Here is a 449,835-nt window from a genome sequence, read left to right as displayed (position 1 = left end):
GCGCGCGGCGGCCGAGATCGTCAACCTGATGAGCACCGCGGTCGAAGAAGAAGCCATCGCCCACGTACGCGAAAAGGACGAGGCACTGGCACAGCGCATCGTCGACGAGATGTTCGTGTTCGAGAACCTCCTGGGCCTGGAAGACCGCAGCATCCAGCGCCTGCTCAAGGACATCGAGTCCGACTCGCTCATCATCGCGCTCAAGGGCGCGCCGATGGAGCTGCGCGACAAGTTCCTCAACAACATGTCGCAACGCGCAGCCGAGACGCTGCGCGAGGACATGGAATTGCGCGGCCCCGTGCGCGTCTCGCAGGTCGAGACCGAACAGAAGGCCATCCTGCAGGTCGCCCGCCGTCTGGCGGAGGCCGGCGAAATCGTGATTGCGGCGCCTGGCACCGATGACTTCGTCTGACACCACCCGCGCGTTCGGCGAATCGCGCGAACGCCTCGCCGCCATCCAGGCCGCCGCGCGCCACGCGGCCGCCGCCGGCGTGCCCGCGCTCTCGGCCTGGGAACGATGGGAAATGGGCACGCTCGACGGCGGCAAGACGCCCGACAGGCGCAAGGCCACCGAGCGCAACGGACACGGCAATGCCAACGGCAGCGCCCTGCCGCCACCCGCGCCGCCGCCCGCCCCCAAGATCGACCTGGCCGAGCTGGCCCGCATCCGCAAGGACGCACGCGCCGCCGGCGAGGCCGAGGGCCGCGCCGCGGGGCTGGCCGAAGGCCGCAAGGTCGGCCACACCGAAGGCCTGGCGACCGGCCTCGCCGCCGCCAGCGTGCATGCGGAACGCCTGCGCGCGCTGGCGCAGTCGCTGCCCGATGCCCTGCACCGCGCCGAAAGCGAACTGGCCGAGACCGTGCTGGCGCTTGCGCTCGACGTGGCGCGCCAGGTGGTGCACCGCACGCTGAAGACCGAGCCCGAATGGGTGCTGCCGGTGGTGCGCGACCTGCTCAACACCGAGCCTGCGCTGCGTGGCGAACCGCGCCTGCTGCTGCACCCCGACGACGTCGCGCTGGTGAGAAACAGCCTGGGCGAGGAGATCGAGGCTGCCGGCTGGCAGATGCGCGCCGACGACCACATCGAACGCGGCGGCTGCCGCGTGCAGTCCGCCAACGGCGAACTCGACGGCACGCTGCAGACCCGCTGGAAGCGCGTGGCCGCAGCCGTGCGGGGCACGGGCGACGACGGCGAGGCAGAGGCCTTCTGAGCGCCATGCAGACTGCCACCCCCGCCAACCCTCATCTGCAGACAGTGCGCGCTGCGCTGGAAAAGGCGCGCGGCAATGTCGCGCGCTGCGAAACCACCACCGCCTCCGGCCGCCTCACGCGCGCCGTCGGGCTGGTGCTCGAAGCGGTCGGCCTGCAGCTGCCCGTGGGCAGCGATTGCCTGATCGAGCTGCCGCCCGGCAATGCGCAGCGCTATGCCGAGGCCGAAGTCGTGGGCTTCGCGGGCGACCGCCTGTTCCTGATGTCACAGACCGAAGTGGCGGGCCTGCTGCCCGGCGCGCGCGTGTTCGCGCGGCCCGGCGCAACGGAGCCCGGCACCAGCGGCGACGCCCACACCAAGCGCCTGCCGGTGGGCGAAGGCATGCTCGGGCGCGTGGTCGACGCGGCCGGCCGCCCGCTCGACGGGCTCGGCCCGCTCGACGTGGCGCGCAAGGTGCCGCTGAGTTCGCCACCCATCAACCCGCTGTCGCGCGCACCGATCGATTCGGTGCTCGACGTCGGCGTGCGCGCCATCAACGCCATGCTCACCGTCGGCCGCGGCCAGCGCATGGGCCTGTTCGCCGGCTCCGGCGTGGGCAAGAGTGTGCTGCTGGGCATGATGGCGCGCTACACCAGCGCCGAAGTCATCGTGGTCGGCCTGATCGGCGAGCGCGGGCGCGAGGTGAAGGACTTCATCGAGAACACGCTGGGCGAGGAAGGCCTGGCGCGCGCCGTGGTGGTTGCGGCGCCGGCCGACAACTCGCCGCTGCTGCGCCTGCAGGGCGCGGCCTACGCCACCTGCCTGGCCGAGTACTTCCGCGACCGCGGCAAGGACGTGCTGCTCATCATGGACTCGCTCACCCGCTATGCGATGGCGCAGCGCGAGATCGCGCTGGCCGTGGGCGAGCCGCCTGCCACCAAGGGCTATCCGCCTTCGGTGTTCGCACGGCTGCCCGCGCTGGTGGAGCGCGCCGGCAACGGCTCGCGCGACGCACAGGGCCGCGGGGGCTCCATCACCGCCTTCTATACGGTGCTGTCCGAAGGCGACGACCAGCAGGACCCGATTGCCGACTCGGCGCGCGCCATACTGGACGGGCACGTGGTGCTCTCGCGCACGCTGGCCGAGGCCGGGCACTACCCGGCCATCGACATCGAGGCCTCCATCAGCCGCGCCATGACTGCGCTGATCCCGTCCTCGCAGTTCGACACGGTGCGCCGCTTCAAGCAGATGCTGTCGCGCTACCAGCGCAACCGCGACCTGATCAGCGTGGGCGCCTACGCGCCCGGCCACGACCTGCAGCTGGACAAGGCGATCGCGATGTACCCACGCATCGAGGCCTTCCTGCAGCAGTCGATGGACGAACGCACGGGCTATGAAGACGCGATCGCGCAGCTCGAGCACCTCTTCGCGCCCGAGCCCGCGTCCACGCAAGGCTTCGATCCCAGGACATCCAACACCAAGAAGTTCCAGACATGACACGCAAGCTCCCCCTCGGCATGCTGATCGACCTGGCGCACACGCAGACTGACGATGCTGCGCGGCGCCTGGGCGCCCTGCAGAGCGCACACCTCAACGCCAGCCAGAAGCTGGAACTGCTGCTGCAGTACCGGCAGGACTACCACGACCAGCTCGACGCGCTGATGCGCGGCGGCCTGCCCTCTTCGCAGTGGCGCAACTACCGCAACTTCCTCGGCACGCTGGACGGCGCCATCGAGCAGCAGCGCGCCATCGCCGCGCAGACCGAGACCCGGCTCGACAACGGCCGCACCGACTGGCAGCACCAGAAGCGCCGCCTGAGTTCGTTCGACACCCTGGCCGAGCGCGTGCGCATGCAGGAGCTGATGGCCGAGGCCAAGCGCGAGCAGCGCGACAGCGACGAACGCGCGGCGCGCAAGTTCTTCGACCGCGCATCGCACCCGACCCTTTGAATTTCCAGGAACCGACATGCCACCCATGATCACGCCCTCCGTCGTCGCCAACGGGTCTTCGGCGCCTTCTTCGGCCGCCCAGGCAGGCCAGCGAGGCCGTGGCGCGGACGACACGCAAGGCGCCAGCTTCGGCGCCGCGCTCGACCGCTCGCGGGCCGGCAACCGCAATGCCGCCGCCACGCCGCAGAACGGCGCCGCGCCGGCCACCGACATCGCCTCCGCCGACCGCAAGGCCGCGCGCAGGCCCGGCATCGACGACGACACCAGGGACGCCCCGCTGCCGGCCGACCCGAATCTCGCGTTCCTGGCGCCGGCGCACACGCCGCTGCACGCGCTGACGCTGGCGGGACGTGCCAGCGCGCAGGCCGCGCGCGGCGCCGATGCCTCCGCCACGGCCACCGTCGCGGGCGCTACCGATGCTGCGCTGGAAACCGCCGTGCAGGACCCGCTGGCCAAGCCGCTGCCCGACGGCGCCGCACTGGGCGCCGACGCCAAGGCCGCGCCCGACGCCGCGAAGACCGCCGATCTCCAGGCCGCGGCCAGGGACGCCGCCGCCAAGCCCGGCACGCCAGCCAGCCAACCGGCTGCCGACGCCGCACCGGCCACGCCGCTGCACGACATCGCCAGCGCGGCCGTCGCGGCGCAGACGATCGCCGTGGGCGCCACCAAGCCCGCCACGGCTGCAGGCGCCCCGACCGGCACAGCGGCTTCGGGCCGCGCCTCCGCGCGCACCACCGCGAGCGCCACCACGGCCGAGCAGCTGGCCGGCGCTGCGCAATCGAAGGCTTCCACCGAAGACACCAAGGCCGCCGCGCTGCCCGTGGCTGCGACGGCCGCTGCCACCGGCGGCGACGACGCTGCGTCCACCACAACGCCCATCGCCGTGCAGCAACCCGCCACGGTGACGGCCTCGGCCGAACGCAGCGCCGATGCCAGCCAGGCCACGCGCCCAGGCGCGCACACCATCGCCCCCGAAGTCGGCAGCGAGAAGTGGGCACCGGCCCTCGGCCAGCAACTGGCGCGCATGAGCACCACCGGCCATCACACGGCCGAACTCAACCTCAACCCCGCCGGGCTCGGTCCGCTGAAGGTCACGCTGTCGATCGGCGACAACCAGGCGCAGGCCATGTTCGTGTCGGCCCATGAAAGCGTGCGCAAGGCCGTCGAGGCCGCGCTGCCGCAGCTGCGCAATTCGCTCTCCGAACAGGGCATCACGCTGGGCCAGACCTCCGTCGGCGCGGAAACCCGCCAACCCTTCGGCCAGGACGCGGCCTTCGCGCAGCAGAACCAGCAACAGCAGCAGCAATCCGCCCGCCAGCAAGGCGCGCCGGCCTACCCCGGCGCCGGCCGTGCAGGCAACAGCGTGGTGGCCGAGCCCGTGGCGCCCGCACGCGCCAGCCTTGCCAGCAACACCGCGCGCTCGGGAGTCGACACCTTCGCCTGAGGCGACAACCCATACCTGCCCCCGCCCGCGGCGGCGCCCTCAACGGTGCTGCGCAATGAACGGATGTGAAGCGTCTTTTCGCGCTTGTTCGGCCGTTCATCCAGGAGGGACTTCGCAAAGAATAGATCGGACAAGTTAAACGCTTCACCATGGCTACCTCCTCTTCCGCCGCCAACGCCATTCCCGCCGAACCGGGCCCACGCCGCTCCTCGAAGCTGATGATCGGGCTGCTGCTCGCCGTCGGCCTCATCGCCGTGGGCGCCGCCGCCTACGTGTTCGTTCCCCGCTTCATGGGCACGCCCGCCACCGCCGAAACCGCCAAGGCGCCGGTGCCCGAGAAGCCGATCTTCCTGACGCTCGATCCGCTGACCGTCAACCTGCAGTCCGAGGGCCGCGGCCGCTTCCTGCAGATCGGCATGGCGCTGCGTGTGCGCGACGAGCAGACCAAGGCCCAGCTCGTCGAGTTCATGCCCGAGGTGCGAAGCCGGCTGCTGATGCTGCTGTCGAACCGCGCGCCCGACTCCGTCGTCTCGCCGGAAGACAAGGCCAGGCTGGCCGAGGAGATCCGCAAGGCGCTGAGCACACCGCTGAGCGCCGGCGCGCCCGAACTGGGCATTGCCAGCGTCTCGTTCAACACGTTCGTCGTGCAGTGACGACCACCCTTTCCTCCAGACAAGCGACCCATGGCGTATGAACAGGTGCTTTCCCAGGACGAGGTCGATGCCCTCCTGCAAGGCGTCACCGGCGGAGACATCGACCAGTCGTCGGCCCCGCCGCCCCCGCCCAAGGACGGCCTGCCGGCCTACGACCTCGGCGCGCCCGACCGCGTGGTGCGCAACCGCATGCACACGCTGGAGGTCATCAACGACCGCTTCGCGCGCGGCCTGCGCGGTGCGCTGCTGAACTTCATGCGCCGCAGCCCCGACATCTCGGTGGGGCAGGTCCAGATCCAGCAGTTCGGCGAGTTCGTGCGGCACCTTCCGGTGCCCGCGAACATCAACATGATCCACATGAAGCCGCTGCGCGGCACGGCCCTCTTCGTGTTCGACCCGAAGCTGGTGTTCCTTGTGGTGGACAACCTCTTCGGCAGCGACGGCCGCTACCACGTGCGCGTGGAAGGCCGCGACTTCACGCGCACCGAGCAGCGCATCATCAAGCGCCTGCTCGACATTTCGCTGCAGTGCTACGGCGAGGCGTGGCAACCCGTGTTCCCGCTGGACTTCGACTACGTGCGCGCCGAGATGCACGGCAAGCTCGCCAACATCGTGGCGCCCAACGAGGTGGTGATCAACACCACGCTGCAGATCGAGTTCGGCCCCATCGGTGGCTTCCTGCACGTGTGCCTGCCCTACTCGATGATCGAGCCGATCCGCGACCTGCTGTCCAACCCGATCCAGGACGAGGTCGAGATCGACAAGCGCTGGGTCAAGCAGATGTCGCGCCAGATGCAGGCCGCAGACGTCGAGCTGGTGGCCGACTTCGTGACCATGCCCTCGACGCTGGGCGAAGTCATGAAGCTGCGGGTCGGCGACGTGATTCCCATCGAGCTGCCCGAGACCGTCGTCGCCAAGGTCGGCGGCGTGCCGGTGATGGAGTGCGGCTACGGCACCTCCAACGAGCGCTACGCACTGCGCGTGCAACAAATGATCTCCCACCAAGACAGCGATTTGAAGAACGACCATGACTGACAACAACTCTTCCGCCAGCAGCGACGCGGACGACTGGGCCGCCGCCCTGGCCGAGCAAACGGCCGCCACCGCGCCCGCACCGGTGCCCGAGGCAGCAGCCGCGGCCGTGGCCCCCGCCACCGCGCAGGTCTTCCAGCAGATCCAGGACACGCCCGCCGCCGCGAACCCGGGCGCCGGCCCCGTGGACATCGCGCGCGTGCTCGACGTGCCGGTGCAGCTGACCGCAGAGATCGGCCGCACCCGCATCACCATCAAGAACCTGCTGCAGCTGTCGCAGGGCTCGGTGGTCGAGCTCGACGGCCTGGCCGGCCAGCCGCTGGACGTGCTGATCAACGGCTACCTCATCGCGCAAGGCGAAGTGGTGGTGGTGAACGAGAAGTACGGCATCCGCCTGACCGACATCGTCACCCCCTCCGAGCGCATGCAGAAGCTCGCCCGCTCATGAACCTGCGCCGGCACCTGCCTGCATGGGGTTCGGCGGCGCCGGCCCTGCTGCTGCCATTCCTGCTCTGCGCACAGGCCGCGCGGGCCGCGCTGCCCACCGTGCCTTCGCCCACGCACGAAGCCGCTTCGGCCGCGCCGTCGGCCGTCGGTGCCGGCAGCCTGCTGCAGGCCGGCTTCGGCATGGCGGTGGTGGTCGGGCTGATCTTCCTGTGCGCCTGGCTCGCGCGCCGCTTCGGGCTGCAGCGCCTGGGCGGCGGCCAGCATGTGAAGGTGGTGTCCAGCGCCATGGTCGGCCAGCGCGAACGCGTGGTCGTGATCGAGGTTGCAGACACCTGGGTGGTGCTCGGCGTCACCGCGAACCAGGTGAACACGCTGCACACCCTGCCGGCCCAGACCGCCCCATCGGACAGCCATGCCGCCGCGTCGCCCGCCGGCGCCCACGGCCCCGTCGAACTCTTTGCCCGCAAGCTGCGCGAATCCCTCTCGGGCAAGGCGCACTCCGCTCCATGACGCCTCCCGCTTTGCGCCGCGGCCTGCGTGCCGCGTTGTTGCTGCTCGCCGCCACGCTGCCCCTGGCCGCCTGGACCCAGGGCCTGCCCGGCCTCACCAGCACCCCCGGCCCCGCCGGCAGCCAGACCTGGTCGCTGAGCGTGCAGACGCTGGTGCTGCTGACCTCGCTCACCTTCCTGCCCGCGCTGCTGCTGTCGATGACCAGCTTCACGCGCATCCTGATCGTGCTCGGCCTGCTGCGCACCGCCATCGGCACGCAGACATCGCCGCCCAACCAGATCCTGGTGGGGTTGTCGCTGTTCCTTACCTTCTTCGTGATGTCGCCGGTATTCGACAAGGCCTACACCGAGGCCTACCAGCCCTTCGCCGAGAACAAGATCAGCGCCGAAAAAGCGCTGGAGCGCGGCATCGCCCCCTTCAAGACCTTCATGCTCAAGCAGACCCGCGAGACCGACCTGGCCCTGTTCGCCCGGCTCGCCAAGGTGCCCGAGATGCAGGGACCGGAAGACGTGCCGCTGCGCATACTGCTGCCGTCCTTCGTCATCAGCGAGCTGAAGACCGCCTTTCAGATCGGCTTCACCATCTTCATACCGTTCCTCATCATCGACCTGGTGGTGGCCAGCGTGCTCATGTCGATGGGCATGATGATGGTGCCGCCCGCGTCCATCGCGCTGCCCTTCAAGCTGATGCTCTTCGTGCTGGCCGACGGCTGGCAGCTGATGATCGGCGCGCTCGCGCAAAGCTTCTATCTCTAGGCAGGACCGCCACATGACCCCCGAATCAGTCATGACCATGGGCCATCGGGCCATGGAAATCTCGCTGCTGCTGGGCGCGCCGCTGCTGCTGGTGGCGCTCGTCATCGGCCTCATCGTCAGCATCTTTCAGGCGGCCACGCAGATCAACGAGGCCACCCTTTCCTTCATTCCCAAGCTGCTCGCCGTGTTCGCGACGCTGGTCATCGCCGGGCCTTGGATGCTCGACCGCATGCTCGACTACATGCGCGCGCTGTTCGCCGGCATCCCGCAGATGCTGGCGTGACGCCTTCGATCTTTTCCGTCACTTCGGGCCAGCTCGAGGGCTGGGTGGTGGCCTTCCTGTGGCCCTTCGTGCGCATGCTCGCGCTGGTGAGCACCGCGCCGATCTTCGCGGAATCGTGGGTGCCGAGGCAGGTCAAGGTGGGCATCGCCGCCATGCTCACACTGGTGATCTCGCCGCTCATCGGCCCGTTTCCGGCGGTGCCCGTGGTGTCCGCCGGCGGCCTGTGGATCATCGTGCAGCAGGTGCTCATCGGCGTGGCCATGGGCTTCACCATGCGGATGGTGTTCACCGCCGTACTGGCGGCGGGCGAATACATCGGCCTGCAGATGGGCCTGTCGTTCGCGTCCTTCTACGACCCCATGAGCCGCGGCAGCACCATGGTGATCTCGCGACTGCTGAACATGCTGGCGACGCTGATCTTCCTCGCGCTCGACGGGCACCTGCTGATCGTGAACGCGCTGGCCGAGAGCTTCAACACGCTGCCCATCTCGGACGGGCCGATGGTGGCGGGAGGATGGATGTTCCTGGTGCTGGCAGGAGGAGAGATCTTCACCAGCGGGCTGCTGCTGTCGCTGCCGCTCATCACCGCGCTGCTCACGCTGAACCTGGCAATGGGCATCCTGAACCGCGCGTCGCCTCAGTTCAGCATCTTCGCTGTGGGCTTCCCGCTCACCCTGCTGGCGGGCATCTTCATGCTGCAGCTGCTGATGCCGAACCTGGCGGCGTTCCTGGAGCCGCGGTTCGCGCAGGGGATTGCGAACATGCTGCGGTTCACGCAGGGGCTGCGGCCTTGAGCTTCGGCTGCTGCGCTACGCGCCTTCCATCGCTTGCCAGCGGCCGCTTCTTCTGATCAGCAGGAGCGGGCTCAGCAGGTGATCGCCGGCGCTCGTCACCCGCGCCGCAATCTGCCGGAGTTGTGCAACGCCGGTGGCCGAACCCGCATCGCAGAATGCGCAAATGTCGCGCGCCGGCACGGTAACGACCACATCCTGGTGGTACTGGGATTTCAGCGTTTGGTCCCACAGTTCGTCCAGCAGCAACAGGCTGGCCTCGAACTGCCCGCCCATCACCAGGCCCGAATAATCACCCTGATTGCGCAGCGATAGACCCGGCGCGCTGTTCACGAGCGCCGCAAGGTTCTGCAGGCCGACCTGGTGCAGGGCATCAACCGAAAGATTCGCTTCCTGCAGATCTCGGGAATTCACGTAAGCGTAGTGCCGACCCTCGTCGACGAGATAGAAAACGGCGAACAAACCCTGCGTTGCGCGAACCACGGGCTGGTCGTCTTCAGACTCTGCAACGCCCGGATGGCTCACCCGAACACGAAGGCGGTTGCCGTCCGACGAGGCGGGCATTGCGACGACTTGCTTGATACAGGCGATGGCGCGCAGGGTTCGCGCCGAGCCCTTTGCCCTGTTGTCACCGACAGCGGACGCCTTGGCTGGCTCTGCCCTGGTAGGCGCCGTCGAAGCGGAAGTTTCACGCGCGGCAGCGCGCTCGCGGGCACGCTTATGCGCCTCCCTCGCCGCGCGGCCATTGCTTGCGGAGCCAGTCTGCGCAACGGCAGTCCGCGCGAGCTTCAAGAAATAGATAAGCGGCGCAAGCTGAATCAGCGGCATGAACGCCATGAAGAAACTCAGCAGGGTGACCACTCCATTGATGTTCCGCGCTCGAGCGACGTCCCGGATAGCCATTGATCCACCAATCCAGGCGATGAGGAAACCAACGAGGAATACGCGCTCCCTGCTGGCCGCCGCACCAATGACCGCCAGAACTGCGGATGCCGCGGCAACCCAGAGCACCACGTGCGCCAGGCGCAGATCCGAGCCGGTTGAAAAGACTTCGCCGTCCGCGTCTTGCATGAATCTCCCTCCCTCGGGATAACTGTTGTTTCTTTGGCTTGCGGCAGCCGGGCCTGCGTCACGCCGCCGTTTGAGTTTTGAGGATGGCAACGCTTGGGTGCACGCGTTATGACATGCCGCGCTCTAGGGCACCAAACTGTTGCTCATAGCCTTTGGGCCACTACGGTCGACCAGAAGTCGACTCGCTCCAATGCAGGTTTCTTGTCAGACCTTCGCCAACCGCCGCCGCGCCTTGACCGCCGTCGCCAGCCCCTCGAGCACCGGCACCGTCTGCGCAAAGCCGATGCAGGCATCGGTGATCGAGACACCGTGCTTGAGCGGCACGCCCGGCTTCAGGTCCTGCCGGCCTTCCTCGAGATGGCTCTCGATCATGATGCCGGTGATGCGCCGCTCGCCGGCCGCGATCTGCGCGGCCACGTCTTCGGCGACCACGATCTGCCGCTGGTGCTGCTTGCTGCTGTTGCCGTGCGAGACGTCGATCATGACCTGGGGCCGCAGGCCGTTCGCCAGCAGCGCTTCGCAGCTGGCCGCGACGTCCGCCGCCGAGTAGTTGGGCGCCTTGCCGCCGCGCAGGATGACGTGGCAGTCGTCGTTGCCGCGCGTCTCGAAGATGGCGGCCATGCCCATCTTGGTCATGCCCATGAAGGCATGCGGCGCGCGGGCCGCGAGGATGGCGTCGGCCGCGACCTTGACGCTGCCGTCGGTGCCGTTCTTGAAGCCGACCGGGCAGCTCAGGCCCGACGCGAGCTGCCGGTGGCTCTGGCTCTCGGTGGTGCGGGCGCCGATGGCACCCCAGGCAATCAGGTCGGCAATGAACTGCGGGCTCAGCAGGTCGAGGAATTCGGTGCCGGTCGGCAGGCCCAGGGTGGTCAGCTCGAGCAGCAGGCGCCGCGCGCGCTCCAGCCCTTCGTTGATCGCGAAGCTGCCGTCCAGGTGCGGGTCGTTGATGTAGCCCTTCCAGCCGACGGTGGTGCGCGGCTTCTCGAAGTAGGCGCGCATCACGATCAGCAGGTCGTCCTGCAGCGAATCGGCGACTTTCTTCAGGCGCTGTGCGTATTCGATGGCCTGGTCGTGGTCCTGGATGGAGCAGGGGCCGACCACCACCACCAGCCGGTCGTCGCGGCCGTGCAGCACGTCGGCGATCGCCGCGCGGCTGCCTTCGACCAGCGCCAGGGTGTTGTCGCGCACCGGCACGCGCTCCTGCAGCAGCGCGGGCGTCATGAGCGGACGAACGGCGCCGATGCGCACGTCGTCGATGCGGGTGGTGTCCAGCGTGCTGTCGCGGGAGCCGATTTCGGCGTCGTGGAGGGGGTCGTCGAGGCGGGGCATGGTCGTGGGATGTCGGATGGAACTCACCCGATTGTCCTACCGAAGGCGGGCACGGCCCCAGGGCCGCCCGCCTCCCCGCCGGTCACAGGTAGTTGAATAGCGAAATGCTGTTCAGCTTGGCAAACGTCATCTGCGTTGCCTGCAGCGAAGACTGGCGCTGGTAGAACTCGGCGATTGCGCTGTACGGGTCCAGGTCTTCGATGGAAGAAAGATAAGACTCTTCCTGCAGCTTGCGCGCCGCGCCGCCGGTGTCCAGCGCATCGAGTTCCGTCTGCCGCGAGCCGACCGAGGACAGCACCGTCAGCACGTTGTCGTGCGCGTTCGTCACCTTCCGGTTGGCCGTGGCCAGGGCGTTCTGCAGTTGCGCCTTGGCCGCCTCGCCGCCGCCGGCCAGCGGTGTGCGAAGCGCGGTCACCAGCTGGCCGATGGCCGCGAACACGTCGGTGCCGGCGTTCTGCGCGGTCGACACGTCGAAGGTGTCGCCGTCCGCCGGCTTGCCGGTGAACTTGATCTGCACGCCGCCGAAGGTGATGGGCGAGTCGGGCGTGTAGGCGCCGGCACCGGCCACCACGGGTGGCACGTCCTTGGTCATCACGGTGTAGTTGCCACCGTTGAAGCTGATGGTGAAGTCCTTGCCGTAGTTGGTCGCCGTGGCGTCCGCGATGCTGATGGAGCCGAACACGCCGCTGCCGGTGTTGCCGGCCGAGCTCGAAGCCACGTAGCCCGCGCCGCCCTGCACCGACTGGAAGATGCTGCGGCCGTCGTCACCCGTGGACATCTGGCGCGACACGTCGACCTGCATCAGCCGCTGGCCCTGGTCGCCCACGTACTGCACGCCGCCGCCGGCGGCCGCCACGAACGGCGGGCTGCCGCTCTTGAAGCCGGCAAACAGGTACTGGCCGTTGCCGTCGTCGGTGTTGGCCACGCCCACCAGCTGGTCGTATGCGCTCTGGATGGTGGTGGCGAGCGAGGCGCGGTCGGCATCGGTCAGCGTGCCGTTGCCGGCGTTCACCGTCAGCGTCTTGATGTTCTGCAGGATCGACGTCACCGAGTTCAGCGCGTTTTCTTCGGTCGACAGCGCCAGGCTCGCGCGCTGGCGGCTGGTGGCGTACTGCGCGTTTTCCGACAGCGTCTGGCTGACGCCCAGGGAGCGCGCCGCGCCGACCGGATCGTCGCCGGCGGACAGGAACTTGGAATTGGTCGCCAGCTGCTGCTGGACCCTGAACAGCTTCTGCTGCTGCAGGCCCATGGCGCTGACGTTCTGCTCGTAGAAGGATGAGGTGCTGATGCGCATCGCGGCTCCTGGATTCTGTGCTTCGGTGAAAAGACTCAGCTGCGGATGCCGAGGATCGCGTCGAACATGGTCGAGGCGGTCTGGATCACCTTCGCGTTGGCCTGGTACATCTGCTGGAACATCAGCAGGTTGGCGGTTTCCTCGTCCTGGTTGACGCCGGAGACGGCTTGCTGGCTGGCCTTGATCTGGCCGGTCACGCTGTCTTGCGTGGCCGCCGCCACCTTGACAGCCATGGCCCGGTTGCCGACTTCGCTGACCAGCTGCGAGTAGGCGCCGTTGAAGGTCGCCGTGCCGTTGGCCATCGTGGTCTTGCGCTGCAGTGCGCCCAGCAGCAGCGCATTGCTGCCGTCGGACACGCCCGAGGTGTTTTTCTTGATGGTGAAGGTGTCGCCCTGCGACGGCGCGCCGCTCATGCTGACGGTGACGCCGTCGAAGCTCATCTTCGCGCCGGCGGTGTAGGGCACGGGCGTGCCGGCCGGGTAGTTGGTGGTGGTGCCGTTGGGCAGCGTCACCGAAACGGCCGAGGTCGCGGGGAAACCCGTCAGGCTGCCCGTGGCGGCGTCGAAGCTCAGCGTGACCGTGCCCGCCAGCGGCGTGCCGGGGTAGGAGGCGTCGACAGTCGCCGTGCCCAGCGCGCCGCTGCCCTTGTTGCCCGCGGAGTTGCCGGTGACGAGCGGCGACGCGGCCGCCACCTTGGCGGGATCGAGCACCAGCACGTCGAGGTCGCGCGCGCCGGTGCGGGTCGGCTGCACCAGGAACGAGTCGCCGGCCTGCGCGGTGCCGCTGGCGGCGGTGAGGCTCACGCCGTCGAAGGTGATGGGAAAGGTGGTGAAGCTGCCCATCGACGTCTTGTCCGACAGCCGCGTGACCGTGTAGGTGAGCGTGCCCGCCACATTGGTGACGCTGACGTCGTAGTCGCTGGTCGTGAGCTTCGAGGCATCGGTCAGCGATGCTCCGAATTCGAGGTTGCCTGTGTTCTTTGCGTTGGACATCACGCCCGGCACCGCCTGGTTGAAGAAGTTCTGGCCCAGCGCGCCGTTCAGGTCGACGCCCAGCTTGTGCTGTGCATTGACTGCATCGGAAACCGACATGGCGAGCCGGCCGATGGAATTTTGCGTGGGGATGAGGGTTTCGCTGCGGAAGGTCATGAGGCCGCCAAGCACGCCGCCCTTGAAGGTGCTGTCGTCGAGCTCGGCGGTGTTGCCGCCGAAGCCCTTGAGCGCCACCGCCTTGCGGCTGGGGTCGGCGGCCGAGTTGACCGAGACCATCTGGGAGGCGTAGTCCCCCACCACCAGCGACTGGCCGGTGGCGATGAACACGTTGTACTTGCCGTTGTCCTGCTGCAGCACCTTGACGTCGACCACCTGGCTCAGCTGGCTCACGAGCAGGTCGCGCTGGTCGAGCAGGTCGTTCGGCGGCTGGCCGCTGGCCATGGCCGTGGCCTGGCTGATCTGCTGGTTCAGGCTCGCGATCTTGCTGGCGTAGACGTTGATCTGGTCGACGCTGCCGTCGATCTGCTCGTTCACCGACGAGTTCAGGTCGGACAGGTACTGGTCGGTCGTGCGGAACTTGCTGGCCAGCGCCTGGGCGGAGCTGATCATCTGCTGGCGCGCGGCCGGGTCGGCCGGCGTGTTGGCCACGCCCTGGATGCTGGTGAAGAAGCTCTGCATCAGCGCCGAGATGCCCGAGGTCTTGTCGGCCAGCAGGGTGTCGATGCGGTTGATCTGCGTGCCGTTGGTGGCAAGCGCGACCGAGGCCGACTGCGCGTTGGCAAGCTGCGCGGTCAGGTAGCGGTCGTAGCTGCGCGAGACGGTCGAGACGTTGGCGCCCGTGCCGATGTAGCCCGAGCCGCTGGAAATGGCACTGCCCGTGGCGATCTCCGCCACCTGGCGGCTGTAGCCCGCCGTGTAGACGTTGGCGGTGTTGTGGGCCGTGGTCATCAGCGCGGTGCGGGCGACGCCGAGGCCGCTCAGACCTGTGTAGAACATGCTTCCGGACATAAGGCTTTACCTGTCAATTGGAGAGTGTGTCTGGCACCGCGAAGGCGCCTTCTTTGTGTTTATCGGCAGCGCCGGCCAAAAGTTGAGGACCGAAGTCAGAACTCTGTCCAGTCGCCCTTGGCGTCGCCGGCCATGGCCAGCTGCGGCGCGGGGCGGCCGCCCGGCTCGCGGCGCGCGGGCAGCGCCTTGGCGGGACGCTTCGCCGCGGCCGGCGCCGGTTTGGCGGGCTTGGGAATGGGGGTGATGCGGGTGAAGCCGGGGCGCACATTGGCGAGCGCATTGGCGTCGAGCTTGAAGATGCTGACGGCCTGCACCAGGCTGCTTGCCTGCTCCTGCAGCGATTGGGCTGCCGCCGAGGCTTCTTCGACCAGCGCGGCGTTCTGTTGTGTGACCTGGTCCATCTGCGTGATGGCCTGGTTGATCTGCTCGATGCCGGAGGTCTGCTCCTGGCTCGCTGCGGTGATCTCGCCCATGATGTCGGTCACGCGCTTCACGCTGCCGACGATCTCGTCCATGGTGCGGCCGGCCTCTTCCACCTGCTTGCTGCCCTCTTCGACCTTCTCCACCGAGTCGCCGATCAGCGTCTTGATTTCCTTGGCTGCGGCTGCAGAGCGTTGTGCGAGGCTGCGCACTTCTGATGCCACCACCGCGAAGCCGCGGCCCTGCTCACCGGCACGGGCTGCTTCGACAGCCGCGTTCAGTGCCAGGATGTTCGTCTGGAACGCGATGCCATCGATCACGCCGATGATGTCGACGATCTTCTTGGAAGACGCATTGATCGAGCCCATCGTGTCGACCACTTGGGAGACGACGCTGCCGCCCTTCACCGCCACTTCGGAAGCCGACACAGCCAGTTGATTGGCCTGACGCGCGTTGTCCGCGTTCTGCTTCACGGTCGAAGTCAGCTCTTCCATCGAGGCCGCCGTCTGCTCCAGCGAGCTGGCCTGCTGCTCCGTGCGCGACGACAGATCCTGGTTACCCGAAGCAATCTCCCCCGAAGCCGTCGCGATCGTCTCCGTGCCCGTGCGCACCTCGCCGACCACCTTGGCCAGGCTCTCGTTCATGTTCTTCAGCGCCTGCATCAGCTGCCCGGCCTCATCGCGGCTTTCCACCTTGATGTCCGTGCTCAGGTCGCCGGCGGCCACCGTTTCGGCCACCTGCACGGCATGCCCCAGCGGGCGCACGATGCTCAGCGTCAGCCGCCAGGCCAACAGCGCCCCCAGCAGCAAGCCGATGACCGACAGCGCCAACAGCGTGGTCTCGCCGGTCGAATGGTCGGCCTCGATGCTCTTGGCCAGCTCGTCGATGCGATCACGCTGATACGCCGCGAGCTTGGCTACGGCTTCCTCATAGACGACAAGCGCGGGCGCGAACTTGTTGTCGGCCAGGTCCATGGCCTCCTCGTTCTTGCCTTCCAACTTGAGCTTGTTGATCTGCCCGATGGCCTGCAGCACGATGGCGCGAGCGTCGGCCACGTTGGCATACAGCTTCTTCTCTTCCGGAGAAGTCAGCAGCTCCTCGAGTTTTTTCTGCACCGGGTTGATCAGCGCCGACTTGTCGGCCCGGCCCTTCTCGAAGTAGGCCGCCACCTTGGGATCCGTTGCCTTGACCATCGCGAACGAGTTCACGATCGCCGGCCCGAGCAGGTTGGACCACTGGTTGGCCAGGCGCTCCTTGACCAGCGCGTTCTGCATCAGATCTTCCGTGGCCTTGCCCACCTTGGCCAGGCGCAGCATGCCCGTGGCCGCGATGGTCGCCATCAGGAGCAGCACCACCGCGAAGCCGAAGCCCAGGCGGGTGCCGATTCTCAGATTCTTCAAGCTCATTTGACTTCTTCTTTCTCGGAACTGGAGCAAACCCGCCGCGGGATGCGGCGCCATGGGTTCGTTATCGGCACGGATGCGGCAGGGTTGAACACTCGAAGATCAAAATTCCGTCCAGTCGCCCTTCGCGTCGCCGGCCATGGCCAGCTGCGGTGCGGGGCGACCACCCGGCTCGCGGCGCGCGGTGAGCGCCTTGGCCGGACGTTTCGGCGCCGGCTTGGCGGCAACGGCGGGCCTGGGGATCGGCGTCAGGCGCGTGAAACTGGTGCGCGTGGCCAAGGCATTGGCATCGAGCTTGAAGATGCTGACGGACTGCACGAGGCTGCCGGCCTGCTCCTGCAGCGATTGGGCTGCCGCAGAGGCTTCTTCGACCAGCGCGGCGTTCTGCTGCGTGACCTGGTCCATCTGCGTGATGGCCTGGTTGATCTGCTCGATGCCGGAGGTCTGTTCCTGGCTGGCTGCGGTGATCTCGCCCATGATGTCCGTCACACGGCGCACGCTGCCGACGATTTCGTCCATGGTGCGGCCGGCCTCTTCCACCTGCTTGCTGCCTTCCTCGACCTTCTCCACGGAATCGCCGATGAGGGTCTTGATTTCCTTGGCTGCGGCTGCCGAGCGTTGTGCGAGGCTGCGCACTTCTGATGCCACTACCGCGAAGCCGCGGCCCTGCTCACCGGCACGAGCGGCTTCGACGGCCGCGTTCAGTGCCAGGATGTTGGTCTGGAACGCAATACCGTCGATGACGCCGATGATGTCCACGATCTTCTTGGAAGACGCATTGATCGATCCCATCGTGTCGACCACTTGAGACACGACGCTGCCGCCCTTCACTGCCACTTCGGAAGCCGACACAGCCAGTTGATTGGCCTGACGCGCGTTGTCCGCGTTCTGCTTCACCGTCGAAGTCAGCTCCTCCATCGAGGCTGCCGTCTGCTCCAGCGAGCTGGCCTGCTCCTCGGTACGCGACGACAGGTCCTGGTTGCCCGAAGCAATCTGGCTGGACGCCGTTGCGATCGTGTCCGTCCCCATGCGGACTTCGCCGACGATCTTCGCGAGGCTGTCGTTCATGCCCTTCAGTGCTTCGAGCAACTGGCCGGTCTCGTCGGTCGTGCGCGCCTCGATGCGGCTGGTCAGGTCACCGGCAGCCACCGACTGCGCCACCTTCACCGCCTCAGACAGGGGCCGCGAGACGATGCGTGCTATCGACAGCGCAAGCACCAGGCCCAGCGCCACGCTGCCCAGCAGCAGGCCCAGCACCCAGAGGCGCGCCTCCCCATACACCGTGTCGGCGGTTTCACCGGCGCGGATCGCGCCGGCCACATTGACCTCGGTGAGCTTGTCGAGCGTCGTGTTGATCTCGCGGCTCAGCTGCAGCGACTTGCCGCGGATCAGCGCATTCGCCTGTTCGTTCTCCTGCGTGTGCGAGATGGCGACGATCTTGTTGTGCTCTACCGAATACTGGGTCAGCAGCTTCTGGAGTTCCGGGTAGATCTCTCGCTCTTCCGGCTCGGAGATGAGCCTCTCGTATTCAGCGCGGTGCTTCTGCAGGTTGGTCCAGGTCTCGTCCATCGCCTTCTCGTAAACCGCCATCTCGTCGTACGAACCCGACAGGATGTGCTGCATCTCCTGCGTGCGGTAGCGCGACACCAGGTTCTTCATTTCGAGCAGCGAGCGCGTGGCCGGCATCCAGTTGGTCGCCAGATCGGTCGACATGTCATGGACCTTGCCCAGTTGCATCACCGAGATGACGCCGACACAAGCCGTCAAAACAAGGACGGCAATGAACGACACAAGCAGCTTGGTCGCGATCTTGAAGTTGTAGAAAGTTTTAATGATTTTTTCCTTGTGGCTTCGAAGCCGATACGTGGGTTGTCGCGTCGGGCGCGTTCCTCTCAGAACTCGCGCCAGTCGCCAGCACCGGCCACGGCAAGCTGCGGCACGGCGGGCAACGATGATTTCTTGTCTTGTGCGGCCGGCAATGCCTGGGCGCGCGCGCCGGACTCGGCTTGGTGGCTCGCATCCAGCTTGAAGATGCTCACGGCCTGAACCAGGCTGCCCGCCTCTTCTTGCAGTGACTGGGCGGCGGCGGAGGCTTCCTCCACCAGTGCCGCGTTCTGCTGCGTCACCTGGTCCATCTGCGTGATGGCCTGGTTGATCTGTTCGATGCCGGAGGTCTGTTCCTGGCTCGCAGCGGTGATCTCGCCCATGATGTCGGTCACGCGCTTCACGCTGCCGACGATCTCTTCCATGGTGCGGCCTGCCTCGGCAACCTGCTTGCTGCCTTCTTCGACCTTCTCGACGGAATCGCCGATCAGCGTCTTGATTTCCTTGGCTGCGGCTGCAGAGCGCTGCGCGAGGCTGCGGACTTCTGATGCCACCACCGCGAAGCCCCGGCCCTGCTCACCGGCACGGGCTGCTTCGACAGCTGCGTTCAGTGCCAGGATGTTGGTCTGGAACGCAATGCCGTCGATGACGCCGATGATGTCGACGATCTTCTTGGACGACGCATTGATCGAGCCCATCGTGCCGACCACCTGCGACACGACATTGCCGCCCTTCACTGCCACTTCGGAAGCCGACACAGCCAGTTGGTTGGCCTGGCGCGCGTTGTCCGCGTTCTGCTTCACCGTGCTGGTGAGCTCCTCCATCGAAGCAGCCGTCTGCTCCAGCGAGCTGGCCTGCTCTTCCGTGCGCGACGAAAGATCCTGATTGCCCGAAGCAATCTGCCCAGAAGCCCTGGCAATGGTTTCGCTCGAATCCTTGATCTTCCCGACGATCGAGGTCAGCTGCACCTGCATCTGCTTGATGGAATGCAGCAGGCTGCCGTCACGCGCGGGATCGGCCTCTACCGCCAGCGACAGGTCGCCGTCGGCGATGCGACCGACCACGTCGGCGGCGTACTGCGGCTCGCCACCGAGTTGCCGGCCGATCAGGCGCGCCACCACGACGCCCAGCCCCACGCTGACCACGATGCCGGCCAGCGCCATCACCAGCATCATCAGCCGGGAGGTCTTGTAGGTCTCATCGGCCTTCTCGGCACGCACTCGCGCCAGGTCCTTGCTGTGCGCGACCATGCCCTTGAGCACTTCTTCCAGACCGCGCGATTCCTTCAGGAGGCGCGTGCTGTCTTCGGTCACCTGGTTGTCGAACTGCGAGCTGTCCAGCGGCTGCTTGTTCACCAGCGCGACGAAGTCGTTCATGTGAGTGTTCAGCGGAGCGACCAGCCCTTCGAACTGGCTGAAGAGCTTCGTGCCTTCCTCGGTCTCGCCGAAGAACGACTTGACTTCGGCGGCACGCGACGAGAGGCTTTCCATGGACGCCTTGAGCTCGTTCGCACCCGCGTTGCGCTCTCCGCGCGTGCCGGCCGACAGCAGCGTCATCTGGGCGCGGCTGGCGTACAGCAGGTGGATGTTGGCTTCCTGCACGGCCTGCAGGGCGCGAAGCTCGTTGGAGTAGAGCTCTTCGGTCGAGGCGCTGATGCGCCCCATGTGAAAGATGCCGAGTGCGCTCACTGCCGCACCGATGGCCGCGACCACGAGAAAGCTGAGGATCAGCCGGACGGTGACGCGAAGATTCTGGAACCACTGCATTGTCTTTTCTCCGATTTGTGCTGCTTATGCAGTGAATGCCAACCGATGCGCCGGGCTGGCAGCAAGGCTGCCTTCCAGGCGAAACACGCCGACCACCTGCGACAGGCTGCTTGCCTGCTCCTGCAGCGATTGGGCTGCCGCAGAGGCTTCTTCGACCAGCGCGGCGTTCTGTTGTGTGACCTGGTCCATCTGCGTGATGGCCTGGTTGATCTGCTCGATACCGGAGGTCTGCTCCTGGCTGGCTGCGGTGATCTCGCCCATGATGTCGGTCACTCGCTTCACGCTGCCGACGATCTCGTCCATGGTTCGGCCAGCCTCGGCAACCTGCTTGCTACCTTCCTCGACCTTCTCGACGGAATCGCCGATCAGCGTCTTGATTTCCTTGGCTGCTGCTGCAGAACGTTGTGCAAGACTTCGCACTTCCGAAGCGACGACCGCGAAGCCGCGGCCTTGCTCGCCTGCACGAGCCGCTTCGACAGCTGCGTTCAGTGCAAGGATGTTGGTCTGGAACGCGATGCCATCGATCACGCCGATGATGTCGACGATCTTCTTGGAAGACGCATTGATCGAGCCCATCGTGTCGACCACTTGAGACACGACGCTGCCGCCCTTCACGGCAACTTCCGAAGCAGACACAGCCAGCTGGTTCGCCTGACGCGCGTTATCAGCGTTCTGCTTCACGGTCGAAGTCAGCTCCTCCATCGAAGCAGCCGTCTGCTCCAGCGAGCTGGCCTGCTCTTCGGTACGCGACGACAAGTCCTGGTTGCCCGAAGCAATCTGCCCCGAAGCCGTCGCGATCGTTTCCGTGCCCGTGCGCACCTCGCCGACCACCTTGGCCAGGCTCTCGTTCATGTTCTTCAGCGCCTGCATCAGCTGGCCCGCCTCGTCGCGGCTTTCCACGCGGATGTCGACGCTCAGGTCGCCGGCCGCCACCGTTTCCGCCACCTCGACGGCGCGCGCCAGCGGCCGCACGATGCTGCGCGAGATAAGGAACGCGAGGATCGCGCCGATCACCACGGTCGCCAGCGTCAGGAACAGCCGCAAGTTGAAGCTGCGCGAGTTCGCCGCGTCGATCTCGGCGCTCATGTCGTCGATCGCCTTGCGCTCGATCGCCAACAGCTCGAGCACGCGGTTTTCATAGGCCTTGGCTGCCGGCTGGAAGGTCTCCTTGAAGACGCGCGCCGTTTCCACCGTGTTGCCGCCGGCCTTGGCCTTGCCCACTTCTTCCTTGGCCGCCTGGTACTTGGCGCGCAGCTCGATGATCGATTTGAAGGTGGCCTTCTCCTCGTCGGTCACCAGCAGTTTCTCGACCTTGGCAATGGTCTCCGAGCCCTTCTTCACGCTGTCGGAAATGACGTCGGCGAAGACGACGGGCAAGCTCTCGTCGGTGGTGCGCGCGATCATCGACGTGCGTGCGATGGCCGAGTAGGTCAGCACATACCAGTCGGCGATCAGCCGTTCCTTCGCCAACGGGCTTTCCATCATCACCCGCGTGGCTTCCGCGTTGCTGCGCGCGGACAGCAACGCGAAGGCGGTGGAAATCACCACCATGCCGAGGACGACGGAAAAGGCTACGGCAAGCCGTGTTCCGATGCGCAGGTTCGAGAAGAAGTTCATGGTGCGGGCGTTGAATGGAGAAGGCGAGGGGCGGCAAGGATCAGGCGGTGGCCGCGGCCTCGATGAGGCCCATTTCCTGGCTCGACATGAGCCGGTCGATGTCCACCAGGATGAGCATCCGCTCGTCCAGCGTGCCCAGCCCGATCAGGTAGTCCGCGTCCAGCACCGAACCCATCTCCGGCGCAGGCTTGATCTGCTCCGCCGTCAGCGTGATCACGTCCGACACGCTGTCCACCACCATCCCCACCACACGCCCGCCGATGTTCAGCACGATCACCACCGTGAACTGGTCGTACGTCGGGTCGCCCAGCTTGAACTTGATGCGCATGTCGATGATCGGAACGATGATCCCGCGCAGGTTCACCACACCCTTGATGTACTCCGGCGCGTTCGCAATGCGCGTCACCGCGTCGTAGCCGCGCAGCTCCTGCACCTTCTGGATGTCGATACCGTATTCCTCTTCGCCCAGCTTGAACGTCACCACCTCCAGGCGGCTGCCGCCCGTGGAAGGGGACGGCGCCGAGGCGGCTTGTTGCAAGGGGTCTTTTGCCTTGGTCAGCATCTGTTCTCTCCGGTTTGAAATTAATGGGTCTCGGCCACTTCGGCCCTGAACACGCGCACGGCCCTGACCAGGCCGTCGGCCTGCTCCTGCAACGACTGCGCCGTGGCCGAAGCCTCTTCGACCAGTGCGGCGTTCTGTTGTGTGACCTGGTCCATCTGCGCGATGGCCTGGTTGATCTGCTCGATGCCGGAGGTCTGCTCCTGGCTCGCGGTAGTGATCTCGCCCATGATGTCGGTCACGCGGCGCACGCTGCCCACGATCTCTTCCATCGTGCGGCCCGCTTCCGCGACCTGCTTGCTGCCGGCCTCGACCTTCTCGACGGAATCGCCGATCAGCGTCTTGATTTCCTTGGCCGCGGCGGCCGAGCGCTGCGCGAGGCTGCGAACCTCGGATGCCACCACGGCAAAGCCCTTGCCCTGCTCGCCGGCACGGGCGGCTTCCACCGCCGCATTCAGCGCCAGGATGTTGGTCTGGAAGGCAATGCCGTCGATCACGCCGATGATGTCCACGATCTTGCGGGACGACGCATTGATCGAGCCCATGGTGTCGACCACCTGCGACACCACGCTGCCGCCCTTCACCGCCACTTCGGAAGCCGACACAGCCAGCTGGTTGGCCTGGCGCGCGTTGTCCGCGTTCTGCTTCACCGTGGAGGTCAGCTCTTCCATCGAAGCGGCCGTCTGCTCCAGCGAACTCGCCTGCTGCTCCGTGCGCGAAGACAGGTCCTGGTTGCCGGAGGCGATCTGGCTCGACGCCGACATCACGCCCGCCACGTTGGTGCCGACGTCCGCGACGATCGCGAACAGGTTCGCGCTCATCTGGTTCAGCGCGCGCAGCAGCCCGGTGATCTCGTCCCCGGGCCGGATCTCGAACTTGGCGAGGTCGCCGCCGGCTATGGCCCGAGCCACATGCAGGGCCTCGTCCAGCGGACGGAAGACGGTGCGGCCCAGGAACTGCCCGAGCCCCAGCCACGCAAGCGCAAAGCCCACGCCACCGGCAGCCACGGCACCGGGAAGCCAGCTGTGCGTACCGGCGGACGCGACCAGCCGGCCAGCCTCCATCCAGCCCGCGATTCCCAGACCAAGCGACAGCAGCGCGGCCGCCGTGGTCACGCCGAACACGCGCTGGCGCACCGGAATGCGCCGCAGCTGCGCCAGCGGGTTCATCCAGCCGCGCTGCACCACCTGCCCCTGCTGCAGCGTGATGCCCTTGGCCCCGCCTTCGCGCAGCCGGCGGTAGAGCGCGTCGGCCTCGGCCACGTCGGCGCGGTCGGGCCGGCTGCGCACGGACATGTAGCCCTGTACGCGGCCGTCGCGGCGGATCGGCGTGACATTGGCGAGCACCCAGTAGAAGTCACCGTTGCTGCGCCGGTTCTTGATGAGGCCGGTCCACGGCAGGCCTTGCCCCAGCGTCTGCCACAGGTCGGCAAAGGCTTCTGGCGGCACGTCGGGATGGCGCACGATGTTGTGCGCCTTGCCCATGAGTTCGTCAACGGTAAAGCCGCTGGCCTCGACGAAGGCCGGGTTGACATAGGTGATGCGACCCTTGAGGTCGGTGCGGGACACCAGGGCGGCGTCCTGCGGGAGTTCGTATTCGATACCGGTGACTGGCAGATTGACACGCATGGTCGGGTCGTCGCTTTCAGGCCAGGGCCAGTTGATTGCGGCCGAGCTGGAACACGCCGACGACTTGCGACAGGCTGCCTGCCTGCTCCTGCAGCGATTGCGCTGCCGCAGAGGCTTCCTCGACCAGCGCGGCGTTCTGCTGCGTCACCTGGTCCATCTGCGTGATGGCCTGGTTGATCTGCTCGATGCCCGATGTCTGTTCCTGGCTGGCTGCGGTGATCTCGCCCATGATGTCCGTCACGCGCTTCACGCTGCCGACGATCTCTTCCATGGTGCGGCCAGCCTCGGCAACCTGCTTGCTGCCTTCTTCGACCTTCTCGACGGAATCGCCGATCAGCGTCTTGATTTCCTTGGCTGCTGCTGCAGAACGTTGTGCAAGGCTTCGCACTTCCGAAGCGACGACCGCGAAGCCGCGACCCTGCTCGCCTGCACGAGCCGCTTCGACCGCCGCGTTCAGTGCCAGGATGTTGGTCTGGAACGCAATGCCGTCGATCACGCCGATGATGTCGACGATCTTCTTGGAAGACGCATTGATCGAGCCCATCGTGTCGACCACCTGCGACACGACGCTGCCGCCCTTCACGGCAACTTCCGAAGCAGACACAGCCAGCTGGTTCGCCTGACGCGCGTTGTCCGCGTTCTGCTTCACGGTCGAAGTCAGCTCTTCCATGGAGGCCGCCGTCTGCTCCAGAGAGCTGGCCTGCTGCTCGGTACGCGACGACAGATCCTGGTTACCCGAAGCAATCTGGCTGGAAGCCGTGGCAATCGTGTCGGTGCCCGTGCGCACCTCGCCGACCACTTTGGCCAAACTCTCATTCATGTTCTTCAGCGCCTGCATCAGCTGGCCCGCCTCATCGCGGCTTTCCACGCGGATGTCGGCGCTCAGGTCGCCGGCCGCCACGGTCTCGGCCACTTCCAGCGCATGGCCGAGCGGGCGCACGATGCCCACGCTCAGGCGCCAGGCGAACAGCGCACCCAGCACGACGGCAATGGATGCCAGCACGATCAGCGTGGTGCGGCCCGCCACGTAGTCGGCACCGATGCGCTTGGCGGCGGCATCGATCTTTTCGCGCTGGTGCTGGGCCAGCGCTTCGACGGCGCCGCCATACACGCCAAGTGCGTCGGTGAATTTCGTGTCGACCAGCGTGTTCGCTTCGGCGAGCTGGCCGCTGTCCTTGAGCTTGTTGAGAATGCCCACCGTCTCGAGCACCACGGCGCGCGAGGCTGACACCTTGGCGTACAGCGCCTTCTCCTCCGACGTGTCCAGCATCGATTCGAGCTTCTTCTGCGCCGGACTGATGCGTGCCGATCCGGCCGCCTGGAGTTTGGAGAAATAGGCCGCAATGGCGGGATCGGTGGTCTTGACCATCGCGAAGTTGGCCACCGTGTTCGACTTGAGGTTGCTCAGCCATTCGTTGGCCAGGCGTTCTTTCACCAGCGCCTGCTCCACCATCTCGTCGGTGGCATGCCCCACATTGGTCAGCCGCAGCACGCCGGTTCCGGCAATGAAAGCCATCAGCAGCAGCATTACCGCGAAGCCGAGCCCCAGGCGCGTGCCGATTTTCAGATCCTTCAAACTCATTGCTCTCTTCTTCCTTCAATAACGGGAGACGGCGGCTGTCGCACGCAACGCGGCAACGCCGTCATCCTGTTATCGGCATCGGATCGCCAGACTTGAGTCCTTTCGTCTCAAAACTCGGTCCAATCGCCTTTGGGGTCGCCGGCCATCGCCAACTGGGGCGCCGCAGCGGCAGCCGGCGCACGGCGTGCGGGCAGCGCCTTGGGCGGCTGCGTCGCCACCGGCCGCACAGGTTTCGCGGGCCGGGGGATGGGGGTGATGCGAGTAAAGCCGGGGCGAACCGTGGCGACGGCGTTGGCATCGATCTTGAAGATGCTCACGGTCTGCACGAGGCTGCCGGCCTGCTCCTGCAGCGATTGGGCTGCCGCAGAGGCTTCTTCGACCAGCGCGGCGTTCTGCTGCGTGACCTGGTCCATCTGCGTGATGGCCTGGTTGATCTGCTCGATGCCCGAGGTCTGTTCCTGGCTGGCGGCCGTGATCTCGCCCATGATGTCCGTCACACGGCGCACGCTGCCGACGATTTCGTCCATGGTGCGGCCGGCTTCTTCCACCTGCTTGCTGCCTTCCTCGACCTTCTCCACGGAATCGCCGATGAGGGTCTTGATTTCCTTGGCTGCTGCTGCCGAGCGTTGTGCGAGGCTGCGCACTTCTGATGCCACTACCGCGAAGCCGCGGCCCTGCTCACCGGCACGAGCGGCTTCGACGGCCGCGTTCAGTGCCAGGATGTTGGTCTGGAACGCAATACCGTCGATGACGCCGATGATGTCCACGATCTTCTTGGAAGACGCATTGATCGATCCCATCGTGTCGACCACTTGAGACACGACGCTGCCGCCCTTCACTGCCACTTCGGAAGCCGACACAGCCAGCTGGTTCGCCTGGCGCGCGTTGTCCGCATTCTGCTTCACCGTCGAAGTCAACTCTTCCATCGAAGCAGCCGTCTGCTCCAGCGAGCTGGCCTGCTCTTCGGTACGCGACGACAAGTCCTGGTTGCCCGAAGCAATCTGCCCCGAAGCCGTCGCGATCGTGTCCGTCCCCATGCGCACTTCGCGCACGATGCGAACCAGGCTTTCGTTCATCGCCATCAGCGCCGCCATCAGCCGGCCGGTCTCGTCCTTCGAGTGCACCTCTATGCGCGAAGTGATGTCGCCCGCGGCCACCTTCTCTGCCACCTGCACGGCTTCGCCGATCGGACGCGTGATCGATCGCGTGGTGAACCATGCGATGGCCGCGCCGAAGAGGATCGCGAAGCCGCCCAGCGCGAACATCAGGTTGCGAGACCATGCATAGCCTTCGGCCGCCTCCCGGCTGGCCGCCTGGGACCGCCTGCTTTCTCTGGCATCCATGGCGTCGAGTTCGGTCAGCACGTTGCGCACGGCCGGCTGGAACTTCGTGATGAAGATCTGCGTCGCTTCCTCGTTCTTGTTCTGCAGCGCCAGTTCGGACAATTGGGAATTCAGCGGCACAAGCAGGGCCGCCTTCTCGTCGGCCCTGGCCAGCAGAGCCTTGCCTTCCGGGCTGACCAGCATCTTCTGCAAGGTCTCGTGGGCTTGCGCATAGCGTTCGCGGGCGCTGGCGATCTTCTTCGACTCCTCGCGCATGGCGGCGTCTTCGGTCAGCAGGATCAGGTTGCCGTCGAGGATGGCGATCTCGCGGACGGCATCCGACATCGTGTTGACCGCCGCGACCCTGACGTTGTTGCCCTCGACGATGCCTTCCAGCCGCGACTGCACATCGCCCATCGCCTGCAGGCCAAGGCCGATGGCCCCGGCCAGCATCAGCAGAACGGCGGCAAAACCCGCACCCAGACGGGTGCCGATCCGTAGATTGAGAAAGGAGCGCATGGGTGTTTCAAGAATCTCTTGCGTTGACGTTTTGAAGAACCCGGTCCAGCCTCTGCGCGGTCTTCAGTGCGTTGTGGCTGGAACGGTGGAAGGAGCGCGCGATGAACCACGCGATGACAATTCCGACAAGCAGCGATGCGGCGCCCAGCGCCAGCATCGCGTTGCGCGCCCACGCAAGGCCGGCACCGGCCTGGAAACCGACGCCGAGCGCCACCGCCAGCAGCAGGAAAACCACGGCAATGCCTGCGCCCAGGCGCAGGGCGAACTTCGGAGAAAGGCGGGCACGAGACAACACCTTGTCAAGCCGCCACGGCCACGGCCTCGTCGGCGTCGAGCTTGAAGGTGCTCACCGCCCTGACGAGGTTGTCGGCCTGCTCCTGCAGCGACTGGGCCGCGGCCGAAGCCTGCTCGACCAGCGCGGCGTTCTGCTGTGTCACCTGGTCCATCTGCGTGATGGCCTGGTTGATCTGTTCGATGCCGGAGGTCTGCTCCTGGCTGGCTGCCGTGATCTCGCCCATGATGTCCGTTACACGGCGCACACTGCCGACGATCTCTTCCATCGTGCGGCCGGCTTCGCTGACTTGCTTGCTGCCTTCCTCGACCTTCTCCACGGAATCGCCGATGAGGGTCTTGATTTCCTTGGCGGCCGATGCCGAGCGCTGTGCGAGGTTGCGCACCTCGGAAGCCACCACGGCAAAGCCCTTGCCCTGCTCGCCGGCGCGGGCTGCTTCCACCGCTGCGTTCAAGGCGAGGATGTTGGTCTGGAACGCAATGCCGTCGATCACGCCGATGATGTCCACGATCTTCCGGGACGACGCATTGATCGAGCCCATGGTGTCGACCACCTGCGACACGACATTGCCGCCCTTCACCGCCACGGCCGAAGCCGACACCGCCAGCTGGTTCGCCTGGCGTGCGTTGTCCGCGTTCTGCTTCACCGTGCTCGTGAGTTCTTCCATCGAGGCCGCCGTCTGCTCCAGCGAACTCGCCTGCTGCTCGGTGCGCGATGACAGGTCTTCGTTGCCCGCCGCGATCTGCCGGGACGCCACGGCAATCGAATCAGTGGACGCCTTGATGCGTGTCACCAGGTCGGTCAGCGTGTCTTCCATCTCGCCCATGCCGCGAAGCAACCGGCCGAAGTCGCCGCCGCGATCGGTCTCGAATTCCTGGCTCAGGTCGCCGGACGCCACGGTCTCTGCGATCAGCAGCGCTTCGCCGATCGGCTGCACGATGCCGCGCGTCAGCAGCCATGCTATGACCGAACCCAGCGCCAGCGCGAACACCGCCAGCACGACGAGGTAGACACGGCCCGATTGGTACTGGGTTTCGATGTCGTTGGCCAGGTTGTCGATCTGCTGCTGCTGGAGTGCCAGCATCGCGCGGATGCTGGTGTCGTAGATGTCGAGTGCACCCAGCAATTGGGTGTCGGTGAGCTTCGCGACCTCGTCCGCACGGCCCTCGGCCTTCAGCTTGAGCAGCTTGTTGCGCAGCTCGACATAGTCGCCGCGCTTTTTCCTGATGTCGGCGCTCAGCGCCAGTTCGGCGGGGGACGCCAACATGGCCTCGAGCTTCTTCTGTGTCTCGGAAATGCCGGCGCTGGTGCTGGCGATGCCCTTTTGCAGGTAGTCCTGCATCGCGGCGTCGTTGCTCTTGAGCAGCGAGACGGTGCGAACGCTGTTGGAGGTGGTGCCCAGCTGCCAGGCCGAGGCCAGGCGCTCCTTTACCAGCGACTGCCGGGCCATTTCCTTCGTGGCCTCGCCCACCGCCTGCAGGCGCAGCACGCCGACACCGGCGATCAGCAACACCAGCGCGAGCACTACCGCGAAGCCGGCGCCCAGGCGCTGGCTCGTATTCCAATTCTTCATGTGGCTTGTCTCCTCTCGGACCCTTTGGTGTGTTTTTATGCGGTGCCCGGAGACCGTTCAGGCCGCCATCTTCTCGATGAGGCCCATTTCCTGGCTCGACATGAGCCGGTCGATGTCCACCAGGATGAGCATCCGCTCGTCCAGCGTGCCCAGCCCGATCAGGTAGTCCGCGTCCAGCACCGAACCCATCTCCGGCGCAGGCTTGATCTGCTCCGCCGTCAGCGTGATCACGTCCGACACGCTGTCCACCACCATCCCCACCACACGCCCGCCGATGTTCAGCACGATCACCACCGTGAACTGGTCGTACGTCGGGTCGCCCAGCTTGAACTTGATGCGCATGTCGATGATCGGAACGATGATCCCGCGCAGGTTCACCACACCCTTGATGTACTCCGGCGCGTTCGCAATGCGCGTCACCGCGTCGTAGCCGCGCAGCTCCTGCACCTTCTGGATGTCGATACCGTATTCCTCTTCGCCCAGCTTGAACGTCACCACCTCCAGGCGGCCCGCTCCTGTGGAAGCGCCGGACTGCTGCTGTTGCCGTTGCTGGATGCTTGCGATCTCTGCCATGGGAATTCCTGTGTATTCCAGTGTTGGGGAAAGGCTCGCCGCGCATGCGGCCGCCGTTACCGGGCAAGGCTGCGCCGCGCGGGGCTCAGCCGAATTTCTGCATGATGCGAACCAGCTTCTCGCCGTACTTCGGATCGGTGGCGTAGCCCGCGCGCTGCAGGCCGTGCGCTGCTTCGTGCGGGTCGTCGGTGGCCAGCACGTTCGCGTAGCGCGGGTTGCGCGTGATGAAGCGCGCGTAGTCGGTGAAGGCTTCGTCGTACGAGGCGTAGGCGCGGAACTTGGCGCGCACCTTCTGCGGCTCGCCGTCGACGTATTCGGTGGTGGTGGTCTCGACCGTCGGGCCCTTCCAGCTGCGGTCGGCCTTGATGCCGAACAGGTTGAAGCTCTGCGTGCCGTCGTCGGCGCGGATCTCGCGCTTGCCCCAGCCCGACTCCAGCGCGGCCTGCGCCAGGATCAGCGGCGCGGGCACGCCGCTGGCGGTGCTGGCCACCTGCGCGGAAGCGCCCATGCGGCCCACGAATTCGTCGACCTGGCCCTGCAGCGAGGCATTCGCGACCGGTGCACGGCGCTCGCCGCTGTACTGGTACACCCCCAGGTCGGCCGCCGTGGAGACGCGTCCGGTGGGCGCGGAGCCGATGGGAATGCCCGCGCGCGGAGAAAACGGCAGGCCGCTTGCGCGCGGCTCGAGCAGCATCGGCCGGGTGCCGATCTCGGCGTCCGCCTCGGCATCGGGCGGGCCCGACGGCAAGGTGCGGCGCAGTTGCTCGAGCATGGCCTCTGCCAGCCCCACGCCGCGCCCCGACAGGTTCTGCGCGAGCTGCTGGTCGAACATCGACTGATAGACCTTCTGGCTCTGGCTGTCGAGCATGCCGCTGGAAGGCGTGGCTTCGCGCATGCTCTTGAGCACCATGTTCATGAACATGGCCTCGAACTGGCGCGAGACCTGCTGCAGCCCTTCTTCCGGCGATGCGCGCACGGTGCGGCGCAGCGCATCGACGCCCTGCACGTCCAGCGCAAAGCGTTGGTCGAGCGCGCCGGCGCGGCTGGCCGCGTCGGAGGTGTTCCATGCGCCCGCGCCGGCGCTCATGTTCGAGACGGTCATGCGTGCAGCCTCAGATGATTTCCAGCTCGGCGCTCAGCGCGCCGGCCGATTTCATGGCCTGCAGGATCGACACCAGGTCCTGCGGATTCGCACCCAGGGCATTCAGCCCCTTGACCACGTCCGACAGGGAGGCACCGCCGCGCACCATCTGCATCGCGCCGCCGCCCTGGTTCACCGAAATCTGCGAGGTCTGCGCCGCCACCGTGGTGCCGCCCGAAAGCGCACCCGGCTGGCTGATGACGGGTTCGGTGTTGATGACCACCGACAGGTTGCCGTGCGCAATGGCGCAGTCCTTCACCCGCACCGCCTGGTTCATGACCACCGAGCCGGTGCGTGCATTGACCACCACGCGCGCGCCGGCCTGCGTCGGCGTCACTTCCAGGTCTTCGAGCTTCGCGAGGAAACCGACGCGCTGCTGCGGTTCGGGCGCACGCACGCGGATCACGCGCGCGTCGATCGCCTCGGCCGAGCCCGGACCGAACTGCCGGTTGATGGCATCGACCGCGCGCTGCGTGGTGCCGAAGTCCGAGCGGTTGAGTTCGAGCGTGAACGTGCCCTCGCCCCCCACCGGCGCCTCGACCGTGCGTTCGACCAGCGCGCCGCCCGGAATGCGGCCAGAGCTCAGCTGGTTGACCTGCACCTTGCTGCCGTTGGCCGACGCGCCCGCGCCGCCGACCACCATGTTGCCCTGCGCCACAGCGTAGGTCGCGCCGTCCACGCCCTTCAGCGGCGTCATCAGCAGCGTGCCGCCGCGCAGGCTCTTCGCATTGCCCATGGACGACACCGTCACGTCGATGTTCTGGCCCGGCCGCGCGAACGAAGGCAGCGTGGCCGTCACCATGACCGCCGCCACGTTCTTCAGCTGCATGTTCACGCCTTGCGGAATCGTGATGCCCAGTTGCTGCAGCATGTTGTTCAGGCTCTGCGTGGTGAACGGCGTCTGCATCGTCTGGTCGCCCGTACCGTCCAGGCCGACCATCAGACCGTACCCGATCAACGGGTTGTCGCGCACGCCCTGGATGCTTGCCAGCTCCTTGAGCCGCTCCGCGTGCGCAGGCGCAAACCCGAAGACACCCAGCGCCACCACCACCGCCGAGGCGATGCGCAAGCGAGCCAGGAAATTCGTGGAGCACCGTGGAACCGGCTTTGCCGGGCCACTGGTGTTGCCCCCTGCAAGGGGGAAGGAGAAGCGACACGAAGTGCGCGAAGCCTGGGGGTGTTTCATAGTCAAAATGGCATCACGTTGAGGAAGATGCGCTGCATCCAACCCATGGTCTGGGCCTCGTCGATGTAGCCCTTGGCCGAGTATTCGATGCGTGCGTCGGCCACCAGCGTCGAAGGCACGGTGTTGTTGCCCGACACGGTGCGCGGGTTCACCACGCCCGAGAAGCGGATGAACTCCGTGCCCTGGTTGATGCCCATCTGCTTCTCGCCGCTCACCAGCAGGTTGCCGTTGCCCATCACGTCCACCACCGTGACCGTGATCACGCCGCTGAAGGTGTTGTTGGCGTTGGCGCCGCCCTTGGCGGTGAGCGAGTTGGTGCCGCTGAGCTTGTTGTCCTGCCCGTCGAGCAGGCCGCCGATGAGTTTCGGAATCGCCGCGAACACGCTGGTGGTGCTGCCCGCGCGGCTGGCGTTCGCGCCCGAGTTCTTGGTGGCATTGACCTTCTCGTTGATCACGATGGTCAGGATGTCGCCGATGTTGCGCGGGCGCCGGTCCTCGAACAGCGCGTTCGCGCCAGGACCGTCCTGGAAGATCGCACCGGGCGAGCGCCGCGGCTGCAACTGCGCATAGCTCTCGGCGCGCGCCGTCATCGGCTGGTGCACCAGCGGCTCGCGCGGCACCTGCGCGCAGCCCGCGGCCAGCGCGGCGACGAGCATCGCCAGCAGCACCCTGGCGGCGCCGCCCCGACGAAGAAGACGCGCACCCTGCATCACAGCTGTGCCAGGCGCTGCAGCATCTGGTCCGAAGTCTGGACCGCCTTGCTGTTGATTTCGTACGAACGCTGGGTGGCGATCATGTTGACCAGCTCTTCCACCACGTTCACGTTCGAAGCCTCGACGTAACCCTGGCTCAGCGTGCCCGCGCCGTCGACGCCGGGGTTCACCTGGTTGGGCGCGCCCGAGGCGTCGGTTTCGGCATACAGGTTCTCGCCGCGGCTTTCCAGGCCCGTCGGATTGACGAAGGTCGCGAGCTGCAGCTGGCCGATCTGCACGGTGTTCGTGCTGCCGGCCTGCACCACCGACACGATGCCGTCGCGGCCCACCGTGATGCTGGTGGCGTTGGCCGGGATGGTGATGGCGGGCTGCACCGGGAAGCCGCTGGCGGTCACGAGCTGGCCGTCGCGGTCTTTCTGGAACGAGCCGTCGCGCGTGTACGAGGTAGTGCCGTCGGGCATCAGCACCTGGAAGAAACCGCTGCCGCTGATGGCCACGTCGGTCGGCTTGTCGGTCTTGGTGAGGTTGCCTTGCGAGTGGATGCGCTCGGTGGCGACCACGTGCACGCCGGTGCCGACCTGCAGGCCCGAAGGCAGGCGGGTCTGGTCGGACGACTGGGCGCCGCTCTGGCGCAGGTTCTGGTAGACCAGGTCTTCGAACACGGCGCGGCTGCGCTTGAAGCCGGTGGTGCCGACGTTGGCCAGGTTGTTCGACACGACGTCGAGCTGCGTCTGCTGCGCATCGAGGCCGGTCTTGGCGATGTAGAGGGAGCGAATCATTTCTTGAAAATCCTGCGTGTGTTGCGTGCGTGGCGCGTGATGGCCGGAAAGCGTTGCCTGCTGCCGATCAGCCGTAGGCCAGCAGCTTGTTGGCCGCCTGCGCGTTGATGTCTGCGGTCTGCAGCGACTTCATCTGCATCTCGAAGCTGCGCGCGTTGGCGAGCATGGCGACCATGGCTTCGACCGGGTTCACGTTGCTGCCCTCGACCACGCCGGTGACGACCGTGACGGCCTCGTCGGCCTGGGCCGGCGGCAGGCCTTCGCGCATGCGGAAGAGCCCGTCGTCGCCGCGCACGAGGTCGGTGGTGGGCGGGTTGACCAGCTTCAGGCGGCCCACTTCGGCAATGCCGGTGAGCGTGCCCGAGGCCGGGTCGCGCGCGCCGACCAGGCCGTTGGGGGCGATGGCCACGGCCGAGCCGGGCGGCACGGTCATGGCGCCGTTGTCGCCCATCACGGCGCGTCCGCCCATGGTGGTGATCTGGCCGTCGGCGCCGATCTGCAGGTTGCCGACGCGGGTGTACGCCTCGCCGCCGTCAGGCGTCTGCACCACCAGCCAGCCCTGGCCGCTGACGGCCACGTCGAGCGGGCGGCCGGTTTCGGTGAGCGGGCCGTGCGTGAAGTCCGCACCGGGCGTGGTCGCGGCCACGAAGGCTCGCGTGGGCGCCTCCTGGCCGACCACGGGCACCGCGCGGAAGTTGGCGATCTGCGCGCGGAAGCCGGGCGTAGAGACGTTCGCCATGTTGTTGGCCACGGTGGCCTGCTGATCCATGGCCTGCTTGGCGCCGCTCATCGCGACATACAACATTCGATCCACTGGGTGCTCCTGGTGTCGGTCGTTCGGTGGTGATGCCGCCTCAGCGGATGTTCATCAGCGTCTGCATGACCTGGTCCTGCGTCTTCACGGTCTGCGCGTTGGCCTGGTAGTTGCGCTGCGCGACGATGAGGTTGACGAGTTCGGAGGTCAGGTCGACGTTGGACGACTCCAGCGCGCCCGATTGCAGCGAGCCGAGCTTGGTGCCTTCGCCCGGGGTGCCGGTGAGCGCGTTGCCCGAAGCCAGCGTCTCGGCCCACACGTTGTTGCCCTTGGGCTCCAGGCCGTTCGGGTTGGCGAAGGACGACAGCACGACCTGGCCCAGCAGCTTGGTCTGCTCGTTGGAGAACTTGCCGGTGATGGTGCCGTCGGGGTTAATCGAGAACGAGGTCAGCTCGCCCGAGCGGTAGCCGTCCTGGCTCAGCTTGCTCATGCCGTTGGCGGCGCCGAACTGGCTGGTGCCCGAGAGGTCGATCGACGCGGTCAGCGGGGCCGCGCCGTTGGTGAAGGTGATGGCGCCGGTGCTCAGCTTGCCGCCGGCGGGCGCGGTCATCACGCCGTTGGTGTCGAAGGTGAGCGTGGTCAGCGCGGCGCCGGCGTTCAGCGGCGCGCCGTCGGCGGTGCCGTACACGTTCCAGGTGTTGGCCGGCGTGGCGCTCTTCACGAAGTACACGGACAGGTCATGCGGGTTGCCGAGCGAGTCGTACACCGGACCGACGGCGTTCGAGTAGTTGAAGGTGGCGGAGTCCGCGGGGTTGAACGGCGTCTTGGTCGGCGTCACGAGACGCGCGTCGAGGTTGAACTCGGCGTTGACGTTGCCGGTCGCCTTGGGCGTCATGGACGCGGTCGGGATCTGGATGGCCGACGGCGTGCCGCCGTTGATGCCGCCGCTGGCGTTCACGCCGTAGCCGGTCAGGCGCAGGCCGGAGGCGTTGACGATGTAGCCGTCCTTGTCGCGCGTGAACTGGCCGTTGCGCGAATACATGACTTCGCCGGTGGCGCTGCTCAGGCGGAAGAAACCGTCGCCGTTCAGGATGGCCACGTCCAGCGGGCGGCTGCTCGACTGCGTCACGCCCTGCGTGAAGTTCTGCACCACGCCAGACACCGAGGCGCCGAGGCCGACGCGCGAGCCGGCATACACGTCCTGGAAGGTGGCGGCGGCGGACTTGTAGCCCACGGTGCCCGAGTTGGCGATGTTGTTGCCGATGACGTCGAGATTGGCCGCGGCCACGCCGAGTCCGCTGATGCCCTGGGAAAAGCTCATGATGGTTCCTTACTTCAATGCGTTCAGTGCTGCGATGGAAAAGAGAGGAGGCGCACGCCTCAGAGGAACAGGCGCACGTCGGACAGGCCGATGCTGGCGCCCGAGCCCAGTTCGAGCGTGACGCCGCTGGCCCCCTGCTTGACGGCCGCCACCTGCGAGAAGGTCAGCGCGGTGGCGGTCACGGCCGCGGTGCCGTTCTTGGCATCGACAGTGAAGCGGTAGGCGCCCGCGGCCACCGCGTTGCCGGCCTCGTCCTTGCCGTCCCAGGTAACGGCGTTGACGCCTTCCTTCATGGGGCCGGCGTCGATGGTGCGAACCACATTGCCCTTGTCGTCGAGGATCTTGATCGTGACGTCCGCAGCGGTGCCCGGCAGTTGCACGCCGAAGGCCTGCGCGGCGGGGTCCTTGCCGTCTTCGGGCTTCTTGGTGGTGAGCACGTCGCCCGGCGACAGCACGTTGTAGCCAATGAGCGAGGTCGCCTGCAGCAGCTGGTTGGCGCCGGTCTGGTTCACCAGGCCCGAGAGCGTGGTGTTGAGCTTCTCGATGCCGGTCACGGTGCTCATCTGCGCGAGCTGCGAGGTGAGCTCGGCGTTCTGCATAGGGTTGAGCGGGTCCTGGTTGTTGAGCTGCGTGACCAGCAGCTTGAGGAAGCGCTGCTCGTTGTCCTGGCTGGAGACGGTGTTGCCGGTCGCGCTCGATGCGTTCTGACCGGAGATGGAAGAGGTGTCGGAGATGGCCATGGAGTGGTGGGTATGAGGGGGTTTACTGGCCGATGGTCAGCGTCTTGACCATCAGCGTCTTGGCCGTGTTGAGCACTTCGACATTGGCCTGGTAGCTGCGCGAGGCCGAGATCATGTTGGTCATCTCTTCGACCACGTTGACGTTGGGCATCGCGACGTAGCCTTCGCCGTTGGCATGCGGGCTCTTGGGGTCGAACACCATCTTCGGCGGCGAAGGGTCTTCGATGACGCCCGAGACCTTCACGCCGCCGATGTCCTGGTGGCCCGAAGGCGCAACCTCGAACACCACCTGCTTGGCGCGGTAGGGCATGCCGTCGGGGCCGGCCACGCTCTCGGCGTTGGCCAGGTTGCTCGCGGTCACGTTCATGCGCTGCGATTGCGCGGTCATGGCCGAGCCCGCCACGTTGAAGATGTTCATGGAAGTGCTGGGAAAGGGCATGGCTTACTGCTGTGCCGCCGAGAGCAGCGACTTGATCTTGGCGTTGATGACGGTGAGGTTGGACTCGTAGCGCAGCGCGTTGTCGGCAAAGGCGATGCGCTCCACGTCCATCTCGACGGTGTTGCCGTCCAGGCTCGACTGGTTGGGCGTGCGGTAGAGCAGGTCCTTGTCGGGCATGGCCTGTGCCTGGCCCGCGAGATGGCGCGCCGAGGTGGTGGCCAGCGACATCGACTGCGATGCGCGGCCGCGCTCGACGGCTTCGCTCAGGCGGCTGCTGAAGTCGAAGTCGCGCGCCTTGTAGTTGGGCGTGTCGGCGTGCGCGATATTGGCCGCGAGCACCTCCTGGCGCTCGGCCCGGAGGTTGAGGGCCTCGCGGTTGAAGCGAAGCGCCGCATCCAGCTTGTCGATCATCTTTTTTCCATCCGTTGTGGCGTCGCCAATGCACGAGGCGCAGCGACAGATGGAAAGCGAGTCTATGCATGCATTGCGTTTGCAATCGTCCGAACAAAGGGGGTTTTCGCCTGCTGCTCGCACCTTCGATCCGGCACCGGATTTCTAGAATTGCCCGGCGCCGGCGTGTCTGCGTCGACTCCCGTGCCACCTGTTTTTTGCCCTTTCCTCACGCTGCCGATGAACCTCCTACAGCTCCGGACCCGCCTGCTGCGCACCGTGTTGCCGACACTGCTGGCGATGGCCGCGTGCATGGCTCCCGCGTGGGCCTCGGCACCCGCGGCCGATGCCGCCGGCACGGCCATCCAGAAATACCTGCAGGTGCAGACCGCCGGCCTGCCGGGCAAGGTCACGATCAGCCTGGAAGGCCGCGGCACCGAGGCGCTGCCGCCCTGCGAGGCGCCCGAGGCCTTCCTGCCGCCGGGCGCCACGCCCTGGGGCCGGGTATCGGTCGGCGTGCGCTGCCAGACGGAGCGGCCGTGGACGCGCTTCGTGCAGGCGCACGTGTCGGTGGAAGGCAGCTATTTCGTGGCCGCGCGCGCCATCGAGACCGGCCGGCCGCTGGGCGCGGGCGACGTCACCGAGCGCACCGGCGACCTCACGCGGCTGCCGCGCTCCGTCATCACCAGCGCGGCCGAACTGGTCGGGGTGGTGGCGGCCAACCGCATCGGCCCGGGCGCGCCGCTGCGCAAGGAATCGGTGCGCGGGGTGACGGTCATCCAGCAGGGCCAGGCGGTGAAGCTGGTGGCCCAGGGCGAAGGATTCGTGGTCAGCACAGAGGGCAAGGCCCTGAGCGGGGCGAGGGTCGGCGCGGTGGTGCAGGCCAAGACCCGGGAGGGCCGGCTGGTCAGCGGCGTGGCGGACGAGGAGGGGCAGATCCAGCTCGCGCAGTAGCCCCTGGAGCCCGTTTCAACCTTCGTGCACGCAATTCCTAAAGTTCTTGCCCGGGCTGCCGATATACCGGTCAGCCCCTGAGGAATCACCTTGAAAATCGATCAACCCGCCCCTTCGGCCACGCCCCTCCATCGATCGCCCGCCACGGGCGCGGCCCCGATGACCGGCGCCGACGCGCCCGAGCGCACCAAGGAAGCCAAGGAAGCTGCGCGGCAGGCCTCCGCGCACGTCCATGCGCTGCCCGCAGCCACGGATGGCAGCGATTTCGACGCGGCCCGCGTGGCGGCGATCCGCGAGGACATCCGCGCAGGCCGCTACCAGGTGCGCCCGGAACGCATTGCCGACGGCCTGCTGGCCAGCGTGCGCGACCTGCTCGACGGCAAGAAGGACGGCCAATGAACGACGCCCAGGCTCTGCTGGCCCGGCTGCGCACGGAAGCAGCCTGCATCGGGGAATTCCTGGCCGTGCTGGACCGGGAGGCCAAGGCCATGTCGGCCGGCGTTTTTACCGACCTCGCGGCCATTGCCAGCGAGAAGACACGCCTGCTCGACCGCATGGCCGAACTCGACCGCGAGCGCGAAGCCATGCAGGCGGCCATGGGCTACGAGCCGGGCCGCGCGGGCGCGGATGCCGCAGCGGCGGGCGGCGGCCCCGAGCTGCAGCAGGCCTGGGCCGAACTGCTGGTGCTGGCGGTGCAGGCGCGCAGCCACAACCTGCGCAACGGCTCGATGGTGTACGCGCACCTCGATTTCACTCAGCAAGCGCTGCATTTCCTGCAGGCCAGCGCACAACTCTTCTACGGCCCGGACGGCATCCGCAAGACGCAATCCGGCGGCGGAAGCCGACTGGCAGTGGGCTGAGCGGCACCGCTGCCTGCTCTCCACGAACCGCATTCGAACTATGGACATGAACAACGCTCAAGGCTCGCGCCATGTGGCCATGGTGGGCTGCGACAAAGCCCAGGCGAAGGCCTGGGGCCAGCGCCTGCAGCAGATAGGCTGCACGCCTGCGCCATTCGACTCCAGCGCGGATTTCCTGAGCGCCGTGACCCACGGCGCGCCATTCGACCTGCTGCTGGTCGTGCTCAAGGACGAAGGCGCCTGGCCGGTGCTCACCGCCATGTGCAAGGCGCTGCGCATCCCCATCTTCCTGGTGGTCAATGCGCTGCAACGCGACCTGCTGAACGAGGTGCTGGCGGTGACCGGCAGCGATTCCCCCGGCGCTGGCATCGACTTCGCGGTGCTGCCGGTCGACGATTTCGAGGTGGAACTGCGCGTGCGCGAGGCCCTGCGCCGCAACGAGACCCTGCTTCACCCGCATTCGGTGAGCGCGCTGTTCGGCAACTATCACTTCCTCGGCAGCCGCAAGGTCGTGGTGCACCGGGGCAGCGAGATCCGGCTGAAGCCGCGCGAGTTCGAACTGGCGCTGCTGCTGTTCCGCAACGCGGGGCGCCTGCTGGAGCGTGAATGGCTGCTGGCCTCTTTGTGGGTCGATTCACGGATCGAACGCAAGAGCCGCGTGCTCGACTGCTGCGTGGCGAACATCCGCCGCAAGCTGTCGCTGCACAAGGAAAGCGAGTTCGTTCTGCACTCGGTCTATGGACGGGGGTATGAGCTGCGGCACGTGCCGGGATCGGCAGGGTCGCCGGCCATGGCCGACAGCGGCTTTCCGGACACCTCCAACGAGCCCACCTGGCTCGAGGAAGCAGAGCGGGCCCGGGCGTAAGCGCGGGGCCTGAACCAACCCGCCGGCACCCTGGAAAGGCGTCCTGGGGTTTTCCCCGCCGATTGGGGACAACTTTGGGGAAAACCGGGGGGATTGCGCGCGGAATCGTTGCCTGGCGTGGCCTGCAACACGGTGCCTGCGAAATGAGCAGCGTGGAAAACTCTGCCGTTCAGGCCCGGAAACGGCGCTTTTCCTACACCTGATCACCGCCGTCTTGCGAGCGGATCATCCACTCGTCGACAAAATATTTCGCCCGGAAGCGGACACGTTCGAGCGCAGCTTCGCGCGACGGCTGCTGAGCCAGCACGAACACACAGCGCTGCTCCCTGCCCTGGCGCAGTTCGGCCTTGCCGGTGTAGGTACCTTCCGGCGCCTGCGTGAGGTCTACCCAGCAAGTCCAGCCTTCGGGCAGATCGAAGTCGGGGAGTTCTTGGGTCATGGCAATTCGAAGAATAGTTCTCCGGGGGCAGGCGCTCAATGCCGGGCCATGTGCCGCGAGGGCTTTTTGACAGCCGGCCCAAGGAGCGCGCATGCGCCCCCGGCCGGACAAAAGAACTGACGACCTCCAGCCTCGAGGAACCACCGTGAGGGCGGGTGCCGAAGCGACCTCTACCAACGCCAAAAGACCGTCTTCTGCAGTATCGCGGGGGAAACTTAAGCCCACCTGAATCTGGGGACGGCTTTTCCTTGGAAGGAAACAGGCAAAAAAATAGCCCCTTGCGGGGCCATTCTTGGAGGAGAGGGAGGGATTCGAACCCTCGGTACTATCGCTAGTACGCCTGATTTCGAGTCAGGTACATTCGACCACTCTGCCACCTCTCCGGTGCTGTCGAGCCTCTGATTATAGCGGAGAAATTTCCGCTATTTGAAGCCCCAGCGCTTCAGGCACGCAAAACTTCGACGCCGCCGATGTACGGCCGCAACGCGGCCGGCACGTTGATCGAGCCGTCTTCGTTCTGGTGGTTCTCCAGCACGGCCACCAGCGCGCGGCCCACGGCCAGGCCGGAACCGTTGAGCGTGTGCACGAGTTCGTTCTTGCCCTGCGCATTCTTGAAACGAGCCTGCAGGCGACGCGCCTGGAAAGCTTCGCAGTTGGAGACCGAGCTGATCTCGCGGTAGGTGTCCTGCGCCGGCAGCCACACTTCCAGGTCGTAGGTCTTGGCGGCGGTGAAACCCATGTCGCCGGAGCACAGCAGCACCACGCGGTACGGCAGCTCCAGCGCCTGCAGCACGGCCTCGGCGTGGCCGGTCATCTGCTCGAGCGCTTCGTAGCTCTTTTCGGGGTGCACGATCTGCACCATCTCGACCTTGTCGAACTGGTGCTGGCGGATCATGCCGCGCGTGTCGCGGCCAGCGCTGCCGGCTTCGGAGCGGAAGCACGGCGTGTGGGCCGTGACCTTGATCGGCAGTTGCGACTCGGCCACCACTTCGTCGCGCACGAAGTTGGTCAACGGCACTTCACTCGTCGGAATGAGGTACAGCGCCGAATGGTCGGGCGCCGGCTCGCCGTCCTGGCCGCCCTTCTTCGCGGCGAACAGGTCGACCTCGAACTTGGGCAGTTGGCCGGTGCCGCTGAGCGTGGCGGCATTGACGATGTAGGGCACGTAGCACTCGGTGTAGCCGTGCTTCTCGGTCTGCAGGTCGAGCATGAACTGCGCGAGCGCGCGGTGCAGGCGGGCGATCGGGCCCTTCATCACGGTGAAACGCGAGCCCGCGAGCTTGGCGCCCATCTCGAAATCGAGACCCAGCGGCGCGCCCAGGTCGACGTGGTCCTTGGCGGCAAAGCCCAGCGGCTTGGCGTTGGAGCCAGCGCCGCCCTGCGGGGCCCAGCGACGCATTTCGACGTTGCCGGTCTCGTCTTCGCCCAGCGGCACGCTGGCGTGCGGCAGGTTGGGCACGGCGAGCAGCAGGGCCTGCAGCTCGGGCTGGATTTCTTCGAGGCGTTTGGACTGCGATTCCTGCTCGGCCTTGAGCGCGTTGACTTCGGCCATCAGCGCATCGACTGACTCGCCCTTGGCCTTGAGCGGGCCGATCTGCTTGTTCAGCGTATTGCGGCGCGCCTGGATTTCCTCGGTGCGGGTTTGCAGCGTCTTGCGCTCGGCCTCGAGCGCGGTGAACGCCGACACGTCGAGGTAAGGCTGGTTTTTCTTGCGTTTTTCAAGGCCGGCCACGGCGGAGGCCAGGTCTTTGCGGAGCAGGGTGATGTCGAGCATCGGTCGATTTTAGAGGGCGGCTTGTCAGGCGACGGTAGCGGGGTCGACGTTGGCGCCGCAGACGATCAGGCAAACCTTCTCGCCTTCGCGCGGCACATAGGCGCCCGTTTGCAGCGCAGCCAGCGGCAGCGCTGCGGCCGGCTCCACCGCGAGCTTGAGCTCCTTCCACAGCCACTGCTGTGCGGCACGGATGGATTCGTCGGACAGCAGCAGCGCCTGCGCGACCTGCTGCTGCGTGATTTCCCATGCGATGGCGCCGATGCGGCGCGCGCCGAGCGAGTCGGCCGCGATGCCGCCCACTTCGACGTCGACCGGCTCCCCGGCTTCGCGGGCGCGGAACAGGGTCGGCGCCTTCTCGGGCTCCAGTGCCACCACGCGGGCGCGCTTCTCGAACCAGCCGGCGAGGCCGCCGATCAGGCCGCCGCCGCCAACGCTCACGAGCACCGAGTCGGGCAGGCCGCCCTGCGCTTCGATTTCACGGCCCAGCGTGCCGGCGCCGGCCACCACTTCGGGCTGGTCGTAGGCGTGCGTGAGCAAGGCGCCGGACTCCTTCTGGCGCGTGAGGCAGGCCGCCAGCGCGTCGGGATAGAGCTGGCCGACGACGACGACTTCGGCGCCCAGCGCGCGCAGGCGCGCACGCTTGGCTTCGGGCGACACACCCGGCAGGAAAACCTGGCAGGGCACGCCCAGCGCCTGTGCGGCGGCTGCGGTGGCAATGCCGGCATTGCCGCCCGAGGCCACGACCACGCCGCTCGCGGGAATGTCGTTGGCCAGCAGCCGGTTCATCATGCCGCGCGCCTTGAAGCTGCCGCTGACCTGCATGTGCTCGAGCTTGAGCCAGACCTCGGCGCCCGGCACCGTGACGCCGAAGGCGGCTGCCGGCAGCTTCCACAGCGGCGTCTGGCGCAGGAAATGACCGGCGCGCGCGTCCAGCCTGGCGGCGGCGCTCTCGATTTCGGAGCGCCAGAGATTCGTGTTCTTGTCGTTCAAGAGATGTGTCCGGGAGGGGGAATGTCGTCGAGCTTGAGGCCCTTGGGGAGCGGAAACTTGATGGTTTCCTCGATGCCGTCCATCTTGCGGACGGACACCGCGCCGAAAGCGCGCACGCGGTCGATCACCTCGCGCACCAGCACCTCGGGGGCCGAGGCGCCGGCGGTGAGGCCGATGCGCGTCTTGCCCTCGAACCACTCGGGCTTGAGCTCTTCGGCGGAGTCGACCATGTAGCTCTCGGTGCCCAAGCGCTGAGCCAGTTCGCGCAGCCGGTTGCTGTTGGAGCTGGTGGGGCTGCCGACCACGATCACCAGGTCGACCTGCGGGCTCATGATTTTCACCGCGTCCTGGCGGTTCTGGGTGGCGTAGCAGATGTCCTGCTGCTTGGGCTCGCGCACGGCCGGAAAGCGCGCGCGCACCGCGGCGGCGATCTCGGCGGCGTCGTCCACGCTCAGCGTGGTCTGGGTGACGACCGCGAGCTTGTCGGTCTGGCCCGGCGAGACCTTCGCCACGTCTGCCACGTCTTCCACCAGGTGGATGCCGCTGGACAGCTGGCCCATCGTGCCCTCGACCTCGGGGTGCCCCTTGTGGCCGATCATGATGAATTCGTAGCCCTCTTTCGCGAGCTTGGCCACCTCGACGTGCACCTTGGTCACGAGCGGGCAGGTGGCGTCGAAGATCTCGAAGCCGCGGTCGCGCGCCTCCTGCTCCACGGCCTTGCTCACGCCGTGCGCGCTGAAGACCAGCGTGGCGCCGGGCGGTACGTCGGACAGCTCCTCGATGAAGATCGCGCCCTTGGCCTTGAGCTCGTTCACCACGTAGGTGTTGTGCACGATCTCGTGGCGCACGTAGATCGGCGCGCCGAACTTGGCGATGGCGCGCTCGACGATCTCGATGGCGCGGTCCACGCCCGCGCAGAAGCCGCGCGGCTCGGCCAGGATGACTTCGGAGATGCCGGTGTTCATAGCACCCCGATGAGCTTCACTTCGAAGGTCACGGGCTGGCCGGCCAGCGGGTGGTTGAAGTCGAAGCGCACGCCGGTCTCGTTCGATTCGATCACCGCGCCGGCATAGCTGCCGGTGCCGTCGGGCGTGGGGAACTGCACCACGTCGCCCACGGCGTACTGCTCGTCGGGGTCGCCCATCTGGGCGAGCAGCTTGCGGGCCACCCACTGCTGCATGTCGGGGTTGCGTTCGCCGAAGGCCTCGCCGGCGGGCAGCTCGAAGGTGGCGTGGGTGCCCTCTTCCAGGCCCATCAGGCGCTGCTCCATGGCGGGCGAAAGCTCGCCGGTGCCCAGCGACAGGGTCGCCGGCTTGTCGGCGAAAGTGTTGATGATGTCGCCTGCCGGACCGGCCAGCCGGTAGTGCAAGGTCAGGAAGGAGCCGAAAGTCACGACTTGGGACATGGGAGCAGCGGAGGTGGGCAAAGACAAGGTAGGTGTCCCGATAAACTGGATCTCATTTTAAGGACCGGGGCTTCCACCCGGCTCCGCCAAGGTTTCACCCAGGGTTTCATGGCATTCAAGGATCTCCCTCTCGACGCCCGTCCACGCGAAAAACTCATCTCGCGAGGCGCCGCCGCGCTGGCGGATGCCGAGTTGCTGGCCCTGCTGCTGCGCACCGGCGTGGCGGGCAAGAACGTGCTGCAACTGGCCCAGCAACTGCTCGAGCGCTTCGGCGGCCTGTCGGGCCTGCTGCACACCGGCGCCGACGACCTCAAGGCCGTCAAGGGCATGGGCGGCACCGCCAAGCGCTCCGAACTGATCGCGGTGCTCGAACTGGCGCGACGCGCCATGGGCGAGAAGCTCAAGGAGCGCACGGTGTTCGACTCGCCCGAGGCGGTCAAGCAATACCTGCAGCTGCACATCGGCTCGCGGCCGCACGAGGTGTTCGTGGTCGTGTTCCTCGACGTGCAGCACCGCCTCATCATGCTGGAAGAAATGTTCCGTGGCACGCTCACGCAGACCAGCGTCTACCCGCGCGAGGTGGTCACGCGTGCCATCCACCACCAGGCCGCGGCCGTGGTGCTGGCCCACAACCATCCCAGCGGCAGCATCGAGCCGTCGCGCGCCGACGAATCGCTCACGCAGACGCTGCGCGCCGCACTCGCGCTGGTCGACGTGCGCGTGCTCGACCATGTCATCGTGAGCCCCGGCCAGAGCTTCTCGATGGCCGAGAAAGGATTGCTCTGATGCCCCAACGTTCACCCGCGCTCAAGAATCTCGCCGACCTCAAGCAGGTTCAGCGCGTGCTGGCCGAAACCCGCGAGCGCGAAGCGGCAGAGGCGGCTGCCAAGGCCGCCGCCGAACGCAAGCGCGCCGCCGAGAAAGACCTGTTCGCCCGCGCCATCGGCGCCACCGAACCGCTGCGCCGCAAGGCGGCAGTGCCGCTCGCGCCCGAGCCGCCGGCGCCCATCCCGGTGCAGCACCAGCTCGACGAGCAGCGGGTGCTGCGCGAATCGCTGTCCGACGAGTTCGACGTGACCACGCTGCTCGACGTGGACGACGCCATGAGCTTTCGCCGCCCCGGCATCGGCACCGACGTGACGGCCCGGCTGCGCAAGGGCGACTGGTCCATCCAGGCGCAGGTCGACCTGCACGGGCTGCGCAGCGACGAGGCGCGCGAAGCGCTCGGCAGCTTCATCCGCAATGCCTACAAGCAGGGTTTGCGCTGCGTGCGCGTGGTGCACGGCAAGGGCCTGGGCTCGCCGGGCAAGCAGCCCGTGCTCAAGACCAAGACGCAGCGCTGGCTGATCCAGAAGAACGAGGTGCTCGCCTTCGTGCAGGCGAAGCCGGCGGAAGGCGGCGCCGGGGCGCTGGTAGTGCTGCTGGCGCCCGCGCGGCGCTGAGCCACGAGGCAGGCAGGAGACGCCGCCGGACGCCACCAGCCTGCCTTCATTTGCCTCTTACGGGTTCAGGTCGAGCTTGTAGCGCGATTGCCCCTTGCCGCCACCGTCGTCCGCAGCCAGCAGCGAGATGTTGGTCAACCCCGCGGCCGTGGCCGCACCCAACTGATTCGGCGCCGAAGAGAACACCACGTTGCCCGCCGTCGCGACCTTGGTGAAGGTCCAGCTGCGCGCTGCACCGTTGGTTGCGCGCGTGATGGTCTTCTTGGCCTTGATGTAGGCGATCAGCACGTCGCGGTTCGCGTCGGGCGACGGGTAGATCGTCGCGCGGCCGTCCAGCGCGGGAATGAAGCTCGCGCCGCTGGTCGCACGGTAGTTGTTCGTCGCGATGACGAACTCCTTCGCCGTGTCGATGGGTGCGCCCATGTACATCAGGTTCTTGATGCGGCTGCCCACCGCCTGGGTCACGTCGATCTCGTACTGCACATCCGGCGTGGTGAACATGTCGAAGTTGTAGCCCGGGAAGGTGCTGATCAGCTGCTGGTCCGTCGCCAGTGCCGGATCGATCCTGTTGAAGCGCTTGGCGGCGGCTTCGAGCCAGCCCTTGATCTCGGCGCCCGTCACCTTCACCGCGTACACCGTGTTGGGGTACAGGTACAGGTCGGCCGCGTTGTTGATCGCCACGTTGCCGGCCGCCACGTCCGTGTAGTCGCGGGCGCCTTCATAGCCCGACTTGAAGGGCGCGCTCACCGACAGCACCGGCAGGCTCGCGTACTGCGGCAGGTTGGCCTGGATGTAGTTCTTCACGTAGTCGGCCTGCGCCTGGTTCACGATCTGGATCGCGCCAGGGTCGCCCACGTCCGCGAAGTAGGTGCTCATCTGGAAGTCGGTGGTGCCGATCGGCGTCTTCACGTAGGCGATGGTGGCCTGGTGCTGCGTTTCGACCAGCGGCGCGACGCTCGAGTCGGCATCGACGTAGTTCGCCTTGCCCGCGCCGTCCTTGCCGGTCTGCGTGGAGCGCGCCTCGACGAAGGTCTTGGCCTTGTCCACGCCCCATGCCTTGCCGTCGTACACCAGGTCGAGCTTGATCAGGCCCAGCGCCTTGCCCCACGAGCTGGCCATCACGGCAGGCACGCCGTTGACGGTGCCTGCGGCATTGTCCACGCCGGCCTGCGTGTAGCCCGGCTTCGCGCTGCGATCGGGGAACGTGCCATGCTGGTGGCCCATCATCAGAGCGTCGATGCCCGCCACCTTCGACAGGTAGAGCCCGGGGCTTTCCATCGTCGGCGAGTACGGCGATGCATCGAGGCCGCCGTGCTGCAGCGCGACCACGATGTCGGCGCCCTTGGCGCGCAGTTCAGGGACGTATTTGGTGGCGGCTTCGACGGCGCCTTCGGTGCGCACCTTGCCTTCGAGGAAACGCTTGTCCCAGTTCAGGATGCCGGGCGTGGTGAAGCCGATCACGCCGACCTTCACCGGCACCGTCACGGTCTTGCCGTCGGGTGCCGTGGCGGTGAACTGCTTGGTCATGATGGCGTACGGCGCGAGCAGCGGCTTGCCGCTCTTCACGCTCTGCACGTTGGCCAGCACCATGGGGAAGGTCGGGCCGGCGCACTTTTTGGTGCCGTCCACGCCTTCGACGTCGAGGCCGCCGCCGATCACCTGGTTGAGGAAATCGAGGCCGTAGTTGAACTCGTGGTTGCCCAGCGTGCCGGCGTCGTAGCCGGTGGCGTTCATGGCCTTGTAGATAGACAGCGGCTGCGTGCACGGAACCCGGCTCACCAGGGCCTCGTAGTCGGCCAGCGCCGTGCCCTGGATGGTGTCGCCGTTGTCGAACAGCATCGTGTTCGGGAATTCCTTGCGCGCCGCGTTGATCAGCGTGGTGGTGCGCTCGTAGCCGTACGACTTGTCTTCGGCGAGCTTGAAGTAGTCGTAGCTGCGCACGTTGGCGTGCAGGTCGGTGGTCTCCAGCAAGGCGACCGTGGCGCGCGTGCCCTTGGCAATGGATGCCGGCGCGGGGTCGGTCGTGGGCGTGGAGGTGACCGGGGGAAATACAGTGCCACCACCACCGCTGCCGCCGCCACAGGCGGTCAGCACGGCGGCAATCACGGCGGCACAGGTGGACATGGGGGCGAGGCGCAATAGCGACGTGGCCGCTGCGTTTTTCATCGAGAGCTCCCTCTGCAGGATTGGAGAAGGAGGCAGTCTCTGAAAGCGCAATGACAGGCTGGTGAACCCAGCCTGACTTGCGGCGCAATTACGACAGGTGGTTTTTCAGGGGAATCGAAGCATCGGCTATCACCGCCGGCTCGGGGCTGCGGCCTGCTTCGAGCAGCTTGCGGCTCATCATGTGATCGACCGGTGCGTTCACCGATTCGACGCACACCAGATGTCCATCGACATAGTGGAACAGCGAGAACGCATTGGGGTTCGCGCCCGGACCGGTGCGGCGCACGCTGGTCAGGCCCGGCGTGCCCTCTGCCGGCATGAGGCCCACCATCTGCAGCCGCATGCTGCCCTGGTCGGACCAGAACCACGCCACCGCGTCGTGGTCGCGTGCCGCGCCGGTCAGCGTGGCAACCGCCGTGCGCGCCTGGTCATTCGCGTTCTGCACCGACTCGAGCCGCAACGCGCGGCCAGCGCGGCGATCGGGGAAGCGCGTGCAATCGCCCACGGCCAGCACGTCGGCTGCGCTGGTCTGCATGTGGCTGTCGACCACGATACCGTCGGCGCACTCGATGCCGGCCGCCTGCGCGAGCGCGGTCTCGGGCACGGCGCCGATGCCCAGCAGCAGAAGGTCGACCGGCTGCTTCACGCCGTTGACCTGCACCGACACCAGCCGGTCGCCCTCGACCTCGAACGCGCCCGTCTGCGCACCGAGCACGATGTCGATGCCGGCCGCGCGATGCGTGGCCAGCACATGTGCCGACAGTTCGGGCGACACCGCGCGGCCCAGCAGGCGCGGCGCGCTTTCGATCACCTGCACCGACTTGCCCAGCGCCTTGGCCGTTGCAGCCACTTCGAGCCCGATGAAACCGCCGCCCAGCACCGTGACCGTCTCGGCCGATGCGAGCCGGGTGCGCAGGCGATGCGCCTCGTCGGCGGCGCGCAGGCTGGCGACGTTCTCCAGGCCCGGTTTCAGGTCGGGCATCTGGCGCGCGCGCGTGCCGGTGGCCAGCACAAGCCGTTCCCAAGGCAGCACCGCGCCCGAACGCAGCGTGACGGTGTGCGCATCGGGGTCGATGGCCACGGCGGCGTCGCCCAGGTGCAGCGTGATGCCCGCTTCGCGGTACCAGTCGGCGGCCTTGTGCGGCTGCGTGGTTTCCTCGGCGCTCTTGAGGAAGGCCTTGGACAGCGGCGGGCGGTGGTAGGGCTCGCAGGCCTCTTCGCAGACCAGGTGCACGCGCGCGCCCTGCCCTGCTTCAGCAAGCCCGGCGCATAGCTGGGCCGCGGCGTGGCCGCCGCCGATGATGACGATGGAGTTCATGAAGTGATTTCTTTCGATTCGGTGTTGTGTCATACGGCCGTTGCTGTCTCTTCAAGGAACACCGAGGAACCGGCTTTGCCGGGCCTCCGGTGTTGCCCCCGGCAGGGGGTTGGCGAAGCGACACGAAGTGCGCGAAGCCTGGGGGCGAGCCCTATTCCCCACGGTTGCGCATCCAGTCGGCGGTCTTGAAGAAGGAATCGCGAAGGCGTGCGCGCAGGTCTTCCGGCACGCCCGTCTCGCCCATGGCCTGGTCCATGCAGGCCAGCCACTGGTCGCGTTCCTTGATGCCGATGGTGTGGCCGCCAATGCTCTGCGGCAGGTGCCGCGCGCGCAGCATCGGGTGGCCGAAGCGGTCGGTGTAGTGCTGCGGGCCGCCGAGCCATCCGCACAGGAACCAGAACAGGCGCTGGCGTGCGTTGTCGAGGCTGGAGCCGTGCACCGCGCGCAGTTGCGCGTAGGCGGGCTCGAGGTCCATCAGGTCATAGAAGCGCTCGACCAGCGCCTCCACCTTCGGTTCGCCGCCGATCCAGTCGAACGGCGTGCCGGCGGGCGGCTTTTCTTGAATCTGCATGGGCGCAAGTATCCGTGCCGCAGGTGCTCAGGCCTGCACGAGGTTCGGAATGCCCACGTCGGGGTTCACGTCGGCCTCGTAGTCCACACCTTCCACCGCAAAGCCGAAGAGCCGCAGGAACTCGGTCTTGTAGCCCGCGAAGTCGCTGATGGTGTTCAGGTTCTCGTTGGTCACCTGCGGCCAGAGTTCGAGCACGCGGGCCTGCACCTGCGGCGCCAGTTCCTTGTAGTCGGCGCGCAGGCGGCCTTCTTCGTCGATGTGCGGCGCGCTGCCATAGAGGCTGTCGGCATAGAGGCCATGCACCTGCTCGATGCAGCCCTCGTGCGTGCCCTGCGCCTTCATCACCTTGAACAGCAGCGACAGGTACAGCGGCATCATCGGAATCGCCGAACTGGCCTGCGTGACGACCGCCTTCAGTACCGACACGCGCGCGTCGCCGCCCTTCGCGGCCAGCGTCTCGCGAATGCCCAGCACCTTCTGGTCGAGGTCCTTCTTGGCCGCGCCGATGGAGCCGTTCCAGTAGATGTCGTGCGTGATCTGCTCGCCCAGGTAGGTGAAGGCGGTGGTCTTGGCGCCATCGGCCAGAACGCCGGCCTGCTGCAGCGCGTCGATCCACATCTGCCAGTCTTCACCTCCCATCACGGCCACGGTGTTGTCGATCTCTTCCTGTGTCGCGGGCTCGAGCACCGATTCCTTCACGGTGCCGCTGTCGGTGTCGAGCCCGCGCAGGGTCACCGACTTGCCGATGGGCTTGAGCACCGAGTTGAAGACCTGGCCGGTCTTCGGATGCGTACGGCGCGGCGCGGCCAGGCTGTAGACCACGAGGTCGACCTGCCCCAGATCGGCACGGATGGCGTCGATGGTCAACTGCTTCACCTCGTCGGAGAAGCCGTCGCCGTTGATGCTCTTCGCATAGCGCCCCTCGGCCTCGGCGGCGCGATGGAAGGCGGCGGTGTTGTACCAGCCGGGCGAGCCGGGGCGGTTCTCGCTGCCCGCGCGCTCGAAGAACACGCCGAGCGTGTCCGCGCCGCAGCCGAAGGCGGCGGTGATGCGCGCGGCCAGGCCATAGCCCGTGGACGCGCCGATGACCAGCACCTTCTTCGGGCCACCCGCGATGGGAGGCCGGGCCTTGACGTAGTCGATCTGTTGCCGGACGTTGGCTTCGCAACCCGCCGGATGGGTCGTCACGCAGATGAAGCCGCGCACACGCGGTTTGATGATCATGGAGAACTCGCTGGATGGAATGCTGAGATGTGGAACGCAAGCCGAAGCCGCAGGGAACTGCCGGCGCGCGTTTTTGCGCCGCGAATTTAACCCAGCCCGTGACCGGCGCCTTCAGCAGCCACAAAGGCAGAATGCCACCGGCGCAGCCGCCGAAGCGGCGAACCAAGTCATTTTCTGAGTCTGTCCGCGAGTGGAGGTGAAGGTATGGGAAGTTATTCGGAGATGTACTTTTCAGACGTCAAGACCCCGCCGGGGCGCGGGGAGCTTTCGGATGCATCGTTCAAATACGTACACCTCGACACCGCGTCGGTCGGCTCGATGATCGGCACCGGCCCCGAGTGGCGGCAATCGCTCGAAACGCTGCTGTGCATCTTCGAGACAGACCCCAGCCTCGAGCGACAGGGATGGCACCTGTTCAACAAGCATTACGTCGGAGCCTATCGAGGGGAAGCCGGCAAGAAGCCATGGACGTATTGCGGAAGCAGCGGCACGAACCAGCCAATGCTATGGGAACCACCCGAATCGGGCGCAGCCCGTACATAGCCACGCGCACATGTCGATATATGAATTGACCATTTAATGATCCGAAGTTTTATTGATATGGTCTCGCCCTGCTTTCCCCCAAGGAGAAGAACATGCGCTTGAACCTGATTGCCGCGGCAGTTGCCGCCTCCGCCCTGCTGCTCGGCACCGTCGCACATGCCGACCAGTTGGCCGACATCAAGAAGAAGGGCGAACTGGTCGTCGGCGTGCTCGGAACCGACGAGCCCGCGACCTTCATCGATCCGAAGACGCGCCAGATCGTCGGCTACGAGGTCGACCTGGTGAACGCCATCGCAAAGAAGATCGGCGTGAAGCCGGTGCTCAAGCAGATCGCGGTGGCCGCGCGCATTCCGGAGCTGCAGCAGGGGCACGTCGACCTGGTGGCCGCAGGCCTCACGCACAACAAGGAGCGCGAGGCGCAGATCGATTTCTCGCTCACCACCTTCGTCACCGGCCAGAAGGCCATCGTGAAGAAGGACAGCGGTATCACCGACGTGCCGCAACTCGCCGGCAAGAAGGTGCTGACCATCCGCGGCGGCACCCAGGAGCCGAACATCCGCAAGGCCGTTCCCAACGTCGAGGTCGTGACCTTCGACACCAGCCAGCAGGCCTTCCAGGCGCTGCAGCAAGGCAAGGGCGTGGGCTACGTGGACGACGAGGCCGCGCTGCTGCGCAGCTACGCCAAGCTGGGCCCGCAGAAGGCGCAGTACGTGGTGCTCAAGCAGAACCTGAGCACCGAGGCGCTGGCCATCGGCATCAAGAAGGGCGAGGCCGGCCTGAAGGCCGTGGTGGACGATACGCTGCGCGAGCTCGAGAAGTCGGGCGAGGCCGAGAAGATCTTCATCAAGTGGTATGGCCCGAACACGGCGTCGGGCTTCCAGACGCGCGACTTCAAGCTCGACTCCGACAAGATCGACTGAGCCCGCGTTTCTCCTTCCCCCTCTGGGGAAGGCCGGGATGGGGGCGAGCGGCCTTCGCATGAGCGCCGCATCTTTCCAGACGCCGTCGCGCCCCTACCCCAACCCTCCCCAGCGGGGAGGGAGCCAAGACCCCCTGCGGCAGTGATACTGTCGCCCCCCATGCCCCTGTTCGACTATTCCTTGCTGCTCACCGGCAAGTACCACGACATGCTGGTCGCGGGCCTGCTGCTGTCGCTGCAGCTGCTCGCGGCCGCGCTGGTGCTTGCACTGCCCATCGCGCTGGTGGTGGCGCTGCTGCGGCTGTCGCCGTTCGCGCCGCTGCGCTGGCTCGGCTTTGCATACGTCGAGTCGATCCGCAACATCCCGCTGCTCGCGCACATGCTGTTCTGGTACTTCGGCGCGCCCGAGCTGCTGCCCGAGGGCATCAAGCAATGGCTCTACGCGGGGCACATCGAGGCCTTCAGCGCGGTGATCGCGCTGGCGCTGTACACGGCGGCCTTCATGGCCGAGGACATCCGCAGCGGCATCCGCGCGATTCCCGTGGTGCAGTTCGAGGCCGGGCGCGCGATGGGCTTCAGCTATCTGGCCACCATGCGCCGCGTGGTGCTGCCACAGGCGCTGCGCGTGACCGTTCCGCCGCTCATCTCGCAGACGCTGAGCCTGTGGAAGAACACTTCCATCGCCACCGTGATCGGCGTGGCCGAGCTGATGTACCAGGCCGGGCAGGTCGAGAGCGCGACCTTCCGCAGCTTCGAGTCCTTCGCGTTCGCGAGCGCGGCGTACCTCACCGTGTCGCTGGCCATCACCGGGCTGGCGACCTGGTACCACCACCGCTATCCGGTGCGGACGATATGAAGCACTCCCCCAGGCTGCGCGCACTTCGTGTCGCTTCTCCTCCCCCCTCGCCGGGGGCAACACCGGCGGCCCGGCAAAGCCGGTTCCGCGATGTTTGCGGTCTCGGCCGTGCCGGTTCCGTGCATCGCGAGCCATGTGAAGCGGGAGCTGAGCGCTGATGCTTCAGATCATCAACGACTACTGGGTCTACTTCCTCATCGGGCAGTACCCGAACGGCCCGCTCGGCGGGCTGGTGCTCACGCTGCTGCTGGCCTCCTGCGGGCTGGTGCTCGCGCTGCCGCTGGGCATCGTGCTCGGGCTGGCGCGCGTGAGCCCGTGGCGCTGGCTGCGCTGGCCGGTCACGGGCTTCGTGTTCGTGGTGCGCGGGCTTCCGCTCCTGATGGTGATCTTCTGGGCCTATTTCTTCCTGCCCAGCGTCACCGGCGTGAAGACCGACCAGTTCACCACCATGCTGATCGCGCTGGTGGTGTTCGACGCCGCCTACCTCGCCGAGATCGTGCGCGCCGGCATCCAGGGCCTGCCGCGCGGGCAGATGGAAACCGCCCGCGCGCTGGGCCTGGGCTACGGCCGCGCGATGCGGCTGGTGGTGCTGCCGCAGGCACTGCGCAGCATGCTGCCTTCGCTGGTGAACCAGTTCGTCTCGACCATCAAGGAAACCTCGCTGGGCTACATCATCGGTCTGGCCGAGGTGTCGTTCATCGCTACACAGATCAACACGCAGGTGTTCACCAAGCCGGCGCAGATCTACCTGATATTGGGCGGGACGTATTTCATTCTCTGCTTCGGCCTGTCGCGCTTCGCCTACTGGCTCGAACGCCGGCTCGCGCGCCGCGGCATCTCCACCGCCACCGCCAAGGTGTCCGCATGATCGAACTCGAAAAAATCAACAAGTGGTACGGCAGCTACCACGCGCTGGTCGACATCACCGAGACCATCCACAAGGGCGAAGTCGTCGTGGTGTGCGGGCCATCGGGCTCGGGCAAGTCGACGCTGATACGCACCTTCAACCGGCTGGAGCCGATCCAGTCGGGACGCATCGTGGTCGACGGGCAGGACATCCACGCGCCGGGCCTGGACGTGAACGCCTTCCGCTCGCGCATCGGCTTTGTCTTTCAGCAGTTCAACCTGTTCCCGCATCTCACGGTGCTGCAGAACTGCACGATGGCGCCGATGCAGTTGCGCGGCCTCACGCGCAAGGAGGCCGACGAGCGCGCGATGGTGCTGCTTCACCGCGTGGGCCTGTCGAACAAGGCCAACGCATGGCCCAGCGAACTGTCGGGCGGCCAGCAGCAGCGCGTGGCCATCGCACGCGCGCTGGCCATGCAGCCGCCGCTGATGCTGTTCGACGAGCCCACCAGCGCGCTCGACCCCGAGATGGTCGGCGAGGTGCTGCTGGTGATGCGCGACCTCACGCGCGACGGCATGACCATGGTCTGCGTGACGCACGAGATGGGCTTCGCGCGCGAGGTGGCCGACCGCGTGCTGTTCATGGACGAAGGCAAGGTGCTGGAGCGCGCCACGCCCGACGACTTCTTCAACCGCCCGCAGCATCCGCGCGCGCAGCAGTTCCTGTCCGACATCCGCTCCCCTTTCTCGAGAGACGCATGACCGACGCATCACTCCCGCTCATCGACGTTTCGGCGCTCGTTGCCGGCACCGCCGGGCGCGACGCCGTCGCCGCGCAGATCGGCGCCGCCTGCCGCGCGCACGGCTTCTTCTACGTGACCGGCCACGGCGTCGACCCCGCGCTGGTGCAGCGGCTCGAAGCGCTGAGCCACCGGTTCTTCGACCTGCCCGAAGAAACCAAGATGCAATGGCGCATGGCGCTTGGCGGTCGCGCATGGCGCGGCTTCTTCCCGCTGGGGGGCGAACTGACCTCGGGCCGGCCCGACTGGAAGGAAGGCCTCTACCTCGGCACCGAACTCCCCGCCACCCACCCGCTGGTGCAGGCGAAGACACCGGTGCACGGCCCCAACCTGTTTCCCGACGTGCCGGGCTTTCGCGAAACCATCCTCGACTACATGGCGGCCGTCACACAGCTCGGCCACCGGCTCATGGAAGGCATCGCGCTGAGCCTGGGCCTGCCGGCCGGCTACTTCGCCGAGCGCTACACGGGCGATCCGCTGATCCTGTTCCGCCTGTTCAACTACCCGTCGCAGCCCGTGCCGGAAGGCCTGGACGTGCAATGGGGCGTGGGCGAGCACACCGACTACGGGCTGCTCACGATCCTGCACCAGGACCACATCGGCGGCCTGGCGGTGCACACGCCCGGCGGCTGGATCGACGCGCCGCCGGTTGCGGGCTCGTTCGTCTGCAACATCGGCGACATGCTCGACCGCATGACCGGCGGCCTCTACAAGTCGACGCCGCACCGCGTGAAGCGCAACACCTCGGGGCACGACCGGCTGTCGTTCCCGCTGTTCTTCGACCCGAACTTCGAGGCGCGCGTGCAGCGCATCGAAGGCCTGGCGGGCGCCGAAGCGCGCGACGACAGCGCCGAGCGCTGGGACCGCGCCAACGTGCACGCCTTCAGCGGGCGCTACGGCGACTACCTGCTTGCGAAGGTGTCGAAGGTGTTCCCGCAGCTGCGCGACGAAGTACTCTGAACGGCCGGCGAAGGCTCGTCCAGAAAAGCGTCTTCCCAGCGCTCGATGTCGGCGTCGGGGTCGGAAATGGGCACGAGCTTGTCGCTGCGGCAATAGAAGGTCCAGCCCTCGAACAGCACGTCGTAGTACGTGCCGGGCAGGTAGCGCTCGCTCGGCGCCTCGTAGGGCGGCGAAACCACTTCCACGATCCGTCCCACCGCACGCTCGGTGAAGGGCGACGCCAAACAGCTGTCGACCACATGGCAGAGCGTGCCTATCCTGATCATGCGGGTTGCTTTCCTTGCGTCCCTGCCGGCGACGGAAACCAGCGCGGCAGGTGCGGCACCGCGTCGTGCAGCGACTCGAGCACATGGAACGCCCGACCGGTGATGGCTTCGGGAGGATGCTTGAGGTCGGGCACCACCACGACCCGCAGCCCCGCCGCCAGCGCCGCCTTGGCGCCGTTCTCACTGTCCTCGAAGGCGATGCAGTCGGCCGGGGCCACGTCGAGCCGCTCGGCTGCCAGCAGGTAGAGCGCCGGATCGGGCTTGGCGCGCGTCACCTCGTCGCCGCCCGCAAATGCCGAGAAATGGTGCAGCACGCCGAGGCTGCCGAGGCAGGCCTCGATCTGCCTGCGCGTGGACGACGAGGCCACGGCACATCGGATGCCGCGCTCGCGCAGGGCGCCCAGGAATTCGGCGGCGCCGGGCTTGATGGGAAAGAGCGGCGCGCCATCGGCGCGCTCGAGCTGCAGATACCGGCGCACATGCTCGATGGCATGGCGGTAGGCCTCCGAACCGCCCAGCAGCGACGCGAGGATGTGCTCGGATTCCACGGTGGAGAGCCCGACGACCTGCAGGTACTGGCTGTGAGAAAGCTCGATGTCGAGCGTGCGGGCGGCCTCGATCCAGGCGGCCATGATGGGGCGCTCCGAATCGATCAGCAGCCCGTCCATGTCGAAAATTGCGGCGGCGAACATCCGACGCATCCTAATGAAAAAGGGGCCGAACCGGCCCCTTTGGAAGAAACAACCGCTGCGCGCGCTGCGGCTTGGCGACCTGGTCAGTCGCGTGCCAGCGCCCGGTTCAGCCCCAGCGCGGCCAGCGTGGCGACAGCACCCGACAGCAGGTACACGCTCACATAGGCCAGGCCAAAGTGTGCCGACAGGCCCAGCGCGACCAGCGGCGCGAACGCCGCGCCGACCAGCCATGCCACGTCGGCCGTCAGGGCGGCGCCAACGTAGCGGTACTTGGGCGCGAAGTTCGAGGTCACGGCGCCGGCTGCCTGGCCGTACGACAGGCCCAGGATCACGAAGCCCACCAGGATGAAGATGTCCTGGCCGATGCGCCCGCCGTCGAGCAGCGTGGGTGCGAAGCCGCTGAACGCGGCGATCACGGCAGCCAGCCCGCCCAGTGTGAAGCGGCGGCCGATGCGGTCGGCCAGCAGGCCCGAAGCCACGATGCCGGCGGCGCCGAGCACAGCGCCGATCATCTGCACGACCAGGAATTCGGTGACGGACTGGTCGGAATACAGCGTGATCCACGACAGCGGGAACACGGTGATCAGGTGGAACAGCGCATAGCTGGCCAGCGCGGCGAAGGCGCCGATCAGGACGTTCGAGCCTTGCGAGCTGACCAGCTCGGTCACGCTGGTGGGTTCCAGTTCACGCTCTTCGAGCAGGCGCGAGTATTCGTCGGTGGCCACCAGGCGCAGGCGGGCGAACAGCGCCACCACGTTGATGGCGAAGGCCACGTAGAAGCTGTAGCGCCAGCCCCAGTCGAGGAAGTCTTCCGACGGCAGGCTCGAATACAGGTAGGCGAACAGCGCGCTGGCAATGAAGAAGCCGATGGGAGCGCCCAGCTGGCCCAGCATGGCGTACCAGCCGCGGCGGTTGGCAGGCGCGTTCAGCGCGAGCAGCGACGGCAGGCCGTCCCACGAACCGCCCAGCGCCAGCCCCTGGCCGAAGCGGAAGACCGACAGCAGCACGATGGCCGTGAAGCCCAGGCTGGCGTAGCCCGGCAGGAAGGCGATGCCGGCGGTCGACGTGCCGAGCACGAAAAGCGCCAGGGTCAGCTTGGCTTCCCGCCCGAAACGTCGCTGGATGGCCATCGAGATGACAGTTCCGAACGGACGCGCGATGAAGGCGAACGAAAAAATCAGGAAAGAGTAGAGAACACCTTCAAGATGTTGCTCGAACGGGAAGAAAACCGCAGGAAACACCAGCACCGAGGCGATGCCGTAGACGAAAAAGTCGAAATATTCGGATGCGCGGCCGATGATCACGCCAACCGCGATCTCGCCGGGGGCGATGTGCGAGTGGTCGTCACCCTGCCGGGCGCCGACTTCGGGCGAGTTCGGCAGCGGATGGGCGCCTTGCGGACTGATGCTGGACGTCGTCATTGCTTCTGTAATTCGGGTGTCACCTCAGGAAGTGACACATGGGATCATGGACAACCTATAGCGTCTCACCGAAACACATTTACCGCCATAGGACAAAACGTCCAATAGGCGAAACCCGTCTTCGGGCGTAGATTGTGGGGTCTTTTTGCGTCGCCCTCGCACCTCTTTTCCCCCGGCATGCACATCCTCAAGAACTTTCGCCGATCGCTCCTGCTGCTTCCCGCCGTCCTCCTGGCGGGCTGCAACACGGTGCTGATGAACCCATCCGGCGACATCGCCCACCAGCAGGGACGCCTCATCGTCGTCTCCACCGTGCTGATGCTGATCATCATCATCCCGGTGATCGCCCTGACCATCTTCTTCGCCTGGCGATACCGCCAGTCGAACAAGGAGGCCACCTACAGCCCCGACTGGGACCACTCCACCCAGCTCGAGCTGGCGATCTGGGCGGCGCCGCTGCTCATCATCATCGCGCTGGGCGCGATCACCTGGATCAGCACCCACGTGCTCGACCCCTACCAGCCGCTGCGCCGCCTCGACGCCCAGCGCCCGATCCCCGCGGATACCAAGCCGCTGGTGGTCGAAGTGGTGGCGCTCGACTGGAAGTGGCTGTTCATCTACCCCGAGCAGGGCATCGCCACGGTGAACGAGCTGGCCGCCCCGGTGGACCGCCCGATCAGCTTCAAGATCACGGCCTCCTCGGTCATGAACTCCTTCTTCATCCCCGCGCTGGCCGGCCAGATCTATGCGATGCCGGGCATGGAGACCAAGCTGCACGCGGTGATCAACAAGCCGGGCGAATTCGACGGCTTCTCCGCCAACTACAGCGGCGCCGGCTTTTCGGGCATGCGCTTCAAGTTCCACGGCCTGAGCGACGGCGACTTCGACCAATGGGTCCAGAAGGTCAAGGCCGGCAAGGACGGCGAACTCACGCGCGAGCTCTACAAGAAGCTCGAGGCCCCCAGCGAGCGCGAACCCGTGCGCCACTACGCGGCCGTGGACCCCGCCCTGTACGACGCCATCCTCAACCTGTGCGTCGACCGCAACAAGATGTGCATGAAGGAAATGATGGCCATCGACGCCGACGGCGGCATGGGCAAGCCCGGCGCCTTCAACGTTGCCACCAAGCAAGCCTGGCTGACCGATTCCCTCGACACGCCCAAGCGCAAGTACGTCACCGCGATGTGCACCACCGAAGAATAAGATGTTGCAGAACCTAGACCTGACGAAGCTCGTCTTCGGCCGCCTCACCTGGGAGGCGATTCCCTACCACGAGCCCATCCTGCTCGCGACCTTCGCGGGCGTGGTGCTGGGCGGCATCGCCGTCCTCGGCGCACTCACCTACTTCAAGCTGTGGGGCATGCTGTGGCGCGACTGGATCACCAGCATCGACCACAAGAAGATCGGCATCATGTACATCATCCTGGGCCTGGTGATGCTGCTGCGCGGCTTCGCCGACGCCCTGATGATGCGGGCCCAGCAGGCCATGGCCTTCGGCGACAACGCCGGCTTCCTGCCGCCGCACCACTACGACCAGGTCTTCACCGCCCACGGCGTGATCATGATCTTCTTCGTGGCGATGCCGCTGGTCACGGGCCTCATGAACTTCGTGGTGCCGCTGCAGATCGGCGCGCGCGACGTGGCCTTCCCGTTCCTGAACAACTTCAGCTTCTGGATGACCACCTTCGGCGCCGGCCTCGTGATGGCGTCGCTGTTCGTCGGCGAATTCGCCAAGACCGGCTGGCTGGCCTACCCGCCGCTGTCGGGCATTCTCTACAGCCCCGACGTGGGGGTCGACTACTACATATGGTCGTTGCAGATAGCGGGGGTGGGCACGTTGCTGTCCGGCGTGAACCTGCTGGCGACCATCGTGAAGATGCGCGCACCCGGCATGACCATGATGAAGATGCCCGTCTTCACCTGGACCGCCCTGTGCACCAACGTGCTGATCGTCGCCGCCTTCCCGGTGCTGACCGCCGTGCTGGCCCTGCTGTCGCTCGACCGCTACGCAGGCACCAACTTCTTCACGAACGACATGGGCGGCAACGCCATGATGTACGTGAACCTGATCTGGATCTGGGGCCACCCCGAGGTGTACATCCTGATCCTGCCGGCCTTCGGCATCTTCTCGGAAGTGGTCTCCACCTTCTCCGGCAAGCGACTGTTCGGCTACGCCTCGATGGTTTACGCCACGGTCGTGATCACCATCCTGTCGTACCTCGTCTGGCTGCACCACTTCTTCACCATGGGCTCCGGCGCCAGCGTGAACTCGTTCTTCGGCATCACGACGATGATCATCTCGATCCCGACAGGGGCGAAGATCTTCAACTGGCTCTTCACCATGTACCGCGGCCGCATCCGTTTCGAGCTGCCCATGATGTGGACCATCGGCTTCATGATCACCTTCGTGATCGGCGGCATGACCGGCGTGCTGCTGGCCGTTCCCCCGGCCGACTTCGTGCTGCACAACAGCCTGTTCCTGATCGCCCACTTCCACAACGTGATCATCGGCGGCGTGCTGTTCGGCATGCTGGCCGGCATCACCTACTGGTTCCCGAAGGCCTTCGGCTACAAGCTCGACCCGTTCTGGGGCAAGTGCTCGTTCTGGTTCTGGATCGTCGGCTTCTGGTTCGCCTTCATGCCGCTGTACATCCTGGGCCTGATGGGCGTGACCCGCCGCATGAGCCACTTCCAGGACATGTCGCTGCAGATCTGGTTCCAGGTCGCCGCCTTCGGCGCCGTGCTGATCGCGCTGGGCATCGCCTCGTTCATCATCCAGCTGGTGGTGAGCTTCATCCGCCGCGAATCGCTGCGCGACACCACGGGCGACCCGTGGAACGGCCGCACGCTGGAATGGTCGACCTCGTCGCCCCCGCCGGCCTACAACTTCGCGTTCACGCCGCGCGTGCACGACAACGATGCCTGGTCCGACATGAAGGCACGCGGCTACGAGCGCCCGCTGGAAGGCTTCAGCCCGATCCACATGCCCAAGAACACGGCTGCCGGCTTCATCATCGCGGCGCTGGCAGCGGCGTGCGGCTTCGCGCTGATCTGGCAGATGTGGCTCGTGGCCGGCATCGGCTTCGTCGCCATGCTCGCCGCCACGATCATCCATACCTTCAACTACAAGCGCGACTACCACATCCCCACGGAAGAAGTCGTCCGCACCGAAGACGCGCGCACGCGCCTGCTGGCTGCCAATGTCTAATAACACCGCTCTTTCTTCCGCCGCCGTGAACGCGCCAGCATTCGAAGTCTTCAACGTCCGCAACGAAGACCACCATCCGGAGAACGGAACCCTGCTGGGGTTCTGGCTCTACCTGATGAGCGACTGCCTGATCTTCGCCTGCCTGTTCGCGGTGTACGGCGTGCTGGGCCGCAGCTATGCGGCCGGCCCCTCGGGCGCCGACCTGTTCGACCTGCCGCTGGTGGCGATCAACACCTCGCTGCTGCTGCTGTCGTCCATCACGTACGGCTTCGCCATGCTGCAGATGCAGCAGCGCCGCATGGGCGGCGTGCTGGTGTGGCTGGCCATCACCGGCCTGCTGGGCGCGGGCTTCATCGGCCTCGAGCTGTATGAATTCGCGCACCTGATCCACGAAGGCGCCGGCCCGCAACGCAGCGCGTTCCTGTCGTCGTTCTTCGCGCTGGTGGGCACCCACGGCCTGCACGTGACCTTCGGCATCGTCTGGCTCATCGTGCTGATGTTCCAGCTGCCCAAGCACGGCTTCACCGCCGCCAACCGCCGCCGCCTGATGTGCCTGTCGATGTTCTGGCACTTTCTGGACGTGGTCTGGATCGGCGTCTTCACCTTCGTGTACCTGATGGGATCGCTGCAATGAGCGCGCATATCGAAACCGCCGGCCATGGCGCACATGGCCACGACAGCCATGACCACCACGACGATGGTCCGGTGAGCCACAGCACCTTCAAGGGCTACATGACCGGCTTCGTGCTGGCCGTGGTCCTCACCGCCATTCCGTTCTGGCTGGTGATGGCCAAGGTGTTCGACAAGCCGAACACCACCGCCCTCGTCATCCTGGCTTTCGCCGTGGTGCAGATCGTGGTGCACATGGTCTATTTCCTGCACATGGACGCCAAGTCCGAAGGCGGCTGGAACATGCTGGCACTGATCTTCACGCTCGTCGTCGTGGTCATCACGCTGGCCGGTTCGCTGTGGGTCATGTACCACATGAACACGAACATGATGCCGCACTCGATGCACGACATGAAGAACATGCCCTGATGGCGCCGGCAGTCCGCCAGCGCTCCACCGCCGCACGGGTGGCGCTGGCGGTCCTTGCCGTCATCGCCTTCTGCGGCTTCCTCGCGCTTGGCACCTGGCAGGTCGAGCGCAGGGCCTGGAAGCTCGATCTCATCGCCCGCGTCGAACAGCGCGTGCATGCCCCGGCCACCACGGCCCCCGGGCGAAACGAATGGCCCACCGTCAACGCGGCCAACGACGAATACCGGCACATCCGCATCGCCGGCACTTTCCTCCACGACAAAGAAACCCTGGTGCAGGCCAGCACCCGGCTCGGCGCCGGCTTCTGGGTGCTGACCCCGCTGCGCGCGGCCGACGGCACCGTGGTGCTGGTCAACCGGGGCTTCGTGCCCCCCGAGGCACGCGAACGCTCGGCCCGCACCGCGGCCGAGCCCCAGGGCGAGACCACCGTCGCCGGCCTGCTGCGCCTCACAGAGCCCAAGGGCGGCTTCCTGCGCAAGAACGACCCGGCGGCCGACCGCTGGTTCTCGCGCGACGTGCAGGCCATTGCCGCCGCGCGCGGCCTGACCGACGTGGCGCCCTACTTCATCGACGCCGAGGCCGCGCCCGCCGCCCCCGCCACTGCTGGCACGCAGGCCGCCGACACCCCCGCCTGGCCCGCCGCGGGCCTGACCGTCATCGCCTTCCCCAACAGCCACCTCGTCTACGCACTGACCTGGTATGGCCTTGCGCTGATGGTGCTGATCGCAGCCTGGTTCGTACGCCGCAGCGAAAATGCGGCCGATGCCGACGCCCGCCCCGCCCCACAAGATGCCCGCCGCGACTGAGGCCGTCGCGGTCGCGGGGGAGCTTCATGCCCCGCGCGCCGGCGTCGCCAGCCTCGACAACGCCACCGGCCACCAGAACATGCAGCAGCTGATCCAGCTGCGCTGGTTTGCCGTGGTCGGGCAGGTCGTCACCATCCTCGTGGTGCACTACGGTTTTGCCATCCGGCTGCCGCTGGACCACATGCTGCAGGTGCTGACCTGCCTGGCGCTCTTCAACATGGTGAGCCTGCTGCGCGCGCGCAGCCACCGGCGCGTGACCAACGGCGAACTGTTCCTTGCGCTGCTGGTCGACGTGGCCACGCTCACGGCCCAGCTCTACCTGAGCGGCGGCGCCACCAACCCCTTCGTGTTCCTGTTCCTGCTGCAGGTGACGCTGGGCGCTGTGCTGCTGAAGCCCTGGTCGACCTGGACCATCGTGGTCATCACCAGCATCTGCTTTGCCGGGCTGGCGCTGTTCTCGCGCCCGCTCGCGCTGCCGCTGGACCACAACCGCGGCCTCTGGAGCCCCTACATCCAGGGCATGCTGGTGTGCTTTGCGCTGAACGCCGCGCTGCTCGTGATCTTCATCACCCGCATCAGCCGCAACCTGCGCGCCCGCGACGCGCGGCTGGCCGACCTGCGCCAGCGTGCCTCGGAAGAAGAACACATCGTGCGCATGGGCCTGCTGGCCTCGGGCGCTGCGCACGAACTGGGCACGCCGCTGGCCACGCTGGCGGTGATCCTGGGCGACTGGCGCCGGCTGCCGCACTTCAGCTCCGACCCCGAGCTGCTGACCGAGGTGGCCGAGATGGAGCTGCAGATCCAGCGCTGCAAGAGCATCGTGAGCGGCATCCTGCTGTCGGCCGGCGAGGCGCGCGGCGAGTCGTCCGAGGAAACCACCGTCAGCACCTTCCTGGACGACCTGATCGAAGAGTGGCGCACCACCCGCCCCATCGAGGACTTCGAGTACGACAACCACTTTGGCCGGGACCTGCCCATGGTTTCCGACTCCGCCCTCAAGCAGATGATCTGCAACGTGCTGGACAATGCGCTGGAGGCATCGCCGCACTGGCTGCGCCTGGAGGCGGCACACGACGCCGACGCGCTGACGATCACGGTCACGGACGCGGGCCCCGGCTTCCTGCCGGCCATCCTGAAGGAGTTCGGCAAACCCTACCAGTCGAGCAAGGGCCGCCCCGGCGGCGGGCTGGGCCTGTTCCTGGTCGTGAACGTGGCGCGCACTGTCGGCGGCCGGGTTGCCGCGGGCAACCGGCCCGAAGGCGGTGCGATCGTGAAGATCACGCTGCCGCTGGCGGCCATCGTGCTGGAAGAAGAGGAAGACGAGGACGACGACGGCGGACAGGAAGCCCAAGAAGCCCTCGACCACGGGACCACCGAAACACAAGGCCATGACCGAAACCGAAGCTGAGCGCCAGTTGCTGATCGTCGAGGACGACGATGCCTTCGCGCGCACGCTCGGCCGTTCGTTCGAGCGCCGCGGCTATGCCGTGACGCACGCGAGCAACCTCGAGGAGACAGGCGCCTTGCTGGAGACGCTGTCGCCCGGCTATGCGGTGGTCGACCTCAAGCTCAACGGCGAGGCCTCGGGCCTGGCCTGCGTGCAGATGCTGCACCGTCACAACGCCAAGATGCTGATCGTGGTGCTGACGGGCTTTGCGAGCATTGCCACGGCGGTGGAAGCCATCAAGCTCGGCGCCTGCCACTACCTGGCCAAGCCGTCGAACACCGACGACATCGAGGCCGCCTTCGGACGCGCCGCCGGCACCACCGAGGTCGAGCTGACCAACCGCTCCACCTCGATCAAGACGCTCGAATGGGAGCGCATCCACGAGACGCTGGCCGAGACCGGCTTCAATATTTCAGAGACCGCGCGCAGGCTCGGCATGCACCGGCGCACGCTGGCGCGCAAGCTGGGCAAGCAGCAGGTCAAGTAGGCCCCGCGATCGGGAAGAAGCCCTTGGTCGCAAGCTGGTCAAGCCGGCAGAACGCGTGGCACGGTTCTGGCAAGCTTGAGGCCGCAAATCCATTTTTCATGAGGTTCCGCTCCTGATGACTGCACCTGCACAGACCCGTTCCTCGCCTCGCGCTTCAGTGCTGGCGGCTCGCGACCAGACCGCGATGGAAGAGCTCTTCAACGCCCTTAGCCACGGCCTGGGCCTGGCGCTGGCCATTGCGGCGCTGCCCGTCCTGGTCTACAGCGCGGCGCAGAAGGGCCAGGCCGCGGGCATCGTCGGCGCCTGCCTGTTCGCGGGCACGGCCATCGTGCTGTACCTGATCTCCACGCTGTACCACGCGCTGCCGATGGGCCGGGCCAAGGCCTGGTTCAACCGGCTGGACCACGCGGCCATCTACCTGTTCATCGCGGGCAGCTACATGCCCTTCCTGTTCGGCGTGCTGCGCGGGCCGCTGGGCTGGACACTGTTCGGTGCGATCTGCGCGGCCGCCGCGCTGGGCGTGAGCGCCAAGCTGTTCAACCGGCTGCAGCATCCGCTGTGGTCGACCGGGCTCTATGTGGCGATGGGCTGGATGGCGCTGATGGCGGCGGTGCCGCTGTACGAGCGCATGTCTGCCGCGGGGCTGGGTTGGCTGGTAGCCGGTGGGCTTTTCTACACCGCCGGTGCAGTGGTGTTCCTGTTCGACAACAAGGTGCGCTACGCCCACTCGGTATGGCACCTGTTCGTGCTGGCGGGCAGCACCTGCCACTTCTTTGCCGTGCTCTGGCACGCACATGGGTAACTCCCCCAGGCTTCGCGCACTTCGTGTCGCTTCTCCTTCCCCCTCACTGGGGGCGACACCTGTGGCCCGGCAAAGCCGGCTCCACGGTGTCCCTGGAAAGCGCCCTCGATCGTCAGTAATGCGGCGGCAGTTCGTCGCGCGGGTTGCTGGCCGAGCCGTCCTGTGACGCGTTCTGGCTCTGTTCCCTGAGCTGCGTGACCTGCAGGATCAGCCGGTCGATCTGCTGCTGTTGGCGGTAGATCGTCATGTTCAGCTGGTCCAGCAGGTCTTCGGCGTAGCTCGACTTGATTTCGAGCTCGGTCACGCGCGGTTCGAGTTCGTTCGGTTGGTTTTCCATGGTGCCGCTATTGGACAGGAAGACCGCCCGAAGTTTTGTGACGCTCCGCTTAGCGAATCGACCCCGCCTTCTCCCGCAAGGGGAAGAAGCGGGACAGTGCCCATCAACAGACCGGCGACTCCAACGCAACAGCGCTCTCTTCCGGATGCGTCTCCCCGCGCAAGAACGCGAACACCACCAGCGCCGTCAACACAGTCACCCCCGCCAGCACGCACAGCAACATGCCGAACGCCGCACCGTACGCATGCAGCAGCGCCGCGCGGTCCACACCGGGCAACAACGCCAGCGCCTGCGACAGGTCGCCCGTCGTCACGCGTTGCGCTGCCTGCGACGCGGCTGAAGACGATCCCAGTTGCAGCGCCACCAATGCCGTCAGTCCGGCTCCCACCAGCGCCAGTGCGATCCCCTCGCCTGCCACCCGCACCGTGTTGAAGATGCCCGACGCCATGCCCGCCCGTTCGCGCGGCACCACGCTCACGGCAAGGCCGTCCATCAGGCCCCAGGGCAGGCCGATGCCGGCGCCGATCAGCAGCAGCGGCCACACCATCACGCCCAGCGGCGTACCCGGCGCGCAGCGGCTGAGCCAGAAAAGCCCCGTGGCGCATACCAGCAGCCCCACGGCGGAGATCGCACCCGCCGAAAACCGGTGCGCGAGCGATGCCGCCAACGTCGGCACCACGAGGATCGGCCCCGAAAGCGCGAACATGAAGGCCCCCGCCTCGATCGCGCTGCGCCCCTCGAGCCCCACGAAGCGGATCGGCAGCAGCACCAGCAGCACCACGAACCCATAGGCCGGCGCCGCGGCCAGCAGTTGCACGCCGACGAAGCGCGGAAAGCGGAACAGCGACAGGTCGAGCATCGGATGCGCCACGCGCCGCTCGATGGCGACGAAGGCCGCGCCCATCAACACCGCGCCGACCAGCGCACCGAGCACCCACGGGCTGCCCCAGCCGCTTTCGGGCGCCTGCAGCACACCCAGCGTGAGCAGGCTCAGCGCTGCAGTAAAGCTGAGCGTGCCCGGCATGTCCAGGCCCATCGCATTCGGGTTGCGCGACTCGCGCATGCTCATCGACGCGATGCACAGCGCCAGCAGGCTTACCGCGCCGGGGCTCAGCATCACCGCCTGCCAGCTGAAGCTCTGCGCGAGCCATCCCGAAAGAATCGAGCCGCACGACAAGCCCACGCCGAACGAGGTGCCGATCAGGCTGAAGGCCCGGGTGCGCGCCGCGCCATCGAACACCTGCGCCAGCGCCGCCGTGCCCGCCGCGAAGGCCGCGGCGGAGCCGAGCCCCTGCAGGGCACGCGCCAGATCGAACGCGACGATGCCGGGCGCCAGCGTGAGCAGCGAACTGCTCAACGCCACCACCGCAAGCCCCAGCAGGAACACGCGCTTGCGGCCATAGGCATCGGCCAGCGCACCGGACGCCATCAGCGTCGCGCCGAAGCTCAGCATGAAGGCGTTGGTCACCCAGTTGAGCTGCACCGGGCTGCCGCCGAGCGCGTCGCGGATCGCGGGCAGCACCACCGCCGGGCCGGTGAAGCTCAGCGGCATGCCCAGCGCCGCGAGGCATACGGCGACCAGCAGCCAGTTCTTGGACAAGGAAGACGAGGACATCGAAAAAAGAACTTTCGCACGGAAGAAGAGGAGGAAGAGAAGATAGAAAGGAATCAATGAAATAAGAATGGCACCATTGATCCTCAGACTCCCAACCACAGGTTGCCAATCAATGGACAGTTTCAGCGGGCTCGAATCTTTCGTGCGGGCGGCGGACCAACTCAGCTTTGCCAAGGCCGGCCGCCAGCTCGGCATTTCGGCCTCGGCGGTGGGCAAGAACGTGGCGCGGCTCGAACAGCAGCTCGGCGTGAGGCTCTTCAACCGCACCACGCGCCACACGCGGCTCACCCAGGAAGGCGTGTTGTTCCACGAGCGCTGCCGCCGCATCCTCGACGAACTGGACGACGCGCGGGCCATGATGCAGGACGCCGTCGCCGCGCCGCGCGGCCGGCTGCGCGTGAGCCTGCCGACCATCGGCTACCGCTTCCTGCTGCCGATCCTGCCGGAGTTCAAGGCCACCTACCCCGAGATCGAACTCGACCTCGACTTCAACGACCGGCTGGTCGACGTGATCGCCGAGGGCGTCGACGTCGCCATCCGCAGCGGCGAGCTCGTCGACTCGCAACTGGTGGCGCGGCGGCTGGGTCCGTTCCAGTTCGTGCTGGTCGCGTCACCCGCGTATCTGGAGCGACACGGCGAGCCGCGCGTGCCGGCCGAGCTCGCGCAGCATGCCTGCCTGCGCTACAAGTTCGTCACCGGCGGAAAGATCGAGGAATGGGACTTGCCCGGCCTGCCGGAGCAACTGCCCGCCACCCTGCTGTGCAACAACATGGAAGCCATGCTCGGCGCGGCCGTCGCCGGGCTGGGCGTGGCCTACATGCCCGACTTCCTCGCCCGCGATTCGCTCGGCCGCGGCGAACTGCGCTGCGTGCTGGCCGGGCACGTCGCGCGGCAGGGCCAGTTCTCGGCGCTGTGGCCGTCCAGCCGGCAGCTGTCGCCGAAGGTGCGGGCGTTCGTGGACTTCGCGAGCGCACGGATGTTCAGGGGGACCGGCGAAGTTCTGCCTGCCCCGGCTCAGGGGCAGACAGCGCGCGGATGATCAGCCCGCTTCCACCTGCTCGGCGACCGGCGCCTCGGCAGGTGCGGCCACCGGTGCAAGCGCGGGTGCGGGAGCCACCGCCACGGTGACAGCTGGCACCGCGATGAGAGCCGCAACGGGTTCGACGATTGCAGCAGCAGGTGCCACCTTGGCAGGCTTGGCGCCCTCCCCGGCCGCAGCCTTGGCAACCGCCGGTTTCGCCGGCTCCGCCTTCGCAGCCACCGGCTTCACGGCTTCCATCTTCACCGGCTCGCTCGCCAGCCGGCTCAGCGCCAGCGCGGCCTTCAGCGGGAACAGCGTGCGCTCGTCGCCCTCGGCGGCGTTGCTCACCGTGGTGCCGCTGGTCTCGCCGAGGCTGGCCGTGCGCACCGCGTCGAGCCGGTGCACGGGCACCATGAACGGCGAATGCGTGGTGTAGATGATCTGGTTGCCGAAGTCTTTCTCGAAGTGCGCCAGCAGGTCGGCCTGCGAGTGGGCGTGCAGGTGCAGGCCGGGTTCGTCCAGCAGCAGGATGGCGTCTTCCGCGCGGCCGCCCTGGGTGTCGGCGAAGAACGCGATGTAGAACGAGAAGAACCACTGGAAGCCGCGGCTGCGCTCCTCCAGGTTCACCTCGACCTCGTAGGCACCGTTCGGGTCGGACACCAGCGTGTCGAGGTACTGGCCGTCGAGGTTGAAGCGCACCTTCAGCGGGCGGTCTTTCCAGAGCCGGCGGATCTCGGCCGTCACCACCGAGCCGGCGCGGTTGGCGAGCTGGTTGCGCGTGGCCTGGTCGTTCCTGTCGAGCAGCTCCTGCAGCTTGCGCGGATCGAGCCCCGCCACCTTGCAGAGCTTGCCAAAGCTCTGCTGCTCCGGCGTGAGCTGGCCCCAGCCCTCGCGGCCCAGGTATTCGGCAATGTTCTGGCGGCCCGGCAGCGCCGGGTATTCGTCCACGTACACGAAGCGCGGCAGCTTCTCCAGCACCCAGGCACGGGCGCGGGCCAGCGCGGGCTCGTCGTTGGCAATGGCGCGCGCCATGTCCTCGAGCTCGGCCAGCATCTGGTCCTGCTTGTCGCTGAGTTCGGCGTCGGCCGCGGCCAGCGCCTTGCGCAGCGCCTGCATCGCCTTCACGGCGCCTTCCGACCACTTGACGTAGTCGGGGTTCATGATCATCGCGGCGTCGAAGGTGTCGGATTCCTGCTCGAGCAGGGCACGCTGTTCTTCGGCCACTTTCTCGGCGGCGGCCTTGACGGCCGGTACGATCTTGCGGACCTTGGCCTTGATGTCGCCGACATCGAGCGACAGCGCGTTCAGGCCTTCGAGCCCGGCCCAGCGCGCAGCGGCGTAGCCTCGGCCTGCGGTGACGTGGCGCACGCCCGCTGCGCGCGGCAGGATCTCGGCCAGGGCGGCCTGCTCGCTTTCGTCGAGCGCCCAGCGGGTGGAAACGACGGGCGTGTCGCCGTTGCACTCCTCGAGGCGGCGATGCCGCGGAAAGTCCTTGATGGGGCTGAGTTCGACCAGGCCGTCGGTCGGATTCAGGCTGTGGAGCGCACGCAGCAGATTCGATTTGCCGCTGTCATTTCGACCGAGGATCGCCGTGATCTGTGTGGAGTCGATGGAACCGCTGTCGTTGATCGAGCGAAAGTTGGTGATCTGGAATGACGCCAAGCGCATGTAAGGGGGTTCACTTCGGAATTGGATACGGGGCCGGGGAATGTATTGCATTCCCCGGCCCCGTCCGGCCCCCGGCCGAAGAAAAAGATTGCTACTCGGCCGCGCGGCGCAAGGTGTCTACCACCGGGCGGCGCAGCACGTCGCGCAGGCCCCACCATCCCGCGCCCAGCGCCAGCACCGCGCCGGCCAGCGCGCCGGCCACCGGCACCAGCGGCGAGGCGGTCCAGCTGAACTCGAACACGTAGCGCGCCAGCGCCCAGCCGATCACCGAGGCGACGATGCTCGCGAGAAAACCCGCGAGCAGCCCGACGCCCGCCAGCTCCGCGCGCTGCACCTGGCGCAGCAGGCTGGCGCGCGCGCCCACCGCGCGCATCACCGCGAACTCGCGCGCACGCTCCTCGCGCGTGGCCGTCACGGCCGCGAACAGCACCACCAGCCCGGCCGCCAGCGTGAAGCCGAACAGGAACTCCACCGCGCGGATCACCTGGTCGAGCACGCGCTGCACCTGGTTGATGGTGGCGCTCATGTCGACGTTGGTCACGTTGGGGTAGCTGCGCACCAGCGCGTTGTCGAAGCCGCGGGTCTCGGGCGCGCGGAAGGCGCCCATGAAGGTGGTGGGCACGTCGGCCAGAGAGGCCACCGTGTACATCACGAAGAAGTTGGCATGCAGCGAGCCCCAGTCGACCTTGCGCAGCGAGGTGATGCGCGCGTCGTTCTGCATCCCGCCGATGTCAAAGCGCAGCATGTCGCCCAGCTTCAGGCCGAGCGTCTCGGCCAGGCCCTCTTCCACGCTCACCTCGTTCTTCGCGCCGGGCGTCCACTTGCCGGCGGTGATGCTGTTGTGCGCGGGCGCTTCCACGCTGTTGCTGAGGTTGAACTCGCGGTCGACGAGGCGCTTGGCGCGGTCTTCCGCGTAGTCGTCGGGCGTGACCGGCTTGTCGTTGATGGCGACGAGGCGGCCGCGGATCATCGGGTACCAGTCGAACTTGCTCACGCCCGCGTCGCGCAGCGACTTCTGGAAGGCCTCGCTCTGGTCGGGCATGACGTTGATGACGAAGCGGTTCGGCGCGTCCGGCGGCGTGGCCTGGCGCCAGCTCGCCACCAGGTCGGTGCGCAGCAGCACCAGCAGCACCAGCGCCAGCAGGCCCACGGCCAGCGCGCTGACCTGCACCACCGCATAGGCCGGCCGCGCCGAAATCTGCCGCGTGGCCAGCACCAGCCAGCGCGGCGCGGTGGTTTCATTCACGCTGCGGCGCAGCACCTTCACCGCAAGCCAGCTCAGCAGCGCGAACACCGCCACCGCGCCCGCGAAGCCGCCGACGGCGATCAGGCCCAGCTTGATGTCGCTGCTGGCCGCCATGAGCAGCGCCGCGAAGCCCGCCACGCCAACGCCCAGCACCGCCAGTGAGGCCGGCTTGAGCCCGCCCACGTCGCGCCGGATCACGCGCAGCGGCGGCACGCGGGCCAGCTGCAGCACCGGCGGCAGGCCGAAGGCGAACAGCAGCGTGAGCCCCATGCCCAGGCCGAAGGCCACGGGCCACAGCGTGGCGGCCGGCAGCGCGGTCTCGACCAGGCCCGACAGCAGCAGCACGAACACGTAGTGCACCGCGAAACCGATGGCCACGCCCAGCCCGCTGGCGACCACGCCGATCACCGCAAACTCGAAGGTGTAGGCCGCGGCGATGGTGCGCTGGCTCTGGCCGAGCACCCGCAGCATGGCGCAGTCGTCGAGGTGGCTGGCGGCGAACCCGCGCGCGGCCAGCGCCACGGCCACCGCCGACAGCAGCGCCGCGAGCAGCGCGACCAGGCTCAGGAATTTCTCGGCGCGGTCGAGCGTCTGGCGCATCTCGGGCCGGCCGCTTTCGAAGGAGTCGAGCCGCACGCCGCGCAGTTCGCCCTTCTTGAGCGTGGCGTCGGCCCAGTCGGTGAAGCGCTTCACGGCCGCGTCGTCGCCCGCCACGGCATAGCGGTAGCCCACGCGGCTGGCCGGCTGCACGAGCGCGGTGCGCGCCACGTCGGCCTGGTTGAGCATCACGCGTGGAGAAAAGCTCATGAAGCCGGCGCCGCGGTCGGGCTCCAGCGTGATGACGCGGCCCACGCGAAGGCCGGTGTCGCCCAGCAGCAGGGTGTCGCCGATCTTCAGGCCCAGCGAGTCGAGCAGCGAGGCGTCGACCCAGACCTCGCCCGGCGGCGGGATGTCGCGGGTGACGGCGCCCGGGCCGTCGAGCGTGGCCGAGGTCTGCAGGCTGCCGCGCAGCGGGTAGCCCGCCGTCACCGCCTTCAGCGCCACCAGCTTGCTGGCGCCGCCCTGGGCGTCTTCGGCACGGGCCATGGTCGGGAAGCCGTAGGTGCCGGTGCCTTCCAGGCCCAGCGACCTGGCCTGCGCCACGAAGGCCTCCGGCGTCGGGTTGTCGCTGACCACCACGGCGTCGCCGCCCAGCAGCTGGCGCGCATCGCGTTGCAGTCCGCCCTGCAGGCGGTCGGCGAAGAAGCCGACGGCCGTGAGCGCGGCCACGGCCAGCAGCACGGCGACGATCAACAGGCGCAGCTCGCCGGCGCGCAGGTCGCGCCAGAGCGTGCGCCAACCCAGGCGGAGGGAGGCATTCATGGCCGCGACGATAGCCCAGAGGCCCGCGCATGGCCGGATTCAAGGGTTATTGCCGGTTTTCGCCTACTTGCCCGCGTCATGGTGCTGCAGCATGATGTGACAAACACCCCACCGCGCCGATCAGGCATTTATTGCGGGTCGCGGCGGGCGAAATAAAAACATTCCACTATCTGGCCGCCTTTTCCCCCGAAGGAGTGTCAATGTTGCGATGTCAGCGCCTGCAAACCCTGGGCCTGTGCCTGGCCCTCGGATTGCTGTTGAGTGCCTGCGACCCCAAACCCTCGGCCAGCCCCGCTGCGCCGTCTTCGGGTACTTCGGGCAGTTCGGGTGCAAGCCCGAGCGGCATCAAGCCCGCCGACTCCGGCGACAAGGTCGACGAATCCTCCGCCCACAAGGGTCCGTCCGAAGGCGGCGCGGCCATCGGCGGCATGAGCGGCCCGAACGGCGGCGGCACTTCCGGCGGTGCGGCCCCCGCGCCGAGCGGCGGCGACGGCTCCGCGCCCAAGTAGCGCGGCAGGCCTGAAACAGATTTCCCATTCAAGGCAAGAAGAAGAGACCACGATGAAACACCCCACTTCAGCGATGCAGGAGGTTCGGTCATGGACATGAACCGCCGCCAATTCTTCCGCGTCAGCAGTGCGGGGCTGGTCGGCTCCAGCATCGTGGCGCTCGGCTTCTCGCCGACCGCCGCGCTGGCCGAGGCCCGCAACTTCAAGCTCGCGCGCACCACCGAGACCCGCAACACCTGCCCGTACTGCTCGGTGGGCTGCGGGCTCATCATGTACAGCCTGGGCGACAAGGCGAAGAACGTGGTGTCCGACATCCTCCACATCGAGGGCGATGCCGACCACCCCGTGAACCGAGGCACGCTGTGCCCCAAGGGCGCGGGCCTGCTCGATTTCGTGCACAGCCCCAACCGGCTGAAGTACCCCGAGGTGCGCGAGGCCGGCAGCACCGAGTGGAAGCGCATCGGCTGGAACGAGGCGCTCGACCGCATCGCCAAGCTGCTGAAGGCAGACCGCGATGCCAATTTCCAGACCACCAACGCCGACGGCAAGACCGTGAACCGCTGGATCAGCAGCGGCATGCTCTGCGCCTCGGCCTCGTCCAACGAAACCGGATACATCACGCACAAGGCATTCCGCTCGACCGGAATGCTGGTGTTCGACAACCAGGCACGCGTCTGACACGGACCTACGGTGGCCAGTCTGGCCCCGACGTTCGGCAGAGGCGCGATGACCAACCACTGGCAGGACATCCAGAACGCGGATGTCGTGCTGATCATGGGCGGCAACGCGGCGGAGGCGCATCCGTGCGGCTTCAAGTGGGTCATCGAGGCCAAGAAGCAGAACAAGGCGCGCCTTGTCGTGGTCGACCCGCGCTTCACGCGCTCGGCCGCCATGGCCGACTACTACGCCCCGGTGCGCGCCGGCTCGGACATCGCGTTCCTGGCGGGGGTCATCAACTACCTGCTGAGCAACGAGAAGATCCAGACGGAGTACGTGCGCAACTACACCAATGCGCCGTTCATCGTAGGGCCCGACTACAAGTTCGAGGACGGCATCTTCAGCGGCTACAACGCCGACAAGCGCAACTACGACCCCAAGTCGTGGAACTACGCGCTCGACGAGCAGGGCATGGCCAAGGTCGACATGACCATGCAGGACCCGCAGTGCGTGCTGCAGGTCATGAAGCGGCACTATTCGCGCTACACGCCCGAGCTGGTGAGCCGCATCACCGGCACCCCGCAGGACAAGTTCCTGAAGGTGTGCGAGTACATCGCGAGCACCAGCACGTCCACGCGCACCATGACCATCATGTACGCGCTGGGCTGGACGCAGCACAGCCAGGGCTCGCAGATGATCCGCACCGGCGCCATCGTGCAGCTGCTGCTGGGCAACATCGGCGTGGCGGGCGGCGGCATGAATGCGCTGCGCGGACACAGCAACATCCAGGGCCTGACCGACCTGGGGCTGCTGTCGAACTCGCTGCCGGGCTACATGTCGCTCGCGCGTGACAGCGAGCAGACGCTGGAGGACTACTACAAGACCCGCGCGCTGAAGCCGCTTAGGCCCAACCAGATGAGCTACTGGCAGAACTACCCGAAGTTCTTCGTCAGCATGCAGAAGTCGTGGTGGGGCGATGCGGCTACGGCCGACAACGAGTGGGGCTTCCACTACCTGCCCAAGATCGACAAGCTCTACGACGTGCTGCAGGCCTTCGAGCTCATGAACCAGGGCAAGCTCAACGGCTACATCTGCCAGGGCTTCAACCCGGTGGGCTCGTTCCCGGACAAGAAGAAGATCGTCGACGGGCTCTCGAAGCTCAAGTTCCTCGTCACCATCGATCCGCTGGTGACGGAGACCAGCGAGTTCTGGCGCAACTTCGGCGAGTTCAACGACGTCAAGACCGCCGACATCCAGACCACGGTGTTCCGCCTGCCTTCCACCTGCTTCGCGGAGGAAGACGGCTCGCTCACCAACTCCAGCCGCTGGCTGCAGTGGCACTGGAAGGGCGCGGAGCCGCCGGGCGAAGCCAAGGGCGACATCGAGATCGTGGCGGGCATCTTCAACCGCATGCGCCAGGCCTACATCAAGGACGGCGGCGCCTTCCCCGACCCGATCGTCAAGCTGACCTGGCCCTACAAGATTCCACACTCGCCTTCCGCGCAGGAACTGGCGATGGAATACAACGGCCGCGCGCTGGTCGACCTGGTCGATCCGAAGGACCCGAGCAAGCCGCCGACAGCCAAGGCGGGCGAACAGCTCTCCGGCTTCGGCCTGCTGCGCGACGACGGCACCACCGCCAGCGGCTGCTGGATCTACAGCGGCGCATGGACGCAGGCCGGCAACCAGATGGCGCGGCGCGACAACGCCGACCCCTATGGCATCGGCATGGTGCAGAACTGGGCGTGGGCGTGGCCCGCGAACCGGCGCATTCTCTACAACGGCGCCTCCACCGATCCCACCACCGGCAAGCCGTGGATCGCCAAACGCAGCCTCATCGCGTGGAACGGCAAGCAATGGACCGGCTCGGACATTCCCGATATCCGGCCCGACGCCAACCCGATGGAAGCCGAGGCGGTACGCCCGTTCATCATGACGGCCGAGGGCGTGGCCCGGCTGTTCGCGCCCACGGGCATGGCCGAAGGGCCGCTGCCAGAGCACTACGAGCCCTTCGAGTCGCCGCTGGTCAACAACCTGATGCACCCGAACAACGAGAAGGCGCGCGCCAACCCCGCGGCGCGCATCTTCAAGGGCGACCTGGAACGGCTCGGCGTGCCGAAGGACTTCCCGTACGTGGCAACCAGCTACCGGCTCACCGAGCACTTCCACTACTGGACCAAGAACGTGCGCACCTCGGCCATCATCCAGCCGCAGCAGTTCGTCGAAATCGGCGAAGAGCTGGCAAAGGAAAAGGGCATCGGCCATGGCGACATGGTGAAGGTGTCGAGCAAGCGCGGCTTCATCAAGGCGGTGGCCGTGGTGACCAAGCGCATCGTCGGACTGCAGGTCGACGGCCGCACCGTGCACACGGTGGGGCTGCCGAACCACTGGGGTTTCGTCGGCGTTGCCAAGCCGGGCTATCTGGTGAACACGCTCACGCCCTTCGTCGGCGATGCGAACACGCAGACGCCCGAGTACAAGTCGTTCACCGTGAACATCGAAAAGGCCTGAGCGATGTCTTCCCTTCAAACCCTGGACATCGCCGCCCGCTCGGCCACCACCACGCCATCGCCAGAGATCCGCAGCCGCCCGCAGGTGCAGCAGGTGGCGAAGCTGATCGACGTATCGACCTGCATCGGCTGCAAGGCCTGCCAGGTCGCGTGCATGCAATGGAACGACCTGCGCGACGAGGTCGGCACCAACCACGGCACCTACGACAACCCGGTCGACCTCACGCCGTCTTCCTGGACAGTGATGAAGTTCTCCGAGGTCGAGCCCGAGGCCGGCAAGCTCGAATGGCTGATCCGCAAGGACGGCTGCATGCACTGCGACGACCCCGGATGCCTGAAGTCGTGCCCCTCGCCGGGCGCGATCGTCAAGTACGCCAACGGCATCGTCGACTTCATCAGCGAGCATTGCGTGGGCTGCGGCAACTGCGTCACCGGCTGCCCGTTCGACGTGCCGCGCATCAGCAAGGTCGACAACAAGGCCTACAAGTGCTCGCTGTGCTCCGACCGCGTGGGCGTTGGCCTGGAGCCGGCCTGCGTGAAGGCCTGCCCCACCGGCGCGCTGCATTTCGGCACCAAGGAAGACATGCACGAATACGCATCGGAGCGCATCGTCGACCTGAAGGAGCGCGGCTTCGCCAACGCCGGCGTGTACGACCCGGCCGGCGTGGGCGGCACGCACGTGATGTACGTGCTGCAGCACGCCGACCGCCCGGGCCTGTACGCCGACCTGCCGAAAGATCCGCACATCAGCCCGCTGGTGTCGCTGTGGAAGGGCGTGGCCAAGCCGCTCGCGATGGTGGCCATGATCGGCGCCGTGGTGGGCAGCTTCTTCCACTACATGAAGACCGGCCCCATCGAGCCCAAGGACGACCATCCCGATGCCGACCGCGACGGCCACCCGGACGACGTGGTGGTGATCGAAGAGCCGCCACGGACCCCGCCGCCAACCGCGCCCCGTGCATGAGGAGATTGCGATGACACGCTACTACCTTCGCCGCTACCGAGACGCCACGCGCATGAACCACTGGTTTGTCGCGATCATGTTCTTCGCGGCCGCGCTCTCGGGCCTGGCCTTCTTCCACCCTGCCCTGTTCTTCCTGACCAACCTGTTCGGCGGCGGCCCGTGGACGCGCATCCTGCATCCGTTCATGGGGCTGCTGATGGTGCTGGGCTTCGTGTTCCTGTTCTTCACGATGTGGCGCGAGAACATCCTCGACAAGGTCGACCGCGAGTGGATCGCCAACGCGCCGAAGATGCTCAAGGGCGACAAGTCGAGCATGCCGCCGGTGGGCAAGTACAACGCCGGCCAGAAGCTGGTGTTCTGGGCCTTCGGCGTCAGCCTGCTGCTGTTGCTGGTGACCGGCTTCATGTTCTGGAGCCCGTGGTTCGTCGGCTTTTTCCCGATATTGCTGCGGCGCATCGCGGTGGTGGTGCATGCGGTGTCGGCGGTGGTGCTGATTCTTTCGGTCATCACGCACATCTATGCGGCCATCTGGGTCAAGGGCACGCTGCGCGCAATGACGCGCGGCACCGTCACCGAGGGATGGGCCAAGCTCAACCACCCCCTGTGGCATCGCAAAATGACGCGAGGTGAGTAAACAGGCTCTCCCCCAGGCTGCGCGCACTTCGTGTCGCTTCGCCACCCCCCTTCCGGGGGCGATACCTGCGGCCCGGCAAAGCCGGTTCCGCGGTATCTCTCGAATGGCCCTGGGGCCAATCACGTATCGCAAATCGTGCGAATCGCTGTAGAGTCATTTGAATGAGCAGTTCAACCGGCACCCCACCGCCGATCCGCACCACGCGCGTTCTCGATCCCGAGCAGATTGCGATGCAGGCCGGGCGGCAGATGCCGTTCCTGCGCCTGCCGGTGCGTTCCCTCGCGTTCTCCGACCGGCAGCTTCGACTGCGCCAGCTCGCGGCCTCGCATCCGATGCGCGAGTACCTGATCTTCATTGCCGACCTCGCGCAGGCCCAGCACCAGGTGCTGCAGGACTACGCGGCGGTTGCGCTGCCCGCATCCGATGCGCTCGAAGCCGCGGCCAAGGTGCTGAAGCCGCCTATGCCCGCCTTCGGATGGACGCGCGACCCGGTCTGGCTGCGGGAACTGCGCCGCCTGCTCGGCCTCTTCCGCGCCCGGCTGCCGGAAGGCCCCGCGCGCGACACGCTCGACCGCGTGGTGGCTGCGGACGATGCATGGATCGACCAGCAGGCCGACCGCCTCTCGCGCCGCATCATGTTCGGGCTCGACCTCGCGGCCGCACCATTGATTGCCGCGGGGCTGCAGGCCTACTGGACGCAGCTCGTGCTGCAGGTGGCCGACCGCGAAGGCGAGAACATCTTCGGCCGCACCGACCCCGGCAACGAATGCCCCTGCTGCGGCAGCGCGCCCACAGTGAGCATCACGCGCATCGGCGCCGACGAAGCGGGCTTTCGGTACCTGCACTGCTCGCTGTGCAGCACCGAGTGGCACTACGTTCGCATCAAGTGCACGCATTGCGAAAGCACCAAGGGCATCCACTTCGAATCGCTGTCGCCGCAGCCCGGCGTGGAACTGCCGGCCACCGGCGCGCGCGAAGGCGCGGTCAAGGCCGAGTGCTGCGACACCTGCGGCCACTATCTCAAGCAGGTCGCGATGGAGAAAGACCCCGAGGTCGAGCCCGTCGCGGACGACCTCGCCAGTGTCACGCTCGACCTGCTCGTCTCTGAAGCCGGGCATCAGCGCAGCGGCCACAACCTGATGCTGCTGTTCGGAGAGCCCGAGATCCCCGACGACGGCGGAGGCGGCTGATGGCAGCGCCCGAAGAGTCCGTGGTCCACGGCTCGACGGCAAGGCCCCAGGATCTGCCTTCTGTCGATCAACTGCTGCGCCTCGCCGTGCCGGGCGCATTGCTGGCCGAGCATGGCCGCACGCTGGTGGTGAAAGAGGCCCGTGCATTGCTCGAAATGCTTCGTGCGCGGGCCGTGGCGGGCAAGCTGGCGGCTACCGACATCGAGCAAGAGGCGCTCGGCAACGCACTCGCCGCGCGCGTCCAGGCCCGTCTCGCGCCGCGCATGCGCGCGGTGCTGAACCTCACCGGCACCGTCATCCACACCAACCTCGGCCGCGCGCTGCTGGCCGACGCGGCGCTGCAGCGGCTGCTCGCGGTGATGACATCGCCCAACAACCTCGAGTACGACCTCGCCACCGGCAGCCGCGGCGACCGCGACTCGCTGGTCGAAGAACTGCTGTGCAGCATCACCGGCGCCGAAGCCGCCACGGTGGTCAATAACAACGCGGCCGCCGTGCTGCTGACCATCGCGGCCTTGGCGCGCGAGCGCGAAGTGGTCGTCTCGCGCGGCGAGTTGGTGGAGATCGGCGGCGCCTTCCGCATGCCCGACGTGATGGCCAGCGCGGGCGCGCGCATGGTCGAGGTCGGCACCACCAACCGCACGCATCCGCAGGACTACGAGCGCGCCATCAACGAACACACCGCGCTGGTGATGAAGGTGCACACCAGCAACTACGCCGTGCAGGGCTTCACCGCCGCGGTCGACGAAGCCACGCTCGCCGGCATTGCGCATGCGCGCGGCGTGCCGCTGGCCACCGACCTGGGCAGCGGCTCGCTGATCGACCTGGCCCACTACGGCCTGCCGCGCGAGCCAGTGCCGCAGGAGATGCTCGCGGCCGGCTGCGATGTCGTCACCTTCTCGGGCGACAAGCTGCTGGGTGGTCCGCAAGCCGGGCTCATCGTCGGCAGCAAGGCCGCCGTGGGCCGCATCCGCAAGTTTCCGATGAAGCGCGCGCTGCGCATGAGCAAGCTGCCGCTGGCGGCGCTGGAGGCCACGCTGTCGCTGTACCTGCGGCCCGAGCGCCTCGCGCAAGACCTGCCTACGCTGCGGCTGCTCACGCGGCCCGCCGATGCGATCCGCGAAATGGCCGAGAGCTTGAAGGCACCGGTGCAGGCGGCCGTGTCGCCGCGCTTCACCGTCGAAGTCGTGCCGCTGCTCGGGCAGATCGGCTCCGGCTCGCTGCCTGTCGAGCGGTTGCCCTCGGCGGGCCTTGCGCTCGCGCTGGCCGGCACCTCGAAGAAGGGCACGGGCACGGCGCTCGACGCCCTCGCCACCGCCCTGCGTGGCCTGCCGCTGCCGGTGATCGGCCGCATCGCCGAAGACCGCTTGCTGCTCGATCTGCGCTGCCTGGAAGACAGCGCGCCCTTCACTGCCCAGCTCGATGCCCTGCGCGAGCGGCTGCAATAGACCGACTCCCTCAACCCGTACTCCAGGAAAAAGCGATGAATCCCCTAGAAGTGCTCGCCGGTATCGAAACGCAAACGCTGCAGCCCTCGGCCCAGCGCACCGACAGCGAGGGACGCTTTCCACGAGAGACGATCCAGGCGATGGGCCAGGCCGGCCTGCTCGGGCTGGTTTCGGCCACGTCGGTCGGTGGCCAGGGCCTGGGCCTGAAGGAAGCCGCGCAGGTGGTCTCGCGCATCGCGCAGACCTGCCCGTCCACCGCGATGGTGGTGTGCATGCACTACTGCGCCACTGCCGTGCTCGAACAGTTCGGCCCGGAGCCCGTGCGCCGCGCGATTGCCGAGGGCAAGCACCTGAGCACGCTGGCCTTTTCCGAAGCCGATTCGCGCAGCCACTTCTGGGCACCCACCGGCACCGCCCGCGCGGATGGAGACAACGTGGTGCTCGATGCGCGCAAGAGCTGGGTCACCTCCGCCTTCGAGGCCGACAGCTACGTGTGGTCGAGCAAGCCGCTGGCGGCCGAAGGCGCGAGCACGCTGTGGCTGGTCGATGCCAAGTCCGACGGCCTGAGCCAGCCCGGCCGCTTCGACGGGCTGGGGCTGCGCGGCAACGCCTCCACGCCGATCACCGCGAAGGATGTGCGCGTCGCGGCCGGCGCCCGTCTTGGCGAGGACGGCAAGGGCTTTGACACCATGATGGGCGTGGTTCTGCCATGGTTCTCTGTGCTCAGCGCCGCGTGTTCGACCGGCCTGATGGAAGGCGCCCTGAGCCGCGCCATCGGCCATGTGAGCCAGACGCGGCACGTGCACCTCGATTCATCGCTGGCAGACCTGCCGACCATTCGCGCCTACCTGGCACGTGCGCGCATCAAGACCGACATGGTGCAGGCGCTGCTCGACGATACGGTGGCCGCCATCGGCGCGAGCCGCCCCGACACCATGCTGCGCGTGCTCGAAGTGAAGGCCGCAGCAGCCGAGACCGCGCTCGAAGTGACCGACATCGCCATGCGTGTGTGCGGCGGCGCGGCCTTCCGCAAGGAGGCGGGCATCGAGCGGCTGTTCCGCGATGCGCGCGCATCGAGCGTGATGGCACCGACCTCCGACGTGCTGTACGACTTCATCGGCAAGGCCATCACCGGCCTGCCTCTGTTCTGAGGAACCGCGCCATGTCCGAACCGACACTGATCATGGGCGCCGTAGCCTATGCGCCCAAGGTCGTCACCATCTGGGAAGGCTTCAAGGCCTTCTTCGTGAAGAACGGCCTGCCCTTCGACTACGTGCTGTATTCGAACTACGAAAGCCAGGTCGAGGCGCAGTTCGACGGCACGCTGCACCTGGCATGGAATTCGCCATTGGCCTGGGTGCGGGCTGATCGCATCGCGCGCAGCCGTGGCCAGCAGGTGCAGGCCGTGGCCATGCGCGACACCGACTGCGACCTGCGCTCGGCTGTCGTCGTGCGTGCCGACAGCCCGGTGCAGTCGCTGGCCGATCTGCGCGGCAAGACCGTCGGGCTTGGCGCGCTCGATTCACCGCAGGCCACGCTGATCCCGCTAGACCACCTGCGCACCGAAGGCCTGGTGAAGCAGCGCGACTTCCAGGTGCGCTACTTCGACGTGCTCGGCGGCAAGCACGGCGACCACATCGGCGGCGAGCGCGATGCGGCCATCGCGCTGATGGCCGGCGAGGTCGACGCCTGCTGCCTGATCGACGGCAACCACCTGGCCTTCGGCCTCGACGGCACGCTGCCTTCGGGCAGCACGCGCGTCATTGCGCGCACCGGCGCCTACGACCACTGCAACTTCACCACCAGCCCCGATGCGCCGGCCGAATCGATCGAGCGCTTCGTGTCGCTGCTGATGGCGATGCGCTGGGACGACCCGCAGGTGCGCCCGCTGCTCGAACTGGAAGGCCTGCGCGAATGGCGCACCGGCCGCACCAGCGGCTATGCGCTGCTCGAACGCGCGGTGGACGACGAACATTTCTACGACGGCGATGGCCGCATCACCAATCCCGACTATCGATATTGAGTCGCTGGGCCTCGACCAGGGCGCCCTGCTGCTCATTCGCCGCGCGCTGGCCGAACGGCCGGTGGGTAGCGAGCTGCGCGTGCGCGGGCAATCGCCGGACTGGCGAATGCACCTGGAGGCGTGGTGCCGCAGCCAGGGGCACCCGCTGCGCTTCGAGGCTGAAGAGGCCGTGGTCATGCGCAGCCCGCATGCCGAGGGCCGCTGGCTCGGCGCGCAATCGACCGGACTTGCGCAGGGCGACGCCAACGGCACACCCGCCGAAGACGCCGCGCCCGGCTGGGGCCTGGCGGCGCGCGGCGCCACGGTGGAGGCCGGCAGTCCGCCTTTCTTCTTCGCCCTGCACCGCCGCGACGAAGTGTGGGCCGCGACGGCCGGCGAGCTCTACCGGCAGGCAGCAGCAGCCCAATGGGACCCGGGCACGGCCATCGACTGGGATACGCCCTTCGACCTGCCGCCCGCCGTGGAGGCAGCCGTCGTGCAGGTGATGACCTACCTCATCGAGAACGAGAACGCCGCGCTGCTGATGCCGGCGCGCCACCTCGGACAGATCCATCCGCATTTCCGCGAGGTGCTGCAACTGCTGGCGCTGCAATGCGCCGACGAGGCGCGGCACGTGGAGGTGTTCACGCGGCGCGCCACGCTGCGAGGCAATCAGCCCGCGCTGTCGACGGCCGGCGGACAGGCTTCGCTGCGCACGCTGTTCGATGCGCCGGATTTCTCCGTCGCCACCTTCCTGCTGTCCGTGCTCGGCGAGGGCAGCTTCGTGAACCTGCTGAACTTCCTGCATGCGCATGCGCCTGACCCCGTGACTCGGCAGATCGCGCGGCTCACGGCCCGCGACGAGGCACGCCACGTCGCCTTCGGCATGGCGCATCTCGAATACCGGCTCTCGGTGCAGCCCGACTACCAGGCGCGGCTGCGCAACGCCATCGAGGTGCGCTACGACACGCTGGCCAGCACGGCGGGCCTCAACGAGGAAGTGTTCGACGCGCTGGTGCTGCTGGCGGCCGGTGAACTCTCGCCCGCCGCCATCGCGCGCGGCCATGCGGCGGTGCAGCAGCTTCAGCGCGACATGGCGGCCGGACGCCGTGCCCGCCTCACGCGGCTGGGCTTCGAGCGCGACGAGGCGCAGCGGCTTTCCGACCTGCACACCCGCAACTTCATGTGACGACGCAGCCACGATGATCATCGGCACCGCAGGCCACATCGACCACGGCAAGACCACGCTGGTGCGCGCGCTCACGGGCGTCGACACAGACCGGCTGCCCGAGGAAAAGCGGCGCGGCATCTCCATCGAACTCGGCTATGCGTACCTGCATGCGCCCGACGGCGTGTCGCTCGGCTTCGTCGACGTGCCCGGCCACGAGCGCCTGCTGCACACCATGCTCGCCGGCGCCACGGGCATCGACCACGCACTGCTGGTGGTGGCGGCCGACGACGGCGTGATGCCGCAGACACGCGAGCACCTGGCGGTGGTGGCACTGCTGGGCGTGCGCGAGGCGACGGTGGCCATCACCAAGATCGACCGCATCGACGAGGCCGTGCGCGAGGCGAGGCTGGCCGAGGTGCGCGCGGACATCGCCGCGCTGCTGGCGCCAACGCCGCTCGCGGGCGCGCCGATGCTCGCGGTGTCTGCGACCACCGGCGAAGGCATCGATGCACTGCGCGAACACCTGCTCGACGTGGCGCGCAAGGAGCATTCGCGCGAAGACGACCTGGCGTTTCGCCTCGCGGTCGATCGGGCTTTCACGCTCTCGGGCGTAGGCACGGTCGTCACCGGCACGGTCTTCAGCGGCACGGTGCGCATCGGCGACGAACTGCGCGTGGCGCCTGGCGACCACGCGGTGCGCGTGCGCGGCATCCATGCGCAGAACCAGAAGGCCGAATCGGCGCATGCGGGGCAGCGCTGCGCGCTGGCGCTGGCCGGTGTCACCAAGGACGAGATGCATCGCGGCGACTGGGTCTGCACGCCCGCCATCGCGCTTGCAACGGACCGCATCGACCTGCTGCTCACGCTGTGGCCCGACGAGGCCAAGCCGCTGCGCTCGGGCACGACGGTGCATGCGCACCTCGGGGCGAGCGACGTGATGGCTTCGCTCGCGCTGCTCGACCGCGACGTGCTCGCGCCCGGCGAAACGGCCCTGGCGCAGCTGGTGACGAAGGAGAGTGTCGGCGCATGGCACGGCGACCGGGGCGTGCTGCGCGATGCCTCGGCCACGCGCACCATGGCCGGCGTGCGCGTGCTCGACCCGTTCGCGCCGGTGCGCTACCGCCGAACGCCCGAGCGGCTGCACACGCTGGCCGCCTGGGCCATCGACGACCGGGCCGCTCGCGTGGCTGCACTGCTGCACAACGCGCCGCTGGGCATCGACACCGCACGGATGGCGCGTGCGCTGTCGCTGCCCGGCGAGGCCGCCCTGCCGCTGCCCGCCGATGCGGTGCGCATCGAGCACACGGCCATCGCGCAGCGGCACCTGGACGCGCTCGAGGCGCAGATCACCGGGCGGCTTGCGGACTTCCATCGCAACGCGCCCGACGAGGTCGGCCCCGATGCGCGCCGCCTCAAGCGCCTTGCCGGGCCACGCACAGACGACTCGCTGTGGCGCCATGCGCTCGATGCGCTGGTCGCGCGCGGCGCGCTGGTGCGCAGCGGCACCTGGCTGCATCTGCCGGACCATGCGGCGCGCCTCGGCGAAGCCGAACAGAAGCTCGCGCAGAAGTTGTTGCCCAGGCTGGCCGACGGCGGCTTCGATCCGCCGTGGGTGCGCGATCTTGCGAAGGACTGCGCCGTGAGCGAGCCGATGGTGCGGCAAACGCTCGCAAGCCTCGCTCGGCGTGGCGAGACCTTCCAGGTGGTGAAGGACTTGTACTATCCGCTGGCAACCATCGAGCGATTGGCGGCGTTGGCACGCGATTGCCTCGGTGGCCCTGAAGGTTTGCAGGCTGCGAGTTTTCGTGATGCAACGGGGCTGGGGCGCAAGCGCGCAATCCAGTTGCTGGAGTTTTTTGACCGTGTGGGCTATACGCGGCGCGTGAAAGACACGCACCTGCTGCGCCCCGATACGTCGCTGTTCGGGGCGAGGCCTTGAGCAGCATTCATGGGAGGGGATCGTCCCTGGTGGGGCGGCCGGGCTTCAAACCCGGTTGGTGGCGCCAGTCGTCGCCGGGAAAGTTCGACTCTTTCCCCCTTCCGCCGTTTTTGTCTTGCTCCTTCCCCCAGAGGGGTAGGGAGAAATGCGGGGAGCTACGGCACCACCCGCAGCGAGGGCTCTCCCGCCTCGACACGGCCGATGACAGCCGCTTGCCCGAATCCTTCATCGCGGAAGATCTTCAGCACCGCATCGACCGCTTCCGGCGCGCAGCTCACAAGCAGGCCGCCCGAGGTCTGCGGATCGCTCAGCAGGTTCTGCGCGGTGGGATGCAGGCCGGCGGCCAGCTCCACGTCGGCGCCGTAGCCGGCCCAGTTGCGCCCCGAGGCACCGGTGACCATGCCCTCGGCGGCCATCACCACCACGTTGTCGAGCAGCGGCACCTTCGACCACTCGATCACCGCCTTGAGCTTCGCGCCGCGCGCCAGTTCGAGCGTGTGGCCGGCCAGGCCGAAGCCCGTCACGTCGGTCAGCGCATGCACGCCGTCGAGCGCCGCAAGCGCGATGCCGGGGGTGTTGAGCTTTGTCGTGTTCTCGATCAGCTGGCGGTAGCCGATGCCGGACAGCTGCTCTTTCTTGAGTGCCGCCGACAGCACGCCCACGCCCAGCGGCTTGCCCAGCACCAGCACGTCGCCCGCCTTCGCATCGGCATTGCGGCGCACGCGGTCGGGGTGCACGAGGCCCATGGCGACGAGGCCGTAGATCGGCTCGACCGAATCGATGGTGTGGCCGCCGGCAATCGGAATGCCCGCGGCGCGGCACACGTCCTGCCCGCCGCGAACGATCTCGGCGATGACTTCCACCGGCAGCTGGTTGATGGGCATGGCAACGAGCGCCAGCGCCATGATCGGCCGGCCGCCCATCGCGTACACGTCGCTGATCGCGTTGGTGGCTGCGATGCGGCCGAACTCGTAGGGGTCGTCCACGATGGGCATGAAGAAGTCGGTGGTCGCGATCAGCGCCTGCTGGTCGTTGAGCCTGTAGACCGCCGCGTCGTCCGCGGTCTCGATGCCCACCATGAGCTCGGGCGGGATCATGCCGCCCGCGTGGTTCTTCAGGATTTGCGACAGCACGCCGGGCGCGATCTTGCAGCCGCAGCCGCCGCCATGCGAAAAACTCGTGAGGCGCAAAGGCGCGAGCGGGTTCATGAGCGTTGGATTCATGGGGCGATTATCGAAGCGGCCCCGCTTTCTACAATCCCGTCCTTCCCAAAACCGCACTTCCCCGAGGCGCATCCATGAAAAAGACTCTCACCCGCCTGACCCTGGCACTGACCTTCTCCGTCGCAAGCCTCGGCGCCTTCGCCCAGGGCGTGCTGCGCGTCTCGGCCATTCCCGACGAGGCGCCCACCGAGCTGCAGCGCAAATTCACGCCGCTGGGCGACTACCTCAAGAAGGAAACCGGCATGGACGTGCAGTTCACGCCCGTGACCGACTACGCCGCCGTGGTCGAAGGCCTGGCCACCAACAAGATCGACCTGGCGTGGCTGGGCGGCTTCACCTTCGTGCAGGCGCGCATCCGCACCAACGGGGGCGCGGTGCCGATCGTGCAGCGCGCGGAAGACGAGGTGTTCACCAGCAAGTTCATCGTGCCCATCGACAGCACCGCCAAGACGCTGGCCGACCTGAAGGGCAAGACATTCGCCTTCGGTGCGCCCTCGTCCACCTCGGGCAGCCTGATGCCGCGCTACTTCCTGCTGCAGGCGGGCATCAACCCGGAGAAAGACTTCAAGACGGTCGCCTTCTCTGGCGCGCACGACGCCACGGTGGCCTTCGTGGCCGCGTCGCGCGCCGAAGCGGGCGTGCTCAACGCGTCGGTGTGGGACAAGCTGGTCGAGGCCAAGAACCCCAACGCCGCCAAGGTGCGCGTGCTGGCGACCACGCCGACCTACTACGACTACAACTGGACGGTGCGCCCGGGCCTCGACCCGGCCATCACCAGGAAGCTGACCGACGCGTTCCTGAAGCTCGACCCGGCCAACCCGGCGCAGAAGGAAATCATGGCGCTGCAGCGCGCGAGCAAGTTCATCCCGACCAAGTCGTCGAACTACGACGGCATCGAGACGGCGGGCAAGTCGGCTGGCCTGATCAAGTGAGTTTGCGCGGATGAGTTTTTCGCTGGAAGGCGTGGGTGTCATGCACCCCAACGGCCAGCGAGCGTTGGCCGGGGTGACGCTGGCCGCGCGCGACGGCGAGCGCATCGCCGTCATCGGGCCCTCGGGCGCCGGCAAGACGACGCTGCTGCGTGTGCTCGGCGCGGCGCTGCGGCCTACGGAGGGCGAGGTTCGGGCCTTGGGCGCCGGGCCTTGGCAATTGCCGTCCGCGGCGCTGAAGAAGCTGCGCGCCCGCATCGGCACGGTGCACCAGTCACCGCCCATCGCGCCGCGCCTGCGCGTCGTCACCGCGGTGCTCGCGGGCCGGCTCGGCGAGTGGTCGACGCTGCGCGCGCTGGGCTCGCTCTTCCATCCCTCTGACATTGCCGGGGCTCACGAAGTGCTGTCGCGCCTGTCGCTGGAAGACCGCCTGTTCGACCGCTGCGACCGCCTCTCGGGCGGCCAGCTGCAGCGCGTGGGCATTGCGCGCGTTCTGTACCAGCGCCCGGCCCTGCTGCTGGCAGACGAGCCCGTGTCCGCGCTCGACCCCACGCTGGCCGACGCCGCCATCGGCCAGCTTGTCGCGCAGAGCGAATCGACGGGCGCCACGCTGGTGGCTTCGCTGCATGCGGTGGACCTGGCGCTGCGCTGGTTTCCACGCATCGTCGGCATGCGCAACGGGCTGGTGATGTTCGACCTGCCCGCCGCACAGGTGACGGCCGCGATGCTCGACGCGCTCTATGCGAGCGAAGGCGGCGTGGCGGTGCAGAAGTCGGCGCAGCGCGTCGCGGCCGAAGCGGCCTTCCTCCGTCCGGACTGCCCTTGAACGCCGCCGCCTCCACCGCCGTCATCCGACGCGACCCGCAAGCCATGCGCCGGCTGGCCGGCTGTGTCGCCGCGCTCGTCATCGCATGGCCGATGCTGGCGCTGTCCGAATTCAATCCGTGGGCGCTTTTCACCGGCGGCAATCTCGCGGTCATCGGCGGCTTCCTGGCGGGCTTCTTTCCGCCGGACGGCTCGCCGGCCTTTCTTGCGCTGCTCTTGAAGGCCACGCTAGAGACGCTGGCCATGGCCACGGCCGGCATCGCGCTGGCATTGCTGATCGGCGCGCCGCTGGGCTTCGTGACCACGCGCGCCCTTTCTGTCTCGCGCATCGGCCCGGGCCCCGGTCGCGTGCGGGCCGGCATCGTGCGGCAGGCCGCGCGCTGGCTGCTGATGGTGCTGCGCGCCATTCCGGAAATCGTCTGGGCGCTGCTGTTCGTGCGCGTGTTCGGGCTCGGCCCTGCAGCGGGCGTGCTGGCGCTGGCCATCACCTACGGCGGCATGCTCGGCAAGGTCTACGCCGAGATCCTCGAATCGACCGACACGCGTCCCGCGCGCGCCCTGCTCGAAAGCGGCAGCGGCCGGCTCGCGGCCCTCTGCTACGGCCTGCTGCCGAACACGGCACAGGAACTGGCCTCTTACACCGTGTACCGCTGGGAATGCGCGGTGCGCGCGTCGGTGGTGATGGGTTTTGTCGGCGCGGGCGGGCTGGGACAGTTGATGGACCAGTCGATGAAGATGCTCAACGGCGGCGAGGCCAGCAGCATCCTGCTGGTGTTCCTGGCGCTGGTGCTGCTGGCCGACCTGCTGAGCAATGCGCTGCGGAGGCTGCTGGCATGACGGCGGCCCGTACGCTGCCTGCGCGCCCGCCGCCTTGCTGGCGCTGCCGCATCGCCCTGCTGCTGATCGGCGCTGCGGTGGTGGCGAGCTTTGTCTACCTGGGTATCGACTACCGCGCTCTGGGCTCGTCGGAGTCGCTCAGGCTCATGGGCAAGTTCATCGCCGAGTTCTTCCCACCCGACCTGTCGCCCGACTTTCTCTCGAAGGTCGGCAATGGCGCATTGCAGACGCTGGCGGTGTCGGCGCTCGGCACGGTGCTGGCGGCCGTTGCCGGCGCGCTGCTGGCGTTGCCGGCTTCGGGCCGCGCAGGCGGTGCCTTGCGCCACGGCTCGCGCTTCGTGCTGAACTTCCTGCGCAGCGTGCCCGAGCTGGTATGGGCCGCGCTGATGGTGCTGGCCGCCGGCATCGGCCCCTTCGCAGGGGCGCTGGCGCTGTCGCTGCACACCACGGGTGTGCTGGGCCGGCTCTTCGCCGAGGCGCTGGAAAACGCACCGCGCGAGCCCGAGCATGCGTTGGTGCTCTCGGGCGCCAACCCCGTCACCGCCTTCAGCTACGCCAGCCTGCCCATCGTGCTGCCGCAGTGGGTGGCCTACGCGCTCTACCGCTGGGAAATGAACATCCGCATGGCCGCCGTGCTGGGCTTCGTGGGCGGCGGCGGACTGGGGCAGTTGCTGTACTTCCACCTGTCGATCTTCCAGCAGCAGCAGGCGATGACCGTGCTCATCGCGATGTTCGTGCTGGTGACCTTCGTCGACTTTGCGAGCGCTCGCTTGCGCCGTGGCCTCGGACCTGCATACGCCTGACAATCGGGGCATGAGGTTCCCGCCATGAGTCATCGCCAGCCCGTGCGCGTCGGCGACCGCCACGCCTTCGACACGCTGATCGACGCCCGCTCACCGGCCGAGTTCGCGCTCGACCACATTCCCGGTGCCATCAACTGCCCGGTGCTGGACGACGAGGAGCGCCGCATCGTCGGCACCGTCTACGTGCAGACCGGCGCTTTCGAGGCGCGGCGCATCGGCGGTGCGATGGTCGCCGCCAACATTGCGCGGCACCTGCGCGAAACCCTGGCCGACAGGCCCGAGAACTGGAAGCCGCTGGTGTACTGCTGGCGCGGCGGCATGCGCAGCGGCTCCATGGTAACGTGGCTGCGCCTCGTCGGCTGGGACGCACAGCAACTCGCGGGCGGCTACAAGAGCTTTCGCCGGCACGTCATTTCGCAGATCGACGCGCTGACCCCGAAGCTCGACCTGCGCGTGGTCTGCGGCGCCACCGGCAGTGCGAAGACGCGCGTGCTGCATGCGCTTGCCGCCCGCGGCGCACAGGTGCTCGACCTGGAAGACTTCGCCAGCCACAAAGGCTCGCTGCTCGGTTCACTGCCGGGTGTGCCGCAGCCTTCGCAAAAGCATTTCGAGACGCTGATCGCGGCGGTGCTCGAGACGGTCGATCTTTCGCGTCCGCTGTATGTCGAGGGAGAGAGCATCCGCATCGGGCGGCTGTCGCTGCCGTTGTCGTTGGTGGCGCGGATGCGCGCGGCGCCGTGCATAGAGGTCTGCGCTACGCCAGAGGCGCGGCTGGCGTATCTGCTGCGTGACTACGCCTACCTGGGCGACGACCCCGACGCGCTGGCCGACAAGCTGGGAGCGCTGAAGGAACTGCAGGGCAAGGAGACAGTGGCGCGCTGGCAGCATTGGGCGCATGAAGGCGATCTGCCGCATCTGTTTGCGGAGCTGATGGCGCTGCATTACGACCCGCACTATGAGAAGTCGCAGGAGCTGCACTTTCGGGCGTGGGGGCGGCGCCGGAGCGTGGGTGCGGTTGATCTGTCGGATCAGGGGATTGGGGCTGTGGCTGAGGCGGTGTTGAGGTTGGGGTGAGTGGGATGGTGCTGAGATCGGGGATGGATACGTCAGCAGGCACAAGAACAGGACAGGGCTCCTGCTCAGATGTTTTCATATTTTTTTAGATCGTATTTTTCAATCAATCTCAATGCTCTTTCTCTGAGCACGGCATCACCCTCGCTTTGCTTTAACAGTTCTTCGTTCAACCCTCTGGCGAATTCACCGTATGCGTAAAGTCCAGCATCTTCCTCGCCAGGATTACAGTCTCTATAGCTAATAACTACAAAATCAATGGGCAATGCCTTGCCCGTTTTGAGCGGAGGCAAAAAATCAATCTCAATACAAACTTCATGCCCCACTCCGCGCTCTGCATATAAAACATCCAGATTTAGTGCGATACCAGGCATATCAAATCTATCGAGATCATCCCGAACAATTACCGACAAGGCAAATCCAAGAAGATCTTCTAATTTTTTACTATCGCATGCAAATCTAAATTCATTCATGGCCACGAGGCACCTCCTGTTGAATAAGCTGTCTGACCTTGGGAATTAAGTCTGGACCTGCGCCAATGCCCAGTGCATCCGCAGAGCGCAGACCGTTCCCTAATCGGCAGGCTGCTGGGTCCGTCTGCAACGCCCACCACCTCCTGCTTCAGCTTCGCTGAACAACGTCAAATGGCCAGGCGCATGCCCAAGCCGCCCCACCCTACAGGTTGCCCGTAAGCTCACCGACCCAGGCATACGCCCACGCGCGTGAAGCACCGCCTTCCTTCCAGTTTTCGTAGTTCTGCTGCTCCGCCGCGAGAGTGCTGCTGCCCGCGTTCGCCAAAGCCGCATTCGCCTGCCCCTTGCTCGTCATTCGCGCCCGGGTCGTTCAAACCTGCCTAGCCACCGTCCCGTGGAGCTGCGCCTGCTCGTATTTCCGGGCTGCCATTTACGATCAAAAAGTACGTCTTAGGAGGAACGGCAAGGCTTCTTTGGAAATATCTCACCAGACAATTTAGACTCACTTACATTGAAATTACTAATGCAGAAAATGTTTCGCAGGCAGTACAAGAGGCGCACTCAAGACACGTTCATATGCGGAAATCACAAGATCAGTTGTTCAATTTACTTCTGAGTGAATAAAAAAATGCCGTCTTCCGATTCAATTTGACTTACAGCTTTCATCGATCGATCTCCATCAATAAGGAACCAGCTGTCGAACGAATCGCTGGGCACATAGCACGCTATATTTTTAATTTTGCAAGCCATTTGCAGATCAGATATAAATTCATCACGGGATACCTTGCAACGATACAGTTGCAATAATTTTGACGCATCACCTTCGATCGATTCATAAACACAAAGACAATTAAATCCCGAAAAATCAATTTCACCCATTTTTGAAAAATTTCCAATCGAAAAAATCATTATTGTTTCCATTTCGACGGAAAACACCAACGCCAAAAACTCTTGCAATCTTTCTTCACAAAGATCATTTTTTAATAGAATGTCAATCATTTTTTAATCACTCTCCAAACATTTAATGCGACTTCTCTCGTTTGATCAGAGATACCCATATTTTTCAGAATATTATCTGCCTGCGGGGTATCGCCAAATTTATTTAGCACGCCTAACGCCTTATAAGCCCCTCGATCCAATGTATACAATCCTGGGCCAGAGATTGGATATAAAGTTCCATCATGGGCCCCATATAATCGATTATTTATCAAATAGTTGTTGCCGATATTTTTAGCCTCCCCGGCTCGAATAGCATTCATATCAGCTTGAACATCAACTATCAATCTATCTACCACGGTATTAAGGTCTTTCGCAACCGAGCTTTGATTTACCTTATCAGCGTAGTGTCTAGTATTTATTGACTTTAAATATACAGAAATGCCATCAGTAAACGGACTTGTCTGCTTTTTTTCGCCTGACAGGAGAACCCCAGAAGGCAATTCTTGATTTAGGCCATCAGGTTCGCCAATTTTTTTATGTGCGGAATTTGCAGATCCATTTGAAGCATCTCCGCGTTCTGCTTCCGATCCGGTTGACAGGGTCCAGTTACTAGGCGCATACCCAAGCCTCCCCCCGGCTGCAACCGGCGCAAAGCCAGGGACGCAAGTCGGCGGGACCGCACACCAGACCGTAGGCGCCATCCCCACCAAGACCGCACCGCCACCAGCAGCAGGCGGTTTGCCTCCCGAATCAATGTCAGGCGGAGTATCCGGCGGGTTCGCCCCCGCCACCGCCAGTTGAAAGTCCCGAGCCAAAGCATTCCCAAGATAGCCAGCACCACTGGCCGCCCCTTGCATCCCGTCCTTGGCGTTGTGCAAAAGCGTGCTCGCGATGTCAATGGCGCCATCGGACCATCCGTACTCCGAGAACACCCCGGTCTTGAGCAGCAACTGTTGCTCATCCTTATAGTCAGTCCCTCTGTTCTGCGAAGAGACCTTTGCAGCGTAGCCGGCGCTGTTCGGGTCCGCGCCGGCCGCGCACTTCAGAAGCGCGCACATCGCATCGGCCAGCTTTTTCTGATCGGCCTCGCCCTTGTTTTTCTGCAAGCGGGCGAGCGCATCTCGCTGTGCTGCATTGGACTGGCGGTTGTTGACGTCGGCATTGAATGCAGTCGTCGCACCGGCCGCACCACCGGCCGTTGCACCTAACCCGACCGCCAAACCAGCGCCAACTGCCTCTTTGACGCCACTGGGCAGGTCGCGCGTCAGTTCATCGACGACCGGTGCCGCAGCCGACGCCAGCGCCGCGCCCGCCGCACCCTGCAGGTTGCCCGCAAGCCCGCCGACCAAGGCATGCGCCCACACGCGTGAAGCACCGCCTTCCTTCCAGTTTTCGTAGTTCTGCCGCTCCGCCGCGAGGGTGCTGCCGGCGTTCGCCAAAGCCGCAGTCGCCTGCGCCCTTTGCTCGTCACTCGCGCCCGGATCGTTCAATACCTGCTGCGCCACCGAAGCCTGGAGTTGCGCCTGCTCGTATTTCCGGGTCTGACGTTCCGCGTACTCTCCGACAGCTTTGGCGGCCTTCGGCATTGCAGCCTGCGTGATCTGCACTTGCGCCTGCACATCGGCGACCAGCTTGTCGGTATCCCATTTCTTCGTCAGCGCATTCGTGCTGTCTACGCCAGTGCGCACGCTCTGGTCACCCGCAATGCCGCTGATGCCGGCCTTGGTCACGCTCGATTGCGAGCCCGACGCGCTGCCCACGCCCGCACTGCCGCCTGAGCCCACCTTGAAGTCCGAGCCCGGTATGGGTTTCTTGTCTTCGCCCTTGGGCTGCTGTCCTGAAACGCTCAGGCCCAAGCTCGCACCGCTGGCCTTGTAGCTGTCGAAGTTCTGGATGTCGCTGGTGGTGAGGCTGGCGGACTTGAAAGTGTTTCTCGCGTTGTCCACCGCCGCCTGCGTGCTCTCGATCACCGCGCCCTTGAGGTCGGTGCGGCCCTTCACGTCGACGTCGAAGCCGCCGTCGCCCGCCTTGATACCCGACTGCTCCTTCACGCTCGCGAAGTTGCCGCTGGCCTTGGCGCTGCTTGCGCTCACGCCTGCGCTCCACACGCCCACCCCGACGCTCAAGGAACCGCCCAGGCTCTGCTGCGTGCTGGCCGAGGTGCCGGTGTCTTGCAGGCTCTCGATCTTCAAATCGCCGCCCACCTTGGCGGCCACACGGTCGGCTTCGATCACGCCACCCTTGATGGTCATGTCACCGCCGCTCGCGAGGTTCACCTTGTTGCCGGCGCTCACGCGGCTGTTGGTGTAGGTCGAATCGGTGCCGTCCGATTTGCCCCGGCTGGCGTTCGCGCCGACGTTGAACAGCAGGCCGCTGGTGCCGACGCTCACACCCACGCTGCCGCCGCTGCCCTTGTTGGTGCCATGCCGCTCGCTGGTGTTCTGGGCCGCGAGAACATCGATGCGGTTTTCCGCAGCGAGCGTCGCAGTGTCGCGCGCGACGATGTTGCTGCCTTGGACCAGGATGTTGCTGTCCTTGCCGCCGCCGATCGCGAGCAGGCTGACGTTCTTGCCCTCGATGCGGCTGCCGGACGCGGTGTCGCTGGTTTCGGTGCGGTTGCTCTTGTTCTGGCTGCCGCCGAGGCTGATCGACAGGTTGACACCCATGGACTGCGCCGGATTGGTGACACTGGCGTTGGCCAGGGCATCCGCCACGCCTTTGGCCTCGACGGCCATGGAGGCGGCACCCAGCGCCTGCATGCGTCCGCTGCCGGTTTGCTGGACGGCCTTGGCCGTGTTGCCGATGCTTTGCATCGCGCTGATGACGGGTGCGGTAAGCGCAATGGTCAGGCCGCCGGTCTTCTGCTTCTGCTCGGTCTCGGTCCGGCTGGTTTCACGTGCCTCGCGAACCGCGATGCTCTTGGCGGCGATGGTCACGTCTCCGTCAGGAGCGACCACGTCGCTGCCGATCTGCGTGTACCGATTGCCGGCAATGAGCGTCGTGTTGCCGCCGATGCTGCCCACCGTGCTGCGCACTGCGCTGGTGTTTTCGCTTCGGGTGTCGGTACTCTGGCTGCGGCTGCCGATGGTGAAGCCGAAGCCGCCCGAGCCCATGAGTCCGGACTGGCTGGTGCCGCGATAGGCGCTCTCGGAGCGGCTGTCCTGCGCGGCCTCGATGGTGAGGTCGCGCCTGGCGACGATGGACGCATTCTTGTCGGCAATGATCTCGCTGCCCGACACAGTGACGTCCCGACCCGACACGATGATGTTGCGCCCGCCCAGCGAGCTGCCGGTGGCGGTGTCCTCGCGCGAACTGTCGCGCTGCGTGGTGGTCTTGCTGGAGAGAAAGCCTTTCTTTTTCGCTTCACTCGCGGAGTCGACCGAGACGGTGGCACGCCCGGTCTCGATGCGCACATCGCCTTCTCTGGCCTTCACTGCCAGGTCACCCTCGGCGTCGATGACGGATCCGCGGATGCGGATGTTGTTTCCGGCGTCGAGGGTCACATTGCCGCCGCCGGCAATCTGGCTGCCCACCTCCCGGCTGCTGCTCTGGCTGTAGAAGTTGCGCGGGCCGCTGCCTCGCTCCTGACGCTCCTCTTCCTTGACCGTCGAAACACTGATGTCCCGCCCGGCCTTCAGCAGCGTCCCGCTGTCGTTGCCGCTATTCGCGAGGATGGCGCCGGCAAGGCGGACGTCCCGCCCGGCCGAAGCCACGAGGATGCCTTCGGGATTGCTCACATAGACCCCCGCCACGCGGTCGATGTTCGTCCGGCTGGTCAGCACTCCGGTCTGCGTGCGGGTGGTCGTCACGAGGTTGATGTCGTTGCCGGCCGTCAATCTCGCGGAGTCGCTGGCAGTGATGCTGCCGCCGATGTTGTCAAGGTCGGTCTTGGCGTGGATTCCAAGGTTGCCGCCCGCAATGCGGCCACCAAGGTTCCTGACGTTGTCCTTGTCTATCTTGACCAGCGTGCGCCCGGCGATGGTGCCTGTGTTGACCAGATCACCATCGCCCTTGATGACGGTGGCATCGGCGCTCAGCAGCGCGCCCGAACCATCGATGTCGCCGGGCCGCACGCGCACGTACAGCTGCGGCGCCAGTACTTGCCGGGTGACTCCCTCGGGCAGCGTCACCGTCTTCTCGACCAGCCAGACGATGTCGCTGGTGAGCTGCGCCATCTGGACTTCCGACAGGCCGATGCCCGGCCGCAAGCCATGCTGCCGCGCGAAGGTGGCCCCGTTGTTCATCAGCGCCGTGTACTGCTCCTCGTCGTTGTAGTGGCCACCCAGGTAGCGATAGCCGGTGAGCTGCGCGACCTGCTCGCGAATGAGCTTCTGCTCGTAGAAGCCGTCGCCCAGGCGCTTGAGCGTGTTGCCGGGGTCTTGGCCGAGGTTGTTCAGCAGGTAGTCGCTGCTGAGCCAGTTCCGGTAGCCGGCGAAGCGCGGGTCGGCCTCGACGAGATAGCCCCGCGGCCCGCCATTCAGATTGAAAAGACTGGCTTGGGGAATATCGATGCGAGGCGAACTGGTGCGTACGACCATGGGTACGGTCTGGCCGGCCCCCACCTTGGCGTTGCTTGCTTGAGTCATGGCGGCATCGACCGAGCGCCCTCCGGCATTCACGACGCCACCGACGTTGGCCGGCACTTCGACGATTGTCGCCACTGGGCTCGGGCCGCTCGCACCGCCGGAGCCTTTGCCCGCGTCGTATCCCTTGGTGGCGTTGAAGTTGCCTGTTTTCTCGTAGGCGCCCACATCCCTGCTCAGTCTCGACACGGGTTCGATGACATCCGGCTGCCGCCGGGTGGCGCGCCAATGGACGATGGAGCCGGTCTGCGTGGTGACCTCCCCCTGTAGCGCCTCGTTCCTGATGCCGGGCGCGTCCAGCACAGCGCCAGCGGTGATCCGGCTGTCGCGGTTGAGCCCGTTGCCTATGAGGGTCATGTCCCTGCCGGCGACGATGGCGGCCGGGTCGGCGTCGATGGCCGTGTCGGTCGTCGTGAGAACGGTTTTGTCCCAAACTCCCCAGACATGGCCATTGGCTGGCCTCCAGCTTCCATCGGGGTTGCGCAGCAAGAGGTTGGCCTTGCCCGGGGTGTAGGCAACATCCTCCGGCTTGAAGTGGCCGATGCCTTCCACGCCGATGGTTCTGGAGAACACCTGGGTCGTCGTCTTCGGACCGAGCTTGATGCGCGTGTCGAGGTTGTCGATGCGCCCCATCGAGACAGTCATGTCGCCCAGCGACTCGATGCGCGCGCTCAGGTTTTCCAGGGCACTGCCGCTGGTCGCGGGTTCGCGGTTGCCGTCGAGCCTGCCGCCGATGTTCAGTGCCTTCGCGCCCGTTCCAGCGCTGAAGATCAACGCGTGCTCGCGATTGCGGACGATGTCGGCACCGATGTTCAGCGACTCGCGCGCCGCGATGGTCGCGGCCTTGGTGATGCCATTGACGGTTTCAGCAGAGTTGTCGAGCGTGCCCACCGCAGCGGACACCGCGTTGCCGTAGATGCGGCCCGTGCCGATGTTGTGCAGCGTGCCCGCGTCGATCTGTGTCGCGCCCTGGCTGTCTATCAAGCCTCGATTGGTCAGTGTCGTCGCCGCCTTCACTGCGGTGTCCCTACCCGACATCTCGGCGTCCGCCGCGTTGTCGATGACGCTTGCCTCGACCGTGAGCTTGCGCCCTGCCGACAACTTCGTGTTGTTGGTGAACTTGCCGGCGGTGCTGAAGTTCAGGTTGCCGTCGACGTCCATCTTCGTGTTGTTCGTGACGTCCTGTACGAGCGCAACGTTCAGGTCGTTGGCGGAGGCAATCCGGCCGTCGCCGCTGAAGGACTTCGCGTCGATGAACACGCCTCCGACACCACTGCGCATCTTGCCGTCCGCACCCGGCGCAGCAGGTACCCCGGCCTTGAGCACGCCATCGGTGTTGGTGATGGCCAGGCCCCTGGCCGCGGAGTTGCCCGCGTTCCGATCCTTGACGTCAAGCGCCTCCACGGCGGCGATCCGCCCCGAGATGTTGTTCAGTTCCGCCCCGCCAAGAACCGTGACGTTCCTTGCTTCGATGCCTTGCTCGTCGCCCGAGGTGTTGGCATTGACGACGCTGCCGGCACGGAGCCGGGCCGCTCCGTTCGCGCGGACCAATCCGCCGGTGTTGTCGATCGTTCCATTGCCGGCATCGAGATCCAGGCTGCCCACGGCCAGCGTCTTGCCGCCGGCGTTGGTGAACGCCTGGGTTTCGGCAATCAACGCTCCCTTCGAGTCGATGGAACCGGCCGTGTTCTTGACTTCGCCCGTCTTCAGGCTGAGCGTGCCGCCGCTCGTGATGCCTCCGACCATGTCCTCCGGTGGAGTCCGGTAGCCGGCCGCGTTGGTGTTGACGAGGACCCGGCCGTTGGTGTCGATGCGCAGCGACTCGCCCGACTGGATCAAGCCCGAGTCGTTGTTCAAGGCGCCGGATCGCAGCACGAGCGCTCCCGATGCGGCGATGGTGCCCTTGGCGCCGTTGTCGAGGTCCCCGCCGCGTGTATCGACCGACAGCGAGCGCCCCGAGATCTTGCCGCCGCGATTGCTCAATGAACCGGCCTCGATGCTGATCTGCCTGGCTTCAGTACGGCCGTTGTCTTGCTCGAAGCCGTTCTTCAGTTCGATGGCGAGAGCGCCGTTGCCGGCGATGCGGCCGCTGGCTCCACTGAAGCTGCCACCCGCGATGCGCAAGGTGCCGGTGCGCGCTTGCTCACCCGCATGCTCGACCGCGCCGCCGGCATTTCCCAGCCTGGCAGCACTCAGCGTCAGGTCGCGGCCGTTGCTGGCAATGCGCCCGCCATCGTTGTTCAGGATGCCGGAGACGGCCAGCGTGGTGGCATCGGCACCGGTCTGCACGATCTCGCCGCTGCGGGTGTTGGCGATGTTCGATGCCCGCAGATTCAGCCGGCCGGCATTGAGCACGCCGGCGTCGTTGAGCAAGGCCTGGTCCGCCTGCGCGTTGGCAGTGATGCTCAAGGTGCCCGGCGTCACCACCTTGGCCTTGTCGCCGGTTTTCACGTTGCCCTGCGTAGCAGTCACTGAGATGTTCGCCGCGCTGGTCTGGCTTCCCGAGAGGTCTACGCTTGCGCCTCGCAGCGTTGCGTCGCCAACAGCCAGGTTCACGCCATTTGCAACCAGCGAGCCAGAGGCTGCGACGCTCAGTTCACCTGCAAGGCCCGGCTTGCCGTCGCTCTGCACCCCGGCACCGAGCACGCTGCCGCCGCTCGATGCCAGGCTGCCAGCCGTGATCACAGTGTTGCCGCCGGCGGTGATGCTGCCGTCATTGACAAGCGCACCGGCGACTGCAAGCTTGATGTCGTTGCCCGCACGGATCGCCCCGCTGTTGCGCAACGCGCCTGCGTCGAGAGACAGACCTTCATTTGCGACCAGGGTACCGGCGCTGTTGTCGACGGCCTTCGCCACATTGGCCGTCAGGCGACCAACCGCCGTGGTGGTCCCGCGCGTGTTGTCGGCCCGGCCGCCGACGGCGAGGTTCGCATCGCTGGCGCTGGTGAGCGTGCCGTCCACGTTGATCAGGTCACCGCTGGTGGCGATTTGCAGGCTGCCCGCATTCAGCTTCCCGCCTGTGTTGTCGAACCTGCCGACGTTCGCGCCGAAGCCCTGGCTGACGTTGAGCGTGCCGCCCGCGTTGCTGAAGCTGGCACCGGTCACGGCCATGGTGGCCACGTTTAGAGTGCCTCCCGTGTTGTCGATCTGCGGCGTCTTGAGCGTGATCGGGCCGCCTGCATAGATGCGACCAGCATCGTTGCGGATAGTGCCTGCCGCGGTGACGGCACCCGGAGCCGCGGCGGCATCGGACGAGGCTGACCCAGCGAGGGCGGCAGACGTACCGCTCGCGCCCGCTGCCGATGCCAGAGGCTCCGCACCGATCAAGCCTGCGCTTGTGTTGCTCAGCACCTGCGAGTCGACAGTGAGGCCGGCTGTGCTCGTCTGCCGGATGGTGCCGCCACGGTTGTCGATGTCCGCGCCGCTGGCGAGTTGCACCCGAGCGCCTTCGAGCGTTCCAGTGTTTTCCAGTCGCCCCTGCGTCGTCACGACAAGACCGCCCGCACCCGCGCCGACGTTGCCCGCGTTGCGCACGCCAAACCCCGCCTCGGTGCCGATGAGCGTGATCTTCCGGGCGTACATGCCGCCCAGCGCCGCAACGTCGAGTGCGAAGGCAGGTGCGGGCCCGTTGCCCGCAATGGGCGTGACACTGCCGTGATCGGCGCCGATCTGGTTGGCACCCGCGACCACCTGGAGTTCATTCGCCCAGATGCCCGCATTGACCTGCACGGCCCGCGAGAGGATCGCCGCATAGTCCGTCTTGCCGGCATCGAGCCCAGCGCCTTCGATGCTCACGGTGCCATCGCGCACGAGAAAGCTGTCGAGCCCGCCCAGTGCATTGAGCTGTGGCACGCCGGTGGTCAGGGTCGCGCGCGATGCGTTGATGAAGCCGCCGCCATCCACGGAGATGCCCGCCGGATTGGCGATGATCACCTCCGCGCGCTGCCCGCCCACCTCGACGTGGCCACGCAGCTGCGTCGGGTTGCCGCCATTGATCTCGTTGAGGATGACGCGCGCCGGGCCTCTCGCGAGCCACGGGTTGCCCTGGACGAAGCCGCCGAGCTGCGTCTGCACATTCACCCGGCTGTTGTTCAGGATGGCGCCATTGCGCATCACGTCGAACTGGTTGTAGACGTTGCGGCTCACGCCCGCGGCCGAGGGCGTCTGGATGTTGACCAGCGGCACGCCGTTGGGTGCCATGAGCACGGTCGGCCGAAGATGCCCGGCGACGCTGGGCGCCCCTACGATCTGTGCCCGAACGGCGCCTGCGAGCAGCACGCCGAAGAGCGCGGCCGCTGGCACGGTGCCTCTGGAGGCTCCCTTGCCGATGCTGCTGGCCGTTTCCTGAACCACCATGCGCATGCCGCGCGCGGCGTTGAAGATGATCCGGTAAAGATGCTTGTTCATTTTTTTCTCCCTTATGGCTCGGAAACTCGGCCCCTGACGGGAGCCGACGGTGAGCGCAGCGATGCGACCACCCCGGCTCCCTGCTCACGATCTCAAGCGCAGCGGAACTTCGCGACGCCCATGTACCGCGCGCCGGAAGGAAGCGTTGCCGAATAGCCCACCGCAATCGCATAGGCACCGCTGCCGTGATCACCCAGCGTGATGCCGGCGCCGGCACCCGCACTCAGGAAGCTGCCGGTCACAGACGTGCTGGATGGCGACTTGACCTTGGTGTCGAAATTCACCGTGCCGACGGCATCGCCGACCGTCACCTTCACCGAGCCCGTGACGGTCGCTCCTTCGCTGCCGAATGCCAGCGTCGAAGAGCCGCTTGCGGTGCCGCTGTTGGCCGCGCCCCCGCCGCCACTCACGTAAGTGGGGCTGGTGAAGACGCCCGCATCGCAGGTGGGGCTTCCGCTCCCAGGCAGGGTCTTCAGCTCGTTCAGTGCAAGGTAGTGATACGCACGGTTGTCGCCGCCAGTGAGGGTTTCCGCGCCCGAACTGCGCGTGACGGTGCCGGCGGTCCAACGGCCGATCGCGAAGTTCGCGTCGCCGTTGATTTCCTTCGTCGCGCTCGACCCCGTCAGCGTGTTGTCGTTCAGGCGGATCATCGCGCCGCTGGCCGCCTGCTCGCTTTGCGACAGCACACCGAACGACTGCGCACCCACACCCAGGAGCAGGTAGCGCGCGCGCTCGCCGCGAGCGAACGGTGCCGAGACCGAGCCGGAATCGGCTGCTGCGGGCGCTGCTGCAGGCGCTTCTGCGGTCGCCGACGGAGCAACGGCTGGAATGGCGCCCATCGGCATGCCGCCACCTCCACCGCCGCTGCCTCCACCGCAAGCGTGAAGCAGGCCAAGTGACAGCAATGAGAGCGAAAAGAGAATTTTGTTTTTCATGAATCTTGTGTGATCTGTTGTGATTGGTTGGGGGATGCAATGTCGGTTTTCTCTGGTGCGGCTTCCTCCTCAAAAGCTGAAGTTGAGGTTGAACCCCGTCGTGACCCTGGCCGTGCGATATCCCTCGGGCTTGCTGATCGGAGCGCCGATGAAGACGTCGTAGTTCAGCCCCCTCCATGCCCCACGCACGCCGATCACGCCACCCGCCAGGTGATTTCCGAGCAGCCATGCGACCGACCTGCCGGCCACGCGGCCGTAGTCGATGCCCGCATAGAGTTCGGCTCCGCTCTGGCCCGCGGCCCACCCGATGTCGTTGCGCAGCAGCCAGCCCCGCTCGCCGAGCAGGCTGGTCTCGCCGTCGAAGCCGCGCACGGTGTAGCGCCCGCCGATACCGAAGCGGTCTTGCGGCGTGAGCTGGGTCTGGTTCCACTGCGCACGCCACTGGCCCACGTAGCGCAACTTCTGCTCGCCGAGCTTGAAAGGCAGGTTGAGGCTCACGTCGGCCGTCATCAGCCGGAAGCGGCTGGTGCCTTCGTCGAACGCCTCCTCGGGTGCTCGCCTGGCACCGAAGGCGCCGGTGCCCTGGCGCAAGGCGAAGGTGCCGTCCAGCGTGGCTTCACCGATGAACTCCTTGTGGCTCAGGCTGGCCTCCCAACCGCCGAGCACGCGGTGCTGGTTCTCGATCTGGGTGTCGTCGACGAAGCTGCGCGACTCGCGGCGAAAGGCGCGGATCGCGACAGTGGTCTTGCGGCGCTGGTCACGGTAGACCAGGCGCGAGAGCCTGAGTTCGGCGTTGTTGGTCTTGCCCGCGTAGATGTAGTCCTGGTTCAGGCCGGCCACGGTTTGCCGGTAGTGGCTGTTCGAAGCGGTGAAGCCGAGCTGCCAATAGCCCCAGGGCAGCGAGTAATGAACGGTCTGACCCTCCGTGCCGCGGCGAGGGTTGCCCAGGACATGCCCGTCCACGCTGTGGTTGGCGCTGACGTAAAAAAGATCATTGAGGCCGAAGAGGTTGTCGGCAGATACGGTGGCGCCTGCCTGGTACCTGCCAGTGGCGCCAGTGCCGCTGTCGTCCAGGCTCAGGGTGCCGCGCAGCATGCGGGCTTGCGTGTACTTGGCGACGAGGTCGCTGTCGCCCGGCCGGGCGTCGGGCGCGGTCGAGGCCTCGATCTGGATATCGGCTTCAGCGGTGGGTGTGCGCTTGAGGTTCTCCAGGCCCTGCTCGATGTCACGCAGGTTGAGCAGGTCACCAGGACGCGCAGGAATCGCGCTTTCGAGCAGCAGACGGTTGCCGCCGAAGCGAGTGTTCGAATCCGCAGTGGCTCGGACGGCGGCGATGCGTCCGGGAACCAGTGTGAAGGTCAGCAGCCCGGTGGACAGATCCTGCGGCGCCGCCAGCACACGGGTGGTGACGAAGCCCCTGGCGATGATCGCCTGCTGGAGCCGCGCCATGACGGTGTTGACGCCCTGCGTGCCCAGGCAGCGGCCAAGCGGGCTGTCGTTCGCATCCGGGCCCGCGGCGGCATTCAGTGCCCACTGGAAATCCGCCGAGCGCTCACCCGAAAGGACAAGACGGTCGACGCGAAAACACGGCGACTCCGTCTCGGGCAGGCGACCCGAATCTTTTTGCGTCGCTTGCTGAAGGTGGCTGTCGACCAACTTCTCCTGCTGCTCCCGCAGGGCTCGCTCGCGCTCCTGCTGGCGCAGCTGCTCGACGAAGGGATTGGGTGCAGAAGGGTTGGCTTGAGCCAGAGCGCCTGACGCGGCACCCAGCCACAGGCAAGCAACAGAAACTGCGCGCAACGATTGCGGCGCGAGAGAGCGTGATCGAAGGAACATGAAAACCCGGACGTATGCAGCGAGGAATACGCTGCGGGCGCGGATTGTCATGTCGCATTTGGCTGCACATTTGTGGCCAAAAGTGACTTAGAGAATTCTTGAGTTATCCGTTAGATTTGCAACACCGTCGCATTGATCGACGGCGTCGAAATTAACAGGAAACAGCTTCTTGTTAGCAATGTCGCGAGGCAGCTCGCGACGCTTCAACTGCCGTTACTTAGCCCATCGGCATAGAGCACCCCACGCGGCGCCCGGCACAACCCCCAGAAACGCAACCCGCTGAGTTCGGCCATGCGCACGCCCATCGATGTCGGCGCGGAGATGGTCGCCATCGCGGCGATGCCCAGGCGCGCGCATTTGCGCACGAGCTCATGGCTGCCGCGGCTGGACATCAGCACGAAGCCCGGCTCCGCGAGCCGCCCCGCCAGCGCGAGCTTGCCGAGCAGCTTGTCGAGCGCGTTGTGGCGCCCGACGTCTTCCATCAGATCGGTGAGCTCGCCGTCGACCGTCGCCCAAGCTGCAGCATGGATTGCGCCGGCTTCGGCGTTGAGCGTCTGGCGCGGCGGCATGGCGGCGAAGGCGCGAAGCACTGTCGCCAGGTCGATGCGTTCGATCCAGTCGCGTTGCGGCACGCGCTGCGGCGTGAGGTCGAGCCCCGCGAAGCTCTCGACGCCGCACACGCCGCAGCCGGTGCGGCCCGCGAGGCTGCGGCGGCGGTCTTTCAGGCGCTCGAAGCTGCGTGTGGAAATCTCGAGTTGTACTTCGATGCCGGGCATGCCCTGGGGCAAGCCGGCATCGGAGGCATCGATCGTCCGCACGTCGATGCCCCGGCAATCGGCGGCGCCGTCGAGGATGCCTTCGCTCAGTGCGAAGCCGAGCGCGAAGGCTTCGAGGTCTTGCGGCGTGGCCATCATCACCGCGTGCGAGACGCCGTTGAACACCAGCGCTACCGGCACCTCGGACGCCAGCGTATCGTCGCGCACCGCGCCCTCGGGCGCGAGGCCGCGCTCGCCGAAGACATGCACGGCGTGCCGCGCAAGTGGCGGCAGGGAATCGGATTCGGTGATGGGGTCGTCTTGCATGGCCGCGGCCATTCTCCGCTCAGCCGGGGTTTTCGTCAGCCGGCGGGGCGTCGACCAGTGCGCGCCCGGCGTCGGTGATGTGCGCGACCCAGCGGTCGTCCAGCTGCACCACGCGCACCCAGCCGGGGCCGCTCACGCCGCCGATGGCGGCATCGCCCATCAGCGTGAGCTGGCGCATGACCACGCTCGCGCCCTGCCCCAGCCGCTTGCCCAGGCGCGGCAGCGACATGCCGCCCTCGCCCGGCGCATCGGCAAGGGCGCGCAGGATGGCGATGGAGAAGGAGTCGGTGTCGAAGGAGGCGGCGGTCATGCCGCCACGGTATCAGCGTCTGACGGGGCCGGGGCAGGCGCCACATGCAACGACAGCACCACGGGAATGGACTTGGAGGTCGGCGTGCCCGCGTTCTCGGCCACCGACGACAGCGGCACCAGCGGATTGGTCTCGGGATAGTAGGCCGCGAGGTTGCCGCGCGGGATGTCGTAGGCCACCAGCCTGAAGCGGTCGGCGCGGCGTTCCTGGCCGTCGCTCCACACGGTCTGGATGTCGACCCAGTCGCCGTCCTTCATGCCCAGCTGGTGGATGTCTTCCTTGTTGATGAAGACCACGCGGCGCTGGCCGAACACGCCGCGGTAGCGGTCGTCCATGCCGTAGATGGTGGTGTTGTACTGGTCGTGCGAGCGCGTGGTGAGCAGCGTGAAGACGATGGTGTCGCCCTTCTTCGCGAAGCGCGCGCGGGCGCGGTGCGAATGGGTGTCCAGCGGCACGGCGTGCGTGAAGAAAACGGCTTTCTTCGACGCGGTGTTCCACACCCGCTCGCTCGCGGTATTGCGCAGGCGGAAGCCGCCCGGATGCGCCACGCGCGTGTTGAAGTCCTTGAAGTCGTCGAACACGGCTTCGATCTTGTCGCGGATGCGTGCGTAGTCTTCCACCAGCCAGAGCCACGGCGTCCTGCTGCGCGCGCCGATGGTGGCGGCCGCGAGCCGCGCCACGATGGCCGGCTCGGACAGCAGGTGCTCCGACGCGGGCGGGTTGATGCCCATCGAGATGTGCACCATGCTCATCGAGTCTTCCACCGTCACGCCCTGCGGGCCGTTGGCCTGCATGTCGATCTCGGTGCGGCCCAGGCACGGAAGAATGATGGCCTCGCGCCCGTGGATCACGTGGCTGCGGTTGAGCTTGGTGGTCACGTGCACCGTGAGGTCGCACTGCTGCAGGCCCTTCCAGGTCTGGTAGGTGTCGGGCGTGGCGGCCGCGAAGTTGCCGCCGAGCGCGAAGAACACCTTGCCCTTGCCGTCGAGCATGAGCCGGATCGCCTCGACGGTGTCGACACCGTTCTGGCGCGGCGGCTCGAAGCCGAACACCTGCTGCAGCCGGTCGAGCAGCGCGGCCGGCGGCTTTTCCCAGATGCCCATGGTGCGGTCGCCCTGCACGTTGCTGTGGCCACGCACCGGGCAGGCGCCCGCGCCCTCGCGGCCCATGTGGCCGCAGAGCATGAGCCAGTTGCCGATCATCTGGATGGTGGCCACCGAATGCTGGTGCTGCGTGATGCCCATGCCCCAGCAGGCGATGACGCGCCTGGCGCCTAGGTACACGTCGGCAGCGGCGCGGATCTGCGCCTCGCTCAGGCCCGACTCGCGCACCAGGATGTCCCACGACTCGGCGCGCAGATCGGCCGCAAGCGATTCGAAACCTACGGTGTGGGCGGCGATGAATTCATGGTCGAGCACCGAGGGCTCGCCGCGCGCCACGGCCGCGTCCTCGCGCTCGATGACGTGCTTCATCATTCCCTTGATGGCGGAGAAGTCGCCGCCCACGCGCAGCTGGAAGTAGTGCGTGCTGATGGGCGTGGAGCCCATGGTGGCCATCTCGAGCTTGTCCTGCGGATCTGCGAAGCGCTCCAGGCCGCGCTCGCGCAGCGGGTTGAAGCTCACGATGCGCGCGCCGCGCCTGGAGGCCGCACGCAGCTCGCCCAGCATGCGCGGATGGTTGGTGCCGGGGTTCTGGCCGAAGATGAAGATCGCGTCGGCCTTCTCGAAGTCGTCGAGCGTGACCGTGCCCTTGCCCACGCCAAGCTGCGGGCGCATGCCGCTGCCGCTGGGCTCGTGGCACATGTTCGAGCAGTCGGGGAAATTGTTGGTGCCGTATTCGCGCACGAACAGCTGGTACAGGAAGGCGGCCTCGTTGCTCGCGCGGCCCGATGTGTAGAAGATGGCCTGGTTCGGGTCGGGCAGCGCGTTCAGGTGCTGCGCGATGCGCGCAAAGGCGTCGTCCCATTCGATGGGTACGTACTTGTCGCTGCCCGCGTCGTAGGCCATGGGGTGCGTCAGGCGCCCCTGGTCCTCGAGCCAGAAGTCGCTCTGCTCGGCCAGCTCGGCCACGGTGTGTTTCGCGAACAGCTCGGGGCCGGCGCGGCGCGCGGTGGCTTCGGCGGCCACGGCCTTGACGCCGTTCTCGCAGAACTCGAAGGTGGAGGCGTGGTTGCGGTCGGGCCAGGCGCAGCCGGGGCAGTCGAAGCCATCGGGCTGGTTGGCCGAGAGCAGCGTCTTCGCGCCCTTGATGGGAATGTCCTGCCGCAGCAGCGCATTCGTGACGCTGCGCAAAGCGCCCCAGCCGCCGGCGGGGCCCTTGTAAAACTCGATCTTCTGCTCGCTCATGCCGGGAGTGTTCGCGCGCGAGGGACTGCCGTCAAATTGGATCGGCACATGCGGCGATTCAAAACGGAAATGAAGCGCGGCCTCAGGAGCCTCGCGCGTCCTGCATCAGCAACCCACGCAGCTTTCTGCGCAGCGGCGTGTCCTCGACCTCCTGCGCGCCCGCGATGTCGTTCAGCGCAAAGTCGCGGCTTTCGGCGCTGTGCAGATCGATCTCGCGCACCACCTGGCCGTCCTTGTAGACGAAGGCCACGTCGGCCAGCGCGAGCACGTCCTCGATGTCGTGGGTGATCATCAGCACCGGAATGCCCCACTGCCTGCGCACCTGCGCGAGTTCGTTGCGCAATTCGGTGCGCAGCATGGGGTTGAGCGCAGCGAAGGGCTCGTCGAGCAGCAGCACCTGCGGCTCGCAGGCCAGCGCGCGCGCCAGTGCCACGCGCTGCCGCTGGCCGCCCGAGAGCTTGCCCGGACGGCTGTCGGCCAGCGCCGTGAGGCCGAAGCTCTCCAGCAGCGCCTGCACGCGCTCGGCATCCTTCGCAGGGGGCTTGCGGCGATGCCAGGCGGTCAGGCCGAAGCCGACGTTCTGGCGCACCGTGAGGTGCGGGAACAGCGCGTAGTCCTGGAACAGGTAGCCGATGCGGCGCTCCGGCGCGGGCACGTCGATGCCCCGCGCGGCGTCGTAAAGCGTGCGGCCGTCGAGCCGCACATGGCCCGCGGACGGCTGCAGCAGGCCCGCGATGGCCTGCAGCGTGAGCGACTTGCCCGCGCCCGACGGGCCGTAGAGCGCGGCAAAGGGCACGTCGGTCTGAAAGCGCACGGCCAGGTCGAAGCGGCGTGCCCCGTCCTGCACCGAGAGCTTCAGATCGACGTCGATCATGGCTTGCCGAATCCGTAGCGCGTGAGCACTTCCTGCGCGGCGGGCGTCGACAGGAACGCGATGAAGTCGCCGGCCAGCGCTTTCTGCCTGCTGTCGGCCACCACGGCGATCGGGTAGGTCACGGGCGTGTGGCCGGTGGGGTTGAAGGCGATCTTGACCTTGTCGCCGGCCACGGCCGCGTCGGTGCGGTAGACGAAGCCGGCCTCGACCTCGCCGCGGCTCACGTAGTCGAGCACCTGGCGCACGCTGTCGGCCTGCACGAACTTGGGTTCGAGCGCGCTCCAGAGGTTGGCGCCGTCGAGCACCTGCTTGGTGTAGCGGCCCACCGGCACGGTGGCGACCTTGCCCACGGCGATCTTCTTCACGCTGGCGCCGCCCAGGTCCTGCAGGGTCTTCACGCCCACGGCGTCCCTGGCGGGCTCGATCAGCACCAGGCTGTTGGTGACGAAGTCCTTGCGCGTGGCGGTGTCGATGACCTTCTGCTCCACGCCGCGGTTCATGGTGTCCTGGTCGGCGCTGGCGAACACGTCCACCGGCGCGCCCTGGCCGATCTGCTGCAGCAGCACGCCCGAGGCGGCGAAGTTGAAGCGCACGGTGGCGCCCGGCTTGGCGGCCTCGAACTTGGGTCCGATTTCCTTGAATGCGTCGGTCAGGCTCGCCGCGGCAGACACGGTGATCTGCTGCGCGGCTGCGGCCAGCGGCAGTGCGAGCGCAACGACGATGGACAAGAGACGGAACGGACGCATTGCAACTCCTTATGGGTATGAATGAAACACGAAATCAGCGAAGCGAGAAGAAGCGGTTCGACATCACCAGCACGGTGATCGACAGCACCGAAGTGACGATGACCAGCAGCAGTGCGAGGTCGTCGTGCCCCGCCTGCACCGCGTCGTAGATGGCCATCGACAGCGTCTGGGTCTGCTTGGGGATGGAGCCGGCCACCATCAGCGACGCGCCGAACTCGCCCATGGCGCGCGCGAACGCCAGCAGCGTGCCGGCCAGGATGCCGGGCCAGGCCAGCGGCAGCGTGACGCGCAGGAAGACCGAAAACGGCGACTGCCGCAGCGTGCTGGCCGCGGCTTCGAGCGAACGGTCGACGCCCGAGAACGCCGCGCTGGCCGACTTGAGCACCAGCGGCAACGCCACCACGGCCGAAGCCACCACGGCGCCGTGCCAGCTGAAGATGATGGTGTAGTCGAGGTGCTCCCGCAGCCACGCGCCCAGCGGGCTGCGGCGCCCGGCCGCCACGAGGATGGCGTAGCCGATGACGGTGGGCGGCAGCACCAGCGGCAGCATGAACACGGCCTCGACCACGGTGCTGCCGAAGAACTTCTTGCGGGCGAAGATCCAGCCCAGCGCCACGCCGACGACGAGCGCCAGAAGGGTCGCCACGGCGGCGACCTTGAGCGACAGCACCAGCGGGAACCAGTCGGTCGAGGCGATGAGCGAATTCGTCGTGTTCATTGAAATACAGCGTTGATTGTTACACGCTGAGCCCTCGATTCCTCAAGGGGGTGCACAAACCGACGAGTCTTCATATACTGGCGGATATAGCGTTGGACACACTGGAACCCATGCGCCAATCCGCCCACGATACCGTTGTACGTTCGATCTCCGGCAGGCCGGAGCTTCGTCACGTGACGCAGGTGCAGGAATGGCGCATCGAGCGTGCCATGGACGCCGCCGGCTTGGTACTGTCCATCACCGCGCCCGACGGCGAAAGCCAGTCTTTCCTGGTGGCCGAGGCCGACGCCAACGACATCGGCGAAGTATTGCGCCGCAACGCAGCGGATGCTGCGCCCTGATCAGCCGATCCTGTCGTCGGATCGCGTGCTCGGCAGCTGACCGAGCCTGGCGCCGAACCAGCCGGCGCGCCCGAGGGTTTCGGGCTTCATGGCGCGAGCAGACGTGTCAGCGCGCGAATGTCGGCCGATGCGGCAAGGCGCGCGGCGTTCTCGATGGCCCGGTAGTGCTTGACGATTTCCTCGCCCACCGGCGTCAGCGCCGTGCCGCCGCCGCGCGAGCCGCCGGCGGCGGTGTTCACGGCCGGCGAGGCCAGAGCCTTGTTCATTTCGTCGATCAGCATCCAGGCCCGGCGGTACGACATGCCCAGCAGCCGGGCCGCCGCGGAAATCGACCCCGTTTCAGCCACGGCTTCGAGCACCGCGATCTTGCCGGGGCCGATGGCAATGGCGTCGTCCCGGTAGATGCGCAGGCGGAACTGGACTTTGGATTTCATGTTGGCGCGAAGCGTAAACCAATGCGGAGCGCCATTGTCTGTCCGGTGCGAGCCGCCCAAGTGCGGCGGCGTCGCCCGGACAGCCGCGGTCAGTTGAAGAACTTGGCGGCGCTCACCAGCGTCTTGTAGACGCCCCAGGCCAGAGGAATGCCCACCGCCACCCAGGCCAGCGCCACCACCAGCGGGCTCACCGTGTCGGCGCGGCCAGAGCCGCTGCCGACTTCGGCCGCGGAGGCCTTCTCGTGCGCCAGCTTCTTCTCGACGGCCAGTTCGGCATCGGTCATGAAGTGCTTGTCGGCCACCGGGCGCACCAGCAGGTTGGCGATGAAGCCGATCACCAGCATGCCCACCAGGATGTACATGGTCTGGTTGTAGACCTGCTCTCGCGGCAGGCCCAGGCCCAGCTGGTATTCGCGCATGTAGTTCACCACCACCGGGCCCAGGATGCCCGCCGTGGCCCACGCGGTAAGCAGGCGGCCATGGATGGCGCCCACGAACTGCGTACCGAACAGGTCGGCAAGATACGCCGGCACCGTGGCGAAGCCGCCGCCGTACATCGACACGATCACGCAGCAAGCGCCCACGAACAGCAGCTTGCTGCCCGCGCCGGCCGACGAGGGAATGCTCGCGTACAGAGCGGCGCCGAGCACGAAGAACACCGTGTAGGTGAGCTTGCGGCCCAGCTTGTCCGACAGGCTCGCCCACACGAAGCGCCCGCCGATGTTGAACAGCGACAGCAGCGCCGTGAAGCCGCCCGCCACCACCGCGATGGCCGCCAGCTGGGTCTTGTCGAGCTGGCCGTACTTGGCCGGCAGGTCGATCAGCGCGCCGCCGAACACTTCCTGCAGCATCGGCGAGGCCATGCCGATCACGCCGATGCCGGCGCTCACGTTCATGCACAGCACCAGCCACACGAGCCAGAACTGCGGAATGCCCCAGACCTTCTTCACGTGCACGTGGCGCTGCGTGATCATGGTGTTGCTGGTCTGCGCCGGGGGCGGCGTCCAGCCTTCGGGCTTCCAGCCCGAGGGCGGCACGCGGTAGCCCAGCGCGCCGGCCATCATGAAGACGAAGTAGCCGATGGCCATGACCACGAAGGTCTGCATCACGCCCACGTCGGTGGCGGTGGAGAAGCGCTTCATCAGGTCGACCGCCAGCGGCGAACCGATCATCGCGCCGCCGCCGAAGCCCATGATGGCCATGCCGGTCGCCATGCCGCGGCGGTCGGGGAACCACTTGATCAGCGTGCTCACCGGAGAGATGTAGCCCAGGCCCAGCCCGATGCCGCCGATCACGCCCGAGCCGAGGATCATCAGCCAGAACTGGTGCAGGTGGATGCCCAGTGCCGACAGCAGCATGCCGCCGCACCAGCAAAGCGCCGACACCACGCCGGCCTTGCGCGGGCCGGCGCGTTCGAGCCAGCCGCCCCACAGGGCCGCGGAGCAGCCGAGGAAGACGAAGAACAGCGTGTACATCCAGCCGTGCGTGGCCACGCGCCAGTCGCAGTTGGTGGCGAACAGCTCCGCGAAGAAGCTCATGTCCTTGGCGCAGGCCTGTGCGCCGGTGCCGGCCGTGCCGAGCGCCTTCGACAACGGCAGCCAGAACACCGAGAAGCCGTAGGCCATGCCGATGCACAGGTGGATGGCCAGTGCGGCCGGGGGTACCAGCCAGCGGTTGAAACCGGGGCCCGCGATGATGCGTTCTTTTTCCAGGAAGCCGGGTTGCTGTTGCAATCCGCCTCCGCCGATGCGCTCTCCCTCAAGAACGCCTGCAGATGAGCCTGCCATATTTCTCCTTGTACGCCTGATGTGTAATTTGTTGCCGAATGTTGGCCGCGGAGTGTGAGTGAGCGCTTCATGCGCCGTCAAATTCGATCAGCGCATGGCCAGATTCAAGTTTTGAATGAGTGAAGCGCTAGGCGCCGAGCGTGCCGCTGTGCCGTTGCACCTGCGCCTGCCACTCGGGCGTCTGCAGGAACGCCAGCGCGGCATCGAGCGCGCGCGAACTTCGCACGCCGTCCTGCGTCATGAAGCCGATGGGCGTGCGCACCTCGGGCGACACCAGCGGCAGCGCCTCCAGCTCGCGGTGGCTGCGCACCGCCGCCACCATCGCGCCCGGCAGCACGCTGCTGACCGTGCCCACGCTCACGGCCAGCGCGAGCGCCAGCACCGAGTTGGTCTCTATGGCCGGCGCCGCCGGCACGCCGGCCTCGCGCAGCGCCTGGTCGATGATGGTGCGGTTGTGCATGTCGGGCGTGAGCAGGCACAGCGGCAGCTTGCCGGCCTCGGCCCACGGCATGGGCTTGCCGATGCGCAGATGGTCGGCCGACGCTTTCTTCGCACGCCGCAGCAGGAAGTAATGCTCGATGCTCTGCGGCCAGGCCGTGAGCTTGATGCCCGGCAGGTGCATGCGCTCGGTGTAGCCGAGCGCGAGGTCGACCGACAGGCTCTCGAGCCCCGTCTCCAGCTCCTGCGAACTCATCGACAGCACGGCGGGCACGATGCCCGGATGCCGCTGCTGCAGCATGGCCGCGAAGCGCGACAGCATGGGAACGGCCGTGGGCACGGCCGCCATGCGCAGCCGCCCGTGCGGGTCGCCCTCTTCGCTGCGCAGCTCCTGCAGCAGCACGTCGTTCTCGCGCAGCATGCGCTGCGCGGTGGCCAGCACGCGCTCGCCCTCGTGCGTGAGGCCCACGTACACCCGGGCCCGCTTGACGATGACGACGCCGAACTCGCTCTCCAGCGCACGCAGCGCGTTGGACAGGGCCGGCTGGGTGATGTGGCAGGCCTGCGCGGCGCGGCCGAAATGCTTGTGCTCGCTGAGCGCGACCAGATAGCGCATCGAGGCGAGCAGGTTCATGCCTAGGTGTTCTTGCTGATCGAGATGGTGGGGAACTTGGAGGAAAAGTCCTTCGCCTTCTCGGCAATGCCGACGGCCACGCGGCGCGCGACCGCCTTGTAGATGCCGGCCACGTCGCCTTCGGGGTCGGACACCACCGTGGGTGCGCCGCTGTCGGCCTGCAGGCGGATCTTGATGTCCAGCGGCAGCGCGCCGAGGTATTCCATCTGGTACTCGGCCGCCATCTTCTTGCCGCCGTCGGCGCCGAAGATGTGTTCGGCATGGCCGCAGTTCGAGCAGATGTGCACCGCCATGTTCTCGACGATGCCCAGGATCGGCACGCCCACCTTCTCGAACATCTTGATGCCCTTCTTGGCGTCGAGCAGCGCGATGTCCTGCGGCGTGGTGACGATCACCGCGCCCGTCATCGGCACGCGCTGACTCAGCGTGAGCTGGATGTCGCCGGTGCCCGGCGGCATGTCGACGATCAGGTAGTCGAGGTCTTTCCAGTTGGTCTGGCGCAGCAGCTGCTCCAGCGCCTGCGTGGCCATGGGGCCGCGCCAGATCATGGCCTGGTCCTGGTCGACCAGGAAGCCGATCGACATGACCTGCACGCCGTGGCGCTCCATGGGTTCCATGGTCTTGCCGTCGGCGCTGTCGGGGCGGCCTTCGATGCCCATCATCATGGGCTGGCTCGGGCCGTAGATGTCGGCATCGAGCAGGCCCACGGTGGCGCCTTCGGAGGCCAGCGCCAGCGCCAGGTTGGCGGCAGTGGTGCTCTTGCCCACGCCGCCCTTGCCCGAGGCCACCGCGATGATGTTCTTGACGTTGGGCATCAGCTGCACGCCGCGCTGCACCGCATGGCTGATGACCTTGGTGACGATGTTGACCGACACGTTCTCCACGCCCGGCACCGCCTTGGCGGCCGCCACCAGCGCCTTGCGGATGGCCGCATGCTGGCTTTTGGCGGGGTAGCCGAGCTCGAGGTCGAAGGACACGTCGCCCTCCGAGACCTGGAGGTTTTTGAGCGACCGGCTCGCCACGAATTCCTTGCCGGTGTTAGGGTCCGCGACGGCCTTGAGCGCGTCCGTCAGCCCTTCTGGGGTGAGTGCCATTGATCAAACTCCTGAATGGCCGGTAGTCTAGTGCGCTCTCCGGGCCTTCATCGAACAGCTCCTCAATAACCAAAAAATGCCAGAGACAAGCCCCGTCACCGGCCTCCTGCTCACCGGGGGCGGCGCCCGGGCCGCCTACCAGGTGGGCGTGCTGGAGGCCATCGCCGAGATCCGGCGTGCCGCCGGCCCCGCTGCCGGCACCGGCAATCCCTTCCAGGTCATCACGGGCACCTCCGCCGGGGCCATCAATGCGGCCGCGCTGGCCTGCGGCGCCGACAGCTTCGACTACGTGGTGGCGCACATCGCCGAAGTCTGGAGCCAGTTCCGCGCCGAGCAGGTGTACAAGGCCGACTCGCTTTCAGTCATCGGCAGCGGCGCACGATGGCGCATGCTGCTCGGGCTCGGGCGCTTCGCGGCCAACTGGATGCGCGTGAAGCCCAGGTCGCTGCTGGACAACTCGCCGCTGGCCGAGTTGCTGCAGCGCCTGGTGCAGCTCGACCGACTGCCGCAGCTCATGAAAGACGGCCACGTGCAGGCGCTGGCGGTGACGGCCTCGAGCTACAGCTCGGGCGAGCACGTCACCTTCTTCGAGGCGGCCGTGCCGATGGAGCCCTGGGTGCGCTCGCAGCGGATTTCGGTGCGCGACCGCATCACGCATGCGCACCTGCTGGCGTCGTCGGCCATTCCGTTCGTGTTCCCGGCCACCGCGCTGCCGATGCAGCAGGACCACATCGAGTACTTCGGCGACGGCTCGATGCGCCAGTCGGCACCGATTGCAGCGGCCATCCATCTGGGCGCGCAGCGCATCGTGGTGATCGGTGCCGGGCGCATGCACGAGCCGCGCGAGGCCCCTGGCCCCAACACCCACACCGGCTATCCGACGATGGCGCAGATCGCGGGCCATGCGCTGTCGAGCATCTTCCTGGATGCGCTGGCGGTCGACATCGAGCGGCTGCACCGGGTGAACCACACGCTGAGCCTCATTCCCGAGGGAGCGCGGGCGGCGAGCGGGCTGCGTCCGCTCGACCTGCTGGTGATCTCACCGTCGGAGCGCCTCGACATGATCGCGGCGCGCCATGTCGACGCCCTGCCCGGCGCGGTGCGGTACCTGCTGGGCGGCTCGAAGGTGGCCGCCGACGTGAAGGGCGGCGCGCTCGCCAGCTACCTGCTGTTCGAGTCGGCCTACACGCGCGAGCTGATGGCGCTGGGCCGCGCCGACGCCATGCGCCAGCGCGACGAGGTGCTGCGGTTCTTCGGCTGGAGCAGCCCCGGAAGCGCGGCCTAGACGTGCAGCGCGGCGAGCACGCCCACCGCGAAACCCGCGGCGGCCACGCCGAACATCGCGCGCTCCAGCCACTTCTTCCTGGTGAGCAGGGCAATGGCAGCCAGCGCGATCGACACCTGCAGCACCGTGGTCGCCTGCGCCCAGCGGTGGTGCTGGTGCATCTGCTCTTCCGACTGGGCGTCCCAGCGGCTCGCCTCTTCTTCCAGCTTCTTCGCGGCCGCCTGGATCTCGGTCTTTTCCTGCTCGTAGCGGCTCACCTTGGCCTGCCAGCCCTGGCGCTTGTCATCCGTCGCGGTGTCGCGCGCGAACTCGGCAAGCGCCTGCTTGGTGCTCTTCGACTGGAAGTAATTCCACTGGTTGGACGCCTCGGTCTTCTTGATCGCGGCGTTGTTCTTGTAGAGCCCGGCGTTGGCCTGCGTGGCGCCGCCCATGTACGAGAAGATCGCGCCGAAGGTGGCGATCACCGCGGTGCACATCGCTATCTTGCTGGTCATGCTCATGCCGCCGGCCTGCGCCGCCGCGCCGTCGCCATGCGCGGTGCCGGCCCCATGGCCGTGGCCGCCGCCCGATGCGGCGTGTTCGAGTTCGTGATCGTGCGGGCCGTGCACGTGAAAGCCGTGTCCTGACATGGGATCCTTGTTGAAGCAATGCGGGGGGTGGAGGGCGCGCGAGTATGCACGCCCGTCGATGACAGTTGCCTCAACGCGCCGGGACGCGCTTGCGCCTACCGCTGTTCCCGCAGCAGCCATTGCTCCTGCGCCGCGACCACCTCTTCGCCCGAGCGCCCGGTGATCGCGCGGTAGACGCCGGGCGCGGTCGCGCCTTCGGTACTGACCAGCAGCACGCGCGCCGCAGGGCCCAGGCCGGCGGCATGGCGCGCATCGGGGTCGGCCGCGAGCACCTGCAGCGCCGCCAGGCCGGCCGCGCCGGACTCGCCACTGAGCACTGGCACATCGCCCGCCTCGCCGGTCGCGAGGGTGCGCATTGCCTGCTCTGCCTGTGCATCGGTCACCGTCATGAACAGATCGACCGCAGGCTGCAGGAAGCGCCACGCGAGCGGCGAGGTCTTCCCGCAGGCCAGCCCCGCCATCACCGAGTCGACCGAGCCCGTGGCACGCGCGGGGCGGCCGCTTCGCGCGCTCTGCAGAAGGCAGTCGGCCTGCTCGGGCTCCACGACGATGAAGGCCAGACGCGCGGCGCCGTAGCGTTCCCAGAAATGGCTGGCCACGCCGGCCGCCAGCCCGCCCACGCCGCCCTGCACGATGACGTGGGTGAACGGGCACGGCCCGTCGGCGGCGGCGTGCTCGAGCAGTTCGTCGGCCAGGATGCCGTAGCCCTGCATGACGTCGCGCGGCACTTCCTCGTAGCCGTCGTAGGAGGTGTCGGAAACCACCTCCCAGCCATTGGCCCCGGCAAGCCGCGCGGCTTCTTCGACCGACTCGTCGTAATTGCCCGCGATGCGGACGATCTCGGCGCCCAGTTGCGCGATGGGCGTTTCGCGCTCCTGGCTCACCTGCGCATGCAGCACGATCACGCAGCGGCAGCCGATGCTCTGCGCGGCGGCGGCAAGCGCACGCCCATGGTTGCCGTCGGTCGCGCTGACGACCACGAAATCGCGCAGCGCCCCGGCATGCCGCCCCGCCAGCAGATCGCCGGGCGTCCATCCGCGATCGGGCCAGCGGCGCAGCACGAGCCGCAGCAGCGCCACCGGCGCGCCGAGCACCTTGAAGCTGCCGAGCGCCGAGCGCTTCGATTCGTCCTTGACGGTGAGCCCGCCGATACCCAGTTGCGCCGCAAGGCGGGGCAGCGCCCATGCCGGCGTCGGCTGCGGCGAAAGCCGGCTCCAGCTCGACAGCCACTGCCGGCTTTGCTTGCCGCGCGCGATGCTCATCACTTCGCGCAGGGATTCGTCGTAAGCGCGCCGGCTTGCCCGGGGGTTGGTGAAAAACATGCTGCTCAGCTCCCGGTGCCGGTCGATCGGGGAAGGCGCATGCGCACGATCTCCGCGAAATAGCGGGCGCCCGTCGCGAGCACCTCGTCGTTGAAGTCGTAGCTGCTGTTGTGCAGCGGCGTGCCGCCGGGCTCTCCGTCGGCCCCGTTGCCGAGGAACACGAAGGCACCCGGCACCGCCCGCAGGAACGCGCCGAAATCCTCCGACGCCATCAACGGCACCACATCGGCGTCGACGTTCCTGGCACCCACCACGGCCGTGGCGGCAGCCACCGCGAAGGTCACGCACTCGGCCCAGTTCACGGTGGGCGCGAACTCGTGGGTGTAGCTGAAGTCGCATTCGGCGCCGTGCATGCGGCAGATGCCTTCGCTGATGTCGCGCATGCGCGTGGCCAGCATGTGCTGCACGGCCGGGTCGTAGCTGCGCGTGTCGCCCTTGATGACGACGTTCGACGGAATCGCGTTGCGGATGCCGTCGGTGATGAACTCGGTGCACGAGACCACCGCCTGCGCGCCGGGGTCGAGCGTGCGCGACACGATGGTCTGCAGCGCCAGCACGATCTCCGCCCCGATGACGATCGGGTCGATGCCCATGTGCGGCCGCGCGGCATGCGTGCCGCGCCCCTTCACGTGGATCACGAAGTTGTCCTCGCTGGCCATGATGCCGCCCACGCGCGTGGCGATGGTGCCGGCGCGCATGCCGGGCATGTTGTGAAGGCCATAGATCTCATCGACCGGGAAGCGCTCGAACAGGCCGTCGTCCATCATGGCCTTGGCGCCGCGGCCGTGCTCCTCGGCAGGCTGGAAGATGAAGCGCACGGTGCCGTCGAAGTCGCGCCGCTCGCGCAGCAGCCGCGCGGCGCCCAGCACGATCGACATGTGGCCGTCATGGCCGCAGGCGTGCATCTTGCCGGGCACGGTGGAGGCATGGGCGCGGTCGGCGGGCAGCTCGGTGATGTCGAGCGCGTCCATCTCGGCGCGCAGGCCGATCACGCCCTTGCCGCTGCCCACTTTCAGGTTGGCGACGAGGCCTGTGCCGCCGATGCCGGTGTGCACCTCGAGGCCCAATGCCTTCAGCACGCGGATCACGAAGGCGGAGGTCTTCGCTTCCTGGAAGCCGGTTTCGGGCATGGCGTGCAACTGCCGGCGCCAGCCGGTGAGTTCGTCGCGCAGGAGGGTGTCTGCAATGTTCATGGCGAGATGCTATTGACAACGCAGCGGTATGGGCGCGCAAAATCGTGCCGATCGACGCAACGTTTTTGCGTCACCTGCCCCCTCGCATGACACCTCTGGACGCCCTGGACCTCCGCCTGCTCGAACTCGTGCAGGCCAACAGCCGCATGCCGCAGAGCGAACTCGGGGAACGGGTGCACCTGTCGACGGCGGCCGTCAACCGGCGGCTGAAGCGCATGCTCGACGAGGGCGTGATCCAGCGCTACGGCGCGGTCCTGTCGCCCGCCGCGCTGGGCCATCCGCTCACCATCGTGGCCGAGGTGGAGACCGAGAGCGAGCAGATCGAACTGCTCGACGCCATGAAGCAGAGCTTTCGCGACTGCCCGCAGGTGCAACAGTGCTACTACGTGACGGGCGAGTGGGACTTCATCCTGGTCTTCGTGGTGCGCGACATGGCGCAATACACCGCCCTGACCCGGCAGCTTTTCTTCCAGAGCAACAACGTCAAGCGCTTTCGCACGCTGGTGACGATGGACCCGGTGAAGCTGAGTCTCGACGTGCCGGTTTCATCACCCTAGACAGGCAACGATTCTTGCTGAAGGGCTTTGCGGGCACGTTGGAGCGGATGTACTTGCGCCGCGTGCCTGCGTGGGGCTGAGTCGGGCCGCGTCAACACACCTAGAACGAGTCCGAAGGACGCGATCTTCAGCGCGCGGGCTGCGCCGGCAGCATCGAGCGCAGCAGCATCAGCACCGCGCAGACGATGGGAGCCAGCGCGAGCAGCCGGCCGGGCTCGAAGGCTAATCCCGCAACGGCACCGACGAGGCAGCCGAACTTGATCCACGCCGGCACCGCCTCCCAGCCGCGCCGGTGCGCCACCGCGAAGCCGATCAGCGCGACCCAGCCGAACAGGCCGCCAAAGACCGACAGCACCCAGCTCAGCAGGTAGAACGCCGAGTCCGCATCGCGGAACGCGAGCGCGGTGCCCAGGCCGCGCCAGGTGTTCCACCAGCCGTCGAAAAGCAGGAAGCCGGTGGCCGAGGCGGCCCACCAGAAGAACGCATAGAGGCTTGCGATGCCGGCCAGCGCCGCGAGCCAGCCGAGCAGGCGCCGGCTGATGTCGTCGAAAGGCATTTGATCGCGCCAGGTGACGATCTGTCCGTTGTCCATGTCGGTGCTCCATTGAAGAGTTCGCAATGGGCACGAAGTTAGGCAGCGGATGCGCGGGCTGCGTGAAGCCCGTGTGAAGTACCAGAATCAGTCCGTTTCGGAAATTCCAAGCTCGGAGCACACACGCGCGAGCAGCGCCTTGAGCGACGCCACCTCGGTTTCGAGCCGCGCCACGTTGGCCTTGAGCGCCGCGACCTCGCCCAGCGACACGTCGTGCGGCGCATAGGCTGCGTCGGACGATCCACTCCCCGGCCCCGCGACTTCTTCCGCCGGCGTGCCGCTCAACAGGTGTGCCCAGCGGCTCTCGCGCGCGCCTGGCAACCGTGCCAGCTTGACGACCAGCGCCCCGGCAGGGCGTTCCGCCAGTTCGTTGAGGAAGCCCTCGACCGACGAGATGTCGGCGAAGTTGTGCATTCGGTCGCAGGCAATGCGCAGTTCGCCCGCCGTCTGCGGGCCGCGCAGCATCAGCACGGTCAGCAGGATGATCGACTGCGACGGAATGCGCAGCACGCGGTCGATGTTGTGCTCGTATCGGTAGGCGCGCCCACCGCTGGTTTCGACGACGAGGCTGTAGCCCTTCAGGCTGTCGATGGCAGCCTGCACCTGCGACTCGGTGAGCTCGAGCACCGGGTTGCGGCTGGTCTTCTGGTTGCAGCCCGACACCAGCGAATTGAGCGTGAGCGGGTAGCTGTCGGGCACGGTGCGCTGCTTCTCGGCCAGCACGCCGAGGACACGGGTTTCGAGGAGGGACAGGACGGGCAACGGAGTGGACATGACTCGACAGAAATTCTCGAAATGAAAACGCAAAGCACGGCACGGGGCGCGACCGCGTCGCAAGCCCCATGCAGCGAAACTCAACCGCCGTTGATGCGGGCGACGAGTGCCTTCGTGAACGCCTCGGTGCCCGCCGTGCCGCCCAGGTCGCCGGTGCGCACCTTGTCGATGTTCAGCGTCTCGTCGATGGCCGTGCGCAGGCGGGTGGCCAGCTCGGGCAGCCTGACGTGGTCGAGCATGAGCGCGGCAGCCAGCAGCAGCGCGGTCGGGTTGGCGATGCCCTTGCCGGCGATGTCGGGCGCGGAGCCGTGCACCGCCTCGAAGATCGCGGCGTCGGCGCCGATGTTGGCGCCGGGCGCCATGCCCAGGCCGCCGACCAGGCCCGCCACCAGGTCGGACAGGATGTCACCGAACAGGTTGGTCGTGACCAGCATGTCGAACTGCCACGGGTTCAGCACCAGCTTCATGGCGCAGGCGTCGATGATGACCGTGTCGAGCTCGAACTTGCCCTTGTACTTCTTCTCGTACAGGTCCAGGCCGGTCTCCAGGAAGATGCCCGTGAGCGCCTTCATGATGTTGGCCTTGTGCACGATCGTGACCTTCTTGCGGCCCGTGGCCACGGCTGTCTCGAAGGCGTACTCCAGCAGGCGGCGGCTGCCCTGACGGGTGTTGATGCCGGTGGCCATGGCCACGGCGTGCGGGTCGCCGTCGATCGGTACGTAGTGCTCGTGGCCGATGTACAGGCCCTCGAGGTTCTCGCGCACGACCACCAGGTCGATCTTGTCGAAGCGGCCGCCCGGAATGATGGTGCGCGCGGGGCGCAGGTTGGCGTACAGCTGGAACTCTTCGCGCAGCCGCACGTTCGACGAGCGGTAGCCGCCGCCCGAAGGCGTTTCCAGCGGCCCCTTCAGCGCGAGGCGGGTGCGGCGGATGCTGTCCAGCGTGGCCAGCGGCAGCGGGTCGCCAGCGGCCACCACGCCGCCCAGGCCGGCGATCTGGCGGTCCCATTCGAAGGGAGCGCCCAGCGCATCGAGCGCGGCCAGCGTGGCGTCGACGATTTCGGGGCCGATGCCGTCGCCGGGTATCAGGGTTGCGGGAATGGAGGTGGTCATGGGTTGGGCGCTCAGGTCGGTTGGCGAGGAACTTGCGGAGACCGGCTCCCTGCATCGGGTGTGGCGGGGGTCGCGCGCACTCGCCGGGCGGTCTACGCCGGGATCATCCCACGGCGTGCCCGCACCGTGGGGCCAAAGCCTTATGCCCCGGGGGATGCGCGGCTGATTTCCCAGTCGGCATCCCTTTCACGCCTCAGCGTTCTTCCAGGCCGTCGAGTTCGTAGCTGAAGAGCGAATCGCCCTTGGCGGTCTTCACCTGCATCTTGATGACACCGTACTCAGGCGCGTACCAGGAGTCGACCGAGTTGTCCTCGCCGCGCGAGCGCACATGGCAGACGTTTTCGAAAGTGCGAGCGTTGTAGTTCGGCTTCAGCTCCAGGTTCTCGAAGCCCACGAAGACATGCTCGGACTGGTACCTGTTCCCGAAGTCGAAGGCCTCGTTGCCCGCGCTCGTCGTCTTCACGCCCTTGCCGGCCAGCTTGAAAGTGCCGCCCGGCTTGACGTCGGCCGGAACCTCGGGAAACGGTGCCGAGAAGACTTCCTTGATGACGATCTTGCTCGCGTTGCCGCCCAGGGCCGCGACGCCGTATTGCTCGGAACCCAGCCGCTGGCGGCCGGTTTCATCGAAGAACTTCGCGGTCTTGACGCCGCCGTCGGTGCTCACCACGCTCATGGCCGCCTTGCCCGCGAACTGGGCCTTGACGATCTGGATCTTCGAGCGGTCGCTCAACGTGTAGCTCACGCCGGGCTTCAGCTTGAAGCAATCGGCAAAAGATGGTGCAGCGGCGATGGCGCTGGTGGTCGCCGCGGCTGCAAATACCGCGCCCAGAATCGCCTTGAAACCAAATGACTTAGCACTGTGCATCGAATCCTCCCTGTGTTTTGGAGTGGAAATGATGCCATGCGGATTTGACCGATTTTTCAGCTCATCGCGAGTCGTCGGGCACCTCCTGATCGAGCAGCGAAGCGCGGCCGACAACGCTGCCGGGCAGCAACAGCGCACCGGGCGCAATGACCGCGTTGGCGCCGATGCGCACGCCGTCTCCGATGAGAGCACCGAACTTCTCGCAGCCCGTACCCAGCAGCGCCCCGCCCTTGCCGCTTCGCACGAAGACCTGCTTGTCCGCCCGCTCGTTGCGGTGGTTGCAGACGATGCTTCCCGCTTCCATGTTGACACCCGCGCCCACGACCGAATCGCCGACGAAGTTGAAGTGCGCGAGCGCCGCGCCCGCAAACACGAAGGACGATTTCAGCTCCACGCCCGGCCCGATGCTGCAGCGCGCGTCGACCCAGTTGCCGCCGCGCAGGTACGCCCCGGCGGCCACGAAGCAGCCGGCCCCGAGGATCAGCGGCCCCTTGAGCACCGCGCCGGGCTCGACCGTCGCGCTGCGGTGCACGGCCACCTCGCCGTCGATGGCGTATTCGTTGGCGGGCAGGCCGGCCAGCAGGCGGCGAACGATTTCGGGCGCTTGCGGCGGCAGTTCCCAGGGGAGCGAAGCGGCCCAGGGAGCGAGGGGCGAGGCGGCGAATCCGGCGACGTAGTCGGCAAGTTCGAAGGCATGCGGCATGGGGGCGATGCTGCCATCAAACCCATGGGCGGACGCGGCCACCTAAAATGCCCGGTTCCCCGTCAGCCACTCCGAAAGCGCCCTTCCCGATGTCCGCCCCGCGCAAGCTCTTCGTTACCACCGCCCTGCCGTACGCCAACGGCAAGTTCCATATCGGCCACATGATGGAATACATCCAGGCCGACATCTGGGTGCGGAACCAGCGAATGAACGGCGCCGAGGTCAACTTCGTCTGCGCCGACGACGCGCACGGCGCGGCCATCACCATCGCGGCCGACAAGGCCGGCGTGACGCCGCAGGCCTTCGTGGCCGAAATCGCCGCGGGCCGCAAGCCCTACCTCGACGGCTACTACATCTCCTTCGACAACTGGCACTCGACCGACGCGCCCGAGAACCACCAGCTCGCGCAGGACATCTACCGCGACCTGCGGGCCAACGGCCTCATCAGCACCAAGAGCGTCGAGCAGTTCTACGACCCTGAAAAGGGCATGTTCCTGGCCGACCGCTTCATCAAGGGCGAGTGCCCCAACTGCCACTCGAAGGACCAGTACGGCGACAACTGCGAGGTGTGCGGCGCCGTGTACGCGCCCACCGAGCTGATCAACCCCTACTCGGCCCTGTCGGGCGCCAAGCCCGAACTGCGCAGCTCGGAGCACTTCTTCTTCAAGCTCTCCGACCCGCGCTGCGAGGCCTACCTGAAGGAATGGACCGCCGCGCCCGGCCACGTGCAGTCCGAGGTGCAGAACAAGATCCGCGAATGGCTCTACAAGGACGACGAGGGCAAGGGCGGCCTCGGCGACTGGGACATCAGCCGCGACGCGCCCTACTTCGGCATCGAGATCCCCGACGCGCCGGGCAAGTACTTCTACGTGTGGCTCGACGCTCCCGTGGGCTACCTGGCATCGCTGAAGAACCTGCTGGACAAGCGCTGCATCGAACTCGGCGGCGACGGCATCTCGTACACCGAGTACATGGCCGACCCCGACCTGGAGCAGGTGCACTTCATCGGCAAGGACATCATCACCTTCCACACGCTGTTCTGGCCCGCGATGCTGCACTTCAGCGGCCGCAAGGCGCCCGATGCCGTGTACGTGCACGGCCACCTGACAGTGAGCGGCGAGAAGATGAGCAAGAGCCGCGGCACCGGCATCGACCCGCTCAAGTATCTGTCGATCGGGCTCGACCCCGAATGGCTGCGCTACTACATCGCCGCCAAGCTCAACGGCCGCAACGAAGACATCGACTTCAACCCCGAGGACTTCGTGGCGCGTGTCAACAGCGACCTCGTGGGCAAGTACATCAACATCGCGAGCCGCGCCGCGGGCTTCATCGGCAAGCGCTTCGGCGGCAAGCTGGGCGAGGTGTCGGCCGACGGCGACGCGCTGCTGTTCACGCTGCGCGACGCGGCCACCCAGATCCACACGCTGTACGACGGCCGCGACTACGCCCGCGCCCTGCGCGAGGTGATGGCGCTGGCCGACAAGGTGAACGAATACGTCGACCAGAACAAGCCCTGGGAGTTGGCCAAGAAGGAAGGCGCCGAGGCGCGCCTGCACGACGTGTGCACCGTGTGCATCGAGGCCTTCCGCCTGCTCACGCTGTACCTGAAGCCGGTGCTGCCGGCGCTGGCCCTGAACGTCGAGGCTTTCCTCAACACCTCGCCGCTGGTCTGGGCCGATGCGGCGCAGTCGCTGCCCGCGGGCCACGCCATCGGCGACTACAAGCACCTGATGCAGCGCGCCGACCCCAAGCAGGTCGACAAGCTGTTCGACGCACCCGAGGCGCCCGCAGCAGCACCCGCCGCCGCGACGGAATCGCAGGAGCTGCCCGGCGGCGAAGCCATCGCGCCCACCATCACCATCGACGACTTCGCGAAGATCGACCTGCGCATCGCGAAGATCGTGGCCTGCGAGAAGGTCGAGGGCTCGACCAAGCTGCTGCGCCTGACGCTCGACGCGGGCGAAGGCAAGACCCGTAACGTGTTCAGCGGCATCGCCTCCGCCTACCAGCCCGAGCAGCTCGTGGGCAAGCTCACGGTGCTGGTCGCCAACCTCGCGCCGCGCAAGATGAAGTTCGGCATCAGCGAAGGCATGGTGCTGGCCGCGAGCCACGGCGACGAAAAGGCCCACCCCGGCATCCACGTGCTGGAGCCGTGGCCGGGCGCGACGCCGGGCATGCGCGTGCGCTGATTCCCAAGCGGGACGGGGTCAATTCGAGGCGCGGCGGCGCGCGGGCCACAATCGGCGGGCCCATGCATTCCCCGCTGAACCTCCACCGCTTTCGTCCACGCCTGATGGACGCGCTCACGGACTACAACCGCGCGCGTTTCTTCAAGGACCTGGGCGCGGGCGCGACGGTCGGCATCGTGGCGCTGCCGCTGGCAATGGCCTTCGCCATCGCGTCGGGGCTCAAGCCAGAGGCCGGCATCTGGACGGCGATCATCGCGGGCTTCCTGATTTCTCTGCTGGGCGGCTCGGCGGTGCAGATCGGCGGGCCGGCGGGCGCGTTCATCGTGATCGTCTACGGCATCGTCGAGCGCTATGGCGTGGCCAACCTGCTGATCTCCACCGCCTGCGCGGGCGTGCTGCTGTTCATGGCGGGGCTCTTCGGGCTGGGGCGGCTGGTGCGCTTCGTGCCGCTGTCGATCGTGGTGGGTTTCACCAACGGCATCGCGGTGCTGATCCTGCTGTCGCAACTCAAAGACCTGCTCGGCCTGACGGTGGCGAAGATGCCGGCCGACGTGTTTTCGCAGCTGCACGCAATGGCGCTGCAGATCGGCACCTTCAACCCTTACGCCTTCGCGCTGGGCGTGGCTTGCGTGGCGGGCCTGCTGCTGTGGCCGCTGCTGCTGCGCGCCGAATCGAAGATCGGAGCCGCGGTGCTGCGCGTCGGCGGCCGCGTGGCGCGCACGCGGGCCGTGCAGGTGGGCGCGCGCATGCCGGGGCCGATCGTGGCGCTGGTCACGCTCACGCTGGTGTCCTGGGGCTTCGAGCTGCCGGTGGAAACCATCGGCACGCGCTTCGGCGGCATTCCCGAAGGCGTGCCGGCCTTCGCGCTGCCAGACTTTTCATGGGAGACGGTGAAGCAGCTGGTCACGCCCACGCTGACCATCGCGCTGCTCGGCGCCATCGAATCGCTGCTGTGCGCGCGCGTGTCCGACCAGATCAGCGGGCAGCCCCGGCACGACCCGAACCAGGAACTGATGGCGCAAGGCATCGCGAACGTGGTCACGCCTTTCTTCGGCGGCATGCCGGCCACGGGCACCATCGCGCGCACCGTCACCAACATCCGCTCGGGCGGCACTTCGCCTATCGCGGGCATGGTGCATGCGCTGACCTTGCTGCTGGTGGTGCTGCTGGCCGCGCCGCTAGCGCGCCATGTGCCGCTCGCGGTGCTGGCGGGCATCCTGGTGTTCGTGGGGCTGAACATGGGCGAGTGGCGCGAGTTCACGCCAACGCAGCTGCGGCATTTCAGCCGGCACTACCGGCTGCTGATGCTCGGCACCTTCTTCCTCACGGTGGTGTTCGACCTGACGGTGGCGGTGCAGGTCGGCATCGTGCTTGCTTGCGCGCTGTTCATCCGGCGCATGAGCGGGCTGTTCAGCGTGGAGCTGGTGACGCTGCAGCCGCCGGTGCTGACCTACCGCATCTACGGCGCGCTGTTCTTCGGCGCGGCGGCCAAGCTGGACGAGGCGGTGAACGCCGCCGAGCGCGCGCCGCGCGGCATGACGGTGGTGCTCGACGCCACGCACCTGATCTATCTGGACGCCACGGGCGTCGACGCGCTGCGGCAGTTGCACCGCGCGGTGCTGGCGCGCGGCGGGCTGCTGCGCATCGAGTCGCTGCAGCCTCAGCCGCGCGAGGTGATCGAGCGCTCCGGCTTCGCGGAGGAACTGGTGACAGGCCGGCCCGCCGCGGCGCACGGCGCCTGAGGCTGCCTTGGGGATCAGGGCGCCTCGGTGCCCCGGTCGGGCGACGAGCCGCTGCGCACCACGCGCTGGTCGTCGTTAAGAGTGGCGGTGAAGACCATGGACGAGTTCGGCGGCTGCACCCAGCGCCATTCCCATTCGGTCTCGCGCCTGAGCGCATAGGGCGTGACCTTGGCGGGCTTGCCGAGCATCTTGCGCAGGTCTTCCATCATCATGCCGGGCTGCACCCTGGCGAAATTCTCGGGCGTCAGCACCTGGCGCAGCGCGCTCATCTTGCCGTCCGTGCCGATCGTGATCATGTAGTTCTTCTGGCCCTGTGGCTGGCGGTTGTATTCGAAGATGCGGCCGCGGTTCGGGCCGTCCCAGATGTTCTCGGGCTCGCCGAAACGGGCGCGCACGTCGGCTTCGGTGGAAACGCCTTCCTCGAGTTCGCTGATGTTCTTCGAGTCGCAAGCCGCGAGCCCCAATACGGCCGCCAGCAACGCCGATGCCATGCCGATCCGCCATCCTCTCCGATGCTTCATGCCGTCCCCGGTAAAATTCGCGCCATAAAGGTCCAGTCTATGTCCATCTTCCGCCGCCCCCACTACTCTTCCGAGATCACCAACTTCATCGAAGAGATGAAGGAAAAGAAGCCAACGCTGGAAGCCGAACAGCGTGCCGGCCGCGCCCTGCTGTGGGACAAGCACCTCGACCGCAGCCTGCTCGAGGAATACAGCGAAGCCCGCGTTCCGATGCAGCCGTACGTCTACCAGACCCAGCCCAAGTAACTCATCGGTGACGCCAAATTGGCATCCAACGCCCGCCCGCATTGCGCCGACAGCTATTGAAATGATAGCGATCGACCGATGAACGGAGACGAGGACAACGGCACGCTGGTGGTCGCCATGCCGGACGTGGTCGACCAGGTCGCGCTCGCGAGGCTCTATGGCGAGCCGCTGTTCGCGATGCCGAAGGACCTGTACATCCCGCCCGAGGCGCTGCAGGTGTTCCTCGAGGCCTTCGAAGGCCCGCTGGACTTGCTGCTTTACCTGATCCGCAAGCAGAACTTCAACATCCTCGACATCCCGATGGCGGGGCTCACGCGGCAGTACCTGAGCTACGTCGACGAGATCCGCCAGACGAATCTCGAACTCGCGGCCGAATATTTGCTGATGGCCGCGATGCTGATCGAGATCAAGTCGCGCATGCTGCTGCCGCCCAAGAAGGTGGCCGACGGCGAGGAAGCCGAAGACCCCCGTGCCGAACTGGTTCGCCGCCTGCTCGAATACGAGCAGACCAAGCTGCAGGCCGCCGCCATCAGCGCCATGCCGACCTACGGCCGCGACTTCTGGAAGGGGCAGGTCTACATCGAGCAGTCGCTGAAGCCGCGCTTCCCCGACGTCGACGTGGCCGAGCTGCGCGACGCCTGGGCCGACATCATGAAGCGCGCCAAGCTCGTGCAGCACCACAAGATCTCGCGCGAGGAGCTCAACGTGCGCGAGCACATGAGCATCGTGCTGCGCCACCTGCAGGGGCAGCGCTTCGTGGAGTTCGAGAAGCTGTTCGACGTGTCGCGCGGCGCGCCGGTGCTGATCGTCACCTTCATCGCGATGCTGGAGCTCGCGAAGGAAACGCTGATCGACATCACGCAGGCCGAGGCCTTTGCTCCCATCTACGTCAGGCTGGCCTACTCGCCAACTTAACGATGGCTCACCCCCAGTCTGCGCGCGACTTCGACGTCCTCATCGTCGGCAGCGGCCTGGCCGGCCTCTCGGCCGCGCTGCACCTGGCGCCCACGCACCGCGTGGCCGTGCTGACCAAGCGCGCGCTGAACGACGGCTCCAGCGCCTGGGCGCAGGGCGGCATCGCCGCGGTGCTGGCGGCGGGCGACAGCTTCGACGCGCACGTGGAAGACACGCTGGTGGCCGGCGCCGGCCTGTGCGATGTCGAGGCCACGCGCTTCGTGGTCGAGCACGCGCCCGAGGCCATCGGCTGGCTGCGCGAACTGGGCGTGCCATTCTCGGAAGAAGATGGCGGCCTGCACCTGACCCGCGAAGGCGGCCACAGCCAGCGCCGCATCGTGCACGTGACCGACGCCACTGGCGCGGCAGTACAGCAGGTGCTGATCGAGCGGGTGCGCCGCACGCCGAACATCACGCTGTTCGAGCACCACACGCTGGTCGACCTGATCACCGGCCGCAAGCTCGGGTTCGCCGACCCGGCCTGCCAGGGCCTTTACGCGCTCGACGACCAGACCGACGAGGTGCTGGCCTTCCGTGCGCCGCACACCATCCTGGCCACCGGCGGAGCAGGCAAGGTGTACCTGTACACCACCAACCCCGACACCGCCACCGGCGACGGCATTGCAGCCGCGTGGCGCGCGGGCTGCCGGGTGTCGAACATGGAGTTCATCCAGTTCCACCCGACCTGCCTGTACCACCCGCACGCCAAGTCTTTCCTGATCAGCGAGGCGGTGCGCGGCGAAGGCGGGCTGCTCAAGTTGCCCGACGGCACCCGCTTCATGCCCAAGCACGACGAACGCGCCGAGCTCGCGCCGCGCGACGTCGTGGCCCGCGCCATCGACTTCGAGATGAAGAAGCACGGCCTGGACTGCGTGTACCTCGACATCTCGCACCAGCCGGCGGCATTCCTGAAGGAGCACTTCCCCAACATCCTTGCGCGCTGCGCGGAGCTGGGCATCGACATCACGCGCGAGCCCATTCCCGTGGTGCCGGCCGCGCACTACACCTGCGGCGGCGTGCTCGGCGACCTGAGCGGGCGCACCGACGTGCCCGGCCTCTATGCCATCGGCGAGACCGCCTGCACCGGCCTGCACGGCGCCAACCGGCTGGCCAGCAACTCGCTGGTCGAATGCATGGTGTTCGCGCGCGCGGCCGCCGGTGCCATCGCCTCGGCACCGGTGCGCGAGCGCGCCGAACTGCCGGCCTGGGACGACAGCCGCGTCAGCGACGCCGACGAGGCCGTGGTCATCTCGCACAACTGGGACGAGCTGCGCCGCTTCATGTGGGACTACGTCGGCATCGTGCGCACCAACAAGCGCCTGGAGCGCGCGAGCCACCGCATCGCGCTGCTGCAGGCCGAGATCCACGAGTTCTATGCGAACTTCCACGTCACGCGCGACCTGCTCGAGCTGCGCAACCTGGTACAGGTGGCCGAGCTGATCGTGCGCTCCGCGCAGGCCCGCCACGAGAGCCGTGGCCTGCATTTCAGCCGCGACTACCCCTCGCTCGCCGAGCGCGCAGCACCCACGGTGCTGGCGCCTCCGGCCGACCGTTAGACCCACCCGCTTCGTTTTCTTCACTCAAGGATGCCCGGCCACCGACGCCCGCAGGGAGAAACCCAACCATGTCGAACACCACACCCACCAACGAAACGCCACCGGCCTCGCCCTACGGCACGCTGCCGCCGGCCTCCCCGCCCGCATTGCGCAAGCCGGTGAGCCTGCCGCGCCTGGCCGACATGCACGCGCGCGGCGAGAAGATCGCGATGCTCACGGCCTACGACGCCACCTTCGCGGCCATGGCCGACGCGGCAGGCATCGACTGCCTGCTGGTCGGCGATTCGCTAGGCATGGTCTGCCAGGGCCTGAGCAGCACGGTGGGCGTGAGCCTGGAGGCCATGCGCTATCACACCGACAGCGTCTCGCGCGGCCTGCGCCGCGTGCAGGGCACGGCCTGGCTGATTGCCGACCTGCCCTTCGGCAGCTACCAGGAGTCGCGCGAACAGGCGCTGCGCAGCGCCACCGTGCTGATGCAGGCCGGCGCGCACATGGTCAAGCTCGAAGGCGGCGGCTGGACCGCCGACACGGTGCGCTTCCTGGTCGAGCGCGGCATTCCGGTGTGCGCCCACCTCGGCCTGACACCGCAGACGGTGCACGCGCTGGGCGGCTACCGCGTGCAGGGCAAGGGCGACGCCGCCGGCGCGCTGCTGAAGCAGCAGGCCCATGCGCTGCAGGAAGCTGGTGCGGCAATGCTGGTCCTCGAGATGGTGCCGGCCGCGCTGGCCGCCGAACTCACCGCCGAGCTCAAGCACTGCGCCACCATCGGCATCGGCGCCGGCAGGGCCACCGCCGGGCAGGTGCTGGTGTTGCACGACATGCTGGGCATCAACCTCGCAAAGATGCCGAAGTTCGTGCGCAATTTCATGGCCGATGCGCCGGGCGTGCTGCCCGCGCTGAAGGCCTATGTGCAGGCCGTCAAGGACGGCAGCTTCCCCGACGACCGACTCCACGCCTGGTAAAGGAAACCGCTTCCATGTACATCGCACACACCATCGAAGAACTGCGCGGCCGCCTGTCCGCCAGCAAGCGCCCCGCCTTCGTGCCCACCATGGGCAACCTGCACGACGGCCACATCGCGCTGGTGAAGCAGGCCAGGCCGCTGGGCGACGCCACGGTCGCCAGCATCTTCGTCAACCGGCTGCAGTTCCTGCCGCACGAAGACTTCGACACCTACCCGCGCACCTGGGACAGCGACTGCGAGAAGCTGCGCGCCGCCGGCTGCGACGTGCTGTTCGCCCCCACCGAGAAGGTGCTGTACCCGGAGCCCCAGACCTGCAAGGTGCACCCCGACCCGGCGCTGGCCGACATCCTCGAAGGGCACTTTCGCCCCGGCTTCTTCATCGGCGTGTGCACGGTGGTGATGAAGCTCTTCCAGTGCGTGCAGCCGCGCGTGGCGGTGTTCGGCAAGAAGGACTACCAGCAGCTGATGGTGATCCGCCACATGGTGCGGCAGTTCGCGCTGCCCATCGAGATCGTGGGCGGCGAGACCTTCCGCGCCGACGACGGGCTGGCGCTGTCGTCGCGCAACGGCTACCTGAGCAAGGACGAGCGCGCGGAGGCCGTGCAGCTGTCGAAGGCGCTGCGGGCCATGGCCGAGGCGGTGCGCGAGGGGGAGCGCGATTTGGCCGCGATAGAAGCGCGGGCAATGCAGTCGCTGGCGCAGCGCGGCTGGCAACCGGACTATCTTGTGCTGCGGCGCCGTGCCGACCTGCAGGCGCCGTCCGCCGGGGAACCGCTCGTGGCACTGGCCGCGGCGCGCCTTGGCAGCACGCGGCTGATCGACAACCTGGAGATCGAGGCTTTCGCAACGCCATGAGCTACAGCGTCAAGGAAATCTTCTACACCCTGCAGGGCGAAGGCGGCCAGGCCGGCATGCCGGCCGTGTTCTGCCGCTTTGCCGGCTGCAACCTATGGAGCGGCCGCGAGGAAGACCGGGCGTCCGCCGTCTGCCGCTTCTGCGACACCGATTTCGTCGGCACCGACGGCACGCTGGGCGGCAAGTTCAAGACCGCCGACCTGCTGGCCGACACCATCGCCGCGCAATGGCCCGCCGGCGACGCCGATCACCGGCTGGTGGTCCTCACCGGCGGCGAACCGCTGCTGCAGGTCGATGCGGCGCTGGTCGATGCATTGCATGCTCGGCGCTTTCGCATCGCGGTGGAGAGCAACGGCACGGTCGAGGCGCCCGAGGGCATCGACTGGCTGTGCATCAGCCCCAAGGCCGGCGCGCCGTGGGTGCAGCAGCGCGGCCAGGAACTGAAGCTGGTGTGGCCGCAGGCCGAGTTCGACCTCGACACGATGGCACGCACGGGCGAATTCACGCACCGCTTCCTGCAGCCGATGGACGGGCCCGACCGGGGCGCGAACACCGAGCTTTGCATTGCCGAATGCATGAAGCAGCCCGCATGGCGGCTCAGCGTGCAGACCCACAAGATCACCGGCATCCGCTGAAGCGGCCGCCTCTTTTTTTCTCCGAGTTTCTTTTTTGACGATGCGCTTCACCATCAGCCAACGCTTTTTCTTCGACGCCGCTCACACGCTGAAGCGGGAGATCGAAGTCGAAGGCAGCCGCCGTATCCACGGCCACACGTACCACGCGGAGGTATGGCTTGCCGGGGAGCGCGATCCAGTGACGGGCATGGTGATCGACCTGGGGCTGCTGCGCCGGCGCCTGGAAGACGTGCGCGAGCAGCTCGACCATCACCTGCTGGACGACGTGCCAGGGCTGCATCCGCCGACGCTGGAGAACCTTTGCGTGTTCATTGCGGAGGCGTTGCCGGATTTGAGGGCGTCGCTGGCAAGGGTGCGGGTGTGGCGCGAGGCGCTGGGGGACTCCTGCACCGTGGAGTTCTAGGTTTTTCTTTCCCCCTCCCCCTCTGGGGGAGGGCTGGGGTGGGGGCAAGCGGCGCCACCATCAAGCGCTCTGCCAGCCCCCATCCCAACCTTCCCCCAGAGGGGGAAGGAGCAAGTCGGGTTCAGGCAGCGCCGATGCCAGCTACCAAACTACCTGGCGCCTGCCCATTCTTCAGCCCCGCCGTAAACGCCAGCATCCGATCGATCGGCACCCGCGCCCGCAGCCCCAGCGCCGGATCGACATGGATCTCGCCCGCGCCCGTTTCCAGCGCGTTCGCCAGTTCCACCAGCCCGTTCATCGCCATCCACGGGCAGTGCGCGCAGCTCTTGCAGGTGCCGCCGTTGCCCGCCGTGGGTGCTTCGATGAAGGTCTTGCCAGGATTCAGCGTGCGCAGCTTGTGCAGCATGCCGCTGTCGGTGGCGACGATGAATTCGCTCGCATCCATGCGCTGGGCGGCGTTCAGGATGGCGGAGGTCGAGCCCACCGCATCCGCCAGCGCGATCACGTCCGATGGCGACTCGGGGTGCACCAGCACCCTGGCCTTCGGATGCTCCTTCATGAGCAGTTCGAGCTCCAGCGCCTTGAACTCATCGTGCACGATGCAGGCGCCGTTCCAGCTCACCATGTCCGCGCCGGTCTGGCGCTGGATGTAGTCGCCCAGGTGGCGGTCGGGGGCCCAGAGAATCTTTTGGCCCGCCGCGTGCAGCGCGTTCACCACGTCGAGCGCGCAGCTCGAGGTGACGAGCCAGTCGGCACGCGCCTTCACGGCAGCGCTGGTGTTGGCGTAGACCACCACGGTGCGGTCGGGGTGCTGGTCGCAGAAGGCGCTGAACTGCTCCACCGGGCAGCCCAGGTCGAGCGAGCAGTTCGCGTCCAGGTCGGGCATCAGCACGCGCTTTTCGGGCGACAGGATCTTCGAGGTCTCGCCCATGAAGCGCACGCCCGACACCACCAGCGTTTGCGCGGCATGGTCACGGCCGAAGCGCGCCATTTCGAGTGAATCGCTCACGATGCCGCCGGTTTCCTCGGCCAGGTCCTGCAGGTCGGGGTGCACGTAGAAGTGCGACACCATCACCGCGTTGCGTTCGCGCAGCAGGCGGCGGATGCGCTCCTTCAATGCAATGCGCTCGTCCGGCGAAGGCTCGGGCGGCACACGGGCCCAGGCGTGGCGGGTGTCGCAGACGGAGCCCGCCTGCGATCCGGCGGGTTGTTCGTAGTCGACGTCGATGACGGAAGCGGTCGTCATGGGGGGAAGCTCAGTTGTCCTGAAAGCGCATCGAATAGTCGACGGCTTTCACGTCCTTGGTCAATGCGCCGACGGAAATACGGTCGACGCCGGTCTCGGCCAGAGCGCGCAGGCCTTCGAGCGTCACGCCGCCCGAGATTTCCAGCACGGCCTTGCGGTCGTCGCCCACGGCATCGTTGATGCGCACCGCTTCGCGCAGCGTGGGCAGGTCCATGTTGTCGAGCAGCACCATGCGCGCGCCGGCTTCCAGCGCCTCGTGCAGCTGGGCCAGCGTCTCCACCTCGACCTCGACGAAAGTGGCCTGCGACGCCACCGGCGCGACCGCACGCAGCGCCGCGGCAACGCCGCCGGCAGCGGCAATGTGGTTTTCCTTGATGAGCACCGCGTCGTACAGGCCGATGCGGTGGTTCAGGCCGCCGCCGGTGCGCACCGCGTACTTCTGCGCCAGGCGCAGGCCCGGAATGGTCTTGCGCGTGTCGACGATGCGCGCGCGGGTGCCGCGCACCGCGTCGGCATAGAGGGCGGTCTTGGTGGCGACCGCGCTCAGCAGTTGCAGGAAGTTGAGCGAGGTGCGTTCGGCCGTCAGCAGCGCGCGCGCCGCGCCTTCGATTTCGAGCACGACCTGGTCGGCCGCGCAGCGCTCGCCCTCGGCGCAGCGCCACTCGATGCGCACCTCGGGGTCGAGCTGCCGCAGCGTGGCCTCGACCCAGGGGGCGCCGCACACCACGGCGGATTCGCGCGCCAGCACGCGGGCGCGGGCTCGGCGGGCGGGATCGACCAGCGATGCGGTCAGGTCGCCGTCGGCAACGTCTTCTTGCAACGCACGAGCGGCATCGGCGCGGGCCAGCGCGGCCACGGCCGACGCTGAAAAATCAAAGCGAAGGCTCATGGCTCTTTCTGTCTTCAGTCTTTTTTCAGGAGGGATGACGGGGGGACGGCGCGGGCGGCACGGACTCCGGCACCGGGTCGCGACCAGTGAGCGCCGCGACGGCGTCCTGCGGACCCACGCGGCCGTCGAGCAGCGCAACCACGCTCTCGGAGATCGGCATCTCGATGCCGAGGCCGCGCGCGCGCTGCACCACGGTGCGGGCGCAGTACACGCCCTCGGCCACATGGCCCAGCGAATCGACCGCCTGGGCCAGCGTGCGGCCCTGGGCCAGCAGCAAGCCGACCTTGCGGTTGCGCGACAGGTCGCCGGTGGAAGTCAGCACCAGGTCGCCCAGGCCGGAAAGTCCCATGAAGGTCTCGGCGCGGGCACCGAGCGCGAGGCCCAGGCGCGTCATTTCGGCGAGGCCGCGCGTGATGAGCGCCGCGCGGGCGTTGAGCCCGAGCGCGAGGCCGTCGCACAGGCCGGTGGCGATGGCCAGCACGTTCTTGACGGCGCCGCCCACTTCCACGCCCACGATGTCCTCGTTGGCATAGACGCGCAGCGCCGGTCCGTGGAAAGCCTCGACGAGCGCGTCGCGCACGGCGGCATGGGGGCTGGCGGCCACCAGCGCGGTCGGCCGCCCTTCGGCGACCTCCTGCGCGAAGCTGGGGCCGCTGAGCACGCCCGCGGCCAGGTCGGGCGCGACCTGCGCCCATATCTCGTGGGCGAACAGGCCGAAGGATTCGGGAGAGGTGTCGAGCGCGGGCTCCACGCCCTTGCACAGCCACGCCACTGGCGCGGTCGTGCCGCGCAGTGCGACGAGCTGTTCGCGCAGGGCGGCCATGGGCGTGGCCACGATGACGAGGTCGGCGCCGGCCCGTGCCTGGCCGATGTCGCCCGCGCGCACGGCGAGCGAGGCCGGCAGTGCCAGCCCGGGCAGGTATCGGGTGTTTACTCGCGCCTTCGAAATGGCGTCGGCCTGGGCCGCGTCGCGGGCCCAGAGCGTGACCTCGTGGCGGCCCGCCGCGTTGACAGCTACCGCCGTGCCCCAGGCACCGGCGCCATGAACGCAGATCTTCATCGGCGTTGGCGGCGTCGTGCCGGCTTACTGTGCCAGGGTGGGCGCGGCCTGGCCGGCGGCCTGTGCCTGCTGCTGCTCGTACATCGCCTGGAAGTTGATTTCGGCGAGGTGCACGGGCGGGAAGCCGCCACGCTGGATCACGTCGGCAACGTTGCCGCGCAGGTACGGGTACACGATTTGCGGGCAGGCGATGCCGAGGATGGCGCCCATCTGCTCTTCGGGCAGGTTGCGGATTTCGAAGATGCCGGCTTGCTTGGCTTCGACCAGGAACACGGTCTTGTCCTGGATCTTGGTCTGCACGGTGGCCGACACGGTGATCTCGAAGATGCCGTCGGCCACGGGCTGGGCGTCCACGCCAAGCTGGATGTCGACGGTGGGCTGTTCCTGCTCCAGCAGGATGGCGGGCGAATTGGGTTGTTCGAGCGACAGGTCCTTGAGGTAGACGCGCTGGATCTGGAAGACGGGATCTTGGGCTTGCTGGTCGGCCATGGCTGAACTTTCGAGGATCAAAACAATGCCCGCCGGGGAGAGGTTCCCGCAGCGGGCTGCAGATGAATAGGCGAACGATTATCGCCCGACGCCCGGGTCGCTCCTGCGACGCCGGTTGCTTTCTGTTTCAGGCGCCCTGCAGCAGGGGCACGAGGCCGCCGCGGCTGTCGAGGGCCATCAGGTCGTCGCAGCCGCCCACGTGGGTGTCGCCGATGAAGATCTGCGGCACCGTGCGGCGCTGGGTGATTTCCATCATGGTGCTGCGGGCCTGGGGGTCGGTGTCGATGCGGATCTCTTCGATCTGCTCGACCCCCTTGGACTTGAGGATTTGCTTCGCACGCGTGCAGTAGGGGCAAACGGCGGTGGTGTACATCTTGACTGCTTGCATACGATTCATCTCGGGGAGGTTCAGGCCTTTTCAACCGGCAGATTAGCCTCTTTCCAGGCCTTGAGCCCGCCAGCCACGGCTTGGGCCTGCTCGTAGCCCAGCTTCTTGGCCATGGCCACGCCGCGCTGGGCGCGGGCGCCCGTGGCGCAGACCAGCAGCAGCGGCACGTTCTTGTTCTTGACCGCGCCAGTCAGCTTTTCCTCCAGCTGGTTCAGGGGCACGTTCTTGGCGCCGATCATGTGGCCGGCGGCAAACTCCTCGGGTTCGCGCACGTCGACCAGCACGGCACGCTCGCGGTTGATGAGCTGCACGGCGCCCTGCGCGGTGAGCGTTCCGCCGCCCGCCCCCCGCACCAGCGGCCAGGCCAGCATGGCACCCGAGCTGAGCGCGATCAGGATCAGCATCCAGTTCGCGGTGACGAATTCGATCAATTTCACGGGGGTTCCTTGAATGGCAAACCGGGGATTTTAGAATGCGAGGTTTCGCAAGCGCAGCCAAAGGCCTCCCACATGCACAAACTGGTATTGATCCGTCACGGTGAATCGACCTGGAATCTTGAAAACCGCTTCACCGGCTGGACGGACGTCGACCTCACCGAGACCGGCGTGGAGCAGGCCAAGCAGGCCGGCCGGCTGCTCAAGGCCGAGGGCTACGACTTCGACGTCGCCTATACGAGCGTGCTGAAGCGTGCCACCCGCACCCTGTGGCACACGCTCGACGAACTCGACCGCACCTGGCTGCCGGTGGTGCATTCCTGGCGCCTCAACGAGCGCCACTACGGCGGCCTGCAGGGCCTGAACAAGGCCGAAACCGCCAAGAAATACGGCGACGAGCAGGTGCTGGTCTGGCGCCGCAGCTACAGCACCCCGCCGCCGCCGCTGGAAGCCAACGACCCGCGCAGCGAACGTTCCGACGTGCGCTACGCCAAGCTGTCGCCCGAGCAGATTCCCCTGACCGAATGCCTGAAGGACACTGTCGCCCGAGTGCTGCCGTTCTGGAACGAATCGATGGCGCCGGCCATCCGCGCCGGGCGCCGCCTGGTGGTGGCGGCGCACGGCAACTCGATCCGCGCTCTCGTGAAGTACCTGGACGGCATTTCCGACGACGCGATCGTCGGGCTGAACATCCCGAACGGCATTCCGCTCGTCTACGAGCTGGACGACGATCTCAAGCCCCTGCGCCACTACTATCTCGGCGATGCCGCCGCAGCCGAAAAGGCCGCCGCCGCGGTGGCCTCGCAGGGTAAAGGCTGAAGAAACCCTCTCCTGCCGGCCCATTCGTGGAACCCCGGCAGGCAATTTGCTTCCAAGCTGTGTATATTGGTTCGACAGCCGCCGACAAGGACAACCACTCATGATGGGCCAGAAACTGAAGATCACCGGCTGGGTCGCCGCCGGCGCCGTTGCAGGCGTCCTGACCACCGTCTCGTTGCAGACAGTCGCACGCGGTTCGCTTGCGCCACTGCCGCTCGAGGAATTGCAGCAGCTCGCTGCCGTCTTCGGCATGGTCAAGAGTGACTACGTCGAGCCGGTCGACGAGAAAAAGCTCATCTCCGATGCCATTTCGGGCATGGTCGCCGGGCTCGACCCGCATTCCCAGTACTTCGACAAGAAGTCATTCAAGGAATTCAGGGAAGGCACGACCGGCCGATTCGTCGGCGTGGGCATCGAGATTTCCCAGGAAGACGGCCTGATCAAGGTCGTTTCTCCCATCGAAGGCTCCCCGGCGTTTCGCGCCGGCCTCAAGCCCAATGACCTGATCACCAAGATCGACGACACCGCCGTGCGCGGCCTGTCGCTGAACGAGGCGGTCAAGCGCATGCGCGGCGAAGCCAACACCAAGGTGCTGCTGACCATCTTCCGCAAGGACGAGAGCCGCACCTTCCCGGTCACGATCACGCGCGAGGAAATCCGCACGCAGTCGGTGCGCGGCAAGATCATCGAACCCGGCTACGGCTGGATCCGCCTGTCGCAGTTCCAGGAACGCACCGTCGACGACTTCGTCAAGAAGATCGACGAGATGTACAAGGAAGACCCGAACCTCAAGGGCCTGGTGCTCGACCTTCGCAACGACCCGGGCGGCCTGCTCGACGCGGCGGTGGCTGTGTCGTCGGCATTCCTGCCCGAGAACGTCACGGTGGTTACCACCGACGGCCAGCTGGCCGAAAGCAAGTCGATCTATAAGGCGGCGCCGGAGTTCTACCAGCGCCGTTCGGGCAGCGATCCGCTGCGCAGCCTGCCCGCGGCGCTGAAGACAGTTCCGCTGGTGGTGCTGGTGAACGAAGGCTCGGCCTCGGCCAGCGAAATCGTCGCCGGCGCGCTGCAGGACCACAAGCGCGCCACCATCATGGGCAGCCAGACCTTCGGCAAGGGCTCGGTGCAGACGGTTCGCCCGCTCGGCCCGGACACCGGCCTGAAGATCACCACGGCGCGCTACTACACGCCAAGCGGCACCTCGATCCAGGCCAAGGGCATCGTGCCCAACGTGCTGGTCGACGAAAGCGCCGAGGGCAGCCCCTTTGCCGCCCTGCGCATGCGCGAGGCCGACCTCGAGAAGCATCTGGCCAGCGGCCAGGGCCCCGAAGTCAAGGACCCGGAACGCGAAAAGGCCCGCGACGAAGCCCGCAAGCGCCTCGAGGAAGAAGCCAAGAAGCCGCCGCAGGACCGCAAGGTGCCCGAGTTCGGCACTGACAAGGACTTCCCGCTGGTGCAGGCGCTCAATCGCCTGAAGGGCCAGCCGGTGCTCGTGAGCAAGACGCAGGTCATCGTCGACAACAAGGAAGAAAAGAAAGAGAACTGAGCTGGATAAGCCAGGTTTTCTTTCAGGAATACCGCGGAACCGGCTTTGCCGGGCCGCTGGTATTGCCCCCGGCAGGGGGTGGGCGGCCACACGGAGTGGGCAAGCCTGGGGGCGAGCATGAACGACCACGAGTTGCTGCGCTACTCGCGCCATATCCTTCTCGAGGAATTCGGCATTGACGGGCAGGAGCGCGTCAGTGCCGGACGGGTTCTCGTGATCGGCGCCGGCGGGCTGGGCTCGCCGGTGGCGCTCTACCTTGCCGCGGCAGGGGTCGGCCACATCGTGCTGGTCGACGATGACGAAGTCGATCTCACCAATCTCCAGCGCCAGGTGGCTCACACGCATGCGCGTGTCGGGCGCTCCAAGGTCGAATCCGCCGCGCAGGCAATGCGCGACATCAACCCGAGTATTTCCATCGAGACGCACGCCGTGCGCGCCGACGAGGCGCTGCTGTCCAGGCTGGTCAGCCAGGCCGACGTGGTGGTCGACTGCTGCGACAACTTCGCCACCCGGCAGGCCGTCAACCGTGCCTGCGTGGCTCATGCCAAGCCGCTGGTGGCGGGTGCGGCGATCCGTTTCGACGGGCAGTTGAGCGTCTACGACACGCGCGACGCGACGTCCCCCTGCTACGCCTGCCTGTTCCCGCCCGATGCAACTTTCGAAGAGACGCGCTGCGCCGTGCTGGGGGTATTCGGCCCGGTGGTGGGGACGATCGGCACGCTGCAGGCCAGCGAGGCGCTCAAGCTGCTCGCTGGCATCGGTCCGTCATTGGCGGGCAAGCTGCTGATGTTCGACGGGCGCAGCACCAGCTTCGACAACTTGAGGGTCGCGCGCGACCCGCACTGCAGCGTCTGCGCGCAACGCCCCTCTCCCTCCGCCTAGAACCCGCTCAAGGCTGCTTCACAGGCTGCTTGGCACCCTTGGCCCTCGCGGCGCCGTTGGCCGCAGCCCCCGCCGTCGGGCGGTTCGCATCGCCCAGCACGCCCTTGCAGTCGGCGTCCTCGCCCGGCCCGGTCTCGATGGTCGCGGCCAGTGCCAGCAGAGGGTTGATGGCCCCCAGCGCCAGCGCGGCCAGCCCCCGTTCTGCGAGCGGCGCCACCTGCAGGCCGCCCTTGGGCTCCCCGAAAGTGCCACCCACCACCAGCGGCGTGCGGATCGACAGGATGTTCTTGCTCTTCGGCTCCGGACGGATCACGAAATCCAGCCCTTCTGTCGCGAGGTTGGCCTGGCCGGTGGCGGTGAATACCGCGTTGGTCGTGTCCACCACCAGCGTGCGTCCGGTCATCACTCCCTTGTTGACGTCGAATGCCAGGGCCGCGCAGCGCAGTTCGACGTTGCGATCGCCGCGCAGCAGGAACTTGATGATGTCGCCGCCCACCAGCGTCGCGAACACCGGCAGCAGGTTGCCGAACTGGCCACGACCCGAAATCACCGCCACATCGCCGGAGACGCCCCCCAGCCAGTTGGCCACGGTACTGCCCGAGCCTGAGAGGTTGATGCGCCCGTCCAGCCGCCCCACGCTGTTGCCAGTGGTTTCCAGCTTGGGGAACAGGCGGGCCAGCTGCATGGCGCGCATGTCCAGCGACGCACGGATGTCGGCCGGGTTCTTGGATGCGTCGATGCGGATCGCCCCGCCCAGCTTGCCGCCGGCCACGCCCAGGTCGAGCGGGTCGAGCGTGAGCACGCCGCTGTCCAGCTTCACCTGCACGCTGCCGCGGTCGAGCGGGATGTCGCGCACGTTCTGGATGCGGTCGGCGGTGTATTTCACGTCGGCATTCATGGCGCGCAAGCGCTCGAAGTCGAGCGGCGCGGTGGGCAGCACCTTGCCGCCCGCCCGCTTGACCTGCGTCACGGTCGGCGGCGGAGCCACGCCTTCCACCGTGTTCGCGGTGCGCGCCGTGGGCGGCAGGCCGATCAGCGGGCCGAGGTCGTCCATGTCCATCACGCGCGAACGCAGTTCGCCCGACAGGTACGGCAGCTTGCCGGACTGCTCGAAACGCATGTCGCCGGCAATGTCGGACAGGCCCAGCTTGCCCTTGAGGCCGGCAACGCCCCAGAGCGTGCCGCGCTTGCTCAGGTCGCCGCTCAGCGCATAGGGCGAGGTCTGCGGCAGCGCAATGCCCAGCAGCGGGAACAGCGCGCCCAGCGTCTGGCCCTTGAGCTCGAACTTGGCGTCGATGCCGTCGAGCCCCGACAGCTCAGCCACGGTGCCGGCCGCCTTCAGCTGGGTCTGGCCGGCCGCCGCGTTGATTTCCAACGGGAACGGCGGTGCGCCGGCGGCGTTGATCTGGAGCACATTGCCGGTGCGGCCGGTGGCGGTCAGCGGCTGGCCCTTGTAGCGGCCCTTGATGCGGTAGTTGAGCGGCATTTCGCCGCGGCTGGTGTCATAGCTCAGGTCGGCGTGCAAGTCGACGCCCAGGTGCTTGGCCAGAAAGTCGACGGCCCCGGTGTCGACCTGCAGCAGGCCGATGCTCGGCACCGTGCCGGAGTCGGAGGTGTCCTTGCCCAGCGCCCACGTGCGGCGGCCGTCCTGCTCCATCTGCAGGCCGACCGTGGGCGAGAACAGCGCAAGGCGCGGAATGTTCACTTTGCCGGCCAGGAGCGGCCAGATGCGAATGTCGAACTCTGCGCGGTCCGCCTCCACCAGATAGGGGTCGCGGGCCCAGGACGGATTGGCGAATTCGATGCCGTCGAACTTGACGGTTGCCTGCCGCAGCCCGAGGTTCACGTCGAGCCGGCGCGTGATCTCGAACTTGCGGCCGGTCTTCTCGCTCACGTAGCGGTTGACCGGCTCGCGCAGCACGTCCCACGGGAAGAACGCCAGCACGATCACCAGCACGGCCAGCAGCAGCACGAGGAAAGCCAGCGACTTCTGCCAGACGGGCCGGGAGCGAAAGATGTTCGTTGCCATGTTCAATGGGATACCTTGGGTACGGCCCGTCCAGGGTCGGCAGGAGACCGCAGAAACCGTGCGGCATGGCCTACGGCGAAGCTTTGCGGATGGATCGTCGGAACCCGCCTACAACACCCGGTCCACGAAGCTTGCATGATGCGCGACAAGAAAGCCTCAGTGTCCACCTGCAGGCATTCCCGCAGGCGGGGGCGCTTCGAATGCTCCTGCCAACGTAAGAGGAAGCGCGGTTCGGCATGGATCCCAGATTGCAGACTTACGTCGTCGAAGACAACCTCACGATCCGTGAAAACCTTATTGGAACTCTGGAAGAGCTCACCTGCGCCACCGTCGTCGGCTTCGCCGAGACGGAGAGCGGCGCGCGCGAATGGCTGCGGGACCACGTCGGCGAGTGGGACCTCGCCATCGTCGATCTGTTTCTCAAGCAGGGCAGCGGCCTGGGTGTGCTTCAGGCCTGCCAGGCGCGCAACCCGAACCAGAAGGTGGTGGTGCTCAGCAACTACGCCACGCCGGACATCCGCCGGCGCTGCGCCGAGTTCGGGGTCGACGCGGTGTTCGACAAGTCGAACGAAATCGACGCGCTGGTCGACTTCTGCCTCATGCAGGCGAACGCATTGCGTGCCGCGGGCTGAAGACGCCGCGTGGGGCGCCCTCCCCGCTCCCCTGCCGGTCTCAATCGATCAGCTTGTTCTTCAGCGCGTAGTACGTCAGGTCGCTGTTGGAGGAGAGGTTCATCTTCTCCATCAGGCGCGTGCGGTAGGTGCTGACCGTCTTCACGGACAGCGACAGCGTCTTGGCGATGTCGCCGGCGGTCTCGCCCTTGGCCAGCTTCAGGAACACCTGGAATTCGCGCTCCGACAGCTGCTCGTGCGGCGCGGCGTCGTCCTTGCGGTCGAGCTGGCGGGCCAGCAGTTCGGCCACGGCGGGCGTGATGTAGCGCCGGCCCAGCGAAATGGTGCGGATGGCGTTGACGATCTCGATGGGATCGCACTCCTTGTTGAGGTAGCCGCTCGCGCCCTGACGGATCAGGTTCATCGCGTAGTGCTCCTCGGGGTAGCCGCTCAGGATCAGGATGCCCACGTCCGGCGCCTTGGCGCGGATCATGGCGAGCGCATCGATCCCGCTTTGCCCCGGCATCGAAAGGTCCATGACCAGCACGTCCAACTCCGTGGTGCGTACCAGTTCGATGGCTTCACGCCCGCTGGCCGCTTCACCCGCCACGCGCAGGTCCACGTGTTCGGAGAAGAACTGCCGGAGGCCGGATCGCACGATGGCGTGGTCGTCCACAATTCCGATTTTGATCATCTGTTACTTTCGTCGTTGTGTTGCGCGCATGCGGGCCGCAACATGCCGGGTCCCTGATTGTTGTCAATTATTCACGAACTTGCGTAGTAAGCAGCCCTGAAAGTTTCATGCACTGGTTAGCCCCTCCAAGAATGGCCGTGAGCCTCCTGCTCGCGGCGCTGGCCGCGCTGGCCCTCGTCGGTATCAACGAGGCCGGCTACCGGCAGTCCAGCCGCGCCCTTGCCGACATCGAAGAGGCGCAGCAGGTGCGCGGCACGCTCAACCAAATTCTGCAGAACATGCTTGACGCGGAAACCGGCCAGCGAGGCTACCTGCTGACCGGCGAGGCGAACTACCGGCAACCCTACGACACCGCGGTCAAGCAGGTCGACGGCAATCTCGCGACGCTGCGCCGGCTCTACGCCGGCCGGCCGGCCGAGCTCACCCAATTGACTGAACTCTCCAAGCACGTGCTGCGCAAGGTGGCCGAGATGGACATGAGCGTGCGCTTGCGCCAGGACGGCAAGGAGGACGCCTGGAAGTTCGTCATCACGACCGACGTGGGCCGCGAGGAGATGGATTCGATCCGCGCCACTGCGGGCGAACTGGTCAGGATCAGCAACGACACGCTGCACCAGAGCCAGGCGCAGGTGCTCAAGTCGCTGCGGCTGGCACGCATAGGCACCGCCATCGTGGCGCTGGCCGCGCTGATCGCCTTCTTCCTGTACCTGCGGCAGACGCACGCGCTGCGCTCCATCGGCGAGCGCCAGCAGGAAACCCTTCAGCGCGAGCGCAATGCACTGGAAGACGAGGTGCGAGAGCGCACCGCCTCGCTGGCCGAACTGGCCACCCACTTGCAGGACGTGCGCGAAACCGAGCGCGGCTACCTCGCGCGCGAGCTGCACGACGAGCTGGGCTCGCTGCTCACGGCCGCCAAGCTGGACGTGGCGCGCCTGAAGTCGCGGCTGGCGGACGCGCCCGACGCCATCCAGCGGCTGCAGCATCTGACCGAACTGCTCAACAGCGGCATCGCGCTCAAGCGCCGCATCATCGAGGACCTGCGGCCTTCGTCGCTGTCGAACCTCGGGCTGGTCGCTTCGCTGGAGATCCTGGGGCGCGAGTTCGCCGAGCGCTCGGGCCTGCAGATCGAGATGGCGCTGGAGCCCGTGACCATGGACGAGTCGCGCCAGCTCACCATCTACCGCATGGTGCAGGAAAGCCTGACCAACATCGGCAAGTACGCGGAGGCCAGCGAGGCCACCATCGTCCTGAAGAACTACGAGAACCACGTGATCGTGGAAGTGGCGGACAACGGCAAGGGCTTCGACACCCTGCGCATGCGCCCGTCGACGCACGGCCTCGCGGGCATGCGGCATCGCGTGGAGGCCGCGCGCGGCAAGCTGACGGTCTCGTCGACACCCGGCAAGGGCACGCGCCTGAGCGCCATGCTGCCGGTGGTGCGCCCCGCCTGAGGCTGACGCCGCCCTCCGCCCGGCCGTCTACTCGGCCATCTCCTACGCACCCCGCCCCCGACCGCTGACAGGTCCGGGCCAAGGGGGCACTTAAGGTTGCTCCTGTGCCATTCGCAGCTTCCTGACTCCCTTGTTTCGAAGCCCGCGGATGTGCCGTTTTTCAAAACAACGAGGGAAGCCTCGAAGGAGTTCCACATGCTGCATTACGCCGTGGTGTTTCTGGTCATCGCGCTCATCGCCGCCCTGTTCGGGTTCGGCGGCATCGCCGCCAGCGCGGTCGGCATCGCCAAGATCCTGTTCGTGATCTTCGCCATTCTGGCCATCGCAAGCTTCCTGGGCGGCTTGCTCCGACGCAAGTAGCGTAGTTACGATCAACAGGCTCCCGCATTTCATCTTCCCGGAAAGGACTTTCACATGAACACGACCAAGACTCCCTCGCAGCTCGCCGACGACGCCCGCCAGACCGCCAATGAAGCGGTCGAAACGACCCGCGCCTATGCACAGAATGCGGTGAATGCGGCGGGCGAAAAGGTCCGCGAACTGCGCCGCGACGCCGAACCGGCCGTCGAGCAGCTCGCAGCCCGTGTGCAGCAAGCCGTCCAGCGCGGCCTCGACGCAGCCTCCACCACCAGCGCGCGCGCCCAGCGCCGCATCGAGCAGGCTGCCGACGTCACCGGCCGCTACATCTCCGACCAGCCCGTGCGTTCAGTGCTGATCGCCGCCGCCGCCGGCGCCGCCATCACCGCGCTCATCGTGCTGGCCAGCCGCCGCAGCCGGGACGACTACTGATCCGCTGAGCGTTCGTTCCACCGATTCCCGGCACCATGCTTCATCCGATTTTTTCCACGGTGCTCGGGCATCCGGAACTCGTCGCTGAACACCTCGCCAACTATGCCGCCCTCGTCCGCCAGGAAACTGCGCAGGCGGGGCGCGGCCTCGTCGCCCGCATTGTCGCGGGGGTGCTGGCCGCGGCCAGCGCCATGCTGGCCCTCGGGCTGATCGGCGTGGCCGTGCTGCTGGGCGCGCTGCACGGCAGCTTTCACTGGGTGCTCGTGGCCGTACCGGCCGTGGCCGTGGTGATCGCGGCGTTCTGCGCCTGGTACGCGACGCGCCCCAGCCCGAGCCACGGTTTCGACGACCTGCGCTCGCAACTCGAGGCCGACCTCCAGGCCTTGCATGACGCCGGAGCCCATCATGGCCAGCGCTGAACGCACACCCCTGACCCCGCAGCAACGCCTGGCACTCTCGCGCCGAGCGCTGGTGCGGCAGCTCAACGGCGGCGGTGAAGACACGCACGACGCGTTTCTGAATCACGCCCCCGCGAGCGACCCGGACGACGATCTGGAATACGAACACCACGACGCCGCGCAAGCAGGTCGCGCAGACCGCCCCCCGAGCTTCGGCGGCGTCTGGTTGCCGCTGGGGCGCAGCATCGTGCAGCGCTGGTGGCGCCGCCACCCCGCCCATGCGGCAGGACAGCTGGCCCGGCCGGTGCTCGAGCACTACGCCCGCAAGCAGCCCGCCAAGCTCATGGCCATTGCCGCGGCCACCGGCGCGGTGCTGGTGCTGGTGAGGCCGTGGCGCCTGCTTTCTGTGACGGCTGTGCTGGCTGCGGTACTGAAGACATCCGACGTGGCTGACGTCGTCAACACGTTGATGCAGAAGAACACAAGCCCCCCACGAAAGGATCCTTCATGAAAGCCGATGTTTCCTCATCCAGCAAGGCCACGGAACACAAGCACCTGGTGCTCGACCAGAGCGGCCTGGATGCCGCGCGCAACAGCCTGGACGACGGTGCCGTCACGCCCAGCTACGGCCCCTGGCGCGACGACGTGGTCAAGCTGCTGAACGACGCGCTGGCCACCGAACTGGTCTGCGTGCTGCGCTACAAGCGCCATTACTTCACCGCCAACGGTGTGGAATCTCCGGCCATCGCCGACGAATTCCTGGTGCATGCGAACGAAGAATCCGGCCATGCCGACCGCATTGCCGAGCGCATCGTGCAACTGGGCGGCGAACCCGACTTCGCACCCAATCACCTGCTGGAGCGCAGCCACGCGGCCTACGACGAATCCACCGACCTCCAGTCGATGGTGCGCGCCAACCTGATTGCCGAGCGCATCGCGGTCGAGTCGTACCGCCAGATGATCGCCCTGATCGGCGACAAGGACCCGACCACCCGCCGCATGCTCGAAGACATCCTCGCCGACGAGGAAGAGCATGCCGACGAGCTGAAGGACTGGCTCGGGCACTGAGCACACCTGATCTCTCGGGGCCCTGAAAAGGGGTCCGCAAAAGAAAGAGCCCGGAACTTCCGGGCTCTTTCTTTTGCGGCGAATCGCGGGAATCAGCTCTTCACTTCAAGCTGGTTGTCCACCGACGTCACGCCCTGCACGCCCTTGGCGATCTCTTCTGCCCGTGCCTTCGCGGCGGCAGTGGGCGCCGGGCCCTTCAGGCTCACGGCACCGCCCTTGGTGTCGACATTGATCTTGATGGCGCTCAGGTCCGGGTCCTTCGCCAGGCCGGCGGAAACCGAGGCGGTGATGGCGGCATCGTCGACCTTCGCGCTCACGGCGGCACCCGCCTCCTTGGCGGCTTCGGTGACGTTGGCCACGCCTTGCTTGACCTCGGCGGTGGTGCCGGATGCGTCGACCTTGGCCTTGGCTTCGCGCACGGCCTCGCCGGTCTTGGCTGCGGCGGTATCGGCAGCCTGCTCGGTCTTGGCGACGGCGCTGTCGAGCTTCTCGCCCGCGGTGCGGTTGTCCGACTTGTCGCAGGCGGCCAGCGTCAGCGCGGCGCCCGCCACCAGCACGGCAAGCCATGCGCGCGAATGCGGCATGGTGGCGGGTTCTGGATGCTTGTTCATTTGATTTCCTCCGTTCGCTCTCTGCAAAGAAAAAAGGGCTGCGCGCACCAGGCGCACAGCCCTATATAGCGGGGTCAGAGCTTGTCGGCGCCCGACTTGATCGCGTCCTTGGTCTTTTCCTTCACGTCGCCGTAGGTCTTCTGCACCTTGCCGGCGGTCTGGTCGGCGAGGCCTTCGCCCTGGAGCTTTTCATTGCCGACGACCTTGCCGGTCACTTCCTTGATCTTGCCCTTGGCTTCTTCGACGCGTCCTGCCACTTGGTCTTTGTTCATGTCGCTTCCTTCCTTTGAGGGTGGGTGAAATTCCGTGGGCCGATATGACCCACTGACTTCAATCTAGGCGCTGGCCCGCGACCCCGGACGTGGCGGGAAGCCCGAAGCCATGTAGGACAACAAGGCTCAGGCGGAGACGATCCATCCTTCAAGAGGATCGACGCCCTGTGGCAGGCCGTGGCCGGGGCCCGCGCTGTCGGCGCGCTGCAGGCCCCATGCGGCCTGCAGAAGACACAGCACGGCGTCGATGTCGTCGCCGCGCGCATCGGCCAGCAGTTCGGCGCGTTGCGACGCAGTGACCCCGAGCCGCAGGCCGAGCCGCGAAGTACCGGCTTCGAGCGCGGCCAGCAGATCGATGCGCGCGGCAAGGCGCTCGGGCGTCTGCTTGCGCCGGTCGTCGCTCTTGTAGCTGCGGCGGCCGATCAACTCGCGCGCCAGCAGGCCGGGGTAAGCCTCCAGCGCGACGCGGCCTTCATGGCTGCCGGGGTGCAGCGCCGGAATCCGTGCCCCCGAAGCCAGGAGGCGCGGAACGCCTGCATGCAGCATGTACGCGACCGGCGGGTTGACCCACTTCATCGACGGGCTCGACCCCGCGGGCAGGTCGGCCGCGCGGTGCGCGAACTTGCCGCCGACTGGGCGGGACGCACAGAAAGCCGCGAAGGTGTCGCGGATATGCGCGCGGCTCAGGCCGGCGTAATGCAGCATCAGCGGCTCCCATTGCAGCGGCCAGCCCAGGTGCTCGACCAGCTCGCGCGGCAGGCTGAACGGAAAGTCGAACCCGCCGACCCAGGCGGGCGTGCTGCACAGCCAATCGCCCCAAGCGTCGAGCGAGGCAAAGCGCCGCAGGCCGTCGAGCACCACGACGCCACCCTCCTGCAGTTCACCGATGGCAACGACGATGGGCTTGCGCGCGGACGGCGCGCTCGAGAAATCGCAGCCGAACAGCATCGCGCTGCCTCAGCCCAGCGCGAGGGCCACCACGCCGGCGGCGATGAACATCGCGCCCAGCAGCCGCAGCAGCCGGTCGCCTTCGCGCAGCAGGTGCCCGCCGATCAGCGCCGCGAACAGCATCGACACCTCGCGCGCCGGCGCGACGTGCGAGATCGGCGCCTGCTGCACGGCATAAAGCACCAGCACATACGACACCGGACTGACCGCCGCCACCAGCAGCGCATATTTCCACTGCGAGCGCCACATGCGCGCGGTCGTGGCCGGGTCCTTCAGCGCGACGGGCAGCAGCAGCACGATGCGCACGAGGTTGCCGAAGTAGTCGAGCAGGATCGGCGACATGGCGAGGAACTTGACCGCGTAGCTGTCGGCCACCGTGTAGGCCGCGATGAAGCCGCCCGTCAGCACGCCGTAGCGAATGCCCTTGTGGACCCGCTCACGCTGCACCGGGTCATGCGCCTTGCGCCACAGCTTCGGGCCGCCCGCCACCAGGAAGACGCCGAGCACCACGCCCGCGATGCCCGCCACGCCCAGGAGGCTGATCTTCTCGCCGAGAAAGAGCACTGCCACCAGCGACGACAGCAGCGGCCCCGAGCCGCGCGCCAGCGGATAGACCACGGTCAGGTCCGACTTGCGGTAGCCGCGCAGCAGCACGACGAAATAGAAGATGTGCAGCACGCCGCTGAGCACGACGAAGCCCCATTCGGTCACGCCCCAGCCGGGCACCACGTTCCAGCCCAGCGTGATGCCCACGGGCGCCCATATGAGCATGTTGAACACGCTGGTCTGGAAGCTGAAGCGCGAATCGCCGTTCGCCTTCTTGGCAACGATGTTCCAGCCGGCATGGATGATCCCGGCCAGCAGGATCAGCGCGAATGCGGAGAGCGGCACCCCTGGATCAGTGGCGGCCGACGATGGCGGCGGTGGCCATCAGTTCTTCGAGCAGCGCCAGCGAGACCTTGCCAGACACCGCGTAGGGGTTGAGTTCGGGTTTCTCGGAGTACTTCAACAGCGTCGAGGCATTGAGCTTCGACAGGTTGACCTGCCCCATCGTCCAGCCGCCGAAGCGGCGTTCGGAGATTTCCTCGTAGTGCAGCAGCACCACGTCCTTGTGGCGCGCGTCGCGCTGGATATGTCCGTAGAGCTCGCTGATGGCCATGCGGCCACCCTCGATGGCCTGCAGGAAAGTGCCCGCGCCATAGCAGAGGATGCCGGTAATGCCGCAGGTGGTGTTGTGCGTGCGCGATTGCGCGAGTATCGACTCGATGGCCTGGGGGCTGGTGTCGACGGCGCGGCTGGCGTAGAGAAGTCGGACCAGCATGGCTCAGCTCTTTCGGGGAAGGAGAGAAAGGAATTCGCGCCGCAGGCTCGGGTCTTTGAGGAACACGCCGCGCATCACGGAGTTGATCATCTTGCTGTCCATTTCCTTGACGCCGCGCCAGGCCATGCAGAAATGCTCGGCTTCCATGACGAGGGCCAGGCCGTCCGGCTGGGTCTTTTCCTGGATCAGGTCGGCCAGTTGCACCACGGCTTCTTCCTGGATCTGGGGACGGCCCATGACCCATTCGGCCAGGCGCGCGTACTTCGACAGGCCGATCACGTTGGTGTGCTCGTTGGGCATCACGCCGATCCAGAGCTTGCCGATGATCGGGCAGAAGTGATGCGAGCAGGCGCTGCGAACGGTGATCGGGCCGACGATCATCAGCTCGTTCAGGTGCTCGGCGTTGGGGAATTCGGTGAGCGAGGGCGGCGCCACGTAGCGGCCGCGGAACACCTCGTTGACATACATCTTGGCGACGCGGCGCGCGGTGTTGTCGGTGTTGTGGTCGTTCTCGACGTCGATGACCAGGCTCTGGAGCACGCCCTTCATCTTGACCTCGACCTCGTCGAGCAACGCTTCCAGTTCGCCGGGCTCGATGAACTCGGCGATGTTGTCGTTGGCATTGAAGCGCTTGCGCGCGGCAGTGATGCGCTCGCGGATCTTGACGGAGACGGGTGTACCCTCGTCGTCGTCTTTTCGATCGGGAAGGGGTTCGACGTCGGTTTTCCTCAGCATGGCGGGGATCGTACCAGTGAATGGCTCCAGACATTCGGGGCCGCAACGCCCGTCCCTTCTTGGAGCGATGCTATCAATTAAGGAGCGTGAAATCGGCCACCAGCGGCAGGTGGTCGGACATGCGGGCCCAGATGGGACCGCGCGGCACCGTGCAGGCCAGCGGCTCCAGCCTGCGTCCATAGACGAAATCGAGCTGCGCCACCGGCAGGCGCGACGGGTAAGTGAGCGTGCGCGGACCGCGCAGGTCGCTGGTGTCGCGCAGGCCCATGGCGTTCATGGCGTAGCGCATGCGCGCGCCCCAGTCGTTGAAGTCGCCCGCCACCACCACGGCCTCGTCGGGCGGCACCTCGCGGTCGATGAACTCGCGCAAACGGGCAACCTGCCGCACCCGGCTACCCTTGATGAGCCCCAGGTGCACCACGATGGCGTGCACACGCCGGCCCTCCACGTCGATCACCACGTGCAGCAGGCCGCGCTGCTCGAAACGGTGGTCGGAGATGTCCTGGTGGCTGGTGCGCAGCACCGGCCAGCGCGTCAGCAGCGCATTGCCGTGCTCGCCGTGGCGGGTGACGGCGTTGGTCTCGTAGACGGCGGTGTAGCCCTCGGGCGCGAGGAAATCGGCCTGCGGCAGTTCGGGCCAGTGCGCGAAGCGGGCTGCGGCCTGCCGGTTCATCTTGCGCACTTCCTGCAGGCAGACGATGTCGGCGTCGAGCTGCTCGATGGCATGGCCCAGGTTGTGGATCTCGAGCCTGCGCGCCGGTCCGATGCCCTGCACACCCTTGTGGATGTTGTAGGTCGCGACCCGGAGGCTTTGCGCTGGTGCTGCTGGTGCTGCCGGCTGGTTCATCGCGCAAATTCTGGCAGCAACAGAATGGCTTCGGCGTTCGACGGGGAAAAACAGGCGTCCGCGGCTTGCTGGTAGGGCAGCCATTGCCACGCGGTGTGCTCGCGGGGCTCCAGCACCGGCATCAGCCGCTCGGGCACGCAGAGGCCGAACAGGTGCTCGGTGTTGTGCGTGACGCCGGGCGCGTAGCGGGCGCGCCAGCGGGGATAGATCTCGTAGACGTTGCGCAGCTGCCAGTCGACCAGCTGCGAGGCCAGCGCCGTGCCTTCGCCGCACTGGATGCCGGTTTCCTCGGCCACCTCGCGCGCCGCGGTAAGCGCCAGCGGCTCGTCGGCCAGGTCCTTGCTGCCGGTGACCGACTGCCAGAAGTCGGTTTCGGCGTCCGCACGTCGGATCAGCAGCACATCGAGCGCCGGCGTGTGGATCACGACCAGCACCGACTCCGGGATCTTCCAGGGCCGGGGGCTGGTCGTCATGGCTGCGTCAAGCCGCCTGGGGCGTGTTCCGCAGCTTGATGTGCAGCTCGCGCAGCTGCTTCTCGTCGACCGGGCTCGGCGCCTGCGTCAGCAGGTCTTGCGCGCGCTGGGTCTTGGGGAAGGCGATCACGTCGCGGATCGATTCGGCGCCGGTCATCAGCATGACCAGGCGGTCCAGGCCGATGGCGATGCCGCCGTGCGGCGGGGCGCCGTACTGCAGCGCATCCAGCAGGAAGCCGAACTTGAGCTGCGCGTCTTCGGCGCTGATCTTCAGCGCGCGGAACACCTTGCTCTGCACTTCCTCGCGGTGGATACGCACCGAACCGCCGCCCATCTCGATGCCGTTGAGCACCATGTCGTAGGCCTTGGCGATGCACTTCTCGGGGGCGGTGTCCATGAGGTCTTCATGGCCGTCCTTCGGCGCGGTGAACGGGTGGTGCACGGCGCTCCAGCGCTGGCCTTCCTCGTCGAACTCGAACATCGGGAAGTCGACCACCCACAGCGGTGCCCAGCGGTCGTCGAACAGGCCGCTCTTCTTGCCGAAGGCGCTGTGGCCGATCTTGATGCGCAGCGCGCCGATGGCGTCGTTGACGACCTTTTCCTTGTCGGCGCCGAAGAACAGGATGTCGCCGTTGCGCGCACCCGTGCGGGCGATGATCTCGGCCAGCGCGTTGTCGTCGAGGTTCTTGACGATGGGGCTTTGCAGGCCCTCGCGGCCGGCTGCGGCGTCGTTGACCTTGATGTAGGCCAGGCCCTTGGCGCCGTAGATCTTGACGAATTCCTGGTACGCGTCGATTTCACCGCGCGACAGGCCGCCCTCGGCACCGCCGCCAGGCACGCGCAGCGCGACCACGCGGCCGCCGGCCATGGTGGCTGCGTTGGAGAACACCTTGAACTCCACGCGCTTCATCAGCTCGGTGAGTTCGGTGAACTCGAGCTTCACGCGCAGGTCGGGCTTGTCGGAGCCGTACTTGAACATCGCGTCCGCGTACGTCATCGTCGGGAACACCGGCAGATCGATGCCCGCCGCGTTGCGGAACACGTTGCGGATCATGCCTTCGAACATCTCGCGGATTTCTTCTTCGGCGAGGAAGGAGGTCTCGATGTCGATCTGCGTGAATTCGGGCTGGCGGTCGGCGCGCAGGTCTTCGTCGCGGAAGCACTTCACGATCTGGTAGTAGCGGTCGTAGCCGGCCACCATCAGCAACTGCTTGAACAGCTGGGGCGACTGCGGCAGCGCGAAGAAGCTGCCGTCATGCACGCGGCTGGGCACGAGGTAGTCGCGCGCGCCTTCGGGCGTGGACTTGCCGAGCATCGGCGTCTCGATGTCGATGAAGCCGTTGGCATCGAGGAACTTGCGGGTTTCCATCGTCACCTTGTAGCGCAGCATCATGTTGCGCTGCATGGCCGGTCGGCGCAGGTCGAGCACGCGGTGCGTGAGGCGGGTGGTTTCCGACAGGTTGTCGTCGTCCAGCAGGAACGGGGGCGTGACCGAGGGGTTCAGCACCTTCAGCTCGTGGCACAGCACTTCGATCTTGCCGCTCTTGAGCTGGTCGTTGGTCGTGCCTTCAGGGCGCGCGCGCACCAGGCCGGTGATCTGCACGCAGAACTCGTTGCGCAGGTTCTCGGCCACGGCGAAGGTGGAGGCGCGATCGGGGTCGCACACCACCTGCACATAACCTTCGCGGTCGCGCACGTCGACGAAGATCACGCCGCCGTGGTCGCGGCGACGGTTGACCCAGCCGCACAGGGTAACGGTTTGGCCCATCAGGGCTTCGGTCACGAGACCGCAATAGTGAGTACGCATGGCCATAGAGAGGACTTCCGGCGCCTTGGCGGCGCGTTCGTTTTTATGAGTTGGATGGCTTGGTCGCCAGCACGGCGGGGCCGCCGGGAACGACCACCCCCATCGAGACGATGTACTTGAGCGCTTCGTCCACGCTCATCTTGAGTTCGATGCAGTCGCTGCGCTTGAGCATCACGAAATAGCCGCCCGTGGGGTTGGGCGTGGTGGGCACGTAGACGCTGAGAAAGTCCTCGTTGCCCAGGTGCGCAGCCACTTCGTTGCCCGGCGCACCGGTCACGAAGGCGATGGTCCAGACGTTTTCGCGCGGCCACTGGATCAGCACTGCCGTGCGGAACGCATTGCCGTTCTCGGAGAACAGCGTGTCCGAGACTTGCTTGACGCTGGAATAGATGGAGCGCACGACCGGAATGCGGCGCACCACGGCGTCGCCCCAGCCGAGCAGGCGCTTGCCCACGAAGTTGCTGGCGATGGCGCCGACCACCAGCAGGATGGCCAGCGTGAGCAGCACGCCCAGCCCGCGGATGTTGTTGTCGTACAGCCAGCGCTGCCAGGCGCCGGGCAGAACCCAGAGCGTCTGGTCCAGCGTGTCGATGATCCACTTCAGCACCGCCAGGGTGATGAACAGCGGAACGATCACCAGCAAGCCGGAGAACAACCATTTGCGCAGGGCGAGCATGGCGGTCGATCAGTCGCTGCTTGCGGGAGCCGGCGCGGGCGCCGGGGCCGCAGGAGCGGGGCTCGGGGCGGCGGTGGTTGAGGACGCGGCCGGCGCGGAGTCGGCGGGCTTGGCACCGTCGCTCGAGGCGGGCGCCGTGGCGGGCTCGGACTTCTTGCCGCCGCCATCGCGGAAGTCGGTCACGTACCAGCCCGAACCCTTGAGCTGGAAGCCGGCGGCGGTGACCTGTTTCTCGAACGCGCTCGCGCCGCACGCCGGGCACACCGTCAGGGGCGCGTCGGACATCTTCTGCAAAGCGTCTTTGGCAAAGCCGCAGGCGCTGCACTTGTAGGCGTAGATGGGCATGGGAAATCGGGTGGGGAAAAAGCGGCGCAGCTGCCGCTCGCAAAGCCCTCGATTATAGGGGCGCCCCCGCCAAAGAGGGCCCGGCATGGGCGCCGGGCCTCAGTCTCAAGCCGGTTCCGTGGCCAAAGGCCGATGCGGCGTGTGAGTGTCCACTAGCCATTGCGGCAGCAGCGAGCCGGCCACCATGCCCACGAACGAGCACAGCACGCCCGCCAGTTGCGCCGGAAACACAGCGCCCCAAGCCGGCACGGCCAGGAACAGCAGCCACACGCCGATGCCCAGCGCGATGGAGGCGATGGCGCCCTGCGTGGTGGCGCGGCGCCAGTACAGGCCGCAGACCAGCGGCACGAAGGCACCCACCAGCGGCACCTGGTAGGCACCCGACACCAGTTCGTAGATCGGCGTGCCCTGCATGCGGATGGCATAGGCCAGCACCGCGGCGCTGAACAGCAGCACCGTGATGCGCATCGTCATGAGGTTCTGGCGGTCGGTCCCGGCCGGGCGGAACTGGCGCCAGATGTTCTCGGTGAAAGTGACGCTGGGCGCCAGCAAGGTGGCCGAGGCGGTCGACTTGATGGCCGACAGCAGCGCGCCGAAGAACAGCACCTGCATCACGAACGGCATCTTCTGCAGCACCAGCGTGGGCAGCACCTTCTGCGGATCTTCCTTGAGCAGCGTGGCGGTCTGCTCCGGCATGATCAGCAGTGCGCTGGCCACCAGGAACATCGGCACGAAGGCGAACAGGATGTACGCCAGGCCGCCGATGACCGGGCCGCGCGTGGCAGCCTTCACGCTGTTGGCCGACATCACGCGCTGGAACACGTCCTGCTGCGGAATGGAGCCGAGCATCATGGTGATGGCGGCCGCGAAGAAGAACACCATGTCGTGCCAGCTGGGCTCGGGCCAGAACTTGAAGAGGTCCTTGCTGACCGCGAAGGCCACCACCTTGTCGGCGCCGCCGGCCATGGAGCCCGCGAACATGGCGATCACGGCCAGGCCGGCCACCAGGATGATCATCTGGATGAAGTCGGTCACGGCCACCGACCACATGCCGCCGAACAGCGTGTAGGCCAGGATCGAGATCACCCCGATCACCATGCCCATCGGTATGCTGATGACGCCGGCCGACAGCAGGTTGAACACCAGCCCCAGCGCCGTGACCTGCGCCGACACCCATCCCAGGTAGCTCAGCATGATGATCAGCGAACACGCCACTTCCACCGTGCGGCCATAGCGCTCGCGGTAGTAGTCGCTGATGGTCAGCAGGGTCATGCGGTAGAGCTTGCCCGCGAAGAACAGGCCCACCAGGATCAGGCAGGTGCCCGCGCCGAACGGGTCTTCGACCACGCCGTTGAGCCCGCCCTCGATGAACTTGGCCGGGATGCCGAGCACCGTTTCGGAGCCGAACCACGTGGCGAACGTGGTCGTGACGATCATGAACAGCGGCAGGTGCCGCCCGGCAATGGCGAAGTCGGTGGTGTTCTTCACCCGCTTGGCGGCGTAGAGGCCGATCGCGATGGTGACAAGCAGATAGACGATGACCAACGTCAGCAGCACGACGGAAACTCCTCTAGAACAGACGCACGCGCACCAGCAACTGCATGGCGAGCAACCCCAATACAAAACCTATGCCACCGTAGACGATGGTTTGTAACAACCGATTCGTGCGTTTCTGCTCGGCCAGCAGTTCGAGCAGCTCGCGGCGGTTGTCGGCGGGCCGATTTTCAAGGAAATCGTGCAGCAGCCGCGGCAATTGGGGCAGCAATTTGGCGTACCTGGGCGCTTCGGCCCTGAGCTGCTGGAACAGTTTCTTGGGGCCGATCTGGTCGACCATCCACTTCTCGAGGAAAGGCTTGGCGGTGGCCCAGAGATCCAGCTCGGGGTCGATGTTGCGGCCCAGTCCCTCGATGTTGAGCAGTGTCTTCTGCAGCAGCACCAGCTGCGGCTGGATCTCGACGTGGAAGCGGCGCGAGGTCTGGAACAGGCGCATCAGCACCATGCCCAGCGAGATTTCCTTCAACGGCCGGTCGAAGTACGGCTCGCAGACGGTGCGGATGGCCGCCTCCAGCTCGTCGATGCGGGTGCCTACCGGCACCCATCCGCTTTCGAGGTGCAGCTCGGCCACGCGCTTGTAGTCGCGCCGGAAGAAGGCCACGAAGTTCTGCGCCAGGTATTCCTTGTCCGACTCGGTCAGCGTGCCGATGATCCCGAAGTCCAGCGAGATGTAGCGCCCGAAGGTCTCGGGCTCCAGGCTCACCTGGATGTTGCCGGGGTGCATGTCGGCATGGAAGAAGCCGTCGCGGAACACCTGCGTGAAGAAGATCGTGACGCCGTCGCGCGCCAGCTTGGGAATGTCGACGCCGGCCGCGCGCAGGCGGTCCATCTGCGCGATGGGCACGCCCTTCATGCGCTCCATCACGATGACCTCGGGATGGCAGAAGTCCCAGAACATCTCGGGGATCAGCACCAGGTCGAGCTCGGACATGTTGCGGCGCAGCTGGGCCGCGTTGGCGGCCTCGCGCACCAGGTCGAGCTCGTCGTGCAGGTACTTGTCGAACTCGCCGACCACCTCGCGCGGCTTCAGGCGCTTGCCGTCCGCCGAAAGGCCTTCGACCCAGCCGGCCATCATGGCCATGAGCGCCAGGTCTTTCTCGATCACGCCGCGCATGTTGGGGCGCAGCACCTTGACCGCGACTTCGCGCAGTTCGCCGTCATTGGTGCGGATGGTCGCGAAGTGCACCTGGGCGATCGATGCGCTGGCGATGGGCGTCTCGTCGAACTGAACGAACACGTCGCCCACCGGACGGCGGAACGCGCGCTCGATGGTCGCAATGGCCACCGCCGATGGGAACGGCGGCACGCGGTCCTGCAGGAAGGCCAGCTCGTCGGCGATGTCGGGCGGCAGCAGGTCGCGCCGGGTCGACAGCACCTGGCCGAACTTCACGAAGATGGGGCCAAGCCTCTCGAGCGCCTCGCGCAGCCGCTGGCCGCGCGGCGCGTCGAGGTTGCGGCCGAAGGACACGATGCGCGCGACCACGCGCAGCCAGGGCTTCTGGAAGCTCGTGAGCACGAGCTCGTCGAGGCCGTAGCGCAGCGCGACCCAGACGATGAACAAGCCGCGATAGAAGCGCCTCATTCGGCGTTGCTCGCCGAGCCGGTCGTCGAAGCGCCGGCGCGCGCCGTGCGGTCGCCGACGAACTGGCGCAGCGCGCCCGCCACGCGCCGCACGGCGTTGCCGAGCGTGTGCGCGGGCACGTCGCCGATCACGCGGGCAAGGTCGTCCTCGATGTCCCAGCGCACATGATCGACCAGCCAGTTGACCTCGGCGGCCAGCTGCACGTCGCCGATGATCTGCACCGAGGGCTTGTCGCCGCGCAGCGTGGCGCGGGCGATGTCGAAGGGGGAGTCTTCGGTGACGGTGAGCGTGAGCTCGGGCACCGAACCTGCAGGGGCCAGGTCGAGCAGCCCGGCCGGCGTGGCCACCAGCTCCATGGTCACGAAGCGCCACTGGAAGCGCACCACACGCCCCTGCTGGCGCAGAAGCCGCTGCTGGGCTTCAGGCTCCTGCTGCAGCACGTGGTTCAGGAACAGGACCGCGCGGTGCTGGATCTCGTGGACTGCCCAGTCAGGCGGCTGGAGGCGTTCGCCGATGCGATTGAAGAGGTCGCCGAGAAAAGAAAAAGGGGACGATGGTGTGGCCATAGTCCCCATTATCCTGTCACTGTAGCGCCCCGCGACTCATGGACCGCATGCCCTTTTCCAGAAACACCGCAGAACCGGCTTTGCCGGCCTGCTGGTGTTGCCCCCGGCAGAGGGAAGGAGAAGCGGCACGAAGTGCGCGAAGCCTGGGGGCGAGCTTTACTGCAGAGCCTGCACGCCGGCCACCAACCAGCCGCTGGTGCCGCTGATGGGCTTGGTCATGTTCCAGACTTCGCGGAACGGGCCGGGGCCTGCAGAGGCGTCTTCGCGGATCATGCCGGAGAACTCCACGCTGGCCATATAGGCGTCGGGCAGTTCCTCGATGCCGAGCAGCTTGGCGTCGAGCATCACAACCTCGGTCTTGTTCGATGCGCCACCGGTGTGGCTGGCACGATCGGCCAGCTGCGAACGGATCTCGTCGACCATGCTGTCGGTCATCATGGAGCGCAGCATCGACACGTCGGCGCGGTCCCATGCGTCCTGCAGCGTCACGAAGTTGCGCTTGGCGGCACCGAGGAAGCCCTCGACATCGAAGCCGGCGGGAATACCCCACGACTGCGAACCGCCGAGCGCCGAGCCGATCATGCTGCCGCCGGCCGCCGCACCTGCCGCGGAAAGGCTGCTGCCGTGACCGGCCGCTGGCGTTGCGTCGAATGCGGTCGCATTGCGCTCCCATGGGCGTGCCGATGCATCGTTGCCCACGTTGGCCGGGCTGTACTGCACCGGCGCGCTGGCATTGCTCGGGCTGGCACCCGCGCCCTGGAACGCGAAACCGCCCTGGCGGCTGGCGCCCGAGGCCTGCTGCGAGCGCGCCTTGATCATGCGCCACACCACCACGCCGGCCAGCACGAGCAGGCCGATCAGCAGGATGTTGCCGAAGCCCGCGCCGAGGCCGAGCGAATGTGCGAGCCATGCGAGGCCCAGGCCGGCCGCGAGACCGCCGAGCATTGCGCCCCAGGGGCGCTTCGGTGCAGCGGCCGCGGGAGCGGCGGCACCGGGCTTGGCCGCTGCTGCGTTGGACGCGCCTTGCTGCGCGGGTGCGCCGGGCGCTGCCGGCGGGGTAGCCTGGCGCTGCGTCACGTTGGACGACTGGCGCCCCACCGACTTGCCGCCACCCATGCGGGCAGCTTCGGCCTGGACACTGCCCAGCACCAGCGCGACCGCCAAGAACAAAGAACCCAAACTCTTCATGTCGTCTCCTCTTGAGCGAAAGATTCGCCTCATCAACATTTGATTCCAACATGGAGAGCAGCGATGCCACCAGTCATGTTGTGATAGTCCACATGTCCGAAACCGCCCTCTTTCATGAGGGTCTTGAGCTCCTCTTGCGAGGGATGCATCCGGATCGATTCGGCCAGGTAGCGATAGCTCGCGTCGTCGCCGGCCACGAGCTTGCCCAGGCGCGGCAGCACGTTGAAGGAGTACCAGTCGTAGGCCTTGGCCAGCGGCTTGGCGACCTTCGAGAACTCCAGCACGAGCAGCTTGCCGCGCGGCTTGAGCACGCGGTTCATTTCCTTGAGCGCGATGTCCTTGTGCGTCATGTTGCGCAGGCCGAAGGCCACCGTGACCACGTCGAAGTGGTTGTCGGGAAAAGGCAGCTTCTCGGCGTCGCAGACCATCGTGGGCAAAGACACGCCGGCGTCGAGCAGGCGGTCGCGGCCGGTACGCAGCATGGCTTCGTTGATGTCGGTGTGGACCACCTGGCCGGTGGCGCCGACCTTCTTGGCGAAGGCCAGGGCTAGGTCGCCGGTGCCGCCCGCGATGTCGAGGACACGCGAGCCTTCGCCCACGTTCGCGACCATCACGGTATAGGCCTTCCATGCACGGTGCAGGCCCGCGGACATCAGGTCGTTCATGATGTCGTAGCGCGAGGCGACCGAGTCGAAGACGCCGCGTACGCGTTGCGCCTTCTCGCTTTCGTCGACTGTTTCGAAGCCGAAGTGTGTGGTGCTCATGCAACCGATGTTAGGCCGGAAGCCTTCACATCAAGCCGACGACCCCGCGCGCACGGCGGACATTTGTTGCTTTTTCCGCCCGCCCTTCATGAGGGTAGGGCTATCTTTTCAATAGCGCCGCGCGGATTTTCGCGGCGATTGCGCGCCCTCAGTGGCTGCTGCAGCCGTGTCCGCCCTGCTCGATCATCGGCGCGTCGCGATCGACGCCCGCCTCGGCCAGCCTGTGCTCGTACGTGGCCCACAGTTCGGCCTGCTTCGCGCCCAGTTCGTAGAGCAGGTCCCACGAGTAGATGCCGGTGTTGTGGCCGTCGCTGAAGGTCGGCTGCACGGCATAGTTGCCAACGGCCTCGAGGTCGACCAGCTCCACGTTGCGCTTGCCGGTCTGCAGGATTTCCTGGCCCGGGCCATGGCCCTGCACCTCGGCCGACGGCGAGTAGATGCGCATCAGCTCGAAGGGGATGCGAAAGCTCGCGCCGTCCGAGAAGCCCACCTCGAGCACGCGCGACTGGCCATGAACGGTGATCGATTGCGGCGTCGGTGCGCCCGGTTTCAAGCCTGCCATCAGAAACTCCTTGTGCCCAGTCGCTCGATCATCGCAGCCTCCAGGGCCTGCAGCTGCGAGGCGATCTCCGCCTCATGCGCCGCATTGCGCTCGCGCTGCACCGGGGCCCACACGGAGCCAGGGAAATGGCTGTCGTCGGCAAAGCGCGCGATCACGTGCCAGTGCAGATGCGGCACCATGTTGCCGAGCGCGGCGATGTTCATCTTGGCCGGCTTGAGCCGCTCGCGCATGCACTGCTCGACCACGGTCACCGCCTCCATGCACAGCACGCGATCGGCTGCGTCCAGGTCGGAAAACTCCGCCGCATGGTCGCGCCAGATCACGCGATAGAAGGCCGGGAAGCCCGCCTCTTCCGCATGGATGACGCGCAGCTTCGCGCCCTCGAACACGAGGCGCCCGCCAGCGCCTTCGCAGAACACGCAGCCTTGCTGCACCGCCCGCGTCATACCAGCACCCGCTCGATGCCGCCCTGGTTGGCGGCAGCCACGTAGGCCGGCATCCAGTCGGCGCCGAGGATCTTGTTGGCCATCTCGACCACGATGTAGTCGGCTTCGAGCAGGCCGTTGTTCAGGTCGTTGCCGTAGCGCGAGAGGCCTTGCAGGCAGCTCGGGCAGCTGGTGAGGATCTTCACGTTGTCCTTCTCGCCGACCTTGCCGGAGTCGCGCAGCGCGGCCTCGCCCTTCTTCAGCTCTTCTTCCTTGCGGAAGCGGATCTGCGTGGAGATGTCGGGCCGCGAAACGCCCAGCGTGCCCGACTCGCCGCAGCAGCGGTCGTTCTTGAGCACGTTGTCGCCGACCAGCGCCTTCACGGTCTTCATCGGGTCCTGCTGCTTCATCGGCGAATGGCAGGGGTCGTGGTACAGGTAGCCGCCACCGCCGGCATCGGCCAGCGTGATGCCCTTCTCCAGCAGGTACTCGTGAATGTCGATGATGCGGCAGCCCGGGAAGATCTTGTCGAACTGGTAGCCCTGCAGCTGGTCGTAGCAGGTGCCGCAGCTCACCACTACCGTCTTGATGTCGAGGTAGTTCAGCGTGTTGGCCACGCGGTGGAAGAGCACGCGGTTGTCCGTGATCATCTTCTCGGCCTTGTCGAACTGGCCGCTGCCGCGTTGCGGATAGCCGCAGCACAGGTAGCCCGGCGGCAGCACCGTCTGCACGCCCGCATGCCACAGCATGGCCTGCGTTGCCAGGCCGACCTGCGAGAACAGCCGCTCCGAGCCGCACCCCGGGAAGTAGAAGACCGCCTCGGTTTCCGAAGTGGTCGCCTTCGGGTTGCGGATGATCGGCACGTAGTCGGCATCCTCGATGTCGAGCAGCGCGCGCGCCGTCTGCTTCGGCAGGCCGCCCGGCATCTTCTTGTTGATGAAGTGGACCACCTGCTCCTTGACAGGCGCCGCGCCCAGCGACGCCGGCGGTGCCGAGGTCTGCTTCTTGGCGAGGCCGCGCAGCAGGTCGTTGGCCAGCCGCTGCGCCTTGAAGCCCACGCCCACCATGCCCGCGCGCATCATCTTGATGGTCTGCGGATTGGTCGCGTTGAGGAAGAACATCGCGGCCGCGTTGCCGGGCCTGAAGCTCTTCTGGCCCATCTTGCGCAGCAGGTTGCGCATGTTCATCGACACGTCGCCGAAGTCGATCTTCACCGGGCACGGCGTGAGGCACTTGTGGCACACGGTGCAGTGGTCGGCCACGTCCTCGAACTCTTCCCAGTGCTTGATGCTCACGCCGCGCCGCGTCTGCTCTTCGTAGAGGAAGGCCTCCACCAGCAGCGAGGTCGCGAGGATCTTGTTGCGCGGGCTGTAGAGCAGGTTGGCGCGCGGCACGTGTGTGGCGCACACGGGCTTGCACTTGCCGCAGCGCAGGCAGTCCTTCACGCTGTCGGCAATGGCGCCGATGTCGCTCTGCTGCATGATCAGCGACTCGTGACCCATGAGGCCGAAGCTCGGCGTGTAGGCGTTGGTCAAATCGGCATGCAGGGTCTCGACCTGGCCTGCGGGCGCGCGCAGCAGCTTGCCCTTGTTGAAGCGGCCTTCGGGGTCGACCTTGGCCTTGTATTCGGTGAACGGGCGCAGCTCTTCGTCGCTCAGGAACTCGAGCTTGGTGATGCCGATGCCGTGCTCGCCCGAGATCACGCCGTCGAGGCTGCGTGCCAGCGCCATGATGCGCACCACCGCGGCATGCGCGGTCTGCAGCATCTCGTAGTTGTCGCTGTTGACCGGGATGTTGGTGTGCACGTTGCCGTCGCCCGCGTGCATGTGCAGCGCGACCCACACGCGGCCCTTGAGCACGCGCTTGTGGATGGCCGTGCATTCGGCCAGGATCGGCGCGAACTCGGCGCCCGAGAAAATCTCCTGCAGCGGCTGGCGCAGCTGCGTCTTCCAGCTCGCGCGCAGGGTGTGGTCCTGCAGCTGCGCGAACTGCGCGTCGACATTGCTCAGCCAGCCGGCCCACAGCGCGCGCACCTCGTGCACCAGCGCCACGGCCTGCGCCACGCGGTCTTCGAGCAGCTCGGCCGCGGGAATCTCGTGCGCGTCGTCGGTCTTGCCCAGCGGCAGGTTGCCGCGGGTGAGGAATGCTTCGAGCTCGTCGGTCAGCGCGAGCTTGTTCTGCAGCGACAGCTCGATGTTGATGCGCTCGATGCCGTCGCTGTACTCGGCCATGCGCGGCAGCGGGATCACCACGTCTTCGTTGATCTTGAAGGCGTTGGTGTGCTTGCTGATGGCGGCCGTGCGCTTGCGGTCGAGCCAGAACTTCTTGCGCGCCTCGGGGCTGATGGCGATGAAGCCTTCGCCGCTGCGCGAATTGGCGATGCGCACCACTTCAGAGGTGACACGGGCCACCGCATCGGCGTCGTCGCCGGCGATGTCGCCGAACAGCACCATCTTCGGCAGGCCGCCGTGCTTCTTCGACTTGGTGGCGTAGCCCACGGCCTTCAGATAGCGGTCGTCCAGGTGCTCCAGGCCGGCCAGCAGCACGCCGGAGCGCTTCTGCTCGGCGAACATGAAGTCCTTGATCTCGACGATGCTGGGCACCGCGTCCTTGGCGTTGCCGAAGAATTCGAGGCAAACGGTGCGGGTGTGCGCCGGCATGCGGTGCACCACCCAGCGGCAGCTGGTGATGAGGCCGTCGCAGCCCTCTTTCTGGATGCCTGGCAGGCCCGAGAGGAACTTGTCGGTCACGTCCTTGCCGAGGCCTTCCTTGCGGAAGGTGCGGCCCGGGATGTCGAGGCGCTCGGTGCGCAGCTTGGTCTTGCCGTCGGCCGCGTAGTACTGCAGCTCGAACACGGCGCTCTCGGCGTCGTGGATCTTGCCAAGGTTGTGGCCGATGCGCGTGACCTCCAGCCATTCGGCCTGCGGCGTGACCATGCGCCACGAGGCGAGGTTGTCGAGCGCCGTGCCCCAAAGCACGGCCTTCTTGCCGCCCGCGTTCATGGCCACGTTGCCACCGACACAAGAGGCTTCCGCCGAGGTCGGATCGACCGCGAACACGAAGCCCGCGCGCTCGGCCGCATCGGCCACGCGCTGGGTGACCACGCCGGCCTCTGTCCAGATGGTGGGCACGGGCGCTTCCAGGCCGGGCAGCGAAACATGCTCGACCTCGGTCATCGCCTCGAGCTTCTCGGTGTTGATGACCACGCTCTTCCAGGTCAGCGGAATGGCGCCGCCGGTGTAGCCGGTGCCGCCCCCGCGCGGGATGATGGTCAGGCCCAGCTCGATGCAGCCCTTGACCAGCAACGCCATCTCGGCCTCGGTGTCGGGGCACAGCACGACGAAGGGGTACTCCACGCGCCAGTCGGTTGCGTCCGTCACGTGCGACACGCGCGACAGGCCGTCGAACTTGATGTTGTCCTTGGCCGTAAGACGGCGCAGCACCCGCGTGGCCTTGCGGCGCATGGCGGCGACGTCGCGGAACCGGGTGTCGAAGGCCGCCACCGCGTCGCCCACCAGGCCGGTGAGCTCGCCCACGAGCTGGTCGCGCGGCAGGTCGCTGTCGGGGGTGCGGCGCTTTTGCACTTCGGCCAGGCGGTGCTTGAGCGCATCGACCAGCTGGCCGCGCCGGCGCGGGTTGTCGAGCAGGTCGTCGACGAGGTAGGGGTTGCGCTGCACGACCCAGATGTCGCCCAGCACCTCGTAGAGCATGCGCGCCGATCGGCCGGTGCGGCGCTCGGCGCGCAGGGTCTGGAGCAGGTCCCAGCCGCGTTCGCCGAGCAGGCGAATCACGATCTCGCGGTCGGAGAAACTGGTGTAGTTGTACGGGATCTCGCGCAGTCGCACAGGCTCTGCGGCCTGTGACAACAGCGTATTCAACGCGGTCGGAGCATTCATCGGGGTGGCGCCTCGGCCAGGCGCTGCGCGCCCATTCAGCCGGGCCGTAGATTTTAGGGCAGCGACTGGGGTCTTGCCTCGTGGTGCTTGCTGCGGCCTTGTGCTAGGCGCGGCGTCGGTGGGGGCGCCCCGCCCCCCACGCCCCCGGAAGACTCGGATTCAGAACAGCACGCGGCTGCGGATGGTGCCGTTCACCTTGGCCAGCTTCTCCAGCGCCAGGTCGGACGAAGCGGCATCGATGTCCATCACCACGTAGCCGACCTTCTCGTTGGTCTGCAGGTACTGCGAGGCGATGTTGATGTTGTTGTCCGAGAAGATCTTGTTGATCTCGGACAGCACGCCCGGCACGTTCCTGTGGATGTGCAGCAGCCGGTGCTTGCCGGGGTGCGCGGGCAGCGCCACCTCGGGGAAGTTGACCGACGAGATAGAGGTGCCGTTGTCGCTGTACTTGACCAGCTTCTCGGCCACTTCGCCGCCGATGTTGGCCTGCGCCTCCATGGTCGAGCCGCCGACGTGCGGAGTCAGGATCACGTTGTCCAGGCCGCGCAGCGGGGACACGAACTCGTCCTTGTTGCTGCCTGGCTCGACCGGGAACACGTCGATGGCGGCGCCCCAGAGCTTCTTGGCCTTGATGGCGCTGGCCAGGGCATCGATTTCGACCACGGTGCCGCGCGCGGCGTTGATCAGGATGCCGCCCGGCTTCATGGCGGCGATTTCGGCCTCGCCGATCATCCACTTGGTGGAGGGCAGCTCGGGCACGTGCAGTGTCACGATGTCGCTCTGCGCCAGCAGGTCGTGCAGCTTGGGCACCTGGCGGGCATTGCCCAGCGGCAGCTTGCTGACCACGTCGTAGAACGCCACGTGCATGCCCAGCGCTTCGGCCAGCACCGAAAGCTGGGTGCCGATGGAGCCGTAGCCCACGATGCCCAGCGTCTTGCCGCGGATTTCGTGCGAATTGACGGCCGACTTGAGCCAGCCGCCGCGGTGCGCCAGGGCATTTTTCTCCGGGATGCCGCGCAGCAGCAGGATTGCCTCGGCCAGCACCAGTTCGGCCACCGAGCGGGTGTTGGAGTAGGGAGCGTTGAAAACCGCCACGCCGCGCTCGCGGGCGGCGTCCAGGTCGACCTGGTTGGTGCCGATACAGAAGCAGCCCACCGCCACCAGCTTGGGCGCGGCCGACAGCACGTCGGCCGTGAGCTGGCTTTGCGACCGGATGCCCAGGAAGTGCACGTCGGCCAGCTTGGCCTTGAGTTCTTCGCCCTGCAGGGCCTTGGGCAGGGTCTCGATCTGACTGTAGCCAGCCTCGCGGATCACCTCGATGGCCGAAGGATGAATGCCCTCAAGAAGAAGGAACTTGATCTTGCTTTTGTCGAGAGAGGTTTTGCTCATCCTCGAAGGCTAGCATGGTGCAGCGCAGCAAGCCGATGCACCAAACAGGAGCGCGGATGGTCAAAAGGGTTTCCCCGGTTTGAGTGAAATCGCGTTCATGCGAAAACAATCGCCGCGAAACGTTCATATTCGTAACCTAATATCGCGGGTTTCTCAAACCCCTCAGGAGTTTTCTTCATGCGCTTCAAGACGCTCGCCATCGCTTCGGCGCTGGCCACCTCGCTGGTGATGCCAGTTCTCGCCCAGGCCCAGACTGAAATCCAGTGGTGGCATTCGATGGATGGCGCCCTGAACGACTGGGTCAACGACCTGGCCAAGCAGTTCAACGAGAGCCAGAAGGACTACAAGGTCGTTCCCACCTACAAGGGCGAGTACGACCAGTCCATGGCCGCCGGCATCGCCGCCTTCCGCTCGGGCAACGCGCCCGACATCCTCCAGGTGTTCGAAGTGGGCACCGCCACCATGATGTACTCCAAGGGCGCCATCAAGCCCGTGGCCGACGTCATGAAGGAAGGCGGCCAGAAGTTCGACCCCAAGGCCTACATTCCCGCCGTGGCCGGCTACTACACGGCCCCCAACGGCCAGATGCTGTCGTTCCCGTTCAACAGCTCGACGACGGTGTTCTATTACAACAAGGACGCCTTCAAGACCGCCGGCCTGGACCCCGAAAAGGCCCCCGCCACCTGGCCTGAAGTCGTTGCGGCCGCCGCCAAGCTCAAGGCCAGCGGCAACCAGTGCCCGTTCACCACCTCGTGGATGAGCTGGGCCCAGCTCGAGAGCTTCTCGGCCTGGCACAACACCTCGTACGCCACCAAGAACAACGGCTTCGGAGGCCTCGACGCCCGCCTGGAATTCAACTCGCCGCTGCACGTTCGCCACTTCGAGAACCTGGCCAACATGTCCAAGCAGGGCCTGTTCGTCTACAAGGGCCGCGCCAGCAAGCCCATCACCTCGTTCACCTCGGGTGAATGCGCGATGTTCATCGGCTCGTCCGGCAGCTACGCCAGCGTGAAGCGCGACGCCAAGTTCAAGTTCGCCGAATCGGCGCTGCCGTACTACCCGGACGTGCAGGGCGCGCCGCAGAACACCATCGTCGGTGGTGCCAGCCTGTGGGTGATGTCGGGCAAGCCGGCCGCCAACTACAAGGGCGTGGCCGCGTTCTTCACCTTCCTGTCGAGCCCCAAGGTCCAGTCCGAGAGCCACATGCGCACCGGCTACCTGCCGATCACCATGGCTTCCTATGAGCTGACCGAGAAGACCGGCTTCTACAAGGAAAACCCGGGCACCGACGTGGCCGTGAACCAGATGATCAAGAAGACCACCGACAAGTCGCGCGGCGTGCGCCTGGGCAACCTGCCCCAGATCCGCGCGATCGAAGACGAGGAAACCGAGCTGATCTGGACCGGCAAGAAGACCCCGAAGGAAGCCCTGGACAGCGCCGTCAAGCGCGGAAACGAACTTTTGGTGAAATTCCAGGCCGCAAACAAGTAAGCTCTGCACCCGGCGAATCGGCGCGAACGAATGTTCGTTTCGGTTCGTTTTAACATCGCAAGCCAGCCTGCCCCCGTGCAGTGCTGGCTGTTTGCTTATTTAGTGTGTCTGTGACCTGAACGTCCCTCCCATGGAAAAACGCGTCCTCTTCCGCTCGAGCTGGCTGCCCTGGGCTTTACTCGCCCCGCAGCTGATCATCGTCGGCGTCTTCTTTTTCTGGCCCGCCGGCCAGGCGCTGGTGCAATCGCTGCAGCAGCAGGATGCCTTCGGCAACTCGGTCACATGGGTCGGCCTCGACAACTTCGTGACGCTGTGGAACGACAGCACCTACATGGCGTCGTTCCAGACCACGCTGATCTTTTCGACGCTGGTGACGGTGCTGGGCCTGGCCATCGCGCTGGTGCTGGCCGTCTTTGCCGACCGCGTGGTGCGTGGCTCGCGCTTCTACCGCAGCGTGCTGATCCTGCCGTACGCGGTGGCGCCGGTCGTCACCGGCCTGCTGTGGTCGTTCATGTTTTCCTCGTCGATCGGCATCGTCGCCTACTGGCTCAAGAAAATGGGCTTCAGCTGGAACCACCTGCTCAACGGCGGCGACGCGATGGCGCTGGTCGTGATGGCGGCGGTCTGGAAGCAGATCTCGTACAACTTCCTGTTCTTCCTGGCAGGCCTGCAGTCGATCCCCAAGTCGCTGATCGAGGCCGCGGCCATCGACGGCGCGCGCCCGATGCGCCGCTTCTGGACCATCCAGTTCCCGCTCCTCACGCCCACCACCTTCTTCCTGCTGGTGATCAACATGGTGTACGCCTTCTTCGACACCTTCGCGATCATCGACGCCACCACGCAGGGCGGTCCCGGCAAGGACACCGCCACGCTGGTCTACCGCGTGTACTTCGACGGCTTCCGCGGCATGGACTTCGGCGGCGCGGCCGCGCAGTCGGTGGTGCTGATGGCCATCGTCATCTGTCTCACGGTGCTGCAGTTCCGCTACGTCGAAAAGAAGGTGCAGTACTGATGACCTCCTCCCTCATGCAACTCACTCTCCAAGCCACGGAGGCCCGCCATGGTTGAGCGCCGCCCCTCCCTCGGCATCCTCGCGCACGCGATCATGATCATCGGCGTGCTGCTGGTGGTCTTCCCGATCTACCTGGCCTTCGTCGCCTCCACGCACACGCCGCAGGAAATCATGCAGGCGCCGATGCCGATCCTGCCCGGCGCCAATTTCTGGGAAAGCTACAAGGCCGCGCTGACCGGCGGCGGGCGCACCAGCACCAACGTGTCGGTGGCCCGCATGATCTGGGTCAGCACGGTCATCACCTTCATCATCACCTTCGGCAAGATCAGCATCTCGCTGCTGTCGGCCTTCGCAGTGGTGTACTTCCGCTTCCCGCTGCGCAGCCTGTGCTTCTGGCTGATCTTCATCACGCTGATGCTGCCGGTCGAAGTGCGCATCGGCCCGACCTACCAGGTGGTTGCCAGCCTGGGCATGATCAACACCTTCGCCGGGCTCTCGGTGCCGCTGATCGCCTCGGCCACGGCCACCTTCCTGTTCCGCCAGTTCTTCCTGACGGTGCCCGACGAGCTGGTGGAAGCCGCCCGGGTGGACGGCGCCGGCGCCATGCGCTTCTTCAAGGACATCCTGCTGCCGCTGTCGAAGACCAGCATCGCGGCGCTGTTCGTGATCCAGTTCATCTACGGCTGGAACCAGTACCTCTGGCCGCTGATCGCCGCGACCAGCGAGAACATGTACCCGATCGTGGTCGGCATCAAGGCCATGACCGGCAACGGCGAATCGCCGGTGGACTGGAACGTGGTCATGGCCACCGCCGTCCTGGCCATGCTGCCGCCTGGCATCGTGGTGGTGCTGATGCAGAAGTGGTTCGTCAAGGGCCTGGTAGATACCGACAAATAAACGCAGAACGAACTGAAAATGGCTGCTCTCTCTCTACGCAACGTCATCAAGCGCTACGGCCACGGGCCGAAAGCCAACCAGGTCATCCACGGTGTGAGCGCCGAGATCGCCGACCACGAATTCATCGTCATCGTCGGCCCCTCGGGCTGCGGCAAGTCGACGCTGCTGCGCATGGTGGCCGGGCTCGAGGAAATCTCGGCCGGTGAAATCTCCATCGGCAATCGCGTGGTGAACAACCTCGAGCCGTCCGAGCGCGACATCGCGATGGTGTTCCAGAACTACGCGCTCTACCCGCACATGACGGTGTTCGCCAACATGGCCTACGGCCTGAAGATCCTCAAGGTGCCGGTGCCCGAGATCAAGGCGCGCGTCGACAAGGCCGCGAAGATCCTCGAGCTGGGCCACCTGCTCGAGCGCAAGCCGCGCGAACTCTCCGGCGGCCAGCGCCAGCGCGTGGCCATGGGCCGCGCCATCGTGCGCCAGCCGCAGGTGTTCCTGTTCGACGAGCCGCTGTCGAACCTCGACGCCAAGCTGCGCGCACAGACCCGCCTCGAAATCCAGAAGCTGCACCGCGAGCTCGGCATCACCTCGCTGTTCGTCACGCACGACCAGGTCGAGGCCATGACGCTGGCGCAGCGCATCATCGTGATGAACGGCGGCGTGATGGACCAGTTCGCGACGCCCGAGGAGGTGTACAACCGCCCCGCCACCACCTTCGTGGCCAGCTTCATCGGCTCGCCGCCCATGAACCTGCTCAAGCACGCGCCGGGCGTGCGCCCGGGCCAGATCCTGGGCATCCGCCCCGAGCACATGAAGCTCGACGAAAGCGGCTGGTCGGTGCAGGTCGAGCAGGTCGAGCTGCTGGGCGCCGAGCGCCTGGTGTACGGCCGCATCGGCGACGAGCAGATCATCATGCGCACCGACGAAGGCGACCGCCCGCCGGTGGCCGGCGACACGGTGAAGATCGCGGCGCGCGAAGAAAAGCTGCATTGGTTCGACGCCGGTTCCGGCAAACGCGCGGATTGACCGATGACCGCGCTGAAGCCCTGGCCCTACCCCCGCTGGGTCGCCCACCGCGGCGCCGGCAAGCTGGCGCCTGAAAACACGCTGGCCGCCTTCAAGCTGGGCGCGGCCCACGGCTATCGCATGTTCGAGTGCGACGCCAAGCTCAGCGCCGACGGCGTGCCCTTCCTGATGCACGACGCCAAGCTCGACCGCACCACCAGCGGCCGCGGCATCGGCGGCGAGCAGCCCTGGAGCGCGCTGTCTCAGCTCGACGCCGGCAGCTGGCATTCGCGCGGCTATGCAGGCGAGCCGTTGCCCACGCTGCAGAACATCGCGCGCTTCTGCCTGGCCAACGGCCACCTGCTTAACATCGAGATCAAGCCGACGCCGGGCGTCGAGCGCGAGACCGGCGAAGTGGTGGCGCGCGAAGCCGCTCGCCTGTGGCAGGGCGCGGCCGTGCCGCCGCTGCTCACCTCGTTCCAGGTCGATTCGCTGAAAGGCGCGCAGGCGGTCCAGCCCGAGCTGCCGCGCGGCCTGCTGCTCGACTCGCTCTGGAAGGGCTGGCTCGAAGCCGCCCAGCAGCTCGGCTGCGTGGCGATCGTCTGCAACCACGCGCTGTGGGACGCCGGCCTGGTCGCACAGGTGCACGGCGCCGGCATGCGCGCCCTGAGCTACACGGTGAACGACGAGTGGGCCGCGCAGCGGCTGATCGACCTCGGCACCGACGGCATCATCACCGACCGGGTCGACCTCTTTCCTCCGGCCGGCTGAGGCTGCATTTCTTACCGGCTCTTACGAAATGGCGGCTTCTATGATGCGGCCATGAGTTGGACCCTACGTTTCGCGACCTTCTGCCTTGCCGCGCTGCTGATGTGCGGCGGCGCAATGGCGCAGCCCGACAGCAGCAACAACAGCGGCACCGCCACAGCCGCCGCTCCGGCGCCCACGGTCTCCGACCTGCGCGCCCAGTTCAACAAGCTCAGTGCCGCCGCGGAGACCGACGATGACGCGCGCAAGCTGCTTGCGCAGATCAACGACATCGGCACGCAGGCCGACAAGTTCGTCGCCGCGCGCACAGGCGAGCTGGCCGACCTGAACGCCCGGCTGGGCGAACTCGGCAATCCGCCCGCGGCCGGCGCCACCGAAGACCCCGACATCACCCGCCAGCGCGCGCGCCTGACCAAGGAGCGCAACGCGCTGGACGCCGACATCCGGCTCGCGCGCCTGCTGTCGGTCGATGTGCGCCAGCGTGGCACCGACCTCGTCACGCAGCGCCGGGAACTGTTCGAGGCACAGCTCACCGAGCGCGCCGCCTCGCCGCTCACCGGCCAGTTCTGGACCGATCTGCAGGACGCCTGGCCCGACGACCTGGAACGGCTGCGGGTCATGGGCTCGGCGCTCAGCGCGGGTTTCGACCAGGCGCTGGCACCCGCGTCGCTCACACTGGTGATCGCGACGCTCATCGGCGCGTTGCTGCTGGCGTGGCTGGGCGTCTGGGGCGCCGAGCGCCTGCTCACCCGGCTCGCGACCCGGATGCTGCCCGCCGGCCGGCTGCGACGCTCGCTGCTGGTGATCGGGATCGTGGGCAGCCATGTGCTGCTGGTGGCTGTGGCCGCGCACGGCTTCGTGGAGGTGCTCAAGGCGCACGCCACATGGGACCCGCAGGCGCGCAAGGCGCTGCAGTCGTCGGCGCAGGCGCTGACCTTCATGGCCTTCGTCATCGGCCTGGGCCGTGCGCTGCTGGCCACCTCCCGGCCGTCATGGCGGCTGCCGCCGATTCCCAATGCCACGGCCAGCAGGCTCGCCGCGCTACCCTGGCTGGTGGCGCTGGTGGCGGCGCTGGCCTGGACGCCGGCCGAAATCAACGCGCTGATCGACGCCAGCTTTGCAGCCGTGGTGGCCACGCACGTGCTCACTGCGCTCATCCTCACCGCGCTTGTGGGCACGGTGATCTACCGGCTCAAGGCCCTGCGCGCGGACGCTCCCGAGGCCGGCCTGCCCGAGCGGCCGATGTGGGTCGGCCTGCTGGTGGCGCTGATCGGCGCGCTGATGATCGCCATCTGGGTGCTGGTGGGGCTGGGCTATGTGGCGCTGGGCAGCTTCCTGGCCTCGCAGCTCACCTGGACCGGCATCGTGGCGGCGGCCTTCTACGTGCTGTTCAAGTTCGCCGACGACGTTTTCATGGCCATCGTGTCGTCGCGCAGCACCTTCGGCCAGAAGCTGCAGAAGAGCTTCGGCCTCGCGCCGCAGACGCTGGACCAGGCGGCCACGGTGCTGTCGGGCATCAGCCGCGTCGCGCTGTTCGTGTACATGCTGATCGCGCTGGCCGCGCCGCTGGGCACATCGCCTGGCGAGGTGTTCCAGCGCGGCGGCAAGCTCGGCTCCGGCGTGAAGGTGGGCGAATTCCAGCTGGTGCCGGGCGCGATCCTCAGCGCGCTGACGGTGGCGGTGGTGGGCTTCATCGTGCTGCGGGTGTTCAAGCGCTGGCTCACGCGCAGCTACCTGCCGAACACGCAGTTCGAGCCGGGCATGCAAAGCTCCATCACCACGCTGCTGGGCTATGTCGGCGGCATCCTGGTGATCGCGTTCACGCTGTCGGCGCTGGGCATCGGCATCGAACGCATCGCGTGGGTGGCGAGCGCGCTGTCGGTGGGTATCGGCTTCGGCCTGCAGGCGATCGTGCAGAACTTCATCTCGGGGCTGATCCTGCTGGCGGAGCAGCCGGTGAAGGTGGGCGACTGGGTGGTGCTGGGCACGGCCGAGGGCGACGTGCGCCGCATCAACGTGCGCGCCACCGAAATCCAGCTGGGCGACCGCTCCACGCTGATCGTGCCGAATTCGGAGTTCATCACCAAGACCGTGCGCAACATGACCCTGGCCAACGCCGAGGGCCGCGTGCTGATCCGCCTGCCGATGCCGCTGACCACCGACGCGCAGCGCGTGCGCGAGCTGATCCTGGCGGCCTGCAAGGCGCATGAAGGCGTGCTGGAAACGCCGGCGCCGTCGCTCACGCTCGAAGGCATAGAGAACGGGCTGCTGATCTTCCAGGCCATCGCCTACGTGGCGAGCCCCCGTCTGGCGGGCGGGGTGCGCAGCGACCTGCTGTTCGTGATCCTCGACGAGCTGAAGAAGGCCTCGCTGCCGCTGGCGGTGCCGACGATGGTGATGGCGGCCGCTCCAGAGGCCCCGGCGCCCATCGTGCCTTCGTCGCCCGCCTCGCCGATTCCCGGCGTGCAGAGCTGATCGAAGCGCCGCGCCGCCCTCACTCCAGCGGCAGCGCCGTGGTGAACTTGATCTCGTTGAGGCACACGCTGGAACGCACCGCCGACACCCCGGGCATGTGCATCAGCGTGTGCATCAGGAACTGCGAGAGCGACTCCAGGTCCTGCGCGACGACCTTGAGCACGTAGTCGAAGTCGCCAGTCACCGAATAGCACTCCAGGATCTGCTTCATGTCGGCGATCAGGTCCTGGAACTTGGGCAGTTCGTCGACATGGCCGCGCGCCATGGTCACGTGGATGAAGGCGATCACTCCAAGACCGACCCGGCGCGCATTCAGCCGCGCCGCGTAGCCGTGGACCAGCCCCAGTTCTTCGAGCCGCCGATGGCGCCGCAGGCACTGGGCGGGCGAAAGATTGGCCACCTCCGCCAGCTCCAGATTCGACGCCCGGCCGTTCGTCTGCAGGTGCTCGAGAATCCGACGGTCGATCCTGTCGAGTTCGACGTCATGCAATTTCATTTCTCTCCATCCTTTACGGATGCAATTTTATGGTGCAAAGCGGGGTAAGTCCGGACCTTTCATGCACCTTAATTGTGCAAAGTACGATCTAGACTCCGAGCGCCGGGATTGCTGCCCGCATTCCCGGCCCGCTGGATTTCCTGCCCCGGCTCCGCCGGCGGCGCACTCAGACGCATCCATTTCCCCTCCGGAGACCCCTACGTGAAAAACGCTTTGCTTCGCACACCCTTCAGCGCAATGGCCCTGGCCCTCGGCATGCTGGCCGCCGCGCCTTCGTTCGCGGCCGACACCAAGTCGGTGGCCGTGACGGCCATCGTGGAGCATCCGGCGCTGGACGCCGTGCGCGACGGCGTGAAGGCCGAACTCAAGGCCTCCGGCTACGAAGAGGGCAAGAACCTCAAGTTCACCTACCAGAGCGCACAGGGCAACGTGGGCACCGCCGCCCAGATCGCCCGCAAGTACGTGGGCGACGCGCCCGACGTGATCGTCGCCATCGCCACCCCGTCGGCCCAGGCCGTGGTTGCTTCCACCAAGACCATTCCGGTCGTGTACTCGGCCATCACCGACCCGGTGGCGGCCAAGCTGGTGAAGAACTGGGACGCCACCGGCACCAACGTGACGGGCGTGTCCGACCTGTCGCCGCTGGAAAAGCACGTTGGCCTCATCAAGCAGGTGGTGCCGAACGCCAAGCGCATCGGCGTGATCTACAGCCCCGGCGAAGCCAACTCGGTGGCCATCGTCGAGTCGCTCAAGAAGGCCGCCTCGGCCGCGGGCATGACCGTGGTCGAAGCCGCCGCCGCCCGCACTGTGGACGTGCCGACCGCCGCACAGAGCCTGGTCGGCAAGGCCGACGTGATCTACACGCCTACCGACAACAACGTGGTCTCGGCCTTCGAAGGCATCGTGAAGGTGGCCCAGCAGGCCAAGCTGCCCGTGGTGGCGGCCGACACGGCCACCGTCGAGCGCGGAGCAGTGGCCGCACTGGGCCTGAACTACAGCGACATCGGCCGCCAGACCGGCAAGATCGTGGTGCGCATCCTCAAGGGCGAGAAGCCCGGCACCATCGCCTCGCAGACCAGCACCAACTTCGAGCTGGTGGTGAACCCCGGCGCGGCCAAGCTGCAGGGCGTGACGCTGTCCGACGAGCTGCTGAAGACGGCGAAGGTCGTGAGCACCAAGTAAGCCCTCCGACGGGCCCGCGCCCCGGTTTCATCCACCGGGGCGCGCCCGTTCTTGCCTCGCCGCCTGCTGGAAGCCTCCCCACATGTCCCTCATCGCATCGCTGGGCGCCATCGAGATCGGTCTGATATTCGGACTGGTCGCGCTGGGCGTCTTCATGTCGTTTCGCATCATCAACTTTCCCGACCTCACGGTGGACGGCAGCTTCCCGCTGGGCGCCGCCGTGGCCGCGACGCTGATCGTCGCCGGCTGGAACCCGGTGGCCGCCACCGCGGTTGCCTGCGTGGCCGGCGCCGCCGCGGGCTGGGTCACGGCCTGGCTCAACGTCAAGCTGAAGATCATGCAATTGCTCGCGAGCATCCTGGTGATGATCGCGCTGTACTCCATCAACCTGCGCGTGATGGGCAAACCCAACGTGGCGCTCATCACCGAACCGACTGTATTCAGCATGGTCGACTTCGGCGGCGTGCCCGAGCAGTGGGCCAAGCCGCTGTTGCTGCTGCTGATCGTGATCGTCGCCAAGATCCTGGTCGACATGTTCTTCGCCTCCGAAGCCGGTTTGGCGATGCGCGCCACCGGCGGCAACGCGCGCATGGCGCGGGCCCAGGGCATTTCGACCGACTTCCACACCATGGCCGGCCTGGCGCTGTCGAACGCGCTGGTGGCGCTGGCCGGTGCGTTGTTCGCGCAGAGCCAGGGCACGGCCGACATCTCGATGGGCGTGGGCACGATCGTGATCGGCCTGGCCGCGGTGATCATCGGCGAGACGCTGCTGCCCGCGCGCAGCATGGTCATCACCACGCTGGCCTGCGTGCTGGGCGCGCTGCTGTACCGCTTCTTCATTGCGATGGCGCTGAACACCGACTTCATGGGCCTGCAGGCGCAAGACCTGAACCTGGTCACCGCAGTGCTGGTGGCGTTCGCGCTGCTGGTGCCGGCTTACAAGCGCAAGCTGCGCGCGCTTTTCAAGGAGAAGAACTGATGCTGCGCGCCCAACAACTCGAGATGACCTTCAACCCGGGCACGCCGATCGAGAACCGCGTGCTGCGCGGGCTCGGCCTGGAGATTCCCACCGGCCAGTTCGTTACCGTGATCGGCTCGAACGGCGCGGGCAAGTCGACCTTTCTCAATGCGGTGAGCGGCGACCTGATCGTCGACAAGGGCAGCATCGAGATCGACGGCAAGGACGTGACCCGCATGAACGCCTGGCAGCGCTCGGGCATGGTGGCCCGCGTGTTCCAGGACCCGATGGCCGGCACCTGCGAGGCGCTGACCATCGAGGAAAACATGGCGCTGGCATGGAAGCGCGGCGAACGCCGGGCCTTCGGCTTCGCGCTGAACCGCAACCTGCGCGAGCTGTTCCGCGAGAAGCTGTCGATCCTGAAGCTGGGGCTGGAGAACCGGCTGGCCGACCGCATCGGCCTGCTGTCGGGCGGCCAGCGGCAGGCGGTGAGCCTGCTGATGGCCTCGCTCAAGCCCTCGCGCATCCTGCTGCTCGACGAGCACACCGCCGCGCTCGACCCCAAGACCGCCGCCTTCGTGCTGGAGCTGACGGCCAAGATCGTCGAGGCCGGCCAGCTGACCGCGATGATGGTGACGCACAGCATGCGCCAGGCGCTGGACTACGGTTCGCGCACGGTAATGCTGCACGAGGGCCAGGTGATCCTCGACGTGGCCGGCCCCCAGCGCGCCGGCCTCGACGTGCCCGACCTGCTGCGCATGTTCGAGCAGACCCGCGGCGAGAAGCTGGACGACGACAAGCTGCTGCTGGCCTGATCGTGTCGAACGCCCCCTTCGTGCGCGACATGCGCGCCGCCGACCTCGACGCCGTGCTGGCGATCCAGCTCGCCTGCTACGGCGCGGGCTTCGTGGAAGACGGCGAGCTGATCGCGCGCCGGCTCGCGGCCGCGCCCCATACGGGCTGGGTCGCCGAGCATGGCGGCGGCGTGCGGGCCTATCTGGCGGGCTACCCGTCGATGGTCGGCAAGCTGACGCCGCTGCACGGCGAGTTCGAAGTGGCCCCGCAGGCCGATTCGCTGTACCTGCACGACCTGGCAGTGCACCCCGACTCTGCGGGGCTGGGCCTCGGCCCACGGCTGGTGCGGCATGCCTGGGCGCATGCGGCGCAGGCCGGATGGCGGCATTCGACGCTGGTGTCGGTGCAGTCTTCGGTCGGTTTCTGGGAGCGCCAGGGCTATGCGGCAACGCAACCCGAGGGTGCCGAGCAACAGGCCCGGCTCGCCACCTACCCCGGCCGGTCGGTCTACATGATCCGCCGGCTGGACCCGGCCTGAGCGGCTTTCAGCGGCGCCAGCCGCGCATCGCCAGCCATTGCACGGTGCCGCAGACCACCACGAGCGCGGCGTAGGTCGCCATCATCCCGTCGTGGCCGAACACCGCCAGGCCGGCCACCAGCACAGCGACACCGGCCGCAAACACGAGCGCCAGTTGCGCCCACCAGCGCGGCAAGCCGGCACGCCTGCCGCCCAGGAAGCGGCCCGCGAACACCAGCACCAGCGCCATGAAGGCGGCCGGTGCAACGAAATTGAGCAGGTGATCGAGGAGGTCGAGCAGGTCCATGGGGGGCCGCATGCGTGCGGGAGGTCATGCGGCGGGGCTTATGGCTGTCATAGGGAAAGCCATTTGTCCCTGCGCAAGCCCGGTGCGGTTGCTGATTTTATAATCACGGGCATGTCTGTCTGGGCTCTTGGCTTGAACCACACGACCGCGCCGCTCGATCTGCGCGGTCGTTTTGCGTTCGCGCTCGACCAGATCGCCCCCACGCTGCAGAGCCTGCGCAGTTCTTTCGGCACCGGCCGCCATCCCCAGGTCGAGGCCGCGATCATCTCCACGTGCAACCGCACCGAGATCTATTGCGCGTCCGAACACGCCGCGCTCGACCACACTTTCGGCTGGCTGGCCCAGAGCGGCGGCGTCGCACCCGCCCTGCTGCGCTCCCATGCCTACACCCTGCATGACGACGAAGCCGCGCGACACGCCTTCCGCGTGGCCAGCGGGCTCGACTCGATGGTGCTGGGCGAGGCCCAGATCCTGGGCCAGATGAAAGACGCAGTGCGCGCGGCCGAAACCGCCGGCGCACTCGGCAGCACGCTGAACCAGCTGTTCCAGCGCTCCTTTGCCGTGGCCAAGGAAGTGCGCACGGCCACCGAGATCGGCGCGCATTCCATCAGCATGGCCGCCGCGGCCGTGCGCCTGGCCGGACAACTCTTCGAAGACCTGCGCAAGACGCGCGTGCTATTCGTCGGTGCCGGCGAAATGATCGACCTCGCGGCCACGCACTTCGCGGCCAAGGAACCCAAGTCCATCGGCATCGCCAACCGCACGCTCGAACGCGGCGAAAAGCTGGCCTCGCGCTTCGGCGGCGAAGCCATGCGGCTGGCCGACCTGCCCGCGCGCCTGGCCGAGTTCGACATCGTCGTGAGCTGCACCGCGAGCACGCTGCCGATCATCGGCCTGGGTGCCGTCGAGCGTGCGCTCAAGGCACGCAAGCACCGCCCGATGTTCATGGTCGATCTGGCCGTGCCGCGCGACATCGAGCCCGAAGTGAAGGCGCTCGAGGATGTGTACCTCTACACCGTCGACGACCTCGCGCAGGTGGTGCAGCAGGGCCATGCCAACCGGCAGGCCGCCGTGGCGCAGGCCGAAGTCATCATCGACGCCGGCGTGCAGAGCTTCATGCACTGGCTGGGCCAGCGCGGCACCGTGCCGCTGATCCAGCAGCTCAACGCACAGGCCGACGAGTGGCGTGCCGCGGAGATGGCGCGTGCCCGCAAGCTGCTGGCCAAGGGCGAATCGGTCGAGGCAGTGCTCGAGGCCATGTCGCGCGGGCTCACGCAGAAGATGATGCACGGCGCGCTGGCCGAACTGCACGCGGGCGACGCCACCTCGCGCGAGCAGACGGCACAGACCATCTCGCGGCTGTTCCTGCGCAAAGAGCGTTAGCGACGCTCGCCAGCGGCCCGGCCACGGCCTTCTCCTGGCCGGCCGCAGCCTTCATTGCGCCTGCCGCTGCATTGCGGCTTCCTCCCATTTTTTCGAGCCCCCTTCCGCCGTGAAATCCTTTCTGCGCCACCAACTCGAACGCTACGTCCAGCGCCTCGGGGAGCTCGACTTCCTGCTCTCGCGCGAAGACATCATGAGCGACATGGCGCAGTACCGCACCATCTCGCGCGAGCATGCCGAAGTCACCCAGATCGCCGGCCGCTACGAGCGCTACAAGCAACGCGAGGCCGACATCGCTGGCGCCAGGGAAATGCTCGACGACCCCGACATGGCCGAGATGGCGCGCGAGGAAATTGCCGGCGCCGAGTCCGAGCTGGTGCAGCTCGAGGAAGAGCTGCAGCGCCTTCTGCTGCCCAAGGACCCGGACGACGCGCGCAACGCCTTCCTCGAAATCCGCGCGGGCACGGGCGGCGACGAGTCGGCGCTGTTCGCGGGCGACCTGCTGCGCATGTACACGCGCTACTGCGAGCGCGCCGGCTGGCGCTGCGAGATCGTGAGCGAGAGCGAGAGCGAACTCGGCGGCTACAAGGAAGTGGTGGTGCGCATCTCCGGCGACGACGTGTTCGGCCACCTGCGCTTCGAGTCGGGCGGCCATCGCGTGCAGCGCGTACCGGCCACCGAGACGCAGGGCCGCATCCACACCAGCGCCTGCACGGTCGCCGTGCTGGCCGAGCCCGACGAAACCGTGGCCGTGCAGATCAACCCGGCCGACCTGCGCATCGACACCTACCGTGCCAGCGGCGCGGGCGGGCAGCACATCAACAAGACCGACTCGGCCGTGCGCATCACGCACATCCCGACCGGCATCGTGGCCGAGTGCCAGGACGACCGCAGCCAGCACCGCAACAAGGCCAAGGCGCTGCAGGTGCTGTCGGCGCGCATCCAGGAGAAGGAGCGCAGCGAGCGCGCCGCCAAGGACGCCGCCATGCGCAAGGGGCTGATCGGCAGCGGCGACCGCTCGGACCGCATTCGCACGTACAACTTTCCGCAGGGCCGGCTCACCGACCACCGCATCAACCTCACGCTCTACAAGCTGCTGGCCATCATGGAAGGCGACCTCGGCGACGTGCTCGACGCCCTGCGCGCAGCGCGCGAAGCCGAGCAGCTGGCCGAGCTGGAATCGAGCCTGCCGGCGTGATGAGCACCGACGACCCGAAGCCGTCGACCGTGGCGCAGGCGCTGGCCGCCGGCATCGCTCTGGGCATCGACCGGCTCGACGCGCAGTTGCTGCTGCTGCATGCGCTCGGCCGCGCGCCGCACGACCGCGCATGGCTGCTGGCGCACGACACCGACGCGATGCCGGACGCCGCATGGTCCGCGCTCTCCGCGCAGCTGTCGCGCCGCCTCGCTGGCGAACCGGTGGCGTACCTGCTCGGCGAGAAGGAATTCCACGGGCTCGACCTGCGGGTCGACGCACGGGTGCTGGTGCCGCGGCCCGACACCGAGACGCTGGTCGAATGGGCCTTGCAGTGCCTCGAAGGCCGCGCCGCGCCGCGCGTGCTCGACCTCGGCACGGGCAGTGGCGCGATCGCACTGGCCCTGCAGCACGCACGCTCCGATGCGCGGGTCGACGCGGTCGATGCCAGCGCCGACGCGCTGGCGGTCGCGCAGGCCAATGCCCGGCGCCTGGGCCTGCCGGTGCGCTTCGCCCTGGCCAACTGGCTCGACGGCGCCGAGACCGGCTACACGGTCATCGCCAGCAATCCGCCGTACATCGCCGCCAACGACCCTCACCTGCCCGCCCTGCGGCACGAGCCCGTCTCCGCGCTGGTCGCGGGTGCCGACGGGCTCGACGACATCCGCCAGATCGTCCGGCACGCCCCCGCGCACCTCGCGGAAGGCGGCTGGCTCTTGCTCGAACACGGCCACGACCAGGCCGCAGCGGTGCGCCAACTGCTCGCCGAACGCGGTTTCGCCGAAGTGCAAAGCCGCGACGACCTCGCCGGCATCCAGCGCTGCTCCGGCGGAATCTGGCGCACGGTGAAATAATCCCTTCAGCCCACTTTTCAGGAGTCCCCATGTCCGACGCCCAGCAACGTATCGACGACCTCGTCAAGACCAACGACCTCGTGCTCTTCATGAAGGGCAACGCAAGTTTCCCGATGTGCGGCTTTTCCGGCCGCGCGATCCAGATCCTCAAGGCGGTCGGCGTCGACACCAAGGCGCTCAAAACCGTCAACGTGCTCGAAGACGACGGCATCCGCCAGGGCATCAAGGAATACAGCAACTGGCCCACCATCCCGCAGCTCTACGTCAAGGGCGAGTTCGTCGGCGGCTCGGACATCATGATGGAGATGTACGAGTCGGGCGAGCTGCAGCAGGTCATCGGCGGCGGCGCTTCGGCCTGATCCGGCGGGCTCCACGATGAGCCACGATCACGGCCATTCACATGGCCATTCGCACGAAGGCGAACCGGCCTGGAAGCACGACGGCGTGCGCGTGGTCGCCGCCAACCAGCTCGACGTGAACACCGCCCAGACGCCCGGCATGAACCGGGCGGCGGCCATCAATTTCGCCCGCGTCGGCGCGCAGAAGCTGTGGGCCGGCACCGTGACCATCCACGCCGATGCCAAGACCGGAGCGCACCATCACGGGCATCTCGAATCGGTGATCTACGTCGTGCGCGGCCGGGCCCGCATGCGCTGGGGCGAGAAGCTCGAGTTCACTGCCGAGGCCGGGCCGGGCGACTTCATCTACGTGCCGCCCTACGTGCCGCACCAGGAAATAAACGCCAGCGCCACCGAGACGCTGGAATGCGTGCTGTGCCGCAGCGATGGCGAGGCGGTGGCGGTGAATCTCGACATCGAACCTGTCGAAAAGCCCGAATCCGTACTCTGGGTCGACCCGACCCATCCGCACGGCGGGATATAAGCCCTCCCCCAGGCTTCGCGCACTTCGTGTCGCTTTCGCCCCCCCCTCGCCGGGGGCGACACCTGCGGCCCGGCAAAGCCGGTTCCGCGGTGTCGCTGGAATAGTCCCTTAGTCATGGCACCATGACGGTCTTCGCCGTGCCACCATGACCCTGACCCAAAGCCTGCTCATCATCGTCCTGCTGATCGCGCTGAGCGCGTTCTTCTCCCTTGCCGAAATCACCCTGGCAGCCTCGCGCCGCCTGCGCCTGCGCCAGATGGCCGACGAAGGCGACCCTCGGGCCGAGAAGGTGCTGCGGGTGCAGGAGCAGCCGGGCCACTATTTCACCGTGGTGCAGATCGGCCTCAATGCCGTGGCCATCCTCGGCGGCGTGGTGGGCGAAGGGTCGCTCAGCCCCTACTTCGCCGTCTTCTTCGAGAAATGGCTGAGCGTGGAAGCCTCGGGCAACGTGGCGTTCCTGTGCTCCTTCGTGATCGTCATCGCGGTGTTCCTGGTGTTTGCCGACCTGTTCCCCAAGCGGCTGGGCATGAGCAACCCCGAGCAGCTGGCGGTCCGCATGGTCGGGCCGATGCTGCTGCTGATCACCACCTTCAAGCCGCTGGTGTGGTTCTTCACGCGATGCACCGACCTGCTTTTCAAGGCGCTGGGCATGCCAATGGCACGCGACGACAAGATCACCTCGGCCGACATTCTCGCGATGACCGAAGCCGGTGCGCGGGCCGGCGTGCTCGCGGTGCGCGAGCAGCAGGTGATCGCCAATGTGTTCGAGCTGGAGACACGGCTGGTGAGCAGCGTGATGACGGCACGCGAGAGCATCGCGTGGTTCCTGCACGACGACCCCGAGTCGGTGCTGCGCGCGCGCATCGTCGCCGAGCCCTTCTCGGCCTACCCGGTGTGCGACGGCGACATCGACCACGTGCTGGGCTACGTGGACGCCAAGGACATGTTCCAGCGCGTGCTAAGCGGCCAGCCGCTGGCCTTCGACCAGGGCCTGCCGCTGCACAAGGCGCTGGTCATTCCCGACCGGCTGTCGCTCACCGAGGTGCTCGAGCAGTTCCAGCAGGCGCACGAAGACTTCGCGATCATCGTCAACGAATACAGCCTGGTGGTGGGCGTGATCACGCTCAACGACGTGATGAGCACGGTGATGGGCGACCTGGTGTCGATGCCCGACGAAGAGCAGATCGTGCAGCGCGACGAGAACTCGTGGCTCATCGACGGCATCACGCCCATCCAGGACGTGCAGCGCGCGCTGCACATCGACGAGCTGCCGCATTCGGAGGAATACGAGACCCTCGCGGGCTTCCTGATGGTGATGCTGCGCCGCGTGCCCAAGCGCACCGACAACGTGAGCTGGGGCGGCTACACCTTCGAGGTGATGGACGTCGACAGCTACCGAATCGACCAGGTGATGGTCACCAAGGGCTCGGGCACCGCGAAAGCGCCGGCGGCCTGAACGTGCGGCGTCAGGCGGGCGAGCGGTCGCGCTCGCGGTCCCTGTCGTTGAACACCCAGAGCCGCTGGTTGGCGAATACCGCGTTCGGGTAAGGCGACTTGCCGCGGCTGCCGTTGTAGCGGCCGAGCGTCATGAACAGATCGCCGTTCTCGCGGTCGAGATAGTGGCGCAAGATGACACAGCCGAAGCGCAGATTGGTCTGCATGTGGAACAGCTTGCCGGGGTCGGAGTCGCCGATCACGCGCGTCCAGAACGGCATCACCTGCATGTAGCCGCGCGCGCCGGCGCTCGACACCGCAAACTTGCGGAAATTGCTCTCGACCTGCACGAGCCCCAGCACTAGGCTCACCTCGAGGCCCGAGCGCTTGGACTCGTACCAGGCGGTCTGCAGGAATTCCTTGCGCGACGGCCAGTCGGGGATCTTCTTCTTGAGCCGCTCGCTCATTTCGCCGAGCCAGCGCAGATAGACCAGCCGGGCCTCGGTGTTCGGAAACTCTGGCACCGGTGGCGCCTTGTTGTGGATGGCCGAGCTCAGCGCGGTGCGCACCGAGTCGATCAGCGGCTCCTCGATCTGCGCGCCGGCCTGGGCGGTCCGAGGCAGCGACAACATCGTGAGGGCGCCCGCCGTCATGGCGCCGCCCAGGCAATGGCGTCGCGAGAGGCCGCCCTCCAGGCTCATTTCGCGAGCTTGCCGCTGATGAATTCGGCGATGCCGGCCACAGGCACCTTGGTGGCCGCGGTGTCGCGCCGGCCCTGGTATTCGAGCTGGCCTTCCTTCAGGCCGCGGTCGGAGATGACCACGCGGTGCGGCACACCGATGAGTTCCCAGTCGGCGAACATCGCGCCGGGGCGCTCGCCGCGGTCGTCGAGCAGCACGTCGATGCCCTTGGCGAGCAGTTCTTCGTAAAGCGCTTCGGCCGCCACCTTGACCTCGGGGCTGCGGTCCATGCCGATCGGGCAGACCACCACAGTGAACGGTGCCAGTGCGTCGGGCCAGATGATGCCGCGCTCGTCGTGGTTCTGTTCGATGGCGGCGGCGGGCAGGCGCGTGATGCCGATGCCGTAGCAGCCCATCTCGAGGAATTGCGGCTTGCCGCCTTCGTCGAGGTAAGTGGCGTTCATGTCCTTGCTGTACTTGGTGCCCAGCACGAACACGTGGCCCACCTCGATACCGCGCTCGATGGCCAGCACGCCCTTGCCGTCGGGCGAGGCGTCGCCGGCGACCACGTTGCGGATGTCAGCCACCAGGTCGGGCTCGGGCAGATCGCGACCCCAGTTGACGCCGGTCATGTGGAAGTCGACTTCGTTCGCGCCGGTGATCCAGTCGGCCAGCACGGCGGCCTCGCGGTCGGCCACGAGCTTGACGGGCTTCTTGAGGTTCAGCGGGCCCAGGTAGCCGGGCTTGCAGCCGAAGTGCTCGTCGATTTCGGCGAGCGTGGCGAAGCGGAAGCCCTGGTTCAGGCCGGGCAGCTTGCCGACCTTGATCTCGTTCATGTCGTGGTCGCCGCGCAGCAGCAGCAGCCAGACCTGCGAGCCCTTGGGATTGCCGGCCTCGTCGAGGATGTCGGTGGCCAGCACCAGCGACTTGATGGTGGTGGAAAGCGGCACGCCCAGCAGTTCGGCCACGTCGGCGCAGGTGCTCTTGCCGGGGGTCGGCGTCTTTTCGAGCGCCTTGGCGGCAGCGGGGCGCGGGCCGGCCGGGGCGAGCGCCTCGGCCTTTTCCATGTTGGCGGCGTAGTCGCTGTCGGGGCAGTAGACGATGGCGTCCTCGCCGGTGGCGGCGATCACCTGGAACTCTTCGCTCAGGTCGCCGCCGATGGCGCCGCTGTCGGCCGCCACGGCGCGGTAGCGCAGGCCGAAGCGGTCGAAGATGTTGCGGTAGGCCTGCGCCATGACCTGGTAGCTGGCCTTGGCCGCGTCGAGGTCGCGGTCGAAGCTGTAGGCGTCCTTCATGATGAACTCGCGCCCGCGCATCAGGCCGAAGCGCGGACGGCGCTCGTCACGGAACTTGGTCTGGATCTGGTAGAAATTCTTCGGCAGCTGCTTGTAGCTGCGGATTTCCTGGCGGGCGATGTCGGTGACCACTTCTTCGCTGGTCGGCTGGATCACGAAGTCGCGGTCATGCCGGTCCTTGATGCGCAGCAGTTCGGGGCCCATCTTCTCGAAGCGGCCTGTCTCCTGCCAGAACTCGGCCGGCTGCACCACCGGCATCGTCATTTCGACGGCGCCGGCGCGGTTCATTTCCTCGCGCACGATCGCCTCGACCTTGCGGATCACGCGCAGCCCCATGGGCATGTAGGTGTAGATGCCCGTGCCGAGCTTCTTGATCATGCCGGCGCGCATCATGAGCCGGTGGCTCGCGACCTCTGCGTCAGCGGGCGCTTCCTTGAGGGTGGAGACAAAAAATCGGGAAGCTTTCATCGGGATCGCGGTGATGGAAACGAAATGGAAGTGGGGAACTGCTCCCCCGGAGAGACCCTGAGAGCCTGCATCGCAGCTTGCCGAGGGCACCCCGGCATGCATAATCGACTCAGTTCAAAAATTGGGGTTTGATTATGCTCGACCGGGACGGCTTCAGGCCCAACGTCGGCATCATCCTGCTCAACCAGAGAAACCAGGTTTTCTGGGGCAAACGCATACGCACGCATTCCTGGCAGTTTCCGCAAGGCGGCATAGACCGCGGCGAAAGTCCCGAGCAAGCCATGTTCCGGGAACTGCACGAGGAAGTGGGGCTCCATCCGGAGCATGTGCGCATCGTGGCCCGTACCCGCGACTGGTTGCGCTACGAGGTGCCGGATCGGTTCATCCGCCGTGACGCACGGGGCCACTACAAGGGCCAGAAACAAATCTGGTATTTACTGCAACTCGTCGGCCACGATTGGGATCTCAACCTGCGTGCAACCGACCATCCTGAATTCGACGCCTGGCGCTGGCATGACTACTGGGTGCCGCTCGACGTTGTCGTCGAGTTCAAGCGCGGCGTCTACGAGATGGCGCTCACCGAGCTTGCTCGCTACCTGCCACGGCAGGATTTCCGCAACCGCTTCCTGCGCAGCAACGTGCGCGCTCGAGAATTCGAGCGCCACTCGCTGGACACCGGGGCGCCTCCCGGACTGGACCTGCCGCCGGGCGGCAGCTTCGATCCGCATCCAGACATTCCTTCAGTGAGCGATGACCCTTCTCCCAACCACAACGCGCCCTTCCTTCCGACGCAACGCTGAACGCGCGCTCCTGCTCGCCTGCTTCGGCATCCTCGCAGGCTGCGCCTCGGGCAACCACGACACCGACAACGCCGACTGGGCCCAGGCCGGCATGCCGCCGCCGCCCAAGCGCTCCGAGACGGACAAGGAGTGGGCCGAAACCGCCGTTCCGCCGCCCCCGGCGTTCAGCGAAAGCCGCTTGCTGCAGATCTCGATGCCGCCGTACATGAGCCTGCAGTTCGGCATCGACCCGAAAACGATCGCCATCACGGACGACGGCATCGTGCGCTACGTGGTGGTGGCGCACAACCGCTCCGGCGGCGCCGTCAATGCCTTCTACGAAGGCGTGCGCTGCTCGACCTCGGAGATGAAAAGCTACGCCCGCTATAACGAAGGCCGCTGGCACGAGAACGAAAAGCCCGAGTGGAAGCGGTTCTACGACCTGAACTCCAGCTACACCAAGGCGCTGGCCGGCCAGGCACTGTGCCGCGGCAATGCCCCGCGCGCATCGGTCGGAGAAATGGTCCAGAACATCCGGAACCCCGTCCGGGAAGTGCAGTAAACCAAAAACAAACGGGGCCTCGCGCCCCGTTGTCGTTTTCAGCCTTAGCCGGGCATCAGCACCATGTTGTCGCGGTGGACCATTTCAGGCTCCGCCACGTAGCCCAGCAGGCGCTCGAATTCGGACGATGGCTTGCGGCAGAGCAGCCGCGCTTCCACGCTCGAATAGTTGGCCAGGCCACGAGCCAGCTCCACGCCCTCGGTATCGCGCACGGCGATCACGTCGCCGCGCGAGAACTCGCCCGACACCCCCGTCATGCCGATCGGCAGCAGGCTCTTGCCCTCGGCCCGCACCTTGGCAGCCGCGCCTGCGTCGACGACGACGGCACCGCGCAATTGCAGGTGGTCGGCCATCCAGCGCTTGCGGGCCTGGTGCTTGGCGGTCTGCGCCACCAGCAGCGTGCCGATGGATTCGCCCTTCGCCAGGCGCAGCAGCGCATCCGCTTCTCGCCCCCAGGCAATGACGGTGGAGGCGCCCGAGCCCGCGGCGCGCTTGGCCGCGAGGATCTTGGTGATCATGCCGCCCTTGCCGATGCTCGAACCCGCGCCGCCAGCCATTGCCTCGAGCGCCGGATCGCCCGCCGCGGCTTCGTGCACGAACTTCGCTTCCGGGTCCTTGCGCGGATCGGCCGTGTAGAGGCCTTTCTGGTCCGTGAGGATGACCAGCGCATCGGCTTCGACCAGGTTGGCCACGAGCGCGCCAAGCGTGTCGTTGTCGCCGAACTTGATCTCGTCGTTGACGACGGTGTCGTTCTCGTTGATGACCGGGACGACGCCCAGCCGCAGCAGCGTGACGAGGGTCGAACGCGCATTGAGATAGCGCTCGCGATCAGCGAGGTCGGCGTGCGTCAGCAGCACCTGGGCGCTGCCGATCTGGTTCTCGCGCAGCTTGGTCTCGTACATCTGGGCCAGGCCCATCTGGCCGACCGCCGCTGCCGCCTGCAACTCATGGATCTCGTGCGGACGGGTACGCCAGCCGAGCCGCTTCATGCCTTCGGCAATGGCACCGCTCGACACCATCACGACCTCGCGGCCGTCGCGCACGAGTTCCGCCAACTGGCGGCACCATTCGCCGATGGCCGCTTCATCGAGGCCACGCCCCTCGTTGGTCACGAGGCTGGAGCCCACCTTGACGACGATACGGCGGGCATCCCGCAAGGCGGTGGATCCAGAATTCGAAGTCATTTCGGCTGTAGCGGTCGTGGATGCTGCGTTGATTGCTATCTGATATGTAGCATCTTTCGATGCTCTGCCGCGGCTCAGGCGCCTTCGGGCGGCAGCGGAATGAAGCGCGGATCTACCTCGACCGGCGCATGCTCCGCCACCTGCTGCGCCTTGACCTGCTGATAGATGGCCTGCACCAGGTGCTCGCAGCCTTCGCGCGTGAGTGCCGAGATTTCGAACACCGGACCCTTGAAGCGCAGGCGCTTGACGAAGTCCTTGACGCGCGCGGCACGCTCGTCGGCGGGCACCATGTCGAGCTTGTTGAGCACGAGCCAGCGCGGCTTCTCGTAGAGCGCGGCGTCGTACTTCTTCAGTTCGCCGACGATGGCCTTGGCTTGCGCCACCGGGTCGATGCTGTCGTCGAACGGCGCCATGTCGATCACGTGCAGCAGCAGACGGGTGCGCTGCAGGTGACGCAGGAAAAGATGGCCGAGGCCGGCACCGTCGGAAGCACCCTCGATCAACCCGGGCAGGTCGGCCACAACGAAGCTCTGCTCCGGCCCGACGCGCACGACGCCGAGGTTCGGGTGCAGCGTGGTGAAGGGGTAGTCCGCGATGCGCGGACGGGCATTCGAGATGGCGCTGATCAGCGTCGACTTGCCGGCATTCGGCATGCCGAGCAGGCCCACGTCGGCCAGCACCTTGAGTTCGAGCTTGAGACTGCGCTTCTCGCCGGGCCAGCCGGGCGTCTTCTGGCGCGGGGCACGGTTGATGGCGCTCTTGAAGCGCATGTTGCCGAAGCCACCGTCGCCACCCTTGGCAATGGTGATGACTTCGCCTTCCGCCAGGAGCTCGAACAGCACCTCGCCGGTTTCTGCGTCGGAGATGATCGTGCCGACCGGCATCCTGAGCGTGATGTCCTCGCCCGCGGCGCCGAACATGTCGGAGCCCATGCCGTGCTCTCCGCGCTTGGCCTCGTGGCGGCGCGAGTAGCGGAAATCGACAAGAGTATTCAGATTCGAGTCGGCCACCGCGAAGACGTGGCCACCCCGGCCTCCGTCGCCGCCGTTGGGGCCGCCGAACTCTTTGTATTTCTCATGACGGAACGACACGCAGCCGTTGCCGCCATCGCCCGCGGCGATGTCGATGAAGGCTTCGTCGACGAACTTCATGGGATGTCCAGTTTACAAATGAAGAAGCCCCGGCAATGCGGGGCCTCGGGCTGATCGAAGTGACTCGAGGCTTACGCCGCGGGCGTCACGTTGACCGTGTGCTTGTTCAGTGCACCCTTTTGACCGAACGACACGTGGCCGTCGACCAGGGCGAAGAGCGTGTGGTCCTTGCCCACGCCGACGTTCACGCCGGGGTGGAACTGGGTGCCGCGCTGGCGCACGATGATCGAGCCTGCGCTGATCAGTTCGCCGCCGAAGGCCTTCACGCCGAGCATCTTGGGCTTGGAATCGCGCCCGTTTCGCGTTGAGCCGCCGCCTTTTTTCTGTGCCATGGAATCTTCTCCTTAGCCGGCGATCGCGCCGATTTGCAGTTCGGTGAACTGCTGGCGATGGCCTTGACGTTTCTGATAGTGCTTGCGACGGCGCATCTTGAAGATGCGAACCTTGTCGTGCTTGCCGTGCGACAGTACCGTGACTGTCACCGTTGCGCCGGACACCAGGGGCGTGCCAACCTTGATTTCAGCGCCGTTTCCGACAGCCAGAACCTGGTCGATCACGATTTCCTGGCCTACGTCCGCAGCAATCTGTTCTACTTTAATTTTTTCGCCGGAAGCAACACGATACTGCTTGCCGCCGGTTTTTATGACCGCGTACATGTAAACCTCTTAGAAATTGAGTCCCCGCGGCGAATTCCGCAGAGCCCAAGATTATAGCGCGGTTTGTGTTCGCTAACCACCCCGCCCCTGGCCCGCTGCCTGCGGAAGGTAACGGCTCCCTATAATTTGCGCGTCCCGGCCCCTGGGCCGCCCTTACTTTCAGCAGCGCTCCGCGCCTCCGCTTTGCCAGTTCCCGCCGCCGACACCACCCCCACCGCCACCGTGCTGGACCTGATTGCCGGCGACATGGTCGAAGTCGATCGTGTCATCGCTCGCCGCCTCGACACAGGCGTGCCGCTGGTCAGCCAAGTCTCCCAATACATCATCTCCGCAGGCGGCAAGCGCCTGCGGCCGGCGCTTCTGCTGCTGATGTCAGGCGCGCTGGGATACACCGGCGAGCAGCGCTTCAATCTGGCGGCAGTGGTGGAGTTCATCCATACCGCGACGCTGCTGCACGACGACGTGGTCGACGAATCGACCCTGCGCCGCGGACGCGCAACGGCCAACGAATCGTTCGGCAACCCGGCCAGCGTGCTGGTCGGCGACTTCCTCTACTCGCGCGCCTTCCAGATGATGTTGGACGCCAACAACATGCGCGTGATGCAGATCCTGGCCGAGGCAACCAACGTGATCGCCGAAGGCGAAGTGCTGCAGTTGATGAACATGCACGACGCTTCGCTGGATGAAGCCGCCTACCTGCGCGTGATCCGCTCGAAGACCGCCAAGCTTTTCGAAGCCAGCACCCGGCTCGCCGCCGTGCTGGCCGGCGCCACGCCCGAGGTCGAGGAAGCCTGCGCCACCTACGGGCAGGCGCTGGGCACCGCCTTCCAGGTGATCGACGACGTGCTGGACTATGCCGGCGACGCCAACGAGACAGGAAAGAACGTCGGCGACGATCTGCGCGAAGGCAAGACCACGCTGCCGCTCATCTTTGCGATGCAGCGCGGAACGCCTGCGCAAAGCCAGCTCGTGCGCGCCGCCATCGAGGCCGGAGATACTGCCCAACTGGGCAAGGTAGTCGAGATCGTTCGCGAAACCGGAGCGCTGGATGCTTCCCGCGAAGCCGCTGCTGCAGAGGCACAACGAGCAATTCATGCATTGAATGGCTTTCCGTCCAATTTGCACGCTTCAGGTTTGCTACAATTAGCGGCTCAGTTGCTTGAGCGACGTGCCTGAACACCTCACCTGAGTTGGCATCTAGGACGACTTCTCTTTTCTTGCAACCATCGGGGTGTAGCTTAGCCTGGTAGAGCGCTACGTTCGGGACGTAGAGGCCGGAGGTTCGAATCCTCTCACCCCGACCAGCCTTTGGCTGGCATAAATAAATGGCCATGCCTGTTGCTGTGTAGCGATTTACAGCACAGGAGTGTTCAGCGATGATCGTGAAGCACTTTTTCACATCTTTTGCATTCGCTGAATGGCCGCTGCCGAACTTCCAGTCAAAGAATCCGCGCAGATAGCGCTTCCAGGGCTCGCACGCGCCCTGGTTTCGGCCGGCAAGCTGGCCGCCAAGACGGCGGAAGACATCTATCAGAAGTCACTGAGTGGCCGCACCAGCTTCATCGCGGAACTGACCGGCACGGGCGCCGTGTCGGCCGCGGACCTTGCCCATACCCTTTCCAGCGCATTCGGCGCCCCGCTGCTCGACCTCGACGCCATCGACCACCAGCGCCTGCCCAAGGACCTGCTCGACCCGAAGCTCTGCCACGCCTACCGCATCGTCGTTCTCAGCAAGCGCAACAACCGGCTGATCGTTGCCACGGCCGACCCTTCGGACCAGCAGGCGGCGGAGAAGATCAAGTTCGCGTCGCAGATGGGCGTCGACTGGGTCATCGCGGAATACGACAAGCTGTCGCGCATGATCGAAGCCGCCGCCGTGAGCGCGGCGGAGACCATCAACAGCATCGTCGGCAGCGAGTTCGAATTCGACGAAGTCACGCCCGACACCTCGGGCGACGCCAACGAGCAGGCGATCGCCGAAGTCGAAGACGCGCCGGTGGTGCGGTTCCTGCACAAGATGCTGCTCGACGCCGTCAGCATGCGGGCATCGGACATCCATTTCGAGCCCTACGAGCACAACTACCGCGTGCGTTTTCGCGTGGACGGCGAACTGCGCGAGGTCGCCAGCCCGCCGACCGTTATCAAGGACAAGCTCGCCTCCCGCATCAAGGTGATTTCGCGGCTCGACATCTCCGAGAAGCGCGTGCCGCAGGACGGCCGCATGAAGCTCAAGATCGGCCCCGACCGCGTGATCGACTTTCGCGTGAGCACGCTGCCCACGCTGTTCGGCGAGAAGATCGTCGTTCGTATTCTCGACCCCAGCAGTGCGCGCCTGGGCATCGATGCGCTGGGCTACGACGCCGACGAGAAGGCGCGGCTTCTGCATGCCATCGGCCGCCCCTACGGCATGGTGCTGGTGACCGGCCCGACGGGCTCCGGCAAGACGGTGTCGCTCTATACCTGCCTGAACCTGCTGAACCAGCCGGGCGTGAACATCGCGACGGCGGAAGACCCGTCGGAAATCAACCTGCCGGGCGTCAACCAGGTCAACGTCAACGAGCGCGCGGGGCTGACTTTCGCCGCCGCGCTGCGCGCGTTCCTGCGGCAGGATCCCGACATCATCATGGTCGGTGAAATCCGCGACCTCGAAACCGCCGACATCTCGATCAAGGCGGCGCAGACGGGCCACCTGGTGCTATCGACGCTGCACACCAACGACGCGCCGACCACGCTCACGCGCATGCGCAACATGGGCATCGCGCCGTTCAACATCGCATCGAGCGTGATCCTGATCACCGCGCAGCGCCTTGCACGGCGGCTGTGCACCGTCTGCCGCGCGCCCGCGGACGTGCCGCGCGAAGCCCTCCTCGACGCGGGATTCCAGGAAGAGCAACTGGACGGCAGCTGGAAGCCCTATCGCCCCGTCGGCTGCTCGGCATGCAGCGGCGGCTACAAGGGCCGTGTCGGCATCTACCAGGTGATGCCGATCTCTGAGGCCATCCAGGAAATCATCCTGCGCGACGGCAGCGCACTCGACATCGCACAGCAGTCCGAGAGAGAAGGCGTACGCTCGCTGCGCCAGTCCGGCCTGCGCAAGGTCATGCAGGGCCTGACTTCGCTCGAAGAAGTCGTGGCCTGCACCAACGAATAACGCACACACTGAAATCCGGAGATCGAATGGCAACAGTGGCATCCCCCCGCTCCCAGCCCACACACAAGGAATTTGTCTTCGAGTGGGAAGGCAAGGACCGCAACGGCAAGCTGGTGCGTGGCGAACTTCGGGCCGCCGGCGAAAACCAGGTGCAGGCTGCGTTGCGCCGCCAGGGCGTGCTCGCTTCGAAGATCAAGAAGCGGCGTATGCGCTCGGGCAAGAAGATCAAGCCCAAGGACATTGCCATCTTCACGCGCCAGCTGGCAACGATGATGAAGGCCGGCGTGCCGCTGATGCAGTCCTTCGATATCGTCGGGCGCGGCAACGCGAACGCGAGCGTGGCCAAGCTGCTGAACGACATCCGCAGCGACGTGGAAACGGGTACGTCCCTTTCGGCGGCCTTCCGCAAGTTTCCGAAGTACTTCGACAACCTCTACTGCAACCTGGTAGAGGCCGGCGAGGCCGCCGGTATCCTGGAAGACCTGCTGGACCGGCTGGCCACGTACATGGAAAAGACCGAGGCGATCAAGTCCAAGATCAAGTCGGCCCTCATGTACCCGACTTCGGTGGTCGTGGTGGCCTTCGTGGTGGTGGCCATCATCATGATCTTCGTGATCCCGGCGTTCAAGCAGGTGTTCACCTCGTTCGGCGCCGACCTGCCGGCACCCACGCTGTTCGTGATGGCGATGAGCGAGTTGTTCGTCTCGTACTGGTGGCTGATCTTCGGCGGCATCGGCGGCGGCGTTTACTTCTTCCTGCAGGCCTGGAAACGCAACGAGCGCTTCCAGAAGGTCATGGACCGTGTGCTGCTTCGCATCCCGATCTTCGGCGCGCTGATCGAAAAATCCTGCGTGGCTCGCTGGACCCGCACGCTGGCAACGATGTTTGCCGCCGGCGTGCCGCTGGTGGAAGCTCTCGACTCCGTGGGCGGCGCCTCGGGCAACTCCGTCTATGGAGACGCCACGGCCAAGATCCAGCAGGAAGTCTCGACCGGCACCAGCCTCACGGCGGCCATGACCAACGCCAACCTCTTTCCCTCGATGGTCATCCAGATGACCGCCATCGGCGAGGAATCCGGCTCCATCGACCACATGCTCGGCAAGGCCGCCGACTTCTACGAATCCGAAGTGGACGACATGGTCGCGGGCCTTTCGAGCCTGATGGAGCCCATCATCATCGTGTTCCTGGGCACCATCATCGGCGGCATCGTGGTCTCGATGTACCTGCCCATCTTCAAGCTCGGCCAGGTCGTCTGATGCTCGTTTCGCGGGAGATCGACACCGCGTTCGCCGGTGTCCTGGGGCTATTGATCGGCAGTTTTCTCAACGTCGTCATCTACCGTGTTCCGGTGATGATGTATCGGGACTGGCTGTCCGAGGCCGTGGCCAACCTGATGTCGTCCAAGGACATGCCGTCGCTCTGGTCGCTGGTCTTCGGGCCGAAAGCCGCGCCTCCGGCGGGGCTCGAGGCGGCGGCCGACAAGGCGGCAACGGCCATCGAGGCCCTGCCCCCCTTCAACCTCATGCGCCCGGCATCGCGCTGCGGAAGCTGCGGCCACGAGATCCGCTGGTACCAGAACATTCCCGTGCTGAGCTATGTGCTGCTGCGCGGCCGCTGCGCCTCCTGCAAGACGAGGATCAGCCCGCGCTACCCGCTGGTCGAGTTGATCACCGCCGGGCTCTTTGCCTTGTGCGCCTATCGCTTCGGCATCACTCCCACCGGCGCCCTGTGGGCGGCATTCGGGGCGCTGCTGGTCTGCCAGTTCCTGATCGACTTCGACACCCAGTTCCTGCCCGATTCGCTCAACTACCCACTGCTGTGGCTCGGCCTCGTCGGCGCGGCCATGGGCTGGACCGGCGTCTCGCTCAACGCCGCAGTCTGGGGCGCGGTGTTCGGCTACCTGAGCCTGTGGCTTGTGTACCATGGCTTTCGCCTGATCACGGGCAAGGAAGGCATGGGCTATGGCGACTTCAAACTGCTCGCCGCGCTGGGTGCTTGGCTGGGCGCCGACTACCTCATCGCGATCATCCTCGTCTCGTCGCTGGTGGGCGCCGTGATCGGGCTGACACTGCGCTTCGCAGGCAAGCTGGCGCACAAGGACATCCCCATCGCCTTTGGCCCGTTCCTGGCCGGCGCGGGCCTGATCTGCCTGGTGGCGGGTCCGGAGGTCGTGAAGCAGTGGATCCCGTTCGCGTTCCCGCTGGGCGCGCTGGTGCATTGACCGGCAAGGCCATGGTGCGGCGCATCGGGCTGACAGGCGGCATCGGCAGCGGCAAGAGCACGGTCGCCGCGCTGCTGGTCGCGCAGGGCGCGGTCCTGGTCGACACCGACGCCATCGCGCGCTCGATCGCGCAGCCGGGCGGCATCGCCATGCCGGCCCTGGAGGCCGCCTTCGGCCCCGGCGTGATCGCACCCGACGGCGGCATGGACCGGGCCGCCATGCGCCAGATCGTGTTCGCGGACGCTGGCGCCAAGACCCGGCTCGAATCCATCCTGCACCCGCTGATCGGCGCGGAAACCCGGCGCCAGGCCGCGGCGGCCGGCCCGGATGCCGTTGTCGTCTTCGACGTTCCGCTGCTGGTCGAGTCCGGCCGCTGGCGCGCCATCGTGGACCGGGTGCTGGTGGTCGACGCCCGCGAAGAAACCCAGCTGAAACGGGTGATTGCCCGCTCGGGGTGGTCACCCGAGGCGACCAGGGCGGTGATCGCCCAGCAAGCCCCGCGCAAGGCACGCCGGGCAGCCGCGGACGCCGTCATCTACAACGACGACCTGACCCTTGAGGAACTCGGTGCGCAGGTGCGGGGTCTCTGGGAACGGTGGGTTCGGACGGGCACGCGATAATTAACGATTGACGCCGCGACGGCTACACGACGATCACGTCAAACGGCGCACGCCTCAGCGCCCCTCACGATGCTTTTCAATTCGTACCCTTTCATCTTTGTATTTTTCCCGCTGGTCCTGATCGGCTTCTTCCTGATCGGCGCGCGCAGTCCCCGGTCGGCGGCGGGTTTCCTGGCACTGGCCTCGCTCTTCTTCTACGGCTGGTGGAGCGTCAAGGCGCTGCCGCTGCTGCTGGGGTCGATCTGCATCAACTACTGGTTCGGACTGCGGCTCACGCCGTCTCCCGGCCGGGAAGACAAGCACCGCAAGGCCCTGCTGATCATCGCGCTGGTGATCAACCTGGGTGTGCTGGCCATCTTCAAGTACGCCAACTTCTTCCTGGAGAACATCGACGCCGGCCTGGCCGCCGCGGGCTTCTCGCAGATCGACCTGGTGCATATCGTGCTGCCGATCGGCATCTCGTTCTACACCTTCACGCAGATCGCCTTCCTGGTCGACTGCTGGCAGGGCAAGGTGCATGAGCGCAGCTTCATTCACTACGTCCTGTTCGTGACCTACTTCCCGCACCTGATCGCGGGTCCCGTGCTGCATCACGCGCAGATGATGCCGCAGTTCAACAACCCGGCCACCTACAAGATCAACGCCCGCAACCTGGCGCTGGGGCTGGGCATCTTCGTCTTCGGCCTGTCCAAGAAGATGCTGATCGCCGACCCGCTGGGGCAGTACGCCGACATGATGTTCAAGGGCGTGCACGAAGGCGTGCTGCCCTCGCTGTACACGGCCTGGTTCGGTGTGCTGGCCTATACGCTGCAGATCTACTTCGACTTCTCCGGATATTCGGACATGGCCGTCGGGCTGTCGCTGTGCGTGGGCGTGCAGCTGCCGCTCAATTTCCGGTCGCCGTACAAGTCGACCAACATGATCGAGTTCTGGCGCCGCTGGCACATCTCGCTGTCGACCTTCCTGCGCGACTACCTCTACGTGCCGCTGGGCGGCAACCGCAAGGGGCCGGCGCGCCGCTACATCAACCTGTTCCTCACGATGCTGCTGGGCGGCCTGTGGCATGGCGCGGCCTGGACCTTCGTGATCTGGGGCGCGCTGCATGGCGCCTATCTCATGGTCAACCACTTCTGGAACGCCAAGGTGCGGCGCGGCAAGACCACCAGCACGGTCCTCGGACGCGTGGTCGGATGGTTCATCACTTTTGTCTGCGTCATGATCGCCTGGGTCGTGTTCCGCGCCGACAGCATGTCGACCGCCATCGAGATCTACAAGGGCATGCTGGGCATGCACGGTGCGCCCGTTTCGGCGTTCAGCGAATTCAAGGTCCCGTTCCGCAAGCCGGAGTTCTTCCAGACCATCCTGGCCGGCCTGGTGATCTGCCTGGCGCTGCCGCCCACCATCACGCTCGACCGCTGGATCCCGAACGTCGCCGGCCTGGCCGGCCGGCCGCACCTGCAGCGCCTGGCCACCTGGGTCACGGGCCTGGGCTGTGTCTATCTTTTTGGCCTGTGCCTGTCGAAGTTCGGCAGCTACAGCCCGTTCCTCTATTTCCAGTTCTGACATGGAAGACACGAAATCGGCCAAGGTTTGGCTTCGCATCTTCGCCGCGGGCTACCTGGTGTGCTGCGCACTGCTGCTGACCAGCCTCTTCACGCCCATTCCCTATGGCGACCTGACCCGCATCGGGCGCATCTCCGAGCGCGAATTCGGCTGGCACGAGCCCCCGCCACCCATTCCGGATGCCGACGTCAAGACCTGGCCGATCAACGAGTCCGACATCCTGGTGATCGGGGACAGCTTCTCGGTGCGCTACGCCTGGCAATCGGCACTGGTGGGCGCGGGCTACAAGATGACGACTACGCACTGGGACAACCTCGACGGTGTGCTGTGCGAGGACTTTTCCAACTGGCTTGAAAAGTCTGGTTTCAAGGGCAAGGTCGTGATCGTCGAGAGCATCGAGCGACTGCTTGAGAGCCGAATCGAGAAGTCAGCAGCCTGCAAGACGATGAAGCCCCCCTTCAGACCGACGCCGCCCCCCTTCGAAAACCCGGCCAAGCCCGCACCCGGCTTCCAACTCAACTGGGACGCCGAACTGCTCAGCGGCTGGTACACGTACCACAACACCAGGGCCATCCTGGCCTCCGACAGCTGGACCAACACGCCCGAGCGCTGGGGCCCGCTGATCGACGCGCGTGTCGTGCCCGACGGCTGCAAGCAGTTCAGCCACCATGCCTGCAACAAGCTGCTGATGACCGCCGAAGACCGCGTCAACCCGGCGCTGTCGGTCAAGTCGGCCCAGTTCATGAAAAACTTCGAGACCACCGCGGCGCCCTACAAGGTCGTCTGGATGGTGGTTCCGAACAAGAGCACGGTGTATTTGCAACAAAACCATGCCGACGAGTTCCGGGCCGCGTTCAACCCGCAAAATATCGGGCCGGACCTGTTCGCGCTCGCGGAGCAGAACCGCTTCAAGGTCATGGACCTTTTCCCCGCCAACGAAACCCATGTCTCGACCCGCGGATACATTCTTTTCGGTCAGCGTATGCTGGAGGCTGTGCGACAAGTGTTTCCGCCACCGGCAGCCAAGTCGCAATGAGCTCGAACCTGACGTGAAAAAACGATACGCGTGATCCTTTACGAGTACCCCTTCAACGAGCGCATCCGCACCTACCTGCGGCTGGAGCACCTGTTTCGCCGCCTGGGCGAGTTGGTGCCCGCTGAATCGCCGCTGTCCCACCACTACGCCCTGATCACGATCTTCGAGATCATGGACGTCGCCGCGCGGGCCGACCTCAAGGCCGATGTCCTGCGCGACCTCGACAAGCACAAGAGCGTCTTCAACAGCTACCGCGGCAACCCGGCCATTGCCGAAACGGTGCTCGACCAGGTCATCGGCCAGCTTGAGCGGAACTTCACCACCCTCAACGGCGTGGCCGGCAAGGCCGGGCAGGCGTTGACGGAAAACGAGTGGCTCATGAGCATCCGCAGCCGCGCCGGCATTCCGGGCGGCACCTGCGAATTCGACCTGCCCGCCTACTACGCCTGGCAGCATCGCCCGCCGGCCAGCCGCCGCGCCGACCTCGAACGCTGGTCGAACACGCTCTCGCCGCTGGCCTCGTCGATCTACCTGCTGCTCAAGCTGCTGCGCGACGCCGACGTGCCCTACAAGGTGATCGCCACCAACGGCCAGTTCCAGCAGAACCTGCCCCAGGGCCGCAGCTTCCAGTTGCTGCGCCTGCGCATCGACCCCAAGCTGGGCCTCATTCCTGAAATCAGCGGCAATCGCCTCATGGTGTCGGTGCGCCTCATGCGCCACGACAAGGACGACCGCCTGCATCAAAGCTCGGACGACGCGCCTTTCGAGCTGACCCTCTGCGCATGACCGGCGTGAACGACAAAGGCGAGCGGATCGTCCGCTGCCCCACGTGCGGCGGCGACAGCATCTACGCGCCCAGCAATGCCTACAGGCCGTTCTGCAGCGCACGCTGCAAGGGCATCGACCTGGGTGCCTGGGCCAGCGAGGAATTCAGGATGGCGGCCGAGGCACCGCCGGACGAAGAGCCTTTCGGCGATCCCAAGATCCAGTAGCCTCGACGCAGGCTACTTTCCGGCCCCGCCCTCGTCCAGCAGCGCCGGGTCGATGTACGTCGCGAAGCTGCGCGCATACCTCGGCCGAAGGTGGCCGATGTCCTTGTAGGCCGGCGAACCATCGTCCGGCATGCTGCGGATGCACTCTTCGCCCGCGCACAGGCTGGCAAATGGCTCGATGACCCGCGCACCGTTGGCTTGCGCGACCTGCTTCAGCCGCGCATTGAACAGTGCCTGGTCTTGCGGCATCGGCGCCTTGAGTCCGCTGGAGGCCCTCAGGTCACCGAGCCGGCTGCCTTCGATCTGCCTGAGCGGATCGAAGTCCATCCCGACCGGGTTCCCGAGCACCAGATACACCGGCTTCAGCGCCGACAGCCGCTTCAAGACTTCACCCAGCGATTTCAACGCCAGCTCGACACCATCGCCGTTGAGGAACGGGTGCACGGCCTGCTTGTCGTCCACGAAATAGTTCGCCAGCGGCCCGGTCCCGGTGAAATAGCAGCTCCAGCACGCGCCGATCACCACGGAATCGACCTCGGGCTTCAGCGCCAGGCCGAGCACTGCCTCGCGCCGCTGGTCGCAAGCCTTGTCGGAACTGCTGAACATGCCCGGCACGGGCGGGCAAGCCCCCTGGGTCGCGAAGTACGCCGTTCGGGCCTTGTCGGGCTGCGTGCGGGTCAGCTCGAGCGCGCGCGGGGCGTACTGCTCGATATGGCTGTCCCCGATCAGCAGCACGTTGTGCTTGCCGCCGCCGGCGCGGTAGACGAACTGACCGCCGAGCGTGTCTTCCTGTAGGCCGCCGTAGTAGTTGTCTTCCTGCGTTGCGTCGGCCACGGCCTGCAGGGCCGGGCTGTCGTGGCGGGGAGGCGGCGTGCCCGTGAACACCACCAAGCCGGCCAGCGCCAGCGCTGCGCCGCCGCCCGCCAATCCGCGCAGCATGGCTTGCGAGAGATGCAGCTTGACGAAACGCTCGACGAAGCGATACGTGGCCCAGGCCAGGACGATCGCGGCCACCACCATCGCGATGCGCACCTGCAGCGACGGCTCCCCGCCCGCGACGATGCGCGCGTAAGAGAGCAGCGGCCAGTGCCACAGGTACAGCGGATAGCTGATCAGGCCGATCCACACCATCAACCTGTTCGACAGCACATAGCGATTCAGCACGCCGTTCGGACCCGCTGCAATGCAGCTGACCGCGCCGAGCACCGGCACAAGGGCCCACCAGCCCGGAAACGCCCTCGTGCTGTGAACCGCGAAGAGCCCCCACACGATCAGCCCTATACCGACGACGGATTGCACATGCCGCAGCATCGCGGTGCGTGAACTGTCCGAAGCAACGACCGGCCGCAGCCGCATGGCTGCCAGCAGGCCGCCAGCCATCAGCTCCCAGGCCCGCGAGAGCGGCGAGTAGAAGGCGGCAGCGCGGTGCGGCTGCACGGTGAGCACATTGACCAGGAAGGAAACCACGGCCACGGCCAGCGTCACCTTCAGGATCGGCCAGCGCTTTCGCCAGGCCAGCCCCAGCAGCAGGGGCCAGAAGATGTAGAACTGCTCCTCGATGCCCAGCGACCACAGATGCAGCAGCGGCTTGGTCTCCGCCGTCGCATCGAAGTAGCCCGCTTCACCGAGGAACACCAGGTTGGCAAAGAAGGCGGCCCCGCCGGTGGTCTGCTTGCCGAGCTGCGAGAACTCCCCTGGCAGCAGCACGTACCAGCCGAACGCCAGCGTGGCGAGCAGCACGAGCACCAGCGCGGGAAAGATGCGCCGGATGCGCCGTGCATAGAAGTCGCGGTAGCTGAAGTCTCCCGCCGCCAGGCTCTGCAGAAGAATGGTCGTGATCAGGAAACCCGAGATCACGAAGAAGATGTCGACCCCGATGAACCCGCCCGGCAGCAGGCTGGGAAAGGCGTGATAGACCAGCACCGAGCCGACCGCGATGGCACGCAGGCCGTCAATATCGGGGCGGTACTTGGGATGCATCGTGCGCGGCGCTTTGCTCAACGCGGCTGCGCTGCGGCCGCGGCCGGCGCGGTGCGCACGGTGCGGTCGAAATAGCTCGCCTCTTCACGGGTGTAGCGCGGCCGAAGGTGATCGGCGTCCTTGTAGGCGGGTGAGCCGTCGGGCATCGTGCGCAGGCACTGGTCGTTCTTGCACAGCACCGCCATCGCGTCGATGGGCTCCGCGCCGCTCGCTTCGGCAATGGCGCGCAACCGGTCGTTGAGCTGCTTCTGGTCGGCCGGCAACGGTGCCGTCGGCGTGGAGTTCATCGCCTCCATGTGCGTCAGGCGGCTGCCTTCGATCAGGCGCTTGGGCGTGAACTCCGGGCCGCCCGGGTTGTCGAGCAGCAGGTAGACCTTCTTGTGCCGTGCCAGTTCGCGCAGCGTGGCTTCCAGCGATGCGAGCGAACGCTCGATGCCGTCGCCGCCCTGGAACGGATGGACCTTGTTGTCGGCATCGCGGAAATAGTATTCCAGCGCGCCGTGGCCGACGAAGTAGCAGTTCCAGCAGCCGCCGATGACCACCGAATCGACCTCGGGGCCCATCGCATAAGCCAGCATCGCGTCACGCCGCTCGGCGCAGCCGATGTTCTTGTCGGCCTGCACGCCCGGCACCGCCGGGCACGCCCCCTGGGTCACGAACCAGGCCGACTTGTCCGGCATCGCCAGCGTGCGGGACAGCTCCATCACCCGCGGCGCGTACTGCTGCACGTGGCTGTCGCCCACGAACAGCACGCGCTTCGGCCCGCTCCCGGTCTTGTAGACCAGCTGCTCGCCGATCTGGTCGAGCTTGAAGTCCGCGTAGTAGTCGGCGTCCAGCGTGGCATTGGCGACGATCTGCAGCCTCTCGCTGTCATTGCGGGGCCCGGGCACGCCCAGGAAGATCGCGACGCCCGCCGCGGCCACCAGCACCATGCCGGCGCCCAGCACCTTGATCGTGCCGGGGCCGGGGCGATTCCTGGCGAAGCGTTCGATGAAGCGGTAGGTGCCCCAGGCAAGCAGCACGCTCGCCACCATCGCACCGGCGCGATAGACCGGCGACGGATGCAGCGGATCGGCTTCCACGATGCGCACGAACGCGAGCAGCGGCCAGTGCCACAGGTACAGCGGATAGCTGATGAGGCCGATCCACACCATCACCCGGTTCGACAGCAGGTACTTGTTCAGCACGCCGTTCGGTCCGGCTGCAATGCAACTCACCGCGCCCAGCGTGGGCAGCAGCGCCCACCAGCCCGGGAACGACTTGTTGCTGCGGATCATGACCAGCCCGAGCACGATCAGCCCCACGCCCAGCAACGACTGCGCATGGCTGCGCCATGCATTCGGCGCCGGCGGCTTCAGCCGCATGCAGGCCAGGATGCCGCCCACCATCAGCTCCCAGAAACGGGAAGCCGGCGAGTAGAACGACGCCGCTGGCAGCGGATGAACCGTGGTCACGTTGACCAGCAGCGACACCGCCGCCACCGCCAGCACCACGCGCACGATCGGCCAGCGCTTGCGCCATGCGAGCCCCAGCAGCAGCGGCCAGAAAATGTAGAACTGCTCCTCGATGCCCAGCGACCACAGGTGCAGCAGCGGCTTGGTCTCGGCGGCCGTGTCGAAGTAGCCCGACTCGCTCCAGAACACCAGGTTGGCAACGAACGCCGAGCCGCCCACCGTCTGCTTGCCCAGCTCGGCAAACTCGTCGGACAACAGCAGATACCAGCCGGCGCACAGCGTCGCCAGCAGCACCACGATCAGCGCCGGGAAGATCCGCCGGATGCGCCGCTCGTAGAAGTCGCGGTAGCTGAAATCACCCGCGGCCAGGCTCTGGAGAATGATCGTCGTGATCAGGAAGCCCGAGATCACGAAGAAGATGTCGACCCCGATGAAACCGCCCATCAGTGCCGTGGGGAAGGTGTGGTACACGACCACGGAGGCCACCGCGATCGCGCGCAGCCCGTCGATATCCGGACGGTACTTGGGATGCATCAATCAGTCGGCCGGCGCGGCGGCCGGCTGCTGCGCGAACGGCAGCCCACGCTCCTCGGACAGCCACTGCAGCACGGGCAGCGCCCCCGGCAACACCGGCGTCACGTCCAGCGGCAACTGCTGCCAGGCCATCTGCTGGCCTTCGCGCATCTCGAATTCGCCGGTCCAGGCCGTCACCTTGCACCAGTGCAGGCGCACCAGCGCATGCGGGTAGTCATGCTCGGTGATCTTCCAGACCTCGGCACCGTCGATGGTGATGCCGAGCTCTTCCTGCAGCTCGCGCCGCAGCGCCTGTTCGACCGTTTCGCCAGCCTCGATCTTGCCGCCGGGAAACTCCCAGTAGCCCGCGTAGGCCTTGCCTTCGGGCCGGGTCGAGAGCAGCAGTGCGTCGTCCGACAGGCGGATCAGCACGCCGACGGCGACTTCCGTGTGCTTGCGCGGCTCGCTCACGCGTTGCTCCGACCCGCGTAGTCCCGCGCGAACTGGTAGGCCACGCGGCCGCTGCGCGAACCGCGCTCCAGCGCCCAGACCAGCGCCTCCGCCCGTGCCGCGGCAATGGCCGCCTCGTCCACGCCGAACGACGAGAGCCACTGCCCCACGATCGTCAGGTACTCGTTCTGGCTGAACGGATAGAAGCTCACCCAGAGGCCGAAGCGCTCCGACAGCGAGATCTTTTCCTCGATCACTTCGCCCGGATGGACTTCGCCGTCTTCCGTGTGGGTGTACGAGAGGTTGTCCTTCATGTACTCGGGCAGCAGGTGGCGCCGGTTGCTGGTCGCGTAGATCAGCACATTGGGCGTCGACGCCGCGATCGAGCCGTCGAGGATCGACTTCAGCGCCTTGTAGCCCGGCTCGCCCTCGTCGAAGCTCAGGTCGTCGCTGAACACGATGAACTTCTCGGGCCGCTGCGAGACAACCTCGACGATGTCGGGCAGGTCGGTCAGCTCGGCCTTGTCGACCTCGATCAGGCGCAGCCCCTGCGGCGCATAAGTCTGCAGGCAGGCGCGGATGAGCGACGACTTGCCGGTGCCGCGCGCGCCCGTCAGCAGCACGTTGTTGGCGGGCTTGCCTTCGACGAACTGCTGCGTGTTGCGCGCGATCTTTTCCTTCTGGACGTCGATTTCCTTGAGCGAATCGAGCGACATCGCCGCCACGTGCTTCACCGGCTCGAGCACGCCGTGGCCCGAGCTGCGGCGGCGGTAGCGCCAGGCGATGGATGCGTTCCAGTCGGCCGGCGCGGCCAGCGGCTGCGGCAGGATCGATTCGATGCGATTGATGAGCTGCTCGGCGCGCTCGATCAGCCTCTGGAACTGCTCGTTCATCTGCGCCCCCCCGGGGGGCAGCTACGACACGAAGTGCGGAGCGTGGGGGCCGTCATGATCTGTAGTCGGCGTTGATGGTCACGTATTCGTGGCTGAAGTCGCAGGTCCACACGGTTTCGCTGGCGTCGCCGCGGCCCAGGCCGATGCGCACCGTGATCTCGCTCTGCTTCATCACGCGCTGGCCGTCTTCTTCCCGATACGACGGATTGCGCCCACCCTTGACCGCCACGTGCACGTCGTCGAGGAACAGGTCGATACCCGTCTGGTCGAGGTCGTCGATGCCCGCATAGCCGACTGCCGCCAGGATGCGGCCCAGGTTCGGGTCGCTGGCGTAGAAGGCAGTCTTGACCAGCGGCGAATGCGCCACGGCGTAGGCCACCTGCTTGCACTCCGCAGCGTTGCGGCCGCCATCGACCTGGATGGTGATGAACTTGGTTGCGCCTTCGCCGTCGCGCACGATGGCCTGAGCCAGTTGGCGCGCCACGTCCTGCATGGCGGCCACCAGCGCCTTGCCGTCGGCCGCGTCGAGCGAAGTGATGGGGGCGTTGGCCGCCTTCTGCGTCGCGATGACCACGAACGAGTCGTTGGTGGATGTGTCGCCGTCGATGGTCACGCGGTTGAAAGAGGCATCGGCCAGCAGCTTGGCCAGCGGCTGGATCAGCGAGGGATCGATCTTCGCGTCCGTCGCCATGAAGCCGAGCATGGTCGCCATGTTCGGGCGGATCATGCCGGCGCCCTTGCTGATGCCGGTGATGGTGACCGTCGCGCCGCCGACCTGGGCCCGCTGGCTGAAGGCCTTCGGGATGGTGTCGGTGGTCATGATGCCCTCGGCCGCGCGCGCCCAGTGGTCCGCGGAAGCATCGGCCAGCGCAGCCGGCAGGCCGGCTTCGATGCGATCGACCGGCAGCGGCTCCATGATCACGCCGGTCGAGAACGGCAGGATCTGCTCGGGCGAGATTTCCAGCTTGCGCGCGAGCGCGATGCAGGTGGAACGCGTGCGCATCAACCCGTCTTCGCCCGTGCCGGCGTTCGCGTTGCCGGTGTTGATCACCATCGCGCGGATGCCGTGGTTCGCGGCCAGGTGCTCGCGGCAGACCTGCACCGGCGCGGCGCAGAAACGGTTCTGGGTGAACACGCCGCCGACGGCGGAGCCTTCGTCGATCAGCACGACGGTCAGGTCCTTGCGATTGGCCTTGCGCACGCCCGCTTCGGCCACGCCGATTCGGACACCAGGCACCGCGAACAGGGCGGCGGGATCGGGAGCAGACAGGTTCACAGGCATGGGATGTCTTTTCTTAGGTTCCGGGTCTGGTCAGCTGAGCTTGCCGTGGCATTGCTTGTACTTCTTGCCGCTGCCGCAGGGGCACGGATCGTTGCGGCCGACGCGGGCAAAGGCCAGGGCTTCGGCGCTCAGGGCGCCCGCACCCGCGGCCGCCGCGCGGCGCTGGCTTTCCTCGTCGACGCGCACCTCGACCTCGCCGGTTTCCGTCGGCGCGGTGTAGGTGATGTTGGTGACGTTCTCGCCGCGGCTTTCGAGCGCCTCGGCGGCTTCCTCGAGCTGTTCGCCCGATTGCACGCGCACCGTCATCAGCTGGCGCGTGACTTCGTTCTTGACCGAGTCGAGCAACTGGCCGAAGAGCTCGAAGGCTTCGCGCTTGTATTCCTGCTTGGGCTGCTTCTGCGCATAGCCGCGCAGGTGGATGCCCTGGCGCAGGTAGTCGAGCGAGGCCAGGTGTTCGCGCCAGTGCGTGTCGATGCTCTGCAGCAGCACCATGCGTTCGAACTGGGTGAAGTTCTCCTGGCCGATCAGCGCCACCTTCGCGTCGAAGGTTTCGTTGGCATGCTTGAGCACCTTCTCGACGATGTCCTCGTCGGCGATGGCTTCCGAGGCCTCGACCTCCTTCTTGAGCGGCATGTCGATGCCCCACTCGGTGAAGAGCGTCTTCTCGAGGCCTTCCAGGTCCCACTGCTCCTCGACCGATTCGCTCGGCACGTACTGGCGCACGAGGTCGGTGAAGCAGCCTTCGCGCAGGCCGGCGATCTGCGCCGTGAGGTCGCCCGCGTCGAGGATGTCGTTGCGCTGCTGGTAGATCACCTTGCGCTGGTCGTTCGACACGTCGTCGTACTCGAGCAGCTGCTTGCGGATGTCGAAGTTGCGTGCCTCGACCTTGCGCTGCGCGCTTTCGATGCTGCGCGTGACGATGCCCGCCTCGATGGCTTCGCCGTCGGGCATCTTCAGGCGGTCCATGATCGCCTTCACGCGGTCGCCCGCGAAGATGCGCATCAGCGGATCGTCCAGGCTCAGGTAGAAGCGCGACGAACCCGGGTCGCCCTGGCGGCCCGAACGGCCACGCAGCTGGTTGTCGATGCGGCGCGATTCATGGCGTTCGGTCGCGATGATGCGCAGGCCGCCGAGCGACTTCACGAACTCGTGGTCCTTGGCCCATTCGGCGCGCACGTGCTCGATGTCGGCCTTCTTCGTGGCTTCGTCGCGGCCTTCGTCGTTCTCGATGGCCTCGATCATCTTCTCGATGTTGCCGCCCAGCACGATGTCGGTGCCGCGGCCGGCCATGTTGGTCGCGATGGTGATCATCTTCGTGCGGCCGGCCTGCGCCACGATGTCGGCTTCGCGTGCGTGCTGCTTGGCGTTCAGCACCTGGTGCGGCAGGCCCGCCTGCGTCAGCAGGCCGTCGATGATTTCGGAGTTCTCGATGGACGAGGTGCCCACCAGCACCGGCTGGCCGCGCTCGTAGCACTCGCGGATGTCCTGGATGGCCGCTTCGTACTTCTCGCGCGTGGTCTTGTAGACGCGGTCGAGCTGGTCGTCGCGCTTGCTGATGCGGTTCGGCGGAATGATCATGGTCTCCAGACCATAGATTTCCTGGAACTCGTAGGCTTCGGTGTCGGCCGTGCCGGTCATGCCGGCGAGCTTGCCGTACAGGCGGAAGTAGTTCTGGAAGGTGATCGAGGCCAGCGTCTGGTTCTCGGCCTGGATCTCAACGCCTTCCTTGGCTTCAACGGCCTGGTGCAGGCCGTCGCTCCAGCGGCGGCCGGTCATGAGGCGGCCGGTGAATTCGTCGACGATGACCACTTCGCCCTGCTGCACCACGTAATGCTGGTCGCGGTGGTACAGGTGCCGGGCGCGCAGCGCCGCGTTCAGGTGGTGCATCAGCGTGATGTTGGCCGGGTCGTAGAGCGACGCGCCCTCGGGCAGCAGCTTGAACTCGCCAAGGATGCGCTCGGCGTTCTCGTGGCCGTCTTCGGTCAGGAACACCTGGTGGGTCTTCTCGTCGACCGTGAAGTCGCCGGGCACCGTGACGCCTTCGCCAGTGCGCGGATCGGCCTCGCCTTCCTGCTTGGTCAGCAGGGGTACCACCTTGTTGATGGCCAGGTAGAGGTCGGTGTGGTCTTCGGCCTGGCCGCTGATGATCAGCGGCGTGCGGGCCTCGTCGATCAGGATCGAGTCCACTTCGTCGACGATGGCGTAGTTCAGGCCGCGCTGAACCCGGTCGCCGGGCTCGTAGACCATGTTGTCGCGCAGGTAGTCGAAGCCGTACTCGTTGTTGGTGCCGTACGTGATGTCGCTGCCGTAGGCCTGCTGCTTCTCCTCGCGGGGCATCTGCGGCAGGTTGATGCCGACGGTGAGGCCGAGGAAGTTGTAGAGGCGGCCCATCCAGGTCGCGTCGCGGTTGGCCAGGTAGTCGTTCACCGTGACCACGTGCACGCCCTTGCCGGACAGCGCGTTCAGGTACACCGGCAGCGTGGCGGTCAGCGTCTTGCCTTCGCCGGTGCGCATTTCGGAAATCTTGCCGTTGTGCAGCGCCATGCCGCCCAGCAGCTGCACGTCGAAGTGGCGCATCTTCATGACGCGCTTGGAGCCCTCGCGCACGGTGGCGAAAGCCTCCGGCAGCAGGGCGTCGAGGGTCTCGCCCTTGGCGATGCGGTCCTTGAACTCCTGCGTCTTGGCGCGCAGTGCGTCGTCGCTGAGCTTTTCGAACTCGGGTTCGAGCGCATTGATGCGTTCCACCGTCTTGCGATACTGCTTGAGCAGCCGATCGTTGCGACTGCCGAAAATCTGGGTCAGGAAGTTGGTTGCCATGGGTGGAGATGGGCGGGCGCCTGACGCGACAGGCACTTCGACCGGATTCCCTAAGATATGGTGAAAGCAGTTGGGCGCGCTTTCAATGAAAGCAAGCGGCCCTTTTTCCGGCGCGAACGTCGGCAAACCGGGCATTTTAGCTGTCTTGTTTCTAACCCCTGGATTACCCATGTATCGCCGCACTCCCCCCGCCATTTCGCTGCAGCAAGCTGCAGAAGGCTCGCCCACGCTGGGAAGCCTGATGGCGCGCGCCCGCGACACGGCGGAGCGGCTGAAAGCCGTGGAAGGCCTGATTCCACCCGCCATGCGCGGGGCCATACAGGCCGGGCCGGCCGAAGGCGACGTGTGGTGCCTGCTGGTGCAAGGCAGCGCCGCCGCCGCCAAGCTGCGCCAACTGGCGCCGATGCTGGTGACGCGGCTAAAGAACCGGGGCTGGGACGTGGCGAGCATCCGCATCAAGGTGCACACGGGGCGCTGAGTTCGGCGGCCGGGTCTATATTTTTTGTCTGGAAATAGATAATATTTCCAGATGACGCCATTTATCGCTCCCGCCGACGCCCGGCTCCTCCTGCTCGACAAGAACCAGGTCGACGCCCTTCTCCTGCCCGACGACGTGCTCCTGGCCGTCCGCGAGGCCTTCGTCCTGCACAGCGAGCGCGAAGGCCGGGTGTTCCCGGTCGTGCGCGAGCCGCTGAAGACTGGCGGCGTGTTCGGCATCAAGTCGGGCGACGTGCAGGCCCAGGGCCTGCTCGGCTTCAAGGCGGCCGGCTTCTGGCCCGCCAACCGGCAGCGCGGCGGCGAGCCGCACCAGGCAACGATCCTGCTGATCGACCCCGCCACCGGCCGCCCCCTTTGCGTGATAGACGGCAACGCGGTCACGACCGTGCGTACCGGCGCGGCGGGCGGGCTCGGCCTGCAGCAACTCGCGCGGCACGACAGCACGCGGCTGTGCCTGTTCGGCACAGGCGTGCAGGCGCGCATCCAGCTCGACTTCGCGCTGCGCTTGCTGCCCTCGCTGAGCGACGTTCTCTATATGAGTTCCGACGGCCAGCGCAAGCCGGCATTCGAAGCTGCATTCGCGGGGCGCTGCAACATCGCTCCTGCCGGCGACCGCAATACGGCCGTCGCTCGCAGCGACGTGGTGATCACCGCCACCCCGGGCGGCGGCGCCCTCTTCGACCTGGAGGCCGTGCAGCCCGGCACGCACCTGAACTGCGTCGGTGCCGACACCCGCGGCAAACGCGAACTGCCCGAAGGCCTGCTGGCGCGCGCGCGGCTGTTCGTCGACGACCGCACCCAGGCCCGGCAGATCGGCGAGACCCAATGGGCGGCCGATACACCCAGCGATGAACTCGGCGACCTGCTGAGCGGCAAGACGCCCTTCCAGCGCCCCCCCGGAGACATCACGGTCTTCGACATGACCGGTCTTGCGCTGCAAGACCTGACCGTCGCGCGCCTGCTGCATGCGCGGGCGGACGAAACAGGATCGGGCACGCGCATCGCGTGGCCCTGGTAGCGAGGTTCAACAGACTTCGGATGAACGCACGCCAGCATCGTGATCTTTTCTACGAAAAGAAGAAAACATATCCAACGAAGTCCGCCCGAAATCAATTGCCGCAAATTGCAATTGACAGGCAATTAATTAGGCAACGCGAGCTTACTCGCCATCAACGCATTATTTGATAGCGCGACTTTCTGCTTTATTCAAAGCAAAATTTCGCAGCTCTTCAAATAGCACGAACCGCCCACGGCGGTCATCCACGGGCAATAAATTTCATTGCCCACCCCGCTCCCGACTCGATACATTCCGCGGCCTTGGAGGTCGAGCGGGGGTGCGGCACGCCTGTTTCAATGGCATTAAATGCTTTGAAAAAGGCGCGGGATGATTTCAACCACTCGAAAAAGCACTCACACGGAGCCAGCCTCGATCGCCTGTTTTTTAGACTTTTTCTTTTGCAAGTTTTTATGAATAATACTTATCGCAATGTCTGGAATGAATCATTGGGTGCGTGGGCGACGGCAGCCGAAACCGTCAAGTCTGATGGCCATGGAGGCAGTTGCAAGAGCTTCGGCGGGAAGGCTCGTTTCAGGCTCTCCACGTTGGCGGCAGCAATCCTGGTTGCCGGCTTGCAGATGACGGCGCCGGATGCCGGCGCATCCACCTATTCCAACTTCGCTCCGAGCAACGGCTGCGTTTCCACCACCAGGGCGACCATCGGACAGGTGACGGTCACCGGCACGAATGCGCAACCGATCGACGGGACCGGCACCTGGTCCAACATCCTTGGCTGCGACACGAGCGGCAACGGCCTGGACGCCGTCTCGGTGTTCGGAACCTACTCTCAAGGCGTCGGAGATGGGGCGGCCGTCTTCGGCTTTCACGGCAATGCCGGCCAGTGGGCCAGTGCATTCGGCCTCTCCGCCAATGCGGCCGGCACCGCAAGCACAGCGCTCGGTTTCGGAGCGCGCGCTCAAAGCCTCAATTCGATCGCCATCGGCGGCGCGGGCGGCGACGGAACCACGGTGCTGTCGCCCGCGAATTCCACGACGGCTTCGGGCGCCGGTGCCGTTGCCATCGGCAGCAATGCAATCAAGGGCGCGCAAGCGACCGCCTCCGACAGCATCGCCATCGGCGGGCACTCTTCGGTGGCCGCCAGCGCGGCTTCGGGCGTGGCCATAGGACAGGCCGCGACGGTGTCCGCAAGCCGGGCGCTTGCAATTGGCGCTGAGGCCAACGCCGCCGGCGAAAGCGCCGTGGCCCTGGGCAACAAGGCTGCCGCTGCGTACGACGGCAGCGTTGCCCTCGGGGCGGGCAGCAAGACGGCGGATTCGCTCGCTGCGCTGCAAGGCGCAGTTGCCTACACAGCGTCCCCTGGCGCGGCCATCTCCGGCGCGACGCCGGCAGGGGAAGTGTCGGTGGGCTCGAGCGGCAATGAACGCAGGCTCACCAACGTTGCCGCGGGCGCCGCCCCGACGGATGCCGTCAACGTCAGCCAGCTGTCGACCGCGACGGCTTCGCTGTCCGGCAGCCTGAGCACGACGAACAGCAACCTGGCCAGCCTGTCGACCTCGACCTCTACGGCCCTGGGCACGACGAACCGCAACCTGGGCAACCTGAGTTCGAAGGTCACGTCGATCTACGACACCGGCACCAAATACTTCCACACCAACTCGACGGCCGACGACTCGGCGGCCACCGGCCAGAAGGCGGTGGCCATCGGCGCGCAATCGGCGGCAAGCGGCACCAACTCCTTCGCGGCCGGCAGCGACGCGAAAGCGACGGCCGACGGCGCGGTGGCATTGGGCGCCAGCGCCCAGGCCACCGGCGCGAACGCCATCGCCATCGGAACCGGTGCGCTGGCAACGGGCTCGCAGGCCATCGGCGTCAACGCTCGCGCGGGTGGCGGTGGCGCGGCCCTGGGCGACGGCGCGGATGCCGGCGGCACACCGCTGAGCCGCGCGCAGAACGCCTCGAAGGGCACGGCCATCGGCTTCGGCGCGGTCGTGCAGCAAAGCGGCGGAGTCGCGCTGGGTGCGAACTCGGTGGCGTCCACCGCGGCGGGCGTGGCCGGCTACATGCCCGGCAATGCGCCGGCGCAGCACCAGGCTGCCGTCAAGGCAACCACCGGCACGCAGGCCGCCGTGTCCGTGGGCGATGCGGCCAACCGCCAGTACCGCCAAATCACCGGCGTGGCCGCCGGTTCGGTCGACAGCGATGCGGCCAACGTGGCGCAACTCAAGGCATCGGCGGCAGCCGTCAAGGCCGGCAGCGTGCAGTACGAAACCAACCCCGACGGTTCGGTCAACTACAACCGGGTCACGCTGGGCGCGGGCCAGGCGCCCGGCGGCACGCGCATCGGCAACGTGGCGCCGGGCGTCCTGCCGAGCGACGCAGTCAACATGAATCAGTTGAACCAGGTGAAGAGCCAGGTCGGCGACGTGGCCCGCATCGCCTACTCGGGCACGGCCATGGCCTTCGCGATGTCGGGCACCTACCTGCCGACGCTGTCCGCCGGAGAGAAGACCGTGGGCGTGGGCCTCGGCAGCTATAAGGGCTACAGCGCCGTGGCACTGACCTTCAAGGCGCTGTCCGAGGACGGCAGGGCGTCATGGGGCGCGGGCCTTTCGACCACGGGCAAGGAATGGGGCCTCAACGCCGGCGTCGGCTGGAAGTGGAAGTAAGCCAGCCTCTGCATCGGCCGGCTGTCGATCCACGGCGGTTCGCTACGCGGCGGTATCGCTGAACAACCCCGTCATGAACTGGGTGGACTTCAGGCCCGTGCCGGTCAGCAGCGCAACCGTCGTCTCGCTGGCGCGGATGTCGCCGCGCTGCGCCAGCACCTCGATGGCCGCCGCGGCCGAGGCGGATGTCGGCTCCGCATAAAGCCCGCTTGCGGCCAACTGGCGCACCGCCGCCGCAATTTGCGCCTCGGTCAGCGCCACCGTCCTGCCGTTGGTCTCGCGCAGCGCCTGCAAGATTTCCTGCAGGCGCACGGGCCGCTTGATTGCCGTGCCTTCGGCAATGGTCGGCTGCACGACGCGCTCCACCAGCGTGTCCACGCCCGCCGAGAAGCTCGCATCGATCGGCGAGCAGTTCAGCGGCTGCGCAACGAAGATGCGCGGCAGCTTGCTGATCTGGCCCGCCGCCAGCAGCTCCTTGAAGCCGATCCAGCACCCCAGCACATTGCTGCCCGCGCCGGTAGGAATCACCACGTTGTCGGGCGCCACGAAGCCCAGGTCTTCCCACAGTTCGTAGGCCAGCGTCTTCGTGCCCTGCAGGAAGAACGGGTGCCAGTTGTGGCTCGCATAGAAGATCGATTCCGACTGGCGCACCGCCTCGTATTCCGACTCCTCGCGCGGTCCCGGCACCAGTTGCACCTCAGCCCCGAAGGCGCGGATCTGCGCCACCTTGGGCGCCGGCGTGTAGCTGGGCGCCAGCACCTTCACGCGCATGCCCGCCGCCGCGCCTGCCGCGGCAATGGCTGCGCCGCCGTTGCCCGAGCTGTCTTCCAGCACCGCATCGACGCCGATCTGGCGCAGGAACGACATCATCACGGCCGCGCCGCGGTCCTTGAAGCTGCAGGTCGGGTTGAACCATTCGAGCTTGAAGTACGGCTCGAGCCCGCCCCAGCGCTTTTGCACCAGCGGCGTACAGCCCTCGCCCATGCTCGCCGGGTTCTCGATGGCCACTGGCAGCGACGCGCGGTAGCGCCAAAGCGAACGCGCGCGCGAATCGATGTCGTCGCGCGAGATGCCGGGAAGTGGCGTGACGAGCATCGGGTTGCCGTCGTCGGAGCGCCAGCGGCGCTCCGATATTTCGTGGTGCCTGCCGGTGCGCGGATCGACGTAGCGTGCGCGTTCTTTCGAGGTCATTCGCGACTCCATGCATAAAACTGGATAATACATCCAGTTCTATACTTTTTGTATAAGTTGAATCATTAGTCCAGCGCTGGATACATTCCATGCAATGAAAAAGAAGTCGAACAAGCAGGTGCTCGAGATGCTGCGCAACATGGCCGAAGGCCTGGGCGAAACCTTCGCGCCCTTCTGCGAAGTGGTGGTGCACGACCTGAGCAACCCGAAGAACGCGATCTACGCCATCGAGAACAGCCTGAGTGGCCGCGAGGTGGGCCAGTCGGTCACCGAACTGGGCCTGGCGCGGATCCGCGACCCGGAATTCCCGGCGGTGATCGCGAACTACGCCAATACCTTTCCCGATGGGCGCAAGGTCAAGAGCACGTCGATCGGCATCAAGGACGAGAGCGGCGAGTACGTGGCGGCGCTGTGCCTGAACGTCGACCTCACGCTGTTCCAGAGCTTCCAGGGCGCGATCTCGCAGTTCACCCGCATCGACGACAAGCAAGTGCACGAGCACATCGAGGCCGGCGGCAACCACACGGACCGCATCCACGCACGCATCGACGAATTCGCGGCCGCGCGCGCGACCACCTCGCGCTCGCTGAAGCCGGCGGACCGCAAGCAGCTGGTACAGGATCTGAAGAAGGCGGGCCTGCTGGAAGTCCGCCGCGGCGCAGAGATTGCCGCGGCGCACATGGGCGTGTCGCGCGCCACCGTCTACAGCGACGCCAGATAGCCGGACCGGCTATCGGAGCTGCAGTCCGCCCGGCAGCTCGCCGTTGGAACGGATGGCTTGAAATCAGGCCGCGGGATCAGGCCGCGAGATCAGGCCGCGGAATCAGGCCAGCTCGGGTCGCTCGACGCGCTGGCGGTCAGCATCAGCACCACGCGTGCATCGGCCGCGATGGCATTGCTCTCGCGCAGCTGCTTCAGCGCGGCAAGGCTCCCTGCGGAACAAAGCTCGGCGCTCACGCCAGCCGCGGTTAGCAGCCGACGCGCTGCACGGGCTTCTTCGTCGGCCACCACCACGGCACCGCCACCGGTGGCGGTCGCGGCCTGCCATTGCAGGTAGGTCACGGTGGCGCCGGCGGTCGAGAACTGCGCGGTGTGGCCGGGGTAGCTGCCGTTGATCGCACAGCCCGCCAGCACACGCGAAAGCCGCGCGAAGGGCTCCACGAGCCACAACTTAGGCAGGCGTGCAATGCGCCCCGCCGCCAGCAGGTCGCGAAAGCCCGCGTAGATGCCCCACGCCAGGTCGCCCCGGGCGGTCGGAATCACGATGTGATCGGGCAGGCCGCCTTCGCTCACGCATTCGAGGGCGATGGGCTTGTAGCCCTCGATCGCCAGCGGTGCGCTGCCCAGCGCGGGCAACCGGTAGTTGGTCAGCGCGAAGTAGCCGGAGTGCTGCGAACGCTCGCGCACGAAGGCCCAGCGGCCCGCGTTGTCGGCGAACACATAGCGCCGCGCGCCCAGCGCATCGAGTTGCCGCGAGTAGGTCGCGGGCATGCCCTCGTAGGTTGCCACCTCGCAGCCCAGGCCCGCGGCCCAGGCATAGTGCGCCGCCGACACGGCCGCGTTGCCCGACGAGGCCAGCACCAGCGTGTGGGCCTCGAAATCGAACGCCTGCGTCACGCCCACAGCGGTCATGCGGTCCTTGTGCGAGCCGGTCGGATTGCACGACTCGTCCTTGAAGGCCAGGCCGGCGACGCCGAACTGCTTTGCCAGTTCAGGCATCTGCTGCAGCGGCGTGTTGCCCTCGCCCAGCGTGAAGCCCTGCCCATAGGGCATGGGCATGGCATCGGCCGGGCCGTCGGGCAGGTAGCTGGCGCGCAGCGCGACGTGAACGCCCTCGCGCTTGCAGGCCGGGCAGCCGTCATGCGTGAGCGTGATCGGGTAGAGCGCGTCGCATCGCAGGCACTGCAGGCCACGCAGGCGTGGGTTGCGCAGGGGCTTGGGCGTTCGGTCCCGGACCATGCCCGGCGAAGCGCCAGAAAGAGGGGCCGAAGGATCCGCTGGCGGTGCCGCGAACTTGAAGTCCAGAACTGGCGATGTCGTCACGAGCGTCTTGTGTTGTAGGTTGTGCCCAAATCTTATGCAATCAGAAATAAAATTACGCAGCCTCAGATACTCAACCGATAACAAAACTTATCGATGCGCTTTGCTGAAATCGAGACATTCCGTGCCCTGATGCGCGGCGGTTCCACGCGCAAGGCGGCCGCCTTGCTGCATCTGACGCAGCCTGCCATCAGCCAGTCCCTCAAGCGTCTCGAAGCACAGGCGGGCATGCTGCTTTTCGAGCGAACAGGCGGCCGGCTGGTGCCCACCCCCGAGGCGCGCGCCCTGTGGATCGAAGTCGAACGGGTGTTCATCGGCATGGACGCCATCGAGCACCGGGTGCGCAGCCTGCGCGACTTTGGTGTGAGCCAGCTGGAGCTGAGCTGCTTCCCGGCCTATGGCCTGGGCTTCATGCCGCGCGCGCTGGCACGGCTGAAGGCGCACCGCGGCGCGAGCCCCTGGCCGCAGGTGTCGCTGCAGGTGTTGAGTTCCAAGGACGTGCGCGACCGCGTGGCCATGGGCATCTCCGACTTCGGGCTGATGGCCGACGAGCTTTCTCTCGAGGGCACCGACCATTCGACCTTCGCGCGCTTTCCAGGCGTGGTGGTGATGCCGCCGGACCATGCGCTCGCTCGCTTCAAGACCATCAAGCCGGAACAGCTGGCCGAAGCGCCCTTCATCGCGCTGAACCCGGAAGACCCTTCGCACCAGCGGCTCGAAGCCGCATTGGCGCCGCACGGCGTGGCGCTGCGCGTGCTGGTGCAGACGCCCTACGCGGCAAGCGTGTGCGAGATGGCGCTGCGCGGCCTGGGGGTGGGCCTGGTCAACCCGATCACCGCGCTCGACTATGCGGAGCGCGGCCTGGTGGTGCGCAAGTTCTCTGTCGACGTGTACTTCACCTGCCTGCTGGCCATGCCCGCGGGCAAGGTGCTGTCGGCCACCGCGCGCGACTTCATCTCGCTGATGCGCCAGCAACTGGCCGAAGACGAAAAGCGGATCCTGCGCTACCTGCGCTGAGGGCGCTTCACTTCCAGGTGAACTCGTGGTTGAGCCCGATCACGAAGCCGCGCACGCCCTGCGAGCCGGTGCGCGAGGTGCTCACATCCACGCTGATGAGCGGCGTGAGGCTGAAGCGCCCGCCGATGCGCGAGGTCCATTCGCCCGCCGCGCGGTTGCGCTCCGCGATGAGAGACACGGTGTCGTTCAGGGCCCATTCGACGGCGGCACCGCCGCGCGGCGTGCGAACGCCGGTGCCCGGCGCCCAGTCGGCACCCAGGTTCACATGCACCTGCAGGCTGCTGGCGGGCCGCCAGGTCATCGGCACGATGAACTGCCCGCCCGTGCGGCCGCCGCGCTTGAGGTCTGAAACAGTGCTCGCCGACAAGGCTGCGCTGAACGGCGCATCGGGAGCCTCCCCGAGGAAGTTCCATTTGACCTGCGGGCCTCCGGTGAGCGAATGAACGCCCGCCACCGAACTGCGGTCGAAGTTCAGGCCCAGCTCTACGGGCCCGACCCGGCAGGCAGGCCCGAAGTGAAAGCCCGTGACCGGCTCCGCGCCCGCGCGGCCCCACCAGGTTTCGTATTGGCATTGGCCCGGGTCGAGCGTGCCTGCGTCGTCGACATCGAAATGCCCGGACGCTTGCGCGCCCAGGCTCGCGAATGCAAAGCAGGAAGCGGCAAGCATCCGGCCACGGGGCAGCGGTGGGGAGGTTGTGGTTCTTTGCCTGTTGTTCTTCATGGAGAGCATGCGTGGGGCTCTCGGACCATTCTAGGGATGCCGAAAGTCGACGCCATGACGTGGCGCCGCGGCACCCCCGGAGCGCTCAGATCTCGAACTGCGGCTGCAGCTCCCGGATGCGCTTGATGGCCACGCCGGCGGCGGCCGTGCGCGTCTCGACGCCGAGCTTCACGTACACCCGCTCCAGGTGCTTCTTGGCCGTGGCCGGGCTGCTGCCAAGAATTTCGCCGATGTCCTTGTTGGTCTTGCCCTTGACCACCCAGTAGAGCACCTCGGCCTCGCGCGCGGTGAGCTTCAGGCTCAGGCTCATGGCCTCGATCACGCCGGTGCCGGACACCTCCCGCATGATGATCATCCACTCGTCGCCGTCGTCGTCGCTGCCGGTCTGCTGGTGCAGCCGCAGCGTAAGGCTGCCGGCGCCCTGCGCGATCGACAGGGGCGGCGGCTCGATGCCGCGCTGCCGCGCATCGGGCGCATGCTTGCTCAGCCACTCGAGCACGGCGGGCGGCGTTTCGGGCGCGCGGGTCTCGCAGTAGCGTTGCAGCAGGTCGCGCGCCAGCGCGGTCTGCCAGATCAGCCGCCCCTCGGGCAGGCGCACGGTGATGCTCGCGTACCCGAAGGCGTCGAGCGCATTGCGCGCCTGGCCGGCCTGCTGCGCGTCCTGCCGGGCGCGGCGCGCACCCTGCAGATGCACGTTCATGCGCGCCAGCACTTCCTTCGGCTTGATGGGCTTGGTGACGTAGTCGACACCGCCCGCCTCCAGCGCGGCCACCAGGTGCTCGGTCTCGGTCAGGCCGGTCATGAACACGATGGGAATGTGCGCCGTGGCGGCATCGGCCTTGAGCCGGCGCGCCACCTCGAAGCCGTCGATGCCCGGCATCATCGCGTCGAGCAGCACGATGTCGGGCCGGGCCTGCGCGGCGCGCTGCAGGGCCTGCTCGCCGTTGGTGGCGATCAGCACCGTGTAGCCCGATTCGTCGAGCGCGTCGTGCAGCACCGCGAGGTTGTCTGGCACGTCGTCCACGATCAGCACGAGGTCGCTGTTGGCGCCCTGCTGCTCGCGCAGCGTCCGGGCAAGCGGCGATGTTTCCATGGTCGGGCTCGAAGGGTTGGTCAGGGTCATGGCGCGCTCACCGCCGCCTCGGCCAGCGCGCGGCTCATGGCCTCGAACTGGAATTGCCGCGCGAGCACGCGCTGGGCTTCGGTCCACGCCACGCATTCGGGCTGCGCGGCGTCGATGTCGTCGAGCTGGTTCATGATGCCGCGGAAGTAGCCGAGGCTCACCGCCTCCTCCAGCGCCCGAAGGCGGGCCAGCGACGGCGCCTGCAGCGCGCGCGGCGGCACCGCGGCAGCCGGCTTGGCGGCGGCGGTGTCGGTCCATTGCAGCCCCAGCCTGCGCTCCAGCCAGTCGAGCAGTTCGGTATGCCGCACCGGCTTGACGAAGAAATCCTCGGGCGCGATGCCCACGTCGTTGTCGAGCCCCTTGTCGAAAGCGTTGGCGGAGACGATGGCCACCGAAGCCTCGGTCAGCCCCAGCTTGCGCGCGCGGCGGATGGTTTCCCAGCCGTCGATGCCGGGCATCGCGAGGTCGACGAACATCGCGTCGGGCCTGTAGCCGGCGGCGATCAGGTCCAGCGCATCGTGCCCGCTGGCCGCGCTGCGCAGCTCGAAGCCCAGCGGCGCGAGCACATGGCCCAGCAGGTCGCGGTCGGCCTCCTCGTTGTCGACCACCAGCAGACGGCGGCGCGGGCCTTCGTAGCCGCGCCGCGCGCGCTGCACCGGCACCGGCCGCCCGGTTACGGCCGCCGTGTCGTGCACGCGCGGCAGGAACAGGCGCACGCAGAACAGCGAGCCCTCGCCCGGCGTGCTCTGCACCTTCATCTCGCCGCCCATCAGGTCGGTCAGCATCTTCGCGATGGTGAGCCCCAGCCCGGCGCCAGGTGCGGCCGACATGCCCGCGGCATTGCCGCGCGCGAAGGGCTCGAAGATGCGCTCGATGTCTTCGGGCGGCATGCCGGGGCCGGTGTCCTCGATCTCGACCGAGGCAAATTCGCGCGCATAGGCCAGCCGCAGCGTGACCTGCCCCGCCGCCGTGAACTTGATCGCGTTGCCCAGCAGGTTGATGAGGATCTGCAGCACGCGTTTTTCGTCGGCGCGCACCACCTCCGGCAAGGGGCCCGCCGCCTCGAAGCGGAACTGCAGTCCCTTCTCCGCCGCCTGCAGCTCGAACATGTCGGCCAGCTCGCGCAGCGTGTCGGCAAAGCGCATCGGCCGCGCATGCAGGGTGAGCTTGCCGGCCTCGATGTGCGCGATGGCCAGGGTGCCTTCGATCAGCGACAGCAGATGCTCGCCGCCGCGCTTGATGACCGCCACCGCCTGCTGCCGGTGCGGCGGCACCGACTGGTCTTCGCCCATCAGCTGCGCATAGCCCAGGATGCTGTTGAGCGGCGTGCGCAGCTCGTGGCTGATGGCGCTGATGTAGCGGCTCTTGGCATGGTTGGCCTGGTCGGCGGCCTGCTTGGCGAGTTCGGCCGCGAGCTTGGCGTGCTCGGCCACTTCGCGCGCCTCGTCGGCCGCCTGCTTGGCCGCCTGCAGCGCGCGGTCGGTTTCGCGGTGCAGCTCGATCTCGCGCACCAGCAGGTGCGTCTGGCGGTTCGACTCTTCCTGCGCGACCTTGCGGCTCTGGTGCGCGAGCACCAGCCACCACGCAACGATGCCCGCGATGACCAGCAGCGCCATGTAGGCCTTCAGGAAGCCCGAGCGCAGCGACAGCTTCTGCACGCCCGCCAGCGCCGCGGCCACGTCGGCCTGCGAGGCCAGCTCCAGCGCGCCTTCGCCGAAAGCACGCAGCTCCTGCTGGTAGAGCACGCCGAACACCACCGCCAGCAGCGGCACGATGATGAGCATCAGCAGCAGGAAGTGGCCGAGCCCCGTGTCCAGGTAGCGCCAGCTGCGCCGCGGCAGCAGCCAGCGCAGCACCGCCGACCACTGCGCCGACAGGCTCGCATGCGGCTTGCACAGGTCGCCGCAGCGGGCGTCGAGCGTGCAGCACAGCGAGCAGATCGCGCCCTGGTAGGCCGGGCAGTGCGCCATGTCGGGCCCTTCGTACTCGCGCTCGCAGATCACGCAGTGCTGCACCGTCAGGCGACGGTAGCTGCCGTCGCCGCTGTCGTCGTGCTCCACCTTCGCCCAGCGCACCGCGCGCGAGCCCGGCGCGGGCGCGAAGGCCACGGCGCCGTTCGCCCATGAGCCGCGCGCCAGGTAGTACTTGCCGCCCGTCGCCCACGCCAGCAGCGGCGAGGCCACCAGCGCCGTGCCGAGCGCGATCAGCGCAGAGAAAGCCTGCGCCAGCGGCCCGAACACGCCCAGGTGCGCGGTGATCGACAGCACCGAAGCCAGCGCCATCGCGCCCACGCCCACCGGGTTGATGTCCCACAGGTGCGCCCGCTTGAACTCGATGCCGGGCGGCGACAGCCCCAGCGGCTTGTTGATGACGAGGTCGGCCACCACCGCCATCATCCAGGCGATGGCGATGTTGGCGAACAGGCCGAGCACGTCGCCCAGCGCCTCGAACACGTTCATCTCCATCAGCATGAAAGCGATCAGCGCGTTGAACACCACCCACACCACGCGCCCCGGGTGGCTGTGCGCCACGCGCGAGAAGAAGTTGCTCCAGGCCAGCGAGCCCGCGTAGGCGTTGGTCACGTTGATCTTGAGCTGCGAGATCACCACGAACAGCGCCGTGGCCGCCACCGCCCAGCCGTAGTTCGGAAACACGTACTCGTAGGCCGCGAGGTACATCTGGTTCGGGTCGACCGCGCGCTCGGGCGGCACCATGTGCGTGAGCGCCAGGTAGGCCAGCAGCGCCCCGCCCAGCATCTTGAGCACGCCCAGCACCACCCAGCCCGGGCCGCCGGCCAGCACCCCGGCCCACCAGCGGCGCGCCGTGGCCGCGGTGCGCGCGGGCATGAAGCGCAGGTAGTCGGCCTGCTCGCCCATCTGCGTGATCAGCGCGATGCCGACCGTTAGTGCGGCGCCAAAAAGGTGCAGATTGAAGCCCTGCGTGCCGGACCTGACCCCGTTGTAGTGCGCGATGCCCGCAAAAGCACCAGGATCGCGCATCAGCACGTAGCCGAAAGGCACGACCAGCATCAGCAGCCACAGCGGTTGCGTCCACAGCTGCAGCCGGCTGATGGCAGACACCCCGTGCGTGACCAGCGGAATCACCACCAGCGCACACACCAGGTAGCCCCAGACCGGCGGGATGCCCAGTGCCAGCTCCAGCGCATAGGCCATCACCGCCGCCTCGAGCGCGAAGAAGATGAAGGTGAAGCTCGCGTAGATCAGCGAAGTGAGCGTGGAGCCGATGTAGCCGAAGCCGGCGCCGCGCGTGAGCAGGTCCATGTCGACGCCGTAGCGCGCCGCGTACACGCTGATCGGCAGGCCGGCCAGGAAGATGATGAGCCCCGTCGCCAGGATCGCCCAGAAGGCGTTGGCAAAGCCGTACTGCACCAGCAGCGTGGCGCCCACCGCCTCCAGGATCAGGAACGACGCCGCCCCGAAGGCCGTGTTGGCCACCCGCCATTCGGACCACTTGCGAAAGCGCTGCGGGGTGTAGCGCAGGGCGTAGTCTTCCAGCGTTTCGCTGGCGACCCAGCTGTTGTAGTCGCGCCGCACCTTGACGATGCGCTGGGGGGCGTCGTCCGGGGTGGCAGGAGCGGCTTCGGTGTTCACACCGTTTCGGTGCATCTTCCGTGCCATCCGTACGGCTTTTGGCGAACAGGGCACGACTGTTGCAAAGAAGCCAGCTTGCCCATAATGGCCGCCTCTCCCCGCCACCCGATGCCAATCCCATGGAACTGACTCCGCGCGAAAAAGACAAGCTGCTGATCTTCACCGCGGCGCTGCTCGCCGAACGCCGCAAGGCGCGCGGCCTGAAGCTGAACTACCCCGAAGCCATCGCCCTGATCTCCGCCGCCGTGATGGAAGGCGCGCGCGACGGCAAGAGCGTCGCCGAACTCATGAGCGACGGGCGCAGCGTGCTCACCCGTGCCGACGTGATGGACGGCATCGCCGAGATGATCCCGGACATCCAGATCGAAGCCACCTTCCCGGACGGCACCAAGCTGGTCACCGTGCACCAGCCCATCGTCTGAAATTCAAAGAACAAAAGGACTCTCCATGCGCCACAACGCCTCCAGAACCCTCGCCCTGCTCGCCCTCCTGCTGCCGCTTGCAGCCAGCGCCCACACGGGCGGCGACGGCGGCATGCACCACGGCTTCACCACCGGCTTTCTTCACCCGCTGACCGGCGCCGACCACCTGGCGGCGATGGTCGCGGTCGGCTTCTGGAGCGCCCTGGCCGCGCGCCGCGCCTGGCCCGACCTGCTGTGGGCGCCGCTGGCCTTCGCCGGCATGCTGCTGGTGGGCGCGCTGATGGGCCTGGCCGGCGTGCAGCTGCCGGCGGTCGAACCGATGATCGCCGCGTCGCTGCTGGTGCTGGGCCTGCTGGTGGCCACGCGCGTGCGCCTGCCGGCAGTGGTGGCCATGGGCGTGGTCGGCGTGTTTGCCGTATTCCACGGCGTGGCCCACGGCTACGAACTGGCGAGCGAAGAAGGCGCGGCCCTCACGCTGGCCGGCATGGTCAGCGCGACTGTGCTGCTGCACGTGGCGGGCATCGCGGCGGGCTGGGCGCTGCGCCATGCCAACGCATGGCTGCCGCGCGTGGCCGGCGCCGCGGTGCTCGGCCTGGGCGCCACGCTGCTGGCGCAAGCCATCTGAGGCAAGGCTGGCCATGATTCCCGGCGAACTCCTCACCGACGACGGCGAGCACACGCTCAACCCCGGCCGATGCACCCTCACGCTGGTGGTGCAGAACACCGCGGACCGGCCGATCCAGGTCGGCTCGCACTACCACTTCGCCGAGACCAACGGCGCGCTCGGCTTCGACCGCGAGGCCGCGCGCGGCATGCGGCTGAACATTGCCTCGGGCGCCGCGGTGCGCTTCGAGCCAGGCCAGCAGCGCACGGTCGAACTGGTCGATTTTTCGGGCGATCGCATCGTCTACGGCTTTCGCGGCCTGGTTCAAGGGAAACTCTGATGGCGACCATTGGAAGGCGTGCCTACGCCGAAATCTTCGGCCCCACCGTGGGCGACCGCGTTCGTCTTGCAGACACCGACCTGCTGATCGAGGTCGAGGCCGACTACACCCTGCGCGCGGGCGGCTACGGCGAAGAGGTGAAGTTCGGCGGCGGCAAGACGATCCGCGACGGCATGGCGCAATCGCAGCGAACCCGCGCGCAGGGCGCCGTCGACACGGTGCTGACCAACGCGCTCATCCTCGACCACTGGGGCATCGTCAAGGCCGACATCGGCCTGAAGGACGGCCGCATCGCCGCCATCGGCAAGGCCGGCAACCCCGACGTGCAGCCGGGCGTGGACATCGTCATCGGCCCGGGCACAGAGATCATCAGCTGCGAAGGCAACATCGTCACCGCAGGCGGCATCGACAGCCACATCCACTTCATCTGCCCGCAGCAGATCGAGGAGGCGCTGTCTTCCGGCGTGACCACCATGCTCGGCGGCGGCACCGGCCCCGCCACCGGCACCTTCGCCACCACCTCCACGCCCGGCCCCTGGCACATCGAGCGCATGCTGCAGGCAGCCGACGCCTTCCCGATGAACCTGGGCTTCCTGGGCAAGGGCAACGCCAGCCTGCCGGGCGCGCTGCACGAGCAGATCGAGGCCGGCGTCATCGGCCTGAAGCTCCATGAAGACTGGGGCACCACGCCCGCGGCCATCAGCAACTGCCTGGACGTGGCCGACGCCACCGACACGCAGGTGGCCATTCACAGCGACACGCTCAATGAATCGGGCTTCGTCGAAAACACCATCGCCGCCGTGGGCGGCCGCGCCATCTGCGCCTTCCACACCGAAGGCGCGGGCGGCGGCCATGCGCCCGACATCCTGCGCGTGGTGGGCGAAGCCAACTTCCTGCCCTCTTCCACCAACCCCACGATGCCCTACACCGTGAACACGCTCGACGAACACGTCGACATGCTCATGGTGTGCCACCACCTCGACGCCGGCATCGCCGAGGACCTGGCCTTTGCCGAGTCGCGCATCCGCAAGGAGACCATCGCCGCCGAAGACGTGCTGCACGACCTGGGCGCGATCAGCATGTTCAGCTCCGACAGCCAGGCCATGGGCCGCGTCGGCGAAGTCATCATCCGCACCTGGCAGACCGCGCACAAGATGAAGCTGCAGCGCGGCACCCTGCCGGAAGACAGCGAGCGCAACGACAACTTCCGCGCGAAGCGCTACGTCGCCAAGTACACGATCAACCCCGCCATCGCGCACGGCATCGCGCACGAGGTGGGTTCGCTCGAAGTCGGCAAGTGGGCCGACATCGTGATCTGGAAGCCTGCCTTCTTCGGCGTGAAGCCCTTCACCATCCTGAAGGGCGGCACCATAGCGATGGCGGCCATGGGCGACCCGAATGCGTCAATCCCAACGCCGCAGCCGGTGCACTTCCGACCGATGTTCGGCGCCTACGGCGGCTCGCTCGCCAGGAGCTCGCTCACTTTCGTCTCGCAGGCCGGGCTCGCATCGGGCATCAAGGAGCGCTACGGCCTGGCCAAGCACCTGAGCGCGGTCAAGAACATCCGCAACGTGCGCAAGAAGGACCTGATCCACAACGGCTACACGCCGAAGATGGAGATCGACGCGCAGACCTACGCGGTGCGGGCCGACGGGCACCTGCTGACCTGCGAGCCGGCGAAGCTGCTGCCTATGGCGCAGCGGTATTTCCTGTTTTGAAGCCGGGGGATGCGCCTGCTTGACAGGCTGCGTATCCTCGAAGGTACTCATCCAGCCAGCGGGCGCCCTCCGGGGCGCTCCATTTGCACCATGCTCACCGCCAACAAACTCATGCCCCAGGGCCGCGGCCTCGCGCCCGTGTTGCTCAAACGCGCCGCCACCATCGAGCTCGACTGGGACATCCGCCAGAAGAGCCGCTTCGACGCCACCGATTCGCAGGGCCGCCAGATCGGCGTGTTCCTGCCGCGCGGCACGGCGGTGCGGGGTGGCGATGTGCTGGTGGCCGAAGACGGCTCCCTGGTTCGCGTGATCGCGGCGCCGCAGCCGGTGCTGCGCATCACGCATTGCACCGCCCACGGCACGCCCTTCGACCTGACGCGCGCGGCCTATCACCTGGGCAACCGGCATGTGCCGATCGAACTCAAGCCCGACCACCTGAAGATCGAGCCCGACCATGTGCTGGCCGACATGCTGCGGTCGATGCACCTGATCGTCGTTGCGGTCGAGGAAGCGTTCGAGCCCGAGGGCGGTGCCTATGGGTCGCACGAGCATTCGCACGGCGGCAGCCATAGCCATGACCACCATGGGCATTCCCATGGCGACAGCAGCAGCAAAGGCCCGAAGCCGCTGGTGCTCGCGCCCGAACTGCTCGACGACCACCCGCACGATCATGACCATGGCCATCACGGCCACTCGCACTGACATGCGGCCTTGCTTTTCGATTCGTCGCGCTGGATGTTCAGGGCGCGCTCCCGCGGAGGGGAGTACCCGGCGGCCTGTGCACGCGCCCCGAACAGCAGCGCCCCGGACACGCGCGAGCCACTGACATGACCGCCGGCCCCAACAGCCTTCTGCAGCTCATCTGGCTCGCCTCCCCCGCCCTTCCCGTGGGCGGCTTCTCCTACTCCGAAGGCGTGGAAGCGGCCGTCGAATGGGCCGGCATCGACTCCGAGCCGCGCGCCGCCGAATGGCTCGCCGACCAGTTGCACCTGAGCTTCGCGCGCGGCGACCTCGCCGTCTTCGCACAGGCTGTGGAAGCCTGGCGGGCCAATGACACACAACGCGTGCGCCAGCTCAACCAATGGGTGCTGGCCACCCGAGAATCCGCCGAATTCTTCCTGCAGACCGAGCAGATGGGCCGCTCCTTCGTCGAATGGCTCAAGCTGCACCACACCGACACGGCGGAAGTCTTTGCCGACCTGCCCGCCAGCTACCCCATCGCCTTCGCCTTCGCGGCCAGCCGCACCGACGCCGCGGTGCACGACTGCTGCCTGGCCTTCGCCTTCGGCTGGGCCGAGAACATGGTCGCCGCCGCCGTCAAGGCCGTGCCGCTGGGCCAGAGCGCGGGCCAGCGCATCCTCGGACGGCTGGCAAACGAAATCCCCGATGCAGTGACCCGCGCCATGGCCCTCGGCGACGACGAACGCCAGGCCTTCGCGCCCCTGCTGGCGGTGTTGTCGGCCCGCCATGAAACACAATATTCCCGCCTCTTCCGAAGCTGAACCGGACACCTCCCCATGACCTCCGCCCTGCACCACATTCCCCACCGCACCAAGAAACTGCCGCCGCTGCGCGTGGGCATCGGCGGCCCGGTCGGCTCCGGCAAGACCACGCTGCTCGAAATGCTCTGCAAGGCGATGCGCGACAAGTACGACCTCGTCGCCATCACCAACGACATCTACACCAAGGAAGACCAGCGCCTGCTCACCGTGGCCGGCGCGCTGCCGGCCGAGCGCATCATGGGCGTGGAAACAGGCGGCTGCCCGCATACCGCCATCCGCGAAGACGCCTCGATCAACCTCGAGGCCATCGACCGCATGCTCGAAGATTTCCCGAATGCCGACGTGGTGTTCGTCGAATCCGGCGGCGACAACCTCGCGGCCACCTTCAGCCCCGAACTGTCGGACCTCACGATCTACGTGATCGACGTGGCCGCCGGCGAGAAGATCCCGCGCAAGGGCGGCCCCGGCATCACCAAGAGCGACCTGTTCGTCATCAACAAGACCGACCTCGCACCCTACGTGGGGGCCAACCTCGACGTGATGGAACAGGACACGCAGCGCATGCGCCGCCAGCGCCCTTATGTGATGACCAACCTCAAGACGCTCACTGGCGTGGCCGAGGTGGTGGCGTTCATCGAAGAGCGCGGCATGCTCGCCGCTGGCTGATAGAGCCCGGAAGGATCAGGGCAGGCCGAGGTAGACCCGCAGGTCGTCCTTGACGGTGCCCGCCGAAGCCACGGCGGTGCGCAGGCGCTCCTCGCTCACGCCGAACCACTGGGTCCAGTAGTCGACCTCCTTGAGGTCCGTGACGTCGATCCGTTCATCGTCCTGGGGAATGCGGATCTCTGTGTCTTCGAGCATCGTCTTCTCCTGAAGAGCCAAATTGAGAATGATGGGCGGCGGGGGCCGGAAAGGCAGTTTCTCCATCCGCCCCACCCGGCCAGCCGGACGATTCCGCTGCCCCGTGCAGGACATTTCCCATAGTCGCTCCGCGTGGCGCGCCATGCGGCGCCGTCCTGCACGCGACCCCACGGCTTCGATGTTTGAATTTGGCATTGACCTCATTCACTCATGGAATGGAGAAGCCACCATGGAGCCTGACCATCAGCGACTGCTGAGCCTGGGCGTACCGGGACTTAACGACGTGCTCGGCGGCGGCCTCGAGCCCAACCGGCTCTACCTGCTCGAAGGCACGCCGGGCGCCGGCAAGACGACCATCGCGATGCAGTTCCTGCTCGAAGGCGCGGCGCGCGGCGAGTCGGTGCTGTACGTGACGCTGTCCGAGACGGAACACGAACTGCGCGGCGTGGCCGCCTCCCACGGCTGGGACATATCGAACGTCCACGTGCGCGAGATGCTGCCCACGCAGGACAGCCTGCAGCCCGAAGAGCAATACACCATGTTCCACCCCTCGGAGGTGGAGCTGAGCGAAACCACGCTGCGCATCCTGAGCGACGTGGAGGCCATCAAGCCTTCGCGCATCGTTTTCGATTCGCTCTCCGAGTTGCGGCTGCTATCGGGCACATCGCTGCGCTACCGCCGGCAGATCCTGGCGCTCAAGCAGTTTTTCGCGGGGCGCCAGTGCACGGTGCTGCTGCTGGACGACATGACCGCCACCGAGCACGACCTGCAGGTGCAGAGCATTGCGCACGCAGTGGTGCGGCTGGAGCAGTCGAACTCCGACTACGGCTCCGCGCGCCGCCGCCTGCTGGTCGTGAAATACCGGGGCCAGTCGTTTCGCGGCGGCTACCACGACTACAAGATCCACCGCGGCGGCCTGCAGGTGTTTCCGCGCCTGGTGGCGGCCGAGCACGTCAACGACACCACGCTGACCAAGCTGCCCAGCGGCATCGAGGCGCTCGACGCGCTGCTGGGCGGCGGGCTCGAGCAGGGCACCAGCACCCTGTTCGTCGGCGCGCCGGGCACGGGCAAGTCTTCGGTGGCGGTGCAATTCGCCATTGCGGCGGCCGAGCGCGGCGAGGCTGCCGCACTTTTCGTATTCGACGAGAGCGTCAAGACCCTGCGCACGCGCAGCGCCGGCCTGGGCATGAAGCTGGAGCCCCATCTTCAATCGGGCCGCATCCGCATCAAGCAGGTCGACCCGGCCGAACTCTCCCCCGGCGAGCTGGTGCACGAGATCCGCCAGGCCGTGACCCGGCACGGCGCGAAGGTGGTCGTCATCGACAGCCTGAACGGCTACCTCAACGCGATGCCCGACGAGCGCTTTCTCATCGTGCAGCTGCACGAGTTGCTCACCTACCTCGGGCAGTCCGGCGTGGCCACGCTGCTGGTCGGCGCGCAGCACGGGCTCATCGGCATGCAGATGCAGACACCCGTGGACGCCAGCTACCTTGCCGACGCCGTGGTGCTGCTGCGCTACTACGAGGCCGAAGGCGAAGTGCGCCAGGCCATCTCGGTGCTCAAGAAGCGCGGCGGCGCGCACGAGCGCTCCATCCGTGCGTTCTCGATGGACCGGCGAGGCCTGAACGTGGGAGAGCCGCTGCGCCATTTCCGAGGCATCCTGACCGGCGTGCCCGTGCCGATCGACGGCATTGCCACGCCCCCGCAGTGACGGACGGCCCCACGATCCAGCTGCCGCAGCTGCGAGATCCGCAGCTGCGCGTGCTGATGAGAACCGCCACCGCCAAGGACGCCGTGATGGCCGCCGCCGTGCTCCTGCAGGCGGGCATCGAGACACAGGTGTGCGCCGACCTCCCCGAACTTCTGCGCGAGATGGAGCGCGGCGCCGGCGCGCTGCTGATATCCGAGGAAATGCTCGCGGGCAGCGGCGCCACCGAACTCGCCGCGGCCGTGGCGGTGCAGCCACCGTGGTCCGACCTGCCGGTGCTGATACTCGCGCGGCAAGGCGCCGACTCGCGCGCCATCACCACCGCCATGGAAGGCATGGCCAACGTCACCGTGCTGGAGCGCCCGATCCGCGTGGCCTCGCTGGTGAGCACATTGCGCAGCGCGCTGCGCGCACGGCGCCGGCAGTACGAGCTGCGACGCATCCTGGAAGACCTCAACGAGGCCGACCGGCGCAAGACCGAATTCCTGGCCACCCTGGCGCACGAGCTGCGCAACCCGATGGCACCGCTGAGCACCGCGCTGGCCATCCTCAAGCGCAAGCCGCTCACGTCGGAAGCCGCCCGGCCCTATTACGACCTCATGGGGCGGCAGCTCGACCACATGGTGCGGCTGGTGAGCGACCTGATGGAAGTCTCGCGCATCACGCGCGGCAAGATCGAGCTGCAGCTGGACGAGCTCGTGCTCGAACAGGTGATACGCGGCGCGGTGGAACTCAGCCGCCCGCTGATGGACGCCGGCCGCCATACGCTCGAATTGCACATCGCCGATGCCTCGCTGGCCGTGAAGGGCGACAGCGTGCGCCTCACGCAAGTGTTCGCGAACCTGCTGAACAACGCCGCCAAGTACACGCCCGCGGGTGGGCGCATCGATGTGTTCGTCGAGCACGACGGCAATGGCCATGCGGTGGTGCGCGTGAAGGACACCGGTGCGGGCATTCCGGCCAGCATGCTGGGCGCGATCTTCGACATGTTCGTGCAAGTGAGCGGCACCGCGCGCGCCGCGCAGGGCGGGCTGGGCATCGGCCTCACGCTGGTGAAGAGCATGGTGGAACTGCACGGCGGCACGGTCACCGCGAGCAGCGAAGGCGCGAACCAGGGCAGCGAGTTCACGGTGTCGCTGCCGCTGCTGGACCACGAAGTGCGGGCCGGCGCGAAGGCCGGAGCCTCGGAAGCCACGATGGCGGTGCAGCACCGCATCCTGGTGGTGGACGACAACCGCGACGCGGCCGAGTCGCTCGCTGCGCTGCTGGGCCTGCTCGGTGCGCAAGCCACCGTCGCGTTCAACGGCCTGGATGCGCTGGCGAAGGCCGAGCACTTCCATCCGTCGGTCGGCATCCTCGACATCGGCATGCCCGGCATGGACGGCTGCGAGCTGGCGCGCCGCCTGCGGGCGCATCCGCGGCTGCATGGCATCGGGCTGATCGCGCTCACGGGCTGGGGCCAGCCCGACGACCGGCTGCGCATTGCGCAGGCCGGCTTCGACCATCACCTGCTGAAGCCGGTCGATGTGGAAGAACTGGCGGTGGCGCTGCAAAAGCTCGACCAGCGCGGCGCGGCCTGACGCGGGCTGGGGCGGGCTGGGGCACCCCGTTCAGAGTTCGCTGCCGTCGCGCAGCTGCCGCGCCTTGTAGACCAGCCGCACGCTGGCGCGGCGCGGGTCGCTGACCTGCTGCACGTAGACGTCGGTGTCGTTGCTCACCCATGCGGCATACGCGCTGCCCGGGTCGCGGGAGGCCAGCTCGTTGCCGAACACGCCGCGGCCCCATTGCACCAGCGCGGCGAAGGCGGCCGCGCCGCTGTCGGAGGCACCCTGAGCCGCCGCCACGTACTCGACGCGGCGCAGCTCGGAGGCAGCAAAGAAGAAAGTGGGTTCGAACAGCAGGCCGGCCATCTGCACCGGTTCGCCGCGCCAGCTGCCGACCAGGCCGCCGCCCAGGCGCTGGGGCCGCTGCACGCGCTCGGCGGCGGGCAACGCGGCCTGGAGTTCGTCGGCCGTCATGCCGAGCCGCACGCCCGGCGGCAGGGCCTGCGCATGCAGCGCGCCGGCGGCGACGAAAAGGGCGCTCGCGGCGAGCGCCCGGAGAAAGGTCAGGGAGACTGTGGATCGCACGTTTGGCATCGGGGGGAAGGCAGCGGCACCGTGGGACCGCGAGTATGACGCGGAGTTCCGCACGGGCCGTTGCCTCCTCCGCCCGGGCCTGCAGGGCGGCCCCGGTGCCTCAGTCCTCCACGAAGGCTTCTTCGCGCTTGGCCTTCACCGAAGGCAGCAGCACCACGATCAGCAGCAGCGCGGCGGCGGCCAGCAGGCCGGCCGACAGCGGCCGCATCACGAACACGCTCCAGTCGCCGCGCGACAGCAGCAGCGCGCGGCGCAGGTTCTCTTCCATCATCGGCCCCAGGATGAAGCCCAGCAGCAGCGGCGCGGGCTCGCACTTGAGCTTGAGGAACAGGTAGCCCACGATGCCGAAGATCGCCACCATCCACACGTCGAAGGTGTTGTTGTTCTCCGAGTACACGCCCACCGCGCAGAACAGCACGATCGACGGGAAGAGCCACTTGTAGGGAATGGTCAGCAGCTTGATCCAGATGCCGATCATCGGCAGGTTCAGCACGATCAGCATCAGGTTGCCGATCCACATCGAGGCGATCAGCCCCCAGAACAGCTCGGGGTTGCTGGTCATGACCTGCGGACCTGGCTGGATGTTGTGGATGGTCATGGCGCCCACCATCAGCGCCATCACCGCGTTGGGCGGAATGCCCAGCGTCAGCAGCGGGATGAAGGAGGTCTGTGCACCGGCGTTGTTGGCCGACTCGGGGCCGGCCACGCCGCGGATGTTGCCCTTGCCGAAGGCGGTCTCGCCCTGCTTGAGCTTGATCTTCTTCTCGATGGTGTAGGCCGCGAAGGCCGACAGCAGCGCGCCGCCGCCCGGCAGGATGCCCAGGGCGGAGCCCAGCGCCGTGCCGCGCAGCACGGCGGGCGTCATGTCCTTGAAGTCCTGCTTGGTGGGCCACAGGCCCTTCACCTTGGCGGTGAACACTTCGCGCTCATGCTCGGGCACGGCCAGGTTGGCAATGATTTCGCCGTAGCCGAACACGCCCATGGCGATGGCGATGAAGCCGATGCCGTCGGTGAGCTCGGGAATGTCGAAGCTGTAGCGCGCCACGCCGGAGTTCACGTCGGTGCCGACCAAACCCAGCGCCAGGCCGAGCAGGATCATCGTGATGGCCTTGAGCAGCGAGCCCGAGGCCAACACCACGGCGCCGATCAGGCCCAGGATCATCAGCGAGAAATATTCGGCGGGGCCGAACTTGAAGGCCAGTTCGGTGAGCGGGGGCGCGAAGGCGGCCAGGATCAGCGTGCCCACGCAGCCAGCGAAGAACGAGCCCAGGCCCGCTGCAGCGAGTGCCGGACCGGCCCTGCCCTTTCGCGCCATCTGGTAGCCGTCGATCACTGTCACCACCGACGAAGACTCGCCCGGCAGGTTCACAAGAATCGCGGTAGTGGAGCCGCCGTATTGCGCGCCGTAGTAGATGCCGGCCAGCATGATCAGCGCCGACACGGGTGGCAGCGCGTAGGTGGCAGGCAGCAGCATCGCGATGGTCGCGACCGGGCCGATGCCGGGTAGCACGCCGATCAGGGTGCCCAGCAGGCAGCCCACGAAGGCATAGACGAGGTTCTGCGCCGTGAAGGCGACGCCGAAGCCGATCGAGAGATTGGTAATCAGGTCCATGTGTCTTGTCTTTGGTCTTGTTGTTCTTCTTCGCGGATCAGCCGGAAATGAAGGTCGGCCACACCTGGAACTGCAGCTTGAGCGCCACCACGAAGGCCAGGTAGCTGCCCAGCGCGAGGATGGTCGCGAGCACGGTCACGCCCTTCCAGCCGAAGTTGTCGCCCGCCAGGCTGGCGATGAAGGTCAGTGCATAGATCGCCACGATGAGTCCCATCGAAGGCAGGCCGATGCTCGGCAGGCCGCCCAGCAGCACGCCGAACATCAGGTTCGCGCCGATGATGAAGACCAGCGGCTTCCATGCGATGCGGCCGACGGGCTCGCCGTCTTCCGTTTCCACGCTGAGCGCCTTGAGCGTGATCAGCACGCCCATGAAGGCAATGAGGATGCCCACGATCAGCGGAAAGTAGCCCGGACCCATGCGGGCGCCGCTGCCGACGTTGTAGGTCGTGGCTCCCCATGCGAAGGCCACGCCGAAGGCGCTGAAAAGTACGCCTGAGCAGAAGTCTCTCTGACTCTTGATTCTCACCGTTGATGTCTCCTGGAACTGCATTGATCGGCACAAGACGTGCGCAGCCGATCCTAGGAATTCAGGAGCCCGGTGTGTATGAACAGAACATTGCCGTTCGGCAATGTGTGCAACCTGACTGAGCCTGTGCGCGCGTCAGTCGCCGGCCATCGGCAGGTCGATGCACACGCGCAGGCCCGGGGCTGCGTCGCCCAGCTGCAGCCGCCCGCCGTGCAGCGCGACCACGGCCTGCACGCTCGCCAGCCCCAGCCCGTGCCCGGGCGTGCTGCGGTCCAGGCGATGAAAGCGCACGCCGATGCGCTCGAACTCGGCGGGCGGAACGCCCGGCCCGTTGTCCTGCACGAACAGCTGCGCCCTGCCGTCCACCGTGTGCGTGCCGATGCGCACCGTGGCGCCGCCGCCCGCGTACTTCAGCGCGTTGTCCAGCAGGTTGGCCGCCGCGCCGGCGAGCAGGTCGCGGTCGCCCAGCGCAAAGGCCCTGTCGGCCGGCTCGCGCAGCAGCGTGATGCCGCGCATCTCGGCCACCGCCTCGTACAGCTCGGCCACGTCGTCGGCTATGACGTGCAGCGCCACCTGCGCGAACTGCTGCCGCCGCGCGCCCGCCTCGACCTCGGCGATCTGCAGCAGCTTCTCGAACACCACGGCCAGTTCCTCGAGTTCCCGGATGGCGGTGGCCACGGCCTCGCGCTGCGGGTCGTCGGCGCCCAGCCCCTGCTCCGCCGCGCGCAGCCGCACCAGCACGCGCGTGAGCGGCGTGCGCAGGTTGTGAGCGATGGTGTTGGACACATGGCGCACGCCGTCCATCAGCGACTGGATGCGGTCTAGCATCGCGTTGATGTCGTGCTCCAGCAGCGCGAACTCGTCTTCCTCGCCCGAAGGCTCGACCCGCTCCTGCAGCTCGCCGGCCGCGATGCGCGCCGCTGTGCGCCGCACCGCGCCCACGCTGCGCTCCAGCTCCTGGCGGAAGACGAAGGTGCCGCCGATCAGCAGCAGCACCGCCACGATGCCCGCCGCCGCGCTCGCGCTCGCGACCAGCGACTCGATCGACTCCTGGTCGCGCAGGTCGTGCCCCACCACCAGCAGGCCGCCGTCGGGCAGATGCTTCATCACGATGTAGCCGATGGCACTCTGGCCCGAACGCACCACGCGCCGGTGCACGCCGTCGCCGGCATCCGGCGCCATCGAGGGAATCTGGTCGAGGTTGCCCGCGAGCTTGCGGCCCTCGCGATCGGTGAGCAGGTAGATCTCGTTGTCGGAGTTGCGTCCGTCGGCCAGTGCGTAGCCGATCTCGCCCGCCACGCCGTCGGCGCCGCGCGCGTCGTAGCGCACCATCAGCTGCTGCAAGCTGGCCGACACCTGGCGCACCATGCGCTGCTGCAGCACGCCCACCGTCTGCATGTAGACGATGGCCAGCGCCGCGAGCATGGTGATCGCGACCAGCAGCCCGTAGTAGAAGGCCAGCCGGAAGCCCACCGAGCGCCATAGCTGGCGCAGCGTGCGGATCATTGCGGCGGTGCCAGCGTGTAGCCCACGCCGCGCACGGTGTGGATCAGCGTCGGCGCGCCACCCGCATCGAGCTTGCCGCGCAGGCGGCTCACCTGCACGTCGATCACGTTGGTCTGCGGGTCGAACTGATAGTCCCACACGGCCTCCAGCAGCATGGTGCGCGTAACCACCTGGCCCGGATGCATCATCAGGTAGGCCAGCAGCCTGAACTCGCGCGGCTGCAGCGCGACGGGCCGGCCCGCGCGCTCCACGTGGCGGCGCGCGAGGTCGAGTGTGAGGTCGGCCAGCTGCAGCATGCGGATCTCGGGCCCGGTGCGCGAGCGCCGCACCAGCGCCTCGGCCCGCGCCGCGAGTTCCGAGAAGGCGAAGGGCTTGGCAAGGTAGTCGTCGCCGCCGGCCTTGAGGCCGCGCACGCGCTCGTCGAGCGCGCTCAATGCGCTGAGCACCAGCACCGGCGTCTTCTTGCCGAGTGCGCGCATCGTCGAAAGAATCGACAACCCGTCGACCTCGTTGGGCAGCATGCGGTCGAGGATCACCAGGTCCCACGACTCACCGGTCGCGCGTGCGAGCGCATCGGTGCCGTCGCGGCTTATCACGGCCACGTGGCCGAGGGAACGGAAGCCCTCGGCAATGTAGCGGGCGTTGTCGGCGTCGTCCTCGACGATGAGGCAGCGCCACATGGCGGTGGCGCCTAGCACCTCGGCGCCGCGCCATCATGCGAGACAGCGGAGTGGGCCAGCGAAAGAAAGAGAGCGGGGAGTGACTGCGTTCTGGTGCTCATGGCGATGGAGTCGGCCGGCCCACCGTCCATCCGGGCGCCGCCGGGACGATCCTAGCCGCGATTCAACCAGAGAACGCGCCGCCGCTTCATTACCATTTGTCCATGTTGGGCCGCTATGCCTGCGGCTGCAGAAGCGGCAGGCGCAGTGTGAGCCCCAGCACGCCGCTAGCGTGCGGTGCCGAATAGATGCGCCCGCCGTGGTGGCTGGCAATGCGTTCGCAGGCATCGGCGCTGGCCCTGACGATCGCCGCATGCGTGCTATCGAAGAACCGCGCAAGGGGCGGCCTCGCATCGGCGGCATCGAGGTCGCGCCAGTGGATCACGGCATGCTTGCCGTCCGCATGCGCGGACACCTGCAGCGTCGCGTCGGCGCGCATCACGCTGGCCGCATAGGCCGTGACCTTGGCGAACAGCTCGCCAAGCTCCGATCCGATCGCGAGCACGGGCACGGCCTCCTGCGGCAGCTGGATGTCCACGCGGATGGTCTCGCGGGCCGTGTCGCCCGAGGCCGCGTCGAGCAGCGGTCGCAGGTCTTGCACGCGGCTGGCGCCCAGCCGCTGCCGCATGTCCTGCATGGACTGCGCCGCGAACTCGCGCGCCCTGGCACCCTGCCGCAGGTTGGCGAAGAACAGCGAGCCCATCATGCAGAGCACGCCGCCGAGGCCCAGGAGAATCACGCCGGCGATGATGGTGCCGAGATGGCCGGTCTGCAGTCCGCCAGTCATCAGCGGGCTCCCTCGGGCGGTGCCTCGGCACCGCGTGCGCATTCATTGCCGGGGCCGCTGCGCGGCGCTTCGCAGGCCTGCCAGCCCGGCGGCTGCATGCGCGGACCGAACGGCGGTGGCGGCGGGTGATAGGGCATGGGCGGCGGGGGCAGCACGATGCAGCCCGCGAGGCTTGCGCCCGCCAGGGCGCCCACGAGAAGTCGGAGTCGGTTCATTGAAAACTCGTTGCTGTGGATGAACGAACGGGCAACGAAGAAAGAGGGCATGCGCCCTCTTTCCCCGCACAGTGCGCGCCGCGCGTCAGAACGCGTGGCGGATGCCGAAGTCGTAGCCGGTCGACGAACGCGGCAGGCCCGAGAAGCCCACGCCGGTGCTGCCGTAGCCCGTGGTGCTGGCTGACACCAGGCTGCCCGTGTAGTTCACGTCGTTGCGGTTGTTCACGCGCGCCACCGTCGCATACAGCGCCGTGCGCTTGGACAGGTTGTGCACGTAGCCGAGCGCGAGCTTGCGTGCCAGCGGGTCCTCGCCCGTGACGCCCGCGGCGCCTTCGTTGTAGCGAACCTGCGAGTACGCCACGCGGATCAGGCCGGCGCCCACCGGAACGGTCGCACCGATCAGGTAGCCGTTGTAGGTGTCGTGCGTGTCGGCTGCTGCCGAGTAGTCGAACTTGTTCTTCACGTTCGACAGCTCGCCGAACAGCTTGACCGGACCGAAGTCGTACGAAGCGCCCAGGTTGATGGTCTGCACGCTGCGCTCCAGCGCGGTGGTGTCCACGACGGTGCTGCGGCCCACGCCCAGCGCGATGTCCAGCGGACCGTTGGCATAGCCGAAGCGCCCGCCCACGTAGCGACCGGCGCTGCTGCTGGTCGCGGCCGTGGTGCTGGTGGCGCTGGTGCTGGTGTTCTCGGCGAAGCTGTACTGCACCTGGCCGTAGAAGCCGCCCAGGTTCGGCGGCAGGAAGTAGCCCACCGAGTTGCTGGCGCGCACGTAGTTGGCGTTGTTGATGGTGGTGTTGCCGCTGACGGTGCTGATCACGTTGGTGCCCGAACCGTTGGTGCCGAACGGATCGAACACCGTGTCGTTCCAGAAGGTGGGCGTGTAGTCGCGGCCCAGGCGCACTTCACCGAAGCCACCCGACAGGCTCACGGTGGAGCGGCGGTTGAAGGTGTTGATACCGGTGGCGCCATCGTCGTTGGTGATGGGCGCTTCGAGCCAGAAGCTCGCGGCCAGGCCGCCGCCGAGGTCTTCGGTGCCGCGGAAGCCGATGCGGCTGGAGTTGTAGCCGGAGTTACCCAGGCTCCACTTGCTTTGCTTGTTCGACAGGCCCGTGACGGTGTCGCGCGCGGTGTTCGACTGGTAGGTCACGCCGGCGTCGACGACACCGAACAGCGTGACGGACGATTGGGCAGAGGCCAGGCCACAGACGGCCAGGGCAGCGAATGCCGTGAGGGATTTCTTCATTCAGGTTCTCCGGTTTCAACCGCTCTACATCGAGCGGCAGGAACGCATGGTCTCGTTCAAATTCGGAGGAATCTTGTGAATGCCTCGTCTTTGCGCGAACTGTTGTTTGCGTGCACACCGAATGCGGCGACCGCCGGAAACACCTCGTACGAAAAGTCTCCCAAAAGCCACGCAATGCTCCGGGGCCGAAGGAGCCCCATCCATGACCATTGCCTTGCAAAGCACCATCGCATCGTCGCTGGGCGTGCAACAGCTCGCCAACGCATTCAGCCCCGCCTTCTCGCACCTGCGCATTCTTCGCAACCTCGTCATTCCCATGCCGGAAGGGCACGCCGTGCGCACCGCACGCATCGATGCCGTGGTGGTGTGCGAGACAGGCATCTACCTGTTCGAGATCAAGGCCTGGCGCAATGCCTTCGTCTACCGCAAGAAGTCGGACCAGTCGCCGCCGCGCTGGTTCCTGCAGGTGAACGGCTGCAAGAACGCGCGCGAAGTGAAAGACCCCGCATGGCAGGGCGGGCGCAAGACCACGCAGCTGCGCAGCCTGCTGCCCGACGACCTGCGGCTGCAGTACTTCGTGCTGCTGCCTTGCGAAGGTATCGAGCTGGAAGGCGTGATGCCCGCCGCGGTCATCACGCAGCAGGACCTGCCCTACATCGCACGCCTGGTGCGCAACAACGGGCGTACCGCTCGCACCTACCGCCTGCTGGACGCGCAGGGCATCGACCGCACGGTGGAGCGCCTGCTGGAGATACAGGGATCGCTTTCGCTCGAGGACCACGAGCAGAACTGCCGCGAGAGACTGCAGTAACGCCGGGAAACGGCACAACCCCGGCGGACGCGGGGAGTCCCAAATTTCTACGACATTGACGCAGACCATGCGGCGATGCACTTACCGAAGTCACTCGCAACGGCCGCCGTGCTGCTTGCCTCGCTGGCGGCCCTCCCCGCATGGGCCACCGATCCGTTCACCGTCAAGGACATCCGCCTCGAAGGCCTGCAGCGCGTCGAGCCCGGCACCGTGTTCGCCACCATGGGCCTGCGAACCGGCGAAACCTACAGCGACGAGCGCGGCGCCAACGCCATCCGCGAGCTGTTCAAGCTCGGCCTGTTCAAGGACGTGCGCATCGACGTGAACGGCAACGTGCTGGTGGTGATCGTCGAAGAGCGCCCCACCGTCGCCGACGTCGACTTCGTCGGCGCCAAGGAGTTCGACAAGGCCGCGCTGCAGAAGGCGCTGCGCGAGATCGGCCTGGCCGAGGGGCAGGCCTTCGACAAGGCACTGGCCGACCGCGCCGAGCAGGAGCTCAAGCGGCAGTACATCAGCCGCAGCCTCTACAACGCACAGGTGATCACCACCGTCACGCCGCTGGAGAACAACCGCGTGAACCTGACCTTCACCGTGACCGAAGGCGAGCCCGCGCGCATCAAGGAAGTGCACGTGGTGGGCAACAAGGCCTTCAGCGAAAGCACGCTGCTCGACCTGTTCGACCAGGACACCGGCGGCTGGCTCGAGTGGTACACGAAGTCCAACCAGTACTCGCGCACCAAGTTCAACGGCGACATGGAGACGCTGCGCTCCTACTACCTCACGCGCGGCTACCTGGAGTTCCGCATCGACTCGACGCAGGTGGCCATATCGCCGGACCGGCGGACCATCGCGCTGACCATCAACATCACCGAGGGCGAGAAGTTCGCGGTGGCCGGCGTGAAGCTCTCGGGCGACTACATGGGCCGCGACGACGAGTTCAGGACCCTGGTCACCATCCGCCCCGGCCAGCCCTACAACGGCGAGGACGTGGCAGCCACCACCAAGGCCTTCACCGACTACTTCGGCACCTTCGGCTATGCCTTCGCGCGCGTGAAGGCGGAGCCGGAGATCGACCGGGCGAACAACCGCGTCACCATCGTGCTGAAGGCGGAGGCCTCGCGGCGCGCCTACGTGCGGCGCATCAACATCGGCGGCAATGCCAAGACGCGCGACGAGGTGATCCGCCGCGAGTTCCGCCAATACGAAGGCGCCTGGTACGACGGCAACAAGATCCGCGCCTCGCGCGACCGCATCGACCGCCTGGGCTTTTTCACCGACGTGAACATCGACACCGTCGATGTGCCCGGCTCGCCCGACCAGGTCGACCTTGTCGTGAACGTGACGGAGAAGCCGACCGGCTCGCTGCAACTGGGCGCTGGCTACTCGTCGACAGACAAGGTGTCGCTGAGCTTCGGCATCACGCAGGAGAACGTGTTCGGCAGCGGCAACTACCTGGGACTGAACGTGAACACCAGTTCGTACAACCGCACCATCTCGCTCACGGCCACCGACCCGTACTTCACCAAGGACGGCATCTCGCGCACGCTGAACGTGTTCCACACCACCACGCGGCCCTACTACGAGGCCGACGGCAACTACAAGCTCGCCAGCGACGGCGGCTCGGTGCGCTTCGGCTTCCCGGTGGGCGAGCAGGACACGGTGTACCTGGGCATCGGCGTGGAGCGCTATTCGTTCACGCCCGGCACCAACGGCACCTATGCGCTGGTCGACGGCTCCTACGTTTACACCGCCACGCCGCAGGCCTACCTCGACTACTTCAAGTGCACCGGCACCGCGCCGAGCGTGACCTGCGCGAAGTCGAGCGTGGTGGGCATTCCGGCCACGCTGGGCTGGTCGCGCGACGACCGCGACAGCGCGCTGGTGCCCACGCGCGGCAAGCTGCAAAGCGCCAACCTCGAAGTGGGCGTGGGCAGCGAGCTGCGCTACCTGAAGACCAACTACCAGTACCAGCAATACTTCCCGCTGTCGAAGCAGTACACGCTGGCCATCAACGGGCAGCTCGGCTATGCGCGGGCGCTCGGCGACAGCACCTACCCGATCTTCAAGAACTTCTATGCCGGCGGCCTGGGCTCGATCCGCGGCTTCGAGCAGAACTCGCTCGGCCCGAAAGACTCGGTCACCGACGGCGCGCTGGGCGGCACGCGCAAGGCGATCTTCAACATGGAGTTCAGCACGCCCTTCCCGGGGGCGGGCAACGACAAGACACTGCGCCTGTACAGCTTCTTCGACGCGGGCAACGTGTTCGCCGACCGCACCGCCAGCATGACGGACGCGCAGTGGAAGGCGCAGAACCGCATCCGCGCGTCGGCCGGCATCGGCATCAGCTGGATCTCGCCGCTGGGCCCGCTGCGGCTGGCGTATGCGGTGCCGCTGCTCTACCAGAAGGAAGACACGGCCAACAACATCGCGGCCGACCGCACGCAGCGCTTCCAGTTCCAGATCGGAACGTCTTTCTGAACCCGGGGATCGAAGCCATGGGTCGCATCCTGCTGGTGGAGGACGGGCGCGACAGCGCCTCCCAACTGCTCGCGCACCTGCACGGCGCGGGCCACGAGGTCGAGCAGATCGGGGACGGCGCGGCGGCGCTGGAGCGCATCCTGACGGCACCGCCCGCGCTCACGCTGCTGGACATCGTGCTGCCGCGCGCCGGGAACGCGGAAGCCGGCGAAGAAGGCGAAGACGGCATCGAGGTGCTGCGCAAGGTGCGCTCGCACGGCAACCACCCGGTCATCATGCTGACGGCGCGCGCGCAGGAGTCCGACCGGCTGCTGGCGCTGGACATGGGCGCGGACGACTACGTCTGCAAGCCTTACTCGCCGCGCGAGGTGGTCGCGCGCGTGAACACCGTGCTGCGCCGCTATGCGCAGCGCGAGGCGGCCGGGCGGCCGTCCACCGCGGTGCGCTTCGCCGGCGCCTGCGGCGCATCCGGCGCACAGGGCAATGCCTGGCTGGAGGGCCATGCAGTCATGCTCACGCGCCGCGAACTGCTGTTGCTACGCGCGCTGTCGAACGACCCGGGCAGGGTCTTCACCCGCTCGAAGCTGCTGGAGGCCGCCTTTCCAGAGGCGCTCGACGTCAACGAACGCGCGGTGGACGGGCACATCAAGAACCTGCGCAAGAAGCTGACGGACGCCGCGCCCGCGCACGACTGGATACGCTCGGTCTACGGCGTGGGCTTCAGCTTCGCGGAGCGGCCGGCCTGCTGAGCTCAGCCCGTGGTGCGCGGCGGCACCAGCGCCTTGATGCGCGCGGCGCCTTCCAATGCGCGGGTGTGCATGGGTCTTCCACCGACGCCCATGGCCGGCATCCCGGGCATCCCTTGCATCCCTGGCGCCGGCGGCATCGCGCCCGGCGGCACGCCGCCCGGGCGGGGCGGCCGGTCGACCACCGGGTCGGCGGCCGGGTCGACCACCAGCGCGAGCGTGGCCACATAGCGCTGCCGCTCCTCGCGCACTGCGCCGAGCACCGTGTCGCCGGCCCTCAGGGCGATGCCGTCGACGCTGTTGAGCGTGTCGCGCACGCGGGATCGCTGGTAGAGCGAGACCTGCGTGTAGAGAAACTCGCTGAGCGCATCGGGCAGGAAGAACTGCGAGGTGAGCACGGCGCGGGTTCCGTTGAGCACCTTCATGTGGATGTGGGTGGTGCGCCCCGCGTACCACCCCGGATAGACGGTGGCGAAGGCGGCGGTGCCGTCGCGGTCGGTGAACTGGCTGCCGCGCAGGAAGGTCTTGCCTTCGAAAGCGCCCGAGCGGTCGTCGCCCTGCGCCGGGAAGCCCGAGTAGCGGCCCTGCGCGTCGCAATGCCAGATGTCCACGCGCAGCCTGGGCAGCGGCTTGCCCGCCGCATCGCACACGGTGAAGCGCACGTCCAGCGGCACGCCCTCGAGCCCTTCGGTGATGTCGCGGCGGACCTGCGCCACGTCCAGGTAGTAGGGGCCTTCGGTGGTCTGGGCGGTCAGCGCGAGCCTTGGCGCGGCGGCCTCGGCGGGACGCGCGGAGGCGGCGGCCAGCGTGGCGGCGCCAAGGGTGGCCAGCAGGCCGCGGCGGCCGATGGAGGATGTGTACTGTCGGGTCATCGTTCTTTCTCGTCCTCGGTGGGGCCGGCGGGCCGTGCGCCGGACGGCCGCGTGGCGCGGCCCTCGGCCCAGAGGACCAGCAGCCACCATGCCGGGGCAACAAGGCCCAGGAACACGGTGATCGCACCCAGCAGCGCAAGGCTCAGTTCCGGATTCATGGGCCTATGCTGCGGCCCCATCTGGGAGGAAAGATGGAGAAGCATGGCCGGGAATTTCTCCCAATTTCCTCCAAATTCCGCCTACATCATCGGGTTGCCACCTCCTCTTTCGTCCACCGCCACCCGCTCCGTCCGCCGGATCCCCGACCGCCATGCATGCCGCAGAATGCGGCCATGCCCTTGCCTTGCCCATGCCGCAACTGACCCTCTCCCGCAAGATCTTCCTGGCGCTGGCCGCCCTGCTGATCGTGCTGCTCATCAGCTTCGCGGGGCTGTCGATCATTGCGCTGCAGCGGGGCCTCGGCTCCTACGTGGCCGAGATCGAGATCCGGCGCATGGACTGGCTCGTACAGCTGGTGCTCAAGAACTACGTGGCCAACGGCGACTGGAAGAACCTGCGCGACAACGACGACGCCTGGCAGCGCCTGCAGATGGGCCGCTTCGCCAGCCTGCTGGACAGCACCGCCGCCAGCGGCGACGAGCGGCGGCTGCCGCCCTGGTACGAATACCGCACCATGCGCCCCGAACCGCCGCCAGAGGGCGTCCCGAGCGGCGTCCCGCCGCCGCAGCTCGACCTGATGCCGCGCCGCATGCTCGGCGCACCGCCGCCATGGGTGTTTCCCGACCCTCGCGGCATGCACGACTCCATCTTCCAGCGCCTGGCGGTGCTCGACGCGGCCGGCAAGCGCGTGGTGGGCGCCGACATCGACATGGCGAACGCCGCGCGCATGCCGATCCGGCACAACAAGTCGGTCGTCGGCTACCTCGCGCTCGCCCCGCTGGAGGGGCTGGAAAGCGAAGCCGACCGCGCCTTCATTGCGCGCCAGTCGGGCGTGATCGTGCTCACCGGCCTGTGCGGCCTGGGCTTCGCGCTGGTGCTGTCGTGGCTGCTCGCGCGCCGCTGGTTCAGGCCGATCGACGAACTCACCCAGGCGGCGCAGCACGTGGCGCGCGGCCGTCTGTCCACCCGCGTCGCGGTGCAGGGCTCGGACGAACTCGCCCTGCTGGGCAAGACCTTCAACGACATGGCGCAGCGCCTGGACACCGTCGAGGCCTCGCGCCGCGCCTGGCTGGCCGACGCGGCGCATGAACTGCGCACGCCGCTGGCCGCCATGCGCGCCGAGATCGAGGCCCTGCAGGACGGCGTGCGCACCTTCGACGAGCGCACGGCGCTGCGGCTGCACCGCCAGGTGATACGCCTGGGCCAGCTGGTCGACGACCTGCGCAGCAGCATGCGCGAGCCGCAGGGCGACCTGCAGATGACCACGGTATTCCCGCTGTCGCTGCTGAAAGAGGCGCTGGACCACACGCGCGACCGCTTCGCCAAGCGCGGCATCGAGGTCGACCGGCATGCGGTCGACCGCGTCACGGCTCCGGCGCAGCCCGTGATCGAAGGCAACGCGCACCGGCTGCACCAGGTGTTCATGAACCTGCTGGAGAACACGCTGGCCTACACCGACGAAGGCGGCGAGCTGCGGCTTGACGCGATCGTCGAAGGCCCCCGGACCGGCAACTGCCTCACGCTGCTGTTCGACGACAGCACGCCCGGCGTGCCCGACGAGGAACTGCCGCGCCTGTTCGACCGGCTGTTCCGCGGCGAGACCTCGCGCAGCCGCGAACTCGGCGGTTCCGGGCTCGGCCTGTCGATCTGCCGCGCGACCATCGAGGCGCACGGCGGCACCATCGAAGCGTCGGCCTCGCCGCTCGGCGGGCTGCGCGTGACCATCACCCTGCCACTGGCCACCTCCTCATGACACGCATCGTCATCGTCGAAGACGAAACCGACATCGCCTCCGTGGTGCAGGACTACCTGCGCCATGCCGGCTACGAGACCACGCATTTCACCGACGGGCAGAGCGCGCTCGAGAGCATCGTGGCCACGCCGCCCGACCTCACGCTGCTCGACATCATGCTGCCGCGGCTGGACGGCATCGAGGTGCTGCGCCGCGCGCGCGAGCACACCGTGCATCCGATCATCATGCTCACCGCGCGCATCGAGGAGGTCGACCGGCTGCTGGGCCTGGAACTCGGCGCCGACGACTACGTGTGCAAGCCCTTCTCGCCGCGCGAGCTGGTGGCACGGGTGCGCGCCGTGCTGCGGCGCACCGCGCCCGGCAACGTACCCGGACAGGGTTCTTCGCAGAACGATGCGCCGGGCCTGGTGATGGACGACGTGCACTGGCGCGCGTCGCTCGAAGGCATGCCGCTGAACCTCACGCGGCGCGAATTCGGGCTGCTGCAGGTGCTGTCGCGGCACCCGGGGCGCATCTTCTCGCGCGCGCGGCTGCTGGAGCTGGCCTACGACGACACCGTGGACGTGACCGAGCGCGCCATCGACAGCCACGTGAAGAACCTGCGCCGCAAGCTCGGCGCGGTGACGCCGGAGCATGACTGGATACGGTCGGTGTACGGCGTGGGCTTTGCGTGGGAAGCGCCGGTGCCGGGCTGAGCGCGCCCCCGGCGCGGGTCATGCCTGTTTTTCAGGCAGCCCGGCCGGCAGGCTCGTCACCACGGCCGACGTAGCTGGCCGCGCGAGCCCCAGCGCGCCTTCGAGCATGCGCATGATGGTCTCGCGCGCCAGGTCGAAGTCGGCCGGCTCCAGTGCATTCTTGCCAAGCAGCATGCGCATCTGCCATGCGAAGTCGGCGTAGGTCTGCGTCATGGCCCACAGCGTGAACAGCAGGTGCGCCACGGGCAGCGGCTCGACATGGCCGTTGCTCATCCAGCGATGCAGCACGGCGGCCTCCGCGCGGAAGGCGGGCACCAGCTTGGCCTCGATGTCGTCGCCGCACTGCGGCGCCTGCGAAATGATTTCTTGCGCGAACAGCCGCGAGCCCGAGGGATGGTCGTACGAGAACTGCAGCTTCTGCGTGACGTAGCGTTCCAGCGCGGCATGCGGCTCCAGGTCGGCGGCGGCCAGGCTGTCGAGGTTGGACAGCCACGAGTCGAGCACGTCGTTGAAGACGCGCCGGTACAGCGCTTTCTTCGAGGGAAAGTAATACAGCAGGCTCTGCTTCGAGATGCCGGCTTCGGCCGCGATGTCGTCGATGGAGACACCGCCGTAGCCCTGCAGCGCGAAGCGTTCCTGCGCGACGGCGAGGATGGCGCTCTCGATGTTCTGGCGGCGGGCCTGGCGCTTGACCGCGGGTGGGCGGGCGGCGCTCATGGGTTCCTCATCCGCGCAAGGAAGCGCACCAGCCGCTCGTCGCCGCACTGCGTGACGTTGAAGCGATACCACGCGAAGGGCTGGGGCGTGCCGCCGAAGTCGGTGGCCGCCGCGAGGGGCAGGCCCTGCTTGCGCGCCTCGTGCAGCACCGCGTCGGCGGACGGCCTGGGCTCGCTGCCAAGTGGCCAGCCCGCGCAAAGGAACGGACCGCCGTCGGGCACATGGAGCGCTTGCAGCCCGGCACCGGTCAGCAGCGACAGCGTGCGCTCGCCCGCGATCTTCAGCGCCGTGTTGAGCTTCTGCAGGAAGCGCGGATAGCCCGCATCGGACAGCACCTCGCAGGCCACGCGCTCCTCGAATTCGCTCGGCCCGAGCGTGGTGTGCAGGCAGCGCAGCGCCGCGTCGTCGCCCCAGCGCTGCGGCAGCAGCACATGCGCGAGCCGCAGCCTGGCCGACAGCGTGGTCGACACGCTGCCGATCTGCGCCACGCGCTGCAGCCCGTCCATCGCCGCGAGGCTAGGCGCCTGCAGCGGCGAGAGACTTCGCCAGGTGTCGAGCTCGATCACGCGCAGGTCGTGCCGCTCGGCCGCCTGCAGCGCCTGGTGCGCGCCCTGCGGGCTCATGCAGATGCCGAGGGGGTTGGACACGGCCGTCGACACGAACAGCAAACGCCGGCGCGCTTCGCAAGGCAGTTGCTGTGCGAGGCCGTCGAGCGCCGCGATGTCGAGGCAGCCGCCGCGCCGGGGCACTTCGAGGATGCGCCGACCCAGCGTGAGGATCAGGTTGCGCAGCTGGCGCGACGCGGGCGACTCGATCAGCACCGCGTCGCCGGGCTCGGTCCACGCCTGCAGCAGGCACATGGCGGCGCCGAGGCTGCCCGCGGCCGTCATGACCTGCTGCGGCGCCAGAGCGGGCAGCTCGGTGCGATGGCGGGCCGCGATCAATTCGCGCAGGCGCGTCAGGCCGAAGCCGGGCCGCGCGCTGCCGTCCCAATCGGGCGCGGTGCGTGCGACGCGGCGCATGGCCTCGCGGACCAGGTCGTCGCCGCGGTACTCGGGCGGAGGCGGCCGGTCGTTGCCCGACGATGCGTCGGCAATGCGCGGCACCGCATCGGGCTCGTCGGCCACGCGCGCGGGCCGGTGCAGCACGTAGTAGCCGCTGCCCGGCCGCGAGGCCAGCACGGAGCGCGCACGCAACGCGCTGTACGACTCCGTCACGGTGAAGGTGCTGATGCCCAGCTTGCCCGCCAATGCGCGCACCGACGGCATCTTGGTGCCGGGAGCGAGCCGCCCGTCGCTGACACGCAGCTCGACCCCCACCACCAGGCGCTGCGCCAGCCCGAGGCCGGGAGCGGCGTCGTCCATCTCGCCCATGAGGCCCTGCATCCATCCGGCGCCGGCCTGCGCCGGCTTGAGCAGTGCCGAGGCGCTGCCGCGTGAACCTTGCATCGCTGTGTCTCCTTGGAAACCCATGTGGCAACCATGTGGCGGTGCAAGAAAGGGTTTGCCCTGGGGAACTGTGCTGGGCAGCGGACCAAACGGTGCGCCCGGCGGCGGCAAACACTTTCTCGCTTGCCGCTTCAACTGTGTATGGGCGGCACCCCTCGTTTGCTGAATCATCGCGACATTCGACCACTTGGTCAAACTTCACGAGGGCTCGATCTCTCGTGTCGAAACAGATCCCCACCACGATCCTGGAGCCCGAACGCCCATGAGCAGCACGATGAATCCCGTCGCTCCCACCGCACATCTCGCGTCAGATGTGCGGGCGGGCCGCCTCGACCCCGCGCAGTACGCCAAGAACTTCTGCGACGCCCACCCGCCGCTGAACGTGGTGCAGGCCAACATCGAGGCCGAGCGTTGCTACTACTGCTATGACGCACCGTGCCAGACGGCCTGCCCCACGGGCATCGATATTCCGACCTTCATCCGCCGCATCGCCGACGGCAACCTGCGCGGCGCGGCGCGCACCATCCTCGAAGAGAACCCGCTGGGCGGCATGTGCGCCCGCGTCTGCCCCACGGAGGTGCTGTGCGAACAGGCCTGCGTGCGCAACACCAACGAGAGCAAGCCGGTGGAGATCGGCCTGCTGCAGCGGCACGCGACCGATGCCTTCTTCGAGAAGCCCGGCGCGCCGCTGTTCGTGCGCGCGGCCGACACCGGCCGCCGCGTGGCGGTGGTCGGCGCGGGCCCGGCGGGCCTGGCCTGCGCGCACCGGCTCGCGGTGCTGGGCCACCAGGTGGTGCTGTTCGATGCGCGGCCCAAGCTCGGCGGGCTCAACGAATACGGCCTGGCCAGCTACAAGACGGTGAACGGCTTCGCACAGCGCGAGATCGAATGGCTGCTGTCGGTCGGCGGCATCGAGGTGCGCTGCAACCATGCGCTGGGCCGCGAGCTGCACCTGGATGCGCTCGCCGCCGAATACGACGCGGTGTTCCTCGGCCTCGGCCTGGCCGGGGTGAACACGCTGGGCCTGGGCGAGCAGACCGGCGTGCGCGACGCGGTCGACTTCATCGCCGAACTGCGGCAGGCCGCGTCGCCGGCCGACGTGGCGATCGGCCGGCACGTGGTGGTGATCGGCGGCGGCATGACCGCCGTGGATGCCGCGGTGCAGTCGCGCAAGCTCGGCGCGGAAGACGTGAGCATCGTCTACCGCCGCGGCGAAGAGAGCATGGGTGCCTCGGCCGACGAGCAGAGCTGGGCCAAGGAGAACGGCGTGCGCATCATTCACTGGGCCGCGCCGAAGGCCCTGCGCGCCAAGGGCGGCGTGCTGCGCGGCATCGACTTCGCGCGCACCGCACTGGTCAATGGCAAGCTGGTCGAGACCGGTGAAGGCCTCGCGCTGCAGGCCGACATGGTGCTGTGCGCCATCGGCCAGAGCTTCATTGCCACAGTGCTCGAGGACAGCGGCGTGCGGCTGCAGGGCGGGCGCATCAGCACCGACGCCGAATGCCGCAGCTCGCGGCCCAAGGTGTGGGCCGGCGGCGACGCGCGCTTCGGCGGACGCGACCTCACGGTCGAGGCGGTGGAAGACGGCAAGCAGGCCGCGCTGTCCATCGACCGGCACCTGCGCGCGGCCTGACGCACCGTCCGGCGCACCGCGCAACCGCTGCGAGTCCCTCCCTCTCCTTCACACACATTCCATCCGTGCGCGCCTTGCCGCGACAGGAGCAATTCATATGGCAGACCTGAGCATCGACTTCGTGGGCATCCGCAGCCCCAACCCCTTCTGGCTCGCTTCCGCGCCGCCGACCGACAAGGAGATCAACGTGGTCCGCGCCTTCGAGGCCGGCTGGGGCGGCGTGGTGTGGAAGACCGTGGGCGAAGACCCGAACGTGGTCAACGTGCACGGGCCGCGCTATGCCGTGTCCTACGCGGCCGACCGGCGCGTGACCGGCTTCAACAACATCGAACTGATCTCCGACCGGCCGCTGCGCACCAACCTCGAGGAGATGACACGCGTCAAGCGCAACTGGCCCGACCGCGCGCTGGTGGCCTCGGTGATGGTGCCGTGCACCGAGGAATCGTGGAAGAACATCCTGCCGATGGTGGAAGACACCGGATGCGACGGGCTGGAGCTGAACTTCGGCTGCCCGCACGGCATGAGCGAGCGCGGCATGGGCGCTGCCGTGGGCCAGGTGCCCGAATACATCCAGATGGTGGCCGAGTGGTGCAAGCACTACTCCAGGCTGCCGCTGATCGTGAAGCTCACGCCCAACGTCGCCGACATCCGCCCCGCCGCACGCGCCGCCAAGAAAGGCGGCGCCGACGCGGTGAGCCTCATCAACACCATCAACTCGATCATGGGCGTGGACCTCGACGCCATGGCCATGTTCCCCAACACCGGCGGCATGGGCTCTCACGGCGGCTACTGCGGCCCCGGCGCCAAGCCGATCGCGCTGCACATGGTGGCCGAGATCGCGCGCGACCCGCAGACCGCGGGGCTGCCCATCTCCGGCATTGGCGGGGTCTCGACCTGGCGCGACGCGGCGGAGTTCATCGCGCTGGGCAGCGGCTCGGTGCAGGTGTGCACCGCCGCCATGGTGTATGGCTTCAAGATCGTGCAGGACCTGTGCGACGGCCTTTCCAACTTCATGGACGAGAAGGGCTACCGGAGCCTGGAGCAGCTGCGCGGCCGCGCCATCGGCAGCATCACGGACTGGAAGAAGCTCAACCTCAACCACGTCGACAAGGCCGTGATCCACCAGGACGCCTGCATCCAGTGCGGCCGCTGCCACGTGGTGTGCGAAGACACCTCGCACCAGGCCATCACCGCCACCAAGGACGGCATGCGCTACTTCGAGGTGAAGGAAGAAGAGTGCGTCGGCTGCAACCTGTGCGTGTCGATCTGCCCGGTGCCCGGTGCGCTGTCGATGCGCACCCTGAAGCCCGGCGAGATCGACGCGCGCACCGGCCACCCGGTGGTCGCGCAGTACGCCAACTGGACCACGCACCCCAACAACCCGATGCGCGCCGACAGGCACGCCTGAGCGACGACACGAGCCCGGCGCAGACCGGGCGACGGCAGGAGGGGAACGACAACACGGCAAAGACCACAACACACGTTCAGGAGACAACCCACATGACGACCCCATCGCACGGCGGCGCCCCCGCCGCCAACCTCTGGAACGAAGACCTCGCGCCCACCACGCTGGCGCAGCGAACGTGGCGCTGGTACCACTTCGCGGCCTTGTGGGTGGGCATGGTGATGTGCATTCCCGCCTACACGCTGGCGGCCAGCCTGATCGAGGGCGGCATGTCGTGGTCGCAGGCGGTGCTCACGGTGTTCCTCGGCAATGCCATCGTGCTGGTGCCGATGCTGCTGATCGGCCACGCCGGCGCGAAGTACGGCATTCCCTACGCGGTGATGGCCCGCGCTTCCTTCGGCACGCGCGGCGCGCGGCTGCCTGCCCTGCTGCGCGCCATCGTGGCCTGCGGCTGGTACGGCATCCAGACCTGGTTCGGCGGCGAGATGATCTACACGCTGGTCGGCGTGCTCATGGGCCAGCCGCTGGGCGGCGACAAGCTGCCGATCCTCGGCATCAACGGCGCGCAGCTGGTGTGCTTTCTGATCTTCTGGGCGATACAGCTGTACTTCGTGGTGCACGGCATCGAGTCGATCCGCCGGCTCGAGACCTACACGGCGCCGCTGAAGATCATCGTGTGCATCGCCCTTCTCTACTGGGCCGTGCAGCGCGCGGGCGGCCTCGGCCCGATCTTCGAGCAGCCCTCGCAGTTCGAACCCGGCGGCAAGAAGGCCGGGTTGTTCTGGGCGGTGTTCTGGCCGTCGCTCACGGCCATGGTGGGCTTCTGGGCCACGCTGGCGCTGAACATTCCCGACTTCACCCGCTTCTCGCGCTCGCAGCGCGACCAGGTGGTGGGCCAGGTGATCGGCCTGCCCGCGCCCATGGGCCTGCTCGCGATGATGGCGGTGATGGTCACCTCGGCCACGGTGGTGATCTACGGCAAGGCGCTGTGGGACCCGGTGGACCTGGCCAGCCGCATGACCGGCGCGGCGGTGCTGATCGCGCTCATCATCTTGCTGATCGACACGGTGAGCGTGAACCTGGCGGCCAACCTGGTGGGGCCGGCCTATGACTTCTCGGCGCTCAACCCCGAGAAGATCTCGTACCGCAAGGGCGGCTACATCACGGCCGGCATCGCCATCCTGATGATGCCGTGGAAGGTGCTGGAGACCACGCAGGGCTACATCTTCACCTGGCTCATCGGCTACTCGGCGCTGCTGGGGCCGGTGGCGGGCATCCTCATCGCCGACTACTACCTGGTGCGCCGCAAGGAGCTGGACGTCGACGCGCTCTACCGCGGCACCGGCCAGTACGCCTACGGCAACGGCTGGAACATGGCGGCCATCGTGGCCTTCGTGGTCGGCGTGCTGCCCAACATTCCGGGCTTCCTGAACGCGGCCTTTCCGTCGGCCGTGCCGTCGATGCCCGAGTTCTTCAAGACCATCTACACCTATGCATGGTTCGTCGGCGTGGTGCTGTCGGCCATCGTGTACCTCGGCCTCATGAAGGCGCGCGCGCCGCAACTGCAGGGCGTGGCCGCGCCACTCAAGAACCCAAGCTAGAAAAGGAACTCATGCCATGACCGTACTCATTCGCGGTGGCACGGTGGTCAACGCCGATGCCGAACAACGCGCCGACGTGCTCTGCGAGGGCGACAAGGTGGTGCAAGTGGGCGCCGGCCTGCAGGCACCCGCCGGCGCCGAGGTGATCGATGCCGGCGGCGCCTACGTGATGCCCGGCGGCATCGACCCGCACACGCACATGCAGCTGCCTTTCATGGGCACGGTCGCGGCCGACGACTTCTTCAGCGGCACCGCGGCGGGCCTGGCCGGCGGCACCACCAGCATCATCGACTTCGTGATTCCCGACCCGCAGCAGTCGCTGATGGATGCCTTCCGCATGTGGCGCGGCTGGGCCGAGAAATCCGCAGGCGACTACAGCTTCCACGTGGCCGTGACCTGGTGGAGCGACAGCGTGCACAAGGACATGGGCGAGCTGGTACACGAGCACGGCGTGAACAGCTTCAAGCACTTCATGGCCTACAAGAACGCGATCATGGCCGACGACGAGATCCTGGTGAAGAGCTTCCAGCGCGCGCTGGAACTCGGCGCCATGCCTACGGTGCACGCCGAGAACGGCGAGCTGGTCGCGATGCTGCAGCAGCAGTTGCTGGCGCAGGGCATCCGCGGGCCGGAAGGCCATCCGCTGTCGCGCCCGCCGATGGTGGAGGCCGAGGCCGCCAACCGCGCCATTGCCATCGCCGACGTGCTGGGCGTGCCGATCTACGTGGTGCATGTGTCGTGCGGCGAGGCGCTGGAAGCCATCACCCGTGCCCGCGCGCGCGGCCAGCGCGTGTACGGCGAAGTGCTGGCCGGCCACCTGGTGGTCGATGAAAGCGCTTACCGCGACCCCGACTTCGCACGCGCCGCCGCCCACGTGATGAGCCCGCCCTTCCGCTCGCGCGAGAACCAGGCCATGCTCTGGCGCGGCCTGCAGGGCGGCAACCTGCAGACCACGGCCACCGACCACTGCACCTTCTGCGCCCCGCAGAAGGCGGCGGGCCGCGACGACTTCACGAAGATTCCAAACGGCTGCGGCGGCGTGGAAGAACGCATGGCGGTGCTGTGGGATGCGGGCGTCAACACTGGCCGGCTCACGCCGTCGGAGTTCGTGCGCGTCACCTCGACCAACGCTGCGCAGCTGTTCAACCTGTATCCGCGCAAGGGCGTGATCCAGGCGGGCGCCGATGCCGACATCGTGGTGTGGGACCCGAAGGCCACCAAGACGCTGTCGGTGAAGACGCAGCACTCGAAGAGCGACTTCAACATCTTCGAGGGCCGCGAAGTCATGGGCGTGCCGAAACACACCCTGAGCGCCGGCCGCTGGGTCTGGCGCGACGGCGACCTGCGCGCCGAGCCCGGCACCGGCCGCTACCTCAAGCGCCCGGCCTTCGCCCCGATGTTCACCGCGCTGGAGCGCTTCAAGCACCAGCATGCGCCCACGGCCGTGGCGCGCTGAATCCCCAAGGAGTCATACAGATGAATGCAGTAGTGGACAAGCAGGTGTTGACGATCAACGGCGAGCGCCTGTGGAACTCGCTGATGGAGCTGGCGCGCATCGGCGCCACGCCCAAGGGCGGCGTGAAGCGGCTGGCGCTGACCGACCTCGACAAGCAGGGGCGTGACCTCGTGGTGTCGTGGGGCAAGGAGGCGGGGCTGAGCGTCACGGTCGACAAGATCGGCAACGTCTTCATGCGCCGCGAGGGCACCAGCCCGTCGCTGCCGCCCATCGTGTCGGGCAGCCACATCGACACCCAGCCGACCGGCGGCAAGTTCGACGGCAACTACGGCGTGCTGTCGGCGCTGGAGGTGGTCCGCACGCTGAACGACCAGGGCATCCGCACCGAGGCGCCCATAGAAGTCGCGTTCTGGACCAACGAGGAAGGCTCGCGCTTCGTGCCCGTGATGATGGGCTCTGGCGTCTTCTGCGGCGCCTTCAGCCTGGAACACGCCTACGCCGCGAAAGACACGGAAGGCAAGACGGTGCGCGAGGAACTGGAGCGCATCGGCTACGTGGGCCCGCAAACGCCGGGCGACCACCCCATCGGCGCCTACTTCGAGGCCCACATCGAGCAAGGCCCGGTGCTGGAAGACGCAGGCAAGGTGATCGGCGTGGTGCCGGCGGTGCTCGGCCTCTCGTGGTACGACTGCGTGGTCACCGGCATGGAAGCCCATGCGGGCCCGACGCCGATGCACCTGCGCCGCGACGCGCTGCAGGTGGCGACGCGGATCATGCAGGAGGTGGTGGCCATCGCCTACAGCTACCAGCCCTACGGCCGTGGCACGGTCGGCATGGTGCAGGTGCACCCGAACAGCCGCAACGTGATTCCGGGGCAGGTGAAGTTCTCCATCGACCTGCGCAACGTGAACGACGAGCTGCTCGACCGCATGCATGCGGAGATCCTCGCGTTCGTCGAACGCACGGCGCGCGAAACCGGCCTGGGCGTGACCATGGAGCGGGTGTCGTACATACCGCCCTGCCCCTTTCACCCCGACTGCGTGGACGCCGTGCGGCGCGCGACCGAGACGCTGGGCTACTCGACGATGGACGTGGTGTCGGGCGCGGGCCACGACGCGATCTACGCGGCGCGGCTGGCACCGGCCGGCATGATCTTCGTGCCCTGCAAGGACGGCATCAGCCACAACGAGATAGAAGACGCGCAGCCCGCCCACCTGACGGCGGGCTGCAATGTGCTGCTGCACGCGATGCTCGAAAGAGCCAGGCGCGTGGACTGAAGCGTGGACTGAACCTTCTTCCTTCTTACTGGTACGCCGCCAGCTCCTGCTTGGCGATGGCGTTGCGGTGCACCTCGTCGGGGCCGTCGGCCACGCGCAGGTGGCGCTCGTAGGCGTAGAAGTGGGTGAGCAGCGTGTCCTGGCTCAGGCCCATCGCGCCGAAGGCCTGCATGGCCCAGTCGATCACCTTCACGCAGTTGTTGGGCGTGAGCACCTTGATCATCGCGATCTCCTTCGCGGCGACCTTGTTGCCCACGGTGTCCATGCGGTAGGCGGCGTTGAGCACCATCCAGCGCGACTGCTCGATGAGCATGCGCGACTCGGCAATGCGCTCGCGCCACACGCCCTGCTCCGACAGCGGCTTGTGGAACGCGGTGCGCGACACCAGCCGCTGGCACATCATCTCCAGCGCCGACTCGGCCATGCCGATGGCGCGCATGCAGTGGTGGATGCGGCCGGGGCCGAGGCGGCCCTGCGCAATCTCGAAGCCGCGGCCTTCGCCGAGCAGGATGTTCTCGACCGGCACGCGCACGTTGTCGAACACGATCTCGGGGTGGCCGAAGGGCGGGTCGTACATGCCGAGCAGCTGCATGTCGCGCACGATGGTCACGCCGGGCGTGTTCTTCGGCACGAGGATCATCGACTGCTGCTTGTGGCGGTCGGCGTTGTCGGGGTCGGTCTTGCCCATCAGCACGAAGATTTCGCAGCGCTCGTGCATGGCGCCGGTGATGTACCACTTGCGGCCGTTGATGACGTACTCGTCGCCTTCGCGGCGGATGCTGCAGCGGATGTTGGTGGCGTCGCTCGATGCCACCTCGGGCTCGGTCATCGCGAACGACGAGCGGATCTCCCCGGCCAGCAGCGGCGTGAGCCAGCGCTCCTGCTGGGCCTTGGTGCCGTAGCGCGCCAGCACTTCCATGTTGCCGGTGTCGGGCGCGGAGCAGTTGAAGATCTCGGCGCACCAGTAGCGCCGGCCCATGATCTCGCACAGCGGTGCGTATTCGACGTTGGTCAGGCCCGGGCCGTGCTCGGCTTCGGGCAGGAACAGGTTCCACAGCCCGCGCTCGCGCGCCTTGGCCTTGAGGCCGGCCATCATCGGCAGCTCGGCGTAGGGGCGGCCGGCACGGGCGTTGGCGGCCAGCTCTTCCTCGCGGCGCTTTTCGTTCGGGTAGACATGCTCGTCCATGAACTTGAGCAACTCGTCGCGCAGCGCGATCACCTTGGGCGTGAATTCGAAATGCATGGTGCGTCCTTCAACAAAGTGCGTTCGAAGTTAAGCGGCGCACCGGTTTTCGCACGGTCCTTCACGCGACAGCCGCGGGGCCCTGCTGTCACCTGTGTGCCAGCGGCCGGCCGGCGCGAGAATGGCCGACCATGAACACCCAGAACAACGAGACCCCGCAAAAACCGGCCGCCGCGCGCCCCGTGCGCAACGCAGCCACGCTCATCGTGCTGCGCGACGGCGCGCGCGGGCTCGAGGTGCTGATGCTGCGCCGGGCCGAGAAGGCCAACGACCAGAACAGCGGCGCCAGCGTGTTCCCGGGCGGCGTGATCGATGCACACGACCGCAGCCTGCATGGCCACTGCGGCGGCATGGACGACAGGGCCGCGAGCGAACGCCTCGCGGTGGCCGAAGGCGGGCTCGACTACTACGCGGCGGCGATCCGCGAATGCTTCGAGGAAGCCGGCCTGCTGTTCGCGACCGACAAGGCAAGCCAGGGCCGGCTGGTGGCGCTGGACGGCATGCCGCCGGAGCAGCTCGCCGCCATGCGCCACGCGGCGGAGCAAGGCACCGACGCGCTGCTGGCAATGTGCGAGTCGCACGGCTGGCAGCTCGCAGCGGACCGGCTTGCCTACTTCGCGTACTGGCTCACGCCGCCGGGCATGCCGCGCCGCTTCGACACGCGCTTCTTCCTGGCATCGATGCCCGACGCGCAGACGGTGCGGCCCGACGGTCGCGAGACGGTCGAGCACATGTGGCTGCAGCCTGCCGATGCCGTTTCCCCGGCGCGCGGACTCAAGCTGATGAACGTGACGCGGCGCATCCTCGAGCAGCTCGCGCAGTTCTCCAGCGTGCAGGAACTCATGGACCATGCGCGCGGGCTGAAGCACATTCCGCGCGTCATGCCCCGGCTCGCGGACGGGCCCAACGGCCGGAGGCCGGTGAACATGGAAGAGCCGGCGTATGACGAGGTCGGGCGCGTCGACCCGGACGGCGAAGGCGGCGGGCGCTATGCGCTCGAGACCGGGCTGGTGATGCGGCTGTCGCCACGGGTCTGGCGGGTCACGGGGCCGGCCGATGCGACTGGCGCGCTGCCGCACAGCTATTTCGCTGGCATCGAAGGCAGCGACTGCGTGCTGATCGACCCCTCGCCCGCGAGCCCCGGGCACATCGCGGCGCTGTGCAACGCTGCGCCGGGCCGCGTGCGGTGGATCTGGTCGACGCTGGCATTGCCGCTGGAAGATGCGGTGCGCGAAGCGTGGCCCGAAGCGTCCGCCGTGCAGCCCGAGCCCGGCGACCGGCTCGACCTCGGCGGTGCCACGCTGCAGGTGCTGAACGGCGCCGAAGGCCTGCAATTCCTGCTGCCCGAAGACAGCACGCTGTTCATCGGCACCGCCTCCAGCGCCGCCGGCACGGCCGACTGGATCGCCCCACGCCACGGATTCCTGGGCCGCCGCACCGTGCCGTAAAAATCCCGTGGCATGCATCGTGCAAGATCGCGCCATGCTTCCCCTGTCTCCCGACGCGCTGCGCCAGCGGCTGCGGTCTTTTGCTTCCCGCGCGCAGCCGCTGCGCATCCTGCTCACGCTCGGCAGCCTGATGGCCGCCTGCGGCTACACCGATCACCCCGACGCGGTGATCCCGCTGTTCCTTGGCGCCATCGCAAGCGCGCTCGCCGAAACCGACGACAGCTGGCGCGGCCGGCTTCGCGCGCAGATCGTCACGCTGGCCTGCTTCGCGGCAATGGCGTTCGCGGTAGAGGCGCTGTTCGGCCTGCCGTGGTTGTTCATTACCGGGCTCGCGCTCGCGGCCTTCAGCCTCACGATGCTTGGCGCGGTGGAGGCGCGCTACAAGGCCATCGCCTATGCCACGCTGATCCTGGGGATGTACGCCACGCTCGGCATCGAGAACATGAGCTCGCACGGAACCATGGTCCACCGGGGCCGCGAGCCGCTGCTGCTGCTGGCGGGCGCGGCCTGGTACGGCGTGTTCTCGGTGCTGTGGTGCGCGGCCTTTCCGGCGCAGCCGGTGCAGGCGCGGCTGGTGACGCTGTTCACGGTGCTGGGCAACTATGTGCGCTTCAAGGCCTCGCTGTTCGAGCCGCTGCGCGGCATCGACATCGAGCGCAAGCGGCTCGCGCTCGCGCAGCTCAATGCCGAGGTGGTGAGCGAGCTCAATGCGGCCAAGGAAAGCATCTTCCGCCGCATCGGCGCGCGGGCTCCGACCGGGCGCATCTCGCGCTACCGCGGCCTCTACCTGATCGCGCAGGATGTGCACGAGCGCGCCAGCTCTTCGCACGACGACTACAACGCGCTGGCCGACGCCTTCTTCCACAGCGACCTGCTCTACCGCTGCCAGCGCGTGCTGGGCCTGCAGGGGCTGGCGTGCCTGCGGCTGTCGGAATCGATCGCGCGGCGCGAGCCCTTCGACACCGGCACCGAGACCGTGCTGGCGCTGGCCGACCTGCGCAGCGCCATCGAGCATGAGCGCGCGCGGGCGGCAACGCCCGAGCGGCTGGCGCTGCTCGCGTCGGTCGAGGCGCTGGCGCGCAACCTCGCGCAGTTGGACGGGCAACTGGCGGGCGCAAGCCAGCCATCGGCGCGCGCCGGCCGTACCGAAATGGGCCTGTTCGACCGCTCGCCGCGTTCCTGGCGCGACGCGGTGGAACGCGTGCGGCGGCAACTCACGGTGCGTTCGCCGCTCTTCCGCCATGCGCTGCGGCTGTCGATCGCGCTGGTGGCGGGCTACGGCGTGATGCACGCCATCCACCCGGCACAGGGCTACTGGATCTTGCTGACCACGCTGTTCGTCTGCCAGCAGTCATACGGCGACACCATCGCACGCATGGGCCAGCGCATAGCGGGCACGGCGCTGGGCGTGGTGGCGGGCTGGGCGCTGCTGCAGCTGTTTCCGCAGCCGCTGGTGCAGTCGGTGATCGCGGTGGCGGCGGGCGTGGTGTTCTTTGCCACCCGAACCACGCGCTACCTGCTGGCCACCGCGTCGATGACGCTGCTGGTGCTGATGTGCTTCAACCAGGTGGGCGACAGCGGCGTGCTGCTGGTGCCGCGGCTGGTCGACACCGCCATCGGCAGCGCGATCGCCGGGCTGGCGGTGCTGCTGGTGCTGCCGCACTGGCAGGCACGCCGCATCAACGAACTGGCGGCCACGGCCATGCGCGGCCATGCGGGCTACCTGCGGCAGATCGTCGAGCAATACCGCACCGGCGCGCGCGACCACCTCGACTACCGTCTGGCCCGCCGCAACGACCACAACGCCGACGCCGCGCTGTCCACCGCGGTGTCAGACATGTTCCGCGAACCGGGCTACGTGCGGCCGCGCGCGGGCGTGGCGCTGCGCTTCCTGATCCGCTCGCATACGCTGTTGAGCTATCTCTCGGCGCTGGGCGCGCACCGCGCGGCGCTGCCCGACTCGGCGCAGATGGCGGTGCTGCGCAGCGCGGCCGAAGGCGCCATCGCGGCACTCGAGGCGCTGGCGGCGGGGCTGGACAGCGGCTCGGTGGACGGCCCGCGCGACACGGCGGCCGAGCAGGCCGCGCGCGCCGCGCTGGCCCAGGCGGCATTGGCCGCCGGCGGCGAATCGGACCCGCAGGCGCGAACTTTCCACACCGAACTGGCTCTGATATGGCTGCAGATCGATGCATTGCGCGCTCACGCAAGCGAATGGCTGCAGCCCTCGGGCAGCGAAACGCCGACCGCGCCTGCCTGAGCGAGCATCCGTGCGATCAGGTCGGTTGAAAGTGGCCGCGCCGGACAACCCTGGGCGCGGCAGGTAAAATTACCCCTTCATGTACCGCTGGTTTGCCGCTACTGTCCTTGCCATCATGTTGTCCTGCTACGGTTTTGCCGTGCTTGCCCACAACATGATCGGTGCCGGCCATTCGCATGCCCAGCAGGCGCAGTCCTCGCAAACCACCCTGACTTCCAAGACGCTCGTCGCCGCCGTATCGCTGGCCGACGGGGCCCTTTCGGACGGCAAGACCCTGGTCGCGGATGCCGATCCGGCATCTGACGATGCCAATTCTGTCGATGAAGCCGGCTCCGAACACGCCGAGCTGGTCGACGCCCGCAACGACATTCCCCTGCCGCTCCTTCTTTCGGAGCAGCCACCCAAGCTCGGGCTGACCACCACGGTTTCGCCGTTCCTCGCCCGGCCCAAGCGGCCACCCCGCGCCGCGCTCTTCGTCGCCTGAGGCCGCAAGGCCCTGCGCGACCGGGAGCCGCCACGGCTCCCGCCTCCCCTGATCCGGGCCAGCCGGCCATTCGGCGGCACCCGGCATCGCCCAGACAGCAATCCAGTTTTTTCCGGCCGTTCGCCGCCGCGCACGCCAATTCGCTCCGCACGGCGCCGGTCGCCCAACAAGCATCAAGGAATCATCACAATGAACAACAGCACTCCCGTCTACGCCAGCCTCGACCTGCCGCTGGCCTCGCCCCAGGAACGCAACCGCGTCCTGCGCAACACCTACTGGCTGCTCGCGCTGTCGATGCTGCCCACCGTTCTCGGCGCCTGGATCGGCGTTTCCACCGGCTTCTCGCGCGCCATGTCGCCGGGCATCGGCCTGATGGTGTTCCTCGGCGGCGCCTTCGGCTTCATGTACGCCATCGAGAAAACCAAGGAATCCGCCGCCGGCGTGCCGGTGCTGCTGGCCTTCACCTTCTTCATGGGCCTGATGCTGTCGCGCCTGGTCGGCACCGTGCTCGGCCTGCAGAACGGCGCCAGCCTGGTCATGACGGCCTTTGCCGGCACCGGCGCGATCTTCCTGGGCATGGCGACGCTGTCGTCGGTCATCAAGCGCGACCTGTCGGGCATGGGCAAGTGGCTCTTCATCGGCGCCATCCTGCTGCTGGTGGCGGGCATCGCCAACTTCTTCCTGAAGTCGAGCGCGCTGATGATGACGCTGTCGGTGCTGGCCATCGGCATCTTCTCGGCCTTCATCCTGCACGACCTCAAGCGCGTGAAGGACGGCCTGGAGACCAACTACATCTCCGCCACGCTGGGCGTGTACCTCAGCATCTACAACGTGTTCCAGTCGCTGCTGGCCCTGCTGGGCATCGCCGGCGGCCGGGACGAGTAACAACCCCCAGGAAGGAAAGGAACTCCCCATGCGCCTCACCACCAAAGGCCGCTTCGCGGTCACGGCGATGATCGACATCGCCCTGCACGGACGTTCGGGTCCGGTCACGCTGGCGTCGATCAGCATGCGCCAGCGCGTCTCGCTGTCCTACCTGGAGTTGCTGTTCGGCAAGCTGCGCCGCAACGACCTGGTCGAATCGACCCGGGGCCCGGGCGGCGGGTATTCTCTGAGCCGCAAGGCTGCGGATATTTCCGTGGCCGACATCGTCCTCTCGATCGAGGAACACGATGCCGAATCCACCCGCCAGCGCGGTGCCGACGCGCCTGGCGAACCCGGCCGCTGCGAAATCGACGAACTCTGGGCCACCGTGAACCTGCGGGCGGTCGAGTTCCTCAAGTCGATCTCGCTGCAAAGCCTGGTCGACGAACAGAAGGCCAAGGGCGTTCAAGCCGCCGCGCGGACCGACAGCCGGCGCACGCCGGCCGGCCAGCCGGCCACCCGCAAGCCTTTCGTCGTCGACGCGCCGAACTCGGTGTTCGCACTGGGACGGCGTCAGCAAAGCGCCAGCTAGCTCCAAGCCAGCCACCGCCATAGCGGCCCATGCGGCAGGGCCCGCCGCCACGGATCGACGTGGCGGCGGGCTCGTGCCTGCATGGGCTTTTTGTCGTTGGTTTCAGCCCTTGGAAGGCTAAGGAATTCTTCATGTTGCGACGCAACACGAGCAGCACAATGCACCAATATTGTGCAAATTACATCCGCGCGACCCGGGCGACTCCGGCTCGCGCCGAACCGCGTTTCTCGACGGCCATGACCTCCAAGCTCCTGTTTTCCCTTTCGCTGCTTTCCCTGCTCGTGCTCGCCGCATGCGGCGCAAAGCAGCCCCCCGCCACCGCCGAGACACCGCCGCCGGAAGTCGGCGTGGTCACGCTGCACACCGCCGACGTGCCGGTGCACACCGAGCTGGCGGGCCGCACCGCCGCGTTCCGCGTGTCCGAAGTGCGGCCGCAGGTCAACGGCATCGTGCGCAAGCGCCTGTTCGAGGAGGGCAGCATGGTCCGCGCGGGCCAGGTGCTGTACGAGATCGAGCCCGGCCCGTTCGAGGCCGCGCACGAGCAGGCGCAGGCCGCGCTCGCCACATCGCAGGCCAGCATCGCTAGCCTGCGGGGCAAGGCCGGCCGCTTCGGCGAACTGGTCAAGGCCAACGCAGTGAGCCGCCAGGAGCATGAAGAGGCGCAGGCCGCGCTGGTGCAGGCCGAGGCCGGCGTGAAGGCCGCGCAGGCGGCAGTGAAGGCGGCGCGCATCAACCTCGGCTTCACCCGCATCACCGCGCCCATCGCGGGACGCATCGGGCGCTCCAGCGTGACCGAAGGCGCGCTGGTGGCGCCGGGCCAGGCAACGGCGCTGGCCACCATCCAGCGGCTGGACCCGATCTATGTCGACGTGGTGCAGTCGAGCCTGGATCTGACGCGGCTCAAGCGCCGCTTCATCTCGGGCGACATGGCGCCAGCCAGCACGCAGGTCGGCCTGCGCATGGAAGACGGCCTGCCCTATTCGCACACGGGCACGATGAAGTTCTCCGAAGTCGCGGTCGATCCGGCCACGGGCTCGGTCACGCTGCGCGCGGAGTTCCCAAACCCGCAGGGGCTGCTGCTGCCCGGCATGTACGTGCGCGCGCAGGTCGAGTCCGGCGTGGAACGGCAGGCCATCCTGGCGCCGCAGCGCGGCGTGGCACGCAACGAGAAAGGCGAGCCTACGGCCCTGGTGGTAGGCGCGGGCGACAAGGTCGAGCTGCGCGCCCTGGAGCTGCGCAGCACCACGGGCGACCAGTGGATCGTGAGCAAAGGCCTGCGCGAAGGCGACCGCCTGGTGGTCGACGGGCTGCAGCGCGCCCACCCCGGAGCCAAGGTAAAGCCAGTACCGGTGACGGCGGCGACCGCCGCCACGGCTTCTTCCGCAGATTGAGCAACCCGACGTGATCGCGAATTTCTTCATCCACCGGCCCGTGTTCGCATGGGTCATCGCCATCCTCATCATGCTGGCCGGCGGCGTGGCCATCCGCACGCTGCCGGTGTCGCAGTACCCGGACATCGCGCCGCCTACTGTCGTCGTCTCCGCCAACTACCCCGGCGCCTCGGCGCAGGCGGTGGAGAACAGCGTGACGCAGGTGCTCGAGCAGCAGCTCAAGGGCATCGACGGCCTGCTGTACTTCAAGTCGACGAGCAGCTCGGCCGGCTACGCCGACATCAGCATCACCTTCCGCCAGGGCATCGACCCCGACACGGCGCAAGTGCAGGTGCAGAACAAGGTCAGCCAGGCCACCAGCCGGCTGCCGCAGGCGGTGCAGCAGCAGGGCGTGACTGTCTACAAGTCGCAGAACAACTTCCTGCTGATCGTGGCGCTCTACGACGAGACCGACCGCCGCACCGACACCGACGTGGCCGACTGGATGGCCAGCAACCTGCGCGACCCGGTGAGCCGCGTCGACGGCGTGGGCTCGGTGCAGGCCTTCGGCGCGGCGTATGCGATGCGCATCTGGCTCGACCCGCACCGGCTGGCGAGCTACCAGCTGATGCCGTCGGACATCACCGCTGCCATCACAGCGCAGAACACGCAGGTGTCGGTCGGCGAGATCGGCGCGCGGCCCTCGCCTGCCGGCCAGCAACTGAACGCGACCGTGACCGCGCTCTCGCGGCTGCAGACGCCCGATCAGTTCCGCGGCATCGTGCTCAAGACCCAGGCCGACGGCGCCGTGGTGCGGCTGGGCGACGTGGCACGCGTGGAAATCGGCAACGAGTCTTACGCGGAAACCACGCGCCTGAACGGCCACCCCGCAGCCGGCGCGGCCATCATGCTGGCGCCCGGCGCCAATGCGCTGACCACCGCCAAGGCGGTGAAGGCACGCATCGCCGAAATGGAGCCCTCGCTGCCCGCCGGCCTGCGCGTGGCCTACGCGGAGGACACCACGCGCTTCGTGAAGATCTCGATCCAGTCGGTGCTCAAGACGCTGCTGGAGGCCATCGCGCTGGTGGTGGTGGTGATGTTCCTGTTCCTGCAGAACTGGCGCGCCACCGTGATCCCGGCCATCACCGTGCCGGTGGTGCTGCTGGGCACCTTCGGCGTGCTCGCGGCCTTCGGCTATTCGATCAACGTGCTCACGCTGTTCGGCATGGTGCTGGCCATCGGCCTGCTGGTGGACGACGCCATCGTGGTGGTGGAGAACGTCGAGCGCGTCATGCACGAAGAAGGGCTGGACCCGAAAGCCGCCACCATCAAGTCGATGAAGGAGATCACCGGCGCGCTGGTGGGCATTGCGGTGGTGGTGTCGGCGGTGTTCCTGCCGATGACTTTCTTCGGCGGCTCGGTGGGCGTGATCTACCGGCAGTTCTCGGTGACGATCATCGCGTCGATGGCGCTCTCGGTGGTGGTGGCCATCGTGCTGATCCCGGCGCTGTGCGCGCGCTTCCTGAAGCCGGGCGTACCGCCGCGCACTCGCGGATTCCTCGGTGCCTTCAACCGGCGCTTCGACGCGGCGCAGGGCCGCTACGTGGGCCTGCTGGGCCGCATCCTGCGCAAGCCGCTGCGCTTCACCGCCGTGTATGCAGCCATCGTGGCGGGCATGGGGCTGCTGTATCTGGGCCTGCCCGGCGGCTTCCTGCCGGAAGAAGACCAGGGCAGCGTGATGGTGCAGGTCTCGCTGCCGGCCGGCGCCACGCAGAGCCGCACAGACGCCGTGAACAAGGCGGTCGAGAAGCACTTCCTGGAAACCGAGAAGGACACCACCGACACCATCTTCACGCTGGCGGGCTGGAGCTACGCCGGCTCGGGGCAGCACACGGGCATGGCCTTCGTATCGCTCAAGGACTGGTCGGAACGCAAAGAGCCGGAAAAGCGCGCGCACGCCATCGTCGAGCGCGCGAGCGCGGCGCTCTCGAAGCAGCAGCGCGACGCCGAGGTCTACGGCATGGTGCCGCCGCCCATCGAAGGCCTGGGCCAGTCCAACGGCTTCGAGTTCTGGCTGCAGGACACCTCCGGCATGGGCCCCGACAAGCTGGTGCACAAGCGCGAGGCGCTGGTGCGCGACGCCAACAAGGACAAGCGCCTGCAGTCGGTGCGCGCCAACAGCATCGCCAACACGCCGCAGCTGCAGGTCGACATCGACCAGGTCAAGGCGTCGGCGCTGCGGCTGTCGCTGGACGACGTGAACACCACGCTGGGCATTGCCTGGGGCGGCAACTACGTCAACGACTTCATCGACCGCGGCCGCGTGAAGCGCGTGTACGTGCAGGCCGATGCGCCCTACCGCTCGGCCCCCGAGGACATGGGCCAGTGGTTCGTGCGCGGCAGCACCGGCGCGATGACGCCGTTCTCGGCCTTCGCCACCACGCGCTGGTCGCAGGGCGCGTCGCAGCTGGAGCGCTACAACGGCCTGCCCGCGGTGCAGATCCAGGGCGCGGCCGCGCAGGGCACGAGCTCCGGCACGGCCATGTCGGCGGTCGAGGCCATCGCGAAGAAGCAGGCGGGCACGGGCCACGCATGGAGCGGGCTCTCCTACCAGGAGCGCCTTTCGGGCGGGCAGGCGCCGCTGCTGTTCGCGGTGTCGATCCTCGTGGTGTTCCTGTGCCTGGCCGCGCTGTACGAAAGCTGGTCGGTGCCGTTCTCGGTGATGCTGGTGATTCCGCTGGGCGTGCTGGGCGCGGTGATCGCGGCGTCGCTGCGCGGGCTGTCGAACGACATCTACTTCCAGGTCGGCCTGCTCGCGACCATCGGGCTGTCGGCCAAGAACGCGATCCTGATCATCGAGTTCGCGGAAGCGGCGCTGCGCCGCGGCGTGCCGCTGCTCGACGCGGTGGCCGAGGGCGCACGCCTGCGGCTGCGGCCGATCCTGATGACCTCGCTCGCCTTCCTGGCCGGCGTGGTGCCGCTGGCGCTGGCCACCGGCGCGGGCTCCGCGAGCCAGGTGGCCATCGGCACCGGCGTGTTCGGCGGCGTGCTGACGGCCACCGCGCTGGGCATCTTCTTCGTGCCGCTGTTCTACCTGCTGGTGAAGCGGCTGGCGGGGCGCTGGGGCGGAAGCAGGCTGGGGACGAAACAGGCGGCCTGAGCAACCGTCCTGTCAGCGCCGGCGTGAGGCGGTCGCCACCGAGGCCTGCGCCTCGATCAGGTCATACAGCGCCTGAGCGGCCGGCGAGAGCCGCGCTGTCTTGCGCGTCATCAGCACCAGCGTGCGCGACACCTTGGGCTCCGTGAGTTCGACGACCCGCAGCGTGGGGTAGGCGCCTTTCTGCAGCGCGAGCCGGGGCACCACGGCGGCCGCCACGCGCTCCGCGACCAGTCCCACGGCGGTCGAGCTGCGCTGCACTTCGTAGAAAGGCTTCAGGTTGGCGGCGGCCGCGCCAAGCGCCAGGTCGAGCAGCGGCCGGTTCTCGCTCGCGTGGCCCGCGAAGATCAGCGGGTGCGGCTCGAGCTGGCGCCACGCGATGCGCTTGCGCTGCGCCAGCGGATGCTCCTCATGGCAGATGAGCACGTACTCGTCCTCGATCAGCGGCACGCTCTGCAGCTCGGGCGCGTGCGCACCCGCCATGCCGATGCCGAACTCGACCTCGCGGTGCAGCACCGCATTCGCCACGGCCGACGACGAGTGGTCCAGTATCTTGATGCGGTTGTGCGGGTACTTCGCCGAATAGGCCTTCATGATGCGCGGCAGGAACTGCACGCCCGCCGTGGGCACGCAGGCGATAGACACGTCGCCGCGCTCCGCCTTGCCGGTCTCGCGGATCTCAAGCAGCGAATCGGCCAGCTCCACCAGCAGCCGCCGCGCGCGCGGCACGAAATCGCGGCCGATGGTGGTGAGCGCCACAGAGCGCGTGGTGCGCTCCACCAGCGCCACGCCCAGAAATTCTTCCAGCTTGCGCAGCCGCTGCGTGATGGCGGTCTGCGTGACGTTGAGCGCGCCGGCTGCTGCCTGGAAGCTGCCTTCGTCGGCAATGGCCACGAAAGCCTGGATACCGAGGATGTCGATCTTCATCAGCTTTATGAATCAATGGCCAGAATAAATTCATTTTACGTAGCACTCCCTGCTCGGCAAACTCGCCGCCGAAACAGCAAAGGAACCCCGCGATGACCTGGTCAGCCAAGCAATATTCGGCCTTCGAAGAAGAACGCACCCGCCCCGTGCGCGACCTCGTGGCCGCCCTGCCGCAGCGCGAAGTGCGCACCGCCGTCGACCTGGGCTGCGGCCCCGGCAACTCCACCGAAGTGCTGGCGCAGCGTTTTCCCGGCGCGCTGGTCAGCGGCATGGACAGCTCCGACGACATGATCCAGGCCGCACGCAAGCGCATGCCCGGCGTGAACTTCGAGGTGGCCGACATCGCCACCTGGCAGTCCGCGCAGCCGGTCGACGTGATCCTCGCCAACGCCTCGCTGCAATGGCTGCCCGATCACGCGACGCTTTACCCCCGGCTGGCGCAGCAGCTCGCGCCCGGCGGCAACCTCGCGATCCAGACGCCCGACAACCTGGAAGAACCCGCGCACCGCCTCGCCCGCGAAACCGCGAAAGACCCGCGCTGGGCCGACCGCATCGGCGACGTGCGCCACCCGGCGCGGCATGGCGCCATCGACTACTACGAGATGCTGCACCCGCACTGCGGCCGTGTCGACGTGTGGCGCACCACCTACTACCACCCGCTGGCGGGTGGCGCGCCGGCAGTCGTGGAATGGTTCAAGGGCTCGGCGTTGCGGCCGTACCTTGGGCTGCTCGACGCGGAGCAGCAGGCGGGCTTTCTCGCGAGCTACCTGGCAGTCATCGCGAAGGCCTACCCGGCGCTGAAGGACGGCAGCGTGCTGCTGCCGTTTCCGCGGCTCTTCATCGTCGCGACGCGCTGACGCGTCTCAGGGCTGGCGCTCACTGTGGCGCCAAGACACCGAACTTGCGCAGATGGGACTTCAGCACGGCGGCTCCACTGCGCCCGTCGTACAGGAAGGCGTGCAGCCCGGCCCGGCGGGCTCCTTCCACATTCTCGAGCCTGTCGTCGATGAACAGCGTCGTGCTTGCATCGGCGCCAACCGCCTTCAATGCTCGCTCGAAGTAGAGCATGCTGGGTTTCGCGGCACCCAGCGCGCATGAGTACAACTCTCCATCGAACATCGACGCATAGCCCAGTTCGGTCGACATGAACCTCGCACGCAGGGCCTGCTGGTTGCTGGCGATGTAGCACCGTTTTCCGCTCGACCTCACAGCGCTTATTGCCTCCTGCACATCGGTGTGCGGCAGGATGGACAGCATGGCTTGGAGAATGGACGGCTTGTGCGCCACGCGATCCCAGGACTTCAGCACATCGAGAAGCGCTTCGTCGAAGCCGTCAGGTCGAGAAAGACATGCGGTCTCGGCCGCGTAGATGTCTTTCGTGAACTGCTGCTCGAGCGCTGGATCGCCACAGGCCAGGCAGCGAGCGAACGCCAGAGACCAATCCTCCGGCGCGTACTGGATCACGCCGTCGGCGTCGATGAGAACTGTCTCGATAGGCACACGCCCTCCGCTGGACAATGTTTGCTGCGTAGGCAGCCATTGTGCGGCCAAGCGCGATGCCTGCCGTCAGTCGTGGTCCGTCGAGGCCGACAGCGGTTCCCACGCATCGATCTCGCTCGACATGACCGCCAGCTTGTCCCGTACCAACCGGAGCGCGTCCCTGCCGAGCAACAGATGCACTGGCGGGTTCTCGTCGGCCACGATGCGCAGCAAGGCTTGCGCGGCTTTGGCGGGGTCGCCCGCCTGCTTGCCGTCTTTCTCCTGGCGCGCCTTGCGGATCGGTTCGAACAGCGCGTCGTAGTCGGGCAGCGTGCGTTCCGTGCGCACCATCGAACGCCCGGCCCAATCGGTGCGAAAGGAGCCTGGCGCAACCGCGGTCACCTTCACGCCGAAGCCTGCGACTTCCTTGGCCAGCACTTCCGAAATACCTTCGAGCGCGAACTTGCTGCCGCAGTAATACGCGATGCCGGGCATCGTGATGAAGCCGCCCATCGAAGTGATGTTGACGATATGCCCGCTGCGGCGCTCGCGCATTGACGGCAGGACGGCCTTGGTCATGGCTACGGCGCCGAAGACGTTGACGTCGAACTGGCGACGCATCGCATCGAGGCCGGATTCCTCGAGCGTGCCCTCGTGGCCGTAGCCAGCGTTGTTCACGAGTACGTCGATAGGCCCGACCCGTTGCATGACGGCGGCTACAACCGGCTCGATGGCGTCGAAGTCGGTCACGTCGAGCATCACGGCATGGGCGCGGCCAGGGGCGAGTGCTTCAAAGGCGCCGCGCGCAGCCTCGCCTCGCACGGTGCCGACGACGACGTGGCCGTCCGCGAGCGCAGCCCGCGCGAAGGCGTCACCAAAGCCGGAGCTGACGCCGGTGATGAGGAATGTCCTGGAGGAAGATGCAGCCATGTGGGCTCCTTGAGAAATGGATGCCTCATGCTATGAAACGGGGCCTGCAACAGGAATGCCCGTCTCGCTGAGTTGCTTGCCTGAAACTCCAGCCCGCTGGAAAGAGGCGGCCCGATCTGGCAAATTGGCCGCATCGAACACCCCGCCCCACCCACGATGACCGCGCCTCCGCTCCCGCCATCGGCCATGCAGGCACGCATGGTCGAACTGCTCGGCTCCCTCGCGCCGACGGAAGGCTACAACCTCACCGCCCTGCCCGATGTGCGCTTCCTGCGCTCGAACCGCCCCTTGAGCCGCGCGCCGGTGCTGTATGACCCCGGCATCGTGATCGTCTGCCAGGGCCGCAAGCGCGGCTTTCTCGGCGACGAGGTGTATCTGTACGACGCACAGCACTACTTGGCAGTGTCGGTGCCGGTGCCGTTCTCGATGGAAACGGACGCCACCGCCGAAGAACCTTTGCTGGCCATCTATTTCCGGCTCGACTTCAGCGTGGCCGCCGAACTCATGCTCCAACTCGACGAACAGGGGCTGGCGGCGCAGGCCGCACCCCGGGGCCTGATGTCCACGCCGATGGACGCCATGCTCGCTCAGTCGGTGCTGCGCTTTCTCGAAGTCATGCGCGTCCCTTTGGAAGCAGTGGTGCTCGGTCCGGCGCTGGTGCGCGAGATCTACTTTCGCGTGCTCACCGGCGAGCAGGGCGCCTCGATGCGCAATGCGCTCACGCGGCAAGGACAGTTCGGCAAGATCGCGAAAGCCATCCGGAAGATCCACGCCTCTTTTGCGGAAGCGCTCGACATCGGTCAACTGGCCGGCGAGGCCGGCATGAGCCCGCAGTCGTTCCATGCGCACTTCAAGACGGTCACGGCCACTTCGCCCATGCAGTACCTCAAGTCGACGCGGCTGCATCAGGCACGGCTGATCATGACCCGCAGCGAGGTGACTGCAGCCGTGGCCGGTTCGCAAGTCGGCTACGAGAGCGCGTCGCAGTTCAGCCGCGAATTCAAGCGCATGTTCGGACGCGGCCCCGCCGAAGAAGCGGAGCGCATGCGCAAGGCGTTCGCGCTGCCCGACCCGTTGCCCTCATCTGTCTACGTCGCTTCGCACTGACAGCCCGCCCTCAGGGCGAGAAGCCCGAGCGGCGCACCACCGGCTCCCACTGCTGCCGATAGGCCTTGAGCATCTGCGCGGTCTCCGCCGTCGAACTCACCACCGGCGTGATGTAAGCCGCCTCGGCTGCCTTCTGCAGGCCCGGGTCGCGCATCGCGTCGCGGATGGCGCCGGCCACCAGTTGCACCTTGGCCGGGGCCATCGTGCTGGGAGCGAAGAAGGTGTTCCAGCCGTCGGCGTCGATCTTCATGCCGGCCTCGCGGAAGGTCGGGATCGCGGGCGCGAAGCTCGCGCGCTTCTTGCCCGACACCGCCAGGATGCGGACCTTGCCAGCCAGGTGCTGTGCATAGAGCGAATCCAGCGTGTCGATGGCGATCGGCAGCGTGCCGCCGATCAGGTCGGCCGACAGCGGCGCCGATCCGCCGTAGCCCTTGATCTGCGGCTGCACGCTCAGGGCGTCGCCCACCATCAGGCCGAAGAAGTGAGGCAGGCTGCCGGTAGCGGGCACGCCGAACACGGCCTCTTCCGGATGCGCCCAGAGCCGGCCCACCAGGAACATGGCGCGGTCGAGCTGCAGCTTCTGGCCCACGGCCAGCGCGAAGTCGTAGCTGCTGACCTGCGAGACCGGCACGAAGTCCTTGTCGGGGTCGTAGCCCACGTCCTTGATGACCAGGGGCGCGACCACCATCACGGCGGGGTTGCCGAGCATCAGCACGTTCTGTCCCGGCGGGGTGCGCCGCACTTCCTTGGCCGCCAGCCGGCCGCCCTCGCCCGGCTTGTTCTCTACCGTCACCGCCACGCCGAGTTTCGGACCCAGCCGCTCGGCGAGCAGCCGCGCGATGCGGTCGGTGGTGCCGCCCGCCGCATAGCCGACCACCAGGGTCAGCGGACCATCCAGCGCCTGCTGGGCTTGAGCATGAACGACAGGAGCGCAGGCGGCGAGCGCGAGGCCCCACGCCAAGAGCTTGCGCCTGGAAAAGAATGCGACCATCGGGTTTCCTGCGAGCGGTGGTTGTGGGCGGACATGCGCGATGCCTTCACGGCGAAAATCGCGTGCCGGTCCAGATCGCTGTCTGTGAGAATTTGTGACCGGTTTATACGCAGCCAGTAAACAGTTGATCTAATCCATCAACTGCTCTGCGAGGCTAGCGGACCACAACGCCCAGCACTCTTAATCCATCCGTATGCAAGCTTTTCCCGATGCAGGGTCGCTGCGCGCACCCAGCTCACTGGACGACCTGCTGCTCTACAGGTTGTCACGCGCCATGCGCACCAGCAGCGGCATGGCGACCCGCATGGTCGAGGGCGGCTTCGGCATCACGCGGCGCGAGTGGGGAATGATCGGCACGCTCGCGCAGCGCGGCGAGATGACCTCCTCCGCGCTGGCCGCGCACCTGCACCTGGACCGGGTGCGCACCTCGCGCGGGCTGCGCAGCCTCGTCGAGAAGAAACTGGTGGTGCGTCGGCAGGATGCCGAGGACCGGCGCGAAGTGCACGTACGCCTGAGCGCCTCGGGCGAGCAGTTGTACGGCAAGCTGTTCCCGCGCATCGCGGGGCTCAATACCGAACTGCTCGAGGGCATAACGCCCGCGCACCTGGAGATCTTTCTCCAGTGCCTGCGCCATCTCGAGCAGCGCGGCAACGAACTGAGCGCGCAGGGCGTCGTCATGGAAAAGGCCGACCGGCGCTCGGGCGGCACGCGCCACCGCTGGCCCGAGCGGGAGGCCGGCAGCGGCGAAAGGTAGCGGCAGGCTCAGGCCTGCACGTCCACCGTTCCACCGATCGGCACGCCTTCGGCATTGGTGCGGATGCCGCCGCCCGACTTGCTGGCGCTGCGCACCGCCTTGGAGACCGATTCCAGCGCTTCCTTCTGGACCTGCGACATCCGCAGCACATTCATCTGCTGCTGAAGCATGAGCACCTGCGCGGCCAGCGCCTGGAGCTGCATCTGGATTGCCTTGCGCGCCTCATCGTTGGGCGCCTTGAGCAGTTCGCCCTGCGTGTCGGTGATCTTCTGTTGCGTGTCGGTGATCTGCCGCTGGATCTTCGCGAGCTGGGCGCTCACATCACCGCCGCGCCCCGCGGAACCTGTTGCCCCGATGGCTGTCAGCATGTTTCCCTCCGTCCTTTGTGTGTTGACCAGAGGGATATCGGCAGCGCGGCGGAAAAATGAAGGCCGCCGTCGTCATTGCGGCAGATACGGCGCGATGTACCTGAAGGCATTGCTCACGTAGGCCTCTTTTTCACCGACCGGCGCCACGTAGTGCAGCGCCGCCTCGGCGGCCTCCCGCCCCTCGGTGCGGGCGATGATCCACGCGGCCAGGTAGGGCGACGCGAAGCAGCCGCCCGCCGTGGCGACGTTGCCGCTGGCAAAGAAAGGCTGGTTCAGCACTTCGACGCCGGCCGCCTGCACCCACGGCTTGGTGGTCAGGTCGGTACAGGCCGGCACGCTGCCCAGCAGGCCCAGCTTGGCAAGGATCAAGGTGCCCGAGCACTGGGCCGCGATGAGTTGGCGTGCGGGGTCCAGCGCCAGGCGCCCCATCAGCTCCGCGCTCTCGACGACCTCGCGCGTGCGCACGCCGCTGCCGACGACCACGGCCTGCGCCGAGCGCGCTTCCTCGAGCAGCGACTGTGCGCGCACGGTGACGCCGTTCATGGACGTGACCTCCGGCGCCGGGCAGCAGAGCGTCACGCGCCAGCCGGGCTTCTTGATCCGGTTGAGCACGCCCAGCGCGATGAGCGAGTCGAGTTCGTTGAAGCCGTCGAAGGTGAGGATGGCGATGTGCATGGCGTTCGTTTGTGTGGGGGGAAAGCGGGTTCGTCCATCGTAGGCAAGACGATCAATACAATCAAAAAATTGTCATGGATACATCGCACCGATGGCCGAAGCCCGATACAAGCAACTGGTCGATGAACTCGCCGCCGATATCCGCGCGGGCCGGTTGAAGCCCGGCACCCGCCTGCCCACGCACCGGCGGCTGGCCGAACGCCACGGCCTCGCGCTGGTGACCGCATCGCGCGTCTACGCCGAACTCGAGGCCATGGGCCTGGTCAGCGGCGAAGTCGGCCGCGGCACCTTCGTGCGCGAAGCGACCATTCCCCGCGACAAGGGCATCGACCAGCAGGCCGTGGCGGCGGGCCAGGTCGACCTGAACTTCAACTACCCCTCGCTGCCCGGGCAGGCCGAACTGCTGCGCGGTGCGCTGCGGCAACTGGCCGCCGGCGGCGAACTCGACGCGATGCTGCGCTACGCACCGCACGGCGGCCGCATGCACGAGCGCGCCTGCGTCGCGCGGCATCTCGCGTCACGCGGGCTCGACGCGCTCGACCCGTCGCGGGTGCTGCTGGTCGACGGCGCGCAGCACGGCCTCGCGGTCACGGCCATGGCGCTGCTGCAGCCCGGCGACGTGGTGGCGGTCGATGCCCTCACCTACCCCGGTTTCAAGGTGCTGGCCGAGGCACACCGGCTGGAGCTGGCGCCCATCCCGGCATCGGGCGCCGGCCCCGACCTCGACGCGCTGGAGCGCCTGTGCGCGCGCCGCCGGGTTCGTGCCATCTATGCGATGCCGACGCTGCACAACCCGCTGGGCTGGGTGATGAGCACGAGCCGCCGCCGCCGGCTGGCAGCCATCACCCGCAGGCACGGCCTGCTCGTCATGGAGGACGCGGCCTACGCCTTCCTGGCCGACGATCCGCAAGACATGCCGCCCCCGCCTCTGGCCATGCTGCTGCCCGAATCAACCGTGTACGTCTCGGGCCTGTCGAAGAACGTGGCGACCGGGCTGCGCGTGGGCTTCGTCGTCGCGCCGCAGGCCTGCGTGCCGAAGATCGAACGCGCCATCCGGGCCACGACCTGGTGCACGCCCGGCGTGACCACGGCCATCGCCTGCGCATGGCTGGAAGACGGCACGGTCGAGCGGCTCGAATCGGAAAAGCGGCACGACGCTGCGGTGCGCCAGTCCATCGTCGACGAAACGCTCGCAGGCATGCGCTTCGTGCGCCATCCGTCGTCGTACTTCGTCTGGCTGCCATTGCCCGAGGAAATGCGCGCTGACCACGTCTCGGCGGCGCTGATGCGCGAAGGCATCTCGGTATCGACGGCCGAGCCCTTCGCCACGTCGAAGCACGTGCCGCATGCGCTGCGGCTGGCGCTGGGCTCCGTGGGGCTGCCGAGCTTGCGCAGTGCGTTGTTGACGGTGCGGCGAGTGGTTGGCGAGTAAGCGTCACTACACTGCCCCGATGCCCCCCGCCCCGCCACCGCACCGCTCACGAGACCGCCTCACTGCCTGCTACCGCAGCGGCGACGCCATGCGCAGCCGCAGCGTAAGCGACCTTGTGCCGACGGGCACGCTCGACGTACCCATGCCTCCCGCGCGCCTGACCACGGACTGGGAACGCGAGATCTCCACGCAGCTTGCGCTGGAGCCCGGCGACGTGGAGCAATTGCCGCTGGCGCGCGCACGCACGCGCTGGCCGGACTACAGGCAATGCGTGCAAGCCGCGGCCGACTGGACAGCGGCGCTAGGGCTGCCGGGCGTGCTCGCCGAGAGCGATGTCGCGTTGATGGCTTGCCGCGGCGCGCGGTATCACCACGACGGCGCGCAATACGGCGGCGCGGCCTTCTGCAATCTCTTCATGAGCGAAGACAAGGGGCTGGACCTGCACTTCCCTTTCGCGGACGTTCGCATTCCGCTCGTTCGCGGCACGGCGGTGGTCTTCGATACCGGCCAGCCGCATGCCGTGATTCCGCGCGGCGGCAGCAACGGTTTCGATGCGGCCGACTTCGCGCCCGGACGCGATTGCACGCTGGTGTTCCTGACGTGGGAGCTGCCGATCGAAGACGCGCAAGTGAGCAAGGCGCTTCAGATCGCCTTCGACGACGATCCTTCGGCTGCCTCGCGGCTCGACGAAGAACAGGTCTTGGTGAACGGCGCGCCGGCGGCGCTTTGCCCGTCGTCAGGCCGGTGGCTCATGGGCACCGGCTGAGACCCGACTGGCGAGCCGGGCGCCGTCATCACCAAGGGAGCGTCCTCCACGCTCCGGACGGGCTTCTTCGGGCGCACCTTGTCGATCAGCTTCTGCTCCACCGACGAGGTGCCCGATACCGACAGTTGCGCGAGCACGCCGGTGTCCAGCCCCAGGGCGATGGCAGCCACGCCGCACAGCAGCGCCACGCCGATGCCGCGGCGGATCCATTCGCCCGCTCCCAGCGATTTCTTCATGGCCTTGAACAGGCGCCCGCCGACCAGCAGTGCGCCCGCCAGGGAAGTCGCCGCGCCCGCCGCGTAGGCCAGCAGGAGCAGCGAGGTCTGCGCGCTCGCACCGCCCAGCGCCGCGCCGGTCAGCACCAGGCCGAGGATCGGCCCGGCGCAAGGCGCCCACAGCAGGCCCGTGGCCACGCCCAGCAGCACCGAGGTGACGAAGGACGAGCGTCCGCCTCGCCCCTCGCTGCCGTTGCCGCCGGCCGTTGCCGAGAGCCGCTCGCCCCAGCTCACGAGCGGCCGAGTGAGCCGCTGCGCCAGTTGCGGGAACAGCAGCGTGACGCCGAACAGCGCCATCAGCGCGATCGCGCCCATGCGCCCGTACTGGTTGGCCTCCACCGCCCACCCACCGCCCACCGCAGCCAGCGAGGCCACGCCGGCGAAGGTGAGCGCCATGCCGAGCAGCAGCGGCAGGCCGCCCTTGAGAAAAGGCTGGTCGCCGCGCGCGAACACGAAGGGAAGCACCGGAAGAATGCAGGGGCTGAGGATGGTCAGCACCCCGCCGATATAGGCGACGACGAACAGAAGCATGAGGGTGCGCCGCTCAGGCGATCAGGCGGCGCCCGGGTTGAACTTCATGGCCACGCCGTTCATGCAGTAGCGCAGGCCGGTCGGCTTGGGGCCGTCGTCGAACACATGGCCCAGGTGGCCGCCGCAGCGGCTGCAATGCACCTCGGTGCGCGTCATGCCGACGGAGGTGTCGACCTTCTGGCCGACGGCATTGGGCAGCGGCTGCCAGAAGCTGGGCCAGCCGGTCTTGCTGTCGAACTTGGTCTTCGAAGAGAACGCCTCGAGCGAGCAGCCCGCGCAGGCGAAGCGGCCTTCGCGGTGCTCGTCGTTCAGCGGGCTCGAGTAGGGCCGCTCGGTGCCTTCCTGGCGCAGCACGGCGTACTGGTTGGGCGTGAGGAGCTTGCGCCACTCGGCATCGGTGCGGGTGATCTCGAACTTTCCGGGCTCGGCGGCATGCGCTAGGCCGGCGCTCCAGCCAAAGCCGTTGAAAAGCGCCAGGCCGAGCGTCGATGAGCCGGCCTTGAGAACGAAGCGGCGTCCGTGGTGGTTCATGGCAAATCCTTGGGTGATGACCTTTGAATACGCGGCATCTATACATATGGATGCCTGGCGAGAGATGCACCGGCCCCGCCGGAATGCCCATCCGCGTCCCATGCAGCGTAGTTCGGTCGTTCCTGCGCGAAAGTTACGCCGCTTCGCCAGGCAGCCCCAAAGAAAGAACGGCTGCGAGCCGATTGCCGGCTACGGCGCGGCTGGTTTGTCGCCCGCGCGCCGGAGCCAGCCCAGCGTGCCGCCCGCCACGGTCCAGCGTCCGTCGGCCGCATCGAGTGCAAGGCGGGCCCGGCTGTCGCCGAAAGGCCCGGGGTTCTGCTGCACGATCTCGATGTCTTTCTCGCCCACGCCGGAGACGATGGCCACGTGCCCATACGGGTTGAGCAGCGTCGGCTTGAACACGATCAGGTCTTCCACCCGCGGCCTGTCGGCCTGCGCGTTGCGGTACTGCAGCAGATTGCGCTTGGCGTTGAGCACGCCGTGCGCGGTGTCGCGGTCGAAGTAGTCCTTCGCGTTGCCGTAGGGGTCGGGCATGCGATGGCCGAAGCGCTCGAAGTAGTAGCGCTTGATGAACTCCACGCACTGGTACTTGATGCCCAGGTTGTAGCCATCGGCGGACAGCAGCCGTCCGTCGGAATGGTTCACGCCGCCGTTGTAATACACCTTCACGCCGTTGAACTCGTCGAGCACGGCACCCACCTCGCGGCCCGGGTTCAGGTTGAGGTGGGTCGCTCCCCAGTAGCCGCCCGCCGCCACCAGGGCGGCAGCAGGCACGGAGAGAAGAAGAAGGGCAAGAGTGCGGCGGCGAATCGTCATTTCATGGAAAGCGGGTCGGCCCGCACGCCGGAATGTTAAGGGCGCCGCCGCCGCGCCGCCCCCTGCCGAAGGTCACGGCTTCTTTTCGGCGGCGCCGGTTGCTGCCGCCGCGGTGGGCGCGGGCGCGATGAGCACCATCGCCCCGTCCTGCCCCCGCCGTATGCGCAGCCGCGTGCCGTCCAGCAGGCGTTCCAGCGCGGCGTCGGGCGCGATCCTGCCCTTGACGCCGCGCGTCGACAGGCCCTTGACGTCTTCTATCTTGTAGATCAACTGCACGCCCGACTGCGCGATGTAGACATCCAGCGCGGGCCGCAGCTCGCCGCCGCCGACGTCGAAATCCCGGGCATCGGCCCATGCGAGGCCCCCGATCAGTGCGCATCCCAGGCCGACGGCGACGCGCCGCCGGGCCATTCCGGTGCGAAGGATGGGGTTGTGCCTCCCGATTCGATTCATGTCTTTGTATTTCCAGCGAGCTGTTTTTTCTCGTACCCCCATGAGACGAGCGCGCGCGCGCTTTCCGGTAACGCCGTGCCCCATTTCAGTGCTCCTAGAATTCGCGCCGCATCGCGCGTTACCGGAAATCTTCTGGCCGTTCGTCTCAGTGTGTGTCGCCACTCCCGGCGACGCGCCGTATCCCCATCCGGCCATTTTTCCAGGAGCGCTCTTTTGGTTCTCAGTGACTTGGACAACTGGTTCGTCAGCGAAGTGCTGCCGATGGAGGCGGCGCTCACGCGTTTCCTTCGTCGCAACTGGCGCGACGAATCCGAAGTACCCGACCTGCGCCAGGATGTCTATGTGCGCATCTATGAATCCGCCGCCAAAGCCGTGCCCGAACTGGTGAAGCCCTTTGTCTTTGCCACGGCCCGCAATCTGCTGATCGACCGCGCGCGGCGTGCGCAGATCGTGTCGATCGAAATCATTGCCGACCTCGACGCGCTCGACTTCTCGGCCGACGAGCTCACGCCCGAGCGCCATGCAGCGGGCCGCGGCGAGCTGCGGCTGCTGCAGACAGCGCTCGACGCCCTGCCGCCCAAGTGCCGCCGCGTGGTGGAGCTGCGCAAGATCGACGGCCTGCCGCAGCGCGACGTAGCCATATTGCTCGGCATCACCGAGGACACGGTCGAACGGCAGGTGTCGCGGGGCGTGCGCGCCCTGGCGGACGCCATGCTCTCCAGCGGCGTGCAGCTCGACACCAAGGCCTTCGGCCGGGCACAGAATGAAAAGAGGCTTTCGCCATGACTGAAGCCGAACGCATCGAATCCGCCGCCGCCGAATGGCTGGCGCGCCGCGACGGCGGCAAATGGACCGACACCGACCAGCAGCAGCTCGACGCATGGATTGCAGAGTCCGTCGCGCACCGCATCGCGTGGCTGCGCCTGTCCAGCGTCTGGGAGCGCGCCGACCGGCTCGGCGCCTTGCGCGCGCCGGCGGCACCTGCGGCCGCGGCGGCGCCCGGGGTCATCCCCATACCGCTGCCGACACCCGCGCCGACGCGCCCGAGCGCTCCCGCGCACCGCGCGTTTCAGCTGCCGCGCTTTTCCACGCAGCGCATTGCAGCCAGCATGCTGATCGCGGCCGCCGGCTGCAGCTGGCTCGGGTGGAAGTACACGCAGGACTGGCAGAGCGAGCACTACGCCACCGCCGTGGGCGCGCGCCAGTCGGTCTCGCTGCCCGACGGCTCGGTGCTCACGCTGAACACTGCCACTCACCTGCGCACTGTCGTGAATGCCAACGGACGCAAGGTGTGGCTCGAAGACGGCGAGGCCTACTTCGACATCGCGCACGACAAGGCGCATCCGTTCGTGGTGATCGCCGGCGACCGCCGCATCACCGTGCTGGGCACGCGCTTCGTGGTGCGGCGCGAGGGCGAGCAGGTGAACGTGGTGGTCGAAGAAGGCCGCGTGCAGATCGCATCGACCGGCAACGACCGCGGCACCGACAAGAGCGCAAAGAGCAGCGAGCCCACCGTGCTCGTGCGCAACCAGGCGGCTGTTGCCAGCGCGAACAACGTGCTGGTGATGTCGAAGGCGCCGAAGCAGATCGACGACGAACTGAGCTGGCGCAAGGGCAAGCTGGTGTTCGACCAGACCTCGCTGGGCGACGCGGCCGCGCAGTTCAACCGCTACAACACGCGCAAGCTGGTGATCGCCGATCCCGCGCTTGCGCGCATCCGCATCGGCGGCAGCTTCGATGCCAACAACATGGGCGGCTTCGTGGCATTGCTGAAGCAGGGCTTCGGCCTCTCGGTGCAGGAAAGCGGCAACGAAACAAGGATTTCAAACTAGCTTATTACCGGAATGTGACCGGGCATTCGTCTCAGTGAATACCAAAACAAAGCCACACTGGAGACCGACACCCATGAACCGAATCGAGCAAGCCGCAAGCCTGCCCTCCAAGAAGAAGCCGAAGAAAAAAAGCAGGCCGGCGGGCCTTCCGGTGGCGATCCGCCACTGGGTCATCGGCGGCACGTGTGCATTGATGACCGGCCTGCCCCTGATGGCGCAGGCCCAGTCGCAAGTCCAGGCGCAACAGGTCTTCGACGTCGGCGCCGGCGACCTGAAGGCGGCGCTCGACGCCTACATCGCGCAGGGCGGCGTGCAGCTGATCTACAAGGTCGACGACGTGAAGGGCATGGTCACGCGCGGCGTGAAGGGCGCGCTGCCGCCGCAGGAAGCGCTGTCTCGCATTCTCGAAGGCACGCCGCTGCTCACGCGCCGCGGCGACGACGGCGCGATCGTGATCTACACCGCAGCGCCCGTCGTGGCAAGGCCGACCACCGACGAGCCCCAGTCGCTCGACAGCGTCACCGTCACGGCCACGCGCCGCCGCGAGCCGGTGCGCGAAGTGCCGATGCAGGTCAACGTGATGAAGGCCGAAACGCTGGAGCGCGCCGGCGCCAAGAACCTGGCCGACTACGTGGCCGAGCAGCCTGGCGTGACCATGACGAGCAGCGGCAGCGTGGGCGGCATCCTGACCATGCGCGGGCTGACCACCGGCCCCGTGCAGGGCATCGCGACCGTCGGCGTGTATGTCGACGACGTGGCCACGGGGCTGAGCTCGTCCGGCGCGCTCGCCGGCTTCACGCCGCTGGACATGGGCATGCTCGACCTGAACCACATCGAGGTGCTGCGCGGCCCGCAGGGCACGCTGTACGGCGCCGGCGCCATGAGCGGCGTGCTCAAGTACGTGACCAACCAGCCCGACACGATGGAGTTCGCGGGCTCGGTGAAATTCGGCACCTCGTGGACGCAGGGCGGCGGCCCGGGCTTCACGACCGGTGCGGTGCTCAACGTGCCGATCAAGGAAGACGTGGCGGCAGTGCGCTTCGCCGCCTTCACCGACCAGCTCGGCGGCAGCTACAACGCGTCCGGCCCGGCACGGGGGCGCAACATCGACCGCGGCCATACCGACGGCGGCCGGGTCTCCGTGCTGCTGACGCCCACGAAGGAACTGACGGTGCGCCTGACGGGCATGGTGCAGGACGTGCATCGCCAGGGCCTGGGCTTCGAGGACATCGACAAGCGGACCCTTCGCCCGTGGGGGCTCGACCGCACGCGCCAGCTGTCCGGCCGCGAGCCTTACCACAACCAGTCGCAGTTGTTCGGCCTGGACGTGGAGTACGACTTCGGCTGGGCGCGCCTGAACTCGATCACCTCCGCGCAGGACGTGAAGATCACCAACTCCGTCGACCTCACCGCCCTCTACGCGCCGGCGCTCGCAGCGCTGCGCCTGTCGGCCGCCTCGGCGCCGCTGGCCAGCACCGTGGAGCAGCACCGCGTGAGCCAGGAGTTCCGCCTGACCTCGCGCTCGGGCACCGCCATCGAGTGGCTGGCCGGCATCTACCTGAACCGCGAACGCGGCTCCAACGACGGCACCCTCAGTGCGAACCTGAGCGGCGGATTGGGCAGCAAGACTTTCCTGACGTCGACGCAGACTTCGCGCTACCGCGAGGAGGCCTTCTATGGCGACGTCACCTGGAACGTGACGCCCGCGCTTTCGTTCACCGGTGGCATGCGGCTGGCGCGCAACAACCAGCGCTACGCCAGCAAGCAGTCGGGCACGCTGGTCGGCCCGGTCGATGCCAACGCCAGCGGCACCTCGTCGGAAAGCCCCACCACATACCTCGCCGCGGCCAAGTACACGCTGTCGGAGACCAGCAACGTGTATTTCCGCGCGGCGAGCGGCTACCGCCCCGGCGGCCCGAACGTGCTGAAGGCCGACACCGACCGCAACATCGTGCAGCCGATGTTCAAGTCCGACTCGCTGTGGAGCTACGAACTCGGCTACAAGGCCGACCTGCTGGACCGCAAGCTGTCGCTGGAAGCCGCGCTCTACGACATCGAATGGCGCGACGTGCAGCAGCCCACCAGGAGCGGCGGCTTCGTGTTCGTTACCAACGCCGGTGGCGCCCGCGTCAAGGGCGGTGAGCTCACGCTCAATTGGAAGCCCAGCAAGGAGTGGCGCTTCACAGCCAACGCCGCGCTCATCGATGCGCGCCTGACCGAGGACGCCAAGGGCCTGGACGCCAAGGCGGGCACCCGCCTGCCGCAGACCCCGCGCTTCGCGACCACGCTGGGCGTGACGCGCAACTTCAGCATTGCCGAGCACCCGGCCTACTTCGGCGTCAGCGCACGCTACACCGGCAAGCGCGACGCGGGCTACGCCGGCAGCTCGACCATTCCGAGCATCAAGATGCCGGCGTACACGCTGGTCGACCTGCAGGCGGGCATCGACTTCCAGCGCTTCAGCCTCTCGGCCTATGTGCGCAACCTGACGAACAAGCGCGGCTTCCTGTCGATCGACACCGGCCTGACGGCGAACCCGAACCTGGTGCAGGCGGCGCTGACACCGTCGCGCACCGTCGGCCTGGCCGTCAACGTTCCGTTCTGAGATGTCGAGCGTCAATCCGCTGGCGGCCGCGTTGCCGCCGGATGCGGCGAGCGCCGCCGCGCCCGAAACGGCAAGAAAAGCACCAGCCAGCGCCTGGTACGCGCTGGCGGTGCTGGTCATCGCGACGGTGCTGGGCTCGATCGACAAGGTCATCCTCACGCTGCTGACGGAGCCGATGCGCATTGCGCTGTCGCTCTCCGACACGCAACTGGGGCTGCTGCAGGGCGCTGGCATCGTGCTGTTCACCGGCATCGCCACGCTGCCCCTGGGCTGGCTCAGCGACCGCTACGACAGGCGCGTGGTGCTGGCCGCCTGCGTGCTGCTGTGGAGTGCCGCCACGGCCATGCGCGGCACCGCCATGGACTACGGCGTGCTGTTCATCGCCTCCATCGGCCTGGGCGTGGGCGAAGCCGGCCTCGGGCCCATCACCAACAGCATGATCCCCGACCTGTTCCCGCGCGCGCAGCGGGTACTCGCCAACGCGGTGTTCGCGCTCTCGGCCATCTTCGGCAGTGCACTGGGCGCCCTGCTGGGCGGCACCGTGGTGCACCTGACGGACGACCTGCGGCACTGGCTGCCCGCATCGATGCAGCAGCTGGAGGCATGGCGGCTGACCTTCTTCGTGATGGCCTCCGCCGGCATCCCGGTGACGCTGCTGGTGCTGTCGATCCGCCGCACCCGGCGCGGGGGCGCGCAGCCTGTTTCTCCGGCGGCTGGCGCAATGCCCGCAGCCGCACCCGCCGCCATTCAAGCCGCTGCCGACGATGTTGACGATGCCGTCAGCACCATCAGCTTCCGCGACCACCTGCGCCAGCACTGGCGCACCTTCGCGGGCCTGGTGATCGGCGCGGGCCTGGCGAGCATCGGCATGAGCTCCATCGGCACCTGGCTGCCGATCATGGCGGCGCGCCAGTACGGCGTCACGCCGGCGCAGATGGGGCAAGGCATGGGCATTGCCTTTCTGTGCGGCACGGTGATCGGCGGCCTGCTGGGCGTGGCGGCAATGCGCTACGTGCAGCCACGCATGGGGCCGGCCGCCGCGCTGCGCATCATCATGCTGGGCAATCTCACGGCCGCGCTGTTGTCGTCGCTGCTGCTCTTCACGCGTTCGGCCACCGACGCTTTCACGCTGCTGGCCCTGCTGGTCGTGCCCCTCATCAGCGGCGCGGTGCTGCTGCCCAACGTGCTGCAGGACGCGGCGCCTCCGCACCTGCGCGCCCGCACCATCGCGCTGCTCTCCGTGGCCGGCCTGCCGTTCGGCGTGGTGGGGCCGCTGGTGGTCGGCATGTTGTCGGACGCCCTCAAGTCGGTGCCCAACGGGCTGGCGGTGGCCATCGTCGCCACGACGCTGATCGGCGGTGTCATGGGCGCCATGGTGCTGCGCGCCACCGAAGGCCCGTTCGTGCGCCTGATGCGTGCGGCGCGGCCCACCTGAGCCCGCCCGGCTTTCTTATTTCTTCCCTCCCTCTTTCGTTGTCCTTCCATGCCACAACAACCCTCGCCTTCATTACCTGACACCCCATCTTCGCCAGCCGCCGCGGAGGCAGCCGCGCTGGCCGCCATCGACGCACTGGTGGCGCCCTTCAGCCGCAGCGACGCACCCGGCATGGTCATCGGCATCGCGCGCAACGGCCGCCTGCTGTATCGCCGCGCGGTCGGCATGGCCAGCCTGGAAATGGGCGTGGCCAACACGCCGACCACGCGCATGCGCATCGCCTCCACCAGCAAGCACTTCACGGCAATGGCCATCCTGCTGCTGGCGGAAGACGGCCTGCTCGACATCGACGACGCGGTGCAAAAGCACCTGCCCGAGATGCCGCAGCTCAGCGCCAACGGCCCCACGCTGCGCCACCTGCTGACCCACACCAGCGGCTGGCGCGGCCACGACGAGCTGTGGGCCATCGCGCACGGCCTCACGTTCACGCAGCCCGGCCCAGGGCTGCCCTCTATGGTCCGCCAGAGCGAGCTGAACTTCGAGCCCGGCACGCAGATGGTCTACAGCAACGGCGGCTACTTCCTGCTGGCGAAGATCATCGAGCGCGTGAGCGGACAGAGCTACAACGACTTCCTGAAGGCGCGCCTCTTCGGGCCGCTGGGCATGCCCGACACCGCGTCGGTCGCGACCGATCTCGACGTGGTTCCCGGCCTGTCCGGCCTCTACATCCCGTCGCCGCGCGGCGGATGGCAACGCGGGCTGTACCCGTGCGAACTCGACGGCGGCGGCTCGCTGGTGTCGACGGTGGACGACATGCTGCGCTGGCTCGCGCACATGCGCAGCAGCGAGAAGATCGTGGGCAGCCCGAAGAGCTGGGCCATGCTGTCAGAACCCACCACGCTGTCGTCGGGTTCAAAGGTCACCTACGGCTTCGGGCTGGCGCGCCATCCCTACCGCGGGGTCGAGATCGTCCACCACGCCGGTGCGGTGCTCGGCGCCCAGTCGCAGATGCTCAGCGTGCCCAGCCATGGGCTGGACATCATCGTCATGGTGAACGGCGCCGCGGTGGCCCCGTCGCCGCTGGCCCTCAAGGTGGTCGAGCTGCTGCTGGGCGACGCGCTGCAGCCGCCTGAAGTGCGCCCCCAGGCCAGCGCCTTCCCCGCGCTCATCGGCCAGAACTACCACGAGCCGTCCACCGGCAGCGTGATGGGCTTTTCCGATGTCTCGGGCCGGCTGTGCATGTCGTGGCAGGCCGGCGAGGCAAAGCCTATGCATCAGGGCGAAGGCAAGCTGTGGCTGGGCCTGCAGGACCTGCCGGTCAACGACCTCGTGCTCGACGCCAGCGACATCGATCCGCAGCGCGCGCCCGACACGCTGGTGCTGCACGAAGGTGGGCAACCGCGCCGCTTCGAGCGACTGGCAGGCGCCGCGCCCGATGTCGCCTCGCTGGCTGAACAGCTGTGCGGCGACTACACCAGCGCCGACCTCGACGCCACCGCGCAGATGGCGCTGGTCGGCGGCAGGCTGCTGCTCACGGTGCATGGTCGCCACGGCCAGCACGCCTGCGTGCTGACGCCGCTGTCGGCCGACGTGATGACGCTCGTCTCGACCGACCCGGTGCTGAGCCAGATGGGCAAATCGGTCCTCAACGTGGAGCGCAAGGAGGGCCGGGTCACGGGACTGCGGCTGAGCACCCTGCGCACCCGGAACATCCAACTCGCACGCCAGGAGCAACGCGCATGAAGTTCTTCACCACCCTCTTCGCCACCGAAACCAACACCTTCGTCTCCGCACCCACCGGGCTGGGCAGCTTCGAGGAATACGGCATCTTCCACGGCGACTCCAGCACGCGCGATGCATCCGGCTACGGCATGTTCGCGGTGGAAGTGCGCAAGCAGCTGGCCGCCGAAGGCCACGAGCTGGTCGAGAGCCTGCTGGCCTTCGCGCAGCCGCTGGGGCGCACCGTGCGCCCCGTGTACGAAAGCCTGCGCGACGAGATCCTGGACGACCTGCGAAAGGCCGGCCCGGTGGACGGCGTGATCCTGGTGCTGCACGGCGCCATGGTGGCCGACGGCTACGACGACTGCGAAGGCGATCTGATCTCGCGGGTGCGCGCCATCGTCGGCCCGAAGGTGACCATCGGCGTGTCGCTCGACCTGCACTGCCACTTCACGCAGCAGATGCTGACCGAGTCGGACGTGATCATTTGCTACAAGGAATATCCGCACACCGACGCGCTGGACCGCCTGCAGGAGCTGGTCCGCATCGTGGTGGACACCGCGCAAGGCCGCGTGCAGCCGGTCACGGCCGTGCACGACTGCCGCATGGTGGGCAAGTGGCACACCACGCGCGAACCCATGGCCGGCTTCGTGCGCCGCATGGAAGCCTGCGAGAAGCTGCCCGGCGTGCTGTCGGTGTCGCTGGGCCATGGCTTCCCTTGGGCCGACGTGCAGGAGTCCGGCGCCAAGCTGTGGGTGGTGACGGACAACGACCCCGCGCTGGCCGCCAAGCTGGCCGATGAACTGGGCCGCGAGTTCTGGGAGCTGCGCCACCAGACCGGCGTGCCTTCGCTCTCCATCGACGAGACGCTGGAGCGGGCCATGGCCACGCAAGGCGGCCCGGTGGTGATCGCCGACACGGCCGACAACGCCGGCGGCGGCGCCACCAGCGACAGCACCTTCGTGCTGCGCGCGATCATCGAGCGCGGCATCGGCAACGTGGCCTTCGGCGGCGTCTGGGACCTGGGCGCGGTGCAACTGTGCCGCGACGCGGGCGTCGGCGCCAGCTTCGAGCTGCGGCTGGGCGGCAAGTGCGGCCCGGCCTCGGGCGACCCGATCGACCTGCACGTGACCGTCAAGGCCGTGCGGGAAGCGCATTCGCAGCGCGGCCTCGTGCCCGGCAACCACACGCCCATGGGCCCCTGCGTATGGGTGCAGGCAGCGAACGGCGTGGACATCGTGCTCATCAGCAAGCGCAACCAGGTCATCGGGTCCGACCTCTTCACGGGCCTGGGCATCGACCTGGCGGCCAAGAAGCTGGTCGTGGTGAAGTCGGCGCAGCACTTCCATGCGGAGTTCGGGCCTATTGCCAAGTCGGTGTTGTACGTGTCGACACCTGCCGCGCTGAGCACCGACTTCGCCAACCTGCCGTACCGCGTGCGCGACCTCGACTACTGGCCGCGCGTGGAAGAGCCGAAGCGCGCCGCCGGTGCGTTGCCACCGTCGTTGGACGGGCGCGGCATGCCCGCGCCGGGCGAGGTGTACACCGTCGACGGCCGCAAGATGCACCTGCAGCGCAGCGGCCCCGCGCCGGCCAGTGCGTCGCATCCCACGCTGGTGCTCGAAGCCGGCGGCGGCTGCGCCTCTGCGATCTACGCACGCCTGCAGAAGGCGCTGTCGGCCAAGTACCCGGTGATCAGCTACGACCGCGCCGGCATGGGCTGGAGCGAGGCAGACGACGCGCCCTTCGACGGAAAGCGCAACGCGCAGCATCTGCATGCGCTGCTGGCCGCGGCCGGCGTGACCGGCCCGATCGTGCTGATCGGCCATTCGCTCGGCGGCCTGCTGAACCGCATCTACACCGGCCTGTATCCGGAGCAGGTGGCCGGCGTCGTGATGCTCGACTCCAGCCATCCGGAGCAGTTCGAAGCGTTCCAGGGCCTGCCGGCGGAAACGTTGGCGCCGGAGCGCAAGAAGCGCGCTGAGTTCCAGGCCGGCGGCCTGCCGCCGCCGGAGTTCGCGCCGGTCCAGGCCATCTTTGCCGACATGCCCCATGTGCTGCGGCAGATGGCCGCGAACTACACGCCGGAAACCGTCGACACGATGATGAAGGAACATGAAGGCCTCCAGCACGTAGCCCGGCAGGCAGGCGCGTCGCCGGACCTGGGCACGCGGCCGCTGTCCGTGCTGTCGGCCACGGTCATGCCGAAGCTGCCGCCAGGTGCCGAGGAAGGCGCCGAAGTGCAGCGGCGCTGGCCCGAGTACCAGGAGGCGCATGCGGCGCTGTCGAAGCGAAGCCGCCTGCATCGCATCGAAGGCGCCGAGCACATGACGCTGGTGGTGCTGCCGCCTTTCGTGAACCGCATTGCCGAAGAAGTCGACTGGGTCATGGCGGAGCTCGGATGCGCCCGATGACGCAGCTCTCGCACACGGCGCTGGCCGAGCTGAACACGCCGGCGCTGCTGCTCGACAGCGCAGTCCTCGAACGCAACTGCGATGCGATGGCGCAGCGCGCGGCGCGGCACGGCGTGGCGCTGCGCCCGCACCTGAAGACTTCCAAGTCGGCAGAGGTGGCGCGCCTGGCCACCCGTGGGCACAGCGGCGCCATCACCGTGTCCACCGTGGCCGAGGCCGACTACTTCGCGCGCTACGGCTTCCTGGACCTGACCTACGCGGTGGGCATCAGCGCCGGCAAGATCGACGCGCTGCATCGCGTGCAGCGCATGCACGGCGCCCGCGTGAACCTGCTCGCGGACTGCGTTGGTGCGGTGCGGGCGGTGGCCGCGCGTGCGCGCGCCCTGGGCGCGAGCTTCGGCCTGCTGATCGAGGTCGACACCGGCGGCGGCCGCGGCGGTGTATCGCCCGACGATGAAGAGACGCTGCTCGCCATCGCGGCCGAAGTGCAACGCAGTGAATCGCTGACGCTGGCCGGCGTGCTCACCCACGCCGGCCACAGCTACCACGCCGAGGGGCTGGACTCGATCCGCGCCATTGCCGAAGCCGAGCGCGCAGGCGCGGTGCGTGCCGCCGAGTGCCTTCGAGCGGCAGGCTTCACGGTGGATGTGGTCAGCGTGGGCGCCACGCCGACCGCGGTGTGCGCCGAGCGGCTAGACGGCGTCACCGAAATGCGCCCCGGCGTCTACACCTTCTTCGACCTGGACCAGGCCGCGCGCGGCATCTGCGGCATCGAGGACATCGCGCTGTCGGTGCTGGCCACGGTGATCGGCCACAACCCACGCTCGCGCCGCGTGCTCATCGACGCTGGCGCGCTCGCGCTGTCGAAGGACGAGTCGGCGGCCGAGTTCCGCGGCGGCCTGGGCTTCGGGCTGGTGTGCCGCGCGGACGGCACCACGCCGTTGCCCGGCCTGCGCGTGGCCGAGCTGCACCAGGAGCACGGCCTGATCGCCATCGAAGGCGATGGCGACGACGACCTGCAGGCCATGTTCGAAGCACTGCCCATCGGCAGCCGCGTGCGCATTCTTCCGCATCACGCCTGCATGACCGCGGCCCCCTACGACCGCTACCACGTCGTGCGCGGCAGCAGTGCGAGCGTGTACGCCGTGTGGGGCAAGGCCCTCGGCTGGCGCGCGGCCTGACCGTGCGCCCCGATTGCCCTCCGTTTTGTTTTTTGGAGTCAAACATGATGAAGACCTTTTTCGCGAAGCTGATGGCAGTGGCCGCTCCGCTCGCCCTGGCGCTTTGCCTGACCGCCGCGCCGAACGCCGCCAACGCCCAGGCCACGCCGGAACCCGCACCCGCACCGGCACCGGCAGTTGCGCCCACCGCCACACCCACGGCGCCGGCCGCGGTGCCGGCGGCAGCGGCCACCAAGGTCGACAACCCCTACGGCATCGGCGCGCTCTGGGCGCAGAGCGACCTGGTGGCCAAGGCCGTGCTGGCCATCCTCGCGATCATGTCGATGGGCAGCTGGTACGTCATCGTCACCAAGCTGCTCGAGCAGCTGCGCATGGGCCGGCAGGCGAAGGAAGTCGACAACGAGTTCTGGAACGAAGGCAGCGTGCAGGCCGGCACCGCCAAGCTCGCCGAAGGCAGCCCCTTCCGCTTCATCGCCGATGCGGGCGTGCATGCCACGCGCAAGCATGACGGCCTGCGCGGCAAGGTCGACTTTGCCGACTTCGTCGACCTGTGCATCCACCGCGCCACTGAACGCGTGAACCGGCGCCTGAGCAACGGCATGTCGCTGCTGGCCACCGTTGGCTCCACGGCGCCTTTCGTGGGCCTGTTCGGCACCGTCTGGGGCATCTACCACGCGCTCACCGCCATCGGCATTGCGGGCCAGGCGTCGATCGACAAGGTGGCCGGGCCGGTGGGCGAGTCGCTCATCATGACCGCCATCGGCCTGGCCGTGGCCGTGCCTGCGGTGCTGGGCTACAACTGGCTCCTGCGCCGCAACATCACGGTGATGGACGACGTGCGCGAATTCAGCGGCGAGCTGCACTCCGTGATCCTGTCGGGCCGGGCCACCGCCTGAGCACCGCGCCACCACCGCACGCGAAGCGAGCCACACCATGGCGATGAACATCCCATCCGGCGGCGGCGACGAGGAACAGGCCATCGCGGCCATCAACACCACGCCGCTGGTCGACGTGATGCTGGTGCTGCTGATCATCTTCCTCATCACCATCCCGGTGGTCAATTACTCGGTGCCCGTGGAGGTGCCGAAGCAGCGCAACGAGGTGCGCGAGAGCAAGCCCGACACCATCGTGCTGTCGGTGGACACGGCCGGGCGCATCTACTGGTACGACACGCCGGTGCGCGACGTGAACAACCTGGCCGAGCGGCTGAAGAAAGTGGCCGCCCTCAACCCGCAGCCCGAGGTGCACATCCGCGGCGACTGGCACTCGGTGTACGAGCCAGTGGGAAAGATCATCTATGCGTGCCAGTCGGCCGGCATCGTCAAGGTCGGCTTCATCACCGAGCCGCCCGCGCGCAACTGAGAACACACAGCCATGCGAAAAGAAAAGCAGGGGCGCCGCAGCGGCACCCCCACCGACGAGCCCATGATGGACATCAACACCACGCCGCTGATCGACGTGATGCTGGTGCTGCTGATCATGCTCATCATCACCATCCCGATACAGCTGCACGCGGTGAACCTGAACATGCCCAACGGCAACCCGCCGCCCAGCGACATCAAGCCCGAGGTGCTGCGCGTGGACATCGACGAGCGCAGCACCGTGCTGTGGAACGGCGAGGCCGTGGCCGAGCTGTCCGAGGTGGAGCGGCGCTTCGAGCAGCTCGCGGCACAACCCGTGCAGCCTGAAGTGCACCTGCGCCCCGACAAGCAGGCCCGCTACGACGTGGTGGCCGGCGTGATGGCCTCGGCCCAGCGCTCCGGCCTGACCAAGCTGGGCATCATGGGCTCGGAGCAGTTCATCCCATGAGCCGCGCCAACGACTTCGACCCCAAGTCCCGCTTCGGCCCTGTGGGCATCGGCGTGATGGTGCTGTTCCACGTGCTGGTGGGCTACGCGCTCGTCTCGGGCCTGGCGCGCAAGACCATCGAGATGATCAAGAAGCCGATGGACGCGACCATCATCACGGAAGTGAAGGTGCCGCCACCGCCGCCCCCTCCCCCGCCGCCTCCACCGAAGAAGATCATCCGGCAGGAGACGCCGAAGGCACCGCCGCCGCCGCGCCCGGCCTACGTGCCGCCGCCGGCGGTGACACCGCCGCCGAGCACCGCGCCCGCAATCACCGCGGTGCAGAGCACCGAACCGGTGGCGCCGCCGCCCGCCGCGCCGCCGGCACCGCCCGCGCCTCCCGCCCCGCCGCAGGCCGTGTCCACCGACATCGCGGTGGCATGCCCCAGGCAGGTGAAGCCCGAGATGCCGCGCAAGGCGCTGGATGAAGGCATCAGCGGCGTCGTCAAGGCCGAGGTGCGCATCAAGGGCGGACGCGTGACGGAGGTGCGCTTTCTCTCCGGGCCCAAGGTCTACCAATCGGCGGTGCGCTCGGCGGTGATGCGCTACGAGTGCCAGACCACGGGCGATGCGGAAGTCGTGGCGACCCAGGAGTTCGTCTTCAGGATCGAGTGAACGAACCGGCCCGGCGCTAATGCCGGGCTAATCCTTCTCACGCGACGACACCTTTGCGCCACCAGCGGTTTCGTAAATTCAACCCAGCTTTACGGTCCGTTCATCAAATCGTCTTGGCTGCAGGCAGAACATGCAGGTTCCGGCAGGCAAAGGAAGACGACGCCATGGCATCCAATGCATCGCAACCCATAGGCCACACGGCCGCATCCAGATCCCCCGAACCCACGTCCGACGAAACGGCGATCCCCGCGCTGGTGGCGCAGGTGTACGAGTCGGCCCCCACCGACGACCGACGCCGCCTCGTGGAGACACTGCTGCGCCCACTGGGCGTGCTCTCGCTGGTGGCGATTGCCAACGGCATCTTCGCGAAGATCCGCTTCCGCAGCGCGGGGCAGGACCTGAACGTGCGCATCGACGACCTGCAGAACGTGCATGCCGCCGACATGGTGGCGCTGGTGCACCACGCCCAGCAGGTCAGCGTCGAGACTGTGGACAGCCTTGCGCAGTTGCTGGGTAGCTCGGGTGCATTGGCCGGCTCTGCGGCGGCGGCGCTGCTTATCGGGCTGCTGGTGCGGCGTGCGCGCTCGCGGCATGCCGCGCAGCAGGCGCAGCAGATTGACGACGGGTCGCTGGATCCGCTCTGAGCATGTGAGGCGGCACACGGCGTTTGCGTCTGGCAGCGGGGATGCGTGGATATACTCCGCCCCGTCATGCCCCAAAAGGCCTGATCGGGATTGGCGTCCCGAGTAACCCGCTGCGACGCAAGCCGCAGCTTCCGGCACCATCAGGCGAGCCTCGATGGGTCTCGGATGCGGCGGTTTCAGTAAACCGCAATCCCTTGGAGGCCGATCATGGCTGCATCCACTCACGCGCCCTCGTTTCCCGAAACTTCCGCTGAGTCACTCACGCTGCAAGCATGCGATGAGATCGACAGCCTGCACGAACTGCAGAGCGCCTACGCAGGTCTCGAAAAGCTCATCGCTTCGCAGCACTTGAACGACACGGAAGAAATCAGCCCGACCCGTACCGAACTCAGTGCGCTCGTGCGAGTGGTCAACGAGGAACTGCGACGGAGGATTGGAGCGGCCGACCTCACGCTGCAATCGCTTTGGGTGGCTCTGACTGCGCCCGGCCGGCAATAGGATCCCCGGCTTTACTCATGGTCAACGGGCGGGCAGCGCCACGAATGCACGGGATCCCTCCCATCAATCACAGCCTCCAAGTTGCCGCAACTACAGCGCCAGCCATTTATCTCGGCAGGGCAAACCAGGCATCGGGATCGCGCAGTCGCTGTCCAACATGCAGATGTGTAAAGCGTGGCCCCACTCAGCAACTTCGCTCCGCAGCACTGCCCGCACATTTTCTTCAACTGGCATGGTTGCAACGACTTCTGTGAATCGAGCTTCGTAGCTGTCTGCGGGCTATGTACCAGGTTCACCAAGGCAGTCACGGTTGACCGCTGCAGCCCGTTCGGCGCCGAGGCATGCCGTCGATAGCGACTGATTACCTTTGAAAGCTTAGATTCATCCGATGATGAGATTAAAAAGACCGGCGGCCAGCAACCCTGAATTAACTAGAAATACGCCTGCAGACCGAATACGTGGCCAACCTTCAACAGTTTTCGACATCACTGTTGAGTTCCATGGAATCCTGACCCGCGATTTCCATCGAATATTGACCCACCCTCTTTGCGAGCCAGCCGGCTCACGGTGTGGATAAGTTCTTGGCTTTCTCCTTTTTAGGTTGGACTGCTTGAACGGGTTGAGCCGAGCTGTGCTTGAAGCGGAAGCTGTCGTTTCCGGTCTCCAGAATATGGCAGTGATGCGTGAGCCGGTCCAGCAACGCCGTCGTCATCTTCGCGTCGCCGAAGACGCTGGCCCACTCGCTGAAGCTCAAGTTGGTTGTGATCACCACGCTCGTGCGTTCGTAGAGTTTGGACAGCAGATGGAACAACAGCGCGCCACCTGATGCGCTGAACGGCAGGTAGCCCAGTTCATCGAGCACCACCATGTCCGCGTACATCAGTCGGTGCGCGATGTGGCCGGGATTGCCACTGGCCTTCTCTTGCTCGAGTGCGTTGACCAGTTCTACCGTCGAGAAGAAGCGCACCCGGCGGTGTTGGTGCTCGATGGCCTGCACGCCCAGCGCCGTGGCGATGTGGGTCTTGCCGGTGCCCGGACCGCCCACGAGCACCACGTTCTGCGCATCGTCCATGAACTCGCATCGGTGTAGCTGACGCACCAGCGCCTCGTTGACCTCGCTGTTGGCGAAGTCGAAGCCAGCGAGATCGCGATAGGCTGGGAAGCGAGCGAGCTTCAACTGGTAGGCCACCGAGCGTACCTCCCGCTCGGCTGTCTCTGCCTTTAGCAACTGCGAGAGCATCGGTTGGGCCGCCTCGAAGGCCGGCGATCCCTGCTCGGCCAGCTCCGCGACGGCCTGGGCCATGCCGTGCATCTTGAGTTCGCGCAGCATGATCACGATGGCGCCGCTGGCAGGGTCATGTCGCATGGCGCACCTCCTGGCTACTCGACTTGGAGTTCAGCGGCCCGCGCAGGCCGCCAGCAGCGCTGGCACGCCCCCGGAGCGTGTCGTAGCGCAGCACATCGGCCTTCGGCTCGTTCATCAGGCGCAGTGCCTGCGGTGCCGTGACAGGCGCCGGCGCAATGGGCTTGGCATCGAGCAGTCGGTGCAGCACATTCAGCACATGAGTCTTGCTGGCCACGCCGGCTTCCAGCGCCAGTTCGACCGCGGTCAGCACTGCCTGCTCGTCGTGGTGCAGCACCAGCGCCAGGATCTCCACCATCTCGCGGTCTCCGCCTGGCTGCTTCAGCAGCGCGGCCTGCAGCCGCCGGAAGCCCTGCGGCAGCTCGCTGAAGGGCGCTCCGTTCCTGAGCGCTCCTGGCTTGCGTTGCAGCACTGCCAGGTAGTGCCTCCAGTCGTAGACGGTCTGACCTGCGGTGTCGTGGCGACGGTCAATGATGCGCGTGTGCTCGCACACGATCTGGCCCTCGGCCGCCACGACGAGGCGTTCGGCGTACACGCGCAGGCTCACTGGCCGGTTCGCGTAGGAGGCCGGAACGCTGTAACGGTTGCGCTCGAAGTGCACCAGGCAGGTGGGCGAGACGCGCTTGGTGTGTTCCACGAAACCATCGAAGGGTCTGGGGATCTGCAACAGTAGTGGCCGTTCCTGCGCCCAGACATCGGCTACGGTCCCTGGCAGCTTGCCGTGGACGATCTCGCCCCACAGCGCCTTGCAGCGGTCCTCCAGCCAGTCGTTGAGCAGCGCCAGCGTGGCGAACGCCGGCACAGGTTGCCACAACCGGTGGCGCGCATCACGCACGTTCTTCTCGACCTGGCCCTTCTCCCAGCCCGAGGCCGGGTTGCAGAACTCGGCCTCGAACAGGTAGTGACTGACCATGGCGCTGAAGCGCGCGTTGATGTCGCGCTCCTTGCCGCGGCGTACCTTGTCCACGGCGGTCTTCATGTTGTCGTAGATGCCGCGCCGAGGCACGCCCCCGAGTACCTCGAAGGCCCGGTTGTGCGCATCGAACAGCATCTCGTGGGTCTGCAACAGGTAGGCGCGCACGATGAACGCACGGCTGTGGCTGAGCTTGAAGTGCGCCACCTGCAGCTTGGTGCGTTCACCAGCGATGACGGCCCAGTCCTCGCTCCAGTCGAACTGGAATGCCTCGCCGGGACCGAAGGCCAGAGGCACGAAGGTGCCGCGCCCGGTCGTCTGCTGGACCTCGTGGAGATGCGCATGCCACGCTCGTGCAAAGGCCGCCACGCGGTTGTAGGAGCCCTGGTAGCCCAGCGCCACCAGATCGGCGTGCATCTGCTTGAGCGTGCGCCGCTGCTTGCGTGACTTAGACGCCTCGCTCTTGAGCCAGCCGCCGAGCTTCTCGGCGAACGCGTCGAGCTTGCTCGGGCTGATGCGCTTCGCGTAGCTGGGCGCCGCCTCGCCCTCGCGAAGGTACTTGCGGATGGTGTTGCGAGACAAGCCCGTGCGCCGGGCTATCTCTCGGATGGACAGTTGCTCTCGCAGTGCCCAACGCCTGATGACACTCAGTGTCGCCACGTCAATCACTCCTGTGCTCCTGCTGCTAAAAGCAGCAGGTTAGGGTTATCACGTGGGTCAGATTTAGATGGAAATCACCGGGCCAAGTGGGTCACTTCTGGATGGAAATCAACAGGCCACCGAGAACCGCAAGGCACTGGACAGCGTGACCAACGCGCTCGAAGCGGCCAAGAATTCCGCCCTGAACGTCGCCAATGCCATCGCTACGGCCTTGCAGCCTGAGATCGAGCGCTTTGGCCAGTGGTTAAGCAGCGGCGCACAGCAGCTCAGCGCCTTCGTGGACAAGGTCATCGCGGCCGGCGGCGGCGTCACGGGCTTCATGAGCGTCATGAACACCGAGTCGCCTGCACTTGCCACCTTACTGCGCGGCCTGGGCGCCGCAGCGGGCTTTCTCAAGGACGGGCTTGACGTCGTGACCTACGGCTTCCATAAGCTCGCGGCTGCAGCCGCGGTGCTGTACGCCTGGGTTGAAGACAAGGTCGGCAAACTCATACCGGCCGGGGTAAAAGGGGCTGTCGTCGACTTCGGCGAGGGCGTCGCGAAGGGTTGGCGCATGCTGGTTGGCGAGGCCCACGACCCCGCAGGCCGCAGCTTCGGCGGCGTGCTGCTCACGCCCGAAGCCAAGGCGCGCATTGCGGCCGGTGAAGCGGGCAACGGTGGCAGTAGCGGCGCGGGCACCTCGGGCGGCACTGTCGGCAGCAGTGCAGGAGCAAGCGCCGCTGCGCCCACAGGCGCCGCCGCAGGCCGGCCCGCTGCGCGCCCTACACGCGACGACGTGATTCGGCACCTGATCGGCATGGGTCTCACCGTGGACCAGGCCGCGGCCATGGCCGCCAACATTCAGGGCGAGAGCAATTTCGACCCAACGGCTATCAACAAAAGCAGCGGCGCGGCTGGCCTCATGCAGTACCTGTCCAAAGACCGCGTGGCCGACTTCCAGCGCCGCTACGGCACCACGCCGGACAAAGCCCCGTGGCAGACACAACTGAATTTCCTGCGGGAGAGCCCCGCCGAATGGTCGCGCCTGCAACGCTCAATGAGCGGCGGCAAGTCCGCGGCAGACTACGGCGCGGGGATCTCGCGGGTGTTCGAGGCGCACGGCATCGTGGCCGAAGATGCACGCCGGGCACAGTTGGCGGCGCAGTACGCGCGCGAGTTCAAGTCGGGCGGTGGTACAGCGGGTGCGGCAGGTGGCGCGAGCCCCACTATCGGCCAGCAGATCAACGTGCAAAACGTCACGGTTCAGGCGAATAACGCGCAAGAATTCGCGACCTCGGTGTCGCGCGTCGGCGGCGCTACCAACTACAACTCTGCGACTCGCTAACGAAAGGCCAGCAATGACCGCTACGACTGCGTCCATCGACGCTCTGACCTGCGCGATTGCCACCGCGCTCGCCCCCGCCAGGCAAGGCATGCGACGGGCCTTTGCCTGGCGCATGCCCCCCGAGCTGTGGGTCGCCCTCATGCTCGCGATAGCAGCGGCAACAGCGCCTGCACAGGCTCGAGCCGAGACTGCAGCGGCGGCGATCGCAGAGGGCGAACTCGACACCGTCGCGAGCGTCACGCTGGGCGGCACCCGCTACGAACTGACGAACTTCACGTGCGCACGCGCAGCCCAGCTCCAGGCGGAAGGCGAGACCTCGAAGCGTGCGCGTGCCTACGGGCAGTGGCTCGCGCAGCAACCGGCCGGCCTGAAGTCCATGACGCTCAGGCTGGACAACGGCGCCAGCGACGGCGCCGGGTGCTACGAGCGCATCCCCGGTGGCATTCGGGTCTACGTGCAAGGGCGCGCACAGCCGCGCGACGTGATCGCGCCTATCGTCCCCGGCGACCCCTCCGCCGCCGGCGGGGCGTACGACTCACCGGCCGCCGCGATGCGCCCTGCGGTGCCGGCTCCGACGGCTACGCGCGCGCCGGCAGCTACGCGCATACCAGCCGCTGCGCGCATTCGGACGGATGCGGTGGATGACTTCATTGTGCTCAGCGAGCGGTGTCTACGCAGCGGCTCGCCAGCTGACGGGACGTGCTTGCAGCGCGATGCGCTGGAGTCCCGTGTGCGCTTCGGCGGCTACGTCCCGAACAGCTACGACGGAATGATGTCGCCGGACCGCATTGCCGAGTTCGAGCGGGTCGTCCGGGCTAACCGTACGGCGCAGTTCGGCCCGCCGCCAATCAGGCCCTGGCCGCTGCCCACATACCCGCACACATCGACGCTCAGTGATCGGCTGATGCAGCATCTCGCCGGCGGGCCGCCTGGCATGCGCGCGGACTTTCAGATGGACGAGCGCCCTGCGACGATGTGGCGCTTCACGTGCAAGCAAATTGCCGACCTCGTGTCCAAGGTGCCGAACAACGAGCGCGACCGCGCGTTCGTCGATTGGCTGTCGACGAGCCCCGGGCGGCTGCTCACTGTTTTGCGCATCGACGGCTCGACCGCGCTCAATTGCTTCGCGCAAACCGGCAGCGGATTGCTCGTGTACGTGAAGGGGCAGCAACCGCTGGAGGTCAGCTTGCGGTGAGCCCGCACGGCCGGCGCTGCTTGGTGCCGCGCATTGCTGGGGATTTTTGCTGGGGAATTTCACGACACCTAAGAAAATCAACCACTTAGGCACCGTTTTGGCGGAGAGTGTGTCCGCGGAGAATTCAGTATTCGTGCGGGCTCTACCGCCTTGCCTCGCACCTACCGGCCATACAACCGGCCAATAAGCAACTTGTTCATCGCACCGCGGCCGGTGGGCCGGAACCTTCCTCACATCCTGCGTTTTCCGCCGAAGACCTAGCCACCATCTGGTCGGAGGGCAAGGTCACCGGTTCGAGAAAAAGCGCCGCTGCGGCCTGAGGGGCAAGCACACGCAGCCGCGCGTCGCAGGCTAGATCAGCGGCCAGTTCCTCCAGCTGCTCCGGGTCCACGGTGCGCCAGTGAAGTTTGAGCCGCTTGGCGCAGTAGTAGATCCACATGTCGGTCGGGATCTCGTTGTCCATGTAGCAAATGGTACTGTATATTTATACAGTGTCAACGCTGATTGTCCAAGAGGTGTTCCGAACCCGCTTCGAAGGCGGGAAGCTCCAATCGGTGGAGGCGGTCAAACACACCCGCAGGGTTGGCGAACTCACCTACATGGAGCGCATCTACGACCCACGGCCAGGGCGCAGCATCTTCCTCGCGACGCTGCTGCAACCGAACGGAGAAACGTACGTGATTCCGCCCCTCGACAGGGCGCGCGTGCGAAGGATCAAAGGCGGCATCCTGATCTCTGGCGTGGAAGTGATTGCGCGCGGCATGGGCTCGAAAAACATCAAGTCCGACTACTACCCGCAGACTTGGTTCTGCCGGCCGGTGGTCATTCCTCGCGGCGGGTTTGACGATGACGAGGACCGCTACACCAGCCCGGCCGAATCGCGGCGCCTGGCGCGCGAGCGCGAACTGGGCGAATCGCTTGAAGCGCGGAAGATCGGCGAGACGCTGACGAAGCGATCAACGCGCCGCGTGCCCTATGACCCTGCGACCGCCTCAGGCAACTCGCCGGGGTATTTTTGACTCGCCATGTGCAGCAACTACGAAGCCGTCACCCGTGCAGACCGTCTGCTGTCTTTCTTCGGCGTCGTCCGCGCAGACGACGAACGGCCGGTCATCACATGGCCAACCGGCATGGCTCCGTTCATCCGGTTGGCCGAGGACGGCTCGGGGAATCGCCGCGTCGACGACGGCGCCTTCGGCCTGCTGCCCGGCTTCGCGAAAGAGATCGTGTATGGCAAGAAGACCTACAACGCCAAGGCGGAGACCATTGCCAGGCTGCCCAGCTTCCGCAGCGCGTGGCGCCTGGGGCAGCGCTGCGTGATCCCTGCCGAAGCGATCTTCGAACCCTACTACGAGACCGAGGACAGCAAGCCAGTGCGCTACCGCATCCAGCAGCCCGGGGAGGTGCCGCTCGGCCTCGCCGGCATCTGGGAAAAATGGGCCAACACCGAGACCGGCGAAGACCTGTTCAGCTTCGCGATGATCACCATCAACGCGGACGGCCATCCCGTGATGTCACGCTTTCACCGGCCCGGCGAGGAAAAGCGGATGGTGGTCATCCTCGATCCGGAGGACTACGACGACTGGCTAACCTGCCCCGTGCACGAGGCGCCGCGGTTCCTGCGTCAGTGGATGGGCCAGCTCGACACCTACCCGGTCCCATTGGCACCACGGCTCAAGAAGGAGAAGCCAGCCGTCGAGAGGGAGCCAAAGCATGAAGCCAAGGGCACGCCGACGCCGCCACCACCACCCCAACTCGACCTTTTCTAGGTCGGCGCGATCACCACGATCAGTCGATGAGTTAAGTAGATTTTTCCCTCACCGAAACCACCACATCTGCTCACCGACCTGGTAAAGCTATGCAGCGCTCCAACAGCCGCGCTTGGCGCCGCTGAGAGCCGTTCACGCATCCTCGTCTAGCACATTGCCGCTATAGAACCTCAGCAAATCCGCGCTGCTGATGCTCAGCTCTTTTTCTTCGAGCCTATCCGCGCGTTCGGCAAAGAGAGCTCGAATGTATTTAGTCTTTTCTTTCTGCGTGCCATGGTGCAGCAGTCGATGGCAGTTCGGGCACAGGGCCACCACGTTGGCTATCACGTCCAGAGAGACGGTGAAGAAGCGCTGGTTGCTGAATGGGATTAGGTGATGAGCCTCTAGATAGGGCTTCTTACCTGCTCGCGCAGTGAAGGTCTGGTGGCTCGGGTCAATCTCACACTTGTAATCAGCGTTCACCAACGCAACACCCGCGACGCGAGCGTCACGCTGATAGCCTTCGGTAGAGGGTGCCGTCTTTTTTTTGAGTGGGGGAATCGGCTCACCGCCTGGCTCATCTTCGAGGGGCTGAGCATTGGCTGCCTCTCGCTGCACCTCCGATTGATACTGCTCTTCCGCGGTGGGGGCCGAGTCTCGATTCTGCTTCCAAGCGAGATAAGACTGCTCATAGAAAGGCCTAGCATCGATCTTCGCCACCATTTGGCAGATGGTCTGGTACTCCGTGGCCGAGCGGAATGTACTGGGAATCTTCAGTCGAAAAAGGTAGCGGATAGTCTGTCCATCGACGGGAAAGTACCGACTCGGCGCCGCTCGAAAAATTGCCTGTGTCAGCTTCGCGTGGCCCGCATATTTGACCGTCTGGGCGTCGGCCATCACTTTGTCGGTCAGCGGCTGGCTCGACATGACGGCCTCGAACAAGTCCCAAAGCTTGCCGATATCGCCGACGCTTCGCTCAAATTTGTAGGGGAAGAGCCAACTTTGTCGGGCGTTAGTGCTTGGGATACCCAAAAACTGGGTCGGGACCGGCGCCTTTATGCCGAGCTTCTTCTTAATGATGGTCAGTATCTTGACGCGCTCACTATGTGACTGTTTATTTACTAGCGCGATGAAAGTCAATGGATCGATCTCGGTGAGCGGGATCGACCTTTTCTTCGGGTTCTGGTCGGCCAGCCCTCGTACTCCACTTGCCGCCAAAATTGCAACCAGCTGGGCCTGCCTGTTGCGGTAGGCCAGCAGGCGCCGAGCCATTTCTTCGTAGAACGGTACCCAGTCAAATCCCTCTTTCATGCTTGCTCTTCCATCGTTGTTGGTAGTTTTTTCCAGACCCTCGACCGCCCGGTTGTGCCTGACTGTACGGCTGCAGCGCGCACAAGGGCAAGAGGCCAAGGTGGTGCGCAACTTACCCAACAGGAAGGCGCCGAAGTTGAAATGCTGAGTCCGCTCCGCTTATGACTGTCCCCTCGCTGCCGTCGTGGGAAATGGCAGCCTGTGGCACATTGGAGGCATCCAACAGCCATGGGCCAACAGCATGTATTACGAAGTCAGTGGCAGCCGCTTACGAATCGTTGGCACCTACCACCTCTGTCCGCCTGGTAGATCACTTCCAGCGTTCGTGGCTGATGCCGCGCAGTGGGCCGATGCAGGCTGCATGGAACACGACCCAAAAGAGTTTGGGCCATTTATGCGCTTCAACGACGGGACGCGATTGGAGGATTTTCTTCCGCCGGATCTGTGGACCGCTGTGAAGGCCGCATGGGAAAAGGAACCGAAAATCCCCGCTGAGCTGCAGCAGCATCGGCCTTGGGCCGCGCTGATCATGCTCGGCATCGCACGCCTACGGTTTGGTCCTGGGGCGGAGGCTGTACTTGGGGCAAGTTTAGAGAAAAAGGGGCAGACCTTCGGCTACATCGAGCGAGCTAGGGACGTTGCGGCGCTCTTCGATGCAGTGCCGCTGCCGGATATCTTGGAAGTGTTTCGGCAAGCGCTACCAAAGCTCAGTCGGTCGCAGGAGCAATTTGAGGGCCTGTACGACCGATGGGCCGCACGCGATGCCGCAGGCCTCCAAGCGGAAGTAGAACTGACACCGGTGTTCGGCAATCAGGCGATCAGGGACTCGCTCTTGCTCTCCAGAAACCGGGCGTGGGTTGAGTCCGTCATGAAGGCCGGGCAGCCCGCTTCAAATACGGTGCTTGCCGTCGGAGCGATGCATCTCGTCGGTCCTGGTAACTTCATCGACCTTTTGCGCGGGCGCGGAATTCCAGTGAGAGAGCTATAGGGTTGGCGCAGAAGTCGGAGGCGCAGCCGGCAAGGGAAGCAGCGCGTATGCGGCGAGACGCTGAGCGTGCTCTTTTCGTTCCTTGTCTAGCTCACTCTTGCGCGCTTGCAATCTCTCATGCAGCTCCGCCGCGCCAGGGAGACTGGAGGTGTGCCCCGTCTCCCTAAAAAGCCTGATGCCCAGCTCCACAGCATCAATCCCGAGACCAACGTAAAGCCACTGCCGATCTGAGAAATATTCAGGGTGTTCCGGGGGGTCGTAGTAGGTGTGCCAGTCGCTCAGCGCGACACGGATGGTTTTGTGCTTCTCTTCGAACGTGAGAACGTCAACCATCAGGACGGCAGGAAGAGACTGCCAATCGACGCCTTGGATCTCGTCCGGCTTGAAAGCATCGACGTGAACTGTGGCCTCACATATCCCTCCGGCCCCCGCCGGCCGTCCCTCGTCATACCCGTCGTCATAGCCCGCGGTCAGACAGATGTCGGCGAAATGCTTGAGTGCTGGCCCGACCTGCACAGCAAGATACTGAGAGCGGCGCCGGTCGTCGCGCGCGGAAGCGGCAGCTGCTCCGCGCGTCGTGAGACGCGAGGTAACCCAAGCCGAGATGACTCCCGACACCCCACCGATGAACGCTGCCCAGACCTCTGCACCCATACAACCTCCGAATGTGAACGCCTTTATATCTCCAAGACATAAAACTCGTAAAAAACCGTCGCATCCGAACATACACGCGGGCGGCTGGCGCCCCAGTGGTGGATGCCCGCAAAAACTCCGCGTCCGTCTCGTAAAAAGCGCCAGGCGAAGCGCGCGGGCTCGGTGGGGGCTAGACCGCGCGCCGGCGGGGGCGAACTCCCCGACGCCGGGGGCGCCGCCCCTCGCCACGGCAGGGGCGCGCCAAGGCCCGTGGCAGCCCCGTGGAGCGGCTGAGCGGTCCATAGCGGCGCGCGGAGACATCTGGACGAAAAGGAACGCTTGTGCGCGCCCTCAGGTCTCTAATTTGAAAAGTCGCAGGCTGCTTTGACCAGTGCGGAACGACGCTGTGCTTCGTCAACGCATCACTGAACTTTGTCGGCTGGCGCGAAAGGTCACCGTGTCAGCGCTCAAGTAGGTTGCCCAGTCAGTCGTCAGCACCCCACTGACGACACTGCGCGTCCCTGGCATCCTTCGGCTCATGCTCAAGCCTGCTGCCCTGATCCTCTGCGCCCTTCTTGCCTGCAACACCAACGCGCAGCGAACCGCAGGGATGCGCGGCGCCGGGAGCGTGGCCTGCGGAACGTACTTGGCCGACCGGGCCAGTGGGAACCCAAATCAGTCGATCCAGTACTCGACATACGCTCAAGGCTACCTAAGTGGATACAACACCCATTCAACGAATCCCGAGCTTCGCGAGGTCCCCACGACGGACACCATCGCTGCGTACCTCGATAGGTACTGCCGGGACAATCCGCTGGACATTGTGCGGAACGGCATCGACATGCTGATCCGCGATCTTGGCGGGTACTCCGCACCGTACCTGAAGTCGCGAAAGTAGCCTCTATTCGTCTGGGTCGAACGTCTCGTCGTCGTAGACCTTCGTGATTGTGTAGAGCTTCGGGGTTCCGTTGATCGTCTGCACGTCCACGTCAACAAGGTAGGCGAGCCGGTGCCACGGCTTTCGGAAGCGCGGGTCCTGTTCAAGCATGGCTTTCCGCTCTGCGTTGTTCTCGAAGATGACCTTGACTGGCCCCTTGCTGATGCTCTCGATGATCGCCTTGTTCCCCGACGGCGACTCCTCATCAAAGCGCGTCTGATACCACGTCATGATGCGTTTACGCTGCTTGTCGTCCCGAGGTTCATCGAGGACTGCTAACTCCCGCTTGATCCTGTTCTGAGCCGCGTTAGCCTGCTCCGAGGACACGATGTACTGATGGATCGTGACGCCGCCTTCGACGTGCCCGAACGTCATCTGTGACCCTGGGTCCTTAGCGACGGGCTCCAAGATGTTGTTCCACTGCTTGAGGTCCTGCTTCGTGAGGTCCTTCGGCTTGTCCTTCAACTTCCCGCCGAGCCATTCGATAACTCCCTTGGCGTAGCTCAACCATTCGCTGAGAGTCCCGCCGGACCAAAGCAGCGGCGCGAGCGGAAGGGCCTGCGCCACTAAGTCAATGATGATCGACCCAGACCGCACGTCCTTGACGTATAGCTCGGTCCCAACACCGTGCTGTTCCGTCGTCTCGTTCTCAATGAACCGCTCGAACTGCTGACCTACACCCAAGAGCGCGAGGGTCAGGTCGGTGAGCACTACTGGCCGGACGTTGTTGATCGTGACTTCCAGCTTGTTGCTGAAGTCGAGTTGAAGGATTGCGTCTGATGCTGCCATCGAGAACTGCCGTTGTTGTTGTGCCTCGATTTTGCGCGATCCGCACCGCTGGCCGGCGCCCGCAGTAACCCCTGTGGTCAGGACCCCACTGACCACCCCACCCTGCCAGTTCCGCACCGCTTGCGCCTTCCCAGAGGGCGCAGGCTGGGCGATCTTGCCCGCTAGCCTGAAAGTCAAGAATGACGAAATCGCTCATCCTCGCTGCGTTGCTGGCCGCAACCGCCCTTGCGGCCCAGTTTTCCGGAGCGCAGGGAAAGGGGTGGAGTCAGGCGGCCGCGCGGAGACCTTGCACCTCGACGAATCGCACCAACTCCTCACCGGCCCACTCGTTCAGCTCTCGGAAGCGCTGCATCAGCGGCCGGATCTCGTTGTCAACGAACACTGCCAGTGCGTCCGGTGCGTTGCCGAACCCGCCTGCGTTCGTCGGCACGATGCCAAGCAGGCCAGGCGGCACACGGTGGGCTGCAAGCACATCGTCCTTGCTCACGTTCTTGATGGCTGCGAAGTCATCCTTGGCAGCGACCTCGCTGACCGGGATCAGCTTCAGGCCATCGGCCTTGCCACCAGGCGCATGCAGGAACAGATTGCGGAAGTTGCCCGGTCCTTTCGCGCTCTTCAACGCGTCGCGCAGCGCGTCGGCGTCGTCCGTGCTGACCTGGGCATCCGACAGGTACAGGATGAAGCCAGCGTGCGAGCCATTGGCGTAGTACTTCCGCCGGAACATCGTGGCCGACTCGTTGAGCCAAGCCGACTGCAGGGCGCTGATGTACTCGGGCAGGCCATAGATCTCCTGGTTGACGTCGTCCTCGCGCAGATGGAACAGCGAGCCGGCTGGAAACTCGTGCTCCTGCAGCCACCCGCGCACGAAGAAGTAAGCGCCAGGGTCCTGCCCGCGCCGGGTGAACTTCGCGAGCGCGTGCCGCAGCTCCAACGGCCGGCCGGTGAAGGCGCGCGGCTGCTCCACGTAGGCATTGCCGAAGACAAGAAAATCCAGCGCCATCGCGCCGAATGTCGCGCTCGACAGCCGCGGGTGCGGGACGAACCTCGCTTTCAGCAGGTTGCGCTTGAGGAAAATCGCGGAGCCATGGTGCGGCGATGCGTGGAACGCGCTCGCCAGGCCTTCCCAAGGCAGCGGCGGTTCGTACCACCGGCCATTGAACATGCTTTCCACGTAGTCGAGCAGCTGGATGCGGCTGACCGGCTCCGGGTCGCCGAAGCTGAAGGCCGAGACAGATCCGCCGCCGGGGCGCTGTGCAGCTGGCTCCACTGCCGCAGCCGATAGCGCCAGGGCGGTGCCCGTCGTCGATTGGTAGGCCGCGTGGCCCTTGCGTTTGCTCATGAAAAAATCTCCATACGAGAGCTGCCGCCGACCACGTCGCCGGCCAATGTTTCGTTGTCGAGCGCATGCATCGTTGCCCACGCCAGATCCGCGTGGCCCGTCGCCTCGGAGCGGCCCGAGTCGTAGGTCACGTTCCGGCCGCTGGCCGTGAGCACGCGCTTGATCGCCATGAAGGCCGCCGCGATGTCGGTCCACCCCGCGTCGAACTCGAGTCGCCCCTTGTGGATCACCTGCTGCGCCTTCAGCACGAGGCGCTGCTTCACCTCGATGCTGTATTGGTAGCCCTTCACCTGGGGGAAAAACTTCTCGACGATCTGGAACACGCCGGCGCCCAGCCCGGTCTTGTCGATGCCGATGTGCACGACGTTGTAGTGCTGCGTGACGCGCCGGATCGCCTCGGCCTGGGCCTCGAAGTCCGAGCCCTTGAACTGCTCGCGATGCAGGATTCGGAACTTGCCGCCCGGCACGCGCGGCGGGGCGACCACCACCAGCGCGGCGGCATCGCCCTTGTCCGAAGGGTCGTAGCCGATCCAGACCGGATGGTGGGCGTAGGGCCGCAGCCAAAGCGGCTTGACGTCGCTCCACGTCTCCCAGCTGTCGACCATGCAAGCCTGCATCTGTGCCAGTGTGAACAGCGACAGGCTGTCGTCGATGAACTGGCACATGAAGAGGTTGGCGAACTCTTCGAGGCTGTATTCCTCGCGCAGCTCAGCAATGTCGAACAGGTCGAAGCCCATCGCGACGGCGTCTTCGACGGTGACGATGTCGCGCCACTTCCGATCAAGGCCCAGCGCGCCGCCGCGCAGCGCCTTGTGGCTCGTGTCGATGCGAACGTGATCTTTCTTCGCTCGCCCCTTGTTCCTGTCGTCTCCGGTCCAGAAGCCGAAGGCCTCATGCGACATCGCCGAGGGCGTCGAGAAATAGGTCTTGCGCCAATGCTTGTGCGAGGCCATCGCACTCGCCAGCTTGTTGATCGTGCGAAAGCGCGGAACCCAGAAGAACTCGTCGAAGTAGAAGTCGCCGTGATACGACTGGGCCGTCATCGCGTTGGTGCCCAGGAAGATCAACTCGGCGCCGTTCCACAGCTTGATGTTCTCGCCCTTCAGCTCGACATCGACCTCTTTGGCGAAGTCCACGATGTAGCTGCGGAACTGGTGTGCCTGCGCCTTGGAGGCCGACAGGAACAGCTTGTTGCGCCCCTCTTTCGCGGCCGAGAGCAACGCTTCGCGCGAGAAATAGAACGTCGCGCCGATCTGCCGCGCTTTGAGGATCGCGCGCAGCCGCTGGTACTGCTGGTCGAACCAGTTCTGATGGAACGGAAAGTTTGACTCGCGCAGCTTCGATTCGAGCAGCGCGATCTGGTCTTCGCTGAACTCGTTGCGCTTGGGCTTGCGCTTCGGTGCCGCGTTGCGCGCCGCGATGTTGGGATTCAGGTCGCCCTCGCGGCCCGTCTGCTGGTACTTCTCGACGCGCGCCGTGCGCTCCAGCTGCCGGCCTAGCAGGTCGATTTCCTTGTAGTCGCCGCCGGTCTTCTCGGTCTTCAGAATGAGCTGGATCAGCCGCACTTCAAGCGCGCCGTTCACGCGGTCGAGCGGCTGCGCATCGTCCCACTTGTCGACCTCCTTCCAACCGTACACCGTCGACGTGGGCACGCCCAGGTGCTCGGCGATCTGCTTGACCTTCCAGCCGGTCCACGCGAGGAACCGGGCTGCGGTGCGGGGTTGCGCCTGGGGCGTCAACGTGGCAATCTGGCTCGACTCAGTGCCCGCAGCGCTGCCCACGGCAGCAGCAGGCGCCACCTCGTTCGCGGTGTCCGAAGCCCGTCCACGCTTGTGCGACGCAGTCTTCGCAACGACAGAAACAGTCCGGCGAGTGCGGCCGGACGCAGCGGATTTCAGGGGCATGCCGCCGAGGTTGCCCGCGCGCGCGAACCATCGCCACTACGTCTAACCGTCCCCGCCGCTGCCACATGCGCTGCGGCTTGAGAGCGCACGGCCCCACGGCCACCATTGGCTCACTGCATCGCGAACCCCTCGCGATCACCGTTCAAACAGCAGCGAGCAAAGCCAATGTCCACTCCCGCCAAGAAGCCGGTTTCCAAGTTCTTCCGCGTCGCCGTCGAAGGTGCGACCAGCGACGGCCGCGTCATCGACCGCGCGACGCTGGAACAGATCGCCGCCAGCTACGACCCGAACGTCTACGGCGCCCGCATCAACATCGAACACATGCGCGGCTACAGCCCGAACAGCGATTTCCGCGCGTATGGCGATGTCGTCGCCGTCAAGACCGCCGAGGTCGAAGTCGGCGGCGCGAAGAAGCTGGCCCTCTTCGCGCAGATCGCACCCACCGACGAACTGGTCGCGCTCAACAAGAAGCGCCAGAAGATTTACTCGTCGATGGAAGTCCGCCCGCGCTTTGCGGACACCGACAAGGCCTATCTGGTCGGCCTTGCAGTCACGGACAACCCGGCGAGCCTGGGCACCGAAATGCTGGAGTTCGCGGCCAAGAATCCGAACGCCAACCCCTTCGCTGCACGCAAGGAACAGCCCGACGACCTCTTCACCGCCGCCGAGGAAGTCACCCTCGAAATGGAGGAGGCGGCGGACGAGAGCGTTCTGGCGAAATTCCGCTCTGCCATGTCCGGGGCACTGGCGAAGTTCGGCGCGAAGTCCGCCACCGACGATGCGCGCTTCACCGCAGTGACCGAAGGATTCCAGCAGATGGGCGACGCGTTCGAGGCCCACATCGCCGAAACCGCGACGAAGCTGTCGGCCAACGCCGCGACCATCGGCGAACTGAAGACCAAGGTCGCCGACCTGCAGGCCAAGTACTCGGCCCTCGACAACACGCCGGCCGGCACCACGCGCCCGGCCGCAACGGGCGGCAGCGGCGCCGCGAAGACCGACTGCTGAGCCCACGCCCACCACCCAACGCAACTTCATCCCCAACACCTCACAGGCAGCACACACCATGCGCAAAGAAACCCGCCAGGCCCTCGATGCCTACTTCGCCCAACTGGCCACGCTCAACGAAGTCGCCAGCGTCATCCAGAAATTCAACGTCGTGCCGCGCGTGCAGCAGACGCTCGAATCGAAGATGCAGGAATCGAGCGCGTTCCTGCAACGCATCAACGTTATCGGCGTGACCGAGCAGATGGGCGCCAAGGTCGGCGTCGGCGTGAGCGGGCCGGTGGCTAGCCGCACCGACACCACCGGCAACGGCACGCGCAAGCCGCGCAACGTCACGGCGCTCGACGACAACCAATACCGCTGCGTGCAGACCAACTTCGACACCGCGATTCGCTATGCGCAGCTGGATGCCTGGGCTGGCTTCCCCAACTTCCAGCCGCTGGTGCGCGATGCGATCCTGCGCCGCCAGGCGCTGGACCGCATCTGCATCGGCTTCAACGGCACCAGCATCGCCTCCACGACCGACCTGGCAGCAAACCCGCTGCTGCAGGATGTCAACAAAGGCTGGCTGCAGCAAATGCGCGAGCACGCACCGGAGAACGTGCTGGCTCAGGGTAGCAAGCAGGCCGGTAAGGTCATCGTCGGCGCCAACAAGGCTACCAGCGACTACGCCAACCTCGATGCCGTCGTGTACGACGCCATCACCCTGCTCGACCCCTGGAATCAGGAAGATCCGGACCTCGTCGCCGTGGTCGGTCGCGGCCTGATGCACGACAAGTACTTCCCGCTGGTCAACAAGGATCAGCCGCCATCGGAGACGCTGTCGGCCGACATCATCATCAGCCAGAAGCGCGTGGGCGGCCTGCAGGCCGTCACCGTGCCGTTCTTCCCGGCCGGCAAGGTGATGGTGACCACGCTGTCCAACCTGTCGCTGTACTGGCAGCGCGATGCACGTCGCCGCAACATCAAGGACGTGCCCGAGCGCGACCAGATCGAGAACTACGAATCGTCGAACGACGCCTACGTCGTCGAGGACTACGGCCGCGCCGCCGTCGTGGAGAACATCGAGATCGCCGAGTAAACCCTCGCGCCAAAAGTCTGACGAAAGACCGCCGCGCGGGCCGCCCCCCGCCCGCGCTCGCACCCCACAAGCCCAGAACACCACCATGAGCCCACTCAGCCCCGCACAGCGCCACCGCGCGCGCGTTCTGCAAGAACAGGCCCAAGCCGCCAGTCCCTACGGCGTCGAGCTGCAAGGCGACGCCTATGGGCTCATGCGCATCAAGCTCTCGCAGGACAAGAACCGCCTGTCGCAGGTCCAATCTCACGAGCGCCGCGCCGAGCTGAAGGCCCGGCTGCTGCCCGAGTACTTCGACTGGATCGACACCTCGCTCAGCACCGGCAACGGCGCACAGGATCAGGTGCTCACGACGCTGATGGTGTGGGCCTTCGACGCGGGGGCCTATGCGTTGGGCCTGCAGATCGCCGGCTACGTGATCCGGCACCGCATGCCCATGGCCGACGACTACAAGCGCAGTCCGGCCGCCATCGTCATCGACGAGTTGTCCAATGCGTACCTGAAGGGGCAATGGTCGCCGCTGGTAGTGCAGGCCGGAGACGACGGCGCGCGGCAACTGGTGGCCGCGTCGACCGGCAGCCAAGACCCTGCGCAGGCGGGAGCCCTCGCGCGTGCCCATGCCGCCGCACTGCTCATCGAAGCCGACACCCTCACAGCTGAGCAGGATGCGCCGGACCAAGCACGGGCTAAGCTGCACAAGGCCATCGCGTATGCGGCGCTCGGCAAGGTGCAGAACGCCGACGAGGTCGAACTCGCGGCCATCGAGCCCGAGGCGCTGCGCGTTGCCCTCGTGCGCCTTCAGCGCGCGCTGGAGCTGGACAGCAATGCAGGCGTGAAGAAAGACATCGAACGCATCGAGCGCGCTCTGACCAAGGCCGGCAAGGCTTCCGCTTCGGACGGCAGCGACACGCCCGAAACATCGCCACCTGGCGACACCCAACAACCCGCTACCGCCACGCCGACGCCCGCCCGCAAGACCACTGCGGCGGTGAAGAAGGCGGCGCCGGCCGCGCGCAAACGCGCGGCCGGCAAGTAGCGCAACCGAGCACCCCACGTGCAGGGCGGCCCGTGGCGCAGCGTGAAAGGCTGAGCCATCACCACAACGCGCCACGGCCACCGCCCACCTACACCCAACGTCGAGCCACCATGTCACTTATCGCTGCATCCCCGCCCCTCGTGCGCACGACGCCGCCCAGCGACCCCGCCCCACTCGGCACCGTATCGGCCGGCGCATGGTGGCCGGAGATTGACCTCGCCGCCCTGCGCGACACCATGCGCCTTGACGGCACCATCACGCCACAGCGCCTGCTGCCGGCGGTGCAGGAGGCCGTCGCCACCACTATCGGACTGCTCTCGGCCTGGGCGCAGAGTCGCCAGGACGAAGGCCGCGCCAGCCTGGCGGCCGTGCCCGCGCTGCAGGTTGACGACGAGTCGATCAACGTCCAACGCTTCCGGCGCGCCGTGTACTGCCACGCCAAGGCCAACCTGATCGAGCGGTACAGCGACTACGACACGACCGGGCGCGAGCGACGCAAGGATCAGGACGCCGCGCGCGAAGACCAGGCCGAGCAGCACCGCCGCGACGCGACCCTGGCCGTGCGCGACATCCTGGGCGTGTCTCGCCTCCACGTCGAGTTGATCTAGCCATGCCGCGAACCGTCGTCACCCAGCAGCACGACACCGTCGATCTGCTGTGCCTGCGCCACCTGGGCGCAACCGCTGGCGTCACCGAAGCAACGTACCGACTCAATCCCGGCCTCGCCGGCCTCGGCCCCATCCTGCCGCTCGGCCTCGAAGTCATCCTGCCCGACCTCCCCGCCATCGCCGCGCGCATCGAGACCGTGCAGCTATGGGACTAGGAGACCCGCCATGTCCGCCTCAACCCACCACCACGCCATGACCGAACCCGCCACCACCGCCGCAGCAGCCGGCACCGCTGCAGGCTACAAGCTGGCCCTGCTGTCACTGCCCATCATCGCCAGCCTGATCGCGTTCTGGCTCGGCATCCGCTTCGTGCCATTGCGTGCCGGCCACGCCTGGAACGACCTGATTAACCGCGTGCTGGGTTGCCTGGCCAGCTCGTTCATCTTCGGCACCATCGCGCTCGTACTGCTCATGCAGCACAAGCCCGAGATATTTACCGCCGGTGCAGCGCTCGCAAAGCTCGCCACGTTCCCGCCGGAGGCCGGCTTCTTCGTGCTCACAGGCTGCGTCTTCGTGCTCTGCAGCATCCCCGGCCCCTGGCTCGTGGCGGCGGTCTTTCTCTGGCTGGAGCGCCGCAAGGGCCGCGATATCAGCGAGATCGCTGCCGAGATCCGCGCCGAACTCAGCCTCTCGCGACAACCTGCCGCCGCTGTGGTCACGGCGGAACAAGCCGCACCCATCGACGCATCCACCACCAAGCCCTGAGACGCCATGCTCAATCTGCAACAGCTCATTGCCGCCGGCATCACGCCCAGCGTCGCGCGCACGTTCCTGCCGCACCTCGTCGTCGCCTTCGAGCGCTTCGAGATCAACACGCCGCGCCGCATGGCCGCCTTCATAGGCGAGTACAGCCACGAAACCAGCGGGCTCACCCGTCTCGAAGAGAACCTGTACTACACCGACCCCGCGCGCATCGCACAAATGTTCTCCGCGCTGCGCGAGGTGGAGAAGGCGCGCGCCTTCACGCGTCAGCCTCAGGCGCTCGCGAACAGGGTCTACGCCAACCGAAACGGCAACGGCAGCGAGTCCACCGCTGATGGATGGACCTATCGCGGCCGAGGCCTGCCGCACCTCACCGGCCGCGGCAACTACCGGGCCGCCGGAACGGCGCTCGGCCTTGCGCTTGAACAGAAGCCGGACCGCGTTGCCGAGCCGGAAACCGCTGTGCTCGTCGGTGCATGGTTCTGGAAATCCAACGAGCTCAACAGCCACGCCGACCGCTGGAACCTCGGCGCCATCACCCGCGGTATCAACGGCGCAGCCATGGCGGGGCACTCCGACCGCGTCGAGCGCTGTACTCGCGCCCTCGAAGCGTTCCTGTTCGCGCCAGCCGCGCAATGACCACTCCCATCACGCTTGCCGCAGCCGCCGTGCTCATCGCGGCGGGCGCGGCATTGCCCGCGTACTGGATCGGCGACGAGAACGGCGCAGCGAGGGTGCAGCAGCGATGGGACAGCAGCACCACCCAGCAGGCCCAGGCCAAGACCGACCAGCTCACCACCACCCGAAGCAAGGAAGCCGGCCATGCAAGCCAGATCACTCAAGCCGTCGACAACTACCAGGCCGCGCGGGCGCCTGCAGCTGCCGACAGCGCTGCTCGCATTGCTGATGCTCAGCGCCTGCAGCGTGACTCCGAAAGCCGCGCCCTTCGATTCCTCACTATGTCCAAGGCCAGCGAAGCTGAGCGCGACCGTCTTGCAAGCCATGCGGCCCGACTCGACGCCAGTCTTGCAGAGGGCCGAGTCGTGGCAGAGCAGCTCCGGGCAACTGTTGTCGAGCGAGACGCCCAGCTCCGGCTTCTCGCAGACGTCATCCGCTCCGACCGCGCGCTCTTCGGACCCGGCGACGCCAGCACCCCGGAGCCGTGAGCCATGAAGAAGCCGCAGCTGCTGCGCGACCACATCACGCGCGCCTGCCCTGACCTTGCGACCAACCCGGAGAAACTCACCGTCTTCGTCGAGCGCGGGAACATCGTCCATACCGGCACGCCGGCGCTGTCCTTCGAATACCGCTACACGCTGAACATCGTGGTGACCGACTGGGCCGGCAGCACCGACGTGCTGGTCGTGCCGGTCGTGGCCTGGCTCAAGCGCCACCAGCCCGACATATTCGACAACCCCGAGCGCAGGCCGAAGGCCTTCCGCTTCGAGGTCGAGATCATCGACCACGCCACCTCCGACATAGGCTTCGAGATCGACCTGACGGAAACGGTGGCCGTCGCCGGCGGCACCGTGGACGGCGTCAACCGGCTCACCACGAACCACATCGGAGAGCCGCTGCTGGCCGGCGTCGAGCCCGTCGAGTCCGTCGTCGACCTCGCTGCAGAGTGGCGCATCCAGCCGCTCGACGGAGTCTGATCGTGGTCGACGCACTGAGCCGCCTCGCCCACTGGGCCGCGCCGTTGCTCGCCGGCCTTTCCGCGCCACGCCGCCGTGCCGCCATGGTGCAGGTGGCGACCTACCTGCGCCGCAGCCAGGCGCAACGCATCGGTGCCCAGCTCAACCCCGACGGCACACCCTACGAGCCGCGCAAACCCCAGCGCCTGCGCACGAAGAAAGGCGACATCCGGCGCAAGATGTTCGAGAAGCTGCGGACCGCCAAGTACCTCCGAAAATCCGCCACGGCCGAGAGCGCCACCATCAGCATCGGCGGGCGAAGTGCGCGCATCGCCCGCGTGCACCAGCTCGGCCTGCGCGACAAAGTGGATTGGCGCAAGGCCAAGAGCCCGACCGTGCAATATCCACGGCGCGAACTGCTCGGCATCACGGCGGCAGATGAAGACGCCATCACCGGCATCCTGCTGCACCACATCACAGCCGGCACCTGACCGTCGCGAGCGTCTGAAGACGCGTATCAGTCCCCGCCGCGCACACACTCGCGTTCGCTCGCGCACGCGAAGGCCTTCCGGCACATTGGGCGCATGCCCGGACCAACCGAATCGCCGCAACTCTTCGCCGACCTTCTGCGCAAGGTGGCGAACATCGTGCGCACGGGCACCGTCACCCATGTGGACCACAGCGCAAGCCCGCCGCTCGTGCGCGTGCAGCTCACCGAAGGCGGCTCAACCGACTGGCGGCCCTACATCGAGCTGCGCGCAGGAAAAACCGGAACGTGGAACCCGCCGACCGCTGGGGAGTGCGTCGTCTTCCTGTCGCCGGATGGCATGACCGAAGGCGGCTACGCCCTGCCCGGCGTGCCCACCGAGAGCCATCCCACACCCAGCTCGGACCCGAACAAGACCGTCACGAAGTACCCCGACGGCGCAATCGTCGAATACGACCACAGCGCCCACAAGCTGAAGGTCACGCTGCCGGCGGACGGAACCGCCGACATCGAAGTGCCCGACGCAATCACCGTGAAGTGCAAGACGGCCGACGTGACCGCGAGCGACAGCGCAAAGGTGCACTCGCAAGAGATCACGCTCGATGCGCCGATGAACATCGTGACCGGCCAGCTGCTCGTGCAGGGCTTGCTCACCTACACGGCTGGCATGGCCGGCTCGGGCACCGGCCCAGGCGGAAAGACCGCACAGATCGACGGCGACATGGCGTTCATCAACGGCCATGGCCTCACCACAGACGGCGGCGACATCGTGGCCGGCGCCATCAGTCTGCTGAAACACCGGACCGCCGGTGTCGTGCATGGCGGCGAGATCAGCGACGGGCCGGTGCCATGAGCGGAATATCCAGCACCACGGGCCGCATGCTTGCGCGCCGAGAGCACATCGGGCAATCCATTGCCGACATCATCAGCACGCCCATCGGCTCGCGCCTGATGCGCCGCAACTACGGCAGCTTCCTGCCGCAGCTCGTCGATCACCCGGCCACGGCCGCGAACCGGCTGCGCCTCATTGCCGCGACCGCGCAAGCCATCATGAAGTGGGAGCCGCGCACACGCGTGCTGCGCGTGACCGTCGGTTTCAACGCACAGGGAAAGTGCGAACTCTCCATCGTGCGCCGCGACACCAACAGCGCCGACAGCGTCGCCCTCAAAGTCACCGTGGGGGCCGCGGCATGAGCATGGACATGTCCCTTCTGCCGGCGCCGGCCGTCATCGAGGCTCTCGACTTCGAAACGATCCTCGCGCGTCGCAAAGCGAAGTTCCAAGACGAATGCCAAAAGGTCGGCGTCGACTACGCGCTGCTGCTTGAGTCCGACCCGGTGACCAAGCTGCTGGAGGTGCAGGCTTATCAGGAACTGGAGATGCGCCAGCGCATCAACGATGCCGCCAAGGCCTGCATGCTGGCCTACGCCACCAAGACGGACCTCGACAACCTCGGCGCGAACTACCGGGTCTTTCGCTTGATCGTCACCCCGGCGGACCCCACGACAGTGCCGCCGGTCGAGGCCGTCTATGAGGACGATGAGCGCTTTCGCGAACGCATCCAGCTGGCGCCCGAAGGCATCACCACCGCCGGCCCGATTGAAAGCTACCGATTCCACGCGCTCACCGCGAGCGCCGAGGTGGCGGATGTCGGGGTAGACAGCCCGGCTCCTGGCACCGTGCGCGTGACCGTGCTTTCTACCGACCCGAGTGGCGTCCCGAGCGAGGCGCTGCTGGGCACTGTAGGTGCATCGCTCAACGACGAGAAGATTCGCCCGCTGTGCGACAGCGTGCCTGTGCAGGGACCGGAAATCTTCGACACCGACATCGTGGCGAAGGTCTATCGCTACAAGGGTCCGGCCGGCGATGTGGCACTCGAAAACGGCGGCGTCGCTCTCAAGAAATGGCTCAAACAGATTCGGAAGCTCGGGAAGGGGCTGCCGCACTCCGGCATCGACGCCGCGCTGCACCAGCCGGGCGTAGACCGTGTCGAGATCACGGTGCCGCCGGCGGACATGCTGTGCACCAAGACGCAATGGGTGCGGGTGAACACGGTCACCGTGCTGCAGGAGGTGGTTGATGCCTAACCTCACGCCCGCGCAGCGCCTGCTGCCTCCCAACCGGACGCCGCTGGAACTGGCGCTCGCCGGCACGTCGCCGCTGGAGCTGGACACCGATGGCCTGCGCCACTTGTGGACGGCCATGCGCTGCCTGGCGCCATTGCTGCCGTGGTTGTCATGGACGCTGTCCGTCGAGGCTTGGCAGGACGCCAAGTCTGATGACGCCAAGCGCGCGCTGATCCTCAACAGCATCGAGATCCATCGCCACAAGGGCACGCCGTGGGCGATCCGTCTGCTGATCCGGTCGCTGGGCTTCGGCGAGGTGGACATCATCGAGCGCGTGGGCGGGCGTACCCACAACGGCACCATTCGCCGCAACGGCATCTATCCGCACGCCCCCCTGGCGACCACCTGGGCGACCTACATGGTCGCGATGCAACGCCCCATCACCAACGCGCAGGCCGAACGCCTGCGCAAGCTCCTGCCGTCCGTCGCACCAGCGCGCTGCCACCTCGTGGCACTGCGCTACGCGACCGTCGCCAACAGCCACAACGGCGCCACGCGACGCGACGGCGCCTACAACCACGGAAGCGCCTGACATGGCAAACCTCAACGAAGCCGACCAGTGGGAAGCCGGCATCTACCAGCTCGAAGAAGATGATCCGGTGCTCGGCGGGCCGTCCGGCATCGACAACCGCCCTCCCCGTGAACTGGCAAACCGTACCGGCTATCTGCGCCGCCGCGGTGTCTCTCCTTGGGACGCGACGCTGTCGTATCCGGCGAACGTCGCCTATGTCAGCTACGGCGGCACCACGTGGAAGAGCGTCGGCGACAGCACGAACGTCGTGCCCGGAGCGGATCCTGCGAAATGGGTTCGCTGGGCCTTCACCGCGGCGGAGCTGGCCGCCTCTCTCGGGGATGCAGTCGCAGCTCACGAAGCCAAGACCGATCCGCATCCCCAATACGTGAATGACGCCGAACTGACGGCCGGAATCGCCGCACACGAGGCGAAGGTGGATCCACATCCGCAGTACGCGACCGACGCGGACCTCGCTGCCCATGTCGCGCACGCGAACCCTCACGCTCAATACGTCCGCCACGATGCCGCGCAGGGCCTGACAGGCACGCAGGCAACGCAGGCCCGAAGCAACATCGGCGCCGAGGACGCAGGCGCCGCCGCAGCCGCCGTGGCCACAGTGCAGAAGAACGCACCGATGAATGCGGTGGACACGGGCACGGCCAACACCATCGTCGTCGCCTACACACCGACCATCACCGTCCTGACGGATGGAATGGCGTTGTGGGTGAAAGCCAAAGTCACCAACACGGGGGCCACGACGCTGGCGGTCGATGCGACAAGCGCCAAGCCGGTTGTTGGGCTCGCTCACCTGGCGCTGCAGGGCGGCGAGATCATCGCGAACGGCAAATGCCTCTTCGTCTACAACGCCACGCTCGCTTCGTGGGTGCTTGTCTACTGCACGGGCGCCGCGCTGCAGGTCATTCCCTCGACGAAGTCCCAGCACGCGGTGCAGCGGGACCAGGCCACTATCGGCGCGACCCTGCGCAACGTGAATGGCTCGCGCTCGCTGGGGGTGACCTACACCAACACGACCAACCGGTTCATGTGGGTGTTCATCAGCGCCATCGCATCCACGGCCGGGTCCGCAGCGCTGAGCGCGACGGTGGGCGGCATCGGCTTCATCGGCTCGTCCACCAACGGCGCGACCGCGCTCTCGGGCTTCATTGCGTTCCCGGTTCCGCCGGGCGCGACCTACCAGGTCAACGCCGCGACCGGTTCTTTTTCTGCCTACAACAACTGGGTGGAGATGTCCTAAGCATGCAGTTCTTCATCAACACCGCCGACCAGCAGATCTTTGCCTTCGAGGACGACGTGGAAGTCATCCATGCGAATGGTGTCTACGCATTCAAGACCTCGATGGGCGTGCCTCTCGATGCGCTGCCGACCACGCTGCAGCCTTGCGAACCACCCGTGATCGAGACGCCCGATCCATCGACCGTGATCCCGCAGCAAGTCACCAAGCGGCAAGGGCGCCTTGCCTTGCTGGCGGCCGGCAAGCTCGCGGCCGTCGCGGAAGCCATAGCGCTCATGCCCAGCCCGCAGCGCGAAGCGGCAGAGATCGAGTGGAACGACGCCACGAACTACGAGCGCTCATCGCCCTTCATGGCCTTGCTCGCGGAAAAGATCGGGCTCGACGAACAGGCGCTCGACGCACTCTTCATCGAGGCCGCCCGACTCTGACCACCTCAGGCCGATTCGCTCTGCCCCCTCTCTCACCTCGCCTGTCACGTCCCCTTTCATACCGTCTTCATTCACGAATCAGGAACACAAAATGTCCACTGAATACCACCACGGCGTACGCGTTTTCGAAGTCGACGAAGGCGGTGCCACCATTCGCGTCGTCAGCACGGCCATCATCGGCCTAGTCGCCACGGCACCGCTCGCCGATCCCGAGGCATTCCCGCTCAACACACCGGTGCTGCTCACCAACCCCGGCGGCAGCGTCGGCAAGGCCGGCGCCAGCGGCACGCTGGCGAAGACGCTCAAGGCGATCTCCCGGCAGGCGCAAGCCGTGACCATCGTGGTACGCGTGGAACCCGGCGCAACCCAGGCCGAAACCACAAGCAACGTGATCGGCACCACCACCGCCAGCGGACAGAAAACCGGGCTGCAGGCGCTGCTCGCAGCACAGGGCCAGCTGGGCTATAAGCCGCGCATCATCGGTGCGCCCGACCTCGACACGGAACCCGTCGCGGTCGAACTCGGCGTGGTGGCCGAGCAGTTGAAGGGTTTCACCTACGTCGCGGCTCGCAAGGCCGACGGCATGGCCTATGCCACCACGAAGGAAGAGGCAACCGCCTACCGCGCCAAGTTCGGCAAGCGGGAAATCATGGTCATCTGGCCCAACTTCCTCGCATGGGACACCGTCGAGAACGAAATCGATACCGAACCCGCAACGGCCTACGCTCTGGGCTTGCGCGCCAAGCTCGACCAGCAGATCGGCTGGCACAAGACGCTATCGAACATCGTAGTGAACGGCCCTCAGGGCATCAGCGCAGACGTGTTCTTCGACCTGCAGAGCCCGAGCAGCGACACGACCTACCTCAACGCGCTCGAAGTCACGACCATCATCAATCGCAGCGGCTATCGCTTCTGGGGCAACCGCACCACCGAAGCGCAGGGAGGGAAGTTCTTCTTCGAGAACTACACCCGCACCGCCCAGGTGCTGGCCGACACCATGGCCGAGGCGCATTTCACGTTCGTGGACAAGCCCATGCACCCCACGCTCGTGAAGGACATGCTCGAAAACATCAACGCCAAGGGCAAAGACCTCGTGACGGGCGGCTACCTGATCGGCTTCGAGGCCTTCATCAATCCCGACCTCAACCCGAAAGAAGAACTCTTCGTCGGCCGCCTGCGCATCAGCTACCGCTACACGCCGGTGCCGCCGCTCGAAGACCTGGGCTTCCGCCAGACCATCACCGACGACTTTCTCGCCAACTTCGCCGCGGCCGTGCAGGCCGCCTGACCGGCGCCAACCCATCACGCATAGGAGCACACCACCATGGCACTGCCCAAGAAACTCAAGAACTTCGCCATGTTCGGCGACGGCGAAAGCTGGGTCGGCGAGATCCCCAGCGTCACCTTGCCCAAGATCACCAAGAAGACCGAGGAATACCGCGCAGGCGGCATGCATGGCCCGGTCGAGATCGACCTCGGCCACGAAAAGCTTGAGTTGGGCATCAAGGCCGGCGGCCTGAAGACCCAGCTCATCGCGATGCTCGGCTCTCAAACCGTCGGCGCCAACATCTTCCGTTTCGCCGGCGCCTATCAGGACGAAGCCACCGGCCAGGTCACCGCGGCCGAAGTCGTCATCCGCGGCCGCCTGCGCGAGTGGAACCCCAATGAAGCCAAAGCCGGCGAGGACAACGACCACGAGTTCACCATCGCCGCAAGCTACTACAAGCTGACCGTCAATGCCCAGGAGCTGCTGGAGATCGACGTGCCCGGCATGGTGTTCCGCGTCGGCGGCACCGACCAGTACGACGCCATCCGCGCCGCCATCGGCATGGCCTTTGCACCCGGCTTCTGACGCGCCCATCACCAACGCCCCTCGCCCCGTCCTTTCCTCACTGAGCCACGACCATGACCACCACCGCCCAACAGCCCGACACCAACACCGCCGCGCCCAGCACCATCACGCTCGACGCGCCCATCCAGCGCGGCACCACCACCATCGCCGAGATCACCCTGCGCAAGCCCAATGCGGGCGAACTGCGCGGCCTGTCGCTGCAGCGCCTGCACCAGGCCGACGCCGACGAACTGCTCAAGCTGCTGCCCCGCATCACCAGCCCGAGCCTGACGCCGCACGAGTGCGCGCAGCTCGACCCGGCCGACCTGTCCGAAGCGGGGGGCGTCGTCATCAGTTTTTTGCTGAAGAGGGCGGTTCGGGACGCGGTCTTGCAGAGCGTGTAGAGGACGCAATGGCGGATGTGGCGTTCGTCTTCCACTGGCGTCCGCAAGACATGAATGCCCTGTCGCTAGCCGAACTGATGGACTGGCGGGAGGCCGCCCGCAAGCGCTACGCGCCCAGCAAGCACGACGACTGACAGCAACACCACCCAACCGACATGGCAACCGCGCTCACCCTCAAGTTCATCCTGGCCGGTGCCACCAAGGCGGTCAATGAACTCAAGCCGCTCGATGCCCAGAGCAAGGCCACCGCCGCCAGCCTGAAACAATCGCGCGACGCCCTCAAGCTGCTCAACGGCCAGCTCGCCCAGGTCGACGGCATCCGCAAGTACCAGGCGGAGCTGGCAAAGCAGGGCAACAGCCTGAAGGTTCTGCGCACCAACCTCGACAGCGTCACCCGTACCTACGGCGCCAACAGCGACCAGGCCCGCGCGCTGCAGGCCCAGGTCGACCGCGCGACCGCCGCCTACGACAAGCAACGCCATGCGCTCGTGCAGCTGCGCACCGCGGCCACCGCAAGCGGCATCGGCAAGCTGTCGGCCGACCAGCAGCGCCTGAAGTCGGAGATTGCCTCCACGAATGGCGCCATCGCCCAGCAGAAAGCGCGGCTTGAGGCCCTGGCCAATGCCGGCGGCAGAAAGGCGCAGCTGCGCCAGGGCTTCGACCGATCGCGCGCTACGGCTGGTCATCTGGCAATGGCCGGTGCCGGCGGCGCGGGCGCCGCCTTCGGGGTGAAACGGGCAGTGACGGAGCCTCTGCACCAGGTGCGGGAGTACGAGACCACGACGGCGCGCATCGAATCGCTGGGCCTCGGAAAGGAAGAGTCCGCGAAAGCCATCGAGTACGCGAAGCGGATGAAGACCTACGGCACCAGCATGAATGACAACCTCGGGCTGATGCTGGATGCGACCACAGCCTTTGCCGATGTTCACCACGCCGAAATGGTGATGCCGGCGATGGCGAAGATGAAGTTTGCGAATAGGGCCATGTTCGGCGAGGAACAAGGCGGCGACAACGAACGCAAGTTCATGGACATGCTCAAGGTCATCGAGGCACGCAACGGCTTGAGCAGCAAAGAAGAGTTCACCAAGCAGGCTGACATGGTTCAGCGCGTCATCACCGCCACCGGCGGGCGTGTGGACTCCACGCAATGGCTGGACTTCGTCAAGCGGGGCGGCATTGCAGCCAAGGGCCTGTCGAGCGAGGCCATGTACTACCAGCTTGAGCCCATCGTCCAGATCATGGGCGGTGCCAGCGCCGGCGTGGCGACCATGTCCGCCTACCAGAATCTCTACCAAGGCAGAACCACCAAGCGCGCTGCGCAGAACCTGCAAAAGTTCGGCCTCATCGGCGACGAATCGAAGGTCAAGCACGACAAGGCCGGGCAAGTCTCCTTCCTCGACCCTGGCGCGCTGAAGGGCAGCGACCTCTTCCGCACCAACCAGTTCGAATGGATGGAGAAAGTGCTGTTGCCGGCACTGGCCGCCAAGGGCGTCACCAGCGAAGACCAGGTGAACGATGCCATTGGCTCCATCTTCAGCAATAGAACGGCATCGAGCCTGTTCTCTCAGATGTTCATGATGAGAGACCAGATCCACAAGAACGCGAAACTCAACGCCGGCGCCTTCGGCATCGACGAACTGGACGCCAGAGCAAGGAACAGCCTGAGCGGCAAGGAACTCGACGCACAGGCGCGCTTCAACGACGCCATGCAACAGGCCGGCCGAGCCCTGCTCCCAACCTACATCAGCCTGCTCAACACCGCAGGCAGCGCGCTCCAGCGCATCACGCAGTTCGCCCAGGAAAACCCCGTGCTCGCGTCTTACATCGGCAAGGCCGTGCTGTGGATCGGCTTGCTGGCCGCAGGCTTCGGCGCGCTGAGCCTGGGCGCGGCCGCAATGCTGGGCCCGTTCGCAGTCGTGCGCTACGGCCTGGGCCTGTTCGGCGTCAACGCTGCAGTGCTCTCGCCAGTGCTCACCGTGTTCACGCGCGTGATTGGCTTCGCTGCGACCGCCGTTCTGTGGCTTGGCCGTGCGCTGCTCATGAACCCTATCGGCCTGATCATCACTGGCATCGCCACAGCGGCATTCCTGATCTACAAGTACTGGGGGCCGATCAGCGGCTTTTTCTCGGGCGTGTGGGATCGCTCGAAAGCGGCCTTCGCCACCTTCTGGCAATACCTCGGCGGATCCATGCCTGCGGCGCTCGCCACCGTCGGCGCGGCGATCCTCAACTGGTCGCCCATGGGCCTCTTCTATCAGGCCTTCGCGTCCGTCATGCAGTGGTTCGGCATCGACATGCCCGCGAAGTTCACGACCTTCGGCAGCCAGATGATGCAGGGCCTGGCGAACGGCATCACCGGCGCGCTGGGCGCGGTGCAGGACGCAATCAACGGCGCAGCAGACTCCACGCTCGGCTGGTTCAAGGAAAAGCTGGGCATCCGCAGCCCCTCGCGCGTGTTCATGGCGGCCGGCGGCGACATCGTCGAAGGCGCCGCCCTCGGCATCGACCGCAGCCTGCCCATGCTGCGCGCCGCGGCGCTGGGCCTGGCGGGCGCAACCACCGTTGGCATGCCAGCCATGGCCGGCGCCTTCCCACTCGCGCCCGGCAGCTTCGACACCCGCCCACCCCTTGCCGCTGCGCCTGCCGGCCGCACCGGTGGTGGCGTGGTCGTGCAAGGCGACACCATCACCATCCACATCAATGCGGCGCCCGGCGCAGATGCCCAGGCGCTGGCCCGCGCCATCCGCATGGAGCTGGACAAGCGCGACGCCGACAAGCGCGCCCGTGCGCGCGGCGCCTTCATCGACTACGACAACTGATCGCCGCCATGCTTTGCCTGGGCCTCTTCGTCTTTTCGCTCGACACCCTGAGCTATCAGGAACTGCAGCGCCGCAGCAGCTGGAAGCATGCCTCGCAGGCGCTCGTGGGCGCGCGCAACGCCACGCAGTACCTGGGGCCGGGCGACGACATCATCACGCTCAATGGCACTGTGGTGCCCGAGTTCGCGGGCATCCCTGCCAGCCTGACGGTGCTGCGCCTCATGGCCGATCAAGGGGCCGCGTGGGTGCTCGTCGAAGGCACCGGCACCATCTACGGCGCCTTCGTCATCACCGAGCTGCAGGAGACAAAGACCCTGTTCTACGTCGACGGCGAGCCGCGCCGCATCGAGTTCACTCTCACCCTGCAGCGCGTCGACCAGGACGCGCAGGAAACGGCCGAGCAGCTCATGGCCGACAGCATGGGCGACCTGGGCGCCTTGCTGCAGGATGCGGCGGACAACATGGGCCAGTCGCTGGGCGTTGGCGCCAGCGTGAATTGAATTGACCATGTCCGACGTAGAAGCCATCGCCGACACGCTGCCGACGGTCACCGTCAGCGCCAGCGACCGCGGCATCAGGCGGGCCGCCGCGCACCTCACGCCCATCTGGCGCATCACCGTCAACGGCGCGAACGTGTCGGAGCGCATCCGCCCGCGCTTCGTGCGCCTCACCATCACCGACGACAGGCAGAACGACTCCGACGAGATCGAACTGGTCGTGAGCGACCATGACGGCGCCGTCGCGCTGCCCGACAGCGGCGACACGGTCGAGGTGTCCATCGGCTGGCTCGCCGAGCCAAACGCGGCGCCCTATCGCCAGTTCACGACCGAAGAAATGGGCTTCCCCGTCGGGCTGGTGGAGAAAGGCAAATACACAGTGCAGGCGGTCGAGCACTCCGGTACGCCGGACGAGATCACCATTCGCGCCCGTGCAGCCAATCTGCTCGACAGCCTGAGGTCATTGCGCGACCAGTCTTGGCACGACACCACCGTCGGTGCCATCGTCCAGAGCGTTGCCAAGCGCAACAGCATCGAGGCCACCGTCGCCAAGGAAGTCGCGACACGCAAGGTCAAGCACGCCGACCAGCTCGGCGAGTCGGATGCGTCGTTCCTGCGCCGGCTCGCGCAGACCTACGACTGCCTCTGCACCGTCAAGAACGGCAAACTGTTGTTTAGCCAGGCGCGCTCCGCGCGCACGGCCAGCGGCAAGGTTCTGGCGCCCGTCGTGGTCACGCGGCAAGACGGCGACCGGCACCGCTGGAGCCGCGCCGACCGCGACGCTTACAGCGGCGTGAAGGCTTGGTGGAACAACATCAAGACCGGCCACCGCAGCAGCGTGATCGCCGGCATCAGCGGCCGAGCGAAGGAACTGCGCACCACCTACGCCAGCAAGGAAGACGCGCTAGCCGCGGCGCGCGCCGAATGGCTGCGCATTCAGCGCGGGATCTTTGACTTCGAGATCACCCTCGCCTACGGCCGCGCAGACATCACACCCCAGCGCCCGGCGCGCGTCGTGGGCTTCAAACGGCAGATCGACGAGACGCCTTGGATCGTCAGCAGCGTGCGCCACACGCTCGACGGCAGCGGATATGTGAGTCACCTTACGCTGGAGACCGAGCAGGCCGAAGGCGTGGAAGGTCAAGAGGGCGCGAGCCTAGGCGAGTGACACGCACGTACGCTGCGGCCAATATAGCGCTGCCAATTCACGCCAAGGCCGACGGGCAGCGTTGGCGGAAAAAACAGGATTGCGAAACACCTGACTAGCCGCACCGTCTCCCGCGGGTCCTAATATGTTTTGGGGATGTCATGCCACGCACACCGAGGGTATGTCGGAGTGCTGCTCTAAAAGCTCAGCCGCAAATTGATCTTCGGCACCTGCCGCAAGAATCAGCAACACCTCTCATACACCGTTACGGAAGTAGATGGAAATGAACATTCAATTAAATCGACAGTCACAGCGCGCTGACGGCATATTTGGAAGTTTGTATGTTTCTGACGCTCCATTTTGCGTAACGCTAGAACACGCGTTCGCCGACTCCTACGGAGGCTACTGGCCAGCGGTTCCCAAAGGAAACTACACCTGCGTGTTAGGTAGCCATCAACTGGCTCATTACAACCAAGGGCGTGCCTTTCAGAGCTATGAAGTTCAAAGCGTTCCTGGCCATCGGGGGATAATTTTTCATCCGGGCAATCACAACGCCGATTCCAAGGGCTGCATTTTTTTGGGCCTTGGTGTGCATACTCACTCGTCAACTTGGTCTGTTACCCATTCGCAGGAAGCATTCGAGCGCTTCTTGGCGCTCTTGTCGGGTAGCTCTGCGTTTTATTTGTCTGTCACGTGACTCCTAGGAAGTCTTGTAGAAGATCGACGAGGCGCCTTGTATCGTCACCAGCGTGCGTCACACGCTCGACAACAGTGGCTATGTGAGTCAACTCACGCTAGAGACCGAACAGGCTGAAGGCGTTGAGGGACAAGAGGGTGCCAACGCAAACTCTTGACGAGTCAATTCGGCGGCCGGCACCGGGGACAGGAGGCTTCGCCGAGCCTGCGTCACAGCAGCGAAACTTCCAGAAGACGGCACCGTTGCAATGCGAGAACCCCCCCTTACAGCAGCTCAAAATATGTTTACATCGTGGTAGTGATACCTTGTTCGGGCGTAAGGGTCTGCATCCGGCTGTATGTCGGGTGGGAGCGCTTCGCTGCTGCTCCCGTTTGCAATCGCCAACCCGTGCTGCACAAGGCGCAGGCGGGATTGCAGCCTACATCTCTCGGTCACCAATTCTGTTGCAGAGTTAAACCATTGCTCTTCCAAGGTGTCGATGGCTTCGAGAAGATTGCGTTCCTCAGTTAAGCGCTGCTCGTCAGGCAGTGATGCAAAGTACATGGCGACAGGAAAATCCAAGGCAGACGCGACAGGAGCAAACATTGCCCAATCTTTTTCCAGCTTGCCGTAGTTCCATTCAGACCACACTCGGTAAGCGGAGGCCCACCTCAACGCCGCTTCCGCTTTGTCGCCCGAATTGGCGAACGGTATAAGCATGTTGGCGACAGGCGCAGCTGCTCTACGCGAGGATTTCAACGAGAGCGCCTTGAAGAACAATGTCCAGTGCTCTGCAGATACCTTTGGAAGTACCTCCGCCAAGGCGTCATTCAAGATGGAATTTCTTGTTGGATACCTGAACAGCGCTCTCATCCATGCGGCCCAAGCCGAAACCGAGGATTGGCCAACCTGAACCAGTACCGCCTCAAGGTTGCTCTGCGGGCTCTGATTTGAGGCAGTGGACAGGTTCTGCTCCAGATGGGCAACGCTGACAAATTTGAAGACCAAGTTATTGACCCTAGATGCAAGTACTAGGGCCTGGGATTCAAGTATGGTGCAAATAGCGAGCGAGAAGGGAATGTCATTTCGCTCATCGATGATGGCAGCAAGCACTGCCGGGTCCGAGTTGTAGACGATGACCACCGCCGCCCACAGATCTGGAGCAGGGAAGATAAGTAACTGCGCGACCATGTCACCCAATTTCTCGAAGTTGCCCTCGCTGGCGACGGACTCGATTTGCCGCCGCAACTCTGGCGACCGCCGAAAACCGGGACCTAGATCTGGTTTGGCACTCTCTAAGATGCGCCGCAGTCCCTCAGTTAGCTGATTCGATCCTAGCTGAGCGGACACGCTTGCGAGCCCAGCTAAGTTTGCGTCTAGGGCTGTGACGGCAGCGAGCAATGCGCCTAGTTTGACGAGAGAACCTTCCTCAGTGGAACTCCAGTTCCGAAGTGAATTCAGCATCCAGCGTATTGCGGTCTCCCACGCTGCGGAAGCAGCGGCATCAGGGGGTCTTCCCAATGCAAGCATGGCACTTAGGAACGGGAACTCGTTCGCGGTGCTATTCCCGATAAGCTCGGCGTCAAACGTACGCGCCGCAGAGTCCGTACTCAGTTGGGTAAGCAACTGACCCAAGGCTACCGGAACAACGGAGCTCCCCGGTTTCAAGGCCGCTTGGAAGCGTGCCTGAGCAAGGCTCATTGCTATTGGATTCATGGAGTGCTCCATACGAGATAGTCGCGGCCGCTCAGTTCATCCCATAGATCCAGAAACGCCTGTCGGATCAGTTCTCCATCGGCGACCTTTTGAAGAATGTGGTGCTTCTGTCCGAAGCTGTTGACCGATGTTCCGAGAGACCAAGCTTTCGCCGGTCCTGATGAGGAAGGAAAAATTAGGAAGCGGTCGTGGAACGGCCAACCGGCGCTGCCTTCACGTACTCGAAACTCCAAACGCAGGTCTTTGCAGTTGCCCTTCGACTTCTCAAAGGTTTCAAGCTGCTTATCCTTCCAAGACAGCTTTGGGAGTGGCACTGATTCTGACTTAAGCCCTATCCAGCCTGCACAGGGTCGACTACGAATCCAACTTTCCACTCTTTGGCAAATAGAGTTCTCGTGGCGAGCGCCTTCTTTGCCCTTTGCAATAGGCGGCTCCATCGCGGCGGTCAGTGCCCTCAAATCAGACCCCTTGTGCGGGCAGTAGAAGAGCGTAGTAATGACGTCCCTGGCGTCGAGGTAGGGGTCCCACAGCCACGCTCCAGTCTCGCCGTGCATTCGAAGCAGCGCGTGAATGTCTGTGAGCGCGTCGTGCGCGCCCGCACCAGAGTTACCGCCATACTGGATGAACTCTTTCCTTTCCCGCAGGCTTTTTAGGCTATCTCTGAAGATTCTGTTCTCTCGCCAGGGCTCACGAGGGTTCGAAGTGGGCGTGCCGATGATGTTGGGGGCCCGTACTTCAATGAGCGGAATAGCCACTGACTCCGACGTTCCATTTGCGGAAAGGATAGAGAAATCACGGGTCTCGGTGCTCTCCCTCAAGGCTTGAACGTTCAGGCCGATACTCGTGACGAACGCAGTTTGTGCGGAGGCTCCGAGCACTAACCTGTGCTGGTCGTCCCACAGTACGTACCGAGCTCCACCTCCCGGTAAGTGAAGTGGGAAAACCACCTGTGAGTTGATGGCGTCTTCGGAGCCATATCCTTCGACCGTTGTGTCTTCATACTTTTCGCATGAAACTCGTAGCGGCCTTGCGGTCGCACCTTTACGCCAGATCGGCTGCACAACAAAATCCCCGTTCTGGGACCCGGACACGCTTGCTGTCAGAACGGTTATCGGCAATTGAATTAGTACATTCCCAAGCCGATCAGACAAACCATCAATGGCAAATTTTGCAAATTGGGTGACCTTCTCCGCCAATTCTTTCAGTAGCTTCGGCTCGGCCAGCAGAAATTGCACTTCCGTTTTCTGGCCGTCAACAAGCTCAAGGACGTGAGAGCCATCCCAAAAGTTGTTTTTGAGCACACCGTTCCATGGATGCCGTTCCCACGTATCAGCTGGAACCAACTGCGGGGGTAGTGGTGTAAGCAGTCCGACTCTCAACGCTGAGCCGCCAAGTTTCCACTCGCCAACCGTGTCGAGATCGTTCAGCGCTTGCAAAACTCTTTGCGTAGACACCCTGTAGCGCGCGATGCCAAATTTCCACGGAGTGCCACGCAACTCAATCGGCTTTTTCCCATTGAGTAGCACCGGGCGTGATCCTGGGTCCTTTGGTGGGGCGCTTGGCTCCGCTACCAGTAGGCTCATGAAGTTCGTTACTTGGCCAGGCCTATCCGGGTGGAATCCAAATACTTCCGTCACCTCGAAGCTGTTGTAGGTGCCGATTACGCCTGGCACCAACAGTTTCTGTAGATAGCTAAGGTGTTCTGTAACAGTCCAAGACATTTATGCCGACCTCCCTCGGCGGTGCTTCAAGGGACCCATTGAGCACTCCAAATTGCAAGCGCAATTCGAGCGCGCCGCATCACTTCGGAGCGTTAACTTGCAGGCCCAGTGCCTTGAGAAAGGCCGGGTCCACACCCTTGCTGCTTCGCCCTTGACCAAGAGTCATCTGCATCGGCTTTGACCAGCCCCAACCCACCAACTCTTTCGCCACCAAGTCGTTGAGGGTCTGCACGCCGATCACATCGCGTGCGACCTTCTCGGCCTCGGCGCGAGTCATGCGAACTTGGACCGCCTTGTCCTTCAGTACCTTCTCGGTCGACCCCTTGTCGCTAAAGGTCTGCAGCACGGGCATCGCGGTGACGGTCACCTCGTTTGCCTTCGTGTGGATGAACATGCGGAAGATCCCATAGGCCAACACCTCGGCCGTCTTCTCCACCATCACCGTCGGTGAAATCCGAACCGTGGCGGCTTCGACCTCGGCCTTGATCTGAACGCTCAGCGGCGACTGCTTCAGGATCTTCACCTGGCCCAGCTCGACGCTGTAGTCGCCCAGCTCGTCGAATGCCTTCTCCGCGTTCGAGAAGACAGGAGGCGCGGCCGTTTTGCCCAGTGTCGAGACCTGGGCCACAACGGGGCCGGCACCCAAAGACAAGCCGCAGGCTAGCGCCAGCGCCAATAGAACACGTCGCATCGATCCTCCTATTCCACCGCTTCTGTCGCGGCGTCCCTCATCGTCATGAACGCCCAACGAATGAGCGTGCCGAGCACCATTCCCCACTTACCCGTTGGCTGCCTTCGGTTGCGCGAGCGCATCAAGAACGCTGCGCGCCGCGGCGCGTCCTTTTTCATCTGCAGCGTTGTAGTTGTCCAAGAGTGCAGCCTCTTCTGGCGTCAGTGTTCTAGCGGCGGCGGAACGAGCACCAAAGAGCACATAGCTCACGTCGACTCCTGCCTCCGCCAGCCGCATGAGCACCCCAGCGCCGGGTTCCACAAGCCCGCGCTCATACCGACTCAGCATCGCTCTCTGAACGCCAACAAGCTCGGCTAGACCCTGTTGGGAATGGCCGAGACGGTCGCGCTCCTGACGCAGCCTGTCGCCGCAATGAGCATCAAAAGACACATTAACCCCTTGACTCCGAGCCTTTTAATGCTCAGAATCCGCCGCACACACACACATTAAACCGTTCGGATATTAAACGCATGGCCAGTCACGCCCGACGCCCTGGACGCCCTTCGCTTCCGCCTGAAAAACGGCTCGTCAACGAGGTGCCCATCGCAATGCGCCTACCCCCTGCCGAGCACCAGCGGACGCACGCCTACGCCACCGGCGAAGGCCGCTCGGTCGCCAACTTCGCGCGCCGCGTCTACCTGATTGGCCTGGCGCAGTACGAGGCCGAGCTGAAACGCAGCGGCACTGCCACCGCCTGACCCCGCAACACCAGTCACACCACTCCTTTGCCCGAAGGACTCTCGACGATGTACCCCGATCCCAAGCGCGTGCGCGACAACCGCATAACCATCCGGCTCGACGACTATGAAGCTGAGCTCGTGCGAGCCATGGCCAATTACCAGGGCGAACAACTCACGACCATGCTGCGCCAACTCGCCATGCGCGAGGCTGGCCGCTTGCTCGGTCTGGGAGCCGCGAAGGAAGGGGAACAAGCATGACACCCGCAGTTATCCACCAGCGTGCGCCAGCCCCAACCCCTGAAATGTTCGCATTTGGCATCGGCGAGATTAGCTCTCGAATTCGGGTCTCATACCAAGGCGAATCGCGTTGGTTGAACGGCCCCGCAGGTCCTTGCATGAGCGCCTCGGAAGCCGACCTCATTAAGGCGTGGATGGGAGACATTCGCGGCAGGACCGAAGCTGCTGCATCAGGGGCAGCATTCCGCTGGGCCAGAAGATCGAGCGAAGACGCTGCTGAGCCCGCGATAAAGGCCCATTTTGCCGAACCACGCATCGCGGAAACCCAGGGAGCGAAAGACGGTGTCCGCCGTCACGACGCCGTTGAGCCCCTCAACACCAATGACCCTGTAGACCTTGCCCTCGGCGTTGCAAATGCCAAGCATGTACCCGGGACCGGAGTAGCGATTGAGCTTCTTTTTGAGGGTGACGAGCAATTCCTCGTCTTCGGGCAATGGCGGTACGCCGTCGATGAGCTTCGTATACATGGCTTCCTCCCTGTCGATGATGTTGTACGCATCCATTTCCTCATGAAAGCCGCCGCGGTGATAAAGGCGCGCTGGAATTGGACACAAACGACAGTGTCGCGGTTTGCCCGAAACATTGACAGCCGCGCATAAGCGGCTGAACGGCTGACTTTCGGCAGACGGAAAAAAATGAACTCTCTTCGCGTTGACTTCACGCCTGCCGAACGGCAGACGCTTGAACGCGTGCGTGAGCAACAGGGCCTGGCCACCATCCAACAAGCGGCAGAGTGGCTGGTAAAGACCGGCTTGCGCCGAACGATGGGCGGTGCCATCGGGCGCCGTCGAGTCCTGCGCATCGTCAAGGGAGGAGGATCGCAATGACCGCGTGCCAGCACGACCAAGCGGCCGACGCCAACAACCGCTATATGCGCATCACCATCGACTGCCCGCACTGCGGCAGCCGCTGCGTGGCATGCGACAGCCGCGCGATGAGCAAGACCATGCGCGAGATCACCTACCGCTGCCGCAACTGGCAGTGCGGGTTCACGGGTGTGGCAACGCTGGAGTTCCAGCGCGTGCTGGTGCTGTCCAGCATCCCGGCAGCTGACGTTTCGCTGCCGCTCTCGCGTCACATCCGCCGCGGCCAGTTGGCCCTGCAGCTGGCGGACGAAGGCAACGTCGCCGACGACGAAGCCGCCTACGTGGCGAACCTGCACACACCCACCAACGACTGGGGCACCGGCAGCGCCATGCCGGCAGCCCCGCCGGACTGATCTAGTCCCCGCGCCCACCGGCGCACCCACCACCGCCCAGCCACCGCCACGCGCCTTTTTCAAGGCGTGCGGCCCTTCTCACGCCTTTTTCAGCACAGGAGCCGAAGTCATGTCCCTCACCGCCCGCCGCTACACCGCCAAGTCCGCCCAACGCATCGAAGTTCCGAAGGTGTCGAAGCTCTCCCGCGACGACGCCGCACGTCTTCCGCTGCTGGACCGCGTGCTGCTGGAAGAGCACCAGCGCCACGCGGCGCGGCTGGCTTCGGTGCGCTGCGTGGCGGAGAAGCTGGCCGCGCTCGACGGCATCGTCGTCGCCGCGCAGGCCGCAGGCGCGTACATCGATATCGAGGCCGTGCGCGAGAGCTATCTGAGCTACCGCCTGCCCGGCGGCCGTCGTGTGTGTGGCGTGGTGCTGAGACCCTGCGACACCCTGTCGAGCTGGCGCGATGCCCGCTCGCAGAACGCGGTGGCCGATGCGCTGCTGGCCGAGGGCTGGCGCGTGCAGGCCGCAGAGGCGCACGGCTCGGAGCTGTCGCGCGATCGCCTCGTCTTCACCCGCGGCATGCGGACCGTGGAGACAACCTGTTTGCGGCAGTGGGTCATCGACACCATCGAGTCCGGTCACATCACTGCCGCCACGTCGGGCCGCCACCCGGCAACAGACACCGGCACCCCATTGAACGCCGGCAACGCAGGGGCCGCCCGCGCCGCGTGCGAACCCTGAACGCATGCCCCGCGCAGAACCACCTGAACACCCCGAATTTCACGGCCCGCCCAAGCCCACCACCCGCATCGTCGATGGCAAACCCAATCCGTTCTATGCAGCTCACGCGCAGCGAATCGCGCAGCTTCGCGAGGTGTGCGTCGTCGGCGTTTTCGGCCGCCGCAGGGAGTTGCTCGAAGAGGCGGAATGGAGAGCACTGCCGCTCATGCTGCGCTTCTTCGTGCTCACCGAGGCCGGGCTCTCCGACCCTGATGGCGCGCTGCAGCGCAGTTGGCGCGAGTACCCCGAAGCCGAGCGCCACGCCATCCGCGCCACGCTGCGCGGGTGGATCCGCGAGCTGTGCTCGCTCGGAAATCTGACGCTGTAGGCATCGCAATGCGTCTTGTCGAAACCCGCCACGCCAAGCCAGATCCGATCTTCTGGATGCGCCGCCGCTCCAGCCTGCCGCTGGCGCAACACGTGGCCCAGGTCGCGCGCAGCATGGATGCGCGGATGCGCTCCGAGCTGCCCGCCCAGTGGGTGCCGGCGTTCGACATCATCATGCCGCTCAAGCCATCGGTGGCGGCGATTGGCGCGGACTGGATCAGCTGGAACCTGGCGCGCGTCGATGCCATGCGCGCCTTCGAGCACGCGCACAATGACATCCTGCATTGGGCCGTTGGCGACGCTGAGGTTTGCGCGCGCGCCCGCCGCTGCGCCCGCACTGTCGACGACTTGCTCAACGGGCACCCGCTGCCCATGAGCGCGCAAGACAAGCTCGACACGGTGCTCGACTACTGCGAGCGCCTGGGCGTCGACCGGCCGGGGGCAAAGACAACCGAGGGACTGCTCGGCCGTGCCGTCAGCGAACAGTGGTGGCGCAGAGCCTTGCGCCGCAAAGTGGCGCGCATCGTCGAGCACGCGGCGATCAAGCTGGCTGTGGTGCATCACCGCAATGGCGGCTATGCAAGCGATGACGCTTGTCGTCGACGCGTCGACCAGAACAAGCGAAACGTCGATCTGCTGTCGCACGTGAAGATGCGCAACGAAGCCGGCCAGGTCTACAGCCTCGCCGAGCTGGCCGCGCTGACCACCAGCAATCGGGATATCCGCCGCGGCGAGCTGATGACGCGCATTCGCGGCTGCGAGCAATTCGCCGACGCCAACGAGCACCACGGCCTCTTCCTGACGCTCACATGCCCGAGCCGCTTTCATGCCGTGCTGTCGGGCGGAAAGTCGCGTTGGGCCAAGCCCACGCCCAACAGCAAGTACGAGGGCGCCACGCCGCGCGATGCGCAGCAGTGGCTGTGCAGCATGTGGGCCAAGGCCCGCGCCAAGATGGCGCGCCGGGGCGTCGTGGCCTACGGCTTCCGCGTGGCCGAGCCGCATCACGATGGCTGCCCGCACTGGCATGCCCTGCTGTGGTTCCAAACGCCCGAGCAGGCGCAGCAGGCCAAAGAGATCATCAGCGGGTACTGGCTCAGCGATGCGGGCGACGAGCCCGGCGCGGTGCGCAACCGTTGCAAGTTCATCGCGATGACTCGCGGCGGCGCCGCCGGCTACGTCGCGAAGTACGTGGCGAAGAACATCGGCGCAGAGGACGGCGGCGACGCCGGTGTCGGCCAGCACACCGACACCATCGAGGGCTTCGAGCACGTCATGGACACGCGCGAGTTCAAGGGCTGGCAGCGCGTCGACGCGTGGGCCAGCACCTGGGGCATCCGCCAGTTCCAACCCATCGGCCAGCCCAGCGTGACGGTGTGGCGCGAAATGCGCCGCGTCACGAAAGACCAGATCGACCGCGCGCAGCTGCGCCTCGACTTCGGCGACGCTGCTGCCGTGAAGGCATGGTGGGCGTGCCACAAGCAGGGGCTGATTCAAGCGTCGTGGGAAGGCTACGTGCGCGCCCAGGGCGGCATGTGCCGCAAGCGTCACGACTGGATGCTGCGCACCGCGGTGCGCGTCACCGAGGGCGCCACCAACTGCTACGGCGAGACCATCGACCGCAAGGCGGTGGTGGGCGTGGAAACGCGCGCGGGTTACTGGCTCGTGAGCCGCCGACAGGCGTGGACTTCCTGCGCCGGCGAAGCCGCGCAGGACAAGGCGCAGCGCGAAGCGCTGGGCCGCCCTTGGACTCGTTTCAATAACTGTACGGCCCGCCTCACGCGTGAGCCGCTGCGTCAGCTCATGCAGGGTGATCGGCCATGGGCCAAGCCCTTCGACACGGCCGAAATCCTGCCGCTGGAGCCCATCCGGGCGCCCCGAGCCGCCGCAAGGCCGCCGACAACACCACCGGAAGCGCCGATCAACGTCATCGACGGGGAACGCACGTCCTTCCGCATGCCCGATCCGGCCATCGCGGCAGCCGCTGCGTTGATCCGCCAAGCCGAAGTGCGCCCGGCCGCGCCCGCCGCACCGGTGCCTCGCGCCATCGATGACGCCACGTCGCCCGAGTTCGCCGCCTTGATCGCTCGCGTCAAGGCATCCGCCCCCCGCCTGCGCGCCCTTGCGGCGGCGGGCCACTGATCCACCACCAACCGGAGCCGCACCACCATGCCACGCACCACCACAGCCGCGGTCGTACAGATCGCGCAACACAAGCCCTATGCGCCGCCGCTGGCGCACAAGGTGCACATCACCGCGCCCTACCTGCCGGCCTGCGCCACCGACGTGCGCGCCACCATCGAGCGCGTGCGCGGGCTGGTCGAAGCCCAGTCCGCAGGCCGGCGCAAGCCGCGCCGCGCCAGTGTGCAGCCGATCCAGCAGGCCGACATGTTCCCGTCCACCGTCGTGTGCCTCGCGGCCGTGCAGCAGCGGAGGGCGGCATGAACGCGCACCGCCTGAACCACCACGACATTCGGGCCGTGAAGTCCTTCGAGGACCGCGCCAAGCGCAAGGCCAGGAATAAGCGTCTCGCTCTGCGCGTGGCGCTGTTCGGGTGGGCACTGGTCCCGTTGATTGCTGCAGGCCTGTTCGAGGGACTGCTGCGATGAGCGCAGCGCAGCACATGCCGGGGCCGGTAGCTCAGCTGAGCGCAGTGCTACCGCTCGCCTCGAACTTCCGCGCCTGCCAGCTGTGCGCGCACTCCACAGCCAGGGGCGGACGGCTGCTGTGCGACAGCCCGGCTGTGCGCTTGACCGGCCGGCCCGAAGCGCTCGATGCCGCCCGCTCGCCGAACGGGAGCTGCGGCCCGAACGCGCGGCACCTCGACATGCCTGGCTGGCACTGATGGCCAAAGCCGCGATGGTCCGCGCTACAGAGCCCACAGAGCAGCAGCTGCGCGATGCGTGCGAACGCATGGCGCGCCGCTTCCGGTGGGCCGACAGCTTCGAGACGGTGATGCAGGACGCCCGCCGCAGTCGCCTCGTGCGCCTTGCGGTCACGCATCCAAGCGCTGCCGGATTCGCGGCAGCGCGCGCACCTCGCCCCTCGGCGCGCCTCCTTCGACAGCCGCCGGCTGCCGGTGCGCCCCTCATCGACCGAAAGCGCGCCGCAGCAGGCGAACGCGCCGACGACTGACCACCCAACCTTCAAACGAGCCCTGAACCATGACCAACAAACTTGCGCCCGCCCCCACCGAGATCGGCATCGCGCAGCACTATCACCTGAGCGTTACGCACACCTTCACGGCCGCGCAACGCGTCTACATTGCCGGCCCGATGACGGGCTATGCCGAGCTGAATTTCCCCGCCTTTCACGCCGAAACCGCGGCACTGCGCGCGGCAGGCCTCGAAGTCATCAACCCCGCCGAGATCAACGTTGATCCCACCGCCGGCTGGAGCGCGTGCATGCGCGCCGACATCGCGCAGCTTGTGACCTGTGATCGCATCCACCTGCTGCCTGGCTGGTCGCGCAGCAAAGGCGCTTCGCTGGAACACCACATTGGCCGCGCGCTGGGCCTGCTGGTCACCTTGGCCGAAGGCGCCGAAAGCATGCCCGAGCACTTCAGCTTCGCGGGCAGCGCAGACGCGTTCGTCAGCCAGTTCCTCAACCGCGCAGTGCAGGCCGCCGATGAGTCCCGCAGCTGGGCTTCGGCAGCCGTGACAAGTGTCAGCCACGAAGCGGCTCTCGCCATCTGCGAGAAGGTCGCGAACTACCACCAGACGCAACTGAAGGCTGTGCTCGGTGCGCATGGCTACCACACAGCAGTCACGCAGGCCCACGGATACCAGTACCTCGGCGCACGTCGCTGCATCGAAGCGATCCGCGCAGCTGCTCGCGCGGAGGGCTGAACGATGCCCGGAAAGTCTCTGAGATCTCTCAAGCTCTGCCCGCTCGCGCAGCACGTAGTGAAGATGCTGGCCGAGTCCAGCCGCCCAGGCCATGGCCCGACGTATGCCATCGGCAAGGCGCACGATCTGCATGCCCGCCCCACGCATGACGTGCTTGTGTGGGTCAGTCACAACCTCGACAGCTGGAATCGCGGCGAACTCGCCGACATGCTGAAGGCTTCGTCCGGCCGCAACGTCGACACCGCAGACCTAGCGGCGGCTGCGAGGGTCGAAAAAGCGCTCGGCTCGCTGCCGACTCTCGACCTGCGGGATCTGCTGTCATGAGGGCTGCAGCATGACCACGAGCTGTGCGCCGCTGATCTATCGTAAAAGCACCGTACTCGCGAAGTTCGGCATTTCTGAAACCACCTTGCGCCGCTGGATGTGCAGCGAGAAATTTCCACGCCCGCGGCAACTCGGCCCGCGTGCCGTTGGCTGGGTCGCGGTCGAGGTCGACAACTGGCTCGAACAACGGCCGGTGGCGGCCTCAACTAGCTCGGACGGCGGCGACTAGGCCTTCTGGCGCTTCCGCTTGGGCGGGGGCGCCGGCAGGCAGTAGTCGGCCCAGTCTTGCATCATTGCGAGGCGCTTGGCGAGCATGTCGCCGCGGCGGTAGGCCGCTTCGACCTTGCTCTCGATTGCATGGGCCAGCGCCATTTCGGCCATCTCGGGCGGATAGTGGGTGTGCTCAGCTGCCCAGTCCCTGAAGGTTGACCGGAGCCCGTGCGGCACACAGACCCTGCCAGCAGCATCAAGAAAGTTCAGCCGCCGCATGCACGCAGTCAGCGACATGTCCGAGAGCGGTTGCATCTTCCGGCCGGGAAACACCAAGTCGCATTCCTCGTAGCGGGGCATGGACCGGAGTAGCTCAATGGCCTGCCGGGACAGCGGCACCCGGTGCGGCCTCTTTCCCTTCATGCGCTCGGCTGGCACTTCCCACTGCCCGGCATCAAGGTCGAACTCAGACCAGCGCGCCCCCCGGATCTCGCCTGACCTTCCTGCGGTAAGTACCTGAAAAAGGAGGGCCTGAGCGCTCACTCCTTCGATGCCGCGGATTGCCGCAACCGCTGCAGCCACTTTCGCGACCGGCACGGCCGGGTGATGCTTGACCTTCGCGATCTTCTCTGGCTTGGGCAGCAACTTGTCGAGGTGGCCCCGCCAGGCGGCCGGGTTCTCCCCTTGGCGATGGCCGCGCGTCTTCGCCCAATCGAGTACCTGCTCTATCCGGCCGCGCAGCCGACTGGCTGTTTCGGTCTTGGTGCGCCAGATCGGATCGAGCACACGCAACACCTCGTCCTGGCCAATAGCCGAAACGTCGAGCTGCCCAATCACCGGCTCGGCGTAAGTCTCCAGTGTGTTTTCCCACTGCTGCCGGTGCTTCGGGTTACGCCATTCAGACTCTTTGACCGCGATGAAGCGCTCGCATGCAACCTTGAAAGTAAGCGCCCGAGCTTGGGAGGCCACAGCGGCTTTTTTGAGGGCGTCGCGCGCTTCGATGGGGTCTACCCCTTCATCGAGCAGCTTGTGCGCCTCCCGCGCTCGTTCTCGGGCCTGCGCGAGCGGCACAGCCGGGAAGCTGCCAAGGCCCATGCGTCGCCGTCGTGCTCCGAACTTGAAGCGAAGGATCCACGAGCGCGAACCTTCGATGATCTGGAGATACAGGCCGGGGATGCCGCCGACGTTGTGATCGCCTTCTTCCTTCAGGCGCCCCACCTCCATCGCAGACAGTTCACGAGATCGCTTGGGCATTGCTTCCTACCGGCCATCCAACAGGCCATCCCCGAAGCACTTTCACGGCGTGTTACGGCTGCTTGGGGCGGCCAAGTATAGGCACTCTCCCAATGAAAAACGCGCCCTGAGGCGCGTTTCGGCATGTTGAAATAGTTGTTCCTTGCGGAGAGTGTGAGATTCGAACTCACGGACGCTTTCACGTCGGCAGTTTTCAAGACTGCTGGTTTAAACCACTCACCCAACTCTCCGGAACCGACGATTTTAAGCCGACGGCGGCGCCCTACTCTCCGTCCGGCAGGAACATCGCCTGCAGATCGCTCAGAAAGTCCAGCCCGCGTTCGGTGGGCCACACCCGGAACAGGTCGCGCGCCAGGAGCCCCTTGCGCTCGGCCTCTTCCAGGCCGCGCTGGATGGCGGTCATCGCGAGCCCCGTGCGTTCGCTGAACTGGGGCAGCGTGAAGCCGGCCTTCAGCCGCAGCGCATTGAGCATGAACTCGAACGGCAGGTCGGCCAGCGCCACTTCGTCGCTCTGCGACACGGCGGCGCCGGCGCGCGCGTTCTCCATGTACAGCCGCGGCTCGCGGTAGCGCACCTGGCGCACGATGCGGTGCGCAAAGCTCAGCTTGCTGTGCGCGCCTGCGCCTATGCCAAGGTAGTCGCCAAACTCCCAGTAGTTGCGGTTGTGCCCGCAGGCGTGGCCTTCGCGCGCATAGGCCGACACTTCGTAGCGCGTCATGCCGACGGCGCTGGTGCGTTCGGTGATGCGGTCGAGCATCTCGTAGGCGATGTCGTCCTCGGGCAGCGTCGGCGGAAACTTGGCGAACCAGGTGTTGGGCTCGATGGTCAGGTGGTACACCGACAGGTGCGGCGGCGCGAGCGACAGGGCTTGCGAAAGATCGGCCTCCAAGCCCTCCAGCGTCTGGCCCGGCAGGGCGTACATCAGGTCGAGGTTGAAGGTGTCGAAGGCGCTCGCGGCCTCTTCGACTGCCGCAATGGCCTGCGCGCGGTCATGCACGCGGCCCAGCGCCTTCAGGTGCTCGTCGTTGAAGCTCTGCACGCCCACCGACAGGCGCGTGACGCCCGCGGCGCGGAACGCACGGAAGCGGTTGCGTTCGAAGGTGCCGGGGTTGGCCTCGAGCGTGATCTCGCAATCGGGCGCGAGCTTCAGGCGCGCGCGCACGTCGCCCAGCAGGCGGTCGATGGCTTGCGGCGAGAACAGGCTCGGCGTGCCGCCGCCGATGAAGATGGTGTGCACGGTGCGCCCCCATATGAGGGGCAGCGCCGCGTCGAGGTCGGCCACGAGCGCGTCGATGTACGCCTGCTCGGGAATGCCTTCTATGTCGGCCTCGCTGGCGGCGCGCCATTCGTGCGAATTGAAGTCGCAGTACGGGCACTTGCGCAGGCACCATGGCAGGTGGATGTAGAGCGACAGCGGCGGCAGCGCGCTGAGCTGCAGCGGGCCGGGCCGCATCCAGTGCAGCACGTCGTTGGCCTGCGGCGCGCCCGTGGGCTGCGCCGGCTGGATCGGGAAGACGGTGGCCATTACGCGGGCAGCCAGCGTTCGCGCATCAGGGCCAGCATGGCCTGCGCCGCGCGGCCACGGTGGCTGTTGGCGTTCTTGATCTCGGGCGTCAATTGGGCAAAGGTCTTGCCGAAGCTCGGCAGGTACATCACGGGGTCGAAGCCGAAGCCGTTGTCGCCCACGGGCTCGGGCGCGATCTCGCCGACGACGCGGCCCACGGCGATGAGCGGCTCGGGGTCGTCGTGGCTGCGCAGCGCGACCAGCGTGCTGACGAGCGCGGCGCGCCGGTTGACGACACCGCTCATCTGTTCGAGCAGCGCCTTCACGTTGTTGGCGTCGCCCTTGGCGTAGCCGAACTGGGTGGCGTAGTAGGCGGTGTCGACACCCGGCAGGCCGCCGAACGCGTCGACGCACAGGCCGGCGTCGTCGGCAATGGCCGGCAGGCCGGTGGCGGCGCTGGCGTGGCGCGCCTTGGTCAGCGCGTTCTCGACGAAGGTGCGGAAAGGTTCTTCAGCCTCGCCCACGCCCAGCGCCGATTGGGGCACGAGCGTGACGGCCAGTTCCGCGAACAGTTGCTGGAGTTCGGCGAGCTTGCCTGCGTTGTTGGAAGCCAGAACCAGTTTCATAGAAAGTCAAAGTGGCTGTGGCGCCTGCCTTGAAAGCAGGCGCCAGTAGCTGGAGGTGGTCAGTTGGCGGCGAGCAGCGCCTGCTTCTGCAGGGTCACGAGTTCGCCGATGCCCTTTTCGGCAAGGCCGAGCAGGCTGTTCATTTCGTCGCGGGTAAAGGCCACGCCTTCGGCGGTGCCCTGCACTTCGACGAAGTGGCCGGCGCCGGTCATGACGACGTTCATGTCGGTGTCGCAGGAGGAGTCTTCGGTGTATTCGAGGTCGAGCAGCGGCGTGCCTTCGACGATGCCCACCGAGATGGCGGCCACGTGGCCCTTGATGGGCGAGGCCTTGAGGGCGCCGGCGGCGATGAGCTTGTTGACGGCGTCTTGCGCGGCCACGAAGGCGCCGGTGATGGCCGCGGTGCGCGTGCCGCCGTCGGCCTGCAGCACGTCGCAGTCGAGGTGGATGGTGCGCTCGCCCAGGGCAGCCAGGTCGAACACGGCGCGCATCGAGCGGCCGATGAGGCGCTGGATTTCCTGCGTGCGGCCGGTCTGCTTGCCCTTGGCGGCCTCGCGGCTGCTGCGGGTGTGGGTGGCGCGCGGCAGCATGCCGTATTCGGCCGTGACCCAGCCTTCGCCGCTGCCCTTCTTGTGCGGCGGCACTTTCTCTTCTACCGAGGCGGTGCACAGCACGCGGGTCTGGCCGAACTCGATCAGCACCGAGCCTTCGGCATGGATGGTGAAGCCACGGGTAATGCGCACCGGGCGCAGCTGGTCGGCGGCACGGCCGCCGCTTCGTGTGAAAGCAGTCATTGTTTGAGACTCGAAAGAGGAGAAAAAGGAACGAACGGCGCGCTCAGGTCTTGCGGGCGGCCGAGCGGCGAATGGCTTCGTTGATCTCGGCAATGGAGCGCTCGATGGCGTCTTCGTCGAGGTCGTCGATCTCGTTGTCCGACGGCATGCCGGCCTGGATGGTGGAGGCGAACACGCCGTCTTCTATGGTTTCGGTGGACACGCCGCTGCGGTCGTCGCCCGTGCTGTCGGGCATTTCCCATTCGAGGGCGATGAGCGTGACGTTGTCGCTGTGGGCGCCGCCCTTGCGCAGCGCCATTTCGGCGAGGTCGGGGGCGGCGTCGGACACGGGCTTGCCGGAAGAAAGCGTGTGCACGATGAGCGCGTCGTCGAGCACGCCCCACACGCCGTCGGAGCACAGCATGAGGCGGTCGCCGCGCTGCAGCTGCAGCGGGCTCGACACGTCGAACAGCGGCGTGGTCGGCGAGCCGAGGCAGGTCAGCAGCAGGTTGCGGTTGACGGGCGTGTCGGAGCCATGCGGCTTGGGGCGCTCGGCGTGGGAGTGGTCGCGCGTGCGGGTGAGCAGGCGGCCGTCGCGCACAACGTACAGGCGCGAGTCGCCGCAGTGCATCCAGGTGGCGGTGGTGCCCTGCAGCACGGCCGCGACGACGGTGGTGCGCGGCGTGTCGAGCATGGCCTTGTGGCTTGCGTACCGCATGATCTGCTGGTGCGCGGCCATGGCCGATTCGGCCAGGAAGGCTTTCACGTCTTTCACGATGGGGCGTGCTTCGCGCTGGTAGAGCGCGGCGATGGTCTGCAGGGCCAGTTGCGCCGCCACTTCGCCTTCAGGATGGCCGCCCATGCCGTCGGCCAGCACGAACAGGCCCGATTCCCGCGTGTAGCAATAGCCCATGCGGTCTTCGTTCTTGAGACGGCCGCCCTTGCGGCTGACCTGGAAGACGGAAAATTTCATGGTGGTGTCATGCGGGCCGCGTGGTGGGCGCGGCAGCCTTGGGCAGGCCCTTCTTGTCGAAGGAGCGGATGTTGTCGATGGACAGCCGCACCTTCTCGCCCACGGTGAGCTTGGTGTAGCGGCGCTCGCCCTCGCGGCTGAGTTCCTTCTGCAGCGCGAAGACCGATTGCGGGCGCGACAGCGGGTCGAGCGACATGCACCACTCGACCACCTCGATCAGGTTGTCGGAATACACGCCGCGCAGGCGCGACAGCGACAGGCTGAGGCGATCTTTCTCGATGCGCCGGGGGGCGTCGTTGGGCGGGTAGCCCTGCATGCAGGCGTAGATGCAGGCGCCGATGGCGTAGATGTCGGTCCAGGGGCCCATGGACGAGTCGCGCCGGTACATCTCGGGGGCTGCGAAGCCGGGGGTGTACATGGGGCGGATGAAGATGCCTTCCTTGCTGAGCACTTCGCGCGCGGCGCCGAAGTCGATCAGCACGGCGCGGTCGTCGTCGGTCACGAAAATGTTGGCCGGCTTGATGTCCAGGTGCAACATCTTGTACTGGTGGACGATGCGCAGCCCGCGCAGGATTTCGTCGAACAGCGACCGGATGGTGGATTCGCGGAACACCTTCTGCTTTTTCAGGTCTCGTGCCGTGACCACGAAATCCTGCAGGGTGGCGCCCTCCAGGTAGTTCATGACCATGTAGACGGTCTCGTTCTCGCGGAAGAAATTGAGCACGCTGACCACAGAGGCATGCGAGATCTGCGCGAGCGAGCGGCCCTCTTCGAAGAAGCTCTTGAGCCCCAGGCGGTAGAGGGAGAGCTTCTCGGGCGGCACCTGGGGCGCCAGCTCGTCGGGGCCCCGGGTGGCGAGCGACGAAGGCAGATACTCCTTGATGGCGACCTGCTGTCCGGCAGGGTCGATGGCGAGGTAGACGACACCGAAACCACCCGCGGAAAGCCGGCGTACAACGCGGTATCCGCCAATGACCGTATCGGGCAGCAGGGGCGAAGGCTTGACCTTTGACATAATCCGGGAGTTTCGCCCGAAGGCGATGGTGCGGCAAGCGAACGCCGTGCCGACGCCTCGGTGCTTGCAAGCAAAACCACAGTGAGGCGCAATGCCAGTTTACAGCATGACCGGCTACGCCAGCGGCCAAAATGGGTCCGCAGGCAGCCACTCCGAAGCCGAAGCACGGCCCTCCGCGGCGGGCCGGCTCGGGGTCGAAATCCGCTCGGTCAACAGCCGCTTCCTCGATCTCACCTTCAAGTTGCCGGAGGAACTGCGCCAGCATGAAACCGCGCTGCGCGAGCTGCTCACGGGCAAGCTCAAGCGCGGCAAGGTCGAGGTGCGCGCGGCCATCGAAAACACCGCCCAGGCGGGCGTCGTCGAGCCCTCCGTGAAGCTGCTCCAGCGGCTCAACGGGGTACAGGACAGCATCAAGGCCTGGCTGCCCGGCGCCCGCGACCTGAGCGTGGCCGACGTGCTGCGCCTGGCCGGCGGCGACAGCGCCGCCCGCGGCGACTGGGGCCCCGACCTGCTCGAGGTGACCGGCAAGGCACTCGACGGCCTGATGTCGGCCCGCCAGCGCGAAGGCGCCCGGCTGGCCAAGATGCTCGAGGCCCACCTGGCCCAGCTGCGCACCCTGGTGCAGCAGGCCGGCCCGCTGGTGCCGCAGCTGGTCGAACAGCAGCGCACCCGCTTCCTGGAGCGCTGGAAAGAGGCCATGGGCCTGACCGAAAGCACTGGCGGCACCCTCCCCGAGGCCGCCCAGGACCGCGCGCTGACCGAGGCCACCGCTTTCGCGATCCGCATCGACGTGGCCGAGGAGCTGACCCGCCTGAACTCGCACCTCGACGAAATCGAGCGCCTGCTCAAGAAAGGCGGCGAGATCGGCAAGCGCCTCGACTTCCTGATCCAGGAACTGCACCGCGAGGCCAACACCCTGGGCTCCAAGTCGGCAGCCCTGGAGCTCACGCGCATTGGCGTGGACATGAAGGTCCTGATCGAGCAGATGCGAGAGCAGGTCCAGAACATCGAATGACGAGCGAAAGCATGGATTACCCCGGCAATATCTTCGTGGTGGCGGCGCCCAGCGGCGCGGGCAAATCGAGCCTGGTCAAGGCGCTGATGGAGCTGGACGCAGCCGTCCAGCCCTCTGTTTCCCACACCACCCGCTCGCCTCGCGGTCAGGAAAAGCACGGCCGCGAGTACTTTTTTGCCTCGCCGACGGAGTTCGACGCCATGATCGCGGGCGACGGCTTCGTGGAATGGGCGCATGTGCACGGCCACAAGTACGGCACTTCCAAGAAGGCCATCGAGGAGCGGATCGCCCAGGGGGCCGACGTCATCCTCGAAATCGACTTCCAGGGCGCGCTGCAGATCCGCAAGACTTTTGCCAACGCGGTCATGATCTTCATCCTGCCGCCCAGCTGGGAAGAACTGCGCTCCCGCCTGGAGCGGCGCGGCGAAGACAGCGCCGCGGTGATCGAAACCCGCCTGAAGAATGCCGCCGAGGAGATGGCGCAGGCGGGGAAATTCGACTTCGTTATAATCAACGAGTTATTTGAGCGCGCGCTTTTCGATCTCAAGGCGATCGTCCACGCTCAGCGGCTCCGGTACTCCGCACAGCGCCGTGCGCGTGCCGACACATTCGCCGCACTGAACATCCCCTGATATCCGAGTTCATCCGCTCACAGACAGAAAGATTCTCATCATGGCCCGCATCACCGTCGAAGACTGTCTCGTCAATATTCCGAACCGCTTCCAGCTCGTGCTGGCCGCCACGTACCGTGCGCGCATGCTGAGCCAGGGCCACGCCCCCAAGATCGAGAGCAAGAACAAGCCCGCCGTCACGGCGCTGCGCGAAATCGCCGAAGGCAAGATCGGCCTCGAAATGCTCAAGAAGGTGCCGGGCTGATCTGACGCAGCCCTGCAACGAAAAGGCACCGCAATGCGGTGCTTTTTTTATGTCCGGACGCGTCCACGGAGCGGTCACGCTAAAGTGGTAGCCATGAGCGCGGTAGCCAAACATCAGTCCCATGCCACCAAAGGCACGCCGAAGCCGAGCCCGGCGGCGCTGAACGCGGCCGCAGCAAGCTTTGCCGCATTGACGGCGCGGCTCGATTACCTGAGCCCCGAAGACACCGAGCTGGTCCGCCGCGCCTATCGCTTCGCCGACGAGGCCCATCTCGGGCAGTTGCGCAACAGCGGCGAGCCGTACATCACCCACCCCATCGCAGTGGCGGCGCAATGCGCCGAGTGGAAGCTAGACGCGCAGGCCCTGATGGCCGCCCTGCTCCACGACGCCATCGAAGATTGCGGCGTAACCAAGCCCGAGCTGATCGAGCGCTTTGGCGCCCCGGTGGCCGAGCTGGTCGACGGACTCACCAAGCTCGACAAGCTGCAGTTCAACACGCGCGAAGAAAACCAGGCCGAGTCCTTCCGCAAGATGCTGCTGGCCATGGCGCGCGACGTGCGCGTCATCCTGGTCAAGCTGGCGGACCGCACGCACAACATGCGCACGCTGGCCGATGCGCCGCGCGAGAAATGGGCGCGCATCTCGCGCGAAACGCTCGACATCTACGCGCCCATCGCGCACCGGCTCGGGCTGAACCAGACCTATCGCGAACTGCAGGAACTGTCGTTCCGGCACCTGAAGCCGTGGCGCTACGCCACGCTTTCCAAGGCCGTGGCCAAGGCCCGCGGCCGACGCCGCGACCTGATCCAGAAAGTGCAGAAAGAGGTCGAGACCGCCTTCTCGGCCGCCGGCATGACGCTTCGGATCGCAGGGCGCGAGAAAACGCTCTATTCGATCTACCGCAAGATGGAAGAAAAGCACCTGAGCTTCGCCCAGGTGACCGACATCTACGGCTTCCGCCTGATCGTGCCGAACGTGATCGCCTGCTATACCGGCCTGGGCATCCTGCACCAGATGTACAAGCCGCTGCCGGGCAAGTTCAAGGACCACATCGCGATCGCCAAGCTCAATGGCTACCAGTCGCTGCACACCACGCTCGTGGGGCCGGCCGGCGTGAGCGTCGAATTCCAGCTGCGGACCGAGGCCATGCACGTGGTGGCTGAATCCGGCGTGGCCGCGCACTGGCTCTACAAGGCCGCCGAGCCGAACGCAGCCAGCAATGACCGCCTGGGCACCAAGTGGCTGCAGTCGCTGCTCGACATCCAGGACGAAACCCGCGACGCCGCCGAGTTCTGGGACCACGTCAAGGTCGACCTGTTCCCAGACGCGGTCTACGTGTTCACGCCCAAGAGCCAGATCATGGCGCTGCCGCGTGGCGCCACGGTGGTCGACTTCGCCTACGCCATCCACAGCAACATCGGCGACCACACCTCGGCCGCGCGCATCAACGGCGACCAGGTGCCGCTGCGCACCGAGCTCAAGAACGGCGACGTGGTCGAGGTCATCACCGCGCCGGTGTCGACGCCCAACCCGGCCTGGCTCGGCTTCGTGCGCACGGGCCGCGCCCGCTCCAAGATCCGCCACTACCTCAAGACGCTGGCACACGCCGAGTCCGAAGGGCTGGGCGAGAAGCTGCTGGCGCAGGCATTGCGCGCCGAAGGCCTGAGCAAGCTGCCCGAGAACGACGAGGAACACCAGGCGCTGTGGGAAAAGCTGCTGCGCTTCACCGGCAACCGCACCCGAGCTGAGTTGCTGACCGACATCGGCCTGGGCAAGCGCATTGCCAGCATCGTCGCCAAGCGGCTCGTGGCCATGCTCTCGGAGCTGGGCGAACGCCCCGACGCGCTGCTCCTGAGCCGCGAACGCTTCATCTCGCACGAAACCGTGTCGCAGGGCGCAGTCACGCTGGACGGCAGCGAGAACTCATCGGTGCGCTTCGCATTGTGCTGCCGCCCGATTCCCGGCGACCAGATCGTCGGCTACCTCGGACACGGCGAAGGGCTGGTGGTGCACACCGAAGAATGCGGCGTGGGCCAGCGCCTGCGCCACAAGGACAGCGAGCGCTTCTTCGCCGTCGAATGGGCCGACGAGCCCACGCGTGCCTTCGAGACCGGCGTGGTCATCACGGTGCGCAACGACAAGGGCGTACTGGCGCGGGTCGCCGCCACGCTGGCCGACGCCGAAGCCGACATCACGCACGTCGAAATGGCCGATGAAACGCCGCAGGATTCGACCGACCTGCGCTTCGTGATCGCGGTGCGCGACCGCGCGCATCTCGATGCGGTGCTGCGCGCCGCGCGCCGGACTGCGTCGGTGCTGACGGCATCGAGGACGGTGCCTGTCCCCTGAGCGGGCCTTGATTGAAGCGGCGTTGTTACGTCGCGGCCGGGCGCGGTGCCGGATAGCTCACCGACAGAATCTCGACCTCGTGCGCGCCGCCCGGCGTCACGAGCTTCACCACGTCGCCCTCGCGCGCCTTCAGCAGCGCCCGCGCGATCGGTGAAATCCAGCTGACCTGCGACTTGGCGCTTTCCGCCTCGTCGATGCCGAGGATGGTGACGCTCCGCTCGTCGCCCGTTTCATCGGCATAGCGGACCGTGGCGCCGAAGAAGACCTGGTCTCGGCCGTGGTGCACCGAGGGGTCGGTGACTTCGGCGATTTCGAGGCGCTTGGTGAGAAAACGGATGCGGCGGTCGATTTCGCGCAGCCGCTTCTTGCCGTAGAGATAGTCGCCGTTCTCGGAGCGATCGCCGTTCTTGGCCGCCCAGTGCACTGTTTCGACGATCTTCGGCCGCTCTTCGTCCATCAGGTGCAGCAGTTCGTCGCGCAGCCGCGCGTAGCCGTCGGGGGTGATGTAGTTCTTGCTGCCCGCGGGCAGCGGAGGCGATGCGCCATCGGCGCCGTCGTCGTCTCCGTCTGTCTCGGTTTCCTTGGTGAATGCCTTGCTCACGCAGATCCTCCAAATGAAAAAAGCCCGCAACTTGCGTTGCGGGCTTTCCTTGTAGTGGTGCGGCTGGCAGGAATTGAACCCACGACCCCTTGGTTCGTAGCCAAGTACTCTATCCAACTGAGCTACAGCCGCACAGCTTGCAATTATAGCCTGCCTTTTTCGCCCGTTTCCGGAATTCCCGGAGCGAACGAAGCGAAGCCAACAAAGAAAAAAGCCCGGAAGACGAATCTTCCGGGCTTTTCAACAGGTGGTGCGGCTGGCAGGAATTGAACCCACGACCCCTTGGTTCGTAGCCAAGTACTCTATCCAACTGAGCTACAGCCGCTAAGCTCTCGATTATAGCCTGCTTTTTTGAGCCATCCCGGATACGGCGGTTCTGCGCGAAATGCCCTTGCCTCCGCTGACCTGCCCCGCGCTGTCCACGAAGCCCTGGATCAGCCTCAGCCGCGGCGATGCGCGCAGCCACAGCACGCCGAAGCGCCGAGGCTCCGAAGGCAGCGGCAACGCGATCTTGGCAATGCGCTGGCCTTCCAGCAGCGGCGATGCGATGTCCGGCACGATCGAAACGCCGAGCCCGCGGTCGACCATCATTGCAATCGCCAGCAGCGAGCTGAGTTCGAAGCGCTCCTGCGGCACGATGCCCGCGGCACGCAGGTAACGGTCGGCCTGCTTGCCACCGCCGAGGTTGCGGTCGTAGCGGACCAGCGGCGATGTCCTCAGCAATTCGTGCGGATCGCGCCGCGCAAGGCGGCTGGGCGCGAGCAGCACCAGCGGCTCTTCGCGCAGCAACGACCAGTCGAAGGTCTTCGGAAGCGCGAACGTCGGGTGCAGGCACACGGCCGCGTCGAGCTCGCCTTGCAGCAGCGCCTTGTGGAGCGTGGCGGTGGTGCCCGACTGCAGGAACACCTTGGCGCCCGGGTGCGTCTTCACGAAGTGCGCCAGGATGTCCGGCAGCAGGCTGTGAATGGCGGTGTTGATGGTGCCCACCAGCAGCTCGCCGCCGGCGGCATCGCTGCCGAGCAGCGCCTTGATGTCGCTCACCTCCCTGAGCAGGTTGCGCCCGCGCTGCACCAACTCGTGCCCTGCCTCAGTGGGCTGCACCGTGCGGCCGGCGCGCGCGAGCAGCGGCGCGCCAAGCTCGCGCTCCAGCGCGCGGACCTGCTGGGCCACGGCGGCGGGCGTGAGGTCGAGCCGGCGCGCGGCCTCCGACATCGAACCGGACTCCACCACCAGGAGAAAGCTGTACAGGTAGGCGGTTTCCATGAAGATAGATTTTCTATGATCTGATCATAGAAAGCATGTGTTTTTCTAATCTCATGGACTGCGGACACTGCAGGCATGAGAAGCAAGCTCTTTGTTCCCGGCACACGCCCCGAGCTGTTCGCCAAGGCGCTGGACAGCGCAGCCGACGGCATTTGTCTCGACCTGGAAGACGCGGTCTCCGAAGCGCGCAAGGACGAGGCGCGCGACTGCGTGCGCCAGTTGCTGGCGGGCGTCGATGCCAAGGCCGCCGGCAAGACCCTGATCGTCCGCGTCAACGCGATGGACACGCCGCACTTCGAGCACGACATCGCCGCGGTGGCGATGCCCGGCGTGCAGCTCATCAACCTTCCCAAGCCCGATAGCCCGGCGCACGTGCAGGCTGCGGCAGAAGCCATCGAGCGTGCCGAGCGGACGCATGGCGTGACGTCACCCATCGGCCTGCTGCTCAACATCGAAACGCCTTCCGCCCTGCGCATGGCCTCGCAGCTCGCTCTTGCGCATCCCCGCGTGAAGGGGCTGCAGCTGGGCCTCGGCGATCTGTTCGAGCCCCTGGGCATCGCGCGGCGTGCGCCGGAAGCGATCCAGCAGGCGATGTTCGCGGTGCGCATCGCCGCCGGCGAAGCCGGTGTCTACGCCTACGACAGCGCATTCGCCGACATCCGTGATGCCGAAGGCTTTCGCGCCGAAGCGAAGCTCGCGCGCAACCTCGGCTTCCTCGGCAAGACCTGCATCCATCCGAGCCAGGTCGCCATCGCGAACGAAGTGTTCCTCCCCACCGACGATGAAATCGCGCATGCGTGCAAGGTGGTCGAAGCGGCCCGCGAGGCCGACGCCAAGGGCATTGGTGCCTACGTGGTGGACGGAAAGATGATCGACATCCCCTTCGTGCTTCGCGCACGCGCCATCGTCGAGAGCGCGCGCGGGCTCGGGCTGCTGCCCGGTTGATCGCATCGGCCTCGCACCCGGCGAGGCACGCATACACACAAGAACCAGGAGACAAGACACACCATGCGCATTCCCACCATCCTTCGCCCAGGCGCCCTCGCGGCCATTGCATTCGCCAGCGCATGCGTGCCCGTCGGCACGGCGTTCGCACAACAGGCAGCCTATCCGTCCAAGGCCATCACGATCGTCGTGCCCTACCCCGCGGGCGGCTCGAACGACACCTTCGCGCGCCAGATCGCCAAGGAACTCGGCGACGAGCTCAAGCAGCCGGTGATCATCGACAACCGGCCCGGCGCCAGCGGCAACACCGGCACCGCGCAGGTGGCGCGCGCCACGCCCGACGGCTACACGCTGGTGGCGGTGTCCTCCAGCATGACGACCAATGCGGCGGTGCAGTCGAAGCTGCCTTTCGATCCGGTGAAGGGCCTCGCGCCCGTGGCCATGTTCGCCAAGGGCCCCTTCATCGTCGCGGTCAACAACGACTTTCCCGCGAAGACGCCCGCGGAGCTGATCGCAGCCATCAAGGCAAAGCCGGGCCAGTACAACTACGCCTCCTCGGGCTCTGGCAGCGTCAACCAGTTCGGCACCGAGCTGCTCAAGGCCAAGGTGGGCGACCTTCAGATCGCGCACATCCCGTACAAGGGCATGGGCCCGGCCGTGACCGACCTGATCGGCAACCAGACCCAGCTGCTGATTTCCAGCGGGCCGTCGCTGCTGCCGATGGTGCGCGCGGGCAAGCTGCGCGCCGTCGGCATCACCAGCCTGAAGCCTAGCCCCGTCGCGCCCGACCTCACGCCGATGGCCGTCGCGGTGCCCGGCTACGAGTTCGAGCTCTGGTGGGGCCTGCTGGCACCGGCGGGCACGCCGGGCGACGTGGTGGCGAAGCTCAACCAGGCCGTCAACCAGATCCTGGCCCGCCCGACGATCGCGGCCAGCTTCCTGCGTGAAGGCGCGATCGCCACGCCGCTCACGCCGGCGCAGTTCGGCACCGTGATCGCCGATGACGTGGAGCGCTGGAAGAAGCTGGCCAGGCAACAGAACATCACCGCAGACTGAGAAAGAGAAGACCCATGAGCCTCGCCCCACCCCACGATGCCGGCAACGACGCGCGCCTGCCCCCGCGCAGCGGCCCTGCGGGCCCGCTGAGTGGCTTGCGCGTGCTCGACCTGAGCGCCTACATCGCGGGCCCGTACGGCTGTTCGCTGCTGGCCGACCAGGGCGCGGAGGTCATCAAGATCGAGCCGCCCACGGGCGACAACCTGCGCAAGTACCCATCGACCCTGGAAGCCGAGAGCCGCGCCTTCATCGGCGTGAACCGCAGCAAGCTCGGCGTGGTGCTCGACCTGAAGAACGCGGACGACCTTGCCGCGCTGATGGTGCTGGTGGGCACGGCCGACGTGCTGGTGCACAACTTCCGGCCCAGCGTGCCGCCGCGGCTGGGCATCGGCTACGAGCAGCTGAAGGCGCTCAATCCGCGCCTGATCTACTGCGCCGTCACCGGCTACGGCGAGACCGGGCCGCTGCGCGAGAAGGCAGGCTACGACCAGGTGCTGCAGACCATGACGGGCATGTGCGCGCTGCAGGGCCAGCGCGGCGGTCCGCCCGAGATCCTCTACGGCTCGGTGGTCGACTACTACGCGGCCGCGCTGGTGGCCGCCGGCGTGGCCTCGGCCCTGTACGAGCGCGAGAAGAGCGGCGTCGGCCAGTACGTCGGCGTGTCGCTGCTGCGCTCCGCGCTCACCATGCAGTCGGCCCGCATGGTGTGGGCCGAAGGCGAGCCCAAGGACGTGGGGCGCGACATGCGCTCCGGTGGCATCACCGGCCTGCATCCCACGCGCGAGGGCTACCTGTACATCTCCGCCAATACGCCGCATTTCTGGCAGGCGCTGTGCGCCAAGGTCGGGCTGCCCGAGCTGGCGGTCGACGATCGCTACGACTCGGTACGCAAGCGCGCACAGCATTCCGCCGAGATCGTCCCCCGGCTGCGCGCGGCGCTGGCCGAACGCAGCGCGCTCGAATGGGAAGAGCGCTTCGGCGAAGACGTGCCCTGCGCAGCCGCACGCACCGTCGAGGACATGTTCGACAACCCGCAGGTGCTGGCCGGAGACATGGTGACGGAATTCGCGCACCCCACGCTCGGCACCTATCGCGGCTTCACGCGGCCCGTGCAGTTCGGCCGCACGCCGGGGCCGGAGCCCTTCGCCGCACCGACGCTGGGCCAGCACACAGGCGCCGTGCTGGCCTCTCGCGGCAAGGGAACCGGCCAGGGCTGAGCCATGCGCCTCGAGAGCGTCTGCCCCAACAGCAGCGGCACGCAGCGGCCCGAACACAGCGCACCGGAAGGCGCCTGCGATGCGCACATGCATGTCTATGACCGCCGCTTCGCGCTGCACGCGCCGCCCGATGCGATGGTCGACGACGCCACCGCCGACGACTACCGCCTGCTGCAGCAGCGCATCGGCACCCAGCGCACCGTCGTCGTGCAGCCGCGCATCCACGGCACGGACAACAGCGTGACGCTCGCGGCCATTCGCGCGCTCGGCGCTTCGAGTACGCGGGGCGTGGCTGTCGTGCGCCCCGAGGTGAGCGACGACGAACTCGCGCGGCTGCACGCGGGCGGCATCCGCGGCATCCGGTTCACGCTGTACACGCCGACCCACGCGACCACCGATTTCTCCATGGTCGAGCCGCTCGCGCACCGCGTGCACGCGCTCGGCTGGCATGTGCAACTGCACTGGAGCGCCGACCAGATCGCCGAACACGCGGCCCTGCTCGAACGGCTGCCCTGCACCATCGTCCTCGACCACCTCGCGCGGCTTGCGTTGCCGGATGCGCAGGCGCACCCCGCCTTCGCGGTCGTGCGCCGGCTGCTGGACAACCGCCGCACCTGGATCAAGCTGTCCGGCGCCTACCTCGATTCCAAGCTGGGCGCCGAAGGCGGCTACGCCGACACCACCGGCATCGCCCAGGCCTGGGTGCGGCATGCGCCGGAGCGCATGGTGTGGGGCAGCGACTGGCCCCACCCCACCGAGCGCGACGCCAAGCCCGACGACGCGCAGTTGTTCGACCTGCTGGGCCTATGGGTGCCCGACGAAGCCGTGCGCCGCCGCGTGCTGGTCGACAACCCGGCGCGGCTCTACGACTTTTCCTGAACTGCAAACATCGAGACATCGGCATGAAGAAGACAACACGCGTCCTGAAGACGATCGCGGCCATCGCCGCCTGCGCGCCCCTGGTGGGCTGGGCCGCGTGGCCCGACAAGCCGATCCGCATGGTCGTGCCCTACGCGGCTGGCGGCGGCGCGGACAACACCGCGCGCATCGTCGCGCAGCAGATGAGCGCGGCACTGGGCCAGCAGATCGTCATCGACAACAGGCCCGGCGCGGGCGGCGTGATCGGCGCCGACAACGTGTCCAAGGCGGCGGGCGACGGCTACACGGTGCTCTACGACGCCTCGGCGTTCTCGGTGAACCCGTCGCTGCGCAAGCTGCCCTTCGATGCGACGAAAGACTTCATCCCGGTGTCGCTGGTGGCCACCGCGCCGCAGATCCTGGTGGTGCCGGAGAACGCGCCCTACAAGACCGTGGCCGAGTTCCTGGACTTCGCGCGCAAGAACCCCGGCAAGCTGAGCTTCGCATCGGCGGGCGGCGGCACCGGCTCGCATCTTGCGGGCGAGGCGCTGAACGAGCAGGCCAAGGTCAACCTGATGCACGTGCCCTACAAGGGCGGCGCACCCGCGCTCACCGACCTGATGGGCGGGCAGGTGTCGGCGTACTTCGGCAACGTGGCCTCCACCCTCAGCTACGTGAAGTCGGGCAAGCTGCGCGCGCTGGCCGTGAGCTCCACCCGACGCGTGCCGGCCCTGCCCGACACGCCGACGCTCGGCGAGTCGGGCCTGCCGGGCTACAACGTGGTCGAGTGGAACGGCGTGTTCCTTCCGAAGGGCGCGCCGCCCGACATCGTGCAGAAGCTCGGCAAGGCGGTACAGGCGGCGGTCAACGATCCCACGGTGCGCCAGAAGCTGCTGCAGCTCGGCCTCGAACCCGCGGGGACCACGCCGGAGGCATTCGCCAGGTTCGTGCAGGACGAGACGAGCCGGGTGAGTGCCCTGGTTCGTGCGCGCAACATCAGGGTCGACTGAGCGACGCGACGCGGGCATCAGCCGGATGCCCCTACTGTTTGGAGTTGAAGTTGCTGCATCGCAACATCGCGCTCTCCGGATTGCTCCTTCGGAATACGACTAAAGCCTTCGGATTTCGGTGACACGAATCAGGCGTGCACTTCTCGATGAAATCTTTCTTTCTCAAAGCTCATCGTGAAATGTTCTTGCCCAAAAAACTGTCGCTGAAATTGTTGCAACGGCTTGTACATTGAATCGCAGTTAACGATTGATTCGCGCTTGTTTCCAAGCGCGTGCCGATCGCTGCCGCGTCATTCAATACATGGAGGAATTCATGCGTACGGTCGATCCCCTGGGCAACGCATCCGCTCTCACTTCCGGCCAGATGGCCATGTGGCTCGGTGCCAGGTTCGCCTCGCCCGACACCAACTTCAATCTGGCCGAAGCCATCGAGATCGACGGCCCGGTCGATCCGGTCGTGTTCCTCGCGGCCATGCAGCAGATAGTCGACGAAGCGGAGGCCACGCGCCTGCGTTTCGTCGACACCGAGCACGGTCCGCGGCAGATCGTGGCGCCGCCCGCCACGCGCGAGATTCCCTATCTCGACTTCAGCCACGAAAGCGATGCCGCCGCCGCGGCGCAGGCGTGGATGCACGCGGACTTCACCCGCGGCATCGACATGGCGCAGGGGCAGCTGTGGCTGTCCGCGCTGATCCGCATCGCGCCGGACAGGCACGTCTGGTATCACCGCAGCCACCACATCGTGCTGGACGGCTTCGGCGGCGGGCTGATCGCGCGGCGCTTCGCGGACATCTACAACGCGCGGCTCGACGGCACCGCGGTTGCCGAAGACTCCAGCTTCGCGCCGCTCTCGCAGCTGGCGCTGGAAGACAACGCATACCGGGAGTCGGGCCGCTTCCCGCGCGACCGCCAGTACTGGATGGAACGCTTCGCCGATGCGCCCGATCCGCTGAGCCTGGCGTCGCGCCGCTCGGTGAACATCGGCGGGCTGCTGAGGCAGACCGCTTACCTGCCGGCGGCGCGCGTGCAGGCGCTGCAGGGCATCGCGCAGCAACTTGGCAGCACGCTGCCGCAGATACTGATCGCCGTTACCGCCGCCTACCTGTACCGCGCCACCGGCATCGAGGACATGGTGATCGGCATCCCGGTGACCGCGCGCCACAACGAGCGCATGCGCCGCGTGCCCGCGATGGTGGCCAACGCCCTGCCGCTGCGCCTTGCAATGCGCGCGCAGCTGCCGATGCCCGAGTTGATCCGCGAAGTGGGCCGGCAGATGCGCCAGTTGCTGCGGCACCAGTCGTACCGCTACGAGTACCTGCGCAACGACCTGAACATGCTGGTCAACAACCGGCAGCTGTTCACCACCGTGGTCAACGTCGAGCCCTTCGACTACGACCTGCGTTTCGGCGGCCATGCGGCCCGCCTGCGCAACCTGTCCAACGGCACCGCAGAAGACCTGGGCATCTTCCTGTACGAGCGCGGCAACGGCCAGGACCTGCAGATCGACTTCGACGCCAATCCCGCGCTGTACACGGCGCAGGCGCTGGCCGATCACCAGCGCCGGCTGCTCGCCTTCATGGCCGCCGTCATCGAGCAGCCGGAGCAGGCCGTCGGCCATGTCGACCTGCTGAGCGCCGACGAGCGCAGGCAACTGCTGGTGGGCTGGAACGACACCGGCCATCCGCAGACGGAGACCAGCCTCACGGCCCTGATCGAGAGCGGCCTCGCGCACGACGCGCAAGGCATCGCGCTGCGCTTCGAAGATGCGGCGCTGAGCCGCGGCGAACTGGACCGGCGCGCCAATCGACTGGCGCACCTGCTGCGCGCGCGCGGCGCGGGCCCTGAGCAAACCGTGGCGCTGGCCGTGCCGCGTTCGCTGGACCTGATGGTCGCGCTGCTGGCGGTGCTGAAGACCGGCGCCGCATATCTGCCGGTCGACCCGGACTTTCCACCGGACCGCATCGCCTTCATGCTCGCCGATGCGCAGCCGGTGTGCCTTGTCACCACCACGTCGCTGACGGAGGCATTGCCGGACCATGCCTCGGTTCTTCTGCTCGACGCACCGCAAACGATTGCCGATCTGGAGAATTGCGCCGACACCGCACCCGGCGTTGCGATCGATCCCTCGCACCCGGCCTATGTGATCTACACCTCCGGCTCGACCGGAACGCCGAAGGGCGCGGTGGTGTCGCATCGCGCCATCGTCAACAGGCTGCGCTGGATGCAGCACCGCTACGGCCTGCAGGCAGACGACCGCGTGCTGCAGAAGACACCGTCGAGCTTCGACGTGTCGGTGTGGGAATTCTTCTGGCCGCTGATCGACGGCGCCACGCTGGTGCTGGCAAAGCCCGGCGGGCACAAGGACGCGGCCTACCTCGCAGGGCTGATCGCGCGCGAAGGCATCACCACCGCGCACTTCGTGCCTTCGATGCTGGAAGTGTTCTTGCTCGAACCCTCGGCCCGCGCATGCACCTCGCTGCGACGGGTGATCTGCAGCGGCGAGGCCCTGTCGCCCGCGCTGCAATCGCAGTTCCAGCAACGGCTGTCCTGCGAGCTGCACAACCTGTACGGGCCGACCGAGGCGGCAGTCGACGTCACCTCGTGGCAATGCCAGCCCGACACGTCCGCTGAAAACAGGGCGGAGCGCGTGCCCATCGGCCGGCCGATCTGGAACACGCAGATGCATGTGCTCGACAGCGGCCTGCAGCCGGTGCCTGCCGGCGTCACAGGCGAGCTGTACATCGCGGGCACGGGCCTGGCGCGCGGCTACCTGAAACGGCCGGTGCTGAGCGCGGAACGCTTCGTCGCCAACCCCCACGGCGAGCCCGGCAGCCGCATGTACCGCACCGGCGACCTTGCCAGCTGGCGTGCCGACGGCAGCCTCGACTTCCTGGGCCGGGCCGACCAGCAACTGAAGATCCGCGGGCTGCGCATCGAGCCGGGCGAGATCGAAGCGGTGCTGCTGGAGCATCCGCACATCGCGCAGGCGGCGGTGATCGCGCGCGAAGACGTGCCGGGCGAAAAGCGCCTGGTGGCGTACGTGGTGGCGGTTGCCGATGCCGACCCGCAGCCGGCCGATCTTCGCGCTCATCTCGCGCAGGCAGTGCCCGACTACATGGTGCCCTCGGCCTTCGTCACAGTGCCGGCACTGCCGGTGGGGCCGAGCGGCAAGCTGGACCGCAAGGCGCTGCCCGCGCCCGAGCTGCAGGCGGCCACGCCCTATGCAGCGCCGCGCACGCCGACCGAACGAACGCTGGCCGCGCTCTGGGCCGAAACACTGCACCTGCAGCGCGTGGGCATCCACGACAACTTCTTCGAGCTGGGCGGCCACTCGCTGATGATCGTGCAGCTGATCTCGATGATCCGGCAGCAGTTCATGATCGACCTGCCACTGGACACCCTGTTCCAGGTCTCCACCATCGCGGGCCTCGCGGAACTCCTCGACCAGGCGGCGGTGGCACGCCCCAGCCTCACGCCGATGCCGAGGCCCGCGCGCATTCCGCTGTCGTTCGCGCAGCACCGCCTGTGGCTGATGAACCAGCTCGACAGCGCCAATCCGGCCTACAACATGCCGCTGGCGCTGCGGCTGTCGGGCCTGCTCGACCGCGCGGCGCTGCATGCGGCGCTGGACGACCTGGTGCAGCGCCACGAAAGCCTGCGCACCATCTACCCGACCGAGGCGGGGCGGCCGTACCAGCACATCCTCGATGGCGCGAGCGCGCGTCCGGTGGTGGCCGAGGCCGACAGCAGCGAGGACGAGATCGCCGCCCAGCTGCATGCGGCAGCGGGCCACGGCTTCGATCTGTGCAGCACCGCGCCGCTGCGCGTGCATGTGTTCAGGCTGGCCGACGACGAGCACGTGCTGCTTCTGCTGACGCACCACATCGCCGGCGATGGCGCTTCGCTGCTGCCGCTGGCGCGCGACCTCAGCGTTGCCTATGCCGCACGCCGCGACGGCCAGGCTCCCGGCTGGCAGCCGCTGCCGCTGCAATACGCCGACTACGCGCTGTGGCAGCAGGAGCTGCTGGGCAGCGAGGACGACCCCGACAGCATGGCCGGCCGCCAGCGCGCGTTCTGGCGCGAGACCCTGGACGCGCTGCCCGAACAGCTGGCATTGCCCACCGACCATCCGCGCCCGCTCGCGCCCAGCCATCGCGGCGACGTGGTGGCGCTGCAGATTCCGCCGCGCGTGCACGAACGCATGCTGCAGCTGGCGCGCGACGGACAGGCCAGCGTCTTCATGGTGCTGCAGGCCGCGCTGGCGGGCCTGCTGAGCCGGCTGGGCGCGGGCGACGACATCGTCATCGGCAGCCCGGTGGCCGGGCGCAGCGACCACGCGCTCGACGACCTGATCGGCTGCTTCGTCAACACGCTGGTGCTGCGCACCGACACCTCGGGCCAGCCCGGCCTGCGCGAGCTGGTGGCGCGGGTGCGCGGCACCAACCTGGCTGCCTATGCGAACCAGGAGTTCCCCTACGACCGCCTGGTGGAGCTGCTGCGGCCCGGCCGCTCGCGCGCCAACCTGCCGCTGTTCCAGGTCATGCTGGGCTTCCAGAACAGCAGCCGGCTGTCGTTCAGCCTGCCGGGCCTGTCGATCACGCCGCAGCCGGTGGCCATCGACACCGCGAAGTTCGACCTGTCGTTCATCCTCGGCGAGCAGCGCGGCACCGATGGCCTGCCGGGCGGCATTGCCGGCGGCATCCAGTACAGCACCGACCTGTTCGAACGCGGCACGGTGGAGGCCATCGCGGCGCGGCTGGTGCGCCTGCTCGAAGAGGCTTGCGAGGCGCCCGACGCGGCGTTGGGCAGCCTGCCGATCCTGGGCGCGGAGGAAGAACGGCGCCTGCTGGCCGAGTGGAGCGGGCCCACGCTGGTGTTGCCGCAGCGCTCGCTGGCAGCCATGGTCGAGGCGCATGCCGTCAAGCAGCCCGGCGCGCCGGCGGTGGTGCTCGACGATGCCATCGTGGGCTATGCCGAACTCAATGCGCGCGCCAACCGCCTCGCGCATCTGCTGCGCGGGCGGGGCATCAAGGCTGGCGACGTCGTCGCGACTGTGCTGCCTCGTTCGCTCGACCTTGTGGTGGCGCACCTGGGCATCGTGAAGGCCGGCGCGGCTTACCTGCCGATCGACCCTGCCCACATGGCCGGGCGCAGCGCCTTCGTGTTCAAGGAGGCCGCGCCCGCTGCCGTGCTGACGCATGGCGCGATGCTGCCGCAACTGGCCGATGTGCCGCATTGCCTTGAACTCGACAGCGACACCACCGTGGCCGCACTGGCAATCCAGCAGCAGACCGACCCGGTGCAGAGGCCCACGCCCGCCCCGCAGGACGCGGCCTACGTCATCTACACCTCGGGCTCCACCGGCGTGCCCAAGGGCGTGGTGGTAACGCATGCGGGCCTGGAAAGCCTGGGCACCGCCATGTCGCAGCAGCTCGCGATCACGCCGGATTCGCGCGTGCTGCAGTTCTCGTCCTGCGGCTTCGATGCCTCGGTGATGGACCAGCTGATGGCCTTCCATGCCGGTGCCGCGCTGGTGGTGCCGGCGGCCGGGCAGCTGCTGGGCACGGACCTCGCGGCGCTGCTCGAACGGCAGGCGGTGAGCCATGCATTGATTCCGCCCGCCGCGCTGGCGACCTTGCCGGCAGGCGAGTTCCCTCGCCTGCGCACGCTGGTGGTGGGCGGCGACGCCTGCCCGGCCGCGCTGGCCGCGCGATGGTCGCAAGGCCGGCGCATGGTCAACGCCTACGGCCCCACGGAGATCACCATCTGCGCGAGCATGAGCGCGCCGATGCAGCCCGGCGAACAGCCTTCGATAGGCCGGCCAATATGGAACACGCGCATGTACGTGCTCGACAGCGGCCTGCAGCCGGTGCCGGCCGGCGTGGCCGGCGAGCTGTACGTCGCGGGGGCGGGCCTGGCGCGGGGCTATCTGAAGCGCCCGGTACTCAGCGCCGAGCGCTTCGTCGCCGACCCCTTCGGGCAGCCCGGCAGCCGCATGTACCGCACCGGCGACCTGGCACGCTGGCGGCCCGACGGCAGCCTCGACTTCCTGGGCCGTGCCGACCAGCAACTGAAGATCCGCGGCCTGCGCATCGAGCCGGGCGAGATCGAATCGGTGCTGCTGAAGCATCCGCGGATCGCTCAGACAGCCGTGATCGCACGCGAGGACGAGCCGGGCGAAAAGCGCCTCGTGGCCTATGTGGTCGCGGCGGACGGGGCCGAGCCCCGGTACGCCGAATTGCGCACGCACCTCGCACAGGCATTGCCCGACTACATGGTGCCCTCGGCCTTCGTCAGCGTGCCGGCGCTGCCGTTGAACGCGAGCGGCAAGCTCGACCGCAAGGCGCTGCCCGCGCCCGAGACGCAGGTCGCCACGCCCTATGCGGCACCGCGAACGCCGATCGAAGAAGCACTGGCCGCGCTCTGGGCCGAGACGCTGCGCGTGGAGCGCGTGGGCATTCACGACAACTTCTTCGAACTCGGCGGCCACTCGCTGATGGCCATCCAGCTCGGCATGCGCATTCGCGAGAAGCTGCGCGCGGACTTCCCGCATGCCGAGGTCTACAACCGGCCGACCGTCGCCGAGCTCGCCGCATGGCTGGACAACGCCGGCGGCGCGGCCGAGGCCCTCGACCTGTCGCGCGAACTCGAGCTGCCGCCCCACATCCGCGGCCAGGGCACGACACCGCCGCGCGAGCCGGAGCGCGTGTTCCTCACCGGTGCCAGCGGCTTCGTAGGCAGCCATCTGCTGGCGGCGCTGCTGCGCGGCACCTCGGCCCGCGTGGTCTGCCATGTGCGGGCCGAGGACGAGGCATCGGGCAGGCGCAAGCTGCAGCGCACGCTGGCCCAGCGCCAGCTCAGCGCCGTATGGGACGACGAGCGCATCAAGGTGGTCACGGGCGACCTGGGCGCGGCGCGACTCGGACTGGACGACAGCGCCGTGCAACTGGTGCGCGACGGCTGCGACGCCATCTACCACTGCGCGGCGCAGGTCGACTTCCTGCATCCCTATGCGAGCCTGAAGGCGGCCAACGTGGACAGCGTTGTCACCTTGCTCGAATGGACCGCGCAGGGCCGGCCCAAGGTGATGCACTACGTCTCCACGCTGGCGGTGATCGACCAGAACAACCAGGGCGGCACCGTCACCGAAAGCTCGGCGCTGGACTCATGGCGCGGGCTGGTCGACGGCTACAGCCAGAGCAAGTGGGTGGCCGACGCGCTGGCCAGGCAGGCGCAGGCGCGCGGGCTGCCGGTGGCCATCTACCGGCTGGGCGCGGTCACCGGCGACCACACCCACGCGATCTGCAACGCCGCCGACCTGATCTGGCGCGTGGCACACCTCTATGCCGACCTGGAAGCGATTCCCGACATGGACCTGCCGCTGAACCTGACGCCGGTGGACGACGTGGCGCGCGCCATCCTCGGGCTCGCGGGCCAGCAGGCGTCGTGGGGCCAGGTGTTCCACCTGACGAGCAATGCTCAACTGCGGGTGCGCGACATTCCGCCGGTCTTCGAGCGGCTGGGCCTGCGCCTCGAACCCGTGGGCCTGGAGCCCTGGCTGCAGCGCGCCCACCAGCGGCTGGCCGTGGGCCAGGACCGCGACCTGGCCGCGGTGCTGGCCATCCTGGACCGCTACGACACCTCGGCCACGCCGCCGCAGGTCAGCGGCGCGGCCACGCATGCGCAGCTCGAAGCCATCGGCGCCACCATCCGTCCGGTGGACCGCGAGCTGCTGCAGCGCTACTTCGTCGACCTCGGCATCGACACCAAGGCACGCCGTGCCCTGGAAACCAGCGCTTCGTAGAAAGGAGGGCTTGCATGGCACGCTACCTCATCGCCGCAACCGCTTTGCCCGGGCACGTGCTGCCGATGCTGGCAATTGCGCAGCATCTGGTGCGCCTCGGGCATGAAGTGCGGGTGCACACGGCCAGCCAGTTCCGCGCGCAGGCAGAGGCCACCGGCGCCGGCTTCACCGCCTTCGCGCCCGCCATCGACTTCGAGCATGGCGAACTCGACCGGCGCTTTCCCGAACGCATGCGCCTGCCCGCCGGCCATGCGCGGCTGTGCTTCGGGCTGAAGCATTTCTTTGCCGACGCGATGGCGCCGCAGCACGCGGGCCTGCGCGGCATCCTGGACGAATTCGAAGCCGATGCCATCGTGGTCGACACCATGTTCTGCGGCACCTTTCCGCTGCTGCTCGGCGCGCGCGAAGACCGCCCGGCGGTCGTTTCCATCGGCATCTCGGCGCTGCCGCTGTCGAGCTGCGACACGGCCTTCTTCGGCACCGCGCTGCCACCGTCGTCCACGCCGGAGGGACGCGCGCGCAACCGCGCGATGAACGGCAACCTGCAGCACGCCATGTTCGGCGAGGTGCAGCGCTACTTCAATACGGTGCTGGCGCGCGCGGGCTCGCCCGCGCTGCCGTCCTTCTTCGTCGACGCGATGGTCACGCTGCCCGACCTCTACCTGCAGCTGACATCGGCGGCGTTCGAGTACCCGCGCAGCGACCTGCCCGCTTCGGTGCGCTTCGTCGGTCCGCTGCTCGCGCCCGCCAGCCGCGACTTCACGCCGCCCGGCTGGTGGCACGAACTGGACGACGGCCGCAAGGTCGTGCTGGTCACGCAGGGCACGCTGGCCAACCAGGATCCGGCACAGCTGATCGGCCCGACGCTGCAGGCCCTGGCCGGCGCGCGGGACGTGCAGGTCATCGCCACCACCGGCGGCCCGTTGCCGGAAACGCTGAACATGGCGGTTCCGGCCAATGCCCGCGTGCTGCCGTTTTTGCCCTACGACCGGCTATTGCCCAAGGTGCACGCGATGGTGACCAACGGCGGCTACGGCTCCGTCAACCATGCGCTGAGCCTGGGCGTGCCGCTGGTGGTGGCCGGCACCACCGAGGAAAAGCCCGAGATCGCCGCGCGCGTCGCCTGGTCGGGCGCCGGCATCAATCTCGGCAACGGCCAGCCCGGCGCGCGGCAGATCGGCGACGCGGTGCGCAAGCTGCTGGCCGATCCGTCCTACCGGCAGCGCGCAAACGCATTGCGCGAAGACTTCGCGCGGCACCACGCGCTGACCGAAATCACCGAGGCCCTGGCGGCCCTGCGGCAGGCGGCCGCGGAGCCGGCGGCCATGGCTTGAACCTTCAAGAGGAAATCGACAATGAGCAATCCGTTCGACGACAAGGACGCCAGCTTCATGGTGCTGGTCAATGCAGAAGGACAGCACTCGCTGTGGCCGGCCTTCATCGCCGTGCCCGCGGGCTGGGACGTGGCACTGGCCGCGACCGACCGGGCGGCCTGCGGCGCCTTCATCGAGGCGAACTGGACCGACATGCGGCCGCGTTCGCTGGTGGCGAGCGACGCCTCGGCCGCCGCCGTGCCGGCTTCGCGGCAAGCGGTGTGAGGCCGCGTCACCGCGCGTGCAAGGCATGATGGTTCTTGCCCTGTACCGGCGCGGCGCCGCCTTGGCGCATGCCTCGCGGCTGCGGTCGCTGGCCGCGGCAGAAAAGACTTCCGGAGCTGCCGGTGCCGGGCCCCGGCACAAGCCGGGTGCCGCTCGGAGCGACTCGTCGCTGCGCGACACGCGCACCACGCGGGCCCGCTCGCCGTCCGTCAGCAGATAGAGGCCACCGTCGGGGCCTTGCCTGATGTCGCGGTGCGCTCGCCCGGTTCGGAGAACAGCGCCTCGCGCCGGACCACCGTGGGCGCCGCGTCGCTGCCCGGCAGTTCGATGCATTTGTCCATGATCGGAAAGTGCACGCCCCCGGCCCGATATTTGCTGGGCAGTGGAAAACAACCTGTTATCCACCCCGAGGGCCACGCCATGTCGAATCCGCAGGAAATCGTCGAACTCACCCATCAGGTCAAGAAGCTTGCCAACGGGAAAATCTCCGACATCAACGACATCAACCGGGAGACCACCTTCCTCGCGCTCAATGCGCTGATCGAGGCCGCGCGTGCGGGCGACGCGGGCAAGGGCTTCGCGGTCGTCGCCAACCAGGTCAAGCAGGTGTCGACGCGCATCGCAGACATCACCACCGCGCTCAACAAGGAACTCGCCGGCTCGCTGTCGAAGCTCACCGACCTGGGCGACAGCATGATCGAGCGGATGCGTTCGCACGAGGGGCAGCGCTGCACGGACCTCGCGCTGAACATGATCGACATCGTCGATCGCAACCTGTACGAGCGCTCGTGCGACGTGCGCTGGTGGGCGACCGATTCCGCGGTGGTCGAGTGCCTTGCCGATGGCGGCGCACCGGCGCGCGAGCATGCGTCGCGCCGGCTGTCGGTGATCCTGGACAGCTACACCGTCTACCTCGACCTGTGGATCGTGGACGCCTCGGGCACCGTGGTCGCGAACGGCCGGCCGCAGGCCTACTCGGCCACCGGCCGCAACATCGCAGGCGCGCGGTGGTTCAAGGACGCGATGAAGACGCCTTCAGGCGCGGACTTCGTGGCCGGCGACATAGAAGCCTTGCCGCTGCTGGGGAACGCGCATGTCGCCACGTATGCCACCGCGATCCGCGAGCGCGGCGCCGTGGATGGCCGGCCGCTGGGTGCCCTGGTGATCTTCTTCGACTGGGCCGCGCAGGCGTCGGCGGTCATCAAGGGCGTGCGGCTCAGCGACGAGGAATGGCGGCGCACGCGCTGCATGATCGTCGACTCGACGTTCCGCATCATCGCGAGCTCGGACAAGGCGGACGTGCTCAACGAGCAGTTCCGCCTGGTGACCCAGGGGCAGCGCACCGGTTTCTATCGCGCGTCCGACGGGAGCACCACCGTGTCTTTCGCCGCAACGCCGGGCTACGAGAGCTACCGGGGGCTCGGCTGGTACGGCGTCGTGGTGCAGAAACCGCCGGCTTGACGGGTTGCGCCCGGGCCGCCTGGAGCGGGGGCGGATCGTGGCTGGTCCATTTGCGTCGGGGCTCGCGGGAGAACTCAGGAAATACACACCCGGGCGACAATCCGCCTTTTTTTCCCGCCCCTCCCGCCGCACATCCCATGATGTCCCGCCTCTTCCCATGCGGCACCGCCGACACGCGCCGCGCCTGGCGCCTGCTGGTGGCCGCCGCGCTCGCGCTGTTCCTGTCGGCCGTCGCCGCCGCCCAGCCGGCCGGTGATGCGCAGCGCGGGCCGCTGCAGATACGGCACCAGCCGAACGGGCTGCCGGCCGTGCAGCATCTGCAGGTGTTCGAGGACAAGACGCGGTCGCTGGGCATCGAGCAGGTGCGCACGCCGCCGCAGGAAGCGAGATTCGCCTTCCCCGACGATCCGCTGCGGGGCAAGGAATCCGACCGCGTGCTCTGGTTCAAGCTGCAGATGCGGCTGGCCGACCCCGCCGACGCCTCGCGCGAGTGGCTCATGCTGGTGCCGACGGTCTCGACGCATGACCTGCGCTTCTACGGTCCCTACGACGAAGACGGCCACGCACTGGCCGACCCGGTCACCACCGGCATGCGCTACCCCTGGGCGACCCGCCCGGCCGCGTCCGAACAGATGGCCTGGCGCTTCCGGTTGCCCGGGCCGGGCACCTACAACGTGTACTTCCGGGTCGAGTCGACATTCGCGCGCATCTACGACGTTTCGGTCTGGGACCCGGCCGACTACCTGCAGTCCACGCAGGACAAGCGCATGTTCGACGGCGTGACCTACGGCGTGCTGATCGGCCTGATGGTGTACGGCCTGGTCCTGTTCAAGGTGTTCGGCGAGGGGCTGTACGGCTTCTACATGCTGTCTTGCGCCTGCGGCGTGCTGGCCCTCGCCAGCATCAACGGCCACGCCTTGCGCTACCCGTTCGCGCACTGGCCCGCGGCGGCCGGCTTCGCCTACACCGCCGGGCCGGCGCTGTGGGCCATCTGCAAGCTGCAGTTCGGCAGGCGGCTGCTGCGGCTGCGCCACTTCGCGCCGCCGCTGGACTGGCTGGTGCAGGCCTTCACGGTCGCGCTCGCGCTGGCCATTCCCTATGCCAACTGGGGCGCCCATCCGCTGATGACGTTCCGGCTGGTGCAGATCTCGGTGATTGCATCGACCGTGGTGATGGTGATCGGCGCGCTGATCGCGATGCGGCGGCGCTACTGGCCGGCGGTGCTCTACTTCTTCGGCGTGGCGCTGCTGCTGGCCGGCATCGGCGCCATCGTGGTCGCGAGCTGGGGATGGATCGAGTGGGCACCGAACCAGATGAACGTGTCGCAGGGCGCGCTGGTGGCCGAGCTGATCGTTTTCGCCGTGGCCATGGGCTCGCGGCTGCAGCTGGTGCTGCGCTCCGAACAGGCGCTCACCGCGCGCACTCAGCAGCTGGTGGAGGCCCTGGGCACCGACGCGCTGACCGGCGCCGCCAGCCGTGCCGGCTTCGAGAGCCGCGGCGAGGAATTGCTGGGCAAGGGCCAGCCGTTCGCCCTGATGCTGCTCGACCTGGACGGTTTCAAGGGCGTGAACGACGCGCACGGACACGCGGCCGGCGACCAGGTGCTGATCGCCATCGCGCAGCGGCTTCGCGAGCAATTGCGCAAGGACGACGTGGTTGCCAGGCTGGGCGGCGACGAGTTCGCGGTGCTGGTGCCCGGCACGCCTTCACGCGAGGCCCTGAGCCTCATGGCCCGGCGCATGATCGAGGCGGGCTCGCAGCCGATCGAGTACGAGGGCCGCAGCGTCACGGTCGGCATGAGCCTGGGCATAGCCTGCCGTCCGGACGACGGCGACACACTGGCCCGGCTGCTGCGCGCGGCGGACAGGGCGATGTACCACGTCAAGCAGCACCGGGCGGGCCCGGCGTTCACCTTTGCGTCGGACCTTGCGGCCCAGCCGGGCACGCTGGGCACCGATCTGCTTCCCCTAGAGCGAACGGGTTGAAGCTCGGCATTCACCCGGCCGCCCTCGACGCGGCTTTTTCATGTGCATTGCTTTCGTAACCGGTTGAGTTCTGCCCGACCCTGCGGGGTGATGCGCAGGATGACGGCGGAGGGTTTCGAACGGTCGCCAGGCACCGGAAGATTCGCGTCGATGAAGTTCGCCGCGGCGAGCACGGCCGCGCAATGAATGTCAGCCTCCTCGAGAACGGCGAGGGGAAAGGGTGCCTCCTCAATGCGACGCAGGAAATCCATCGGCATTGCAAATTCCTCCACACAAGATTCCGCTTGCAGGTATCAGTGTTCAGTGCTCCCTGCCTTGGATCTTTCCACGCTTCGTCCGGCCCATTTGTAGGCTTGCGCCCACCATTGCGACAACCCCGATCAACACTGGGGATACGTAATCTCGTGCGGATGAAATGGCAGGCCAGCGTCCGTCCCCTGGAGTTTCACTTTCACGAGATCCCCGCTCATCCCGGTGATGACACCGCGCCGGCCATTGATTTCGACTGCGCCACCACGGCGTGCTGGTACCCCGAATTTCGCGCGGATGGCGGCCAGGTTATCGAGCTTCTTGATACGCACTATTGGTCTTCAGACTGCGGAGCAGGCTGCCTTTTTGAATTTTGACGACCTAAAGTACTACTCCCCCTGGGTTTCAAAGTCGGACAAGCGCCCGAGCCTTTGTGCTGGAGGCCGCCTCACAAGCAATGACGCCCTGTCATCGAATCGCCCGGTTCGAGACGCGCCGCTCGCCCGGTCGCCAGCGAAAGACAAAGGCGAGCAAGACCGGCTTCGGGCCAAAAAGCCCGGGTAGGCGCAGGGCCTGCCCGGCCACATGACCGAGGCCATGGCGGCGGACTGCATCGACAAGAGGCCGGGGGAAGGCGAAGCCGCCCCGCTGATTTGCGGAGCACGTTCATGGATTGCGGAGCAGCGCTATTGAAATAGCGAGGCACGGAATCCAGAAGATACGGGGGATGGTGGTAGGCCGTGAGTGGCTTGAACACTCGACCAACGGATTATGAGTCCGCTGCTCTAACCAACTGAGCTAACGGCCCACGCGCCACGATTCTATTCGCGCCGCGGCGCCTATTTGCGATGGCTCAACGCATTGCTCACCAGACGCGACGTGATATCGACGATCTGGATCATGCGTTCGTAGGGCATGCGGGTCGGCCCGATCACGCCCAGAGTGCCCACCACCTGCCCGTCGACCTCGTAATTGGCGCTGACGATGGACAGTTCCTCGAACGGCACCACCTGGCTTTCGCCGCCGATGAAGATGCGCACGCCCTCAGCCTTGCTCGACACGTCGAGCAGCCGCATCAGCTGCGCCTTCTGCTCGAAAAGCTCGAAGGCGCGGCGCAGCTGCCCCATGTCGCTGGAAAAGTCGGTTACCGAGAGCAGGTTGCGCTCGCCGGAAATCACCACGTCGTCTTCCTGCGCCTCCGTGAGCACCTCGGAGCTGACCTGCACGGCGGCCTGCATCAGCGCCGCGATCTCGCCGCGCAGCTTCTCGACTTCGGACTGCAGGCGATCGCGCACCTGCTCGATCGTCAGGCCAGCGTAGTTCGCGTTGATGTAGTTGGACGCCTCGACCAGCTGCGACTGCGAGTAGTCGGCCTCCGGAAAGATCACCCGGTTCTGCACGTCGCCGTCGGGCGACACGATGATCACCAGCAGGCGACGGTCGGACAGCCGCAGGAACTCGATCTGCTTGAACACCGAGGCCCGGCGCGGCGCCATCACCACCCCCACGAACTGCGACAGGTTCGACAGCAGGTGCGCCGCGTTGGCAATCACCTTCTGCGGCTGGTCGGGCGCGAGCGCCGGCGGGCTCATCTGCTCGCGCTGGGCCGTGAGCATGGTGTCGACGAACAGGCGATAGCCGCGATGCGTCGGGATGCGGCCGGCCGAGGTGTGCGGGCTGGCGATCAGCCCCAGCGCCTCGAGGTCGGACATGACGTTGCGGATGGTCGCGGGCGACAGGTCCAGCCCGGAAGAACGCGAGAGCGTGCGGGAGCCGACGGGTTGCCCGTCGGCGATGTAGCGCTCGACGAGCGTCTTGAGCAGCAACTTGGCACGGTCGTCCAGCATTGCAAGATTTTAGTGTTGTAATTTGTGAGATATGACCTCTCGCTTCCGTCACGTCGCCCTCATAGGCAAATACCAGGCTTCCGGCGCCCGCGCGCAGGCCGACGCGCGCGACGGCGTGATGGAAGGCATTGGCGCCTTTCTCGAATCCCAGGGCTGCAAGGTGTTCGTCGAGCGCTCGACCTGCGAGGACGACGCCGACGACGCTCCCGCCCATCCGCGCTACGAGGCCCTGTCGGTCGAGGAAATCGGCCAGCGCTGCGACCTCGGCCTGGTGGTCGGCGGCGACGGCACGATGCTCGGCATCGGACGGCAGCTCGCCAGCTACGGCATTCCGCTGATCGGCATCAACCGCGGCCGCCTCGGCTTCATCACCGACATCCCGCTCGACAACTACCAGGCCACGCTGATCCCGATGCTGGCCGGCGAATACGAGGAAGACCACCGCAGCCTGATGCACGCGCGGGTCATGCGCGACGGCGCCTCGGTGTTCGACGCACTGGCCATGAACGACGTGGTCGTCAACCGCGGCGCCACCTCCGGCATGGTCGAGCTGCGCGTGTCGGTCGGCCGGCATTTCGTGGCCAACCAGCGCGCCGACGGCCTGATCATCGCAACGCCCACGGGCTCGACCGCCTACGCGCTGTCGGCCGGCGGCCCGCTGCTGCACCCGGCGGTGCCGGGCTGGGTGCTGGTGCCGATCGCGCCGCACACGCTGTCGAACCGCCCGGTGCTGCTGCCCGATGCCGACGAGATCGTCATCGAGCTGGTGGGCGGGCGCGATGCCAGCGCCAATTTCGACATGCAGTCGCTCGCCTCGCTGGCGATCGGCGATCGCGTGGTGGTGCGCCGCTCCGACTTCCGCGTGCGCTTCCTGCATCCGCGCGGCTGGAGCTATTTCGACACGCTGCGCAAGAAACTTCATTGGAACGAGGGAGGCTCCTGAATGGCGCTGCGACGCATCGCACTGCGCGACTTCGTGATCGTGCGATCACTCGAACTCGACCTGTCCGGCGGCTTCACGGTATTGACCGGTGAAACCGGCGCGGGCAAATCCATCCTGATCGACGCGCTGCAGCTGGCGCTGGGCAACCGTGCCGACGCCGGCGCGGTGCGCGAAGGCGCAGAGCGGCTCGACGTGAGCGCCGAATTCGATGCCGACCCGGCCCTGGCCGCCTGGCTCGACGAAGGCGGCTTCGAAGCCGGCGACGCGCTGCTGCTGCGCCGCACTGTCGACCTGCAGGGCCGCAGCCGCGGCTGGATCAACGGCAGCCCGGCCACGGCCACGCAGCTGCGCGAACTCGGCGACCGCCTGCTCGACATCCACGGCCAGCACGCCTGGCAGAGCCTGACCCGGCCCGAGGCCGTACGCGGCCTGCTCGACGCCTATGCGGGCGTGCGCAGCGACGCACTCGACGCCGCCTGGCATGGCTGGCGGCAGGCCCTCTCCGCGCTCGAACATGCGCGCTCGGCGCAAGACTCGCTGCAGCGCGAGCGCGAGCGACTGCAGTGGCAGATTTCCGAGGTCGCCAAGCTCGCGCCCGGTGTCGACGAGTGGGAAGAGCTGTCGACCAACCATTCGCGCATTTCCAACGCGCAGGCGCTGATCGACGCGGCCCAGGGCGCCAGCCAGGCGCTGGAAGACGAAGACAACGGCGCGCTCTCCGCGCTCTCGCGCGCGGCCACGCTGCTGAAGAACTGCGAACACATCGAACCCGAATTCCGCAACCTCGGCGAAGTGCTGGCCTCCTGCGTGGCACAGGCCTCCGACGCGGCCCATTCGCTGCACGGCTACCTGCGCGACGCCGAAGCCGATCCGCAAAGCCTGGCCGAACTGGACGAGCGCATGGGCCTGTGGATGTCGCTCGCGCGCCGCTACAAGCGCACGCCGGCCGACCTGCCGGCATTGCTGGCCGGCTGGCAAGCCGAGCTGCAGGCGCTGGATGCGCAAAGCGATCTCGACGGTCTGGAGCGTGCCGAGCAGAGCGCACAGCAGGCCTACATGAAGGAAGCCAAGGCGCTCGGCAAGGCGCGCAAGCAGGCGGCACCCCGCCTCGCGCAGGCCGTCACCGAGGCAATGCAGGGCCTGGGCATGCAGGGCGGGCGCTTCGAAGTCGATCTGCAGCCGCTGGCGCAGCCCGGCCGCGCCGGCCTGGAAGAAGTGGCTTTCCTCGTGGCCGGCCACACCGGCAGCACGCCGCGCGCCATCGGCAAGGTGGCGTCGGGCGGCGAGCTGTCGCGCATCGCGCTGGCCATTGCCGTGACGACCAGCCAGCTCGGCGCGGCGCAGACGCTGATCTTCGACGAAGTGGATGCCGGCGTCGGCGGTGCCGTCGCGGAGACGGTCGGGCGCCTCATGAAGCAGCTTGGCCGCGACCGCCAGGTGCTCGCCGTCACCCATCTGCCGCAAGTGGCTGCGTGCGCCGACCACCATCTCGTGGTGGCCAAGCGCCAGACCGCGGCGGCCGGCAAGGAAGGCCCGCGCACCGAGAGCGGTGTGTCGCGTCTGGACGAAGACAACCGCGCCAAGGAAATCGCCCGCATGCTGGGCGGCGAGAAGGTCTCGCAGACTTCGCTAGCGCACGCACGGGAGATGCTGGGCCACAAGACTTCGGCGGCCACGCCATGAACCTCGACCTGGTCCTCATCACCGGCATGTCGGGCTCCGGCAAGTCGGTGGCCCTTCATGCGCTGGAAGACGCGGGCTACTACTGCGTCGACAACCTTCCGCCCGAGCTGCTGACGGCGTTCATCGCGCTACAGCACGAACAGCAGACGCCGCGCGTGGCCATTGCCATGGACGTGCGCAGCGGCGTCTCGCTGCCCATCGTTCCGCAGCAGCTCGAGGCGCTGCGACGCGACGGCGGGATCTCGCTGCGTTCGCTGTTCCTCGACGCCACCACCGACGCGCTGCTGCGCCGCTATTCGGAAACCCGCCGCCGCCATCCGCTCTCGCGGCAGGAAGGCCGCACCGACGTGCCGGAGCAGCATCGCGTGCTGATGCAGGCCATCGAGCTGGAACGCGAACTGCTGGCCGATCTGCGCGACGGCGCCGACGTGATCGACACCAGCCTGATCCGGCCGGCGCAGCTGCAGAGCTACATCAAGTCGCTGATCTCGGCGCCGCAAAGTGCACTGACGCTGGTGTTCGAGTCGTTCGCCTTCAAGCGCGGCGTGCCGCTGGATGCCGACTACGTGTTCGATGTGCGCATGCTGCCGAACCCGCACTATGTGCCCGCGCTGCGCCCGCTCACGGGCCGCGACGAACCGGTGATCGAATGGCTGCGCGAGCATGACGACGTGGCGCGCATGTACGACGACATCGAGCAGTTCCTGTCGCACTGGCTCGATGCGCTGGCGCGCGACCACCGCAGCTACGTGACGGTGGCCATCGGCTGCACCGGCGGGCAGCACCGGTCGGTGTTCCTGGTCGAGCAGCTCGCGCGTTCGTTCGGTGCCCGCTGGGGTGCGCTCAAGCGGCACCGCGAACTCGACGCGAACTGACTGACGGTTTCTATCGGGCCTCGCTGCTCTCCAGCAGCTTGCGCACCGGGGCCGGCAGGCCCAGCCGGCTCCACTCCTGCGCTTCGACCCAGCGCGCGCCCTCGCCGAGCGGCTGGGCGCCTTCGAGCAGCACCGGGTGCAGGTGAAGGTCTTTGTGGGTCAGCACATGCACGAAGGCCGGCAGGTCTTCAGTGCCGCGTTGCGCGTCGGGCGGCAGCGCTGCGAGCAGGTCGTCGCGGCTGTCGAACACGGGCAGGCAATGCAGCCCCGCCCAGATCCCCTTCGCCGGCCGCTTCTCCAGCCACACACGTCCCTGCGCATCGCGCGCCAGCAGCAGCCAGAGCGACTGGGCGCTGCGCTTGAGCTTGCGCGTCTTCACCGGATAGCGCTCGGGCGCGCCTTCGCGCAGGCCCACGCAGCGCTTGTCGACCGGGCAGATCATGCAGCTCGGCTTGCGCGGCAGGCAGACCGTGGCGCCGAGGTCCATGAGCCCCTGCGTGTAGTGCGCGATGGCTTCGCGCTGTTCGGCGGCGGGCAGCAGTTGCGTCGCCAGATCCCACAGGGCGCGCTCCTGCGACGACGAGGACATGTCGCCGCCAAAGCCGAGTACGCGCGTCAGCACGCGCTTCACGTTGCCGTCGAGGATCGCCACGCGCTCGCCGAAGCAGAAGGCGGCAATCGCCGCCGCCGTGGAGCGGCCGATGCCGGGCAGGGTCACGAGTTCTTCCGCCGTCCGCGGAAACTCGCCGCCGAAGCGCGCGACGACGTCCTGCGCGCAGCGGTGCATGTTGCGCGCGCGGCTGTAGTAGCCCAGGCCGCTCCAGAGGCCGAATACCTCGTCTTCGGTTCCGGCGGCCAGCGCCTTCACGTCCGGAAAGCGCTCGAGAAAACGCGCGAAGTAGCCGAGCACCGTCGACACCTGCGTCTGCTGGAGCATCACCTCCGACAGCCAGACGCGGTAGGGGTCGCGCGTATTCTGCCACGGCAGTTGGCTGCGGCCGTGGCTGCGCTGCCAGGCCACGATCTGCGCGGCGAAGTCGGGGGACTCAGGCAGCACGCAGTTCGCCGGCGACAGCCGCAGCCTGCGGCTTTGCCTGCTGGGTGATGAGCGTGGTGAATTCGCGCAGCCGCAGATGAAGCTCGGCCAGGTTGCTTTCCTGCGCGGCGAGCTCCATCAGCCGCTCGTCGAGATTGCCCGCCGCGCTCTGGATGCGCTCGATGGCCTCGATGCGCTTGCTGAAGTTGCGCCGGCGCTCCTTGAGCTGCGCATCGATCTGCGCGCTCGCGCCCTTGCTCCAGCGCTCGACCTCGGTCATCGCGGCTTCGTTCACCAGCCGCAGCCGGCTGGCCAGCGCACGCACGAGCTTGTCGCAGAAATCGGCTTGCGCGAGCTTCAGCAGGTTGCCCACGCCGAGGTAGTGGATGTGGCTGCGCTCGATCTGGCTGAGCTCCTGCTCGAAGCCGGTAAGGTCAGGCTCGGCCGGCGCTTGCAGCGTGAAGCCCTGCTCGGCGTTGAGCTGGCGGAAGGTGGCGTGCAGCATCGACTGGATTTCTGCCGTCGTCGCCTGCACTTCGCGCAGGTTGTTGCGCAGCGAGTCGAAGGTCTCCGCGTACACCTTGCGCACGTTGAGCTTGACGCCGGGGCGCTTGAGCGCGGCCGACAGCCGCACCATGTCGGCCTTGAGCGCGGTGCGGCCGAGGACGGCATACACCTCGCGCAGCAGCTTGCCCTGCACCGAACGCAGCGCCAGGATGCGCGTGTTGCTGCCCTCGAACTCGGCGTGCTCCTGGTCGATGCGCGCGCGCATGTGGCGGATCACCGAGACATTCTTGCCGCGCAGCCCCTGCAGCTCGAGCGCCTGCTCTGACAGGTCGCGCTGGCGCACCTTCAGTATGCGTTCGGCCTCGACGCGCAGCGCACTCATGCCGGCATCGACCGCAAGCCGCAGCATGGTCTCGCGCTTGCCGAGCACGCCTTCGCCCAGCAGCGCTTCGAGCGCGGGCAGGCGGCTGGCGTCGAGCAAGGGCACGTCGCGCTGGATCTTGGCCTGCAGGCCCTTCTGCGCGGACACCGGCAGCACCTGCGCCAGCGGCACCTCGAGCAGGCGGGCCGCGCTTTCGCGCTGGCGCTCGATCTGCTGGGCGATCTGCGCGGGGGTGCTCAGCGTGTCCCACATGGTGTCGATCTTGTTGAGCACCACGAAGCGCGTGTTGTTGCCTTCGTCTTCGGTGATCAGGTGCTCGCGCCAGATCGAGAGGTCGGAGCGCGTCACGCCGGTCTCGGCGCCCAGGATGAAGACGACCGCGTGCGCCTGCGGTATCAGGCTCACGGTGAGTTCGGGTTCGGCACCGATCGCGTTCAGACCGGGGGTGTCGAGAATCACCAGCCCCTGCTCCAGCAGCGGATGGGGCATGTTGAGCACCGCATGGCGCCAGCGTGGGATTTCGACACGGCCCTCGGCGTCGTGCACCGGGTTGTCGTCGGGCGTCTCGTCGTCCCAGAAGCCAAGCGTGCGTGCTTCGTCCTTGGCGACCCAGCGCACCTCGGCCACCTTGCTCATGGCCTGCGCCAGCTGTTCGGCATCGGCCACGTCAATCGCGATCTCAGTCCAGCGCGTGGGCTTCTCGCGCCAGTGCGCGAGCGAGTGCGGCTCCAGGCGGGTCTCGATGGGCAGCAGCCGCAGCTTCGGCGCGAGCGCGGGGTCGTAGCCCAGCTCGGTCGGGCACATCGTGGTGCGGCCGGCGCTCGCGGGCATGATGCGCCGCCCGTAGCCGGCAAAGAAGATGGCGTTGATCAGCTCCGACTTGCCGCGCGAAAACTCCGCCACGAACGCGACCATGACCTTGCTGGTGCGGATCTGCGTCTCGAGCCCGCGCAGGCGTTCAGCCACCGCCTGGTCGAGCAGCTCGTTCTCGGTCAGCCAGCGGGACAGCCACTGCAGCCGACGGGCGAAATTGCTTCGCCAGGCGCCGTGCTGATCGAGTTGTTGGTTGAAGGAGCGGCTCAAGAGACAGATGTAAAAACTAGCTTACAAATATAGCATCGAGAGGCGCGCAACAACCGTTTCCTGGCTATTTAGCTCGACGGTTCCGGCCGCTATTTCTGGCAGTTGGGACAGTAATAGGTGGAGCGCTGCCCCTGCCGCAACAGCCGGATGGGCGTTGCGCAGACCCGACAGGGTTCGCCTGCCCGGCCGTAGACGGTCGCCTCGAGCTGGAAATATCCGTTCTGGCCGTCGATGTTCGAGAAGTCGCGCAGCGTGCTGCCGCCCTTCTCCACCGCCCTTGCAAGAATCTCGCGCACCGCCGCATGCAGCTTGGCGGCACGCGGCCGGCTGATGCGCGCGGCCGAAAGCGTCGGCCGGATGCCGGCCTGGAACAGAGCCTCCGACGCATAGATATTGCCCACGCCCACCACCACGTCGCCCGCCAGCAGCACCTGCTTGACGGCAGACTTGCGCTTCTTGAGCCCGGCATGGAAGACGTCGAGGTCGAAGTCTTCGCCCAGCGGCTCCATGCCGAGCCCACCGAGCAGCTTGATGGCCCAGGGCGCGTCTTCGTTCTCGACATAGACGACGGCACCGAAGCGGCGCGGGTCGTTGAGCCGCAAGGTGCCCAGGTCGGTCACGAGATCGAAATGGTCGTGCGCGCCGGGCGGCGGCAGCACCGCGTCGAAACGCAGGCTGCCCGACATGCCCAGGTGCAACAGCAGGATGCCGCGGTCGAGATCGATCAGCAGGTACTTGCCGCGCCGGCGCACCTGGAGCACACGGCGCCCCACCAGCGCCTCGGGCAGCACCATCAGCGCCCAGCGCAGGGGTTTTCCGATGCGTACCGCGTCGATGCGCGCCCTGGCAATGCGATCGGCAATGCCGCGCCGGGTGACTTCGACTTCGGGTAATTCAGGCATGAAAAGTAAATCTCCGGCAAATGCCGACGGCGACGAAGCCCCACGCGGCGCACGTTCAAAAGGCTGGATTATTATGGTCGGATGAACCTTCCGCCCCGCCGACACCGCCTTGCGGCGGCCGCGTCTCTTGTCTTGCTGGCCTGTGCCGTCCACGCGCAAACCAACGATCCAGCAGCCCCCGACAGCCCCGCCCCCGTCATCGAACGATCCGCGCCACGGAAGCCAGCGGCCAAGCCCCAGCAGACCGTCGTCGCCAAGGCAGCTGCTGCCGCCGAGCCCGCGGCGCAGCCGTCGGCACTGACCGCGGACCTGTTCTACGAAATTTTGATGGGCGAGCTGACGACCCGCTCCGGCGACCCCGGCTCCGGCTACGCATTGGTGCTCGACGCCGCACGCCGGCTGCGCGACGGCAAGCTGTTCCAGCGCGCGGTCGAGATCGCCCTGCAGTCGCGCTCCGGCGATGCGGCGCTGGCCGCGGCCCGTGCCTGGCAGGAAACGCTGCCCACCTCGCGCGACGCCCGGCGCATCGAACTGCAGATCCTGATCGCACTCAACCGCATCAGCGAAACGACCGAGCTGCTGCGCGCCGAAGTGGCGGCCACCTCGCAGGTCGAACGGCCGCTGCTCATGGCCGTGATCACGCGCAACTATTCACGCGCGCCCGACAAGAAGCTGGCCGCCTCGGTGGTCGAACAGGCCTTGTCCGACGAACTCAAGAACCCGACCACCGGCGCGCTGGCCTGGACCACCGTGGGCCGGCTGCGCCTGAACGCGGGCGATGCTTCCGGCGCGCTGGAAGCCGCGCGCAAGGGCCAGGAACTCGATCCCTCGTCCGACGCCCCGGCCGCGCTGGCGCTCGAGATGATCGACCCCGGCCAGCCGCTGGCCGAGCCCATCGTCACCCGCTACCTGAACAACAACCCCAAGGCTGCACCCGACCTGCGCGTGGCCTACGCACGCGTGCTGGTCGAAAACCGCCGCTTCCCAGACGCCACCGCGCAGCTCCAGGCACTCACCGCGGCCCGGCCCGAACTGGCCGAACCCTGGTTGCTGCTCGGCAGCCTGCAGATGCAGGCCAAGCAGGACGCAGCCGCCGAGGCCTCGCTCAAGCGCTTCATCGAACTCTCGGGCAGCCAGAGCAAGGATGCAGGCGAAGCGGGAGACCGCCGTCGCAGCGTGTCGCAGGCGTACTTTGCGTTGGCGCAGCTGGCCGAGCGCCGCAAGGACTTCCCGGCCGCCGAACGCTGGCTGTCGCGCGTGACCGGAACAGATGACATCGTCGCCGCGCAAACCCGCCGCGCGGCCCTGCTCGCGCAACAGGGCAAGCTGCCGCAGGCGCGCGAACTCATCCGCTCGCTGCCCGAACGCACGGCCGACGACAAGAAGCAGAAATTCCTCGCCGAAGTGCAGCTGCTGCGCGACGCCAAGCAATACCAGGCGGCCTACGACATGCTGGCCCAGGCTTCCGCGGCCTCGCCGGACGACGCCGACCTCGTCTACGACCAGGCCATGGTTGCCGAGCGTCTCAACCGCCTCGACGACATGGAGCGCCTGCTGCGCCGGCTCATCGAGCTCAAGCCCGACAACCAGAATGCGTATAACGCGCTGGGCTATTCGCTTGCCGATCGCAAGATCCGGCTCGAGGAGGCACGCACGCTGATCCAGAAGGCAGTGCAGCTGGCGCCGGACGATCCGTTCATCGCCGACAGCCTCGGCTGGGTCGAATTCCGCCTCGGCAACACGACCGAGGCGATCCGCATCCTCGAGGCCGCATACAAGACACGGCCCGACCCCGAGATCGGCGCGCACTTCGGCGAAGTGCTGTGGAGCACCGGCCAGAAGGACCGCGCGGTCACGATCTGGAAGGAATCCTTGCTGAGCGACTCCGAAAATGAAACCCTGCAGGAAACACTCAAGCGCCTGCGCGTGAAGCCTTGAACATGACGCTGGCAAGGGCGCTTGCGCCGCAACGGATCGACCATGGGCGACGCGTGCTGCTGGCCGCTGGCGGCGCTGCATTGCTCGTAGTGGCAGGCTGTGCCCAGCTGTCAGGTGGCCGCGCTTCGGCGCCCAAGGCCTCGGACAGCTGGAGCGGGCGGATGTCGCTTCGCATCGAGAGCGAGCCTGTACAGACCTTTGCCGCGCTGTTCGAGCTGCGCGGTTCGCCCGACTCGGGCGATCTCACGCTCACGACCCCCATCGGCAGCACGCTTGCGCAGCTGCACTGGTCGCCGGGCGAGGCACTGCTGAAAGACGGCAGCAACACGCGGCGCTTCGACTCCGTCGATGCGCTCATCGAAGCAGCCACCGGGGCAGCCATTCCAGTGGGTGCTCTGTTCGGCTGGCTGGCGGGCCGCAACGATCCCGTGCCTGGCTGGAAGCCGGACCTGGGGCAGCTCGCCAATGGCCGCCTGGCGGCGGTCCGCGAAATGCCGAGCCCCCGGGCCGACCTGCGCATCGTGTTCGAACGGTCATGAAGGCGATCTACGACCTTTCCGCGCCGGCCAAGCTCAACCTCTTCCTTCACATCACCGGCCGGCGCGACGACGGCTACCACCTGCTGCAATCGGTCTTCATGCTGATCGACTGGTGCGACACGCTGCATGTCGAACTGCGCCGTGACGGCCAACTGAGCCGCGAAGACCTGACGACCGAGTTGCCCGCGGACGACCTGATCCTGCGCGCGGCGCGTGCCCTGCAGGCATTCGCCGCGCCCGCCCAAGGCGCCCACATCGGCGTGGCCAAGCACGTGCCGGCGCAGGCGGGCATGGGCGGCGGCTCTTCGGATGCGGCCACCTGCCTGCTGGCGCTGAACCGCCTGTGGGGATTGAACCTGCCGCTCGAGCGGCTTGCCCACATCGGGCTGAAGCTGGGCGCGGACGTGCCATTCTTTCTTGGCGGTCGCAATGCTTGGGTCGAGGGCGTCGGAGAGCAACTGACACCGGTTACACTCCCTACCGCGCGTTTCGCGGTGGCCAAACCTCCCGAGGGACTCGATACCCGATTAATTTTTTCAGCAACAGATCTTGAACGTTCAACTCCTGTTGCTATAATCACAGGCTTTGCTGCAGAGAGCGAATCGCTCGAAGCGACAAACCTGAAAAGCTCTGTTCTGAGCCCTTCGGTTTTCGACTTCGGCCACAACGACCTGCAGCCGGTTGCCCAGCGACTTTGCCCCGCAGTCACCGACGCCATCGAATGGCTCGGAGCCCAAGGGTTAAAGGCACGGATGACCGGCTCCGGAAGTTCGGTGTTCGCGAAAATGCCGCAAGCGCCGCAGGAAGCGGAACTGCTGGAAGCCCCCAAAGGCTGGCAGGTTCGTCAATGCAGCAACCTGGAAGTCCATCCACTCTGGGGATGGGCAACCTGAAGAGATGATCGAACCGTTCATTCGGTTCGATGCGACATATATCGGTTGGTGGTGAAAACCATCGACCTGTGTAGGGGAGTCGCCAAGCTGGTTAAGGCACTGGATTTTGATTCCAGCATGCAAAGGTTCGAATCCTTTCTCCCCTGCCAAATCTTCAACGACTGCGGCCAAATGGCCGCAGTCTTCATTTGCAGCCCACCCGCTGCAATAATCGGCGGCCTACCGGTCGCCACGCATCACAAACCTTTTGGCGGCTTCCTAAGCCAATTTGCACTGCCGGGACGCGCTCATGCAGGCTAATCACCCTGATTTCATGGTTTTCACCGGCAACGCCAATCCTGGCCTTGCTGCGGAAATCGCGCACAACCTCGGTACTTCGCTGGGCGCCGCCCGCGTGGGCCGCTTCTCGGACGGTGAAGTCACCGTCGAGATCAACCAGAACGTCCGCGCTCGCGACGTATTCGTGGTCCAGTCGACCTGCGCGCCGACCAACGAAAACCTGATGGAACTGCTGATCATGGTCGACGCGCTCAAGCGCGCTTCGGCCGAGCGGATCAGCGCCGTCATTCCCTACTTCGGCTATGCCCGCCAGGATCGCCGCCCGCGCTCGAGCCGAGTGCCGATCTCGGCCAAGGTCGTGGCCAACCTGCTGGAAACCGTCGGCGTCGAGCGCGTGCTCACGATGGACCTGCACGCCGACCAGATCCAGGGCTTCTTCGACATCCCCGTCGACAACATCTACGCCTCGCCAGTGCTGCTCGGCGACCTGCGCGCCAAGAACTACGAAGACCTGATCGTGGTTTCGCCCGACGTCGGCGGCGTGGTCCGTGCCCGCGCGCTGGCCAAGCAACTGAACTGCGACCTCGCCATCATCGACAAGCGCCGTCCTAAGGCCAACGTCAGCGAAGTCATGAACGTGATCGGCGAGATCGACGGCCGCAACTGCGTGATCATGGACGACATGATCGACACCGCCGGCACGCTGGTCAAAGCAGCCGAAGTGCTGAAAGAGCGCGGCGCAAAGAGCGTCTACGCCTACTGCACGCACCCGATCTTCTCGGGCCCGGCCATCGAGCGCATCACGCAGGGCTCGGCCCTCGACGAAGTGGTCGTGACCAACACCATTCCCCTTTCCGATGGCGCCAATGCCTGCGGAAAGATCCGCCAGCTCTCCGTGGCGCCGCTGATCGCCGAAACGATCCAGCGCATTGCCAAGGGAGAGTCGGTGATGAGTTTGTTCTCGGATCAGGACAACCTGTTCTGACCGGGGCATGAAGCTGGCCTCCTTCGCGGGAGGCCTTTTTGAACCGGAGTCGCACTGGTCGCGGTGGACTCTCACAGGAGCTAGTTATGAAATTCGTCGCTTTTGAGCGCGCAAAGCAGGGCACGGGTGCGAGCCGCCGTCTCCGCATCACGGGCAAGACCCCCGGCATCGTCTACGGTGGCGACACCCAGCCGCAACTGATCGAGATCGATCACAACGCGCTGTGGCACGCCCTGAAGAAGGAAGCTTTCCACTCGAGCGTGCTCGAGATGGAACTCGGCGGCACGACCAGCAAGGTCCTGCTGCGCGACGTGCAGTACCACCCGTTCCGCCAGCTGGTGCAGCACATCGACTTCCAGCGCGTCGACGCCAAGACCCGCATGACCATGAAGGTGCCTGTGCACTTCAAGGGTGAAGAAGAATCCGAAGCCGTCAAGATCGACCTGAACCTGGTCAATCACGTGACGACCGAACTCGAACTGAACTGCCTGCCGAGCGATCTGCCCGAGTTCATCGAAGTCGACCTGTCGGGCCTGAAGAAGAACGGCACCGTCACGCTGAAGGACATCAAGCTGCCCAAGGGCGTGAAGTGGGTCAGCCACGGCAAGGTCAACCCGGTGCTGGCTTCGGCCGTGTCGCCGGCGGCTGAAGAAGTCGACGCTCCCGCCGAAGGCGCTGCCGATGCAGCCGCCGCAGCCGCACCGGCCGCCAAGGGTGGCAAGGCTCCGGCCGCCAAGACCCCCGCCGCAAAGACTGCCAAGAAGTAATCTTCTTTCGCATCCGTTGCTGCAGAAGGCCCGCCTCGTGCGGGCCTTCTGCTTTTTCGCAGCGGGATAATCCAAGCCATGATCAAGTTGTTCGTCGGCCTCGGAAACCCGGGCCCTGAGTACGAAGCCACGCGGCACAACGCGGGCTTCTGGTGGATCGACGCCCTGGCGCGCGACTGGAAACTCAACCTCGTGCCCGAACGCGGCTACCACGGCCTCGCGGCGCGCGCCAACATCGGCGGCCAGAGCATCTGGCTGCTGGAGCCGCAGACCTTCATGAATCTGTCGGGCAAGTCGGTGGCCGCCCTTGCGCGCTTCTTCAAGATCGCGCCCGAGGAAATCCTGGTGGTGCACGACGAGCTCGACGTGGTGCCCGGCCAGGCCAAGCTCAAGTTCGGCGGCAGCCATGCCGGCCACAACGGCCTGCGCGACATTCACGCGCAGCTCGGCACCGGCGACTACTGGCGGCTGCGCCTGGGCATCGGACACCCCGGCGTGAAGTCGGAGGTGGTCAACTGGGTGCTCAAGAAGCCGCTCAAGGAGCAACGCGAAGCGATCGAAGACGCCATCGTCCGCACGCTGCACGCCACGCCTGCGCTGGTGGCAGGCGAGATGGAGAAGGCGACGCTGCTGATTCACACGAGCAAGCCACCGCGGCCCAAACCGCCGCGGAGGGAGCCCGGCGACGGGGGCACGCCTGCCGCCACCTAGCCGGCCATCGGAGCGCAGGAGGGAGAGAAATAAAAGATGAGAGAGAAGAGCAGAAGAAAAACGACAGCAGGCGCCGCAAGGATCGGCGTCGCTATGCTTTCTATAGCAGCCTGCATTCATTCCACAGGCGCCTTTGCGCAAGACGGAACCACGGCATGGCGCTGCGGCAACGCTTATGCCGACCAGCCCTGCGAAGGCGGCAAGGCGGTGCGGGTGAACGACAGCCGCAGCGCGCAAGACCGCCGTGCCGCCGACACAGGCACTCGCAACGCAAAAACCCAGGCCGACCAGATGGAGCGCAGCCGGCTGTCGCTGGAAAAGGCGGCCTACGACCGCGACCAGCGGGCCGCCCGGGAGGCCCGCAGCGCGGCCCTCGCCGAACGGCGGCTCGCACTGGCCGAGCAAAAAGAGCGGGACCGTGCCCGCACATTGGCGGGCGAACCGCGCAAGCCCAGCGCGAGCTTCAAGGGAGCGGTGACCGATCAGAAAACGGCCAGCGACGCGCCAAAGAAGAAAAAGAAGCGGAAATCCGCCAGCTCAGACGCCGGTTGACGCGGCCGTCGTCACCTTGATCGCCGTGAGACGCTCGTATTTCTGAAGCAGCGTCTCGCGGCTTTCCACGTGCTCGGGATTGACGGGAATGCACGCCACCGGGCAGATCTGCACGCATTGCGGCTCGTCGAAGTGGCCGACGCACTCGGTGCACTTGTGCGGGTCGATCTCGTAGAACGCCTCGCCCATGTAGATCGCGTCGTTCGGGCACTCGGGCTCGCAGACATCGCAGTTGATGCATTCGTCGGTGATCATGAGGGCCATCCCCCGATTATCGCGGGGCCGCGCGGGCAGGCTGCCCCTGAATGACAAAGGCCACATTCACGGCACATTTGTTGCAGGAGTCAGTTATGCTGCGCCCCGCCCCATGAGTCTGTTTCTATTCAAGCGCCTTGCCACGCTGATCGGCACGCTGATCGGCGCCTCGGTCATCGTTTTCCTCGTCCTCGAGATACTGCCCGGCAACGCCGCGCAGATGCTCATGGGGCCCGACGCCTCGCCTGAAGCGGTTGCCGCCCTCGCCACCAAGCTCGGCCTCGACCTGCCCGCATGGACGCGCTACTGGCACTGGATCGGCGGCCTTCTCACCGGCAACCTCGGCGACAGCTACGCCTACAGCTCGCCGGTGCTCGACCTGATCCTAGAGCGCCTCGCGCTCACCATGCCGCTGGCCCTGCTGGCGATGTTCTTCACCACGGTCATTGCGCTGCTGGTGGGTGTGACCGCCGCGGCGCGCCACAACAAGCTCGGCGACGTCGGCCTGATGGGCATGGCCCAGGTCGGCATCGCCATTCCCAATTTCTGGTTCGCGATTCTTCTGATCCTCGTGTTCTCTGTGAAGCTGCAGTGGTTCTCCGCCGGCGGCTTCGAGGGCTGGGGTGATGGCTTCTTCTCGGGCATCAAGTCGCTGCTGCTGCCTGCCCTGTCTCTGGCGGTGGTGCAGGCCGCGATCCTCGCGCGCATCACGCGCTCGGCGGTGCTCGAGGTGATGCGCGAAGACTTCGTTCGCACCGCGCGGGCCAAGGGCGTGTCGCAGCGCATGGTGCTGTGGACCCACGTGCTGCGCAACGCGATGATCCCCGTCATCACGGTGATGGGCATGCAGTTCTCCGAGCTGCTGGCCGGCACCATCGTGGTGGAGAACGTGTTCTATCTTCCCGGTCTCGGCCGGCTGATCTTCCAGGCCATAAGCAACCGCGACCTGATCGTGGTGCGCAACTGCGTGATGCTGCTCGCGGCCATGGTGGTCATCGTGAATTTCGTGGTCGACGTGCTCTATGCCGTGATCGACCCGCGCATCAAGGCCGGCGACATATGAGCAGCATCACCGCCCCCAGCGCCGCCGCGCTCAAGGTGCCGGGCTTCTGGCGCCGCGCGCTGCATCACCGCAGCTTCATGCTCGGCGGCGTCCTGACCCTGCTGCTGCTGCTGGCAGCCGCCGTCTCGCTGGTGTGGACGCCCTGGTCGCCCTACGACATGGACATGGCCAACAAGCTCAAGCCGCCGATGGCTTCGCACTGGCTGGGCACCGACACCTACGGCCGCGACGTGGCCTCGCTGCTGCTGGTAGGTGCGCGCGCATCCATCCTGGTCGGCGTGATCGCGGTGGGCATCGGCCTGGTGGTGGGAACCGCCCTGGGCCTGCTCGCGGCCGCCAGGCGCGGCTGGGTCGAAGAAGCTATCATGCGGCTCACCGATTTCTCGCTCGCCTTCCCGGCGATCCTGTCGGCCATCATGCTGACCGCCGTGTTCGGCGCGGGCATCGTCAACGCGATCATCGCGATCGGCATCTACAACATCCCGACCTTCGCGCGCATCACCCGCGCATCGGCCAACGCCATCTGGTCGCGCGAGTACGTGGCCGCCGCGCGCGCCTGCGGCAAGGGCTCCTTCGCCATCACCATGCAGCATGTGCTGCCGAACATCTCGGCCGTGCTGATCGTTCAGATCACGATCCGCTTCGCCATCGCCATCCTCGCGGAGGCCGCGCTCTCCTACCTCGGCCTGGGCACGCAGCCACCGCAGCCGTCGTGGGGCCGCATGCTCAGCGAGGCGCAGACGATGATGTTCCAGTCACCCCTGCTCGCGGTGTTCCCCGGCATGGCCATCGCGTTCGCGGTGCTCGGCCTGAACCTGCTGGGCGACGGCCTGCGCGACCTGCTCGATCCACGGCTGGCACGGGCGAGGTAAGCAAGATGCCACTGCTTCAAGTCAAGGACCTGCACATCGAACTGCAGACCCAGCGCGGCCCCGCCGAGGCCGTGCGTGGTGTCGACTTCACGCTGGAGCGCGGCGAAACGCTGGGCATCGTCGGCGAGTCGGGCTGCGGCAAGTCGATCACCGTGATGTCGCTCATGGGCCTGCTGCCATCGACCGCCAAGGTCACGGGCAGCATCCGCTTCGACGGCACCGAGCTGGTGGGCCGCGCCGAGAAAGACATGTGCCAGATCCGCGGCAACCGCATCGGCATGATCTTCCAGGAGCCGATGACGGCGCTGAACCCGGTGCACACCATCGCACGCCAGGTCGGCGAGCCGCTGCGGCTGCACCGCGGCCTCTCGAAGGCCGATGCACGCAAGGAGGTGCTCGCGCTGCTCGAACGCGTGGGCATACCGGACGCGGCTTCGCGCCTCGATGCGTACCCGCACCAGTTCTCGGGCGGCCAGAGGCAGCGCATCGGCATTGCGATGGCATTGGCCTGCGGGCCCGATCTGCTGATTGCCGACGAGCCCACCACCGCGCTCGACGTGACCATCCAGAAGCAGATCCTCGAGCTGATCCAGAGCCTCGTTGCCGAGCGCGGCATGGCGCTGATATTGATCTCGCACGACCTCGGCGTGATCGCGCAAACCGTGTCGAAGATGCTCGTGATGTACGGCGGCAGCGTGGTCGAGAGCGGCCCGACCGAGGCCGTGTTCGCGCGCCGCGCCCATCCCTACACGCAGGGCCTGTTCGCCGCGCGTCCCGCCATCGGCGCGCCGCGTGGGCTGCGCCTTGCAACCATCAAGGGCAGCGTGCCCGAGCTGGTCGACCTGCCGAAGGGCTGCCCGTTCGCGGGCCGCTGCAGCTATACCGTCGACGCCTGCCACACCACGCGGCCACCCGCGACGATGCTGCCGCACGACCATGCGGTGCGCTGCATCCGGCTCGAAGAGATCGCGACCGAAGTCGCCGCCGCACCATGAGCGAGAAGACTGCTGTTCCACCGCTGCTGCAGGTCACCGACCTCGTGCGCCACTACGCACTGCCGCGTGAAAAACTCTTCGGCCCGCCGCCGACGGTGAAGGCGCTCAACGGCGTGAGCTTCGAGGTGCAGGCCGGCAAGAGCGTGGGCATCGTCGGCGAATCGGGCTCGGGCAAGTCGACCATCGCGCGGCTGGTGATGGCGCTGGACACGCCTACCTCCGGCAGCGTGCGCCTGGAAGGCCGCGACCTGCACACGCTGCCGAGGGCCGAGCTGCGTACCGCACGGCGCGATTTCCAGATGGTGTTCCAGGACCCGTACGGCTCGCTCGATCCACGCCAGACCGTGGCGCGCATCGTCGCCGAGCCCCTCGAGGCGCTGGCGGAAACCAGCCGCGCCGAGCAGCGCGAGCGCGCCTCCGAAGCACTCGCTGCCGTCGGCCTGCGCACTACCGACATGGACAAGTACCCGCACGAGTTCTCGGGCGGGCAACGCCAGCGCATTGCCATCGCGCGGGCGCTGATCACGCGGCCCAAGCTCATCGTGGCCGACGAGCCGGTGAGCGCGCTCGACGTCTCCGTGCAGGCCCAGGTGCTCAACCTCATGCAGGATCTGCAGCAGCAGTTCGGCATCAGCTACCTGCTCATCAGCCATGACCTTGCGGTGGTCAACCACCTGTGCGACGAGGTCTGTGTGGTCTGGAAAGGCAAGATCGTCGAGCAGGGCCCGCCCGCCGAGCTTTTCCAGCACGCGCAGCACCCCTACACGCGCACGCTGCTCGAAGCCGTGCCGCGCACGCCCACCGGCGGCACGCTGCTGCAGGCCTGAACGGGGCTGACACCGGCGTGTCGCCGGCAGTTCTTAGGATGAGTGGGTCATATGCATCTGGTTGCGCAAAGGCCACCACCTCGCTGATGATGCTTGCCCCCTGTTCCGAGGACACCGCTTCATGCTCAAACGACGCACCCTGCTCGCCACCGGCGCCGCAGCCCTGACACCGCTGGCTCTGCCGACCCTGGCGCTGGCGCAAAGAAAAAAAGATGCGCTGGTGATCGGCCTCACGCTCGAGCCCACGGGCCTGGACCCCACGGCCAAGGCCGGCGCCGAGATTGCAGAGGTGGTGCTCTACACGGTGTTCGAAACGCTCACCAAGATCAACTCCGACGGCAGTGTCACGCCGCTGCTGGCCGACAGCTGGGAAATTTCGCCAGACCTGAAGACCTACACCTTCAAGCTCAAGCGCGGCGTGAAGTTCCAGAACGGCGAACCCTTCAATGCGCAGAGCGTGAAGTTCTCGTTCGACCGCGCGGCCGCGGCCAACAGCACCAACAAGGACAAGCGCACCTTCACCAACATCACGACGCAGGTGATCGACGAGCACACGGTGGTGCTGATCGCCAAGGAGATCGAGCCCGACCTGCTGTTCCTGCTGGGCCAGGCCTCCGCCATCCTGGTCGAGCCGAAGAGCGTGGAGACTAACGCCACCAAGCCTGTCGGCACAGGGCCCTACAGGCTCGACAACTGGGCCAAGGGCTCGAGCATCGTGCTGGCCAAGTGGGACGGCTGGCGCAGCGCCGATACGGTGCAGATCCGCAAAGCCAGCTTCCGCTTCATCTCCGAGCCGGCCGCGCAGACCGCCGCGCTGCTGTCGAACGACATCGACCTGTTCCCCCACGCCTCGGTGTCGCGCAGCCTGTCGCAGTTCCAGAACGACAAGCGCTTCCAGATCGTGTTCAACGCCTCGCTCGGCAAGACCATCCTGGCCATCAACAACAAGCGCAAGCCGCTGGACGACGTGCGCGTGCGCCGCGCCATTGCCGCGGCCATCGACCGCAAGGCCGTGATCGAGGCGGCCGTGGACGGGCGCGGCATTCCCATCGGCAGCCACTACGTGCCGGGCTTGCCAGGCTATGTCGACACCACCGGCGTCAACCCCTACAACATCGAGAAGGCCAAGAAGCTGCTGGCCGAGGCCGGCGTGAAGACGCCGCTCGAACTCGAACTGGTGCTGCCGCCCCCGCCCTATGCGCGCCAGGGCGGCGAGCTGATCGCCGCGCAGCTTGCCAAGATCGGCATCGTCGCGAAGATCCAGAACGTGGAGTGGGCGCAGTGGATCAGCGGCACCTACGGCAACAAGAACTACGACCTCTCTTTGATCCTGCACGTCGAGCCCTTCGACCTGGTGAACTACACCAAGCCGGAGTACTACTGGGGCTACCAGTCGGCGAAGTTCAACGAGGTGTTCGACAAGGCCCGCAATGCCGCGCGCCCCGCCGACCGCCTGCGCTACCTCGGAGACGCGCAGCGGGTGCTGGCGGAAGACGCGGCCAACGTGTTCCTGTTCCAGCCGCAGTTCATCACCATCGCCGGGCGCAACCTGCGCGGGCTGTGGAAGGACGCGCCGATCTTCGTGAACGACATCGCGGCGCTGTCCTGGGCCTGAGCCGGCGGGCCTGCCGCCTACGGGAACGTCCCGAGGAAAAACCGCTCCGCGGGCCGCTCGGCGGCGCCCCCGCTGCGAGAGAATGACCGGTTGCGCACGTGGCATCTTTCGTGCTGCGTGTCGTGTCTTTGCGGCGTCGCGCCTCCCTTCGGGGCACGGCGCGCGCCGAAGCAGTCATTCGAACCTGGCTTGTTTTTCCGGAGATCACACGTATGTTGAACCGCCGCACCCTCCTCACCACCGCTGGCGCCACCGTTGCGCTGGCCACCCCGCTCGCCGGCATGGCGCAGGGCAGGAAGGACGCCATCGTGATCGGCATGGCGCTCGAGCCGCCGGGCCTGGACCCCACCAGCGGCGCCGCCGCCGCCATCGCGGAAGTGGTGCAGTACAACATCCTCGAGACGCTCACCAAGATCAACGCCGACGGCAGCGTCACGCCGCTGCTGGCCGACAGCTGGGAAGTCTCGCCCGACCTGAAAACGTACACCTTCAAGCTCAAGCGCGGCGTGAAGTACCAGAACGGCGAGCCCTTCAACGCAGCCGCCGTCAAGTTCTCGTTCGACCGAGCCGGCGGCGAGAAGAGCACCAACAAGGACAAGCGCACCTTCGCCAACCTGAGCACGCAGGTGGTCGACGACTACACCGTGGTGGTCATCAACAAGGAAATCGACCCCGACCTGCCCTTCGTGCTGGGCCAGGCCACGGCCGTGATCGTCGAGCCCAAGAGCGCCGAAGGCAACGCCAACAAGCCGGTCGGCACCGGCCCCTACAAGCTCGACAACTGGGCCAAGGGCTCGTCGATCACGCTGAGCAAGTGGGAGGGCTTCCGCAGCCCCGCCACCGCCAAGATCAACAAGGTCACCTTCCGCTTCATCTCCGACACCGCGGCGCAGGCCGCGGCGGTGCTGTCGGGCGACATCGACGTGTTCCCGCGCATCGGCACGCGGGTGGTGCCGCAGTTCAAGATGAACCCGCAGTTCCAGGTGATCCTGGCCGGCTCGCGCGCCAAGACCATCCTGTCGATCAACAACCGCAAGAAGCCGCTGGACGACGTGCGTGTGCGGCGCGCCATCCTCGCGGCCATCGACCGCAAGGCCGTGATCGAAGGCGCGGCCGACGGCTTCGGCGTGCCCATCGGCAGCCACTACGTGCCGGGCGCAGCGGGCTATGTCGACACCACCGGCATCAACCCCTTCGACATCGAGAAGGCCAAGAAGCTGCTGGCCGAAGCCGGCGTGAAGACACCGCTCGAACTGAAGATGACGCTGCCCCCGCCGCCCTATGCGCGCCAGGGCGGCGAAGTGATCGTGGCCCAGCTGGCCAAGATCGGCATCGTGGTGAAGGTGCAGAACGTCGAGTGGGCACAGTGGCTCAGCGGCACTTACGGCAACAAGGACTACGACCTGTCGATCGTGTCGCACGTCGAGCCCTTCGACCTCGGCAACTACGCAAAGTCGGACTACTACTGGGGCTACCAGTCGAAGGCCTTCGACACGCTGTTCGACAAGATCAAGACCACCGCCAACACCGCGGAGCGCAACAAGCTGCTCGGCGACGCGCAGAAGATGCTGGCCACCGACGCGGCCAACGGCTTCCTCTACCAGCCGCAGTTCCCGACCGTGGCGAAGAAGAACGTCAAGGGCATCTGGAAGGAAAACCCGATCTTCGTCAACGACCTGTCGGCGCTGTCGTGGGGCTGAACGACCTGACCGCGCAGGAGCTTGCCGCGGCCTACCGCGACCGCAAGCTCTCGCCGGTGGAGGTCACGCAGGCCGTCATAGCGCACATCGAGCGCTGGGAGCCGCACCTCCAGGCCACATGGCTCTTCAGGCCCGAGGCCGCGCTCGAGCAGGCGCGCGCATCGGAGGCGCGCTGGCAGCGCGGCGATGCACGCAGCCCGCTCGACGGCGTGCCGACGACCATCAAGGAAAACATCGCCACGCGCGGCGACCCGATGCCGGCCGGCACAGCGGCCGTCGACCTCAGGCCCGCCACCGCAGACGCACCGCCTGCCGCGCGCTTGAAAGAAGCGGGTGCGGTGATCGTGAGCAAGACGACGATGCCGGACTACGGCATGTTGTCGTCGGGCCTCTCCAGCTTTCACACGCTGGCGCGCAACCCCTGGAACCTGCGGCTCACGCCGGGCGGCTCCAGTGCGGGCGCCGGCGCCGCGGCCGCCGCGGGCTACGGGCCGCTGCACCTGGGCACCGACATCGGAGGCTCGCTGCGTTTGCCCGCGAGCTGGTGCGGCATCTTCACGCTCAAGCCCAGCCTGGGGCGCATTCCGATCGACCCGCCCTACATGGGCCGCGCGGCGGGCCCCATGACGCGCACCGTGGGCGACGCCGCGCTGATGATGCAGGCGCTGGCCAGGCCCGATGCACGCGACAGCATGAGCCTGCCGGCGCAGGACATCGACTGGGCCGCCTTCGACGTGTCGCCAGACCATCTGCGCGGACTGCGCATCGGGCTGCTGCTCGACGCGGGCTGCGGGCTCGCAGTCGAGCCCGAGATCCAGGCCGCCGTGGAGCATGCGGCCCGCTTGTTCGAGAAGGCAGGCGCGGTCGTCGAGCCCATGCAGCCGTTCATGTCGCAGTCGATGCTCGACGGAATGGACCACCTGTGGCGCATGCGCTCGCTGGTGGACATGAAGGGGCTGCGTGCCGACCAGCGCGCCAAGGTGCTGCCCTACATCCGCGAATGGGCCGAGAGCGCGGCCGAGTTCAGCGGCGAGCATGTGTTCCGCAGCTTCAGCCAGTTCCATGCAACGCGCGTGGCCGCCGTCAGCGCATGCGCGCGCTTCGACTACGTGATCTCGCCGGTGTCGCCGAACATGCCCGCAGCGGCGGAAGCGCCCTCGCCCACGAACGATCCGTTGCATCCACTGGAACACATCGGCTTCACCGTGCCGTTCAACATGTCGGAGCAGCCGGCTTCTTCGGTGAATTGCGGCTACTCGGCTTCGGGCTTGCCGATCGGCCTGCAGATTGCGGGGCAGCGCTTCGACGATCTCGGCGTGCTTCGCGTTTCGCGCGCCTTCGAGCAGATCCGCGAAGTGCAGCGCCCCTGGCCCGAGGTGCCACGGGCAGGCGGCTGAGGCCTTCAGGAACCGGCGAACCTGCCGATAAGGAAGAGTGCCCGGCTCTCGGGCGTCTTCTTTTTCGACAGGAGCCTGTATTGATCGTCACCCCGACCGCTGTCAGCCCCCTGGCCACTTCCGGCGCGTCGACCGCATGGCGCACCACCAGCCTGCCGGTCCCCGTGGACACTGCGGCAACGGCCGCGCCGGCCGTTTCGGTGAGCCTCGGGCAGTCGGCCACGTCGGCCGACGTACAGACCTATGCAATGTCAGGCCTCACGGTCGCGGCACCCACCTGGGAGCGGCAGCCCGACGACGCGATCTCCTCGCTGATGGCGGGCAACCTCGTCTATGGCACTCCCGGAACGCGGTTCAACGGATTGGGCGCCGCGATGCTCAAGCGTTTCGGCACCGACGCCGGCGACTTCTCCCAGTCGGTGGCGCTGGCGGCGCAAGGCGCGAGCGCCCCGGCGCTGCACACCGACGCCGACAACCAGATCAAGCTGTCGATCCGCACGGCCAGCGGTGCCACCGTCGAGCTGAGCCTGGGCAGCCAGGATGACGGCATGGCGATGCAGATCAAGGTCTCCGGCGGCGAACTCACCGAAGCCGAGAGCAAGGCGCTTGTCCAGCTATCGGGCGCCTTCCAGGAGGCCATCGACGGCCTGAGCGCCTTTCCGCCGCGCCTGGCGCTCGGCGGCCTCATGAAGTTCGATCCGGCGGTGCTGTCGTCGATCGACTTCAAGGCCAGCATCAAGGCCGATGGCAAGGGCGCCATCAACACCCTCGAGTTTCATGCCGACGCGAAGTCGCGTTCGGTGAACGCCACCGGGCCGTCGGGCACGGTGAAGGTCGACGTCGACCTATCCAATCCGGCCATCCTCGGAACCGCCACCCAGCAGGCGCAGGCCATGGCGCGCTACCTGCAGCAGGCCGATGCGGCGGGCAGCCGGGGCCGGGGCGACGCGGTGCTCGTGTCGATGTTCAAGGACGCGTTCTCGCAGATGAACAGCAACTACGGCGTGACGGCACCTGTCGCGGGCCGCGAGGCGCCGGGCGTGATCGCGCTGAACGCGGGCGACCACAGCCTGCTCAGCGGCCTGGCCGACTTCAATGCGTCGATGGCGCAGCCTCCGGTTTCCTCGAATCCGATGCGGCCGGAGGAAATCGACACCTTCTCGTACAAGCTCTCGCAGAGCACCAGCGTGACCGGCAAGGATCCGCGCAATCGCAACATCCAACAGGACCAGCAGGCGCAACTGAGCGCGAGCTTCCACCGCCCGTTGACGCCGGAGTTGTCGCTCCTTCTCACGGCTTCGAAGGAATCGCAGTTCTACGAATACGTGCGGATCGACGACCAGGCCAAGGCGTCCGCCGACATCACCTACGAGGACGGCAAGCGCATCGGTGCGACGGTCGAGCAGTCGGCGAGCGAGTCGACCCGCGTCCAGCGCTACCTCATGGGCAAGCTGGAGTCCGACACCACGAACCCGCTCGAGCGCAAGCGCGTCTCGGACGTGCGCCAGTTGCTGTCGAGCGTCGAGAAGGCGGAAAGGTCGCACGACGCCGAGGATGCGCGCCGCCGCGACCAGGCGCTCGCGGTGGCCGGTTCGCTGGCCGTTCTGCCGGACAGGCCGGGCACGCTGCCGCGAGGCAATGGCGAGACGGTATATCGCCCGCAGCCGGCGGCCTGAACTGCCAGCGACGGGCAGCATGGTTCGGCGGACGGCGAAGCCAGCTAAGCTCGCCGTACGCCACCCATCCTTGGCGTTCTTGCCATGCCCTCCCGCAAAGACTCCCGCGCCCCGTCCCCCGCACCGGCTGAGGGCGCCGCCATGCAGGACCCACAGCTCCTGCGCCGCCTGCTGCGCGCGAAAGACCGCATGGACGCCGCTTCGCACGAAGCCTGGCCGGTGCAGCGGCTGGCCACGGTGAGCGGTGTCTCCGAAGCCCATTTCGCGCGTTCGTTCAAGCTGGCCTTCGGCATGCCGCCGCACCGCTACCTGCTGACGCGGCGCATCGAGCGGGCAACGGCGATGCTGCGCGACACCGAGCTGCCGATCACCGAGATCGCCTTCGCCACCGGCTGGGAAAGCCTGGGCACCTTCGGGCGCACCTTCCGCGACGTCACGGGCGAAAGCCCCAGCACGCTTCGCCCGCGCCTGCAGGCCGCGGCGCGGCAACTCGAGCACATGCCGGCGTGTGTCCTCAAGGCCGCGCAACGGCCCGATCTCACCGAAGCAGTTTCGGAGAAGCGCCGCCGCACGGCGACCGGTACAAACCGGCTTTCAACCAAGGAGATGCAATGAGCCAAGGTATCGGTGTAGTGGGTTTGTACGTGGACGACCAGGACGAGGCGCTGGCGTTCTATGTGGAGAAGCTCGGATTCCGCGTCCACGCGGACGTTCGCAACGGGGCCTATCGCTGGCTCACGGTGAAGCATCCGGAACAGCCGTCGTTCGAGCTGGGGCTGTTCACCCCCGGGCCGCCGGTACACGACGAGGCGACCGCCCAGACGCTGCGCGCCATGGTGGCCAAGGGCGCGATGCCGCCGCTGGTCCTGAACGTGGCCGACTGCCGAGCGGCCTGCCAGCGGATGCGTGAGCTGGGCGTTGAGTTCACGCAGGAGCCCATGGAACGCTACGGCAGCGTGGACGCAGGCTTTCGCGACCCCGCGGGCAACGGCTGGAAGATGATCCAGGCGCGAGTGAACTCGGCGTAGCTGCGAGAAAATCCCATGCTGAGTGCATCACATCAAGAAGGGACACTCGCATGGGCATTTCAACTGCGGCATCCAGGCCTCGGGGCCGCAAGCCTGGGCTCGTCGCCGCAGTAGCCGTCCTGATCGTGATCGCCGGCGGCTTCGCCTTCACCGCCGCGATCGAGATGAAGAACCCGGTGTTCCTCGTCCGGTTCCTGTTCACGCCAAGATCGGAAGTAGAGGCGCTCTACGACACCCGCACGATCGCCGCCTCGCCGCAGCCGCGGCCGATTCCCGAGCAGTTGCGGCCCCTTGCCGCGACAGTGCCCTGGAAAGGCAACAACGCCGACATCTTGAGCGTGCTGCGGGAGACCCGGACCAACGCGTTCCTGGTCATGTGCCGCGGAACCCTGGTGAACGAGTGGTACAGCGAGCCAGGCAAGAAGACGGCGCGCGAGTCTTCGTGGTCCATCGCCAAGTCCGTCGTGGGCATTCTCGTCGGGCAACTGATCGCCGAAGGCAAGCTGTCCGAAGACACGAAGCTGGTGGCGGTGCTGCCCGAGTTCGCCACCGGCGGCAAGTTCGACGACATCACCGTGCGCGACCTGCTCGACATGAAGAGCGGCATCGACGTGAGCGAGGACTACTCGGAACTCAAGCCCTTCACCGGCGTAGGCGGCATGCAGATCACCACCGAGCTTCGCAGCTATGTGATGAAAAACCGCACGCTCGCATTCCCACCGGGAACCCGGTCGGAGTACCGCAGCATCGACGCGCAGTATCTGTCGATGATCGTGGCGCGGGTCGAAGGCGAGCCCCTTGCGAAGGTGCTCGAGCGCCGGCTGTGGGGCCCGCTAGGCGCGCAGGACGATGCGAGCTGGAACCTCGACCATGCCGGCGGCATCGAGAGAGGCTTTGGCAACCTGAACGCGACGCCGCGAGACTTCGCCAAGCTCGGCCTGCTCGCGCTCGCAGGCGGCAAGGTCGGCGACCGCACATTGATCTCGCCCGCATGGATGGCCCGCATCACCACGCCGGTGGCCGAGGCGGAGCCGGGCTGGATGTACGCGGCGCTGTGGTGGCACCCGCCCGGCTACGAGAAGCATGGCGACTACAGCGCGATCGGCGTCTACAGCCAGTTCGTGTACGTCAACCCCAGGCACCACACCGTCGTGGTGAAGCTCAGCGACTACGGCTCGCAGCAGGACGAGGCGGAACTGATCGACGTGTTCCGCGCGGTGGCCGAAGGCTGCCCCTGAGCCTGGCCGGGGAGCTCACGCGAGGTGGGAAGCCAGCAGCTCCCGGGCCTTGGTGACGAACGCCGTCTCCCCCCGCCGCGCCGGCAGGAACTGGAACACCACCTTCGGCAGTGGCGGCAGCCCGTGCGGCGTCGCCAGCCGCGCCACGCCCTCGCTGATCGCGGATTCGTTGAGGCAGGCCACGCCCAGCCCCGCGGCCAGCGCCGACTGCAGCCCCGCCACGCCCGAAGCCACATGCGCGAGCGAATAGGCCACGCGCCGCCGCCGCAACAGGGCGACAGTGAACTGGTGCAGCGAGCAGGTGTCCGGCAGGACGAGCAGCCGCACCGGCTCACCGCGCACGAGCCGCATGCCCGTCGCGCCGAGCCACGCCAGCGACTCGCGCCGCAGCACCGGCGCGCGCGGCTGCCCAGCGGACACGCCGGTGATGTTCATCCCGAGGCCCACGTCGAAATCTCCTCGTGCATAGGCGGCACGCAGCTCGTCGCTTTTGAGGATGCTCACGTGCAGCCGCACGCGCGGGTAGCTCTCGCCGAGCCGTCCCAGCAGCCGCGTCAGGTCGGCGGGGCGGAAGTAGTCGGTGACGGCCAGGCGCAGTTCGCCCTGCAGCACCTCGCCGTGCAGGTCGCGGAACGCCTCGTCGCTCAACGCGAGGATGCGCCTTGCGTAGGCCAGCAACCGGGTGCCGGCCTCCGTAGGCGACACGCCGGCCTTGCTGCGCGTGAACAGCGATTGGCCCGCCCTTTCTTCCAGCTTGCGTATCTGCTCGCTGACCGACGACTGCGAAAGAAACACGCGCGGCGCGGCCGCCGTGAGACTGCCCGCGTCGATCACCGCGGCGAGGGTGCGGAGCTGCTCGAGGTCGAAGCCTTGCATGGTCAATCCATCCGTTTATCCGATGAATCCCATCATATCTTCCTGCTTTTCCGATGACAAAGGGGCGCCCACAATCACCCCATCGACCCACCCTTCACCAAGGAGCCCACCATGCCCCACATCGTTGTCCACCTCTCCGGCGAACCCGACGCCGCCCTCACCCGCAAGACCGTCGACACGGTTGCCGAACTCACGCAGAGCGTGCTCGGCAAGCAATTGCCGGTCATCGCCATCACGGTGCAGTACATCGCCGCCGACGCCTGGTTCATCGGCGGCCAGTCGCTCGCCTCGCTCGGCAAGTCGGCATTTCACCTGGACATCAGCGTCACCGACGAGACCAACACCAAGGCCGAGAAGGCGCGCTACCTGCGCGAGGTGCATGCGGCCATGGCGAAGATCCGGCCCGACCTGCACGAGGTGTCGTACATCCACGTGATCGATGCGCGCGCCGCGGCCTACGGCTATGGCGGGCAGACGCAGGAGTACCGGCACCAGCAGGCCGGCGTCTGAGCCGTTGAAGCATCTCCGGGGGCATGGCACCATGCCGCCATGCCCTCCGGAAAATCTCTCGCCGACAGCCTCGGCAACCCGCTCACCCTCGACGACGCCGCCAGCCTGCCGCTGGTCGACGACTTCGTCATGGGCTTCGTCTCGACCGAGGCCCGCGCCGTCAACCTGCTCGCGGCGGCCGATACCGACGCGAGCCCCATCGTGCAGGCCTACTGCGCCACGCTGCACCTGTTCGCGGAATCGCGCGAGGCCGTGGCCAATGCGCGGCCCTTCCTGGACAAGGCACTGGCCGGCGCCGCGCGCGCCACGCCGCGCGAGCGCCGCTACATCGCGGCCATCGAGGCCTGGGCAAAGGGCGACATCGCCAAAGCCATCGCGCTGCACGCCGAGCAGGCACGCGAGCATCCGCGCGACCTGGTGTCGGTCAAGCTCGGCCAGTACCACTGCTTCAACACCGGCGACTGCCCCGGCATGCTGCGGCTGGCGCTGGCCGTGCTGCCGCATGCGGCGGACGTGCCCTATGTGCACGGCATGGCCGCGTTCGGCTACGAACAGTGCCACCTGATGCGCGAGGCCGAAGCCAGTGCGCGCCACGCCATCGGCATGTGCCGCAAGGAGCCGTGGGCGCACCATGCGCTGGCGCATGTGATGCTCACCGAAGGCCGGCTCGCCGAGGGGCTGGCATTCATGAAGAGCGTGAGCGACACATGGACCGGGCTCAACTCGTTCATGGTCACCCACAACTGGTGGCACGTGGCGCTGTTCCTGATCGACCTGGGCCATGACGCCGAGGCACTCGCGGTGTACGACCAGCACGCCTGGGGCGTGGTCAAGGACTACTCGCAGGACCAGATCGGCGCGGTCTCGCTGCTGGCCCGGCTGGAGCTTGCCGGCATCGACGTCGGCACGCGATGGGACGACGTGGCGGGCTACCTGCTGCAGCGGCAGGCCGACCATGTGCTGCCTTTTCTCGACCTGCAGTACCTCTACGGCCTTGCGCGTGCCGGCAGGCTCGAGGCCGATGTGCTGCTGCGCAACATCGAGGCCTTCGCGCCGCATGCGCCGCCCTCGACGCGCGCCGCCTGGCAGCGCGTGTGCGTGCCGGCGGCGCACGGACTGGTGGCGCACGCGCGCGGCGATCTCGCGGCGGCCATCGAAGGGCTGGGCACGGCGCTGCCGCGCATGATCGAGATCGGCGGCAGCCATGCGCAACGCGACCTGTTCGAGCAGCTCTACCTTGACGCGCTGGTGCGCACCGGCACGGAGGCTTCGCTGACGGGGGCGCAAGGCATCCTTCAGCAGCAGCTCAACGGACAGCCGGAGTCCCTGCGCCTGCGCCGGCAGACGGCCGCTGTCTACGAGCGGCTGGGGCTGGGCCAGCTCTTGCGGGGCTGAGCGGGCGGGGGACGCTCAGTCCTTGTTCTTCAGGTGCCGCGTCTGGTCGTAGGTCGGCTGCGGCGGCAGGTCGGCCAGATGGCGCGTGTCGGCCCAGTCGACGATCTCGATCTCTTCGGGCCTTGCGGGGTCGGCAATGCGGATGCGGTTGAAGCCCGCGTTGGGGATCTCGCTGCGGCGCGGTCCGCTCAGGCTCAGGCCGCGCGCGGTGCGCCACACCATGTCGAGCACGCCGCCGTGGGTGACGACGATCAGGTACTGGCCCTTGTGCGCGGCGGCGATGTTGCCCAGCGCCGCGATGATGCGGGTGTGGAACTCGCGCGGCGTTTCGCCCTCGGGCATGGCGTGGTCCTCGCGGAACTCCAGCCACTCTTCCCAGGCGCGCGGATGCTGGCTCTGGATCTCGTCGGAACGCATGCCCTCGGCCACGCCGAAGAACTGCTCGCGCAAGGCCGCCGAGGTGACCACCGGCAGCGACAGCTGCTGCGCGCCGGGTGCCGCGGTCTGCTGCGCGCGCATCAGGTCGCTGCTCAGGATGTGCTGCACCGCGGTTTCGCTGGCCAGCCGCAGGCCGAGGCGGCGGGCCTGCTCATGGCCGATGTCGTTGAGCGGGACGTCGGCATGGCCCTGGAAGCGCAACTCGCGGTTCCAGGCGGTCTCGCCGTGGCGGATGAGGATCAGGTCGGTGGTGGAGTCGGGTTTGGGCGTGGGCATTGCGCCCATTTTCCACGCTGGGCGTGACGGCTCAGGCGTTTGCCGCAACCAGCTGTTGCAAGGCCGCCACCGCATCGGCGGGCGAGGCCGCGCCCAGTCGCATGGGCGACGGCGTGAGCAGCGCCAGCACCCAGCCGATGATGCCGCCGCCGACGATGGCGCACACCACCACCACGGCCGTGTACGGCACCGCCTTGTCGGGTGGGCAGCGCATGAGCACGGGCAGGCCGGTGTAGAGCAGGTAGATGCCGTAGAGCGCCGCGAGCGCGCCGATGATCGACAGCGACGGCAGCAGGCTGAACACGCCGCCCACGAAGGCCGCGGTGCTGGCATAGGCCGACAGCTTGAGCGCGCCGATCTGGCTCCTCGTGCCTTCGAAGGTCGGCGCCATCGCGTCGATGATGAGCGCGAGCACGAACACCATCACCAGCGACAGCACATAGCCCACGACCATGTGCGCGAGCCCCGAGACGATCGGCACGCGGAAGCTGATGCCGAAGGCGCCGATGCCGATGAGCGAAAGGCCGATGAAGCTCGCCACCGCCGGTATCAGCGCGAGGATCATCACGTAGTTCCTGTAGAGCGATGCGGGGTCGGCCGGCTCGGCATCGATCACCGGCCAGGTCGCCTTGGGCTTGAGCAGGATGGACTGCACGCGTTCGACCAGATTCATTTTTCGGAGTCCTTCGACATGTACCGCAAAGTATGTCGACCGAAGACTGCCGTGGCTGCTGGCCATGAAGCCTATGACGTTACGCCGGTGGCCATGATCGCGCAGAATCCACCCATGCCAAATCTAGTCCTGCTGCCCGGCCTCGCCTGCGACGAGCGCATCTGGGAAGCCCAGATCCCCGCACTTCCCCCCGCCTTCGACACCCGCGTGAGCGACGCCCAGCGGCACAACGGCACCATCGAGGGCATGGCCGCCGCGGTGCTGCGCGACAACCACGGCCCGCTGGTGCTGTGCGGCGCGTCGATGGGCGGAATGGTCGCGATGGAAGCGGCCCGCCAGGCGCCCGACCGCATCGCCGGGCTCGCCCTGCTGGGCACCAGCGCACGGCCCGAGACGCCCGAGATGTTCACGCTGCGCGAAGGCGCCATCGAGTACTTCGAGCGCGGCGAGTTGCGCGACGTGATAGAGCCGAACGTCTACTTCGCCTTTCATCCCGCACAGGCGGCCGATGATGTGCTGGTGCAGCGCTACCTCGACATCGTGCTTGGCGCGGGCGCGCAGCAGCTCATCAGCCAGAACCGCGCGGTGATGCGGCGGCCCGACGCGCGGCTGCACCTGGGCTCGGTGCGCGCGCCGGTGCTGCTGATGTGCGGCGACGACGACAAGCTCGCGCCGCCCGAGTGCACCCGCGAGATGGCCGCGCTGCTGCCGCAGGCCGAAGTGGTGTGGGTGCCCGCGTGCGGCCACATGCTGACGATGGAAAAGCCCGAAGTCGTCAACGCCGCATTGAACGGCTGGCTCGCGAAGCACTTCGCCTGATCAGCGCCTGGCGGTCTTGCCGCCGAACTTGGCCACCGCGAACTCCACGAACGCCGAAGCCGCTTTGCGGATCTGCTGGCGGCTCGGGTACAGCAGCGACAGGCTGACCGAAGGCTGGCCGTACTCGGGCAGCACGCGCTGCAGGTGTCCCGCATCGAGTTCGCTGCGGATCAGCACCTCGGGCAGCAGCGCAATGCCGAGCCCCTCCACGGCCGCATCGCGCAGCAGACCCATGGCGTTGGCGCTGAACCGGCTCTGCACCTCCAGGCGGACCTCGCCGGCAGGGCCCACCACGCGCCATTCGCGCTGGCTCTGGCTTGGTGAACTGCGCAACATGAGCCCGTCGTGCGAGGCCAGGTCCTCGGGATCGCGTGGCGTGCCGCGCAACGACAGGTAGCCCGCGCTCGCAACCAGGAAGACCGAAGTCGTCGTGAGCAGGATCGCGACCAGGCGGGAGTTCTCGAGCTTGCCCGCGCGGAACGCGATGTCGATGCCGTCGCCGATCACGTCGGCCAGCGCGTCCTGCGCGAAGATCTCCAGCCGCACCTTGGGATGCATGGCACGGAACTCCCCGATCCAGCCGAGGGGAAACCAGTCGAAGAAGTCCGATGGCGTGGCGATCCGCAAGGTGCCGCTCACCATGCCCACGCCGTCCAGCACTTCGCGGGTGACCTCGCCGATGGCGCTGAAGTGCGCTTCGCAGCGTTGCACCAGCAGCCGCCCCGCCTCCGTGAGCACGAGGCGCCGCGTGGAGCGCTGCATGAGCCGCACCCCCAGCTGCTGTTCGATGTTCTTCACCCGGCGGCTCACCGTGCTGGCGGGAACGCCAAGGGCCTTGCCCGCCAGCGCGAAGCTCCCGAGGCGGGCCACCTGCAGAAAGAGAGCCAACTCATTGAGGTCCACGAATGACCGTCTGCCAAAACTCAACAAGCTCAATTTCGAATTTCCGGAAAGAACGACAAGGGCGGACATCATCGACCGAACGGATTGCGCAACGGGCGCCTGCAAACGCCAACAAACGCGCTTCCGCAGGCATTCATGAACTTTATGGAAGTGTTAAGTGCAAAAAAACCTCTAATCCCTTCGTCCGCCGCCGTCGATAGAAAACAGGTCGTGCGTTGTACAGAAAAAGGCAAGGCCGCTTGCAGCGCACAGGTGTCCTTTCGTCGTCAACTTCCTCCACTACCGTGAAAAATCTGAAAATCAGTGCGCGCCTGGGTCTTGTGTTCGGACTGCTGCTGCTCCTGCTGGCAGCCGTCGCCTTCGTGGGCATCAATCGCCTTCACTACCTGGACGCCACGACCACGCGCATCACGTCCAACATCTCGCCCAAGATCGAAGCCGCGCGCGAGATGTCTTATCAGGCAGCCGACGTGACGCGCATGACACGCAACCTGATCCTCGTAAAAGACGAGGCCCTCAGGGCCACCAACAGGCAGACGCTGGAACAGTCGAGGGCCGAGACCGACCGGCAGATGGCCATACTCGACAAGCTGGTGGACAACGACCGCAGCCGCGAACTGCTGGCCGCCCTGAAGACCCGCCTCGCCGACTACCGCTCCTTCACCAACGCGGTGGCCGAACTGGCCATGGCCAATCGCCCGGAAGAAGCCACGCAGATGCTCTTCGGCGAGCGCAACAAGACCCAGGCCGCATACCTGGCCGCCTTGCGGGATATGGTCGAGTTCACGAGCGGGCAGATGAACCAGGCCTCGGCAGCGGCCAACGATGCCGCCGAGACCGCGGTCGACATCATGGTCGCCACTTCGGTGCTTGCCGCCATCGTGGGCATCCTGTCGGCATGGCTGATCACGCGCTCCATCACGCGTCCGCTCAACCGTGCCGTCGCGGTGGCCGACCGCGTCGCCCAGGGCGACCTCGGCGAGGCGATCGAGGTGCAGTCCACCGACGAGACCGGCCGCATGCTCACCGCGCTGCAGCGCATGCAGGAAAGCCTGGCGCGCACCGTGGGCCTGGTGCGCGGCAACGCGGAAGGCGTGGCCAGCGCCAGCGCACAGATCTCCCAGGGCAACGAAGACCTTTCCTCGCGCACCGAGGAGCAGGCCAGTTCGCTGGAGCAGACCGCGGCCTCCATGGAAGAGCTGACCTCCACCGTGAAGCAGAACGCGGACAACGCCCGCCAGGCCAACCAGCTGGCCGTGTCGGCCTCGGAAGTGGCGCTCAAGGGCGGCGACGTGGTGGGCAAGGTGGTCGAGACCATGGCCTCCATCGATGCGTCGTCGCGCAAGATCGTCGAGATCATCGGCGTGATCGACGGCATTGCCTTCCAGACCAACATCCTGGCGCTCAACGCCGCGGTGGAAGCAGCGCGCGCCGGCGAGCAGGGCCGGGGCTTCGCGGTGGTGGCCGGCGAGGTGCGCAACCTGGCGCAGCGCTCGGCCGCGGCAGCCAGGGAAATCAAGGATCTCATCGGCGACTCGGTCAGCAAGGTGGACGCCGGCACGGCGCTCGTCGGCGAGGCGGGCCGCACGATGGACGACATCGTGGGCAGCGTGCGCCGCGTGACCGACATCATGGGAGAGATCACCGCCGCGAGCCAGGAGCAGACCTCGGGCATCGAGCAGATCAACCAGGCCATTTCGCAGATGGACCAGGTCACGCAGCAGAACGCGGCGCTGGTGGAAGAAGCCTCGGCCGCGGCGGCCTCGCTGCGGGACCAGGCGGGCAACCTGCTCCAGGCCGTGAGCGTGTTCAAGCTGGACGACCGCCATCAGGGCGCCGTGCTCGTCGCACCGGTCATCAAGCCCAAGGCCGGCAAGGCGAAGACGCCAGCGCCTCTGCCCGTCCGCGCCCGCGTGGCGGCCGTTGCGGCGGCGCCCAAGCTGGCGATGGCCGAAGGCGAGTGGGAACGGTTCTGAGCGGGCCCTGAGCGTTAGGCCGCCGACCGCACCGCGATGCCTTCGGCCTGCAGCCGTTCGCGGATGCGGCGCGCGAAGGCCAGGGCATGGGCGCCATCGCCATGCAGGCACACGGTCTGCGCATTGACGGGCACCGCGCTGCCGTCGATGGCCGTCACGCGGTGGTCCCGCGCCATCGAAAGCGTCTGCGCAATCGCGCGCTCTTCGCTGTCGATGAGCGCGCCGGGCTCGCTGCGCGGCACGAGGCTGCCGTCGGGCATGTAGCCACGATCGGCGAACACCTCTTCGACGGGCTCCAGGCCGGCACGGCGGGCCGCGTCGATCATGCCGCTGCCCGCGAGGCCGAAGAACTTGAGCGTGGGGTCGAAGCGGCGAACCGCCTCGCACAGCGCGTCGGCCAACTCGGGCTCCTTCGCCGCCTGGTTGTAGAGCTGGCCATGGGCCTTCACGTGCGACAGCTTGCCGCCCTCCGCCTTCACGATGGCCGCCAGCGCGCCGATCTGGTAGAGCACGTTGGCCACGATCTCGTCGGGCGGCAGGTGCATGGTGCTGCGGCCGAAGTTCTCGCGGTCCGGAAAGCTCGGGTGCGCGCCGATGGCCACGCCGTGGCGCATGGCCCAGCGCACGCACTGCTGCATGGTCTTGGCGTCGCCGGCGTGCCAGCCGCAGGCGATGTTGGCGGAGCTCACGAGCGCGAGCAGTTCTTCGTCGCTGCCGGCGCCTTCGCCGAGGTCTGCGTTGAGGTCGATGTGCATGGGGCGTTTCCTTTGCGGAAAGTCTATGCCCTGCCCGGCCAGCCTGCAGCGGCCAACCCCTGCGCCACCTGCGCAAGATAGCGCTGCTGCTGCGCCCACGCGGCCAGCGCCTGCGGCTGGTCGACCTGCACCAGCCGCAGCCTGCCGCCCAATGGCGCCTGTGCCAGCTTCCACAAGTCGGCGCGGATCACCACGCCGATGCGCGGGTAGCCGCCGGTGGTCTGCGCATCGCCCATCAGGATGATCGGCTGGCCCGACGGCGGCACCTGCACCGTGCCGGGAATGACGCCCGACGACAGCATGTCGCCGCCGCGCTTGCGCTTGAGTTCGGCGCCCGCAAGGCGGCTGCCCATGCGGTTGCTTTGCGGCGTGATGCGCCAGGGTTCACCCCACAGCAGGTCGCGCGCGGCCAGGGTGAATTGCTCGAACTCGGGGCCGGGCAGCACGCGCAAGGCGATGGCGCCGTCGGCTTCCGCGGGGCCCCAGTCCGGGCCGCGCAGACCGAAGGGGCGGCGGGCGAGTTGCGCGGCGTCGAGCCTGGGCGTGCCCAGCGGCAGGCGGTCGCCCTTGCGCAGCGGGCGCCCCTGGTGGCCGCCGAAGCCGGCCTTCAGGTCGGTGCTGCGCGAGCCCATGATCTGCGGCACGTCGATGCCGCCCGCCACCGCGAGCCAGCTGCGCAGTCCGGCCTTCTGCGCACCCGGCGCGTTGGCGCCCGAGAGCTTCAGGGTCTGGCCGGCCGCCACCGGCACGCTCCAGCAGGGCCGCAGCGGCACGCCGTCGAGCGTGGCCGTGAAGTCGTCGCCAGTCAGCGCGATGCGCGTGGCGGCTTCGAAGCGCAGTTCGCAGCCGCCCATGGTGAGTTCGAGGCCCGCGGCGCCGTCGGCGTTGCCCACCAGCCGGTTGGCCAGCGTGAGCGAAAGCACGTCCAGCGCGCCGCCGGGGCAGATGCCGAGTTGGCGATGGCCGTGCCGCCCCAGGTCTTGCACCGAGGCGAGCACGCCGGGTTTCTGCACGACGATCATGTCTGCACGCTTTCCGCGACGAAGCGCACGCGGTCGCCGGGGCGCAGCAGCGTGGGCGATGCGGCCGTGGGGTCGAACAGCTCGAGCGGGGTGCGCCCGATCAGTTGCCAGCCACCGGGCGACGCCAGCGGATAGATGCCGGTCTGCTCGCCGCCGATGCCGACCGAGCGCGCCGGCACCGCGGTGCGCGGCTCGGCCCGGCGAGGCGTGGCGAGTTCGGGTGGCAGCCCGCCCATGAAGGCGAAGCCCGGCAGGAAGCCGAGCAGGTAGACGATGTATTCGCCCGCGCTGTGGCGCCGCACCACCTCGGCCGGCGTGAAGCCGGTGTGGGCCGCGACGTCGGCCAGGTCGGGCCCGTGCTCGCCGCCATAGGCCACGGGGATCTCGACCAGCCGGCCCAGCGCGCCACCGGCCGGCAGCTTCGGCCAGGCCTCCAGCACATGGGCCGTGAGCGTGTCGAGATCGATCGCGGTCGGGTCGAAGGTCAGCGTGAGGTTGTTCATGCCCGGCAGCGTCTCACCGACGCCGGGCCATTGGCGCGCACGCTCGGCAAGCGCCCAGATGCGCTGCTGCTGCGCCAGCGTGGCGGGCGCAGGCAGCTCGCACAAGAGCGCTGCATCGCCCAGAAGATGCAGCCGTGGCGGCGGGGTGCCGCTCATCGGGGTTTATTCACGGCCGAGGCTGCGAACCTTGGCGGCCAGCTGCTGCTCCACGTTGGGGGAAACGAACTTGTGGACCTCGCCGCCGAGCATGGCGATCTCGCGCACGAAGGTGCTGGAGATGAACTGGTACTTGTCGCTGGGAGTCAGGAACACGGTCTCGACGTCGGGCATCAGCGAACGGTTCATGCCCGCGAGCTGGAACTCGTAGTCGAAGTCGGTCACGGCGCGCAGGCCGCGCACCATGGCCTTGCCGCCGCGCGCGACGACGAAGTCGCGCAGCAGGCCGGAGAAGCTCTCGACCGTGACCTGGTCGCTGTAGGGCTTCACCGCCTCGCGGGCCATGTCCATGCGCTCGGACAGCGTGAAGAGCGCCTTCTTGTGGTGACCCGCCGCGACGGCGACGATCACCTTGGAGAAGAGCTGGGTTGCGCGCCGCACCACGTCCTCGTGACCGAGGGTGATGGGGTCGAAAGTGCCGGGGTAAACCGCGATCACGTTGCTGGCCATGGTTGCTTCTTCCTCATGCTGCCGATGCGGCTTGTTCGGCGGATTATGCAGTCCCCTCCGGGGCCGGCCGAAGCAGATGGGCATGCACGGCGCCGGCCTTCAGGTAACGGAAGCCGACGAGGCCGAAGGCGGCGAGCTCTTCGTCGCTCCAGCGGCGCGGCGCCTCGAGGTACACCGAGCCTCCCGCACGCAGCGCGCGCGCGGCGGCGCGCAGGGCCGGCTCGTAGAGCGCGGTGCTGTCGAAAGGGGGATCGAGGAACACGGCGTCGAGGCTGCCGGCGGGCGTGCGCTCCAGCGCGGTCACGCCGTTGCCGCGCTCGATGCGCACGGCCTCGGCCGACAGCTTGGCCTTTGCGGCCTGCAGTTGAGCGACCAGCGCCGCGTCCTGCTCGCACAGCAACACGTTCGCGGCGCCGCGCGAGGCGGCTTCCAGGCCCAGCGCGCCGGTGCCGGCGAAGGCGTCGACGCAGTGCCAGCCCGGCAGTTCGCCACCGCCGGCACCGGCCAGGCTTGCGAGCCAGTTGAAGAGGGTTTCGCGCACCCGGTCGGGCGTGGGGCGCAGGCCGGGCTTGTCGGCCACGGCAAGGCGGGTGCGCTTCCATTCGCCGCCGATGATGCGAACCTCGCTGGGCTTCGATGGGCGCTTGGTTGCGGCGGGACGGGCGGCTGGGGCGGCTTTCTTCTGGGGCATGCGGCGAGCTTAACGCCCGGCGCCCCTGGCCTCGGAGCCCGCTTCAGAGCCCGCTGAAGGCGCGATGGGCCAGCATGGCGGCCAGCAGGAGCATGGTGCCGCCGATGAGCCCGTCGAGCATCTGCCAGGCGCGTGGCCGGGCGAACACCGGCGCAAGCAGGCGCGCACCGAAGCCCAGCGAGGTGAACCACAGCGCGCTGGCCGTGGCCGCGCCCGCCACGAACCAGACCTTCAGCAACCCCGCGTACTGCGCCCCGGCACTGCCCACGAGCAGCACGGTGTCGAGGTAGACGTGCGGATTGAGCAGCGTGAAGCCCGCAGCCTGCGCGACCACGGCCGCGCGCGACAGCGACACGCCCTGCGCGCTGGCCTGCAGCGCGGCCGGCCGGCGCGAGCGCCAAAGCGCCTTCAGCCCGTAGCCGCAAAGAAAGACGGCGCCGAGTGCCGCGAGCACGGTGGCCAGCATCGGGCGGCCCTTCAGCGCCTGCGCCATGCCGGCCACGCCGGCGCCGATCAGCAAAGCGTCGCTGGCCGCGCAGAACAGCACCACCGCGCCCACGTGCTCGCGGCGCAAGCCCTGGCGCAGCACGTAGGCGTTCTGCGCGCCGATGGCGACGATGAGGACCAGGCTCATGAAGAGCCCGTTGGCGAAGGCGGGGGTGGCTTGTACGGCTTGCATGGTCCGAGCTTGCGGCCTGCACACGGTTAATTCAAACTAAACCTTCTAACGCCAATTCAGTTTTACTTCATCGCCATCATGCTCGACTATGCCGCCCTGAACGCCCTTGCAGCCGTCGTGCGCGAGGGCAGCTTCGAACGCGCGGCCCGCGCGCTCCACGTCACGCCGTCGGCGGTGTCGCAACGCATCAAGCAGCTCGAAGAGCGCACCGGCGGCGCATTGCTCGTGCGCGGCCAGCCCTGCGTGGCTACCGAAGCTGGGCTGCAGCTGTGCCGCCACGTCGAGCGCGTAGGCATGCTGGAGCACGAGCTGCGCGACGCCCTGCCCGCGCTGGGCATGGGCAGCGGCGAGGCCGGCGACGAGCGGCTGACGGTGCGCGTGGCCGTCAACGCCGACAGCCTCGCGACGTGGTTCATCGCGGCAGCGGCAGCCTTCACGGCGCAGGCGCAGACGGTGCTGCTCGACCTCACGGTGGACGACCAGGACCACACGGCCGAACGGCTGCGCAGCGGCGCGGTGCTGGCGGCAGTGACCGCGCTGGCGAAGCCGGTGGCAGGCTGCAACAGCGAGGCACTGGGCACGATGCACTACGTGGCGGCCGCGAGCCCCGCATTCGTGCGCGACCATTTCGCCAAGGGCGTGGGTGCGCGCACGCTGGCGAGCGCGCCGAGCCTGGTGTTCGACCGCAAGGACCGGCTGCAGGCGCGCTGGGTGCGGCGCATTTGCCACCGCAATGTCGAGACGCCGCGGCACTGGGTGCCCTCTCCCACCGCTTTTGTCGAAGCGGCTTGTGCTGGCATGGGCTGGGGCATGCATCCGGCCAGCATGGTGGCCGAAGCCATCCGGGAAGGCAGGCTGGTGGAGCTGGTTCCCGGTTCGACGCTGCCAGTGCCGCTCTATTGGCAGCAGGCGCGCGCGGCGCCGCGCCTGCTGGAAAAACTGGGCTCGGCGGTTCGCGCAGCCGCCGGCCAGGGGCCGCACGCCCTGGCCTAGTCGCTTACTGCTGCGCCTTGGCGGTGGCCTGGGCGGGCTTGCCGCCCACCACTACCGTCACCATGCGCTCCGGCTGCAGCTTGCGCTGGAACGCGGCCTTGATGTCGGCCGCGGTGACCGCGTTCATGCGCGCGGTCCAGGTGTCGAGATAGTCCAGCGGCAGGTCGTGCCAGGCGATGTTGGCCACGTTGCCGATCAGCTTGCGGTTGCTGTCGAGCAGCAGCGGGAAGCCGCCGATCACGTTGTCCTTGGCGGCCTTCAGCTCGCTGGCGGTCGGGCCTTCGGCCACGAACTTCGCGAGCACTTCGCGCGACACCTTCACCGCTTCCTCGGCCTGGTCGGGCCGGGTCTGGAAGCCGATGCGGAACGCGCCCGCCTCGAGCCCCGGCGCGAAGCCGCTGTAGATGCTGTAGGTGAGGCCGCGCTTCTCGCGCACCTGGTCGGTCAGGCGCGACACGAAGCCGCCGCCGCCGAGCACGTAGTTGCCCAGCGTGAGCGCGAAGTGGTCCGGGTCCTTGCGCGGATAGCCGGGCTGGCCGATGAAGACATGGGCCTGTGCCGAGTCGAACGGAATGCGCTCTTCCCTAGGCGCGGTCAGCGCGGCCACGGGCGCGATGGCCGGCAGCGGTGTGCAGGCCTCCGGTCCGGGCAGGCGCGACAGCAGCGTGTTGGCGAGCGTCTCGGCCTCGGCGCGCGTGACGGCGCCGACGATGCTGAGCTTGGCGCGGCACGGCACCATCAGCTGCTCGTAGCGCTGGCGCATGGCGGCAGTGTCGATGCGCGCCAGCGTTTCCTCGGTCACTTCCTGGCCGTAGGGATGCGTGCCGTACACCGTCTGCGCGAACGCGCGGCCCGCAATGGTCGCGGGCTTGGTGTTGGCCTCCTTGATGGCGGCGTTGATGCGCTCGCGCTCGCGCTGCCACACGTCGTCGGGGAAGGCCGGCTCGCCGATCTCGCGCGAAGCCAGCGTGACGGCCTTGTTCAGCAGCGCCGGGTCGGACAGCGTGCGCAGCGAATAGCTGGTGCGGTCGGTGCCGGCGCTCACGTCGAAGCTGGCGCCCAGGTCGGCCCAGGCTTCGCCGAGGGCATTCTGGTCGAGCGCGGGCTCGCCGCCCTTGCCTGCGCGCACGCCCTTCTCGACCATCGCGGCCGTCGTGCTGGCCAGGCCGGCCTGCGGGGCTGGGTCGCGGCGGCTGCCGGCATCGAAGTCGACCTGCATGTCGACGATCGGCAGCGCGTTGGTCGACACCAGATAGATCTTGGCGCCATTGGCGAGCGTCCAGTGCTGTATGGGCAGCGCGGCATGCGCGCCGGTCATGCCCGTGAGGGCCACCACGCCTGCGAACAGCAGGGCGTGCGCGGTTTTCTTGAGAGTCTTCGTCATGGAATCTGGACCTTTCAGCGCAGCTCGCCCGCGGGCGCAGCGAAGCCGCGGCCGCGCTTGGCCTCGGGCGGCAGGGGCCGCAGCGTGGCGACCGTGAGCTGGTCGTCGCCGAAGTACTTGGCCGCCACGGCCTGCACCTGCGCGGCCGTGACGGATTGCAGCCGGGCGACGATGCGCTCGCTGGCGTCCAGCGGCAGGCCCTGGATCCAGTTGCTGCCGAGTTCGCGCGCCTGCGCCATCACCGAGTCGCGCTTGTAGGTTTCGCTCGCCACCCATTGGGTCTTGACGCGAGCCAGCTCCGCTTCGCCCACGCCGTCCTTGGCGATGCGCGCCACCTGCGCGCGCAGGGCGGCCTCGACCGCCTCCGCGCTCTTGCCGGCGGCCGGCACGCCTTCGAGCACGAAGAGCTGCGGGCCGCGGCCGATGAAGCCCGCATAGGCGCCGGCCGAATCGGCGACACGGTCGGGGCCCTGGGTGAGCGCGCGGTCGAGCCGGGCGCCGGCATAGCCGTCGAGCACCGCGGACAGCACCACCAGCGCCCAGGCGTCGCTGTTCAGGTCGTCGATGTTCGCGATCTGCGGCACGCGGTAGGCCAGCGACACATAGGCCTGCTCGGCGGGCGCCTTGAATTCGAGGCGGCGGATGCCGCGCTGCACCGGCTCCACGCGCGGCTTGCGCACAGGCAGGGCGCGCGACGGAATGCGGCCGTAGTACTTCTCGGCCATCGCGCGGACCTGGGCCACGTCGACGTCGCCGGCCACCACCAGCACGGCGTTGGCGGGCACGTACCAGCGCTGGTGGAAGTCGCGCACGTCGGCCGGGGTCATGGCGTCGAGGTCGCTCATCCAGCCGACCACGGGGCGGTGGTAGGGCGAGGCGATGAAGACGGCCGCGTTCTGCTGCTCGCCGAGCAGGGCGCGCGGCTGGTCTTCGGTGCGCAGGCGGCGCTCTTCCTTGACGACTTCGATCTCGCGCTTGAACTCGTCGTCGGGCCATTGGTTGTTGGCGAAGCGGTCGGATTCGAGCTTCATCACCTGCTCGAGGCTGCCGACCGGAATCTGCTGGTAGTAGCCGGTGTAGTCGCGGGTGGTGAAGGCGTTTTCCTGGCCGCCGAGGGCCGCCACGCGGCGCGAGAACTCGCCGGGCTTGATGTCCTTGGTGCCCTTGAACATCATGTGTTCGAGCGCATGTGCGACCCCGGAGGTGCCGTCGACTTCGTCGAGGGAGCCGACCCGGACCCAGACCATCTGCACCGCCGTGGGCGAGCGCCGGTCGGGCTGGACGATCAGCGTCATGCCGTTGGCCAGGGTGAATTGCTGGGGTCCCGGCGCAGCCGCGGTAGCGGCGGATGAAGCGGCGGGGGCCGGAGTGGACTGGGCCTGCGCAGGCATGGCCCACGGCGCCACGAGCGCCATCGCCAGCACCGCACCAGACGCAGCACGGCGTGGCGGGAGGTGTTTCATAGAATGGGTCGGATTGTAAAAAGCTCCTGATGTTCAGTTTCTTCAAGAAAAAACCGCCTGCCGATGCCCCGGTCGCGCCGGCACCCCCTCCGGCGGCCGCGCCAGCGCCTGCCCCTGAGCCTGCGCCCACGCGCTCGGTGTTCTCGCCTTCGAGCTGGTTCGGCTCGAAGCCTGCCGCGGAGGAAACGCCTGCCGCGCCTGCGCCTGCGCCGGCCCCTGCTCCAACGCCTGCTCCGGCACCAGCACCGGCAGCCCCTGCACCGGTCGTCGCAGCGCCGGCGCCAGCCCCGGTGGTGGCCGCGCCCTCTCCGGCGCCGGCACCTGTCTTCGCTCCCGCGCCAGCCCCGGCACCCGCACCCGCCCCGGTCGCTGCAGCGCCGGCGGTCCCCGAGCGCAAGAGCTGGCTCGACAAGCTCAAGACCGGCCTGCGCAAGACCGGCACCGGCATCCAGGCCGTGTTCGTCAACGCCCAGATCGACGACGCGCTCTATGAAGAGCTCGAATCCGCCCTGCTGATGGCCGACACCGGCGTCAAGGCGACCGAGTACCTGCTCGAAGACCTGCGCGGCCGCGTCAAGCGCCAGATGGCCACTGACGCAGCCCAAGTCAAGGTCCTGCTGGCCGAGGCGATCGCCGACCTGCTCAAGCCGCTGGAGAAGCCGCTGGTCATCGGCCAGTTCACGCCCACCGTCATCATGGTGGCCGGCGTCAACGGCGCGGGCAAGACCACTTCCATCGGCAAGCTCACCAAGCACCTGGCCACCGAAGGCGCATCGGTGCTGCTGGCCGCCGCCGACACCTTCCGGGCTGCGGCACGCGAGCAGTTGCTGGTCTGGGCCGACCGCAACACGGTCGAGATCGTGAGCAACGAGGGCGGCGACCCCTCCGCCGTGAGCTTCGACGCGGTGAATGCCGGCAAGGCGCGCGGCAAGGACGTGGTGCTGGTCGACACGGCCGGCCGCCTGCCGACGCAGCTGCACCTGATGGACGAGCTCAAGAAGATCAAGCGCGTCGTCACCAAGGCCGACGCCACGGCGCCGCACGAGGTGCTGCTGGTGATCGACGGCAACACCGGCCAGAACGCGCTCGCGCAGGTCAAGGCATTCGACGAGACGCTGGGCCTCACGGGCCTGATCGTCACCAAGCTCGACGGCACGGCCAAGGGTGGCGTGCTGTGCGCCATTGCGCGCGAACGGCCGATCCCGGTGTACTTCATCGGCGTGGGCGAGAAGCTGGAAGACCTGGAGACCTTCGACGCACGCGAGTTTGCGCAGGCCCTGCTCGGCTGAGTCGTCCGCGTTCCAATGAAAAAACGGCCCCGGCTTGCGCCAGGGCCGTTTCTCTTTCTTCTTCTCTTCTCCCCCTCGCCGGGTCAGAGACCGAACGGCGATGTCGGCATGCACAGGGCGGGCCCCGTGCAATTGCTGGCCTTGTAGTAGTAGTTGCGCGTCTGCGAGTTCACGGCCATCGGACCGATGAGGGCGAAGCCGTCCGCACCCACCGTGTTCGACTGCTCGATCTCCTCTGCCAGCGTGTCCTTCGGAACCAGCGCCTGGTAGGTGAAGGTGCTGGACTGCGAAAGGTCCTTGGCGAAGATGTTCCCGAAGCTGTACGGTCCCCGGAAGCGGAAGCCGCGAGCGCCCGCCTCTTCGAACTGCGCCAGGGTCGCGTCGACGTCGGATGCGTCGTCCTTCACTTCATAGGCGAACGTGGAATTGCCCACCGAACTCTTCTCGAACACCGCGACCATCGCCGAGCCGAACCCATAGGCCGGCGCGGTATTGAAGTAGCCCTCAGCGCCCTGCGCGTTGGCACGGGTGATGAACTCGGACCTGCTGGCCGCCGCGGCCTCGGTGCGGTAGGTGTAGGTGGCGTCGGTACCGCTGTCCTTGCGGTAGATCATCACCGGCACGTTGTTCACGCTGCTCGCGCCGGCCCAGCGATAGCCACGCCCGCCTGCTTCGTTGGCCTGGGCCACGAAGGCATCCGCGTCCGCAGGAGCCGCCTTCGTCTCGTAGACATAGGTGATGTCGCCCGTCTTGTAGTAGACGTTGGCGCCGGCCCCGGATTGGGCCGCCGTCAACGCGCCAAGGAACCTGAAGCCCTTCGCGCCTTCGGTGTTCAGGTCGTTCAGGAAGGCCGCGCCATCCGCCGGATATGGCACCTGCTCGTACAGGAAGGTGCTGGTGGCCGGTGCCGGCGCCGGCGCGGGGGGCTCCGCGGGCGGCGGAGCGGGAGCGGGGGGTGGGGGCGGAAGAACGCCGATGGGCGCAAAGCTGTTGCCATCGTTGCCGCCGCCACCGCAAGCCGCCAGGGCAAGCGTCGCCGCGACTGCTGCGGCTACTGCCGCGAGTCTGAACTTCATTGGGGAAAAACCTCCGGAATCCATGTGTTGTGAGCGCACTGGCAAAGAATCGGAGGGGTGTCCGAAGCGCCAGGGCCCCGCTAAGTTAAAGCGCCACCACGGTATTCACCAGTGCCAAAAGTCACGACATCTGTCGACTACGGAGCACATTGGCATCCAATTAATACCAATAGGCTCAGAAATCGCCACGGACTAATGGATTGCCACAAGCTCCGCCATCGCCCGCAGCAACGATTCAGCAGCCACCGGCTTGAACAGCACCGGCACGCGTGACTCGCGCACGCGCTGCAGCCGGTCCGGCGAGGTTTCGCCGGTGATGAGCAGCAGCGGCGTGGCCGTCGTGCCCTGGTTTGCGCCCTGGCTCAGGCGCAAGCCCGCGTCGAGCCCGTCGGCACCGTCGGCCAGCCGGTAGTCGCACAGGAGCAGATCGAACGGACGGCCTTCGGCGGCAGCCTGCTTCAATGCCTCGGCCGCAGCCTCCTCGCTGTCGACGGCGTGCGCATCGACGGCATGGGAGCGCAGCAGTCCCACCATGGCCTCGCGGATTTCCAGTTCGTCGTCGAGCAGCAGAACGCGCCCGGGCAACGCGGATTCGGGGTTGCCGCCACGCCGCGCCGACGCTGTCCCCGCAACGGAGGCCGATGTGGCCGCGGCCCGTGCCGGCCCCTTCACAGCAGGCACCACCACGCGGAAGAAGGTGCCCCGCCCCGGCCGCGAATGCATCTGCACCGGATGGCCGAGCAGCCGCGACAGCCGCTGCACGATCGACAGCCCGATGCCCAGGCCCCGCGAACGGTCTCGGCCCGGATTGTTGATCTGATAGAACTCCTCGAAGATCCGGCTCGACTGTTCGGGCGCGATGCCGATGCCGCTGTCGCGCACCTCGATCCACACCGCTTCGCCGCGGTCGCGCGCAGTCACGGTCACGCCGCCGCGTGTTGTGTATTTCAGCGCGTTGTCCATCAGGTTGGACAGCATGCGGTGCAGCAGTTGCGGGTCGCTGTGCACCCACAGGCCGCTGGCGAGCACGCGCAGCTGCAGTTGCTTGTGTTCGGCCCGGGCCGCGAAGGTGTGGTTGAGCGGCAGGAACAGCGCGTCGAGCTGCACCGGCTGCGGCACCGGCGTGACCACGCCGGCATCGAGCCGCGAGACGTCGAGCATGGTGTCGAGCGATGCGCCCAGCGCATTCACCGCGCGCATCAGGCGCTCGGCATTGCGGCGCTCGGGGCGGTCGCGCAGTTCGTTTTCCAGCGCGGCGCCGAACAGCGCGATGGCATGCAGCGGCTGGCGCAGGTCGTGGCTGGCGGCGCCGAGAAAACGCGTCTTCTCTTCGCTGGCGCGTTCGGTGGCGGCGATCTGCTCGCCCAGCCGCGCGGCGAGCGCCTCGTTCTCGAAGCGCAGCAAGAGCGACTCGGTGAGCAGCTTGTGCTGGCCGACGCCCGCGTGCAGCGTCAGGAGCAGGTAGGCCGCGCCGGCCGCCGCCAGGAACAGGTGCAGGCCGTCGCCCTGCCAGGCCAGCGCGGTGATCATGCCCAGCGACATCGGCATCGTGTAGCCGAACAGCGCCGGCTTCAACGGCCAGAGCGACTGCGCAGCGCGCGCGCAGCTGCCGACGATCACGGCCATCAGCAGCGAAGTCATGGGCAGGTTTTCGTGCGGCACGATGAGCCAGGGCACCACCGCCGTGACCATGCTCACCAGCGTGACCATGCGCGAGATCTTGCGCGCCCAGTAGGCGCTTTCGCGCGCCGGCCGCTCGGGCGTCCAGCGTGGCGTGAAGAGCACGTAGACGTCGGCGATCAGCAGCGCGGCGAGCCAGAACAGCAGGCTCGGGTCTTTCAGCTGCGAATAGATGATGGCGCCGAACACCAGCACGAACGCCATGTGCGTCAGCGTCGAGACGATGTAGGTGCTGTAGACCGAGGCGATGCTCTCGCGCAGCACCCGCTGGCCGAGCATGTAGTCGGCGGACGGCTCGCTCGGCGCTACGGTCGGTGCGCTCAACTCAGTGCAGGGTGCTGATCAGCTGGGCGCGCGAACGCATGCCGAACAGCAGCAGGATGGTAGAGACATGGTTTTTTACGGTGCCTTCGCTCAGGTTCGCGAGCTGCGCGATTTCCTTGTTCGCCTTGCCTTCGAGCACCCATTGCAGCACCTGCATCTGGCGCGGCGTGAGTTCCTGCCAGGCGCTGGCATGGGCGAATTCGGCATGGCCGACGAGCGGCCTGGACACGGCCGGCGGCGGGGGTTCGGCGGCGCCGGGCGCCGAGGGGTCGAGCAGGCCGCAGGCGCGGATGAAGCTCACCACTTCCTTCAGGTCGGCCGACTTGGGCAGGAAGGCGGCCGCGCCCAGCGCCAGCACGCCCTGCGCCAGCGTGCTGTTGCCGGTGCCCGAGAGCACCACGATGCGCGCGTCGGGAAAGCGCTGGCGGAAGTCGGCCAGGCCGCTCAGGCCTCGCGTGTCGGGCAGCGCCAGGTCGAGCAGCACGAGGCCGATGGACGCCTGGTGGGTTTCGTAGAGCACCAGCGCGTCGGCCACGTTTCCGGCCTCGAAAACCTCGATGTTCGCGCCGGAGGACGCCGCCTGCGCCTGGACCAGCGCACAGACGCCGAGGCGCAGCAGGTCGTGGTCGTCCACGACGAGGATCGCGGTGGGTGGAGGGGTGGAGGTGGGCGTGCCAGCCTCGGCGGCCGGCTGAGGGGGCGTGGGTGAGGTGTCAAGGGAAGCCACGCGTTTGATCTTAGCGGCGCGACGGCGCGATGAAAGTGCCCAAAGTCATGCTTTGCGTGCGCCTGTAATGCTTTCAAGCTACTTTTTTGATAGCAAATACACATCGGAAGCGCTCTTGCCATCGGGCTTTTCCGTGTGCACCATCGAAGTTCCGCCGCATCGAACGGCGCCCACGGAGACAAGCCATGACGCACACTGCCGCCGCCCCGCTCGAATCGAGCGACCGCAAGGTCGACCGGCTGCTCGCCCACTACGAGGAGAGCCACCGGAACCCGACCAACGAACTGATCCATTTCGTGGCCATCCCGGCCATCATGCTGAGCATCGTCGGGCTGCTGTTCGCGATCCACCCCTGGGTGGCTTATGTGTTCGTGGCCGCCAGCCTCGTGTACTACGCCCTGCTGCGGGCGCCGGCCTTCCTGCTGACCATGGCCGTGCTGACCGCCATCGCCCTGGCGCTGGTCCATGCGATGGGCGGCCTTGTATTGCCGGTTTCAGCCGCTATCTTTGTAGTGGCTTGGATCTTTCAGTTCGTAGGCCACAAGCTGGAAGGCAAGAAACCTTCGTTCTTCGAAGACATCCAATACCTCTGGGTCGGCCCGCTGTTCGTTCTGTCGAAGCTGTTTCTAAAGCTGGGCATACGCTGGTAGCCTGGGGCTATCAGCGCGATAGAAACTCAAGGGAACCCTTGGTTTAGCACTCCCTCTAACCGAGTGCTAATATGGCCAACACAAAGGAGTTTCCCCTGATGACAACCCTGTCCGGAGTCTCTGCCAACCAGCTGGCCGTCGCCAACCCATGGTCGATGGTTCCCCCGCTGGGCAACCTGGATGCTTATATTTCGGCCGCCAACCGACTGCCGCTGCTCACGCTCGAAGAAGAGCAGGGCTTCGCACGCAAGTTGCGCGACCACAACGACCTCGAATCCGCTGGCGCGCTCGTGCTGTCGCACCTGCGCCTCGTGGTCTCCATCTCCCGCCAATACCTGGGCTACGGGCTGCCGCACGGCGACCTGATCCAGGAAGGCAACGTCGGCCTGATGAAGGCCGTGAAGCGTTTCGACCCCGACCAGGGCGTGCGGCTGGTGAGCTACGCCATGCACTGGATCAAGGCCGAAATCCACGAGTACATCCTGAAGAACTGGCGCATGGTCAAGGTCGCGACGACCAAGGCCCAGCGCAAGCTGTTCTTCAACCTGCGCTCGATGAAGCAAGGCTTCAAGGCCGACTCGGCCGCGGCCGACAACGGCACGCACCGCGACACGCTGAGCCCAGACGAGGTGTCGCAGATGGCGACCCGGCTCAACGTCAAGCCTGAAGAAGTGCTCGAGATGGAAACCCGCCTGTCGGGCGGCGACGTCATGCTCGATCCGGGCCCGTCGGACGACGGCGAAGAAGCCTTCGGTCCCATCGCCTACCTGGCCGACGCCACGCAGGAGCCGACCGCGCTGCTCGAATCGCAGCAGCGCGACCGCCTGTCGAGCGACGGCATCGCCACGGCGCTCGAAGCGCTGGACGACCGCAGCCGCCGCATCGTCGAAGAGCGCTGGCTCAAGGTGAACGACGACGGCTCGGGCGGCATGACGCTGCACGACTTGGCGGCCGTGTACGGCGTGAGCGCCGAGCGCATTCGCCAGATCGAAGTCGCCGCCATGAAGAAGATGAAGAAGGCCCTCTCGGACTACGCGTAAGCCTCCCTCTTCCCAGAATGAAGAAAGCCCGGTCGCCCGGGCTTTTTTCATTTGGAGAGCGTGCGCATCGCACGTTTAGCGATGTAGCGGGTTTCAGGCGTGTCCGACTCGGCCAGCCACCGCGCGCAGAGCCTGTCGACCCACTCGCCCTGGCTCTTGCTCGCATCGTTGAGCCAGTTGGCCACCGAGTTCTGCACGTAGCGGCTCGGATCGGCGCGCAGCGGCTCCAGCAGCGGCAGCGCGCGCCAGGGCTCGGTCTTGAGCGCCTCGATCTGGGCACACCACACGCCGCGCGGCCGCGTGAGTTCGCTGGCAAAGCGGCGGATGTTGGGGTCGGCATCGAACACCCAGGGCTGCAGCAGCGCGAGTGCTTCGTCGAGCGAGGCGATGACCGCGTCGCGCACCGCCATCCAGGCGATCTCGCGCACGCCGAAATGCGGATCGGCGGCAAAGCGGCGCACGGCCTCCAGTTGCCGCGGCAGCGGCAGGCCCGAGAGCGTGACCCACTGCGCGGCCCAGCAGCGCGCCACGTCGCTCGGATGCGTGGCCAGTCTGTGGGCGACGGCGTCGCGCTCGGCATGCAGCGCCGCGAGGTCGTAGAGCGCGCGGGCGATGTGCCCGTGCCGCTGCATCGGCTTGAACGCCGCCAGCATCGCGAGCGTGTCGGCCAGCCGTTCGCTCTGCACGTCGAGCCCGATGTGCCCTGCCACGCTGCGTGCCAGTTGCGGCAGCTCCAGCGCCATGAATTCGTTGAGGTTGACGGTCTCGAGCAGCCCGTCGTTGAGCGCGCTCAGCACTTCCGGCGGAATCAGCGCGATTCGGAAGGCGCCCTTGCGCGCCTTCAGGTGCTCGACCGAGCCCACGGCTTGCATCCGCCTGCCCCGCTCAGGAAGCGATCAAGGTCTTCAGGTCCGACACCATGGCCGGCACGCCGGCGCCATAGCGTGCGTAGAGCCGCAGGCGGCCCTGGGTGTCGTACACGTAGCTCGCGGCCGAGTGGTCCATCGAGTAGCTGGTCGGCGTCTTGCCCTCGACCTTCTTGTAGTAGACCTTGTAGTCCTTCGCGAGCGCGACCAGCTCGTCGGCGGTCGGGATCAGCGCCACGAAGCTCGGGTCGAACGCACCCATGTAGGCCTTGAGCACCTCGGCCGTGTCGCGCGCCGGATCGACAGTGACGAACAGCACCTGCAGCTTGTCGCCGTCCTTGCCGAGCTGCTGCTTGATCTGCGCCATCTCGGTCATGGTGGTCGGGCAGACGTCGGGGCACTGTGCGTAGCCGAAGAACATCACGACCACCTTGCCCTTGAAATCGGCCATGGTGCGGACCTTGCCGTCGGCGTCCTTCAGCGAGAAGTCTTTCGCGTAGTCGGCGCCGGTGATGTCCACCGCATTGAAGCTCTGCTTCTGTTCGCTGCAGGCGGAAAGCCCCAGGCCCAGGGTCGCGGCAACGCCCACCCAGCCGGCGCTTCCGGCGATCAATCTGAGAGCGTTCCGCTTGTTCATGGAAAAGACGTGTTCAGTGGATGTAGTGATCGACGAGCAGCGCCAGGAACAGCACGCTCAGGTGGATCAGCGAGAAGCGAAAGGTCTTTCGCGCCAGGGTGTCGGAGTAGTTGCGCCACAACGCGAACGCATAGCCGGTGAAGCCGATGCTCACGGCCACGGCCACCGCCAGGTACAGCCAGCCGCTCATGCCGTAGATGAAGGGCATCAGGCAGGCCGCGAACAGGATGAAGGTGTACAGCAGCACCTGCAGCCGCGTGAACTCGTTGCCGTGCGTGACCGGCAGCATCGGCAGGCCCGCTTTGCGGTAGTCCTCGACGCGGTAGAGCGCCAGCGCCCAGAAATGCGGCGGCGTCCACAGGAAGATGATGAGGAAAAGGATCAGCGCCTCCGGGCCCACGTCGCCCGTCATCGCGGCCCAGCCCAGCACGGGCGGCATGGCGCCCGATGCACCGCCGATCACGATGTTCTGCGGCGTCAGCGGCTTGAGGATCACGGTGTAGATCACCGCGTAGCCGACGAAGGTGGCAAAGGTCAGCCACATGGTCAGCGGATTGACCGTGAACCACAGCAGCGCCGAGCCGACGGCGCACAGCACCGCCGAGAAAACCAGCGCCTGCAGGTCGCTGAGCTGGCCGCGCGCGGTGGGGCGCCACGCGGTGCGCTTCATCTTGGCGTCGATGCCCTTCTCGACCAGGCAGTTGAACGCCGCCGCCGCCCCCGCCACCAGCCAGATGCCGACGCAGGCCAGCGCGCCGCGCTGCACGTCGGCCCACGACGGCATGCCGGGCACGGCCAGCACCATGCCGATGAAGGCGCAGAACACGATCAGCTGCACCACGCGCGGCTTGGTCAGCGCGTAGAACTGGCGCAGCACGTTGGCGGTGCTGCTTTGCTGAACGGAAATCGGGGTACTCACGCGGCGGCCTTCCTCTGGTTGTTGTTGTCGCGACCGGTTGCATTGTCACTGGCGCGCGCCATGCGTGCCTCGGGCACGGCGCGCCGGCTCTCGCACAGCGCCCACGTCAGCACCACGGCCAGCGCCGCGGCGCCGCCGGTGTGCAGCACGGCCGCCGCCAGCGGCCAGCCGAGCAGCACGTTGCCCAGGCCAGTGGCCAGCTGCAGCAGCGCAAGACCCGCCAGCCAGCGGGCCTGCGGTTTCAGTGAGCCGATGCGGCGCAGGCGCCATGCCAGCACGCCCAGCGCGACGAAGACGGCATAGGCCATCAGCCGGTGCGCATAGTGAATGGCGGTGAGCGCCGAAAAGTCGAGCGGCTGGCCTTCGCCAGTCACGCCGAGGTGGCGCCAGATCTCGAAGCCCTGCGCGAAATTCATCGGCGGCCACCAGCTGTCCTGGCAGGTCGGGAACTGCGTGCATGCGAGCACCGCATAGTTGGTGCTGACCCAGCCGCCGAGCGCGATCTGCAGCACCAGCAGCACGGTGGTCGCGATGAGCCCGTTGCGCAGTGCCGGCGACACGGCAGTGGGCAGCCGCTGCGTCGCGCTCTGCTTGTAGCGCACCGCCTGGATGCACAACAGCGCCAGCAGCACGATGGCGCCCATCAAATGCATGGTGACGATGGCCGGGAACAGCTTCCAGGTGACGGTCAGCGCGCCGAATGCGCCTTGCAAGCTCACACCCAGAAGCGTCGCCGTCGGCCACCAGGGATTCAACACGGCTTGTGCAGTGGCCGGCGGAGGCTGCGGCGCGCTACCGGACTTGGGTCCGATGGAAGGCCACCAACGCACCAGCCAGGTGGCCACGGCCAGGACGAGGATCAAGAAGCCGACGCCCGTTGCCAGGTATCGGTGAACCATCTCGACCCATGCCTTGCCATGGGTGACCGGACCGGTCGGCTGCGCACTCTGCGCCATCGCGATCTCGTGGCGCGCGCCGTGCGGGCTGGCGTTGCCGTAGCAGCCGGGCCAATCGGGGCAACCGAGGCCCGAATCGGTGAGCCGGGTGAAGGCGCCGAACAGGGTCAGGTCGAAGGTCAGGAACAGCGTGAGCACGGTCAGCGCATGCAGCCGGCGCGCCGGGCCCGCGCCTGCGTTGCGCCGCCAGACCCAGAGCAGCGGGCCGAGCGCGATCAGCACGCCCGCGGCCATGAGCCACGCGATCGGCGTGAGGTCGTAGAGCGAGCTCGTCGTGTCCATGCTGTGCTGCTTGTCTGTCTATCTGTCTGCCGGCCTGTCAGCGGTCCGGCTTGTCCCACGACGCCGAGGCGCGCAGCAGGCGGTCGAGGTCGCGCTTGGCGCGGCTGGCGCCCGCGGCGTCCATGCGCGCCGGGAAACGCATCATCCAGTGGCCCATCGGGTCGACCACGTAGAGGTGTTCGGCCAGCGTATGGCCCGACACGGGAACCAGCCACTTGGCCAGTTCGTCGGCCGGCACGCGCAGCACGGTCGCGCCGTGCAGGCCGTTGTTCAGGCGTTCGGGCACAGGCGCGGCGTCGCTCACGAGCCAGACGCGGTCCATGCGGTCTTTTTCGCGGCCCAGGCTTTCTCGCAGTTGCCGCTGCAGGTAGAGCTGCTGCTCGCACAGCGCATCGCACGCGGCATCGGCCACCGCAACCAGCAGCCATTGCCCCTTGAGGGTGGCCAGGTCGACCGGCGCGCCATTGCGATCGGTGGCAATGAACTTCGGCAGCTCGCGCTGCGGATCGATCAGCTCGCCGTAGACGCTGCGCCCCTCGGGCCGGATCACGTAGTAAGTGAAGTACGAAGCGATGACCGGCGCCGCGCACATCAGCATCACCGCGATCATCTTCCAGCGCCCGACGACCGTGCGCCGGCCCTCGGCGCCGTCGAGTGCCTGGTTCGGCGACGGCATCGAATGGACCGTCAGGCCCAGCGGCTCGTCAGAAGCGGCCATCGCGTGCGCGGCGTCTCGCGCGGCGGAAGGGTGTGATGAATTGGAACCAGACATAGAGGATGACGACGAGGGCCGACAGGCCGAACCACTGGAATGCGTAACCGTAGTGCCTCTCGAGGCCCAGCGCCGGGGCCGGCCAGTCTCGCTGCAGCCCCTCGGAGGCCGGCCCGGTCTGCTGCAGCGACACGTCGGTACGCAGCGGCATCTTGGTCTCGGCGCGAAAGGCCTCCAGGTCGAGATTTTGCCGGATGGGCGAATACCCTTCGGCGGCCGGTGTCGGCGCGGCTGGCGCGGCCGGCGTGGCGGCTTCCGGCGTCGCCGCTGTTGCGGGCGCGGCTGCCGGTGCCGCGGGGGCGGGAGCGGACGTACCCAGTTCCAGCAGATGGCTCGGCGGCGGCTCGATCAGGCCCGTGACCTCCACGATGCCTGCCGGCGTGTCGACCGCGCCCAGCTTCGTGCGGTCGACGAAATTGCGCTGCACCCAGCCGCGCTGGACCATCACCGTCTGCTCGGTGCCCTCGAGCGCGAACGGCGTCAACACGTAGAAGCCGGGCACGCCGTGCATCTGGCGGTTGTCGAGGTACACGGTCTGCGGCGTGAGCCAGAGGCCGCGCAGGCGCACCGGGCGATGCAGTTCGTCGGAAGGCTGCTGCAGCGCCAGGAACTCGGCCTGGGTCAACGGGGGCTTCTGCTTCTGGGCATCGATGCTGGCCTGGAGCGCCTCTTTCTGCGCGGCGCGCGAGAGTTGCCAGCGGCCCAGCGAAACGGTGGCCGCCAGCGTCAGCACGGCGGCGATGGTGATCAGCCAGAAACGACCGGGACGGCGCCGGTCTTCGGAATACAGGGGTTGGGGAGTCACTGGAGGAAGCGGGGCGTGCGGCCGATAATGCGGGTCATGAAATATTTCGTCGCCCTGGTGTTCGTGGGCATCTTCGCGAGCCTCGCGTTTGCCCTGTTCTTCATGCTGAAGGACGGGCGCAACGGGCGCGCCAAGAGCGGCGGCATGGCGCGCGCCCTCACCTTTCGGATCGGGCTCTCGGTATTTTTGTTCCTCTGCATGCTGCTCGCCTGGAAACTCGGCTACATCCAGCCCACCGGACTCCCGCTCGGCAAGTAGGTGGTGCTCGTTCCACGAGAACCATGAAAAAGGCGCCTTCCGGCGCCTTTTTTGTGGAATGCCGCGAGGTGCTTCGATCAAAGCCAGTAGACCAGCATGTAAAGGCCGAGCCAGACCACGTCGACGAAGTGCCAGTACCAGGCCGCGCCTTCGAAGCCGAAGTGGCGCTCCGGCGTGAAGTGCCCCTTGCGCAGGCGCAGGGTGATGAACAGCAGCATCAGCATGCCGATGAACACGTGCAGGCCGTGGAAGCCGGTCAGCATGAAGAAGGTCGAACCGTAGGTGCCCGAGCTGAGCTTGAGGTTCAGTTCGGTGTACAGGTGGTGGTACTCGTAGCCCTGCACGCCCAGGAAGATCAGGCCGAGCAGCACGGTCATCCACATGAAACGGATGGTCTGCGCGCGATGGCCGGCACGCAGCGCGTGGTGGGCTATGGTGAGGGTCACGCCCGAGCTCAGCAGCAGCGCGGTATTGATCGTGGGCAGCCAGAACGGGCCGACGGTCTGGAAGGGCTCGACGATGCCGGCCGGGGAACCGGTGGCGCCGGCAGCCATGCTGGGCCACACGGCCTTGAAGTCGGGCCAGAGGATTGCGTTGTCCAGGCTGCCGAGTGTCGGCAGCGCATGGGTGCGGGCCCACCACAGCGCGGTGAAGAAGGCGCCGAAGAACATCACTTCGGAGAAGATGAACCAGCTCATGCTCCAGCGGAACGACAGGTCCACCTTGTGGCCGTACTGCCCGCTCTCGCTCTCGCCGATAGCGGCACGGAACCACACGAACAGCGTGCCGAGCCAGATCAGCATGCCCGCCAGCAGCGACCAGGCGCCCCACGCATGGCCGTTGATCCATTGCGCTGCGCCCAGGATCACGAAGAACAGGCCGATCGCCGCCGAAACCGGATAGGCCGACGGTCCGGGCACGAAGTAGTAGGGCGTGGCGCCGTGGGTGGTTGAACTCATATCAGCTGCTCCTGGCTTTCTTTCTTCTCTCGATTCAGTGGATTCTGCTCGTTCAGGCCGTGGCCACATGGCGCACCAGCAGCACCAGCGCGACCACGAAGACGATCACGGCCACGAACGCCACCGCAATGATGTGCAGCGGGTTCAGCTTGCCCAGGTCTTCCTGGTAGGCGCTGTTCTTGCGAACGCCGAAGAACGACCACGCCACCGCCTTCACGGTGTCCCACAGCGAAGCCTTCGAAGCCTTCGGCCGTTCGGGCGGCGTGGTCACGAGCGCGGCTCATTCGGGGCATTCGAAACGGCGGCGACCGGTGCCGCGGGCGTCTTGCCGCCCACCTCGAAGAAGGTGTACGACAGCGTGATGGTCTTCACGTCCTTGGAAATCTTCGGGTCGATCACGAAAGCGACCGGCCACTGCTTCTTCTCGCCCGGATCGAGCGTGTACTGGTTGAAGCAGAAGCACTCGAGCTTGTTGAAGTAGGGCGCTGCCTGCTGGGGCGCGTAGCTCGGGATGGCCTGCGCGGCCATGCGGCGGTTCTGCACGTTCTGGAATTCGTACATCACCGTGTTGAGCTGGCCCGGATGCACCTGAATGGTCCGCTCCGCGGGCTTGAAGTCCCAGAGGCCACCGCGCACGTTGGAGTCGAACTCCACCGTGATGGTGCGGGTCATGTCGACCTGCGTGTTGTCGGGCACGCGCACCTTCTTGCCGCCGCTGGCGCCGCCGGGCACCTCCAGCTCGGAAAGCGCGAGGATGTTGATGCCCGTCATCTCGCAGATGGCACGGTACATCGGCACCAGCGCATAGCCGAAGGCGAACATTCCGCAGGCCACGACGGCCAGCTTGCCGACCATGCGGACATTGGCGCGGCGGATGCGTTGACCGATGCTCATGCTGGTGCTCCCGTTCGGTGGCCGGCGGCTCAGCGCGCGCCGAACCAGACCATGCGCACGATGAAGCCGATGAAGAACACCACGGCGATGGAGGCCAGCGTGAGCCCCATGCGCCGGTTGTTGCGTTTCTGTTCGGGTGTCATCGCGTGGTGGCTGTTGCTGCCGCGAAGCCGTTCAACCGATCACCTTGGTGGCGGTCGCGTCGAGCTTGGGCGGGTTCTCGAAGGTGTGGAACGGCGCCGGCGACGGTACTTCCCACTCGAGGCCTTCGGCGCCTTCCCACGGCTTCTGCGCAGCCTTCTCGCCTTTGCCGCGCATGGTCGGAAACACGACGAACAGGAAGAAGTACACCTGCGCGAAGCCGAAGAAGAACGCGCCGACCGAAGCCACGGCGTTGAAGTCGGCGAACTGCATGGGGTAGTCGGCGTAGCGTCGGGGCATGCCGGCCAGGCCCAGGAAGTGCATCGGGAAGAAGGTCACGTTGAACGAGATCAGCGACCACCAGAAGTGCACCTTGCCGCGCGTCTCGTTGTACATGACGCCGGTCCACTTGGGCACCCAGTAGTAGAAGCCCGAGAACATGGCGAACAGCGAGCCGGCCACCAGCACGTAGTGGAAATGGGCCACCACGTAATAGGTATCCTGCAGCTGCGTGTCGATGGGCGCGACGGCCAGGATCAGGCCGGTGAAGCCACCCATCGTGAACACGAAGATGAAGCCGACCGCGAACAGCATGGGCGTCTCGAAGGTCATCGAGCCCTGCCACATGGTGGCGATCCAGTTGAAGATCTTCACGGCCGTAGGCACCGCGATCAGCATGGTCGCGTACATGAAGAACAGCTGGCCGGTGAGCGGCATGCCGGTCGTGAACATGTGGTGAGCCCACACGATGAACGACAGGATGGCGATCGACGAGGTGGCGTACACCATCGAGGCATAGCCGAAGAGCTTCTTGCGGGCGAATGCCGGCACCACCTGGCTGATGATGCCGAAGGCCGGCAAGATCATGATGTAGACCTCGGGGTGGCCGAAGAACCAGAAGATGTGCTGGTACATCACCGGGTCACCGCCGCCAGCGGGGTTGAAGAAGCTGGTACCGAAGTGGCGGTCGGTCAGCGTCATGGTGATGGCGCCGGCGAGCACGGGCATCACGGCGATCAGCAGGTAGGCGGTGATGAGCCAGGTCCAGCAGAACATCGGCATCTTCATCAGCGTCATGCCGGGGGCGCGCATGTTCAGGATGGTGACGATGATGTTGATCGAACCCATGATCGACGAAGCGCCCATGATGTGCATCGCGAAGATGCCGGCGTCCATCGAGGGGCCCATCTGCAGCGTGAGCGGCGCGTACAGCGTCCAGCCCGCGGCGGGTGCGCCGCCGGGCATGAAGAACGAACCCACCAGCATCAGCGCCGCCGGGATCAGCAGCCAGAAGCTGAAGTTGTTCATGCGCGCGAAGGCCATGTCGGAGGCCCCCACCTGCAGCGGGATCATCCAGTTCGCGAAGCCCACGAAGGCCGGCATGATGGCGCCGAACACCATGATCAGGCCGTGCATGGTGGTGAACTGGTTGAACAGCTCGGGGTTCACCAGCTGCAGGCCGGGCTGGAACAGCTCGGCGCGGATCAGCAGCGCGAGCACGCCGCCCACCATCAGCATGGTGAAGCTGAACAGCAGGTAGAGCGTGCCGATGTCCTTGTGGTTGGTCGCGAACACCCAGCGGCGCCAGCCGGTGGGCGCGTGGTGATCGTGATGCTCGTCGTGTGCGTGGTCGCCTGGGACTGCGTGACCGTGGGGGTCGAGGACTGCACTCATTTCGTTGTTCCTTGCAATTTCTTCGTCGCGGGACGCTGTCGCATCACTTGCCGCGCAGGGCGAGCACTTCGGCCGGCTGCACCAGCTGGCCAGTCTTGTTCGACCAGCTGTTCTTGGTGTACGTGGCCACGGCCGCGAGGTCGGTATCGCTCAGTTGCTTCCAGGACGGCATGGCGCCGTTGTTCTGGCCGTTGAGCAGCACATGCAGTTGCACCGTGTGGTCGGCGTCGAGCACCTTCGGGTCGCCGTCGAGCGCCTTGATCGGGCCCGCGCCCTTGCCGTTGGCCTGGTGGCAGGCGGCGCAGTTGGCAGCGTAGACCTTCTCGCCGCGAACCATCATGTCGGGCAGCGTCCAGACCTTGGTCGGGTCGTCGAGCTTGGCCGCGGCGATCTTGCGCTGGTCGGCAACCCAGGCGGTGTAGTCGGCGGCCGAGACCACCTTCACCTGGATCGGCATGAAGGCGTGTTCCTTGCCGCACAGTTCCTGGCACTGGCCGTAGTAGGTGCCGATGGTTTCGGCGCGGAACCAGGTGTCGCGCACGAAGCCCGGAATGGCATCCTGCTTGAGGCCCAGCTGCGGCACCGCGAAGGCGTGGATCACGTCGTTGGCGGTGGTGATGATGCGGATCTTCTTGTTGACCGGCACCACCAGCGGGTAGTCGACCTTGAGCAAGTAGTCGTCAGGCATCGCGCCCTTGGCGCCGGCGTCGGACATGGCGCGCTGCGAGCTGTCGAGCGTGGAGATGAAGGCCAGGCCCTCGCCTTCGCCGTTCAGGTAGTCGTAGCCCCACTTCCACTGGTAGCCCGTGGTCTTGATCGTGAGGTCGGCGTTGGTGGTGTCCTTCTGGGCCACCAGCACCTTGGTGGCGGGCAGCGCCATGACGATCACGATGAGGAAGGGCACGATGGTCCAGATGACCTCGACCACCACCGACTCATGGAAGTTGGCGGCCTTGTGGCCCACCGACTTGCGGTGCTTCCAGATGGAATAGAACATGACCGCGAACACGCCGACGAAGATGACCGTGCACAGGATCATCATGATCGTGTGGAGCAGATGCTGCTCCTGCGCGATCTTGGTCACGCCGACCGGAAGATTCAACTGGCGCACCGAAGGGCCGCCGGGCAGATCGTTGACTGCGTGCGCCGCGCTGCTGAAAGCCGCGCCGGCCGCCAGCAACAGATTCGCCGGCCTGTACTTATTGCGCCAAATGCTCTTCATCGTGTTCACGTTTCTTCAATTTTTCGACAAACCCAACCGTGCAGCACTGCGCGAGCCCCCTCAGGCGCCACGCAACGCCATGCGAATCTCGCGGGCCAAAGCCGCACGCAACTCCGGGCGTACATAGCGCCCCACCCTGACCGATCGACCCTGCCCCGAGACCTCGATCAGCGAACGATCGCCGGCCTGGGGTTCGACCCGCACCTGGTGCGGAAGAAATTCCGTGCGCTCGTAGTGCCCGCCGTTCTCGAGCTCGACGACGAGGCGTCCCTCCTGCAGCGCGATCTTTTCGCCATCGGTCGCGTGCCGCGCGTAGACCATGAACGCGAATCCGACAGCGGCCAGTTCGAGCCAGGCGAAAGGCAGAACCAGCGGCGCACCGTGCAGCCAGAACAGGGTGCCAATGCCGAGCGATACCACGCACAGCGAAGCGTAGAGCCAGCCAAGCTGGCTCGGCGTCACCGAGCAGTTCCGCTTCAGGAACCAGTGAATGCTCTGGCCTGAAACGGTGGCAAATCGAAACACGGAATTCGACACGGGCGAGTTCAGCAAATCGGTGCGTCGACGGTCGCCAAACCCCTCGTACAAACAGGATCCGACACCCCTCGATCGCGGGACAATACCCGCGAGTTCCACGCAACGGCGGATTGTAGCGGGTAGATACCTGCGCCAGAGTGCCCTGTGGGACGCCTACGGGTCACTACTAGTAGGCAAGAAACGGCCTCTGCGCCTAGCGTTTTCGGCCACCGGCCGGCCAGCGATCAGGCGCCCGGACGACCCCGTTGCAGCATCGATCGCATCTCGCGCAGCGACACCGCGCTTTCGGCCGACAGCGACACGCGCGGCGCCGGCTTGAACGCATGGCCGTAGATGACCTCGAAGGTCAGCGCGATGCGCCCGCCACCCTCTTCGGCCGGCGCGAGGTCGGGCAGTGCCTTCTTCAGCGACTGGTGCCAGGCCCTGCCGCGCAGCGCCGGAAAACGCCCGGGGTGCAGGTTGCGGCCCAGCGTGCGCAGCTCGGCCAGTGCCGCCTCGGGCGTGGCCCAGGTCAGCACGATGCGCTCCATGTCCATCACGGGTTCGGCGAAGCCGGCATGGACCAGCATGTCGCCCCAGTCGTGCATGTCGGTGTACTCGTGGCCCGCGGCGGGCCAGCCGAGGCGGGCATGCAGCGCGCGCAGCTCGCGCACCGTGTCGGGGCCGAGGCACGAGAACATCAGGAAGCCGTCGGTGGCCACCAGCTTGTGCCAGTGCGCGATGAGTGCCTCGGGGTCGGCCGCCATGTGCAGCGACATGTTGGCCCAGAGCAGGTCGACGCCGTCTTCGGGCGGCGCGTCGAAACGTGCCTTGCCGGCCTGCCAGCGGCGTGCGCTCCACCACGGCGCGGCCAGCGCCTGGCCGGTGGCGGCCGCGAGCGCGGGCTCGGGTTCGATGACGAAGGAGGCTGCGTCCTTGTAGCGGCGGGCGACCAGTTCATGGGCTTCGAGGCCGCCGCGAAGCGGCGCCCAATTGGCCCAGGTGCGGGGCTGTGCCTTGATCCATTGCAGCCGGTCTTCCATGCGGCGGCCGATTTCCTCGTGCAGCCAGGGGGAGCCGTCGGCGGGTGCAAGGCGACGCCAGCGGGCAGCCGCCGTGGCATCGATGGTCGGCGGTCGTCGTGAGGGGTCGGTGGCCATGGGGCAGTGAGTATATTGAGCGATGTCCAGCCAGCACGCCCTGTGGCCTTTCCGTCCTTTCACCGCCCTGCTCGCGCGGCTGCCGAGCCAGTGCGCGGTCTGCCGCGCATGGCCCTCGCGCGCGGTGTGCGACGCCTGCGTGGCCCGCTTCGCCCCTCCCGCTGCACGCTGCGGCGGCTGCGCCCTGCCGTTGCCCGAGGGAGTGACCCGCTGCGGCGACTGCGTTGCGCATCCGCCGCCGCTCGACGCCTGCCTTGCCGCCTGCACCTACGCCTGGCCGTGGCCGGACGCCATCGCCGCCTTCAAGTTCCGCGGCGAGGCAGGCTGGGCCGCCCCGTTCGCCACGCTGATGCGCAGCGCGCCCTGGGTCGAGCCGGCACTGGAGCAATGCGACCTGGTGCTGCCGATGCCGCTGGCGCCCGGCCGGTTGCGCGAACGCGGTTTCAACCAGGCACATGAACTCGCGCGACGCCTGTCCGCCGGCAAGACCGACGCGCGCCTGCTGCTGCGCACCCGCGAGACGCCGGCCCAGAGCGGCCTCGCGCGCGCCGAACGCCTGCTCAACCTGCGCGGCGCCTTCGCCGTGGAGCCGCTGCGCGCGGAAAAAGTCAGTGGCCGGCGCGTCGTGCTGGTCGACGACGTGATGACCAGCGGCGCGTCTCTGTTCACGGCTGCCGAAGCGCTGCGGCTGGCCGGCGCGGCCCACATCACGGCGGTGGTGCTGGCCCGCACCGACCCGCCGCGCTGAGCCCGCGCCCTGGGCGCCGACAATCGGCGCATGTTCCATATCGTCCTGGTCCACCCCGAGATTCCGCCGAACACCGGCAACGTCATCCGGCTCGCCGCCAACACAGGCTGCACGCTGCACCTGGTCGAGCCGCTCGGCTTTTCGATGGACGACCGCCTGCTGCGCCGCGCCGGGCTCGACTATCACGAGTACGCCGAGGTCAAGCGCCATGCCGACTGGCAGGCCCTGCTCGCCGCGGAGCAGCCCCCGGCCGACCGGATGTTCGCCCTCACCACCCGCGGCACCCGGGCCGTGCACGACGTGCGCTTCCAGCCCGGCGACTGGCTGGTCTTCGGCTCGGAAACCAGCGGTTTGCCGCCCGCCGTGCGCGACGGCTTCGCCGAAGCCCAGCGCCTGCGGCTGCCGATGCGCGAAGGGCAGCGCAGCCTGAATCTGTCGAACGCGGTGGCTGTCACCGTGTTCGAAGCCTGGCGGCAAAACGGCTTCGGGTGACATAAAGAAACAAAGTCGCAGGCTCCAGGCACGGCGGGAACGCATCTGATCGGGGATGCCGGCCGTATGGAAAGCATGCCGGACGCAAAACGCCCCGGCATCAGGTCCATCAACCCAGTTAGCCAGGAGTCTTGCAATGAACACCAAGCCGATCGCCCTTGCCGTCTTCGCCACGCTGGCATTTGCCGGCAGCGCCCAAGCCTTCCAGGGTGAGCAGAACCCGCTGCCGCCGGCCCCCTTCCAGTCGACGCTGTCGCGGGCGCAGGTTCAGGCCGACGCGCGCCAGCCGTTCAGGGTCACGAATGGCGGCACGGGCGCACTCCAGGCCCGCGACGGCAGCACCGACCGCGGCGCGGTACGCCAGAGCGCGCTGAGCATCACGCGCCAGGGCGCCGCCACCTACGGCGAAGTGACCGACCGCCGGATGTAAGAAAAGCCGGAGAAGGTCAGCGGTAGCGCCGCGCGACCGACTCCGCCACGCAGGCCGGCTTGGCCGCGCCTTCCAGCTCGATGGTGGTTTCCCAGGTCATCTGGAAACCATCGTCGGCAATGGGCTCGGAGCTCAGCAGCTTCATGCGCGCGCGCAGCCGCTTGCCCACCGGCACCGGCGACATGAAGCGCACCCGGTTCATGCCGTAGTTCACGCCCATGCGCGACTCCACCACGTCGATGGCCGTCTCGAAGAATCGCGGCAGCAGCGACAGCGTGAGGAAACCGTGCGCAATGGGCGCGCCGAAAGGGCCGGCCTTGGCCCGCTCCACATCGACATGGATCCACTGGTGGTCGCCCGTCGCCTCGGCGAACTGGTTGACCTGCTCCTGCGTGATGGTGATCCAGTCGCTCACGGCGACTTCCTGGCCGACGCAGGCGGAGAGATCCTGAAGGGTCTGGAATGTCTTTTTGGTCATGCGGGGCATTCTGGTGCCAAGGGCGGGCGGCCGGCTGTCGGGCTCGCGACAACCGGGCTCAGGGAAAACCGGGAGGCGCCTTCAGGCGTCGAGCCATTGGCAGATCGGCTGCCATTGCTCCAGGTCGCGCTGCACGCGGCCCGGGGCGATGTCGAACACCGTGAGCCCGCGGGCCGCGAGCTGCACGTAGTTCTGGGTGTCGCGCAATTCGCCGATCACCGGCACGCCGAGCCCCTCGATGAACTCGTGCAGCCGGTCCGCGGCCAGCGTACGGGCGTTCACCCGCATGCCGACGAGGCCGATCTGCGTTTTTTCGGCGCGGCGCTGTTCCTTGAGCCGGTCGAGAAAGTCGCGCGTCGCGTAGATGTCGAAGATGCTCGGCTGCAGCGGCACGATCACCCGGTCGGCCAGCGCCAGCACTTCCTTGAAGCGCCAGCCGTGCAGCCCTGCCGGCGTGTCCAGCACCGCGTGCGTGGTGCCGCGCGGCGGCCGCACCACGGTGCTGTCTCCGGCGGCTTCCCAGGTGGCGATGGGGCGGGCCTGGGCTGGGCGCAGGCCCAGCCACAGCCGGGAGGACTGCTGGCGGTCCACGTCGCCCAGCATCACGGCATGGCCACGGCTTGCGAAATAGCCCGCGACGTTCGTCGCGATCGTCGACTTGCCGACCCCGCCCTTGGGATTGGCGACCAGAACCACCGGCATAAGGCACTCCTCCAGAACTGGGACAGCCGGAATGGTAGTCGCTGGCGCGTTTTTGCCCGACGCGCCGGCCCTGACTGAGATATGTTCTCGGCATGACGACAACAACATCCATGGGAACCACCGCCGCCGGTCCTGGCGGCATCTACGTGCTGGCGGCGCACCCGCACTGGCGCGATTCGCGCGTCAACCGCCGCATGCTGGCCGCCGCCCGCGCAGTGCCGGACGTCGAGGTGAACGACCTCTACGGCAGCTACCCCGACTTCTCCATCGACGTCGAGGAAGAGCAGGCCCGGCTCGCCAAGGCCAGCCTGGTGGTGCTGCTGCACCCGATCCAGTGGTATTCCATGCCCGCGCTGCAGAAGCTCTGGCTCGACGACGTGCTCACCTACGGCTGGGCCTACGGCCCCGGCGGCACGGCGCTGCAGGGCAAGGACCTCTGGCTGGTGGCCACCACAGGCAGCCCGGAGCCCAGCTACCACCCGCAGAGCTACCACCGCTATTTCTTCGACGCCTTCCTGCCGCCCTACGAGCAGACCGCCGCGCTGTGCGGCATGCGCTTCCTGCCGCCGCTGATCTTCCACGGCGCGCGCAGTGCCCCCGAGGCCGAGGTAGAGGCGCACGTCCAGACCTTTGCCCAGCGCCTGGGGAGCTACCCCGACTGGCCCGAGATCGAGGAACTCGACACCTGCATCGCCTGTCCGGTGCCCGAAGCCGATCGTCCGGCCGATCCGGACGACATCGGCAAGGCCGTATCCAACGCCTTCCGCAGCGCCATGACCCACGGGCTGGCCACGGCTTCCGCAAGCAAGGCACCCTGATGGAACACGCACCCGCCTGGCTGACCAGCAGCCTGATCTACCTGAGCGCCGCCGTACTGGTGGTGCCGCTGTCGAAGGCCCTGGGCCTCGGCTCCATCATCGGCTACCTCGTGGCCGGCATCGCCATCGGTCCCTGGGGGCTTGGGCTGGTGTCCAGCGTCCAGGACGTGCTGCACTTCGCCGAGTTCGGCGTGGTGCTGATGCTGTTCCTGGTGGGCCTCGAACTCGAGCCCAAGCGCCTGTGGAACCTGCGCCGCCCGATCTTCGGCTGGGGCACCGCGCAGGTGGTCAGCTGCGCCGCGGTGCTGTTTGCCACGGGCTGTGCGGTGGGCGCGGAATGGCGCGTGGCGCTGGTGGCCTCGCTGGGCCTGGCGCTGTCGTCCACCGCGATCGCGCTGCAGGTGTTCGGCGAGCGCAACCTGCTGAAGACGCCCAGCGGACAGGCCGGCTTCTCGATCCTGCTGTTCCAGGACGTGGCGGCCATCCCCATCCTCGCGCTGCTGCCGCTGCTGGCCGGCGCCACCGCCGCCGAGCATTCGATCAGCGGGCTCGACCGCGCGCTGGAGGCCGCGAAGATCATCGGCGTGATCGGCGGCATCATCCTCGGCGGCCGGCTGCTGCTGCGCCCGGTGCTGCGCTGGATCGCGCGCAGCGACACGCCCGAGATCTTCACCGCCGCGGCGCTGCTGCTGGTGGTGGCCATCGCGGCGCTGATGCAGCTGGTGGGCCTTTCGATGGCGCTGGGCGCCTTCCTCGCCGGCGTGCTGCTGGCCGAGAGCGAATACCGGCGCGAACTGGAGACCGACATCGAGCCCTTCAAGGGCCTGCTGCTGGGCCTGTTCTTCATTGCGGTGGGCATGTCGATCAACTTCGGCGTGCTGATCGCGAGCCCCTGGATCATGGCGGCGCTGGTGGTCGGCTTCATGGTCGTCAAGCTGGTGGTGATCTACGCGCTGGCCAAGGCCATGGGCATCGCCTACCAGGAGCGGCCTGTGTTCACGCTGCTGCTCGCGCAGGGCGGCGAATTCGCGTTCGTGGTGTTCCAGGCCGCGGGGCCCGACGTGCTGCCGCCCGAAATCACGTCGCTGCTGATCGGCGCGGTGGCGCTGTCGATGCTGCTGTCGCCGCTGCTGCTGGTGCTGCTCGACAAGTTCGTGCTGCCGCGCTACAGCCGCAGCACCGGGCCGCAGCTCGAAGAAATCTCGGAGCAGCAGGACGCCAAGGTGCTGATCTGCGGCTTCGGCCGCTACGGCCAGATCGTCGGGCGCATGCTGATGTCGCAGGGCCTGCGCGTGACCGTGCTCGACCACGACGCCGACACCGTCGAAGGCCTGCGCCAGTTCGGCTTTCGCGTGTTCTACGGCGACGCCACTCGGCTCGACCTGCTGCGCACCGCGGGCGCCGGTACGGCCAAGGCCATCGTGGTGGCGGTGGACGACATCGAGCAGTCGCTGGAAATCGTCGATCTGGTAAGAGAGAACTTCCCGCAGGCCCGCATCATCGCGCGGGCACGCAACGTGACGCACCTGTTCCAGCTGCGCGACCGTGGCGTGACGGATGTGGAGCGCGAGGTGTTCGAGTCGTCGCTGCGCAGCGCCCGCGCGACGCTCGAAGCGCTGGGCTGGCCGGCGCACGAGGCGCGCGAATCGACCATGCGTTTTCGCCTCCGGAACATCAAGCTCGGCGACGAGATCTATCCCCACTACAAGGACCGCGCCAAGCTGATCGCCGCCAACAAGGCCGGCCGCCAGCAGTTCGAGGAACAGATGGCGCGCGAGCGCGAGGAGCGGCAGCGCCGCTCGGGGCGCGACTGGGACCGGCTCGACGCAGAGGAGGCCGCCGCGAAGGAAGAGGCGGACGCGCAGTAGCGCGTCCCCTCAGGCGGCCAGCTTCAGCAGGCGCACCGCGTTGCCCTTGAGGATGCCGGGCATCACCTCGGGCTTGAAGCCGGCGTTCTCGAAGTCGCGCATCCAGCGGTCGGGCGTGATCAGCGGGTAGTCGCTGCCGAACAGGATGCGGTCCTTCAGCAGCGTGTTGGCGTATTGCACCAGCTGCTTCGGAAAGTACTTGGGGCTCCAGCCCGACAGGTCGATCCACACGTTGGGCTTGTGCGTGGCCACGCTCAGCGCCTCGTCCTGCCAGGGGAAGCTGGGGTGCGCCATGACGATCTGCATGTCGGGGAAGTCGATGGCCACGTCGTCCAGGTGCATCGGGTTGCTGTACTCCAGCCGCAGGCCGCCGCCGCAGCGCATGCCCGAGCCGATGCCGCTGTGGCCGGTGTGGAAGATGGCCGGCAGGCCGTATTCCGCAATCACCTCGTAGATGGGCCAGGCCATCTTGTCGTAGGGGTGGTAGCCCTGCACCGTCGGGTGGAACTTGAAGCCCTTCACGCCGTGTTCCTCGATGAGCCGGCGCGCCTCGCGCGCACCCATCTTTCCCTTGTGCGGATCGATGCTGCCGAAGGCGATCATGATGTCGCTGTTGTTCTTCGCCGCCTCCGCGATCTCTTCGTTCGGAATGCGCCGGCGGCCCATGTTCGACTCTGCGTCGACCATGAACATCACCAGCCCGATCTTGCGTTCACGGTAGTACGCCACGCTCTCCGCGATGGTGGGCCGGCCGCTGGAGCCGAAATACTTGTCGGCGGCGCGGTCGTACTCCTCGCCATAGTTGTCGAACGGGTTCCAGCAGCTCACTTCGGCATGCGTGTGGATGTCGATCGCAACGAGGTTCTCGTAGTCCATGTGTTTGTCTCCAGTGCGGGTAAATCCCTAGCTTCGGGCAGGCTCGAATGCCTTGAATTGATTATTTCTCATAACCATAATCCAACGCAACCCCGAACACCTTCCCATGACCAATCCAGACCTCCAACTCGACATCCGCGACGAAGTCGCCATCGTCCGCCTGACGCGCGGCTCCAAGCGCAACGCACTGTCGGACGGCCTGATCCTCGCACTGCGCGACACTTTCGAGAAGCTGCCCTCCACCGTGCGCGCCGCGGTGATCGACGGCGAAGGCCCGCACTTCTGCGCCGGCCTTGACCTCAGCGAGCTGAAGGAGCGCGACGCCGGCCAGGGCATGCAGCACTCGCGCATGTGGCACGCCGCGCTCGACCTGATCCAGCACGGCCCGGTGCCTGTGATCGCCGCGCTGCACGGCGCGGTGGTCGGCGGCGGGCTCGAGCTGGCCAGCGCCTGCCACATCCGCGTGGCCGACCGCAGCACCTTCTACGCGCTGCCCGAAGGCTCGCGCGGCATCTTCGTGGGCGGCGGCGGCTCGGTGCGCATTCCCAAGCTGATCGGCGTGGCGCGCATGACCGACATGATGATGACCGGCCGCGTCTACAACGCCGAGGACGGCGAGCGCGCCAATTTCGCGCAGTACCTGGTCGACGAGGGCACGGCCTTCGACAAGGCCTTCGAGCTCGCCAAGCGCGTGGCCACCAACGCGCCGCTGACCAACTACGCGCTCATGCATGCGCTGCCGCGCATCGCCGAGCAGTCGGCCGACCACGGCTTCTTCACCGAAGCGCTCATGGCCGGCATTGCACAGGCCGCACCCGAAGCCAAGGAACGCGTGCGCGATTTCCTCGAAGGCCGGGGCGCGAAGGTGAGCAAGGGATGAGCGCCGCACGGGCGAGCGAAGCCACGCAGTGGCACAGCATGGGGGAGACTTTCCAATGACCGTTCGATACCGCCCGCTGGCCTTCGGTGTCACGCGCGCCGTGCTGCGCGATGGCACACCGGGCACGCAGTACCTCACCGCCGAGACGCAGCTCGAAACCTACCGCGAGCGCATGACCGACCGCCTCGCGCACTGGGCCGAGCAGGCGCCCGAGCGCACCTTCATTGCCCGCCGCGAACGGCTGGCTGACGGCAGCACCGGCGACTGGATCCGCGTGAGCTACGCCGAGGCGCTGGAGAAGGCCCGCGGTATCGGACAAGCCCTGCTGAATCGCGGCCTGGGCGCGGAGCGGCCCGTGGCCATCCTCAGCGAGAACGGCATCGAGCATGCGCTGCTCGCGCTCGGCTGCCTCTACGCCGGCGTGCCCTACTGCCCCGTCTCGCCGCCCTACTCGCTCGTGAGCCAGGACTTCGAGAAGCTGCGCCATGTGTTCGACACGCTGACACCGGGCCTCGTGTTCGCCACCGATGCCGCACGCTACGGCCGCGCCATTGCGGCGGTCGTTCCGGCCGGGACCGAAGTCGTCATTGCAGAAGGCCAGCTAGAAGGCCGCACCACCACCTCGCTCGACGCGCTGGCCTCGACGCCCGCCACGCCCGCCATCGACGAAGCGATGCGCGCGACCGGCCCCGACACCATCACCAAGTTCCTCTTCACCTCGGGCTCCACCAAGATGCCCAAGGCCGTCATCAACACGCACCGCATGTGGTGCGCCAACCAGCAGCAGCTGCGCCAGTCGATTCCCGCCTTGGGCGACGAGCCGCCGGTGCTGGTCGACTGGCTGCCCTGGAACCACACCTTCGGCGGCAACCACAACGTGGGCATCGTGCTGGACAACGGCGGCACGCTCTACGTCGACGACGGCAAGCCCACGCCCGCGGGCATGGCCGAGACGCTGCGCAACCTGCGCGAGATCGCGCCCACCATCTACTTCAACGTGCCCACCGGCTTCGAGGCCATCGCGCATGCGATGGAAACCGATGCGGTGCTGCGCCGCAACCTGCTGTCGCGCGTGAAGATGTTCTTCTACTCGGGCGCCGCGCTGTCGCAGCCCGTGTGGGACAGCCTGCACAAGACGCAGGAGTCGGAAGTGGGCGAGCGCATCGTCATGGGCACCGGCCTGGGCATGACCGAGTCGGGCCCCTTTGCGCTGTACGTGACCGGCCCCGACGTGAAGTCGGGCGACGTGGGCCTGCCCGCCCCCGGCATCGAGCTCAAGCTGATCGACGTCGACGGCAAGACCGAAGTGCGCTACCGCGGCCCCAACATCACGCCCGGCTACTGGCGCGCACCCGATGCCACGGCCGAGGCTTTCGACGAAGAAGGCTTCTTCTCCACCGGCGACGCGGTGAAGTGGATCGACGACGGCAACATCCACCGCGGCCTGCGCTTCGACGGCCGCATCGCGGAAGACTTCAAGCTCGCCACCGGCACCTTCGTGAGCGTAGGCCCGATGCGCGCGAAGATCATCGCGGCCGGCGCACCCTATGTGCAGGACGCGGTGCTGACCGGCATCAACCTGAAGGAAGTGGGCGCGCTGATCTTCCCTACACAGAAGGTGCGGCAGCTCGCAGGCCTGCCGGCCGACGCCCCGATGCAGCAGGTGCTCGAAAGCGCGCCGGTGCAGGGGCACTTCCAGCAGGTGGTCGACACGCTGGCCGCAAGCGCCACCGGCAGTGCCAACCGCATCGCACGGCTGCACCTGATGGCCGAGCCGCCGTCCATCGACAAGGGCGAAGTGACCGACAAGGGCTCCATCAACCAGCGCTCGGTGCTCAAGCACCGCGCCGCGCTGGCCGACGCGATGCACGACGGCACGCTGCCCTTCACCCTCAAGCCCCGCTAACACCATCCAGGAGACACAAGAATGAAGATCGAAGGACAAGCCGCCCTCGTTACCGGCGGCGCATCGGGCCTTGGCGAAGCCACCGCACGCGAACTCGCGCGCCTGGGCGCCAAGGTCGCCGTGCTCGACCGCAATTCCGCACTGGCCGAGAAGGTGGCCGCCGAGATCGGCGGTATCGCCTGCGTCTGCGACATCACCGACACCGACAGCGTGAACGCCGCGCTCGACAAGGCCGAGGCCGCGCACGGCACCGCGCGCATCCTGATGAACGTGGCCGGCATCGGCAGCGCCAAGCGCATCGTCGGCAAGGACGGCAACCCCGCGCCGCTCGAAGACTTCGTGCGCGTGGTCAACATCAACCTGATCGGCGGCTACAACATGGCGCGCCTGTTCGCCGCGCGCTGCGCCAAGCTCGCGGCGCTCGACAACGGCGAAAAGGGCGTGATGCTCTTCACCGCATCGGTGGCTGCCTTCGACGGCCAGGTGGGCCAGCAGGCCTACAGCGCCTCCAAGGGCGGCCTGGTCGGCATGACGCTGCCAATGGCGCGCGACCTGGCGCAGCACGCCATCCGCGTGTGCACCGTGGCGCCGGGCCTCTTTGCCACGCCGCTGCTGCTGGAACTGCCCGAACCGGTGCAGCAGTCGCTGGCCGCGTCCATCCCGTTCCCGCCGCGCCTGGGCAAGCCTTCGGAATTCGCCGAACTGGCCTGCCACATCGTCACCAACGGCCACCTCAACGGCGAGGTGATCCGCCTCGACGGCGCGCTGCGCATGGCGCCGCGCTGAGCCGCATCCTTTTCGCGTATCCGAGTTCCCGCCCCACAACGTATCAGGAGACATCGATGACCTTCAGGAAGACCACTCTCGCCGCCGTACTGGCGCTCATGGCTGCGGGCTTCGCCCATGCCGACATCACCATCGGCGTGGTGCAGCCGCTCACCGGCCCCGCCTCGGGCCTGGGCATTCCGGTGAAGAACGGCATCGCGATCTGGCCCAAGACCATCGCGGGCGAAACGCTCAAGGTGGTGGTGCTCGACGACGCGACCGACCCGACCACGGGCGTGAAGGACGCACAGCGCCTCGTCACCGAAGACAAGGCCGACATCATCATCGGCTCCAGCGCCACGCCGGTCGCCATTCCCATGGCCGACGTCACGGCCGAAGCGGGCACGCCGCAACTGTCGACCGCGCCGGCCGGCCTGCCACCGGGCAAGGACAAGTGGTTCTTCCGCCTGCCGCAATCGAACGACGTGATGGCCTATGCGGTGGTCGCGCACATGAAGAAGCAGAACGTGAAGACGGTCGGCTTCCTCGGCTACACCGACGCGTACGGCGAGCTGTGGCTCAAGGCGCTCACCGCCGAAGCCGCCAAGAACGGCATCAAGATCGTCGCCACCGAGCGCTTCGCGCGCGCCGACACCAGCGTGACCGGCCAGGTGCTCAAGCTCACCTCGGCCAACCCGGACGCGATCCTGATCGTGGCCTCGGGCAGCGGCGCGGGCATGCCGCAGAAGGCGGTGATGGAGCGCGGCTACAAGGGCAAGGTCTACCAGACGCACGCCGCCGCCACGCAAGACCTGATGCGCACCGCCGGCAAGGACGCCGAAGGCACCTTCGTGGTGTCGGGCCCCGCCACGGTGGCCGAGCAACTGCCCGACAGCCATCCGTCGAAGGCCGCCGCGGTCGCCTTCGTGCAGGGCTACGAGAAGGCCTACGGCCCCGGCTCGCGCAACCAGTTCGCCGGCCACGCGGCCGACGCACTCACGGTGCTCGAGAAGGCCGTGCCGGTCGCGCTCAAGAAGGCCAAGCCCGGCACGCCGGAGTTCCGCGCCGCGCTGCGCGACGCGCTCGAAAGCATGGGCCGCACGGTGCTCGCGCACGGCGTGCTCAACTGGACGGCGCAGGACCACTGGGGCTACACGACCGAGACCGGCGTGATGCTCAAGGTGGTGAACGGCGCGTTCAAGGTCGAGCAGTAAACCCTTTCTCCAGCCGCATCACACACACGCCATGGATCTCTCGATCGCCAGCATCCTGACGCTGGACGGACTCACCAATGGCGCGATCTATGCCCTGCTGGGCATGGGCATCGTGCTCGTCTTCACGGTGACCCGCGTCATCTTCATCCCGCAGGGCGAATTCGTGGCGTACGGCGCGCTGACGCTGGCGATCTTCCAGACCGGCAAGACGCCGGGCACGGTGTGGCTGCTGCTCATCCTGGCCGGCGTCGCCGCGCTGATGGACCTGGTGAGCATCTGGCGCCACAGCGGCAGCGCGGCCGCCGGGCTGAAGGCAGCGCTGCGCACCTTCGCTCTGCCGGCCGTGGTTTGCGCGGTGTCGGCCTGGGCCGGCCCGCGCAACCTGCCGATCGGCGTGCAGGCGCTGCTCACGGTGTTCATCGTCACGGCTTTCGGGCCGCTGGTGTACCGGGTGGCTTATCAATCGCTGGCGGGCGCGAGTTCGCTGGTGCTGCTGATCGTCTCGGTCGGCGTGCATTTCGCGATGACGGGGCTGGGCCTGCTGTTCTTCGGCGCCGAGGGCTTTCGCAATCCGCCGTTCTGGGACGAGCGCATGGCGCTGGGGCCGCTGAACGTGAGCGGGCAGGCGCTGATCATCTTCGGCGTGTCGGCGGCGCTGATCGTGCTGCTGTGGCTTTTCTTCGAGCGCAGCCTGTATGGCAAGGCGCTGCGCGCGACGGCGGTGAACCGGCTCGGCGCGCGGTTGATGGGCATCTCGACGCAGGCTGCGGGGCAGCTCACGTTCGCGATGGCGGCGCTGATCGGTGCGTTGTCGGGGCTGTTGATCGGGCCGACGACGACGGTGTTCTACGACTCGGGTTTTCTCATCGGCCTGAA

438 protein-coding genes, 8 tRNA genes and 4 pseudogenes (2 of these 450 running past the window's edge) are annotated in these 449,835 nt (G+C 67.0%); 248 read left to right on the top strand and 202 right to left on the bottom strand.

Features of this window, described 5'->3' with window-relative positions; genetic code table 11:
- From fliG to fliR, 12 genes are all read left to right on the top strand, one after another.
- On the top strand, positions 1-412 hold the final stretch of the coding sequence (gene fliG / locus ACWV14_RS08260) for a flagellar motor switch protein FliG (protein WP_422085476.1). The gene continues 587 nt to the left of window position 1, outside the view; the window shows 412 of its 999 coding nt (coding positions 588-999); its start codon lies beyond the left edge, outside the window; its stop codon occupies positions 410-412.
- A complete protein-coding gene (fliH, locus tag ACWV14_RS08255; RefSeq protein ID WP_454907384.1) occupies positions 399-1,211 on the top strand; it encodes a flagellar assembly protein FliH in 813 nt (270 codons plus the stop codon). Before fliG ends, fliH begins: the two co-directional genes overlap by 14 nt.
- A gap of 5 nt (positions 1,212-1,216) precedes the next feature.
- Positions 1,217-2,686: a flagellar protein export ATPase FliI gene (fliI, locus tag ACWV14_RS08250; RefSeq protein WP_454907385.1), complete on the top strand. Its 1,470-nt coding sequence runs from the start codon at positions 1,217-1,219 to the stop codon at positions 2,684-2,686.
- Positions 2,683-3,138 (top strand): flagellar export protein FliJ, encoded by a 456-nt coding sequence (gene fliJ / locus ACWV14_RS08245; protein ID WP_106937127.1) that lies wholly within the window; start codon positions 2,683-2,685, stop codon positions 3,136-3,138. The genes fliI and fliJ overlap by 4 nt, the downstream gene beginning before the upstream one ends.
- A gap of 16 nt (positions 3,139-3,154) precedes the next feature.
- The gene (locus tag ACWV14_RS08240) at positions 3,155-4,582 is read left to right on the top strand and encodes a flagellar hook-length control protein FliK (RefSeq protein WP_454907386.1); all 1,428 of its coding nucleotides are present in this window, start codon (positions 3,155-3,157) and stop codon (positions 4,580-4,582) included.
- A gap of 149 nt (positions 4,583-4,731) precedes the next feature.
- Complete coding sequence (gene fliL, locus ACWV14_RS08235) at positions 4,732-5,235, top strand: flagellar basal body-associated protein FliL (RefSeq protein ID WP_454907387.1); 504 nt, start codon at positions 4,732-4,734, stop codon at positions 5,233-5,235.
- Between the two features lie 30 nt (positions 5,236-5,265).
- Positions 5,266-6,270: a flagellar motor switch protein FliM gene (gene fliM, locus ACWV14_RS08230; protein ID WP_454907388.1), complete on the top strand. Its 1,005-nt coding sequence runs from the start codon at positions 5,266-5,268 to the stop codon at positions 6,268-6,270.
- Positions 6,263-6,715, top strand: a complete 453-nt coding sequence (gene fliN, locus ACWV14_RS08225) for a flagellar motor switch protein FliN (protein ID WP_422085471.1) — start codon at positions 6,263-6,265, stop codon at positions 6,713-6,715. Before fliM ends, fliN begins: the two co-directional genes overlap by 8 nt.
- Positions 6,712-7,224 (top strand): flagellar biosynthetic protein FliO, encoded by a 513-nt coding sequence (gene fliO, locus ACWV14_RS08220; protein ID WP_454907389.1) that lies wholly within the window; start codon positions 6,712-6,714, stop codon positions 7,222-7,224. The genes fliN and fliO overlap by 4 nt, the downstream gene beginning before the upstream one ends.
- Positions 7,221-7,979 carry a flagellar type III secretion system pore protein FliP gene (fliP, locus tag ACWV14_RS08215; protein WP_454907390.1) on the top strand — a complete coding sequence of 253 codons (759 nt, stop codon included), beginning with the start codon at positions 7,221-7,223 and terminating at the stop codon, positions 7,977-7,979. Before fliO ends, fliP begins: the two co-directional genes overlap by 4 nt.
- A 13-nt stretch (positions 7,980-7,992) precedes the next feature.
- A complete protein-coding gene (gene fliQ, locus ACWV14_RS08210) occupies positions 7,993-8,262 on the top strand; it encodes a flagellar biosynthesis protein FliQ (protein ID WP_081265887.1) in 270 nt (89 codons plus the stop codon).
- 8 nt (positions 8,263-8,270) lie between these two features.
- Positions 8,271-9,056 (top strand): flagellar biosynthetic protein FliR, encoded by a 786-nt coding sequence (gene fliR, locus ACWV14_RS08205; RefSeq protein WP_454907844.1) that lies wholly within the window; start codon positions 8,271-8,273, stop codon positions 9,054-9,056.
- Between the two features lie 15 nt (positions 9,057-9,071).
- On the opposite strand, the gene ACWV14_RS08200 is transcribed toward fliR, so the two are convergent.
- The 24 genes from ACWV14_RS08200 to flgB all read right to left on the bottom strand — a co-directional run bounded on the left by ACWV14_RS08200 (position 9,072) and on the right by flgB (position 37,309).
- Complete coding sequence (locus ACWV14_RS08200; protein ID WP_454907391.1) at positions 9,072-10,124, bottom strand: DUF1444 family protein; 1,053 nt, start codon at positions 10,122-10,124, stop codon at positions 9,072-9,074.
- Positions 10,125-10,328: 204 nt separating this feature from the next.
- On the bottom strand, positions 10,329-11,453 hold the full coding sequence (locus tag ACWV14_RS08195) for a 3-deoxy-7-phosphoheptulonate synthase (RefSeq protein WP_454907392.1): 1,125 nt from the start codon (positions 11,451-11,453) through the stop codon (positions 10,329-10,331).
- Between the two features lie 82 nt (positions 11,454-11,535).
- The gene (gene flgL / locus ACWV14_RS08190) at positions 11,536-12,747 is read right to left on the bottom strand and encodes a flagellar hook-associated protein FlgL (RefSeq protein ID WP_454907393.1); all 1,212 of its coding nucleotides are present in this window, start codon (positions 12,745-12,747) and stop codon (positions 11,536-11,538) included.
- Between the two features lie 35 nt (positions 12,748-12,782).
- Positions 12,783-14,735, bottom strand: a complete 1,953-nt coding sequence (gene flgK / locus ACWV14_RS08185) for a flagellar hook-associated protein FlgK (protein ID WP_454907394.1) — start codon at positions 14,733-14,735, stop codon at positions 12,783-12,785.
- A 107-nt stretch (positions 14,736-14,842) separates the two neighbouring features.
- On the bottom strand, positions 14,843-16,573 hold the full coding sequence (locus ACWV14_RS08180; RefSeq protein WP_454907395.1) for a methyl-accepting chemotaxis protein: 1,731 nt from the start codon (positions 16,571-16,573) through the stop codon (positions 14,843-14,845).
- A gap of 99 nt (positions 16,574-16,672) precedes the next feature.
- Positions 16,673-18,403 (bottom strand): methyl-accepting chemotaxis protein, encoded by a 1,731-nt coding sequence (locus ACWV14_RS08175; RefSeq protein WP_454907845.1) that lies wholly within the window; start codon positions 18,401-18,403, stop codon positions 16,673-16,675.
- 59 nt (positions 18,404-18,462) lie between these two features.
- A complete protein-coding gene (locus ACWV14_RS08170; RefSeq protein WP_454907396.1) occupies positions 18,463-20,160 on the bottom strand; it encodes a methyl-accepting chemotaxis protein in 1,698 nt (565 codons plus the stop codon).
- Between the two features lie 24 nt (positions 20,161-20,184).
- Positions 20,185-21,777 carry a methyl-accepting chemotaxis protein gene (locus ACWV14_RS08165; RefSeq protein ID WP_454907397.1) on the bottom strand — a complete coding sequence of 531 codons (1,593 nt, stop codon included), beginning with the start codon at positions 21,775-21,777 and terminating at the stop codon, positions 20,185-20,187.
- 40 nt (positions 21,778-21,817) lie between these two features.
- Positions 21,818-22,339, bottom strand: a complete 522-nt coding sequence (locus ACWV14_RS08160; protein WP_422085462.1) for a chemotaxis protein CheW — start codon at positions 22,337-22,339, stop codon at positions 21,818-21,820.
- A gap of 20 nt (positions 22,340-22,359) precedes the next feature.
- Positions 22,360-23,964, bottom strand: coding sequence for a methyl-accepting chemotaxis protein (locus ACWV14_RS08155; RefSeq protein WP_454907398.1), 1,605 nt, complete (start codon positions 23,962-23,964; stop codon positions 22,360-22,362).
- Positions 23,965-23,980: 16 nt separating this feature from the next.
- On the bottom strand, positions 23,981-25,546 hold the full coding sequence (locus tag ACWV14_RS08150) for a methyl-accepting chemotaxis protein (RefSeq protein ID WP_454907399.1): 1,566 nt from the start codon (positions 25,544-25,546) through the stop codon (positions 23,981-23,983).
- A gap of 107 nt (positions 25,547-25,653) precedes the next feature.
- A complete protein-coding gene (locus tag ACWV14_RS08145) occupies positions 25,654-27,387 on the bottom strand; it encodes a methyl-accepting chemotaxis protein (RefSeq protein WP_454907400.1) in 1,734 nt (577 codons plus the stop codon).
- Positions 27,388-27,394: 7 nt separating this feature from the next.
- Positions 27,395-27,622: a hypothetical protein gene (locus ACWV14_RS08140; RefSeq protein ID WP_454907401.1), complete on the bottom strand. Its 228-nt coding sequence runs from the start codon at positions 27,620-27,622 to the stop codon at positions 27,395-27,397.
- 64 nt (positions 27,623-27,686) lie between these two features.
- Positions 27,687-29,252 (bottom strand): methyl-accepting chemotaxis protein, encoded by a 1,566-nt coding sequence (locus ACWV14_RS08135; RefSeq protein ID WP_454907402.1) that lies wholly within the window; start codon positions 29,250-29,252, stop codon positions 27,687-27,689.
- A gap of 57 nt (positions 29,253-29,309) precedes the next feature.
- Positions 29,310-29,825: a chemotaxis protein CheW gene (locus ACWV14_RS08130; protein ID WP_422085456.1), complete on the bottom strand. Its 516-nt coding sequence runs from the start codon at positions 29,823-29,825 to the stop codon at positions 29,310-29,312.
- Between the two features lie 85 nt (positions 29,826-29,910).
- Positions 29,911-30,927: a flagellar assembly peptidoglycan hydrolase FlgJ gene (flgJ, locus tag ACWV14_RS08125; RefSeq protein WP_454907403.1), complete on the bottom strand. Its 1,017-nt coding sequence runs from the start codon at positions 30,925-30,927 to the stop codon at positions 29,911-29,913.
- Between the two features lie 10 nt (positions 30,928-30,937).
- Positions 30,938-32,035 (bottom strand): flagellar basal body P-ring protein FlgI, encoded by a 1,098-nt coding sequence (locus ACWV14_RS08120; protein WP_285412772.1) that lies wholly within the window; start codon positions 32,033-32,035, stop codon positions 30,938-30,940.
- Between the two features lie 119 nt (positions 32,036-32,154).
- Entirely contained in the window at positions 32,155-32,862 is a 708-nt protein-coding gene (locus tag ACWV14_RS08115; protein ID WP_454907404.1) for a flagellar basal body L-ring protein FlgH, read from the bottom strand.
- Positions 32,862-33,644 (bottom strand): flagellar basal-body rod protein FlgG, encoded by a 783-nt coding sequence (gene flgG / locus ACWV14_RS08110; RefSeq protein ID WP_454907405.1) that lies wholly within the window; start codon positions 33,642-33,644, stop codon positions 32,862-32,864. Before flgG ends, ACWV14_RS08115 begins: the two co-directional genes overlap by 1 nt.
- A gap of 67 nt (positions 33,645-33,711) precedes the next feature.
- Positions 33,712-34,458 carry a flagellar basal body rod protein FlgF gene (locus tag ACWV14_RS08105; protein WP_454907406.1) on the bottom strand — a complete coding sequence of 249 codons (747 nt, stop codon included), beginning with the start codon at positions 34,456-34,458 and terminating at the stop codon, positions 33,712-33,714.
- Positions 34,459-34,498: 40 nt separating this feature from the next.
- Positions 34,499-35,719: a flagellar hook protein FlgE gene (gene flgE, locus ACWV14_RS08100; protein ID WP_454907407.1), complete on the bottom strand. Its 1,221-nt coding sequence runs from the start codon at positions 35,717-35,719 to the stop codon at positions 34,499-34,501.
- Between the two features lie 59 nt (positions 35,720-35,778).
- On the bottom strand, positions 35,779-36,459 hold the full coding sequence (locus ACWV14_RS08095; protein ID WP_422085449.1) for a flagellar hook assembly protein FlgD: 681 nt from the start codon (positions 36,457-36,459) through the stop codon (positions 35,779-35,781).
- Between the two features lie 22 nt (positions 36,460-36,481).
- Complete coding sequence (flgC, locus tag ACWV14_RS08090; protein WP_455240212.1) at positions 36,482-36,898, bottom strand: flagellar basal body rod protein FlgC; 417 nt, start codon at positions 36,896-36,898, stop codon at positions 36,482-36,484.
- Positions 36,899-36,901: 3 nt separating this feature from the next.
- On the bottom strand, positions 36,902-37,309 hold the full coding sequence (gene flgB / locus ACWV14_RS08085; RefSeq protein WP_454907409.1) for a flagellar basal body rod protein FlgB: 408 nt from the start codon (positions 37,307-37,309) through the stop codon (positions 36,902-36,904).
- Between the two features lie 219 nt (positions 37,310-37,528).
- Between flgB and flgA the strand changes: the two genes are divergently transcribed.
- The 4 genes from flgA (at position 37,529) to ACWV14_RS08065 (ending at position 39,967) form a co-directional block, all read left to right on the top strand.
- Positions 37,529-38,242: a flagellar basal body P-ring formation chaperone FlgA gene (flgA, locus tag ACWV14_RS08080; protein WP_454907410.1), complete on the top strand. Its 714-nt coding sequence runs from the start codon at positions 37,529-37,531 to the stop codon at positions 38,240-38,242.
- 90 nt (positions 38,243-38,332) lie between these two features.
- On the top strand, positions 38,333-38,641 hold the full coding sequence (flgM, locus tag ACWV14_RS08075; protein WP_081265906.1) for a flagellar biosynthesis anti-sigma factor FlgM: 309 nt from the start codon (positions 38,333-38,335) through the stop codon (positions 38,639-38,641).
- Entirely contained in the window at positions 38,638-39,102 is a 465-nt protein-coding gene (locus tag ACWV14_RS08070; RefSeq protein WP_081265907.1) for a flagella synthesis protein FlgN, read from the top strand. Before flgM ends, ACWV14_RS08070 begins: the two co-directional genes overlap by 4 nt.
- 46 nt (positions 39,103-39,148) lie before the next feature.
- Positions 39,149-39,967, top strand: coding sequence for a winged helix-turn-helix transcriptional regulator (locus ACWV14_RS08065; protein WP_454907411.1), 819 nt, complete (start codon positions 39,149-39,151; stop codon positions 39,965-39,967).
- A 193-nt stretch (positions 39,968-40,160) separates the two neighbouring features.
- On the opposite strand, the gene ACWV14_RS08060 is transcribed toward ACWV14_RS08065, so the two are convergent.
- From ACWV14_RS08060 to ACWV14_RS08035, 6 genes are all read right to left on the bottom strand, one after another.
- Entirely contained in the window at positions 40,161-40,406 is a 246-nt protein-coding gene (locus ACWV14_RS08060) for a hypothetical protein (RefSeq protein WP_454907412.1), read from the bottom strand.
- A gap of 293 nt (positions 40,407-40,699) precedes the next feature.
- Positions 40,700-40,789: transfer RNA gene (locus ACWV14_RS08055), tRNA-Ser, on the bottom strand.
- 59 nt (positions 40,790-40,848) lie between these two features.
- Entirely contained in the window at positions 40,849-42,180 is a 1,332-nt protein-coding gene (gene serS, locus ACWV14_RS08050; protein WP_454907413.1) for a serine--tRNA ligase, read from the bottom strand.
- A gap of 24 nt (positions 42,181-42,204) precedes the next feature.
- Positions 42,205-43,170, bottom strand: coding sequence for a threonine/serine dehydratase (locus ACWV14_RS08045; protein WP_454907414.1), 966 nt, complete (start codon positions 43,168-43,170; stop codon positions 42,205-42,207).
- Positions 43,167-44,135: a 4-hydroxy-3-methylbut-2-enyl diphosphate reductase gene (gene ispH, locus ACWV14_RS08040; protein ID WP_422085401.1), complete on the bottom strand. Its 969-nt coding sequence runs from the start codon at positions 44,133-44,135 to the stop codon at positions 43,167-43,169. Before ispH ends, ACWV14_RS08045 begins: the two co-directional genes overlap by 4 nt.
- Entirely contained in the window at positions 44,132-44,575 is a 444-nt protein-coding gene (locus ACWV14_RS08035) for an FKBP-type peptidyl-prolyl cis-trans isomerase (RefSeq protein ID WP_081265914.1), read from the bottom strand. The genes ispH and ACWV14_RS08035 overlap by 4 nt, the downstream gene beginning before the upstream one ends.
- A 108-nt stretch (positions 44,576-44,683) precedes the next feature.
- On the opposite strand from ACWV14_RS08035, the gene radC reads away from it, so the two are divergent.
- Positions 44,684-45,361: a RadC family protein gene (gene radC, locus ACWV14_RS08030; protein ID WP_422085400.1), complete on the top strand. Its 678-nt coding sequence runs from the start codon at positions 44,684-44,686 to the stop codon at positions 45,359-45,361.
- The gene (locus ACWV14_RS08025; protein WP_454907415.1) at positions 45,361-46,017 is read left to right on the top strand and encodes a Smr/MutS family protein; all 657 of its coding nucleotides are present in this window, start codon (positions 45,361-45,363) and stop codon (positions 46,015-46,017) included. The genes radC and ACWV14_RS08025 overlap by 1 nt, the downstream gene beginning before the upstream one ends.
- Positions 46,018-46,074: 57 nt before the next feature.
- Here the strand turns inward: ACWV14_RS08025 and ACWV14_RS08020 are convergent, their stop codons facing one another.
- The 4 genes from ACWV14_RS08020 to fabV form a co-directional block, all read right to left on the bottom strand.
- On the bottom strand, positions 46,075-48,183 hold the full coding sequence (locus tag ACWV14_RS08020; RefSeq protein ID WP_454907416.1) for a bifunctional 2',3'-cyclic-nucleotide 2'-phosphodiesterase/3'-nucleotidase: 2,109 nt from the start codon (positions 48,181-48,183) through the stop codon (positions 46,075-46,077).
- Between the two features lie 88 nt (positions 48,184-48,271).
- A complete protein-coding gene (locus ACWV14_RS08015) occupies positions 48,272-49,501 on the bottom strand; it encodes an NAD(P)/FAD-dependent oxidoreductase (protein ID WP_454907417.1) in 1,230 nt (409 codons plus the stop codon).
- Between the two features lie 151 nt (positions 49,502-49,652).
- Positions 49,653-50,072 carry a group II truncated hemoglobin gene (locus ACWV14_RS08010; protein ID WP_454907418.1) on the bottom strand — a complete coding sequence of 140 codons (420 nt, stop codon included), beginning with the start codon at positions 50,070-50,072 and terminating at the stop codon, positions 49,653-49,655.
- A gap of 27 nt (positions 50,073-50,099) precedes the next feature.
- On the bottom strand, positions 50,100-51,296 hold the full coding sequence (fabV, locus tag ACWV14_RS08005) for an enoyl-ACP reductase FabV (protein WP_454907419.1): 1,197 nt from the start codon (positions 51,294-51,296) through the stop codon (positions 50,100-50,102).
- Positions 51,297-51,500: 204 nt separating this feature from the next.
- Between fabV and ACWV14_RS08000 the strand changes: the two genes are divergently transcribed.
- The 6 genes from ACWV14_RS08000 (at position 51,501) to ACWV14_RS07975 (ending at position 56,220) form a co-directional block, all read left to right on the top strand.
- Positions 51,501-51,839 (top strand): hypothetical protein, encoded by a 339-nt coding sequence (locus ACWV14_RS08000; RefSeq protein ID WP_454907421.1) that lies wholly within the window; start codon positions 51,501-51,503, stop codon positions 51,837-51,839.
- A 92-nt stretch (positions 51,840-51,931) separates the two neighbouring features.
- The gene (locus tag ACWV14_RS07995; protein ID WP_106937103.1) at positions 51,932-52,759 is read left to right on the top strand and encodes an ABC transporter substrate-binding protein; all 828 of its coding nucleotides are present in this window, start codon (positions 51,932-51,934) and stop codon (positions 52,757-52,759) included.
- A 159-nt stretch (positions 52,760-52,918) separates the two neighbouring features.
- Positions 52,919-53,614: an amino acid ABC transporter permease gene (locus ACWV14_RS07990; protein ID WP_454907422.1), complete on the top strand. Its 696-nt coding sequence runs from the start codon at positions 52,919-52,921 to the stop codon at positions 53,612-53,614.
- Between the two features lie 157 nt (positions 53,615-53,771).
- Positions 53,772-54,482, top strand: coding sequence for an amino acid ABC transporter permease (locus ACWV14_RS07985; RefSeq protein ID WP_081265922.1), 711 nt, complete (start codon positions 53,772-53,774; stop codon positions 54,480-54,482).
- A complete protein-coding gene (locus ACWV14_RS07980) occupies positions 54,479-55,222 on the top strand; it encodes an amino acid ABC transporter ATP-binding protein (RefSeq protein ID WP_454907423.1) in 744 nt (247 codons plus the stop codon). The genes ACWV14_RS07985 and ACWV14_RS07980 overlap by 4 nt, the downstream gene beginning before the upstream one ends.
- Entirely contained in the window at positions 55,219-56,220 is a 1,002-nt protein-coding gene (locus tag ACWV14_RS07975; protein ID WP_454907424.1) for an isopenicillin N synthase family dioxygenase, read from the top strand. Before ACWV14_RS07980 ends, ACWV14_RS07975 begins: the two co-directional genes overlap by 4 nt.
- Here ACWV14_RS07975 and ACWV14_RS07970 read toward each other — a convergent pair.
- The 3 genes from ACWV14_RS07970 to ACWV14_RS07960 form a co-directional block, all read right to left on the bottom strand.
- Entirely contained in the window at positions 56,163-56,486 is a 324-nt protein-coding gene (locus tag ACWV14_RS07970; protein ID WP_454907425.1) for a hypothetical protein, read from the bottom strand. The genes ACWV14_RS07975 and ACWV14_RS07970 overlap by 58 nt on opposite strands.
- A complete protein-coding gene (locus tag ACWV14_RS07965; RefSeq protein WP_454907426.1) occupies positions 56,483-57,178 on the bottom strand; it encodes an HAD family hydrolase in 696 nt (231 codons plus the stop codon). The genes ACWV14_RS07970 and ACWV14_RS07965 overlap by 4 nt, the downstream gene beginning before the upstream one ends.
- 83 nt (positions 57,179-57,261) lie before the next feature.
- Positions 57,262-58,599 (bottom strand): MFS transporter, encoded by a 1,338-nt coding sequence (locus tag ACWV14_RS07960; RefSeq protein ID WP_454907427.1) that lies wholly within the window; start codon positions 58,597-58,599, stop codon positions 57,262-57,264.
- Positions 58,600-58,776: 177 nt separating this feature from the next.
- Between ACWV14_RS07960 and cyoA the strand changes: the two genes are divergently transcribed.
- The 8 genes from cyoA to trhA all read left to right on the top strand — a co-directional run bounded on the left by cyoA (position 58,777) and on the right by trhA (position 66,387).
- Positions 58,777-59,802: a ubiquinol oxidase subunit II gene (gene cyoA, locus ACWV14_RS07955; protein WP_081265928.1), complete on the top strand. Its 1,026-nt coding sequence runs from the start codon at positions 58,777-58,779 to the stop codon at positions 59,800-59,802.
- Position 59,803: 1 nt separating this feature from the next.
- Positions 59,804-61,807, top strand: a complete 2,004-nt coding sequence (gene cyoB / locus ACWV14_RS07950; RefSeq protein WP_422085385.1) for a cytochrome o ubiquinol oxidase subunit I — start codon at positions 59,804-59,806, stop codon at positions 61,805-61,807.
- Positions 61,800-62,441, top strand: coding sequence for a cytochrome o ubiquinol oxidase subunit III (cyoC, locus tag ACWV14_RS07945; protein ID WP_422085384.1), 642 nt, complete (start codon positions 61,800-61,802; stop codon positions 62,439-62,441). The genes cyoB and cyoC overlap by 8 nt, the downstream gene beginning before the upstream one ends.
- Positions 62,438-62,845 carry a cytochrome o ubiquinol oxidase subunit IV gene (gene cyoD, locus ACWV14_RS07940; protein ID WP_454907428.1) on the top strand — a complete coding sequence of 136 codons (408 nt, stop codon included), beginning with the start codon at positions 62,438-62,440 and terminating at the stop codon, positions 62,843-62,845. The genes cyoC and cyoD overlap by 4 nt, the downstream gene beginning before the upstream one ends.
- Positions 62,845-63,651 carry an SURF1 family protein gene (locus tag ACWV14_RS07935; RefSeq protein ID WP_454907429.1) on the top strand — a complete coding sequence of 269 codons (807 nt, stop codon included), beginning with the start codon at positions 62,845-62,847 and terminating at the stop codon, positions 63,649-63,651. Before cyoD ends, ACWV14_RS07935 begins: the two co-directional genes overlap by 1 nt.
- A complete protein-coding gene (locus tag ACWV14_RS07930; RefSeq protein ID WP_454907430.1) occupies positions 63,635-65,059 on the top strand; it encodes an ATP-binding protein in 1,425 nt (474 codons plus the stop codon). Before ACWV14_RS07935 ends, ACWV14_RS07930 begins: the two co-directional genes overlap by 17 nt.
- Entirely contained in the window at positions 65,040-65,585 is a 546-nt protein-coding gene (locus ACWV14_RS07925) for a response regulator transcription factor (RefSeq protein ID WP_454907431.1), read from the top strand. The genes ACWV14_RS07930 and ACWV14_RS07925 overlap by 20 nt, the downstream gene beginning before the upstream one ends.
- 115 nt (positions 65,586-65,700) lie before the next feature.
- Positions 65,701-66,387, top strand: a complete 687-nt coding sequence (gene trhA, locus ACWV14_RS07920) for a PAQR family membrane homeostasis protein TrhA (protein ID WP_422085379.1) — start codon at positions 65,701-65,703, stop codon at positions 66,385-66,387.
- Positions 66,388-66,499: 112 nt separating this feature from the next.
- Here trhA and ACWV14_RS07915 read toward each other — a convergent pair whose 3' ends face one another.
- Both ACWV14_RS07915 and ACWV14_RS07910 read right to left on the bottom strand, forming a co-directional pair.
- The gene (locus ACWV14_RS07915; protein WP_454907432.1) at positions 66,500-66,724 is read right to left on the bottom strand and encodes a SlyX family protein; all 225 of its coding nucleotides are present in this window, start codon (positions 66,722-66,724) and stop codon (positions 66,500-66,502) included.
- Positions 66,725-66,827: 103 nt separating this feature from the next.
- Complete coding sequence (locus ACWV14_RS07910) at positions 66,828-68,339, bottom strand: MFS transporter (RefSeq protein WP_454907433.1); 1,512 nt, start codon at positions 68,337-68,339, stop codon at positions 66,828-66,830.
- 112 nt (positions 68,340-68,451) lie between these two features.
- Here ACWV14_RS07910 and ACWV14_RS07905 point away from each other — a divergent pair, with 112 nt between their 5' ends.
- Positions 68,452-69,378, top strand: coding sequence for a LysR family transcriptional regulator (locus tag ACWV14_RS07905; protein ID WP_454907434.1), 927 nt, complete (start codon positions 68,452-68,454; stop codon positions 69,376-69,378).
- On the opposite strand, the gene ACWV14_RS07900 is transcribed toward ACWV14_RS07905, so the two are convergent.
- Positions 69,379-71,028 carry an AAA family ATPase gene (locus ACWV14_RS07900; RefSeq protein ID WP_454907435.1) on the bottom strand — a complete coding sequence of 550 codons (1,650 nt, stop codon included), beginning with the start codon at positions 71,026-71,028 and terminating at the stop codon, positions 69,379-69,381.
- Between the two features lie 91 nt (positions 71,029-71,119).
- The gene (locus tag ACWV14_RS07895; RefSeq protein ID WP_454907436.1) at positions 71,120-73,636 is read right to left on the bottom strand and encodes an ABC transporter permease; all 2,517 of its coding nucleotides are present in this window, start codon (positions 73,634-73,636) and stop codon (positions 71,120-71,122) included.
- A gap of 200 nt (positions 73,637-73,836) precedes the next feature.
- Here ACWV14_RS07895 and ACWV14_RS07890 point away from each other — a divergent pair, with 200 nt between their 5' ends.
- The 11 genes from ACWV14_RS07890 (at position 73,837) to ACWV14_RS07840 (ending at position 86,764) form a co-directional block, all read left to right on the top strand.
- Positions 73,837-74,145 carry a hypothetical protein gene (locus ACWV14_RS07890; protein ID WP_454907437.1) on the top strand — a complete coding sequence of 103 codons (309 nt, stop codon included), beginning with the start codon at positions 73,837-73,839 and terminating at the stop codon, positions 74,143-74,145.
- Between the two features lie 90 nt (positions 74,146-74,235).
- The gene (gene fdnG, locus ACWV14_RS07885; RefSeq protein WP_454907438.1) at positions 74,236-77,313 is read left to right on the top strand and encodes a formate dehydrogenase-N subunit alpha; all 3,078 of its coding nucleotides are present in this window, start codon (positions 74,236-74,238) and stop codon (positions 77,311-77,313) included.
- A 3-nt stretch (positions 77,314-77,316) separates the two neighbouring features.
- Positions 77,317-78,276, top strand: a complete 960-nt coding sequence (gene fdxH / locus ACWV14_RS07880; RefSeq protein WP_409196114.1) for a formate dehydrogenase subunit beta — start codon at positions 77,317-77,319, stop codon at positions 78,274-78,276.
- Positions 78,277-78,286: 10 nt separating this feature from the next.
- On the top strand, positions 78,287-78,910 hold the full coding sequence (locus ACWV14_RS07875) for a formate dehydrogenase subunit gamma (protein WP_454907439.1): 624 nt from the start codon (positions 78,287-78,289) through the stop codon (positions 78,908-78,910).
- Positions 78,911-79,071: 161 nt separating this feature from the next.
- Entirely contained in the window at positions 79,072-80,100 is a 1,029-nt protein-coding gene (fdhE, locus tag ACWV14_RS07870; RefSeq protein WP_454907440.1) for a formate dehydrogenase accessory protein FdhE, read from the top strand.
- Entirely contained in the window at positions 80,100-81,548 is a 1,449-nt protein-coding gene (gene selA / locus ACWV14_RS07865; protein ID WP_454907441.1) for an L-seryl-tRNA(Sec) selenium transferase, read from the top strand. The genes fdhE and selA overlap by 1 nt, the downstream gene beginning before the upstream one ends.
- Before the next feature lie 35 nt (positions 81,549-81,583).
- Positions 81,584-82,699, top strand: coding sequence for an acyl-CoA dehydrogenase family protein (locus ACWV14_RS07860; RefSeq protein ID WP_454907442.1), 1,116 nt, complete (start codon positions 81,584-81,586; stop codon positions 82,697-82,699).
- Positions 82,700-82,710: 11 nt separating this feature from the next.
- Positions 82,711-83,571: a phosphate/phosphite/phosphonate ABC transporter substrate-binding protein gene (locus ACWV14_RS07855; RefSeq protein WP_422085368.1), complete on the top strand. Its 861-nt coding sequence runs from the start codon at positions 82,711-82,713 to the stop codon at positions 83,569-83,571.
- Positions 83,537-84,739 carry a ferritin-like domain-containing protein gene (locus tag ACWV14_RS07850; protein ID WP_454907443.1) on the top strand — a complete coding sequence of 401 codons (1,203 nt, stop codon included), beginning with the start codon at positions 83,537-83,539 and terminating at the stop codon, positions 84,737-84,739. Before ACWV14_RS07855 ends, ACWV14_RS07850 begins: the two co-directional genes overlap by 35 nt.
- Positions 84,740-84,752: 13 nt before the next feature.
- On the top strand, positions 84,753-86,660 hold the full coding sequence (gene selB, locus ACWV14_RS07845; protein WP_454907444.1) for a selenocysteine-specific translation elongation factor: 1,908 nt from the start codon (positions 84,753-84,755) through the stop codon (positions 86,658-86,660).
- Positions 86,661-86,671: 11 nt separating this feature from the next.
- A tRNA-Sec gene (locus ACWV14_RS07840) sits at positions 86,672-86,764 on the top strand.
- 51 nt (positions 86,765-86,815) lie between these two features.
- Here ACWV14_RS07840 and selD read toward each other — a convergent pair.
- Positions 86,816-87,883, bottom strand: a complete 1,068-nt coding sequence (gene selD / locus ACWV14_RS07835) for a selenide, water dikinase SelD (protein ID WP_285412806.1) — start codon at positions 87,881-87,883, stop codon at positions 86,816-86,818.
- A gap of 74 nt (positions 87,884-87,957) precedes the next feature.
- On the opposite strand from selD, the gene ACWV14_RS07830 reads away from it, so the two are divergent.
- From ACWV14_RS07830 to mnmH, 5 genes are read left to right on the top strand one after another with little or no spacing between them, the layout of a single operon-like run.
- On the top strand, positions 87,958-88,815 hold the full coding sequence (locus tag ACWV14_RS07830) for a putative selenate ABC transporter substrate-binding protein (RefSeq protein ID WP_422085365.1): 858 nt from the start codon (positions 87,958-87,960) through the stop codon (positions 88,813-88,815).
- 10 nt (positions 88,816-88,825) lie between these two features.
- Positions 88,826-89,638, top strand: a complete 813-nt coding sequence (locus tag ACWV14_RS07825) for a phosphonate ABC transporter ATP-binding protein (protein WP_454907445.1) — start codon at positions 88,826-88,828, stop codon at positions 89,636-89,638.
- 44 nt (positions 89,639-89,682) lie between these two features.
- The gene (locus ACWV14_RS07820; RefSeq protein WP_454907846.1) at positions 89,683-90,474 is read left to right on the top strand and encodes a PhnE/PtxC family ABC transporter permease; all 792 of its coding nucleotides are present in this window, start codon (positions 89,683-89,685) and stop codon (positions 90,472-90,474) included.
- Entirely contained in the window at positions 90,471-91,277 is an 807-nt protein-coding gene (gene phnE / locus ACWV14_RS07815) for a phosphonate ABC transporter, permease protein PhnE (RefSeq protein ID WP_454907446.1), read from the top strand. Before ACWV14_RS07820 ends, phnE begins: the two co-directional genes overlap by 4 nt.
- Positions 91,278-91,301: 24 nt before the next feature.
- Positions 91,302-92,351, top strand: a complete 1,050-nt coding sequence (gene mnmH / locus ACWV14_RS07810; protein ID WP_454907447.1) for a tRNA 2-selenouridine(34) synthase MnmH — start codon at positions 91,302-91,304, stop codon at positions 92,349-92,351.
- Positions 92,352-92,416: 65 nt separating this feature from the next.
- On the opposite strand, the gene ACWV14_RS07805 is transcribed toward mnmH, so the two are convergent.
- The 11 genes from ACWV14_RS07805 to modB all read right to left on the bottom strand — a co-directional run bounded on the left by ACWV14_RS07805 (position 92,417) and on the right by modB (position 111,596).
- Entirely contained in the window at positions 92,417-92,827 is a 411-nt protein-coding gene (locus tag ACWV14_RS07805) for a hypothetical protein (protein ID WP_454907448.1), read from the bottom strand.
- Between the two features lie 600 nt (positions 92,828-93,427).
- Positions 93,428-93,820, bottom strand: a complete 393-nt coding sequence (locus ACWV14_RS07800; protein WP_454907449.1) for a hypothetical protein — start codon at positions 93,818-93,820, stop codon at positions 93,428-93,430.
- Positions 93,817-102,750, bottom strand: a complete 8,934-nt coding sequence (locus ACWV14_RS07795; RefSeq protein WP_454907450.1) for a hemagglutinin repeat-containing protein — start codon at positions 102,748-102,750, stop codon at positions 93,817-93,819. Before ACWV14_RS07795 ends, ACWV14_RS07800 begins: the two co-directional genes overlap by 4 nt.
- A gap of 92 nt (positions 102,751-102,842) precedes the next feature.
- A complete protein-coding gene (locus ACWV14_RS07790; RefSeq protein WP_454907451.1) occupies positions 102,843-103,685 on the bottom strand; it encodes a hypothetical protein in 843 nt (280 codons plus the stop codon).
- Between the two features lie 69 nt (positions 103,686-103,754).
- Positions 103,755-105,521 (bottom strand): ShlB/FhaC/HecB family hemolysin secretion/activation protein, encoded by a 1,767-nt coding sequence (locus ACWV14_RS07785; RefSeq protein WP_454907452.1) that lies wholly within the window; start codon positions 105,519-105,521, stop codon positions 103,755-103,757.
- A gap of 203 nt (positions 105,522-105,724) precedes the next feature.
- Positions 105,725-106,603, bottom strand: a complete 879-nt coding sequence (gene fdhD, locus ACWV14_RS07780) for a formate dehydrogenase accessory sulfurtransferase FdhD (RefSeq protein WP_454907453.1) — start codon at positions 106,601-106,603, stop codon at positions 105,725-105,727.
- A 19-nt stretch (positions 106,604-106,622) separates the two neighbouring features.
- Positions 106,623-106,913: a hypothetical protein gene (locus ACWV14_RS07775; RefSeq protein ID WP_454907454.1), complete on the bottom strand. Its 291-nt coding sequence runs from the start codon at positions 106,911-106,913 to the stop codon at positions 106,623-106,625.
- Complete coding sequence (locus ACWV14_RS07770; protein ID WP_454907455.1) at positions 106,910-109,258, bottom strand: FdhF/YdeP family oxidoreductase; 2,349 nt, start codon at positions 109,256-109,258, stop codon at positions 106,910-106,912. The genes ACWV14_RS07775 and ACWV14_RS07770 overlap by 4 nt, the downstream gene beginning before the upstream one ends.
- An 82-nt stretch (positions 109,259-109,340) precedes the next feature.
- Positions 109,341-110,132, bottom strand: a complete 792-nt coding sequence (locus ACWV14_RS07765) for an ABC transporter ATP-binding protein (RefSeq protein ID WP_454907456.1) — start codon at positions 110,130-110,132, stop codon at positions 109,341-109,343.
- Positions 110,129-110,878: a molybdate ABC transporter substrate-binding protein gene (modA, locus tag ACWV14_RS07760; protein ID WP_454907457.1), complete on the bottom strand. Its 750-nt coding sequence runs from the start codon at positions 110,876-110,878 to the stop codon at positions 110,129-110,131. Before modA ends, ACWV14_RS07765 begins: the two co-directional genes overlap by 4 nt.
- A 34-nt stretch (positions 110,879-110,912) precedes the next feature.
- Entirely contained in the window at positions 110,913-111,596 is a 684-nt protein-coding gene (gene modB / locus ACWV14_RS07755) for a molybdate ABC transporter permease subunit (protein WP_454907458.1), read from the bottom strand.
- A gap of 110 nt (positions 111,597-111,706) precedes the next feature.
- Here modB and ACWV14_RS07750 point away from each other — a divergent pair, with 110 nt between their 5' ends.
- On the top strand, positions 111,707-111,937 hold the full coding sequence (locus ACWV14_RS07750) for a hypothetical protein (RefSeq protein ID WP_454907459.1): 231 nt from the start codon (positions 111,707-111,709) through the stop codon (positions 111,935-111,937).
- 86 nt (positions 111,938-112,023) lie between these two features.
- Here ACWV14_RS07750 and ACWV14_RS07745 read toward each other — a convergent pair whose 3' ends face one another.
- From ACWV14_RS07745 to apbC, 4 genes are all read right to left on the bottom strand, one after another.
- Positions 112,024-112,371 (bottom strand): winged helix-turn-helix domain-containing protein, encoded by a 348-nt coding sequence (locus tag ACWV14_RS07745; RefSeq protein ID WP_422085350.1) that lies wholly within the window; start codon positions 112,369-112,371, stop codon positions 112,024-112,026.
- Positions 112,372-112,460: 89 nt separating this feature from the next.
- Positions 112,461-114,158: an OFA family MFS transporter gene (locus ACWV14_RS07740; protein WP_454907460.1), complete on the bottom strand. Its 1,698-nt coding sequence runs from the start codon at positions 114,156-114,158 to the stop codon at positions 112,461-112,463.
- A 127-nt stretch (positions 114,159-114,285) separates the two neighbouring features.
- Positions 114,286-115,230: a LysR substrate-binding domain-containing protein gene (locus ACWV14_RS07735; protein ID WP_454907461.1), complete on the bottom strand. Its 945-nt coding sequence runs from the start codon at positions 115,228-115,230 to the stop codon at positions 114,286-114,288.
- Positions 115,231-115,232: 2 nt separating this feature from the next.
- Positions 115,233-116,324 carry an iron-sulfur cluster carrier protein ApbC gene (gene apbC, locus ACWV14_RS07730; RefSeq protein ID WP_422085347.1) on the bottom strand — a complete coding sequence of 364 codons (1,092 nt, stop codon included), beginning with the start codon at positions 116,322-116,324 and terminating at the stop codon, positions 115,233-115,235.
- Positions 116,325-116,400: 76 nt separating this feature from the next.
- Between apbC and ACWV14_RS07725 the strand changes: the two genes are divergently transcribed.
- Positions 116,401-117,609, top strand: a complete 1,209-nt coding sequence (locus ACWV14_RS07725) for a patatin-like phospholipase family protein (protein WP_454907462.1) — start codon at positions 116,401-116,403, stop codon at positions 117,607-117,609.
- Here ACWV14_RS07725 and ACWV14_RS07720 read toward each other — a convergent pair.
- The 3 genes from ACWV14_RS07720 to ACWV14_RS07710 form a co-directional block, all read right to left on the bottom strand.
- On the bottom strand, positions 117,606-118,238 hold the full coding sequence (locus ACWV14_RS07720; RefSeq protein WP_454907463.1) for a DUF4337 domain-containing protein: 633 nt from the start codon (positions 118,236-118,238) through the stop codon (positions 117,606-117,608). The two genes, ACWV14_RS07725 and ACWV14_RS07720, sit on opposite strands and share 4 nt — an antisense overlap.
- A 95-nt stretch (positions 118,239-118,333) precedes the next feature.
- Complete coding sequence (locus tag ACWV14_RS07715) at positions 118,334-119,560, bottom strand: diaminopropionate ammonia-lyase (protein ID WP_454907464.1); 1,227 nt, start codon at positions 119,558-119,560, stop codon at positions 118,334-118,336.
- A gap of 5 nt (positions 119,561-119,565) precedes the next feature.
- Positions 119,566-120,753, bottom strand: coding sequence for a M20 aminoacylase family protein (locus ACWV14_RS07710; RefSeq protein ID WP_454907465.1), 1,188 nt, complete (start codon positions 120,751-120,753; stop codon positions 119,566-119,568).
- An 86-nt stretch (positions 120,754-120,839) separates the two neighbouring features.
- Between ACWV14_RS07710 and ACWV14_RS07705 the strand changes: the two genes are divergently transcribed.
- A complete protein-coding gene (locus ACWV14_RS07705; RefSeq protein ID WP_454907466.1) occupies positions 120,840-121,310 on the top strand; it encodes an Lrp/AsnC family transcriptional regulator in 471 nt (156 codons plus the stop codon).
- 127 nt (positions 121,311-121,437) lie between these two features.
- Here ACWV14_RS07705 and ACWV14_RS07700 read toward each other — a convergent pair whose 3' ends face one another.
- The 5 genes from ACWV14_RS07700 to ACWV14_RS07680 form a co-directional block, all read right to left on the bottom strand.
- Positions 121,438-121,902, bottom strand: a complete 465-nt coding sequence (locus ACWV14_RS07700) for a hypothetical protein (RefSeq protein ID WP_454907467.1) — start codon at positions 121,900-121,902, stop codon at positions 121,438-121,440.
- An 87-nt stretch (positions 121,903-121,989) separates the two neighbouring features.
- Complete coding sequence (locus ACWV14_RS07695) at positions 121,990-122,676, bottom strand: YceH family protein (protein WP_454907468.1); 687 nt, start codon at positions 122,674-122,676, stop codon at positions 121,990-121,992.
- Positions 122,677-122,756: 80 nt separating this feature from the next.
- Positions 122,757-123,788, bottom strand: coding sequence for an isocitrate/isopropylmalate dehydrogenase family protein (locus tag ACWV14_RS07690; protein WP_454907469.1), 1,032 nt, complete (start codon positions 123,786-123,788; stop codon positions 122,757-122,759).
- Between the two features lie 193 nt (positions 123,789-123,981).
- Positions 123,982-124,653: a hypothetical protein gene (locus ACWV14_RS07685; protein ID WP_454907470.1), complete on the bottom strand. Its 672-nt coding sequence runs from the start codon at positions 124,651-124,653 to the stop codon at positions 123,982-123,984.
- Between the two features lie 61 nt (positions 124,654-124,714).
- Complete coding sequence (locus ACWV14_RS07680) at positions 124,715-125,356, bottom strand: LpxA family transferase (RefSeq protein WP_454907471.1); 642 nt, start codon at positions 125,354-125,356, stop codon at positions 124,715-124,717.
- Positions 125,357-125,445: 89 nt separating this feature from the next.
- On the opposite strand from ACWV14_RS07680, the gene metG reads away from it, so the two are divergent.
- Both metG and ACWV14_RS07670 read left to right on the top strand, forming a co-directional pair.
- Positions 125,446-127,545 (top strand): methionine--tRNA ligase, encoded by a 2,100-nt coding sequence (gene metG, locus ACWV14_RS07675; protein ID WP_454907472.1) that lies wholly within the window; start codon positions 125,446-125,448, stop codon positions 127,543-127,545.
- A 62-nt stretch (positions 127,546-127,607) separates the two neighbouring features.
- A complete protein-coding gene (locus tag ACWV14_RS07670; RefSeq protein WP_454907473.1) occupies positions 127,608-129,287 on the top strand; it encodes a SulP family inorganic anion transporter in 1,680 nt (559 codons plus the stop codon).
- Positions 129,288-129,301: 14 nt separating this feature from the next.
- On the opposite strand, the gene ACWV14_RS07665 is transcribed toward ACWV14_RS07670, so the two are convergent.
- Positions 129,302-129,778, bottom strand: coding sequence for an outer membrane protein assembly factor BamE (locus ACWV14_RS07665; RefSeq protein ID WP_454907474.1), 477 nt, complete (start codon positions 129,776-129,778; stop codon positions 129,302-129,304).
- Positions 129,779-129,847: 69 nt separating this feature from the next.
- On the opposite strand from ACWV14_RS07665, the gene ACWV14_RS07660 reads away from it, so the two are divergent.
- From ACWV14_RS07660 to ACWV14_RS07630, 7 genes are all read left to right on the top strand, one after another.
- Positions 129,848-130,054, top strand: a complete 207-nt coding sequence (locus ACWV14_RS07660) for a DUF3460 family protein (protein ID WP_081265980.1) — start codon at positions 129,848-129,850, stop codon at positions 130,052-130,054.
- A 78-nt stretch (positions 130,055-130,132) separates the two neighbouring features.
- Complete coding sequence (locus ACWV14_RS07655; protein WP_422085332.1) at positions 130,133-130,969, top strand: segregation and condensation protein A; 837 nt, start codon at positions 130,133-130,135, stop codon at positions 130,967-130,969.
- 2 nt (positions 130,970-130,971) lie between these two features.
- Positions 130,972-132,564, top strand: a complete 1,593-nt coding sequence (gene nadB, locus ACWV14_RS07650; RefSeq protein WP_454907475.1) for an L-aspartate oxidase — start codon at positions 130,972-130,974, stop codon at positions 132,562-132,564.
- A 68-nt stretch (positions 132,565-132,632) separates the two neighbouring features.
- Positions 132,633-133,526, top strand: a complete 894-nt coding sequence (panB, locus tag ACWV14_RS07645) for a 3-methyl-2-oxobutanoate hydroxymethyltransferase (RefSeq protein ID WP_454907476.1) — start codon at positions 132,633-132,635, stop codon at positions 133,524-133,526.
- A 14-nt stretch (positions 133,527-133,540) separates the two neighbouring features.
- Positions 133,541-134,383 carry a pantoate--beta-alanine ligase gene (gene panC, locus ACWV14_RS07640; protein ID WP_454907477.1) on the top strand — a complete coding sequence of 281 codons (843 nt, stop codon included), beginning with the start codon at positions 133,541-133,543 and terminating at the stop codon, positions 134,381-134,383.
- Complete coding sequence (gene queE, locus ACWV14_RS07635; protein ID WP_454907478.1) at positions 134,380-135,018, top strand: 7-carboxy-7-deazaguanine synthase; 639 nt, start codon at positions 134,380-134,382, stop codon at positions 135,016-135,018. The genes panC and queE overlap by 4 nt, the downstream gene beginning before the upstream one ends.
- A 40-nt stretch (positions 135,019-135,058) precedes the next feature.
- On the top strand, positions 135,059-135,421 hold the full coding sequence (locus ACWV14_RS07630) for a 6-pyruvoyl trahydropterin synthase family protein (protein WP_056578341.1): 363 nt from the start codon (positions 135,059-135,061) through the stop codon (positions 135,419-135,421).
- Positions 135,422-135,542: 121 nt separating this feature from the next.
- Here ACWV14_RS07630 and nadA read toward each other — a convergent pair whose 3' ends face one another.
- From nadA to ACWV14_RS07600, 6 genes are all read right to left on the bottom strand, one after another.
- On the bottom strand, positions 135,543-136,667 hold the full coding sequence (gene nadA, locus ACWV14_RS07625) for a quinolinate synthase NadA (RefSeq protein ID WP_454907479.1): 1,125 nt from the start codon (positions 136,665-136,667) through the stop codon (positions 135,543-135,545).
- Between the two features lie 10 nt (positions 136,668-136,677).
- Positions 136,678-137,556 carry a carboxylating nicotinate-nucleotide diphosphorylase gene (gene nadC / locus ACWV14_RS07620; RefSeq protein ID WP_454907480.1) on the bottom strand — a complete coding sequence of 293 codons (879 nt, stop codon included), beginning with the start codon at positions 137,554-137,556 and terminating at the stop codon, positions 136,678-136,680.
- A 25-nt stretch (positions 137,557-137,581) separates the two neighbouring features.
- Positions 137,582-138,616: an NAD(P)H-dependent glycerol-3-phosphate dehydrogenase gene (locus ACWV14_RS07615; protein ID WP_454907481.1), complete on the bottom strand. Its 1,035-nt coding sequence runs from the start codon at positions 138,614-138,616 to the stop codon at positions 137,582-137,584.
- 24 nt (positions 138,617-138,640) lie between these two features.
- Positions 138,641-139,105, bottom strand: a complete 465-nt coding sequence (gene secB / locus ACWV14_RS07610) for a protein-export chaperone SecB (protein WP_339092078.1) — start codon at positions 139,103-139,105, stop codon at positions 138,641-138,643.
- A 127-nt stretch (positions 139,106-139,232) separates the two neighbouring features.
- Positions 139,233-139,493, bottom strand: coding sequence for a glutaredoxin 3 (gene grxC / locus ACWV14_RS07605; RefSeq protein WP_409196135.1), 261 nt, complete (start codon positions 139,491-139,493; stop codon positions 139,233-139,235).
- A gap of 20 nt (positions 139,494-139,513) precedes the next feature.
- Positions 139,514-139,897, bottom strand: a complete 384-nt coding sequence (locus ACWV14_RS07600; RefSeq protein ID WP_422089142.1) for a rhodanese-like domain-containing protein — start codon at positions 139,895-139,897, stop codon at positions 139,514-139,516.
- A 105-nt stretch (positions 139,898-140,002) separates the two neighbouring features.
- Here ACWV14_RS07600 and gpmA point away from each other — a divergent pair, with 105 nt between their 5' ends.
- The 3 genes from gpmA to ACWV14_RS07585 all read left to right on the top strand — a co-directional run bounded on the left by gpmA (position 140,003) and on the right by ACWV14_RS07585 (position 143,174).
- Entirely contained in the window at positions 140,003-140,746 is a 744-nt protein-coding gene (gene gpmA / locus ACWV14_RS07595; RefSeq protein ID WP_422085323.1) for a 2,3-diphosphoglycerate-dependent phosphoglycerate mutase, read from the top strand.
- Between the two features lie 103 nt (positions 140,747-140,849).
- Positions 140,850-142,292 (top strand): S41 family peptidase, encoded by a 1,443-nt coding sequence (locus tag ACWV14_RS07590; protein ID WP_081266027.1) that lies wholly within the window; start codon positions 140,850-140,852, stop codon positions 142,290-142,292.
- 117 nt (positions 142,293-142,409) lie between these two features.
- Positions 142,410-143,174 (top strand): HesA/MoeB/ThiF family protein, encoded by a 765-nt coding sequence (locus ACWV14_RS07585; protein WP_454907482.1) that lies wholly within the window; start codon positions 142,410-142,412, stop codon positions 143,172-143,174.
- Positions 143,175-143,181: 7 nt separating this feature from the next.
- On the opposite strand, the gene ACWV14_RS07580 is transcribed toward ACWV14_RS07585, so the two are convergent.
- Positions 143,182-145,203: an AsmA family protein gene (locus ACWV14_RS07580; RefSeq protein ID WP_454907483.1), complete on the bottom strand. Its 2,022-nt coding sequence runs from the start codon at positions 145,201-145,203 to the stop codon at positions 143,182-143,184.
- 236 nt (positions 145,204-145,439) lie between these two features.
- Here ACWV14_RS07580 and ACWV14_RS07575 point away from each other — a divergent pair, with 236 nt between their 5' ends.
- Complete coding sequence (locus ACWV14_RS07575) at positions 145,440-145,835, top strand: response regulator (protein WP_454907484.1); 396 nt, start codon at positions 145,440-145,442, stop codon at positions 145,833-145,835.
- A gap of 40 nt (positions 145,836-145,875) precedes the next feature.
- Here the strand turns inward: ACWV14_RS07575 and ACWV14_RS07570 are convergent, their stop codons facing one another.
- Positions 145,876-146,508, bottom strand: a complete 633-nt coding sequence (locus ACWV14_RS07570) for a response regulator (protein WP_007837167.1) — start codon at positions 146,506-146,508, stop codon at positions 145,876-145,878.
- A gap of 131 nt (positions 146,509-146,639) precedes the next feature.
- Here ACWV14_RS07570 and ACWV14_RS07565 point away from each other — a divergent pair, with 131 nt between their 5' ends.
- The 6 genes from ACWV14_RS07565 (at position 146,640) to ACWV14_RS07540 (ending at position 150,214) form a co-directional block, all read left to right on the top strand.
- Positions 146,640-147,959, top strand: a complete 1,320-nt coding sequence (locus ACWV14_RS07565; RefSeq protein WP_454907485.1) for a CHASE3 domain-containing protein — start codon at positions 146,640-146,642, stop codon at positions 147,957-147,959.
- Positions 147,960-148,154: 195 nt separating this feature from the next.
- The gene (locus tag ACWV14_RS07560; protein ID WP_081265997.1) at positions 148,155-148,319 is read left to right on the top strand and encodes a DUF1328 domain-containing protein; all 165 of its coding nucleotides are present in this window, start codon (positions 148,155-148,157) and stop codon (positions 148,317-148,319) included.
- A gap of 54 nt (positions 148,320-148,373) precedes the next feature.
- Positions 148,374-148,748, top strand: a complete 375-nt coding sequence (locus ACWV14_RS07555; RefSeq protein ID WP_081265998.1) for a hypothetical protein — start codon at positions 148,374-148,376, stop codon at positions 148,746-148,748.
- 35 nt (positions 148,749-148,783) lie between these two features.
- Positions 148,784-149,167, top strand: coding sequence for a hypothetical protein (locus ACWV14_RS07550; RefSeq protein WP_454907486.1), 384 nt, complete (start codon positions 148,784-148,786; stop codon positions 149,165-149,167).
- The gene (locus tag ACWV14_RS07545) at positions 149,154-149,657 is read left to right on the top strand and encodes a hypothetical protein (protein ID WP_454907487.1); all 504 of its coding nucleotides are present in this window, start codon (positions 149,154-149,156) and stop codon (positions 149,655-149,657) included. The genes ACWV14_RS07550 and ACWV14_RS07545 overlap by 14 nt, the downstream gene beginning before the upstream one ends.
- Entirely contained in the window at positions 149,654-150,214 is a 561-nt protein-coding gene (locus ACWV14_RS07540) for a ferritin-like domain-containing protein (RefSeq protein WP_422085316.1), read from the top strand. Before ACWV14_RS07545 ends, ACWV14_RS07540 begins: the two co-directional genes overlap by 4 nt.
- Positions 150,215-150,306: 92 nt before the next feature.
- Here ACWV14_RS07540 and ACWV14_RS07535 read toward each other — a convergent pair whose 3' ends face one another.
- From ACWV14_RS07535 to serA, 20 genes are all read right to left on the bottom strand, one after another.
- Positions 150,307-150,825, bottom strand: coding sequence for a BON domain-containing protein (locus tag ACWV14_RS07535; protein ID WP_422085315.1), 519 nt, complete (start codon positions 150,823-150,825; stop codon positions 150,307-150,309).
- A 74-nt stretch (positions 150,826-150,899) separates the two neighbouring features.
- A complete protein-coding gene (locus ACWV14_RS07530) occupies positions 150,900-151,097 on the bottom strand; it encodes a CsbD family protein (protein WP_454907488.1) in 198 nt (65 codons plus the stop codon).
- 126 nt (positions 151,098-151,223) lie between these two features.
- Complete coding sequence (locus tag ACWV14_RS07525) at positions 151,224-152,045, bottom strand: DUF429 domain-containing protein (RefSeq protein ID WP_454907489.1); 822 nt, start codon at positions 152,043-152,045, stop codon at positions 151,224-151,226.
- A 9-nt stretch (positions 152,046-152,054) separates the two neighbouring features.
- Complete coding sequence (locus tag ACWV14_RS07520) at positions 152,055-152,936, bottom strand: EamA family transporter (protein WP_454907490.1); 882 nt, start codon at positions 152,934-152,936, stop codon at positions 152,055-152,057.
- Between the two features lie 7 nt (positions 152,937-152,943).
- Positions 152,944-153,366, bottom strand: coding sequence for a BLUF domain-containing protein (locus ACWV14_RS07515; protein WP_081266006.1), 423 nt, complete (start codon positions 153,364-153,366; stop codon positions 152,944-152,946).
- Between the two features lie 3 nt (positions 153,367-153,369).
- The gene (folE, locus tag ACWV14_RS07510) at positions 153,370-154,101 is read right to left on the bottom strand and encodes a GTP cyclohydrolase I (protein WP_081266007.1); all 732 of its coding nucleotides are present in this window, start codon (positions 154,099-154,101) and stop codon (positions 153,370-153,372) included.
- A gap of 73 nt (positions 154,102-154,174) precedes the next feature.
- Complete coding sequence (locus tag ACWV14_RS07505; RefSeq protein ID WP_454907491.1) at positions 154,175-154,948, bottom strand: endonuclease/exonuclease/phosphatase family protein; 774 nt, start codon at positions 154,946-154,948, stop codon at positions 154,175-154,177.
- On the bottom strand, positions 154,945-155,421 hold the full coding sequence (nudB, locus tag ACWV14_RS07500) for a dihydroneopterin triphosphate diphosphatase (RefSeq protein ID WP_454907492.1): 477 nt from the start codon (positions 155,419-155,421) through the stop codon (positions 154,945-154,947). Before nudB ends, ACWV14_RS07505 begins: the two co-directional genes overlap by 4 nt.
- 7 nt (positions 155,422-155,428) lie before the next feature.
- Complete coding sequence (aspS, locus tag ACWV14_RS07495; protein WP_422085309.1) at positions 155,429-157,234, bottom strand: aspartate--tRNA ligase; 1,806 nt, start codon at positions 157,232-157,234, stop codon at positions 155,429-155,431.
- A gap of 37 nt (positions 157,235-157,271) precedes the next feature.
- A complete protein-coding gene (locus tag ACWV14_RS07490; RefSeq protein WP_422085308.1) occupies positions 157,272-157,904 on the bottom strand; it encodes a DUF502 domain-containing protein in 633 nt (210 codons plus the stop codon).
- A gap of 9 nt (positions 157,905-157,913) precedes the next feature.
- Positions 157,914-158,249, bottom strand: a complete 336-nt coding sequence (locus ACWV14_RS07485; RefSeq protein WP_454907493.1) for an FmdB family zinc ribbon protein — start codon at positions 158,247-158,249, stop codon at positions 157,914-157,916.
- Positions 158,250-158,354: 105 nt separating this feature from the next.
- On the bottom strand, positions 158,355-159,806 hold the full coding sequence (locus ACWV14_RS07480; RefSeq protein WP_454907494.1) for a sodium:solute symporter family protein: 1,452 nt from the start codon (positions 159,804-159,806) through the stop codon (positions 158,355-158,357).
- A 13-nt stretch (positions 159,807-159,819) separates the two neighbouring features.
- Positions 159,820-161,385, bottom strand: a complete 1,566-nt coding sequence (ubiB, locus tag ACWV14_RS07475; protein ID WP_422085305.1) for a ubiquinone biosynthesis regulatory protein kinase UbiB — start codon at positions 161,383-161,385, stop codon at positions 159,820-159,822.
- A complete protein-coding gene (locus ACWV14_RS07470) occupies positions 161,382-161,951 on the bottom strand; it encodes a ubiquinone biosynthesis accessory factor UbiJ (RefSeq protein WP_454907495.1) in 570 nt (189 codons plus the stop codon). Before ACWV14_RS07470 ends, ubiB begins: the two co-directional genes overlap by 4 nt.
- Positions 161,952-162,107: 156 nt before the next feature.
- Complete coding sequence (locus ACWV14_RS07465) at positions 162,108-163,139, bottom strand: Tim44 domain-containing protein (protein ID WP_422085303.1); 1,032 nt, start codon at positions 163,137-163,139, stop codon at positions 162,108-162,110.
- A 32-nt stretch (positions 163,140-163,171) separates the two neighbouring features.
- The gene (gene ubiE, locus ACWV14_RS07460; RefSeq protein ID WP_454907496.1) at positions 163,172-163,903 is read right to left on the bottom strand and encodes a bifunctional demethylmenaquinone methyltransferase/2-methoxy-6-polyprenyl-1,4-benzoquinol methylase UbiE; all 732 of its coding nucleotides are present in this window, start codon (positions 163,901-163,903) and stop codon (positions 163,172-163,174) included.
- Between the two features lie 148 nt (positions 163,904-164,051).
- Complete coding sequence (locus ACWV14_RS07455; protein WP_454907497.1) at positions 164,052-164,465, bottom strand: gamma-butyrobetaine hydroxylase-like domain-containing protein; 414 nt, start codon at positions 164,463-164,465, stop codon at positions 164,052-164,054.
- Entirely contained in the window at positions 164,465-164,911 is a 447-nt protein-coding gene (locus ACWV14_RS07450) for an HIT family protein (RefSeq protein WP_454907498.1), read from the bottom strand. Before ACWV14_RS07450 ends, ACWV14_RS07455 begins: the two co-directional genes overlap by 1 nt.
- Positions 164,908-168,786: a DUF3683 domain-containing protein gene (locus tag ACWV14_RS07445; protein WP_454907499.1), complete on the bottom strand. Its 3,879-nt coding sequence runs from the start codon at positions 168,784-168,786 to the stop codon at positions 164,908-164,910. The genes ACWV14_RS07450 and ACWV14_RS07445 overlap by 4 nt, the downstream gene beginning before the upstream one ends.
- Positions 168,787-168,945: 159 nt before the next feature.
- Positions 168,946-170,175 (bottom strand): phosphoglycerate dehydrogenase, encoded by a 1,230-nt coding sequence (gene serA, locus ACWV14_RS07440; protein ID WP_422085298.1) that lies wholly within the window; start codon positions 170,173-170,175, stop codon positions 168,946-168,948.
- Positions 170,176-170,352: 177 nt separating this feature from the next.
- Between serA and ugpB the strand changes: the two genes are divergently transcribed.
- The 6 genes from ugpB (at position 170,353) to ACWV14_RS07410 (ending at position 177,823) form a co-directional block, all read left to right on the top strand.
- Entirely contained in the window at positions 170,353-171,666 is a 1,314-nt protein-coding gene (gene ugpB, locus ACWV14_RS07435) for a sn-glycerol-3-phosphate ABC transporter substrate-binding protein UgpB (protein WP_454907500.1), read from the top strand.
- 130 nt (positions 171,667-171,796) lie between these two features.
- Positions 171,797-172,678, top strand: a complete 882-nt coding sequence (gene ugpA, locus ACWV14_RS07430) for a sn-glycerol-3-phosphate ABC transporter permease UgpA (protein WP_422085296.1) — start codon at positions 171,797-171,799, stop codon at positions 172,676-172,678.
- 48 nt (positions 172,679-172,726) lie between these two features.
- Positions 172,727-173,575, top strand: coding sequence for a sn-glycerol-3-phosphate ABC transporter permease UgpE (ugpE, locus tag ACWV14_RS07425; RefSeq protein WP_422085295.1), 849 nt, complete (start codon positions 172,727-172,729; stop codon positions 173,573-173,575).
- Positions 173,576-173,593: 18 nt separating this feature from the next.
- On the top strand, positions 173,594-174,601 hold the full coding sequence (gene ugpC, locus ACWV14_RS07420) for a sn-glycerol-3-phosphate ABC transporter ATP-binding protein UgpC (protein WP_422085294.1): 1,008 nt from the start codon (positions 173,594-173,596) through the stop codon (positions 174,599-174,601).
- Positions 174,602-174,604: 3 nt separating this feature from the next.
- Complete coding sequence (gene ugpQ / locus ACWV14_RS07415; RefSeq protein ID WP_454907501.1) at positions 174,605-175,351, top strand: glycerophosphodiester phosphodiesterase; 747 nt, start codon at positions 174,605-174,607, stop codon at positions 175,349-175,351.
- Between the two features lie 51 nt (positions 175,352-175,402).
- Positions 175,403-177,823, top strand: coding sequence for a DUF3772 domain-containing protein (locus ACWV14_RS07410; protein ID WP_454907502.1), 2,421 nt, complete (start codon positions 175,403-175,405; stop codon positions 177,821-177,823).
- A gap of 19 nt (positions 177,824-177,842) precedes the next feature.
- On the opposite strand, the gene ACWV14_RS07405 is transcribed toward ACWV14_RS07410, so the two are convergent.
- On the bottom strand, positions 177,843-178,313 hold the full coding sequence (locus tag ACWV14_RS07405) for an Lrp/AsnC family transcriptional regulator (protein ID WP_155742489.1): 471 nt from the start codon (positions 178,311-178,313) through the stop codon (positions 177,843-177,845).
- A 243-nt stretch (positions 178,314-178,556) separates the two neighbouring features.
- Between ACWV14_RS07405 and ACWV14_RS07400 the strand changes: the two genes are divergently transcribed.
- From ACWV14_RS07400 to ACWV14_RS07385, 4 genes are all read left to right on the top strand, one after another.
- A complete protein-coding gene (locus ACWV14_RS07400; protein WP_422085291.1) occupies positions 178,557-179,501 on the top strand; it encodes an ABC transporter substrate-binding protein in 945 nt (314 codons plus the stop codon).
- 82 nt (positions 179,502-179,583) lie between these two features.
- Positions 179,584-180,480 carry an ABC transporter permease gene (locus tag ACWV14_RS07395; RefSeq protein ID WP_454907503.1) on the top strand — a complete coding sequence of 299 codons (897 nt, stop codon included), beginning with the start codon at positions 179,584-179,586 and terminating at the stop codon, positions 180,478-180,480.
- Positions 180,480-181,274 (top strand): ABC transporter ATP-binding protein, encoded by a 795-nt coding sequence (locus ACWV14_RS07390; RefSeq protein WP_081267945.1) that lies wholly within the window; start codon positions 180,480-180,482, stop codon positions 181,272-181,274. Before ACWV14_RS07395 ends, ACWV14_RS07390 begins: the two co-directional genes overlap by 1 nt.
- A gap of 29 nt (positions 181,275-181,303) precedes the next feature.
- Positions 181,304-181,792 carry a GNAT family N-acetyltransferase gene (locus ACWV14_RS07385; protein ID WP_454907847.1) on the top strand — a complete coding sequence of 163 codons (489 nt, stop codon included), beginning with the start codon at positions 181,304-181,306 and terminating at the stop codon, positions 181,790-181,792.
- A 7-nt stretch (positions 181,793-181,799) separates the two neighbouring features.
- Here the strand turns inward: ACWV14_RS07385 and ACWV14_RS07380 are convergent, their stop codons facing one another.
- A complete protein-coding gene (locus ACWV14_RS07380; protein WP_454907504.1) occupies positions 181,800-182,078 on the bottom strand; it encodes a hypothetical protein in 279 nt (92 codons plus the stop codon).
- A 111-nt stretch (positions 182,079-182,189) separates the two neighbouring features.
- Between ACWV14_RS07380 and hemA the strand changes: the two genes are divergently transcribed.
- The 6 genes from hemA to ACWV14_RS07350 all read left to right on the top strand — a co-directional run bounded on the left by hemA (position 182,190) and on the right by ACWV14_RS07350 (position 187,848).
- Positions 182,190-183,461, top strand: coding sequence for a glutamyl-tRNA reductase (gene hemA, locus ACWV14_RS07375; protein WP_422085287.1), 1,272 nt, complete (start codon positions 182,190-182,192; stop codon positions 183,459-183,461).
- A 109-nt stretch (positions 183,462-183,570) separates the two neighbouring features.
- The gene (prfA, locus tag ACWV14_RS07370) at positions 183,571-184,659 is read left to right on the top strand and encodes a peptide chain release factor 1 (RefSeq protein ID WP_454907505.1); all 1,089 of its coding nucleotides are present in this window, start codon (positions 183,571-183,573) and stop codon (positions 184,657-184,659) included.
- Positions 184,659-185,510, top strand: a complete 852-nt coding sequence (gene prmC, locus ACWV14_RS07365; protein ID WP_454907506.1) for a peptide chain release factor N(5)-glutamine methyltransferase — start codon at positions 184,659-184,661, stop codon at positions 185,508-185,510. Before prfA ends, prmC begins: the two co-directional genes overlap by 1 nt.
- A 29-nt stretch (positions 185,511-185,539) precedes the next feature.
- Entirely contained in the window at positions 185,540-185,869 is a 330-nt protein-coding gene (gene grxD / locus ACWV14_RS07360) for a Grx4 family monothiol glutaredoxin (RefSeq protein ID WP_198082926.1), read from the top strand.
- A gap of 16 nt (positions 185,870-185,885) precedes the next feature.
- Positions 185,886-186,392: a cupin domain-containing protein gene (locus ACWV14_RS07355; protein ID WP_454907507.1), complete on the top strand. Its 507-nt coding sequence runs from the start codon at positions 185,886-185,888 to the stop codon at positions 186,390-186,392.
- Between the two features lie 145 nt (positions 186,393-186,537).
- Positions 186,538-187,848, top strand: coding sequence for a hemolysin family protein (locus ACWV14_RS07350; protein WP_422085283.1), 1,311 nt, complete (start codon positions 186,538-186,540; stop codon positions 187,846-187,848).
- 10 nt (positions 187,849-187,858) lie between these two features.
- On the opposite strand, the gene ACWV14_RS07345 is transcribed toward ACWV14_RS07350, so the two are convergent.
- Positions 187,859-188,527: a lytic transglycosylase domain-containing protein gene (locus ACWV14_RS07345; RefSeq protein WP_454907508.1), complete on the bottom strand. Its 669-nt coding sequence runs from the start codon at positions 188,525-188,527 to the stop codon at positions 187,859-187,861.
- Positions 188,524-190,269 (bottom strand): proline--tRNA ligase, encoded by a 1,746-nt coding sequence (locus ACWV14_RS07340; RefSeq protein WP_454907509.1) that lies wholly within the window; start codon positions 190,267-190,269, stop codon positions 188,524-188,526. The genes ACWV14_RS07345 and ACWV14_RS07340 overlap by 4 nt, the downstream gene beginning before the upstream one ends.
- 134 nt (positions 190,270-190,403) lie before the next feature.
- On the opposite strand from ACWV14_RS07340, the gene ACWV14_RS07335 reads away from it, so the two are divergent.
- Positions 190,404-191,069, top strand: a complete 666-nt coding sequence (locus ACWV14_RS07335) for an RNA pyrophosphohydrolase (RefSeq protein WP_422089140.1) — start codon at positions 190,404-190,406, stop codon at positions 191,067-191,069.
- Positions 191,020-191,610, top strand: a complete 591-nt coding sequence (locus ACWV14_RS07330) for a CNP1-like family protein (protein ID WP_454907510.1) — start codon at positions 191,020-191,022, stop codon at positions 191,608-191,610. Before ACWV14_RS07335 ends, ACWV14_RS07330 begins: the two co-directional genes overlap by 50 nt.
- 44 nt (positions 191,611-191,654) lie before the next feature.
- Here ACWV14_RS07330 and proB read toward each other — a convergent pair whose 3' ends face one another.
- The 4 genes from proB to rplU form a co-directional block, all read right to left on the bottom strand.
- Positions 191,655-192,794, bottom strand: coding sequence for a glutamate 5-kinase (proB, locus tag ACWV14_RS07325; protein WP_422085279.1), 1,140 nt, complete (start codon positions 192,792-192,794; stop codon positions 191,655-191,657).
- Positions 192,795-192,868: 74 nt separating this feature from the next.
- Positions 192,869-193,945, bottom strand: coding sequence for an Obg family GTPase CgtA (gene cgtA / locus ACWV14_RS07320; RefSeq protein WP_422085278.1), 1,077 nt, complete (start codon positions 193,943-193,945; stop codon positions 192,869-192,871).
- 71 nt (positions 193,946-194,016) lie between these two features.
- On the bottom strand, positions 194,017-194,277 hold the full coding sequence (gene rpmA, locus ACWV14_RS07315; RefSeq protein ID WP_081267930.1) for a 50S ribosomal protein L27: 261 nt from the start codon (positions 194,275-194,277) through the stop codon (positions 194,017-194,019).
- A gap of 12 nt (positions 194,278-194,289) precedes the next feature.
- Entirely contained in the window at positions 194,290-194,601 is a 312-nt protein-coding gene (rplU, locus tag ACWV14_RS07310) for a 50S ribosomal protein L21 (protein WP_057592097.1), read from the bottom strand.
- Between the two features lie 183 nt (positions 194,602-194,784).
- Here rplU and ACWV14_RS07305 point away from each other — a divergent pair, with 183 nt between their 5' ends.
- The 10 genes from ACWV14_RS07305 (at position 194,785) to ACWV14_RS07260 (ending at position 204,184) form a co-directional block, all read left to right on the top strand.
- Positions 194,785-195,777: a polyprenyl synthetase family protein gene (locus ACWV14_RS07305; protein ID WP_454907848.1), complete on the top strand. Its 993-nt coding sequence runs from the start codon at positions 194,785-194,787 to the stop codon at positions 195,775-195,777.
- Between the two features lie 51 nt (positions 195,778-195,828).
- Positions 195,829-195,905, top strand: a tRNA-Pro gene (locus ACWV14_RS07300).
- Positions 195,906-196,018: 113 nt separating this feature from the next.
- Positions 196,019-197,752 (top strand): type IV-A pilus assembly ATPase PilB, encoded by a 1,734-nt coding sequence (pilB, locus tag ACWV14_RS07295; protein WP_454907511.1) that lies wholly within the window; start codon positions 196,019-196,021, stop codon positions 197,750-197,752.
- A gap of 26 nt (positions 197,753-197,778) precedes the next feature.
- On the top strand, positions 197,779-199,008 hold the full coding sequence (locus ACWV14_RS07290) for a type II secretion system F family protein (protein WP_454907512.1): 1,230 nt from the start codon (positions 197,779-197,781) through the stop codon (positions 199,006-199,008).
- Positions 199,008-199,973, top strand: coding sequence for a prepilin peptidase (locus tag ACWV14_RS07285; RefSeq protein WP_454907513.1), 966 nt, complete (start codon positions 199,008-199,010; stop codon positions 199,971-199,973). Before ACWV14_RS07290 ends, ACWV14_RS07285 begins: the two co-directional genes overlap by 1 nt.
- 11 nt (positions 199,974-199,984) lie before the next feature.
- Positions 199,985-200,593, top strand: a complete 609-nt coding sequence (gene coaE / locus ACWV14_RS07280) for a dephospho-CoA kinase (RefSeq protein WP_454907849.1) — start codon at positions 199,985-199,987, stop codon at positions 200,591-200,593.
- A 69-nt stretch (positions 200,594-200,662) separates the two neighbouring features.
- Positions 200,663-202,156, top strand: a complete 1,494-nt coding sequence (locus ACWV14_RS07275) for an MBOAT family O-acyltransferase (RefSeq protein ID WP_454907514.1) — start codon at positions 200,663-200,665, stop codon at positions 202,154-202,156.
- Position 202,157: 1 nt separating this feature from the next.
- Positions 202,158-203,192: a hypothetical protein gene (locus ACWV14_RS07270; protein WP_454907515.1), complete on the top strand. Its 1,035-nt coding sequence runs from the start codon at positions 202,158-202,160 to the stop codon at positions 203,190-203,192.
- 30 nt (positions 203,193-203,222) lie between these two features.
- Positions 203,223-203,978: a cell division protein ZapD gene (gene zapD, locus ACWV14_RS07265; RefSeq protein WP_422085272.1), complete on the top strand. Its 756-nt coding sequence runs from the start codon at positions 203,223-203,225 to the stop codon at positions 203,976-203,978.
- Complete coding sequence (locus ACWV14_RS07260; protein WP_422085271.1) at positions 203,975-204,184, top strand: DNA gyrase inhibitor YacG; 210 nt, start codon at positions 203,975-203,977, stop codon at positions 204,182-204,184. Before zapD ends, ACWV14_RS07260 begins: the two co-directional genes overlap by 4 nt.
- 12 nt (positions 204,185-204,196) lie before the next feature.
- Here the strand turns inward: ACWV14_RS07260 and ACWV14_RS07255 are convergent, their stop codons facing one another.
- The 6 genes from ACWV14_RS07255 to secA are packed head-to-tail and all read right to left on the bottom strand — an operon-like array spanning position 204,197 to position 213,573.
- Positions 204,197-206,164: an acyltransferase family protein gene (locus ACWV14_RS07255; protein WP_454907516.1), complete on the bottom strand. Its 1,968-nt coding sequence runs from the start codon at positions 206,162-206,164 to the stop codon at positions 204,197-204,199.
- A gap of 17 nt (positions 206,165-206,181) precedes the next feature.
- Entirely contained in the window at positions 206,182-208,152 is a 1,971-nt protein-coding gene (locus ACWV14_RS07250; RefSeq protein WP_454907517.1) for an acyltransferase family protein, read from the bottom strand.
- 3 nt (positions 208,153-208,155) lie between these two features.
- Positions 208,156-208,602, bottom strand: coding sequence for an NUDIX domain-containing protein (locus tag ACWV14_RS07245; protein ID WP_454907518.1), 447 nt, complete (start codon positions 208,600-208,602; stop codon positions 208,156-208,158).
- On the bottom strand, positions 208,599-209,474 hold the full coding sequence (locus ACWV14_RS07240) for an ATP-binding protein (protein WP_422085268.1): 876 nt from the start codon (positions 209,472-209,474) through the stop codon (positions 208,599-208,601). The genes ACWV14_RS07245 and ACWV14_RS07240 overlap by 4 nt, the downstream gene beginning before the upstream one ends.
- A gap of 52 nt (positions 209,475-209,526) precedes the next feature.
- Positions 209,527-210,756, bottom strand: coding sequence for a bifunctional glutamate N-acetyltransferase/amino-acid acetyltransferase ArgJ (gene argJ / locus ACWV14_RS07235; protein WP_454907519.1), 1,230 nt, complete (start codon positions 210,754-210,756; stop codon positions 209,527-209,529).
- 30 nt (positions 210,757-210,786) lie between these two features.
- Positions 210,787-213,573, bottom strand: a complete 2,787-nt coding sequence (secA, locus tag ACWV14_RS07230) for a preprotein translocase subunit SecA (RefSeq protein WP_454907520.1) — start codon at positions 213,571-213,573, stop codon at positions 210,787-210,789.
- Positions 213,574-213,742: 169 nt separating this feature from the next.
- Between secA and ACWV14_RS07225 the strand changes: the two genes are divergently transcribed.
- The 4 genes and pseudogenes from ACWV14_RS07225 (at position 213,743) to ACWV14_RS07210 (ending at position 217,755) form a co-directional block, all read left to right on the top strand.
- Positions 213,743-214,051 carry a hypothetical protein gene (locus ACWV14_RS07225; protein ID WP_081267917.1) on the top strand — a complete coding sequence of 103 codons (309 nt, stop codon included), beginning with the start codon at positions 213,743-213,745 and terminating at the stop codon, positions 214,049-214,051.
- A gap of 51 nt (positions 214,052-214,102) precedes the next feature.
- Positions 214,103-215,089, top strand: coding sequence for an ornithine cyclodeaminase family protein (locus tag ACWV14_RS07220; protein ID WP_454907521.1), 987 nt, complete (start codon positions 214,103-214,105; stop codon positions 215,087-215,089).
- 335 nt (positions 215,090-215,424) lie between these two features.
- Positions 215,425-215,658 (top strand): annotated as a pseudogene (locus tag ACWV14_RS07215) (ESPR-type extended signal peptide-containing protein); the annotation flags it as partial.
- A 15-nt stretch (positions 215,659-215,673) separates the two neighbouring features.
- Positions 215,674-217,755: a YadA family autotransporter adhesin gene (locus ACWV14_RS07210; RefSeq protein WP_454907850.1), complete on the top strand. Its 2,082-nt coding sequence runs from the start codon at positions 215,674-215,676 to the stop codon at positions 217,753-217,755.
- 42 nt (positions 217,756-217,797) lie between these two features.
- On the opposite strand, the gene ACWV14_RS07205 is transcribed toward ACWV14_RS07210, so the two are convergent.
- Positions 217,798-218,946 (bottom strand): threonine synthase, encoded by a 1,149-nt coding sequence (locus ACWV14_RS07205; RefSeq protein WP_454907522.1) that lies wholly within the window; start codon positions 218,944-218,946, stop codon positions 217,798-217,800.
- Positions 218,947-219,040: 94 nt separating this feature from the next.
- Here ACWV14_RS07205 and ACWV14_RS07200 point away from each other — a divergent pair, with 94 nt between their 5' ends.
- Complete coding sequence (locus tag ACWV14_RS07200) at positions 219,041-219,667, top strand: helix-turn-helix transcriptional regulator (RefSeq protein ID WP_454907523.1); 627 nt, start codon at positions 219,041-219,043, stop codon at positions 219,665-219,667.
- Positions 219,668-219,756: 89 nt separating this feature from the next.
- Here ACWV14_RS07200 and ACWV14_RS07195 read toward each other — a convergent pair whose 3' ends face one another.
- Positions 219,757-220,989, bottom strand: coding sequence for a pyridoxal-phosphate dependent enzyme (locus ACWV14_RS07195; protein WP_454907524.1), 1,233 nt, complete (start codon positions 220,987-220,989; stop codon positions 219,757-219,759).
- Between the two features lie 93 nt (positions 220,990-221,082).
- Here ACWV14_RS07195 and ACWV14_RS07190 point away from each other — a divergent pair, with 93 nt between their 5' ends.
- Positions 221,083-222,003, top strand: a complete 921-nt coding sequence (locus ACWV14_RS07190; protein ID WP_454907525.1) for a LysR substrate-binding domain-containing protein — start codon at positions 221,083-221,085, stop codon at positions 222,001-222,003.
- Positions 222,004-222,010: 7 nt separating this feature from the next.
- Here ACWV14_RS07190 and ACWV14_RS07185 read toward each other — a convergent pair whose 3' ends face one another.
- The 3 genes from ACWV14_RS07185 to ACWV14_RS07175 all read right to left on the bottom strand — a co-directional run bounded on the left by ACWV14_RS07185 (position 222,011) and on the right by ACWV14_RS07175 (position 227,473).
- The gene (locus ACWV14_RS07185; RefSeq protein WP_454907526.1) at positions 222,011-222,670 is read right to left on the bottom strand and encodes a hypothetical protein; all 660 of its coding nucleotides are present in this window, start codon (positions 222,668-222,670) and stop codon (positions 222,011-222,013) included.
- Positions 222,671-222,809: 139 nt separating this feature from the next.
- Positions 222,810-223,817, bottom strand: a complete 1,008-nt coding sequence (locus tag ACWV14_RS07180; protein ID WP_422089135.1) for a response regulator transcription factor — start codon at positions 223,815-223,817, stop codon at positions 222,810-222,812.
- Positions 223,818-223,843: 26 nt separating this feature from the next.
- Positions 223,844-227,473: a hybrid sensor histidine kinase/response regulator gene (locus ACWV14_RS07175; RefSeq protein ID WP_454907527.1), complete on the bottom strand. Its 3,630-nt coding sequence runs from the start codon at positions 227,471-227,473 to the stop codon at positions 223,844-223,846.
- Between the two features lie 104 nt (positions 227,474-227,577).
- Between ACWV14_RS07175 and ACWV14_RS07170 the strand changes: the two genes are divergently transcribed.
- From ACWV14_RS07170 to ureG, 7 genes are all read left to right on the top strand, one after another.
- Positions 227,578-227,880 (top strand): urease subunit gamma, encoded by a 303-nt coding sequence (locus tag ACWV14_RS07170; protein ID WP_056512745.1) that lies wholly within the window; start codon positions 227,578-227,580, stop codon positions 227,878-227,880.
- Between the two features lie 25 nt (positions 227,881-227,905).
- Complete coding sequence (locus tag ACWV14_RS07165; RefSeq protein ID WP_454907528.1) at positions 227,906-228,505, top strand: HupE/UreJ family protein; 600 nt, start codon at positions 227,906-227,908, stop codon at positions 228,503-228,505.
- 13 nt (positions 228,506-228,518) lie between these two features.
- Positions 228,519-228,824 carry an urease subunit beta gene (locus ACWV14_RS07160; protein ID WP_454907529.1) on the top strand — a complete coding sequence of 102 codons (306 nt, stop codon included), beginning with the start codon at positions 228,519-228,521 and terminating at the stop codon, positions 228,822-228,824.
- A complete protein-coding gene (gene ureC, locus ACWV14_RS07155) occupies positions 228,824-230,542 on the top strand; it encodes an urease subunit alpha (RefSeq protein WP_422085256.1) in 1,719 nt (572 codons plus the stop codon). Before ACWV14_RS07160 ends, ureC begins: the two co-directional genes overlap by 1 nt.
- Before the next feature lie 90 nt (positions 230,543-230,632).
- Positions 230,633-231,244 (top strand): urease accessory protein UreE, encoded by a 612-nt coding sequence (gene ureE / locus ACWV14_RS07150; protein WP_454907530.1) that lies wholly within the window; start codon positions 230,633-230,635, stop codon positions 231,242-231,244.
- Between the two features lie 125 nt (positions 231,245-231,369).
- Positions 231,370-232,044, top strand: a complete 675-nt coding sequence (locus tag ACWV14_RS07145) for an urease accessory protein UreF (protein WP_454907531.1) — start codon at positions 231,370-231,372, stop codon at positions 232,042-232,044.
- A gap of 15 nt (positions 232,045-232,059) precedes the next feature.
- Entirely contained in the window at positions 232,060-232,710 is a 651-nt protein-coding gene (ureG, locus tag ACWV14_RS07140) for an urease accessory protein UreG (RefSeq protein ID WP_106937010.1), read from the top strand.
- A gap of 15 nt (positions 232,711-232,725) precedes the next feature.
- Here the strand turns inward: ureG and ACWV14_RS07135 are convergent, their stop codons facing one another.
- Positions 232,726-232,905, bottom strand: coding sequence for a DUF3606 domain-containing protein (locus tag ACWV14_RS07135; protein ID WP_422085251.1), 180 nt, complete (start codon positions 232,903-232,905; stop codon positions 232,726-232,728).
- Between the two features lie 229 nt (positions 232,906-233,134).
- Between ACWV14_RS07135 and ACWV14_RS07130 the strand changes: the two genes are divergently transcribed.
- Positions 233,135-234,616, top strand: a complete 1,482-nt coding sequence (locus tag ACWV14_RS07130) for an ATPase domain-containing protein (RefSeq protein ID WP_454907532.1) — start codon at positions 233,135-233,137, stop codon at positions 234,614-234,616.
- Entirely contained in the window at positions 234,613-236,193 is a 1,581-nt protein-coding gene (locus ACWV14_RS07125) for a hybrid sensor histidine kinase/response regulator (protein WP_454907533.1), read from the top strand. Before ACWV14_RS07130 ends, ACWV14_RS07125 begins: the two co-directional genes overlap by 4 nt.
- 30 nt (positions 236,194-236,223) lie before the next feature.
- Here the strand turns inward: ACWV14_RS07125 and ACWV14_RS07120 are convergent, their stop codons facing one another.
- From ACWV14_RS07120 to ACWV14_RS07085, 8 genes are all read right to left on the bottom strand, one after another.
- The gene (locus ACWV14_RS07120; RefSeq protein ID WP_422085248.1) at positions 236,224-236,751 is read right to left on the bottom strand and encodes a hypothetical protein; all 528 of its coding nucleotides are present in this window, start codon (positions 236,749-236,751) and stop codon (positions 236,224-236,226) included.
- 100 nt (positions 236,752-236,851) lie between these two features.
- Positions 236,852-238,363 (bottom strand): tripartite tricarboxylate transporter permease, encoded by a 1,512-nt coding sequence (locus tag ACWV14_RS07115; RefSeq protein WP_454907534.1) that lies wholly within the window; start codon positions 238,361-238,363, stop codon positions 236,852-236,854.
- Between the two features lie 37 nt (positions 238,364-238,400).
- On the bottom strand, positions 238,401-238,889 hold the full coding sequence (locus ACWV14_RS07110) for a tripartite tricarboxylate transporter TctB family protein (RefSeq protein WP_454907535.1): 489 nt from the start codon (positions 238,887-238,889) through the stop codon (positions 238,401-238,403).
- Positions 238,890-239,024: 135 nt separating this feature from the next.
- Positions 239,025-240,395 (bottom strand): sensor histidine kinase, encoded by a 1,371-nt coding sequence (locus ACWV14_RS07105; protein ID WP_454907536.1) that lies wholly within the window; start codon positions 240,393-240,395, stop codon positions 239,025-239,027.
- On the bottom strand, positions 240,392-241,075 hold the full coding sequence (locus ACWV14_RS07100) for a response regulator transcription factor (protein WP_454907537.1): 684 nt from the start codon (positions 241,073-241,075) through the stop codon (positions 240,392-240,394). The genes ACWV14_RS07105 and ACWV14_RS07100 overlap by 4 nt, the downstream gene beginning before the upstream one ends.
- Positions 241,076-241,289: 214 nt before the next feature.
- Positions 241,290-241,901, bottom strand: a complete 612-nt coding sequence (locus tag ACWV14_RS07095; RefSeq protein WP_454907538.1) for an ATP-binding protein — start codon at positions 241,899-241,901, stop codon at positions 241,290-241,292.
- The gene (locus tag ACWV14_RS07090) at positions 241,901-242,116 is read right to left on the bottom strand and encodes a hypothetical protein (RefSeq protein ID WP_454907539.1); all 216 of its coding nucleotides are present in this window, start codon (positions 242,114-242,116) and stop codon (positions 241,901-241,903) included. The genes ACWV14_RS07095 and ACWV14_RS07090 overlap by 1 nt, the downstream gene beginning before the upstream one ends.
- Before the next feature lie 85 nt (positions 242,117-242,201).
- A complete protein-coding gene (locus ACWV14_RS07085) occupies positions 242,202-243,362 on the bottom strand; it encodes a porin (protein ID WP_454907540.1) in 1,161 nt (386 codons plus the stop codon).
- A gap of 202 nt (positions 243,363-243,564) precedes the next feature.
- Here ACWV14_RS07085 and ACWV14_RS07080 point away from each other — a divergent pair, with 202 nt between their 5' ends.
- From ACWV14_RS07080 to ACWV14_RS07070, 3 genes are all read left to right on the top strand, one after another.
- Positions 243,565-244,173, top strand: coding sequence for a nuclease-related domain-containing protein (locus tag ACWV14_RS07080; RefSeq protein ID WP_454907541.1), 609 nt, complete (start codon positions 243,565-243,567; stop codon positions 244,171-244,173).
- A 75-nt stretch (positions 244,174-244,248) separates the two neighbouring features.
- A complete protein-coding gene (bamA, locus tag ACWV14_RS07075) occupies positions 244,249-246,651 on the top strand; it encodes an outer membrane protein assembly factor BamA (RefSeq protein WP_454907542.1) in 2,403 nt (800 codons plus the stop codon).
- 17 nt (positions 246,652-246,668) lie between these two features.
- On the top strand, positions 246,669-247,400 hold the full coding sequence (locus ACWV14_RS07070) for a response regulator transcription factor (protein ID WP_454907543.1): 732 nt from the start codon (positions 246,669-246,671) through the stop codon (positions 247,398-247,400).
- Positions 247,401-247,402: 2 nt separating this feature from the next.
- On the opposite strand, the gene ACWV14_RS07065 is transcribed toward ACWV14_RS07070, so the two are convergent.
- On the bottom strand, positions 247,403-248,269 hold the full coding sequence (locus ACWV14_RS07065) for an intradiol ring-cleavage dioxygenase (RefSeq protein WP_454907544.1): 867 nt from the start codon (positions 248,267-248,269) through the stop codon (positions 247,403-247,405).
- Positions 248,266-248,427, bottom strand: coding sequence for a hypothetical protein (locus ACWV14_RS07060; protein ID WP_454907545.1), 162 nt, complete (start codon positions 248,425-248,427; stop codon positions 248,266-248,268). The genes ACWV14_RS07065 and ACWV14_RS07060 overlap by 4 nt, the downstream gene beginning before the upstream one ends.
- Before the next feature lie 191 nt (positions 248,428-248,618).
- Between ACWV14_RS07060 and ACWV14_RS07055 the strand changes: the two genes are divergently transcribed.
- Together ACWV14_RS07055 and ACWV14_RS07050 are read left to right on the top strand one after the other, a co-directional pair.
- Positions 248,619-250,181, top strand: coding sequence for an ATP-binding protein (locus ACWV14_RS07055; RefSeq protein ID WP_454907546.1), 1,563 nt, complete (start codon positions 248,619-248,621; stop codon positions 250,179-250,181).
- The gene (locus ACWV14_RS07050) at positions 250,178-250,876 is read left to right on the top strand and encodes a response regulator (RefSeq protein WP_454907547.1); all 699 of its coding nucleotides are present in this window, start codon (positions 250,178-250,180) and stop codon (positions 250,874-250,876) included. The genes ACWV14_RS07055 and ACWV14_RS07050 overlap by 4 nt, the downstream gene beginning before the upstream one ends.
- 18 nt (positions 250,877-250,894) lie before the next feature.
- On the opposite strand, the gene ACWV14_RS07045 is transcribed toward ACWV14_RS07050, so the two are convergent.
- Together ACWV14_RS07045 and ACWV14_RS07040 are read right to left on the bottom strand one after the other, a co-directional pair.
- Positions 250,895-251,593, bottom strand: coding sequence for a TetR family transcriptional regulator C-terminal domain-containing protein (locus tag ACWV14_RS07045; RefSeq protein WP_454907548.1), 699 nt, complete (start codon positions 251,591-251,593; stop codon positions 250,895-250,897).
- On the bottom strand, positions 251,590-253,041 hold the full coding sequence (locus tag ACWV14_RS07040; protein WP_454907549.1) for an aminotransferase-like domain-containing protein: 1,452 nt from the start codon (positions 253,039-253,041) through the stop codon (positions 251,590-251,592). Before ACWV14_RS07040 ends, ACWV14_RS07045 begins: the two co-directional genes overlap by 4 nt.
- Positions 253,042-253,303: 262 nt before the next feature.
- On the opposite strand from ACWV14_RS07040, the gene ACWV14_RS07035 reads away from it, so the two are divergent.
- The 5 genes from ACWV14_RS07035 (at position 253,304) to ACWV14_RS07015 (ending at position 260,413) form a co-directional block, all read left to right on the top strand.
- Complete coding sequence (locus ACWV14_RS07035) at positions 253,304-254,674, top strand: NAD(P)-dependent oxidoreductase (RefSeq protein WP_454907550.1); 1,371 nt, start codon at positions 253,304-253,306, stop codon at positions 254,672-254,674.
- Between the two features lie 97 nt (positions 254,675-254,771).
- On the top strand, positions 254,772-256,082 hold the full coding sequence (gene preA, locus ACWV14_RS07030) for an NAD-dependent dihydropyrimidine dehydrogenase subunit PreA (protein WP_454907551.1): 1,311 nt from the start codon (positions 254,772-254,774) through the stop codon (positions 256,080-256,082).
- 92 nt (positions 256,083-256,174) lie between these two features.
- Positions 256,175-257,680, top strand: coding sequence for an NCS1 family nucleobase:cation symporter-1 (locus ACWV14_RS07025; RefSeq protein ID WP_454907552.1), 1,506 nt, complete (start codon positions 256,175-256,177; stop codon positions 257,678-257,680).
- A gap of 16 nt (positions 257,681-257,696) precedes the next feature.
- Positions 257,697-259,136 carry a dihydropyrimidinase gene (gene hydA, locus ACWV14_RS07020; RefSeq protein WP_454907553.1) on the top strand — a complete coding sequence of 480 codons (1,440 nt, stop codon included), beginning with the start codon at positions 257,697-257,699 and terminating at the stop codon, positions 259,134-259,136.
- 20 nt (positions 259,137-259,156) lie between these two features.
- Positions 259,157-260,413: a Zn-dependent hydrolase gene (locus tag ACWV14_RS07015; RefSeq protein WP_454907554.1), complete on the top strand. Its 1,257-nt coding sequence runs from the start codon at positions 259,157-259,159 to the stop codon at positions 260,411-260,413.
- 25 nt (positions 260,414-260,438) lie between these two features.
- Here ACWV14_RS07015 and ACWV14_RS07010 read toward each other — a convergent pair whose 3' ends face one another.
- Complete coding sequence (locus tag ACWV14_RS07010; protein WP_454907555.1) at positions 260,439-261,656, bottom strand: acyl-CoA dehydrogenase family protein; 1,218 nt, start codon at positions 261,654-261,656, stop codon at positions 260,439-260,441.
- Between the two features lie 131 nt (positions 261,657-261,787).
- Here ACWV14_RS07010 and ACWV14_RS07005 point away from each other — a divergent pair, with 131 nt between their 5' ends.
- From ACWV14_RS07005 to ACWV14_RS06975, 7 genes are all read left to right on the top strand, one after another.
- Positions 261,788-263,104 (top strand): NUDIX domain-containing protein, encoded by a 1,317-nt coding sequence (locus ACWV14_RS07005; RefSeq protein WP_454907556.1) that lies wholly within the window; start codon positions 261,788-261,790, stop codon positions 263,102-263,104.
- Positions 263,105-263,138: 34 nt separating this feature from the next.
- Positions 263,139-265,361 (top strand): YccS family putative transporter, encoded by a 2,223-nt coding sequence (gene yccS / locus ACWV14_RS07000; protein ID WP_454907557.1) that lies wholly within the window; start codon positions 263,139-263,141, stop codon positions 265,359-265,361.
- A 79-nt stretch (positions 265,362-265,440) separates the two neighbouring features.
- Positions 265,441-265,845, top strand: a complete 405-nt coding sequence (locus ACWV14_RS06995; protein WP_454912695.1) for a hypothetical protein — start codon at positions 265,441-265,443, stop codon at positions 265,843-265,845.
- 189 nt (positions 265,846-266,034) lie between these two features.
- Positions 266,035-266,730, top strand: a complete 696-nt coding sequence (locus ACWV14_RS06990) for a Bax inhibitor-1/YccA family protein (protein WP_422085231.1) — start codon at positions 266,035-266,037, stop codon at positions 266,728-266,730.
- A gap of 28 nt (positions 266,731-266,758) precedes the next feature.
- A complete protein-coding gene (locus ACWV14_RS06985; RefSeq protein ID WP_454907559.1) occupies positions 266,759-267,301 on the top strand; it encodes an Rrf2 family transcriptional regulator in 543 nt (180 codons plus the stop codon).
- A 236-nt stretch (positions 267,302-267,537) separates the two neighbouring features.
- A complete protein-coding gene (locus tag ACWV14_RS06980; protein WP_454907560.1) occupies positions 267,538-268,692 on the top strand; it encodes an efflux RND transporter periplasmic adaptor subunit in 1,155 nt (384 codons plus the stop codon).
- 10 nt (positions 268,693-268,702) lie between these two features.
- Complete coding sequence (locus ACWV14_RS06975; RefSeq protein ID WP_454912694.1) at positions 268,703-271,831, top strand: efflux RND transporter permease subunit; 3,129 nt, start codon at positions 268,703-268,705, stop codon at positions 271,829-271,831.
- Positions 271,832-271,843: 12 nt separating this feature from the next.
- Here ACWV14_RS06975 and ACWV14_RS06970 read toward each other — a convergent pair whose 3' ends face one another.
- Positions 271,844-272,755: a LysR family transcriptional regulator gene (locus tag ACWV14_RS06970; RefSeq protein WP_454907561.1), complete on the bottom strand. Its 912-nt coding sequence runs from the start codon at positions 272,753-272,755 to the stop codon at positions 271,844-271,846.
- A 92-nt stretch (positions 272,756-272,847) separates the two neighbouring features.
- On the opposite strand from ACWV14_RS06970, the gene tam reads away from it, so the two are divergent.
- Positions 272,848-273,612 (top strand): trans-aconitate 2-methyltransferase, encoded by a 765-nt coding sequence (gene tam, locus ACWV14_RS06965; protein ID WP_454907562.1) that lies wholly within the window; start codon positions 272,848-272,850, stop codon positions 273,610-273,612.
- 19 nt (positions 273,613-273,631) lie between these two features.
- Here the strand turns inward: tam and ACWV14_RS06960 are convergent, their stop codons facing one another.
- Together ACWV14_RS06960 and ACWV14_RS06955 are read right to left on the bottom strand one after the other, a co-directional pair.
- Complete coding sequence (locus ACWV14_RS06960) at positions 273,632-274,255, bottom strand: HAD family hydrolase (RefSeq protein WP_454907563.1); 624 nt, start codon at positions 274,253-274,255, stop codon at positions 273,632-273,634.
- A gap of 66 nt (positions 274,256-274,321) precedes the next feature.
- Complete coding sequence (locus ACWV14_RS06955; RefSeq protein WP_285410053.1) at positions 274,322-275,164, bottom strand: oxidoreductase; 843 nt, start codon at positions 275,162-275,164, stop codon at positions 274,322-274,324.
- Between the two features lie 156 nt (positions 275,165-275,320).
- Between ACWV14_RS06955 and ACWV14_RS06950 the strand changes: the two genes are divergently transcribed.
- Positions 275,321-276,271 carry an AraC family transcriptional regulator gene (locus ACWV14_RS06950; protein ID WP_454907564.1) on the top strand — a complete coding sequence of 317 codons (951 nt, stop codon included), beginning with the start codon at positions 275,321-275,323 and terminating at the stop codon, positions 276,269-276,271.
- A 10-nt stretch (positions 276,272-276,281) separates the two neighbouring features.
- Here ACWV14_RS06950 and ACWV14_RS06945 read toward each other — a convergent pair whose 3' ends face one another.
- On the bottom strand, positions 276,282-277,262 hold the full coding sequence (locus tag ACWV14_RS06945; protein ID WP_454907565.1) for a tripartite tricarboxylate transporter substrate-binding protein: 981 nt from the start codon (positions 277,260-277,262) through the stop codon (positions 276,282-276,284).
- Positions 277,263-277,455: 193 nt separating this feature from the next.
- Between ACWV14_RS06945 and ACWV14_RS06940 the strand changes: the two genes are divergently transcribed.
- Positions 277,456-278,016: a MarR family winged helix-turn-helix transcriptional regulator gene (locus ACWV14_RS06940; protein ID WP_422085223.1), complete on the top strand. Its 561-nt coding sequence runs from the start codon at positions 277,456-277,458 to the stop codon at positions 278,014-278,016.
- An 8-nt stretch (positions 278,017-278,024) separates the two neighbouring features.
- On the opposite strand, the gene ACWV14_RS06935 is transcribed toward ACWV14_RS06940, so the two are convergent.
- Complete coding sequence (locus ACWV14_RS06935) at positions 278,025-278,384, bottom strand: FlxA-like family protein (protein ID WP_454907566.1); 360 nt, start codon at positions 278,382-278,384, stop codon at positions 278,025-278,027.
- A gap of 72 nt (positions 278,385-278,456) precedes the next feature.
- Entirely contained in the window at positions 278,457-279,059 is a 603-nt protein-coding gene (locus ACWV14_RS06930; protein ID WP_454907567.1) for a DJ-1/PfpI family protein, read from the bottom strand.
- A 91-nt stretch (positions 279,060-279,150) separates the two neighbouring features.
- On the opposite strand from ACWV14_RS06930, the gene ACWV14_RS06925 reads away from it, so the two are divergent.
- Together ACWV14_RS06925 and ACWV14_RS06920 are read left to right on the top strand one after the other, a co-directional pair.
- A complete protein-coding gene (locus tag ACWV14_RS06925) occupies positions 279,151-280,491 on the top strand; it encodes an aminotransferase-like domain-containing protein (protein WP_454907568.1) in 1,341 nt (446 codons plus the stop codon).
- Positions 280,492-280,510: 19 nt separating this feature from the next.
- Positions 280,511-281,257, top strand: coding sequence for a hypothetical protein (locus ACWV14_RS06920; protein ID WP_454907569.1), 747 nt, complete (start codon positions 280,511-280,513; stop codon positions 281,255-281,257).
- On the opposite strand, the pseudogene ACWV14_RS06915 reads toward ACWV14_RS06920, so the two are convergent.
- From ACWV14_RS06915 to ACWV14_RS06900, 4 genes and pseudogenes are all read right to left on the bottom strand, one after another.
- Positions 281,164-282,063, bottom strand: a pseudogene (locus tag ACWV14_RS06915) (cytochrome c biogenesis CcdA family protein); the annotation flags it as partial. The gene ACWV14_RS06920 and the pseudogene ACWV14_RS06915 overlap by 94 nt on opposite strands.
- A gap of 21 nt (positions 282,064-282,084) precedes the next feature.
- Positions 282,085-282,594, bottom strand: a complete 510-nt coding sequence (gene msrB / locus ACWV14_RS06910) for a peptide-methionine (R)-S-oxide reductase MsrB (RefSeq protein WP_422085218.1) — start codon at positions 282,592-282,594, stop codon at positions 282,085-282,087.
- A gap of 189 nt (positions 282,595-282,783) precedes the next feature.
- The gene (locus ACWV14_RS06905; RefSeq protein WP_454907570.1) at positions 282,784-283,368 is read right to left on the bottom strand and encodes a CHAP domain-containing protein; all 585 of its coding nucleotides are present in this window, start codon (positions 283,366-283,368) and stop codon (positions 282,784-282,786) included.
- Between the two features lie 114 nt (positions 283,369-283,482).
- A complete protein-coding gene (locus ACWV14_RS06900; protein WP_454907571.1) occupies positions 283,483-283,863 on the bottom strand; it encodes an STN domain-containing protein in 381 nt (126 codons plus the stop codon).
- A gap of 213 nt (positions 283,864-284,076) precedes the next feature.
- On the opposite strand from ACWV14_RS06900, the gene ACWV14_RS06895 reads away from it, so the two are divergent.
- The 14 genes and pseudogenes from ACWV14_RS06895 to ACWV14_RS06830 all read left to right on the top strand — a co-directional run bounded on the left by ACWV14_RS06895 (position 284,077) and on the right by ACWV14_RS06830 (position 298,653).
- Positions 284,077-284,649, top strand: coding sequence for an RNA polymerase sigma factor (locus tag ACWV14_RS06895; protein WP_454907572.1), 573 nt, complete (start codon positions 284,077-284,079; stop codon positions 284,647-284,649).
- A complete protein-coding gene (locus ACWV14_RS06890; protein WP_454907573.1) occupies positions 284,646-285,695 on the top strand; it encodes a FecR family protein in 1,050 nt (349 codons plus the stop codon). Before ACWV14_RS06895 ends, ACWV14_RS06890 begins: the two co-directional genes overlap by 4 nt.
- Before the next feature lie 73 nt (positions 285,696-285,768).
- On the top strand, positions 285,769-288,300 hold the full coding sequence (locus ACWV14_RS06885; RefSeq protein WP_454907574.1) for a TonB-dependent receptor domain-containing protein: 2,532 nt from the start codon (positions 285,769-285,771) through the stop codon (positions 288,298-288,300).
- 1 nt (position 288,301) lies between these two features.
- Positions 288,302-289,735: an MFS transporter gene (locus tag ACWV14_RS06880; protein WP_454907575.1), complete on the top strand. Its 1,434-nt coding sequence runs from the start codon at positions 288,302-288,304 to the stop codon at positions 289,733-289,735.
- 48 nt (positions 289,736-289,783) lie between these two features.
- Positions 289,784-291,478, top strand: a complete 1,695-nt coding sequence (locus ACWV14_RS06875) for a serine hydrolase domain-containing protein (protein WP_454907576.1) — start codon at positions 289,784-289,786, stop codon at positions 291,476-291,478.
- Positions 291,475-292,914 (top strand): annotated as a pseudogene (locus tag ACWV14_RS06870) (M81 family metallopeptidase); the annotation flags it as partial. The gene ACWV14_RS06875 and the pseudogene ACWV14_RS06870, both read left to right, overlap by 4 nt.
- Positions 292,915-292,974: 60 nt before the next feature.
- Positions 292,975-293,868, top strand: a complete 894-nt coding sequence (locus ACWV14_RS06865) for an alpha/beta fold hydrolase (RefSeq protein ID WP_454912822.1) — start codon at positions 292,975-292,977, stop codon at positions 293,866-293,868.
- Positions 293,865-295,049 carry an alanine racemase gene (locus tag ACWV14_RS06860; RefSeq protein ID WP_454907577.1) on the top strand — a complete coding sequence of 395 codons (1,185 nt, stop codon included), beginning with the start codon at positions 293,865-293,867 and terminating at the stop codon, positions 295,047-295,049. Before ACWV14_RS06865 ends, ACWV14_RS06860 begins: the two co-directional genes overlap by 4 nt.
- Before the next feature lie 47 nt (positions 295,050-295,096).
- Positions 295,097-295,945, top strand: a complete 849-nt coding sequence (locus tag ACWV14_RS06855) for a MotA/TolQ/ExbB proton channel family protein (protein WP_454907578.1) — start codon at positions 295,097-295,099, stop codon at positions 295,943-295,945.
- A gap of 37 nt (positions 295,946-295,982) precedes the next feature.
- Entirely contained in the window at positions 295,983-296,411 is a 429-nt protein-coding gene (locus ACWV14_RS06850; RefSeq protein ID WP_422085208.1) for an ExbD/TolR family protein, read from the top strand.
- Between the two features lie 12 nt (positions 296,412-296,423).
- Entirely contained in the window at positions 296,424-296,858 is a 435-nt protein-coding gene (locus tag ACWV14_RS06845) for an ExbD/TolR family protein (RefSeq protein WP_454907579.1), read from the top strand.
- The gene (locus ACWV14_RS06840) at positions 296,855-297,511 is read left to right on the top strand and encodes an energy transducer TonB (RefSeq protein WP_454907580.1); all 657 of its coding nucleotides are present in this window, start codon (positions 296,855-296,857) and stop codon (positions 297,509-297,511) included. Before ACWV14_RS06845 ends, ACWV14_RS06840 begins: the two co-directional genes overlap by 4 nt.
- A 164-nt stretch (positions 297,512-297,675) precedes the next feature.
- Positions 297,676-298,155 carry a hypothetical protein gene (locus ACWV14_RS06835; RefSeq protein WP_454907581.1) on the top strand — a complete coding sequence of 160 codons (480 nt, stop codon included), beginning with the start codon at positions 297,676-297,678 and terminating at the stop codon, positions 298,153-298,155.
- Between the two features lie 207 nt (positions 298,156-298,362).
- A complete protein-coding gene (locus tag ACWV14_RS06830; protein ID WP_454907582.1) occupies positions 298,363-298,653 on the top strand; it encodes a hypothetical protein in 291 nt (96 codons plus the stop codon).
- Between the two features lie 562 nt (positions 298,654-299,215).
- Here the strand turns inward: ACWV14_RS06830 and istB are convergent.
- Together istB and istA are read right to left on the bottom strand one after the other, a co-directional pair.
- Positions 299,216-300,019 carry an IS21-like element helper ATPase IstB gene (gene istB, locus ACWV14_RS06825; RefSeq protein WP_454901618.1) on the bottom strand — a complete coding sequence of 268 codons (804 nt, stop codon included), beginning with the start codon at positions 300,017-300,019 and terminating at the stop codon, positions 299,216-299,218.
- Positions 300,009-301,598 (bottom strand): IS21 family transposase, encoded by a 1,590-nt coding sequence (gene istA, locus ACWV14_RS06820; RefSeq protein WP_454901620.1) that lies wholly within the window; start codon positions 301,596-301,598, stop codon positions 300,009-300,011. The genes istB and istA overlap by 11 nt, the downstream gene beginning before the upstream one ends.
- Positions 301,599-301,656: 58 nt before the next feature.
- On the opposite strand from istA, the gene ACWV14_RS06815 reads away from it, so the two are divergent.
- Positions 301,657-302,913 carry a phage tail tip lysozyme gene (locus ACWV14_RS06815; RefSeq protein WP_454907583.1) on the top strand — a complete coding sequence of 419 codons (1,257 nt, stop codon included), beginning with the start codon at positions 301,657-301,659 and terminating at the stop codon, positions 302,911-302,913.
- Between the two features lie 13 nt (positions 302,914-302,926).
- Positions 302,927-304,108 carry a hypothetical protein gene (locus ACWV14_RS06810; protein ID WP_454907584.1) on the top strand — a complete coding sequence of 394 codons (1,182 nt, stop codon included), beginning with the start codon at positions 302,927-302,929 and terminating at the stop codon, positions 304,106-304,108.
- A gap of 196 nt (positions 304,109-304,304) precedes the next feature.
- On the opposite strand, the gene ACWV14_RS06805 is transcribed toward ACWV14_RS06810, so the two are convergent.
- Entirely contained in the window at positions 304,305-304,571 is a 267-nt protein-coding gene (locus ACWV14_RS06805; RefSeq protein ID WP_454907585.1) for a hypothetical protein, read from the bottom strand.
- Positions 304,572-304,623: 52 nt separating this feature from the next.
- Here ACWV14_RS06805 and ACWV14_RS06800 point away from each other — a divergent pair, with 52 nt between their 5' ends.
- On the top strand, positions 304,624-305,127 hold the full coding sequence (locus ACWV14_RS06800; RefSeq protein ID WP_455342651.1) for a hypothetical protein: 504 nt from the start codon (positions 304,624-304,626) through the stop codon (positions 305,125-305,127).
- A 6-nt stretch (positions 305,128-305,133) separates the two neighbouring features.
- Positions 305,134-305,877: an SOS response-associated peptidase gene (locus ACWV14_RS06795; RefSeq protein ID WP_454907587.1), complete on the top strand. Its 744-nt coding sequence runs from the start codon at positions 305,134-305,136 to the stop codon at positions 305,875-305,877.
- A 132-nt stretch (positions 305,878-306,009) separates the two neighbouring features.
- Here the strand turns inward: ACWV14_RS06795 and ACWV14_RS06790 are convergent, their stop codons facing one another.
- A complete protein-coding gene (locus tag ACWV14_RS06790) occupies positions 306,010-307,167 on the bottom strand; it encodes an HNH endonuclease (RefSeq protein ID WP_454907588.1) in 1,158 nt (385 codons plus the stop codon).
- Positions 307,168-307,408: 241 nt separating this feature from the next.
- Here ACWV14_RS06790 and ACWV14_RS06785 point away from each other — a divergent pair, with 241 nt between their 5' ends.
- The gene (locus ACWV14_RS06785; RefSeq protein ID WP_454907589.1) at positions 307,409-308,155 is read left to right on the top strand and encodes a TraB/GumN family protein; all 747 of its coding nucleotides are present in this window, start codon (positions 307,409-307,411) and stop codon (positions 308,153-308,155) included.
- Here ACWV14_RS06785 and ACWV14_RS06780 read toward each other — a convergent pair.
- On the bottom strand, positions 308,150-308,809 hold the full coding sequence (locus tag ACWV14_RS06780) for a hypothetical protein (RefSeq protein ID WP_454907590.1): 660 nt from the start codon (positions 308,807-308,809) through the stop codon (positions 308,150-308,152). The two genes, ACWV14_RS06785 and ACWV14_RS06780, sit on opposite strands and share 6 nt — an antisense overlap.
- Before the next feature lie 517 nt (positions 308,810-309,326).
- On the opposite strand from ACWV14_RS06780, the gene ACWV14_RS06775 reads away from it, so the two are divergent.
- Positions 309,327-309,686 carry a hypothetical protein gene (locus tag ACWV14_RS06775; RefSeq protein ID WP_454907591.1) on the top strand — a complete coding sequence of 120 codons (360 nt, stop codon included), beginning with the start codon at positions 309,327-309,329 and terminating at the stop codon, positions 309,684-309,686.
- Positions 309,687-309,689: 3 nt separating this feature from the next.
- On the opposite strand, the gene ACWV14_RS06770 is transcribed toward ACWV14_RS06775, so the two are convergent.
- The 3 genes from ACWV14_RS06770 to ACWV14_RS06760 all read right to left on the bottom strand — a co-directional run bounded on the left by ACWV14_RS06770 (position 309,690) and on the right by ACWV14_RS06760 (position 313,601).
- On the bottom strand, positions 309,690-310,514 hold the full coding sequence (locus tag ACWV14_RS06770; protein ID WP_454907592.1) for a hypothetical protein: 825 nt from the start codon (positions 310,512-310,514) through the stop codon (positions 309,690-309,692).
- A 265-nt stretch (positions 310,515-310,779) separates the two neighbouring features.
- Complete coding sequence (locus ACWV14_RS06765; protein WP_454907593.1) at positions 310,780-311,853, bottom strand: phage portal protein; 1,074 nt, start codon at positions 311,851-311,853, stop codon at positions 310,780-310,782.
- Entirely contained in the window at positions 311,850-313,601 is a 1,752-nt protein-coding gene (locus ACWV14_RS06760; protein ID WP_454907852.1) for a terminase large subunit domain-containing protein, read from the bottom strand. The genes ACWV14_RS06765 and ACWV14_RS06760 overlap by 4 nt, the downstream gene beginning before the upstream one ends.
- Positions 313,602-313,922: 321 nt before the next feature.
- On the opposite strand from ACWV14_RS06760, the gene ACWV14_RS06755 reads away from it, so the two are divergent.
- From ACWV14_RS06755 to ACWV14_RS06640, 24 genes are all read left to right on the top strand, one after another.
- A complete protein-coding gene (locus ACWV14_RS06755; RefSeq protein ID WP_454907594.1) occupies positions 313,923-314,765 on the top strand; it encodes a GPO family capsid scaffolding protein in 843 nt (280 codons plus the stop codon).
- A gap of 58 nt (positions 314,766-314,823) precedes the next feature.
- Positions 314,824-315,843: a phage major capsid protein, P2 family gene (locus ACWV14_RS06750; protein WP_454907595.1), complete on the top strand. Its 1,020-nt coding sequence runs from the start codon at positions 314,824-314,826 to the stop codon at positions 315,841-315,843.
- An 85-nt stretch (positions 315,844-315,928) separates the two neighbouring features.
- The gene (gpM, locus tag ACWV14_RS06745) at positions 315,929-316,876 is read left to right on the top strand and encodes a phage terminase small subunit (protein WP_454907596.1); all 948 of its coding nucleotides are present in this window, start codon (positions 315,929-315,931) and stop codon (positions 316,874-316,876) included.
- 110 nt (positions 316,877-316,986) lie between these two features.
- Entirely contained in the window at positions 316,987-317,484 is a 498-nt protein-coding gene (locus ACWV14_RS06740; protein WP_454907597.1) for a head completion/stabilization protein, read from the top strand.
- Between the two features lie 2 nt (positions 317,485-317,486).
- Entirely contained in the window at positions 317,487-317,699 is a 213-nt protein-coding gene (locus ACWV14_RS06735) for a tail protein X (RefSeq protein ID WP_454907598.1), read from the top strand.
- A gap of 10 nt (positions 317,700-317,709) precedes the next feature.
- Entirely contained in the window at positions 317,710-318,249 is a 540-nt protein-coding gene (locus tag ACWV14_RS06730; RefSeq protein WP_454907599.1) for a hypothetical protein, read from the top strand.
- 6 nt (positions 318,250-318,255) lie between these two features.
- Positions 318,256-318,885, top strand: a complete 630-nt coding sequence (locus ACWV14_RS06725) for a glycoside hydrolase family 19 protein (protein WP_454907600.1) — start codon at positions 318,256-318,258, stop codon at positions 318,883-318,885.
- Positions 318,882-319,412 (top strand): hypothetical protein, encoded by a 531-nt coding sequence (locus tag ACWV14_RS06720; protein WP_454907601.1) that lies wholly within the window; start codon positions 318,882-318,884, stop codon positions 319,410-319,412. Before ACWV14_RS06725 ends, ACWV14_RS06720 begins: the two co-directional genes overlap by 4 nt.
- Before the next feature lie 3 nt (positions 319,413-319,415).
- On the top strand, positions 319,416-319,901 hold the full coding sequence (locus ACWV14_RS06715; protein ID WP_454907602.1) for a phage tail protein: 486 nt from the start codon (positions 319,416-319,418) through the stop codon (positions 319,899-319,901).
- Positions 319,902-319,903: 2 nt separating this feature from the next.
- On the top strand, positions 319,904-320,371 hold the full coding sequence (locus ACWV14_RS06710) for a phage virion morphogenesis protein (RefSeq protein ID WP_454907603.1): 468 nt from the start codon (positions 319,904-319,906) through the stop codon (positions 320,369-320,371).
- 93 nt (positions 320,372-320,464) lie between these two features.
- Entirely contained in the window at positions 320,465-321,220 is a 756-nt protein-coding gene (locus tag ACWV14_RS06705; RefSeq protein ID WP_454907604.1) for a phage baseplate assembly protein V, read from the top strand.
- On the top strand, positions 321,217-321,561 hold the full coding sequence (locus ACWV14_RS06700) for a GPW/gp25 family protein (RefSeq protein WP_454907605.1): 345 nt from the start codon (positions 321,217-321,219) through the stop codon (positions 321,559-321,561). Before ACWV14_RS06705 ends, ACWV14_RS06700 begins: the two co-directional genes overlap by 4 nt.
- Positions 321,558-322,454, top strand: coding sequence for a baseplate assembly protein (locus ACWV14_RS06695; protein ID WP_454907606.1), 897 nt, complete (start codon positions 321,558-321,560; stop codon positions 322,452-322,454). Before ACWV14_RS06700 ends, ACWV14_RS06695 begins: the two co-directional genes overlap by 4 nt.
- Positions 322,447-323,025 (top strand): phage tail protein I, encoded by a 579-nt coding sequence (locus ACWV14_RS06690; RefSeq protein ID WP_454907607.1) that lies wholly within the window; start codon positions 322,447-322,449, stop codon positions 323,023-323,025. Before ACWV14_RS06695 ends, ACWV14_RS06690 begins: the two co-directional genes overlap by 8 nt.
- Position 323,026: 1 nt before the next feature.
- Positions 323,027-324,262: a hypothetical protein gene (locus tag ACWV14_RS06685; protein ID WP_454907608.1), complete on the top strand. Its 1,236-nt coding sequence runs from the start codon at positions 323,027-323,029 to the stop codon at positions 324,260-324,262.
- Between the two features lie 2 nt (positions 324,263-324,264).
- A complete protein-coding gene (locus ACWV14_RS06680; protein ID WP_454907609.1) occupies positions 324,265-324,687 on the top strand; it encodes a hypothetical protein in 423 nt (140 codons plus the stop codon).
- Between the two features lie 91 nt (positions 324,688-324,778).
- Complete coding sequence (locus ACWV14_RS06675; protein WP_454907610.1) at positions 324,779-325,975, top strand: phage tail sheath protein; 1,197 nt, start codon at positions 324,779-324,781, stop codon at positions 325,973-325,975.
- A gap of 36 nt (positions 325,976-326,011) precedes the next feature.
- Positions 326,012-326,539: a phage major tail tube protein gene (locus tag ACWV14_RS06670; protein WP_454907611.1), complete on the top strand. Its 528-nt coding sequence runs from the start codon at positions 326,012-326,014 to the stop codon at positions 326,537-326,539.
- A 53-nt stretch (positions 326,540-326,592) separates the two neighbouring features.
- Positions 326,593-326,922 (top strand): phage tail assembly protein, encoded by a 330-nt coding sequence (locus ACWV14_RS06665; protein WP_454907612.1) that lies wholly within the window; start codon positions 326,593-326,595, stop codon positions 326,920-326,922.
- Between the two features lie 8 nt (positions 326,923-326,930).
- Positions 326,931-327,056: a GpE family phage tail protein gene (locus tag ACWV14_RS06660; protein WP_422086377.1), complete on the top strand. Its 126-nt coding sequence runs from the start codon at positions 326,931-326,933 to the stop codon at positions 327,054-327,056.
- A 21-nt stretch (positions 327,057-327,077) separates the two neighbouring features.
- Positions 327,078-329,741 (top strand): phage tail tape measure protein, encoded by a 2,664-nt coding sequence (locus ACWV14_RS06655; protein WP_454907613.1) that lies wholly within the window; start codon positions 327,078-327,080, stop codon positions 329,739-329,741.
- Positions 329,742-329,749: 8 nt separating this feature from the next.
- Positions 329,750-330,241, top strand: a complete 492-nt coding sequence (locus ACWV14_RS06650) for a phage tail protein (protein WP_454907614.1) — start codon at positions 329,750-329,752, stop codon at positions 330,239-330,241.
- A gap of 7 nt (positions 330,242-330,248) precedes the next feature.
- The gene (locus tag ACWV14_RS06645; protein WP_454907615.1) at positions 330,249-331,406 is read left to right on the top strand and encodes a contractile injection system protein, VgrG/Pvc8 family; all 1,158 of its coding nucleotides are present in this window, start codon (positions 330,249-330,251) and stop codon (positions 331,404-331,406) included.
- Positions 331,407-331,662: 256 nt separating this feature from the next.
- Complete coding sequence (locus ACWV14_RS06640; RefSeq protein WP_454907616.1) at positions 331,663-332,082, top strand: DUF5675 family protein; 420 nt, start codon at positions 331,663-331,665, stop codon at positions 332,080-332,082.
- 273 nt (positions 332,083-332,355) lie between these two features.
- Here ACWV14_RS06640 and ACWV14_RS06635 read toward each other — a convergent pair whose 3' ends face one another.
- From ACWV14_RS06635 to ACWV14_RS06615, 5 genes and pseudogenes are all read right to left on the bottom strand, one after another.
- Entirely contained in the window at positions 332,356-333,777 is a 1,422-nt protein-coding gene (locus tag ACWV14_RS06635; RefSeq protein ID WP_454907617.1) for a hypothetical protein, read from the bottom strand.
- Complete coding sequence (locus tag ACWV14_RS06630) at positions 333,774-335,498, bottom strand: VPA1262 family N-terminal domain-containing protein (protein WP_454907618.1); 1,725 nt, start codon at positions 335,496-335,498, stop codon at positions 333,774-333,776. Before ACWV14_RS06630 ends, ACWV14_RS06635 begins: the two co-directional genes overlap by 4 nt.
- A 79-nt stretch (positions 335,499-335,577) precedes the next feature.
- Complete coding sequence (locus tag ACWV14_RS06625) at positions 335,578-336,189, bottom strand: hypothetical protein (RefSeq protein ID WP_454907619.1); 612 nt, start codon at positions 336,187-336,189, stop codon at positions 335,578-335,580.
- 87 nt (positions 336,190-336,276) lie between these two features.
- Complete coding sequence (locus ACWV14_RS06620) at positions 336,277-336,438, bottom strand: hypothetical protein (RefSeq protein ID WP_454907856.1); 162 nt, start codon at positions 336,436-336,438, stop codon at positions 336,277-336,279.
- A 21-nt stretch (positions 336,439-336,459) separates the two neighbouring features.
- A pseudogene (locus ACWV14_RS06615) lies at positions 336,460-336,618 on the bottom strand (helix-turn-helix domain-containing protein); the annotation flags it as partial.
- Positions 336,619-336,776: 158 nt separating this feature from the next.
- On the opposite strand from ACWV14_RS06615, the gene ACWV14_RS06610 reads away from it, so the two are divergent.
- Together ACWV14_RS06610 and ACWV14_RS06605 are read left to right on the top strand one after the other, a co-directional pair.
- A complete protein-coding gene (locus ACWV14_RS06610) occupies positions 336,777-336,926 on the top strand; it encodes a hypothetical protein (protein WP_454907620.1) in 150 nt (49 codons plus the stop codon).
- A 48-nt stretch (positions 336,927-336,974) separates the two neighbouring features.
- Positions 336,975-337,166: a hypothetical protein gene (locus ACWV14_RS06605; protein WP_454907621.1), complete on the top strand. Its 192-nt coding sequence runs from the start codon at positions 336,975-336,977 to the stop codon at positions 337,164-337,166.
- A 209-nt stretch (positions 337,167-337,375) separates the two neighbouring features.
- On the opposite strand, the gene ACWV14_RS06600 is transcribed toward ACWV14_RS06605, so the two are convergent.
- Positions 337,376-338,029 (bottom strand): hypothetical protein, encoded by a 654-nt coding sequence (locus ACWV14_RS06600; protein ID WP_454907622.1) that lies wholly within the window; start codon positions 338,027-338,029, stop codon positions 337,376-337,378.
- On the opposite strand from ACWV14_RS06600, the gene ACWV14_RS06595 reads away from it, so the two are divergent.
- The 10 genes from ACWV14_RS06595 to ACWV14_RS06550 all read left to right on the top strand — a co-directional run bounded on the left by ACWV14_RS06595 (position 338,029) and on the right by ACWV14_RS06550 (position 343,912).
- Complete coding sequence (locus ACWV14_RS06595) at positions 338,029-338,424, top strand: ogr/Delta-like zinc finger family protein (RefSeq protein WP_454907623.1); 396 nt, start codon at positions 338,029-338,031, stop codon at positions 338,422-338,424. The two genes, ACWV14_RS06600 and ACWV14_RS06595, sit on opposite strands and share 1 nt — an antisense overlap.
- A 109-nt stretch (positions 338,425-338,533) precedes the next feature.
- Positions 338,534-339,148 carry a hypothetical protein gene (locus tag ACWV14_RS06590; protein WP_454907624.1) on the top strand — a complete coding sequence of 205 codons (615 nt, stop codon included), beginning with the start codon at positions 338,534-338,536 and terminating at the stop codon, positions 339,146-339,148.
- A gap of 4 nt (positions 339,149-339,152) precedes the next feature.
- Positions 339,153-339,515, top strand: coding sequence for a hypothetical protein (locus ACWV14_RS06585; protein ID WP_454907625.1), 363 nt, complete (start codon positions 339,153-339,155; stop codon positions 339,513-339,515).
- 8 nt (positions 339,516-339,523) lie between these two features.
- Positions 339,524-341,653 carry a replication endonuclease gene (locus tag ACWV14_RS06580; protein WP_454907626.1) on the top strand — a complete coding sequence of 710 codons (2,130 nt, stop codon included), beginning with the start codon at positions 339,524-339,526 and terminating at the stop codon, positions 341,651-341,653.
- A gap of 27 nt (positions 341,654-341,680) precedes the next feature.
- Positions 341,681-341,956 carry a hypothetical protein gene (locus tag ACWV14_RS06575; RefSeq protein ID WP_454907627.1) on the top strand — a complete coding sequence of 92 codons (276 nt, stop codon included), beginning with the start codon at positions 341,681-341,683 and terminating at the stop codon, positions 341,954-341,956.
- Positions 341,953-342,120, top strand: coding sequence for a hypothetical protein (locus ACWV14_RS06570; RefSeq protein ID WP_454907628.1), 168 nt, complete (start codon positions 341,953-341,955; stop codon positions 342,118-342,120). The genes ACWV14_RS06575 and ACWV14_RS06570 overlap by 4 nt, the downstream gene beginning before the upstream one ends.
- 250 nt (positions 342,121-342,370) lie before the next feature.
- Complete coding sequence (locus tag ACWV14_RS06565) at positions 342,371-342,646, top strand: hypothetical protein (RefSeq protein ID WP_454907629.1); 276 nt, start codon at positions 342,371-342,373, stop codon at positions 342,644-342,646.
- Positions 342,647-342,675: 29 nt separating this feature from the next.
- Positions 342,676-343,359, top strand: a complete 684-nt coding sequence (locus tag ACWV14_RS06560; RefSeq protein ID WP_454907630.1) for a DUF4406 domain-containing protein — start codon at positions 342,676-342,678, stop codon at positions 343,357-343,359.
- 57 nt (positions 343,360-343,416) lie between these two features.
- Complete coding sequence (locus tag ACWV14_RS06555; RefSeq protein WP_454912690.1) at positions 343,417-343,683, top strand: hypothetical protein; 267 nt, start codon at positions 343,417-343,419, stop codon at positions 343,681-343,683.
- A gap of 10 nt (positions 343,684-343,693) precedes the next feature.
- Positions 343,694-343,912, top strand: a complete 219-nt coding sequence (locus ACWV14_RS06550; RefSeq protein WP_454907632.1) for a helix-turn-helix transcriptional regulator — start codon at positions 343,694-343,696, stop codon at positions 343,910-343,912.
- On the opposite strand, the gene ACWV14_RS06545 is transcribed toward ACWV14_RS06550, so the two are convergent.
- The 7 genes from ACWV14_RS06545 to ACWV14_RS06515 form a co-directional block, all read right to left on the bottom strand.
- Complete coding sequence (locus ACWV14_RS06545; protein WP_454907633.1) at positions 343,909-345,147, bottom strand: tyrosine-type recombinase/integrase; 1,239 nt, start codon at positions 345,145-345,147, stop codon at positions 343,909-343,911. The two genes, ACWV14_RS06550 and ACWV14_RS06545, sit on opposite strands and share 4 nt — an antisense overlap.
- A 145-nt stretch (positions 345,148-345,292) precedes the next feature.
- A tRNA-Ser gene (locus ACWV14_RS06540) sits at positions 345,293-345,377 on the bottom strand.
- Between the two features lie 32 nt (positions 345,378-345,409).
- Positions 345,410-346,672 (bottom strand): radical SAM family heme chaperone HemW, encoded by a 1,263-nt coding sequence (gene hemW, locus ACWV14_RS06535; protein WP_454907634.1) that lies wholly within the window; start codon positions 346,670-346,672, stop codon positions 345,410-345,412.
- Positions 346,672-347,277 (bottom strand): RdgB/HAM1 family non-canonical purine NTP pyrophosphatase, encoded by a 606-nt coding sequence (gene rdgB, locus ACWV14_RS06530; RefSeq protein ID WP_081269834.1) that lies wholly within the window; start codon positions 347,275-347,277, stop codon positions 346,672-346,674. Before rdgB ends, hemW begins: the two co-directional genes overlap by 1 nt.
- A gap of 59 nt (positions 347,278-347,336) precedes the next feature.
- Positions 347,337-348,071 carry a ribonuclease PH gene (gene rph / locus ACWV14_RS06525; RefSeq protein ID WP_454907635.1) on the bottom strand — a complete coding sequence of 245 codons (735 nt, stop codon included), beginning with the start codon at positions 348,069-348,071 and terminating at the stop codon, positions 347,337-347,339.
- 43 nt (positions 348,072-348,114) lie between these two features.
- Positions 348,115-349,023, bottom strand: a complete 909-nt coding sequence (locus ACWV14_RS06520) for a PP2C family protein-serine/threonine phosphatase (RefSeq protein WP_422085199.1) — start codon at positions 349,021-349,023, stop codon at positions 348,115-348,117.
- A 7-nt stretch (positions 349,024-349,030) separates the two neighbouring features.
- Positions 349,031-350,038: a serine/threonine protein kinase gene (locus ACWV14_RS06515; protein WP_081269837.1), complete on the bottom strand. Its 1,008-nt coding sequence runs from the start codon at positions 350,036-350,038 to the stop codon at positions 349,031-349,033.
- Positions 350,039-350,129: 91 nt separating this feature from the next.
- Here ACWV14_RS06515 and ACWV14_RS06510 point away from each other — a divergent pair, with 91 nt between their 5' ends.
- The 4 genes from ACWV14_RS06510 to ACWV14_RS06495 all read left to right on the top strand — a co-directional run bounded on the left by ACWV14_RS06510 (position 350,130) and on the right by ACWV14_RS06495 (position 354,278).
- A complete protein-coding gene (locus ACWV14_RS06510) occupies positions 350,130-351,053 on the top strand; it encodes a YicC/YloC family endoribonuclease (protein WP_106936933.1) in 924 nt (307 codons plus the stop codon).
- Positions 351,054-351,064: 11 nt separating this feature from the next.
- Entirely contained in the window at positions 351,065-351,685 is a 621-nt protein-coding gene (gene gmk / locus ACWV14_RS06505) for a guanylate kinase (protein ID WP_422089131.1), read from the top strand.
- Positions 351,686-351,725: 40 nt separating this feature from the next.
- Positions 351,726-351,929 (top strand): DNA-directed RNA polymerase subunit omega, encoded by a 204-nt coding sequence (gene rpoZ / locus ACWV14_RS06500; RefSeq protein WP_007835875.1) that lies wholly within the window; start codon positions 351,726-351,728, stop codon positions 351,927-351,929.
- Between the two features lie 93 nt (positions 351,930-352,022).
- Complete coding sequence (locus ACWV14_RS06495; RefSeq protein WP_454907636.1) at positions 352,023-354,278, top strand: RelA/SpoT family protein; 2,256 nt, start codon at positions 352,023-352,025, stop codon at positions 354,276-354,278.
- Between the two features lie 25 nt (positions 354,279-354,303).
- Here ACWV14_RS06495 and greB read toward each other — a convergent pair whose 3' ends face one another.
- The 4 genes from greB to ACWV14_RS06475 form a co-directional block, all read right to left on the bottom strand.
- Positions 354,304-354,879: a transcription elongation factor GreB gene (greB, locus tag ACWV14_RS06490; protein WP_454907637.1), complete on the bottom strand. Its 576-nt coding sequence runs from the start codon at positions 354,877-354,879 to the stop codon at positions 354,304-354,306.
- A 55-nt stretch (positions 354,880-354,934) separates the two neighbouring features.
- Positions 354,935-355,011 (bottom strand) — tRNA-Arg (locus ACWV14_RS06485).
- Positions 355,012-355,127: 116 nt separating this feature from the next.
- Positions 355,128-355,204 (bottom strand) — tRNA-Arg (locus ACWV14_RS06480).
- An 11-nt stretch (positions 355,205-355,215) separates the two neighbouring features.
- Positions 355,216-356,142: a LysR family transcriptional regulator gene (locus tag ACWV14_RS06475; protein WP_454907638.1), complete on the bottom strand. Its 927-nt coding sequence runs from the start codon at positions 356,140-356,142 to the stop codon at positions 355,216-355,218.
- Positions 356,143-356,217: 75 nt separating this feature from the next.
- Here ACWV14_RS06475 and ACWV14_RS06470 point away from each other — a divergent pair, with 75 nt between their 5' ends.
- The 8 genes from ACWV14_RS06470 to ACWV14_RS06435 all read left to right on the top strand — a co-directional run bounded on the left by ACWV14_RS06470 (position 356,218) and on the right by ACWV14_RS06435 (position 370,630).
- A complete protein-coding gene (locus ACWV14_RS06470; protein ID WP_454907639.1) occupies positions 356,218-357,087 on the top strand; it encodes an HpcH/HpaI aldolase/citrate lyase family protein in 870 nt (289 codons plus the stop codon).
- Positions 357,088-357,150: 63 nt separating this feature from the next.
- Complete coding sequence (locus tag ACWV14_RS06465; protein ID WP_454907640.1) at positions 357,151-358,143, top strand: tripartite tricarboxylate transporter substrate binding protein; 993 nt, start codon at positions 357,151-357,153, stop codon at positions 358,141-358,143.
- Between the two features lie 14 nt (positions 358,144-358,157).
- A complete protein-coding gene (locus ACWV14_RS06460) occupies positions 358,158-359,360 on the top strand; it encodes a CaiB/BaiF CoA transferase family protein (protein ID WP_454907641.1) in 1,203 nt (400 codons plus the stop codon).
- Between the two features lie 3 nt (positions 359,361-359,363).
- The gene (locus ACWV14_RS06455) at positions 359,364-360,239 is read left to right on the top strand and encodes an amidohydrolase family protein (protein WP_454907642.1); all 876 of its coding nucleotides are present in this window, start codon (positions 359,364-359,366) and stop codon (positions 360,237-360,239) included.
- A 23-nt stretch (positions 360,240-360,262) separates the two neighbouring features.
- Complete coding sequence (locus ACWV14_RS06450; RefSeq protein WP_454907643.1) at positions 360,263-361,228, top strand: Bug family tripartite tricarboxylate transporter substrate binding protein; 966 nt, start codon at positions 360,263-360,265, stop codon at positions 361,226-361,228.
- 313 nt (positions 361,229-361,541) lie between these two features.
- Positions 361,542-369,032 carry an amino acid adenylation domain-containing protein gene (locus ACWV14_RS06445; protein ID WP_454907644.1) on the top strand — a complete coding sequence of 2,497 codons (7,491 nt, stop codon included), beginning with the start codon at positions 361,542-361,544 and terminating at the stop codon, positions 369,030-369,032.
- A 14-nt stretch (positions 369,033-369,046) separates the two neighbouring features.
- On the top strand, positions 369,047-370,366 hold the full coding sequence (locus ACWV14_RS06440; protein WP_454907645.1) for a glycosyltransferase: 1,320 nt from the start codon (positions 369,047-369,049) through the stop codon (positions 370,364-370,366).
- Positions 370,367-370,387: 21 nt separating this feature from the next.
- Positions 370,388-370,630 carry an MbtH family protein gene (locus ACWV14_RS06435; protein WP_454907646.1) on the top strand — a complete coding sequence of 81 codons (243 nt, stop codon included), beginning with the start codon at positions 370,388-370,390 and terminating at the stop codon, positions 370,628-370,630.
- A gap of 209 nt (positions 370,631-370,839) precedes the next feature.
- Here the strand turns inward: ACWV14_RS06435 and ACWV14_RS06430 are convergent, their stop codons facing one another.
- Positions 370,840-370,971, bottom strand: coding sequence for a hypothetical protein (locus ACWV14_RS06430; RefSeq protein WP_454907647.1), 132 nt, complete (start codon positions 370,969-370,971; stop codon positions 370,840-370,842).
- Between the two features lie 79 nt (positions 370,972-371,050).
- Here ACWV14_RS06430 and ACWV14_RS06425 point away from each other — a divergent pair, with 79 nt between their 5' ends.
- Positions 371,051-372,091: a methyl-accepting chemotaxis protein gene (locus ACWV14_RS06425; RefSeq protein WP_454907648.1), complete on the top strand. Its 1,041-nt coding sequence runs from the start codon at positions 371,051-371,053 to the stop codon at positions 372,089-372,091.
- Between the two features lie 137 nt (positions 372,092-372,228).
- Positions 372,229-374,076, top strand: coding sequence for a diguanylate cyclase domain-containing protein (locus tag ACWV14_RS06420; protein WP_454907649.1), 1,848 nt, complete (start codon positions 372,229-372,231; stop codon positions 374,074-374,076).
- 38 nt (positions 374,077-374,114) lie between these two features.
- On the opposite strand, the gene ACWV14_RS06415 is transcribed toward ACWV14_RS06420, so the two are convergent.
- Positions 374,115-374,333: a hypothetical protein gene (locus ACWV14_RS06415; protein ID WP_422085190.1), complete on the bottom strand. Its 219-nt coding sequence runs from the start codon at positions 374,331-374,333 to the stop codon at positions 374,115-374,117.
- Positions 374,334-374,486: 153 nt separating this feature from the next.
- On the opposite strand from ACWV14_RS06415, the gene ACWV14_RS06410 reads away from it, so the two are divergent.
- A complete protein-coding gene (locus tag ACWV14_RS06410; RefSeq protein WP_454907650.1) occupies positions 374,487-374,702 on the top strand; it encodes a hypothetical protein in 216 nt (71 codons plus the stop codon).
- Between the two features lie 354 nt (positions 374,703-375,056).
- Here ACWV14_RS06410 and ACWV14_RS06405 read toward each other — a convergent pair.
- Both ACWV14_RS06405 and hrcA read right to left on the bottom strand, forming a co-directional pair.
- Positions 375,057-375,133: transfer RNA gene (locus tag ACWV14_RS06405), tRNA-Ile, on the bottom strand.
- Between the two features lie 31 nt (positions 375,134-375,164).
- Positions 375,165-376,172: a heat-inducible transcriptional repressor HrcA gene (hrcA, locus tag ACWV14_RS06400; RefSeq protein ID WP_454907651.1), complete on the bottom strand. Its 1,008-nt coding sequence runs from the start codon at positions 376,170-376,172 to the stop codon at positions 375,165-375,167.
- A 31-nt stretch (positions 376,173-376,203) separates the two neighbouring features.
- Between hrcA and ACWV14_RS06395 the strand changes: the two genes are divergently transcribed.
- From ACWV14_RS06395 to rapZ, 3 genes are read left to right on the top strand one after another with little or no spacing between them, the layout of a single operon-like run.
- Positions 376,204-377,115 (top strand): NAD kinase, encoded by a 912-nt coding sequence (locus ACWV14_RS06395; RefSeq protein WP_106936924.1) that lies wholly within the window; start codon positions 376,204-376,206, stop codon positions 377,113-377,115.
- Entirely contained in the window at positions 377,116-378,798 is a 1,683-nt protein-coding gene (recN, locus tag ACWV14_RS06390) for a DNA repair protein RecN (protein WP_454907652.1), read from the top strand.
- Positions 378,795-379,673 (top strand): RNase adapter RapZ, encoded by an 879-nt coding sequence (gene rapZ, locus ACWV14_RS06385; RefSeq protein WP_422085161.1) that lies wholly within the window; start codon positions 378,795-378,797, stop codon positions 379,671-379,673. Before recN ends, rapZ begins: the two co-directional genes overlap by 4 nt.
- A 10-nt stretch (positions 379,674-379,683) precedes the next feature.
- Here the strand turns inward: rapZ and mutY are convergent, their stop codons facing one another.
- The 3 genes from mutY to mutM all read right to left on the bottom strand — a co-directional run bounded on the left by mutY (position 379,684) and on the right by mutM (position 383,583).
- Positions 379,684-380,730, bottom strand: coding sequence for an A/G-specific adenine glycosylase (gene mutY, locus ACWV14_RS06380; protein ID WP_454907653.1), 1,047 nt, complete (start codon positions 380,728-380,730; stop codon positions 379,684-379,686).
- On the bottom strand, positions 380,720-382,681 hold the full coding sequence (locus ACWV14_RS06375; RefSeq protein ID WP_454907654.1) for a dynamin family protein: 1,962 nt from the start codon (positions 382,679-382,681) through the stop codon (positions 380,720-380,722). The genes mutY and ACWV14_RS06375 overlap by 11 nt, the downstream gene beginning before the upstream one ends.
- A gap of 89 nt (positions 382,682-382,770) precedes the next feature.
- Positions 382,771-383,583: a bifunctional DNA-formamidopyrimidine glycosylase/DNA-(apurinic or apyrimidinic site) lyase gene (gene mutM, locus ACWV14_RS06370; RefSeq protein ID WP_454907655.1), complete on the bottom strand. Its 813-nt coding sequence runs from the start codon at positions 383,581-383,583 to the stop codon at positions 382,771-382,773.
- Positions 383,584-383,664: 81 nt separating this feature from the next.
- Here mutM and ACWV14_RS06365 point away from each other — a divergent pair, with 81 nt between their 5' ends.
- The 8 genes from ACWV14_RS06365 to ACWV14_RS06330 all read left to right on the top strand — a co-directional run bounded on the left by ACWV14_RS06365 (position 383,665) and on the right by ACWV14_RS06330 (position 390,247).
- The gene (locus ACWV14_RS06365; protein WP_454907656.1) at positions 383,665-385,521 is read left to right on the top strand and encodes a tetratricopeptide repeat protein; all 1,857 of its coding nucleotides are present in this window, start codon (positions 383,665-383,667) and stop codon (positions 385,519-385,521) included.
- 2 nt (positions 385,522-385,523) lie between these two features.
- Positions 385,524-386,060, top strand: coding sequence for a lipoprotein insertase outer membrane protein LolB (locus ACWV14_RS06360; protein WP_454907657.1), 537 nt, complete (start codon positions 385,524-385,526; stop codon positions 386,058-386,060).
- A complete protein-coding gene (ispE, locus tag ACWV14_RS06355; RefSeq protein ID WP_454907658.1) occupies positions 386,057-386,953 on the top strand; it encodes a 4-(cytidine 5'-diphospho)-2-C-methyl-D-erythritol kinase in 897 nt (298 codons plus the stop codon). Before ACWV14_RS06360 ends, ispE begins: the two co-directional genes overlap by 4 nt.
- Positions 386,954-387,025: 72 nt before the next feature.
- Positions 387,026-387,102, top strand: a tRNA-Gln gene (locus ACWV14_RS06350).
- Positions 387,103-387,242: 140 nt separating this feature from the next.
- Positions 387,243-388,217, top strand: a complete 975-nt coding sequence (locus ACWV14_RS06345) for a ribose-phosphate pyrophosphokinase (RefSeq protein WP_081269883.1) — start codon at positions 387,243-387,245, stop codon at positions 388,215-388,217.
- A gap of 86 nt (positions 388,218-388,303) precedes the next feature.
- Entirely contained in the window at positions 388,304-388,984 is a 681-nt protein-coding gene (locus tag ACWV14_RS06340; protein ID WP_454907659.1) for a 50S ribosomal protein L25/general stress protein Ctc, read from the top strand.
- A gap of 78 nt (positions 388,985-389,062) precedes the next feature.
- The gene (pth, locus tag ACWV14_RS06335) at positions 389,063-389,695 is read left to right on the top strand and encodes an aminoacyl-tRNA hydrolase (RefSeq protein WP_106936916.1); all 633 of its coding nucleotides are present in this window, start codon (positions 389,063-389,065) and stop codon (positions 389,693-389,695) included.
- Positions 389,696-389,731: 36 nt separating this feature from the next.
- Complete coding sequence (locus tag ACWV14_RS06330; RefSeq protein WP_454912688.1) at positions 389,732-390,247, top strand: hypothetical protein; 516 nt, start codon at positions 389,732-389,734, stop codon at positions 390,245-390,247.
- Here ACWV14_RS06330 and ACWV14_RS06325 read toward each other — a convergent pair.
- Complete coding sequence (locus tag ACWV14_RS06325) at positions 390,233-390,511, bottom strand: YfhL family 4Fe-4S dicluster ferredoxin (RefSeq protein WP_454907661.1); 279 nt, start codon at positions 390,509-390,511, stop codon at positions 390,233-390,235. The genes ACWV14_RS06330 and ACWV14_RS06325 overlap by 15 nt on opposite strands.
- A gap of 103 nt (positions 390,512-390,614) precedes the next feature.
- Between ACWV14_RS06325 and ACWV14_RS06320 the strand changes: the two genes are divergently transcribed.
- The 11 genes from ACWV14_RS06320 to ACWV14_RS06270 all read left to right on the top strand — a co-directional run bounded on the left by ACWV14_RS06320 (position 390,615) and on the right by ACWV14_RS06270 (position 402,913).
- Positions 390,615-391,565 (top strand): ABC transporter permease, encoded by a 951-nt coding sequence (locus tag ACWV14_RS06320; protein ID WP_454907662.1) that lies wholly within the window; start codon positions 390,615-390,617, stop codon positions 391,563-391,565.
- Positions 391,562-392,437 carry an ABC transporter permease gene (locus ACWV14_RS06315; RefSeq protein ID WP_454907663.1) on the top strand — a complete coding sequence of 292 codons (876 nt, stop codon included), beginning with the start codon at positions 391,562-391,564 and terminating at the stop codon, positions 392,435-392,437. Before ACWV14_RS06320 ends, ACWV14_RS06315 begins: the two co-directional genes overlap by 4 nt.
- A 5-nt stretch (positions 392,438-392,442) precedes the next feature.
- A complete protein-coding gene (locus tag ACWV14_RS06310) occupies positions 392,443-393,432 on the top strand; it encodes an ABC transporter ATP-binding protein (RefSeq protein WP_422085151.1) in 990 nt (329 codons plus the stop codon).
- Positions 393,429-394,259, top strand: coding sequence for an ATP-binding cassette domain-containing protein (locus tag ACWV14_RS06305; RefSeq protein WP_454907664.1), 831 nt, complete (start codon positions 393,429-393,431; stop codon positions 394,257-394,259). The genes ACWV14_RS06310 and ACWV14_RS06305 overlap by 4 nt, the downstream gene beginning before the upstream one ends.
- 121 nt (positions 394,260-394,380) lie before the next feature.
- A complete protein-coding gene (locus ACWV14_RS06300; protein WP_454907665.1) occupies positions 394,381-395,874 on the top strand; it encodes an ABC transporter substrate-binding protein in 1,494 nt (497 codons plus the stop codon).
- Between the two features lie 212 nt (positions 395,875-396,086).
- Positions 396,087-397,574: an ABC transporter substrate-binding protein gene (locus tag ACWV14_RS06295; protein WP_454907666.1), complete on the top strand. Its 1,488-nt coding sequence runs from the start codon at positions 396,087-396,089 to the stop codon at positions 397,572-397,574.
- Entirely contained in the window at positions 397,565-398,971 is a 1,407-nt protein-coding gene (locus ACWV14_RS06290) for an amidase (RefSeq protein ID WP_454907667.1), read from the top strand. The genes ACWV14_RS06295 and ACWV14_RS06290 overlap by 10 nt, the downstream gene beginning before the upstream one ends.
- A gap of 80 nt (positions 398,972-399,051) precedes the next feature.
- Entirely contained in the window at positions 399,052-400,647 is a 1,596-nt protein-coding gene (locus ACWV14_RS06285; protein WP_454907668.1) for a hypothetical protein, read from the top strand.
- Positions 400,648-400,731: 84 nt separating this feature from the next.
- On the top strand, positions 400,732-401,262 hold the full coding sequence (locus ACWV14_RS06280) for a helix-turn-helix domain-containing protein (protein ID WP_454907669.1): 531 nt from the start codon (positions 400,732-400,734) through the stop codon (positions 401,260-401,262).
- The gene (locus ACWV14_RS06275) at positions 401,259-401,675 is read left to right on the top strand and encodes a VOC family protein (protein WP_454907670.1); all 417 of its coding nucleotides are present in this window, start codon (positions 401,259-401,261) and stop codon (positions 401,673-401,675) included. Before ACWV14_RS06280 ends, ACWV14_RS06275 begins: the two co-directional genes overlap by 4 nt.
- A gap of 50 nt (positions 401,676-401,725) precedes the next feature.
- Entirely contained in the window at positions 401,726-402,913 is a 1,188-nt protein-coding gene (locus ACWV14_RS06270; RefSeq protein ID WP_454907671.1) for a serine hydrolase domain-containing protein, read from the top strand.
- Positions 402,914-402,928: 15 nt separating this feature from the next.
- On the opposite strand, the gene ACWV14_RS06265 is transcribed toward ACWV14_RS06270, so the two are convergent.
- Complete coding sequence (locus ACWV14_RS06265; RefSeq protein WP_454907672.1) at positions 402,929-403,789, bottom strand: LysR family transcriptional regulator; 861 nt, start codon at positions 403,787-403,789, stop codon at positions 402,929-402,931.
- Between the two features lie 111 nt (positions 403,790-403,900).
- On the opposite strand from ACWV14_RS06265, the gene ACWV14_RS06260 reads away from it, so the two are divergent.
- The gene (locus tag ACWV14_RS06260; protein WP_454907673.1) at positions 403,901-404,299 is read left to right on the top strand and encodes a tautomerase family protein; all 399 of its coding nucleotides are present in this window, start codon (positions 403,901-403,903) and stop codon (positions 404,297-404,299) included.
- Positions 404,300-404,338: 39 nt separating this feature from the next.
- The gene (locus ACWV14_RS06255; protein ID WP_454907674.1) at positions 404,339-405,694 is read left to right on the top strand and encodes a tetratricopeptide repeat protein; all 1,356 of its coding nucleotides are present in this window, start codon (positions 404,339-404,341) and stop codon (positions 405,692-405,694) included.
- Between the two features lie 15 nt (positions 405,695-405,709).
- On the opposite strand, the gene ACWV14_RS06250 is transcribed toward ACWV14_RS06255, so the two are convergent.
- Entirely contained in the window at positions 405,710-406,408 is a 699-nt protein-coding gene (locus tag ACWV14_RS06250; protein WP_422085138.1) for a histidine phosphatase family protein, read from the bottom strand.
- Positions 406,409-406,439: 31 nt separating this feature from the next.
- Positions 406,440-407,081, bottom strand: a complete 642-nt coding sequence (locus ACWV14_RS06245; RefSeq protein ID WP_454907675.1) for a Yip1 family protein — start codon at positions 407,079-407,081, stop codon at positions 406,440-406,442.
- Positions 407,082-407,195: 114 nt separating this feature from the next.
- Here ACWV14_RS06245 and ACWV14_RS06240 point away from each other — a divergent pair, with 114 nt between their 5' ends.
- Entirely contained in the window at positions 407,196-407,900 is a 705-nt protein-coding gene (locus ACWV14_RS06240) for an alpha/beta fold hydrolase (RefSeq protein WP_454907676.1), read from the top strand.
- Here ACWV14_RS06240 and ACWV14_RS06235 read toward each other — a convergent pair whose 3' ends face one another.
- Positions 407,901-408,788, bottom strand: a complete 888-nt coding sequence (locus ACWV14_RS06235) for a LysR family transcriptional regulator (protein WP_454907677.1) — start codon at positions 408,786-408,788, stop codon at positions 407,901-407,903.
- 299 nt (positions 408,789-409,087) lie between these two features.
- On the opposite strand from ACWV14_RS06235, the gene ACWV14_RS06230 reads away from it, so the two are divergent.
- Positions 409,088-410,779, top strand: coding sequence for a methyl-accepting chemotaxis protein (locus ACWV14_RS06230; RefSeq protein WP_454907678.1), 1,692 nt, complete (start codon positions 409,088-409,090; stop codon positions 410,777-410,779).
- Between the two features lie 14 nt (positions 410,780-410,793).
- Here ACWV14_RS06230 and pxpA read toward each other — a convergent pair whose 3' ends face one another.
- Genes pxpA through ACWV14_RS06200 form a run of 6 tightly spaced genes read right to left on the bottom strand, consistent with a single transcriptional unit; the run spans position 410,794 to position 415,095 of the window.
- On the bottom strand, positions 410,794-411,534 hold the full coding sequence (gene pxpA, locus ACWV14_RS06225; protein WP_454907679.1) for a 5-oxoprolinase subunit PxpA: 741 nt from the start codon (positions 411,532-411,534) through the stop codon (positions 410,794-410,796).
- Between the two features lie 23 nt (positions 411,535-411,557).
- Positions 411,558-412,556 carry a 5-oxoprolinase subunit C family protein gene (locus ACWV14_RS06220; protein WP_454907680.1) on the bottom strand — a complete coding sequence of 333 codons (999 nt, stop codon included), beginning with the start codon at positions 412,554-412,556 and terminating at the stop codon, positions 411,558-411,560.
- On the bottom strand, positions 412,553-413,215 hold the full coding sequence (gene pxpB, locus ACWV14_RS06215; RefSeq protein WP_454907681.1) for a 5-oxoprolinase subunit PxpB: 663 nt from the start codon (positions 413,213-413,215) through the stop codon (positions 412,553-412,555). Before pxpB ends, ACWV14_RS06220 begins: the two co-directional genes overlap by 4 nt.
- A gap of 6 nt (positions 413,216-413,221) precedes the next feature.
- Complete coding sequence (coaD, locus tag ACWV14_RS06210) at positions 413,222-413,725, bottom strand: pantetheine-phosphate adenylyltransferase (protein WP_081269908.1); 504 nt, start codon at positions 413,723-413,725, stop codon at positions 413,222-413,224.
- 43 nt (positions 413,726-413,768) lie between these two features.
- A complete protein-coding gene (locus ACWV14_RS06205) occupies positions 413,769-414,416 on the bottom strand; it encodes an RsmD family RNA methyltransferase (protein WP_454907682.1) in 648 nt (215 codons plus the stop codon).
- Between the two features lie 43 nt (positions 414,417-414,459).
- Entirely contained in the window at positions 414,460-415,095 is a 636-nt protein-coding gene (locus tag ACWV14_RS06200; RefSeq protein WP_422085129.1) for a LysE/ArgO family amino acid transporter, read from the bottom strand.
- Between the two features lie 78 nt (positions 415,096-415,173).
- Between ACWV14_RS06200 and ACWV14_RS06195 the strand changes: the two genes are divergently transcribed.
- Entirely contained in the window at positions 415,174-416,088 is a 915-nt protein-coding gene (locus ACWV14_RS06195; protein WP_454907683.1) for a LysR family transcriptional regulator ArgP, read from the top strand.
- Positions 416,089-416,092: 4 nt separating this feature from the next.
- Here the strand turns inward: ACWV14_RS06195 and ACWV14_RS06190 are convergent, their stop codons facing one another.
- On the bottom strand, positions 416,093-417,472 hold the full coding sequence (locus ACWV14_RS06190) for a M16 family metallopeptidase (protein ID WP_454907684.1): 1,380 nt from the start codon (positions 417,470-417,472) through the stop codon (positions 416,093-416,095).
- 14 nt (positions 417,473-417,486) lie between these two features.
- A complete protein-coding gene (locus tag ACWV14_RS06185) occupies positions 417,487-418,935 on the bottom strand; it encodes a M16 family metallopeptidase (RefSeq protein WP_454907685.1) in 1,449 nt (482 codons plus the stop codon).
- A gap of 29 nt (positions 418,936-418,964) precedes the next feature.
- On the opposite strand from ACWV14_RS06185, the gene ftsY reads away from it, so the two are divergent.
- On the top strand, positions 418,965-420,224 hold the full coding sequence (gene ftsY / locus ACWV14_RS06180) for a signal recognition particle-docking protein FtsY (protein ID WP_454907686.1): 1,260 nt from the start codon (positions 418,965-418,967) through the stop codon (positions 420,222-420,224).
- An 83-nt stretch (positions 420,225-420,307) separates the two neighbouring features.
- On the opposite strand, the gene ACWV14_RS06175 is transcribed toward ftsY, so the two are convergent.
- The 3 genes from ACWV14_RS06175 to ACWV14_RS06165 form a co-directional block, all read right to left on the bottom strand.
- A complete protein-coding gene (locus ACWV14_RS06175) occupies positions 420,308-421,300 on the bottom strand; it encodes a hypothetical protein (protein WP_454907687.1) in 993 nt (330 codons plus the stop codon).
- A 192-nt stretch (positions 421,301-421,492) separates the two neighbouring features.
- Positions 421,493-423,259, bottom strand: a complete 1,767-nt coding sequence (locus tag ACWV14_RS06170; RefSeq protein ID WP_454907853.1) for an ATP-binding response regulator — start codon at positions 423,257-423,259, stop codon at positions 421,493-421,495.
- 46 nt (positions 423,260-423,305) lie between these two features.
- Complete coding sequence (locus ACWV14_RS06165) at positions 423,306-424,031, bottom strand: response regulator transcription factor (RefSeq protein ID WP_454907688.1); 726 nt, start codon at positions 424,029-424,031, stop codon at positions 423,306-423,308.
- Between the two features lie 185 nt (positions 424,032-424,216).
- On the opposite strand from ACWV14_RS06165, the gene ACWV14_RS06160 reads away from it, so the two are divergent.
- Positions 424,217-424,681: an Mpo1 family 2-hydroxy fatty acid dioxygenase gene (locus tag ACWV14_RS06160; protein WP_454907689.1), complete on the top strand. Its 465-nt coding sequence runs from the start codon at positions 424,217-424,219 to the stop codon at positions 424,679-424,681.
- 98 nt (positions 424,682-424,779) lie between these two features.
- Positions 424,780-425,721: an RNA polymerase sigma factor RpoH gene (rpoH, locus tag ACWV14_RS06155; RefSeq protein WP_454907690.1), complete on the top strand. Its 942-nt coding sequence runs from the start codon at positions 424,780-424,782 to the stop codon at positions 425,719-425,721.
- A 47-nt stretch (positions 425,722-425,768) separates the two neighbouring features.
- Here the strand turns inward: rpoH and ACWV14_RS06150 are convergent, their stop codons facing one another.
- Genes ACWV14_RS06150 through ACWV14_RS06125 form a run of 6 tightly spaced genes read right to left on the bottom strand, consistent with a single transcriptional unit; the run spans position 425,769 to position 430,958 of the window.
- Positions 425,769-426,593, bottom strand: coding sequence for a DNA alkylation repair protein (locus ACWV14_RS06150; RefSeq protein WP_454907691.1), 825 nt, complete (start codon positions 426,591-426,593; stop codon positions 425,769-425,771).
- Positions 426,594-426,606: 13 nt separating this feature from the next.
- On the bottom strand, positions 426,607-427,224 hold the full coding sequence (locus ACWV14_RS06145; RefSeq protein ID WP_422085097.1) for an SCO family protein: 618 nt from the start codon (positions 427,222-427,224) through the stop codon (positions 426,607-426,609).
- Positions 427,225-427,237: 13 nt separating this feature from the next.
- The gene (gene cyoE / locus ACWV14_RS06140) at positions 427,238-428,143 is read right to left on the bottom strand and encodes a heme o synthase (RefSeq protein WP_454907692.1); all 906 of its coding nucleotides are present in this window, start codon (positions 428,141-428,143) and stop codon (positions 427,238-427,240) included.
- A complete protein-coding gene (locus ACWV14_RS06135) occupies positions 428,140-429,381 on the bottom strand; it encodes a COX15/CtaA family protein (RefSeq protein WP_454907693.1) in 1,242 nt (413 codons plus the stop codon). The genes cyoE and ACWV14_RS06135 overlap by 4 nt, the downstream gene beginning before the upstream one ends.
- A 37-nt stretch (positions 429,382-429,418) precedes the next feature.
- Positions 429,419-430,099: a hypothetical protein gene (locus tag ACWV14_RS06130; protein WP_454907694.1), complete on the bottom strand. Its 681-nt coding sequence runs from the start codon at positions 430,097-430,099 to the stop codon at positions 429,419-429,421.
- A complete protein-coding gene (locus tag ACWV14_RS06125) occupies positions 430,086-430,958 on the bottom strand; it encodes an SURF1 family protein (RefSeq protein ID WP_454907695.1) in 873 nt (290 codons plus the stop codon). Before ACWV14_RS06125 ends, ACWV14_RS06130 begins: the two co-directional genes overlap by 14 nt.
- A 27-nt stretch (positions 430,959-430,985) precedes the next feature.
- On the opposite strand from ACWV14_RS06125, the gene ACWV14_RS06120 reads away from it, so the two are divergent.
- Entirely contained in the window at positions 430,986-431,216 is a 231-nt protein-coding gene (locus ACWV14_RS06120) for a twin transmembrane helix small protein (protein WP_081269924.1), read from the top strand.
- A 77-nt stretch (positions 431,217-431,293) separates the two neighbouring features.
- On the opposite strand, the gene ACWV14_RS06115 is transcribed toward ACWV14_RS06120, so the two are convergent.
- The 8 genes from ACWV14_RS06115 to ACWV14_RS06080 all read right to left on the bottom strand — a co-directional run bounded on the left by ACWV14_RS06115 (position 431,294) and on the right by ACWV14_RS06080 (position 437,782).
- Positions 431,294-432,175, bottom strand: coding sequence for a cytochrome c oxidase subunit 3 (locus tag ACWV14_RS06115; RefSeq protein ID WP_454907696.1), 882 nt, complete (start codon positions 432,173-432,175; stop codon positions 431,294-431,296).
- Between the two features lie 52 nt (positions 432,176-432,227).
- The gene (locus ACWV14_RS06110) at positions 432,228-432,446 is read right to left on the bottom strand and encodes a DUF2970 domain-containing protein (protein WP_454907697.1); all 219 of its coding nucleotides are present in this window, start codon (positions 432,444-432,446) and stop codon (positions 432,228-432,230) included.
- The gene (locus tag ACWV14_RS06105; RefSeq protein WP_106936887.1) at positions 432,443-433,069 is read right to left on the bottom strand and encodes a cytochrome c oxidase assembly protein; all 627 of its coding nucleotides are present in this window, start codon (positions 433,067-433,069) and stop codon (positions 432,443-432,445) included. Before ACWV14_RS06105 ends, ACWV14_RS06110 begins: the two co-directional genes overlap by 4 nt.
- 29 nt (positions 433,070-433,098) lie before the next feature.
- On the bottom strand, positions 433,099-433,212 hold the full coding sequence (locus ACWV14_RS06100; RefSeq protein WP_216639236.1) for a cytochrome oxidase small assembly protein: 114 nt from the start codon (positions 433,210-433,212) through the stop codon (positions 433,099-433,101).
- Positions 433,213-433,243: 31 nt separating this feature from the next.
- The gene (gene ctaD / locus ACWV14_RS06095) at positions 433,244-434,884 is read right to left on the bottom strand and encodes a cytochrome c oxidase subunit I (protein WP_422085090.1); all 1,641 of its coding nucleotides are present in this window, start codon (positions 434,882-434,884) and stop codon (positions 433,244-433,246) included.
- Between the two features lie 43 nt (positions 434,885-434,927).
- Entirely contained in the window at positions 434,928-436,106 is a 1,179-nt protein-coding gene (gene coxB, locus ACWV14_RS06090; protein ID WP_422085089.1) for a cytochrome c oxidase subunit II, read from the bottom strand.
- Between the two features lie 60 nt (positions 436,107-436,166).
- Positions 436,167-436,643: a DUF2244 domain-containing protein gene (locus ACWV14_RS06085; RefSeq protein WP_081269930.1), complete on the bottom strand. Its 477-nt coding sequence runs from the start codon at positions 436,641-436,643 to the stop codon at positions 436,167-436,169.
- 224 nt (positions 436,644-436,867) lie between these two features.
- A complete protein-coding gene (locus ACWV14_RS06080) occupies positions 436,868-437,782 on the bottom strand; it encodes a biotin synthase (RefSeq protein ID WP_454907698.1) in 915 nt (304 codons plus the stop codon).
- A gap of 22 nt (positions 437,783-437,804) precedes the next feature.
- On the opposite strand from ACWV14_RS06080, the gene ACWV14_RS06075 reads away from it, so the two are divergent.
- The 3 genes from ACWV14_RS06075 (at position 437,805) to ACWV14_RS06065 (ending at position 439,452) form a co-directional block, all read left to right on the top strand.
- On the top strand, positions 437,805-438,530 hold the full coding sequence (locus ACWV14_RS06075; protein WP_454907699.1) for a phosphoribosyltransferase family protein: 726 nt from the start codon (positions 437,805-437,807) through the stop codon (positions 438,528-438,530).
- 30 nt (positions 438,531-438,560) lie between these two features.
- Positions 438,561-439,022, top strand: coding sequence for a tRNA (uridine(34)/cytosine(34)/5-carboxymethylaminomethyluridine(34)-2'-O)-methyltransferase TrmL (gene trmL, locus ACWV14_RS06070; protein ID WP_422085086.1), 462 nt, complete (start codon positions 438,561-438,563; stop codon positions 439,020-439,022).
- Positions 439,023-439,158: 136 nt separating this feature from the next.
- Complete coding sequence (locus ACWV14_RS06065) at positions 439,159-439,452, top strand: DUF4148 domain-containing protein (protein WP_454907700.1); 294 nt, start codon at positions 439,159-439,161, stop codon at positions 439,450-439,452.
- A gap of 16 nt (positions 439,453-439,468) precedes the next feature.
- Here the strand turns inward: ACWV14_RS06065 and ACWV14_RS06060 are convergent, their stop codons facing one another.
- Together ACWV14_RS06060 and ACWV14_RS06055 are read right to left on the bottom strand one after the other, a co-directional pair.
- Positions 439,469-439,939, bottom strand: a complete 471-nt coding sequence (locus tag ACWV14_RS06060) for a MaoC family dehydratase (RefSeq protein WP_081269935.1) — start codon at positions 439,937-439,939, stop codon at positions 439,469-439,471.
- Positions 439,940-440,011: 72 nt separating this feature from the next.
- On the bottom strand, positions 440,012-440,632 hold the full coding sequence (locus ACWV14_RS06055; RefSeq protein ID WP_454907701.1) for a nucleotide-binding protein: 621 nt from the start codon (positions 440,630-440,632) through the stop codon (positions 440,012-440,014).
- Between the two features lie 92 nt (positions 440,633-440,724).
- On the opposite strand from ACWV14_RS06055, the gene kefF reads away from it, so the two are divergent.
- On the top strand, positions 440,725-441,450 hold the full coding sequence (gene kefF, locus ACWV14_RS06050) for a glutathione-regulated potassium-efflux system oxidoreductase KefF (RefSeq protein ID WP_454907702.1): 726 nt from the start codon (positions 440,725-440,727) through the stop codon (positions 441,448-441,450).
- Positions 441,450-443,318, top strand: a complete 1,869-nt coding sequence (kefC, locus tag ACWV14_RS06045; RefSeq protein WP_454907703.1) for a glutathione-regulated potassium-efflux system protein KefC — start codon at positions 441,450-441,452, stop codon at positions 443,316-443,318. The genes kefF and kefC overlap by 1 nt, the downstream gene beginning before the upstream one ends.
- Positions 443,319-443,327: 9 nt before the next feature.
- On the opposite strand, the gene ACWV14_RS06040 is transcribed toward kefC, so the two are convergent.
- Positions 443,328-444,194, bottom strand: a complete 867-nt coding sequence (locus ACWV14_RS06040) for an amidohydrolase family protein (protein WP_454907704.1) — start codon at positions 444,192-444,194, stop codon at positions 443,328-443,330.
- Positions 444,195-444,300: 106 nt separating this feature from the next.
- Here ACWV14_RS06040 and ACWV14_RS06035 point away from each other — a divergent pair, with 106 nt between their 5' ends.
- The 5 genes in view from ACWV14_RS06035 to ACWV14_RS06015 are tightly spaced (at most 56 nt apart) and all read left to right on the top strand, a layout consistent with a single transcriptional unit that may run on beyond the window.
- Positions 444,301-445,074, top strand: a complete 774-nt coding sequence (locus ACWV14_RS06035; RefSeq protein ID WP_454907705.1) for a crotonase/enoyl-CoA hydratase family protein — start codon at positions 444,301-444,303, stop codon at positions 445,072-445,074.
- A 55-nt stretch (positions 445,075-445,129) separates the two neighbouring features.
- Positions 445,130-446,980 carry a feruloyl-CoA synthase gene (locus ACWV14_RS06030; RefSeq protein ID WP_454907706.1) on the top strand — a complete coding sequence of 617 codons (1,851 nt, stop codon included), beginning with the start codon at positions 445,130-445,132 and terminating at the stop codon, positions 446,978-446,980.
- Positions 446,981-447,001: 21 nt separating this feature from the next.
- Positions 447,002-447,766, top strand: coding sequence for an SDR family NAD(P)-dependent oxidoreductase (locus tag ACWV14_RS06025; protein ID WP_454907707.1), 765 nt, complete (start codon positions 447,002-447,004; stop codon positions 447,764-447,766).
- Positions 447,767-447,822: 56 nt separating this feature from the next.
- The gene (locus tag ACWV14_RS06020) at positions 447,823-448,959 is read left to right on the top strand and encodes an ABC transporter substrate-binding protein (protein WP_454907708.1); all 1,137 of its coding nucleotides are present in this window, start codon (positions 447,823-447,825) and stop codon (positions 448,957-448,959) included.
- A 31-nt stretch (positions 448,960-448,990) separates the two neighbouring features.
- Positions 448,991-449,835: the 5' portion of a branched-chain amino acid ABC transporter permease gene (locus ACWV14_RS06015; RefSeq protein WP_454907709.1), read on the top strand. The gene runs 196 nt beyond the window's last position; 845 of the gene's 1,041 nt are visible here — the first part of the coding sequence; its start codon is at positions 448,991-448,993; its stop codon lies off the right edge, out of view.

It is taken from the genome of Variovorax durovernensis, assembly GCF_977011995.1.
This window is presented reverse-complemented; position numbering and strand designations above follow the sequence as displayed.

Coding starts and splice junctions, on each gene's coding strand:
- fliH (WP_454907384.1), top strand. CDS start 399: ATGACTTCGTCTGACACCACCCGCGCGTTCGGCGAATCGCGCGAACGC.
- fliI (WP_454907385.1), top strand. CDS start 1,217: ATGCAGACTGCCACCCCCGCCAACCCTCATCTGCAGACAGTGCGCGCT.
- fliJ (WP_106937127.1), top strand. CDS start 2,683: ATGACACGCAAGCTCCCCCTCGGCATGCTGATCGACCTGGCGCACACG.
- ACWV14_RS08240 (WP_454907386.1), top strand. CDS start 3,155: ATGCCACCCATGATCACGCCCTCCGTCGTCGCCAACGGGTCTTCGGCG.
- fliL (WP_454907387.1), top strand. CDS start 4,732: ATGGCTACCTCCTCTTCCGCCGCCAACGCCATTCCCGCCGAACCGGGC.
- fliM (WP_454907388.1), top strand. CDS start 5,266: ATGGCGTATGAACAGGTGCTTTCCCAGGACGAGGTCGATGCCCTCCTG.
- fliN (WP_422085471.1), top strand. CDS start 6,263: ATGACTGACAACAACTCTTCCGCCAGCAGCGACGCGGACGACTGGGCC.
- fliO (WP_454907389.1), top strand. CDS start 6,712: ATGAACCTGCGCCGGCACCTGCCTGCATGGGGTTCGGCGGCGCCGGCC.
- fliP (WP_454907390.1), top strand. CDS start 7,221: ATGACGCCTCCCGCTTTGCGCCGCGGCCTGCGTGCCGCGTTGTTGCTG.
- fliQ (WP_081265887.1), top strand. CDS start 7,993: ATGACCCCCGAATCAGTCATGACCATGGGCCATCGGGCCATGGAAATC.
- ACWV14_RS08200 (WP_454907391.1), bottom strand. CDS start 10,124: ATGCAAGACGCGGACGGCGAAGTCTTTTCAACCGGCTCGGATCTGCGC.
- ACWV14_RS08195 (WP_454907392.1), bottom strand. CDS start 11,453: ATGCCCCGCCTCGACGACCCCCTCCACGACGCCGAAATCGGCTCCCGC.
- flgL (WP_454907393.1), bottom strand. CDS start 12,747: ATGCGCATCAGCACCTCATCCTTCTACGAGCAGAACGTCAGCGCCATG.
- flgK (WP_454907394.1), bottom strand. CDS start 14,735: ATGTTCTACACAGGTCTGAGCGGCCTCGGCGTCGCCCGCACCGCGCTG.
- ACWV14_RS08180 (WP_454907395.1), bottom strand. CDS start 16,573: ATGAGCTTGAAGAATCTGAGAATCGGCACCCGCCTGGGCTTCGGCTTC.
- ACWV14_RS08170 (WP_454907396.1), bottom strand. CDS start 20,160: ATGCAGTGGTTCCAGAATCTTCGCGTCACCGTCCGGCTGATCCTCAGC.
- ACWV14_RS08165 (WP_454907397.1), bottom strand. CDS start 21,777: ATGAACTTCTTCTCGAACCTGCGCATCGGAACACGGCTTGCCGTAGCC.
- ACWV14_RS08160 (WP_422085462.1), bottom strand. CDS start 22,339: ATGCTGACCAAGGCAAAAGACCCCTTGCAACAAGCCGCCTCGGCGCCG.
- ACWV14_RS08155 (WP_454907398.1), bottom strand. CDS start 23,964: ATGCGTGTCAATCTGCCAGTCACCGGTATCGAATACGAACTCCCGCAG.
- ACWV14_RS08150 (WP_454907399.1), bottom strand. CDS start 25,546: ATGAGTTTGAAGGATCTGAAAATCGGCACGCGCCTGGGGCTCGGCTTC.
- ACWV14_RS08145 (WP_454907400.1), bottom strand. CDS start 27,387: ATGCGCTCCTTTCTCAATCTACGGATCGGCACCCGTCTGGGTGCGGGT.
- ACWV14_RS08135 (WP_454907402.1), bottom strand. CDS start 29,252: ATGAAGAATTGGAATACGAGCCAGCGCCTGGGCGCCGGCTTCGCGGTA.
- ACWV14_RS08130 (WP_422085456.1), bottom strand. CDS start 29,825: ATGGCAGAGATCGCAAGCATCCAGCAACGGCAACAGCAGCAGTCCGGC.
- flgJ (WP_454907403.1), bottom strand. CDS start 30,927: ATGACCGTCTCGAACATGAGCGCCGGCGCGGGCGCATGGAACACCTCC.
- ACWV14_RS08115 (WP_454907404.1), bottom strand. CDS start 32,862: ATGCAGGGTGCGCGTCTTCTTCGTCGGGGCGGCGCCGCCAGGGTGCTG.
- flgG (WP_454907405.1), bottom strand. CDS start 33,644: ATGATTCGCTCCCTCTACATCGCCAAGACCGGCCTCGATGCGCAGCAG.
- flgE (WP_454907407.1), bottom strand. CDS start 35,719: ATGAGCTTTTCCCAGGGCATCAGCGGACTCGGCGTGGCCGCGGCCAAT.
- ACWV14_RS08095 (WP_422085449.1), bottom strand. CDS start 36,459: ATGGCCATCTCCGACACCTCTTCCATCTCCGGTCAGAACGCATCGAGC.
- flgC (WP_455240212.1), bottom strand. CDS start 36,898: ATGCCCTTTCCCAGCACTTCCATGAACATCTTCAACGTGGCGGGCTCG.
- flgB (WP_454907409.1), bottom strand. CDS start 37,309: ATGATCGACAAGCTGGATGCGGCGCTTCGCTTCAACCGCGAGGCCCTC.
- flgA (WP_454907410.1), top strand. CDS start 37,529: ATGAACCTCCTACAGCTCCGGACCCGCCTGCTGCGCACCGTGTTGCCG.
- ACWV14_RS08070 (WP_081265907.1), top strand. CDS start 38,638: ATGAACGACGCCCAGGCTCTGCTGGCCCGGCTGCGCACGGAAGCAGCC.
- ACWV14_RS08065 (WP_454907411.1), top strand. CDS start 39,149: ATGAACAACGCTCAAGGCTCGCGCCATGTGGCCATGGTGGGCTGCGAC.
- ACWV14_RS08060 (WP_454907412.1), bottom strand. CDS start 40,406: ATGACCCAAGAACTCCCCGACTTCGATCTGCCCGAAGGCTGGACTTGC.
- serS (WP_454907413.1), bottom strand. CDS start 42,180: ATGCTCGACATCACCCTGCTCCGCAAAGACCTGGCCTCCGCCGTGGCC.
- ispH (WP_422085401.1), bottom strand. CDS start 44,135: ATGAACACCGGCATCTCCGAAGTCATCCTGGCCGAGCCGCGCGGCTTC.
- ACWV14_RS08035 (WP_081265914.1), bottom strand. CDS start 44,575: ATGTCCCAAGTCGTGACTTTCGGCTCCTTCCTGACCTTGCACTACCGG.
- radC (WP_422085400.1), top strand. CDS start 44,684: ATGGCATTCAAGGATCTCCCTCTCGACGCCCGTCCACGCGAAAAACTC.
- ACWV14_RS08025 (WP_454907415.1), top strand. CDS start 45,361: ATGCCCCAACGTTCACCCGCGCTCAAGAATCTCGCCGACCTCAAGCAG.
- ACWV14_RS08020 (WP_454907416.1), bottom strand. CDS start 48,183: ATGAAAAACGCAGCGGCCACGTCGCTATTGCGCCTCGCCCCCATGTCC.
- ACWV14_RS08015 (WP_454907417.1), bottom strand. CDS start 49,501: ATGAACTCCATCGTCATCATCGGCGGCGGCCACGCCGCGGCCCAGCTA.
- ACWV14_RS08010 (WP_454907418.1), bottom strand. CDS start 50,072: ATGCAGATTCAAGAAAAGCCGCCCGCCGGCACGCCGTTCGACTGGATC.
- fabV (WP_454907419.1), bottom strand. CDS start 51,296: ATGATCATCAAACCGCGTGTGCGCGGCTTCATCTGCGTGACGACCCAT.
- ACWV14_RS08000 (WP_454907421.1), top strand. CDS start 51,501: ATGGGAAGTTATTCGGAGATGTACTTTTCAGACGTCAAGACCCCGCCG.
- ACWV14_RS07995 (WP_106937103.1), top strand. CDS start 51,932: ATGCGCTTGAACCTGATTGCCGCGGCAGTTGCCGCCTCCGCCCTGCTG.
- ACWV14_RS07990 (WP_454907422.1), top strand. CDS start 52,919: ATGCCCCTGTTCGACTATTCCTTGCTGCTCACCGGCAAGTACCACGAC.
- ACWV14_RS07985 (WP_081265922.1), top strand. CDS start 53,772: ATGCTTCAGATCATCAACGACTACTGGGTCTACTTCCTCATCGGGCAG.
- ACWV14_RS07980 (WP_454907423.1), top strand. CDS start 54,479: ATGATCGAACTCGAAAAAATCAACAAGTGGTACGGCAGCTACCACGCG.
- ACWV14_RS07975 (WP_454907424.1), top strand. CDS start 55,219: ATGACCGACGCATCACTCCCGCTCATCGACGTTTCGGCGCTCGTTGCC.
- ACWV14_RS07970 (WP_454907425.1), bottom strand. CDS start 56,486: ATGATCAGGATAGGCACGCTCTGCCATGTGGTCGACAGCTGTTTGGCG.
- ACWV14_RS07965 (WP_454907426.1), bottom strand. CDS start 57,178: ATGTTCGCCGCCGCAATTTTCGACATGGACGGGCTGCTGATCGATTCG.
- ACWV14_RS07960 (WP_454907427.1), bottom strand. CDS start 58,599: ATGACGACGTCCAGCATCAGTCCGCAAGGCGCCCATCCGCTGCCGAAC.
- cyoA (WP_081265928.1), top strand. CDS start 58,777: ATGCACATCCTCAAGAACTTTCGCCGATCGCTCCTGCTGCTTCCCGCC.
- cyoB (WP_422085385.1), top strand. CDS start 59,804: ATGTTGCAGAACCTAGACCTGACGAAGCTCGTCTTCGGCCGCCTCACC.
- cyoC (WP_422085384.1), top strand. CDS start 61,800: ATGTCTAATAACACCGCTCTTTCTTCCGCCGCCGTGAACGCGCCAGCA.
- cyoD (WP_454907428.1), top strand. CDS start 62,438: ATGAGCGCGCATATCGAAACCGCCGGCCATGGCGCACATGGCCACGAC.
- ACWV14_RS07935 (WP_454907429.1), top strand. CDS start 62,845: ATGGCGCCGGCAGTCCGCCAGCGCTCCACCGCCGCACGGGTGGCGCTG.
- ACWV14_RS07930 (WP_454907430.1), top strand. CDS start 63,635: ATGCCCGCCGCGACTGAGGCCGTCGCGGTCGCGGGGGAGCTTCATGCC.
- ACWV14_RS07925 (WP_454907431.1), top strand. CDS start 65,040: ATGACCGAAACCGAAGCTGAGCGCCAGTTGCTGATCGTCGAGGACGAC.
- trhA (WP_422085379.1), top strand. CDS start 65,701: ATGACTGCACCTGCACAGACCCGTTCCTCGCCTCGCGCTTCAGTGCTG.
- ACWV14_RS07915 (WP_454907432.1), bottom strand. CDS start 66,724: ATGGAAAACCAACCGAACGAACTCGAACCGCGCGTGACCGAGCTCGAA.
- ACWV14_RS07910 (WP_454907433.1), bottom strand. CDS start 68,339: ATGTCCTCGTCTTCCTTGTCCAAGAACTGGCTGCTGGTCGCCGTATGC.
- ACWV14_RS07905 (WP_454907434.1), top strand. CDS start 68,452: ATGGACAGTTTCAGCGGGCTCGAATCTTTCGTGCGGGCGGCGGACCAA.
- ACWV14_RS07900 (WP_454907435.1), bottom strand. CDS start 71,028: ATGCGCTTGGCGTCATTCCAGATCACCAACTTTCGCTCGATCAACGAC.
- ACWV14_RS07895 (WP_454907436.1), bottom strand. CDS start 73,636: ATGAATGCCTCCCTCCGCCTGGGTTGGCGCACGCTCTGGCGCGACCTG.
- ACWV14_RS07890 (WP_454907437.1), top strand. CDS start 73,837: ATGTTGCGATGTCAGCGCCTGCAAACCCTGGGCCTGTGCCTGGCCCTC.
- fdxH (WP_409196114.1), top strand. CDS start 77,317: ATGTCTTCCCTTCAAACCCTGGACATCGCCGCCCGCTCGGCCACCACC.
- ACWV14_RS07875 (WP_454907439.1), top strand. CDS start 78,287: ATGACACGCTACTACCTTCGCCGCTACCGAGACGCCACGCGCATGAAC.
- fdhE (WP_454907440.1), top strand. CDS start 79,072: ATGAGCAGTTCAACCGGCACCCCACCGCCGATCCGCACCACGCGCGTT.
- selA (WP_454907441.1), top strand. CDS start 80,100: ATGGCAGCGCCCGAAGAGTCCGTGGTCCACGGCTCGACGGCAAGGCCC.
- ACWV14_RS07860 (WP_454907442.1), top strand. CDS start 81,584: ATGAATCCCCTAGAAGTGCTCGCCGGTATCGAAACGCAAACGCTGCAG.
- ACWV14_RS07855 (WP_422085368.1), top strand. CDS start 82,711: ATGTCCGAACCGACACTGATCATGGGCGCCGTAGCCTATGCGCCCAAG.
- ACWV14_RS07850 (WP_454907443.1), top strand. CDS start 83,537: ATGGCCGCATCACCAATCCCGACTATCGATATTGAGTCGCTGGGCCTC.
- selB (WP_454907444.1), top strand. CDS start 84,753: ATGATCATCGGCACCGCAGGCCACATCGACCACGGCAAGACCACGCTG.
- selD (WP_285412806.1), bottom strand. CDS start 87,883: ATGAATCCAACGCTCATGAACCCGCTCGCGCCTTTGCGCCTCACGAGT.
- ACWV14_RS07830 (WP_422085365.1), top strand. CDS start 87,958: ATGAAAAAGACTCTCACCCGCCTGACCCTGGCACTGACCTTCTCCGTC.
- ACWV14_RS07825 (WP_454907445.1), top strand. CDS start 88,826: ATGAGTTTTTCGCTGGAAGGCGTGGGTGTCATGCACCCCAACGGCCAG.
- ACWV14_RS07820 (WP_454907846.1), top strand. CDS start 89,683: ATGCGCCGGCTGGCCGGCTGTGTCGCCGCGCTCGTCATCGCATGGCCG.
- phnE (WP_454907446.1), top strand. CDS start 90,471: ATGACGGCGGCCCGTACGCTGCCTGCGCGCCCGCCGCCTTGCTGGCGC.
- mnmH (WP_454907447.1), top strand. CDS start 91,302: ATGAGTCATCGCCAGCCCGTGCGCGTCGGCGACCGCCACGCCTTCGAC.
- ACWV14_RS07800 (WP_454907449.1), bottom strand. CDS start 93,820: ATGATTGACATTCTATTAAAAAATGATCTTTGTGAAGAAAGATTGCAA.
- ACWV14_RS07795 (WP_454907450.1), bottom strand. CDS start 102,750: ATGAACAAGCATCTTTACCGGATCATCTTCAACGCCGCGCGCGGCATG.
- ACWV14_RS07790 (WP_454907451.1), bottom strand. CDS start 103,685: ATGAAAAACAAAATTCTCTTTTCGCTCTCATTGCTGTCACTTGGCCTG.
- ACWV14_RS07785 (WP_454907452.1), bottom strand. CDS start 105,521: ATGTTCCTTCGATCACGCTCTCTCGCGCCGCAATCGTTGCGCGCAGTT.
- fdhD (WP_454907453.1), bottom strand. CDS start 106,603: ATGCAAGACGACCCCATCACCGAATCCGATTCCCTGCCGCCACTTGCG.
- ACWV14_RS07775 (WP_454907454.1), bottom strand. CDS start 106,913: ATGACCGCCGCCTCCTTCGACACCGACTCCTTCTCCATCGCCATCCTG.
- ACWV14_RS07770 (WP_454907455.1), bottom strand. CDS start 109,258: ATGAGCGAGCAGAAGATCGAGTTTTACAAGGGCCCCGCCGGCGGCTGG.
- ACWV14_RS07765 (WP_454907456.1), bottom strand. CDS start 110,132: ATGATCGACGTCGATCTGAAGCTCTCGGTGCAGGACGGGGCACGCCGC.
- modA (WP_454907457.1), bottom strand. CDS start 110,878: ATGCGTCCGTTCCGTCTCTTGTCCATCGTCGTTGCGCTCGCACTGCCG.
- modB (WP_454907458.1), bottom strand. CDS start 111,596: ATGAACACGACGAATTCGCTCATCGCCTCGACCGACTGGTTCCCGCTG.
- ACWV14_RS07750 (WP_454907459.1), top strand. CDS start 111,707: ATGCGCCAATCCGCCCACGATACCGTTGTACGTTCGATCTCCGGCAGG.
- ACWV14_RS07745 (WP_422085350.1), bottom strand. CDS start 112,371: ATGAAATCCAAAGTCCAGTTCCGCCTGCGCATCTACCGGGACGACGCC.
- ACWV14_RS07740 (WP_454907460.1), bottom strand. CDS start 114,158: ATGGCAGGCTCATCTGCAGGCGTTCTTGAGGGAGAGCGCATCGGCGGA.
- ACWV14_RS07735 (WP_454907461.1), bottom strand. CDS start 115,230: ATGAACCTGCTCGCCTCGATGCGCTATCTGGTCGCGCTCAGCGAGCAC.
- apbC (WP_422085347.1), bottom strand. CDS start 116,324: ATGGCACTCACCCCAGAAGGGCTGACGGACGCGCTCAAGGCCGTCGCG.
- ACWV14_RS07725 (WP_454907462.1), top strand. CDS start 116,401: ATGCCAGAGACAAGCCCCGTCACCGGCCTCCTGCTCACCGGGGGCGGC.
- ACWV14_RS07720 (WP_454907463.1), bottom strand. CDS start 118,238: ATGTCAGGACACGGCTTTCACGTGCACGGCCCGCACGATCACGAACTC.
- ACWV14_RS07715 (WP_454907464.1), bottom strand. CDS start 119,560: ATGTTTTTCACCAACCCCCGGGCAAGCCGGCGCGCTTACGACGAATCC.
- ACWV14_RS07710 (WP_454907465.1), bottom strand. CDS start 120,753: ATGAACATTGCAGACACCCTCCTGCGCGACGAACTCACCGGCTGGCGC.
- ACWV14_RS07705 (WP_454907466.1), top strand. CDS start 120,840: ATGACACCTCTGGACGCCCTGGACCTCCGCCTGCTCGAACTCGTGCAG.
- ACWV14_RS07700 (WP_454907467.1), bottom strand. CDS start 121,902: ATGGACAACGGACAGATCGTCACCTGGCGCGATCAAATGCCTTTCGAC.
- ACWV14_RS07695 (WP_454907468.1), bottom strand. CDS start 122,676: ATGTCCACTCCGTTGCCCGTCCTGTCCCTCCTCGAAACCCGTGTCCTC.
- ACWV14_RS07690 (WP_454907469.1), bottom strand. CDS start 123,788: ATGACCACCTCCATTCCCGCAACCCTGATACCCGGCGACGGCATCGGC.
- ACWV14_RS07685 (WP_454907470.1), bottom strand. CDS start 124,653: ATGCACAGTGCTAAGTCATTTGGTTTCAAGGCGATTCTGGGCGCGGTA.
- ACWV14_RS07680 (WP_454907471.1), bottom strand. CDS start 125,356: ATGCCGCATGCCTTCGAACTTGCCGACTACGTCGCCGGATTCGCCGCC.
- metG (WP_454907472.1), top strand. CDS start 125,446: ATGTCCGCCCCGCGCAAGCTCTTCGTTACCACCGCCCTGCCGTACGCC.
- ACWV14_RS07670 (WP_454907473.1), top strand. CDS start 127,608: ATGCATTCCCCGCTGAACCTCCACCGCTTTCGTCCACGCCTGATGGAC.
- ACWV14_RS07665 (WP_454907474.1), bottom strand. CDS start 129,778: ATGGCATCGGCGTTGCTGGCGGCCGTATTGGGGCTCGCGGCTTGCGAC.
- ACWV14_RS07660 (WP_081265980.1), top strand. CDS start 129,848: ATGTCCATCTTCCGCCGCCCCCACTACTCTTCCGAGATCACCAACTTC.
- ACWV14_RS07655 (WP_422085332.1), top strand. CDS start 130,133: ATGAACGGAGACGAGGACAACGGCACGCTGGTGGTCGCCATGCCGGAC.
- nadB (WP_454907475.1), top strand. CDS start 130,972: ATGGCTCACCCCCAGTCTGCGCGCGACTTCGACGTCCTCATCGTCGGC.
- panB (WP_454907476.1), top strand. CDS start 132,633: ATGTCGAACACCACACCCACCAACGAAACGCCACCGGCCTCGCCCTAC.
- panC (WP_454907477.1), top strand. CDS start 133,541: ATGTACATCGCACACACCATCGAAGAACTGCGCGGCCGCCTGTCCGCC.
- queE (WP_454907478.1), top strand. CDS start 134,380: ATGAGCTACAGCGTCAAGGAAATCTTCTACACCCTGCAGGGCGAAGGC.
- ACWV14_RS07630 (WP_056578341.1), top strand. CDS start 135,059: ATGCGCTTCACCATCAGCCAACGCTTTTTCTTCGACGCCGCTCACACG.
- nadA (WP_454907479.1), bottom strand. CDS start 136,667: ATGACGACCGCTTCCGTCATCGACGTCGACTACGAACAACCCGCCGGA.
- nadC (WP_454907480.1), bottom strand. CDS start 137,556: ATGAGCCTTCGCTTTGATTTTTCAGCGTCGGCCGTGGCCGCGCTGGCC.
- ACWV14_RS07615 (WP_454907481.1), bottom strand. CDS start 138,616: ATGAAGATCTGCGTTCATGGCGCCGGTGCCTGGGGCACGGCGGTAGCT.
- secB (WP_339092078.1), bottom strand. CDS start 139,105: ATGGCCGACCAGCAAGCCCAAGATCCCGTCTTCCAGATCCAGCGCGTC.
- grxC (WP_409196135.1), bottom strand. CDS start 139,493: ATGCAAGCAGTCAAGATGTACACCACCGCCGTTTGCCCCTACTGCACG.
- ACWV14_RS07600 (WP_422089142.1), bottom strand. CDS start 139,897: ATGCTGATCCTGATCGCGCTCAGCTCGGGTGCCATGCTGGCCTGGCCG.
- gpmA (WP_422085323.1), top strand. CDS start 140,003: ATGCACAAACTGGTATTGATCCGTCACGGTGAATCGACCTGGAATCTT.
- ACWV14_RS07590 (WP_081266027.1), top strand. CDS start 140,850: ATGGGCCAGAAACTGAAGATCACCGGCTGGGTCGCCGCCGGCGCCGTT.
- ACWV14_RS07585 (WP_454907482.1), top strand. CDS start 142,410: ATGAACGACCACGAGTTGCTGCGCTACTCGCGCCATATCCTTCTCGAG.
- ACWV14_RS07580 (WP_454907483.1), bottom strand. CDS start 145,203: ATGGCAACGAACATCTTTCGCTCCCGGCCCGTCTGGCAGAAGTCGCTG.
- ACWV14_RS07575 (WP_454907484.1), top strand. CDS start 145,440: ATGGATCCCAGATTGCAGACTTACGTCGTCGAAGACAACCTCACGATC.
- ACWV14_RS07570 (WP_007837167.1), bottom strand. CDS start 146,508: ATGATCAAAATCGGAATTGTGGACGACCACGCCATCGTGCGATCCGGC.
- ACWV14_RS07565 (WP_454907485.1), top strand. CDS start 146,640: ATGGCCGTGAGCCTCCTGCTCGCGGCGCTGGCCGCGCTGGCCCTCGTC.
- ACWV14_RS07560 (WP_081265997.1), top strand. CDS start 148,155: ATGCTGCATTACGCCGTGGTGTTTCTGGTCATCGCGCTCATCGCCGCC.
- ACWV14_RS07555 (WP_081265998.1), top strand. CDS start 148,374: ATGAACACGACCAAGACTCCCTCGCAGCTCGCCGACGACGCCCGCCAG.
- ACWV14_RS07550 (WP_454907486.1), top strand. CDS start 148,784: ATGCTTCATCCGATTTTTTCCACGGTGCTCGGGCATCCGGAACTCGTC.
- ACWV14_RS07545 (WP_454907487.1), top strand. CDS start 149,154: ATGGCCAGCGCTGAACGCACACCCCTGACCCCGCAGCAACGCCTGGCA.
- ACWV14_RS07540 (WP_422085316.1), top strand. CDS start 149,654: ATGAAAGCCGATGTTTCCTCATCCAGCAAGGCCACGGAACACAAGCAC.
- ACWV14_RS07535 (WP_422085315.1), bottom strand. CDS start 150,825: ATGAACAAGCATCCAGAACCCGCCACCATGCCGCATTCGCGCGCATGG.
- ACWV14_RS07530 (WP_454907488.1), bottom strand. CDS start 151,097: ATGAACAAAGACCAAGTGGCAGGACGCGTCGAAGAAGCCAAGGGCAAG.
- ACWV14_RS07525 (WP_454907489.1), bottom strand. CDS start 152,045: ATGCTGTTCGGCTGCGATTTCTCGAGCGCGCCGTCCGCGCGCAAGCCC.
- ACWV14_RS07515 (WP_081266006.1), bottom strand. CDS start 153,366: ATGCTGGTCCGACTTCTCTACGCCAGCCGCGCCGTCGACACCAGCCCC.
- folE (WP_081266007.1), bottom strand. CDS start 154,101: ATGCTGAGGAAAACCGACGTCGAACCCCTTCCCGATCGAAAAGACGAC.
- ACWV14_RS07505 (WP_454907491.1), bottom strand. CDS start 154,948: ATGAACCAGCCGGCAGCACCAGCAGCACCAGCGCAAAGCCTCCGGGTC.
- nudB (WP_454907492.1), bottom strand. CDS start 155,421: ATGACGACCAGCCCCCGGCCCTGGAAGATCCCGGAGTCGGTGCTGGTC.
- aspS (WP_422085309.1), bottom strand. CDS start 157,234: ATGGCCATGCGTACTCACTATTGCGGTCTCGTGACCGAAGCCCTGATG.
- ACWV14_RS07490 (WP_422085308.1), bottom strand. CDS start 157,904: ATGCTCGCCCTGCGCAAATGGTTGTTCTCCGGCTTGCTGGTGATCGTT.
- ACWV14_RS07485 (WP_454907493.1), bottom strand. CDS start 158,249: ATGCCCATCTACGCCTACAAGTGCAGCGCCTGCGGCTTTGCCAAAGAC.
- ubiB (WP_422085305.1), bottom strand. CDS start 161,385: ATGAGGCGCTTCTATCGCGGCTTGTTCATCGTCTGGGTCGCGCTGCGC.
- ACWV14_RS07470 (WP_454907495.1), bottom strand. CDS start 161,951: ATGGCCACACCATCGTCCCCTTTTTCTTTTCTCGGCGACCTCTTCAAT.
- ACWV14_RS07465 (WP_422085303.1), bottom strand. CDS start 163,139: ATGAAGAGTTTGGGTTCTTTGTTCTTGGCGGTCGCGCTGGTGCTGGGC.
- ubiE (WP_454907496.1), bottom strand. CDS start 163,903: ATGAGCACCACACACTTCGGCTTCGAAACAGTCGACGAAAGCGAGAAG.
- ACWV14_RS07455 (WP_454907497.1), bottom strand. CDS start 164,465: ATGGCAGGCTTGAAACCGGGCGCACCGACGCCGCAATCGATCACCGTT.
- ACWV14_RS07450 (WP_454907498.1), bottom strand. CDS start 164,911: ATGACGCGGGCGGTGCAGCAAGGCTGCGTGTTCTGCGAAGGCGCTGGC.
- ACWV14_RS07445 (WP_454907499.1), bottom strand. CDS start 168,786: ATGAATGCTCCGACCGCGTTGAATACGCTGTTGTCACAGGCCGCAGAG.
- serA (WP_422085298.1), bottom strand. CDS start 170,175: ATGAGCAAAACCTCTCTCGACAAAAGCAAGATCAAGTTCCTTCTTCTT.
- ugpB (WP_454907500.1), top strand. CDS start 170,353: ATGCGCTTCAAGACGCTCGCCATCGCTTCGGCGCTGGCCACCTCGCTG.
- ugpA (WP_422085296.1), top strand. CDS start 171,797: ATGGAAAAACGCGTCCTCTTCCGCTCGAGCTGGCTGCCCTGGGCTTTA.
- ugpE (WP_422085295.1), top strand. CDS start 172,727: ATGGTTGAGCGCCGCCCCTCCCTCGGCATCCTCGCGCACGCGATCATG.
- ugpC (WP_422085294.1), top strand. CDS start 173,594: ATGGCTGCTCTCTCTCTACGCAACGTCATCAAGCGCTACGGCCACGGG.
- ugpQ (WP_454907501.1), top strand. CDS start 174,605: ATGACCGCGCTGAAGCCCTGGCCCTACCCCCGCTGGGTCGCCCACCGC.
- ACWV14_RS07410 (WP_454907502.1), top strand. CDS start 175,403: ATGAGTTGGACCCTACGTTTCGCGACCTTCTGCCTTGCCGCGCTGCTG.
- ACWV14_RS07400 (WP_422085291.1), top strand. CDS start 178,557: ATGGCCCTGGCCCTCGGCATGCTGGCCGCCGCGCCTTCGTTCGCGGCC.
- ACWV14_RS07395 (WP_454907503.1), top strand. CDS start 179,584: ATGTCCCTCATCGCATCGCTGGGCGCCATCGAGATCGGTCTGATATTC.
- ACWV14_RS07390 (WP_081267945.1), top strand. CDS start 180,480: ATGCTGCGCGCCCAACAACTCGAGATGACCTTCAACCCGGGCACGCCG.
- ACWV14_RS07385 (WP_454907847.1), top strand. CDS start 181,304: ATGCGCGCCGCCGACCTCGACGCCGTGCTGGCGATCCAGCTCGCCTGC.
- ACWV14_RS07380 (WP_454907504.1), bottom strand. CDS start 182,078: ATGGACCTGCTCGACCTCCTCGATCACCTGCTCAATTTCGTTGCACCG.
- hemA (WP_422085287.1), top strand. CDS start 182,190: ATGTCTGTCTGGGCTCTTGGCTTGAACCACACGACCGCGCCGCTCGAT.
- prmC (WP_454907506.1), top strand. CDS start 184,659: ATGAGCACCGACGACCCGAAGCCGTCGACCGTGGCGCAGGCGCTGGCC.
- grxD (WP_198082926.1), top strand. CDS start 185,540: ATGTCCGACGCCCAGCAACGTATCGACGACCTCGTCAAGACCAACGAC.
- ACWV14_RS07355 (WP_454907507.1), top strand. CDS start 185,886: ATGAGCCACGATCACGGCCATTCACATGGCCATTCGCACGAAGGCGAA.
- ACWV14_RS07350 (WP_422085283.1), top strand. CDS start 186,538: ATGACCCTGACCCAAAGCCTGCTCATCATCGTCCTGCTGATCGCGCTG.
- ACWV14_RS07345 (WP_454907508.1), bottom strand. CDS start 188,527: ATGAGCCTGGAGGGCGGCCTCTCGCGACGCCATTGCCTGGGCGGCGCC.
- ACWV14_RS07340 (WP_454907509.1), bottom strand. CDS start 190,269: ATGAAAGCTTCCCGATTTTTTGTCTCCACCCTCAAGGAAGCGCCCGCT.
- ACWV14_RS07335 (WP_422089140.1), top strand. CDS start 190,404: ATGCTCGACCGGGACGGCTTCAGGCCCAACGTCGGCATCATCCTGCTC.
- ACWV14_RS07330 (WP_454907510.1), top strand. CDS start 191,020: ATGACCCTTCTCCCAACCACAACGCGCCCTTCCTTCCGACGCAACGCT.
- proB (WP_422085279.1), bottom strand. CDS start 192,794: ATGACTTCGAATTCTGGATCCACCGCCTTGCGGGATGCCCGCCGTATC.
- cgtA (WP_422085278.1), bottom strand. CDS start 193,945: ATGAAGTTCGTCGACGAAGCCTTCATCGACATCGCCGCGGGCGATGGC.
- rpmA (WP_081267930.1), bottom strand. CDS start 194,277: ATGGCACAGAAAAAAGGCGGCGGCTCAACGCGAAACGGGCGCGATTCC.
- rplU (WP_057592097.1), bottom strand. CDS start 194,601: ATGTACGCGGTCATAAAAACCGGCGGCAAGCAGTATCGTGTTGCTTCC.
- pilB (WP_454907511.1), top strand. CDS start 196,019: ATGGCCGCTGCCGAACTTCCAGTCAAAGAATCCGCGCAGATAGCGCTT.
- ACWV14_RS07290 (WP_454907512.1), top strand. CDS start 197,779: ATGGCAACAGTGGCATCCCCCCGCTCCCAGCCCACACACAAGGAATTT.
- ACWV14_RS07285 (WP_454907513.1), top strand. CDS start 199,008: ATGCTCGTTTCGCGGGAGATCGACACCGCGTTCGCCGGTGTCCTGGGG.
- coaE (WP_454907849.1), top strand. CDS start 199,985: ATGGTGCGGCGCATCGGGCTGACAGGCGGCATCGGCAGCGGCAAGAGC.
- ACWV14_RS07275 (WP_454907514.1), top strand. CDS start 200,663: ATGCTTTTCAATTCGTACCCTTTCATCTTTGTATTTTTCCCGCTGGTC.
- ACWV14_RS07270 (WP_454907515.1), top strand. CDS start 202,158: ATGGAAGACACGAAATCGGCCAAGGTTTGGCTTCGCATCTTCGCCGCG.
- ACWV14_RS07260 (WP_422085271.1), top strand. CDS start 203,975: ATGACCGGCGTGAACGACAAAGGCGAGCGGATCGTCCGCTGCCCCACG.
- ACWV14_RS07255 (WP_454907516.1), bottom strand. CDS start 206,164: ATGCATCCCAAGTACCGCCCCGATATTGACGGCCTGCGTGCCATCGCG.
- ACWV14_RS07250 (WP_454907517.1), bottom strand. CDS start 208,152: ATGCATCCCAAGTACCGTCCGGATATCGACGGGCTGCGCGCGATCGCG.
- ACWV14_RS07240 (WP_422085268.1), bottom strand. CDS start 209,474: ATGAACGAGCAGTTCCAGAGGCTGATCGAGCGCGCCGAGCAGCTCATC.
- argJ (WP_454907519.1), bottom strand. CDS start 210,756: ATGCCTGTGAACCTGTCTGCTCCCGATCCCGCCGCCCTGTTCGCGGTG.
- secA (WP_454907520.1), bottom strand. CDS start 213,573: ATGGCAACCAACTTCCTGACCCAGATTTTCGGCAGTCGCAACGATCGG.
- ACWV14_RS07225 (WP_081267917.1), top strand. CDS start 213,743: ATGTATCGCCGCACTCCCCCCGCCATTTCGCTGCAGCAAGCTGCAGAA.
- ACWV14_RS07220 (WP_454907521.1), top strand. CDS start 214,103: ATGACGCCATTTATCGCTCCCGCCGACGCCCGGCTCCTCCTGCTCGAC.
- ACWV14_RS07205 (WP_454907522.1), bottom strand. CDS start 218,946: ATGACCTCGAAAGAACGCGCACGCTACGTCGATCCGCGCACCGGCAGG.
- ACWV14_RS07200 (WP_454907523.1), top strand. CDS start 219,041: ATGAAAAAGAAGTCGAACAAGCAGGTGCTCGAGATGCTGCGCAACATG.
- ACWV14_RS07190 (WP_454907525.1), top strand. CDS start 221,083: ATGCGCTTTGCTGAAATCGAGACATTCCGTGCCCTGATGCGCGGCGGT.
- ACWV14_RS07185 (WP_454907526.1), bottom strand. CDS start 222,670: ATGCTTGCCGCTTCCTGCTTTGCATTCGCGAGCCTGGGCGCGCAAGCG.
- ACWV14_RS07180 (WP_422089135.1), bottom strand. CDS start 223,817: ATGGAAACATCGCCGCTTGCCCGGACGCTGCGCGAGCAGCAGGGCGCC.
- ACWV14_RS07175 (WP_454907527.1), bottom strand. CDS start 227,473: ATGCACCGAAACGGTGTGAACACCGAAGCCGCTCCTGCCACCCCGGAC.
- ACWV14_RS07170 (WP_056512745.1), top strand. CDS start 227,578: ATGGAACTGACTCCGCGCGAAAAAGACAAGCTGCTGATCTTCACCGCG.
- ACWV14_RS07165 (WP_454907528.1), top strand. CDS start 227,906: ATGCGCCACAACGCCTCCAGAACCCTCGCCCTGCTCGCCCTCCTGCTG.
- ACWV14_RS07160 (WP_454907529.1), top strand. CDS start 228,519: ATGATTCCCGGCGAACTCCTCACCGACGACGGCGAGCACACGCTCAAC.
- ureC (WP_422085256.1), top strand. CDS start 228,824: ATGGCGACCATTGGAAGGCGTGCCTACGCCGAAATCTTCGGCCCCACC.
- ureE (WP_454907530.1), top strand. CDS start 230,633: ATGCTCACCGCCAACAAACTCATGCCCCAGGGCCGCGGCCTCGCGCCC.
- ACWV14_RS07145 (WP_454907531.1), top strand. CDS start 231,370: ATGACCGCCGGCCCCAACAGCCTTCTGCAGCTCATCTGGCTCGCCTCC.
- ureG (WP_106937010.1), top strand. CDS start 232,060: ATGACCTCCGCCCTGCACCACATTCCCCACCGCACCAAGAAACTGCCG.
- ACWV14_RS07135 (WP_422085251.1), bottom strand. CDS start 232,905: ATGCTCGAAGACACAGAGATCCGCATTCCCCAGGACGATGAACGGATC.
- ACWV14_RS07130 (WP_454907532.1), top strand. CDS start 233,135: ATGGAGCCTGACCATCAGCGACTGCTGAGCCTGGGCGTACCGGGACTT.
- ACWV14_RS07120 (WP_422085248.1), bottom strand. CDS start 236,751: ATGCCAAACGTGCGATCCACAGTCTCCCTGACCTTTCTCCGGGCGCTC.
- ACWV14_RS07115 (WP_454907534.1), bottom strand. CDS start 238,363: ATGGACCTGATTACCAATCTCTCGATCGGCTTCGGCGTCGCCTTCACG.
- ACWV14_RS07105 (WP_454907536.1), bottom strand. CDS start 240,395: ATGATCCGCACGCTGCGCCAGCTATGGCGCTCGGTGGGCTTCCGGCTG.
- ACWV14_RS07100 (WP_454907537.1), bottom strand. CDS start 241,075: ATGTGGCGCTGCCTCATCGTCGAGGACGACGCCGACAACGCCCGCTAC.
- ACWV14_RS07095 (WP_454907538.1), bottom strand. CDS start 241,901: ATGACTGGCGGACTGCAGACCGGCCATCTCGGCACCATCATCGCCGGC.
- ACWV14_RS07090 (WP_454907539.1), bottom strand. CDS start 242,116: ATGAACCGACTCCGACTTCTCGTGGGCGCCCTGGCGGGCGCAAGCCTC.
- ACWV14_RS07085 (WP_454907540.1), bottom strand. CDS start 243,362: ATGAAGAAATCCCTCACGGCATTCGCTGCCCTGGCCGTCTGTGGCCTG.
- ACWV14_RS07080 (WP_454907541.1), top strand. CDS start 243,565: ATGACCATTGCCTTGCAAAGCACCATCGCATCGTCGCTGGGCGTGCAA.
- bamA (WP_454907542.1), top strand. CDS start 244,249: ATGCACTTACCGAAGTCACTCGCAACGGCCGCCGTGCTGCTTGCCTCG.
- ACWV14_RS07070 (WP_454907543.1), top strand. CDS start 246,669: ATGGGTCGCATCCTGCTGGTGGAGGACGGGCGCGACAGCGCCTCCCAA.
- ACWV14_RS07065 (WP_454907544.1), bottom strand. CDS start 248,269: ATGACCCGACAGTACACATCCTCCATCGGCCGCCGCGGCCTGCTGGCC.
- ACWV14_RS07060 (WP_454907545.1), bottom strand. CDS start 248,427: ATGAATCCGGAACTGAGCCTTGCGCTGCTGGGTGCGATCACCGTGTTC.
- ACWV14_RS07055 (WP_454907546.1), top strand. CDS start 248,619: ATGCCGCAACTGACCCTCTCCCGCAAGATCTTCCTGGCGCTGGCCGCC.
- ACWV14_RS07050 (WP_454907547.1), top strand. CDS start 250,178: ATGACACGCATCGTCATCGTCGAAGACGAAACCGACATCGCCTCCGTG.
- ACWV14_RS07045 (WP_454907548.1), bottom strand. CDS start 251,593: ATGAGCGCCGCCCGCCCACCCGCGGTCAAGCGCCAGGCCCGCCGCCAG.
- ACWV14_RS07040 (WP_454907549.1), bottom strand. CDS start 253,041: ATGCAAGGTTCACGCGGCAGCGCCTCGGCACTGCTCAAGCCGGCGCAG.
- ACWV14_RS07035 (WP_454907550.1), top strand. CDS start 253,304: ATGAGCAGCACGATGAATCCCGTCGCTCCCACCGCACATCTCGCGTCA.
- preA (WP_454907551.1), top strand. CDS start 254,772: ATGGCAGACCTGAGCATCGACTTCGTGGGCATCCGCAGCCCCAACCCC.
- ACWV14_RS07025 (WP_454907552.1), top strand. CDS start 256,175: ATGACGACCCCATCGCACGGCGGCGCCCCCGCCGCCAACCTCTGGAAC.
- hydA (WP_454907553.1), top strand. CDS start 257,697: ATGACCGTACTCATTCGCGGTGGCACGGTGGTCAACGCCGATGCCGAA.
- ACWV14_RS07015 (WP_454907554.1), top strand. CDS start 259,157: ATGAATGCAGTAGTGGACAAGCAGGTGTTGACGATCAACGGCGAGCGC.
- ACWV14_RS07010 (WP_454907555.1), bottom strand. CDS start 261,656: ATGCATTTCGAATTCACGCCCAAGGTGATCGCGCTGCGCGACGAGTTG.
- ACWV14_RS07005 (WP_454907556.1), top strand. CDS start 261,788: ATGAACACCCAGAACAACGAGACCCCGCAAAAACCGGCCGCCGCGCGC.
- yccS (WP_454907557.1), top strand. CDS start 263,139: ATGCTTCCCCTGTCTCCCGACGCGCTGCGCCAGCGGCTGCGGTCTTTT.
- ACWV14_RS06995 (WP_454912695.1), top strand. CDS start 265,441: ATGTACCGCTGGTTTGCCGCTACTGTCCTTGCCATCATGTTGTCCTGC.
- ACWV14_RS06990 (WP_422085231.1), top strand. CDS start 266,035: ATGAACAACAGCACTCCCGTCTACGCCAGCCTCGACCTGCCGCTGGCC.
- ACWV14_RS06985 (WP_454907559.1), top strand. CDS start 266,759: ATGCGCCTCACCACCAAAGGCCGCTTCGCGGTCACGGCGATGATCGAC.
- ACWV14_RS06980 (WP_454907560.1), top strand. CDS start 267,538: ATGACCTCCAAGCTCCTGTTTTCCCTTTCGCTGCTTTCCCTGCTCGTG.
- ACWV14_RS06970 (WP_454907561.1), bottom strand. CDS start 272,755: ATGAAGATCGACATCCTCGGTATCCAGGCTTTCGTGGCCATTGCCGAC.
- tam (WP_454907562.1), top strand. CDS start 272,848: ATGACCTGGTCAGCCAAGCAATATTCGGCCTTCGAAGAAGAACGCACC.
- ACWV14_RS06955 (WP_285410053.1), bottom strand. CDS start 275,164: ATGGCTGCATCTTCCTCCAGGACATTCCTCATCACCGGCGTCAGCTCC.
- ACWV14_RS06950 (WP_454907564.1), top strand. CDS start 275,321: ATGACCGCGCCTCCGCTCCCGCCATCGGCCATGCAGGCACGCATGGTC.
- ACWV14_RS06945 (WP_454907565.1), bottom strand. CDS start 277,262: ATGGTCGCATTCTTTTCCAGGCGCAAGCTCTTGGCGTGGGGCCTCGCG.
- ACWV14_RS06940 (WP_422085223.1), top strand. CDS start 277,456: ATGCAAGCTTTTCCCGATGCAGGGTCGCTGCGCGCACCCAGCTCACTG.
- ACWV14_RS06935 (WP_454907566.1), bottom strand. CDS start 278,384: ATGCTGACAGCCATCGGGGCAACAGGTTCCGCGGGGCGCGGCGGTGAT.
- ACWV14_RS06930 (WP_454907567.1), bottom strand. CDS start 279,059: ATGCACATCGCCATCCTCACCTTCGACGGCTTCAACGAACTCGACTCG.
- ACWV14_RS06925 (WP_454907568.1), top strand. CDS start 279,151: ATGGCCGAAGCCCGATACAAGCAACTGGTCGATGAACTCGCCGCCGAT.
- ACWV14_RS06920 (WP_454907569.1), top strand. CDS start 280,511: ATGCCCCCCGCCCCGCCACCGCACCGCTCACGAGACCGCCTCACTGCC.
- msrB (WP_422085218.1), bottom strand. CDS start 282,594: ATGAACCACCACGGACGCCGCTTCGTTCTCAAGGCCGGCTCATCGACG.
- ACWV14_RS06900 (WP_454907571.1), bottom strand. CDS start 283,863: ATGAATCGAATCGGGAGGCACAACCCCATCCTTCGCACCGGAATGGCC.
- ACWV14_RS06890 (WP_454907573.1), top strand. CDS start 284,646: ATGACTGAAGCCGAACGCATCGAATCCGCCGCCGCCGAATGGCTGGCG.
- ACWV14_RS06885 (WP_454907574.1), top strand. CDS start 285,769: ATGAACCGAATCGAGCAAGCCGCAAGCCTGCCCTCCAAGAAGAAGCCG.
- ACWV14_RS06880 (WP_454907575.1), top strand. CDS start 288,302: ATGTCGAGCGTCAATCCGCTGGCGGCCGCGTTGCCGCCGGATGCGGCG.
- ACWV14_RS06875 (WP_454907576.1), top strand. CDS start 289,784: ATGCCACAACAACCCTCGCCTTCATTACCTGACACCCCATCTTCGCCA.
- ACWV14_RS06865 (WP_454912822.1), top strand. CDS start 292,975: ATGCCCGCGCCGGGCGAGGTGTACACCGTCGACGGCCGCAAGATGCAC.
- ACWV14_RS06860 (WP_454907577.1), top strand. CDS start 293,865: ATGACGCAGCTCTCGCACACGGCGCTGGCCGAGCTGAACACGCCGGCG.
- ACWV14_RS06855 (WP_454907578.1), top strand. CDS start 295,097: ATGAAGACCTTTTTCGCGAAGCTGATGGCAGTGGCCGCTCCGCTCGCC.
- ACWV14_RS06850 (WP_422085208.1), top strand. CDS start 295,983: ATGGCGATGAACATCCCATCCGGCGGCGGCGACGAGGAACAGGCCATC.
- ACWV14_RS06845 (WP_454907579.1), top strand. CDS start 296,424: ATGCGAAAAGAAAAGCAGGGGCGCCGCAGCGGCACCCCCACCGACGAG.
- ACWV14_RS06840 (WP_454907580.1), top strand. CDS start 296,855: ATGAGCCGCGCCAACGACTTCGACCCCAAGTCCCGCTTCGGCCCTGTG.
- ACWV14_RS06835 (WP_454907581.1), top strand. CDS start 297,676: ATGGCATCCAATGCATCGCAACCCATAGGCCACACGGCCGCATCCAGA.
- ACWV14_RS06830 (WP_454907582.1), top strand. CDS start 298,363: ATGGCTGCATCCACTCACGCGCCCTCGTTTCCCGAAACTTCCGCTGAG.
- istB (WP_454901618.1), bottom strand. CDS start 300,019: ATGCGACATGACCCTGCCAGCGGCGCCATCGTGATCATGCTGCGCGAA.
- ACWV14_RS06815 (WP_454907583.1), top strand. CDS start 301,657: ATGGAAATCACCGGGCCAAGTGGGTCACTTCTGGATGGAAATCAACAG.
- ACWV14_RS06810 (WP_454907584.1), top strand. CDS start 302,927: ATGACCGCTACGACTGCGTCCATCGACGCTCTGACCTGCGCGATTGCC.
- ACWV14_RS06805 (WP_454907585.1), bottom strand. CDS start 304,571: ATGGACAACGAGATCCCGACCGACATGTGGATCTACTACTGCGCCAAG.
- ACWV14_RS06795 (WP_454907587.1), top strand. CDS start 305,134: ATGTGCAGCAACTACGAAGCCGTCACCCGTGCAGACCGTCTGCTGTCT.
- ACWV14_RS06790 (WP_454907588.1), bottom strand. CDS start 307,167: ATGAAAGAGGGATTTGACTGGGTACCGTTCTACGAAGAAATGGCTCGG.
- ACWV14_RS06785 (WP_454907589.1), top strand. CDS start 307,409: ATGTATTACGAAGTCAGTGGCAGCCGCTTACGAATCGTTGGCACCTAC.
- ACWV14_RS06780 (WP_454907590.1), bottom strand. CDS start 308,809: ATGGGTGCAGAGGTCTGGGCAGCGTTCATCGGTGGGGTGTCGGGAGTC.
- ACWV14_RS06775 (WP_454907591.1), top strand. CDS start 309,327: ATGCTCAAGCCTGCTGCCCTGATCCTCTGCGCCCTTCTTGCCTGCAAC.
- ACWV14_RS06770 (WP_454907592.1), bottom strand. CDS start 310,514: ATGGCAGCATCAGACGCAATCCTTCAACTCGACTTCAGCAACAAGCTG.
- ACWV14_RS06765 (WP_454907593.1), bottom strand. CDS start 311,853: ATGAGCAAACGCAAGGGCCACGCGGCCTACCAATCGACGACGGGCACC.
- ACWV14_RS06755 (WP_454907594.1), top strand. CDS start 313,923: ATGTCCACTCCCGCCAAGAAGCCGGTTTCCAAGTTCTTCCGCGTCGCC.
- ACWV14_RS06750 (WP_454907595.1), top strand. CDS start 314,824: ATGCGCAAAGAAACCCGCCAGGCCCTCGATGCCTACTTCGCCCAACTG.
- gpM (WP_454907596.1), top strand. CDS start 315,929: ATGAGCCCACTCAGCCCCGCACAGCGCCACCGCGCGCGCGTTCTGCAA.
- ACWV14_RS06740 (WP_454907597.1), top strand. CDS start 316,987: ATGTCACTTATCGCTGCATCCCCGCCCCTCGTGCGCACGACGCCGCCC.
- ACWV14_RS06735 (WP_454907598.1), top strand. CDS start 317,487: ATGCCGCGAACCGTCGTCACCCAGCAGCACGACACCGTCGATCTGCTG.
- ACWV14_RS06730 (WP_454907599.1), top strand. CDS start 317,710: ATGTCCGCCTCAACCCACCACCACGCCATGACCGAACCCGCCACCACC.
- ACWV14_RS06725 (WP_454907600.1), top strand. CDS start 318,256: ATGCTCAATCTGCAACAGCTCATTGCCGCCGGCATCACGCCCAGCGTC.
- ACWV14_RS06720 (WP_454907601.1), top strand. CDS start 318,882: ATGACCACTCCCATCACGCTTGCCGCAGCCGCCGTGCTCATCGCGGCG.
- ACWV14_RS06715 (WP_454907602.1), top strand. CDS start 319,416: ATGAAGAAGCCGCAGCTGCTGCGCGACCACATCACGCGCGCCTGCCCT.
- ACWV14_RS06705 (WP_454907604.1), top strand. CDS start 320,465: ATGCCCGGACCAACCGAATCGCCGCAACTCTTCGCCGACCTTCTGCGC.
- ACWV14_RS06700 (WP_454907605.1), top strand. CDS start 321,217: ATGAGCGGAATATCCAGCACCACGGGCCGCATGCTTGCGCGCCGAGAG.
- ACWV14_RS06695 (WP_454907606.1), top strand. CDS start 321,558: ATGAGCATGGACATGTCCCTTCTGCCGGCGCCGGCCGTCATCGAGGCT.
- ACWV14_RS06690 (WP_454907607.1), top strand. CDS start 322,447: ATGCCTAACCTCACGCCCGCGCAGCGCCTGCTGCCTCCCAACCGGACG.
- ACWV14_RS06685 (WP_454907608.1), top strand. CDS start 323,027: ATGGCAAACCTCAACGAAGCCGACCAGTGGGAAGCCGGCATCTACCAG.
- ACWV14_RS06680 (WP_454907609.1), top strand. CDS start 324,265: ATGCAGTTCTTCATCAACACCGCCGACCAGCAGATCTTTGCCTTCGAG.
- ACWV14_RS06675 (WP_454907610.1), top strand. CDS start 324,779: ATGTCCACTGAATACCACCACGGCGTACGCGTTTTCGAAGTCGACGAA.
- ACWV14_RS06670 (WP_454907611.1), top strand. CDS start 326,012: ATGGCACTGCCCAAGAAACTCAAGAACTTCGCCATGTTCGGCGACGGC.
- ACWV14_RS06665 (WP_454907612.1), top strand. CDS start 326,593: ATGACCACCACCGCCCAACAGCCCGACACCAACACCGCCGCGCCCAGC.
- ACWV14_RS06660 (WP_422086377.1), top strand. CDS start 326,931: ATGGCGGATGTGGCGTTCGTCTTCCACTGGCGTCCGCAAGACATGAAT.
- ACWV14_RS06655 (WP_454907613.1), top strand. CDS start 327,078: ATGGCAACCGCGCTCACCCTCAAGTTCATCCTGGCCGGTGCCACCAAG.
- ACWV14_RS06650 (WP_454907614.1), top strand. CDS start 329,750: ATGCTTTGCCTGGGCCTCTTCGTCTTTTCGCTCGACACCCTGAGCTAT.
- ACWV14_RS06645 (WP_454907615.1), top strand. CDS start 330,249: ATGTCCGACGTAGAAGCCATCGCCGACACGCTGCCGACGGTCACCGTC.
- ACWV14_RS06640 (WP_454907616.1), top strand. CDS start 331,663: ATGGAAATGAACATTCAATTAAATCGACAGTCACAGCGCGCTGACGGC.
- ACWV14_RS06635 (WP_454907617.1), bottom strand. CDS start 333,777: ATGAATCCAATAGCAATGAGCCTTGCTCAGGCACGCTTCCAAGCGGCC.
- ACWV14_RS06630 (WP_454907618.1), bottom strand. CDS start 335,498: ATGTCTTGGACTGTTACAGAACACCTTAGCTATCTACAGAAACTGTTG.
- ACWV14_RS06625 (WP_454907619.1), bottom strand. CDS start 336,189: ATGCGACGTGTTCTATTGGCGCTGGCGCTAGCCTGCGGCTTGTCTTTG.
- ACWV14_RS06610 (WP_454907620.1), top strand. CDS start 336,777: ATGCGCCTACCCCCTGCCGAGCACCAGCGGACGCACGCCTACGCCACC.
- ACWV14_RS06605 (WP_454907621.1), top strand. CDS start 336,975: ATGTACCCCGATCCCAAGCGCGTGCGCGACAACCGCATAACCATCCGG.
- ACWV14_RS06595 (WP_454907623.1), top strand. CDS start 338,029: ATGACCGCGTGCCAGCACGACCAAGCGGCCGACGCCAACAACCGCTAT.
- ACWV14_RS06590 (WP_454907624.1), top strand. CDS start 338,534: ATGTCCCTCACCGCCCGCCGCTACACCGCCAAGTCCGCCCAACGCATC.
- ACWV14_RS06585 (WP_454907625.1), top strand. CDS start 339,153: ATGCCCCGCGCAGAACCACCTGAACACCCCGAATTTCACGGCCCGCCC.
- ACWV14_RS06580 (WP_454907626.1), top strand. CDS start 339,524: ATGCGTCTTGTCGAAACCCGCCACGCCAAGCCAGATCCGATCTTCTGG.
- ACWV14_RS06575 (WP_454907627.1), top strand. CDS start 341,681: ATGCCACGCACCACCACAGCCGCGGTCGTACAGATCGCGCAACACAAG.
- ACWV14_RS06570 (WP_454907628.1), top strand. CDS start 341,953: ATGAACGCGCACCGCCTGAACCACCACGACATTCGGGCCGTGAAGTCC.
- ACWV14_RS06565 (WP_454907629.1), top strand. CDS start 342,371: ATGGTCCGCGCTACAGAGCCCACAGAGCAGCAGCTGCGCGATGCGTGC.
- ACWV14_RS06560 (WP_454907630.1), top strand. CDS start 342,676: ATGACCAACAAACTTGCGCCCGCCCCCACCGAGATCGGCATCGCGCAG.
- ACWV14_RS06550 (WP_454907632.1), top strand. CDS start 343,694: ATGACCACGAGCTGTGCGCCGCTGATCTATCGTAAAAGCACCGTACTC.
- ACWV14_RS06545 (WP_454907633.1), bottom strand. CDS start 345,147: ATGCCCAAGCGATCTCGTGAACTGTCTGCGATGGAGGTGGGGCGCCTG.
- hemW (WP_454907634.1), bottom strand. CDS start 346,672: ATGGCCACCGTCTTCCCGATCCAGCCGGCGCAGCCCACGGGCGCGCCG.
- rdgB (WP_081269834.1), bottom strand. CDS start 347,277: ATGAAACTGGTTCTGGCTTCCAACAACGCAGGCAAGCTCGCCGAACTC.
- rph (WP_454907635.1), bottom strand. CDS start 348,071: ATGACTGCTTTCACACGAAGCGGCGGCCGTGCCGCCGACCAGCTGCGC.
- ACWV14_RS06520 (WP_422085199.1), bottom strand. CDS start 349,023: ATGAAATTTTCCGTCTTCCAGGTCAGCCGCAAGGGCGGCCGTCTCAAG.
- ACWV14_RS06515 (WP_081269837.1), bottom strand. CDS start 350,038: ATGTCAAAGGTCAAGCCTTCGCCCCTGCTGCCCGATACGGTCATTGGC.
- ACWV14_RS06510 (WP_106936933.1), top strand. CDS start 350,130: ATGCCAGTTTACAGCATGACCGGCTACGCCAGCGGCCAAAATGGGTCC.
- gmk (WP_422089131.1), top strand. CDS start 351,065: ATGGATTACCCCGGCAATATCTTCGTGGTGGCGGCGCCCAGCGGCGCG.
- rpoZ (WP_007835875.1), top strand. CDS start 351,726: ATGGCCCGCATCACCGTCGAAGACTGTCTCGTCAATATTCCGAACCGC.
- ACWV14_RS06495 (WP_454907636.1), top strand. CDS start 352,023: ATGAGCGCGGTAGCCAAACATCAGTCCCATGCCACCAAAGGCACGCCG.
- ACWV14_RS06475 (WP_454907638.1), bottom strand. CDS start 356,142: ATGGAAACCGCCTACCTGTACAGCTTTCTCCTGGTGGTGGAGTCCGGT.
- ACWV14_RS06470 (WP_454907639.1), top strand. CDS start 356,218: ATGAGAAGCAAGCTCTTTGTTCCCGGCACACGCCCCGAGCTGTTCGCC.
- ACWV14_RS06465 (WP_454907640.1), top strand. CDS start 357,151: ATGCGCATTCCCACCATCCTTCGCCCAGGCGCCCTCGCGGCCATTGCA.
- ACWV14_RS06460 (WP_454907641.1), top strand. CDS start 358,158: ATGAGCCTCGCCCCACCCCACGATGCCGGCAACGACGCGCGCCTGCCC.
- ACWV14_RS06455 (WP_454907642.1), top strand. CDS start 359,364: ATGCGCCTCGAGAGCGTCTGCCCCAACAGCAGCGGCACGCAGCGGCCC.
- ACWV14_RS06450 (WP_454907643.1), top strand. CDS start 360,263: ATGAAGAAGACAACACGCGTCCTGAAGACGATCGCGGCCATCGCCGCC.
- ACWV14_RS06445 (WP_454907644.1), top strand. CDS start 361,542: ATGCGTACGGTCGATCCCCTGGGCAACGCATCCGCTCTCACTTCCGGC.
- ACWV14_RS06440 (WP_454907645.1), top strand. CDS start 369,047: ATGGCACGCTACCTCATCGCCGCAACCGCTTTGCCCGGGCACGTGCTG.
- ACWV14_RS06435 (WP_454907646.1), top strand. CDS start 370,388: ATGAGCAATCCGTTCGACGACAAGGACGCCAGCTTCATGGTGCTGGTC.
- ACWV14_RS06430 (WP_454907647.1), bottom strand. CDS start 370,971: ATGGACAAATGCATCGAACTGCCGGGCAGCGACGCGGCGCCCACGGTG.
- ACWV14_RS06425 (WP_454907648.1), top strand. CDS start 371,051: ATGTCGAATCCGCAGGAAATCGTCGAACTCACCCATCAGGTCAAGAAG.
- ACWV14_RS06420 (WP_454907649.1), top strand. CDS start 372,229: ATGATGTCCCGCCTCTTCCCATGCGGCACCGCCGACACGCGCCGCGCC.
- ACWV14_RS06415 (WP_422085190.1), bottom strand. CDS start 374,333: ATGCCGATGGATTTCCTGCGTCGCATTGAGGAGGCACCCTTTCCCCTC.
- ACWV14_RS06410 (WP_454907650.1), top strand. CDS start 374,487: ATGAAATGGCAGGCCAGCGTCCGTCCCCTGGAGTTTCACTTTCACGAG.
- hrcA (WP_454907651.1), bottom strand. CDS start 376,172: ATGCTGGACGACCGTGCCAAGTTGCTGCTCAAGACGCTCGTCGAGCGC.
- ACWV14_RS06395 (WP_106936924.1), top strand. CDS start 376,204: ATGACCTCTCGCTTCCGTCACGTCGCCCTCATAGGCAAATACCAGGCT.
- recN (WP_454907652.1), top strand. CDS start 377,116: ATGGCGCTGCGACGCATCGCACTGCGCGACTTCGTGATCGTGCGATCA.
- rapZ (WP_422085161.1), top strand. CDS start 378,795: ATGAACCTCGACCTGGTCCTCATCACCGGCATGTCGGGCTCCGGCAAG.
- mutM (WP_454907655.1), bottom strand. CDS start 383,583: ATGCCTGAATTACCCGAAGTCGAAGTCACCCGGCGCGGCATTGCCGAT.
- ACWV14_RS06365 (WP_454907656.1), top strand. CDS start 383,665: ATGAACCTTCCGCCCCGCCGACACCGCCTTGCGGCGGCCGCGTCTCTT.
- ACWV14_RS06360 (WP_454907657.1), top strand. CDS start 385,524: ATGACGCTGGCAAGGGCGCTTGCGCCGCAACGGATCGACCATGGGCGA.
- ispE (WP_454907658.1), top strand. CDS start 386,057: ATGAAGGCGATCTACGACCTTTCCGCGCCGGCCAAGCTCAACCTCTTC.
- ACWV14_RS06345 (WP_081269883.1), top strand. CDS start 387,243: ATGCAGGCTAATCACCCTGATTTCATGGTTTTCACCGGCAACGCCAAT.
- ACWV14_RS06340 (WP_454907659.1), top strand. CDS start 388,304: ATGAAATTCGTCGCTTTTGAGCGCGCAAAGCAGGGCACGGGTGCGAGC.
- pth (WP_106936916.1), top strand. CDS start 389,063: ATGATCAAGTTGTTCGTCGGCCTCGGAAACCCGGGCCCTGAGTACGAA.
- ACWV14_RS06330 (WP_454912688.1), top strand. CDS start 389,732: ATGAGAGAGAAGAGCAGAAGAAAAACGACAGCAGGCGCCGCAAGGATC.
- ACWV14_RS06325 (WP_454907661.1), bottom strand. CDS start 390,511: ATGGCCCTCATGATCACCGACGAATGCATCAACTGCGATGTCTGCGAG.
- ACWV14_RS06320 (WP_454907662.1), top strand. CDS start 390,615: ATGAGTCTGTTTCTATTCAAGCGCCTTGCCACGCTGATCGGCACGCTG.
- ACWV14_RS06315 (WP_454907663.1), top strand. CDS start 391,562: ATGAGCAGCATCACCGCCCCCAGCGCCGCCGCGCTCAAGGTGCCGGGC.
- ACWV14_RS06310 (WP_422085151.1), top strand. CDS start 392,443: ATGCCACTGCTTCAAGTCAAGGACCTGCACATCGAACTGCAGACCCAG.
- ACWV14_RS06305 (WP_454907664.1), top strand. CDS start 393,429: ATGAGCGAGAAGACTGCTGTTCCACCGCTGCTGCAGGTCACCGACCTC.
- ACWV14_RS06300 (WP_454907665.1), top strand. CDS start 394,381: ATGCTCAAACGACGCACCCTGCTCGCCACCGGCGCCGCAGCCCTGACA.
- ACWV14_RS06295 (WP_454907666.1), top strand. CDS start 396,087: ATGTTGAACCGCCGCACCCTCCTCACCACCGCTGGCGCCACCGTTGCG.
- ACWV14_RS06280 (WP_454907669.1), top strand. CDS start 400,732: ATGCCCTCCCGCAAAGACTCCCGCGCCCCGTCCCCCGCACCGGCTGAG.
- ACWV14_RS06275 (WP_454907670.1), top strand. CDS start 401,259: ATGAGCCAAGGTATCGGTGTAGTGGGTTTGTACGTGGACGACCAGGAC.
- ACWV14_RS06270 (WP_454907671.1), top strand. CDS start 401,726: ATGGGCATTTCAACTGCGGCATCCAGGCCTCGGGGCCGCAAGCCTGGG.
- ACWV14_RS06265 (WP_454907672.1), bottom strand. CDS start 403,789: ATGCAAGGCTTCGACCTCGAGCAGCTCCGCACCCTCGCCGCGGTGATC.
- ACWV14_RS06260 (WP_454907673.1), top strand. CDS start 403,901: ATGCCCCACATCGTTGTCCACCTCTCCGGCGAACCCGACGCCGCCCTC.
- ACWV14_RS06255 (WP_454907674.1), top strand. CDS start 404,339: ATGCCCTCCGGAAAATCTCTCGCCGACAGCCTCGGCAACCCGCTCACC.
- ACWV14_RS06250 (WP_422085138.1), bottom strand. CDS start 406,408: ATGCCCACGCCCAAACCCGACTCCACCACCGACCTGATCCTCATCCGC.
- ACWV14_RS06245 (WP_454907675.1), bottom strand. CDS start 407,081: ATGAATCTGGTCGAACGCGTGCAGTCCATCCTGCTCAAGCCCAAGGCG.
- ACWV14_RS06240 (WP_454907676.1), top strand. CDS start 407,196: ATGCCAAATCTAGTCCTGCTGCCCGGCCTCGCCTGCGACGAGCGCATC.
- pxpA (WP_454907679.1), bottom strand. CDS start 411,534: ATGCACATCGACCTCAACGCAGACCTCGGCGAAGGCGCCGGCAGCGAC.
- ACWV14_RS06220 (WP_454907680.1), bottom strand. CDS start 412,556: ATGATCGTCGTGCAGAAACCCGGCGTGCTCGCCTCGGTGCAAGACCTG.
- pxpB (WP_454907681.1), bottom strand. CDS start 413,215: ATGAGCGGCACCCCGCCGCCACGGCTGCATCTTCTGGGCGATGCAGCG.
- coaD (WP_081269908.1), bottom strand. CDS start 413,725: ATGGCCAGCAACGTGATCGCGGTTTACCCCGGCACTTTCGACCCCATC.
- ACWV14_RS06205 (WP_454907682.1), bottom strand. CDS start 414,416: ATGCCCCAGAAGAAAGCCGCCCCAGCCGCCCGTCCCGCCGCAACCAAG.
- ACWV14_RS06200 (WP_422085129.1), bottom strand. CDS start 415,095: ATGCAAGCCGTACAAGCCACCCCCGCCTTCGCCAACGGGCTCTTCATG.
- ACWV14_RS06195 (WP_454907683.1), top strand. CDS start 415,174: ATGCTCGACTATGCCGCCCTGAACGCCCTTGCAGCCGTCGTGCGCGAG.
- ACWV14_RS06190 (WP_454907684.1), bottom strand. CDS start 417,472: ATGACGAAGACTCTCAAGAAAACCGCGCACGCCCTGCTGTTCGCAGGC.
- ACWV14_RS06185 (WP_454907685.1), bottom strand. CDS start 418,935: ATGAAACACCTCCCGCCACGCCGTGCTGCGTCTGGTGCGGTGCTGGCG.
- ftsY (WP_454907686.1), top strand. CDS start 418,965: ATGTTCAGTTTCTTCAAGAAAAAACCGCCTGCCGATGCCCCGGTCGCG.
- ACWV14_RS06175 (WP_454907687.1), bottom strand. CDS start 421,300: ATGAAGTTCAGACTCGCGGCAGTAGCCGCAGCAGTCGCGGCGACGCTT.
- ACWV14_RS06170 (WP_454907853.1), bottom strand. CDS start 423,259: ATGCTCGGCCAGCGGGTGCTGCGCGAGAGCATCGCCTCGGTCTACAGC.
- ACWV14_RS06160 (WP_454907689.1), top strand. CDS start 424,217: ATGACGCACACTGCCGCCGCCCCGCTCGAATCGAGCGACCGCAAGGTC.
- rpoH (WP_454907690.1), top strand. CDS start 424,780: ATGACAACCCTGTCCGGAGTCTCTGCCAACCAGCTGGCCGTCGCCAAC.
- ACWV14_RS06150 (WP_454907691.1), bottom strand. CDS start 426,593: ATGCAAGCCGTGGGCTCGGTCGAGCACCTGAAGGCGCGCAAGGGCGCC.
- ACWV14_RS06145 (WP_422085097.1), bottom strand. CDS start 427,224: ATGAACAAGCGGAACGCTCTCAGATTGATCGCCGGAAGCGCCGGCTGG.
- ACWV14_RS06135 (WP_454907693.1), bottom strand. CDS start 429,381: ATGGACACGACGAGCTCGCTCTACGACCTCACGCCGATCGCGTGGCTC.
- ACWV14_RS06130 (WP_454907694.1), bottom strand. CDS start 430,099: ATGGCCGCTTCTGACGAGCCGCTGGGCCTGACGGTCCATTCGATGCCG.
- ACWV14_RS06120 (WP_081269924.1), top strand. CDS start 430,986: ATGCGGGTCATGAAATATTTCGTCGCCCTGGTGTTCGTGGGCATCTTC.
- ACWV14_RS06115 (WP_454907696.1), bottom strand. CDS start 432,175: ATGAGTTCAACCACCCACGGCGCCACGCCCTACTACTTCGTGCCCGGA.
- ACWV14_RS06105 (WP_106936887.1), bottom strand. CDS start 433,069: ATGAGCATCGGTCAACGCATCCGCCGCGCCAATGTCCGCATGGTCGGC.
- ACWV14_RS06100 (WP_216639236.1), bottom strand. CDS start 433,212: ATGACACCCGAACAGAAACGCAACAACCGGCGCATGGGGCTCACGCTG.
- ctaD (WP_422085090.1), bottom strand. CDS start 434,884: ATGAGTGCAGTCCTCGACCCCCACGGTCACGCAGTCCCAGGCGACCAC.
- coxB (WP_422085089.1), bottom strand. CDS start 436,106: ATGAAGAGCATTTGGCGCAATAAGTACAGGCCGGCGAATCTGTTGCTG.
- ACWV14_RS06080 (WP_454907698.1), bottom strand. CDS start 437,782: ATGGCCACCGACCCCTCACGACGACCGCCGACCATCGATGCCACGGCG.
- ACWV14_RS06075 (WP_454907699.1), top strand. CDS start 437,805: ATGTCCAGCCAGCACGCCCTGTGGCCTTTCCGTCCTTTCACCGCCCTG.
- trmL (WP_422085086.1), top strand. CDS start 438,561: ATGTTCCATATCGTCCTGGTCCACCCCGAGATTCCGCCGAACACCGGC.
- ACWV14_RS06065 (WP_454907700.1), top strand. CDS start 439,159: ATGAACACCAAGCCGATCGCCCTTGCCGTCTTCGCCACGCTGGCATTT.
- ACWV14_RS06060 (WP_081269935.1), bottom strand. CDS start 439,939: ATGCCCCGCATGACCAAAAAGACATTCCAGACCCTTCAGGATCTCTCC.
- ACWV14_RS06055 (WP_454907701.1), bottom strand. CDS start 440,632: ATGCCGGTGGTTCTGGTCGCCAATCCCAAGGGCGGGGTCGGCAAGTCG.
- kefF (WP_454907702.1), top strand. CDS start 440,725: ATGACGACAACAACATCCATGGGAACCACCGCCGCCGGTCCTGGCGGC.
- kefC (WP_454907703.1), top strand. CDS start 441,450: ATGGAACACGCACCCGCCTGGCTGACCAGCAGCCTGATCTACCTGAGC.
- ACWV14_RS06040 (WP_454907704.1), bottom strand. CDS start 444,194: ATGGACTACGAGAACCTCGTTGCGATCGACATCCACACGCATGCCGAA.
- ACWV14_RS06035 (WP_454907705.1), top strand. CDS start 444,301: ATGACCAATCCAGACCTCCAACTCGACATCCGCGACGAAGTCGCCATC.
- ACWV14_RS06030 (WP_454907706.1), top strand. CDS start 445,130: ATGACCGTTCGATACCGCCCGCTGGCCTTCGGTGTCACGCGCGCCGTG.
- ACWV14_RS06025 (WP_454907707.1), top strand. CDS start 447,002: ATGAAGATCGAAGGACAAGCCGCCCTCGTTACCGGCGGCGCATCGGGC.
- ACWV14_RS06020 (WP_454907708.1), top strand. CDS start 447,823: ATGACCTTCAGGAAGACCACTCTCGCCGCCGTACTGGCGCTCATGGCT.